At 60.6% G+C, this 393,941-nt stretch carries 359 protein-coding genes, 2 tRNA genes, 2 rRNA genes and 4 pseudogenes (2 of these 367 only partly in view); 179 read left to right on the forward strand and 188 right to left on the reverse strand.

Annotated elements, in window-relative coordinates:
* Nucleotides 1-56, reverse strand: partial view of a hypothetical protein gene (locus NE851_RS26955; protein WP_017965345.1) — the 5' end (the start) only. Its footprint begins 205 nt before the window's first position; the window shows 56 of its 261 coding nt (coding positions 1-56); its start codon is at nt 54-56; its stop codon lies beyond the left edge, outside the window.
* 177 nt (nt 57-233) lie between these two features.
* Here NE851_RS26955 and hemF point away from each other — a divergent pair, with 177 nt between their 5' ends.
* The 3 genes from hemF to NE851_RS26970 all read left to right on the forward strand — a co-directional run bounded on the left by hemF (nt 234) and on the right by NE851_RS26970 (nt 1,816).
* Nucleotides 234-1,145 (forward strand): oxygen-dependent coproporphyrinogen oxidase, encoded by a 912-nt coding sequence (hemF, locus tag NE851_RS26960; protein ID WP_254959037.1) that lies wholly within the window; start codon nt 234-236, stop codon nt 1,143-1,145.
* A gap of 103 nt (nt 1,146-1,248) precedes the next feature.
* Complete coding sequence (locus NE851_RS26965; RefSeq protein ID WP_028757011.1) at nt 1,249-1,518, forward strand: hypothetical protein; 270 nt, start codon at nt 1,249-1,251, stop codon at nt 1,516-1,518.
* Nucleotides 1,519-1,630: 112 nt separating this feature from the next.
* Nucleotides 1,631-1,816 carry a DUF1059 domain-containing protein gene (locus tag NE851_RS26970; protein ID WP_010029983.1) on the forward strand — a complete coding sequence of 62 codons (186 nt, stop codon included), beginning with the start codon at nt 1,631-1,633 and terminating at the stop codon, nt 1,814-1,816.
* A gap of 66 nt (nt 1,817-1,882) precedes the next feature.
* Here NE851_RS26970 and NE851_RS26975 read toward each other — a convergent pair whose 3' ends face one another.
* From NE851_RS26975 to NE851_RS26985, 3 genes are read right to left on the reverse strand one after another with little or no spacing between them, the layout of a single operon-like run.
* Nucleotides 1,883-3,136 carry a CCA tRNA nucleotidyltransferase gene (locus NE851_RS26975; protein ID WP_063474521.1) on the reverse strand — a complete coding sequence of 418 codons (1,254 nt, stop codon included), beginning with the start codon at nt 3,134-3,136 and terminating at the stop codon, nt 1,883-1,885.
* Complete coding sequence (locus NE851_RS26980; RefSeq protein ID WP_028757009.1) at nt 3,133-3,783, reverse strand: CoA pyrophosphatase; 651 nt, start codon at nt 3,781-3,783, stop codon at nt 3,133-3,135. Before NE851_RS26980 ends, NE851_RS26975 begins: the two co-directional genes overlap by 4 nt.
* A complete protein-coding gene (locus tag NE851_RS26985) occupies nt 3,780-4,403 on the reverse strand; it encodes a DUF1285 domain-containing protein (protein ID WP_028757008.1) in 624 nt (207 codons plus the stop codon). The genes NE851_RS26980 and NE851_RS26985 overlap by 4 nt, the downstream gene beginning before the upstream one ends.
* 158 nt (nt 4,404-4,561) lie before the next feature.
* On the opposite strand from NE851_RS26985, the gene NE851_RS26990 reads away from it, so the two are divergent.
* From NE851_RS26990 to NE851_RS27010, 5 genes are read left to right on the forward strand one after another with little or no spacing between them, the layout of a single operon-like run.
* Nucleotides 4,562-5,572, forward strand: a complete 1,011-nt coding sequence (locus NE851_RS26990; RefSeq protein WP_028757018.1) for an AAA family ATPase — start codon at nt 4,562-4,564, stop codon at nt 5,570-5,572.
* Between the two features lie 13 nt (nt 5,573-5,585).
* On the forward strand, nt 5,586-6,506 hold the full coding sequence (locus NE851_RS26995) for a DUF58 domain-containing protein (RefSeq protein ID WP_028757019.1): 921 nt from the start codon (nt 5,586-5,588) through the stop codon (nt 6,504-6,506).
* Nucleotides 6,503-9,316: a DUF4159 domain-containing protein gene (locus tag NE851_RS27000; protein WP_132572734.1), complete on the forward strand. Its 2,814-nt coding sequence runs from the start codon at nt 6,503-6,505 to the stop codon at nt 9,314-9,316. The genes NE851_RS26995 and NE851_RS27000 overlap by 4 nt, the downstream gene beginning before the upstream one ends.
* Before the next feature lies 1 nt (nt 9,317).
* Nucleotides 9,318-11,387 (forward strand): hypothetical protein, encoded by a 2,070-nt coding sequence (locus NE851_RS27005; protein WP_254959043.1) that lies wholly within the window; start codon nt 9,318-9,320, stop codon nt 11,385-11,387.
* Nucleotides 11,388-11,391: 4 nt separating this feature from the next.
* Nucleotides 11,392-11,808: a GNAT family N-acetyltransferase gene (locus NE851_RS27010; protein WP_029867935.1), complete on the forward strand. Its 417-nt coding sequence runs from the start codon at nt 11,392-11,394 to the stop codon at nt 11,806-11,808.
* Here the strand turns inward: NE851_RS27010 and NE851_RS27015 are convergent, their stop codons facing one another.
* Complete coding sequence (locus NE851_RS27015; RefSeq protein WP_080759849.1) at nt 11,809-12,372, reverse strand: GNAT family N-acetyltransferase; 564 nt, start codon at nt 12,370-12,372, stop codon at nt 11,809-11,811.
* A 194-nt stretch (nt 12,373-12,566) separates the two neighbouring features.
* On the opposite strand from NE851_RS27015, the gene NE851_RS27020 reads away from it, so the two are divergent.
* Nucleotides 12,567-13,553 carry a glutathione S-transferase family protein gene (locus tag NE851_RS27020; RefSeq protein WP_254959049.1) on the forward strand — a complete coding sequence of 329 codons (987 nt, stop codon included), beginning with the start codon at nt 12,567-12,569 and terminating at the stop codon, nt 13,551-13,553.
* A 6-nt stretch (nt 13,554-13,559) separates the two neighbouring features.
* On the opposite strand, the gene NE851_RS27025 is transcribed toward NE851_RS27020, so the two are convergent.
* Nucleotides 13,560-14,039 (reverse strand): NUDIX domain-containing protein, encoded by a 480-nt coding sequence (locus NE851_RS27025; protein WP_029867931.1) that lies wholly within the window; start codon nt 14,037-14,039, stop codon nt 13,560-13,562.
* 70 nt (nt 14,040-14,109) lie between these two features.
* On the opposite strand from NE851_RS27025, the gene NE851_RS27030 reads away from it, so the two are divergent.
* From NE851_RS27030 to NE851_RS27045, 4 genes are all read left to right on the forward strand, one after another.
* A complete protein-coding gene (locus NE851_RS27030) occupies nt 14,110-15,018 on the forward strand; it encodes a metallophosphoesterase family protein (protein ID WP_254962451.1) in 909 nt (302 codons plus the stop codon).
* 159 nt (nt 15,019-15,177) lie between these two features.
* On the forward strand, nt 15,178-15,738 hold the full coding sequence (locus tag NE851_RS27035; protein ID WP_254959052.1) for a tetratricopeptide repeat protein: 561 nt from the start codon (nt 15,178-15,180) through the stop codon (nt 15,736-15,738).
* 187 nt (nt 15,739-15,925) lie between these two features.
* Entirely contained in the window at nt 15,926-16,435 is a 510-nt protein-coding gene (locus tag NE851_RS27040; RefSeq protein ID WP_047611295.1) for an RNA polymerase sigma factor, read from the forward strand.
* Between the two features lie 2 nt (nt 16,436-16,437).
* Nucleotides 16,438-17,280, forward strand: coding sequence for an anti-sigma factor family protein (locus NE851_RS27045; protein ID WP_254959056.1), 843 nt, complete (start codon nt 16,438-16,440; stop codon nt 17,278-17,280).
* A gap of 97 nt (nt 17,281-17,377) precedes the next feature.
* Here NE851_RS27045 and NE851_RS27050 read toward each other — a convergent pair whose 3' ends face one another.
* The gene (locus NE851_RS27050; protein ID WP_254959058.1) at nt 17,378-18,406 is read right to left on the reverse strand and encodes a quinone oxidoreductase family protein; all 1,029 of its coding nucleotides are present in this window, start codon (nt 18,404-18,406) and stop codon (nt 17,378-17,380) included.
* A gap of 5 nt (nt 18,407-18,411) precedes the next feature.
* Here NE851_RS27050 and NE851_RS27055 point away from each other — a divergent pair.
* Nucleotides 18,412-18,898 (forward strand): annotated as a pseudogene (locus NE851_RS27055) (winged helix-turn-helix transcriptional regulator).
* 12 nt (nt 18,899-18,910) lie between these two features.
* Here NE851_RS27055 and leuA read toward each other — a convergent pair.
* From leuA to NE851_RS27075, 4 genes are all read right to left on the reverse strand, one after another.
* On the reverse strand, nt 18,911-20,644 hold the full coding sequence (gene leuA / locus NE851_RS27060) for a 2-isopropylmalate synthase (protein WP_029867923.1): 1,734 nt from the start codon (nt 20,642-20,644) through the stop codon (nt 18,911-18,913).
* Nucleotides 20,645-20,801: 157 nt separating this feature from the next.
* Nucleotides 20,802-20,927, reverse strand: coding sequence for a hypothetical protein (locus tag NE851_RS27065; protein WP_254959063.1), 126 nt, complete (start codon nt 20,925-20,927; stop codon nt 20,802-20,804).
* Between the two features lie 138 nt (nt 20,928-21,065).
* Nucleotides 21,066-22,256 (reverse strand): benzoate/H(+) symporter BenE family transporter, encoded by a 1,191-nt coding sequence (locus tag NE851_RS27070; RefSeq protein ID WP_254959065.1) that lies wholly within the window; start codon nt 22,254-22,256, stop codon nt 21,066-21,068.
* Between the two features lie 186 nt (nt 22,257-22,442).
* On the reverse strand, nt 22,443-23,027 hold the full coding sequence (locus tag NE851_RS27075; protein ID WP_029867921.1) for an ATP-dependent Clp protease proteolytic subunit: 585 nt from the start codon (nt 23,025-23,027) through the stop codon (nt 22,443-22,445).
* A 330-nt stretch (nt 23,028-23,357) separates the two neighbouring features.
* On the opposite strand from NE851_RS27075, the gene NE851_RS27080 reads away from it, so the two are divergent.
* Entirely contained in the window at nt 23,358-24,128 is a 771-nt protein-coding gene (locus NE851_RS27080) for a DUF2076 domain-containing protein (protein WP_254959068.1), read from the forward strand.
* Nucleotides 24,129-24,320: 192 nt separating this feature from the next.
* On the opposite strand, the gene queF is transcribed toward NE851_RS27080, so the two are convergent.
* The 7 genes from queF to NE851_RS27115 form a co-directional block, all read right to left on the reverse strand.
* Nucleotides 24,321-24,785, reverse strand: a complete 465-nt coding sequence (queF, locus tag NE851_RS27085; protein ID WP_254959070.1) for a preQ(1) synthase — start codon at nt 24,783-24,785, stop codon at nt 24,321-24,323.
* Nucleotides 24,785-25,699 (reverse strand): CDF family cation efflux transporter EmfA, encoded by a 915-nt coding sequence (gene emfA / locus NE851_RS27090; protein WP_047611305.1) that lies wholly within the window; start codon nt 25,697-25,699, stop codon nt 24,785-24,787. The genes queF and emfA overlap by 1 nt, the downstream gene beginning before the upstream one ends.
* A gap of 217 nt (nt 25,700-25,916) precedes the next feature.
* Nucleotides 25,917-26,588, reverse strand: coding sequence for a DUF2161 domain-containing phosphodiesterase (locus NE851_RS27095; RefSeq protein WP_047611309.1), 672 nt, complete (start codon nt 26,586-26,588; stop codon nt 25,917-25,919).
* A gap of 15 nt (nt 26,589-26,603) precedes the next feature.
* The gene (locus NE851_RS27100; RefSeq protein ID WP_047611312.1) at nt 26,604-26,843 is read right to left on the reverse strand and encodes a hypothetical protein; all 240 of its coding nucleotides are present in this window, start codon (nt 26,841-26,843) and stop codon (nt 26,604-26,606) included.
* A 131-nt stretch (nt 26,844-26,974) separates the two neighbouring features.
* Nucleotides 26,975-29,164: an anthranilate synthase gene (locus NE851_RS27105; RefSeq protein ID WP_063474512.1), complete on the reverse strand. Its 2,190-nt coding sequence runs from the start codon at nt 29,162-29,164 to the stop codon at nt 26,975-26,977.
* Nucleotides 29,165-29,428: 264 nt separating this feature from the next.
* Complete coding sequence (locus tag NE851_RS27110; protein WP_063474511.1) at nt 29,429-31,663, reverse strand: TonB-dependent hemoglobin/transferrin/lactoferrin family receptor; 2,235 nt, start codon at nt 31,661-31,663, stop codon at nt 29,429-29,431.
* Nucleotides 31,664-31,709: 46 nt separating this feature from the next.
* The gene (locus NE851_RS27115) at nt 31,710-31,892 is read right to left on the reverse strand and encodes a hypothetical protein (RefSeq protein WP_254959074.1); all 183 of its coding nucleotides are present in this window, start codon (nt 31,890-31,892) and stop codon (nt 31,710-31,712) included.
* A gap of 42 nt (nt 31,893-31,934) precedes the next feature.
* Here NE851_RS27115 and NE851_RS27120 point away from each other — a divergent pair, with 42 nt between their 5' ends.
* Nucleotides 31,935-32,882, forward strand: coding sequence for an extensin family protein (locus NE851_RS27120; RefSeq protein WP_047611315.1), 948 nt, complete (start codon nt 31,935-31,937; stop codon nt 32,880-32,882).
* Nucleotides 32,883-32,949: 67 nt separating this feature from the next.
* On the opposite strand, the gene NE851_RS27125 is transcribed toward NE851_RS27120, so the two are convergent.
* Nucleotides 32,950-34,629 carry a formate--tetrahydrofolate ligase gene (locus tag NE851_RS27125; RefSeq protein WP_029867912.1) on the reverse strand — a complete coding sequence of 560 codons (1,680 nt, stop codon included), beginning with the start codon at nt 34,627-34,629 and terminating at the stop codon, nt 32,950-32,952.
* A 157-nt stretch (nt 34,630-34,786) separates the two neighbouring features.
* Here NE851_RS27125 and NE851_RS27130 point away from each other — a divergent pair, with 157 nt between their 5' ends.
* Nucleotides 34,787-35,317, forward strand: coding sequence for a TIGR00645 family protein (locus NE851_RS27130; protein ID WP_080759844.1), 531 nt, complete (start codon nt 34,787-34,789; stop codon nt 35,315-35,317).
* A gap of 60 nt (nt 35,318-35,377) precedes the next feature.
* On the opposite strand, the gene NE851_RS27135 is transcribed toward NE851_RS27130, so the two are convergent.
* Entirely contained in the window at nt 35,378-37,027 is a 1,650-nt protein-coding gene (locus NE851_RS27135; protein ID WP_254959078.1) for a COG3904 family protein, read from the reverse strand.
* A 331-nt stretch (nt 37,028-37,358) separates the two neighbouring features.
* Here NE851_RS27135 and NE851_RS27140 point away from each other — a divergent pair, with 331 nt between their 5' ends.
* Both NE851_RS27140 and NE851_RS27145 read left to right on the forward strand, forming a co-directional pair.
* Nucleotides 37,359-38,084 carry a helix-turn-helix transcriptional regulator gene (locus NE851_RS27140; protein WP_029867909.1) on the forward strand — a complete coding sequence of 242 codons (726 nt, stop codon included), beginning with the start codon at nt 37,359-37,361 and terminating at the stop codon, nt 38,082-38,084.
* Between the two features lie 46 nt (nt 38,085-38,130).
* Nucleotides 38,131-38,592, forward strand: coding sequence for a PAS domain-containing protein (locus tag NE851_RS27145; protein ID WP_029867908.1), 462 nt, complete (start codon nt 38,131-38,133; stop codon nt 38,590-38,592).
* 47 nt (nt 38,593-38,639) lie between these two features.
* On the opposite strand, the gene NE851_RS27150 is transcribed toward NE851_RS27145, so the two are convergent.
* The 3 genes from NE851_RS27150 to NE851_RS27160 form a co-directional block, all read right to left on the reverse strand.
* Nucleotides 38,640-39,770, reverse strand: a complete 1,131-nt coding sequence (locus NE851_RS27150; RefSeq protein WP_047611318.1) for a DUF2333 family protein — start codon at nt 39,768-39,770, stop codon at nt 38,640-38,642.
* A 148-nt stretch (nt 39,771-39,918) separates the two neighbouring features.
* Nucleotides 39,919-40,992: a hypothetical protein gene (locus tag NE851_RS27155; protein WP_254959081.1), complete on the reverse strand. Its 1,074-nt coding sequence runs from the start codon at nt 40,990-40,992 to the stop codon at nt 39,919-39,921.
* 73 nt (nt 40,993-41,065) lie between these two features.
* The gene (locus NE851_RS27160; RefSeq protein WP_047611321.1) at nt 41,066-41,668 is read right to left on the reverse strand and encodes a thymidine kinase; all 603 of its coding nucleotides are present in this window, start codon (nt 41,666-41,668) and stop codon (nt 41,066-41,068) included.
* Nucleotides 41,669-41,905: 237 nt separating this feature from the next.
* Here NE851_RS27160 and NE851_RS27165 point away from each other — a divergent pair, with 237 nt between their 5' ends.
* From NE851_RS27165 to aptA, 6 genes are all read left to right on the forward strand, one after another.
* Nucleotides 41,906-42,862 (forward strand): choline ABC transporter substrate-binding protein, encoded by a 957-nt coding sequence (locus NE851_RS27165; RefSeq protein WP_029867903.1) that lies wholly within the window; start codon nt 41,906-41,908, stop codon nt 42,860-42,862.
* A 73-nt stretch (nt 42,863-42,935) separates the two neighbouring features.
* The gene (choW, locus tag NE851_RS27170) at nt 42,936-43,781 is read left to right on the forward strand and encodes a choline ABC transporter permease subunit (RefSeq protein WP_024319499.1); all 846 of its coding nucleotides are present in this window, start codon (nt 42,936-42,938) and stop codon (nt 43,779-43,781) included.
* On the forward strand, nt 43,778-44,830 hold the full coding sequence (gene choV / locus NE851_RS27175) for a choline ABC transporter ATP-binding protein (protein ID WP_029867902.1): 1,053 nt from the start codon (nt 43,778-43,780) through the stop codon (nt 44,828-44,830). The genes choW and choV overlap by 4 nt, the downstream gene beginning before the upstream one ends.
* A gap of 31 nt (nt 44,831-44,861) precedes the next feature.
* Nucleotides 44,862-45,611, forward strand: a complete 750-nt coding sequence (locus NE851_RS27180) for a HugZ family pyridoxamine 5'-phosphate oxidase (RefSeq protein ID WP_029867901.1) — start codon at nt 44,862-44,864, stop codon at nt 45,609-45,611.
* Between the two features lie 116 nt (nt 45,612-45,727).
* Entirely contained in the window at nt 45,728-46,045 is a 318-nt protein-coding gene (locus tag NE851_RS27185) for an ArsR/SmtB family transcription factor (protein ID WP_003561417.1), read from the forward strand.
* A 357-nt stretch (nt 46,046-46,402) separates the two neighbouring features.
* Nucleotides 46,403-47,728 (forward strand): omega-aminotransferase AptA, encoded by a 1,326-nt coding sequence (aptA, locus tag NE851_RS27190; protein ID WP_029867900.1) that lies wholly within the window; start codon nt 46,403-46,405, stop codon nt 47,726-47,728.
* 104 nt (nt 47,729-47,832) lie between these two features.
* Here the strand turns inward: aptA and NE851_RS27195 are convergent, their stop codons facing one another.
* Together NE851_RS27195 and NE851_RS27200 are read right to left on the reverse strand one after the other, a co-directional pair.
* Nucleotides 47,833-48,747: an HD-GYP domain-containing protein gene (locus NE851_RS27195; protein WP_047614315.1), complete on the reverse strand. Its 915-nt coding sequence runs from the start codon at nt 48,745-48,747 to the stop codon at nt 47,833-47,835.
* A 134-nt stretch (nt 48,748-48,881) separates the two neighbouring features.
* Nucleotides 48,882-49,118: a hypothetical protein gene (locus tag NE851_RS27200; protein WP_155295704.1), complete on the reverse strand. Its 237-nt coding sequence runs from the start codon at nt 49,116-49,118 to the stop codon at nt 48,882-48,884.
* Nucleotides 49,119-49,232: 114 nt separating this feature from the next.
* On the opposite strand from NE851_RS27200, the gene NE851_RS27205 reads away from it, so the two are divergent.
* Nucleotides 49,233-50,336, forward strand: coding sequence for a branched-chain amino acid ABC transporter substrate-binding protein (locus NE851_RS27205; protein WP_047611329.1), 1,104 nt, complete (start codon nt 49,233-49,235; stop codon nt 50,334-50,336).
* A gap of 119 nt (nt 50,337-50,455) precedes the next feature.
* Nucleotides 50,456-52,153, forward strand: a complete 1,698-nt coding sequence (ade, locus tag NE851_RS27210) for an adenine deaminase (RefSeq protein ID WP_047611330.1) — start codon at nt 50,456-50,458, stop codon at nt 52,151-52,153.
* Nucleotides 52,154-52,224: 71 nt separating this feature from the next.
* Here the strand turns inward: ade and bglA are convergent, their stop codons facing one another.
* Nucleotides 52,225-53,871, reverse strand: coding sequence for a beta-galactosidase BglA (bglA, locus tag NE851_RS27215; protein WP_254959125.1), 1,647 nt, complete (start codon nt 53,869-53,871; stop codon nt 52,225-52,227).
* 285 nt (nt 53,872-54,156) lie between these two features.
* Here bglA and NE851_RS27220 point away from each other — a divergent pair, with 285 nt between their 5' ends.
* The 7 genes from NE851_RS27220 (at nt 54,157) to NE851_RS27250 (ending at nt 61,208) form a co-directional block, all read left to right on the forward strand.
* Nucleotides 54,157-55,737: a peptide ABC transporter substrate-binding protein gene (locus NE851_RS27220; RefSeq protein ID WP_254959127.1), complete on the forward strand. Its 1,581-nt coding sequence runs from the start codon at nt 54,157-54,159 to the stop codon at nt 55,735-55,737.
* Nucleotides 55,738-55,785: 48 nt separating this feature from the next.
* Nucleotides 55,786-56,709, forward strand: a complete 924-nt coding sequence (locus NE851_RS27225) for an ABC transporter permease subunit (protein WP_132572773.1) — start codon at nt 55,786-55,788, stop codon at nt 56,707-56,709.
* A complete protein-coding gene (locus tag NE851_RS27230) occupies nt 56,706-57,623 on the forward strand; it encodes an ABC transporter permease (protein ID WP_047611337.1) in 918 nt (305 codons plus the stop codon). The genes NE851_RS27225 and NE851_RS27230 overlap by 4 nt, the downstream gene beginning before the upstream one ends.
* Entirely contained in the window at nt 57,624-58,616 is a 993-nt protein-coding gene (locus NE851_RS27235) for an ABC transporter ATP-binding protein (protein WP_047611339.1), read from the forward strand.
* Nucleotides 58,609-59,595: an ABC transporter ATP-binding protein gene (locus NE851_RS27240; protein WP_127430173.1), complete on the forward strand. Its 987-nt coding sequence runs from the start codon at nt 58,609-58,611 to the stop codon at nt 59,593-59,595. The genes NE851_RS27235 and NE851_RS27240 overlap by 8 nt, the downstream gene beginning before the upstream one ends.
* Nucleotides 59,596-59,761: 166 nt before the next feature.
* On the forward strand, nt 59,762-60,103 hold the full coding sequence (locus tag NE851_RS27245; protein ID WP_063474504.1) for a hypothetical protein: 342 nt from the start codon (nt 59,762-59,764) through the stop codon (nt 60,101-60,103).
* A 184-nt stretch (nt 60,104-60,287) separates the two neighbouring features.
* Entirely contained in the window at nt 60,288-61,208 is a 921-nt protein-coding gene (locus NE851_RS27250; protein ID WP_254959131.1) for a sugar kinase, read from the forward strand.
* A 153-nt stretch (nt 61,209-61,361) separates the two neighbouring features.
* Here NE851_RS27250 and gstI read toward each other — a convergent pair whose 3' ends face one another.
* Entirely contained in the window at nt 61,362-61,550 is a 189-nt protein-coding gene (gstI, locus tag NE851_RS27255) for a glutamine synthetase translation inhibitor GstI (protein WP_254959133.1), read from the reverse strand.
* Nucleotides 61,551-61,982: 432 nt separating this feature from the next.
* On the opposite strand from gstI, the gene NE851_RS27260 reads away from it, so the two are divergent.
* Complete coding sequence (locus NE851_RS27260; protein ID WP_047611346.1) at nt 61,983-63,023, forward strand: glutamine synthetase beta-grasp domain-containing protein; 1,041 nt, start codon at nt 61,983-61,985, stop codon at nt 63,021-63,023.
* A gap of 238 nt (nt 63,024-63,261) precedes the next feature.
* A complete protein-coding gene (locus NE851_RS27265; protein ID WP_168332776.1) occupies nt 63,262-64,443 on the forward strand; it encodes a glycosyltransferase family 4 protein in 1,182 nt (393 codons plus the stop codon).
* A gap of 5 nt (nt 64,444-64,448) precedes the next feature.
* On the opposite strand, the gene NE851_RS27270 is transcribed toward NE851_RS27265, so the two are convergent.
* Nucleotides 64,449-65,462: an alpha/beta hydrolase gene (locus NE851_RS27270; protein WP_254959134.1), complete on the reverse strand. Its 1,014-nt coding sequence runs from the start codon at nt 65,460-65,462 to the stop codon at nt 64,449-64,451.
* A gap of 160 nt (nt 65,463-65,622) precedes the next feature.
* Between NE851_RS27270 and NE851_RS27275 the strand changes: the two genes are divergently transcribed.
* Complete coding sequence (locus NE851_RS27275; protein ID WP_063474499.1) at nt 65,623-66,060, forward strand: MarR family winged helix-turn-helix transcriptional regulator; 438 nt, start codon at nt 65,623-65,625, stop codon at nt 66,058-66,060.
* A 292-nt stretch (nt 66,061-66,352) separates the two neighbouring features.
* On the opposite strand, the gene der is transcribed toward NE851_RS27275, so the two are convergent.
* The 3 genes from der to NE851_RS27290 all read right to left on the reverse strand — a co-directional run bounded on the left by der (nt 66,353) and on the right by NE851_RS27290 (nt 69,379).
* On the reverse strand, nt 66,353-67,768 hold the full coding sequence (gene der, locus NE851_RS27280; RefSeq protein ID WP_047611354.1) for a ribosome biogenesis GTPase Der: 1,416 nt from the start codon (nt 67,766-67,768) through the stop codon (nt 66,353-66,355).
* 16 nt (nt 67,769-67,784) lie between these two features.
* Nucleotides 67,785-68,468, reverse strand: coding sequence for a tetratricopeptide repeat protein (locus tag NE851_RS27285; protein ID WP_063474498.1), 684 nt, complete (start codon nt 68,466-68,468; stop codon nt 67,785-67,787).
* 326 nt (nt 68,469-68,794) lie between these two features.
* Nucleotides 68,795-69,379, reverse strand: a complete 585-nt coding sequence (locus tag NE851_RS27290) for an NnrU family protein (RefSeq protein WP_063474497.1) — start codon at nt 69,377-69,379, stop codon at nt 68,795-68,797.
* 392 nt (nt 69,380-69,771) lie between these two features.
* On the opposite strand from NE851_RS27290, the gene NE851_RS27295 reads away from it, so the two are divergent.
* Entirely contained in the window at nt 69,772-70,761 is a 990-nt protein-coding gene (locus NE851_RS27295) for a polysaccharide deacetylase family protein (protein ID WP_097542064.1), read from the forward strand.
* Between the two features lie 210 nt (nt 70,762-70,971).
* Here NE851_RS27295 and sbmA read toward each other — a convergent pair whose 3' ends face one another.
* Together sbmA and NE851_RS27305 are read right to left on the reverse strand one after the other, a co-directional pair.
* Nucleotides 70,972-72,237: a peptide antibiotic transporter SbmA gene (gene sbmA, locus NE851_RS27300; protein WP_063474495.1), complete on the reverse strand. Its 1,266-nt coding sequence runs from the start codon at nt 72,235-72,237 to the stop codon at nt 70,972-70,974.
* Nucleotides 72,238-72,363: 126 nt separating this feature from the next.
* Nucleotides 72,364-73,548 carry a YbfB/YjiJ family MFS transporter gene (locus NE851_RS27305; protein ID WP_174824438.1) on the reverse strand — a complete coding sequence of 395 codons (1,185 nt, stop codon included), beginning with the start codon at nt 73,546-73,548 and terminating at the stop codon, nt 72,364-72,366.
* Nucleotides 73,549-73,714: 166 nt separating this feature from the next.
* On the opposite strand from NE851_RS27305, the gene NE851_RS27310 reads away from it, so the two are divergent.
* Complete coding sequence (locus NE851_RS27310) at nt 73,715-74,290, forward strand: PadR family transcriptional regulator (protein WP_047611365.1); 576 nt, start codon at nt 73,715-73,717, stop codon at nt 74,288-74,290.
* Nucleotides 74,291-74,516: 226 nt separating this feature from the next.
* Here NE851_RS27310 and map read toward each other — a convergent pair whose 3' ends face one another.
* The 6 genes from map to glpK form a co-directional block, all read right to left on the reverse strand.
* Nucleotides 74,517-75,275 (reverse strand): type I methionyl aminopeptidase, encoded by a 759-nt coding sequence (map, locus tag NE851_RS27315; protein WP_047611367.1) that lies wholly within the window; start codon nt 75,273-75,275, stop codon nt 74,517-74,519.
* A gap of 39 nt (nt 75,276-75,314) precedes the next feature.
* The gene (locus NE851_RS27320; protein ID WP_063474692.1) at nt 75,315-76,376 is read right to left on the reverse strand and encodes an LLM class flavin-dependent oxidoreductase; all 1,062 of its coding nucleotides are present in this window, start codon (nt 76,374-76,376) and stop codon (nt 75,315-75,317) included.
* 250 nt (nt 76,377-76,626) lie between these two features.
* Nucleotides 76,627-77,094 carry an SRPBCC family protein gene (locus tag NE851_RS27325; RefSeq protein ID WP_063474494.1) on the reverse strand — a complete coding sequence of 156 codons (468 nt, stop codon included), beginning with the start codon at nt 77,092-77,094 and terminating at the stop codon, nt 76,627-76,629.
* 100 nt (nt 77,095-77,194) lie between these two features.
* Nucleotides 77,195-78,454: an RNA polymerase sigma factor gene (locus NE851_RS27330; RefSeq protein WP_047611372.1), complete on the reverse strand. Its 1,260-nt coding sequence runs from the start codon at nt 78,452-78,454 to the stop codon at nt 77,195-77,197.
* Nucleotides 78,451-78,825: a YciI family protein gene (locus tag NE851_RS27335; RefSeq protein ID WP_011653034.1), complete on the reverse strand. Its 375-nt coding sequence runs from the start codon at nt 78,823-78,825 to the stop codon at nt 78,451-78,453. The genes NE851_RS27330 and NE851_RS27335 overlap by 4 nt, the downstream gene beginning before the upstream one ends.
* A gap of 163 nt (nt 78,826-78,988) precedes the next feature.
* On the reverse strand, nt 78,989-80,482 hold the full coding sequence (gene glpK, locus NE851_RS27340; RefSeq protein WP_063474492.1) for a glycerol kinase GlpK: 1,494 nt from the start codon (nt 80,480-80,482) through the stop codon (nt 78,989-78,991).
* 158 nt (nt 80,483-80,640) lie between these two features.
* On the opposite strand from glpK, the gene NE851_RS27345 reads away from it, so the two are divergent.
* The 4 genes from NE851_RS27345 to xdhC all read left to right on the forward strand — a co-directional run bounded on the left by NE851_RS27345 (nt 80,641) and on the right by xdhC (nt 86,257).
* Nucleotides 80,641-81,417, forward strand: a complete 777-nt coding sequence (locus tag NE851_RS27345) for a 3-hydroxybutyrate dehydrogenase (RefSeq protein ID WP_132572794.1) — start codon at nt 80,641-80,643, stop codon at nt 81,415-81,417.
* A gap of 28 nt (nt 81,418-81,445) precedes the next feature.
* Nucleotides 81,446-82,912, forward strand: coding sequence for a xanthine dehydrogenase small subunit (gene xdhA, locus NE851_RS27350; protein ID WP_097542059.1), 1,467 nt, complete (start codon nt 81,446-81,448; stop codon nt 82,910-82,912).
* Between the two features lie 79 nt (nt 82,913-82,991).
* On the forward strand, nt 82,992-85,331 hold the full coding sequence (gene xdhB / locus NE851_RS27355) for a xanthine dehydrogenase molybdopterin binding subunit (RefSeq protein ID WP_132572797.1): 2,340 nt from the start codon (nt 82,992-82,994) through the stop codon (nt 85,329-85,331).
* 107 nt (nt 85,332-85,438) lie between these two features.
* Nucleotides 85,439-86,257 carry a xanthine dehydrogenase accessory protein XdhC gene (gene xdhC, locus NE851_RS27360; RefSeq protein WP_132572800.1) on the forward strand — a complete coding sequence of 273 codons (819 nt, stop codon included), beginning with the start codon at nt 85,439-85,441 and terminating at the stop codon, nt 86,255-86,257.
* Here the strand turns inward: xdhC and NE851_RS27365 are convergent.
* Nucleotides 86,230-86,421 (reverse strand): hypothetical protein, encoded by a 192-nt coding sequence (locus tag NE851_RS27365; protein WP_047611388.1) that lies wholly within the window; start codon nt 86,419-86,421, stop codon nt 86,230-86,232. The genes xdhC and NE851_RS27365 overlap by 28 nt on opposite strands.
* A gap of 101 nt (nt 86,422-86,522) precedes the next feature.
* On the opposite strand from NE851_RS27365, the gene NE851_RS27370 reads away from it, so the two are divergent.
* Nucleotides 86,523-87,419, forward strand: a complete 897-nt coding sequence (locus tag NE851_RS27370) for a LysR substrate-binding domain-containing protein (protein WP_254959153.1) — start codon at nt 86,523-86,525, stop codon at nt 87,417-87,419.
* Nucleotides 87,420-87,506: 87 nt separating this feature from the next.
* On the opposite strand, the gene NE851_RS27375 is transcribed toward NE851_RS27370, so the two are convergent.
* Complete coding sequence (locus NE851_RS27375; protein WP_018243137.1) at nt 87,507-87,839, reverse strand: hypothetical protein; 333 nt, start codon at nt 87,837-87,839, stop codon at nt 87,507-87,509.
* A 164-nt stretch (nt 87,840-88,003) separates the two neighbouring features.
* Nucleotides 88,004-88,690 (reverse strand): Type 1 glutamine amidotransferase-like domain-containing protein, encoded by a 687-nt coding sequence (locus tag NE851_RS27380; protein WP_063474486.1) that lies wholly within the window; start codon nt 88,688-88,690, stop codon nt 88,004-88,006.
* 115 nt (nt 88,691-88,805) lie between these two features.
* Between NE851_RS27380 and puuD the strand changes: the two genes are divergently transcribed.
* From puuD to NE851_RS27395, 3 genes are all read left to right on the forward strand, one after another.
* Nucleotides 88,806-90,044 (forward strand): urate hydroxylase PuuD, encoded by a 1,239-nt coding sequence (gene puuD / locus NE851_RS27385; RefSeq protein WP_063474485.1) that lies wholly within the window; start codon nt 88,806-88,808, stop codon nt 90,042-90,044.
* On the forward strand, nt 90,041-91,351 hold the full coding sequence (guaD, locus tag NE851_RS27390; RefSeq protein WP_132572803.1) for a guanine deaminase: 1,311 nt from the start codon (nt 90,041-90,043) through the stop codon (nt 91,349-91,351). Before puuD ends, guaD begins: the two co-directional genes overlap by 4 nt.
* Nucleotides 91,352-91,473: 122 nt before the next feature.
* Nucleotides 91,474-92,616 (forward strand): alpha-hydroxy acid oxidase, encoded by a 1,143-nt coding sequence (locus NE851_RS27395; RefSeq protein ID WP_047611796.1) that lies wholly within the window; start codon nt 91,474-91,476, stop codon nt 92,614-92,616.
* A gap of 221 nt (nt 92,617-92,837) precedes the next feature.
* Here NE851_RS27395 and NE851_RS27400 read toward each other — a convergent pair whose 3' ends face one another.
* The 3 genes from NE851_RS27400 to NE851_RS27410 are packed head-to-tail and all read right to left on the reverse strand — an operon-like array spanning nt 92,838 to nt 96,397.
* Complete coding sequence (locus NE851_RS27400; protein ID WP_047611399.1) at nt 92,838-93,278, reverse strand: hypothetical protein; 441 nt, start codon at nt 93,276-93,278, stop codon at nt 92,838-92,840.
* On the reverse strand, nt 93,275-94,603 hold the full coding sequence (locus NE851_RS27405) for a phosphatase PAP2/dual specificity phosphatase family protein (RefSeq protein WP_254959157.1): 1,329 nt from the start codon (nt 94,601-94,603) through the stop codon (nt 93,275-93,277). Before NE851_RS27405 ends, NE851_RS27400 begins: the two co-directional genes overlap by 4 nt.
* Before the next feature lie 9 nt (nt 94,604-94,612).
* On the reverse strand, nt 94,613-96,397 hold the full coding sequence (locus tag NE851_RS27410) for a bifunctional alpha/beta hydrolase/class I SAM-dependent methyltransferase (protein WP_254959159.1): 1,785 nt from the start codon (nt 96,395-96,397) through the stop codon (nt 94,613-94,615).
* Nucleotides 96,398-96,598: 201 nt separating this feature from the next.
* On the opposite strand from NE851_RS27410, the gene NE851_RS27415 reads away from it, so the two are divergent.
* The 4 genes from NE851_RS27415 (at nt 96,599) to NE851_RS27430 (ending at nt 100,840) form a co-directional block, all read left to right on the forward strand.
* A complete protein-coding gene (locus NE851_RS27415) occupies nt 96,599-97,210 on the forward strand; it encodes a CDP-alcohol phosphatidyltransferase family protein (RefSeq protein WP_254959161.1) in 612 nt (203 codons plus the stop codon).
* Nucleotides 97,211-97,305: 95 nt separating this feature from the next.
* A complete protein-coding gene (locus tag NE851_RS27420) occupies nt 97,306-98,445 on the forward strand; it encodes a PspA/IM30 family protein (protein ID WP_414814779.1) in 1,140 nt (379 codons plus the stop codon).
* A 5-nt stretch (nt 98,446-98,450) separates the two neighbouring features.
* Nucleotides 98,451-99,098 carry an OB-fold-containig protein gene (locus tag NE851_RS27425; RefSeq protein WP_028759150.1) on the forward strand — a complete coding sequence of 216 codons (648 nt, stop codon included), beginning with the start codon at nt 98,451-98,453 and terminating at the stop codon, nt 99,096-99,098.
* Nucleotides 99,095-100,840, forward strand: coding sequence for a flotillin family protein (locus NE851_RS27430; protein WP_254959164.1), 1,746 nt, complete (start codon nt 99,095-99,097; stop codon nt 100,838-100,840). Before NE851_RS27425 ends, NE851_RS27430 begins: the two co-directional genes overlap by 4 nt.
* A gap of 120 nt (nt 100,841-100,960) precedes the next feature.
* On the opposite strand, the gene NE851_RS27435 is transcribed toward NE851_RS27430, so the two are convergent.
* The 8 genes from NE851_RS27435 to NE851_RS27470 form a co-directional block, all read right to left on the reverse strand.
* Nucleotides 100,961-101,701, reverse strand: a complete 741-nt coding sequence (locus tag NE851_RS27435; protein ID WP_254959166.1) for a metallophosphoesterase family protein — start codon at nt 101,699-101,701, stop codon at nt 100,961-100,963.
* A 2-nt stretch (nt 101,702-101,703) separates the two neighbouring features.
* Complete coding sequence (gene uraH, locus NE851_RS27440) at nt 101,704-102,060, reverse strand: hydroxyisourate hydrolase (protein WP_028759000.1); 357 nt, start codon at nt 102,058-102,060, stop codon at nt 101,704-101,706.
* Nucleotides 102,057-102,557 (reverse strand): ureidoglycolate lyase, encoded by a 501-nt coding sequence (locus tag NE851_RS27445; RefSeq protein ID WP_438270077.1) that lies wholly within the window; start codon nt 102,555-102,557, stop codon nt 102,057-102,059. The genes uraH and NE851_RS27445 overlap by 4 nt, the downstream gene beginning before the upstream one ends.
* 4 nt (nt 102,558-102,561) lie before the next feature.
* Entirely contained in the window at nt 102,562-102,924 is a 363-nt protein-coding gene (locus tag NE851_RS27450; protein WP_047611413.1) for a HepT-like ribonuclease domain-containing protein, read from the reverse strand.
* On the reverse strand, nt 102,921-103,421 hold the full coding sequence (gene uraD, locus NE851_RS27455; protein WP_254959171.1) for a 2-oxo-4-hydroxy-4-carboxy-5-ureidoimidazoline decarboxylase: 501 nt from the start codon (nt 103,419-103,421) through the stop codon (nt 102,921-102,923). The genes NE851_RS27450 and uraD overlap by 4 nt, the downstream gene beginning before the upstream one ends.
* A complete protein-coding gene (gene puuE, locus NE851_RS27460; RefSeq protein ID WP_254959173.1) occupies nt 103,421-104,344 on the reverse strand; it encodes an allantoinase PuuE in 924 nt (307 codons plus the stop codon). The genes uraD and puuE overlap by 1 nt, the downstream gene beginning before the upstream one ends.
* Nucleotides 104,345-104,455: 111 nt before the next feature.
* Nucleotides 104,456-105,163 carry a DUF1045 domain-containing protein gene (locus NE851_RS27465; protein ID WP_254959175.1) on the reverse strand — a complete coding sequence of 236 codons (708 nt, stop codon included), beginning with the start codon at nt 105,161-105,163 and terminating at the stop codon, nt 104,456-104,458.
* Nucleotides 105,164-105,277: 114 nt separating this feature from the next.
* Nucleotides 105,278-106,456 carry an NAD(P)/FAD-dependent oxidoreductase gene (locus tag NE851_RS27470; protein ID WP_183904810.1) on the reverse strand — a complete coding sequence of 393 codons (1,179 nt, stop codon included), beginning with the start codon at nt 106,454-106,456 and terminating at the stop codon, nt 105,278-105,280.
* Between NE851_RS27470 and mnmC2 the strand changes: the two genes are divergently transcribed.
* Nucleotides 106,455-107,195: a tRNA (5-methylaminomethyl-2-thiouridine)(34)-methyltransferase MnmC2 gene (gene mnmC2 / locus NE851_RS27475; protein WP_063474471.1), complete on the forward strand. Its 741-nt coding sequence runs from the start codon at nt 106,455-106,457 to the stop codon at nt 107,193-107,195. The genes NE851_RS27470 and mnmC2 overlap by 2 nt on opposite strands.
* Here mnmC2 and NE851_RS27480 read toward each other — a convergent pair.
* Nucleotides 107,192-110,557: a response regulator gene (locus NE851_RS27480; protein ID WP_254959178.1), complete on the reverse strand. Its 3,366-nt coding sequence runs from the start codon at nt 110,555-110,557 to the stop codon at nt 107,192-107,194. The genes mnmC2 and NE851_RS27480 overlap by 4 nt on opposite strands.
* Before the next feature lie 295 nt (nt 110,558-110,852).
* On the opposite strand from NE851_RS27480, the gene NE851_RS27485 reads away from it, so the two are divergent.
* Nucleotides 110,853-111,161, forward strand: coding sequence for a hypothetical protein (locus NE851_RS27485; RefSeq protein ID WP_063474469.1), 309 nt, complete (start codon nt 110,853-110,855; stop codon nt 111,159-111,161).
* Between the two features lie 172 nt (nt 111,162-111,333).
* Here NE851_RS27485 and NE851_RS27490 read toward each other — a convergent pair whose 3' ends face one another.
* Nucleotides 111,334-112,719: an MFS transporter gene (locus NE851_RS27490; RefSeq protein ID WP_097542045.1), complete on the reverse strand. Its 1,386-nt coding sequence runs from the start codon at nt 112,717-112,719 to the stop codon at nt 111,334-111,336.
* 197 nt (nt 112,720-112,916) lie between these two features.
* Entirely contained in the window at nt 112,917-113,864 is a 948-nt protein-coding gene (locus NE851_RS27495; protein ID WP_254959183.1) for a dihydrodipicolinate synthase family protein, read from the reverse strand.
* Between the two features lie 160 nt (nt 113,865-114,024).
* Between NE851_RS27495 and NE851_RS27500 the strand changes: the two genes are divergently transcribed.
* The 3 genes from NE851_RS27500 to NE851_RS27510 all read left to right on the forward strand — a co-directional run bounded on the left by NE851_RS27500 (nt 114,025) and on the right by NE851_RS27510 (nt 118,235).
* Nucleotides 114,025-115,053, forward strand: coding sequence for a LacI family DNA-binding transcriptional regulator (locus tag NE851_RS27500; RefSeq protein ID WP_063474466.1), 1,029 nt, complete (start codon nt 114,025-114,027; stop codon nt 115,051-115,053).
* 140 nt (nt 115,054-115,193) lie between these two features.
* Nucleotides 115,194-116,309, forward strand: coding sequence for a DNA alkylation repair protein (locus NE851_RS27505; RefSeq protein ID WP_254959187.1), 1,116 nt, complete (start codon nt 115,194-115,196; stop codon nt 116,307-116,309).
* Between the two features lie 246 nt (nt 116,310-116,555).
* The gene (locus NE851_RS27510) at nt 116,556-118,235 is read left to right on the forward strand and encodes a DEAD/DEAH box helicase (RefSeq protein ID WP_254962452.1); all 1,680 of its coding nucleotides are present in this window, start codon (nt 116,556-116,558) and stop codon (nt 118,233-118,235) included.
* A gap of 160 nt (nt 118,236-118,395) precedes the next feature.
* Here the strand turns inward: NE851_RS27510 and NE851_RS27515 are convergent, their stop codons facing one another.
* Complete coding sequence (locus NE851_RS27515) at nt 118,396-119,298, reverse strand: DMT family transporter (protein WP_097542041.1); 903 nt, start codon at nt 119,296-119,298, stop codon at nt 118,396-118,398.
* Nucleotides 119,299-119,523: 225 nt separating this feature from the next.
* On the opposite strand from NE851_RS27515, the gene NE851_RS27520 reads away from it, so the two are divergent.
* The 4 genes from NE851_RS27520 to NE851_RS27535 are packed head-to-tail and all read left to right on the forward strand — an operon-like array spanning nt 119,524 to nt 122,848.
* On the forward strand, nt 119,524-119,679 hold the full coding sequence (locus NE851_RS27520) for a hypothetical protein (protein WP_254959192.1): 156 nt from the start codon (nt 119,524-119,526) through the stop codon (nt 119,677-119,679).
* Entirely contained in the window at nt 119,661-121,070 is a 1,410-nt protein-coding gene (locus tag NE851_RS27525; RefSeq protein WP_047611432.1) for a circularly permuted type 2 ATP-grasp protein, read from the forward strand. Before NE851_RS27520 ends, NE851_RS27525 begins: the two co-directional genes overlap by 19 nt.
* Nucleotides 121,070-122,011 carry an alpha-E domain-containing protein gene (locus NE851_RS27530; protein WP_047611433.1) on the forward strand — a complete coding sequence of 314 codons (942 nt, stop codon included), beginning with the start codon at nt 121,070-121,072 and terminating at the stop codon, nt 122,009-122,011. Before NE851_RS27525 ends, NE851_RS27530 begins: the two co-directional genes overlap by 1 nt.
* 12 nt (nt 122,012-122,023) lie before the next feature.
* The gene (locus NE851_RS27535) at nt 122,024-122,848 is read left to right on the forward strand and encodes a transglutaminase family protein (RefSeq protein ID WP_063474461.1); all 825 of its coding nucleotides are present in this window, start codon (nt 122,024-122,026) and stop codon (nt 122,846-122,848) included.
* 136 nt (nt 122,849-122,984) lie between these two features.
* Here NE851_RS27535 and araD read toward each other — a convergent pair whose 3' ends face one another.
* From araD to chvE, 6 genes are all read right to left on the reverse strand, one after another.
* Nucleotides 122,985-124,724, reverse strand: coding sequence for an L-arabinonate dehydratase (gene araD, locus NE851_RS27540; protein ID WP_047611438.1), 1,740 nt, complete (start codon nt 124,722-124,724; stop codon nt 122,985-122,987).
* A 61-nt stretch (nt 124,725-124,785) separates the two neighbouring features.
* The gene (locus NE851_RS27545; RefSeq protein WP_047614342.1) at nt 124,786-126,219 is read right to left on the reverse strand and encodes an aldehyde dehydrogenase family protein; all 1,434 of its coding nucleotides are present in this window, start codon (nt 126,217-126,219) and stop codon (nt 124,786-124,788) included.
* Between the two features lie 68 nt (nt 126,220-126,287).
* Nucleotides 126,288-127,283 carry an AraD1 family protein gene (gene araD1, locus NE851_RS27550; protein ID WP_047614344.1) on the reverse strand — a complete coding sequence of 332 codons (996 nt, stop codon included), beginning with the start codon at nt 127,281-127,283 and terminating at the stop codon, nt 126,288-126,290.
* A gap of 119 nt (nt 127,284-127,402) precedes the next feature.
* Nucleotides 127,403-128,614, reverse strand: coding sequence for a multiple monosaccharide ABC transporter permease (gene mmsB, locus NE851_RS27555; RefSeq protein ID WP_047614346.1), 1,212 nt, complete (start codon nt 128,612-128,614; stop codon nt 127,403-127,405).
* Nucleotides 128,611-130,149 (reverse strand): multiple monosaccharide ABC transporter ATP-binding protein, encoded by a 1,539-nt coding sequence (mmsA, locus tag NE851_RS27560; protein ID WP_047611458.1) that lies wholly within the window; start codon nt 130,147-130,149, stop codon nt 128,611-128,613. The genes mmsB and mmsA overlap by 4 nt, the downstream gene beginning before the upstream one ends.
* Before the next feature lie 96 nt (nt 130,150-130,245).
* Nucleotides 130,246-131,310, reverse strand: a complete 1,065-nt coding sequence (gene chvE, locus NE851_RS27565; protein WP_047611463.1) for a multiple monosaccharide ABC transporter substrate-binding protein — start codon at nt 131,308-131,310, stop codon at nt 130,246-130,248.
* Between the two features lie 271 nt (nt 131,311-131,581).
* On the opposite strand from chvE, the gene NE851_RS27570 reads away from it, so the two are divergent.
* On the forward strand, nt 131,582-132,586 hold the full coding sequence (locus NE851_RS27570) for a LysR family transcriptional regulator (RefSeq protein ID WP_047611800.1): 1,005 nt from the start codon (nt 131,582-131,584) through the stop codon (nt 132,584-132,586).
* 74 nt (nt 132,587-132,660) lie between these two features.
* Nucleotides 132,661-133,131: a hypothetical protein gene (locus tag NE851_RS27575; RefSeq protein WP_047611464.1), complete on the forward strand. Its 471-nt coding sequence runs from the start codon at nt 132,661-132,663 to the stop codon at nt 133,129-133,131.
* Here the strand turns inward: NE851_RS27575 and NE851_RS27580 are convergent, their stop codons facing one another.
* Entirely contained in the window at nt 133,132-133,413 is a 282-nt protein-coding gene (locus NE851_RS27580) for a hypothetical protein (protein WP_047611465.1), read from the reverse strand.
* Nucleotides 133,414-133,726: 313 nt separating this feature from the next.
* On the opposite strand from NE851_RS27580, the gene iolG reads away from it, so the two are divergent.
* On the forward strand, nt 133,727-134,719 hold the full coding sequence (gene iolG, locus NE851_RS27585) for an inositol 2-dehydrogenase (RefSeq protein ID WP_047614355.1): 993 nt from the start codon (nt 133,727-133,729) through the stop codon (nt 134,717-134,719).
* A gap of 129 nt (nt 134,720-134,848) precedes the next feature.
* Here iolG and NE851_RS27590 read toward each other — a convergent pair whose 3' ends face one another.
* The gene (locus NE851_RS27590) at nt 134,849-136,072 is read right to left on the reverse strand and encodes an ROK family transcriptional regulator (RefSeq protein WP_097542038.1); all 1,224 of its coding nucleotides are present in this window, start codon (nt 136,070-136,072) and stop codon (nt 134,849-134,851) included.
* Between the two features lie 229 nt (nt 136,073-136,301).
* Here NE851_RS27590 and xylF point away from each other — a divergent pair, with 229 nt between their 5' ends.
* From xylF to NE851_RS27610, 4 genes are all read left to right on the forward strand, one after another.
* Nucleotides 136,302-137,342: a D-xylose ABC transporter substrate-binding protein gene (xylF, locus tag NE851_RS27595; RefSeq protein ID WP_047614359.1), complete on the forward strand. Its 1,041-nt coding sequence runs from the start codon at nt 136,302-136,304 to the stop codon at nt 137,340-137,342.
* Between the two features lie 264 nt (nt 137,343-137,606).
* A complete protein-coding gene (locus NE851_RS27600) occupies nt 137,607-138,920 on the forward strand; it encodes a sugar ABC transporter permease (protein WP_254959213.1) in 1,314 nt (437 codons plus the stop codon).
* Between the two features lie 14 nt (nt 138,921-138,934).
* A complete protein-coding gene (locus NE851_RS27605) occupies nt 138,935-139,717 on the forward strand; it encodes an ATP-binding cassette domain-containing protein (protein WP_047611477.1) in 783 nt (260 codons plus the stop codon).
* Between the two features lie 207 nt (nt 139,718-139,924).
* Nucleotides 139,925-140,001, forward strand: a tRNA-Arg gene (locus NE851_RS27610).
* Nucleotides 140,002-140,815: 814 nt separating this feature from the next.
* Here the strand turns inward: NE851_RS27610 and NE851_RS27615 are convergent.
* From NE851_RS27615 to NE851_RS27640, 6 genes are all read right to left on the reverse strand, one after another.
* Nucleotides 140,816-141,772, reverse strand: coding sequence for a hypothetical protein (locus tag NE851_RS27615; RefSeq protein WP_254959215.1), 957 nt, complete (start codon nt 141,770-141,772; stop codon nt 140,816-140,818).
* Nucleotides 141,769-143,205, reverse strand: coding sequence for a tyrosinase family protein (locus NE851_RS27620; RefSeq protein WP_254959217.1), 1,437 nt, complete (start codon nt 143,203-143,205; stop codon nt 141,769-141,771). The genes NE851_RS27615 and NE851_RS27620 overlap by 4 nt, the downstream gene beginning before the upstream one ends.
* A 35-nt stretch (nt 143,206-143,240) precedes the next feature.
* Entirely contained in the window at nt 143,241-144,437 is a 1,197-nt protein-coding gene (locus NE851_RS27625) for a hypothetical protein (RefSeq protein ID WP_254959219.1), read from the reverse strand.
* 16 nt (nt 144,438-144,453) lie between these two features.
* A complete protein-coding gene (locus NE851_RS27630) occupies nt 144,454-144,870 on the reverse strand; it encodes a c-type cytochrome (protein ID WP_254959221.1) in 417 nt (138 codons plus the stop codon).
* A 350-nt stretch (nt 144,871-145,220) separates the two neighbouring features.
* Nucleotides 145,221-146,410, reverse strand: a protein-coding gene (locus tag NE851_RS27635; protein ID WP_254959223.1) for an IS3 family transposase whose coding sequence is annotated in 2 segments (ribosomal slippage) — nt 145,221-146,161 and nt 146,161-146,410 — 1,191 coding nt in all. Because the reading frame shifts where the segments join, the coding sequence is not laid out codon by codon here.
* A 226-nt stretch (nt 146,411-146,636) separates the two neighbouring features.
* On the reverse strand, nt 146,637-146,918 hold the full coding sequence (locus NE851_RS27640; RefSeq protein WP_254959226.1) for a hypothetical protein: 282 nt from the start codon (nt 146,916-146,918) through the stop codon (nt 146,637-146,639).
* A 77-nt stretch (nt 146,919-146,995) separates the two neighbouring features.
* Between NE851_RS27640 and NE851_RS27645 the strand changes: the two genes are divergently transcribed.
* The 4 genes and pseudogenes from NE851_RS27645 to NE851_RS27660 form a co-directional block, all read left to right on the forward strand.
* On the forward strand, nt 146,996-147,751 hold the full coding sequence (locus tag NE851_RS27645) for a hypothetical protein (protein WP_254959228.1): 756 nt from the start codon (nt 146,996-146,998) through the stop codon (nt 147,749-147,751).
* Nucleotides 147,752-148,031: 280 nt separating this feature from the next.
* Nucleotides 148,032-148,748, forward strand: a complete 717-nt coding sequence (locus tag NE851_RS27650; RefSeq protein ID WP_254959230.1) for a hypothetical protein — start codon at nt 148,032-148,034, stop codon at nt 148,746-148,748.
* Nucleotides 148,745-149,164 (forward strand): PIN-like domain-containing protein, encoded by a 420-nt coding sequence (locus NE851_RS27655; protein WP_254959232.1) that lies wholly within the window; start codon nt 148,745-148,747, stop codon nt 149,162-149,164. The genes NE851_RS27650 and NE851_RS27655 overlap by 4 nt, the downstream gene beginning before the upstream one ends.
* 110 nt (nt 149,165-149,274) lie before the next feature.
* Nucleotides 149,275-150,246 (forward strand): annotated as a pseudogene (locus tag NE851_RS27660) (leucine--tRNA ligase); the annotation flags it as partial.
* Between the two features lie 438 nt (nt 150,247-150,684).
* On the opposite strand, the pseudogene NE851_RS35465 reads toward NE851_RS27660, so the two are convergent.
* From NE851_RS35465 to NE851_RS27680, 3 genes and pseudogenes are all read right to left on the reverse strand, one after another.
* Nucleotides 150,685-150,798, reverse strand: a pseudogene (locus NE851_RS35465) (transposase domain-containing protein); the annotation flags it as partial.
* A 67-nt stretch (nt 150,799-150,865) separates the two neighbouring features.
* Nucleotides 150,866-151,315, reverse strand: a complete 450-nt coding sequence (locus NE851_RS27670) for a hypothetical protein (RefSeq protein WP_254962453.1) — start codon at nt 151,313-151,315, stop codon at nt 150,866-150,868.
* Nucleotides 151,316-152,190: 875 nt separating this feature from the next.
* Nucleotides 152,191-152,427 carry a hypothetical protein gene (locus tag NE851_RS27680; RefSeq protein ID WP_183903275.1) on the reverse strand — a complete coding sequence of 79 codons (237 nt, stop codon included), beginning with the start codon at nt 152,425-152,427 and terminating at the stop codon, nt 152,191-152,193.
* 209 nt (nt 152,428-152,636) lie between these two features.
* On the opposite strand from NE851_RS27680, the gene NE851_RS27685 reads away from it, so the two are divergent.
* Nucleotides 152,637-154,619, forward strand: a complete 1,983-nt coding sequence (locus NE851_RS27685; protein ID WP_254962454.1) for a bifunctional AfsR/SARP family transcriptional regulator/alpha/beta hydrolase — start codon at nt 152,637-152,639, stop codon at nt 154,617-154,619.
* A gap of 1,072 nt (nt 154,620-155,691) precedes the next feature.
* A complete protein-coding gene (locus NE851_RS27695; protein ID WP_047614374.1) occupies nt 155,692-156,018 on the forward strand; it encodes a hypothetical protein in 327 nt (108 codons plus the stop codon).
* Between the two features lie 74 nt (nt 156,019-156,092).
* Here NE851_RS27695 and NE851_RS27700 read toward each other — a convergent pair whose 3' ends face one another.
* Nucleotides 156,093-157,031, reverse strand: coding sequence for a sialate O-acetylesterase (locus NE851_RS27700; RefSeq protein WP_254962455.1), 939 nt, complete (start codon nt 157,029-157,031; stop codon nt 156,093-156,095).
* Nucleotides 157,032-157,444: 413 nt separating this feature from the next.
* On the opposite strand from NE851_RS27700, the gene NE851_RS27705 reads away from it, so the two are divergent.
* Nucleotides 157,445-158,821, forward strand: coding sequence for a peptidoglycan L,D-endopeptidase MepK (locus tag NE851_RS27705; RefSeq protein WP_254959238.1), 1,377 nt, complete (start codon nt 157,445-157,447; stop codon nt 158,819-158,821).
* Between the two features lie 147 nt (nt 158,822-158,968).
* Entirely contained in the window at nt 158,969-159,349 is a 381-nt protein-coding gene (locus NE851_RS27710) for a hypothetical protein (RefSeq protein WP_047614378.1), read from the forward strand.
* Nucleotides 159,350-159,426: 77 nt separating this feature from the next.
* Here the strand turns inward: NE851_RS27710 and NE851_RS27715 are convergent, their stop codons facing one another.
* On the reverse strand, nt 159,427-159,702 hold the full coding sequence (locus tag NE851_RS27715) for a DUF982 domain-containing protein (protein ID WP_047611492.1): 276 nt from the start codon (nt 159,700-159,702) through the stop codon (nt 159,427-159,429).
* A 244-nt stretch (nt 159,703-159,946) separates the two neighbouring features.
* On the opposite strand from NE851_RS27715, the gene NE851_RS27720 reads away from it, so the two are divergent.
* The 10 genes from NE851_RS27720 to NE851_RS27765 all read left to right on the forward strand — a co-directional run bounded on the left by NE851_RS27720 (nt 159,947) and on the right by NE851_RS27765 (nt 173,248).
* Entirely contained in the window at nt 159,947-160,219 is a 273-nt protein-coding gene (locus tag NE851_RS27720) for a BON domain-containing protein (protein WP_047611806.1), read from the forward strand.
* Between the two features lie 137 nt (nt 160,220-160,356).
* Nucleotides 160,357-160,752: a DUF1236 domain-containing protein gene (locus tag NE851_RS27725; RefSeq protein ID WP_168332805.1), complete on the forward strand. Its 396-nt coding sequence runs from the start codon at nt 160,357-160,359 to the stop codon at nt 160,750-160,752.
* 99 nt (nt 160,753-160,851) lie between these two features.
* Nucleotides 160,852-161,670, forward strand: a complete 819-nt coding sequence (locus tag NE851_RS27730; protein WP_254959243.1) for a DUF1236 domain-containing protein — start codon at nt 160,852-160,854, stop codon at nt 161,668-161,670.
* Nucleotides 161,671-162,614: 944 nt separating this feature from the next.
* On the forward strand, nt 162,615-163,571 hold the full coding sequence (locus NE851_RS27735) for an NAD-dependent epimerase/dehydratase family protein (RefSeq protein WP_168332807.1): 957 nt from the start codon (nt 162,615-162,617) through the stop codon (nt 163,569-163,571).
* 31 nt (nt 163,572-163,602) lie between these two features.
* A complete protein-coding gene (locus NE851_RS27740; RefSeq protein ID WP_254962457.1) occupies nt 163,603-164,823 on the forward strand; it encodes a glycosyltransferase family 2 protein in 1,221 nt (406 codons plus the stop codon).
* Nucleotides 164,817-167,819 (forward strand): trifunctional glycosyltransferase/class I SAM-dependent methyltransferase/polysaccharide deacetylase, encoded by a 3,003-nt coding sequence (locus NE851_RS27745; protein WP_254959247.1) that lies wholly within the window; start codon nt 164,817-164,819, stop codon nt 167,817-167,819. Before NE851_RS27740 ends, NE851_RS27745 begins: the two co-directional genes overlap by 7 nt.
* A 2-nt stretch (nt 167,820-167,821) precedes the next feature.
* Nucleotides 167,822-168,895, forward strand: a complete 1,074-nt coding sequence (locus NE851_RS27750) for a glycosyltransferase family 2 protein (RefSeq protein ID WP_097542365.1) — start codon at nt 167,822-167,824, stop codon at nt 168,893-168,895.
* Nucleotides 168,888-170,630: an ABC transporter ATP-binding protein gene (locus NE851_RS27755; RefSeq protein WP_097542027.1), complete on the forward strand. Its 1,743-nt coding sequence runs from the start codon at nt 168,888-168,890 to the stop codon at nt 170,628-170,630. Before NE851_RS27750 ends, NE851_RS27755 begins: the two co-directional genes overlap by 8 nt.
* The gene (locus NE851_RS27760; RefSeq protein ID WP_097542026.1) at nt 170,627-171,751 is read left to right on the forward strand and encodes a glycosyltransferase family 2 protein; all 1,125 of its coding nucleotides are present in this window, start codon (nt 170,627-170,629) and stop codon (nt 171,749-171,751) included. The genes NE851_RS27755 and NE851_RS27760 overlap by 4 nt, the downstream gene beginning before the upstream one ends.
* 1,290 nt (nt 171,752-173,041) lie before the next feature.
* Nucleotides 173,042-173,248, forward strand: coding sequence for a hypothetical protein (locus tag NE851_RS27765; RefSeq protein WP_028758125.1), 207 nt, complete (start codon nt 173,042-173,044; stop codon nt 173,246-173,248).
* Between the two features lie 407 nt (nt 173,249-173,655).
* Here NE851_RS27765 and NE851_RS27770 read toward each other — a convergent pair whose 3' ends face one another.
* From NE851_RS27770 to NE851_RS27800, 7 genes are all read right to left on the reverse strand, one after another.
* Nucleotides 173,656-173,904 (reverse strand): hypothetical protein, encoded by a 249-nt coding sequence (locus NE851_RS27770; RefSeq protein ID WP_028758126.1) that lies wholly within the window; start codon nt 173,902-173,904, stop codon nt 173,656-173,658.
* Nucleotides 173,905-174,006: 102 nt separating this feature from the next.
* Nucleotides 174,007-174,714 carry a TfuA-like protein gene (locus tag NE851_RS27775; RefSeq protein ID WP_097542025.1) on the reverse strand — a complete coding sequence of 236 codons (708 nt, stop codon included), beginning with the start codon at nt 174,712-174,714 and terminating at the stop codon, nt 174,007-174,009.
* Nucleotides 174,711-175,883, reverse strand: coding sequence for a YcaO-like family protein (locus NE851_RS27780; RefSeq protein WP_047611507.1), 1,173 nt, complete (start codon nt 175,881-175,883; stop codon nt 174,711-174,713). The genes NE851_RS27775 and NE851_RS27780 overlap by 4 nt, the downstream gene beginning before the upstream one ends.
* A 42-nt stretch (nt 175,884-175,925) precedes the next feature.
* Complete coding sequence (locus NE851_RS27785) at nt 175,926-176,138, reverse strand: hypothetical protein (RefSeq protein WP_028758129.1); 213 nt, start codon at nt 176,136-176,138, stop codon at nt 175,926-175,928.
* Between the two features lie 20 nt (nt 176,139-176,158).
* Entirely contained in the window at nt 176,159-178,003 is a 1,845-nt protein-coding gene (locus NE851_RS27790; protein ID WP_097542024.1) for a peptide antibiotic resistance protein, read from the reverse strand.
* A 9-nt stretch (nt 178,004-178,012) separates the two neighbouring features.
* Entirely contained in the window at nt 178,013-178,438 is a 426-nt protein-coding gene (locus tag NE851_RS27795) for a helix-turn-helix domain-containing protein (RefSeq protein WP_028758131.1), read from the reverse strand.
* A gap of 171 nt (nt 178,439-178,609) precedes the next feature.
* The gene (locus NE851_RS27800) at nt 178,610-179,302 is read right to left on the reverse strand and encodes a class I SAM-dependent methyltransferase (protein ID WP_245433173.1); all 693 of its coding nucleotides are present in this window, start codon (nt 179,300-179,302) and stop codon (nt 178,610-178,612) included.
* 514 nt (nt 179,303-179,816) lie between these two features.
* On the opposite strand from NE851_RS27800, the gene NE851_RS27805 reads away from it, so the two are divergent.
* Nucleotides 179,817-180,704 carry a DUF6030 family protein gene (locus NE851_RS27805; protein WP_097542023.1) on the forward strand — a complete coding sequence of 296 codons (888 nt, stop codon included), beginning with the start codon at nt 179,817-179,819 and terminating at the stop codon, nt 180,702-180,704.
* Between the two features lie 6 nt (nt 180,705-180,710).
* Here the strand turns inward: NE851_RS27805 and NE851_RS27810 are convergent, their stop codons facing one another.
* On the reverse strand, nt 180,711-181,085 hold the full coding sequence (locus NE851_RS27810) for a hypothetical protein (protein ID WP_244604782.1): 375 nt from the start codon (nt 181,083-181,085) through the stop codon (nt 180,711-180,713).
* A gap of 205 nt (nt 181,086-181,290) precedes the next feature.
* On the opposite strand from NE851_RS27810, the gene NE851_RS27815 reads away from it, so the two are divergent.
* The 13 genes from NE851_RS27815 (at nt 181,291) to NE851_RS27875 (ending at nt 192,557) form a co-directional block, all read left to right on the forward strand.
* Entirely contained in the window at nt 181,291-182,364 is a 1,074-nt protein-coding gene (locus NE851_RS27815) for an endo-1,4-beta-xylanase (RefSeq protein WP_047611512.1), read from the forward strand.
* A 31-nt stretch (nt 182,365-182,395) separates the two neighbouring features.
* Entirely contained in the window at nt 182,396-183,547 is a 1,152-nt protein-coding gene (locus tag NE851_RS27820; protein WP_028758135.1) for a glycosyltransferase, read from the forward strand.
* Entirely contained in the window at nt 183,547-184,053 is a 507-nt protein-coding gene (locus NE851_RS27825) for an acyltransferase (RefSeq protein ID WP_047611515.1), read from the forward strand. The genes NE851_RS27820 and NE851_RS27825 overlap by 1 nt, the downstream gene beginning before the upstream one ends.
* A complete protein-coding gene (gene pssM / locus NE851_RS27830; protein WP_254959256.1) occupies nt 184,050-184,952 on the forward strand; it encodes an exopolysaccharide glucosyl ketal-pyruvate-transferase in 903 nt (300 codons plus the stop codon). The genes NE851_RS27825 and pssM overlap by 4 nt, the downstream gene beginning before the upstream one ends.
* Nucleotides 184,953-185,099: 147 nt before the next feature.
* Nucleotides 185,100-186,602: a lipopolysaccharide biosynthesis protein gene (locus tag NE851_RS27835; protein ID WP_047611816.1), complete on the forward strand. Its 1,503-nt coding sequence runs from the start codon at nt 185,100-185,102 to the stop codon at nt 186,600-186,602.
* Nucleotides 186,603-186,632: 30 nt separating this feature from the next.
* Nucleotides 186,633-187,664 carry a polysaccharide pyruvyl transferase family protein gene (locus NE851_RS27840; RefSeq protein ID WP_047611520.1) on the forward strand — a complete coding sequence of 344 codons (1,032 nt, stop codon included), beginning with the start codon at nt 186,633-186,635 and terminating at the stop codon, nt 187,662-187,664.
* Nucleotides 187,665-187,676: 12 nt separating this feature from the next.
* Nucleotides 187,677-188,498 (forward strand): galactosyl transferase, encoded by an 822-nt coding sequence (locus NE851_RS27845; protein WP_028758140.1) that lies wholly within the window; start codon nt 187,677-187,679, stop codon nt 188,496-188,498.
* An 84-nt stretch (nt 188,499-188,582) separates the two neighbouring features.
* Entirely contained in the window at nt 188,583-189,527 is a 945-nt protein-coding gene (locus tag NE851_RS27850; protein WP_028758141.1) for a glycosyltransferase family 2 protein, read from the forward strand.
* A 24-nt stretch (nt 189,528-189,551) separates the two neighbouring features.
* Nucleotides 189,552-190,436: a glycosyltransferase family 2 protein gene (locus NE851_RS27855; RefSeq protein WP_028758142.1), complete on the forward strand. Its 885-nt coding sequence runs from the start codon at nt 189,552-189,554 to the stop codon at nt 190,434-190,436.
* The gene (locus NE851_RS27860) at nt 190,433-191,416 is read left to right on the forward strand and encodes a glycosyltransferase family 2 protein (RefSeq protein WP_254959259.1); all 984 of its coding nucleotides are present in this window, start codon (nt 190,433-190,435) and stop codon (nt 191,414-191,416) included. The genes NE851_RS27855 and NE851_RS27860 overlap by 4 nt, the downstream gene beginning before the upstream one ends.
* Nucleotides 191,403-191,612 carry a hypothetical protein gene (locus NE851_RS27865; protein WP_254959260.1) on the forward strand — a complete coding sequence of 70 codons (210 nt, stop codon included), beginning with the start codon at nt 191,403-191,405 and terminating at the stop codon, nt 191,610-191,612. The genes NE851_RS27860 and NE851_RS27865 overlap by 14 nt, the downstream gene beginning before the upstream one ends.
* Nucleotides 191,613-191,625: 13 nt before the next feature.
* Nucleotides 191,626-192,084 carry a glucuronosyltransferase gene (locus tag NE851_RS27870; RefSeq protein ID WP_025554622.1) on the forward strand — a complete coding sequence of 153 codons (459 nt, stop codon included), beginning with the start codon at nt 191,626-191,628 and terminating at the stop codon, nt 192,082-192,084.
* Nucleotides 192,081-192,557, forward strand: a complete 477-nt coding sequence (locus tag NE851_RS27875) for a glycosyltransferase (protein ID WP_025554624.1) — start codon at nt 192,081-192,083, stop codon at nt 192,555-192,557. Before NE851_RS27870 ends, NE851_RS27875 begins: the two co-directional genes overlap by 4 nt.
* Nucleotides 192,558-192,600: 43 nt before the next feature.
* On the opposite strand, the gene NE851_RS27880 is transcribed toward NE851_RS27875, so the two are convergent.
* The 4 genes from NE851_RS27880 to NE851_RS27895 form a co-directional block, all read right to left on the reverse strand.
* Nucleotides 192,601-193,296, reverse strand: a complete 696-nt coding sequence (locus NE851_RS27880; RefSeq protein ID WP_254959261.1) for an SGNH/GDSL hydrolase family protein — start codon at nt 193,294-193,296, stop codon at nt 192,601-192,603.
* 242 nt (nt 193,297-193,538) lie between these two features.
* Entirely contained in the window at nt 193,539-194,849 is a 1,311-nt protein-coding gene (locus NE851_RS27885) for an HlyD family type I secretion periplasmic adaptor subunit (protein WP_025554628.1), read from the reverse strand.
* A 15-nt stretch (nt 194,850-194,864) separates the two neighbouring features.
* The gene (locus NE851_RS27890; protein ID WP_025554630.1) at nt 194,865-196,631 is read right to left on the reverse strand and encodes a type I secretion system permease/ATPase; all 1,767 of its coding nucleotides are present in this window, start codon (nt 196,629-196,631) and stop codon (nt 194,865-194,867) included.
* A 492-nt stretch (nt 196,632-197,123) separates the two neighbouring features.
* On the reverse strand, nt 197,124-198,749 hold the full coding sequence (locus NE851_RS27895; RefSeq protein ID WP_063474429.1) for a right-handed parallel beta-helix repeat-containing protein: 1,626 nt from the start codon (nt 198,747-198,749) through the stop codon (nt 197,124-197,126).
* A gap of 682 nt (nt 198,750-199,431) precedes the next feature.
* Between NE851_RS27895 and rapA2 the strand changes: the two genes are divergently transcribed.
* Nucleotides 199,432-200,139, forward strand: a complete 708-nt coding sequence (gene rapA2, locus NE851_RS27900) for a calcium-binding lectin RapA2 (RefSeq protein WP_047611531.1) — start codon at nt 199,432-199,434, stop codon at nt 200,137-200,139.
* A gap of 119 nt (nt 200,140-200,258) precedes the next feature.
* On the opposite strand, the gene NE851_RS27905 is transcribed toward rapA2, so the two are convergent.
* The 5 genes from NE851_RS27905 to NE851_RS27925 all read right to left on the reverse strand — a co-directional run bounded on the left by NE851_RS27905 (nt 200,259) and on the right by NE851_RS27925 (nt 206,991).
* Nucleotides 200,259-200,963 (reverse strand): hypothetical protein, encoded by a 705-nt coding sequence (locus NE851_RS27905; RefSeq protein ID WP_132573158.1) that lies wholly within the window; start codon nt 200,961-200,963, stop codon nt 200,259-200,261.
* Nucleotides 200,963-203,239, reverse strand: coding sequence for a polysaccharide biosynthesis tyrosine autokinase (locus tag NE851_RS27910; protein WP_047614401.1), 2,277 nt, complete (start codon nt 203,237-203,239; stop codon nt 200,963-200,965). The genes NE851_RS27905 and NE851_RS27910 overlap by 1 nt, the downstream gene beginning before the upstream one ends.
* 51 nt (nt 203,240-203,290) lie before the next feature.
* The gene (locus NE851_RS27915) at nt 203,291-203,992 is read right to left on the reverse strand and encodes a hypothetical protein (protein ID WP_047614403.1); all 702 of its coding nucleotides are present in this window, start codon (nt 203,990-203,992) and stop codon (nt 203,291-203,293) included.
* A gap of 73 nt (nt 203,993-204,065) precedes the next feature.
* Nucleotides 204,066-205,277, reverse strand: a complete 1,212-nt coding sequence (locus NE851_RS27920) for an SLBB domain-containing protein (RefSeq protein WP_047614405.1) — start codon at nt 205,275-205,277, stop codon at nt 204,066-204,068.
* A 289-nt stretch (nt 205,278-205,566) separates the two neighbouring features.
* Nucleotides 205,567-206,991, reverse strand: a complete 1,425-nt coding sequence (locus tag NE851_RS27925; RefSeq protein WP_132573160.1) for an O-antigen ligase family protein — start codon at nt 206,989-206,991, stop codon at nt 205,567-205,569.
* 309 nt (nt 206,992-207,300) lie between these two features.
* Here NE851_RS27925 and NE851_RS27930 point away from each other — a divergent pair, with 309 nt between their 5' ends.
* Together NE851_RS27930 and NE851_RS27935 are read left to right on the forward strand one after the other, a co-directional pair.
* Nucleotides 207,301-207,900: a transglutaminase-like cysteine peptidase gene (locus NE851_RS27930; protein WP_132573162.1), complete on the forward strand. Its 600-nt coding sequence runs from the start codon at nt 207,301-207,303 to the stop codon at nt 207,898-207,900.
* A gap of 267 nt (nt 207,901-208,167) precedes the next feature.
* Nucleotides 208,168-209,496, forward strand: coding sequence for a UDP-glucose dehydrogenase family protein (locus tag NE851_RS27935; protein WP_132573164.1), 1,329 nt, complete (start codon nt 208,168-208,170; stop codon nt 209,494-209,496).
* Nucleotides 209,497-209,719: 223 nt separating this feature from the next.
* On the opposite strand, the gene NE851_RS27940 is transcribed toward NE851_RS27935, so the two are convergent.
* On the reverse strand, nt 209,720-210,511 hold the full coding sequence (locus NE851_RS27940; RefSeq protein WP_132573166.1) for a metallophosphoesterase: 792 nt from the start codon (nt 210,509-210,511) through the stop codon (nt 209,720-209,722).
* Nucleotides 210,512-211,124: 613 nt separating this feature from the next.
* Between NE851_RS27940 and NE851_RS27945 the strand changes: the two genes are divergently transcribed.
* The gene (locus NE851_RS27945) at nt 211,125-211,376 is read left to right on the forward strand and encodes a KTSC domain-containing protein (protein ID WP_029868399.1); all 252 of its coding nucleotides are present in this window, start codon (nt 211,125-211,127) and stop codon (nt 211,374-211,376) included.
* 209 nt (nt 211,377-211,585) lie between these two features.
* Here NE851_RS27945 and NE851_RS27950 read toward each other — a convergent pair whose 3' ends face one another.
* The 3 genes from NE851_RS27950 to ung all read right to left on the reverse strand — a co-directional run bounded on the left by NE851_RS27950 (nt 211,586) and on the right by ung (nt 213,972).
* On the reverse strand, nt 211,586-212,191 hold the full coding sequence (locus NE851_RS27950; protein ID WP_132573168.1) for an alpha/beta hydrolase: 606 nt from the start codon (nt 212,189-212,191) through the stop codon (nt 211,586-211,588).
* 11 nt (nt 212,192-212,202) lie between these two features.
* Nucleotides 212,203-213,135, reverse strand: coding sequence for a VOC family protein (locus tag NE851_RS27955; protein ID WP_132573170.1), 933 nt, complete (start codon nt 213,133-213,135; stop codon nt 212,203-212,205).
* 135 nt (nt 213,136-213,270) lie between these two features.
* Nucleotides 213,271-213,972, reverse strand: coding sequence for a uracil-DNA glycosylase (ung, locus tag NE851_RS27960; protein ID WP_047611549.1), 702 nt, complete (start codon nt 213,970-213,972; stop codon nt 213,271-213,273).
* 239 nt (nt 213,973-214,211) lie between these two features.
* Here ung and NE851_RS27965 point away from each other — a divergent pair, with 239 nt between their 5' ends.
* From NE851_RS27965 to NE851_RS27975, 3 genes are all read left to right on the forward strand, one after another.
* Entirely contained in the window at nt 214,212-215,636 is a 1,425-nt protein-coding gene (locus NE851_RS27965) for a phosphomannomutase (RefSeq protein WP_132573172.1), read from the forward strand.
* Between the two features lie 39 nt (nt 215,637-215,675).
* Complete coding sequence (locus tag NE851_RS27970) at nt 215,676-217,103, forward strand: mannose-1-phosphate guanylyltransferase/mannose-6-phosphate isomerase (RefSeq protein WP_047611554.1); 1,428 nt, start codon at nt 215,676-215,678, stop codon at nt 217,101-217,103.
* Nucleotides 217,104-217,219: 116 nt separating this feature from the next.
* Nucleotides 217,220-217,525 (forward strand): hypothetical protein, encoded by a 306-nt coding sequence (locus NE851_RS27975; protein ID WP_132573325.1) that lies wholly within the window; start codon nt 217,220-217,222, stop codon nt 217,523-217,525.
* Between the two features lie 56 nt (nt 217,526-217,581).
* On the opposite strand, the gene NE851_RS27980 is transcribed toward NE851_RS27975, so the two are convergent.
* Nucleotides 217,582-218,538 (reverse strand): endonuclease/exonuclease/phosphatase family protein, encoded by a 957-nt coding sequence (locus NE851_RS27980; protein ID WP_132573174.1) that lies wholly within the window; start codon nt 218,536-218,538, stop codon nt 217,582-217,584.
* A 283-nt stretch (nt 218,539-218,821) separates the two neighbouring features.
* On the opposite strand from NE851_RS27980, the gene NE851_RS27985 reads away from it, so the two are divergent.
* Entirely contained in the window at nt 218,822-219,838 is a 1,017-nt protein-coding gene (locus tag NE851_RS27985; protein WP_028758584.1) for an NAD-dependent epimerase/dehydratase family protein, read from the forward strand.
* Nucleotides 219,839-219,868: 30 nt separating this feature from the next.
* On the opposite strand, the gene NE851_RS27990 is transcribed toward NE851_RS27985, so the two are convergent.
* Together NE851_RS27990 and NE851_RS27995 are read right to left on the reverse strand one after the other, a co-directional pair.
* Nucleotides 219,869-220,183: a hypothetical protein gene (locus NE851_RS27990; protein WP_132573176.1), complete on the reverse strand. Its 315-nt coding sequence runs from the start codon at nt 220,181-220,183 to the stop codon at nt 219,869-219,871.
* A 248-nt stretch (nt 220,184-220,431) separates the two neighbouring features.
* Complete coding sequence (locus NE851_RS27995; protein WP_009988813.1) at nt 220,432-220,584, reverse strand: hypothetical protein; 153 nt, start codon at nt 220,582-220,584, stop codon at nt 220,432-220,434.
* A gap of 449 nt (nt 220,585-221,033) precedes the next feature.
* Between NE851_RS27995 and NE851_RS28000 the strand changes: the two genes are divergently transcribed.
* From NE851_RS28000 to NE851_RS28025, 6 genes are all read left to right on the forward strand, one after another.
* Complete coding sequence (locus NE851_RS28000) at nt 221,034-221,735, forward strand: CerR family C-terminal domain-containing protein (RefSeq protein WP_132573178.1); 702 nt, start codon at nt 221,034-221,036, stop codon at nt 221,733-221,735.
* Entirely contained in the window at nt 221,732-222,742 is a 1,011-nt protein-coding gene (gene hlyD / locus NE851_RS28005; RefSeq protein ID WP_028758587.1) for a secretion protein HlyD, read from the forward strand. Before NE851_RS28000 ends, hlyD begins: the two co-directional genes overlap by 4 nt.
* Nucleotides 222,739-224,496 carry an ATP-binding cassette domain-containing protein gene (locus NE851_RS28010; protein ID WP_132573180.1) on the forward strand — a complete coding sequence of 586 codons (1,758 nt, stop codon included), beginning with the start codon at nt 222,739-222,741 and terminating at the stop codon, nt 224,494-224,496. Before hlyD ends, NE851_RS28010 begins: the two co-directional genes overlap by 4 nt.
* On the forward strand, nt 224,493-225,620 hold the full coding sequence (locus NE851_RS28015; protein WP_047611563.1) for an ABC transporter permease: 1,128 nt from the start codon (nt 224,493-224,495) through the stop codon (nt 225,618-225,620). The genes NE851_RS28010 and NE851_RS28015 overlap by 4 nt, the downstream gene beginning before the upstream one ends.
* Before the next feature lies 1 nt (nt 225,621).
* A complete protein-coding gene (locus tag NE851_RS28020; RefSeq protein ID WP_184389030.1) occupies nt 225,622-226,734 on the forward strand; it encodes an ABC transporter permease in 1,113 nt (370 codons plus the stop codon).
* A gap of 129 nt (nt 226,735-226,863) precedes the next feature.
* Nucleotides 226,864-227,259, forward strand: coding sequence for a DUF1236 domain-containing protein (locus NE851_RS28025; protein ID WP_184389027.1), 396 nt, complete (start codon nt 226,864-226,866; stop codon nt 227,257-227,259).
* Here NE851_RS28025 and NE851_RS28030 read toward each other — a convergent pair whose 3' ends face one another.
* The 6 genes from NE851_RS28030 to NE851_RS28055 all read right to left on the reverse strand — a co-directional run bounded on the left by NE851_RS28030 (nt 227,260) and on the right by NE851_RS28055 (nt 232,163).
* Complete coding sequence (locus tag NE851_RS28030; RefSeq protein ID WP_028758592.1) at nt 227,260-227,472, reverse strand: hypothetical protein; 213 nt, start codon at nt 227,470-227,472, stop codon at nt 227,260-227,262. It abuts the gene before it with no gap.
* Nucleotides 227,473-227,570: 98 nt separating this feature from the next.
* Complete coding sequence (locus NE851_RS28035; RefSeq protein ID WP_184389026.1) at nt 227,571-229,106, reverse strand: winged helix-turn-helix domain-containing tetratricopeptide repeat protein; 1,536 nt, start codon at nt 229,104-229,106, stop codon at nt 227,571-227,573.
* A 103-nt stretch (nt 229,107-229,209) separates the two neighbouring features.
* The gene (locus NE851_RS28040; RefSeq protein ID WP_028758594.1) at nt 229,210-230,253 is read right to left on the reverse strand and encodes a Gfo/Idh/MocA family protein; all 1,044 of its coding nucleotides are present in this window, start codon (nt 230,251-230,253) and stop codon (nt 229,210-229,212) included.
* A gap of 9 nt (nt 230,254-230,262) precedes the next feature.
* Nucleotides 230,263-231,048, reverse strand: coding sequence for a ThuA domain-containing protein (locus NE851_RS28045; RefSeq protein WP_132573185.1), 786 nt, complete (start codon nt 231,046-231,048; stop codon nt 230,263-230,265).
* Nucleotides 231,049-231,240: 192 nt separating this feature from the next.
* Nucleotides 231,241-231,582, reverse strand: coding sequence for an SMR family transporter (locus NE851_RS28050; RefSeq protein WP_063474413.1), 342 nt, complete (start codon nt 231,580-231,582; stop codon nt 231,241-231,243).
* Nucleotides 231,583-231,599: 17 nt separating this feature from the next.
* Nucleotides 231,600-232,163, reverse strand: a complete 564-nt coding sequence (locus NE851_RS28055; protein ID WP_028758874.1) for a TetR/AcrR family transcriptional regulator — start codon at nt 232,161-232,163, stop codon at nt 231,600-231,602.
* A 166-nt stretch (nt 232,164-232,329) separates the two neighbouring features.
* Between NE851_RS28055 and NE851_RS28060 the strand changes: the two genes are divergently transcribed.
* Together NE851_RS28060 and NE851_RS28065 are read left to right on the forward strand one after the other, a co-directional pair.
* Nucleotides 232,330-232,743: a group II truncated hemoglobin gene (locus NE851_RS28060; protein ID WP_183903325.1), complete on the forward strand. Its 414-nt coding sequence runs from the start codon at nt 232,330-232,332 to the stop codon at nt 232,741-232,743.
* 9 nt (nt 232,744-232,752) lie between these two features.
* A complete protein-coding gene (locus NE851_RS28065; protein WP_254959292.1) occupies nt 232,753-233,124 on the forward strand; it encodes a DUF423 domain-containing protein in 372 nt (123 codons plus the stop codon).
* Nucleotides 233,125-233,261: 137 nt separating this feature from the next.
* Here NE851_RS28065 and hmuQ read toward each other — a convergent pair whose 3' ends face one another.
* From hmuQ to NE851_RS28090, 5 genes are all read right to left on the reverse strand, one after another.
* Nucleotides 233,262-233,576, reverse strand: coding sequence for a heme-degrading protein HmuQ (gene hmuQ, locus NE851_RS28070; protein ID WP_028758871.1), 315 nt, complete (start codon nt 233,574-233,576; stop codon nt 233,262-233,264).
* A gap of 9 nt (nt 233,577-233,585) precedes the next feature.
* Entirely contained in the window at nt 233,586-233,858 is a 273-nt protein-coding gene (locus NE851_RS28075) for a hypothetical protein (protein ID WP_028758870.1), read from the reverse strand.
* Nucleotides 233,855-234,262: a DUF2325 domain-containing protein gene (locus NE851_RS28080; RefSeq protein WP_028758869.1), complete on the reverse strand. Its 408-nt coding sequence runs from the start codon at nt 234,260-234,262 to the stop codon at nt 233,855-233,857. The genes NE851_RS28075 and NE851_RS28080 overlap by 4 nt, the downstream gene beginning before the upstream one ends.
* Nucleotides 234,263-234,370: 108 nt before the next feature.
* Nucleotides 234,371-235,708, reverse strand: coding sequence for a TonB C-terminal domain-containing protein (locus NE851_RS28085; protein WP_254959297.1), 1,338 nt, complete (start codon nt 235,706-235,708; stop codon nt 234,371-234,373).
* Nucleotides 235,709-235,864: 156 nt separating this feature from the next.
* Complete coding sequence (locus tag NE851_RS28090; protein WP_097545153.1) at nt 235,865-236,287, reverse strand: hypothetical protein; 423 nt, start codon at nt 236,285-236,287, stop codon at nt 235,865-235,867.
* Between the two features lie 156 nt (nt 236,288-236,443).
* Between NE851_RS28090 and hemP the strand changes: the two genes are divergently transcribed.
* The 7 genes from hemP (at nt 236,444) to NE851_RS28125 (ending at nt 241,459) form a co-directional block, all read left to right on the forward strand.
* Nucleotides 236,444-236,626: a hemin uptake protein HemP gene (gene hemP / locus NE851_RS28095; protein ID WP_028758866.1), complete on the forward strand. Its 183-nt coding sequence runs from the start codon at nt 236,444-236,446 to the stop codon at nt 236,624-236,626.
* A gap of 8 nt (nt 236,627-236,634) precedes the next feature.
* Nucleotides 236,635-237,684: a hemin-degrading factor gene (locus NE851_RS28100; RefSeq protein WP_047618744.1), complete on the forward strand. Its 1,050-nt coding sequence runs from the start codon at nt 236,635-236,637 to the stop codon at nt 237,682-237,684.
* A gap of 11 nt (nt 237,685-237,695) precedes the next feature.
* On the forward strand, nt 237,696-238,625 hold the full coding sequence (locus NE851_RS28105) for a heme/hemin ABC transporter substrate-binding protein (protein WP_183904763.1): 930 nt from the start codon (nt 237,696-237,698) through the stop codon (nt 238,623-238,625).
* Nucleotides 238,626-238,627: 2 nt separating this feature from the next.
* A complete protein-coding gene (locus NE851_RS28110; protein WP_254959304.1) occupies nt 238,628-239,737 on the forward strand; it encodes a FecCD family ABC transporter permease in 1,110 nt (369 codons plus the stop codon).
* 24 nt (nt 239,738-239,761) lie between these two features.
* Nucleotides 239,762-240,556: a heme ABC transporter ATP-binding protein gene (locus NE851_RS28115; protein WP_254962460.1), complete on the forward strand. Its 795-nt coding sequence runs from the start codon at nt 239,762-239,764 to the stop codon at nt 240,554-240,556.
* Nucleotides 240,557-240,703: 147 nt separating this feature from the next.
* Nucleotides 240,704-241,048, forward strand: coding sequence for a DUF883 family protein (locus NE851_RS28120; RefSeq protein WP_132573191.1), 345 nt, complete (start codon nt 240,704-240,706; stop codon nt 241,046-241,048).
* Nucleotides 241,049-241,057: 9 nt separating this feature from the next.
* Entirely contained in the window at nt 241,058-241,459 is a 402-nt protein-coding gene (locus NE851_RS28125) for a hypothetical protein (protein ID WP_254959307.1), read from the forward strand.
* 383 nt (nt 241,460-241,842) lie between these two features.
* Here the strand turns inward: NE851_RS28125 and NE851_RS28130 are convergent, their stop codons facing one another.
* On the reverse strand, nt 241,843-242,400 hold the full coding sequence (locus NE851_RS28130; RefSeq protein ID WP_003565924.1) for an RNA polymerase sigma factor: 558 nt from the start codon (nt 242,398-242,400) through the stop codon (nt 241,843-241,845).
* Between the two features lie 9 nt (nt 242,401-242,409).
* Nucleotides 242,410-242,616: a NepR family anti-sigma factor gene (locus NE851_RS28135; RefSeq protein ID WP_024319398.1), complete on the reverse strand. Its 207-nt coding sequence runs from the start codon at nt 242,614-242,616 to the stop codon at nt 242,410-242,412.
* Nucleotides 242,617-242,872: 256 nt separating this feature from the next.
* Here NE851_RS28135 and NE851_RS28140 point away from each other — a divergent pair, with 256 nt between their 5' ends.
* The 4 genes from NE851_RS28140 to preA all read left to right on the forward strand — a co-directional run bounded on the left by NE851_RS28140 (nt 242,873) and on the right by preA (nt 247,952).
* On the forward strand, nt 242,873-243,667 hold the full coding sequence (locus NE851_RS28140; RefSeq protein ID WP_254959310.1) for a response regulator: 795 nt from the start codon (nt 242,873-242,875) through the stop codon (nt 243,665-243,667).
* Nucleotides 243,668-243,857: 190 nt separating this feature from the next.
* Entirely contained in the window at nt 243,858-244,853 is a 996-nt protein-coding gene (locus NE851_RS28145) for a sensor histidine kinase (RefSeq protein ID WP_047618776.1), read from the forward strand.
* A 408-nt stretch (nt 244,854-245,261) separates the two neighbouring features.
* Nucleotides 245,262-246,623, forward strand: coding sequence for an NAD(P)-dependent oxidoreductase (locus NE851_RS28150; protein WP_254959311.1), 1,362 nt, complete (start codon nt 245,262-245,264; stop codon nt 246,621-246,623).
* Between the two features lie 15 nt (nt 246,624-246,638).
* Nucleotides 246,639-247,952, forward strand: coding sequence for an NAD-dependent dihydropyrimidine dehydrogenase subunit PreA (preA, locus tag NE851_RS28155; RefSeq protein ID WP_254959312.1), 1,314 nt, complete (start codon nt 246,639-246,641; stop codon nt 247,950-247,952).
* 63 nt (nt 247,953-248,015) lie between these two features.
* Here preA and ftrA read toward each other — a convergent pair whose 3' ends face one another.
* Nucleotides 248,016-249,017, reverse strand: coding sequence for a transcriptional regulator FtrA (gene ftrA, locus NE851_RS28160; protein ID WP_063474402.1), 1,002 nt, complete (start codon nt 249,015-249,017; stop codon nt 248,016-248,018).
* Nucleotides 249,018-249,088: 71 nt separating this feature from the next.
* Between ftrA and NE851_RS28165 the strand changes: the two genes are divergently transcribed.
* Nucleotides 249,089-249,499, forward strand: coding sequence for a rhodanese-like domain-containing protein (locus NE851_RS28165; protein WP_254959313.1), 411 nt, complete (start codon nt 249,089-249,091; stop codon nt 249,497-249,499).
* Between the two features lie 104 nt (nt 249,500-249,603).
* Here the strand turns inward: NE851_RS28165 and NE851_RS28170 are convergent, their stop codons facing one another.
* On the reverse strand, nt 249,604-250,626 hold the full coding sequence (locus NE851_RS28170) for a zinc-dependent alcohol dehydrogenase family protein (protein ID WP_254959314.1): 1,023 nt from the start codon (nt 250,624-250,626) through the stop codon (nt 249,604-249,606).
* Nucleotides 250,627-250,727: 101 nt separating this feature from the next.
* On the opposite strand from NE851_RS28170, the gene NE851_RS28175 reads away from it, so the two are divergent.
* The 3 genes from NE851_RS28175 to NE851_RS28185 all read left to right on the forward strand — a co-directional run bounded on the left by NE851_RS28175 (nt 250,728) and on the right by NE851_RS28185 (nt 254,916).
* Nucleotides 250,728-251,627 (forward strand): LysR family transcriptional regulator, encoded by a 900-nt coding sequence (locus NE851_RS28175; RefSeq protein WP_168333386.1) that lies wholly within the window; start codon nt 250,728-250,730, stop codon nt 251,625-251,627.
* A 158-nt stretch (nt 251,628-251,785) separates the two neighbouring features.
* Complete coding sequence (locus NE851_RS28180) at nt 251,786-252,352, forward strand: biliverdin-producing heme oxygenase (RefSeq protein WP_254959315.1); 567 nt, start codon at nt 251,786-251,788, stop codon at nt 252,350-252,352.
* Entirely contained in the window at nt 252,349-254,916 is a 2,568-nt protein-coding gene (locus NE851_RS28185) for an HWE histidine kinase domain-containing protein (protein WP_254959316.1), read from the forward strand. The genes NE851_RS28180 and NE851_RS28185 overlap by 4 nt, the downstream gene beginning before the upstream one ends.
* Nucleotides 254,917-254,919: 3 nt before the next feature.
* Here the strand turns inward: NE851_RS28185 and NE851_RS28190 are convergent, their stop codons facing one another.
* A complete protein-coding gene (locus NE851_RS28190; RefSeq protein WP_025570386.1) occupies nt 254,920-255,570 on the reverse strand; it encodes a TetR family transcriptional regulator C-terminal domain-containing protein in 651 nt (216 codons plus the stop codon).
* Nucleotides 255,571-255,871: 301 nt separating this feature from the next.
* Between NE851_RS28190 and NE851_RS28195 the strand changes: the two genes are divergently transcribed.
* The gene (locus NE851_RS28195) at nt 255,872-257,125 is read left to right on the forward strand and encodes a Zn-dependent hydrolase (RefSeq protein ID WP_254959318.1); all 1,254 of its coding nucleotides are present in this window, start codon (nt 255,872-255,874) and stop codon (nt 257,123-257,125) included.
* 52 nt (nt 257,126-257,177) lie between these two features.
* Nucleotides 257,178-258,632 carry a dihydropyrimidinase gene (gene hydA, locus NE851_RS28200; protein ID WP_183904758.1) on the forward strand — a complete coding sequence of 485 codons (1,455 nt, stop codon included), beginning with the start codon at nt 257,178-257,180 and terminating at the stop codon, nt 258,630-258,632.
* 58 nt (nt 258,633-258,690) lie between these two features.
* On the opposite strand, the gene NE851_RS28205 is transcribed toward hydA, so the two are convergent.
* Nucleotides 258,691-259,104: a cupin domain-containing protein gene (locus NE851_RS28205; RefSeq protein WP_025570392.1), complete on the reverse strand. Its 414-nt coding sequence runs from the start codon at nt 259,102-259,104 to the stop codon at nt 258,691-258,693.
* A 94-nt stretch (nt 259,105-259,198) separates the two neighbouring features.
* On the opposite strand from NE851_RS28205, the gene NE851_RS28210 reads away from it, so the two are divergent.
* The 6 genes from NE851_RS28210 to NE851_RS28235 all read left to right on the forward strand — a co-directional run bounded on the left by NE851_RS28210 (nt 259,199) and on the right by NE851_RS28235 (nt 268,054).
* Nucleotides 259,199-259,984, forward strand: a complete 786-nt coding sequence (locus NE851_RS28210; protein WP_063474392.1) for an ABC transporter ATP-binding protein — start codon at nt 259,199-259,201, stop codon at nt 259,982-259,984.
* Between the two features lie 57 nt (nt 259,985-260,041).
* Entirely contained in the window at nt 260,042-260,971 is a 930-nt protein-coding gene (locus tag NE851_RS28215) for an ABC transporter permease (RefSeq protein ID WP_025570395.1), read from the forward strand.
* Nucleotides 260,968-262,095 (forward strand): ABC transporter permease, encoded by a 1,128-nt coding sequence (locus NE851_RS28220; RefSeq protein WP_025570397.1) that lies wholly within the window; start codon nt 260,968-260,970, stop codon nt 262,093-262,095. The genes NE851_RS28215 and NE851_RS28220 overlap by 4 nt, the downstream gene beginning before the upstream one ends.
* Nucleotides 262,096-262,153: 58 nt before the next feature.
* A complete protein-coding gene (locus NE851_RS28225; RefSeq protein ID WP_047618698.1) occupies nt 262,154-263,125 on the forward strand; it encodes an ABC transporter substrate-binding protein in 972 nt (323 codons plus the stop codon).
* Nucleotides 263,126-263,524: 399 nt separating this feature from the next.
* Nucleotides 263,525-264,715 (forward strand): efflux RND transporter periplasmic adaptor subunit, encoded by a 1,191-nt coding sequence (locus tag NE851_RS28230; RefSeq protein ID WP_047618696.1) that lies wholly within the window; start codon nt 263,525-263,527, stop codon nt 264,713-264,715.
* 12 nt (nt 264,716-264,727) lie between these two features.
* The gene (locus NE851_RS28235) at nt 264,728-268,054 is read left to right on the forward strand and encodes an efflux RND transporter permease subunit (protein WP_047618693.1); all 3,327 of its coding nucleotides are present in this window, start codon (nt 264,728-264,730) and stop codon (nt 268,052-268,054) included.
* 82 nt (nt 268,055-268,136) lie between these two features.
* Here the strand turns inward: NE851_RS28235 and ureG are convergent, their stop codons facing one another.
* The 19 genes from ureG to NE851_RS28330 form a co-directional block, all read right to left on the reverse strand.
* Nucleotides 268,137-268,748, reverse strand: coding sequence for an urease accessory protein UreG (ureG, locus tag NE851_RS28240; protein WP_063474389.1), 612 nt, complete (start codon nt 268,746-268,748; stop codon nt 268,137-268,139).
* A 189-nt stretch (nt 268,749-268,937) separates the two neighbouring features.
* Nucleotides 268,938-269,609, reverse strand: coding sequence for an urease accessory protein UreF (locus tag NE851_RS28245; protein ID WP_254959327.1), 672 nt, complete (start codon nt 269,607-269,609; stop codon nt 268,938-268,940).
* A 6-nt stretch (nt 269,610-269,615) separates the two neighbouring features.
* A complete protein-coding gene (locus tag NE851_RS28250; RefSeq protein WP_254959329.1) occupies nt 269,616-270,182 on the reverse strand; it encodes an urease accessory protein UreE in 567 nt (188 codons plus the stop codon).
* Nucleotides 270,183-270,266: 84 nt separating this feature from the next.
* Nucleotides 270,267-271,130, reverse strand: a complete 864-nt coding sequence (locus NE851_RS28255; protein ID WP_254959331.1) for a GGDEF domain-containing protein — start codon at nt 271,128-271,130, stop codon at nt 270,267-270,269.
* 331 nt (nt 271,131-271,461) lie between these two features.
* A complete protein-coding gene (locus NE851_RS28260; RefSeq protein ID WP_254959333.1) occupies nt 271,462-272,130 on the reverse strand; it encodes a TIGR02117 family protein in 669 nt (222 codons plus the stop codon).
* 31 nt (nt 272,131-272,161) lie between these two features.
* Nucleotides 272,162-273,874, reverse strand: coding sequence for an urease subunit alpha (gene ureC / locus NE851_RS28265; RefSeq protein ID WP_047618681.1), 1,713 nt, complete (start codon nt 273,872-273,874; stop codon nt 272,162-272,164).
* A 3-nt stretch (nt 273,875-273,877) separates the two neighbouring features.
* A complete protein-coding gene (locus NE851_RS28270; protein WP_132573327.1) occupies nt 273,878-274,501 on the reverse strand; it encodes a Urease operon accessory protein in 624 nt (207 codons plus the stop codon).
* A gap of 16 nt (nt 274,502-274,517) precedes the next feature.
* On the reverse strand, nt 274,518-274,925 hold the full coding sequence (locus NE851_RS28275) for a lysozyme inhibitor LprI family protein (RefSeq protein ID WP_029868292.1): 408 nt from the start codon (nt 274,923-274,925) through the stop codon (nt 274,518-274,520).
* Nucleotides 274,926-274,947: 22 nt separating this feature from the next.
* Nucleotides 274,948-275,253: an urease subunit beta gene (locus NE851_RS28280; protein WP_025570364.1), complete on the reverse strand. Its 306-nt coding sequence runs from the start codon at nt 275,251-275,253 to the stop codon at nt 274,948-274,950.
* 10 nt (nt 275,254-275,263) lie between these two features.
* A complete protein-coding gene (locus NE851_RS28285) occupies nt 275,264-275,515 on the reverse strand; it encodes a DUF1272 domain-containing protein (protein ID WP_254959339.1) in 252 nt (83 codons plus the stop codon).
* A gap of 10 nt (nt 275,516-275,525) precedes the next feature.
* Nucleotides 275,526-275,828 carry an urease subunit gamma gene (locus NE851_RS28290; RefSeq protein ID WP_025570360.1) on the reverse strand — a complete coding sequence of 101 codons (303 nt, stop codon included), beginning with the start codon at nt 275,826-275,828 and terminating at the stop codon, nt 275,526-275,528.
* Between the two features lie 112 nt (nt 275,829-275,940).
* A complete protein-coding gene (locus NE851_RS28295; RefSeq protein ID WP_025570358.1) occupies nt 275,941-276,762 on the reverse strand; it encodes an urease accessory protein UreD in 822 nt (273 codons plus the stop codon).
* A 149-nt stretch (nt 276,763-276,911) separates the two neighbouring features.
* Entirely contained in the window at nt 276,912-277,607 is a 696-nt protein-coding gene (urtE, locus tag NE851_RS28300) for an urea ABC transporter ATP-binding subunit UrtE (protein WP_025570357.1), read from the reverse strand.
* Nucleotides 277,608-277,625: 18 nt separating this feature from the next.
* Nucleotides 277,626-278,144 carry a hypothetical protein gene (locus NE851_RS28305; protein ID WP_029868294.1) on the reverse strand — a complete coding sequence of 173 codons (519 nt, stop codon included), beginning with the start codon at nt 278,142-278,144 and terminating at the stop codon, nt 277,626-277,628.
* 76 nt (nt 278,145-278,220) lie between these two features.
* Nucleotides 278,221-278,976 (reverse strand): urea ABC transporter ATP-binding protein UrtD, encoded by a 756-nt coding sequence (gene urtD / locus NE851_RS28310; RefSeq protein WP_025570354.1) that lies wholly within the window; start codon nt 278,974-278,976, stop codon nt 278,221-278,223.
* 5 nt (nt 278,977-278,981) lie between these two features.
* Nucleotides 278,982-280,145 carry an urea ABC transporter permease subunit UrtC gene (gene urtC, locus NE851_RS28315; protein ID WP_025570352.1) on the reverse strand — a complete coding sequence of 388 codons (1,164 nt, stop codon included), beginning with the start codon at nt 280,143-280,145 and terminating at the stop codon, nt 278,982-278,984.
* A complete protein-coding gene (gene urtB, locus NE851_RS28320; RefSeq protein ID WP_047618677.1) occupies nt 280,142-281,761 on the reverse strand; it encodes an urea ABC transporter permease subunit UrtB in 1,620 nt (539 codons plus the stop codon). Before urtB ends, urtC begins: the two co-directional genes overlap by 4 nt.
* Nucleotides 281,762-281,960: 199 nt before the next feature.
* Nucleotides 281,961-283,253 carry an urea ABC transporter substrate-binding protein gene (gene urtA, locus NE851_RS28325; RefSeq protein ID WP_025570349.1) on the reverse strand — a complete coding sequence of 431 codons (1,293 nt, stop codon included), beginning with the start codon at nt 283,251-283,253 and terminating at the stop codon, nt 281,961-281,963.
* A 188-nt stretch (nt 283,254-283,441) separates the two neighbouring features.
* Nucleotides 283,442-285,346, reverse strand: a complete 1,905-nt coding sequence (locus tag NE851_RS28330) for an acid phosphatase (protein ID WP_254959349.1) — start codon at nt 285,344-285,346, stop codon at nt 283,442-283,444.
* 179 nt (nt 285,347-285,525) lie between these two features.
* On the opposite strand from NE851_RS28330, the gene NE851_RS28335 reads away from it, so the two are divergent.
* A complete protein-coding gene (locus NE851_RS28335; RefSeq protein ID WP_025570345.1) occupies nt 285,526-288,912 on the forward strand; it encodes a hybrid sensor histidine kinase/response regulator in 3,387 nt (1,128 codons plus the stop codon).
* Entirely contained in the window at nt 288,905-289,822 is a 918-nt protein-coding gene (locus tag NE851_RS28340; protein WP_025570343.1) for a response regulator transcription factor, read from the forward strand. The genes NE851_RS28335 and NE851_RS28340 overlap by 8 nt, the downstream gene beginning before the upstream one ends.
* A 287-nt stretch (nt 289,823-290,109) precedes the next feature.
* Here NE851_RS28340 and NE851_RS28345 read toward each other — a convergent pair whose 3' ends face one another.
* The 6 genes from NE851_RS28345 to NE851_RS28370 form a co-directional block, all read right to left on the reverse strand.
* Nucleotides 290,110-291,225: a branched-chain amino acid ABC transporter substrate-binding protein gene (locus tag NE851_RS28345; protein ID WP_025570341.1), complete on the reverse strand. Its 1,116-nt coding sequence runs from the start codon at nt 291,223-291,225 to the stop codon at nt 290,110-290,112.
* Nucleotides 291,226-291,345: 120 nt separating this feature from the next.
* A complete protein-coding gene (locus NE851_RS28350) occupies nt 291,346-291,699 on the reverse strand; it encodes a DUF6867 family protein (protein WP_025570339.1) in 354 nt (117 codons plus the stop codon).
* Between the two features lie 19 nt (nt 291,700-291,718).
* Nucleotides 291,719-292,462 (reverse strand): ABC transporter ATP-binding protein, encoded by a 744-nt coding sequence (locus tag NE851_RS28355; RefSeq protein ID WP_025554932.1) that lies wholly within the window; start codon nt 292,460-292,462, stop codon nt 291,719-291,721.
* Entirely contained in the window at nt 292,462-293,337 is an 876-nt protein-coding gene (locus NE851_RS28360; RefSeq protein ID WP_025554934.1) for an ABC transporter ATP-binding protein, read from the reverse strand. The genes NE851_RS28355 and NE851_RS28360 overlap by 1 nt, the downstream gene beginning before the upstream one ends.
* Entirely contained in the window at nt 293,337-294,728 is a 1,392-nt protein-coding gene (gene livM, locus NE851_RS28365) for a high-affinity branched-chain amino acid ABC transporter permease LivM (protein ID WP_025570336.1), read from the reverse strand. The genes NE851_RS28360 and livM overlap by 1 nt, the downstream gene beginning before the upstream one ends.
* A 4-nt stretch (nt 294,729-294,732) precedes the next feature.
* Nucleotides 294,733-295,635: a branched-chain amino acid ABC transporter permease gene (locus NE851_RS28370; RefSeq protein ID WP_025554735.1), complete on the reverse strand. Its 903-nt coding sequence runs from the start codon at nt 295,633-295,635 to the stop codon at nt 294,733-294,735.
* A 549-nt stretch (nt 295,636-296,184) separates the two neighbouring features.
* Here NE851_RS28370 and cysQ point away from each other — a divergent pair.
* From cysQ to sciP, 3 genes are all read left to right on the forward strand, one after another.
* Nucleotides 296,185-296,982 (forward strand): 3'(2'),5'-bisphosphate nucleotidase CysQ, encoded by a 798-nt coding sequence (gene cysQ, locus NE851_RS28375; RefSeq protein WP_025554733.1) that lies wholly within the window; start codon nt 296,185-296,187, stop codon nt 296,980-296,982.
* A 642-nt stretch (nt 296,983-297,624) separates the two neighbouring features.
* A complete protein-coding gene (locus NE851_RS28380) occupies nt 297,625-298,350 on the forward strand; it encodes a sugar transferase (protein WP_025554731.1) in 726 nt (241 codons plus the stop codon).
* A 1,210-nt stretch (nt 298,351-299,560) separates the two neighbouring features.
* Nucleotides 299,561-299,836: a CtrA inhibitor SciP gene (gene sciP / locus NE851_RS28385; RefSeq protein WP_007533628.1), complete on the forward strand. Its 276-nt coding sequence runs from the start codon at nt 299,561-299,563 to the stop codon at nt 299,834-299,836.
* A gap of 23 nt (nt 299,837-299,859) precedes the next feature.
* Here sciP and NE851_RS28390 read toward each other — a convergent pair whose 3' ends face one another.
* Nucleotides 299,860-300,405 carry a paraquat-inducible protein A gene (locus NE851_RS28390; protein WP_174824507.1) on the reverse strand — a complete coding sequence of 182 codons (546 nt, stop codon included), beginning with the start codon at nt 300,403-300,405 and terminating at the stop codon, nt 299,860-299,862.
* 55 nt (nt 300,406-300,460) lie between these two features.
* Between NE851_RS28390 and NE851_RS28395 the strand changes: the two genes are divergently transcribed.
* Nucleotides 300,461-300,739 carry a GNAT family N-acetyltransferase gene (locus NE851_RS28395; RefSeq protein WP_025602725.1) on the forward strand — a complete coding sequence of 93 codons (279 nt, stop codon included), beginning with the start codon at nt 300,461-300,463 and terminating at the stop codon, nt 300,737-300,739.
* Nucleotides 300,740-300,941: 202 nt separating this feature from the next.
* Here NE851_RS28395 and NE851_RS28400 read toward each other — a convergent pair whose 3' ends face one another.
* Nucleotides 300,942-301,292 (reverse strand): hypothetical protein, encoded by a 351-nt coding sequence (locus tag NE851_RS28400; protein WP_003542353.1) that lies wholly within the window; start codon nt 301,290-301,292, stop codon nt 300,942-300,944.
* Nucleotides 301,293-301,728: 436 nt separating this feature from the next.
* Between NE851_RS28400 and ctrA the strand changes: the two genes are divergently transcribed.
* A complete protein-coding gene (ctrA, locus tag NE851_RS28405) occupies nt 301,729-302,430 on the forward strand; it encodes a response regulator transcription factor CtrA (RefSeq protein WP_003542362.1) in 702 nt (233 codons plus the stop codon).
* A gap of 225 nt (nt 302,431-302,655) precedes the next feature.
* On the opposite strand, the gene NE851_RS28410 is transcribed toward ctrA, so the two are convergent.
* Nucleotides 302,656-303,018, reverse strand: coding sequence for a response regulator (locus tag NE851_RS28410; protein WP_010069020.1), 363 nt, complete (start codon nt 303,016-303,018; stop codon nt 302,656-302,658).
* Between the two features lie 121 nt (nt 303,019-303,139).
* Nucleotides 303,140-303,787 (reverse strand): histidine phosphotransferase ChpT, encoded by a 648-nt coding sequence (chpT, locus tag NE851_RS28415; protein WP_025554576.1) that lies wholly within the window; start codon nt 303,785-303,787, stop codon nt 303,140-303,142.
* 194 nt (nt 303,788-303,981) lie between these two features.
* Between chpT and NE851_RS28420 the strand changes: the two genes are divergently transcribed.
* Complete coding sequence (locus NE851_RS28420; RefSeq protein ID WP_025554577.1) at nt 303,982-304,569, forward strand: DUF1134 domain-containing protein; 588 nt, start codon at nt 303,982-303,984, stop codon at nt 304,567-304,569.
* A gap of 116 nt (nt 304,570-304,685) precedes the next feature.
* The gene (locus tag NE851_RS28425; RefSeq protein ID WP_025554579.1) at nt 304,686-305,852 is read left to right on the forward strand and encodes a coiled-coil domain-containing protein; all 1,167 of its coding nucleotides are present in this window, start codon (nt 304,686-304,688) and stop codon (nt 305,850-305,852) included.
* Between the two features lie 46 nt (nt 305,853-305,898).
* Here NE851_RS28425 and NE851_RS28430 read toward each other — a convergent pair whose 3' ends face one another.
* Both NE851_RS28430 and NE851_RS28435 read right to left on the reverse strand, forming a co-directional pair.
* Entirely contained in the window at nt 305,899-306,723 is an 825-nt protein-coding gene (locus NE851_RS28430) for a TrmH family RNA methyltransferase (RefSeq protein WP_025554580.1), read from the reverse strand.
* Between the two features lie 7 nt (nt 306,724-306,730).
* A complete protein-coding gene (locus NE851_RS28435) occupies nt 306,731-307,117 on the reverse strand; it encodes a hypothetical protein (RefSeq protein ID WP_025554582.1) in 387 nt (128 codons plus the stop codon).
* Nucleotides 307,118-307,160: 43 nt separating this feature from the next.
* On the opposite strand from NE851_RS28435, the gene NE851_RS28440 reads away from it, so the two are divergent.
* On the forward strand, nt 307,161-308,186 hold the full coding sequence (locus NE851_RS28440; RefSeq protein ID WP_025554583.1) for an RluA family pseudouridine synthase: 1,026 nt from the start codon (nt 307,161-307,163) through the stop codon (nt 308,184-308,186).
* Between the two features lie 178 nt (nt 308,187-308,364).
* Nucleotides 308,365-309,273: an RNA polymerase sigma factor RpoH gene (gene rpoH, locus NE851_RS28445; protein WP_018243318.1), complete on the forward strand. Its 909-nt coding sequence runs from the start codon at nt 308,365-308,367 to the stop codon at nt 309,271-309,273.
* 122 nt (nt 309,274-309,395) lie between these two features.
* Here rpoH and NE851_RS28450 read toward each other — a convergent pair whose 3' ends face one another.
* Together NE851_RS28450 and NE851_RS28455 are read right to left on the reverse strand one after the other, a co-directional pair.
* Nucleotides 309,396-311,891 carry a hypothetical protein gene (locus NE851_RS28450; protein ID WP_254959506.1) on the reverse strand — a complete coding sequence of 832 codons (2,496 nt, stop codon included), beginning with the start codon at nt 311,889-311,891 and terminating at the stop codon, nt 309,396-309,398.
* 60 nt (nt 311,892-311,951) lie between these two features.
* Nucleotides 311,952-313,250, reverse strand: coding sequence for an adenylosuccinate synthase (locus NE851_RS28455; protein ID WP_047618643.1), 1,299 nt, complete (start codon nt 313,248-313,250; stop codon nt 311,952-311,954).
* A gap of 191 nt (nt 313,251-313,441) precedes the next feature.
* On the opposite strand from NE851_RS28455, the gene NE851_RS28460 reads away from it, so the two are divergent.
* Nucleotides 313,442-314,359, forward strand: a complete 918-nt coding sequence (locus NE851_RS28460) for a DMT family transporter (RefSeq protein ID WP_063474385.1) — start codon at nt 313,442-313,444, stop codon at nt 314,357-314,359.
* Nucleotides 314,360-314,362: 3 nt separating this feature from the next.
* Here NE851_RS28460 and NE851_RS28465 read toward each other — a convergent pair whose 3' ends face one another.
* The 7 genes and pseudogenes from NE851_RS28465 to NE851_RS28495 all read right to left on the reverse strand — a co-directional run bounded on the left by NE851_RS28465 (nt 314,363) and on the right by NE851_RS28495 (nt 325,724).
* Complete coding sequence (locus NE851_RS28465) at nt 314,363-315,211, reverse strand: GNAT family N-acetyltransferase (protein WP_063474384.1); 849 nt, start codon at nt 315,209-315,211, stop codon at nt 314,363-314,365.
* A 344-nt stretch (nt 315,212-315,555) separates the two neighbouring features.
* Nucleotides 315,556-317,372: pseudogene (locus NE851_RS28470) on the reverse strand (putative bifunctional diguanylate cyclase/phosphodiesterase).
* Between the two features lie 130 nt (nt 317,373-317,502).
* Nucleotides 317,503-319,287 (reverse strand): IlvD/Edd family dehydratase, encoded by a 1,785-nt coding sequence (locus tag NE851_RS28475; RefSeq protein ID WP_047618635.1) that lies wholly within the window; start codon nt 319,285-319,287, stop codon nt 317,503-317,505.
* Nucleotides 319,284-320,195 carry an NAD(P)-dependent oxidoreductase gene (locus tag NE851_RS28480; protein WP_063474382.1) on the reverse strand — a complete coding sequence of 304 codons (912 nt, stop codon included), beginning with the start codon at nt 320,193-320,195 and terminating at the stop codon, nt 319,284-319,286. The genes NE851_RS28475 and NE851_RS28480 overlap by 4 nt, the downstream gene beginning before the upstream one ends.
* A 160-nt stretch (nt 320,196-320,355) precedes the next feature.
* Complete coding sequence (locus NE851_RS28485) at nt 320,356-323,556, reverse strand: efflux RND transporter permease subunit (RefSeq protein ID WP_063474381.1); 3,201 nt, start codon at nt 323,554-323,556, stop codon at nt 320,356-320,358.
* A gap of 118 nt (nt 323,557-323,674) precedes the next feature.
* Entirely contained in the window at nt 323,675-324,865 is a 1,191-nt protein-coding gene (locus NE851_RS28490) for an efflux RND transporter periplasmic adaptor subunit (protein WP_047618627.1), read from the reverse strand.
* A gap of 46 nt (nt 324,866-324,911) precedes the next feature.
* A complete protein-coding gene (locus NE851_RS28495; RefSeq protein WP_063474684.1) occupies nt 324,912-325,724 on the reverse strand; it encodes an alpha/beta hydrolase fold domain-containing protein in 813 nt (270 codons plus the stop codon).
* Between the two features lie 163 nt (nt 325,725-325,887).
* Here NE851_RS28495 and NE851_RS28500 point away from each other — a divergent pair, with 163 nt between their 5' ends.
* Nucleotides 325,888-326,799 carry a LysR family transcriptional regulator gene (locus NE851_RS28500; protein WP_047618625.1) on the forward strand — a complete coding sequence of 304 codons (912 nt, stop codon included), beginning with the start codon at nt 325,888-325,890 and terminating at the stop codon, nt 326,797-326,799.
* Nucleotides 326,800-327,054: 255 nt separating this feature from the next.
* On the opposite strand, the gene NE851_RS28505 is transcribed toward NE851_RS28500, so the two are convergent.
* A complete protein-coding gene (locus tag NE851_RS28505; protein WP_047618623.1) occupies nt 327,055-327,798 on the reverse strand; it encodes an SDR family oxidoreductase in 744 nt (247 codons plus the stop codon).
* 119 nt (nt 327,799-327,917) lie between these two features.
* On the opposite strand from NE851_RS28505, the gene NE851_RS28510 reads away from it, so the two are divergent.
* From NE851_RS28510 to NE851_RS28520, 3 genes are read left to right on the forward strand one after another with little or no spacing between them, the layout of a single operon-like run.
* The gene (locus NE851_RS28510; protein ID WP_047618621.1) at nt 327,918-328,826 is read left to right on the forward strand and encodes a LysR family transcriptional regulator; all 909 of its coding nucleotides are present in this window, start codon (nt 327,918-327,920) and stop codon (nt 328,824-328,826) included.
* Between the two features lie 39 nt (nt 328,827-328,865).
* Nucleotides 328,866-329,180 (forward strand): hypothetical protein, encoded by a 315-nt coding sequence (locus NE851_RS28515; protein WP_047618619.1) that lies wholly within the window; start codon nt 328,866-328,868, stop codon nt 329,178-329,180.
* Nucleotides 329,181-329,210: 30 nt separating this feature from the next.
* Complete coding sequence (locus NE851_RS28520) at nt 329,211-329,828, forward strand: DNA-3-methyladenine glycosylase (RefSeq protein WP_047618616.1); 618 nt, start codon at nt 329,211-329,213, stop codon at nt 329,826-329,828.
* On the opposite strand, the gene NE851_RS28525 is transcribed toward NE851_RS28520, so the two are convergent.
* From NE851_RS28525 to NE851_RS28535, 3 genes are read right to left on the reverse strand one after another with little or no spacing between them, the layout of a single operon-like run.
* Nucleotides 329,829-331,370 carry a DHA2 family efflux MFS transporter permease subunit gene (locus tag NE851_RS28525; RefSeq protein WP_047618614.1) on the reverse strand — a complete coding sequence of 514 codons (1,542 nt, stop codon included), beginning with the start codon at nt 331,368-331,370 and terminating at the stop codon, nt 329,829-329,831.
* Nucleotides 331,363-332,586 (reverse strand): HlyD family secretion protein, encoded by a 1,224-nt coding sequence (locus tag NE851_RS28530; RefSeq protein WP_127431352.1) that lies wholly within the window; start codon nt 332,584-332,586, stop codon nt 331,363-331,365. The genes NE851_RS28525 and NE851_RS28530 overlap by 8 nt, the downstream gene beginning before the upstream one ends.
* Nucleotides 332,579-333,043: a MarR family winged helix-turn-helix transcriptional regulator gene (locus tag NE851_RS28535; protein ID WP_127431351.1), complete on the reverse strand. Its 465-nt coding sequence runs from the start codon at nt 333,041-333,043 to the stop codon at nt 332,579-332,581. Before NE851_RS28535 ends, NE851_RS28530 begins: the two co-directional genes overlap by 8 nt.
* Nucleotides 333,044-333,290: 247 nt before the next feature.
* Here NE851_RS28535 and NE851_RS28540 point away from each other — a divergent pair, with 247 nt between their 5' ends.
* The 3 genes from NE851_RS28540 to NE851_RS28550 all read left to right on the forward strand — a co-directional run bounded on the left by NE851_RS28540 (nt 333,291) and on the right by NE851_RS28550 (nt 339,459).
* A complete protein-coding gene (locus NE851_RS28540) occupies nt 333,291-334,835 on the forward strand; it encodes a cation:proton antiporter (protein ID WP_097544920.1) in 1,545 nt (514 codons plus the stop codon).
* A 263-nt stretch (nt 334,836-335,098) separates the two neighbouring features.
* Nucleotides 335,099-336,274: an efflux RND transporter periplasmic adaptor subunit gene (locus tag NE851_RS28545; protein ID WP_048338375.1), complete on the forward strand. Its 1,176-nt coding sequence runs from the start codon at nt 335,099-335,101 to the stop codon at nt 336,272-336,274.
* Nucleotides 336,271-339,459, forward strand: a complete 3,189-nt coding sequence (locus NE851_RS28550; RefSeq protein WP_047618604.1) for an efflux RND transporter permease subunit — start codon at nt 336,271-336,273, stop codon at nt 339,457-339,459. Before NE851_RS28545 ends, NE851_RS28550 begins: the two co-directional genes overlap by 4 nt.
* Before the next feature lie 36 nt (nt 339,460-339,495).
* On the opposite strand, the gene NE851_RS28555 is transcribed toward NE851_RS28550, so the two are convergent.
* A complete protein-coding gene (locus tag NE851_RS28555; RefSeq protein ID WP_174824506.1) occupies nt 339,496-340,272 on the reverse strand; it encodes a metallophosphoesterase family protein in 777 nt (258 codons plus the stop codon).
* A 164-nt stretch (nt 340,273-340,436) separates the two neighbouring features.
* On the opposite strand from NE851_RS28555, the gene NE851_RS28560 reads away from it, so the two are divergent.
* Nucleotides 340,437-341,564 carry an acyl-CoA dehydrogenase gene (locus NE851_RS28560; RefSeq protein WP_047618600.1) on the forward strand — a complete coding sequence of 376 codons (1,128 nt, stop codon included), beginning with the start codon at nt 340,437-340,439 and terminating at the stop codon, nt 341,562-341,564.
* Here NE851_RS28560 and NE851_RS28565 read toward each other — a convergent pair whose 3' ends face one another.
* Together NE851_RS28565 and NE851_RS28570 are read right to left on the reverse strand one after the other, a co-directional pair.
* Nucleotides 341,565-342,029, reverse strand: a complete 465-nt coding sequence (locus NE851_RS28565; RefSeq protein WP_026188508.1) for an RrF2 family transcriptional regulator — start codon at nt 342,027-342,029, stop codon at nt 341,565-341,567.
* Nucleotides 342,030-342,203: 174 nt separating this feature from the next.
* Entirely contained in the window at nt 342,204-342,992 is a 789-nt protein-coding gene (locus NE851_RS28570; protein ID WP_047618598.1) for an SDR family NAD(P)-dependent oxidoreductase, read from the reverse strand.
* 142 nt (nt 342,993-343,134) lie between these two features.
* On the opposite strand from NE851_RS28570, the gene NE851_RS28575 reads away from it, so the two are divergent.
* Nucleotides 343,135-343,902 (forward strand): TIM barrel protein, encoded by a 768-nt coding sequence (locus NE851_RS28575; protein ID WP_132573246.1) that lies wholly within the window; start codon nt 343,135-343,137, stop codon nt 343,900-343,902.
* Here NE851_RS28575 and NE851_RS28580 read toward each other — a convergent pair.
* The gene (locus tag NE851_RS28580; protein WP_254959507.1) at nt 343,899-344,435 is read right to left on the reverse strand and encodes a carboxymuconolactone decarboxylase family protein; all 537 of its coding nucleotides are present in this window, start codon (nt 344,433-344,435) and stop codon (nt 343,899-343,901) included. The genes NE851_RS28575 and NE851_RS28580 overlap by 4 nt on opposite strands.
* A gap of 122 nt (nt 344,436-344,557) precedes the next feature.
* Here NE851_RS28580 and NE851_RS28585 point away from each other — a divergent pair, with 122 nt between their 5' ends.
* On the forward strand, nt 344,558-345,031 hold the full coding sequence (locus tag NE851_RS28585; RefSeq protein WP_063474372.1) for a cupin domain-containing protein: 474 nt from the start codon (nt 344,558-344,560) through the stop codon (nt 345,029-345,031).
* Between the two features lie 39 nt (nt 345,032-345,070).
* On the opposite strand, the gene NE851_RS28590 is transcribed toward NE851_RS28585, so the two are convergent.
* From NE851_RS28590 to NE851_RS28610, 5 genes are all read right to left on the reverse strand, one after another.
* Nucleotides 345,071-346,180: a sn-glycerol-3-phosphate import ATP-binding protein UgpC gene (locus tag NE851_RS28590; protein ID WP_063474371.1), complete on the reverse strand. Its 1,110-nt coding sequence runs from the start codon at nt 346,178-346,180 to the stop codon at nt 345,071-345,073.
* Nucleotides 346,181-346,192: 12 nt separating this feature from the next.
* Complete coding sequence (locus NE851_RS28595) at nt 346,193-347,107, reverse strand: ABC transporter permease subunit (RefSeq protein WP_025570018.1); 915 nt, start codon at nt 347,105-347,107, stop codon at nt 346,193-346,195.
* Between the two features lie 10 nt (nt 347,108-347,117).
* Nucleotides 347,118-348,002 carry a carbohydrate ABC transporter permease gene (locus NE851_RS28600; protein ID WP_017965892.1) on the reverse strand — a complete coding sequence of 295 codons (885 nt, stop codon included), beginning with the start codon at nt 348,000-348,002 and terminating at the stop codon, nt 347,118-347,120.
* Between the two features lie 211 nt (nt 348,003-348,213).
* Complete coding sequence (locus NE851_RS28605) at nt 348,214-349,569, reverse strand: extracellular solute-binding protein (RefSeq protein WP_025570020.1); 1,356 nt, start codon at nt 349,567-349,569, stop codon at nt 348,214-348,216.
* Between the two features lie 356 nt (nt 349,570-349,925).
* A complete protein-coding gene (locus NE851_RS28610; protein WP_063474370.1) occupies nt 349,926-351,137 on the reverse strand; it encodes an ROK family transcriptional regulator in 1,212 nt (403 codons plus the stop codon).
* A gap of 226 nt (nt 351,138-351,363) precedes the next feature.
* Here NE851_RS28610 and NE851_RS28615 point away from each other — a divergent pair, with 226 nt between their 5' ends.
* From NE851_RS28615 to NE851_RS28640, 6 genes are all read left to right on the forward strand, one after another.
* Nucleotides 351,364-352,602, forward strand: a complete 1,239-nt coding sequence (locus tag NE851_RS28615) for an extracellular solute-binding protein (RefSeq protein ID WP_127431347.1) — start codon at nt 351,364-351,366, stop codon at nt 352,600-352,602.
* 79 nt (nt 352,603-352,681) lie between these two features.
* Nucleotides 352,682-353,566, forward strand: a complete 885-nt coding sequence (locus NE851_RS28620) for a carbohydrate ABC transporter permease (RefSeq protein ID WP_127431346.1) — start codon at nt 352,682-352,684, stop codon at nt 353,564-353,566.
* Nucleotides 353,566-354,411: a carbohydrate ABC transporter permease gene (locus tag NE851_RS28625; RefSeq protein WP_025570024.1), complete on the forward strand. Its 846-nt coding sequence runs from the start codon at nt 353,566-353,568 to the stop codon at nt 354,409-354,411. The genes NE851_RS28620 and NE851_RS28625 overlap by 1 nt, the downstream gene beginning before the upstream one ends.
* Entirely contained in the window at nt 354,408-355,430 is a 1,023-nt protein-coding gene (locus tag NE851_RS28630; RefSeq protein WP_097544927.1) for an SIS domain-containing protein, read from the forward strand. Before NE851_RS28625 ends, NE851_RS28630 begins: the two co-directional genes overlap by 4 nt.
* Nucleotides 355,431-356,360 carry a PfkB family carbohydrate kinase gene (locus NE851_RS28635; RefSeq protein WP_097544928.1) on the forward strand — a complete coding sequence of 310 codons (930 nt, stop codon included), beginning with the start codon at nt 355,431-355,433 and terminating at the stop codon, nt 356,358-356,360.
* A complete protein-coding gene (locus tag NE851_RS28640; RefSeq protein WP_254959508.1) occupies nt 356,357-357,430 on the forward strand; it encodes an ABC transporter ATP-binding protein in 1,074 nt (357 codons plus the stop codon). The genes NE851_RS28635 and NE851_RS28640 overlap by 4 nt, the downstream gene beginning before the upstream one ends.
* Nucleotides 357,431-357,458: 28 nt before the next feature.
* Here NE851_RS28640 and NE851_RS28645 read toward each other — a convergent pair whose 3' ends face one another.
* The 5 genes from NE851_RS28645 to NE851_RS28665 form a co-directional block, all read right to left on the reverse strand.
* Nucleotides 357,459-358,286: a glycoside hydrolase family 16 protein gene (locus NE851_RS28645; protein WP_097544930.1), complete on the reverse strand. Its 828-nt coding sequence runs from the start codon at nt 358,284-358,286 to the stop codon at nt 357,459-357,461.
* 50 nt (nt 358,287-358,336) lie between these two features.
* A complete protein-coding gene (locus tag NE851_RS28650; protein WP_254959509.1) occupies nt 358,337-359,818 on the reverse strand; it encodes a lipopolysaccharide biosynthesis protein in 1,482 nt (493 codons plus the stop codon).
* 80 nt (nt 359,819-359,898) lie between these two features.
* On the reverse strand, nt 359,899-361,143 hold the full coding sequence (locus NE851_RS28655) for a glycosyltransferase family 4 protein (RefSeq protein ID WP_063474362.1): 1,245 nt from the start codon (nt 361,141-361,143) through the stop codon (nt 359,899-359,901).
* Nucleotides 361,140-362,489 (reverse strand): glycosyltransferase family 4 protein, encoded by a 1,350-nt coding sequence (locus NE851_RS28660; RefSeq protein ID WP_254959510.1) that lies wholly within the window; start codon nt 362,487-362,489, stop codon nt 361,140-361,142. The genes NE851_RS28655 and NE851_RS28660 overlap by 4 nt, the downstream gene beginning before the upstream one ends.
* Nucleotides 362,486-363,220, reverse strand: a complete 735-nt coding sequence (locus NE851_RS28665; protein ID WP_025570037.1) for a Crp/Fnr family transcriptional regulator — start codon at nt 363,218-363,220, stop codon at nt 362,486-362,488. Before NE851_RS28665 ends, NE851_RS28660 begins: the two co-directional genes overlap by 4 nt.
* 472 nt (nt 363,221-363,692) lie before the next feature.
* Here NE851_RS28665 and NE851_RS28670 point away from each other — a divergent pair, with 472 nt between their 5' ends.
* The 5 genes from NE851_RS28670 (at nt 363,693) to NE851_RS28690 (ending at nt 370,312) form a co-directional block, all read left to right on the forward strand.
* Nucleotides 363,693-364,397 carry a sugar transferase gene (locus NE851_RS28670; RefSeq protein ID WP_028756174.1) on the forward strand — a complete coding sequence of 235 codons (705 nt, stop codon included), beginning with the start codon at nt 363,693-363,695 and terminating at the stop codon, nt 364,395-364,397.
* Between the two features lie 139 nt (nt 364,398-364,536).
* Nucleotides 364,537-366,294, forward strand: a complete 1,758-nt coding sequence (locus NE851_RS28675; RefSeq protein WP_047618564.1) for a GumC family protein — start codon at nt 364,537-364,539, stop codon at nt 366,292-366,294.
* Complete coding sequence (locus NE851_RS28680) at nt 366,291-367,313, forward strand: glycosyltransferase family 2 protein (RefSeq protein WP_174824504.1); 1,023 nt, start codon at nt 366,291-366,293, stop codon at nt 367,311-367,313. The genes NE851_RS28675 and NE851_RS28680 overlap by 4 nt, the downstream gene beginning before the upstream one ends.
* A 6-nt stretch (nt 367,314-367,319) precedes the next feature.
* Complete coding sequence (locus tag NE851_RS28685; RefSeq protein ID WP_097595694.1) at nt 367,320-368,717, forward strand: polysaccharide biosynthesis/export family protein; 1,398 nt, start codon at nt 367,320-367,322, stop codon at nt 368,715-368,717.
* Nucleotides 368,718-368,842: 125 nt separating this feature from the next.
* On the forward strand, nt 368,843-370,312 hold the full coding sequence (locus NE851_RS28690; RefSeq protein WP_127431342.1) for a hypothetical protein: 1,470 nt from the start codon (nt 368,843-368,845) through the stop codon (nt 370,310-370,312).
* Between the two features lie 185 nt (nt 370,313-370,497).
* On the opposite strand, the gene NE851_RS28695 is transcribed toward NE851_RS28690, so the two are convergent.
* A complete protein-coding gene (locus tag NE851_RS28695; RefSeq protein ID WP_047618555.1) occupies nt 370,498-370,797 on the reverse strand; it encodes a hypothetical protein in 300 nt (99 codons plus the stop codon).
* Nucleotides 370,798-371,103: 306 nt separating this feature from the next.
* Here NE851_RS28695 and NE851_RS28700 point away from each other — a divergent pair, with 306 nt between their 5' ends.
* Both NE851_RS28700 and NE851_RS28705 read left to right on the forward strand, forming a co-directional pair.
* The gene (locus NE851_RS28700) at nt 371,104-372,018 is read left to right on the forward strand and encodes a glycosyltransferase family 8 protein (protein ID WP_097544937.1); all 915 of its coding nucleotides are present in this window, start codon (nt 371,104-371,106) and stop codon (nt 372,016-372,018) included.
* A 132-nt stretch (nt 372,019-372,150) separates the two neighbouring features.
* Nucleotides 372,151-373,173, forward strand: a complete 1,023-nt coding sequence (locus tag NE851_RS28705) for a glycosyltransferase family 2 protein (RefSeq protein WP_025570051.1) — start codon at nt 372,151-372,153, stop codon at nt 373,171-373,173.
* Nucleotides 373,174-373,458: 285 nt separating this feature from the next.
* Here the strand turns inward: NE851_RS28705 and NE851_RS28710 are convergent, their stop codons facing one another.
* Nucleotides 373,459-374,211, reverse strand: coding sequence for a Crp/Fnr family transcriptional regulator (locus NE851_RS28710; RefSeq protein WP_028756167.1), 753 nt, complete (start codon nt 374,209-374,211; stop codon nt 373,459-373,461).
* A 451-nt stretch (nt 374,212-374,662) separates the two neighbouring features.
* Between NE851_RS28710 and NE851_RS28715 the strand changes: the two genes are divergently transcribed.
* Complete coding sequence (locus NE851_RS28715; protein ID WP_028756341.1) at nt 374,663-375,319, forward strand: sugar transferase; 657 nt, start codon at nt 374,663-374,665, stop codon at nt 375,317-375,319.
* 71 nt (nt 375,320-375,390) lie between these two features.
* On the opposite strand, the gene NE851_RS28720 is transcribed toward NE851_RS28715, so the two are convergent.
* Together NE851_RS28720 and NE851_RS28725 are read right to left on the reverse strand one after the other, a co-directional pair.
* On the reverse strand, nt 375,391-375,693 hold the full coding sequence (locus NE851_RS28720; RefSeq protein ID WP_028756340.1) for a hypothetical protein: 303 nt from the start codon (nt 375,691-375,693) through the stop codon (nt 375,391-375,393).
* 564 nt (nt 375,694-376,257) lie between these two features.
* A complete protein-coding gene (locus NE851_RS28725; RefSeq protein WP_025570058.1) occupies nt 376,258-377,367 on the reverse strand; it encodes an acyltransferase family protein in 1,110 nt (369 codons plus the stop codon).
* A gap of 256 nt (nt 377,368-377,623) precedes the next feature.
* On the opposite strand from NE851_RS28725, the gene NE851_RS28730 reads away from it, so the two are divergent.
* From NE851_RS28730 to NE851_RS28740, 3 genes are all read left to right on the forward strand, one after another.
* Complete coding sequence (locus NE851_RS28730; RefSeq protein WP_127431341.1) at nt 377,624-379,942, forward strand: membrane-bound PQQ-dependent dehydrogenase, glucose/quinate/shikimate family; 2,319 nt, start codon at nt 377,624-377,626, stop codon at nt 379,940-379,942.
* 100 nt (nt 379,943-380,042) lie between these two features.
* Nucleotides 380,043-381,827, forward strand: coding sequence for an adenylate/guanylate cyclase domain-containing protein (locus tag NE851_RS28735; RefSeq protein ID WP_127431340.1), 1,785 nt, complete (start codon nt 380,043-380,045; stop codon nt 381,825-381,827).
* A gap of 166 nt (nt 381,828-381,993) precedes the next feature.
* Nucleotides 381,994-384,165 (forward strand): adenylate/guanylate cyclase domain-containing protein, encoded by a 2,172-nt coding sequence (locus tag NE851_RS28740; protein ID WP_047618548.1) that lies wholly within the window; start codon nt 381,994-381,996, stop codon nt 384,163-384,165.
* Between the two features lie 17 nt (nt 384,166-384,182).
* Here NE851_RS28740 and NE851_RS28745 read toward each other — a convergent pair whose 3' ends face one another.
* The 5 genes from NE851_RS28745 to NE851_RS28765 all read right to left on the reverse strand — a co-directional run bounded on the left by NE851_RS28745 (nt 384,183) and on the right by NE851_RS28765 (nt 388,421).
* Entirely contained in the window at nt 384,183-384,689 is a 507-nt protein-coding gene (locus NE851_RS28745; protein ID WP_088930330.1) for a YHS domain-containing (seleno)protein, read from the reverse strand.
* 13 nt (nt 384,690-384,702) lie between these two features.
* Nucleotides 384,703-385,296, reverse strand: a complete 594-nt coding sequence (locus NE851_RS28750; RefSeq protein WP_127431339.1) for an ankyrin repeat domain-containing protein — start codon at nt 385,294-385,296, stop codon at nt 384,703-384,705.
* Between the two features lie 133 nt (nt 385,297-385,429).
* Nucleotides 385,430-386,209 (reverse strand): FadR/GntR family transcriptional regulator, encoded by a 780-nt coding sequence (locus NE851_RS28755; RefSeq protein WP_025570473.1) that lies wholly within the window; start codon nt 386,207-386,209, stop codon nt 385,430-385,432.
* A gap of 196 nt (nt 386,210-386,405) precedes the next feature.
* Nucleotides 386,406-387,392, reverse strand: a complete 987-nt coding sequence (locus NE851_RS28760; RefSeq protein WP_063474355.1) for a substrate-binding domain-containing protein — start codon at nt 387,390-387,392, stop codon at nt 386,406-386,408.
* Nucleotides 387,393-387,440: 48 nt separating this feature from the next.
* Nucleotides 387,441-388,421, reverse strand: coding sequence for an NAD-dependent epimerase/dehydratase family protein (locus NE851_RS28765; protein WP_063474354.1), 981 nt, complete (start codon nt 388,419-388,421; stop codon nt 387,441-387,443).
* Between the two features lie 243 nt (nt 388,422-388,664).
* Between NE851_RS28765 and NE851_RS28770 the strand changes: the two genes are divergently transcribed.
* Both NE851_RS28770 and NE851_RS28775 read left to right on the forward strand, forming a co-directional pair.
* Nucleotides 388,665-389,405 carry an ATP-binding cassette domain-containing protein gene (locus NE851_RS28770; protein ID WP_025570478.1) on the forward strand — a complete coding sequence of 247 codons (741 nt, stop codon included), beginning with the start codon at nt 388,665-388,667 and terminating at the stop codon, nt 389,403-389,405.
* A gap of 40 nt (nt 389,406-389,445) precedes the next feature.
* Nucleotides 389,446-390,444, forward strand: a complete 999-nt coding sequence (locus tag NE851_RS28775; protein ID WP_127431338.1) for an ABC transporter permease — start codon at nt 389,446-389,448, stop codon at nt 390,442-390,444.
* A 187-nt stretch (nt 390,445-390,631) separates the two neighbouring features.
* Here NE851_RS28775 and NE851_RS28780 read toward each other — a convergent pair whose 3' ends face one another.
* From NE851_RS28780 to NE851_RS28795, 4 genes are all read right to left on the reverse strand, one after another.
* Nucleotides 390,632-391,654 carry a DUF808 domain-containing protein gene (locus NE851_RS28780; protein ID WP_127431337.1) on the reverse strand — a complete coding sequence of 341 codons (1,023 nt, stop codon included), beginning with the start codon at nt 391,652-391,654 and terminating at the stop codon, nt 390,632-390,634.
* A gap of 313 nt (nt 391,655-391,967) precedes the next feature.
* Nucleotides 391,968-392,044: transfer RNA gene (locus NE851_RS28785), tRNA-Met, on the reverse strand.
* A gap of 107 nt (nt 392,045-392,151) precedes the next feature.
* A 5S ribosomal RNA gene (rrf, locus tag NE851_RS28790) occupies nt 392,152-392,266 on the reverse strand.
* A 211-nt stretch (nt 392,267-392,477) separates the two neighbouring features.
* Nucleotides 392,478-393,941: ribosomal RNA gene (locus NE851_RS28795) — 23S ribosomal RNA — on the reverse strand (it continues 1,351 nt past the right edge of the window).

Genomic DNA, 393,941 nt, shown 5'->3' on the forward strand with positions numbered 1-393,941 from the left:
CTCGCTATCCTGCGCTTCAGCCCATCGAAGGATGGAGGTCCTGGAACTTTTTTCATCTAACCTACCTCTTGGGAAAAGGTAGTATCGAAATACTTGATTTGCGAGTCGAATCTTGGAAGCGCCCAGCCGTGCTTGGCCACGCTTGGCGAGATGCTGCGCCAACTGCTAATCATGGCGCGCAATCAAGAATGAGCGAGTCGCTTCCACAGCGGATGTGACCGCCGGAGGCGCAAATGGAAAGACCGGAACTGCCGATCGGCTTGCCTGACGATATCGAAGAGAAGAAGGCTGCCGCCCGCAATTGGTTCGAGGGATTGCGCGATACGATCTGCGCCTCCTTCGAAGCCATCGAAGACGAATTGGAAGGGCCGCTCTCCGACCAGGAACCCGGCCGCTTCGTCGCCAAGGACTGGTCACGCGAAAACGGCGCCGGCGGCGGTGGCCGGATGTCGATGATGGAAGGCCGCGTCTTCGAAAAGGTCGGCGTCCACACCTCCACCGTTCACGGCGAATTCTCCCCGGATTTCCGGACGCAGATACCAGGTGCCAAGGATGATCCGCGTTTCTGGGCCTCGGGCATCTCGCTGATCGCCCACCCCGTGAACCCCAACGTTCCCGCCGTGCATATGAACACCCGCATGGTGGTCACATCAAGCCGCTGGTTCGGCGGCGGCGCCGACCTGACGCCGGTGCTGTCGCGCCGCCGGACCCAGGAGGACGAGGACAGCCAGCTCTTCCACAAGGCGATGGAGATCGCCTGCCGCAATCACGCCGTCGCCGATTACGATGCCTACAAGGCCTGGTGCGACGAATATTTCTTCCTGAAGCACCGCAATGAGGCCCGCGGCATCGGCGGCATCTTCTACGACTGGCTGCATTCGAGCGAGGAAGCCGGCGGCTGGAACGCCGATTTCGCCTTCACGCGCGATGTCGGCCGGGCCTTCGCCATGGTCTATCCGAAGATCGTTCGCTCCAACTTCAACAAGTTGTGGACAGAGGCCGATCGCGACGAACAATTGATCTGCCGGGGCCGCTACGTCGAATTCAATCTGCTGTATGATCGCGGCACGATCTTCGGCTTGAAGACCGGCGGCAATGTGGAATCCATTCTCTCCTCGCTGCCCCCCGTCGTCCGTTGGCCGTGAGACTGTGATATCTCATCGATAAATTCGAGTTGATAGACCTTCACGAAAATTCAGCGCGTCCTAACTTTATATGTATGTGCGTAACAATCGGAGGAGGATTGTCATGACGATACAAAGTGGCTCGCCTACGTCCACGGATGTCCAGGAAACATCCCGCACGATCGACACATCCGAGTTTTTGACGCGCATCGCGGAGAAACTGCGGGCCAAGAGCGGCTCGGATTTGCCGCTGTCCTGCTTCATCGAGCAGGTCAAGCTGCAACTGGCCGGTGGGAAATCACCGGAACAGCTGCAGAACGAAGCCGCGGCCGCCAACAGCAACATGCCCGGCCAGCTTTCGGATACCTACAAAGCCTGGGCGATGCCCGACTGAAAGACCTTCTCCGGTCGTCATCTTATGCCGGCCGGAACCTTCTCCTCCTCCGCACATTCATCAATCGCGTGAAAGCGCGATGGCCGTTGCGTTTCAGACAGAGGAGAAAACCATGCGACTTTTCGAATGCGGCACGCTCGTTCCCGGCTGCGCTTGGCACACCCGGGCGGATAATGACGCAGAAGTGGTTCGCCGCGCCGTCGAGCACCTGAAGACGGCCCACGGCGAAACGACCATACGCGAAAACATGGTTGATAACATCAAGGCCCGCATCCGCGACGAAGCGACCGCCGCCTAATAGCTGGGCGAGTATCGATATCAACGACCAAAGTCGCCGCATCCGACGGATGCGACGCCGGATTGCCTATTGCACGCGTTCCTGCAGCCGGACGAGCAGTTCCGCCCGGTCGGAGGCGAAATTTTCCTCCACCCACTGGTTTTCCAGGCCGGCAAGCAATTCGCCGACGCGCGGGCCGGACGCCACTCCCGCCGAAATCACGTCGCCGCCGTTCAGCGGAAACTGCGGCTTCTTCCAATGCATTGCCTTGTCCAGCAGCTTGCTGAGCCGCGCCGACCGCGCCATTTCGTCGAAATCGCCTTCAGCCTTGCCGCGTGCCACCGCAAGCGCCAGCTTCAGCCGCGTCGTGATGCCGTCGGCGCCGTTGCGGTAAAGCAGCCTTTCGAAGGCGGCCGGCGACATCTCGTCATTGACGGGCGCTGCCATTGCCCAGGCCTTGAGAGTGGCCGCTTCCGCATTCGAGAGCTTGAGCCGGGCCGCAAGCGCCTCCACGCGCCCCGCGTCAGGCGGCACGATCGCCGCAAGGCGCAGCAACGGATCGGGCGTCCAGCCGAGCGCCTTTTCGGTGGTGATCAGCGATGGGATCGCATCGATGCCCCATCGTTCCGATTCCGGCAGGATTTCCGTCAACACGGCCACCTGCCGCATCCAGAGCAGCGCCCGGCCAGGATCGGCAGCACCGAGCAGCTTTCGCAATTCCGACCAGACGCGTTCTGCCGAAAGCATCTTCAGTTTTGAACGCGCTGCCGAACAGGCCTTCAGCCCCTCGGCGTCCGGCCGTCCTGACCCGTAATAGGCAAAGAAGCGGAAAAAACGCAGGATGCGCAGATGATCTTCGGCAATACGCCTTGCGGCATCGCCGATGAAGCGGATGTTGCGCGTCTTAATGTCGGCAAGTCCGCCGACGAGATCCACCACCTCGCCGTCGGCATCGGCGTAAAGCGCGTTGATCGTCAGATCCCGCCGTTCGGCATCTGCCTTCCAGTCGGTGCTGAAAGCAACCTTGGCATGGCGTCCGTCGGTCTCGATGTCGGTGCGAAGCGTCGTCACCTCGAAGGGTTTGCCGTCGATGACGAGCGTCACTGTGCCGTGCTGCAGGCCGGTTGGTACCGCCTTGATGCCCGCCGCCGCTGCCCGCTCGATCACCGCCTCCGGTCTGAGCGTCGTGGCGATGTCGACATCGCTGACCGGCAGGTCCATCAGGCTGTTGCGCACCGCGCCGCCGACCACCCGTCCTTCCCCGCTATCGGCGTTGAGAAGTGCGAAGATCCGGCCGAGTGCCGGGTCGCGGAACCATGCTTGGTCGGCAAGGCCGGTCATGCATAAAGCCTTTCGTAAAGCGTGCGGACGATGCCGGCGGTGATGCCCCAGATCATTCTGGTTTCATAGGGCACGCGGTAGAAATGTCGGTCGATCCCGTCGATGACACGCCTGTCGCGGGTGTGATTGGCAGGATCCATCAGGAAGGAAAGCGGCACCTCGAACACGTCGTCCACCTCGGTCGGGTTCAGCGTCAGCGCGAAGCCCGGCGTGACGACGCCGAGCACAGGCGTGATGCGGAAGCCCGTCGAGGCAAGATAATTCGGCAAGCGACCGACGGTTTCGACGAAGGAACCGGCCAGGCCGATCTCCTCTTCCGTCTCGCGGATCGCCGCCATTTCGGGCGAGACATCTGCAGGATCGATCGAACCGCCGGGAAAGGCGATCTGCCCGGAATGTTTGCGCAGCGTCGCCGTGCGCTTGGTGAAGATCACCTGCGCCTCCTCGCCGTCGTCGACGACGGGCACCAGCACGGCGGCGTCGCGCAGCTTGAAGGTTTCGACTTCGGCGACGATATCGGGGTTGAGGATATGGTCCCCGTGATCGCGCCAGGCATGATCGACCGGCCCGCCATTCTGGTTGAGCGCACGGCGACGGAATTCGGCTGCTGAGAACAGCGGATAACGTTGGGTAATTGCATCATTCATCGGGAAAGCGCATCCAGTTCGTCGGCCGGCATGACCGGGAAGACCTCGCCCGCGGAGCGGATCGCAAACATCGCGCGCCCTCCCACGTCGAAAGTCTCGCCGAGCGCGACCAGTTCATACATCACCGCACGCGACACCAGCGCCTCCAGCCGCCCGCGCACATGCAGATAGGGTTTCAGTTCGGCGTTGCCGTCCGCAATGGCAAAACGCAGCCGATGGTCTCCTCCCGCCTCCACGACATCGCCGACATTGGTACGGAAGGTCAGCACCTGCTGACCCTCTCGGTCCGTCACGCTCATCTCCACGGCGGTGAAAGGCGCGTCGACGACCCTTATCCCGACCTTTTCCACAGGAGTTACGAGATAGGTCTTCTTATCATCGTCCTTCCTCAAAACCGTCGAAAACAGCCGCACCAGCGCCGGCCGACCGATCGGCGTGCCCATGTAGAACCAGGTGCCGTCGGCCTTGATTTCCATGTCGATATCGCCGCAAAAAGGCGGATTCCACCGCTCGACCGGCGGTAAGCCGCGTTTTTCTCCGCCACTTTCGTCAGATGCACGCGAAATCAGTGCGGCAAGTCCCGCCGCATCCGCCTGTCCGCTGATTTCCTCGGCTGCCATTCTTCCGTCCCGGTTTGTCCTTAACGAAGTGAAGTCACGAGATAGTCATTCGCAACGAACTTGTCAGCCCGTCTCATCTCCATAACTCTATCGGGTATGAGGCACATGTATAAGTCCGCCGATTCGCTGCCGAATGATTTCAGCCGTTGGAGATGCCCGTGGGTATGATGAAGACCGAATCCAGCCTCGATGAAAAGGCGATCGTCGCCGCCGCCGAAAAGGCGCTCTCCGATATCGCCGCCATCCGCGCGGAAGTCTCGAAGGTGATCTTCGGTCAGGAAAGCGTCGTCGAAAACACCATCCTCGCCGTGCTCTCCGGTGGCCATGCCCTGCTTGTCGGCGTTCCCGGTCTTGCCAAAACCAGGCTGGTGACGACGCTCGGCGAGGTGCTCGGCCTTGCCGCCAACCGCATCCAGTTCACGCCGGACCTGATGCCCTCGGATATTCTCGGCTCCGAGGTGATGGACCAGGACGACAGTGGACGCCGCTCCTTCCGTTTCGTCAAGGGCCCGGTCTTCGCCCAGCTCCTGATGGCCGACGAGATCAACCGCGCCTCGCCACGTACCCAGTCGGCTCTTCTGCAATCCATGCAGGAATATCACATCACGATCGCCGGCCAGCGCTATGACCTGCCGGCGCCCTTCCATGTGCTCGCCACCCAGAACCCGCTCGAGCAGGAAGGCACCTATCCCCTGCCCGAAGCCCAGCTCGACCGCTTCCTGCTGCAGGTCGACGTCAACTATCCCGAACTCGCCGCCGAGCGCCAGATCCTGCTCGAAACGACGGGTTTGGGCGAAACCCGGCCGGAAGCCATCATCGATGCGCAGCGGCTGATCGAGATCCAGACCCTGGTGCGCCAGATGCCGGTGAGCGACACGGTCGTCGACGCCATCCTGGCGCTGGTGCGTTCGGCCCGTCCCGGACAGGGCAATGCCTCGACCGACAAGAACGTCGCCTGGGGTCCAGGCCCGCGCGCCGGCCAGGCAATGATGCTCTGCGCGCGTGCCCGCGCCCTTTACGAAGGCCGTCTCGCACCGTCTCTGGACGATATTTTCGCGCTCGCCGAACCCATTCTCCAGCACCGCATGGCGCTGACTTTCGCCGCCCGCGCCGAAGGCATGTCGGTGCGCGACGTCATCGCCGGACTGGTCAAGCAGGCAAAGGGATAAGGAAGCCGGACGCGTGGCATCTATCGGACAGATCGTCAATCCGACACCCGGCAGCGATGCCCTTTCCCGCGCCAGGCAGCGGGCCGCCCTGGTGCCGGACTGCCTGGTGGAAGCCAAGCGCATCGCCAACACGGTGATCGCCGGCTGGCATGGCCGCCGCAAGCGCGGCATCGGCGAGAATTTCTGGCAGTTCCGTCCCTATTCCGAGGGCGAGAGCCTGTCGCGCATCGACTGGCGCCGCTCCGCCCGCGACGACCACACCTATGTGCGCGAACGCGAATGGGAGGCGGCGCACACGATCTGGCTCTGGTGCGACATGTCGCCCTCGATGATGTACAAGTCGAGCTACGGCAATGTCTCCAAGGAAAGCCGCGCGCTGGTCATCATGCTGGCGCTTGCCGAAATCCTCGCCCGCTCCGGCGAGCGCATCGGCTGCCCCGGCATCATGGAACCCGCCTCCGCCCGCAACGCTGCCGAACGCCTCGCATCCGCGCTCATGCACACGCCGCTGACCGGCGGTCTGCCGGAAACGGCGATGATCCGCGGTTGGAGCGATCTCGTCCTCATCGGCGACTTCCTCGACGATGCGCCGGCAATCATGGAACGGCTCGGGCCGCTGGCCCGCCGCGGCCTGCGCGGCCACGTGGTCGAGATATCCGATCCCGCCGAAGAGATATTCCCCTATAGCGGCCGCACCGAATTCACCGATCCGGAGAGCGGCGCAAAGCTCGTTTCCGGCCGCGCCGAACACATTCGCGAGGCCTATCGCAACGCCTACCTCGCCCGCAGGGACAGCCTCGGCCAGTCGCTACGCCATCTCGGCTGGACCTTCGCAAGCCACCGCACCGATCATCTTGCTTCCGAGGCGCTGGTCGCGGTGCACATGTATCTGTCCGGCATGCCGGCCAAGGCGACGCATGGAGGGCAGCTATGAACGCCCTTCCCTTCGCTTTCGCCTATCCCGCCATTCTCGGCGCGCTCGTCGCCCTGCCCGTCATCTGGTGGCTGCTGCGGCTGACACCGCCACGCCCGAAGACCGAGGTCTTCCCGCCGCTGAAGATCCTCGCTTCCGTGCTGAAGCGCGAGGAGACGCCGGCACAGAGCCCGTGGTGGTTGACGCTGCTGCGCATGCTGCTCGCCGCCGCCATCATCCTTGCGATCGCCGATCCAGTTTTCAATCCGCGCACCAGTTCGCTCGCATCGGGCGGCCCGCTCGTCCTCTTCGTCGACAACAGCTGGGCGGCGGCACCCGACTGGGAGCGCCGCATCCAGACCGCCGACGCGTTGATAGACGACGCCGAATCCGCCGGCACGCCGGTGTCGATCACCTTTACCGCCGATCCGACCAACGACGCCGTGCCCGGCACCGCCGCGGCCGCCCGAGACAAGCTGCGCGCCGCCGAGCCGCGACCGCTGGTGCCAGACCGCGAACGCGCCTTCCAGGCACTGCGCGGCGCGCTGAACGGCATCAAGCCCGGCACCCTCGCCTTCCTGACCGATGGCGCCGCTGCCAAGGCCGACGACGCCACGGTGCGCAGACTCGCCGAACTCCAGCCCATCGATCTCCGCCTGATCGAGGGCGATGCCGCAAGGACGGTCGCGATCACCGCCGCCAACAATGCGGCTGATGCCATGACCGTCAAGGTCACGCGGCTCAACAGTTTGCAGGCCGCATCGGTGGCGCTGAACGCCGTCGATACCCAGGGCCGCTCGATTGCCAACGGCAGGGTAGATTTCCGTCCCGGCCAGAGCGTCGCGACGAGTTCGATCACCGCCCCCTTCGAGATGCGCAACGACTTCGCGCGCGTCAGCGTCGACAACGGCGCCACGGCTGGCGCCGTCCACCTTCTCGACGACGCATTCAAGCGCCGCCGCGTCGTCTTGCTGTCGGGTGAAGGAGGCGATGAGTTCCAACCGCTGCTCTCTCCGCTCTATTATATCCAACGGGCACTGCAGCCCTATGCTGATCTGATCCAGCCCGCCGATTCCGATCTTTCGGTCGCGATACCAAAACTTCTCGCCAGCAATCCCTCCATCATCATCATGGCCGATATCGGCCGGCTGCCTGAGGAAACCTACGAGCCTCTGACGCGGTGGATATCGAATGGCGGCATGCTGCTGCGTTTCGCCGGCCCGCGCATGGCGGCTGCCCCCGCCGACGATCCATTGATTCCCGTCATCCTGCGCCAGGGGGAACGGGCGCTTGGCGGCACATTGTCCTGGAGCGAGCCGCAGTCGCTTGCCGAATTTCCGAATTTTGGGCCTTTCGCCGGCATAGCTCGCCCCGCCGATGTCGTCGTCAAGCGGCAGGTGCTTGCCGAACCGACGCCCGATCTTGCCGAACGCACCTGGGCAAGCCTGGCTGACGGCACACCGCTGGTCACGATGAAACAGATCGCATCCGGCCAGATCGTCCTGTTTCATGTCACCGCCGAGGCCACCTGGTCCGATCTGCCGATCTCAGGTACCTTCGTCGACATGCTGCGTCACCTCCTGCAGATATCGCGATCGGGCGGCGTGACGTCGGAGGCGCGCGGCAATGCGCGTGTCTCCGAAACCCTGCCGCCATTCCGCATGCTCACGGCCAAGGGCACGCTCGTCTCCGAGACGGGCTCGGCGCGGCCGCTCATTCCGCAGGCCGGAGCCGAACCGACCGCGAATTTCGACAATCCGCCCGGGCTCTATGGCTCGGAGGATGGTTTCACCTCCCTGAACGTGCTGCCCGAGAACGCCGAACTGACGCCGCTCGACACAACCGGGACCAATGCCGTGCGCGAAGGCCTGATCGGCGGCGAAAGCTGGTCGGCAAAACCCGCACTCTTTTTCGCAGCCTTTCTGCTGCTCTTGGCCGACAGCCTGATCGTTCTCTTCATGAATGGCGCATTCTCACGATTGCGCCCGGCTGTCCGCACCGCAGCGATGGTCGCGGTCGCCGTCGGCGCCGGCTTCCTCGTGCAACCCGGCACGCTTCACGCCAACGATTCCCAACCCGGCGACGACCTCATCCTGCAGAGGCTCGATAACACCCACCTCGCCTATGTCGTTACTGGCGAACAGGAGGTGGACAATATTTCCGAGCGCGGTCTCGAGGGACTGACCCAGTTTCTGACTTTCCGCACGACGCTGGAGCCGGCGCCGCCGGTGGGCATCGATCTCACCAAAGACGAGCTGTCCTTCTATCCGATCATCTACTGGCCGGTTTCGGCAACGGCGCCGATGCCGTCATCGGCGGCGATCAGCCGTATCGACGCCTATATGCGCAATGGCGGCACCGTGCTTTTCGATACGCGCGACCAGATCAGCGCATTGGACAATGGCGGCAATGTCAGCGCCAACGGCGAGAGGCTACAGGCAATCCTCGCCAATCTCGACATTCCGCCGCTGGAGCCGGTGCCATCGGACCACGTGCTGACGAAATCCTTCTATCTCCTCTCGAGCTTTCCCGGCCGTTATACCGGCAGCCCCCTCTGGATCGAGGCGCGGCAGGGCGGCCAGGAGCCGAGCGAAAAATCGGCGGCGACGGCCGACGGCGTTTCGCCGATCCTGATCACCGGCAATGATTTTGCCGGCGCCTGGGCGATCGACGACAACGGCGTACCGATACTGCCGACCGTGCCGTCCGATGAAACGCAGCGCGAGTATGCCTACCGTTCCGGTGTCAACATCATGATGTACATGCTGACCGGCAACTACAAGACCGACCAGGTCCATGTTCCCGACCTTCTCGAACGGTTAGGACAATGAGATGACCTTCGATTTTTCGCCCTTCCTGCCCTGGTCGGTTCTGGCCGCACTGGCCGTCGTCAGCGCTGTTATCGCCGCCTTCGCGATCTGGCGCGGCATTCGCGGCGCCTGGATCAGAACGCTGTCGGCACTCGCCATGCTGACTGCGCTTGCCAATCCCGTGCTGCTGCAGGAGGACCGCGATCAGCTGTCGACGATCGTGCCTGTTCTCGTCGATCGCAGCCAGAGCCAGCAGACGCCCGATCGCGTCAAGATGACCGACGACGCGCTTGCGGCGCTGAAGGGACAGCTCGCTCGCTTCCCGCAGATAGAGCCGCGCTTCGTCGATGTCGAAGGCGACGTCAATTCCGACGTGCCGTCCACGCGCCTGTTCGACGCCCTGTCGGCCAATATCGCCGATGTTCCGCCCGCCCGCATCGGCGGCGCCATCATGCTGACCGACGGGGAGGTCCATGATGTTCCAGCCGCCAATCAGGCGCTCGGTTTCGACGCCCCGATCCATGGCCTGGTCACCGGCAAGGCCAACGAATTCGATCGCCGCATCGAAGTCATCAAGGGCCCGCGCTTCGGCATCGTCAACGAGGAGCAGCAGGTGATCCTGCGCGTCTTCGACGACGGCCCGAGCCCCGGCGGCACAGCCGATGTCACGGTGAAGCTGAACGGTGACGAGATCGCCACCCTGCAGGCGACCCCCGGGCAGGATACGCCCTTCTCCTTCAAGGTGCCGGGTGGCGGCAGCAACGTGCTCGAATTCTCGGTCGCAGCCCTTCCCGGCGAAGTCACCACCGCCAACAACCGCGCCGTCCACGTCATCGACGGCATCCGCCAGAATCTCCGCGTCCTGCTTGTCTCCGGCGAACCGCATGCCGGCGAGCGCGCCTGGCGCAACCTGCTGAAATCGGACGCGTCGGTCGATCTCGTCCACTTCACCATCCTGCGTCCGCCGGAAAAACAGGACGGCACGCCGATCAACGAGTTGTCGCTGATCGCCTTCCCGACGCGTGAGCTCTTCGTCGACAAGATCAAGGATTTCGACCTGATCATCTTCGACCGCTACCAGCACCGCGGCGTGCTGCCGCTGCTCTATTACGATTACATCGCGCAATATGTCGACAATGGCGGCGCGCTGCTGATCGCCGCCGGTCCCGAGCACGCCGGCCCCGATTCCATTGCACTGACGCCACTTTCCTCGGTCCTGCCGGCAACGCCCACCGGCCAGATGATCGAGAAGGCCTTCTATCCCCGCCTCTCCGAGGAAGGCCGCAAACATCCCGTCACGCGCGGCCTTGATGGTTCGGGCGAGGATCCGCCGCATTGGGGCCGCTGGTTCCGCAGCGTCGATGTCGACCGGCCGCAGGGCGAAACGATCATGCTCGGCGCCGACAACCATCCGCTGCTGGTGCTGAACCGCGCCGGCCAGGGCCGCGTCGCCATGCTGCTTTCCGATCAGGGCTGGCTCTGGGCGCGCGGCTTTGAAGGCGGCGGTCCGAACGTTTCGCTCTATCGCCGGATCGCCCATTGGCTGATGAAGGAGCCGGCGCTCGAGGAAGAAGCGCTGACGGCGCGCGCCTCCGGCCGGACCCTTGAAGTCACGCGCCAGACGATCGGCGACAATCCCGGCAACGCCACCGTGCGTTATCCCTCCGGCAAGACCGAAACCCTGCCGCTCACCCAGTCCGAACCGGGCCTCTACAAGGCCGAGAAGAGGATGGACGAGATCGGCCTTTTCGAAATCCGCAACGGCAAGCTATCGACGCTTGTTCATATCGGCGCCGTCGACGCACCGGAATTCAAGGCGATGATCTCGACGACCGATGTGCTGCAGCCGGTCGCCGACAGAAGCAAGGGTCTCGTCACCCGGGTCGCCAATGCGAATGGCGCGATCTCCGTCCCGCCGATCCTGCCGGTGCGCGGCCAGGTCCGCGTCGCCGACAATGATCGCATGATGATCCGCATGACCAGCGAGACGGTCTTGAAGGGCATCAACACGCTGCCGCTCTTTGCTGGGTTCGCCGGCGTCGGCATCCTGCTGATCGCCTTCGGCGCCATGTGGTGGCGCGAAGGACGGTAATCTCATGCCGGAATTCGAGCTGACCGCCTCACCCTCGCCGGAGGAACTCGCGGCGATCACCGATGCGCTCTCGGCCTTCAACACCGGCGATGTCGGCCCCTCGGATCGCCGGCCGCTCGCCGTCCTCATCCGCGATACCGACGGCAAGGTGACCGGCGGTCTTTCCGGCTTTACCGCCTGGGGCTGGCTCTTCACCCAGATGCTTTATATTCCCGACACGCTGCGCGGCACCGGTCTCGCCGGCGAGATCCTCGCAAAAGCGGAAGACGAGGCGAGAACCCGGGGATGCCGCGGCGCCTGGATCGACACTTTCAGCCCGCTGGCGCTGCGAGCCTATCTGCGTCAGGGTTATGAGGTTTTCGGGGAGCTTCAGGATTTCCCGGAAGGCCGCACGCGCAGCTTCCTCCGCAAAAACCTCTGATCATCCGTGCCAGGCGATGATGCCCTTCAGCCGTTCGTGCACGCCCTCGGCGATCGGAACGACGAGCACGCGGCCGGGATCGACGGGGCCCGGGAAGGACAGCGCGTTGTAGGCGACCTTCTCGAAGCCGAGCGGGCCGTAATAGGGCGGATCGCCGACGAGGATGACGGCTTCCGAGCCCTTGCGTCTAGCCGCCTCCACCGCGATCCGCACCAGCTCCCGGCCGATGCCCTGATTCTTATGGGAGGGGCGGACGGCGAGCGGGCCGAGCAGATGCCCCTTCACGGAGCCTGCCAGCACCGGCGTCATGCGCACGGAGGCGATCGTCTCACCGTCGTCGGCGCAGATGAAGGAGAGCGACAGATCGTGCGGCCCCTGCTCGCGGATGCGCGCGGCGGCACGCGTGAAACGGCCAGGACCGAAGGCTTCTTCGTTGATGTGTTCGATGGCGGCGTCGTGGGACGCGTCTTCGGTGAGGTAGACGAGATCGTGCTTGTACATGATGACAGAAACCGGATGGACAGATTGATGGGTCTCGAACACGCCTTGGGCGTTCGGGAACATCAGCGTCGTCGCGGGTTTCTGGAAATGAACATCAAGCATGGGTCCGAAAATCGTGAAAAGGCCGATAGCAGGAAAAATTTCCGTCGTCCAACGCAAAATGCACGACGTGACGCTCTGTTCAATCTTTGCCGCCTGTAAAGCCCTGCCATCTGCGATATCTTCCGTTCCAACACGCAATCAAAGGGATGAACACCATGGGAATGCTGGTGGATGGCGTCTGGCATGACGTCTGGTACGACACGAAGGAGAGCAAGGGCCATTTCAAGCGGCAGCCCTCGCAGTTTCGCAACTGGGTGACGTCGGACGGTGAAGCCGGCCCTTCCGGCGCCGGCGGCTTCAAGGCCGAGGCCGGGCGTTACCACCTCTATGTCTCGCTTGCCTGCCCCTGGGCGCATCGCACGCTGATCTTCCGCAAGCTGAAGAAGCTCGAAGGGCTGATCTCGGTCTCCGTCATCGATCCGCTGATGGCGGAGAATGGCTGGGAGTTCAAGGTCGGCGACGGCGCCACCGGCGACCAGCTCTTCGGTGCGTCCGCGCTCTGGCAGATCTATGTCAGAGCCGATCCGCACTATTCCGGCCGCGTCACCGTTCCCGTGCTCTGGGACAAGAAAACCGGCACGATCGTCAGCAACGAATCCGCCGAGATCATCCGGATGTTCAATAGCGCTTTCGACGGCTTGACCGGCTCGAAGGCCGATTTCTATCCCGAGGATATCCGTGCCGAAATCGATGCGCTTAATACTACCGTCTACGACACCGTCAACAACGGCGTCTACAAGGCGGGTTTTGCCACAACCCAGGCGGCCTATGAGGAAAACGTCGGCAAACTGTTCGAAACGCTCGACATGCTCGACGAACGCTTGGGCAAGGGCCGCTACCTCTTCGGCAACAGATTGACCGAGGCCGACTGGCGCCTGTTCACCACGCTGGTGCGCTTCGACCCCGTCTATGTCGGCCATTTCAAGTGCAACATCCGCCGCATCGCCGATTACCGCAACTTACCCGGTTATCTCAGGGACCTCTACCAGACGGCGGGCGTTGCCGAGACGGTGAACCTGCACCACATCAAGCAGCATTATTACCGCAGCCACAAGACGATCAATCCGACTGGCATCGTCCCTGTCGGTCCGGCGCTCGATCTCGACAGCCCGCATGGCCGCGCCAGGCTAAATGCCGCCTGATACTTCTTACCAGCGGTGATCGGGCTCCTGCTCGCCCCGAAGCTCGGCGAGGCGGCGATGCGTCGCCTCGGTCGTACCCTCGGGCAGGCTGTCGAGGAAAAAGAACCCGCTGTCGGAGATTTCCCAGTCCGGCGGACGGGGCGCCGTCTGCTCGACGGTCGCCCTGTAGAACACGACATGGTCGCGCCGGGTCGTCGTGGTATTGAAGTAGACCTGGACCAGTTCCGGCTTGCCGATGATCCTGAGGTTGCCCTCCTCGCGTAGCTCCTTGACCAGCGCTTCTTCTACCGTCTCGTTACGCTCCAGTCCGCCGCCCGGCATATGCCAGCCACCGATATAACTGTGACGCACGAGAAAAATCCGGCCGTCCGCATCGAAGCAGGCGGCCCTGACGCCCATCGTCATGCCGCGGGCGAAGGAGAAATAAACATGCAGCAGGCGCAAGGCCAGCCTGATATGAGGGGGGCGCTTCTCTTTATCCACCATGGTTCCGTTTCGGCTATTCATCGCGCCGGATGTGTTTGATTTGTCAATAAGCTGGTCTATGTCTCGTAGCATGTTCAAGCTCGCGCATATTTCCGACGTCCACCTCGGACCGCTGCCCCGCCTTTCCATTCAAGAGCTGTTTTCAAAACGCATAACCGGCTTTGTGAACTGGCATCGAAACCGACGCAAGCACCTTTTCGGCAGCACGTTGGATCTGCTGCTCGAGGATATCCGCGCCCGCCAGGCCGATCACCTGGCCGTCACCGGCGACCTCGTCAATCTGGCGAGCGGCATCGAGATCCGCGCCGCCGCCGCCTGGCTGCGCATGCTCGGCGATCCCGCCGACACCTCGGTCGTTCCCGGCAACCACGACGCCTATGTGCCCGGCGCCTATGAGAAGTCAATGCGCGCCTGGTACGATTATGTCCGCGGCGATCTCGCCCCGCCGCAATGGCAGGAGGATCGCCACGTCTTCCCCTATCTGCGCATCCGCGACAAAGTCGCGATCGTCGGTTGCTCGACGGCGGTCGCCACCCCTCCCTTTGCCGCTTCCGGCTTTTTCGGCGCGCGCCAGGCCCGCGACACCGTCAACATGTTGCGCGCGGCCGGCGAAGCCGGTCTCTTTCGCGTCGTCATGATCCACCATCCGCCGATCCGCGGCGCCACGGCCTTCTACAAACGGATGATCGGCATCCGCCGCTTCGCCGCCGTAATTTCGACGGGCGGCGCCGAACTCGTGCTGCACGGCCATACGCACCTGAACACGCTGCACTGGCTGCGCGGCCAAGTGCAGCCGGTGCCCGTCGTCGGCATCGCGTCGGCCTCGCAGGGACCCGGCAGCATCAAGCCGGCCGCCGCTTATAACCTCTTCTCCATCGAGGGCTCTCCAGGCGCCTGGGAACTCCGCGGCGAGCGTTTCAGCCTCAACAGGGCCGGCGACGCGGTGATACCGGAAAGCGCCGATATTTTCGCGCGTTAGCGCCAGTTCCGGACTCTTTTTGTGCAGCACTTGAATCGATCTGCGAAGAGATCAGGCCGTCGCCGCAACATTTGCCATGGAGGTTGCTTACCCTCTTGGTATTTTTAGTGGTAAGCGTACAATTCCAGCAACAGCATCGCCTGAGAACGGAGCCCGCCCATGATTTCTCCTTTCCGTCACCTGTCCAGATTTTCGCTCGCCGCCGGCTTTGCCTTCGGCATCGCCACGGCCGCTTTCGCGGTCGGCGACAGCAACGATGACACCAATCCGCCGCCGAAGACCCAGACGACCAAAACCTGCACCGGCGGCAAGGTCTGGGACAAGGCCAAGAAGGAATGCGTCAATCCGAAGAAGAGCAGCTTCAACGACGACGATCTCTATAAGTTCGCCCGGGAGTTTGCCTATGCCGGCCAGTATGACAACGCCATCACCGTGCTCAATCTCGCCCGCAATCAGAACGACCCGCGCATCCTGAACTATCTCGGCTACGCCAACCGCAAGGCCGGCCGCATGGAACTCGGCATGTCCTACTACCGCAAGGCGCTGCAGGCGGATGAGAATTACATCCTCGCCCGCTCCTACATGGGCATGGCGCTGGTCGAACAGGGAGACATTCAGGGCGCCCGCGTTCAGCTTGTCGAAATCCGTGATCGCGGCGGCGAAGGCACCTGGGCCTATCGCGCGCTGCTGCAAAGCTTGAACGGCTACAAGACATATTGACGCAAGCTTTGTGGGCCACAATACGAAAATCCCTTGGGAAAGAGGGATGAAAACGACCGGATGCTTGCGCAGTGCAGGAGACTTGTTTCATAAAGCACATGCATCGCCGGCGTCGATAAGGTCGGCTTCGCGCCCGAGGGCAATCCCTTCGTCCGCGAAACCATTGTGAATGCTTCTTGGATAGACAATGCGTCAACCCGCAACGACCATCGATCTCCGACGTGATCTCGTCGGCCTTCTGCCCCGCCTTCGCCGCTTCGCGATCACGCTCGCGGGTGAGGTTGCCGTGGCCGACGAACTCGTTCAGGCCGTCTGTCAGCGCGCCATCGCCAAGGGGCATCAATGGAGCGGCGAAGGCCGGCTGGAAAGCTGGATCTACATGCTTGCCCGCCAGCAATGGACTGACGACAGCCGCAAGCGCAAGCCGAAGGCTTCCGTCCGCGGCAACGTCACCGATCTTCGTGAGGCCGCACGCGAACGGGCGGCTGCCGTCGATCCCGACGCCATCCATCACATGATCGCCGATATGCCGGATGGCGTTTCCAGCATGTTCCTGCTTGTCGACGTCGAAGGCCACAGCTACCAGCAGGCGGCCGACATTATGGGCATCCCAGTGGCAAGCGTCGTTTCGCAGCTCGCCGCCGCAAGGCTGCACTTTGCCGAGCTTGCCGGCACCCACCCGATCCACAGGTACTGAATTTGCCCGATCTTAGGAAATTGCCGCTCGAAGTCCAGCTTACCGCCCTTCTCGACGGCGAAGTCTCGCCCGAACAAAGGCACGAACTGGAGCAGCGTCTGGCAAGCGACGAGAATGCGCGCCGGCTGCATGAGAAGCTGCGCCACGGTGCCGATTTCGGCCGCCGGCGCCTCGACGATATCCTGAAGGAGCCGGTGCCGCTCGCCCTCGTCCGCTCCATCAAGAGCACGCAGCCGCCGAAGACGCCGATCGCCCAGCGTGCCACGCGCCCGCAGGTGAAACTGGCGCCGAGCGGCCCGCAGGCGCTGGCCGCCGCTCTGATCCTCTTCGTCGTCGGTTGCGGCATCGGCTATTTCGTCGGCACCAGCCCGGATGCCGACGAAATCGCCACCACGACCGCCGCCACGGCGCCGGCCAATACCAGCGACTGGCTGGGCGATGTCACCGCCTATCAGCGCCTGCTGATCCGCCAGCCCCGTCATCTCGTCGAAGTACCCGCCTCGCAGGCCGAGGAAATCTCCAGTTGGCTGACGACCGCGATCGGCGTGCCCTTCCGCGTGCCCGATCTCGGCGCCGAAGGCTGGACCTTCCAAGGCGCGCGCGTCATTCTCGGCGACAGCCGCCCTGTCGGGCAGCTCGTCTATTCCAACACCGATGGCGACGTTATCTCCATCTGCTTCCGCAAGGACGCGCAGCCGCCGGAGACCGACGACTTCAAGGAAACGATCAAGGACGAGATCGGCCTCGTAACCTGGCATAATGCCGGCACCTCCTATGTGCTGGCCGGTCCCTCCGCCGAAGCAACGCTCGGCCAGCTCGCCATGGAGATCGCCACGGCGATCTAGCGCATCGCCCGAAAATCGGAATCGATTTTCGGAAAGCACGATGCGTCGGTTCAAACTGTTAGAGCGTCCTTTGTGCGTCCGAAAGGACGCACGGTGCTTAAGGGGCCAAGTTTTTTGGCATCGCGTCGGGCTCGCTTTCTTGGATTGACGGCGTCAACACCACTTTTCCGACCGCCCTCCGCTCCTCAATGACGCGATGCGCCTCCGCGGCTCGATGCAGTGGGAAGCGACCGCCTTCGACAACCGTCAGCGCGCCCGTCGCCGCAAGATCGAAGAGCGCGCCAAGATCCCTTGGCACAGCTTGGAGCGTCAGCAGCGGCAACAGCGAAAATCCCTTGATCGACTGGTTCTGATCAAGCATGCGCTCGATATCGGCGACCCCAAGCCCGAATCGTCCCATCGCCGCCGGCACCAACTCGCCGCAAGGCGCCAGCGCATCGAGCGTCGCCCTTGAAACCGCGCCGCCGACGGTTTCATAGATGATATCCGCGCCGAGCCCTCCGCTCAGCCCCTTGACCTCCTCCTGCCAGCGGGGCGCCGTATAGTCGACCACATGATCGGCGCCGAGAGACAGGGAAAGCGCCCGTTTCTCCTCGCTGCTCGCCGCCGCGATCACCATCTTTGCGCGGTCGCGTCTTGCAAGCTGCAGCAGCAGCGAGCCGACACCGCCGGCTGCCGCATTGACGAGGACGATTTTGCCATTGACGGGGCTGCGGCGCAGGAGATGCAGCGCCGTCAGTCCCTGCACCATCAGCGCCACAGCCATCGTGAAGGAGACAGCATCCGGCAGCGGCACCACCGCCCCAGCGTCGACCGCGACGAACTCGGCATAACCGCCCGAACCGCGGCCGATCGCAAAGAGAGGAACGGCAACCCGCGTGCCGATGAGCGAGCGATCGGCACCGGGCCCCGCCCGCTCGATGATACCCGCGACCTCGACACCGGGAAACATCGGCAGGTCGGGCGATACGGCATAGCGATCGGCCCGCATCAGTACCTCGAAGAAATTCACGCCGGCCGCATGAACGCGGATGAGAACCTCACCCGGCCCCGGCTCGGGAACCGGCAGTTCCACCACCTCGAGGACTTCGGGCGGACCGAAGCGCGTGAATTGTATCGCTTTCATAACAGATGAACCTCACGTCTGATTTGGCGTGGGGCAGGTTTAGCAATAGGATATCCTGTAAAAATACACACTCTTTCGTGCCATACCCACCAGGAGGTGACCATGGCTGAGCCGATGAAAAGACTCCCCGAGCTGCCGGTCGAGCGCGCGCTGAAAGTGATTTCAGGGCGCTGGAAGCCGGTCATCCTCTACTACGTCTTCTCCGGCCCGAAGCGTCTTTCGGAGCTAAAGCGCATGATGCCGGCCATTAGCCAGAAGGTGCTGATCCAGCAGCTGCGCGAAATGGAGGAACATGGGCTGGTTGCGCGCCGGATCTTTACCGAAATCCCCGCCCGCGTCGAATACAGCGCGACCGAACTCGGTCTCGGCCTCGAACCGGTGCTGCTGGCGCTCTGCCAATGGGGCCAGCGCCATGCCGAGGCGCGCAACGAAGCCGGCGATATCGCCGACTGCATCGTCAGGCCGCGCCGCACCGATACGATCGCGGCCTGAGTTCCTTTGAGATCAGGCCTTGCCGGCCTTCACCTCGAGCACACGGTTGGCGGCCGAGACGATCGCCTCCAGCGACGCCGCGACGATGTTGGTATTGATGCCGGCGCCGAAGAGCTTGCCGCCGGGATAGGAGGTCTCGACATAGGAGATCGCCGCCGCATTCGAGCCGTGCTGCAGCGAATGCTCGGAATAGTCCTCGACCGACATCTCGATGCCGAGATAATGCGACAGCGCGTTGATGAAGCCGTCGATCGGGCCGTTGCCGCGCCCTTCGATGCGCTTGATCTCGCCATTGTCGGTGATCTCGGCGGCCACGACCCGTTGGCCCTTGCGCTCAGTATCGGGATAGGTGTGGTGGTCGACGAATTTCAGGCGCGCGCTCGGCTGCGTCACGTAGCGCTCGATGAAACGATCGTGAATGCGCTTCGAAGGAAGCTCCTTGCCCTCTACGTCGGTAATGCGCTGAATGTCCTCGCGGAACTCGACCTGCAGGTTGCGCGGCAGGTTCAGCCCGTAATCCTGCTGCAGGATGTAGGCAATGCCGCCCTTGCCGGATTGCGAGTTGATGCGGATGATCGCCTCGTAGGAACGACCGACATCACGCGGATCGATCGGCAGATACGGGACCTCCCATACGGGATGGTTGGCGACCTGTGCTGCCTTCATGCCCTTGTTGATCGCATCCTGATGCGAGCCGGAGAAGGCGGTATAGACCAGTTCGCCGACATACGGATGGCGCTCGCCGATCGCCATCTGGTTCGAATATTCGAACACTTCCTTGATGCGCTCGATATTCGAGCAGTCGATCCCGGGATCGACGCCCTGGGTGAACATGTTCAGCGCCATCGTCACCATGTCGACATTGCCGGTGCGCTCGCCATTGCCGAACAGCGTGCCTTCGACACGGTCGGCGCCTGCCAGCAATGCCAGTTCGGCAGCGGCAATGCCCGTGCCGCGGTCGTTATGCGGATGCAGCGAAATGATCAGGTTCTCGCGATTGTCGAGATTGCGGCACATCCATTCGATCTGGTCGGCATAGACGTTCGGCGTCGCCATCTCGACGGTGGACGGCAGATTGATGATCAACTTGTTATCGGGCGTCGGTTTGACGACCTCGATGACGCCGTTGCAGATTTCCAGCGCCACCTCGAGTTCGGTGCCGGTGAAGCTCTCTGGCGAATATTCGAAACGGTAGCCGCCGCCGGCCTTGGTGGCCATATCGGTGATCATCTTGGCGGCATCGACGGCGATCTGCTTGATGCCCTGCACATCCTTGGCGAAGACGACGCGCCGCTGCAGCTCGCTGGTCGAGTTATAGAAATGCACGATCGGCCGGTTTGCGCCTTCCAGCGCTTCGAAGGTGCGGGTGATGAGTTCCGGGCGGCATTGCACCAGCACCTGCAGGGAGACGTCGGCGGGCACATTGCCCTCCTCCACGCACCAGCGGGCAAAATCGAAGTCGGTCTGCGAAGCCGAGGGGAAGCCGATCTCGACTTCCTTGAAACCCATATCGAGTAGCAGTTGGAACATGCGCGCCTTGCGGTCGTGGCCCATCGGATCGACCAGCGCCTGGTTGCCGTCGCGCAGGTCGACCGAGCACCAGACCGGCGCCTTGGTTATGGTCTTCGTCGGCCATGTGCGGTCGGGAATGTTTACCTGCGGATAGGCCCGGTATTTCACCGCGGCGTCAGGCATGCCTTTTGCGGGGGTGGTCTTGTTCTGGGAGGATTGCGTCTTCGCGTCCATCGTATCGTCTCCTCGTCCCGGCATTTGCCCCGCCTCTTAGCCGATCGTGTCGGGCTTGGCGATAAACAAATGCGGACCTTTGTCGGTCGTTAGGTCAATTTTGAAAGTGAGTCGCGAGGAGCGATGGCCGGGCGGGCTTTCGGCCGCCGGGCGCTCCTCAAAGGACCCGGCAACCGCGCGTAAGGCCGAGGAGAAGAAGCGAGGTCAGGGCGCGCGTATTGTCACGCAGGGCGATGCGGCCGCGTGCAATGCTGTTGGAAATCTTGGCGCCAGTGGTCTTCATGGCCGCGCTTATAACCTCGGGCAGTGGAACTGGCAAGCCCTTGCCCGGCTTTTGGTCGCCGCCCAGCGTTGACGCGGGCGCGCCTGCGGTCACGGAGATATTCCAAAGCGCCGTGATTCGGCATTTCCACGACCGTGACTAAGCCCGGTCTTTCCACATCTTCACCAGCCGCGACAGTGCGAGCATCAGCCCGCCTGCGATCAGGCCCCAGAAGGCGCCTGATATGCCGCCGAAGGAAACGCCGGAGGCGGTGACGAGGAAGGTGATCGCCGCCGCCTCGCGCGAATCCGGCGCCTGGAACGCCGACATTGCCGAGGACGAGAAGGCACCGACCAGGGCCAGCCCCGCCACCGCCTCGATCAGGATCGAAGGCGCGAGCGCGACGAAGGCCGTTACCGCGCCGGCGAGCAGCCCGAGGATGACATAACCGACGCCGGCGATCAGCGACGCCCAATAGCGCCGCTTCGGATCGGTATGGGCATCCTGCCCGGCACACATCGCCGCGGTGATTGCCGCCAGATTGACGGCGTGGCCACCGAAGGGCGCCGACAGCAGCGAGAAGAAGCCGGTGACGGCAAAGAGCGGACCGGGCTTGGGATCGTAGTGATTGACCTTCAGGACCGCGATACCCGGGATATTCTGTGAGGCCATGGTGACGATGAAAAGCGGCAGCGCGATCGAGACGAGGCCGGCAAGATTGAACACCGGCCGGACGATCTCCGCCGTCGGCACCAGCGATTGTTCCAGCGATCTGAGCGCACCCTCGGGGATATCGACGCCGAAGGCGAGCACCAGCGCGAAGGCTGCGAGTGCCGCCGGCACTGCCCAGAGCCGCTTGAAGGCGCCGACGACGATCCAGGCGACGACGATCGGCAGGCCAAACAGCGGATTGAAGCCGATTGCCTTCACCGGCGCGAAGCAGAGGCCGATCAGCACGCCGGCGAGCATCGCATTGGCGAGCGGCGCCGGAATGGCGGCCACCGCCCGGCCAAGCGGCTTGAAAAGCCCCGCGACGATGATCAATACAGCACAGATCAGGAACGCTCCGACCGCCGCATTGAAGCCGCCCTCGATCGCCCCGGTGCTTGCCAGCAGTGCGGCGCCCGGCGTCGACCAGGCAATGCTGATCGGCAATCGGGTCACGGCGCTCAGCACGATCGCGCAGATGCCCATGGAAATCGACAACGCCATCAAGCCCGAAGCCGCCTGAGCATCCGTGGCGCCGACCGCCTGCAGCCCGTGCAGCACGACGGCAAAGGAGCTGGCGGAACCGACGAAAGCGGTTAGCAGCCCCATGAACAGGGCCTGGACGGAAAAATCTTTGAGCATGGCGGACTCGTGGGCTGCAGGAGCGACGCATGGAGCATGATGGCTGCCGCAGGCGCAAGTCCGGAATCAGCGCTTTCCGTTCAACCCTTGCGGATAACCATCTTCATTCAAACCAGCCGAAGATAAAACGCCCTCGCCTGCGATCGGCAGGCAAGGGCGGCTTCTTGGCAGCTTGGCTGAGAAAGCTCAGATGTCGGACTGCGACGTCACAACCCGCGAAACGAGGCCATAGTCCTTCGCCTCTTCGGCCGAAAGCCAGTAGTCGCGATCCGTATCCTTGGCGATCTTGTCGAGCGGCTGGCCGGTGGCCGCCGCCATGATCCTGTTCAGGCGCTCGTTCATCTTGATGATCTCGCGCGCCTGGATCTCGATGTCGGATGCCATGCCGCGCGTGCCGCCGGAGGGCTGGTGCAGCAGGAAACGCGTGTTCGGCAGGCACAGGCGCCGCTCTTTCGGAACCGCGACATAGATCAGTGCGCCGGCCGAGGCGACCCAGCCCGTGCCGATCATCCAGACCTTCGGCTTGATGAACTTGATCATGTCATGGATGGAATCGCCGGATTCGACGTGGCCACCGGGCGAATTGACATAGATGCGGATGTCCTCGTCGCTGGCTGCGGCGAGCGCCACCAGCTGCGAGCAGACCTTCTGCGCCAATTCCTGATTGATCGGTCCGTAGATGAAGATCGAACGCGACTTGAAAAGATTCGCCTCCGTTTCCTTGCCGAGCGGCAGTTCCTTCGTCTTGTCGTCCTGGTCTTCGTCGTTCATTCGAACCTCTTGGAGATGAATTCGGGTTCCTCGCACATAGTGCGACTCAATGCCTAAAACAATGCGGGAAAAACACAAGGCACCGAAGCGATGCAGATATCCTTAAGAAGCCGCGCGCCGTTCTGCAAGCCTTACTGAATTGTAACGGTGAAAGGCTTTGAAAAGCCAAAATCGGTTCCTACCTCAGCCTCACGCGGCAAACGCCGCCAGCGCATAACCCCGAAATCGGAATCGATTGTCGGAAAGGATTATGCGCAGTTTTAAATTGATAGAGCGTCCTTAGCGCGTCCTATCGGACGCGCGGCGCTCTAGATCATTAGGAGACAGGACATGTCACCGGAAGAACGCCAACTGCTGACCGCCCTCTTCGACCGCGTGCGCACCGCCGCGGCCACACCGCGCGACCGCGAGGCTGAAGCGCTGATCGACCAGGCAACGCGCGAACAGCCATCGGCCACCTATTATCTGGCCCAGGCCGTCATCGTTCAGGAAAAGGGGTTGGAGGCGGCCGCCAATCATATCAAGGAACTCGAAGAGCATATCCGCCAGCTGGAAGCCGGCGCCAGTGAACACCACCAGGCCGAACAGGGCGGCGGCTTCCTGAGCTCGATCTTCGGCAATACGCAGACCCAGCAGCCCGCGCCTGTCCCCTCCAACCCCGGCCCATGGGGCCAGGCCTCCCGCGGTTATGACGAGCCCCGTGGCTACGACCGTGATGCCCGCCAGCCGCCGCAACAGCCGTCCGGCCCCTGGAGCCAGCAGGCCTATGCGCCATCGGCCGGCGGCAGCTTCCTGCGCGGCGCGCTCGGCACGGCAGCGGGCGTTGCCGGTGGCATGCTGCTTGCCAATTCGCTGAGCGGCATCTTCGGCAACCACATGTCCTCGCTCGGCTGGGGCTCGCCCTTCGGCGCCAACCCCTTCGGCAATGCCAGTGCGCCGACCGAAGAAACCGTCATCAACAATTATTACGGCAACGATGACACCCGCCAGGCCTCGGACAACGCAAGTGACGACAAGGACGCCGACGTGCAGCAGGCCGACTACGACGATAACGACGATTACAACGACGACTCGTCTGGAGATGACGTCACGGATGCTTGACGTTTAACGGCCAAGGCGCGAGCGGCGGTTGGTTTTACATTGCCGCACCGTTGCCCGGCCTTTCGCTTAGGTTCAGGGCGTTCGTCGCTGCAATCGATTGAGAGCAATTCCAGAAAAAGTGCCTCGCGGTTTTTCGTCCGGAATTGCGTTGAAGAAAAAACATCGATTGCTCGGGCTGCGCCCGACCGCTCCTCACCCACGCCCGCGATAGGTGGCAACACCCTGCTCCGGCAGCCACACGCCTTCCGGCGGCCTGCCCGTCTGCCAGAAGACGTCGATCGGAATGCCTCCGCGCGGATACCAATAGGCGCCTATCCTCAGCCACCGGGGATCGAGCAGCTCGAGGATGCGCTTGGCGATGTAGATCGAACAATCCTCGTGGAAAGCGCCGTGATTGCGGAAGGAATGCAGGAAGAGCTTCAGCGATTTCGATTCCACCAGCCATTCGCCCGGAATGTAGTCGATGACGATATGGGCGAAATCCGGCTGCCCGGTCATCGGGCAGAGCGAGGTGAATTCCGGCGCGGTGAAGCGGACAACGTAGTCGGTACCGGCATGGTTGGACGGCACTTTTTCAAGCACCGCCTCCTCCGGCGATTGCGGGGTTTCGGTTTGCTGACCCAGCATCGACAGGCTGGAAACATCGGTACTCGGCATCATGCCTCCTTGACGACTTTGACGCGGATGCCGTGAGCCTTTTCGCCCTCGGGCTCCACGTGAATTGCGATAGTGGCGCCCTCGTGCACTGCCCTGATGGCATCCTCAAGGCGATCGCATATATCATGCGCCTGTCGCACGGACATCCCGCCGGGCACCACCATGTGAAAATCGATGAAGGTGACGGTGCCCGCCCGCCTCGTCTTCAGGTCATGCACGCCGATGGAGCCCGCCGCATGGGTGGCGATCGCCTGCTTGATCGCCTCCTCTTCCTGTGGCTCGACCGCCTGGTCCATCAGCCCGCCGATCGATTGCGAGATCACCTTCCAGCCCTGATACAAGATGTTGACGGCAACGAGGATGGCAAGCACCGGGTCGAAGATCGCATAACCTGTCGCCAGCGCCAGCAGCAGGCCGACGAGCACGCCGATGGAGGTCACCACATCGGACATGATATGCTGACCGTCCGCCATCAGTGCCGCCGAGCGATGCCTGCGCCCAGTGCGGATCAGCAACCGCGCCCAGATCGCGTTGATGACGCCGGCCGCGAAATTGATCGCAAGGCCGAGGACGGGTGCATCCAGCATGCGCGGCTCGGCGAGATAACCGATCGCCTCGGTGACGATCAGCAGGGCAGCGACGACGATCAGCACGCCTTCGGTGACGGCAGACAGATATTCCGCCTTGTGATGGCCGAAGGGATGGTCGTGATCGGCAGGCTTCTGCGCATAGCGGATGACGAAGAAGGCGACGAAGGCGGCAACGACGTTGACCGAGGATTCGAGCCCGTCGGACAGCAGCGCCACCGATCCGGTCACCCACCAAGCCACCATCTTCAGGCCCATGACGCCGAGCGACAGCGGAATCCCCCACATCGCCAGCTTTCGAACCGTAAGATCGCCATTGTCACTCATATCGTTCCCCTGCGGTTGCGAATGAATTGCAGAATTCAAGCCGTTGAAACGCAAAACCGCCCACGCGAATGTCGCGCAGGCGGTTCAGTTAAGGGTGATATGGGCGATGACGGCGGATTTGTCAAAGGGGAATGACAAGTCGTTCACAGGCGTTGCCGTCTCCGGTCGGAAAGCGGCATACTGAGCGATCCCGCCGATGCTCCCTACAGCGCAGCTTTCAAGGTGGCGGGTCGGAAAATACAGGCTGCGGCCAGCGTAGAAGAGCGGCCTGCCCTGCAGGCGTCAGGGCATAAACGCCTTTTTCCATGCGCTCGAACCATCCGTAGACGTTGTCGCGCAGGATCGGGCCGGCCTTGGGCGTAAGCGCCTTCATATCCCGCGGCCGCGCCAATCCCCGCTCGAGTGCGGCGGCGCACAACAGCGCCTGCTGGCGATAGGCGGTCATGATCGGCGCCCGCGAGCCGCCGCCGACGGCCGGATCACCGCGGCGGCGCTGATGCTCCTTGACGAGGCGCGAGCGCCGCTTCGGATTGGTGCGCGGCATCGGCGAGACGGAGCTGACGATGACGCTGACCTCGCCGCCATCGGAAACGCCGAGCATGCCGATGCCGAGGCGCCGGCAGAGGTCGCGGTAGCGTCTGTCGGCCTCTCGCCCGCGCCCCTTGGCGGAAACGCGGGCCGCGATCCAGACCTCATCGCTCATCGCCGCCCGGTCGACCGCCTGCAGAAGCAGTTCGAGGTTGAAGGAGAGTTTGAGTTCGCAGACCACCACGACCGGCGGCTCGCCATCGCTCAACCCCACGAGATCGCATCCGCCGACCTCGCCCTTGACGACATAACCGGCCGCCTCCAGGAAAGCTTTAACCGGCAGGTAGAGTGATGTCTCCATGCTGAAAACCGCGCCTCAGGCGGCGTTGAGATCGGCAATCTCGCCATATCGCGCGAGCAACCGCGGCGACGACATGTCGCCGGTTTCTTCATCGACGATTACGGCATAGGCCGCCACGCCGACGAAACGCTGGGCCATCGCCGAAGCGATCTTTTCCGCGCTGACGGAGTTCGATGCCTGGCGCATTTCACCGGGCACGAGATTGCCGCGGTTCTTACGATAAGGGAGAATGATGAACTTTTCAGCATTGGCCACGGCGACGGGTTCCGATTGATCGTTCCTGAAATGTTCTGATTTGCTGGAAGAAGTCAACCGAACTCTGATGTGAACGCCGCTGACCCGCCTCTCCCCTCCCGCAAAGCAGGAAGGGAGAGGTGGAATTGCGCTCAGGCAGCTTTGGTCTTCACCTTGCGCGCCAGATGCGCCACCACATTCTCGATCATCCGCATGCCGGCATCGCCGCCGAGCGTCATGATCGATTCGGGGTGGAACTGCACCGCGGCGATCGGTTCCTTGGCGTGTTCGATGCCCATGATCGTACCGTCCTCGCTCTCCGCCGTGATGATGAATTCGCGCGGCAGCGTCGAGGGATCGGCGAAGATCGAGTGGTAGCGGCCGACGGTCACCTCTTTCGAAAGGCCAGAGAAAACGATGCCCGGCTCCAGCACGCGGATGCGCGAGGGCTTGCCGTGCATCGGCAACGCCAGATGGCGCAATTCCCCGCCATAGGCCTCGGCAAGCGCCTGCAGGCCGAGGCAGACGCCGAAGATCGGCAGATTGCGCGCCCGCGCCCTCTTGATCGTCGCTTTGCAGTCGAAATCCTTGGGGGTTCCGGGGCCAGGCGACAGCACGACGAGGTCCGGATTCAAACGGTCGAAGATTTCCTCCGGCACCGGCGTACGCACGGTCGAAACCGTCGCCCCCGTCTGGCGGAAATAATTGGCAAGCGTGTGAACGAAGCTGTCCTCGTGATCGACGAGCAGGATGTTGACGCCCTTGCCAACGCTTGCGACGTCGCGCTGGATCTTGCCGGAATTGCCGGTCTTGGCGTCTCTGATGGCGGAAAGCATGGCGGAGGCCTTCAGTTCGGTTTCTGCTTCTTCCTCATCGGGAATGGAATCGTTGAGCAGCGTCGCACCGGCGCGCACCTCGGCGATGCCGTCCTTGATGCGCACGGTGCGCAGCGTCAGGCCGGTGTTCATATCGCCGTTGAAGCCGACCATGCCGATCGCCCCGCCATACCAGGCCCGTGGGCTTTTTTCATGGCTCTCGATGAAGCGCATCGCCCAGAGCTTCGGGGCGCCGGTGACGGTGACGGCCCAGGCATGGCTGAGAAAACCGTCGAAGGCATCCATGTCGTCGCGCAGCCGTCCCTCGATATGGTCGACCGTGTGGATGAGGCGCGAATACATCTCGATCTGCCGGCGGCCGATCACCTTGACCGAGCCCGGTTCGCACACCCGGCTCTTGTCGTTACGGTCGACATCCGAGCACATGGTGAGTTCGGATTCGTCCTTCTTCGAATTCAAAAGCTTGAGGATCTGCTCGCTGTCGGCAATCGGATCGTCGCCGCGCTTGATGGTGCCCGAGATCGGGCAGGTCTCGATGCGGCGGCCGGAAACGCGCACGAACATTTCGGGCGAGGCGCCGACCAGATATTCCTGATGGCCGAGATTGATGAAGAAGGAATAGGGCGACGGATTGATCGCCTTCAGCCGCCTGGAAATATCGGAAGGCTTGCTGTCGCAGCGTTCCATGAACTTCTGCCCCGGCACGACTTCGAAGAGGTCGCCCTTGCGGAAACTTTCCTTCGCCTTGGTGACAAGATCGGCATATTCGCCCGGCCGGTGATCGCTCTTCGGCGGAATGGAATCCGTATGCTGGAAGGGGTCGGGCGCGATATCCTGGGCCTTGCCCTCGGTCGAAACGCCGCCTTTTTCGAAATCGTAACGGTCGATCCAGGCTTTGGCGGCATAATTGTCGACGACGAGGATCTCGTCCGGCAGGTAGAGCACCATGTCGCGCTGGTCGGCGGGCCGCGTCAGCTTCAGATCGATCGCGTCGAACTGGAAGGCGATGTCGTAGCCGAAGGCGCCGTAAAGCCCGAGGCTCGCATCCGCCTGCGAATAGAACAAATCGGTCACGGCGCGCAGCACGGTGAAGACCGTCGGCATCTTCGAGCGCTCTTCCTCGGTGAACACCCGGTCCGGTGTCTTGACGGTCAGGTCGAGGCGACGGGCAGAGGAAGCGCCGAGCACAAGGTCGGCCACCGTCTTCAGCCGCTCGGTTACGAAGCCGAGGATCACTTCGCCACGTTCGTTAAAGGCTTCGATCCAGACGTCGCGCCCGAAGGAGGAGATGCCGAGCGGCGGATCGACGACGGCAGTATCCCAACGCGTGTATCGGCCCGGATATTCGTAGTTCGACGAGAACACCGCACCGCGGCGCTCGTCGAGCTTGTCGACATAGGAAGAGACCGCATCGCCGTAGGGAATCGCCCGCCGCTGCCGCGTGACGGATATCCCGCCCTTGGTCTCGTAGATTTCCGCACCATCATCCCGCAGGATCGTTACCATTGTTCCACTCCGTTATCGGGGCCCGGACGACAGGCGGCCATAAAACAAAAAAGCCGCCTCGAAGTTTCGGGCGGCTCACTCGTCGTCTTTGGACACGATTAGTCGAGGCCGCCTTAGCGAACCCACCACCAAACAGCAATGTTCAAGGACTTGATCATGAAAAATTGTTAGCCTGAGATCAGCCATTGCGCAAGAGGCGATTGCGGGATCGAAAAAGGGCGGCCCGAAAGCCGCCCTCCCCCAGCCTAGAAAGCGCGATCGCGATCAGAAAGTCTTGGTGATCGACACCTTGAACGTACGGCCCGGCTCCGAATACCATTCTTGCGGCTGCGACGCAGTCACCGAGGTCAGGTTGACGTCGCGCACGGCGAGCGCGTTGTAGTGCTCCTGATCGAAGATGTTGTAGACACCCCCCTGGATACGCAGACCCTTCAACTGTTCCGGCGTCCACCATGCCGTCAGATCGACGACACCATAACCGGGCGCATCGAATGTGGTCGCAACATCGTCGTCAGGCATGGCTGCCGAGAGCGTCGAGGAAAGATCGAAACCGTAGTTGTCGTTGCTCCAACCGCCGCCGATGATCGCCTTGAAGGGAGCAACCGATCGCAAGTATTTGCCCGTATCCTCGTTGCGGCCATAGGCATAGGCAAGCGACGCATGCAGGTTGATGCCATTGTTGAATGTCTTGACGGCACTGGCTTCAATACCCGAAATTGTGGCCGCAGAAACGTTCGTGTAGTTGAACTCCGTAAAGCCGGTCGCGTCCCGGCTTGTCACCGTCTCGATAAAGTTCTGGTAGCGGGTGTGAAAAGCCGCAACCCGACCGGTAAAATCGCCCGTGTCGAAATTGGCGCCGATTTCGACGCCGCGGCCGATTTCCGGCTCCAGATCGGGATTGCCGAGCTGGGCGTAGCGGCCCGTCGGGTTATAGAAGCGGCTGTAGAGCTCGTCCACGGTGGGTGCGCGGAAGCCAACGGCCAGCTGTGCGTAAAGCTGCACGTCGGGCGTCAGGTCATATGTGGCAAGGATCTTCGGCGATAGGCCGGCTTCCGTCCGGTCGTTCAGGTCCCCGAAACGAGTAAGCCCGGTATTGCTTGCGAAACTTCCGCCGGTCGACGGATTGTAGTTGAACCAGTCGAAGCGGAAGCCGGGTGTCAACGCTAAGCCGGTATTGCCGATTTCGATCTTGTCTTCGAAGGTCAGCCCCAGGTTCTGGCTGTCGACATTGGGCACTTCCGCCTGGTTGTTCAGCGCCGGGCACGTTGTGGGCGTCGGGCAAAGTGCCCAGCTATACTGGCTCCAGCTGGAAATGCCGACGTCGAGGCCCACGCGAACGGAGTGGCTGAGACCGGAATATTCGAAATCCTTCGTCGCCGTGCCGCTGAAGCCCCAGGTTTCGTTTTCTATCTGGTTGTTACGGCCATAGGCCACATTGGCGGTCGTACGGCCCCGGCTGCCGGCTTCCTTCTTCAAATCCAGCCAATAAAGCGTTGCGCGCGCACTGCTGAAGAATGCGTCGGAAGACTGCGCCTCATAATCGTAATCGAGAGAAACGCGGTCGCGGTCGCGCAGTTCGCGGCCGTCATAATTGTCGATCCGGAAGTTGCGCGGCGTCGTGCCGCCCTGGAGCTCGCGCAGGTCGGTCTTGAGATCGCGGCGGAAGCGTTCGGCCGTCAGGCCGATGCGATGACCGCCTTCCAGCTCCTGTCGCAGCTTGAAGAGCAGGTTGTGCTGGTCGAAATCGGCGGGATCCGCCTCGGTGCGAGAGCGGCCATAGCTGTCGTTGTCGCCCATATTGTCGCGTTCATGGCCCTTGCGGTAGCCGCCCTGAAACAGGATCGACGTGTTGCCGATCTTCTTGGCAGCGGCGGCCGAGCTGGAAATGCTGCGATCCTCGCTGTCATATGTCGACTTGACGATCGCACCCCAATCCCGGCCTTCGGGAATGAGATCCTCCGGCTCGAGCGTATTGAGAACGATGGCGCCACCGAGCATGCCCGAGCCGCCCTTGCTCGAATCTGCGCCGCGCACGATATCGAGCGACGACAGCGAATCGAAATCGAAGGTATCGCCGCCGCCATTGGCGTTGGCCGGCGCGAAAGCACCCTGGCGCGAACTGTTCGAAATATACGGGATCGGAATGCCGTCAATGGTGGTCAGGATGCGAGCGCCGGAGAGGCCGCGCAGGTTGAAGCCCGCGTCGCCACGCGAGTAGTTCACACCTGCATCGACGCTGCGGCCAATATCGTCGAAATTGGTGACCTGCTTCTCTTCGAGCGTCTTGGCGGTGATCTCGGTCGCAAGCGGCGTGTCGGCGACGCTGCCCGGCGCCACGCGTTTGCCCTTGACGACGATCTTCTGCAGGACGGTGCTGTCTTCTGCGGTGGCTTGCGGCGTCGTTGCCGGAGCGCTTTGCGCGAAAGACTGCGAAACAGGAAAAACAACTGTGGCTGCCGTGCAGACCAACAAAACCGAACGCCAATGCCGGACGATCATAACCTACCCTCTAATGATGATTACCGGGCTGGCTGGTCGTGGCGCGTCAAACGCTCGAGGGGCTGGCTGGGCTTTTGCGGATGAAGGCGACGCAGAATTTCTGCCTTCTTTTTGCCGCATAAAAAACATGAGTTCTATTGTCAACATAATCCGGCGATTTATGTTGAATAATATTATCAAGTTTTAACGATCTTCCTAAACGTTGCGCATTTGCAACGAAAACCGCCATCGCGCATTATCCCTAACTATCGGCAGCAGGGAATCGGATGCGTTGAGAAAACTTTCGATACTGGCGATCCTGATCGCCGCTACCGCCTTTCTTGCCGGCGCCCGCTTGCCCCCACAAGGTCCACTGCCCCAACCTCGGCCCGATGCCGGCGAGACGAGCAGCCCCACCTCTGTCCCGCCTGCGGAGGCGGAACCGCCCGCGCCTGAAGAGGTGCCGGCCCCTCAGCCGAAACCTGATGTAAAGGCTCCGGAGGCACCGAGCCAGCCGTCGACGCCGGGGGCCGAACCGGCCCAGCCTGCGCCGGCCGAACCCATGCAAGGCCCGCCGCTGCCCCCGGGCAAGCTTGAAAGCCCGCAGACCCCGACTGAAGAAAACAAGCCGCCAGCCGAGCAGACGCTCGAAGAACAGCATCTGACGATCGAACCCGAAAGCGACACCGAGCACGCCGAATGCACGGCCGCACTCCGGGCTTTGGGCGTCGTCTTCAAGGAAACGCCGCGTATCGATGACGGCAACGGCTGCGGCATCGACAAACCGATCATCGTCTCCGAAGCCCTGCCCGGCATCAGCCTGAAGCCGGAAGCGACGCTCCGCTGCCCGGCAGCACTCGCCCTTGCCCGCTGGATGAAGGACAGCGTCATCCCGGCCGCCTCCGCCGCCTTGCCGGAGCAGGGCCGCATCACCACCGTCAACCAGGCAACGGCCTATATGTGCCGCCTGCGTAATGGCGCCGGAACAGGCAAGATCTCCGAACATGCCCGCGGCAACGCCATCGATATTGCGAGTTTCCATTTCGAAAAGGGCGAGGATGTCGCCGTCCGCTCCCGCCGCGAGGATCCGACGCTCACCGGCGCCTTCCAGCGCACCGTCAGCGCCGCCGGCTGCCTCTATTTCACCACCGTCCTCGACCCCGAAAGCGACGCGGCCCACGAGACGCATTTCCATCTCGACGTCATCGAGAGGAAGGGCGGCTATCGCTATTGCCACTAATCATTTCAACGAGTTGCGGTTCACGCTTGAATCAGGCCGTCGAACAGATGAGCAAGCGTTCTGAAGATCAGAACAAGCCCTCGATATAACCCTGATCGTTCAGGAAAATCCGCTCCGCCGACGGCGATTTCGGCAGGCCGGGCATCGTCATGATCTCGCCGGTGATGGCGACGACGAAGCCGGCGCCCGCCGAAAGCCGCACCTCCCGCACGGTGACGACATGGCCTTCCGGCGCGCCGCGTAGGTTCGGATCGGTGGAGAAGGAATATTGCGTCTTAGCCATGCAGATCGGCAGATTGCCGTAGCCCTGCTCCTCCCATGTCTGTAGCTGGTCGCGCACCGCCTTGTCGGCCGTCACCTCGCCGGCATGGTAGATCTTCGAGGCGACGATCTCGATCTTCTCGAACAGCGAAATGTCGTCGCCATAGAGCGGCTGGAATTTCGCTTGGCCGGATTCAGCCAGTTCCACCACCTTGTGCGCCAGTTCCTCGATGCCGGCCGAACCCAGCGCCCAGTGGCGGCAGAGGATCGCCTCGGCGCCGAGTCTTGAGACGAATTCCTTGACCGCGGCAATCTCGGCGTCGGTATCCGAGACGAAATGATTGATCGCCACGACGACGGGCACGCCGAACCGGCGCACATTGGCGACGTGCCGTCCAAGATTGGCGCAGCCCTTCTTCAACGCCGCCACGTCCTCGGTGCCGAGATTCTCCTTCTTCACCCCGCCATTCATCTTCAGCGCCCGGACGGTCGCGACGATGACCGCCGCATCCGGTTTCAGCCCGGCCTTGCGGCATTTGATGTCGAAGAATTTCTCCGCTCCGAGATCGGCCCCGAAGCCTGCTTCCGTCACCACATAGTCGCCGAGCTTCAGCGCCGTCTTCGTCGCCGTCACCGAATTGCAGCCATGGGCGATGTTGGCGAAGGGTCCGCCATGCACGAAGGCCGGATTGTTCTCCAGCGTCTGCACGAGGTTCGGCTGCATCGCATCCTTCAAGAGCACCGCCATGGCGCCGTCGGCTTTCAGGTCGCGCGCATGCACCGGCGTGCGGTCGAAGCGATAGCCGATGATGATGTCGCCGAGCCGCCGCTCCAGATCCTTGAGATCGGTGGCGAGGCAGAGGATCGCCATCACCTCGGAGGCGACGGTGATGTCGAACCCGCCCTGGCGCGGGAAACCGTTGGCGACACCGCCGAGCGAGGAGACCATGCTTCTGAGCGCCCGGTCGTTCATGTCCATGACCCGCCGCCAGGTGATGCGGCGAATGTCGATATTCTCTTCGTTGCCCCAGTAGATATGGTTGTCGATCATCGCCGCCAACAGATTGTGCGCCGAGGTGATCGCATGGAAATCGCCGGTGAAATGCAGGTTGATGTCTTCCATCGGCACGACCTGCGCATAACCGCCGCCGGCCGCCCCGCCCTTGACGCCGAAACAGGGGCCGAGAGAAGCCTCGCGGATGCAGATGATGGCTTTCTTGCCGATCCGGTTCAGCCCGTCGCCGAGCCCGACGGTGGTCGTCGTCTTGCCCTCGCCCGCCGGTGTCGGATTGATCGCAGTGACGAGGATCAGCCTGCCGTCCTTCTTGCCTGCCTGCGCCGCGATGAACTCAGCGCTGACCTTCGCCTTGTCGTGACCATAGGGAGCGAGTTGCTCAACCGGAATGCCGAGTTTCGCCCCGATCTCGAAGATCGGCTTCTTGGCAGCTGCGCGCGCGATTTCGATATCGGATTTGATGGCTGGCATGGATGTCCCCCGTCCGACCTCCGCGGACGCAGAGTCGTTGTTTTCCCCTTATCGAGATAGCGAAATATCGGCGAAGTGTGAATAGCGCCACGCCTTGCGGCAGCCACGCTGGGCGTTTATGTGGCGGTCAACGATTGCGGTTTCACAGGGTGAAAACATGAAGTCACTGGAACTCATCATTGAGCGCATCATCCTGTCGAGCCGCTGGCTCCTCGTCGCCTTCTATATCGGCCTGGTAGCGGCGCTCGCCGTCTATGCCGTTTCCTTCGCCTACAAGCTCCTGAAGATAGCCTCCGGCGTCTTCGAGCTCGACGAAGCGGAGATGATCCTTGCCATGCTCAGTCTGATCGACGCAGCCCTCGTCGCCAGCCTGATCGTCATGGTGATGATCTCGGGCTACGAGAATTTCGTCAGCCGCTTCGATGAGGCCAGTGAGGCTGACAACGAGGTTTCCTTCCTCGGCAAGCTCGATTCAGGCAGCCTGAAGATCAAGGTCGCCTCCTCGATCGTCGCCATTTCCTCCATCCATCTGCTGCAGGTCTTCCTTAATGCCGACAAATATGCCGACGGCAAGATCATGTGGCTGACCTTCATGCACCTCGCCTTCGTCGCCTCCGCCGTCATGCTCGGCTTCCTGGAGAAGCTGATGAGCGTGACGTCGAAAAATGATTTGAAGGACAAGGGGTAAAGGGACGACGAACTGATTGTCCCACGTCAGTGAGTGGGCACACCGGCGTTCTTTTCCGCATCAATTCGAGGCCGCAGCAACAGGAGCGATCTCTGCCTCAGCTTTTCTGGGGCATCGAAGACTTTCCTTGGCATCGGGTCCACATAGGCGATCACCGGGCTCATCACCGTAAGGGATGATACCGTTGACGATGCCAAGCTCGAGCGCCTGAGAACGAGGAATATTCTTTCGCTCAATCGAGGTCGCGAGCATCATCGTCTCGAAAGACTCGGCATTAACGCCCATCTCGTCGAAATAGGCGAAGAATTTCCTATCTTCAGCCGTCGTGGGTCTGACAAGGCCGATATCGGAATATCCGACAATCCGCGGCGTTCCGCTCATCAAGACGAGAGTACAGGTCGAAAGGCAGTATGCACCGCCGGCAGAGACCTCCCCCTCCGTCGGACCGCTTTTGGCCATGCTCGCCTTGCAACGCGGATCGAGCGTCGGGCAGTTCGGCAACCGCGTTCTGCCAATCGAGGTCTCCAGACCTGCCGCACGGATCACACGCCCCATCGCGAAAGCCGCATCCATGTCCCCGCCATTGGACTGAAGAACGAGCGGCAGCTTTCTTTCGCCGAGCGTCTTCAAGATTGCCGCCAGCCGAGCCGGGGTATCCGGCGTGATGTCTCCTTCCGCAGAAATCCACTGCGTGCACTCCTCCTGGCAATTGCCATGATACATCAGGAGAAAGTCCATCGGCAGGGTTGTCGGCTGTTTCTCGCTTGTGTCTGCAGTTGCGGGCGCCCCAGCCGCTTCGACCGCCGAATGGCCGTGGCAGGCGGCATCAGTGGCTGCACCCGCCACGCAGAGCGGCATGCCCGGCCACTCATTGTAAGCCAACATGTCGGTGTTCAGCCCCATGCGAAGTGCATCTGCTGGCGGTACGATAGTGATGCGATCAGGAGGGGTACTCATCATCAAACCGATCAGATCGGCACTGACGCCCATCTCCTTCAAATAGCCCGTCAGGGCAGCGGCCGCCTTCTTTCCAAGTTTAGTGGAACTACTCTGCCCCGCGGATTTGCGTCCAACCTCCTTGCGGGAAATTTCCGTCTTCTTGCCATTCACGATCTTGTATTCGATGCGATAGGAGACACGCTCTCTCTTGTAGACAGTCGTGATCTGATGGACACCGATGAAAGCCCATTGCGACGAGACGCGCGAGGTACCGCCGGCGAAAGCCAGAGGACATGCGGAAAAGCAGTATGCGCCATCCGAATAGGTGACGCCGACCGAGCTGCCATCCTTTTCGATAGCGGCGGCGCAGCGCGTATCGTCCGCTGGGCAATCCTTCAGTCGCGTGCCTCCTACGGCTGTTTCCAGACCGGCCTTGCGGATGATCCGGCCCATCGCATAGGCAGCATCGACCTCACCACCTTCCGACTGAAAGACCACCGGCAATTTCCGATCCCCGATTTTCTTCAGAATTTTTCGGAGCTGGCCGGGAGTATCGGTGGTTATGCGCCCCTCTGCCGATATCCATTCAGGACAGTCTTCCATGCAGAGGAGGCTTCGTACGATGATGAAACGCATTGGCGCCTGCCCCGCCTGCTTCTTCTTCTCGGCAGCCTGTGAGATCGCGGCACCGATCGGCAAGCTCAAAAAAAACAGGGCAAGTAATATAAGGAAAAACAGATGCTTGCTAAAAACAAAAATTGCAAAGCGCACGATTAAATCGCCTCAGTTATACATGAGAATACGATTAGCAATTGCACCGAACCGCAGCAAGCCAGATTTCGCTGGTGTTACCGCCCAACCTCTTTCCCGAAGTGATTCTCTTCCTGTCCGGCTGCCTGAGATCCATCGCTCTGCGGCCACGCGGGAGCCAAAGATACCGCAACGCTATTTTTGCAAGTCGAAACTCAACCAAGACGCGATCTACTGTGACTAATTTTTCACAATTTGAATGAATCGGCTTGCGCCAAGTCGGTTGGGACTAGCATCCCGCCGCCTTTCTGTGTTTGATAGCGGTAACATTGGGGCTGCCGGAGGCGTACAAATGTCTTACATGACTACCTCTGAAAGACAGTCATTGCTTTCGGCAGAGCTTGCGACTGCACGAACACGTGGCCTCTTTGCACAGGCGCTCGGCAGAATCTCCACAGCCTTCGGATTATCGCATGCGACGCTGATGCACGCCCCTTCTCCCGAAGACCTTCTTTTGAAACCGCTGCTGATCGAGAGTTCGCTTCCGGCCGCCTATGTCAGGGAGTTTGATCGCGCCCACATGATGCGCGGTTGTCCATTTGGCGTGCGGCTGAGAGAGTCCGCTGTGCCGCCGGTCTGGCACCTCAACGACACCGTCAATGGTCAGGCCTTTCCTGCCGAACTGCGTGCCCTGATGCTGCGCCATGCCATACCGGCAGGCGTCGCCATGCCGACCATCGCAGCCGATGGCCAACGGTTGGTCTTCTGGTTCTGCGGCGACCGCGCCGCACTCGGCCAGAGCGAGATCAATGAGTTGGCAATGATCATTCTGCATGCACTCGATGCATACAATGCAGTCAAACGCAACGAGGAATGCGCGCATAACGCGCTGTCGACTCGCGAACTAGAAGTTGTACGCTGGACTGCCCAAGGCAAAACCTCGATCGAAATCGGCCAGATCCTGGCGCTCTCGGACCATACGGTGAACGCCTATATGACGAACGCGATCAAAAAACTCGATTGCGTCAACCGCACCCAGTTGGTAGCTAAGGCAATTCGATTGAAGCTGATCAACTGAGGCATCAGAAGAGAGTCGGCACGTCGTCCCGTGATCTGGGGGAATCGTGTCTCTTCGTTTCGAACAGCCCGTCATTGACAAGACAGCGCAATCCCGCGCCCACATCGGCATCACCGATGCGGAAATTGTCCAGATGCTTGCTGCCTATCGCCTTTTCGGCTTCTGGCGCATCGACATCGAGACTGGACATTTCTTTGCAAGCGAGGATGTGCACACGATCTTCGATCTCCCCTACAGCGACGGCCCCGTCAATCTGACAGAGCTGATGTCGCGCATTCATGAGGAGGACCGCAGCCTCATCGCTCAAACCTTCGAAGAGGCGAGCCTTCACCGCGCCGGTTTCCATTTTGTCTATCGTGTCGACAACCGGCTTGGCGGCTACAAGGTGGTGCGCAGCGTCGGCCGCTTCCGTGACGATGAAAGTGGCAGCGGCATCGTCGGCATCACCTACGAATTCGTCGAGAAACTGCGTGTCGTCGGCTTCGAGGACAACACGGCGTCTCGCTGACTCGACAGCGATAACGCCTGATTAGCTTGTCTGTTGGACGCGCGGGATTAGCGGTCGAGCACCGAGCGGATTTCGACGAGGTTCGAGCGCACCCTCAGAATATAAAAGCCCATGGTGGCGAGATGGCTCGGCATGATCCAGCCATCCTCGCGCCCGTTCGAGATGATCGCCGGCTGGATGCGCAGCGCCGCCTGGAACTGTCGCATGGTCCCGCCCCAGATCGCTCCGAGATTGCGCTCCGACACAACTTGCGAGAAATCGGCCTGGGCAGCCGCCATGATCGCGTAATAGCCGTAGAGCTGGCCGTAGGCGAACCAGAACCGGTCGTCGGCGCGGGTATCGAACCAGCCGCGATTGTGGTTTTCCGAGCGCTCGGCAAGCATATCCGAGGTGCCGCCGAGATCGTTGGCGATGCGGTCGATGAACTGCACCAGATTGTCGGCACGGCCATCGAAAATGGCGTTACAGAGGGCGAGATCAGTGTTGAACTTGCGCAGGCTGCCGATCGCCGAGCGGTAATAGGAAGGCGTCGGCGTCTTCGGCCCGAAGGGATTGAACCCGAAATACCAGCTATATTCGTCGAACTGCAGATTGCCCCGCGCGCGCTGCAAGTCGTTGTTGATACCCGATGTGCCGCGCACGCGCCCGAGCGTGTCGACAAGCTCCACCGAGGTCCGCCGGACCGCCTGGTTGACGCCGCGCTGGAACGACGCCTTGTTGTCGAGGAAGGGCGTGTGATCCCAGTCGATGCCGAAGAAGCCCATCTTGTAGAGCAGCATGGAGGAAATCCATGCGTTCTGGTTGACATTGAAATCGGTCAGATCGGCCGCGACGTCGACGATCGCCGAGCGCTGGCAGGTCTTTGGCGCGGTCGCATCGGCTCCTTCAGCGACCGGCACGTCCTGCCCGGCGGCAACCTTGCGTTCGGAAAGCCGGTACTGGTCGACGAAGGCGGTGTTGAAATTCGTCCAGATCTGCGTCTGCCAGAAGAAATAGCCGTAAAGCACGACGAACAGCGCCACGAATGCGATGACCGGCAATCGGATCATCCAGCTCCGGCGCTGATACCAGCCATGCGCGGCAAGAAAAGGCCAGAAGGCCCAAGCGGCAAACAGGCGGGCCCAGCGGCCGATCGTCTGGCCGATCAGCCTGAAAAAACCGGCAATCCCGTCAAGCATCGTCGTCTCCTGTCAGGGCGAGGCGAACATCGGGACATTGCCGCCCCGCTGCTTCCACATATGCGCTCGATGGCCCGAGCACAACAACAGCCTCTCGATTTTTCGGATTGAAGTTATGGCGAAAAAGGGCGCGCAACGCGCCCGGCGATCAGGAACGCAGGAAAGGCAGGTTGAAACGGAAGGACCTGCGCGCCGTGTTGATCAGAGGTGCTCCCGATGTTGCCGGCGGCGGCTCGGCATAGGTCGGAAACCGCCTGGCGAATTCGAGATCGGCGCGGCTCTTTCGTCGCTCCAGATCCTGGGCGACCAGCATGCCCTTTTCGAACAGCCGGATCGGCGCGGCGATATCGGGAAAGAGTTCTGGCTTGATCCGCATCTTCATGCCCGGCCGGTCGGTATCGACCTGCGCCTGGTAGATGATCAGCCGCTCCTCGACATCGATCATCAGCTTGCGCAGCAGCACGTTGCAGGCGGCGATCCGGCCGTTCAGCGAATCGACAAAAGCCTGGAACAGGCCGATGAAGCGCTCGCGCCGCTGGCTATCGTCGCGCATCTCGTGCTCGCCGGCGGAAATCCGCTCGGCCTCCGCCTTCAACGCCCGCCGCTCCGCCTCCATCTGCTCCCAATGCGCCCTGTTGCCATAGACGCCGATACGGCCCTGCGTCGTCAGCGCCTTGGCATTGAGCTCCTTCATCTTGAGGCGGGCGATATCGATGGAAACGACCAGCCGGCGCCGCTGCTCGACAATGTCGACGAGGCTGAGTTCGGCTGCCTTGTGCCGTTCGGTGAGCAAGGCGCGCTGGCCGGCGATCAGCCTGGCGAGCGCGTCCGATTTCGCCAAAAGATCGAGCAGCCGTTCGATGACGGGCGCCTCACGTACACGTGAGGTATACATGCGCCACATCCGCTGGCGCGACAGCCAGCCGGCCATCTTCTCGCGCAGCGTCAGCCCCCGGAAGCTGTCGAGATCGGCCGAAACCTCGGCCGTCAGCCGGTCGAGGGCAAAGACCAGCTCGGCCAGTTGGGCGTCGAGCCCCGCAGCATCGGCGATATGGGCCTGGAAGCGGACATTCTGCTCGATGAAGATCTCGTCGGCCGACCGTGTTTCGTCAACGCTAAAGGCGCCGATCGCAGCCACGCAATAGGCTCCCTCCGCCGCAATGCTCTCGGCAAGTCTGCCTGCGACTTCGTACTGGCCGTCGAATGGCGGGGGTTTGCGCACCTGATCTCTCCAGGGAATCTCCTGCTCAAGCTAGTCGCTTGCGGCGCCAAAGAAAACAGGCAGCTTCGCGGCTTCAGACCGGCTCGGCGATCCAGGCACCGTTCATCGCGTCGTCCCAATGCCTGCGGCAGAGCGAGACATATTTCTCGTTTCCGCCGACATCGATCTGCGCGCCTTCGTGCAACACTTTTCCGTCTGCGTCGTGCCGCACCACCATCGTCGCCTTGCGCCCGCAATGGCAGATGGTGCGCACCTCGCGCATTTCGTCGGCGATCGCCAGCAGTTCCTGCGAGGCCGGAAACAGCTTGCCCTGGAAATCGGTTCTCAGCCCGTAGACCATGACGGGGATACCGAGCCTGTCGACGACCCTGGCAAGCTGCCAGACATGGACAGGCGTCATGAAATGCGCCTCGTCGACGAAGATGCAGGATATCGGCGCCCCTTCGCCGCTCAACGTCGCGACCAGCCGAAACAGATCCTCGTGCGGCTCGAAGGGAATGGCGCTCGCCTCCAAGCCGATCCGCGAACCGATCACGCCCCGGCCCGCGCGCTCGTCGAAAGCGGCGATCAACTGCACGGTGCGCATGCCGCGCTCCTGATAATTATAGGAGGCCTGCAGCAGCATCGTCGACTTGCCGGCATTCATCGTCGAGTAGTTGAAATAGAGTTTTGCCATCCGATTTCTCCTTAATCGGCTTATTGAAAGCTCGGAATGGCAAAGAAAAGCCCCGTGGCGGCGATAATCACAGGAATCCACGCTCAAAAACCGCCGAAAGCCCCGAAAACAGGGCGTCGCGAAAAAATCCGCCGACGTCGCAATCGCATGGGTCGATACGACGCAAACGCACTGAGGTCGCTTGTCAAACTCGGTTATTGATGGTTGGCTTGGGAACTTAAAGACTGGGAGTCTAAAATGAAAACAACAAGCACATTCAAACTCGTCACTGCAACTGCCGTCGCCGCCCTCTCCGTTGCGACCGCCGCCTTCGCCGCAGATCCAGACAGCTGCTCTACGGTGCATTTCTCGGATGTCGGCTGGACTGACATCACCGCCACCACCGCCACCGCATCCGTCATTCTGAAGAGCATCGGCTATCAGACCGATGTTAAGGTCCTTTCGGTGCCGGTCACCTACACCTCGCTGAAGAACAAGGACATCGACATCTTCCTCGGCAACTGGATGCCGACACAGGAAAAGGATGTCCGTCCCTACCTCGACGATAAGTCGGTCGAATCCTTCGGCCCCAACCTTGTCGGCGCCAAGTACACGCTCGCCACCAACGCCAAGGGCGCCGAGCTCGGCATCAAGGACTTCAAGGACATCGCCGCTCACAAGGACGATCTCGACGGCAAGATCTATGGCATCGAGCCTGGCAATGACGGCAACCGCCTCGTCATGGACATGATCGAGAAGAACACTTTTGACCTGAAGGATATGGAAGTCGTCGAATCCTCCGAGCAGGGCATGCTCGCTCAGGTCGCGCGTGCCGACAAATCCGGCAAGCCCGTTGTCTTCCTCGGCTGGGAGCCCCATCCGATGAACACCAACTTCAAGCTGACCTACCTCACCGGCGGTGACGATATCTTCGGTCCGGATTTCGGCGGCGCCAAGGTCTACACCAACGTGCGGGCCGGTTACCTCGACGAATGCCCGAATGTCGGCGCGATGCTGAAGAACCTGACGTTCTCCCTCGACATGGAGAACCACATCATGGGCAAGATCCTCAACGACGGCAAGGAGCCGGAGGCTGCGGCTTCCGAATGGCTGAAGGCGAACCCCTCGGCGATCGAACCCTGGCTTGCGGGCGTCAAAACCCGCGACGGCAAGGGCGACGCACTGGCGGCCGCCAAGACCGGCCTCGGTCTCTGATGACATGAACGGGGCGGCTCGCCGCCCCGTTTCATTTTTGTCCGATTGTTGTTTTTCTGGATAGGCGCGCCCCTTGAATTGGATCACCGAATTTAAGATTCCCGTTGGCCCCTGGGCCAAATCCTTCGTGGATTGGCTGACCTCGAACGGCGAATGGTTCTTCAACCAGATCGCCTTCCTGCTATCGAGCGCCATAGACGGCCTGCTCTTCGTGCTGCAGAAGCCTCATCCGCTGATCGTCATCGCTGCCATCACCGCCATCGCCTTCTGGCTGCGCCGGTCGATCGCGGTCGCCGTCTTCACCTGTCTCGGGCTGCTGCTCATCGTCAACCAGGACTATTGGAAAGAGACGACGGAGACGCTCGCCCTCGTGCTCGCCGCCACCTTCGTCTGTATGGTGATCGGCATTCCGCTCGGGATTGCCGCCGCCCGCCGCCCTTGGGTCTATGCCGCCATGCGCCCGGTGCTCGATCTCATGCAGACCATCCCGACATTCGTTTATCTGATCCCGGCGCTGATCCTGTTCGGCCTCGGCATGGTGCCCGGGCTGATCGCCACCGTCATCTTCGCAATCCCCGCACCGATCCGGCTGACGCGGCTCGGCATCATCTCGACGCCGCCTTCGCTCGTCGAAGCCGCCGTCGCTTTCGGCGCGACGCCGATACAGGTGCTACGCAAGATCGAGCTTCCGTTCGCCACGCCGCAGATCATGGCGGGCCTCACCCAGACCATCATGCTGTCGCTGTCGATGGTCGTTATCGCCGCCCTTGTCGGCGCTCCCGGGCTTGGCGTGCCGGTCGTCCGCGCGCTGAATACCGTCAATATCGCCAAGGGTTTCGAGGCGGGTTTCTGCATCGTCATCCTGGCGATCATTCTCGACCGGATGTTCCGCACGGCGGGTGAAGGAGGCGGCGCATGACCGCGGTAAGCTTTAACAATGTCAGCATCATCTTCGGCGACCGGCCGGAAACCGCGCTTGCCATGGTCGACCAGGGCAAAACGCGCGACGAAATCGGCGCCACGACCGGCCTGGTGCTAGGTGTCGCCAATGCCTCGCTGACGATCGAGGAGGGCGAGATCCTGGTGCTGATGGGCCTTTCCGGCTCCGGCAAATCGACGTTGCTGCGCGCCGTCAACGGGCTCGCGCCCGTGGTACGCGGCGATGTCGCAGTCTCGGCCGCCACCGGCTCCGTCAACCCCTACAAATGCAATGCCAAAGCCCTGCGCGACCTGCGCACCCACACCGTCTCCATGGTGTTCCAGCAGTTCGCCCTCCTGCCTTGGCGCACCGTCGCCGACAATGTCGGCTTCGGTCTCGAGCTCGCGGGCATGCCGGAGGCCGAACGCAAGGTCCGCGTCGGTGAGCAGCTCGAACTCGTGAACCTGACGAAATGGGCGGACCGCAAGGTCAACGAACTGTCAGGCGGCATGCAGCAGCGTGTCGGCCTTGCCCGCGCCTTTGCCACCGGCGCCCCGATCCTGCTGATGGACGAGCCCTTCTCGGCACTCGACCCATTGATCCGCACCCGCTTGCAGGACGAACTCCTGGAGTTCCAGCGGCGGCTGAAGAAGACCATCCTCTTCGTCAGCCATGATCTCGACGAGGCCTTCCGCATCGGCAACCGCATCGCCATCATGGAGGGCGGCCGCATCATCCAGTGCGGAACGCCGCATGACATCGTCAAGAACCCGGCCGACCAGTATGTCGCGGATTTCGTGCAGAACCTCAATCCGATCAATATGTTGACGGCGGCCGACGTGATGCAGCCCGGCCTCGGCCAGACTGCCGCCGGCATGAGCGTCAGCGCCACGGCCCGTGCCGCGACGCCACTCGTCGATGTCCTCGATGCCCTTGCCCGCCAGCCGGGCAGTATCGGCATCGTCGAGAACGGCGCGATCGTCGGCACCATCTCGGCCCAGGATATCGTCGCCGGCCTCACCCGCCATCGCCGCAAGCAGGACGCTTGATGTTTTCCGTCCGCTTTGCCACAAAGCGGATATGAAAGATCAGCCCTCGCCCTTACGCGAAACCGACGACGAGGCCCGCAAGCTCGCCCGCGTGCTTCTGCGCTCCGCGCGGCACGCGGCGATTGCCGTTCTCGACCCCGAGACCGGCTTTCCCTTCGCCAGCCGCGTGCTGGTCGCGATCGACATCGACGGCACGCCCGTCATCCTGGTTTCGAGGCTGTCGGCCCATACCAGGGCGCTCGGCAGCGACCCGCGCGCCTCGCTCCTGACCGGCGAGCCCGGCAGGGGCGATCCCCTCGCCCACGGGCGTCTGACGACCCAATGCCTGGCGGAAGCCGTCGAGCGCGGGCACCCGTTTTACGAACGTATCCGCACACGTTTTCTCGATCGCCACACCAAGGCGAAGCTTTATATCGACTTCCCTGATTTCCTCTTCTTCCGTCTCAAGCCGGAGCAGGCCAGCCTCAATGGCGGCTTCGGCCGCGCCTACCAGCTCGATGGCAACGATCTGATAATCCAGTCGGCCGCGAATGAGGAGATCGCCGCCGCAGCGACGGCAGCAGTGCGAGATTTAGTAGAACGTCACCCCGATGTGGCCGAAAGGCTCGCTGACCGCCTAAAGGCGCCGGAATCGGGTTCTTGGCGTATTTGTGGTATCGATTCCTCAGGTTTCGACATGATTTCCGGCGATTTTCTGCTGCGACACGAGTTCGAAACCCTCGCTGTGGATGCCGATCACATTTGTTCAAACATATCTAAAATAGCATACTCGATACCTTAAATTTAGGTATATACAATCTTCGACCCCAGTTGCTAGTTTTTGGCATCAGTCAAAATCTCGGCTGAGGGGCCAGTGCCAGCACGCATGATGTACGTTTCGCATTAGGAAGATAACATATGGAAACCTCTGATTTGGCCGATCACACGAACGTGGCGGCAGCTTTATTGTCGGCCATGGCCAACCCGAAGAGATTGCTGATCCTGTGCAGCCTCGTGAAGGGCGAAGTCGCCGTCGGTGTGCTGGCGACGCAGGTCGGCCTCAGCCAGTCGGCTCTCTCTCAGCACCTGTCGAAACTGCGCGCTCAAAAGCTGGTCAAGACCCGACGGGACGCACAAACCATCTACTATTCGAGCACCTCCGAGCCGGTCATGAAAATTCTGGCAACGCTCGAAGATATCTACCTCGTGCAAAACAGGAATAGATCCGCCGCTTGATGATAGCGCTGACATGAATGTCGGCCGATGCCCTGCCGCAAGGGGATGTTCCCGGAGGCGTGGCAGCGATATTTCAGCACCTGAACATTAATGGCACGACCGGCAAATTTGCGATTTGCCTGTCGTGCTTTTTTCTTGAAAGCCATATTCTTCCTGCTCCCCTCACCGGAAAGACTTGCAGCATGACCGCGCCGAGGCGCTCGCCCGTGATCGAGCGAAGCAGCTTGAGCCTGCCGTCAGGAGGGGCTCCGGGACTTTTCCCGTTGACGCCTTGGGAAGCCCTGATAATTTGACCGGGCAGTAAAAATATGGGCGAGAAGCCCCCGGGAAAGGGCCGTCAGCGGCCAGGAGAACAGCATGTCCAACCGCCTCAACGCACCGAACGATCTTCGCGCCTTCTGGATGCCGTTTACGGCAAACCGCCAGTTCAAGAAGGAGCCGCGTTTGTTCGTCGGCGCCAAGGACATGTATTATACGACCCATGACGGCCGTCAGGTGCTGGACGGCACGGCTGGCCTCTGGTGCGTCAATGCCGGCCACTGCCGCCCGAAGATCACCGAGGCGATCCGCGAGCAGGCCGGCGAACTCGATTACGCGCCGGCCTTCCAACTCGGCCACCCCAAGGCCTTCGAACTGGCAAACCGGCTGGTCGATATCGCCCCGGAAGGCCTGAACCACGTTCTCTACACCAATTCCGGTTCTGAATCCGTCGAGACGGCGCTCAAGGTGGCGCTCGCCTATCACCGGGTGAAGGGCAATGGTTCACGCTTCCGCCTGATCGGCCGCGAGCGCGGCTATCACGGCGTCAATTTCGGCGGCATCTCGGTCGGCGGCATCGTCACCAACCGCAAGATGTTCGGCACGCTTTTGACCGGCGTCGATCACATGCCGCACACCCACCAGCCCGGCAAGAACAGCTTCACCCGCGGCGAGCCCGAGCATGGCGGCGACATCGCCACCGAACTCGAGCGTATCGTCACTCTGCATGACGCCTCTACCGTCGCGGCCGTCATCGTCGAGCCGGTGGCCGGCTCCACCGGCGTCTTGATCCCGCCGAAGGGCTACCTGCAGAAGCTGCGCGAGATCTGCACCAAGCATGGCATCCTTCTGATCTTCGACGAGGTCATCACCGGCTTCGGACGCCTCGGCGCCCCCTTCGCCGCGCAATATTACGACGTCAAGCCTGACATGATCACCGCCGCCAAGGGGTTGACCAATGGCGTCATTCCGATGGGCGCCGTCTTCGTCACCTCCGAGATCCATGATGCCTTCATGAACGGCCCGGAGCACATGATCGAGTTCTTCCACGGCTATACCTATTCCGGCAACCCGATCGCGTCTGCCGCAGCACTCGCCACGCTCGACACCTACAAGGAAGAGGGTCTGCTGACACGCGCCGCCGAGCTCTCCGACTACTGGGCCGATGCTCTGCACTCGCTGAAGGACTGCCCCAATGTCATCGACATCCGCAACACCGGGCTGATCGGCGCGATCGAACTCGACCCGATCGCCGGCGAACCGACCAAGCGCGCCTTCACCGCTTTCCTGAAAGCCTATGAAAGCGGCCTGCTGATCCGCACCACCGGCGATATCATCGCGCTCTCTCCGCCACTGATCATCGAGAAGCAACACATCGACGAGCTCTTCGGCAAGCTGCGGACGATCCTGCAAAACAACATCTGAAAAAGCTCGCAAGCTTCCGGCAACAGCGCCTGCGTCGCGCGTCAGAAAAGAGGCGCGGCGCTGTAAGCCCGTGCAGGCCCTTTTGTTGCGAAGATGGATGGATTTCAGTTCACGGCGGCGACGGAAAGGCAGAGGGCGAATTTCTTCAGGAGCCGGCGATCAAAATGCCCTTCATTGCCAAGCATCCACTTCAATGCCTGGCTCGCGCTCCATGGCGCTCTGTACGGCCGCACGGAGGTGATGGCGTCATAGACGTCGCAAATCGCGGCAAGGCGCGAATGGAAGCTGACCTGCTCTTCGGAAAGCTTGCGGGGATAACCCTTGCCGTCGATACGCTCATGATGGTTGAGGCAGACGTCTAGAACGATCTCCGATATGCCTTCCTGGCGTGACAGGATTGCGTGTCCCTTTTCCGGATGATCGCGGATCATCTTGATCTCGTCCTCGTCCAAGGGACCTTCCTTGTTCAGTATCTCGAGCGGAATTTCGAGTTTACCGACATCGTGCAGCAATCCCGCCGTGCCGAGCGCCTGCACGGTAGCCTCGTCAAGCCCGAGATGACGGCTGAAAAGGATCATCAGCGCACTCACCGAAATGGAATGCAGGAATGTCGCTTCGTCCCTGGATTTCAGACGCGTAACGCTCAAAAAGACAGTGGGATTCTGATCTATCGACTTGGAGACCGAGGAAATCACCGGAGCCACCTGATCTATGCTGATCCCGTCGCCGTGCTGGAGTCGACCAAAAACACTTTCCAGCACCTGCACGGATTTCTGGATGGTCTCGCGTGCCGCCTTGGTATCGATCTCGATATTGCCGCCCGGCAGGCCATCAATGTCGAGGCCTCTGCTGGTGTTGATGATAACACCTGTCATGCCGCTCTTGCGAAGCTTCTGGGCATCGATTTCACGGCGCAGGAGAAATCTTCGTTTAGACAGAAGAGGATCCTGCCAGGCACCCTCGATCGCCTCTACAAACATTCCGGTGCGCACCTGTCTGGCTTCGACCCGCTTGAGCATCCAGCTCTCTATTCCTGAAAATATCTCTCTGTTTATTTCGACCGCTCTTTTGCATCGCAGCAATATATGCGCGCACAATGGTTCTACACTAACTGGTAGAATCAAGTGTTAATCTCAAAGCGGAATTCGAATAGTCAGACAGATAGAGAGCTTCCGCGAAATTCGGGAGGGTTCATCGGCGCGCCGCTGACACGGGGTACCGGCACCAAGAAAAAATGGAAAACGGCGCCGAGATCGATGATTTTTCGACGATTCGCGCCGAATCGGCTCGATTTTCGTTTCATTTTGTTATCATCTTGCGGAATCTCACCAAAATTCCTAGAAATCTTGGCGTTGCGCCCGTTCGAGCCAAACATGGCCGGAGGGCGCATTGATCGCGCCGATATCGATCGTCCTTGGCACGGCCTGAGGGTCGTTGAACGATCCGGAAAAACCGGCGCGGCACCTCATCGTGGGTCGAATGACCCCATCCAAGGAGACAGACAATGACCCTCAAGACATTGACGGCGACCCTCGTCGCGTCACTCGCCTTTGCGCCGCTCGCCCATGCCGATATCACCATCGGCCTGATCGCGCCGCTGACCGGCCCCGTCGCGGCCTATGGCGATCAGGTGAAGAACGGCGCTCAGACCGCCGTCGACGAGATCAACAAGAAGGGCGGGATTCTCGGCGAGAAGGTCGTCCTCGAACTGGCCGACGATGCCGGCGAACCGAAACAGGGCGTTTCCGCCGCCAACAAGGTCGTCGGCGACGGTATCCGTTTCGTTGTCGGCCCGGTGACCTCGGGCGTCGCCATCCCGGTTTCGGACGTGCTTGCTGAAAACGGCGTGCTGATGGTCACTCCGACTGCGACGGCCCCTGACCTGACCAAGCGCAGTCTCACCAACGTGCTGCGCACCTGCGGCCGCGACGACCAGCAGGCCGAAGTCGCCGCCCAATATGTGCTGAAGAATTTCAAGGACAAGCGCGTCGCCATCGTCAACGACAAGGGCGCCTACGGCAAGGGCCTTGCCGACGCCTTCAAGGCGACGCTGAACGCCGGCGGCATCACCGAAGTCGTCAATGACGCGATCACCCCAGGCGACAAGGATTTCAGCGCGCTCACCACCCGCATCAAGTCCGAGAAGGTCGACCTCGTCTATTTCGGCGGTTATCACCCGGAAGGCGGTCTGCTCGCCCGCCAACTGCATGACCTCGCCGCCAACGCGACGATCATCGGCGGCGACGGCCTCTCCAACACCGAATTCTGGGCAATCGGCACGGATGCCGCCGCCGGCACCATCTTCACCAATGCCTCGGACGCCACCAAGAACCCGGACTCCAAGGCCGCAGCCGAGGCGCTCGCCGCCAAGAACATCCCGGCCGAAGCCTTCACCCTGAACGCCTATGCCGCCGTCGAAGTGCTGAAGGCTGGCATCGAGAAGGCCGGCAGCGCCGAGGATGCGGAAGCCGTCGCGACCGCGCTGAAGGGCGGCCAGGAGATCCCGACCGCCATCGGCAAAATCACCTACGGCGAAACCGGCGACCTGACCTCGCAGAGTTTCTCGCTCTACAAATGGGAAGCCGGCAAGATCGTTGCTGCCGAATAAACCATCGCTGACCGTCGACGACCGGGCGCCCTTACGGCGCCCGGTTTCGTTTTGCGGCACTCGCTTGTGGCGGCAGATCGGTTATAAGTTTCGGAATCGGTTGCAATGTGAGCAATGCCATGACCACCAAGCTCGAACGTCTCATCGACCAGGGCGTCGGCCGCGTGCCGGCCGATATCGTGCTGAAGGGTGGCCGCTTCTTCGATCTCGTCACCGGCGAACTCGTCCTCTCCGACATTGCCATCGGCGCCGATCGCATCGTCGGCACCTCAGGCAATTATGATGGCGAGACCGAGGTCGATATTTCGGGCAGGATCGTCGTTCCCGGCTTCATCGACACGCATCTGCACATCGAATCCTCGCTGGTGACGCCGCATGAATTCGATCGCTGCGTCCTGCCCTATGGCGTCACCACCGCGATCTGCGATCCGCACGAGATCGCCAATGTGCTCGGAAGCGCCGGCATCGAATTCTTTCTCGAATCGGCGCTGGAGACGATCATGGACATCCGCGTCCAGCTCTCCTCTTGCGTTCCAGCGACCCATCTCGAAACCTCCGGCGCCGATCTGCCGATCGAGCGCCTCCTGCCCTACCGCCACCATCCGAAAGTCATCGGCCTTGCCGAATTCATGAATTTCCCCGGCGTGATCCACAAGGATCCTGTCTGCATGGCCAAGCTCGAGGCCTTCCAGGGCGGCCATATCGACGGTCACGCGCCGCTGCTGTCCGGCAACGACCTCAACGGTTACCTCTCGGCCGGCATCCGCACCGAGCACGAATGCACGACGGCCCGCGAAGCACTGGAAAAGATCCGCAAGGGCATGCATATCCTCGTGCGTGAAGGTTCGGTATCCAAGGATCTCGCCGCGCTGATACCCATTATCACCGAGCGGCTGTCGCCCTATCTGGCGCTCTGCACCGACGACCGCAATCCGCTCGATATCGCCGAACAGGGCCATCTCGATCACATGATCCGCACGGCGATCGCAAGCGGCGTCGAGCCCCTGGCGATCTACCGCGCCGCCTCGATCTCGGCGGCCCGCGCCTTCGGCCTCAGGGATCGCGGTCTGGTCGCGCCGGGCTGGCGCGCCGATCTTGTGGTTCTCGACAGCCTGGAAAATTGTCGCGCCGACATGGTCTTCTCCGCCGGCCGCCGGGTCACCGATGCACTCTTTTCCTCGCGCAAACCGGTTGCTCCGATCGGCCTCGACAGCGTCAAGGCCCGGCCCGTCAACGCCGCCCATTTCGGCGTGCCGGTCGCCGAGGGTGAAACGCCTGTCATCGGCGTCATGCCGGGCAAGATCATCACCGAACATCGCCGCTACCGCCTGCCGGTCAGCGGCAACGAGACGACGGTCGATCTTGCCAACGATATCATCAAGGTCGCCGTCATCGAGCGCCATGGCAAGAACGGCAACCATGCCAACGGCTTCGTCCAGGGCTTCGGCCTGAAGAAGGGCGCGATCGCCTCCACCGTCGGCCATGATAGCCACAACATCTGCGTCGTCGGCGTCAGCGAGGACGATATGGCGCGCGCGGCAAACCGTCTCGGCGAAATCAAGGGCGGCTTCGTCGTCGTCGAAGACGGCAAGGTCACCGGCGAAATCGCCCTGCCCATCGCCGGCCTGATGAGCCTTGAGCCCTATGAGACGGTCCGCGATACACTGCACCACCTGCGCAAAGCCGCCTTCGCGCTCGGCGCCACGCTCGAGGAACCCTTCCTCCAACTCGCCTTCCTGCCGCTGCCGGTCATTCCGCACTTGAAAATATCCGACCGCGGCATGGTTGATGTGGACAAGTTCGCACTGATCGGGTGATGCAATTCAAGGGCTGATTCCGCAGTGGGCGACCTTTGACTGTTGCCTTCATGGTTACGGCAGCAAGAACATCAAACCCGCGCGCAAAACCCGTCGAGCGCCGCAAGCTTCACCGATCCCACGCCAGCCACCGCCCCGAAGCCCGGCATCTCGAGCGGTTCCTCAAGCACTACGCCATCAGGCAGGTGGAATTCCGCCGGTTCGCGCGTCAGGTTGAAGACGAAGAGTAGTTTTTCTCCGTCCTTTTCGCGGGTGAAGGCGAGCAGATCCTGGTTGGTGCCGATGAAGGTCATATCGCCGTCGATCAGTGCCGGATGGCTCCTCCGGAAAGCAAGCGTCCTGCGGTAGTGATGCAGCACCGAGCCGTCGCTTGCCTCCTGCATATCCACCGAAAGTGCTGCCTGCTCGTAAGGCACCGGCAGCCAGCTCTTTTCCGCCGAGGTGAAGCCCGCATGCGCTTTGCCCGCCTCCCAGGGCATTGGCGTGCGGCATCCGTCGCGGCCCTTGAAGGCCGGCCAGAAGCGGATGCCATAGGGGTCACGCAGATCCTCGAAGGCGAGTTCGGCCTCCGGAAGCCCGAGTTCCTCGCCTTGATAGAGGCAGATCGAGCCGCGCAGCGCCGCAAGCACCGAGATCGCCAGCATGGCGATGACGGGCCGCTCTTCCTCCGTCCGCGCAAAGCGGCTGACATGGCGCATGACGTCGTGGTTGGAAAAAGCCCAGCAGACCCAGCCGTCGGTCACCGCTTTCTGAAAAGCCTCAACGCAGCCGCGAATATGCTCGGCAGTGAAATCCGGTCCGAGCAGATCGAATGTGTAGCACATGTGCAGCTTGTCGCCGCCGCTCGTATAGGCGCCAACCGTCTTCAGCGAACGCGCGCCGTCGCCGACTTCGCCGACGGTCGTGCGATCTTCGTATTGATCGAGCAGCGCCCGGAAGCGCTTGAGGAAATCGACATTTTCCGGTTGCGTCTTGTCGTAGAGATGGTTCTGCATGCCGTAGGGGTTGGTGTCGGGCGCATCGAGGCCTGCGTCGCCCTCGTCCGGCTCGTGCGGCGGATTGCTCCTGAGCTGCTTGTCGCAGAAATAATAGTTCACCGTGTCCAGCCGGAAGCCGTCGATGCCGCGGTCGAGCCAGAACCTCACTGTCTCCAGTACCGCATCCTGCACTGCCTTGCTGTGGAAGTTGAGGTCCGGCTGTGAGGTCAGGAAATTATGCTGGTAATATTGGCGGCGCACGCCATCCCATTCCCAGCCCGGTCCGCCGAAGATCGACAGCCAGTTGTTCGGCGCCGTACCGTCAGGCTTCGGATCGGCCCAGACATACCAGTCCGCTCTGGGATTTGTCCGGCTCGACCGGCTCTCAACGAACCAGGGATGCCGGTCTGATGTGTGCGAGATCACCTGGTCTATGACGACCTTGATGCCAAGCCTGTGCGCCTCGGCCATCATCTCGTCGAAATCGGCGAGCGTCCCAAAGATCGGATCGACATCGCAATAATCGGAAACGTCGTAGCCCATGTCGGCCATCGGCGACTTGAAGAAGGGCGAGAGCCAGATCGCATCGACGCCGAGGCTGGCAATATGCGGTAGCCGGCGGGTGATTCCCCTGAGATCGCCGAGCCCGTCGCTGTTGGTATCCTGAAACGATCGCGGATAGACCTGATAGATCACCGCGCCGCGCCACCAGTCCGCACTCCCGCCTGCCTGCAATGCCATCGGCTACATCTCCTGCCTCGTTTGCGCCCGCCACACTAAAGCGGAAGAAACAAAAGACAACCATGTGAAGCCGTTATGAAGGCGCTGCGAAGGCCGCGAGGCATCGTCGCGATCCGACAAGGGGGAGACGTATATAGGCTTGTCCACAACCCCTTTCCACCCTCCGGATTTGGGGTTGCAACGCAAAGCCTTTGCGATAATGTGCGCACTGACCTGCACGTAAGAGGTCAAACACCGGGAACAAATGTCTAATAAAGGCGCAAAGCCTAGAAAGGTGGACCCACCATGAACCAATTCACGAAAAAATTTCTCGCCTCTGCAATGCTTGGCACATTGCTGGCGTTTTCGGCGCATGCGGCCACGCTGAACATTCACAATGGTGGCGACCCGCAGTCGCTCGATCCGCAGAAACTGTCAGGCGACTGGGAGAACCGTATCGCCGGTGACATCTTCGAGGGCCTCGTCACCGAGGACGCCAAGGACAATCCGATCCCAGGCCAGGCCGAAAGCTGGACGATTTCGCCTGATGGCAAGGTCTACACCTTCAAGCTTCGCGACGGCATCAAGTGGTCCGATGGCCAGCCGGTAACGGCAGAAGACTTCGTCTTCGCCTTCCAGCGCCTCGTCGACCCGAAGAACGCCGCTGATTATGCCTATCTGCAATTCACCATCAAGAATGCCGAAAAGATCAACAAGGGCGAGATCACCGATCTCAACCAACTCGGCGTCAAGGCGATCGACGACAAGACGCTCGAAATCACGCTCGAAAATGCCACGCCCTATTTCCTCAATGCCCTGATGCACTACACCGCCTATCCGCTGCCGAAGCATGTCGTCGAGGCGAAGGGTCAGGATTGGGTCAAGATCGGCAACATCGTCACTAACGGCCCTTACAAGCCGGTCGAATGGGTTCCGGGCTCGCATGTCACGACGGTCAAGAACGACCAGTGGTACGACACCAAGGACCTGAAGATCGACGGCGCGAAGTTCTTCGTGCTCGAAGACCAGGAAGCCGCGCTGAAACGCTATCGCGCCGGCGAATTCGACATCCTCACCGACTTCCCGACCGACCAGTATGAATGGATGAAGAAGAACCTGCCCGGCCAGGCGCACGTCGCCCCCTTCTCCGGCCTCTACTATTACGTCGTCAACTCGCAGAAGCCGCCCTTCAGCGACAAGCGCGTCCGCCAGGCTCTCTCCATGGCGATCAACCGTGAAGTGATCGGCCCGCAGATCCTCGGCACCGGCGAATTGCCGGCCTATTCCTGGGTTCCGCCGGGCACAGCGAATTACGGCGAGCCGGCCTATGTCAGCTGGAAGGACCTGCCCTATAGCGAGAAGGTCGCCGAAGCCAAGAAGCTTCTGACCGAAGCCGGTTTCGGCCCGGACAGGCCGCTGCACGCCGTGCTCAGCTACAACACCAACGACAACCACAAGCGCATCGCCGTCGCCATTGCCTCCATGTGGAAGCCGCTCGGCGTCGATGTCGAGCTCGTCAATGCCGAAACCAAGGTGCATTACGACCAGATGCAGCGTGGCCAGGTGGAAATCGGCCGCGCCGGCTGGCTCGCCGACTATAACGACCCGGACAACTTCCTGAACCTCCTGGTGACAGGCGTACAGATGAACTATGGCCGCTGGTCCAATCCCGAATACGACAAGCTGATCAAGGAAGGCAACGCCGAGACGGACCTCACCAAGCGTGCGGCGATCTTCAAGAAGGCCGAACAACTGGCGCTGGATGAATCCGCCGCCCTGCCGATCTACTACTATGTCTCGAAGAACGTCGTTTCGCCGAAGATCGAAGGCTTCGTCGACAATATTCAGGACATCCACCGCACCCGCTGGCTGTCGATGAAAGAGTAAGGGAAAACCGTCCTTTCCGCGCATTGCGGAAAGGACCGGCCCACGATCATGATCAAATACGCCCTCCGTCGCCTGCTATCGACGATCCCCGTTCTGTGGATCGCCGTCACAGCCTGCTTTTTTGTTTTGCGCCTTGCCCCCGGCGGCCCTTTCGATGGCGAAAGGCCATTGCCGCCGGTGATCCTGAAGAACCTTGCGATCCACTACAATCTCGATAAGCCGCTCATCCAGCAGTACCTGATCTATGTCGGTGACCTGCTCCGGGGCGATCTCGGCCCCTCCTTCGCCAGCGAGGATTTCACCGTCGCCCAGCAGATCATGATCGGTCTGCCCTACACCTTCACCATCGGTACGGCTGCCTTCCTGATTGCCATCATTGTCGGCGTGGCCGTCGGCTGTCTTGGAGCTCTCTATCAGAACAAGGCACCGGATTATATTCTGGGCGCGCTCATTCTGGTGGGCGTCGTGCTGCCGAACTTCCTGATTGCGCCCATCCTGCAGCTCGTCTTCGGCATCCATCTCGCTTGGTTTCCGGTCGGCGGCTGGGGTGACGGCTCGATCAAATACCTCATCTTGCCGATCGTCGTTCTGGCGCTGCCGCATGCCGGCCGTATCTCGCGCATCACCCGCGGCTCGATGATCGAGGTGATGAATCAGAACTTCATTCGCACCGCCAAGGCCAAAGGCATCGGTCCCCGCCTGACAGTCATGCGCCATGCGCTGAAGCCCGCCATGATGCCTGTCGTCTCCTATCTGGGTCCAGCGGCAAGTTACCTTCTCACCGGCTCGCTGGTTGTCGAGAGCATCTTCGGATTGCCCGGCATCGGCCGCTATTTCGTCAACGCAGCGCTGAACCGTGACTACGGCATGGTTCTCGGCACGGTCATCTTCTACATGGTGCTGATCGTGTTCCTGAACCTTCTCGTCGATATCGCCTATGCGTGGCTCGATCCGAAAGTGAGAAACCGATGATCCTCAATCCCGCAAAACGCGAGTTGCTCGCCCAGGAACTGCTGGAGGCGGAGGGCCTTGCGCCCGAAAGCCGTTCGCTCACCAGGGATGCGTTACGCCGCCTCGGGCGCAACAAGGCAGCCGTCCTGTCGATTTTCGTCCTGGCGCTGCTGATCCTTGCGGCCTTCCTCGGCCCCTGGTTCATTCCCTTCAACTATGAGGATCCGGATTGGGCGGCCTTCCGCATACCGCCCTCGATCGAAACCGGCCACTATTTCGGTACCGACCCGAACGGCCGCGACCTTCTCGCCCGCGTCCTTTACGGCACCCGGGTCTCGCTTGCCGTGGCGCTGACGGCGACCGTCGTCTCCGTCTTCATCGGCGTGCTCTACGGCGCCGTATCGGGCTATATCGGCGGCAGGCTGGATGCGATCATGATGCGCTTCGTCGACATCATGTATGCGCTTCCCTATATCCTCTTCGTCATCCTGCTGATGGTGATCTTCGGCCGCAACGTCTATCTGCTCTTTGCGGCGATCGGCGCGCTGGAATGGCTGACCATGGCCCGCATCGTGCGCGGCCAGACGCTATCGATCAAGCATCGCGAATTCATCGAGGCGGCCCGCGCATCCGGGCAGCGGCCGTTCAAGATCATTATCAAGCACATCATCCCGAACCTCGTTGGCCCCGTGGTGATCTTCGCGGCGCTGACGGTGCCTGAAATCATCGCCACGGAAAGCTTCCTTTCCTATCTCGGCTTCGGCGTGCAGGAGCCGCTGACCTCGCTCGGTACGCTGATCGCCGAGGGGACCGATGCCATGGAAAGCATGCCCTGGCTGCTGGTCTTCCCGGCCAGCTTCCTTGTGGCCCTGCTGCTCAGCCTGCTCTTCATCGGCGACGGCCTGCGCGACGCGTTCGACCCGAAGGATCGTTAAATGACGGATACCCTCCTCGAACTCAAAGACTACTCGATCACCTTCAAAACACCCGATGGGGAGGTGAAGGCGGTCTCGAACATGAACCTGACGGTCAAACGCGGCGAGCGCATCGCCATCGTCGGCGAGTCCGGCTCCGGCAAGAGCCAGACCTTCCTCGGCATCATGGGCCTGCTTGCCAAGAACGGCAGAACGACGGGACAGGCGCTGCTCGAAGGCAAGGACGTGCTGGCGCTGAAACCGCGCGAACTCGACCAGATCCGCGGCAAGGACATGGCGATGGTCTTCCAGGACCCGATGACCGCCCTCAATCCATCGCTGAAGATCTCCCGGCAACTGACGGAGCAGCTCGAGGTTCACGGTGGGCTCACGGCGCGCGCCGCATCCGCCGCCGCACTCGACATGCTGAAACGCGTCGGCATTCCCGACCCGACGCGGCGCTTCCACCTCTATCCGCACGAGCTATCCGGCGGCATGCGCCAGCGCATCGTCATCGCCATGGCGCTGCTCACCCGGCCGAAACTTCTGATCGCCGACGAACCGACGACGGCGCTCGACGTCACCATCCAGGCGCAGATCCTCGATCTCTTCAACGACCTGACGGCGGAGATGAACACGGCGCTCGTCATGATCACCCACGATCTCGGCGTCGTCGCCGGCCTCGCCGACCGCGTCGCCGTCATGTATGCCGGCCGCATCGTCGAGGAGGCGCCGGTCGACGAGCTCTTCGACAACCCGGCCCATCCCTATACCGCAGCACTGCATGCCTCGATCCCGCGCCCTGACCAGGATGTCGACGACCTCGTCGTCATCCCGGGCCGCCCGCCGAACCTGCAGCACCTGCCGAAGGGCTGCAATTTCTCGCCGCGCTGCTCGCAGGTCCAGGACGATTGCATCGATCGCCCGCCGCCGCTCGAAACGCTGGCGCCGCACCATTGCGCCGCCTGTTACCACCCTTTCCCGCGTCGCGAGGAGCTGCTCAACCATGGCTGAACGATCGCTTCTGAGGGTCGAGAACCTGACGACCCAATTCGAGCTGCCGGCGAAAGGCCTCTTCAAGCCGCCGATCTTCCTGACCGCCGTCAACAATGTCAGCTTCGACCTCAGCGAAGGCCGCACGCTCGGCATCGTCGGCGAATCCGGCTGCGGCAAGTCCACGCTCGGTCGCTCCATCCTGCGGCTGCTGAAATCGCAGAAAGGTCGCATCCTCTGGCAGGGCCGGAACCTTCTCGACCTGTCGGACGAGGAAATGCGCGCCGCCCGCCGCGACATGCAGATCATCTTTCAGGATCCGATCGCCTCGCTCGACCCGCGCATGACGGTCGGAGACATCATCGCCGAGCCGCTCACCGTCTTCGAGCCGAAACTCTCCAAAACCGAGCGCACCGAGCGTGTCCGCGAGATCATGACCGCCGTCGGCCTGGTGCCGGAAATGATCAACCGCTATCCGCACGAATTCTCCGGCGGCCAGGCGCAACGCATCGGCATTGCCCGCGCGGTCGTCACCAAACCGAAACTCATCATCTGCGACGAGCCGGTTTCGGCCCTCGACGTCTCGATCCAGGGTCAGGTCATCACGCTTCTGCGCAAGCTGCGCAAGGAGTTCGGCCTGACGCTGATCTTCATCAGCCATGACCTTTCCGTCGTGCGCCTGATCTCCGACGATGTGCTGGTGCTCTATCTCGGCAGGGTTGTCGAAGCCGGCGACTGCGCCACCGTCTTTGACCATCCCGCCCATCCCTATACGCAGGCACTCTTCTCCGCCGCGCCGATCCCGGATCCGAAGCTCGCGCGCCTGCGCACCCGGATCCGGCTGCAGGGTGATCCACCTTCACCGCTCAACCCACCGAAAGGCTGCGTCTTCTCACCGCGCTGCTGGAAGGCGACCGACATCTGTCGCACCGAAATGCCGCCGACCGAGGAGGTCCGTCCCGGCCAGAAGGCCGCCTGTTATCATATGGACAGGCCATGAACGGAACGAGGGCCGCGTGAGAGCGGCCTTCGCCTTGGATGCCTGATGCGCCATCCATTGTCAGAACGAAGGGGACTATTTTTGGATCTAAAGTCCCCAATAAGAAAGATTTTATGAGCGCGTGCTATCCCATTTCGGCCTAATCGCAAGCCAGGGGAACGCTTACATGAAATCGAAAATATCAGCTTTGATCGCACTCGCCGCCACGATGATCGCCGCCTCCGCCGGTTCGTCGCATGCCGAAGATCTGAACTTCAAGCTCACCAACGGAACGAACTCCGTCCTGACGCGCTTCTACAGTTCGCCGACCGGCGTCGGCGAATGGGAAGAAGACGTCTTCGGCGACGACGTTCTCAATCCGGGCGAGAGCATCGATATCACCATCGCCGATGGCCGCACCGTCTGCAAATACGACATGCGCTTCGAATTCGAGGAAGGCTCAAACCTCGCAACCACAGAGGATACGCAGGATCTTTGCGCGATGGGCAGCTATACCATCCACGAATAGGCATCCTTCTGAAAGCCCGCCTTCGCCTCATCGGTGAACGCGGGCCTGATATCGGCGCTTGTCACTCCGCCCGGCTCCGCGTATCAGCGAATGAAGAGCAGCGGATAATCCGCCAATTCAAAGTGATAGAGCGTCCGTAGCGTGTCCTGTTGGATCTGCAGCGCTCTCATGCCGGGAGGACAAGGTGAGCAGACGGTTTCTATCGATCGGTGAATGCATGGTGGAGCTCTCGCAGGCAGGCGACGGCCTGCTGCGCAAAGGCTTCGCCGGCGATACCTTCAACACCGCCTGGTATGCCCGCGCCTGCCTTGCCGCCGATTGGTCGGTCGATTATTTCACCGCTCTCGGCGACGATGCCATGTCGGACGAGATGCTGGCCTTCATCGACAAATCAGGCATCGGCACGAGCCTGATCCGCCGCATCAGGGGCAGGACGCCCGGCCTCTATATGATCAACCTGAAAGACGGCGAACGCTCCTTCAGCTATTGGCGCGACAGCTCTGCCGCCCGCAGCCTGGCCGCCGACCCGGATCGTCTGCGCGAGGCGGTGGAAAGCGCTGCCGTTATCTATTTCTCGGGCATCACCCTTGCCATCCTGCCGCATGAGGATGCTGAGACGTTGCTCGCCGAGGTCCGCCGCGCCAAGGCCGCCGGCAAGCTCGTCGTGTTCGATCCGAACATCCGTCCCCGCCTCTGGTCGAGCTACGACGTCATGCATACGACGATCAGCGAGGGCGCCCGCTCCTCCGTGATCGTCATGCCGAGCTTCGACGACGAGGCCGCCCATTTCGGCGATGATTCCATCGAGGCAACGATCCATCGCTATCGCACGCTGGGCGCTGTCGATATCGTCGTCAAGAACGGCGCAGACGGAGTAAGGTTGAATTTTGCCGGCGAGGAGACCTTCGTTCCAGCCGAAAAGGTGAAGAAAGTGGTGGACACCACCAGCGCCGGCGACAGTTTCAATGGCGCCTTCCTTGCCCGCTACCTTGAGACCTCGGACGCACCGGCCGCCGCCCGCTTCGCCGCAAAGGTCGCAGCCCGCGTCGTCAGCGAACACGGCGCATTGGTCGCAAAGGAAAAGATTGGATTGGATCGCGGCTGAACCCGCGCTGACAACACCCTACGAACGCTCCCCCCGCCTTGTCGGCATCTCCTGCACCGCGCGCCCAAGGGAAGCACCGCTGCTTTAGATCCGCGCACGAGCCAAAAACTCCGCTTTACCGGGTCGGGTGCCAGGAAAATCAGGATTTCGAAATCAGGACTTCTTCGGCCGATCGGACTCGCGAACCGCCTCGTCATGATACCAGCAGCTGTCGAGCGCGTCGCAGACATCGGCCGCCTCACGCTCCATCAGCCGGGCGAGTTCGAACCGGTTGATGGCCCGCATCGGCTTGACGGGAAACTGGTAGATCGTTGCGGATTCACGATGGAAACCGGTGGGCATGAGATCGCCTCCATTCAGCACGGCGCATCAACATTCAGGACCATTACCATAGCACAATGCACATAGTTTATGCAACTTGCACAATATATATGCATTGTTGTAATTATAGCCGCTCAACATGCTGACCAGGCCGAAAGCTTCCGCCTATTTGTTCAACACTTCATCATTTCAGCCCTAACGCCTCAATTTTCATCTGGTTTCGAAGCGGAAAAGCCGCGTTCTGCTTGAAGATAGGGCCCTCGACCGTCAAATCGGGCTGTTTTTGGAAAAAGAAAAATGCGCGTCGACTGGCTGATTCGCGATTTTTCTTTGGCCCGGCAGCTGAACTGGCACGCTACATGCTTTAAAAGCGTCATCCCTGGCGGTCGGATGCGCTTGCGCGCCGAGATCGTCTCCGGATTTGCTCACCTTCGTAGCATTGAGAGAGTCACGATGACAAAATATAAGCTCGAGTATATTTGGCTCGATGGGTACACTCCGGTACCGAACCTGCGTGGCAAGACGCAGATCAAGGAATTCGACGCATTCCCGACGCTGGAACAGCTTCCGCTCTGGGGCTTTGACGGCTCCTCGACGCAGCAGGCTGAAGGCCGCAGCTCCGATTGCGTGCTGAAGCCGGTCGCCATCTATCCCGACCCGGCCCGCACCAACGGCGCTCTCGTCATGTGCGAAGTCATGATGCCGGATGGCGTCACGCCGCACGCATCGAATGCTCGCGCCACCATCCTCGACGACGAAGATGCCTGGTTCGGCTTCGAGCAGGAATATTTCTTCTACCAGAACGGCCGTCCGCTCGGCTTCCCCGAGCAGGGCTACCCGGCTCCGCAGGGTCCGTACTACACCGGCGTCGGCTATTCGAACGTCGGCGACGTTGCCCGCGAAATCGTCGAAGAACATCTCGACCTCTGCCTCGCTGCCGGCATCAATCACGAAGGCATCAATGCCGAAGTGGCCAAGGGCCAGTGGGAATTCCAGATTTTCGGCAAGGGCTCCAAGAAGGCCGCCGACCAGATCTGGATGGCACGCTACCTCTTGCAGCGCCTGACCGAAAAGTACGGCATCGACATCGAGTATCATTGCAAGCCGCTCGGTGACACCGACTGGAACGGCTCGGGCATGCATTGCAATTTCTCGACCAAGTACATGCGCGAAGTCGGCGGCAAGGCCTATTTCGAAGCGCTGATGGCGCAGTTCGAAAAGAACCTGATGGACCACATCAACGTCTACGGTCCTGACAACGACAAGCGCCTGACCGGCAAGCACGAAACGGCTCCGTGGAACAAGTTCTCCTACGGCGTTGCGGACCGTGGTGCTTCGATCCGCGTGCCGCACTCCTTCGTCAAGAACGACTACAAGGGCTATCTGGAAGATCGCCGCCCGAACTCGCAGGGCTGCCCCTACCAGATCGCTTCGCAGGTTCTGAAGACGATTTCGGAAGTTCCGACAGCAAGCTCGGCTTCCGCTGCCGCTTAACCTCCCAAACGGCGCCGGTCCACGACCGGCGCCGTCATCCTTTCCGTAAGAGAATTGCGATCGACCGCTGACATATTCGCGGGGATCGAGCCGCTAAGGCCCTCTAGATGCTGGCATGCGGCTGTAATATTTCCATCATGGTCATGCCTCAAAATAGAGAAGCGGGAATCGCCGTTCCGGAACCCCGCTTTGGGGTTGAGCGTTGCCAGATCACTGCAACGCAGATGGAAATCGTGACATGTTGCAACGTCCGGCAAACACTTATAGCGGCGAAAGCTGGGCCAGTGCCGCAGCCGCCGGTAATCTGCCGGAACGGCTGGTAATCGTCACCGACGCCTGGCATCCGCAGGTGAACGGCGTCGTGCGCTCGATCGAGAACACCAATCGCGAGCTGGCGAAGATGGGCGTCGAGGTTTCGATGGTGACGCCGGAGCGCTTCCACAGCATCCCCTGCCCGACCTATCCCGAGATCCGCCTGTCGATCGCCAATTACCGCCGCGTCGCCCGCGAGATCGAAAAGCACAATCCTTCCTACGTGCATATCGCCACCGAAGGCCCGCTGGGGCTCACTGCCCGGCGCTGGTGCCTGCGCAAGCGCATGCCCTTCTCGACAAGCTATCACACGCGTTTTCCGGAGTATGTTTCTGCCCGCTTGCCGATCCCGCAGAGCTGGCTCTATGCCTTCGTGCGCTGGTTCCACAATGGCGGTGCCGGTTGCATGGTGGCGACACCGAGCCTTGCCCGCGAGCTATCGGCGCGCGGCATCAAGAACCTGATGCCTTGGACCCGTGGCATCGACGCCTCGCAATTCCACCCCATGCCGCTTGAAGACGAGCCTTTCGGCCTCCCCCGTCCGATCTTCATGACGGTCGGTCGCGTCGCCTTGGAAAAGAACCTGCCGGCCTTTCTCGATCTCGACCTGCCCGGCTCGAAAGTCGTCGTCGGCGACGGCCCGGCGCGCGCCGAACTGGAGCAACGCTATCCCCAGGTACACTTCACCGGCGTGAAATTCGGTGAGGATCTGGCGAAAATCTATGCCCAGGCCGATGTCTTCGTCTTTCCCTCGCTCACCGACACCTTCGGCAATACTATCCTCGAGGCGCTGGCATCGGGCGTTCCGGTCGCAGCTTATCCGGTCACCGGCCCGCTCGACATCATCGGTGAGGACAGTGAAGTCGGGGCACTCGATGCCAACCTGCAGATCGCCTGCCTTGCCGCCCTCTCCGCCTCGCGGCAGAAGGCGCGTGAGCTCGCCATGCAATATTCCTGGGAAGCAGCGACCCTGCAGTTCATCAACAATATCCGCGCCGCCAACGGCATCATCACGCCGAAATGGAAGAAGGCCTGGCAATTTGCCAAATCGCTTCCAAGAAGCAGAAAGCCCGGCGAAACCGCCGGGCCTCTCTCCTCCGCAGACTGATTGGTTTACTTGTGAAGCGCGCTGCGAAGCGTGTCGTTGGCGACCGCAATCGCGCTGCGTGCGGCAGGCGTTTCGGCAATCGCGTTCAGCAGCACGAAGTCATGGATCGTGCCGTTATAGCGCATCGACGTGACCTTGACGCCAGCTTGGCTAAGCTTGCGAGCGTATGCCTCCCCCTCGTCGCGCAGCACGTCGTTTTCGTCAACGATGACGAGCGCCGGTGGCAGGCCGTTCAGCTGCTCCAGCGAGGCCTGCAGCGGTGAGGCCGTCGGCTGCTTGCGCTTGGCTTCATCAGGCAAATAGGCGTTCCAGAACCACTTCATCGCTTCCTTGGTCAGCCACGGGCCATCGGCGAACTGGTTGTAGGACCCGTTGTCGAAATTGGCGTCGGTGACTGGGTAGAACAGCACCTGCTGATCGATGGCAGGACCGCCGCGTTCCTTGGCAAGCAGTGTCACCACCGCCGCCATGTTGCCGCCGACGCTATCGCCGGCGACCGCGAGCCTGTTGGCGTCGACCTTGAACTCCTTGGCGTGTTCGGCGACATATTTGGTCGCAGCATAAGCCTGCTCGATGGCGACGGGATAGCGGGCTTCCGGCGAGCGTTCGTAATCGACGAAGACGACAGCGGCATCGGCGCCGTTGGCGATCTCGCGCACCAGCCGGTCATGCGTATCCGCATCGCCCAAAACCCACCCGCCGCCATGGAAATAGAGAATGACCGGCAGCGTGCCCTTGGCATGTTCCGGGCGGACGATGCGCAGCTTGATGCTGCCTGTCGGGCCTGCCTTGATGACCCTGTCCTCTTCCTGGGCAGCAAGCATCTTCACGTCGCCCTTCTGCGCCCCGGCCAGGACATTGCGGGCATCGGCCGGCGAGAGCGTGTAGATCGGTGCGCCACCGGCCAGCCCGTCGATGAATTTCTGCGTTGCCGGTTCCAGTGCCGGATCGGCAAGCGCGCCAGCGGCGGAAGCTGCGAGCAGTGCGACTGCGGAAACTGCGGTCTTGATGGTCGACATTGTCTTGTCCTCTCGGTTTCGATGTTCGTTGTGAACGCCGGATTTATATCGCGCACGATTATTTATCGGACAATTTAAATTTATGCATGGCTGCCATGCATAAAGATCGCTTCCGATTATTTATTGCACGATATAAATTTGTCAGTTCCGGAGACAAGCCATGCAGGATCAGCTGAAGCTCGACAATTTCATCTGCTTCGCCGTCTATACGGCAGGCCACGCACTGAACCGCGTCTACAAGCCGCTGCTCGATGCTCTGGGACTTACCTATCCGCAATATCTGGCGATGGTTTCTCTATGGGAGCAGGATGGCCAGACCGTCGGGGGCCTCGGCGAAAAGCTCTTCCTGGAATCGAGCACGCTGACCCCGCTGCTGAAACGCCTGGAAACCGCTGGTTATGTCAGACGCGAACGCAGCCGGGAGGACGAACGCGTCGTCGTCATCCGCTTGAGCGAAGAAGGCCTTCGCCTGAAGGAAAAGGCGATCGGCATTCCCGGCTGCATCGCCGCTGCCAGCGGCCGCGATGCCGTCGATCTCACTCGGCTGCAGAGCGAGATCGTGGCGCTGCGCGAGGCGTTGAATAGAAGCGTGGCTTAGCTGTTGAATAGCAGATGGCTATCACAGCGCTTATGATAGCCCCTTCTGCCCTGCCGGGCTCGGGGTCGAACCACGGGTCTGACCCGTCCTTCGGACCCCCTACAGGTTGGGAGATCGGCTGGGCGTGATGGCTTCCCCAAACAACTGGCCATCACATGAACCGCAAATTTAAGGCGAGGCATAGCTTCTTGCCGATCTCCCCTTGTGGGGGAGATGTCAGGCAGGCCAAGCGTGTGCCACACGGCACACGCCCTAACTTCACAAAACGCCGGCAATCATTGCAAGCCCAGCTCTACGTCCGCCTCTTCTTGCCTTCGAACGGATTGTCCGGCGAGCGGAAATGGATGCGGATCGGCACGCTCGGCATGTCGAAATCGGCGCGCAAGCCATTGATCAGGTAGCGCGTATAGGATTCCGGCAGCGCATCGGAGCGGGTGCAGGAGATCATGAAAGCCGGCGGGCGGGCTTTGACCTGCGTCATGTATTTCAGCTTGATCCGGCGGCCGGAAACGGCCGGTGGCGGATGTTGGATCTGCTGCGTCTCCAGCCAGCGATTGAGCCGCGCCGTCGAAATGCGTTTGTTCCAGACCCTGTCGGTATCGATGATCGACTGCATCAGCTTGTCGAGTCCCCAGCCGGTCTGGCCGGAGATCGGCACGGCGCGGATGCCGCGCGCCTGCGGCAGCAGCCGGTCGGTCTTTTCGCGCAGGTCGGCAAGCACCGCCTGCCGGTCTTCGATCATGTCCCACTTGTTGAAGGCGAGCACGGCCGCGCGACCCTCGCGCAGCACCAGGTCGACTATCTGCAGGTCCTGCTTCTCGAAGGGGATCGTCGCATCGAAGACGATGACGACGGTTTCGGCGAAGCGGATGGCGCGCAGCGCATCGGCGACCGAGAGCTTCTCCAGCTTCTCGATCACCCGCGCCTTGCGGCGCATGCCTGCGGTGTCGAACATCTTGATGGTGCGGCCACGCCAGTCCCATTCGACCGAGATGGAGTCGCGGGTGATGCCGGCCTCTGGCCCGGTCAAAAGCCTGTCCTCGCCGAGGAAACGGTTGATTAGCGTCGATTTGCCGGCGTTCGGCCGGCCGACGATCGCCACCCTGAGCGGCTTGGTGTCGTCATAGACGGGCTCTTCGTCCTCGTCCTCACCCGCAGTCTCGGAAATGTCGACGTCGGTGACGGCAACATCTTCCTTCGCATAGGCCCGGTCCTCGCCGATCGCCGCGACGATCGCGTCGCGCAGGTCGATCATGCCCTGTCCGTGTTCGGCCGAAATCGGCGTCGGTTCACCGAGGCCGAGTGTATAGGCGTCGTAAAAGCCGCTGTCGGATCCGCGCGCTTCGGATTTGTTGGCGACCAGCACCACCGGCTTGCCGCGCCGGCGCAGCATTTCCGCAAGGGCGGTGTCCACGGGCGTCAGCCCGCTTTTGGCGTCTACGACGAAAAGCGAAAGATCTGCCTCATCGATCGCCGCTTCTGTCTGCGCGCGCATCCGGCCCTGCAGGCTTTCCGCGTCGGCCTCTTCCAGACCGGCGGTATCGATGATCGTGAAGGTCAGGCCCATCAGCCGCGCATCGCCCGGCCGGCGGTCGCGGGTCACGCCCGGCGTGTCATCGACAAGCGCCAGCTTCTTCCCCACCAGTCGGTTGAAAAGCGTCGACTTGCCGACATTCGGACGACCGACGATGGCGACCGTGAAACTCATTCTTTTTCCTTAAAACTCAGCCCTGTGCGGCGGGCGCCTTGCCGGATGCGGTAATGAGATCAAGCATCATATGGGCGCGATTGGCAACATTGCGCGGGCTATCGGTATCATCGACGATCGACTGGAACCACTGGCGCGCCTGCGCCATGTTGCCGGCCTTATAGGATGCAAGGCCGAGCGCTTCGCGCGCCGAATGCCGGAAGGCGTTGCCCGGCACGGCCATTTCCTCGATCGCAGCCGAAACCTGCTCGTAGCTGCCATTTTCGATGAGCAGCCAGCCGGCGCGCATTCTGGCGGCATCGCGCACGGCGGCAGGAACACCATTGTCCTTGCCGATCTCGTTGAAGGCGGCGATCGCCGCGCTAGCGTCGCCCTTCTGCGCCTGGACCGTCGCGGCCCGCATGCGCGCCAGCACCGGATAGGCGCCGTGGCCTTCCTTCTCAAGCTTGTCGAGCGCGGCCAGCGCCTCGTCGTTCTTATTCTCGTCGGCAAGCTTCATCGCCGCCAGGAACTGGTCGCCGGTGCCGGAGGAGCGGTTGTTGTCCCAATATTCGTAGACGACCTTGCCGGCGGTGCCGACGACGATCAGGATGGCAACGGCAATGATATAGCGGCCGAACCGGCGCCAGACGCCCTTCATCTGGTCAGACCGCAATTCCTCATTGACTTCACGGATGAAGCTGTCGTCGTTGAATGCCATTCTCGTCTCCGGCCGCGGAAATACCCATACACATGCAAAACGCATATTGTCGGCCTTCTACTCCATTTTGCCGCTGTTGTAAGGGGGATGTGAAAGATTAGAGCAATTCCAGGAAAAGTGCGAAGCGGTTTCCCAGGCAAAGCGCGAAGCGCTTTTGCCGGGAATTGCCTAAAACAAAAAATTAGAGCGGTTCTGCGCTTCCATGAAAAGCTGAACCGCCCTATCCCTAACGCGTCCGACAGGACGCACTAAGGACGCTCTAACACTTTGAATCCGCGCATAATCCTTTCCGAAAATCGGAATCGATTTTTGGGGTTATGCGCCGGTCACATCACGAGCGGCGAGACCCCGATCAACCATTCGTGCAGCTTCCAGATGATCAACGCCCAGGCGACGACGCCGATGACGACGGCATAGAGGTCGTATTTGGCCGAGACGAAGGGCCGGACCACAATCTCGCCCGCCCGCTGCCGCCGTTTGAGCGAGATGCGCAGAATGACGCCCCAGGCGAGAAAGGCTGCAAACAGCAGCACCGAGGACGTCTCGCCATTGGCGAGCAGATGCGCCAGCGCCCAGATCTTCACCGACAGCACCATCGGATGTTTGGTCTTCGTCGCGATATGCCCCGCCGGCAGCAGCGAGGCGACGAGACAGATCAGTGCGATCAACATTAGCGTAATCGCGATATGCGCCGTCCAGACCGGCGGATTGTAAAGCATGCCGGTCACCGCGCGCGCCTGCCCGAAACCGTAGATCAACAGGATCAGCGTGGCCAGACTCGCGATCGAATAGGCCGCCCGCCAGCCCGTCTCGCCGAGGCTTGCGATCATCGAACGCCGGAAACCGGGGGCCACCACCCGCACCAGATGCACTCCGAGGAAAAGTATGATGCCGACGATAAGCAATGTCATTGCGAGTCCCTTCCGTGCCGTTTGTCATGGCTTAGAGCCTTTCCTGGTCAGATTGAAGCATTCTGTTGGCTCAAACGGAGTCGGATGGTCGACCGGCCGGCGCGCGTCGTAGCCCAGTTCTACGGCCAAGCCGGCCGGTCGATCAGCCGGCCCGTTTCAGCCAACCCGAAGGGCCGGGCATCTTTCCGCCAGGATCAAAGGCGATCGGCTCGGACGTACCGTGGGGTATGCCCTTCGCCAATCGCCTCTGCCCTGACGAAAACCTGCTCCGGCAGAATGCTTCAAGCTGACCAGGAAAGGCTCTAACGGCTGGCGTAAATAAATGCCAGCGAGACCGCAGCTTCGCCGCATTTCTGTTAGAGGGAAACCGCGAACAAATTGTCGCGGTGTCCATGTCCCGTTTTTTCCTCTCCGCCTGTCTGGCTGCCTCGTTCCTGCTCCCGGCAACCGCCGAGGCGGCCGACCGGCCGAAACAGCTCGTCATCATTTCCTTCGACGGCGCCCACGACAATGCGCTGTGGTTGAAGAGCCGCGAGATGGCCGCGAAGAACGGCGCCCACTTCACCTATTTCCTCTCCTGCACCTTCCTGATGAACGATGCGGCGAAGAAGGCCTATCAGGCGCCGCACCAGAAACGCGGAAAATCCAATGTCGGCTTCGCCCAGAGCGACGACGAGATCCGCGAACGCCTTGGCAATATCTGGCACGCCCATCTTGAAGGCCACGACATATCGAGCCATGCCTGCGGCCACTTCGACGGCCGCCAATGGAGCGAGGCCGACTGGTCGGCCGAATACGCGACCTTTCACGCGACGCTGAAGAATGCCTGGAAGAGCGTCGGCCTCGAGGAGCCGGCCGGCTGGCAGGATCTGGTCGACCACGGCATCAAGGGCTTTCGCGCCCCCTATCTCTCGGCGACAGCGGGCGCCGACATGACCGCCGCAGAAAAGAAGGCGGGTTTCAGCTATGATGCGAGCCTTGTCACCAAGGGCCCGGCCATGCCCGTCGAGGAAGACGACATCATCCGCTTCGGCCTGCCGCTGATCCCCGAAGGCCCGAATGAAAAGCCGATCATCGGCATGGACTACAATCTCTTCGTCCGCCATTCCAAGGGCGAGGAAGACACGGCCGATTCCGCTGAATTCGAGGCGCGCGCCTATGCCGCCTTCAGGGAGGCATTCGACAAGCAGTATGCCGGCGCCCGCATCCCGCTCCAGCTCGGCTTCCACTTCGTCGAAATGAACGGCGGCGCCTACTGGCGCGCCCTCGACCGCCTGGTCAGCGACGTCTGCCACCGGGCTGACGTCGCCTGCATCAGCTATTCGGAAGCGATCCCGATGATCGAGGCGCGCGGGAAGCTGGAGCGGGCGTCGGGTCTCTGACGGCGTGGCACCACATCAGGATTGATGGCACCATCGCCGAGACGGCGTATCATGCCGCCCCTCATCGCCCTACGGGGCATCTCTCCCCAAGGGGAGAAGGAGGAATCGAGACCCTGCGGCAAGTCTCTTCTCCCCAACGGAGGGAAGGTGCCGGCGGGCAGATGAAGAGCCCCACGCGCCGACATTTGGATCACGGACAAGTCCCGTCCATCAACCGTCAGCATGCACGACGCCCGCGTCACGCTCCAGGTAGCGCTGGTCGATATCCGGCAGCGGCTCGTCGTCGATTGCCGCTTCGAAGGCCTTGAGGCGCTTGTGGATGGAGAGCAGCTCGATGATCGTTGTCCAGGAGTTGACGAGATACTGGAACGAGTTGCTGACCTGTCCGAAGGCGGTCGAGATCTGCTGGAAGATCCCGTAGGTGATGGCGCCCGCCACGATCGTCGGCACCAGCATGAAGACCACGAAGAGCGCGTCGGCCTGGATATAGAAATAGCGGGCGACATTGAAATACATGTAATGAAAATACATCCGGTAATAGTTCCTACGAACGTTGCCGAAGAGCTCACTGACTGTCAGCGGCTGAGCCCGTTCCGCATGGTCCTCGCCATAGACCAGTTCCTTGCGATAGGCTGCTTCGACGCGCTGGTTGCGGAAGTTCAGGCCCGGCAGCTTGACACCGGCGACCGCCAGCAGAACCGTGCCGAACGCCGACCAGAAGAGCGCCAGCCAGAAGAGTGAATTCGCCACCGGGCCGACGAATGGCAGTTCCGTCACATAATGCGATAGCGCCAGAAGGATCGGCAGGAATACCACGAGCGTCATCACCGAGTTGATGAGGCTGATACCAAGACCTTCGAGCGTGCTCGAAAAGCGCATCGTGTCTTCCTGAACGCGCTGTGAGGCACCTTCGATGTGACGCAGCTTTTCCCACTTCGACATATAGAAATTGTTCATCGCCGTTCGCCAGCGGAAGATGTAGTGGCTGGTGAAGAAGTCGGTCATGATCGACACGAACATGCTGAGAAATGCGATCTGACAAAAGATCCACATCAGGCTGTAGAAATTGTCGACGGAAATGCCCGGCTGCTTCGACAATGCGTTCTGCAGAAGATCGCCGAACGGCCGGCGCCAGTTGTTGATCACCACGGTGATCTGAACGCCGAAATAGGTCACGAAGATGATCAGTGCCGAACCCCAGATCGACCACAGTTTCCAGGGGTGGCGCAGCGCCTTCAGATGCCATGCGCCGCAGAAGATCACTGCCGAAAGGAAGAAATAGCTGTAAAACCAGACGTTTTCTGGGAGCAGGAAAAACGAAAGGTCGATCGGCTGCTGTTCCTCGGCAACCGGTGCGAAGCCCAGCGATGCGCCGAGACCGGCAGCGAAGAGATACCAGCCGGCAATGGAAATCAGGGTCCAAACGACGAGTGAAGTAAAGAACGCCTTTGGCTGTGGAAAAAAGGAATGAAACACGGGAGGGCTTTGCTTTCCTGAACTGTGAGTCTCGGGAGTGTCGTGGAACACGGATTGTGCCGGAAACTAAGGCAGTTCCAAGGAAGCAGCAATGGGTTCGGCCCATTGTTACGGAGATGTAACCGGTTAAGCGATTTTCCTGATCACCGGCATGACAAGCGCTGCGCAGGCGACGAGCGCGATGGCGGCAATCACCGTCGGGACGGTGAAACTGCCGCTGCGCTCGGCAATCCAGCCGGCAACAACAGGCCCGACGATCTGGCCGACGCCGAAGGCGGCCGTCATCATCGCCAGGATCCGCCGCGGGCTCTGAGGCGAAAGCTTGCGGCCGATCTGCAGCCCGTAAGCCGTGATCGCCAGGAAGGTCGCCCCAAACAGCGCCCCGCCGATCAGCGGTGCGACGGCAGGCGGCAGCGCCACGGTCGCGGCCACGCCCGCGGCCTCGACCAGAAGGGCCGCGACATAGACGCCGCCAAGCCCCAGCGATCTGACCAGTGGCTTCCAGGCAAACAGCGCGACCGCCGCCGTCAGGCCGGCGATGAACCAGCAGAGGAATTCGACGAAGGGCCCGGTTGCAGAAAGGCGCGCGATGGTGACGAGGAAGGTCGCGGTGATGACGTAGCCGAAACCGAACAGGCCGTAGGAGAGCGTCAGCAGCACCATCGGCTGGTTCCAGACCAGCGCCGGTTCCCTGCCCGCCTGCGCCGATTGCGCCGGGGCCGCCGGCAGCAGCAGGAAAACGACGACGAGGCTTGCCGCGCAATAGAGCGCCCCGCCGATCCAGTCGGCCCGCCAGCCGCCCGACCCATCGTGAAAGCCGAGGCCGATCAGAAACACCATGACTGAGGACAGCGCGATACCCACTCCCGGCCCACCAAAATGCGCCGCCTGCACGTGGTCATTGCCGGCAGCAGCTCCGTGACTGAGCACGATCGACGAGGTGAAGACCAGCGCAAAAGCGCTGGCGAGGCCGGCCAGGAAGCGGATGACAGAGAAGATCGCGACGGAATCGGTGGCAGCCATGGCGGCAAGCAGGATCGCCGTTGCCAGCAGCGACAGCAGCGCAACCAGCCGCTCCCGACCCGCCGCCCAGCCATAGGCGGCAAGCACGGCGCCGACGAGATAACCGACGAAATTCGCCGACGCAATGAAGCCGGCATCCGCGGCCGAAAGCGGCACGCCGCTGATCATGCCCGGCAGAATGGGAGTATAGGAGAAGCGCCCGAAGCCCATGGCGGCCGCCATCGCAACGGCGCCGGCAGCGGCAGTGGAGACAAGGTTCGGCCGGGAGTGACGGGTGCGCTCGAGCATGCAGCGCTTATCGCGCCGCAACATCCGCACCACAATCAAGTAATTCTGATCGATCGATCAATTTCCCCGAACATCAAAAATTCTCGGCCGCACTTGAAAGCAGTTATCGTAAGATATATGTTTTACGACATAGCTAACGATACATCCAACGATGAAAGGAAGGGCAATGAGAGGTTTTAAAGGCGGCATGTTCGGCGGAGATTTCCGCATGGGCCGCAAATTCGCGGCGGGCGATCTGCAGCTCGTCATCCTGGCACTGCTCGCTGAGCAGCCGCGCCACGGCTACGAATTGATAAAGATATTGGAAGAACGTTCGGGCGGCTTCTATGTGCCGAGCCCAGGCGTCATCTATCCCGCACTCACCTATCTCGAGGAAACTGGCCTTGCCGAGGTGGAGGCTGAGGGCGCCAAGAAGCTCTACCGCATCACCGAGGCCGGCCGCAGCCGCGTCGAGGAAAACCGCGCCATGATCCTGCATACCTTCGCCAAGCTGGAACGCATCGGCGAGAAGATGGCCCATGTGAAGCGCGTCTTCGAAACCGATCGTCACGGCGCCGACGAGGGCGATGACGGCGATTTCATGCAGGATGGCGGCGATATTCGCGCCGCCCGCATGCTGCTGCGCTCAGCCCTGCGCATGCGCTATCCCTGGTCGAAACCCGAAGCCGCCCGCATCGCCGGCATATTGGAACGTGCCGCCACCGAAATTCTGCAGGGCGGCAGGCCGGAAACGCGGGGGTGAAGACGGGGTTGGCGCCGACGTGCGTCGGGTTCGAGGACGCCGCGCCCCCAAGAGAGCCTCTCATCCTGGTGCGCCCCGCAGGGGCCTCGAAGGGCGAGGCGGGTGTACTGACGCCGGATGAATGCAAGAAGCGACAAGCAAGTATGATCCTTCGAGGTTCCGCCCTACAGGCTGCGCACCTCAGCAACGGCAACCTACAAGGATGAGGAACGTTGGCGAGCTGCCCCTACCCCCGCGCATCCGGCAAGGTCAAAACCACCGGGCCGTTGCGAGTCGCCACCACCGTGTGCTCATATTGCACGGTCGGCGCCTTGGGATCGGCATAGAGTGTCCAGGCATCGTCGCCGCCCTCGGCCCATGTCGCGCCGAGCGAAAGGAACGGCTCGACGGTGAAGACGAGGCCTTCCGTCATCATCCGCTTTTCCGAAGGGTCCGGCCAGGTCGATAGCTCGGCCGGCTCCTCGTGCAGCGATCGCCCGACCCCGTGGCTCGCCAGATTGGCGACCAGCGTATAGCGGTTCTTCTGCGCAAAGGCGCCGACTGCGGTGCCGATCTTGGCCAGCGGTTCGCCCGATTTCACCTGGTTGAGCCCGACCCAAAGCGCCCGCTTGCCGTCGCGGCAAAGCCGTTCGATCTTCGGCTTGACCGGCGGCATCGCGAAGGAGGCGCCGGTATCGGCGAAGAAACCGTCCTTCTCCGCCGAAACGTCGATATTGATGAGATCGCCGGCGCGGATGACGCGCGGGCCGGGAATGCCGTGGGCGATTTCCTCATTGATGCTGATGCAGGTAGCACCCGGAAACTGGTAGCAGAACTCCGGCGCCGAGCGCGCACCTGAATCCTCGAGCACCTTGCGGCCGATCCCGTCGAGCTCCAGCGTCGTCATGCCGGGCTCCATCGCTGCCGCCATCACCTGGATGGCGTTGGCGCAGATGCGGCCGATCTCCTTGAGCTTTGTCAGTTCGTCGTCGTTTGCGATAACCATTCGTCTGTCCCGGCCGTGCGCAGGGCGGCCGCGGCCACCTCAAGCTGAGGCTTTCGCCCCTTCACCCTTTTCAGTCAATGCCTTTCTGACGATCGGCGCGACTTTCGTCCCGTACAGTTCAATACCACGCATGATCTGATCATGCGGCATCAGGCCGATCGCCATCTGCAGCAGGAAGCGGTCGTTCCTGAAAAGCGCGTGATGGGCGATGATCTTTTCGGCGACCGCCTCGGGATCGCCAACGAAGAGCGCGCCGTTCGGCCCGCGCGACATATCGAAATGCGCCCGGTTCGTCGGCCCCCAGCCGCGCTCGCGGCCGATGCGGTTCATCACTTCGGCCTGCGGCCCGTAAAACTGGTCGGCGGCGGCCTCCGTCGTATCGGCGATAAAGCCATGGACATTGATGCTGGTCTTCAGCTTCGCCTGGTCCTGCCCTGCCCGGCGCGCAGCCTCGCGGTAGAGATCGAAGAGCGGCGCGAAACGGCGTGGCTCACCACCGATGATCGCCAGCGCCACCGGCAGCCCGAGCGCCCCGGCGCGCGCCACCGACTGCGGCGTGCCGCCGACGGCGACCCAGAGCGGCAGCGGATCCTGCAGCGGCCTGGGATAAACGCCGCGCCCGTTGATCGGCGCGCGAAGCTCGCCCTTCCACTCCACAACCTCGCTATCGCGCAGCGCCAGCAGCAGATCGAGCTTCTCCTCGAAAAGCTGGTCGTAGTCTTCGAGATTATAGCCGAATAGCGGGAAGGACTCGATGAAGGAGCCACGCCCGGCCATGATCTCTGCCCGGCCGTTGGAGAGCAGGTCGAGCGTCGAAAACTGCTGGAAGACGCGAACCGGATCGTCGGAGGAGAGCACGGTGACCGCACTGGTCAGCCGGATGTTCTTGGTTTTGACCGCGGCCGCGGCCAATACGACAGCAGGAGCGGATGCCGCATAGTCCGGCCGATGATGCTCGCCGAGCCCAAAGACATCGAGCCCCACCTGGTCGGCGAGCTCGATTTCCTCGATCAGGTTCTTCAGCCGCTCCGCCCCTTCGACACCTCTGCTGCCGGCAGGGCTCGGATTGACGTCGGCAAATGTGTAAAGCCCCAGTTCCATCATCGGCATCCTATTGAATTCCCGGCTGAGATAAGGATGGCTGGGATGGAGCGCAAATACAAATTGTGGAACGGAATGTTCGAGAATTTCGATGGCGGCACGATGTGTTTGGTGATCAGGAAGAGCGATCGATTAATTCGAATCTGAATTCAACCACTTCGAAGCGTCGGCGGATTCATCTTTCGAACCGCCTTAGATCGTACTTGAAGCGGCTGGACGGCGCACCCTCGCCGCGCCGTCCAGCCGCCGCTCACATCTTCGCCAGCAGCTCCGCCAGCTGATCGGCAGCCTTGCCCCACCCTTCGTGGAAGCCCATCTTCTCATGCGCTTCCTTGTCCTCGGCGCGCCAGTGCAGCGCCTTGGCCGTATATCTGGTGCGACCGTTGCCCAGATCTTCGAGCAGGATGACACCTGTAAAGAAAGGTTTCTCGGATGGTACCCAGGCGCTGGTATAGGCATCTGTGAAGACGATCTTCTCATTCTCGATGATCTCGAGATAGACGCCGCGGTTCGGATACTGATTGCCCTCGGGATCATGCATGACGACGAGACTGGAACCGCCGGGGCGGACGTCGAGCGTTGCGTCCGCCACACCCCAGGGACGCGGCACGAACCACTGCTTCAGCAGATCGGGATTGGTCCATGCCTTGTAGATCTTCTCGCGTGGCGCGTCGAATTCGCGCACGAGGACGAGTTCATGTTGCGTGCTGGCGGTCATTGCGACATCTCTCCATTTGAATGAAACCTGTCTCCTGTCAGGTTGTTACAAGGACGTGTCGACGTTCGCCGTTCCGACAGCGCACCGGCCTTTTCGGATTTTATTTTGCGATCGGCTGCGTGGCCTCTTCCTGCATCTTGTCGATCTGCCTGCGGATATGGGCGGCCTCGGCGGCCGAGTGGGCCAGGGCAATGGCGCGGTCGAAGGCTTCGCGCGCCTGGCTGGTCAGGCCAAGCTGCTTCAGCAGCCCGCCCCGTAAGCCGTGGTAGTAAAAATAGCCGCCGAGTTTTTCGCCAAGCGGATCGATGAGATCGAGCGCATCCTGTGCACCTTGGAGCTTGGAGACGACGACGGCCCGGTTGAGCGTTATTACAGGCGACGGCTGAAGGCGCTCCAGCGCGCGGTAGAGCAGGTCGATCTCCACCCAGTCGGTATCCCCAGCGCGTTTTGCCCGGGAGTGAACGGCGGCGATGGCTGCCTGCAACTGATAGGGGCCAGGCCGACGATGGCGCAGCGCCTTGTCGAGCAGCGCTAAGGCCTCGTTGATGAAGGGCTGGTTCCAGAGCGACCGGTCCTGATCCTCGAGCAGCACGATCTCGTCCTCGGCGCTGAAGCGCGCCGGCCGGCGCGAGATCTGCAGGAGCATGAGCGCAAGCAGCCCCATCAACTCCGGTTCCGACGGGAAGATATGCAGCATCAACCGAGCCAGCCGGATCGCCTCGTCGCTGAAGGCAGCCGCCTCATGCCGGGGATCGGCCTGGCTGTAGCCCTCGTTGAAGATCAGATAGATCATCGTGCTGACGATCGAGAGCCGTTCGGCCCTTTCCTCAGGGCTCGGCGTTTCGAAAGGCACCCCTGCCTTGGCGACGCGCGCCTTGGCCCGGGTGATGCGCTGCTCCATGGCGCTTTCGGACACCAGGAAGGCACGCGCGATCTGCGGCACCGAAAGGCCGGAGACGATGCGCAGCGCCAGGGCGATCTGCTGGGTCGCCGGCAGGTCCGGGTGGCAGCAGATGAAGAGAAGCCGCAGAATATCGTCGCGATAATGGGAATCATCGAGCCGCTCGACAATATCGCTTTCGGCATCCTCGGTATCGGAGATGACGTCCTCATCCGGCAGAGCCTGGGTCTTCGCTCGTTTGCGCACAGCATCGATGCCGCTGTTTCGGCCGACGAAGATCAGCCAGGCTGTGGGGTCACGCGGCGGCCCTTTCTCCGGCCATGTCCGGATCGCCCTCAGGCACGCCTCCTGAAAAGCCTCTTCCGCGATATCGAGATTGCGGAAATAGCGCAGCAGCGCGCCGAGCGCCTTCGGGCGGGCCGATGCAAGCGCGAGGTCGATCCAGGCAATGTCTGTCATGATGAAGCATCTCCGGGCCTGAACACGTAGAAAGGCCGAATTTCGTAAGAGGTGGAACCTGGATTGACGGATGAAAGCTGCTTCGAGAAGGCGATCGCCTCGTCGAGCGTTTCGAAGTCGACCACATAGAAGCCGAGAAGCGCCTCCTTCGTTTCCGCAAAGGGCCCGTCGATGACCAAGGGTTCGTCCTTGCCCTTGCGCACGGTGGTCGCAGCGGTCGTCGGCATCAACCGGCCGACGGGGCCGAGTTTGCCGGATGCGGCAAGCGGCTCCTGCACGGCATAGAGTTTCTCCATGACGGCAGCTTCCTCCTCCTTGCTCCAGGCAAAGACGGTTTCCTCATGGGCGTAACAAAGGATTGCATAAAGCATCGCTCACTCCTCTTTCCGAATGACGAAGGAGTACCGCCTTGACCGACAGCGCGCATCAAAAAATTATGGGCGGAGATTCGTGATCTCCGGAGCACGGGCGGCGCCGTAGCTGAAGAATAGCGGTGCATCTCCTGGGACGAACGGAACTACATCCCGGCGCTGATCACCCCTCGCTCAAGGTCCGCTTGACCGCGTTCTTCCAGCCCTTGAGCTTTGCCGCCCGCAGCTTCTCATCCATATCGGGCTCGAACCGCCGATCCCGCTTCCACCTCGCCGAAAAACCGTCCTTGTCCGGCCACACCCCTGCCCGGCTGCCGGCGAGCCAGGCGGCCCCCAGCGCCGTCGTCTCGAGAATGACCGGGCGGTCGACCGGGGCATCGAGCAGGTCGGCAAGGCGCTGCATCGTCCAGGTTGAAGCGACCATGCCGCCGTCGACGCGCAGCACCGTGTCTTCTGTGCCGTTCTTCCAGTCCTTTTGCATGGCGTCGAGCAGGTCACGGGTCTGGTAGCAGACGGCTTCCAGTGCCGCCCGGGAGAGCTCCGCCGGACCGCTGTTGCGCGTCAGCCCGAAAATTGCACCCCGCGCCTTGGCATCCCAGTGCGGCGCGCCGAGGCCGGTGAAGGCGGGCACGAGATAGACTTCCTGTGTCGGGTCGGCCTTTTCGGCCAGCGCGTTGGTTTCGGCGGCGCTGTCGATGATGCCGAGCCCGTCCCGCAGCCATTGCACGGCGGCACCCGCGATAAAGATCGAACCCTCCAGCGCATAGGTCGTCTCGCCGTTCAGGCGATAGGCGATGGTGGTCAGCAGCCGGTTTCTGGAACGCACCATATCGGCGCCGGTGTTGAGCAGTGCGAAACAGCCGGTGCCGTAGGTCGATTTCATCATGCCCGGCGCAAAACACGCCTGGCCGATGGTCGCCGCCTGCTGGTCACCGGCAACACCGAGAATCGGGATCGCTGCACCGAAGATGTCGGGATTGACCGTGCCGAAATCGGCGGCGCAATCCTTGACCTCCGGCAGCATGGCGGCCGGCACCCTCAGAATGTCGAGCAGATCCTCGTCCCACGCATTTTCGGCAATATTGTACATCAGCGTGCGCGAGGCATTGGTGGCATCGGTGACGAAGCTCTTGCCACCCGTCAGCCGCCAGATCAGGAAAGTGTCGATCGTGCCGAAGCAGAGATCGCCCCTGGCGGCGCGTGCCCGCGCGCCCTTTACGTTAGCCAGCATCCAGGAAAGCTTCGTGCCGGAAAAATAGGGATCAAGGATCAGGCCGGTCTTCTTGGTGAACAGCCGCTCCAGATCCTGCCTTTTCAGATTGTCGCAATAGCTTGCCGTGCGCCGGTCCTGCCAGACGATGGCATTCTGGATCGGTCGCCCTGTTTCGCGCTCCCAGACGACGACGGTCTCGCGCTGGTTGGTGATGCCGAGTGCTGCGAGATCCTTGGCCTCGATCCCGGCGTCGCGCAACGCCATGTGGACGGTGGAGACGACCGAATCCCAGATTTCCTCGGGATCATGCTCGACCCAGCCGGAACGCGGATAGATCTGGGTGAATTCCTTCTGGCCCTTGCCGGCGATACGCATATCGCCGTCAAAGACGATCGCCCGCGTCGATGTCGTTCCCTGATCGATCGCCAGAACATATCCGCTCATGAAAACCCTCCCTCAACATGTCAATTGTCGAGGCAAATCAATAGGACACGGATGCGGGCGAGAAAAGCGAATAAAGCGGAATTGCCAGCCCGACGGCTTTGGGCATAACCTCGCAAATAACGCTGCAACGCAGCATCGCGATTTCAGGAGTGAAAAGCATGAGCAGAACAGTCGTCGTCACCGGCTCCACCAGCGGCATCGGCCTTGCGATCGCCACGGCCTTCGCCGAAATGGGCGACAACGTCGTCATCAACGGCTTCGGAAAGGTCGATGAAATCAAGGCGATCGTCGAGCGGCTTGAATCATTGTCCAAAGGCCGGGCGATCTATCATCCGGCCGACATGACGAAGCCCGCCGAGATCGCCGACCTGATCGAAACGGCTGACAAGACCTTCGACACCGTCGACGTCCTGGTCAACAATGCCGGCATCCAGCATGTCGAGAAGATCGAGGATTTCCCGATCGAAAAATGGGATCAGATCATCGCGATCAATCTGTCGAGCTCCTTTCATACCATGCGCGCCGCGATCCCGCTGATGAAGGCCAGGAAGTACGGCCGCATCATCAACATCGCCTCGGCCCACGGGCTCGTCGCCTCCCCCTTCAAATCCGCCTATGTCGCGGCAAAACATGGTATATTAGGCCTGACGAAGACGGCAGCACTTGAACTTGCCGAATTCGGCGTGACCGTAAACGCCATCTGCCCCGGCTATGTGCTGACACCGCTCGTCGAGAAGCAGATCCCGGATACCGCCAAAGCCCGCGGCATGACCGAGGAGCAGGTGAAGAGCGAAGTCATCCTCAAGGCGCAGCCGACGCGTGAATTCGTCAAGGCCGAGGAAATCGGTGCACTGTCGCTCTACCTCGCCAGCGACGCGGCCCGCCAGGTGACCGGAACGCATATCTCGATTGACGGTGGCTGGACGGCGGCTTAACCATTTGGAAAAAATAACCGGGAATATCATGAACGACAGCATCCGCTTCATCCTGAATGGCGAGGACATCACGCTCACCGATGTCAGGCCGACCGAGACGCTTCTCGATTTTCTGCGGTTGAAGCGACGGCTGACAGGCACCAAGGAAGGATGTGCGGAAGGCGATTGCGGCGCCTGCACCGTGCTCGTCGGGCGGCTTGCCGACGGTAAGCTCGCCTATGAATCCGTCAATGCCTGCATCCGTTTCATCGGTTCACTGCACGCAACCCATGTGGTGACGGTCGAGCATCTCGCCGGCAGGGACGGCGCGCTGCATCCGGTGCAACAGGCATTGGTCGATTGTCACGGCTCGCAATGCGGCTTCTGTACCCCGGGCTTCGTCATGTCGCTCTATGGCCTGTGGCTGACCAGGGAAAACCCCAGCCGCTACGAGATCGAAAAGGCGCTGCAAGGCAACCTCTGTCGTTGCACCGGCTATGAGCCGATCGTCAAGGCTGCCGAGCAGGTGAGCCTGATGCGGCCAAGCACCCTCTTCGATCCGCTGGAACGGACGCGATCCGAAATCGTCGCCCGGCTCTGGGCGATGCAGGCGAGCGGCACGATCCGGATTGCCAATGGCGACGACCGGCTGATCGTGCCGGCTTCGGTCCAGGCGCTCGCCGAAGTCCTCTCGCAGGAGCCTGATGCGATTATCGTCGCCGGCGCGACGGATGTCGGCCTCTGGGTGACGAAGCAGATGCGCAGGCTGAGCCCGGTGGTTTTCATCAGCCACCTCAGCGAATTGCAGTCGGTTGGGGAAGGCGAGGATGGCATCACCATCGGCGCCGGCGTCAGTTACACCAAGGCTTTCGAGGCGATCTCCAAGAAAATCCCCGCGCTCGGGCGGCTGATCGACCGCATCGGCGGCGAGCAGGTGCGCAATATGGGCACGATCGGCGGCAATATCGCAAACGGTTCGCCGATCGGCGATAGCCCACCGCCGCTGATCGCGCTCGGCGCGACGCTGACGCTGCGGTCCCTGCAAGGCCAGCGCAGAATGCCGCTCGAGGATTTCTTCATCGCCTATGGCAAGCAGGACCGGAAACCCGGCGAATTCGTCGAAAGCGTTTTTGTGCCCTATCCGGCAGCAACCAGCCGCTTTGCCGCCTACAAGATCACCAAGCGTCGCGACGAGGACATCACCGCCGTGCTCGGCGCCTTCCTGCTGACGCTCGACGATGCCGAGATGATCACCGATATCCGCATCGCCTACGGCGGCATGGCGGCAACGCCGAAACGCGCCCGCACGGTGGAGGCCGAACTGATCGGCAAACCATGGACGGAAGCGACGATCGAGGCGGCCCGTCCCGCCTTCGACGCCGATTACCAGCCGCTGACCGACTGGCGCGCCTCGGCGGAATACCGCCAGCTGACGGCAAAGAACCTGCTGACGCGGTTCTACCTCGAGACCGTCGGCGCGCCGGCGGAACTGCAGCGGTTCGAGGAGGTGGCGTGATGGAAAGATTGACCGTCGGCGCTGAGCCGCGAGCGCCCGGAGCATCGGCTGCGGGCAATCTCTCGACAGGGAGGCGCTAATGGACAAGTCCACCTTCGACGACCGCAAGGTTATCATATCAGGCCCGATGCACGGCGCGCTGCGGCATGATTCCGCGCATAAGCACGTCACCGGAACCGCCGATTATATCGACGACATTCCGGAACCCGCAGGCCTGCTGCACGGCGCCCTCGGCCTCTCCGACCGGGCGCATGCCGAAATCGTCGGCATCGACCTTTCCGCCGTCGCCGCCTATCCCGGCGTCGTATGGGTCTTCACCGGCAAGGACGTGCCCGGCGTCAACGACGTCAGCTCGAACGGCAGCCATGACGAGCCGCTGCTGGCCGAAACTTTAGTTCAGTTCCACGGCCAGCCGATCTTTGCCGTCATCGCCGAAACGCGCGACGCTGCCCGCCGCGCCGCGCGGCTGGCAAAGATCGACTATCGCGACCTGCAGCACTGGAGCGATATCGATGGTGCGCTCGCCAATGGCAGCCCGCTGGTCATCACCCCGATGACGCTCAGGCGCGGCGAGCCGGAAACGGAAATGACCAATGCCGCCATGCGTCTGAAAGGTCAGATGCGCATCGGCGGACAGGAGCATTTCTACCTCGAAGGCCATATCGCCGTAGCGATCCCCGGCGAGGACGACGAGGTCACCGTCTGGTCCTCGACGCAGCATCCGAGTGAAATCCAGCACATCGTCGGCCATGTGCTTGATGTCCCGTCCAACGCCGTGACCGTTAATGTGCGCCGCATGGGCGGCGGCTTCGGCGGCAAGGAGACGCAGGGCAATCAGTTCGCAGCACTCGCCGCCATCGCCGCCAAGAAGCTCGGCCGCGCGGTCAAGTTCCGCCCGGACCGCGACGAGGACATGAGCGCCACCGGCAAGCGCCACGATTTCCTCGTCGATTACGAACTCGGCTTCGACGCCGAAGGTCGCATCCACGCGGTCGACGCGACCTATGCGGCCCGCTGCGGCTTCTCCTCCGACCTCTCCGGACCGGTGACCGACCGCGCCCTCTTCCATGCTGATTCCAGCTACTTCTACCCCCATGTGCATCTGGTCTCGAAACCGCTGAAAACGCACACCGTTTCCAACACCGCCTTCCGCGGTTTCGGCGGGCCGCAGGGCATGCTCGGCGCCGAGCGCTTCATCGAGGAGATCGCCTATGCCCTCGGCAAGGATCCTCTCGACGTCCGCAAGCGGAATTTTTACGGCCAGCCGGGCTCCGGGCGCACGCTCACCCCTTACCATCAGGAGGTCGAGGACAATATCATCGCCCGCGTCGTCGAGGAGCTGGAAGAGACCGCCGGATACCAGGCGCGCCGCAACGCCATCATCGCATTCAACCGCGACAGCCGCTATATCAGAAAGGGTATCGCGCTGACGCCGGTCAAATTCGGCATCTCCTTCACCATGACCGCCTTCAACCAGGCCGGCGCCCTTGTCCACATCTATCAGGACGGCTCGATCCATCTGAATCATGGTGGCACCGAAATGGGCCAGGGCCTCTACACCAAGGTGGCGCAGGTACTGGCCGACAGCTTCCAGGTCGATATCGACAGGGTGAAGATCACCGCGACGACGACGGCCAAGGTGCCGAACACCTCGGCGACGGCGGCCTCCTCCGGCTCGGATTTGAACGGCATGGCAGCCTTCGACGCCGCCCGCCAGATCAAGGAACGGCTGGTGGCGTTTGCTGCCGAAAAATGGGATGTGGCGCCTTCCGACATCGTCTTCCTGCCGAACCGGGTGCGCGCCGGCGAGATCGAGATTCCCTTTCCCGATTTCATCAAGCAGGCCTATTTCGCCCGCGTCCAGCTTTCCGCCGCCGGCTTCTACAAGACGCCGAAGATCCACTGGGACCGCAAGGCCGGCCGCGGCACGCCCTTCTATTATTTCGCCTACGGCGCCTCCTGCACCGAGGTGTCGATCGACACGCTGACGGGCGAATATCTGATCGACCGTACCGACATCCTCCACGATGTCGGTCGCTCGCTGAATCCGGCGATCGATATGGGCCAGGTCGAAGGCGCCTTCGTGCAGGGCCTGGGCTGGCTGACGACGGAAGAACTCTGGTGGGACGACAAGGGCCGGCTGCGCACCCATGCCCCCTCGACCTACAAGATTCCGCTCGCCTCCGACCGTCCAAAGATCTTCAACGTGCGCCTCGCCGAATGGTCGGAGAACGCTGAGGCCACCATCGGTCGCTCCAAGGCGGTCGGCGAACCACCCTTCATGCTGGCGATCTCGGTGCTGGAGGCACTGTCGATGGCGGTGGCGAGTGTGGCCAACTACAAGGTCTGCCCGAGGCTGGATGCGCCGGCGACGCCCGAGCGGGTACTGATGGCAGTCCAGCGGATGAAGCAGGTGTAGGAGATGCGAATGCGTCCCGCTTGTTTATTGGCCTCGGCGGCTGATCGGGGCGGGCAGAGAGACTGGAACCGCCGTGAGACACCCACGAACCTACCGGTCATTCACCTATGACCGCCATCCGCCGCTTCCTCGCCGCCCACCCGGACAGCATCCTCATCGACATCACCGGCACACAAGGCTCGACCCCGCGTGAGGCCGGCGCTTTCATGCTGGTCTCGCAAACCGCCTTATGGGGCACGATCGGCGGCGGCCAGTTCGAGTTCATGGCGATCGGCAATGCGCGAGACATGCTGGCGGGAACCGGCGGGATGGCGGAGATGGATATCCCGCTCGGGCCCGACATCGGCCAGTGCTGCGGCGGGCGCACGCAATTGCGGTTTCGCCGGGTGACACAGGCGGTTGCCGAAGAAATCGAAGCCAGGCTTGCCGGCGAGACCGAGCGTCTGCCGGAGGTCTATCTCTTCGGCGCCGGTCATGTCGGCCGGGCGCTGGCCGCGGCCTTGGCGCCGTTGCCGCTGTCAATCACGGTCGTCGAAACTCGCCAGGAAGAAATCACCAGCCTGCCTCCCGAAACGAAGACGCGGCTCGTGCCGATGCCGGAAGCGCTGGTGAAGGATGTTGCGGCCGGCGGCGCGCTGGTCATCCTGACGCACGACCATGCGCTGGATTTCCTCATCGCCCGCGAGGCGCTGGAACGGACCGACCTCGCCTATATTGGCATGATCGGCTCGGCGACGAAGCGCGCCACGTTCGTAAGCTGGCTTTCCCGCGAGGGCGGCGGAGAACGTGGCTGGACAGAACGCCTGACGCTGCCGATCGGCGGCTCGGCGGTCAGGGACAAGCGCCCTGAGGTGATCGCCGCCATGACCGCCGCCGAAATCCTGACGGCGCTTGCGGTCTACCGCATGCGTTCGTCCTCGCAGTAGGGATCGCGCCCGTCGAGGAAACCGAGATCACGCTTGACGCGATCCGGCGCCGTGTCGAGATCGAGGCTGGGCATGCGCCAGATTCGCGCCAGCTGGCCGCCGATGCGCCGGAAAATTCCGATGGTCGGCTGCGGCGGGCTTTGTTCGATAGCATAGCAATCCATGACATCACCTCAATAGTTTGATGGTATGAGTTGCAGTTTGCAGCTAAAAATGCTGCAATTCCAATCGAACGACCGTCTGCATGCATCAAGAGAACTTATCCATGAAACTTTCCAAGCAATTTCCACTGAATGCGCTGCGCGTCTTCGAGACCGCTGCCCGGCTCGGAAGTTTCACCGAGGCAGGCGACGAACTCGGTATGACGCAGACGGCCGTTAGCTACCAGATCAAGCTGTTGGAGGAGAATGTCGGCGAGCCGCTCTTCCTGCGCCGTCCCCGCCAGATCGCGCTGACGGAGACCGGCGAGCGACTGGCGCCGAAGGTAACCGAAGCCTTTGCCATGCTGCACGACGCGATGGCGACGGCCCGCGACAGCGTCGAAGGCACGCTCGCCATCAGCTCGACCCATACCTTCGCCTCGAAATGGCTGGCGCCGCGCCTCGGCTCTTTCCACTTGAAGCATCCGGCGATCGCGGTGCGCTTTCAGGCAAGCTCTGACATCATCGATTTCACCCGCGAGCAGATCGATGTCGGCATCCGCTGGGGCGACGGCAACTGGCCGGGGCTGACACTGCACCGGCTGATGGGGCTGGAGTTCACGCCGATGCTGAGCCCGAAGCTGGCGGAAGCGGCCGGCGGCATCAAGGAGCCGCGCGATCTCCTGAAGCTCGATCTCTTCGACGCCGGCGATATCTGGTGGAAACAATGGTTCGAGGCAGCCGGCGTCACGGAGACGGATCTCGATCGGCGCCCGCGCAACCAGCTTGGCTCCCAGGCCGTGGAAGCCGATGCGGCCATCGCCGGCCATGGCGTCGCCATCCTCCATCCGGCCTTCTATGAGGCCGAGATCACGCTCGGCCGGCTCTACCAGCCCTTCGAACTGACCCGCAGCGACGGCAAGGCCTACTGGCTCGCCTACCCCGAAAACCGTCGCAACGTGCCGAAGATCAAGGCCTTCCGCAACTGGATCCTCGAGGAGATGAAGGCAGCCGGAAATTGATGCACGCCGCCTGAATTGTGCGGTGATTTTCTGACGACGCCATGCCGGACCCGGTTCGCGAGCCGGGTCCGGTGCTGTGGTCCGCCTTCAATATCCCATTTCCGGCGCATAAAAACAGCGCGGCGTATCCTCGTTCGGGAACAGACAGAGATGATAGTCGTTATCGCCGGATTGCATCGCCTTCGTCATCGGCAGCAGGAAGACATGAGCATGCGTGACCAACCGGTGGTCGCCAGGCATCAACGTCACACGATATCCGCCCGGCGTCACCGCCACGCTTTTCGAAGGGATCATCTGGCAATCGCCATTATGACTGTCGCCGTTGCAACAATAGGGGTCATAACTCCACCCCGAAGGTGCGTCGTGGGCCGTCGCCAACGACGCATACGCAATCATCACACACGTCAGAATGCTGCGCATGGGCATCTTCTCCGTCGATGAATGCGCCGCCGATGATCCAACGGTTCTTATTTTATTCCGGCGGCCTGCAAAAATAATTGTAATCGAGTCGTCGTAGTTCAAGGTCTGCTATTTTAGCAGGCACAGTATAAGTCAGGGATAATGCACAGTCTTCTCGGCAGCTTTTAGGCACGCGACAGCAGATCGGCGATACGACCGTGATCGGCGGCTTCGGCATAACCGTCGAAAATCATCAGCGGAGCGCCGAAGATCTCGACGAGCCCATTGCTGATGATGACTCCTTCACCATCCCGGCACGCAAGAATGGGGGTCGCCGTCGTCTCACTATAGCGCAGCAGCGCGGAGAAATAGCCGGGATCATCATCGAGATGCGGGAAGAATTCGAAGGGCAGCATATTGAGAGCCGCGCCATCCCGCACCGTATTGGGCGAACCGCCAGAAAAGAGGGCGTCGACAGCGATTGTCGGCGTCATCAAAATCGCCCCGGCGCTAGTTCCGATAAGAATTCCGTCATTCAGTGCCCATGCGCGCAACTTGTCCAGCATGCCGCTTTGGCGCAGCCTTCTCAGAAAATCGCCGGTATGGCCGCCGGAAAGATGAATGGCGTCACAGGAGAACAGCCGGCTGATCTCCTCATCGCCGGAGAGCGCATCGAGATCGACAAAGAGATCAAGCGAAAGCCCATACTTGGCGTAATATTGCCGTTTCTCATCAAAAAACGCGCGCTCCGGGTCTGGACCCGACGCGATATAGCCGATGCGGTTTCCGCGAGCGCGGACGAGTGCTGCAATCCTGCGGTCCATCGGCGCGTTTTCGGCGATGAGCTGATCGCTGTAGAGGGCGGTGATCATTCCCTTGCTCCTTTGGCGCGCCGGGTCGTCGCGCGTGTGCAGTCCTTCAATCTCCTCTTCCCTCCCCGCCAAAATTTCCGCAATGTCACGAGTCGGAGGAAGATAGGGGAACTCGATGTATGAATATGCCATAGCATGGGAATGGTTCGCCTTCGCGGCGCGCTGGTTTCATGTCATCACCGCGATCGCCTGGATCGGATCGTCCTTTTATTTCATCGCGCTCGATCTCGGACTGGTGAAACGCCCGCATCTGCCGCCCGGCGCTTATGGCGAGGAGTGGCAGGTCCATGGCGGCGGCTTCTACCATATCCAGAAATATCTGGTGGCGCCCGCTCAGATGCCCGAGCATCTGACCTGGTTCAAATATGAGAGCTATTTCACCTGGCTTTCCGGCTTCCTGATGCTGTGCATCGTCTATTACGGCGGCGCCGATCTCTTCCTGATCGACCGGCATGTGCTCGATATCAGTGCGCCCGTCGCGATCCTGATCTCGCTGGCGTCGCTGGCGCTCGGCTGGGTCGTCTACGATGTGCTTTGCAAATCCCCGCTTGGGCGGCACACCTGGGGTTTGATGGCGGTGCTCTATATCGTGCTCGTCTTCATGGCCTGGGGCTATACACAGCTTTTCACCGGCCGCGCCGCCTTCCTGCATCTCGGCGCCTTCACCGCGACGATCATGTCGGCCAACGTCTTCATGATCATCATCCCGAACCAGAAGATCGTCGTCGCCGATCTCATCGCCGGGCGCACGCCCGACCCCAAATACGGGCAGGTCGCCAAGCAGCGCTCGCTGCACAACAACTACCTGACGCTGCCCGTCATCTTCTTCATGCTGTCGAACCACTATCCGCTGGCCTTCGGCACGCAGTTCAACTGGGTGATCGCCGCCCTGGTCTTCCTGATGGGCGTCACCATCCGCCACTGGTTCAATACCACGCATGCCAGGAAAGGCCGGCCGACCTGGACCTGGATCGTCACCGTCATCCTCTTCATCCTGATCATGTGGCTTTCGACCGCGCCGAAGCTGCTGACCGGCGAAACGGATGCGGCAGCAGTCGCGCCCGCCTTCCAGCAATTCGCCGGCGACCCGCATTTTCCCGCCGTCAAGCAACTGGTGTCGACGCGCTGTTCCATGTGCCATGCCGCCGAGCCGGTTTATGAGGGCATCGTGCGACCGCCAAAGGGCGTAATCCTTGAAAACGACGCCGAAATCGCCGCCCATGCCCGTGAAATCTATATACAGGCCGGCCGCAGCCATGCCATGCCGCCCGGCAACATCACCGACATCACGCCGGACGAGCGCAAACTGCTCGTCGCCTGGTTCGAAAACGCAGTCGAAGGCAAGAAACAATGACGACGACACTCCTGCGCGGCCGCCTGCTGTCCTTCCATCGCGCGCCGCTGAGCCTGACCGACAGCCAAAGCTATCTCTATGAGGAAGATGGCGGCCTGCTGATTACGGACGGGCTGATCTCGGCAATCGGCCCCTATGCCGATGTCAAGGCAAAGGCAGCCGCTGATGTGGCCGAGATCGACCACCGCCCGCATCTGATCATGCCCGGCTTCATCGACATGCACCTGCATTTTCCGCAGATGCAGGTGATCGCCTCCTATGCCGCCAACCTGCTCGAATGGCTGAACACCTATACTTTTCCCGAGGAATGCCGCTTCGTCGAAAGCAGGCATGCTGAAAGGATCGCCACGCATTTCTACGACGAGCTGATCCGCCACGGCACGACGACGGCGGTTGCCTATTGCTCCGTGCACAAGACCTCGGCCGACGCCTTCTTCGCCGAGGCGATGAAGCGCAACATGCGCATGGTCGGCGGCAAGGTGATGATGGACCGCAATGCCCCGCAGGGTCTGCTCGACACGCCCGAAATGGGCTATGACGAAACCCGCCAGGTGATATCGAACTGGCACGGCAAGGGCCGCAATCACGTCGCCATCACCCCGCGCTTCGCCATCACCTCGACACCGGCGCAGATGGAAGCGACATCGGCCCTGGCCCGTGAATTTCCCGACCTGCACATCCAGACGCATCTTTCGGAAAACCACGACGAGATCAAATTCACCTGCGAGCTTTATCCCGAGGCGCTCGATTATACCGACATCTACGCCAGCTACGGCCTGCTCGGGGCGAAAAGCCTCTTTGGCCATGCCATCCACCTGTCCGAGCGCGAGGCCGATGCCATGAGCGAGGCGGGCGCCGTCGCCGTCCACTGCCCGACCTCGAACCTCTTCCTCGGCTCGGGCCTGTTTCCGCTGAAGGCGCTGGCGCGGCGCCAAAAGCCGGTCCGTATCGGCGTCGCCACCGATATCGGCGGCGGCTCCAGCTATTCGATGCTCAGGACGATGGACGAGGCCTATAAGATCCAGCAGTTGCTTGGCGAACGGCTGAACCCGCTGGAAAGCTATTACCTGATGACGCGCGGCAATGCCGAAGCGCTGTCGCTGACAGACCGAATCGGCACCATGGAACCTGGCACCGAAGCCGATCTCGTCGTGCTCGATGCGACGGCGACACCGGCCATGGCGCTGAAGATGGAAGTGGTGAAGACGCTGCCCGAGGAGCTATTCCTGCTGCAGACGATGGGCGACGACCGGGCGATTGCCGAGACCTATGTTGCAGGTGTGGCGCTGAAGGCGGGACTTCGATAACGCGCGCCGTTGCTCTCGAAATCGGTCCGTGAAAAGCTGCCTCACACGGCCAATTTCCCATAACACTGCCGCCAAATTCATGTTATGGCCGATGGCCGCATTCAGATGTGAAGGTTCAATTCATGGCCACCCCGCTCACCATCGCCGACCTGAAAAAACTCGCACAGCGCCGCGTGCCGAAGATGTTCTTCGACTATGCGGATTCGGGCGCCTGGACGGAATCGACCTACGCGGCGAATGAGAGCGATTTCAGTCAGATCAAGCTGCGTCAGCGGGTGATGGTCGACATGACCGACCGCACGCTGGCAACGACGATGGTTGGCCAGAAAGTGTCGATGCCGGTGGCTCTGGCGCCGACGGGCCTGACCGGCATGCAGCATGCCGACGGCGAGATGCTGGCGGCGCGCGCCGCCGAAGAATTCGGTGTTCCCTTCACGCTCTCGACGATGAGCATCTGCTCGATCGAGGATGTCGCTTCGGTGACGACCCGCCCCTTCTGGTTCCAGCTCTACGTGATGAGGGACAAGGATTTCGTCCTCAACCTCATCAACCGCGCCAAGGCGGCCAAATGCTCGGCGCTGGTGCTGACGGCCGATCTGCAGATCCTTGGCCAGCGCCACAAGGATCTGCGCAACGGCCTGTCGGCGCCGCCGAAATTCACGCCGAAGCATATCTGGCAGATGGCGACCCGGCCCTTCTGGTGCCTTGAGATGCTGCAGACCAAGCGCCGCACCTTCGGCAATATCGTCGGCCATGCGAAGAATGTTTCCGACCTCTCGTCCCTCTCCTCCTGGACGGCCGAACAGTTCGATCCGCGGCTGTCTTGGGCGGATGTCGCCTGGATCAAGGAACAATGGGGCGGACCGCTGATCATCAAGGGCATACTCGATCCGGAGGATGCGAAGGCAGCCGCCGATACCGGTGCCGATGCGATCGTCGTCTCCAATCATGGCGGTCGGCAGCTAGACGGCGCCTCCTCCTCGATCAGCATGCTGCCGAAGATCGTCGACGCCGTCGGCGACCGTATCGAGGTCCATCTCGACGGCGGCATCCGCTCTGGCCAGGACGTGCTGAAGGCCGTGGCGCTCGGCGCCAAAGGCACCTATATCGGCCGCCCCTTCCTCTACGGCCTCGGCGCCATGGGCAAGGAAGGCGTGTCGCTGGCGCTCGGCATCATCCGCAAGGAGATGGACATCACCATGGCGCTCTGCGGCAAGCGCGACATCAACGACGTGAATTCGTCGATCATCGACGGACGGCAGTGAAGCTGCTGGAGAAGCCAGCTGAGAGCGGTTCAACTTTTCATGGAAACGCAAAACCGCTCTAAGCTCTTGTTTTGACGCAATTCCGGACGGAATACCGCTTCGCACTTTTCCTGGAATTGCTCTAGAAGGGTCACGGATCCCGGAATCGCCGTCGCGATTGGCGCGGGCAAGACCTGCCGGACACGTGCCGGAGCGCTTGCATCAATCGCCTGCCGTCGTATTCAGCAGAGCGGCTGCCCATCGGTCGCATCGAGCACCAAGATCGCGAAAATCACGAGACAGATGGCGAGCGCAAAACGCTGCCGCCAGACGATGCGACGCGATCCGGCAATCCGCCTCTCGAGCCCAGACGGTGTCCCGTCAGGCTTGCGAAGCCGCATGCGGGACAACAGGTCGTCGACGGCAGCAAGACCGGCCGTCTCGGTCTCGTGGCTCGCCGCGAGGCGAAACAACAGCGCATCGAAGAGAAGATGGATCGCCAGCGCAAGAACAATCACGCAGAAAACCAGCATCAAGAGCCAGCCGAGCTGTGGAACGAAGCCTCGATATTCGGCAGTGATCGGGCCGACAATTAGTGGCAACAGTGCCGTCAGCCCGCAGAAGATCGAATTACGGCCGAGATTTCGCGCCGCCGCCGAGGCCGTGCTATTCCACTGCGTCATTGCACGCCCTCCGTCACGGCATGGATACTTTCCGCGGGCAGATGAACACGCCGCCCCGCCCGTTCGATCAGCCGCACTGCTTCGGCCGGATCTTCGCAACGTCGGCTGATGAGCAGCCAACGCACGATGACGCAAGCGCTCCGCTGGAAACCTAGCGCACAGCAGACGAGAACCGGTCCCTGCTCGCGCGCAGCCTCGACGAGGTTCGCCGCGGCGAGCGTCTGGATCTTGTCGAGGGCGGTAAGATCAAGGGTGGGAAAGCTGCACCAGCGCGCGCGTGTCGCGCCGGGGCGCTGAAGTTCGCCGTTAATGTCGATCACCGTGGCAAAACGGTCGGCCTCGTAGCGACGCGGAAAACGACCGAGATGGACGCCGTCGGCGATCGCCACCGACGCCGGCATTCCCCGGGTCCAGAGCCAAATATTGATGTGAGCGCCGAGCCGGTAGGGTGCTAGCAGCCAGCGGCTGGCAAGGGTGGCCCGGCCATCGACGCGTTTCTGGAATATCTGCGGGCCGGCGCCGAGATATCCGAGCGAGACGATCGCCAGCGCAACAGCCGGCCAGAGCAACAGCAGGGCCGCGGCCGATAGAGGCGTGCAGAGCGTTGCAAGGCCGAGAAATGCGATGGCGCCGCATAGATAATAGATGCCGAGGCGACGCGACTTCGGATCGCCGCTCATCGCAAAATTCGCGAGAGGCGAACCGGCATCGCGCGGAAAAAGCCAGGCGGCAAACAGGCCGAGCAGCATGCCGGTCGGTATGTCGATGACGTGATGCTGCCACGTGGTCAGCACGGAGGCACCAATCAGGAGGCACCAGAAGTGCCACCGAAGCCGTGCCTTGCGCGGCAGCCGGCCGCGCAGATGGTCCCAGATCACAACCAGGAGCGCGATATGCAGCGACGGCGCCTGGTTGAACGGCTTATCGAAGCCGCCGAGCACGGCGAACATGAAACCGGGCAGGCCGCTCGTTGCCGGCCGCACGAAGGTCGCTTCAAGCGGAAACGCGACAAAGCAGGCGACGGCTATTATCTGGATCGTTAGATAACGCCTCGCCAGCATATCCACACCGCGCGGCGTCGTGTTGATGAACAGGCAGAGTGCATAGAACAGATTGATCGACCAATATGGAATGATCGTCCATCCGAGGAACGGAATGGCGCTTTCCCATGCGAAGGCGACGTTCGGCACATGAGCGCGCTGCGACGCCAGCCAATTGGCGCCGCCATAGCTCAGATAGAAGAACGGTCCCAGGAAGGCGAGCCAGAGCGCCGCCCGCTTCTGGACCGGTGCTGCCCGGGAAAAAGGTGAACGTGCCTTCTCCACGCTTTGCCCTCAAACTCTTTCGGCCAGCGAGACAGTGAAAATGCCCCACTGGTCGATGCGCTGTTCGATCTTGCGAAAACCGGCTGCGGCGACCAGTTGGTCCATTTCCTCTTGCGTCCGCCGCCGCATCACCCACGCCTCGCCGCCGCGGTGGGAGGTCAGGGCGCGGGCAATCATCTCCAATTGTGGATGCCATGGCTGGTTGGTGTAGACTAGCAGACCACCGGGCCGCATCGCGCGGGCGATCCCGTTGAGGGAAGCGGCGATCATCGCATTGTCGGAAAACAGCTCGTAAAGGCCGGAGACGATCGCGAGATCCGGAGCCGGCGTGGTTGCAGCCAGCCCCTCGCCATCAAAGGCATCCTGCTGGCGGAAGTTGACGAAATCGCCCAGTCCACGTGCGGCAATGCTGTTGCGGCCGGCATCGACGTTAATGGGGGAATAGTCCTGCAGCCGCGCACTGTCGGGACGCACGGCAGCCGCCTCGATCGCATCAAGCACATAACGGCCGTGCCCGGCCGCTATGTCGAGCATATGGGTGCTGCGGCCGGCTGCTTTGAGGCGCTGCAGCGCGCGGTCGATCAGTTCCTGCAAGTGCAGCCTTCGCTGCCTGATACCGCGCCAGCCGATCGCCTCGAGGAACACCTTGTCGATCAAACGCCCGCCGGGACCGAGCCCGCGCGGCTTGTTCTCATAGACGTAGTCGAGCGTCGAGCCGGAATCAAAGCCGGTCTTGACCCCGGTCTTGATGCCCTCGGACACCAAGGCGCCGATCTTGATGTTGAGGCGGCTGAGCGCCCAGTAGATGCCACGTGGGGATGTGGCGTCCAGCGGGCTCGCAAGCCGGTCGGCCTCGTCCTTTGTATAGCCCTGGATATGGGCGTTGCGAAGGTCGGCAGGTGCCCGGGGCTCGGCAAAACGCGCATCTATAAAACGGCGGATCTCGGCGAGCGCAATCGCGCGGTCCTTTTCGCCAAGCGTATCATGGTAGAAGCCGGCAAGCACATGCCGTTCCTTGATCCGGCTGCCGAGGTTTTCGTAAAACCGGTGCTGCGGCGCGTGTCGCACCACCCAGTCGCTGCCGGAGATCAGCAGTTGGGTCGGGACGGTGATGGCGCGGGCGTCGCCGACGACGCGGGCTGCCGCCTCATAGAGCTGCACCAGGATGTTGGAGGCAATCGGCCTAGATATCAATGGGTCGGTTTCATAGGAGGCGATGCGCTCGGGATCATGCGTCAGGAACCTCGCCTTGACATAGGAATTGACGAAGAATGTACCTTTGAGCTTTTCCCAGAACGCGATGCCTTCTTTGGCAAAAGGCACGTAGAGCTTGACGCTGAAGGCCGGCGAGGCAAGCACGAGCGCACGGATCGGCGGCGCATAGTCGTGCACCCAGGTGCTGGCGAGGACCGCGCCGACACTCTGCGCAATGACGGCGATGTCTTCGACTGAAGTACCGCTTGTCTCGCTGACATGGCGGACGAAGCAATCGAGATCATGCGCCGAGGCAGCAAAGGATGGAGAATAGCCGCGCTCTCCCGGTGAACGCCCGTGGCCGCGTGCGTCCCAGGCGTAGAAGGAAAAATCATCGAGACCGAGCTCGGTGGCGAGATGAGCGACGCGGCCGCTATGCTCGTGGCCGCGATGGAGAAGAATGATCACGCCCTTCGGTGCAGCGCTCGTCGAAGGCCACGCCCGATAAAACAGCCGAGTGCCATCATGCGATGCGAATTCTGATTCATGCATTGGTCTGGCCGTCGAGGACGGTTGCCCACTATCGGCAGTTTGCAGCACGCTCTTCTCCAATTCTGATGGGTGGATAGGTTGCATCCATTGGCGAGCACAGTGATTTGCTTTCATTGCAAAAGTCTAGTTGCAAATGTAAGTCCTTTGCATGAACCGATATGAAGTGCGGCCTTCCTCACAGCTGCGACGATCTGCACTGCCCGAGCCGGCATAGACTGTTCAAATGCCACGAAATTCCACTGAGGTAGCATGTCTGTCTATCAATTGAAGTCCCGATTTCAGAACATTCTTCGCCCTCTGGTGCGCTCCCTCGCGTCGCGAGGCGTCACCGCCAATCAGGTGACTTCAGTTGCCGCCGCCGTCTCGGTTGCATTGGGCCTTTTTCTGAGCGTCGCTCCGCTTCCGCACTGGTTCCTGCTGGTGCCGGTATGGTTTCTCCTGCGCATGGGCCTCAACGCCATCGACGGCATGCTCGCGCGCGAACATGGGCAGAAGAGCATTTTAGGCGCCTATCTGAACGAGGTCGGTGATGTCGTGTCGGATGTCGCCCTGTATTTGCCGTTTGCGCTCATCGATCCGAACGGCTTGGTGCCGGCGTTATCAGTCATATTCCTCTCGGCGCTGACGGAATTTGCCGGCGTTCTGGGTCAAACGGTCGGGGCAAGCCGGCGTTACGACGGGCCGCTGGGCAAGAGCGACCGCGCGGTGCTTTTCGGCGCGCTCGGCATCTTTGTCGCGGTTGGCGGTACGTTTGCAGCATGGACTTCGTGGCTCTGGGCGGTTGTGGCTCTCCTTCTCATATGGACCATCATCAACCGTATCAGCGCCGGTATTCGCGAGGCGCATACCGCCGCCCGATAGGACGCTGCCTCTCCTTCTAACGCCATGTTAAGCTTAGGTTGTATTTTTAGCACAACCCCTTGAAAGCACCAAAGCGGTGCTTTATGTTTTATCCTATGGCGAACACAGGCAAGACACCGCACCTATCGCTGCTGCGTTACACGCTGGCGCCTGATGAACAGGCCCGGCAGGCGCTGGACGATACTCTTGCCGCCTATCGCAGGATGATCGACATCCTGAACGAACGCATCGACGACAGGGCGGGCGCCAATCTCGTCCTCCTGCATGAACTTGCCTATGAAACCGTCCGCGAGCAGACGGGGCTGCCGGCGCGGCTGGTGACACTCGGCCTTCGCGATTTCGCCGCCAATCGTGGCGCGAGTGCCGATCCCCCGTTTCTGCCGCTCGACGACAAGCTTTTCGCCATCAAAGGCCCCGCGGATCTGACGATCGCCACAGTGCACGGGCGCGTTGCCGTACCCTTCGATGTCGCGGGCTATTCCAGGGGATGGGAGAGTATTTTTCCGGCCTATCTTGTGGCCGGCCAGGATCGTTACGAGATTCACATCGGCGTCACGCCGAATTCCGCTCGGATGGAGGAAAACATGACGAATGAAGGCATTCTTTCCCGCATGGGCCGCCTGATCGCGGGCATCGCGAATGCGGCGGTCGACAAGGCGGAAGGCGTCAACAAGATCGCCGTCATCGAACAGGCGATCCGCGAGATCGATGCGGCAGCGGATGAGGCCCGCACCGATCTCGGCAAGGCGCGTGCCGAGGAATATCGCATCCAGAGCCGCAAGGACGAGATCGTCGGAGACATGAACGCGCTCGACGCGAAGATCCGCCTCGCCGTCTCTTCCGGGCGCGATGATCTGGCAAAGGCCGGCGTCGCCCGGCAGATCGATCTCGAATCCCAGATCGCGGCGCTCGACAAGGCGTTGGCCGATGCCAGGGAGCAGCTGGACGAGGGCCAGAAAGCCCTTCAGGCCGTGCTCGCCACGCGCCGCGAGGCGGACGCCCGCCTTGCCGATTTCAAGCGCAGCATCGCCAGGCATCCCGAAGACGCCGCAGCAGGTCACAGCCGGCCCGCGCCGGGCGCCGATGCTGCCCGGGCTGCGGCGGCGGTGTCGCGGCTGACCGGTGTTCCATCAGGCGAGCACGCCCATAGTTCGGAGCTGGACGAGCTCGACCGCTTGCACCGCGAACAGGCGATCGAAGCGCGCCTCGCACGCTTCAAGGCGGATAACCGGTAACGGCGATGGCACTTCTCTTCGCCCCCGAATGTGCCCCCTTCGCCATCGCCGCCGCGGTCCTCGCCGGCCTGACCGCGATCGAGATGCTCGCGACCGTCATGGGTTTTTCGATCATGGAATTTCTAGGAAAACCGGATTTCCATGGCCATGACGGGTTTGCGGGCTACCTGTCCTGGCTCAATCTCGGCGGTGTTCCCCTGCTCATCCTCATCATGCTGGCGCTCGGCTTCTTCGCCATGACGGGCTTTGCCATACAGGCCGTCGCCAATGCCTTCTGGGCACCGCTTCCCGCCACCGTCGCCGCTCTTCCCGCCATCTTGGTTGCCATCCCCATGGTCAGGGCGTCGAGCAGGACCGTGGCGCGGCTCGTGCCGCATGACGAGACCTATGCCGTCGATCTCGACGCGCTCATCGGCCGGACCGCCGAAGTATCGCTCGGCCCGCTCGATCAGGGGCTGCCAGGACGCGTCCGCGTCAAGGACCAGCATGGAAACTGGCACGTGCTGAGAGCCAAGGCCGCCAGAGATCAGGAGCCTCTGAAGGTCGGCACCGAGGTTCTCCTCGTCGACCGCACGGCAGATGTATTTATCGCCATTCCCGCACTGGCCGACCCGACCGATGCGGACAATCAATCTTTGAGGGACCAGCAATGATATACGACGTTATTCTGCCAGCCGGCATTGGGATTGTTCTGATCTTCGGCATCGGTTTTGTCCTCGCCTCTCTTTACACACGCTCCAGCCGCGATGAGGCCTATGTGCGCACCGGCCTCGGCGGCCAGAAGGTCGTGCTCGACGGCGGTTCGGTCGTCCTGCCGATCTTCCACTCGATCGCCAGGGTCAATTTGAAGACGCTGCGGCTCGAGGTTCGCCGCGGTGAAGGTGATGCGTTGATCACCAAGGACCGCATGCGCGTCGATATCGGCGCCGAGTTCTATGTGCGCGTAAAACCCGATGCCTCCTCGATTGCGCTTGCCGCCCAGACGCTCGGCAACCGGACCAATGATGCCGAGGCGCTTCGCATCCTGATCGAAGCGAAATTCGTCGACGGCCTTCGCTCGGTGGCCGCGACGATGAACCTCGACGCGCTGCAGGAACAGCGCATGGATTTCGTCAAGGCCGTGCAGGAAGCCGTCGGCGCCGATCTCCAGTCGAACGGCCTCGAGCTCGAATCCGTGTCGCTGACACGCCTTGACCAGACCGACATCAAGCATTTCAACGCCAACAACTTCTTCGATGCGCAAGGTCTCGCCGCATTGACCCGTATCACCGAGGGACGCAAGAAGGAGCGAAACGAGATCGTTCGCGATACCGAAGTCGCCATCGCCCAGAAGGATCTCGAGGCCCGCCAGCAATCGCTGACCATCGAGCGGACCAAACGGGAAGCCGAGCTCAGCCAGGAACGCGACATCGCCAACAAATCCGCGGCGACACGCGCCGAAACCGCGCAGCAGGAACAAGCCGCAAAACGCGCCGAGGAGGAAGCCCGCATCGCTTCCGAACAGGCGATCGCCGAACGCGAGGCGTCCGCCAAGCAGGCCCGCGAAAGCGCCAACATCGATTCGGCCCGTGCCGTCCAGCAGCGTGACACCGAAGCCAAGCGCGATCTGCAGATCGTGGCGCAGGAAAGCGCCATCGCCGTTGCCAACAAGAGCCGCGAAGAATCCGAAGCGAAGGCGGCTGCGGAAGCGGCTCGCGCGCTGGCGATAGCGGCAGAGGAAAAGGTCGGCACCGCCAAGGCGATCGAGATCGCCGAACGCGAAAGGCAGATTGCCGTGATCGACGCGCGCAAGAAGGCCGAGACGGAAGCAACCGCCGTCACCGTCGGCGCCGAGGCCGAAAAACAGGCGGCAAGCGACCAGGCCGAGGCCATCAAGACGCTCGCCACCGCCGAGGCGGATGCGGCGATCATCAAGGCCAAGGGTATTCTCGAAACCGGCAAGGCCGCCGCCGAGAGCGAGGCATTGCTCAACGACGCCCGCAATAAGTTGAGCGCTGCCATCATCGAGTTCGAGATCACCCGCGAGCGTATCCGCATCATTCCCGAAGCACTAGCCGAAGCGGTCAAGCCGATCGAGAAGATCTCCGATATCAGGATCTTCGATACCGGCGGCATGCTCGGTCGCGGAAACGGCGCGACCGGAGGAAACGGCATCGGCCTCGGCGAAGGACTGGCCGGCCAGCTCCTCTCCTATCAGGCCAACAAACCGATCCTCGACAAATTGTTGAAGGAGGCCGGCTTCGAGGGCGACGACGCCATCTCGTCCCTCCTTGGAAATCTCGATGGCGCAAAACCGGCAAGACCGGCAATACCTGCCGCAGCCCCGGTAAAGCCGGCAACACCGGCTGCAGCCCCGGCAAAGCCGATCGTCCCCCCGGCACCAAAGGAGAAATGATCGCCGCGCTGACGGGTCTGGACTAGATCAGGCCGGTTCGGCCTAAAATCTGAATCCTGTTCTAAATTAAATAGTTAGCGCACGATGCCGAAAGCCGTTCACACTTTTCGGCATCGTGCTCTATCTCACCCAACCCGCTGCCAGCGCGCCCGCCCAGTCGGCACGGCCCCTTTCGGCGGCCAATGCCGACATCGCCTTATGGTCATAGGCGACGGCTCGGAACTGCCATGTCCATCCGGCCGCCGTCTTTTCCAGAATGGCATAGCTGGCCAGCGGATGACCGGCCTCCACCTTGTGGTAATAGGGCAGTTCGTCGTCATAGGCCGGGCAGCCGACGCTGCCGGGATTGACGATGAGGCGGCCGTCGGAAAGCATGATAGCTCGGGGAATGTGACTGTGGCCGCAGAGGATCAGCGGCAGGTCGACGCCCTCCGCCAGCGCCTCGATCGCTTCGATCGGCTTCAGAAAGACGAAGCCCTCCGGGGAAACCGATTCCAGCCAGTAGAGATTGTCGTCCTTCGGCGTCGCATGGCAGAGATAGACCTCGCCGCGATAGACGGTATCGAACGGCAGGCTACGCACCCAATCGAGATGCGACGACGACAATAGCCGATAGGCGGCGGCATCCGAGGCATGCATGGAAGCCGTATCCTGTTCGATGAGGTAGCGGTCGTGATTGCCGCGAACCGAGGTCAGGCTAAGCGGCATCAGCAGGTCTGCCGTCTTGCCCGCCTCGAGCGGTCCGCTGAAGAAATCGCCGAGATTGACGATCTCATCGATGCCCTGCGCACGAATATCCGCAAGCACCGCCTCCAACGCCAGATGGTTGCCGTGGATATCCGCAATTGCCGCAAACCGCATTTTTAGCTGCCTCGATAGGTGGAATAGCCATAGGGCGAAATCAGCAGCGGCACATGGTAGTGCGCCGTGACATCGGCGATACCGAAGCGGATCGGCACGATGTCGAGGAAGGCAGGATGCGGCAGCGGCGTGCCGCTCGCCCTCAGATAGTCGCCAGCATGGAAGACCAGTTCATAAATGCCGGCCCGGAAGCCTTCGCCAACCAGGATGGGGCCACCGTCGACCCGGCCGTCGGCATTGGTCTCGACCGTCTTCAGATGTCTGCGGATCTCGCCGTCGAGCTGGAAAAGATCGATCCTCAGACCCTCGGCGGGCTTGCCCAGGGCGGTGTCGAGAACATGCGTGGTCAGTCCGGTCATAGGGCTGGCTCTTTGACGATGTAAGAGGTTTCGAAGAAGAATTCTTCCAGATTATTGCCCGGCCCATCGCGGTCGACAACCAGGAAATCTGAGGCTTGGCCGAGCACCATCAGCGGATGATGCCAGACGTTGCGGCGGTAGTTCACGCCCTGATCGCCACGCGCCAGAAACACCTGCGGCCTGCGCGGACGGCCGTTCTCGTCCTCGGAAACGATGACGAGAAAGGAACGGCCAGAGACCGGCGAGAAACTCTGGCTGCCGAATGGGTGCCGCTCCATCATGGTGATTTCATAGGGGAAGGCACGCGGCTGGCCACGAAAGAGGTTGATGATGACGCGTGCGCCTTCGCCCGTCGCTTCAGCGGCGGCCAGCGCGTGAAAACGCTCCGTCGTGCCGCCATTGATGAGCCGCATCGAGGCCGGATCGGCTTCGATCACCTCGCCGAAGGGTGCGAAGGCGGATTTGGTGAGCGGGCGGATCTCGAGAAATTCGGACATGGCTTCACTCGCCTTGGGCATGCCAGTAACGGACAGCGTCGATCGCGGAAAGAAGTTCCGGCAGCGTGCGATACGTCGCCTCCCAGATTTCGGAGGGATTGAGATCGAAGACGTCCTCGAGAATGCGATTGCCCGTGCCACAGATTTTCGTCCATGGCAGGTCGGGATGCTCGGTCGCAAATTCTGGATGTGTGACGAGCAGGCGGGACGCCGCAGCACCGATGGTGAAGTGGCAGAAGGCAACCGCCTTGAAGGTGAGCTTGTCCCCGGCGAACGCCGCCTCATCCATTCCGCCGACGAAAGACAGCGCTTCGGATGCTGCCTCATACATCTCGTTGAGATAATCGATAGCGCGCCGCTCTTTCATTCAGCCTCCGGCAGCATCGATGTCAGCCGTAGCAGCGCGATCCGCTCGACCTGCGCCGTCGCGGTCGCAAATTCCTCGTCCCGATCGTTGCCGATGCGAGTTTCGAAAGCCGACAGGATGTCGTCTTTGCCGAGCCCCTTGACGGCGATGATGAAGGGAAAGCCGAATTTTTCGACATAGGCCAAATTGAGTTCGGTGAAGCGGCCGTGTTCGGCCGGGCTCAGCCGGTCGAGACCGGCGCCGGCCTGCTCCTTCCGGCTGTCTTCGGTGAGTTCGCCTGCTATGGCGAGGCGCCCGGCAAGATCGGGATGAGCCAGCAGCACGCCGAGACGCTCCTCTCGGCTTGCCGCCCGGAAGACGGCCACAAGGGCCGCATGCACGCCTGATGCCGTCAGCGGCGCCGGCAGGTGGCCGGCGTCATAGGCGCGCTCGGCAATAGAAGGCGAATGTTCGAAGACGCCGCCGAAGCGGGAGACAAAATCCTCGCGCGACATCATCAGAGCGCATCCGGCTGATGATGCTTGTGCCAGTGCTCGGCGATCTCAATGCGGCGCGGAATCCAGACCTTCTCGTGCTTCAGCACATATTCGATGAACCGCTTCAGTGCCGCCGCCCGGCCCGGGCGCCCGACGAGACGGCAATGCAGGCCGACCGACATCATCTTCGGGCTGCCCGCCTTGCCTTCCTCATAAAGAGTATCGAAGGCATCCTTCAGATAGGTGAAGAACTGATCGCCGGCGTTGAAGCCCTGCGGCGTCGCAAACCGCATGTCGTTGGTTTCGAGCGTATAGGGGATGATCAAGAAGGGTTTCCCGTCGACGCCCTTCACCCAATAAGGCAGGTCGTCGGCATAGGAATCGGAGGAATAGAGAAAACCGCCCTCCTCCTGCACCAGCCGAAGCGTATTGTCGGAAGGCTTGCCCTGATACATGCCGTAAGGCCGCTCACCGGTGAGTTCGGTGTGCAGCCGCACGGCTTCGAGGATATGCTTGCGCTCCAGATCTTCAGGAAAATCCTTGTATTCCAGCCAGCGGTAGCCGTGGCTGGCAATTTCCCAACCGGCCTCCTTCATCGCGGCGACGGCCTCGGGGTTGCGGGCCATTGCCAGCGTCACGCCGTAGACGGTCGCCTGCACCTTGAGATCGGTGAACATCCGCCAAAGCCGCCAGAAGCCGGCACGCGAACCATACTCGTAGATCGATTCCATGTTGAGGTTGCGCTGCCCAGGCCAGGCGGCTGCGCCGACGATTTCCGACAGCAGGTTTTCGGAAGCCGGATCGCCGTCAAGGATCGAACTCTCGCCGCCCTCCTCGTAGTTGATGACGAACTGCACGGCGACGCGTGCCTCGTCCGGCCATTTCGGATCGGGCGTCAAACGCCCATAACCGACAAGATTGCGCGGATAGGTCTCGGATACCATCAAATCACCTTCTGAAAAGACGGGGAACGGTAGCATCCGCAGCCGGAATGTCGAGACGGAAACTGCGCAACGGGATTTTCCCATTACGGAACAAATCTTTAGCCTGGATATTCAGGCGATCTTGCGCGCGCTGACCTTGCCCATCGGATGCAGCGAATGAACGCGGAAAGGGCCGCCGGTGCCCTCCTCGATCATCAGCGCCACGTTGGAAACCGTGACCGGCTCGCATAACACAGGCTCGAAGATCGTCTGCAGCGCCGGCTCGATGCGCGGCATGTCGATCGCGTTGACAGGGCCTGTCACCGGCATATGAAAGCGGAACTCCTCCATCACGTAAGGGCTACCCCAGCGATGCAGATTGGCAAATTGCGTCGCCGACAGCCCGTCCGGATCGCTGCGTTCGATCTCGGCCTCGCTCAGCGGCGCGCGGAAACGATCGAATTCCTGCACGATCGCCGAGGCGAGATACTGGATCTGCTCGCAGGGAATACTCGGCAGCAGGCTGTAGAAATTGCCGAGCCGGGCGACTTCGATACGCGGAATCTGGAAGGGAACGAAGGTCCCGGAAAAACGCATCAGATCGCGCAAGAGTTGCGCTTCCGACATCTCGTAAGACAAGTGAAATGGCGTCTTCAAAACGCCGTGAAAACCATAGCGCCGCGGCACGGCGGTATGGAAGGCGATCTCGTGAATGCCGAGACCACGAACGGCCGGAGGCTCCACCATATCGCCCGAAAACACGTTGCGGCCAAGCCAACTGGCGGCCACGAGCGATAGAGGGTCGCTCGCCGGGGGCGTGAAGCAAATGGCATAGCGCATGCAATTTCCTCCATCAAGGAAGTGAGCGCCGCTGACTTCAGGCGCTGTCGATGCGCAAGCAGATAGGTGATTTGCATGACAGAATAACGAAACGCAGCGGCGCCTAATTCACGTTTAACGTGAAGCCGCCGCGATGTGGCTTGAAATTGCGAAGCTTTCCGGCAACAAAAATCCGCAATCTGTATCGCCTGCGATTGCTATCGCCGCCTCCGCCAGCCGGTGCGCTAGGCCGAAGCTGACCTTGAAGCCACCGGTCAGCGCGATCAGGCGTGGGTGATCGGGGTGGCGACCGATCATCGGATCCCGGTCGATCGCCTTCGGGCGAAGCCCTGCCCAGCGCTCGACGACCGGGGCGTCGCGAAGGCTTGGCACGATCACCCGCGCCGTCTCGATCAGCATGTCGAGCTGGGCGTCGGTCGACATGGGATCGTCAAAGCGGTTCTCACTGGTGCTGCCGATCGCCACGTGCCCGCCTTCATGTGCGACGACATAGAGCCCGTCGAGAAAGATCGTCGGCAGCGACGGGTCGATATCGGCTTTCAACAGAGCCGCCTGCCCTTTGACCGGCTGGCCGAGCGGCTGCTTCAGCCCGGGCGTCAGCTCCTGCAACAGCGGAAAGGACTGATAGCCGGCGGCAAGGATGCAGCGGCTGAAAGCCAAGCTTTCGCCGCCTATTTCGGCGGTGCCGCGATCGGGATCAAGGCCTGCAACCCTGGCATGTTCGATGATCCGCACGTGTTTTGCCCGCCGCAGGAAGGCGGTAAGCGCCGCGATCAGCAACCGCGGCGCAACGCGCGCGGCGAGCGTGTCGTGCACGAAGCCGCTCTTGCCGGCGGACGGCTCGATCCAGCCATCGACCGGCGGACTGTCGAGCACATGCCAGTGGAAGCGGCGCTCGCCCGCCCGCCAATGGCGCTCGGCGTCTTCGAAATGGCCGCACGCTATGCGGTTGAGATGCGGCTTCGGCAACGGGATCAGCCGCCCGGACCTGGTATAACCGGCGGAAAGCCCGGTCATTGCTTCGAGCGCTGCGATTTCGGCTTCGAGTAGGACCAGCGCATCGAACTGGAACTGCTTCTTTTCAGACCACCGATCCGGCATATGCGGCATCAGCGCGCCGAGCAGGCCGCCGCTTGCGCCTTCGCCCAATCTGCCGGCGTCAGCAATAAGGGTACGGATGCCCCGGCGCTCGGCGTGGACGGCCGCCCAGAGACCCATGATGCCGCCGCCGACGATCAGCAATTCCGAGGATGATTGACCTGAGACCTGCTGAGGATTATCGGCTTTTTCCATGACAGACGTGAACCCCGATCAGATTGGCGCAGGCGCGCCGCAGCCGCTCGAATGGCGCGACGGCGATATGCCCTATTCCACCGCCTTTGGCGATCATTTTTATTGCCAGACGGATGGCCGGCTGGAATGCGGCCACGTCTTCCTCGCCGGCAACGGCCTGCCTGAGCGCTGGAACGGGCGGCAGGAATTCATGATCGGCGAGCTCGGCTTCGGCACCGGCCTGAACTTCGCCGAGACCTGGCGGCAGTGGAAGCTCCACCGAGCCGGCGGCCAGCACCTGCATTTCATCTCCTTCGAGCTCCATCCGATGCGTGGCGAAGAGATCGGCCGGGCGCTGTCGCATTGGCCGGAGATCGATAGCGAGCGCGAGGCGCTGACGGCGGCCTGGCCGCAGACGCCTGCTGGAACCGTCTCGCTCGATCTCGATCCTCAGACGCGACTCAGCGTCGTCTGCGGCCGCGCGCTCGACGGTGTCGCCGCGGCAAAGCCCGGCTTCGACGCCTGGTATCTCGACGGCTTCGCCCCGTCACGCAACGGCGACATGTGGTCGGAGGAACTGATGCGGCTCGTCTGCGAGAAAAGTGCCGCCGGCGGCACGTTCGCCACCTATGCGGCGGCCGGCTTCGTGCGCCGCAACCTCATTGCCGCCGGTTTTGCCGTCGAGCGCCGCCAAGGCTTCGCCGGCAAGCGCGAAATGCTCTGCGGTATCAAGGCGTCCCCCGGTCAGCGCGCGGATTAATAGCTGCTGCGCTCCGGCTGCTGCTCGCTCGTTCCGAGCCATTGCCGGATTTTCTCTTCCAATAGTTCAGGGCTGATCGGCTTCGACATGTAATCGTCCATGCCGGCGTCGAGGCAAAGCTCGCGGTCGCTTTCGAGCGCATGGGCGGTGACCCCGATGATCGGCACGCGGTGCCCCTGGCCCTTTTCCCTTTCGCGGATCGTCTGGGTCGCCTGATGGCCGTTCATGACGGGCATGGAGACATCCATCATGATGATGCGCGGCGTATGCCGCTCCCAGGCAGCGACCGCCGCCTCACCATTCTCGACGACGAGGAAGGAAAGACCCGTTCCCTGCAGGATCTGCGTGAAGACGATCTGGTTGACCTCGTTGTCCTCGGCAACGAGCACGTCGACGAATTCGGCCGCCCGCTTCTGCGGCGCGGGTGCCGGCGGCTTTGCCGGTGCCGCCGCTTCCCTCTGCAGCCGGGCAATCTCGGCCTCGGAGGCCTGCTTGACGCGGCTGGCGCGCACCACTTCGACGACGGTGTTGCGCAGCACGTTGGCGCGCGCCGGCTTCATCAGATGCGCGTGGCCGTTGAGCGCCGCGAATTCCTTTTCCGTGCCGGAAATATCCATCGACGTCAGGAAGATGATCGGCAATTCGACAAAGCGGGGATCGGCGCGGAGCCGGCGCGCGACATCGGCCCCGTTCATATCGGGCATGTGATAGTCGAGCACCACGGCATCGACGGCAATGCCGAGATCGGCCGCCGCCTCGAGGATCGCAAGGCCGGTACCGCCGCCTTCGGCGGCCACGCCGTCGAAACCCCAGAGAGCAAGCTGCTCGGTCAGAATGCGCCGGTTCACGTCATTGTCGTCGACGACGAGGACGCGCGCGCCCTGCACGTTGATCGGCAACGGCTTCGGTTCGATGCGGGCGGCCGCCACCGCAAACGGCAGATTGACGGTGAAGACCGAGCCCTTGTTGCCTTCGCTTTCGACGTTGAGATACCCGCCGAAAAGGTCGACGAGCCCGGCAGTGATCGCAAGGCCGAGGCCCGTTCCCTCATGCCGGCGGGTCGAGGAGGCGTCCACCTGCGAAAACTTGTCGAAGATCGATTCGAGCTTCTCCGGCGGGATGCCGATACCGGTATCCTCGATGCGGATGCTCGCCATGATCTCGCCGCCGTCGGCGGCCTGAAAGCCGAGATCGACGAAGACGTGGCCACGCTCGGTGAACTTGACGGCGTTGCCAACGAGATTGGTGACGATCTGACGGAAACGCCCGGCATCGCCGATCACGGCGGCAGGCAGGTCGGGTGCGGCCCGCACCAGCAGCTCGATGTTCTTCTCGGCGGCATGCGAAGACAAGAGTGTCGCCACGTCCTCCACCGCTTCGGTAATATCGAAGGCGGCCTTGCGCAGTTTCATCTGTCCGGCATCGATCTTCGAGAAGTCGAGGATGTCATTGATAATCGTCAGCAGCGCATTGCCCGATTTGACGATGATGTCGACGAAAGTCTTCTGGCGCGTGTCGAGATTGGTCTTGGCAAGCAGCTCCGCCATGCCAAGAACGCCGTTCATCGGCGTGCGGATCTCGTGGCTCATATTGGCGAGGAATTCGGATTTGGCGCGGTCGGCGGCTTCGGCGCGCGACAGCAGCTGCCGCAGTTCCTCCTCACGGCTCTTCAGCTCGGTGACGTCGGTGAAGAGCGCCACCCAATGCTGCCCCTCGCTGACCGTCGCCTCCATGTTGACCCAGCGTTCCCCGGCGACATGGAAGACGGTGGAAATCGGCTGCCGCGCCGCAATATTGGCGCGCCAGCCCTGCAGGATCTCGGCCGCCGCATCATGGAAATCGCCGCGCACCGCGCAGAAATCGAAGAGCCCGAGCCAGCTCACGCCTGGCTCGATATAGGGGGCCGGAATGCGCAGGATCTCTGAAAGCGCTTCGTTGGATAGCTTGATGATGCCGTCCTGGACGATGGCGATCCCCTGCGACATGGCGCGCGTTGCATCGCGCATCATCTCGCCGACCTGCTCCAGCGCCGCACGCGCCTCGTGGATTTCCTTTTCCCGTTCGCGCACCGCCGAAATATCGGCATAAGAAAGCAGGATGCGGTCGTGGGAGAGGCGGCGGCTGTCGAAGATGACGGATTTGCTGCCCGCCCAGCCGAGTTCGATCGGCTCCGGCTCATCTGTCTCGAACAGGTGCTTGCGGAAGGCGTAGATTTCCTCCGGCGTCTGCGTGCCGTCGTAGCGACCGAGCTCGTAATTGCGGCGGATGACGTCGATGAAGTGGCGACCGTCGAAGCGATCGTCGAGCGGCAGATCCCAGATGCTGTAGAATTCGTCGTTGACGTAGAGAATCCGATGGTCGTTATCGAGGATCAGCACGCCGACCGGCAGCGAACGCAGGATGCTTTCGATATCCCGGTGCAGGATTTCTTCCTGCTTGCGCGACGCAATCAGCGCCTTTTCGCGTTCCTTGAGCGGCGAGATGTCGGAAAAAGAGCCGACGACATAAGTGCGGCCGTCCGCCGTCATGACGCGGTTGACGCGCGAGATGACGGGATAGACGTGGCCGCTCTTGCTCGGCATTTCGCTTTCGATCTCCACCGACGTGCCGTACTTCAACGCCAGCAGGTTTTCCTGATAGATCGCCTCGCCACCTTCCGGCCCGAACATTTCATATTCGGTCATTCCCAGTATCTGGGAGCGGTCGTGGCCGCTGAAGGTGTCGTAATATTTATTGGCATAGACCAGGCGGTGCCCGTCATCGCGCACGAAGACTGCAACCGGTAGGTCCTCCAGGACAGTGCGGAGAACGTCGAGTTCGTTGACGCTCTCGCCCCAGGCCGAATCTCCGGCGGCCGCAGGCTTGGCGCCATTACGGTAGGCGGCGTTGACGACCAGCGGGCGGCCGTCCCCGGCAAAGATGCCGATCGGATGATCAAGCTTTTCCAGCACCTCGCGCACGCGAGCGAAATCGGCGGCGACACCGCTATCGCCAACGGCGCGGCGCGGCGCCTCGCGCACTTCGAAAATGCCGAGCACATAGGCCCGCTCCGGCGACGGAGAGAAGCTTTCGATCTGAATGCGCTCATGGCCAAGGCCTGCCGCATCGAAACAGATGGCGCTTTCCTCGGTGCCGAACACCAGCGCGCGGCGTTCCCTGTCCTCGCGCTCCTCTTCCTCGGGACGGTCGAAGAGTTCGCGGCTGCGTCTGCCGATGAAATCGGAGATTTCGCGGCCCAGAAAACGGGCATAGGCCTCGTTGACGGCGATATAGCGCAGCTCGCTGTTCTTGACATAGGCCGGGGTATCCAGATCAGCGATCCGGCGGCAAGCCAACTCCAGAAGGTCCCCGGCTGATTTCAAAAATATAGCTCCAGCAATGAATGAAATATCGACTACAAAAACTATAACGCCAAGGCTTTTAACAAGGTTTTAACCATAAATTTCGATAGCGAAATTTTACGGGCCGGCTCGCCAATTTCCGGCTCGCCAAGTTGAAGACAACTCACCTTGACCGCCCAGACTTGAAAGCAGGGGATCCGCTGAAATCATGACAAAAATTTAATGCCGAAACCGCTTGCGCGGCCATTGCGGCGCCGTGATCCAGGCCGAGTCTCGACATGGCTTTATTGGAAGCCAGCCATGAAAGGAAAATAGCATGTCCGTTTTTCATAAGACCATGGCGACGGGCCTGATCGCGCTGACCTTTGCCGGCGCCTCGCTCGCCACCGCTACCACCGCCGATGCCCGTCCACGCGATGCCTTCTGGGGCGGCCTTGCCGCCGGCGTCGTCGGCGGCGCGCTGCTGTCCGAGGCCGCCCGTCCCGCCTACCCTGTCTATCCCGCCTATCCTGTTTATCGCCCCTATCCCGTCTATAGGACCTATTACCGGCCGTCCTATTGCCATCTCGAATGGCGGCATGATCGCTGGGGCGATCCCTACCGCGTCAAAGTCTGCCCGGAATAGAGAAGCCTCAATTCGGCGCCGCTTGACCTTCGCAGACGCCGGTCCATGACAGCGCCGCGCGGCTTTCAGACGTGCGGCGCTGTAACACTTTGAATTGCTGCAACGGCAATCAAATGAAACTGGCGGATTTTCATCCGCCAGATCAAAGCCAATCAGACCACATTTTGAACCGTTACGGAGAAAGCTCCTCCAGCACGCGATCCTTGGTTTCTATTGCAAACAGCATGGTGATGATTGCACCGACGATCAGAATGGCTGCGAAGCTCACGAAGACATACTGGATGCCCATGGAAGACATCACCGTGCCGACGAGGATCGGGCCGGTCGATGACCCCAAGCGAAGCCAGGCGCTACCGGTTCCTGTTCCCAGTGCCCTGAGGCGCGTCGGGTAGATCTCTGCCGAGTACAGGTACAAGGAAAATGTGACGGTCTGGACGATCGCATAAGCGAGACCGGCAAGAACCAAAACCTGGATGGGAGAGGTCGCGCCGAGCCATGCGAGGGCCAGCAGCGGCACGGGAGCGAGAAGCAGCGCACCCGTGTACCAACGCTTGCGCCCCACTTTATCGATGAGCAGCGCGCAGATGACAGCCGCGATCACGCCGCCGACTGACGTCAGGAAACCATAGAAGATGCTGGTTTGAAGCGGCAGGTTGAAGACCTGTCGATAAAGGGTCGGCAGCCAGGTGATCGTACCGTTGGCCACCGTATAGGCGGTAAACCACATTGCCCAGATGGAAAGCGTCCGCTTCAGGTAAACGCCCTGGAAGAGCTCGCGCCAGTCTGACGTGCGGCGGACCGGCGCTTGGATGAGCTTCGGTTCGGGCAGTTCCTTGCCGGCGGCACGAGCGCTTTCTTCCATGCGGGTGACGATAGCGTTTGCTTCGCCGTATCGGCCGTTGGCAGCCAGCCAACGCGGTGATTCCTTGAGGAACCAGCGCAGCGGAATCATCAGGATTGCGGGAACGAGGCCGACGACGAACATCGCCTTCCAACCGTAAACCGGTACCATGAAGTAGCCGATCAGCCCGGCGCCGACGAGGCCCAACAAGAACATGACCTCATAAAGGAGGAAGAACTTGCCGCGCCCCTTCGACCCGATCAACTCGTTGATATAGGCGCTGGCGACCGGGACCTCGCCGCCGGTGCCGATCCCCTGGACGAAACGGAAGGCCATCATCATGCCGGCCCCGGCAGCGAACAGGCATGCGACATCCATGCTGACGAAGAGCAGGATCGTGAAGAGAAGAACTTTCAGCCGGCCGACCTTCTCGGCAAGCCAGCCAAACAGGATCGCACCGATCAACTGTCCCAGATAGCCCATCGATAGGATCATGCCGGTCTGTGAGGGGCTCAGGCCCCACTCGCGGACGAGGACGGGCATGGCATAAGCGATAGCGATGACCGTGTAGCCGTCGAAGAACGTTGCGGCGCCGACGATATTGCGCGCCCAGAACACCTCGCGGGTGATGGGGAGGCGCTCCAGACGAGCGCTGATTTCGGCCTGAGGATCAGCGGCATTCGCCGTCTCAGCCGGTATAGGCTGCATGACATTCATTGGTTCCTCCTTCTCGCCCCGTGGCCTACCACTCTCCCGGCCAGGGGCGCTCCTGCTTGATGGTTGCTACTGCGCGTCAGTTTGTCCTGTCAGAGCAATGGCCTTCAAAGACGTTCAAACCTGCCTCGGCGGGTTTCCATGACTTCCTCCTCCCTTTGCAATGCGCCCCTGCGACCTGCGCAGGGGCGTCAAAGAGGTCACTCGGCAGCCAGCAGTTGGTCAACGCGACCAATACCGGCAGCGTCGAAGGCAGCAAAAATCTCCGATTCTGCCTTGTCGCCAAGGCTCTTCAGCGGCTCGCGGATCGTGGCGTGGTCCAGGATACCGCGGTGCACGAGGCCGAGTTTCAGGGCCACAGTGCCTTCCATATGAGAGCCGCGATGATAGACGGCACGCGTCACCGGAAGAAGGCGCTCGAAGATCTTGCGCGCTTCCGGATAGTCCTGCGCCTTGCCGGCTTTGATCAGGTCGATGAGCAACTCCGGCGCGATATTGCCATAGCCGACGAGCAGGCCATCGACATCGAACATGGTTGGCAGCAGCCATTCATCGTGGCAGCTCAGAACCTGCAGCTTTGGATTGGCTTTCTTCAGCTCTGGAATTTCGACATACCAGCGCTTCATATTGCGCACGCCGTTCTTGGTGGCGACGACGCCTTCCTGTGTGGCAATCGCAAGCTGTGTATCGAGATCGTAAGATGCCTTGGTGGCGTCGGGATATTGGAACAGGATGCACTGGAGGCCGGACTCCTGCCAGATTGCCTTGTAGCGATCCTGAGGCGCTCCCTTCTGAAAGCCGAAACGCAGCCAGCCGTGGTTGGGATAGACGAGTGCGCCGGTGGCACCCGCGGCTTTGCATTTCCTGGCCTCTTCAGCGGCGACCTTCGTGCCTTCACCGGTAATCCCGGCAATGATCGGAACGGCACCGTCGACTGCTTCAACATATGTGCGGATGAGAGCAAGGCGCTCCTCTTCCGTGAGGAAGGTGCCCTCGCCGGCATGGCCGAGGATGACGAGGCTTTTGACGCCTTCCATCGAGACCAGCCATTTGGCGAGCTTGGCGTTGGCTTTGTGATCAACTTCGCCGTCACGGGTGAAAGCGGTAACGGGGGCCGGGCTCAGCCCGCGCATATCCATCGGTTGCATATTGGTCTCCTCCTTCGTGCGATCGCGGTTCACTCGCGATCGCTATAGGATCGTTTACGGGAACGTTCCCACTATCGTTCTTGAATTTCCTGGAGTCAATATCTTTTTTGGTGCATGCTGAGAGCGGCGGCCCAATGCCGACTCGTATGGAAAAGGCTCAATGAATTCAAAAGCGGATGAAGTTCCGGGACAGACCCGCGTCACTATTCACGGCGTGGCTGCCGCAGCCGGCGTCTCCAAGTCTACCGTGTCCCGCATTCTGGACGAGAGGCTTCCGCGCTCCGACAGTGAGACCGCGCGGCGCGTGCGCAAGGTTGCCGAAGAGCTCGGATACGTTCGGGATGTTTCTGCAGCGAGCCTCAGGCGCGGCAACACGATGACGGTCGGGGTGATTGTACCCAGGCTGACGGATACGGTCATGGCCATGCTTTACGAAGCGCTGGCCAAGGCCTGCAGCCGTAGTGGCCGCTTCGCGATTGTCGCAACGACCGACGACAAGCCAAGAGCAGACCGGCTTGCGGCCGAGTCTCTATTGAAGCGGGGTGTCGATGGATTGATTCTTTCGACAGCGCGGGAAGACGATGACTTTCCGGACGAGCTGGCAAAACGCGGCATTCCCTATGTCCTGGCGCTCCGAACGGATGGCCACAGCCTCTCGTCAGTCGGCGATGACAGGCTCGGTGGCTACCTCGCGGCCCGCCATCTCCTCGATCTCGGCCACCGCAGAATTGGCGTCATTGCCGGTCCATCCTATGCCTCCAGTTCGCGGGGGCGCGTGGAGGGTTTCCGCCACGCCCTGGAAGAGGCTGGATTGAATGCAGATCCCTCATACATCATTCCCTCGACATTCGGCATCGAGTCCGGTGCGGTAGCCGTCGAGACACTGATGCATCTCAGTCCACGTCCAACCGCCGTTTTCGCCGTCAACGACAATACTGCCATCGGCGCTTTGTCGGGACTGACGAAACTTGGCCTTTCCGTGCCGCAGGACATCTCGATCGTAGGCTATAACGACATTCCGATTGTCAGCCACCTCCCCACACCGCTCACGACACTACGGGTGCCGTTCGAGCAAATTGCATCAAACGCCCTTGATCTTCTTGCAGGTGACAACAGTCCTGCCGAGGAGCGCATTCGGATCTCGGCCCCCACCCTCATTCCAAGGAAATCGACGGCACCGTTGCGTTGAAAGGTCGCGAAGTCGCGCGCTTCCGCTATCTGCACCCGATTGCTCGGGTGGATGCGATCACTCTATTCTCCAACAAAGGCCAGCTGTTTCGCAGACCAAGCCGCCCTCATGCGGCCGCCGCATAGAGGAAGGACCCCAGCATGCCGGAACCGCTCAAGAACCTGCTGCATGAAGCGCTGGTCGGCGATATGGCCGATCGTATTGGTGGCAACGCGTCGGCTTTCGACAGAGACCGTTTCGTGACGCTGGCGACCAATGGCCTCACGGCGCTGGAACTGATGGAGCGCTCGGCGCTGATCCGCGACGCGCTGTTTGCGACGCTTCCCGATGATTTCCGCGAGGCCGCAGCCATTCTGATGGCAAGCCTGCCCGCCACCGGCAGGCCGGGGCTCTCCGGCTGGATGCTGTTGCCGGTCAATCAGTTCATCGCTGCGCGCGGCCTTGATCATTTCGATCTCGGCCTCGACCTGCTGAAGGCGCTGACGCCGCATTTCACTGCCGAATTCGGCATCCGGCAATTCATCCACCGCGACCAGCAACGCGCACTCGCCATCATTTCCGGCTGGGTCGGCGATCCCGACCGGCATGTGCGCCGGCTGGCGAGCGAGGGAACGCGGCCACGTCTTCCTTGGGCCATGCGCCTGCCGCAGCTCGTAAAGGACCCGGCGCCGATCCTGCCCATTCTGACCGCGCTGATGGATGACCCGGAGGATTATGTGCGCCGTTCCGTCGCCAACAGCCTGAACGACGTCGCCAAGGATCACCCCGATATGGTCGCCGCCTTCATCGCCTGTCATATCGATGCCGCTTCGCCCGAACGCCGCTGGCTGCTGAAACACGCCTCGCGCACGCTTCTGAAGAAGGGCCACGCGCAGGCGCTCACCAATTTCGGCTTCGCCGCCACCGCTTCGCTCCAATGCGAATTACGGCTCGTCAACGGTGAGGTGATGTTCGGCGAAGGGTTGGATTTCGAAATCCGGTTGACGAATGCCGGCGAGGTCCCGCAATCGCTGATGATCGACTACGCCATCCACCATATGAAGGGCGACGGTTCGCTCTCGCCCAAGGTCTTCAAGTGCAGGACGATCACGCTCGCGCCCGGGCAAAGCCAGACGATTGAGCGCCGCCACGCCATGCGGCCAATCACGACGCGGCGCTATTATCCCGGCAAACACCGCATCGCCATCCTCGTCAACGGCGCGGAGACCGCATCGGAAAGCTTCGTCCTCGTTATGCCCTCAGCTGACCCAGGCTAAGGCTTTCTTGTGCACCGCACTTGACTTTCCACGCGAACTAGCCCAAATGCGGGTCAGCTTTCACCCTTCCGGCCGCCGCGTGAGCGTGCCCCTGCTAAAAAATACGGACGCAGGAAGAAGGGACAAAAGCGCATTTCGATAGAGCGCCGCACTCCCATGAGCGGCCAGAAGCGCTGGAAAGCTTTTTCCAACTCACAAGTTCCCACTTCACGCGGGGTTCTTGACGCCAGAATGAAACCGGATCGCATGGTGCGTTCCGGCAATAGTCGTTGTGGCGCCCCGAAAGGTTATGCCTTGACTAATTTTGAATCGCTTGGTGTCTCCAAGCCGATCGTCGCTACTTTGTTCCAGCTCGGCATCGAAACGCCGACACCCATCCAGGAACATGCCATTCCTCTCCTCCTCGAAGGCCGCGACCTGATCGGCCTCGCCCAGACCGGCACAGGCAAGACCGCCGCTTTCGGCCTGCCTCTCATCGAAAAGCTGCTCGCCGACGAACGGCGTCCCGACAACCGCACGACGCGGACGCTGATCCTGGCCCCGACCCGCGAACTGGTGAACCAGATCGCCGAGAGCCTGAAGAAGTTCATCCGCAAGTCGCCGCTGCGCATCAATGTCGTCGTCGGCGGCGTTTCGATCAACAAGCAGCAGCTTCAACTCGAAAAGGGCACCGATATCCTCGTTGCCACGCCTGGCCGCCTGCTCGACCTCGTCAATCGCCGCGCGATCACGCTGACCACGGTCCGCTATCTCGTGCTCGACGAAGCCGACCAGATGCTCGACCTCGGCTTCGTGCATGATCTGCGCAAGATCGCCAAGATGGTGCCCAAGAAGCGCCAGACCATGCTCTTCTCGGCCACCATGCCGAAGGCGATCGCCGATCTCGCCGGCGAATACCTCGTCGATCCCGTCAAGGTCGAAGTTACGCCTCCGGGCAAGGCTGCCGACAAGGTCGAACAATACGTCCATTTCGTCGGCGGCAAGAACGACAAGACGGAACTGCTCCGCAAGTCGCTGACTGAAAACCCGGATGGCCGCGCCATCGTCTTCCTGCGCACCAAGCACGGTGCGGAAAAGCTGATGAAGCATCTCGAGAACATCGGCTATTCCGTTGCCTCGATCCATGGCAACAAGAGCCAGGGTCAGCGCGAACGGGCGCTGAAGGCCTTCCGCGACGGCAGCATCAAGACGCTGATCGCCACCGACGTCGCCGCCCGCGGCATCGATATCCCGGCCGTCAGCCACGTCTACAACTACGATCTGCCTGAGGTGCCCGACGCCTATGTCCACCGCATCGGCCGCACGGCGCGCGCCGGCCGCGACGGCATCGCCATCGCCTTCTGCGCCCCTGACGAAGCCAAGCTGCTGCGTGACATCGAACGCCTGATGGGCATCGATATCACCGTCGCAAGCGGCGAACCTCCGGCCAACATGAACGCCACACCCCGTCGTGCCAACGGCAACGGCAACAACCGCAATCGCAATGGCGGCCAGGGTCGCGAAAGTAATGGTCGCGGCGAAGGCCGTGGCGACCAGAATCGCTCCGAGCATCGCGGCAACCGCCAGGAGCGCCGCCCGCGCCCCGAGCGCCCGACCAGCCGTAACGAGGATTTCCGCGGCCAGCGCCGCGGCGAAGTGACCCCGGATCTCGGTCCTGATAACGATCTGGTCGCAACCTCCGACTTCCGCCCCTCGGCAAAGCCGCAGCGTCCGGCGCATCACGGCGCCCACGCCAATGGCGAACCGAGCGGTCATCACCGCGGCAATAATCGCCATGCCCACGGCCGCCCGGCCCGCAAGCACGGCGAAGACCGCGGCCCGCAGCAGGCCCAGGGCGGCGAACCACGCCGCGACGGCAACGGCGGCAACCGCCGCGGTGGCTCAGGCTCCCGCAACGGCAGCGGCCAGCGCCGCGAACGCGCCTGATCGTTGAACGACTGAAAAGCGGAAAGGCCGGGGATATCTCCGGCCTTTTTGTTATCTCCGCATCATGCTTTCCGAGAATCGGAATCGATTTTCAGAAAGCATGATGCGAGGGTTGAAAGTGTTAGGGTGTCTTTTCTGCGTCCGAAAGAACGCACAGGCTCTATACCTCGACGGGCCTATGCTCGCTGACCGCCCGGCGGTTGGTGAGATAGACGCCTGTCACGACCACCACGGTGCCGACGATCAACGGCAGGGTCAGCGGTTCCCCGAAGGCGATGAAGGCCTCGAGCGCGACGGTCGGCGGCATCAGGTAGATCAGCGAGGCGGCGCGGGACACCTGGCCGCGACGGATCAGATGAAGCAGCAGTCCGACCCCGCCCATCGACAGGCCGAAAACCGACCAAATGAGCGCGCCATAGGCCTGCGCGGCGCCATCGAAATGCTGATGCTCGAAGATGAGCGAAAGCGGCAGGGTGAGGATCAGCGCGCCGATATATTGCAGGGTCGCGATCGTTCTGAGGTCACCGGATTGCAGATGTTTCTTCTGGTAGAGCGTGCCGTAGGTGACGGACGCCATGGCGACGAGGTTGATCGCCAGCGGCAGGGCGGCATGGGTGAGATCGGCGGTCGCCGGATCGAGCAGCTTCGGCGAAATCGCAATGGCAATGCCGATGAAGCCGAGAGCAAGGCCAAGTTTCTGTGCCTGCTGCAAGCGCTCGCCGATGAGGAAAGGAGCCGCCATCGCCGTCAACAGCGGCTGCAGTGCCGCGATGATGCCCGATATGCCGGCCGGCACCCCGTTGGCGATCGCCCACCAGAGACCGGCGAGATAGAAACCATGCAGGAAGAAACCGGAATAGATGGCGCGCAGCGCTGTCGCCCGGCTTTTGGGCCATCGCGCCCGCACCGCCAGGCAGAGCGCCAGAAACGCCGCCGCCGACAGCGCGTAACGTATCGAAAGAAAGGTGAAGGGCTCGGAATGCAGCGAGGCATATTTCGCCACCACCCAGCCCGTGGACCAGAGCAGGACGAAAACGGCGGGGGCAAGGCGATCGAGGGACATGGCGGCTCGCAATAAAAGCTTCCCTGTGCTGATAGCGGCACCCCGTAGCCGCAGTCAAAGGCGAAGCGTTGATGCTTATTTGAAATTTCGCTGATGCAAGGACCCGATGGCGGTTCTGCAGAGGTCGGCGAGCCTCGCGCGCATGGCCATATTCGATCGCCTTGGCCGAACGAAAAACGGTCATATGCTCAGATTTTACGCAGGCACCTTGGATGAATATCCGCCATGCCGCAGCGCATCACGTTAAATGCCCAGATTTTCACCCGTTTCCCGCAGCGCAAAATCTTTTCCCCGAACTGCGCATGGTTCTTGCATTGCCATTTGCGTTGTATTCAAATGAACAAAAAAGGGGAGCCGCGCTTTTGGCATTTGATGAAATGATTACCGGGGACGAAAGCCCTCGCCCGCCTTATGACAAATACTTCGAGTGGTACAACAGCCAAGACCGGGCGCATCTGATTGCCAAGTCCCGCGATGCGGAAAACATCTTCCGGAAGACCGGCATCACATTCGCGGTCTACGGCCATGCCGACAGTTCCGAAAAACTCATCCCCTTCGACATCATTCCCCGCATCATCTCCGCCCGCGAATGGCGCAAGCTCGCCCAGGGCATCGAGCAGCGGGTAATCGCACTCAACGCTTTTCTGGACGATATCTACCATAAGCAGGAGATCATCCGCGCCGGCCGCATCCCGCGCGAACTGATCGAGAACAACGTCACCTTCATCCCCGAGATGATCGGCTTCCGTCCGCCCGGCGGCGTCTACACCCATATCGTCGGCACCGACATCGTGCGCACCGGCGAGGACCAGTTCTACGTGCTTGAGGACAACGCCCGCACGCCCTCCGGTGTCAGCTACATGCTGGAAAACCGGGAAACCATGATGCAGATGTTCCCGGAACTGTTCCACAAGAACAAGGTGCAGCGTGTCGAGGATTATCCCTATCTCTTGCGCCAGAGCCTCGCCTCGCTTGCTCCTCCCGGCTGCACCGGCAAGCCGCGCGTCGCGGTGCTGACCCCCGGCATCTACAATTCGGCCTATTACGAGCATTCCTTCCTCGCCGACATGATGGGCGTCGAACTGGTCGAGGGCTCGGATCTGCGCGTCATCGACGGCAAGGTGAAGATGCGGACGACCCGCGGTTACGAGGCGATCGACGTGCTCTACCGCCGCGTCGACGACGACTTCCTCGATCCCCTGACCTTCCGGGCCGATTCCGCGCTCGGCATTCCCGGCATCATGGATGTCTACCGTTCCGGCAACATCACCATCGCCAATGCGCCGGGCACCGGCATTTGCGACGACAAGGCGATCTATTCCTATATGCCCGAGATCGTCGAATTCTATACTGGCCGCAAGGCCCTGCTCGAAAACGTGCCGACCTGGCGTTGTTCGGAAGCATCAAGCCTGAAATACGTGCTGGAACATCTGGAGGAGCTGGTCGTCAAGGAAGTGCACGGTTCCGGCGGCTACGGCATGCTTGTGGGACCGACGGCATCGAAGAAGGAACGCGCCGATTTCGCCGAGAAGCTGAAGGCCAAGCCGAACAATTACATCGCCCAGCCGACGCTGTCGCTCTCCACCGTGCCGATTCTCGTCAACAAGGGCATCGCGCCGCGCCATGTCGACCTTCGCCCCTATGTGCTTGTATCCGACAAGGTTCAGATCATTCCGGGCGGGCTCACCCGCGTGGCGCTGAAGCAAGGCTCGCTGGTGGTCAATTCCAGCCAGGGCGGCGGCACCAAAGACACCTGGGTATTGGAGGACTGATGCTCGGAAGAACCGCAAACGGCCTCTACTGGATGTTCCGTTACATCGAGCGTGCCGAAAATATCGCCCGCCTGATCGATGCCGGGTTGCGCATGTCGCTGACCCGCAGCAGCACAGGCGATGACAACTGGGATGGCGTGCTGCAAAGTGCCGGCGTGCGCGAGGCCTATGACGAGGGCCACACGAAGCTGACGAACGCCGACGCGATCGACTATCTCTTGCGTGATCGCGCCAATCCGTCGAGCGTCATGTCCTGCATCGAGTCCGGCAGAAACAATGCCCGCATGGTGCGCACGGCTCTGACGCGCGAGACCTGGGAAGCCACCAACGAATGCTGGATCGAGCTGAAGTCTCTGCTCGAAAAGCGCGTCAAGGCGGCCGACATGCCGGAGGTGATCGACGTCATCAAGCGCCGTGCCGGCCTCATCCGCGGCGCCTTCCACGGCTCGACACTGCGCAACGAACTCTATAATTTCGCCCGCATCGGCACCTTCATCGAGCGGGCCGACAATACCAGCCGCATCCTCGACGTGAAATATTACGTGCTGCTGCCCTCGGTCTCATCAGTCGGCTCCTCTCTCGACAATGTGCAGTGGGAATCGATCCTGCGCTCGGTCTCCGCACACCGGGCCTATAGCTGGGCCTATGACGGCGAATACCGGGCGATGAACATCGCCGACTTTCTGACGCTGAATGTGCAGATGCCGCGCTCGCTTGCCTATTGCTATGAGAAGATCGTCAGCAATCTCGGCTATCTCGCCACGGATTACGGGGAGCGGCTCGCCGCTCACGATACGGCGGACGCAATCCGCACCACACTGCAGACGAGAGCGATCCGGGATATCATGGATCAGGGCCTGCACGAATTCCTGGAGGATTTCGTTGCGCGCAACAACAAGCTCGGTGCGGAAATTTCCGACGGCTACCGGTTCTATGTATAAGCGGATCAGAACATGAGAATGAAGATCAGCCATCTCACCGAATACCGCTACGACGGACCGACGCAGTTCTCGCTGCAACGGCTGAGGTTGACGCCGCCGACGAGCCCCCATCAGAAAGTCCTCACCTGGGCGCTGAACGTCGAGGGTGCCGTACCCGAGGTCGAGTATGACGACCAGTACGGCAATCACGTCAATCTGGTCTCGCTGGAAGGCGAGCAGGACGTGACGCGCATTCTCGCCGAAGGCGAGGTCGAGACGGAGGACAACAACGGGGTCACCGGCCCGCATACCGGCTTCTGCCCGCTTTGGCTGTTTCTGCGCGACACGCCGCTGACCAAGGGCGGCAAGCTGGTCAAGGAACTGATCAAGGGTGTCGGAGGCGATAACGAGCTTGCCCGCATGCATGCGCTGATGGCGGCAATCCACGAGACGGTCGACTACAAGCCCGGCACCAGCAACACCGAGACGACGGCCGAACAGGCGCTGGAGAAGAAGAGCGGCGTCTGCCAGGACCACGCGCACATTTTCATTGCCGCCGCCCGCGCCCTGCAGGTGCCGGCGCGTTACATCTCGGGCTATCTTATGATGGAAGAGAAGGTCGAGCAGGCGGCGACCCATGCCTGGGCCGAGGCCCATATTCCCGGCCTCGGCTGGGTCGGCTTCGATCCCGCCAACGAGATCTGCCCGGATGCCCGGTACGTCAGGATCGCCTCCGGCCTCTGCTACCGCGACGCCGCGCCGATTTCAGGCATGCGCATCGGTACGCCGGGCGAAACGTTGTCGGTCACCGTGAAGGTAGAAGACGGCGGCCAGATGCAAAGTCAAAGCCAGAGCTGACTGGACACTCCCGAAATCCACCTTATTTCGGGAGGCGTCGCACGTCAAAATTGCCGCCATCTTCTCATTGAACAAGTGCAAAAAAGGCGGGGTGATGCCCCGCCTTTCATCGATTTCCAATCCTGGATCTACGCTGTCAGTGGCTGTCCTTACCGACAGCGTTTCCGCGACATCCCTTGAGGAAGTCGAGGTCCGCACCGGTATCGGCCCCCTCGACATGCTGCTGATGCAGGAAGGCATAGCCTGATTTGGGCAGATCGTGGTTCGGCTGCCATTCGGCGAGCCGCCGCGCCAGTTCTTCCTCGGAAATGTCGAGATGCAGGCGACGGTTCGGCACATCCAGCTCGATCATGTCGCCATTTTTCACGACCGCCAGCGGTCCGCCGACGGCTGCTTCCGGAGAGGTGTGCAGCACGACGGTGCCGTAAGCCGTTCCGGACATGCGCGCGTCGGAAATGCGCACCATGTCGAGGATGCCCTTCTTCAGCACCTTCGGCGGCAGCCCCATGTTGCCGACCTCGGCCATGCCGGGATAACCCTTCGGCCCGCAGTTCTTCATGACCATGATGCAAGTTTCGTCGATGTCGAGATTATCGTCGTTGATCTTGGCCTTGTAGTCGTCGATGTCCTCGAACACCACGGCCCTGCCCCGGTGCACCAGGAGATGCGGCGAGGCGGCCGAAGGCTTCAACACCGCGCCCTTCGGCGCGAGATTGCCGCGCAGCACGACAATGCCGCCCGAAGATGTCAGCGCCTTTTCAGCCGGCAGGATGACGTCCTCGTTCCAGTTGATGACCTCCTTGACCTCGTCCCAGACGGTTTCGCCGGAGACCGTCAGCGCATCCTTGTGCAGAAGACCTGCCTCGCCGAGGCGCTTCAGTACCACCGGCAGGCCGCCCGCATAGAAGAACTCTTCCATCAGGTATTTGCCCGACGGCATCAGGTTGACGATTGTGGGAACGTCGCGGCCGCAGCGGTCCCAGTCATCAAGCGAAAGATCGATGCCGACACGGCCGGCGATGGCGAGCAGGTGGATGACGGCATTGGTCGATCCGCCGATGGCCGCGTTGGTGCGGATGGCGTTCTCGAAAGCCTGCTTCGTCATGATGTCGGAGGGCTTCAGGTCGTCCTTGACCATCTGGACGATCCGCCGGCCGGTGAGCTGCGCCATGACCTTGCGGCGGGAATCAACGCCCGGGATCGCGGCATTACCTGACAGTGCCATGCCGAGCGCCTCGGCCATGGAAGCCATGGTGGACGCGGTGCCCATGGTGTTGCAGGTGCCCGACGAACGGCTCATCGAGGCTTCCGCCTCGAGGAATTCGGCCTGCGTCATCTCGCCGGCCTTCACCATTTCGGAAAACTTCCACAGATGCGTGCCCGAGCCGACGCGTTCGCCACGGAAATAGCCGTTCAGCATCGGTCCGCCGGTGACGACGATCGACGGCAGGTCGCAGGAAGCCGCTCCCATGAGAAGCGACGGCGTGGTCTTGTCGCAGCCGACCAGCAGCACGCAGCCGTCCATCGGCTGGCCGCGGATCGCCTCTTCCACCGCGAGCGCGGCAAGGTTGCGATACATCATCGCGGTCGGGCGGAAGGTGTTTTCCGACGCCGAGAATACCGGCACCTCAAGCGGGAAGCCGCCGGCCTCCCATACGCCCGCCTTCACCTTTTCGGCGAGCTCTCTGAGATGACCGTTGCACGGGGTCATATCCGACCAGGTGTTGAGGATGCCGATCACCGGCCGGCCATCGAACAGGTCGTGCGGATAACCCTGGTTCTTAAGCCAGCCGCGGTGATAAATCACATCGCGGCTCGTGCCGCCGTACCATTCCTGCGACCTCAGCTTGCGCGGCCATTCCGCTTTCTTCTTCATCGTCTCTATCCTTCAGGATGTCGCCGGACCGCCTCGTACGGTCCGGGACATCGCCTTTGTTTCAAGCCAGCGTGTAGGCGGTCTTGACGGTTGTGTAGAATTCGGCGGCGTATTTGCCCTGCTCGCGCGGGCCGTAGGACGAACCTTTGCGGCCGCCGAAGGGAACGTGGAAATCGACGCCTGCCGTCGGCAGGTTGACCATCACCATGCCGGCCTCGGAATTGCGCTTGAAGTGCGTCGCATGTTTCAGGCTGGTCGTGGCGATGCCGGCCGAAAGGCCGAATGGCGTGTCGTTGGCGATGGCGAGCGCCTCGTCGTAATCCTTCGCCCGGATCACCGAGACCACAGGTCCGAAGATCTCCTCGCGCGAAATCCGCATCTGGTTGGTCGCTTCGGTAAACAGCGTCGGCTGCAGGTAGAAGCCGGGCGTGTCGCGCGAGATGACCTCGCCGCCGAAGGCGAGTTTGGCGCCTTCCGACTTGCCGATCTCGATATAGTCGGTATCGGTCTTCAGCTGCCGCTCATCGACGACCGGGCCGATATGGGTGCCGGCCTTCAGCGCGTTGTCGACGACCAGCGTCTTCAGCTTGTCGGTGAGTGCTGCGACGAACTTGTCGTGGATGCCTTCGGTGACGATCAGGCGCGACGACGCCGTGCAGCGCTGGCCTGTGGAGAAGAAGCCGGAATTGGCGGCAGCCTCGACGGCGACGTTGAGGTCGGCATCGTCGAGCACGACCATCGGATTCTTGCCGCCCATTTCCAGCTGAAACTTGCGGTTATGCTCGATGGAGGCGGCGGCGACACGCCGGCCAGTGCCGGTGGAACCGGTGAAGGTGATGCCGTGAACGTCGGGGCTTTCGAGCATGGCCTGGCCGACGACCGAGCCCTTGCCCATGACGAGGTTCAGCACACCCTTCGGCAGGCCGGCGCGGTTGAGGATATCGACGATCGCCCAGGAACAGGCGGGCACCAGTTCGGCCGGCTTGAAGACGATGGTGTTGCCGTAGCAGAGCGCCGGCGCGATCTTCCAGGCGGGAATGGCGATCGGGAAATTCCACGGCGTGATGATGCCGATGACGCCAAGCGCCTCGCGGGTGATCTCGACGCCGATGTTCGGGCGAACCGAGGGGAGGACCTCGCCGGCCAGCCGCAGCGCTTCACCGGCGAAGAATTCAAAAATCTGCGAGGCGCGGATCACTTCCCCGGTGGCTTCCGGCAGCGTCTTGCCTTCCTCGCGGGCGAGCAGCGCGCCGAGCTCGTCCTTGCGCGCCATGATCTCGTCGCCGGTCTTCTTCAGGATGACGTGGCGTTCCCAGATGCCCGAGCGCGACCAGGCCGGGAAGGCGGCCTTGGCGGCGGCAATGGCGTTTCTCGTGTCATCAGCGCTGCCGTCGGCATAGAGGCCGACGACTTCGTTCGTATCCGACGGGTTGATGTTCTTCGTCGCGTTCGAGCCGACCCATTCGCCGGCGATCAGGTTTTGATAAATGGTCATGGGCTTAACAAGCCTCCTTTACCGTTTACGAGCATGATCCGGCCGCCGAATGCGGCCAGGTCTTGAATTCAGAGCTGCCGGACGGCGATCTCTTCCTCGGCGGCCACCTCGAGCGGATTGCGGAGCGGCAGGCCGAATTCGGCGACTTCGATCTCGAAGACGTCGCCCTCTTCGGTCTTGACGCCGTCGGCAAAGGAGAGGGTCGCCGTGCCGAACATATGGACATGAACATCGCCCGGCACACGGAAGAGGCCGTATTTGAAATGGTGATATTCGAGATTGGCGAAGGTGTGCGACATGTTCGCTTCACCGGAGAGGAACGGCTTTTCGAAGATCACCTTGTCGCCGCGCTTGATGCGCGAGGTGCCGCGAATATCGTCCGGTGCGGCGCCGATGCGGATTTCCGGACCATAGGCGGCCGGGCGCAGTTTGGAGTGGGCCAGATAGAGATAGTTGATCCGCTCGGTGACGTGGTCCGAAAACTCGTTCGACAGCGCAAAGCCGATGCGGAACGGCGAGCCGTCCTTGGCGATCACGTAAATGCCAGCCATTTCAGGCTCTTCGCCGCCGTCGAGCGCGAAGGACGGCGAGATCAGCGGGGCGCCGGGGGCTGCCGTGCCATAGCCGTTGCCCTTGTAGAACCATTCGGGCTGCACGCCCTTTTCGCCTGATTTCGGCTTGCCGTTCTCCAGCCCCATCTTGAACATCTTCATCGAGTCCGTCAGGGTTTCCTCGGCGGCTTCGGTGGTCTTCTTATGCATGGAATCGCGCGTTGCCGCCGATCCCAGATGCGTCAGGCCGGTGCCGGTCAGATGCAGGTGGGCGGCATCGGGATGGGTGATCGGCGGGAGGAAGCGGCCCTCCGCATAGGCCTTTTCAAGATCGACGGCATCGCCGTAGCCATGGGCCTCGATGACTGAGGCAAGCGACTTGCCGCCGTCTGCGGCTTCCATCGCCAGCGCATAGACGCTGCCGGCATTGTTGACCGACTTTGCAGCGCCGCCCGGCTCACGCACGGCGACGACGATCTCTCCGTTGGCACCTTTGATCTGGGAAATAAGCACGTCTTCGATCCTTCTCGTTTCGGCGAAGACAGGAAAAAGCTCCGCCTGTCCGGCTCCATCAGGAGCCGGAATCCATCATTCATATGACTGCGAATGCCTGGCTGGCGCTTCGGAAGCGGTCAGCCCTTGTTCTTATTATAGACGTCGAAGAACACGGCGGCGAGGAGCACGGCGCCCTTGACCATCTGCTGCGAGTCGGTGCCGAGACCGTGGATCGACATGCCGTTGTTCATGATGCCCATGATCAGCGCGCCGATGACAGCGCCGGTCACCTTGCCGACGCCGCCCTGGGCGGATGCGCCGCCGATGAAGCAGGCAGCGATGACGTCGAGTTCAAGACCGAAGCCGCCCTTGGCCGTCGCCGAGTTGAGACGCAGGGCAACGATCAGACCGGCCAGTCCGGCGAGCAGACCCATATTGGCAAAGGTCAGGAAGGTCAGCCGCTCGGTGTTGATACCGGAAAGCTTCGTCGCCTTCTCATTGCCGCCCATGGCGTAGATGCGGCGCCCGATCGTCGTGCGGCGGGTAATGAAGGCATAGGCAGCGACCAGGACCAGCATGACCATCAGCACGTTCGGGAAGCCGCGATAGATCGACAGCTGATAGCCGAGCGCCAGAATGGCGAGCGTGACGAGGGCGTTCTGGGCAAGGAAGAAGCCGAGCGGCTCGACGTCGTTGCCATGCTTCTCGTTCGACAGACGCTTGCGCCATGCCAGATAGAAGAGGGCGACGGCGCCGACGACGGTGAGGATGATCGAGGTCGAGTTGATGCCGCCCATATCGAAAGCGTTCGGCAGGAAGCCGATGCTGATCAGCTGGAAGGCCGGCGGGAAAGGACCGATGCTGGTGCCGGTCCCCGAAGCCGTCATCACGAACAGCGTCAGGCCGCGGAAGACCAGCATGCCGGCCAGCGTGACGATGAAGGACGGGATCTTGTGATAAGCGACGAAATAGCCCTGGATGCCGCCGACAAGCGCGCCCATGGCAAGACATACGATACCCGCCAGGACATAATTGGTGTGCCATTGCACCGTCATCACGCCGGCGATCGCGCCGATAAAGCCCACGACCGATCCGACCGAAAGATCGATATGGCCGGCGACGATGACCAGCAGCATGCCGAGCGCCATGATGACGATGAACGAGTTCTGCAGAATGATATTGGTCAGGTTGAGCGGCCTGAAGAGAACGCCACCGGTCGAGAACTGGAAGAACACCATGATCGCGATGAGCGCGATGAACATGCCATATTCGCGGATGTTGCCGCGAACATAGTCTCCGATGGAGACGACACGCCCCTGCTCAGCGATGGGTTGATTGATCGGTGTCATTGCTTCTTCTCCCCTGAGCGCATGATAGCGCGCATGATGGTTTCCTGGCTTGCTTCTCCCTTCGGCAGTTCAGCGACGATGCGTCCTTCGTTCATCACGTAGATGCGGTCACAAGTGCCAAGCAGTTCGGGCATTTCCGACGAGATCATCAGAACGCCCTTTCCATCGGCGGCAAGCTGGTTGATGATAGTATAGATTTCGTATTTTGCGCCAACATCGATGCCGCGCGTCGGCTCGTCGAGGATCAAAACATCGGGATTGGAGAACAGCCATTTCGACAGCACCACCTTTTGCTGGTTGCCGCCGGAAAGATTGACCGTCTCCTGGAAGATGCTGGAGGAGCGGATGCGCAGCTTCGAGCGATAGTCGGTCGCAACCCGCGATTCCTTGACGCTGTCGATGACGGACGCATTCGACACCGCCTTCAAATTGACGAGCGTCGTATTGTGCAGGATCGTGTCGTTGAGCACGAGGCCGAGTTGCTTGCGGTCTTCGGTAACGTAAGCGAGACCCGCGTCGATCGCCCTGCGCACGGTGCTGACATCGACCGGCTTGCCGTGCATCAGCGCCTCGCCCGAGATCTTGTGGCCATAGGCCTTGCCAAACAGGCTCATGGCGAATTCGGTGCGCCCTGCCCCCATCAGGCCGGCGATGCCGACGACCTCGCCCTTCCGGACGGTGATGTTGATATTGTGCAGAACCTGGCGGTCGCGGTGCTGCTGGTGATAGGCGTTCCAGTTCTTCACTTCGAGAATGGTTTCGCCGATCGGCACCGAACGCGGCGGATAGCGGTCTTCGAGATCGCGGCCGACCATGTTGCGGATGATGATGTCTTCGCTGATTTCGTCCGCGTGACAGTCGAGCGTCTTGACAGTCATGCCGTCGCGCAGGACGGTGATCTGGTCGGCGACCTTGCGGATCTCGTTCAGCTTATGGGAAATGATGATCGAGGTGATGCCCTGCTTGCGGAACTCCATCAGCAGGTTGAGCAGAGCGTCGGAATCGCTTTCGTTGAGCGAGGCCGTCGGCTCGTCGAGGATAAGCAGCTTCACGCTCTTCGACAGCGCCTTGGCGATCTCGACCAGCTGCTGCTTGCCGACGCCGATGTCGGTCACCAAAGTGTTCGGAGATTCCTGCAGGCCGACCTTCTTGAGCAGCTGCTTGGTACGGTTGAACGTCTCGTCCCAGCTGATGACGCCGCTCTTGGCATTCTCGTTGCCGAGGAAGATGTTTTCGCCGATCGACAGCAACGGCACGAGCGCCAGTTCCTGGTGGATGATGACGATGCCGATTTCTTCGGAGTCCCTCAGGGCCTTGAAGTTGCGCGTCTCGCCTTCATAGACGATGTCGCCGTCATAACTTCCGGTGGGATAGACGCCTGATAGCACTTTCATCAGGGTCGATTTGCCGGCCCCGTTTTCGCCCACCAATGCGTGGATCTCACCCTGGCGAACCTTGAGGTTCACGTTCTCCAGCGCCTTGACGCCCGGGAACGTCTTGGTGATGCTCCGCATCTCGAGGATGGTATTGTCCATAGTCAAAGTTCCAGCGCCCCCAGCCGTTAAATGGCCGGGTAATCATAAAATCGAAGGCCGGAACCCGCAAGCGCGGGCTCCGGCCTCCTGCTCAAGTTACTTCAGCTTGTCTTCGGTGTAGTAACCGCTGTCGACGAGGATCTGCTTGTAGTTGGTCTTGTCGACGGCAACCGGCTTCAGCAGATAGGACGGAACGACCTTGACGCCGTTATCGTAGGTCTTCGTGTCGTTGACTTCAGGCTCCTTGCCGGACATCACGGCATCGACCATGGCAACGGTGACCTTGGCGAGTTCGCGGGTGTCCTTGAAGATCGTCGAATGCTGTTCGCCAGCAATGATCGACTTGACCGACGGGATTTCAGCGTCCTGACCGGTGACGATCGGCAGCGGCTGGGCCGCAGTACCGTAACCAACGCCCTTCAGCGAGGAAATGATACCGATCGACAGACCGTCATAGGGAGACAGGACGGCATCGACCTTGGCATCGGTGTAGTTAGCCGAGAGCAGGTTGTCCATGCGGGCCTGGGCCGTTGCCGGATCCCAACGCAGCGTGCCGACCTTGTCCATGCCGGTCTGGCCGGACTTCACGACGAGCTTGCCGCTGTCGATGTAGGGCTGCAGGACGGACATTGCGCCATCATAGAAGAAGAAGGCGTTGTTATCGTCCGGCGAACCGCCGAAGAGTTCGATGTTGAACGGGCCCTTGCCATCCTTGAGGCCGAGGCCGTCAACGATGGAGCCAGCCTGCAGAACGCCGACCTGGAAGTTGTCGAACGTTGCGTAGTAGTCGACGTTGCCCGAATCGCGGATCAGACGGTCATAAGCGATGACCTTGATACCGGCGTCGTGTGCCTTCTGGAGAACGTCGGAAAGCGTCGTGCCGTCGATCGAAGCGATGACGAGGACCTTGACGCCCTTGGTCACCATGTTTTCGATCTGCGAAAGCTGGTTCGGAATATCGTCGTCGCCATACTGCAGGTCAGTGCCGTAACCGGCAGCCTGGAGCTGCTTGACGATGTTGTTGCCGTCGTCGATCCAGCGGGCCGAAGCCTTGGTCGGCATCGCGATACCGACAGTGCCCTTGTCCGCGGCGAGCGCCGGTGCAACGAACGAAGCGACGCCGAAGGCAGCCGCAGCCATCAATGAGATAATGGATTTCATTTCTCTCTCCCTTGTTAATAGAGCAGCGGACGAAAAATCGCCCGCCCCGAAACTGTGGCAGGTTCCGTATTGGATAGTTACTTCAGATGGTGAGAAACGAAGTAGGTCTCCTCCACGATCTCACACGTGTTGAGTGCCAACCAGCACACGGCGGCAAACTGGTATGGATTCCTATAACTGTCAAATAGAATAAGTGCTAACGTGCATAACAATTTTGGTATATCGTTAAAAAGTATTACTTTTGATGGAGCGCAGCGAGGAGGCTGCAACCATGACGATTGTTTCCGAGCCATTTTCGATGGACTACGTCGATATCCACAGTGATAATTTCGACGATGACAGCCTTCTACGTGCAGGACTTAAGCTGAATCACCTGCGGATGATCGTCGCAATCGAAGATAGTGGACAGATTTCCGCAGCTGCGGAAGTCCTGAACATCTCGCAGCCCGCCGCGTCGCGCATGTTGTCGGAAATGGAATCAATCACCAAGACATCGCTCTATGAGCGCGTGGCCCGCGGCGTGGTGCTGACAACCTTCGGCGCAGCGCTGGCGCGCAGGGCCCGGAAGATCCTTCTGGAGCTGCGCGAGGCGAGCCGCGAGATCGGCGAGTTGAAAAGCGGCAAGGGCGGCTCGGTCTTCATCGGTTCGGTGACGGCGCCGGCCATGAGCCTCGTCGTGCCGGCGATCAACAAGGTGCGCAAGGCCTATCCCGGCATCGAGATCAACATCCAGGTGGAGACGAGCAACGTGCTTGCCCGCGAGCTGCTCGCCGCCCGCCACGACTTCATCATCGGCCGCATCCCCGACGATCTCAACCCGCGCCTCTTCGAGGTGACGGAGATCGGCATCGAGCGGGCTTGCCTGATCGTGCGCGACCGCCACCCGCTGATGAAGCAGAAGGTGAGCAGCCTTTCCGACGTCCGGGATTATGACTGGGTGTTCCAGCCGCCGGGCACGCTGCTGCGCCGCACGATCGAGGACGTTTTCCTGTCGCGTGGCGTGGCGCTGCCTGAGAACATCGTCAACACCTCTTCGCTGCTGCTGACCTGCGCCATCATCTGCGAGACCGATGCGATTGCTCCGGTCGCCGTCGACGTCGCCCAGTTCCTGGCCAGCCAGAGCTCGAATGCCTCGGATGTGCGCATGCTGCCGATCGATTTCGACATCAACGTCAAGCCTTACAGCATGATCACGGCGAGGGAACGGGCGCTGCCGCCGAGCGCAAGGCTGCTCTACGACATCATCCTCGAGGAGAGCCGCAAGCAGGCCGGCTGACACGCCGGCTGACAAGCCCGCAAGCCCTGCGCCATCTTGCTCTCTTCTAATACCTGCTTCGAAAGGAAGGCGTGATGCTGTTCGGGCAGTCGGTATTTCAATCAGTCCTCGAGCGGCTGAAGGCGGAGGACGAGACGGCCGAAGGCGCCGATGCGCCGGACGCCCATCGCGTCTCCGGCCTCGGCACCGGGTTTGCCTTCGATGTCATGGAGGGCGTCTCGGCTGCCTCGCAGCGCGTCGGCCAGGCCTATTTCGATCATCTGGATCTCGATGCTAGCGCCGGGGTCGTGGAAAAGCCGGCGGCTGCGCCTCCAGCCGAGCCCGCCATGCCGGATCATCTCGCCCGCACGACACCGCACGAGGTTGCCGCCGAACTGGCAATCTCCGCCGCCGATACCCCGCTGACACTGCGCGAGAAGCGCCGCGCCTTCGCCCGGGCCAATCATCCCGATGGCGTCGCGCTGCCCTTCCGCGACAATGCGACGAAGCGGATGATGCTGGCCAACCTGCTGATCGACGAAGCACTGCGCCGAATCGGCCGCTGACTATTCCGCTGGCCCGTCCTTCGAAGGTTTTTCAGCGGTCGCCGCGGGTTCGTCCTCGTCCTCGGCGTCGGGCTGCACGGGCGGCTCGATGACAGGCGGCTGCGGATTGAAGGTCCAGAACAATATATAGAAGGAATAGGCGCCTGCCCCGCCCGCGAGCACGCCCCAGAACGGATCGCCGGTGACGAATTCGACCACGGCCCAGCCGAAGCAGACGGCAATAATGCCAACACGCACCCAAAGATGACGGTATGCCGGATGGTTCGGATCGATGATTTGCATTCCTGCCCCGCGGTCGCATATGTCGCACTGCCTTCGGCCCGTGCTGCGATTGTCTCTAGAACCTTTCCTGATCAGATTAAAGTATTCTCTTGGCTGAAAGGCCGGGCATCTCTACGCCAGGATCAGAGGCTATCGGCTTTACCCCGGGCAAAACCTGCACTCGCGGAAGACGTCAATCCGACCAGGAAGGCTCTGGTTCGAATCTTGCAAATGTGAAAGATCCGCGGGCTTGACGTGGTCCGCAGAAGATGGAATGAAAATTCCAGATTTTTGGCAATTCGGTTTATTTGTTCCGAATTCAAGGGAGGTTAGAATGACAGTGAGATTTGGTCTTCTCGGCGCCGGCCGCATCGGCAAGGTCCATGCAAAGGCCGTCAGCGGCGACGCCAATGCGACGCTCGTCGCGGTCGCCGACGCCTTTCCGCAGGCTGCCGAAGCGATCGCCTCCGCCTATGGCTGCGAAGTCCGCACCATCGAGGCGATCGAAGCCGCCAAGGATATCGACGCCGTCGTCATCTGCACGCCGACGGATACACATGCCGACCTGATCGAACGCTTCGCCCGCGCCGGCAAGGCGATCTTCTGCGAAAAGCCGATCGATCTCGACGTCGCCCGCGTCAAGGCCTGCATCAAGGTGGTGGAAGAGACCGGCGCCAAGCTGATGGTCGGTTTCAACCGCCGCTTCGACCCGCATTTCATGGCAGTGCGCAAGGTCATCGACGACGGCAAGATCGGCGATGTCGAGATGGTGACGATCACCTCGCGCGACCCCGGCGCCCCGCCGGTCGATTATATCAAGCGCTCCGGCGGCATCTTCCGCGACATGACGATCCATGATTTCGACATGGCCCGCTTCCTGCTCGGCGAAGAGCCGGTCTCGGTGCTGGCGACTGCCGCCGTACTCGTCGACAAGGCGATCGGCGAAGCCGGCGACTATGACAGCGTCTCGGTGATCCTGCAGACGAAATCGGGCAAGCAGGCGGTGATCTCCAACTCCCGCCGCGCCACCTACGGCTATGACCAGCGCATCGAAGTGCATGGCGCAAAGGGCATGGCTGCGGCCGAAAACCAGCGCCCTGTTTCGATCGAGGTGGCAAACGGCGACGGCTACACCCGCCCGCCACTGCATGATTTCTTCATGACCCGCTACACCGAAGCCTATGCCAACGAGATCGCAGCCTTCATCGCCGCGATCGAGAAGGGTTCGAAGATCTCGCCGTCTGGCGCCGATGGCCTCGCAGCGCTGGCGCTCGCCGATGCCGCGGTTCAGTCCGTCAAGGAAGGCAAGCTCATCAAGATCGGCTGACGGCCCTCTCCCGACCGGAAGCCATGCATGAGATGGCCGGGCATTTGCCCGGCCATTTCGCGTTTGGTGGCGTTTGACTCTATGTCGGAGAGAGGACACCTGCTCCCCATGCATTTCAGCAACGCGCCCTCATTCCGCGCTCTGTACGCCCGAGAGTACGATATCCTGATCGATCACCGATAGCGCCCGGTTCAGATGGCCTTCGAAGACGAGGATCTGTTCTTCGGGGACCACCCTGATTTCGGGCATGCCCTCCATGCGCACGACATGCGATTGCCCGAGGCCCTCTTCGATCCCCTGGCGCAGCAGGTCGTAATAACGTGTGCCCGGGCCAGTGATGGCGATCGGCATGCGCTCGGTCAGGCTCAGCATGCGCGACAGGCCGTTGCCGAGCGCCAGCCCTGCCTGACGGAAAGCGAAGGCGGAGATGCGGTGACCCTGGCGCGCCTTGGCGGCGATCTTGTCGAGTTCCGCAACCGGCACGAATTTGGCCGGGATGGTATCGAGCGGCACTTCGAAGGCGCTGCGCAGGATGGCGTAAAAACCGGCATAGGCCTCGATGCAGCCGCGTGTGCCGCAGCGGCAGAGGCCGCCATTGGCCATATGCAGCATGTGCCCGAAATTGGGGGCCGAGATCTCCTGGCCCGTCTGGTTGCCGCGCCTGACGATGCCGAGCCCGATGCTGTGGCCGAGCGAAAGGGCGGCGAGCGAGCGGAAATCGGCGCCCTTCATATTCTCCTCACGCGCGCCGAGCGCTGCGGCGACCAGCAGCGTCTCGTTGTCGAGGATCACCTTGGCCTGCCATTCCGGCCGGAGTGCCGATTCGAAATCGATCTGGTCGCTGCCGAAGATCGGTGACCACAGAAGAACCGGCTCGGTGGAGTTGACCAGCCCCTTGCTGCTGATCGAGATCAGCAGCACCTTTTCCTGCGTAATCTTCGAACGATCGAGAAGGCGCGAAAGCCCGGCGCGTACTGCTGCGACGAAGCGCACGGCACCCGCCGGATCGTGCGAACGCTCCTCGCTGAAGCGGTCGATCAGCTTGCCGGCATAATCCACAAGCGAATATTGCACCGCATCCGAGGAGATGATGACGACGATGAGATAGCCGCAATCGCGCCGCTGGCGCAAAAGCACGCGCGGCCGGCCACGCCCGCTTGCCGGCTGCTGCTCGGATTTCTCGATGATCTGGGCTTTTTCCAGGTCAGCGGTGATCGCCGAGATGGTGGCTGAGGAAAGCCCGGTGGAATCGGATATTTCGGTATGGGCGAGCGCGCCGTGGCGGCGCAGCACGGACAGCACGAGCACGCTGTTTCTCTGCCGGACCAGCTCCGTGCTCGACTTGGTCAGCATGAATGCCGCCCTCTCCTCCTGCTTGCTCTTCCCGTGGTTTCCACTGCATCTCCGGTCGCTGTTGCGCAAGCGAATTAAGCCGGTAGTGCAGTGTTGACAGTTGAAAAAATCTCTGACACTAAATTTCTCGACTGTCGAGAAAAAAATCCAAATCTTTCCCGACAGGCTTTTTCGCGGTGGCCGGAGGAAGCATGGGCTGGGCCGGCCGCAACTCACTCGGGAGGACATTATGAAGTCTATTTTCAAATTGATGGCCGGTGCTGCCATCCTCGTTTCCGTACATACCGCTGCCATGGCTGCCGATCTCGTCGTTGGTGTTTCCTGGTCGAATTTCCAGGAAGAGCGCTGGAAGACGGACGAAGCCGCCATCAAGAAGGCTCTCGAAGCCAAGGGCGCCAAGTATATTTCCGCTGACGCGCAGTCTTCTGCCGCAAAGCAGCTCACCGACGTCGAATCGCTGATTTCGCAGGGCGCCAACGCGCTGATCATCCTCGCTCAGGACTCCGACGCGATCGGCCCGGCCATCGAAAAGGCCGCTGCTGAAGGCATTCCGGTCGTCGGCTACGACCGCCTGATCGAAAACCCGGCTGCCTTCTACATCACCTTCGACAACAAGGAAGTCGGCCGCCTGCAGGCTGAAGGCGTCTTCAAGGCCAAGCCGGAAGGCAACTACGTCTTCATCAAGGGCTCGTCTTCCGACCCGAACGCCGACTTCCTGTTCTCGGGCCAACAGGAAGTGCTGAAGGCCGCGATCGATGCCGGCAAGATCAAGAATGTCGGCGAAGCCTATACCGATGGCTGGCTGCCGGAGAACGCCCAGCGCAACATGGAGCAGTTCCTGACCGCCAACAACAACAAGGTTGACGCCGTCGTCGCTTCAAACGACGGCACGGCCGGCGGCGCGATCGCAGCGCTCGACGCGCAGGGTCTTGCCGGCTCCGTTCCGGTTTCCGGCCAGGACGGTGACAAGGCGGCGCTGAACCGCATCGCTCTCGGCACGCAGACGGTTTCCGTCTGGAAGGACAGCCGCGAACTCGGCAAGCGCGCCGCAGAAATCGCTCTCGACCTCGCCGGCGGCAAGGACATGAGCAAGATCGACGGCGCCCAGGCTTTCAAGGGCGGCCCGAAGGGTGTTGAAATGCAGTCGGTCTTCCTGAAGCCGCTGGCGATCACCAAGGACAACCTGAACGTCGTCATCGACGCCGGCTGGATCTCCAAGGCGGAAGCCTGCCAGGGCGTCAAGGCCGACACCGTCGCTGCCTGCAAGTAAGCCGCGGCTGTAATTGAAATTGCCGGCGCCGCAGCGCAACATCGCTGCGGCGCCGGACGCGGATGAGAATTCCAACGACGAAGTTTTCTCCGCCTCGCCGCACCATCGCGGGTTTTCATTCCCTGCCGGAAGGGTGTCGCGACGCCACGCGACCGGTTTCCGCAAGCATCGCGATGGTTAGTTGAAGAACAGACGCATGACGCCGATGGCAGATTCGGGCACGCCGGCGCGTCCGTCCAAACACAGTGGGGGAACGGCAAACCCATGGCCGAAATGGTAAAATCCACAACATCAAGCGGGCCGCGAACGGCGGAAGCCAATCCGGTGACCCGCTTCTTCCGCGCGACCGAGATCGACACACGCCTGCTCGGCATGATCGGCGCGCTCATCATCATCTGGATCGGTTTCCACATCATCACCGGCGGCCTGTTCCTGACCCCGCGCAATCTCTGGAACCTCTCGGTTCAGACGACCGACATCGCCATCATGACGACGGGCATGGTGCTGATCATCGTCACACGCAACATCGACCTCTCGGTCGGTTCCGTGCTCGGCCTCTGCGGCATGATCATGGGTGTCACCCAGGCCAAGATCCTGCCGGAATATATCGGCTTCGACAGCCCCTTCACCTGGGCGATCACGCTGCTGATCGGCATTGCAGCCGGCTTCCTGATCGGCGCCTTCCAGGGCGTCATCATCGCCTTCCTCAACGTTCCCTCCTTCATCGTCACCCTCGGCGGCCTGCTCGTCTGGCGCGGCGCGACCTGGCTCGTCACCAGCGGCCAGACGGTTGCGCCGATGGACCAGACCTTCCGCATCATGGGCGGCGGCGCCGAAGGCTCGATCGGCGCCACCTGGAGCTGGGTCGTCGGTATCGGCGCCTGCCTCTTCGTCATCGCCAGCATCGTCGGCTCGCGCCGGCAGCGCCGTCGCTTCGGCTTTCCGCGCCGGCCGATGTGGGCTGAATATTTCCTCGCCATCCTGAGCTGCGTGCTCATCCTCGGCGCGGTCTCAATCGCCAACAGCTATTACTGGCCAATCAACATCGCCAAGAAATATGCCGAGACCAACAATATTCCCTGGCCCGAGACCGGCCTGGATATTCCATACGGCATCGCCGTGCCGGTGCTGATCGCCATCGTCGTCGGCATCATCATGACCTTCATCGCGACACGCCTTCGCTTCGGCCGCTATGTCTTCGCGATCGGCGGCAACCCCGAAGCGGCGGAACTCGCCGGCATCAAGACCCGCTGGGTCACCGTGAGGATCTTCGCGCTGATGGGCGTTCTGGCCGCTATCGCAGCGGCGATTTCCACCGCCCGCCTCAACGCCGCAACGAACTCGCAGGGCACGCTCGACGAGCTCTACACCATCGCCGCCGCCGTCATCGGCGGAACGTCGCTGGCAGGCGGCACCGGCACCATCGCCGGCGCCATGCTCGGCGCGCTCGTCATGCAGTCGCTGCAGTCGGGCATGGTGCTCGCGCATGTCGACACGCCACTGCAGAGCGTCGTCGTCGGCACCGTCCTTGTCGTGGCGGTCTGGCTCGACACCGTCTACCGCGCCCGTGCCAAGTGAGAGGAGCCCTGGATATGGCTGATCAACGCACTCCCCTCGTGGAACTGAAAAACATCTCGATCGCCTTCGGCGGCATTCACGCCGTGGACAATGCCTCGGTCGATCTCTACCCCGGCGAAGTGGTCGCCCTGCTCGGCCATAACGGCGCCGGCAAATCGACGCTCATCAAGATCCTCTCCGGCGCCTACAAGCGCGATGGCGGCGAGATCCTGATCAACGGCGAGCCGGCCGACATCCGCAATCCGCGCGATGCCAAGAAATACGGGATCGAGACGATCTACCAGACGCTCGCCGTCGCCGACAATGTCGACGCCGCCGCCAACCTCTATCTCGGCCGCGAGCTGAAGACCCGCTGGGGCACGCTCGACGACGTGGCGATGGAGGCCTCGGCCCGCGAGGTGATGGGGCGGCTCAACCCCAACTTCAAGCGCTTCAAGGAACCGGTGAAGGCGCTCTCGGGCGGCCAGCGGCAATCGGTGGCAATTGCGCGCGCCATCCTCTTCAACGCCCGCATCCTGATCATGGACGAGCCGACGGCGGCACTCGGGCCCCAGGAGACGGCGCAGGTCGGCGAGCTGATCAAGCAGCTGAAGAAGGAAGGCATCGGTATCTTCCTCATCAGCCACGACATCCACGACGTCTTCGACCTCGCTGACCGCGTCTCGGTGATGAAGAACGGCCAGGTGGTGGGCCACGCCCGCACCGAGGATGTGACCAAGGACGAGGTCCTCGGCATGATCATCCTCGGCAAGGTGCCGCCAAAGGCCATTCCCGGCCCCGGCGCCATGCAGATCTGACCGCCATAAGGCGACAGTCCACAACAATCACGCTCCGCCGCCCGCAAGGACGGCGGAGTTTTTTTATCTGGCGTTCCCCAGGCTGACGGATAAAAACACCCATCAAACTGCAAGCATCGGTATTTCCGAGAATTTCGCGATTGAAGCCAGCCGCAAGCTAGGCTAAGAACCACCCATCGGACAGGCGATTCAAACCGCCTTCGGCATGCACCCGTAGCTCAGCTGGATAGAGTGTTGGATTCCGATTCCAAAGGTCACAGGTTCGAATCCTGTCGGGTGCGCCACTCTTAAATTTTATGAAATAAAATTAATAAGTTAGTAAAAATTGATTGCACTGCCCTAGTTTACGCCAGAATACGCTGGTTTGCTACAAATGCCGCGATACCTCTGCGACTCTGGGTGCGATGACGTTTTGGGCGTCGGATCGGCGCTCGACTAGATGAAAACCTTCGCGCCGTTTTTCTGCAGTGGCAGGTCAAGTGACGGCAAGGCGTTGCCCAGCCATGCACGAATGTGTTTTAGCGCGACACCTACCCCAACGTTGACCGGTCGAATATGTCGTCACCTTGTTCAAATGCCGGATCCTTGAAGATCGAGGCGCGTGGACTGATACCGAGACAACGTCGCTCGGATACTTCAACACGAGATGACATGCCGCCGCTCGCCTTGCCCTGCCCTGTTTCGGCGCTGTTTTCGTAGTGAACAAGAAGTATGGTCTGCGGCTGACGCGAATGTGTTAGCGGTGACCTATCCAGGTGTTTCGGATTTTGCAGCAGCCTGCTGCAAAAATGGGGGCAAGGCGATGCGGGCGATTCGACAGACAAGGCACGAGCTTTGGCAAGTCTCAGCGCCAAGTCAACCCGCGCTTCCTAACGCGCCCGCAACCGACAGGGCAACGAGTTGCGCTATAGAGCGTGCGTCAAAGCCCTTTTCAATCGCTCTACACGGTGCTCAATGGTTCGATGAGAAAATCCGAGCTGCTGCCCGATCTCTTTTCCGGAATACCCCTCAACAGCAACTGAACAATCGCGCGATCAACGTCATCAATGTCAGGTCTTGATTGGACGCGGTCTTGTCGCTCCCGCAAACCGTTCCATTTCACCGCAGAATTTCAATTGAATTCTGGATTGTGTTCAACTGCTGCATGTTCACGCCAGGGTTAGCCTTTTTGTAATCGTCCAGAATGGTTTTATATTTTGAAACCTGTTCTGCGTTCACGGGATTAGTCGTATTCTCGATCGATCCTCTGATGATAGCGTCCACCACCTGTGTTGGCGTACCGTCGCGCATGATGACTTTATCCGAGTACGTCGTGAATTTCTCGTCCGTCCGAGCGAGGACCCTTGCCGCAGCGGCTTGTACCGCAGCAGGCTTGTTCGCGTCGAGAAAGAAGTCTTGGCGAATAGTAGCCTGATAATCAGGTAACGGACCGAGATAGGAAACCGCTTGCTCCTGCGCGGCCACGTTTTCACTGCTTAGGTACTTTTCCACATACGAGGCAGCGACGCCGGGATCTGCCAAGGTAAAGTAGCCAACCGCATCTGCATCGCTTATAACGCCCTCATCATTCTTCTTTTGGATTTCACTCAGCATACCACTGTCTCCGAGGCTGGCGCCGGTTTCAGCGGCAAAACTCCGAGCCGCCGCGGTGCCGCTCGCAACCACCTGCTTGAGAATATCCATAGTTGAAGTGAACTGCTCGTGCATCGCGTGGTCACCACCGGCAGAGTGGTTCATCATAACCACCGAGCCAATCAAAATTTTGGTTGCTTCCAACTGAAGGGGTTCAGATTCATCTAGCGCAACCGACTTTGCTGTAGGCAGGACGACGTAGGGAAAGCGCTGTTGTAGTTCAGCCAAGTGGGCAGCTCGGACTTCACCAGCTAGTTTTTTGTCTTGGATTTGGCCAACCAAGGCAGTTATCTCAGCCTTTTGTGCGTCATACTTGGGCTGCAATTCAGATGGCACATTTTCGAAACTGACCTGCTGAGCAAGCGAAGGAGAGGTCAACAGGGAAACTAGCCAGATAGCTGATAAGAGTTTCCTATTCATCATTGCACCTGTTCCAAAACCTCGGACGGCTTACCGCCCTGATAGGCCATGTCATCATAGCAGAACCCGAGTTCAGGCCCGCCGCGGACACCCATGTAGTCTATCATTTTGGCGGGAGTAGGGAAATCAATCCCTGACAATGGAAGACCGGGCGCTGCGGGAAAAGAGAAGCGATAGGGTAGCCAGTCATCATCCGGCACGCCGGGTGTTCCCCAATCCCCCTGTTTATGACCCCAAGGCCACATCTCGTCTTCAGCGAACAACCCCTCCTTCATTTTGTTCTGAACCGAACCAGGGTAGCGACCTTCCGGCGTGTATGACTTCTCACTCGCGCTGTCGAACCTGTCGCGAGCTTGTTGCCAGTGAGCCCAACCGCGGTCAACGTTGGCATGCAGTAAGAAAAATAATGGATCCTTTGGTGAGGCACCTCCCCCCAACCAGCCAAGGATGAAACCGTGAGCCGAATTATGATAGTTCATTTCGAACGTGTCCGTGGTTTCACGGAAAATATTTGGGCAGTTTGCACTTGTGCATGCAAGCGCCCCTAAGACCCCTGGATTCATTGGAGCCTGGACGCTTGCAGATTTTGCTCGTGTCAAAAGTTGGCCAGGTGGTGCTGACCAGCCCCTAATCGGGTTCGTTGAAGCAAGTTCGACCTCGTTTGTCCCCGGTACCTTCGCGCCAAGGAATTCAGCACTGAAAAGTTGAGGCGCAGGAGCGTCAAACTTCCAGTAGGGAAGCGCTACGGTCTGATCAATTGCCTGCAGTTCTCGCTCGAAGTTCAACAGAAACGCGCGATGCCATGGGAGGAAATTGCTGGGATTGGCTCCGAAACCAGAATGTATTCCTTTCGAGAAGGCATCTTCATGCGTGGTGTAGAAGTCTTCAAAACGTGTCGGCCGCGCCAACCCTGGCACCTTCTTCCATTGAGCGAGTACAGACAAAAAGTTGTTCCGCTCTTTCGGCGACAACTGCTCAGCATCCTTTCGGACTCGCACCATCGTCATCGTCTGACCAATCGCGGATCCGTCACCCAATTCCGCCCGAACGGCAATATCCTTCTCTCCGTCTGAGGCTTTGAGACCAAATAGATTGAATTCTACCCAGCTGCCATCACCTTTCAATACGATTGGCAGTTCCTTTTTCGGTGCAAAAGTTGAGGGAGTTACGGCAACGTCGCTCTCCATGAAGCCCACAACACCGGCGGAAGGACCGATCGCTCCGCTCCGCAGGGTTACAGGGACATCCATTGGCCCAGGCTGCGCCAGTTTCACTCTTGCAGCGACAGGCGACCAGCAAAGAAAGTCATCCTCACCTTGCGGGCTATCCCTTATTTCGATCAGGGCAATTGTCTGCGCCACAGTATTTTGAGGCAAACCGGTAAATGCCAAAAAACCTAAGAAAATCAATGCGAAAAACTTTTCTGGCTTTTGCATCGTGTCACTCACAGCTGAAGGGTTTCACCTACTGGTCAGTTTGGGGCATTAGACGGAACGAGCACCTCGAATGTCTCGTCGTCTGTATCGTTGCCCTGTTTCGGTTTGTACTTTTCGGCAACGGCCTTACCTGTGACCGGAGCTGCATTTGAAACGAATGAAAACGAATACGTGTTGCCCCAGCGCAAGGCGTTCGCGGCGTTGTTGTCGGTGAAAGTCTGAGTAGCCCAAACAAAGTCTTGCGCGTTCTGCGTTCCGGTCCATGGCGCCTTATCCCAAGGTTCGCCACGAGCGATGGCCGCCGAAAATGACGCGTCCCTCACATTAGTCGTACCTTCTACTTTGAATGATCGGAGCCCCCGATCGCTGTTCATGTTGTAAACGGCATAATCGTAGCGAAACCCACCCTCTTTAAGTGGTGTCGCCTTCGAAGCAGCTATCAGCGTAACAGGGGCGCCGCCCTCACTGCTCAATCGTTCGCTGAGTAAAGCACCCTGCCACGCTGCCAACGCTGGTTGACCTCGCATCTGCGGTCCGAGATATCTTGCGACGAATTGTGGGGAGCCATCGTGAGGAGCAAACTCCCGATAGGTCATATTATTTCGAGCGTTGCCAGCGGCCGCGTCATCGGCGGTAATGTACTGCGCTTCAAGGAAGTAGCGAGCACCAGGATCGGAAAGCGTAACCGCGTCCACCACCATGATTTTTTCATCATCGAGAATAGTCGGGCTTCCTGGCGAAGGGCTTGTTGCGTCGCTGCTGTCGAAAATACCGGTCGACGGGTTGATCCGACTACGCGGTCCCAGAAACTGAGGGTCAGAATTGAGATAGTCGCCGTAGAGATCAGAACATCCCGGTCCAAGAGCGTTACCAGCATCAGCAGGAACGCACGCGGGGACACCAGCCACGTCCGCGCAATCCTCTTGATTGGTGGCAAAGAACCCGTGCTTTACCCAAGTCGCGGCTAATTGCCGAAATTGCCCATCTTTTTCCTTGTACATATTGAGAGAAATCACTGGATGGTTCGCGTCTGGCAACGCCATCCAATTGAGGTCTTTATCTCCAGCGTTACAAGAATTTGTGCCTGCTGTGATTGCCAGTTCGCCAGTCGGCAACACAGCAAATTGCCGACCGCCGTCGATGAACCCTACGATCACGTCCGGTCCTGCAATGGCATCACCTCCAGTGCCAAGAACAAGCGCAGAAGCGCCGATTATCAATCCGTACCTCATGGTCCCCTCCTATGGATTACTGGCGAAGTAGGAATTCGATGATAAGTGCTCGGGTATCTGCCCTCGGTACCCGGATAGGCATTTTGTTGGTGATTGGTGCAGGCGCATGTTGACCAAGAAACAGCAGCGGTCTTTCAAGGAAAACATCCAAATTCGTACTGTCCCAAATAACGCCGTTCTGCCCTGCCTCGACGTAGGACTTTGACGAGGCGAACCCAGCAACAGTACCGGCGGTCCGACCAACGATTCCGTGCAGAGACGGACCAAATTTATGCGTGCCATCTTCAAGTGAATGGCAGGCGGAACAGTTGTTCAAAAAGGCAGTTTCGTCTGCGTCTTGGGCATGTAAATCCGACAGGGGCATAGACGTGGAAATGAAAAATGAGGCCACCGCGACGCGGACGAGCGCCCGTATGCTATTGGAGTTTTGCATGCCGACAAATCTCCTTTGCCGCCAACACTTATAGTTGCGCTACACAGAAGCGACACTCTACCATATAGCGAAACAAATGCAATTCATGACTGATTGATAATTTAGCATAAAACAGCCTTGCGTGGTGCACACCGCACTCAGGCGCCGAAAGTGAGGTTCGCTTACTCGCCGCATTTCTAACGCACATTTCTCGGTCAACACGCGCCTCACCCATCTTCTAGGCGAGACCTACCGCTCGAGCGAAGTTGCACTGAACGAACTGGTCGATAACGCCTGGGATGCGGACGCGACTAATGTCTGGACAACACTTCCTACGATGATCACGGGCGAAGTGACCTTGCCCCCAAGTTTTATCCAGTTTTGAGTTCGCTCCAGCGGTTTTGGATTGCTGTATTCGGGACGGTAGCGGCGGGTTGCGGTGCGGAGCCATTCCGGCTGCGCAGCACCGCATCACGTCGCGGATTGATGGTCTGAGCGAACTCGGCAGGTGTCAGCCAGCCGAGTCCAGAGTGTGGTCGATGATCGTTGTAATCGCTGCGCCAGTTTGAAAGCGCTGATCGAGCATGGGTCAGTGACGAGAAGAGAGTTTCATTCAGGAACTCATCTCGCAGCCGCCCATTGAAGCTCTCGATGAAGGCATTCTGAATCGGTTTGCCTGGTGCGATGTAGTGCCATTCCACTTTGGTCCGATCCGTCCATTGCAGGATCGCGTTGCTTGTGAACTCGCTGCCATTGTCGCAGACGATCATCTTCGGCTTGCCTCGCCCCTCGATGATCCGGTCCAGCTCACGGGCAACCCGCAGGCCGGAAAGGGACGTATCGGCGACGAGGCCCAGGCATTCCCTAGTGCAATCGTCGACGACCGTAAGCACCCGGAACCTGCGACCATCGGTGAGTTGGTCCGACACGAAGTCCAGTGACCAGCGATCATTGGCGGCAAGCGGGATCAGCATCGGTGCTCGTGTGCCTATCGCTCGTTTCCGACCGCCACGCTTTCGCACCGTCAGCTTCTCTTCCCGATAGAGCCGGAAGAGCCGCTTGTGGTTCACGAGGTGGCCTTCGCGTCTGAGCAGCACACGAAGGCGTCGACATCCAAAGCGGCGGCGTTCATGCGCCAGCGCCTTCATCCGCTCGCGAAGGTCATGGTCGTCGCTGCGCCTGGTTTTGTAACGGATCGTCATCCGGCATAAGCCGATGGCTTTACACGCCCGCCGTTCGCTCATCTGGTGGTGATCCATCAGATGAGCGACAGCTTTCCGCCTTGCTGCGGGCGTCACCACTTCTTTCCCAAAAGGTCTTTCAAAGCCGCATTGTCCAGCATCGCATCTGCCAGGAGCCGTTTCAGCTTCGTGTTCTCGTCTTCCAGCGTCTTCAGACGCTTGGCTTCGGATACGTCCATGCCGCCGAATTTGGCCTTCCATTTATAAATGCTGGCATCGCTGACGCCGTGCTTGCGGCAAAGCTCTGAGACCGGCGTGCCAGCCTCGTGCTCCTTCAGAATGCCGATGATCTGTTCGTCTGTGAAACGATTGCGCTTCATTCCCTGGTCCTCTCAATGGGCCAGAGCTTACTTCAAAATGGATTATTTCAACGGGGCAAGGTCAGCGCCGCAATGCCCCGCAAACACCGCCATCGCCCACGAAGCGCCAGAAAATGCTCGCCAGACAAATCCAAATCGGAGTGTGAGATATCAGGGCTAGCAGCGAATCTGAAGCGGTGAAGGTAGTAAACCATTGGGCACTGAGCTGGCTCACCCGTCGTATGCTTCAACGCGTATTGTCGTTCACCGTATCCTGCAAGCGTTTCAGAGTCGCATCATTGGGTATCGTTCCGCGCGTCGAGGTCGTTGGCGCTCGGTTTGGCGAGGTCCCCTGACTTTCGCATTTATAAGTTTCGTCAAAAAGCTTTTCCCCCGTATAACCTTTAGCCGTCATCTCAGCCGCGCAATCTCTTCGCTCGGGTACTTTCGGCTGCGCTGCCAATGGGGCTGCGAAAGTGCAGATTAAAACAAGACAGGCCGCATTAAGTACAAACGTCTGATATTTCACGCCACTCTCCACAAGCATGTTGACGTGTTAAAGTTTCTATTTACTATAATCCAAAGTTGTAAGAGGGGCAAACACAAATGAATTCGAAAGTGGTGGTGGCGTTATTTTGCGCGACCGCGACGGCTGTTTGTGGCTGCGCGGAACTACCGCATAAGCGGGGCGACAAAGAATTTCCGCGAGCCAAGGTCATGGCTCGAATAAAGTGCGAGTTGGCAGATGCCGTAACATCTGTTGCGGCGAAACAGGCCAGCTCAAACTACAAAAGCACAATGCTATATTTCAATATGCCAAAGTACGTGGCGACAATCGTCTTGCACGATCAGTCTGACGCGGCAGAGGCAGCGATCTTTGGCGGCAGCAGACAGTCCGCAAAAGACCCATATTACCGGAAATTCAACGGCGGTGCTTCTGACTTTCCCGGCCTTGGTTTCACAGGAAGCCAAGAGCAATACAACGAGGCGGCCCGAACGGTCTCCTTCAAAGATATTATTAGTGAGCCAGTTCAGGTCGATCAGACATATGGTTTGGTCAAGGGTGATCTTTACAAAGCCTGTCGCGCTTCTGGATATACCGCAAACTCACGCGAAGGCACAGTGGGCGTAGGGCAGCCATTGGGGATTGCGGAGAGACTTGGGCAAATCCTCGAAGACACAAAACTCGCGCCGTCTTACGTTCAATATCAGAAAATGCATTTTGAATTCACGGCTACGATAGGTGCAGGCGGCACTATTTCCTTTTCGCATGCGCTCAGGGAAGAGACCTTGGGCATTGGTGGCAACAACTCCTTCCATGAGGAAGTGGATATAGCTATCACCGAAAATGCGGGGGGCTAAAAGTAAAGAGTTTGAAGCGCTGACACCTTCGCCGCCGGCTACGACCTGCATTTCTATGCTGGCGTCGATATCGGTAGCGCCGGTGCCGAGCCCGTCGGGAAGATGCGGCAATCTGCTGACAGCGCGGAGATCATGTGAACGGCGACTTTGATGCAGCGTACGGGATGCCGGTCAGCGGTACGCGTGCTCGTTAGCAACTCGCGGCAACAACGAAACGTAACCCATACAACCAAACGCACGAACATCCCTCTTCTAAAGGCGTTGACAGAGAATCAACTGAATGGACTATAGCGCCATGGAAACAGAGAACTTGATCGGTGTCGGCCTTTACACCCCTGCGGAAGCTGGCAGGCTGCTGGGCATATCGCCCGGCAAGCTGTCGCGATGGCTGCGCGGCCACCGAATTGGAAATAAGTTCTATCCGCCTTTATGGACACCGGAAATCTCGCTCGGAGACGAGCGTATTTTCCTCGGTTTTCGCGATCTTATGGAGGCGCGCGTTGCTGACGCGTTCATCGCGGCTGGCGTGTCGGCAATTAAGGTACGTGCGGCGATCGACACAGCCAAAGAAGTGATCGAACAGGATCGGCCGCTATCGACAAACCGTTTTCGCACTGATGGTCGTGAAATCTTCCTTCACATCATCCAGAAGGACGAGGACGGCGAACAGCGTGAGCACCTACTGAACCTCTTTCGACGCCAGTTCGTATTCAATGGCATTCTTGATCCGATCCTGAAAACTGTCGATTTCGGCTCCGATGGAACCCCGCTTACCTGGTGGCCGGGCGGACGGCGGCTCAACGTCATCGTGGACCCGGCACGCTCATTCGGACAGCCGATCGACGCCGCCTCAAGTGTGCCAACCGCTGTGTTGGCAGCGGCTGCGGAGCAAGAGGGCAGTATTCGTGGTGCGGCGAAGGCATACGACGTCAGCGAGGCTTCTGTCCGGCACGCGGTGGAATTCGAAGCCATCATGGAGCAGCGGCTAGCGGCGTGAACGTCTTCTTCGACAACTGCACGTCTCCGATTCTTGCCAGCACCTTGCACGGGTTCATTCATCACGACGGCCATAACGCAGCTCACATTCGCGATCTATCTGGCCTCCCAAATGGCCGCCACTCGAAAGATGTGGAGTGGATTGATTTCTTGCGCCGTTCCAACGACGAATGGATTTTCATTTCAGGCGATGGCCGTGTCCTCAAGAACCCGGCGGAACGTGCGGCGTTAAGATCGGCTGGGCTGCATGGTTTCATATTGGCTCCTGCCTATCAGAAAACCCCAATGAACCACGTGGCCTCGACACTGATCTGGCGATGGCCTGAGATGTTGCAGATCACTCGTTTGCTTGCGGCGCCTTCAATGCACGAGGTGCCGATCAACAGAGGGACAAAAATGCGCGCTCTTCCAATGTAAGCGAAATCGCCATGTGATCTCTCTGTCCAAAAATTCCGAATTCGATCAAACAACACTGCCAGCACGATCGCTCCAACAGGTCCTTCGCCCGCGCGGCGGTAATGAGCGCGATAGAGAAGTCGCAAGCCCAGTCGAAAAGCGGAGTCTTCACCGGAGCCTATGCGATCAACCCGGCGAATGGCTCGCGGATTCCGGTGTGGGTCGCCGACTACGTACTGATGAACTACGGCACCGGAGCAATCATGGCCGTTCCCGCCCATGACGACCGCGACCGCAATTTCGCGCAGGAGTTCGGGCTGCCGATCGTCGAAGTCCTGTCGGCATCTGGCTTCCCCTCCGGCGATGTGCCGCCCGCTGCGTGGACTAGGGAAGGCTTGATGGTCAACTCCGGCTTCATGGATGGCATGGAGACGAAAACGGCGAGAACAGCAGCGATCTCATGGATGACCGAGCAGGGCGTCGGTGTGGAGCGCATCGAATACAAGCTGCGCGACTGGCTGTTCTCGCGGCAGAGATATTGGGGGGAACCCTTTCCTATCCTGTATGCCGCCGACGGCAGTATCGTGCCCCTGCCGGAGGACGCCCTGCCACTGCTGCCTCCCGAACTCAACGAGTATAGGCCAACGCCAGACGGGGAGCCGCCGCTGGCACGGGCGGGCGATTGGGTTCGGACGACGGATCCGAAGTCCGGCATGGACGCTCTGCGGGAAACCAACACGATGCCACAATGGGCGGGATCGTGCTGGTATTACCTGCGCTTTGCCGATCCTTGGAACGTGACTGCGCCGATCGATCCCGAGAAGGAGAAATACTGGCTGCCCGTCGATCTCTACGTGGGAGGAGCCGAGCATGCGGTGCTGCATCTGCTGTACGCGCGCTTCTGGCACAAAGTCCTGTTCGACATCGGCGTCGTGACGTCCAACGAGCCGTTCCGCAAGCTGTTTAACCAGGGAATGATCCTGGCCTTCAGCTACAAGGATGCGACTGGGAGGTACTATCGGCCCGAGGATGCGGCTGAGCGCGACGGCCGCTGGTATGTCGGAGAAATCGAGGTCGAGCGCCAGGTCGAGAAGATGTCGAAGTAGGCCCTGCGCAATCCTTCCTGCACCTGATTTTTTTGTAAGCACGTTGACCCTCGAAGCGTCCGCCACAACCCTGACGTAGAGGCACAATGCAACTCAATTGATGGTGTCACCCCGGCTGCTGACATCGACGAATTATTGCGAGTGAGTCGGACTTCGGTCCGATGGTAGACAGCAATCTCTCTGCTAATTTCCGTTCCGCTGAGACTGCAAAACTCAGCACGAAAAGGGTGTCTGCCCCTGATCCGGAGCACCCTTTTCAAACTCGTTTTCGGGAATCCCCCCCTTAACCCTCGGCACCGACGGTTCGCGGGCGGCCAACCTCCCGATTAATCATGGGCATAGGTACTCTGTCGGAGCATCCTGCGTGCGATGGTGTTGCCAGTTCCAACGCATCTTAAGCGGGCCGTCGTCAAAGTCGAAGTCTGTGATTTCCTTCCACGGCAATAGCTTATCTATGGCAGTGAGTGTGGCGGTGAGATAGGTCTGCGGATCGACGGCATTGAGTTTGCCGGTCTCGATGAGCGAAGCGATGGTCGCCAGTTCTCGTGCCTTGCCCTCGTCTTCAAATCGAACGTAGAACGGGTCGCGCGCGTGAACACCACGTCCTCGCTCAACATCAGTCCGGGTTTGGTATCGGCTTACCCTCGTAGCGCACGCGAAAATTCCTCCTGTGAAAATCCTGCTCGAAGCAGACGAAGACGAGTTCCAGGTCGTTGGCGCTGTCACGCTTCCCGAGGAGGCTGAGCGTAACAACGATAACGCCGCTGTATCCGCGCGTCAGGCGGAAAGCCGCGTTACGGATGTCAGTCCCTTCTGGATCCTTCCGGTCTTCGCGGCGCTCATAAATGACCCAGAAGCGGGCAGCATCCCAAGTCTGCCGCAGGATTTGGCTGACTTCTGCCTTGAACTCTTCGGCATGCATTGCCGGACCCCACGACAATGCCGTCTCGCCCGCATCGCTAACGACATTGAGATAACCGTCACATTGGTAAACGCCTGACAGTGATCGTTCGATCATCTCGAATGCGGTGTTTTCGCTGATTGTTGTTTTGAAGAGAATTGCCATGGAATCGATGCGCGCCACTGTCGATATGTCGATGAGAAGGCGAGACTACTGGGTGTCGCTTGGGCGAGCAACGGAGACGTGGTCATCACGGTAATCGTAGCGAACGGTTGAAACGCGACCTCGTTTTCTTCAGACCTCGCCAGAATGTGAACTATTCGTAACTTGAAACACAACAGGCAAAGCGCTTTATCCGAGCGATGACTCCAAAGCACTTCATCTCGGCAATGAGCATCGCAGCCTTGGCGGCGTGCTCTCATATCGAGCCGCTTGAGACTCCCCTCGCCCTGTCAGCAATCCAGCACCAGACGCCGTTGACCGATCAAGCGGTGATCGCAGATACAGTCGGTCGCGGTGCTGTCGGTGCAACTGCGCTTGCTTGGGCCAACCCATCGACGGGCAGCGCGGGCGTTATCGAACAGATCGATGCCAGTAACGATGGGCCGGACGGGTGTCGCGGTTTTGTAACCAGTCGGCAATCGCTCGACGGCTTGACGCGCTTCAACGGCGTAGCCTGTCCGTCTGGGGACAGTTGGAAACTGGGCGGGCAATAGGGTAGCGCTCGACGTCCGGTCTCGCGTCAACGGCATCTTCGCCGTGCTCTCTTCGGATAACGATTAATCGCAAGGACTCCATTCCCCTGAGAAACTACCAGCTGTGTGGAAGAAGAGGCGCTCGGACCACATGGGGTGCGAGTTTTGCGTTCAGCCCGATCTGGCATATCTATCGCTAGATGTGAGCTTTGCGGATGTTGACCATTCGGACGCAAACCGGAAGCGGCCGATATAGTAGGTGCGACACAGCCAGTCGAAATTGCCCCGCAAGCCGCGAGGCGCGCCCCCCGGTAACCACAACTAGAACCGGTTGCCAAAGCGGGCCTATTCGCGATCTGGAAAACGAAAACGGCGGGACGAGCCAAAACTTCTGATGCAGGCCTCCCGCTCGGCATCGGCAGCGCTCTTGCCGATATCGCGCAAGAGATGTTCGTTCAGCCGGTGCCAAGGAACGACCGGATTTATGGCGGCAACCCATAGATCGTGCAGTCGCGCGCGCCAACGGACCCGCCCCTCGACTGCCTCTAGCATGCCTTCTTCGCCTTTACGGATGAAGCTCATTGCACTACCCTCCAACTTCGACGTGCGGCGCCGTCCGCAACGATCCTCCATCCCCGTCAAAGGGATGTGTGGTCGGATGTGATGGATTCGTAAAAGCGATGGCTATGGCGGATTCGAGGAAGCGCCCTTTCCTCTCCCTGCTGGGTGGGTTCGACTGCGCGGGCCTTGCCGCGGGGTCGCCAGCATCTACGCGCAAGGCGCGTGCCTTGGTGGCCTATCTGGCGCTCCAGGCCGGACAGTCCCAATCGCGCGAAAACCTGGCCGCCTTGCTGTGGGGCGGGACGGGAGAAGAGCAGGCCCGCGCGAACTTGCGGCAAACCTTGTCCGTCCTGCGGCGAGCGCTGCGGGCGACCGGACGGGAATGGTTCCGGATCGAAGGCGACCGGGTGGCGCTCGATCTCGGCGACGCGGATCTCGACGTCAGGCGGTTTGAGGCCTTGGCTGCCGGCTCCGCGAGCGAGCACCTCGAACAGGCGATCGCTCTCTATACCGGGGAGCTCCTCGAAGGTTTCAACCTTGCGGAAGAGGCGTTCGAAGAGTGGCTTCGCACCGAAAGGGAACGGCTACGGATCACCGCCGTTGCCGCCCTGGAAAAGCTCATCACTTGCCACATCGGGGGGAATGAACCGGGCGCTTCCATCCCCGCCGCAACACGGCTGCTCACGCTGGAGCCGCTTCGGGAAGATGTGCACCGCACGCTGATGCGCGCCTATGCGGCGAAGGGACGTTTCAACCTCGCCCTCGCACAATACCAGAGTTGCGCCGATACGTTGCGCAAGCAGCTCGGCGTGCAGCCCGAGCCCGAAACCCGCGCGCTCTACCGAGACTTGCTATCGCGCCGCATGGCGGCAGCGGCCGGGCGACCACCAGAGGAAGGAGCGTCGTTCGAGGCCCGTCCTCAAACCCGCTACGTGAAATCGGACGGGGTCAACATCGCTTACCAGGTGACGGGCGACGGCCCCTTCGACGTCGTTTATGTGCAAGGCTGGGTTTCTAATCTCGACTACGCTTGGGACTCGCCGAGACTGTCAGGCGTTCTGCACCGTCTCGGTTCCTTCTGTCGCCTCATCCGCATCGACAAGCGCGGCACGGGCCTTTCGGATCGTGGCACCGGCTTTCCGACGCTCGAACAGCGCATGCAGGATGTTCGTGCCGTGCTGGATGCGGTCGGATCGCAAAAGACGGTCCTGTTCGGCAGCTCGGAAGGCGGCGTCATGTGCATGCTGTTCGCCGCAAGCTATCCCGAACGCACGGCTGCCCTCATACTACACGGAGCCTATGCGCGGGGTCTGTGGTCACCGGACTACCCCTGGGGGCGTACCCGAGAGGAGTTAGAAGAGGAACTGCTTGCCATCGAGCGGGAGTGGGGTCGCCCGTTGGACCTTAGACGGGCGGCCCCGAGCCTCACCGACAATATGGTAGAACGCGAATGGTTTGCGGGCTACCTGCGCAATTCGGCATCCCCCGCCGATGCGATCTCCCTGTGGCGCTGGAGCGTCGAGATAGACGCGTGCGATATCCTTCCAGCGATCCGAGTTCCAACCCTGATCACCCATCGAACCGGCGACCGCTGGGTCAAGCCCGAAGAAGGGCGCTATCTGGCAAGCCGCATTCCCGGCGCGATATATGTCGAGCTGCCCGGCGATGACCATATCATCTGGGGAGCCGACTCCGATCGGCTGATGGACCAAATCCAGCGGTTCCTAGTTTCCGCCCCGCTCGCCCCGACCGAGAGCGCCCTGCTGACGGTCTTGCACGTGGATGTTCAAGGCGCATTCTCCGGTCGGGCGAAAGATTGGCAGGACGATGCTATTCGACAGCTTCGCGCCGCCGACGGCGATGTGATCGACTTGCGGGAATCCGGACTTGTCGCCGCGTTCCGGCAGCCCAGCCAGGCGATCACTTGTGCATTCGATCTTCGCGGCCGCCTGCATCACTTCGGCCTGGATGTTCGCGCAGCCATTCACATCGGCGAATGCGAACGGCAAGGCGGCCTCTATGCGGGTCCGGTCCTGCGGCTTGCCGCAGGATTTGCCGACTGCGCGGGACCGGGCGATATTATCGCGTCCCGCACCGTGCGCGATCTCGTTATCGGTGCAAACCTCTCCTTTGATCTACGTGGACAGCTTGATCTGCCCGGAATCCCCGGGCCCTGGCCGTACTTCTCCATTGGGGCAGCGCCGAAGTCATAAATGTCGGCCGTCCCAGGCCAGCAATGCAATCACAGAACTACCTCTGGTCAGGGTGCACGGCGGCGGCAGAATCGTGAGCCTGGAACGAAAGCGATTTTCCTCACGAGCCTTCGGCCTTTCGAGTACACCGTCAACCCGTCAGGTTTGAGCTTCTTTCCTGGATGAAAACCACCTCGGATGACGCGCGAATTTTCGTTTTCGGAAATTATTTCCAGCTCGATGAATCACACTTGTGCCTAGGGCTCAGGTTTCAGAGAAAATCCGATGCCTCTATATGGCTGCGGGAAGCGACCTTTGGCTGAAAGACTGCTGGCCGAGCACGGCCTGAAGTCGACAAGAAGCTGCTAAAGGATGACTTCGCCAGGACGTGGAGCGCGAAGCGGCGGAACGAATGGTGCGACTGATTAAAAAAATCTGTCGGCGCGGAACAATTTGCTCCGTTGATCGTAATACCTTCGGGCCGTGCGGAGATTTGTTATACAACAGCCACACGACATTTAGCTGTTCGGCCCACCTCAACCTTAGCCCCGCTCAGAAGCGGGGTCCTTTTTTTGGCATTAGCAGGTCTCTTGACGTCGACAATACTATTACCGTGCAGAATTGCACCGGAACTGTTGTCATACAAAAGTGTTACTTGGCTCGGAGCGGATCGCGCAGAGGAGTCTCCTGTCTCCAGCAGCACACCCCTTGCAATCTTCGCGATCCGCCCTCTCCTGCCGGTTCGGAGCCATTAATTGGTCAGGAACCTTAAGGAACTTTTCGGGCTATCTACTGTTAGAGCACAAGGATCGCACAGGCGCCCCATAACTGGGGTTGTCCGCTTCCCTTCCTTCCTGTGCGGTCCGTCCTTTCCACAAATAGCCGCGTTTCGGCGGGGCTCCTTTTTGATCCTCGGCGAGCAATGCCGGCGCAACCCGTGCCAATATCCGCAAATTGCCGCCGAAACCGGCGTTAGCACAGTGTTAGCGCGAGCCACTTAATGTGGCTGCGACGTCATGGGACACCCGGTTGTCCGTTGAAAAACAGAACAAGCAGAACGAAGACAAGCCCTGCCGCGGCTTACGGAGATGACATGAAACTGGTTTTAGGCAGCGTGATATTGGCATCTGGCATACTGCTATCCAGTCTGTCGGGATTCGCTGCTTCCGGCGGATGGCATTCGGATGGGCAAGGTACGAGATACTGGCATGTCACTCCGCCGCCCGGGCAATGCAATATAAGCCAAGCGAAAAACCGGGCGATTCGGGCCGGTATCTATCGTAGCGAGATTATACAGCAGGATGAGAATATCATCGTGCTCAGAGGTCTGGATGAATCCGGCGACCGGCGAACGATCGGTTTCGGCAACATCAGGGGGTGCCCTGAGTTGGAGGGCCACGAGAATAGTCCAAACTTCTGAGGACATAGAGTTTGTTCAGCTTTCAGAGCCCGAAGCTGAAGCTCGCTAAGGCGCGAAAACCGGTTCTGGGAAGATTATCGCGAGGTTTCCAGTCGGCCATCGCCGCGCAGAAGGTTCAGCCAGGCCCGCGACAGTTTCTCCGCGCCTGTGCCCCCGATATGGCAATCGTCGTAGCGGTCTTCTCCATCGAGCAACGCATCGGAATTGACGCCCTCTCGGATACCGGGGCCGCTTCTTGATAGGGCCAGTTGCGCCCGTACTATCGCGTTGTCCGGAATATGCTCCTTGAAGCCGCCGTTGCTCGGTTCGAGGCATTTCGATGCGATCGAAATGTAAACCGGTGCTTCGACGCCGTGCTGACGCAATGTGTCAACCATCGACATGAAATGTTTCTGATAGGCCTCCGCAGTGGTGCCGATAACGAGGTCCGCCTCTCCTTGCATCCAGAGAACGCTCGTTATCCGATAACCGGAATCCTGAAGCTGTTTCATTGTATCGACCAGCACAGGATTGAGGTCACCGCCTTTCGCCCATCGTGCGACCTCAGATCCGGAATATGCAAGAGGTGCGAGGATGACGCTGTCATTTTGTCCCGATGTGATCAAATTGTTCCCAAGAAGCGTCCAATACTCTCCCTTGGTATCGGTCGATCCAAGAAGTGGCGACACGGCGATGAAGCACCGTTTGTCAAAGGCGTTTACAACGCGAGCGCCATAATTTGACCTGTACCGTTGTCCACTGTCGTTGGCCGCGTTCGATTGGCCAAGAATGAGTAAGACAGCAGTTCGGTCAGTTTGAGTCGGGCAGGTCACAAGCGTTTTGGATTCATCCCCGATGAGTCGTTCCTTGTCGTCGAACGTATAACGGCTTGGAGCAGTCGCCTTCTCTCCGCCAACCATTTTCCTCATCGCGGAAAGTTGTGGCCAAGGAAAGGTCTCATGTCTCGCGCTCATGCCGCCGAGAAAGTACATGGCGATCAAGGCGGTAAGGCCGACTGCCATTGTTTTGCGCATGCCGTTGCCTTCAAACATCATCCGATGACATGGAGCGTCGGACCGATCAAGGCTGCCAGCCATGAAGGTTCCTTTACACCAGCCACATCCGCTTGCTTCGGGCATGATCTTTAAAAGAGCGTTCGTCGCGAAGATCGAGCCCAATCGACGACTATTTCCGTAGAGTCGCCGAAACCTGCTCAAATATAGACCGGACCGGTGATTTCAATAATCCGGTTGGGTGAGAGATCGTGCCTGCTATGGAGAAAACTCCCGTTGCTCGTCCATAGAAAGGCGGATTGGGGCGGCGAGGACACCGTGGGAGCGGAGCACCGGTTACGCTTGTTAGCAATTTGTTGACCATAAGCTGGCTTTACTGAGCGTGATGGATGCGGAGGTTCCCGCACGTCGTCGAGTGTTTGGTGTAGGCGGGATTGTTCGTGTTGAAGTATCCAGTGCAAGGATTATCGGGCGCAGGCTTGGGCGGAATTGCCACGCTCCTGTCGCGTGCGCAGCGGTTGGTCGCGCAGACCATTCTGCCGGCTGTGTTTGCGCTGCCGGCATTTGTCGGCTCGGCATCCTTTGCCTCGGCGGAAGATCGGGCCCTGAAGCTGTTCTTTACCCATACCGGCGAGCGGGCCACGATCACCTATAAGCGCGACGGAAAGTTCGATCCGAAGGGGCTTGCCCAGATCAATCGGTTTCTGCGCGACTGGCGAAGGAACGAGCCGACCCGGATGGATCCGCGGCTGCTCGACCTGGTCTGGGAGGTGTATAAGCGCAGCGGCGGCAAGGACTATATCCATATCGTCTCCGCCTATCGTTCGCCCACCACCAACAACATGCTCCGCAACCGCTCGCGCAGCACGGGCGTCGCCAAGAAGAGCCAGCATATGCTGGGCAAGGCGATGGATTTCTACGTTCCCGGCGTGAAGCTTTCGACGCTGCGGGCGCTGGCCATGCAGATGCAGGGCGGCGGCGTCGGATATTATCCGACCTCGGGATCGCCCTTCGTGCATCTCGACGTCGGCAATGTCAGGGCCTGGCCCCGCATGTCCCGGCAGGAACTCGCCCGACTATTCCCGAACGGGCAGACGATGCATCTCCCGGCCGATGGCCGGCCGCTGCCGGGATACAATCAGGCGGTTGCGAACTACAGGAAGCGCGGCGGCCCCGCCGCGATCCAGATCGCCAGCACCGCTGGCGAAGACGAAGAGGTGGGCGCATCGACCAGACCGAGCGGCGACACTGGAGATAACAACCTCGTGACGGCGCTTCTGCCTACGCCCCGAAGCCGGGCATTGAACGCGCTGGCGCTGCAGACCGGCGCGGTCGAGCGGGATGACAAACGGTCCGCTCCAGAAGTTTCATCTTTGCCGATTCCGATACCGGCGATGCGGCCGGCCACCCCCGAACACGACGCCGATGTGGATGACAAACTGGAGACGGCATCGATCGGCCCAATTGAAGTGCTTCCGGACAGGCCGGCGCCTGCATTGCCGGGCTATGCGCGCTTCGAACCTCTCCGTGTTGCACACCAGGCCTCCAAGCAGGGCGCTGATATGATCGCCTCCCTGCCGATGACCGCTTCCTGGGAAGAAGCAAGTTTCTTTCAATCGACGTCCGAGGCGGCGCTGATGAAATGGGCGCTGCATTCTCCCGGCGAGGTGATGGAATTGAACGCGCCTCGCGTTTCCCCCCGCACGGTTCATCGTGAGGTCGATGCCGCGACCTCAGGTCAGGACATCACTCCGGTCGCCGCCACAGACCTGTTCGATGCCAGCCGCTTTGCGTCGCCCCCGGAGGGCTGACCGCAATCATCAAGGCTTGATGCGCTAGACGACGCCGATCACCGGCATAACGCCGCGCGCAATGTCAGCAACGAGCACAATTTTAAGTAAATATCTCAGCCGAAGTTAATCGCCCCAGGATAGAGATAGCGGATCATGGAGGATTTGATGATCGCTATCCGTTTTTGCGCCGCCGTTGCCGTCCTAACCCTCGCCGCATCCGGTGCGTTTGGTCAAACTGCTCTACCCCGAAATGGGATGATGCCCGAGGGCTATGTCTCCGTTCAGTCGAGTATTTCGCTGTCGCTACCTTTTGATCAGAGCGCTCCGCTGGACGAGCAGGTGCAAAAGGCCCAGAAGTCGCTCTACGACATTGCGTCGAGGAACTGTTCGGTTGTCGTGGAGACGATCGCGGAGGATTGCAAAATCACAGGAGTGACCAATAACGTCGATATGCAACGCGGCAATAATCGTGACGGTTTCCTCTCGGTTCGCGGTCAGATCAACATGGCGATCAAGCTCAAAGCTTCGATGCAGGGTTTGAAATAGCGGTCGCTATCGCCGGCTCAAGGTCGGGAATACAGATTCTCCATGCCGTCGGCATAAGAAAACTGCCTACAGAAATCTCAGTGAACGACCGCGATGACGCGAATTCCGGCTTCTTCCGCAGCGTGAATGAGTGCTGCGCGGGCTACCGTGGCCGGAATATTGCCCTGGATGGCATCCAGGCATGTTTTTATGGCTGCAATATATTCCTTGCCGTCGTCTGTCGGCCAGGCGGCAATAAGGGCGTCGGCGACCTCATGGAGAGATCGAACCAGCCTGGGCTTGCCGCCGATGACAAGCATCACAGGCGCGAAGTCTTCGCTCCTGCGCCAATCCACTATGCCGATCTTTTGCATGGATAACCGCCTTTTATCTAGCGCCGATCGGCACCTGATGCTTCACCAGGGAGGTTCTGACTGGAGTTCAGCTACAACGACCGAACCTCCCTGATGTCCTTTCAACAAGGATGAGGAGAATCTAGCCCAGAAGGCGCCCAGGGAAAGCCGGACCTAAGTCGGACTGGCGGCCTTAGGACCCGCTGCTCATATATTGGCTTGAGGCAACGTAAGGTCCGTGGAGGGGGCGGAACAGGAGGAGTATATGAAGTTCGGCCCCGAAAACCACAGCCATGAAGAGAGCTGTCCGCAAGGCCATAGTTCTGCATCGACCATCGCAACAATCGAAGCAGCTCTTTCCGCCGATCCGGATCTCGACAGCAGTTCCATAGAGATCAGGATGCTCGGCCCTGTCGTGCTGCTCGAAGGCTATATAACAAAACCTGAAGACCGGGAAAAAGCCACCTCGCTGGCAGCGATGATCGTCGGCCCGGCGAACGTCCAGGATCGGATGTTAAGCCGGTTCCCGACGCAGTGACGGGCACTGTCCGACCGGGCTAGAGGCTCTAGGACCATAGTCCGGGCCAGCCCGGGATGAAGTCCCGGCCCGGGAACACTTCCTCCATTTTCAGGTTTGCTCTCCAGCGGAACCAACCGCACGAAGGAGGAAAACGAATGAATATCAAAGCAGTAGGAATTGCCGCCAGCGTTCTGTTGGCATCGACATCTGCCTTTGCACAGTCATCGACAGTCACAGGCGCGGCGGGCGGTGCTGCAACGGGCGCGATTGTCGGCGGCCCGGTCGGTGCTGCCGTCGGCGGCATCGTCGGCGGCGTGGCAGGCAGCGTCATCGATCCGCCGCCGCAGAAGGTGGTGACCTATGTTCAGCAGGCTCCGGCTCCGGCCGAACGCATCGTCGTGAAGGAGAAGGTCGTCGTCGGGCAACCTCTGCCGGAGACCGTCGTGGTGACGCCAATTCGCGACGATCCGAAATATGCATACGCGATCGTCAACGATCAGCGTGTGATCGTCGAACCTTCCTCCCGGAAGGTCATCCAGGTCATCCAGTGACCGACGGGCGGCTGCGGCCGCCCCTTCCAACCAACAGGGCACGGATACGACGCATGAGAATGCGGGCGGCATGGCGTGCCCGAATCCTCGGAGTTGATTATGAAAAGCAACCATTTCACCATGATCCTGGCGGCGCTGTCACTTGGCGTATCACCACTTGCAACACTGCCGGCCACAGCCCAGCAGGACACCAAGAGCAGCGGCCAGACGCAATCCGGCTCTCAGACGGGCACGGACGCCGGTTCGCAACCCGGCGCCGGCAAGACGGGCACCGACTGCACCACCGACGCTTCGGGAGCCTGCCCGCAAGGCAAGGGCCAGTCGACGCAGCAGAAATCCAGCCAGGGTTCCGACATGCAGAAGAGCGCCGAGCAGCCTGCAAACGATAATGCAAAGAGCGGAAGTGCATCCGGCAAGGCTTCGACCGAAACCAAGTCCGGATCTCAAGACGCCAGCGGCAGTGGCACGACCGAACAGAAGCCAGCCGGCAAGTCCGGCACCACGGATGGCAGCGGCACCGCCACCTCGAAGAGCAGCACGCCAAATGCCGAGCCGGCGGAAGGCACGGACAGCGGCAGCGCCACCAAGAGCGGTGATGCGTCGAAGCAGCCGGCCGACCAGAACGCGACGACGACGAACAAGAGCACGTCCGAAACCAACGTCAACATCTCCGTCGAGCAGCAGACCGAAATTCGAACGGTGGTGAAAGAGGTGCATGTCGCGCCGGTGAAGGAAGTCGATTTCACCGTCTCCGTCGGAACGAAGATCCCGAAGAAGGTCCGGCTTGAACTGTTGCCGACGCGCATCGTGAAGATCGTTCCGCAATATGAAGGCTACCGCTTCTTCATCCTTGCGGACGGTCGGATCGTTATCGTCGAGCCCAATGCACTGACGATCGTCTACATCATCGGGGCCTAAACGAAGCAGACGCTGCCGGCGGCGTCTTTGCGCCGCCGGCACGGACATAGGGATGTTCCTTTCAGCCGATGCCGGAGGCCAGGCGCCATCACCGGCACCAGGCACCAGAAGCTTGTCATGAGCGGTGCAGGCAGGCGGTGATGCAACCATCGCCTTTAGCGCAAAACCGCTGCGCATCTTTGCACGACATGCTTTAGTATTTTTTAGAGACTCCTAAAAACCCATCTGACAGGCAGCGCTCATACATCGCCAAAAATCGAAAACGATTTTCGGGAACAATGAGGTTGATTCAATGCCTTAGCGCATTATCTCTGCGCCTGAAAAGACCCGCAGGTGTATAGATGAGGACCGTTTCCGCGCAGGGAAAACTCAGACCAAAGTCCCATCCACCCCCGGACTTCGTGCCCATACTAAACTTTCGATCACTGTAATAACAATAATATATTATCAAGTAACGAAGCGAGATGATGTGATAAACGGGTTCGGATTCATTGGATCGCATTTATATGACGAGTTCTACTTGGACGATGATACCCAGAAACCGGTTGTAGTTAACTATCTTTGCACCGGAGCTTTCGAAAACACAGCACACATCAGGGATGCCGCCGCGTTTCCACCGAGCCATATGCTTTTCGATGAGGCAACCTCGGCTCTCTCGATTCGGAACTCGTCGGAGAGGCTCTCGATGCCATGCCGATTCCTTCGATCGAACCGCAAATGGCGGCGGCCGTCTCATGGAACGGATCGTCGAGAGCGGGCAGGTCGTGAAGTATCCGGCTGCTCATTATCGAGCACGGCATTGGCAACAACACTTTAAAGTAGGTACTTCTAATAATTAACATTAATAAGCGAGTAATTCTTAGAACTCTCCTAAAGAATTGTCATGCATTACAGGTGATGCTAATAAACAACTACCTTAATTTCAAGTCACGAGGCACGAAGCAATGAAAAGCGTATTGATTTCTGGCGGGGCTGGCTTCATCGGATCCCACTTGTGTGATCGACTTTTGCTTAGAACGGATATCGAGAAGCTCGTCGTTGTCGACAACCTCTGGACCGGGCTTTTCGAAAATATCGCGCACATCCGGGATCCCCGTTTCCACTTCGTGAAATCCGACGTCGAGACGCTGCAGACCTCGGATAAATTCGACGAAATCTATCACCTTGCATCCCCCGCATCGCCCCCGTGGTACATGAAGGAGCCGAAGAGGACGATCTCCGCCAATCTTCTCGGGGCATTCCGGTTGCTCGACTTGCTGAAGAAGGGCGGACGTTTCGGTTTCACCTCTTCTTCCGAAGTCTATGGCGATCCTCTGGTGTCACCGCAGCCGGAATCCTATAAGGGTCAGGTCGACTGCACCGGTCCGCGCTCGTCCTATGACGAGAGCAAAAGGTGCACGGAGTCGCTGCTGTTCGAGATGCAGCGCACGCAGGGGCTCGATGTCAAAGTCGTCCGCCCCTTCAATATCTACGGTCCGCGGACACGCTTCGACGATGGCCGCGCGGTCTCCAACTTCATCACCCAGGCGCTTTCGGGCCGCCCGATTACCGTGTTCGGCGACGGCCTGCAGTCACGCAGCTGGGGTTATGTCGACGACATTGTCGACGGTTTCGCGCGCTATTTCTGGATCAATCAAACCGACTACAAGGGGCCTCTAAACGTCGGCAACGATCGCGAGATTTCGGTTCTGGAGGTCGCGCAATATGTCTCCAGACTCGTCGGCGGCGTGCCGATCGTCTTCGAGCCGTCACCGCCGCAGGACCCCACGAATAGACGGCCGGACTTGACCAACGCGCATTATGTCATGCCCGAGTGGTCGTGCAAAATCACCTACGAACAGGGCGTGGCGAAGACGCTCGATTGGTTCAGGAGCCAAATGAAGGCGCACGCGGCAGAATAAACCATGATGACTTTCGAGACTCGCGCCCCGGCTGCAGTTGGCGTATATTCACGGGGCGATTGAGAGAGTGACGATGAGAGAACCCATTCCGTCCGATCTGAAGGATATAAGTTTTCCCGTACCGATCGACTATCTTGATCTCGCCACCTCTCACCTCGATGCGGCTTCGCCCCTGGTCTCCGATGGGCTCGTGGTCTTTCTGTCGGATGGTCTTCCCGTTGGACAAGCCTATATCGAAAGGCCCGAGACGGCGGCGGCACTCGCCGAGCGTGTCGTGCGACCCGAGACGCTAGAGCATGCGCGTCACGTCGCGCAAATCCCTGTGCGCAACCGCGACGTCAGCATTCTGATCTGCACCAAGGACCGGCCGGAGGAACTGCGCCGGTGCCTGGCCTCGATCCCCGAACAGTCGCTTGAGCCCGTCGAGATCATCGTGGTCGACAATGCCTCAACAGGCGATGCGACGCGCCGCGTCGTGGAAGAAGCGGGCGCCACCTATGTCCGTGAAGACCGGGTCGGGTTGGATTATGCCCGCAATGCGGCGGTTCGGGCGGCGAGAACCGAATTCGTCGCCTTTACCGACGACGACGTCGTTCTCCACCAGCGATGGCTGGAGAACCTGATGAAGGCTTTCGATCTGCCTGAGATCGCCTGCGTGACGGGATTGGTCCTTCCCGGAGAACTGGCAACGCCGGCACAGTTCATCTTCGAAAAGCATTGGAGTTTCGGCCGAGGTTATCTCAGGCAGGATTTCAATCAGGATTTCTATACCAGGGACACGCGTTACGGCGCTCCGGTCTGGACGATCGGCGCCGGCGCAAGCCAGGCCTTCCGCCGCAAGGTCTTCGACGAGATCGGCCTGTTCGATGTCCGTCTCGACATGGGCGCGGCCGGCTGCTCGGGCGATTCCGAATACTGGAACCGGCTGCTCCATCACGGCCACGTCTGCCGCTACGAGCCGACGGCTGTGGCCTGGCACTTTCACCGCAAGGACATGAAAGGGCTGGCCAAGCAGATCCACCAATATATGAGCGGCCATGTCGCAGCTCTGCTGGTGCAGTATCAGAACACCGGACATAACGGCAATCTCAGGCGCATCCTCATCTCCTTTCCGAAATACTATGCCGGAAGGCTCCGCAAACGACTTCGCAAAGGCGCGACATCGAACGACTTCTTCCTGAAGCAGGAGATGCTCGGCAGCGTGAATGGCGCTTTCTATGTTTTGCGGCGATGGAAGATGCCTGCATGGTGAGCGCTGCGACGCCTGAGATCTCATTCCTCATTCCTGCCTATAATGCAGACGATACGCTTGCCGAATGTCTTGCCAGCCTGCAGCAACAGACGCGCTCGAACTGGCAGGCCGTCGTCGTCGATGACGGCTCAACCGACCGGACCCGGGAGGTTCTCGAGGCCATCGCAAGAAAAGACAGCCGCATTCTGCTCGCCCGCCAGCCGAATGCCGGTGCGGCCGCGGCGCGAAATCATGCCGCACGCCTGGCGGCGGCGCCCCTGCTCTGCATGCTGGATGCCGACGACTGGCTGGATCCGACCTTCATTGAAAGCATGCTGCCTGTGGCAGAGGATGCCTCCACGCCTGTTATCGCCTATTGCGCCTACCGCAGAGTCGCCCCGGACGGCCGGCTGCTGCAGGCGGAAGCAGCCCCCATCCTGGCGGGCGATGTCGCCAAGCGCGAGTTCTCCTCCTTCTGCGCGCTCGCCATCCATACGGTTGTCTTTCCCAAAAGCCTTTTCGAGCGGCTGGGAGGCATGGATGAGACCCTACAGACCGGCGAGGACTGGGATCTCTGGATGCGCATGGCCTTTGCGGGCGCAGAATTTCGTCGGCTCGACACGTGCCTGGCTTTCTATCGCATGAAGGCGGGCTCGCTGTCCGGCGATCCGGTCAAGATGGTGCGTGACGCCATTAGCGTGACGACGAAGGCGCAAGCGCTGCTGAGGCAACAGGGCTTGTCGGCCGAGAGGCCGGAGACAGGCTGGATCACGCCCGCCATCAGCCAGCTGCGCATGCTCGCCTGGGTCATCGCGGCCAAGCGCGACCCGAGCTTGGATGTAGCAGCCCTGACCGCACTGCTGCCCGATATGCCCGATGCGGCGGGCTACGAAAGCTTTTTTGCCGGCGTGATCCTGCACGGCTTGCGGACGGGATTGTTCACCAATGACACCGACGATCTCGTCGATGCGCTCGATCAATGGTTGCCGACTTTCCTTTTGCTCACCCAGCTGATCCAGCGTCATTCCTTCCCCGGCACCGGCCGCAAGATCATTGAGGCCGCCGCCTGGGAAATATCCGCCGCGGATCTCCTGCGATCCTTCACACTTTGCAATGTCCAGGTGGTCAGTGTCGAGCTAGGCGCGCTTTCCAGGCTCGCCAAGGCCGAGCAGGCCGATACGCTCATCATGCACGCTTTCTCAGGCGGGCAGCATGTCGGCACCTTTGTCGGGCCGCTCTGGGGCGATCTTTCGATCCGGGCGCAGATCCGGCTGATCATGCAGGAGATGCAGGCAGGCGAGCATCTCCAGACGCCGCCGACGCTTGCCTATATCAGTTCCTGGACGAGGGAAGCGCTGCGCGGATACCGAGCCTTCGGCGGGATCATCATCCGGCACGGCCGGCGGCGCGGCCGCCTGGAAAGACTGATGGTGGGCCTTGGGCGCAAGGCGCTTCTTGCCTCTGTGCCAAGCGACAGCGATGACAATGATGCGCGGCTCGCCGACAGCCTGCGGACCCTCCAGCGCGACCCGGAGCCACGCCCCCTAAACCCCTCCGGGCCGCGCCCAGAGGAAGAAAAGGCAGCTCCTGCCGTTCACTCGGAGGAGGAATACTGGGAGCATATCTTCGAACGACCGGATCCGTGGAACTACGTCTCGGTCTACGAGCAGGTGAAATATGCCCAGACGCTGAGCCTGATCCCGGAAGGGATCGAAAAGGCGCTGGAGCTCGCCTGCGCCGAGGGGATCTTCACCGAAAAGCTGGCGCAAAAGGTCGCCCGGCTGACGGCGACGGATATTTCCCAGCGAGCGATCGACAGGGCGGTGGAGCGGTGCCGCGACCATCGCAATATCGAGCTTCGCGTTCTCGATTTCGTCAGACAGGATCTTCCGCCCGAGCAAGATCTCATCGTCTGCTCCGAAGTGCTGTATTACATGAAGGATGAGGAGATGCTCGCGGCTGCCTGCCGGAAGATGGCGGCGGCGCTGAAGCCGAACGGCTACCTCATCACCGCCCATGCGCATATCCGCCGCGACGAGCCCACCCGGACGGGTTTCGACTGGGGCAATCCTTTCGGTGTCGGGACGATCCGGCAGGTTCTGGCCGCGCAACCTGGGCTGACCCTGGAAGAGACGATCGAGACCGAACTCTATGCCATCCACCGGTTCCGAAAAGGCCCGGTTGCCGACGCTCTCCTGCGCATCGAGGGGCATGGAATACCATTGGATGCGGATGTGGCAAAACACATCATCTGGGGGCCCGATGGCATCGACCGAGAGGCGGCATGGACGACGGAGGTCACGACCTCGGTTCCCGTCCTGATGTATCACCGGATCGCAAGGGATGGCCCCGCCGCACTCCGGCGCTTCCGCACCTCGCCGGAGATTTTCCGCAAACAGATGCAGTTCCTTCGGCGCCAGGGTTATTACACCGTGACGGCACAGACCCTGGCGGAGCTTTTGCGCAGCGGCAAGCCGATCCAGGGCCGGCCGGTCATGCTGACCTTCGACGACGCCTATTTGGATTTCCTGACGGAAGCCTTCCCGATCCTTGCCGAAAATGGTTTCAGCGCCGAGGTATTCGTCGTGACCGACAAAGTCGGCGGCCGGTCGGACTGGGACTCGGCCTATGGAGAGCCTGCACCGCTGATGGTGTGGTCGCAGATTCAGGAACTGCACCAAAAGGGCATCAGCTTCGGCTCCCATCTCGCATCCCACACACCGGCAAGTGCGCTGGACAACCAAGCTCTGCTCGGCGAAGCCGTGCTGTCGCGCAATGCGCTGCAGAGCCGGCTGGGCATCTCCGCGGCATCCATCGCGCTGCCCTATGGCGCGACGGACTTCCGGGCCCCGGGCATTCTGGCGATCGCCGGCTACAGGGTCGGCTTCACGACACGGCATGACAAGGCCGGCTTTTCCGACAATATCTTCGGTCTGCCGCGCCTCGAAGTGCGAGGCGATCATCCGCTCGAAGCCTTCCCTGAGCTTATGGGCCTGCCGGGAGCCTTTATCGGATGACAATATCAGGCGCAGCCGCCCCTCTCATCACCGTCGTCATACCGGCTTACAATGCCGAGAGGACGCTTGCCGAAACATTGCGAAGCGTCTCTGCCCAGTCCTATGACAAGCTCGAAATCCTGGTGGTCGACGACGGATCGCGGGATGGGACCTTCGAACTTGCGAGCGATTATGGCCTGAGCGACCGCCGTATCCGGGTTCTCCGCCAGAACAATGGCGGGGTTGCACGCGCGCGCAACCACGGCATAAGGGAGGCACGCGGCCCCTATATCGCTCCCGTCGATGCCGATGATGTGTGGCATCCCGAGAAGATCGAGCGCCAGCTTCAGGCGCTGAGGACATTGCCCGGCGGACACGGGGTCGTCTACAATTGGTATGCGGCGATCGACGAGAACGGCATTATTTTCGGCCATTCACGGCCGGTCCTGCATGAGGGGAATATCTTCGAGCCGCTGCTGCGGGAAAACTTCATCGGCAATGGCAGCACGCCCCTAATGCCGCGGGCGGAGATCCTTCGCTGCGGCGGCTATGACGCCGGCCTGCGCGACAATGGCGCCGAAGGCTGTGAGGATCTGAAGCTTTATCTGGCGCTCGCCGAGATCCTGCCCTTCGCCCTGGTTCCCGATTTCCTCACCGGCTATCGCTTCACCAGGGGCAACATGTCCAGCAACGCCTACCGGATGCTGAAGTCACATAGCCTGGTGATGGCCCCGATCATCGCGCGTTATCCGCAGCTTGCGCGGGATATCCGGGCAGCCCAATTCAACACAGCGCGCTGGTATTTCAACAAGGCCCTTCTCGGCGCCGATTATGCGCAAGTCGGCAAACTCACGCCGATGATGGCAAAAAAATACATCCCGCAGCTGATCCGCCATGGCATGCAGCAGGGCTGGCGCCAGACGAAACGCCAGGGCATCCGTATGGCAAGGCATGTCCTTGGAAAGCCCGCCCGGCCAACGAAACGCTTCGCCGCGGAGATTCCGCAAGCCGGAACGGCATTCAGCGATCGTTTCACGACCGTGCCCGCCGAGCAGGCGATCAGCCCGACCTCTTCACGGACGGTCGGCCATGAATAGGTTTCGAAAACCAGCTTCCGCTAAACCGACAGGCGCCTATCTGGTGGTCGCGGCAAGATTTCGCGAGCTTCGCCAACTCGTCCCCTCGCTGCGGCTCAAGATGACGGTGATGATCGTCCTGGGCATTCTCACGGGGTTCTCGGAAATGGTCGGGATCACCTTTCTGGTTAGCCTCGTCTTTCTTCTCGGGCAGGAAGGCCCGGTTGCCGGCAGCGCCGTCGCATGGCTTCCGGCGTTTTTCGGCGGCATCGACCTCAGTCTTTCCAAGCCTGTGCTCATCGGCATCCTGATCGGCTCGATCCTGTTCCGGATTCTTCTCGGATGCGCCAATTCGCTGATTGCAAGCGCCGTCAACCATCGGATCAGCGACCGCATGCGGGACCGCCTCTACGCCAAGGTCCTGACCATGCCCTTCCAGCGCTTTCAGGATTATGAGCGCAGCGACCTGATCAATGTCATCGCCACCGAATCCTACGCGGTGTCGTCGGCCCATGCCAGCCTCGTTCGACTGGGGGTCAATTTCGGCACGATCGTGATCTTCGGCGTCGGCATGCTGGTCATGGCCTGGCCGATTGCCTTGCTCGGGCTCGCCTTCGGCTTCATCCATAATTTCGCATTGGGGTTCTTCGCCGGCGCCTACCGCCGTCTCGGCACCTCCGCCCTGGCCGCGGTCGAAGCCTTGACGCAGCTGAGCTGGACAACGCTGCAGACGTTGAAGGCTGTCAAAAGCTTCGGCCTGGAGAAGCGCCACCAGCAGCTCTTCGAGACGCTTTCCAGGGAGGTCGGTCAGACCTGGCGCCGGTCGGACTGGATGGGAGCGACGACCTCGCTTCTGAGCGAAATCCTGACCTTCGGGGTCATCCTGACGATCATCCTGTCTTCGGAATTCCTGCCGGTCGATTTCAAGGCCGCACTCTCGGCCACCATCCTTCTCTACCGGCTTCAGCCGCATATCAAGGGCTTCGACTCGCAGATCCTCAGCCTTTACGAGATGGAAGCCTCGCTGCAGAACGTCCTGGCGCTGCTTGCCGAAAAGGATGACATCAAGCAAGGGGAGAAGGTCACCCGCCTGGCCGAGGCGATCGTCTTTCACAATGTCTCCTTCGCCTACGAGCGCTCGAACGCGCCAGCGGTTCACGATCTGAGCTTTGCGATCAGGGCAGGCGAGACGACGGCTCTGACCGGGCCAAGCGGCTCCGGCAAGACGACCATCCTCAACATGATCCTCGATCTCAACCGACCGACCCAAGGCGTGATCACGGTCGACGGCCGGGATCTGACAAGCATCGACCGCTCCAGCTGGCTGCAACTGCTCTCCGTGTCCGGCCAGGATGTCGAACTGATGGAGGGCACGGTCCTCGACAACATCCGGTTTCGTCGCGATATCCCGGACGAGGATATCCGCTGGGCCGCCGATGTGGCGTGCGCCACGGAGTTCATCGAAGATCTGCCCTATGGCTTCGATGAATGGCTGGGCGACGAGGCGATCCGGCTTTCGGGCGGACAGAGGCAGCGCATCGGCCTGGCGCGCGCGCTCGCCGGCCGGCCCCAGATCCTGCTTTTGGACGAAGCCACGAGCGCGCTCGACGAAGACACCGAGATGCGGGTATTTTCGGCGATGAGAGAAGACGCGGGCAGAACGCTGATCGTCGTCAGCCATCGGCCGGCTGTGGCCAGGCTGATGAAGAACCGGATCGATCTGCGTCCGCCCGCACTCACATCCAAGCTCGGGTGACGGTGATGGAGATGCCAACCACATCCAACATTCCAGTGGCGGTGATCGTTCCTGCCTATAACGCCAGCTCCTACCTTGCCGAGACGCTGCAGTCGGTCGTCGACCAGACCCACAAGACGCTGGAGATCGTCATCATCGACGACGGCTCGACGGACGATACCGCTTCCATCTGTCGCCGCTTCGCCGATGGAGATCCAAGGATCCGGATTCTGTCGACGGAAAACCACGGCGTCGCTGCCGCCCGCAACACCGGGATTCAGGCATCGAACTCCCCCTATATCGCTTTCCTCGATGCCGATGACATCTGGCATCCGACCTATATCGAAAGAATGCTTTCGGCGCTCCATCGCCTGCCGGACAGCTGGGGCGCGGTCTATTCTCTGCACCGCTTCATTGATCCTGAGGGATATTGCACGAAATCCGGCTCGTCGCTGAGCGCCCGGGACTCCATTCTCAGCCGTCATCTCGTATTCCGCTTCGTCGGCAATGGCAGCGGTTTCATGGTTCGCCGCGCCGTCATCGACAAGATCGGCGGCTACGATCCAAGTTACGCAAGACAGGGGATTGGAGGGTGCGAGGATTTCGATTTCGAACTTCGCACTGCCGAGCATTTCAAGATCGAGACGGTGCCGTTGGGGCTGGTGGGATATCGTGTTCACTCCGAAGCCATGTCTGCCGATAGATCGCGTATGGCGCGATCCCTTCTCGCTGTGAGCGAGCAGTGTATTGCCCGTAATCCGACACTTCCGGCCTTTGTCGTCAGCTGCGCCCGCGCATCGGCGCATCTTTATGCATTTTCAAAATTTGCCGCTTTGAAAGATTGGCCCAGCGCCGCTGCCTCGCTCAAACAGATTTATCATCATAGTCCACTGCTTGCTTCCGGCGTCATAGTCAAATTGATCCTGTCAAAAGCCAACAGGGCCGCACGCAGGGCCTTGTCCAAAGCCTGGCCGGCCAGGCAACCAAAGCAAAAGAATTTCGGGAAATTCGATGAGATAGACCCGCTTATCCCATTGGTCGGCGGTTGGTCGCGCTTTAGAACCAAGGCATTGCTCAGGCGCTTGTCGGAGATCGACCGGTCTGGCGAATGCTCGCCGGCGACCTCGCCGCAGGACGCCTGAGCCTGTCGGCTATTAGCTCTGGCGCCTTTGGCTCGGCGCCCATATCGCGCCAAGGATCGAGCATTGTCAAATGTCTAAAGCTTTGACAAATAACACCTCCATCTGCCTCTGAATATCTCGTCATTCCATATTCGAAAGCTCGATTTCAAAGCAGAATTACCGTCAGTAAAAAACAATTAATCTATAAAAATAACAATCATCCCAATAATGATCTGTGACAATATCAAATTTAACTGTCATCATAGCCGCGCACTGTGCAAACATTCCTACCAGAGGACCCGTCACCCACCCCGACGGGTCCTCAACTTTGCCTGATGGCAGGTTGCCGCAAATACGATCGCTGTAATGGCTGCATCAAAGCCGTGGATCGGAGTGGGGGGTGACGATATTGCCCCATTGAGATCGGCCCGACGCGAAACTCCCGCAGCGGCAAATGTCGAAGCGCCGGCTCTCCTTGGTCGATATTCTAACCGAGGCCTCAATCGATTTCAGGATATTTTCGGAGGCGAAACAGTCTTCATCAATCTGATGTCATCACCAGATAGAACTTTATAAGTATCGCAAAACTCATCAAGAATAATGCATCCTGAGACTATTGTAATAGAAGCCCTATATCTTTTTGCAATTGATACTTAAATACAACCATTATTTGAAATCCATAATTTTACCTTTTGATAAATTTGAATTTCTTTCGTAAATTGGCCATCTCAGTCTATTCGGTACATTTCATGTTCACCGATGTCGGCTTTAGCTTTACTTTGGAACCGGAAAATCTGCCGAAAGCGATGTCCGCTTCGAATTCTCAACATCTCCCACAACCTGCCGGTATTGCTGGTGAGGTTACGACAGCCGATGGTCCAAAATTCGGGGATGGCCGCGCCTCGGAAACTTGCCGATACAAAGCCATACGACCAAGCAAAAGGCAACATATTGATAAATATACATTTTTAATAGATTTCCGCGGGTTGAACCGACAAACCCGGCCAGCAACATTCGCTCTATCATTTCGAACGTCGGCATATGGGCTCGCCCTCGCCGCTTGAAATACCGACGCAAAATCCGCGACGTAGGAAGCATCGGCCGTCTTTGGCGAGTGTCCCGAAACGAAACAATAGATATGCCCGAGCGTAGTCAAAAACCCCTGTTTCAATACGCCGGATCCTCGACGACATGCTTAACCTGTGTCGAAATGGTCTCACCTCGGCAGCGAATTAACCGTTCATAAAGCATTTGCTTGCTCAACTTATAATTTGTGTCATGGTCACTGTAAGTAGTGAGGGAGCCGACCTGATGAGTGATATAGCATCGCAGATTCCGGAATTTGGTTACGATGAGCGCGTGATGATCTGCCGGAAGCAGATCGAGAAGGCGGTCTATCAGTTCATTGCAAATACCAAGGTCGACGGATGCGATCCGGCGGAAGTGGCAATGGCCATCGCAGACATTGCCGACGATTACATTTTGCTGCTGGCTCAGAAGCGCAATTTGACCCACTGAAAGCAGGGATCGGCCGGCAAGCGGCCGATGTCCAGAGCACAAGTGAAACCCGAAATCGCCGCCGCTTCCCTGCCGGGAGGCAACGTCAGCGAAAGCGCTTACCCCTCGCTTCGAAGCCATCCGTGAGATGGATATCGAACAGCTTCTAAACCAAGCGCCAGCGGCCGGAAACGAGCCGGCCTTCCCCAACCTAAAATCGACATTAAGCGCCGAACCATGGGCCCGTACCGGGCGTCGGCTTCAGCGCGTTGCCTCACGGCGGTTGAAACAAGCGGCTCCGTTCGATTGACGATTGCCCGGTTGCGCAAGCGCAAGAAATAACCCCGAAAATCGAAGCCGATTTTCGGGGTTATGCGCGGGTTTGAAGCGGTGGAGTTTCTTCAGCCCGTCCGATCGGACGCGCCGTACTAATGACTTCTCACACTCACTTGCGGAACCGGAGAACTCAATTCAGCCAGTTCCCTGGTCAAACCCTCCCCCACCTCCTGCTTGACGGCCTCGAGCGCCAGGTCGAGGCAATTCGTTGCGAATTGCAGTTTGACATCCTGAGCGACCTGTCGCGCATAGGCAATCATTCGCGCCAATGCGACAAGCTCCTCCAGACCGTCTTCCGCCCCTTGGTCTGCGTCTATCTTGACAACCGATGTCACGCCCATGCCCATTTCTCCAACGAATTGAAGGCATGATACGCGCGCAAACGTGATCGAGCCCGTGAAAAAAGCGTGACACAACCCCCGGTGACCATCGTCATCTTCGATTCACAATGCTGGGCGTGTCCGGAACGGGGTTTCGTGCAGTGTCCAGGGCAGATCGGCATTCGAACGACTGTCGCGCGCCTCCTGCACGGCTTTCAGCAATGCCAAGGCATCGATGCGCTTTTGATCGACGGCATTCGACAGAAGGGCCGCCAACAGTCGCGGACGATCCGGTTCGGTCAGCCCTGCGCATTGCTCGACGATCGCCCGCCATGTCCGTTTCTTGAAAAAGATCGCGCCTGCGGCATCGTCGAGCTCCCGGCGCAACCCGCTTGCCAGCAGTCCGCCATCCTCCATCGCATCGAGCGTTGCGCTGACATTGACGAGGGGCACCGTCAGCGCCTTGCTGCCAAGCGCGCTTGGCGCATGCGTAAGTGCGACGGCGGCATCGTCAACCAACCGGCCGCTGCGATAATCGTCGAAAATGCGACCGATCCCGACCATGCCGAACGAATGGCATTCGGCAGCCCGCAACGCGCCCATGCTTGCCGCCCCGAGAACCGCGACGCCCAGCGAAAGAGCATGGAGAATTTCCTTGTGCCAGACCGGCGCGGCATATTCGAAGCCGCCGTCGATCAGGCCGATGACATTGGCGCCCTGCTCCACCTGAGCCAGGACATCGCCTTGCGTGGCAGGCGGCATGACGCGGATCCCCTCGCCGGCCAGCGACGTCGCATCGGGAAGACTGGGGCCTGCGAAAATGATCTTCAAAAGCCTATCGCCCTGGCAAGCGCCCGCGTTCCAAACCGCCGGGCGCGCGCGCCCTCCGGATTTTCAAGTTCGGGGATGACAACCTTGACGACACTGAAGGGAAGCGCCTCCTCGCTGAGGCGCACGGCAATCACCGAAGCGATCTGCCTCTGTCGCAGCGCATCGAGCACGTGCTGCAGCAGCTGCGCCAGATCCCATTGCCGAGATCCGGCCTCCCCACCGCTGCCGATGGCGGCAACAGGCGGTGCGGCAACAGCATCGAAGGCCCGCCGCATCAGCGGCGGCAACGATCTTGAGAAAGTTGCAGGGGTAATATCGTCCCTGGCTCCGCTGATATAGGTCAGCCGGGACTGCACGGCCTCCGTCACCGCCCGAATGGCCGCGCGCACGGGAGACGGATGCGCACCGGCGCCGCCGGTGACCTCGACAAGGCGAATGTCCCTGTCGCCGCCAATATCCCGCGGGCCTAGCGTGGCTGTGAAACAGGGGATGCCGATATCGCTGGTGATATCGAAGAGCTTCAGTGCCAATCCCGATGCTTCGATCTTGTCGATCAGCCCGTCCAGGGCGCCATCCTCAAAGCCGCGGGGATCGACGCAGCCGGCATAACGATCCGCTTCCCCGCTCACCTGCCACAGCACATGGGCATCACGCTCGATGCGCTCCAGGACGCCGTGAAGGATCGCCTCCTCGATATTGTTTCCCGATGCCAGACCGTCCGAAGACATCCAGTATCGCGCGTCGCGTGTCCGGTCGAGCACCACCGCTTCAAAAGGGATATAAACCTCATCGCCGGTGAGGATATTAACGCCGGCAACCCATTCAGTCTCCTCGTCCGATCCGAGATCGGATTTATGAAGAGCGGTCAGGCAGTTCAGCGTTTCGGCCTTGTGCCCCATCGCCTGCAGACGGGAAGCAGTGCCGCGGACGAGATCGACGGAGGGTTCGCCCGCAACCGCCCGCTCGAGCGCTTCCATGACGGTGGATACTTTGGCGTCGAGATCGGTCAGGCCCTTTCCCTGGGCAATCACGATCGACCGCGAATTCGGGGCGTATGCGCACCAGACGGGGATTCCGGTGTCATCCAGCCCGGTATGTCGCGCGACCCTGGTAATGCCGAACCTGGCCAAAAGAGGTTCGACGCGGGAAAGAGTTTCCCGCGGCGACATGCTTCTATCGGAATATATCGACCGGTGCGTCAGAATGCCGGCTCAGCCGTCGACGTGACCGGAAAGGGCGACCTGCGCCGACGAAACGGCGACGCCGAGGTCGACGTTCTTTACGAATGTACCGCCGGCTTTGCGTAGGCCGTTTGCGGTTGCCAAATCCCCCGTCGGATTGAGAGGCTTGACCGTGCCCGCATCGAGGTCGGCGAGCCAGAGACCTGCTTCGCCGGGTATTCCAATAATGACTGCCTTTGCCATGTAATGCCCCTAAGTGATTGTTAAAAACCAGCCCTCAACAGGCCCTCCCGATAAAGCTCCTTTTGCCATTGCTCCTTGAAGGGAACGATGGCGAGCCACTTCTCGACGTCGAACACCGGGTTGATGCTCTCGGCGCGCTGCCGATGGAAGAGCGCCCGTTTTCGATCGCCGATCATTGCGCAACTGGCCGCAGCGATGCGATGGGCCGGCGCTTTGTCTTTCATCGCCTCGACATAGGCAATGGCCTCCTCGTACTGTTCCAGAAAGAAGCTCGCTCCCGCAGCACACCAGAGATAGGCATCAGGCGCGATCGGATTGAGCGAAATCGCTCTCTGGATCTTGGCGAGCGCATCGCCCGGACGGGATGCATGCACGAGCGTGTCGGCATGGCTGTAGATGACGTCGGCAAAATGCGGGCTGAGCTCCTCCGCCAGATGAAGTGCGGCGACGCTGGCATCGACATCGCCGAGATAGAGTTTGGTGACGCCAAGCTCGCGATGGCCCGCCGCCGATGCCGGATCCCGCTCGATCGCCCGAAGCGCATTCTGCTCTGCCAGATGCAGCAGCTCATTATTCCCCTGCGCCGTCACAAGCCATTCGCTGGTGAAGGTTCTCGCCAGCCCGGTAAACGATGGAGAGAAATCCGCCTTATGCGACAGCGACTGCTTGAAAGCCTTCCGTGCCCGGCGGATATGCGGCAATGTTAGCTTGCTCATCAGGCTCGAGCCGACGAGATAAGCGTGATAGGCCTCAGGGTTGGCTTCGAAGCGTAAGCGCTCTTCCTCCTTTTCAGCCAGTTCGCGGGCCACCGACAAGGTCAACTGCTGCGCGATCAGCCGTCTCTGCCGGGGCAGCGTATCAGGCGTCATCACAAAGCGATGGGCCCAGATGATCTCGTCCGTGGGGAAGTAAATCAGCTGCGCGAACAATCCTTCGTCGGAGAACCGCGTATCCAGGAGATAGGCGATCGAATGGCGGGCGACGACGGTCGCCTTCTCGGAATCCCGGCGGATTTGTCCGGCCGTATGCGGTGCAACGATGGAAATATTTCGAAGCGCGCAGAGTTCGATCGTGACGTCTTCGATCAGGGCGCTCGCAAGCGCCAGCCCGGCATCTGCGTGTTTCGAAGTCGGGGGAAGCAACACCAGCCGAGGCAGGATCAGCGGCAGCGATGCGCGTTCGATATCGGCAGAGGTCGCGCCACCGGTCTCAGCGCGCTTCACCTCCACCCTTGCAGGACCATTGCCGCTTGGCAATCTCTCGCCGAACGATGAACCGCCCGATAGCTGTTGCAGAAAGGCTCGGACCTGCTCGTCGTTCGGATCCCGTTCGAGGATCTGCAGAGCGGCGCTCGAAATGATGCGCGCAGCCCCCGACTTCTCTACATCAGGCAGCGCATCCAGCAATGCTTGCCGCAGTTGCAGCGCCTGAGCGTCCCGTTGCGCCCTCATCCAGGTATCTATTAGCTTTGTCGCTGGTTTGATATTTCCGATGAAGCCGCGCTGGGTCAGTTCGGCGATCGCATTCAGCCGCTCCAGCGGCGGACCGGCGGTGCGAAAGACATCCAGATCGCTGGAAACCGCCTGCGTGTTGAGGCGAACCGTGGTGGCGGTGAAATCGAAGGGTATTTCGGCCCGCCCGCCGTCCGTCTCGCGGATGCGGGAAATCAGTTTGCGCAGATTGAGCCGCGCCAGTTCGGCTTCGACATCGCTCCATAGAAACTGCGCCAATTCATACCGGCTGAGCTCATGGCTCGCACCCGCGTAGAGATGGGCCATCATCAACAGGCCCTTGATCGGATAGCGAACCGGTTCGCCATTCGCGTCGATCAACCGTAGATCGCCGAACGTCTGCAAATGAAGCAAGGTGCACCTTCAGCCGTTCACAACCGGATCCTGCAACTCACCGTCGATGTCAGTCAATCCCGCGACCGCCAGGCTTTTGGCCAATGCTACCAGCTTTTGCCGGATATTCGGGTCCTCGATGGCGATGAACGCCTTGTTGAGCGCCAGCCCCTCCTTCGAGGACAAAAACTTGTTCAACTCGCTCGTCTCGCCCTCGATCGGTCCAGCGCCGCCGTTCTCGAAGAAAAAGCCGACGGGCACGCGAAGAATCTCGGATATGCGCTGAAGACGGCTGGCGCCGATTCTATTCGTTCCCTTTTCGTATTTCTGGATCTGCTGGAAGGTAATGCCCAGAAGTTCGGCCAAACCGTGCTGGGTCATCCCGAGCGTCTTTCGCCGAACTCTCACGCGATTGCCAACATAGACGTCGATAGAATTCGGCGATTTAGCCTTCATGTGAATAAGTCTCCCGCTTTATCAGCACGCCAGCTGTATAATGGAGAGTTTAAGCAAGAATGCAACTAAAAGTAAATATTTCGTAAGGATTTTTTTCAGCATCACACACAGTAAAAAACAACCTGTGGATTATTACAGCGGGCGCCGCTTGGCGCGGATATGCGCTGCGCTCTATCGCCCATTTCGCGGGAACGAATGCTCTCTGGGAGATGCGCCACTGCGACGCCGCCGCCAAAGAGGTTTTTGAGCGACGGCGATCATCGACTTGGCGAAAACAGGAATCCTTCCGACATATTCAAAACGAATATTGTCGAAGCCGGCATCCAGCAGCAGCGTGCTCAATGTGCTTTTCGACCAGAACTTGATATGACCATGTTCCTTCAACGGCATGAAATGGTCGTCCATTTTCCCCAGCGCAGCCAGGGCAAGATTCTTCAGGTAACCATGATAGGGCGTCGACATGACTGCGATACCGCCCGGCTTCACGAGATCGTACACCGTCGAGATGAATGCCTTCGGATCGTAGACATGCTCCACCACCTCAAGGCTGATCAGGGCATTGAATGTGCCATATTCCCTGGAAAGGTCGTCATAGGCCGAGCCGACATTCAACGGCAGGTCGGGATAATTGACATTGGCCTTGGCGATGCCGTCGCTGGAAGGATCGACGCCGACGACATAATACCCATGTCGCGCAAGAGCCGCTGCTGCGCCGCCGGTGCCACATCCCAAATCAAAGACGTCGTTTTCTGCAGAACCTTCGAAATGGCTCTCGAGCACGTCGAGCACGGAAGGCAAGATGTAGGAATGCGCGGTTGTCGGCTTGGCGTGAATATAGGTGGTTGCATCTAGCTCGACGGACATGCCCCTCCCCCTCGGCGATTGCGCGGTAGACCCTATCCAGGAATACGTCGAAAATTTGATTAAACCTGACCAGCAACCGACAGACAATAATAATAGTCAAATTATAATCTAAAGTTTTATAATAAAAAACAAAACCTATACGCGATAAAGGAATTTACAACGCAGAATAGGCAAAAACAATTGTAAGTATTATTTACTTAAACTAGATTATACATAAATAAACGCCCAACATCCGAAATAACGCTAAAAATCCGTGGGGTTGCCAAGAAAACAAAACGATACAATCGCTTCGAGGTCATCCTGGTATCCATCCCTGCAATTGCAGGGCTGCATTGGAGATTGTCGCGTGTGACGGTGTTGAAGCGTCCCTGCCGAAATCTGCAGCCCTCCCCTGATGCCGGCCCTTAAAGTGCCCAATTGCCGACACGAAGCCAAAGATATTTAACGGATGAATGTATACTGCTTGATTTAGACAGCCGATCGAAACCCTTCTCGCGTGCCGGAGAAGACAAGCTTGCCCGATAATTCGTCGTCCGCATATGCGAAACAGCCGTTGGGGAAACCGCGGGTTCCCGTGGTCTTCTGGTTGCTGCTGACGATTTCCCTCTCGCTAATCATGGGAACGGTGCTTCTTTCCAACGACATGAAACACTTGAAGACGGTCGGCCATTATTTTGGCTACGATCTCTTTCCTCCTGAGGTTAGGCCTCCGCCCAAAGCCCTTCCCCGCCCGAAACCACCTGTCACCTTCACGCTTCCCGTGCATCTCATCGAACCACCGGCGGCGCAGACCGCGTCGACTTTTCTACGGACATGGCGGATATCCGGCGCCGCAATGTGCGCGGCGCTGCGCGATGCCGGTATAGAAACCAGCGATTGGGCGGCGGCGAGCTTCAACGCCGATACGTTCGAATGCTTTTTTGAGCACAGCGGCAAGCGACAGAAGGACCAGCTCCCGAACTCTATCTTTGTGATCGTTCGGGGTGACGCCGCTGGCACGATCAACAATATGCGCGTGAAAATCATCAATCCCGAGACGGATCAAAATGGCCAGCTCGACCCCGGCATTCTGCAAATCTTCCAAATCATGCTGCGGCAGCCACAATGGCTCGATTTTCACGAGACGCTCGACGCGATCAAGAATCTGAAGGACATCAAGGAAGACGGCTTCGGAGCGAGCATCAGCTTCACCCGCGAGGTGCTCAATCCCGGGAATTATAATTTTACACTGTCGTTGGATGCCACTTCAGGACCTCAGAAAAGAACGAGAAATTACTTTTCGAGCAAAATATGGCTTCCATCGCCAGACCCCGCAGCCGAGATCGGCAGCGAGCAACCGGAATCGGTCTCCACGCCACCCGATCCCGAGGCGCCGGCAGAGAGCCGTGAGCATCCGCATTAGCGCTGATCACGCCATGTAACTTGCATCGTCGTGATGTCTGGCCAGAAGCCTGTAAAGCTCTTTCAAACTGTCCGCACTCGGCCGTTCGGTGCTGTCCCCACCCGCCAGACGCCAGACACGCTCGACATTGAGATCCTGCGTGACTTGCGCAAGATCTTCGTTCAGCGAGCGGATGACGATCTCCGACCGACGCAGCCGCCACGACATTCTGACGAGCGCTGCAGAGAGGAGGAAAATGATGCCGATGACGCCGAGAGCAAGGGCTATGAACTGCCAGTCATCGAGAAGGGATAGAGCGTTTCGTGCAGTCGCCATAAAAAAAACGGCATTATGAAATGCCATAGGAAAACAGCTCATCAGATAGCTAAACCAATCTTCCATCACGAGCGACCCTCCGCAAAGATTCATATCTTGGAGCATCCTGAAAAGTCTATCAGATACTGACAATATCCCCTGCGGCGAAAGTATATTTGAGGTTGCATTACTCTACTCAATTGAACGCGAACCCCGCGATGGATCATTGCCGACGAGCCCGGCCCTTCAATTTCCACCGCGGACATGAAAAAAGCCAACAGTGAGAGATAGAATGAATAGAAGACGCTTCCTCGCCTCGGTTCCGCTCGCTCTGTTATATGCCAGGGCGGGCCACGCCTTTGCACAGGTGCCTCCGGCTGCAGGGCTACGCGCCCTTGCCGACAGGAAGTCGTTCCGATTCGGATCGGCAATCGATCTGCAAAACATCAACGATCCAATCGCTTCCGAGATCTACATCGACAACGTCAATTCAATAACGCCGCGAAACGAGCTGAAGTGGAATGCCACGGAAAAGAGACCCGGCGTTTTCAGCTTCGGCAGCGCCGACCGTATGGTTGCATTTGCACGCAAAAACAACATGAGGGTTTATGGACATACGCTGATCTGGTATCGCGTCCCGGAGTGGGTGTCTGATATCACGGATGCAAAGACCATTCAGGCGACCATGAACCGTCACATAAAACAGGTTGTCACTCGCTATAAGAACTCGATCGATGCTTGGGATGTGGTCAACGAGCCGTTGGAGTATGATGCACCGGACCTGCGGGATTGCGTTTTCCGACGCCTTCTTGGCGATGAATATATCCGCATGAGTTTCGACATGGCGCACCAGGCCAATCCCGACGCGACGCTGGTGCTCAACGAAACGCATCTGGAGAAAAAATCCGACGTGTTCGAACAGAAGCGCGCGCGGATCCTGAAAATCGTCGAGGATCTCGTCGCGAAGAAAACGCCGATCAATGCGGTCGGGCTGCAGGCGCATTTCCGCCCCGGCCTCGACCGGATCGATCCGGAGGGAATGGGGCGCTTCTGTGCGGCGCTGAAGGAGATGGGAATCGGCGTTTTCATTACCGAGCTCGATGCCTCCTGCCACTTCCTGAACCGCGACAAAGGCTTCACGCCGGCGTCCTACGCCGATATTTTCAGCGACGTGATCACCGTGGCGGCTGAGCATGGCGACTTGAAAGGCGTGACAGTATGGGGCATGTCGGAAAAATATGCCGATCGCGATGAGAAGGGGGCCGATCCCAATGCGGCTTGCACTAAGCGCGTTAATCTTTACGACGACAATAATGCGCCGAGAAGTGCGATTGATGGTATCCGGCGGGCAATAGAGGCAATGTGATGCGCAAGACAACGGAGACGCGAACAGATTCATGAAAAAGGCCGTTATTTATGTGGAAAAATTTTTGCCTGCCAGCCAGGCATTTGTTCTCAACCAGGCAGTAGCGTTTCGTTCTTTCGAAGCTGAAATTCTTGCCGGCTCGCGCATTTCTTCGGCCCATACAAAAAAATCCACTGTTCCGGTTCATGACATCCGTCGATCCCCCGTTGCGCGAGTCGGTGAACTGCTTCTGAAAATCCCGCAGATCGGCCTTCCCTTCCTCTTTCCTGCGATCGGCAAAGCCGATCTCGTTCACGCCCATTTCGGCAAGAACGGTTATGTCATCGGCCCCTTGGCGCGCGCCGCCGGCAAGCCGCTGGTCACGACGTTCCACGGCTTCGACGCCACCTATGGCGGCGATCCGAAAAAGCCGGGCGGCTTCAATCAGGTGCGCTTCTTCGCCAAAGGCCGAAGCGAGATGGCCGGCTGGAACAGCTGGAACATCGCCGTTTCCGATTTCATCCGCGACCGGCTGCTAGCGCTCGGCTTTCGCGCCGAGCGCGTCTATCGCCATCATATCGGCATCGACCTCGACCTCTTCAAAATGGAGCCTCGTCCGCGAAAAAAAGGGCTCGTGGTTTCCATTGCCCGTTTCGTCGACTACAAGGGCCATCGTTTCATGATCGATGCGCTTTCGCGCGTGGCTGCCGCCGGTACCCCGGTCGAATTCGTCATGGTCGGCCAGGGTCCGTTGAAGGAGGAAATCGAAGCACTGGCACGTCGTTCCTTGCCAAGCGTCACGATCCATGAAAATCTGTCGCAGACTGAGATAAGGGATCTGCTCGCCAGTGCGGAGCTTTATCTCCATGGAAGCGTGACCCTCGATAATGGTCACGCCGAAGCTTTCGGCCTCGCCAATCTCGAGGCGGAAGCCGTCGGGACTCCGGTCGTCGCATTTCGCTCGGGAGGCGTGGGCGAAGCGATCGAAGAGGGGAAAACTGGTTATCTCGTGGAGGAGCGGGATGTCGCGGGAATGGCGGAGGCGGTCGGAAGGCTGCTCAACGACCAGGCCTTGTGGACAGCCTTTAGCGCGCGGGCACCGCTTCTGGTGGCCGAGCGCTTCGACTTACGTCGTCAGACGGGGATGCTCGAGGACTATTACAGTTCCGTGCTAGACGAATTTGCCAGCCGGGGTCGGACTTGATGGTGCAGACAGGAAAAAAGCCGAAGTGGGGACTGAACGTATTTCGCCCGCTGCGGAACGGATTTGTGAAGGCCAAATGGCTCTATTATACGAAGTTCTGGGGAATGGACATCGATCCGACGGCCAGCTTTTCGTTGAGCGTGCGGTTCGACAAGACCAATCCGAAGGGATTGCATATCGGCGCGGAAACCTATGTCGCCTTTGAGGCGGCTATCCTGACCCACGATCTCACACGCGGGCTCTATCTTCACACGAGAATCGGCAAACGCTGCTTCATCGGCGCCCGCAGCATCATTCTGCCCGGCGTCGAGATCGGCGACGAATGCGTCATCGGCTCCGGCTCGGTGGTGACCAAGAGCGTTCCGCCGCGCTCGCTCGTGGCGGGCAACCCGGCAAAGATAATCCGCAGCGACATCAAGATCATTTCGCGTTACGGACGCATGGCCCGCGAAGACGACACGGTCTCGCAGATCGTGACGCACTTGCCGACTGGAGAAGCACGATGAAGATGTTTGCCTACCGGGGGAAACACGAGAATTTTGGCGACGAACTGAACCATTGGCTTTGGGAGCGTCTGCTGCCCGGCTTCTTCGACGAAGACGAAAGCCAGCTCTTTCTCGGCATCGGCTCGATCCTCTACGACAATTTCGATCCGAAGATGCAGAAGATCGTCTTCGGCTCAGGCTATGGCGGATATACCAACCCGCCGAAAGTCGACGGCAACTGGACGTTCTATTTCGTGCGCGGAAAGAAGACCGCGGAAATCCTCGGCATCGACCCAAGCTACGCGATCGGCGATTCGGGCATCCTCACGCGCAGCTGCTGGGATGCCAAAAGCATCGAGAAGCGTTATCCCGTCTCCTTCATGCCGCACTACGAAAGCGCCATGTACGGCAGCTGGGATAAAGTCTGCGATCTCGCCGGCATCCACTATATCGATCCCCGCTGGTCGGTGGAAAAGGTTCTAACCGAGATCAGCGCATCGCATAAGGTCGTCTCCGAGGCGATGCATGGCTGCATCATATCCGATGCGCTCCGCGTTCCCTGGCGGGCGATCCGGCCGATCGCACCCGGCAATCGCGCCAAATGGTATGATTGGGCGAGTGCGCTGGATCTGGAGATCGATTTCGATCCGATCGGCCCGTCGAACCTGGTTGAAGCCGGAGCGTCGCTGGTGCGGAAGAACACCTACCTGTTGAAAAACATCACGTTCCGCCACCGCCGCATCCGGCAACTGACCGGCAACTATGTCTTCGGCTCTACCGTCAAGACGCTGCAGCGGGTAGCCGAGAAGCAAGGACAGCTCAGCTCCGACAAGGCTATCGTAAGAGCGCACGAGAAAATGCTGGCCGAACTGGGCCGGCTGAAGCAAGATTTTTCCACGCAGACGGCAAGCGCCCTTTAATGTCGCAGACCCCGTGACGAGGCAACAAAGCATGATGCTTTCCAACTCCATCAACACCCTTTGCTCCTGCAAGAGGGAGACGCACTCGGAATGGGTGTGCAGCCCGCTTGGACGGTCGATGTTGTTGACCTCAGGAGCCGTTCGCCCATGAGCAGTGTTACCGACCGCCTGATTCAGGGCAGCATGTGGCTGAGTCTGTCCCGCGCCATCGTCAACGGACTTTCGGCACTCAGCACCTTTGTGCTCGCATGGTATCTCGTGCCGGCTGATTTTGGTCTCGTCGCCATTGCAACGACGATCCAGGTCATCTTGAGTTCGGTCACCGAACTCTCGCTCAATCAGGCGCTTATCCGCCACGAATCTCCAAGCGAAACGCATTTCAGCGCGGTGTGGACGTTGAGCGTGACGAGAAGCGCGGTATTGGCGCTGCTGTTTGCCGCCGCCTCCTATCCGATCGCCGAATTCTATAACGAGCCGCGGCTGACGAGCGTGATGCTTGCCTTGAGTTTCAGCCTGCTGCTCAGCGGGCTAGCCAATCCGCGCCGTGTCATGCTCCAGCGTGACCTGATCTTCTGGCAGGAATTCGTCCTCAACGTCTCGCAAAAGCTGGTCGGATTTGTCGTCACGGTGGGAATCGCGGCCATCTATCATAGCTATTGGGCGCTCGTTATCGGCACCCTCGCCTATCAAGTGACCAATATCATCGTTTCCTACACCGTCCTGCCGTTCTGGCCTCGCATCACCTTTCGTCATGCACGCGAATTGTTTTCGTTCTCGGTGTGGCTGACGGCCGGACAGATCGTCAACACGCTGAACTGGCGCATCGAATACCTGCTGATCGGCAAGATGCTGGGCGCCACACAGCTTGGCCATTATACGGTCGGCAACACCCTGTCGACGCTGCCGACGCGCGAAGCGACCGCACCGTTGAACCAGACTATTTATCCCGGCTTTTCGAAAGTCCGCAACGACCCGGTCCGGCTGATCGCGGCCTATCAGCGCGCCCAGGCGCTTTTGGCGGCGGTGGCGCTTCCAGCGGGAATCGGCATGGCCGTCGTGGCCGATCCAATGATGCGGCTTGCCCTGGGAGAGAAGTGGGTTCCCGCGATCTTCATCGTCCAGGCGCTCGCATCGGTCTTCGCCCTGCAGACCCTGGGTTCGCTCGTGCAGCCGCTGGGCATGGCAAAGGGCCATACCAAGATGCTGTTCATCCGCGACACGCAGATGCTGGTGGTTCGCGTTCCCATCATCATCGCTGGTCTCATGATGGCCGGGCTTCCTGGCGTCGTTTATGCGCGCGTGTTGACGGGCCTGATTTCCACCGTGGTCAACATGCTTCTCGTCAAGCGCTTGATCAACTTGCCATTCTTCCAACAGCTCGGCGCCAACTTCCGCGCGCTTGCCAGTGTTGCCTTGATGGCAGTCGGCGTCCTAGGATTGTCGCATTTCCTCAGCATGCCTACTGATAAGCTGGGCTTGACCCTTCATCTGGCCATTCTGCTCATCACCGGCGGCATCATCTATATCGGTTCCAGCTTTGTCCTTTGGCTCGCGATGAACAAGCCAAACGGGCCGGAAACCGAAGTTCAGCGTATCTTTGTCAAGTTCCTGTCAAAAGCCAAACGTATTGCCGTAGCCAAGTCGGCCTGAAGCTAAACGAACACAAACAAGAGAGGCAGAATGACCAGCCAATCCAGATCGGAGCTGATCGCAAAACTCAATGGCATGATCCATGATTGCCTGAAGGACTATGTCTCGCGCGACGAACCGCTTGCGATTCTCGATTTTCCCGACATCCGCAATTGCGGCGACTCGGCAATCTGGCTGGGTGAGATGGCCTATCTCAAGGATCGCTTCGGCAAGCGCCCGGACTATGTTTCCAGGCTGTACGACTTCTCCGCCGACGAACTGAAACGGCGGGTACCGACCGGCCCGATCTTCATTCACGGCGGCGGCAATTTCGGCGATATCTGGGTTGCCCACCAGGATTTTCGCGAAGCCATCATGGAGCGTTTTCCGGATCGGCAGATCATCCAGTTCCCGCAATCGATCCACTACAGCTCGCCTGAACGCATCGAGCAATCCAAACGGGCAATCGGGCGCCACAAGAATTTCGTGCTGCTTGTGCGCGACGAGGAATCGAAGGAGTTTTCCGAAAAACACTTCGACTGCGCCGTACGACTGTGCCCCGATATGGCTTTTGCCATCGGCCCGCTCCCGGAAAGGGCGACACAGATCCCCGTCCTCGCCATGTTGCGCGAGGATGCGGAACGGGTGGGCGGTACCGATCGCGAGATTCCTTCCGATATTCCTGTGGAAGACTGGATTACCGAGTCGAAACGGAAGGTCGATATCGCCAAGAGGTTGGGGGTAGCTTCGGCTTATCTCGCATTGAAGCCGAGCGAAGTTGCCTTGCGCAGGTTGGATGCTGCGGCACACAACCGCTTCGAGCGCGGCATCAGTCAGATTTCGCGCGCCCGCGCAATCGTGACCGATCGCCTGCACGTCCATATCTGCTCGCTGCTGCTCGGTCGCCCGCATGCCGTGCTTGATAACAGCTATGGAAAGATCCGCCGCTTCATGAATGCTTTCTCCGGCGGAACCGACCTTTCATATAAGGCAACCTCGCTCGAGGACGGAATCGAGTGGGCGCGTGGTCAGGCGTCCAAGGGGCGTGCCGATCAAAAAGAAGCTGTGAGCTTGCGGGCTTAAGGGGGTCATTCGATGCCACTTGTCACCTTCATTATCCCGGTCCGACATCAGGACAATGCCCGTGATTGGAGCAGGCTGAAGGCGAACCTCAGCCAGACCGTGACCTCCATTTCCAACCAGACCAATGGAGATTGGCGCGGAATCATCGTCGCAAACGAAGGGGCCGACTTGCCCGATTTGCCGGAGAAATTTTCCGCGGTGCGCGTCACCTTTCCGCCGAACGACCTGCATGAGCTCGGAAAGGGCAGCAAGGAAGACTTCCTTGATGCGTTCCGGGCAGACAAAGGCCGTCGCGTACTCAGTGGCATGTTGAACGCCACCGACAGTCGTTTCTTCATGATTGTCGATGACGATGACTTCGTCAGCTCCAGGATCGTTCAGCACGTATCCGATCATCGGGACGCCAACGGATGGACGATCGACCACGGTTACATCTGGGACGATGGCGGCAATTTCCTGTTTGGCCACGACGACTTCAGCCATCTCTGCGGTACCTCGTTGATCATTCGTGCCGATCTCTATGAACTGCCGGAACGCTTTGAGGATGCTTCGCTCGACTGGATCAAGTCGATGCTCGGCAGCCATGTCCGCATTGCGAACATCCTTGCCCAACGCGGAGCGCCGCTCACGAAGCTTCCCTTTCGTGGGGCGGTCTATCGGGTTGCCCATGGCGGATCGCATAGCCAGGCACCGAGCCTGCTACGACAGTATTTCCTGAACCGCGGCGTGCTGACCAAACCGCGGCGGTGGTTGCGCAATCTTCGTAAGCTGAGGGTACTCGGTGAAAGTCATAGGCGCGAGTTTTTCGGCAAGACGCGGTCAAACCCCGCGTAAGGAATCAGTCCCGTTCGAACATCGCACAGGCAGTCAAAATATGACGCTTTTCTCTTTCGACTTCACCAAGAGGGTTGGTAACTGATGTCGGATCTATTCGTCAGCGTGCTCTTTGCATCCTACAATGGCGCCAGCCGGCGGCTGCGCCACATGTTGGATTCCTTGGTGCGCCAGGAGCTTCCCCATGACCGATGGGAATTGATTGCTGTCGACAACAACAGCAATGACGGCACCTTTGATCTTTTGAAATCGTATAGCGAGACGCTTCCAATCACCATCCTGCAGCAGCGCAAGCCGGGGAAATCCGGCGCGCTGAATTTGGGTTTGGATCGGGTAAAGGGAGATCTCGTTGTCTTTACGGACGACGACATACGTGCCGAACCGAACTGGCTGAAAGCGATCGTTGATTGCGCCATCGCTCATCCGGCCTACGGCGTTTTCGGAGGCCGTATCGTCCCCGATTGGGAAAAAGAACCGAAGGGCCGCTTTATCGACTGGATTCCGATGGGATCCACCTTCGCGATCGTCGACGAAACGCAAAGCGGACCGTGTGATCCGACGAAAGTCTGGGGTCCGAACACGATCATTCGGCGGGATCTGCTTGGAACGAGCGTGCGCTACCGGGAAGATATCGGTCCTCTTCCCGGAAAGATGTTCGCCATGGGTGAAGATGCGGAGATCATCATTCGCCTGGCGGCAAATGGCGCCAAATCCTATCGATGCGCCGAAGCCGTGGTCCATCACTGGATTCCGGCATCAAGTGTCACCGAGGATTGGGTACAGAAACGGGGCGAACGGCTCGGCTACGGCATGCCGGCACTCTTCCCGGATGAGGTTCCCGAAGGGATGAGGCTAAGTGGCGTTCCGCTGCAAACCTGGGTCGAAAGCGCGCAATGGGCTTGTCGGGCAGCCACGCTTTATCTCCTGCCGCAATCGAAGAAGCGTTTCTGGGCCATCTGGAAATATTACTACATGCGTGGTTATCGCGCCGGAATTCGCAGATACGCGCCCCAGACGCTGGCGCGGTGATCGATTGGTCCAGGAGACGATAATTTGAAACTCTCGGTGCTGATCAACAATTTCAATTATGGGCAGTTTTTGCGCCCATGCATCGACAGCGTTCTGTCGCAGAGCTACCCTGATTTCGAAGTGGTGGTGGTCGACGACGGGTCGACGGACGATTCCCGCGAGATCCTTGCTTCCTACGGGAAACAGATCCGGACCGTATTGAAGGAAAACGGCGGCCAGGCCTCGAGCTTCAATGCAGGCTTCGCGGCGGCAAGCGGCGACATCATCTTTCTCCTCGATGCCGACGATGCGTTTTTGCCCGGCAAGCTCGCGCGGATCACCGAGATCTACGATCGCAACGAGATCGACTGGTGCTTCGACCGGGTGACGACCAATGAAGGCGACCAGCCTCCTGCGGAGCTGCAGGTGACGCTGTTCGATAAACGGGAAACGCTTGGCAAAGGTGGCTTCCCCTCTCTTCCCGTTCCGACATCGGGCTTGAGCTTCCGCCGCGACCTGCTGCGCCAGATCCTGCCGATGTCCGCGGCGGATGGCGTCGTGCTCAGCGACAACTATCTCAAATTCGCCGCTGCCTTTCTCGGCCGCGGCGCCATCGTCGAAACGCCTCTGACATTCCAGCGCATTCATGCGTCGAACCGCTACACGGGCACAAGCAGGGCAAAAACGCTACGCCCGCAGATCATGATCGCGACCGGGCTGGAACTGGCGCGTCGCTATGATGGGCTGCAGGCGCTCGGCAAGAGCCTGGTCGCCGGCGGCATTGCCGAAACGACTTCGCTGCTGAAGCTTCGCAGCGAAGCGCGCAACACGCTGGCCGGCGGTCCGTTCGGCGAGGATGCCGCAACCCAAGTGGCCTTGATGGCCGCGCGCAAGCGCTTGGGAAATATGCTGCGGAGAGGACGGTCATGAACCAGCAAGAAACCTTCCCGCATTCCTCCGTCGGCGCCGGTCAGGCAGGTGTTTCGCCGTTGAAGATCGCCGTCGGCGTGCTGACCTATCGGCGCCTGGACGGGATCGCCAAGCTGCTCGACGTGATGACGCGCCAGGTCAGGCATCCAGATCGTCCCTATCATCTCACCATGGTGATCGTCGACAATGATGCGACCGGCAGCGCAAAGGCGACAGTGGAGGGCTTTGGCCAGACAGGCGCCTATGACCTGATCTATGTCGTGGAACCGAACCAGGGCATACCCTTTGCGCGCAATCGCGCGCTGGATTCGGCGCCTCCCGGCACCGACCTCTTCTGCTTTCTCGATGATGACGAATGGCCGGTCGACGGCTGGCTGGACGCGATGCTGGAGACCCGGGAGAAAAACCGCGCAGATTGCGTCTACGGTCCCGTCCAACCGGTCTATCCCGAACACCCGCCGGAATATTTCATCAGGGCAAGGGTGTTCGAGCGCAAGAAGAACACCGACGGTCAACGCATTTCTTATGCGGCCTCGAACAACGTCATGTTCGACTATCCGCTGATCCGCTCATGGAACCTGCGTTTTGAAGAGAAGATGCGCTTTACCGGGGGCACGGACTACCTTTTCTTCAACCAGGCCATCCGCCGGGGCATGCAGGTTTTCTGGGCTGACAAGGCACTTGTCTACGACATCGTGCCTGCGAACCGGATGACCTGGAAATGGGTGTTGCAAAGACAATACCGGCTCGGCAATACCTTCGCAGTCAGCGAAGTCCTGCACGGCAACCTGAAGCGCCGGATCTACCGCGCGGCCTATGGCGCCACGAGAGTCGTGCTTGGGTTGGTCATGCTGCCGGCGATCCTGATTTCACCTTATTGGGGCATGCGTGCCCTCACCCATGTTCTGCGCGGCGCGGGCATGGTTAATGGGATTCTCGGACATGCATATCAGGAATATAGGCCCAATGCCGCTCACTGATATCGTTTGCGGGGCGCGCTCGGACGAGTTTGGCCGTTATTCTGTTTCAGACGAAAACATCATGCCTAATTGGCTGTTTATCAACTTCAAGGCTTCAACCGACCGGGCCAAAAATGGTACACTTCCGCTGAACGATCGTGACACCACCGCTGTTCGAACGGAATGGTTTTTCGCTTTTATCATCGGTCAAATATAGGAGATGCCTGTCTATGACTGAGAAAAAATTGAAGGTTCTCGCAGCCTCGTCAGGAGGTGGCCACTGGGAGCAGCTGATGGCGATGCGCAGCGCATTCGAGGGCTGCGATATCATCTTTGCAACGACCATCCCCGGGCTGCTTGCCAAATACGACATTCGTGACGGTCTGGTGCTTCCCGATTGCAGCCGCGACTCGATTCCCATGTCGATCCGGTGCTTTTTCAGCGCCTTCTCGATCGTCCTCCGGCACAGGCCAGACGTCGTCATCTCGACCGGCGCCGCGCCCGGACTTTTTTGCCTGCTAGCCGGCAAATTGACAGGCAAGCGAACGATCTGGATCGACAGCGTCGCCAATGTCGAGAAGCTTTCCCTATCGGGTAAATTGGCCGGCCATATTGCGACACTCTGGCTCACGCAATGGCAGCATCTTTCACGGCCGGATGGCCCCCACTACGCAGGAGCTGTGCTTTGATCCTTGTCACCGTCGGAACGCAGCTGCCATTCGATCGCCTCGTCAAGGCTGTCGACACCTTCGCAAAGGATTTGTCCAAACCGGTTCTGGCACAGATCGGCAGGGGCAGCTACACGCCACAGAACATGAAGTGGATCAAGAATATCGAGCCGCAGGACTTCGACAGAGTCTTTCGCGATGCAACCATCATCGTTTCTCATGCCGGGATCGGCACCGTTCTGACGGCCAAGCGTTTTGGGAAACCGATCATTCTCGTCCCCCGGAAAGCGGCTCTCGGCGAGCACCGAAACGATCACCAGCTTGCCACGGTGAGCCAGCTTGCGGGCCGGCCGGGAATCTACGTCGCGCATAGCGATGACGATCTCAGAAACTATCTCCTCGAAGACCTGGATAGTCCGTCTCACGAAGACCCCTCGGAAGCCGGTCGGGCTTCGCTGGTCAGCTACCTGAAAAACTATATCGCAACGGCCTGAACCCGGCTGCAGTCACCGACGGTGACGGGCAAGTGAGGAATTTTCATTCTCCGCAGTTGTTGCCAGCGATATATTTGACAAGTTCAGGCGCGATGATCCTGGACGCGATGTCGGGCAGAGGATGCGAGCCATCAGGAATCGCCGCGGCCAGGTCATCCGGCGCAAGACGCTGCCAGTTGGGCCGGTGGTCGACAAACTCCAGACCCCGTTTTTGCGCCTCCGCCTGATGAACCGAAATGTAACTATCCACAAAGGGGCGGATCAGCCCACGTAATCCTGAAAACGGATTCATCGCCATGACGATGATCCGAGCTTGCGGCAGGCGCTGCCGAAGCTGGTCGAGAATGTCGCCGATATTCTTTCGGCTTTGTGCGAGCGACACGAACCGCTGCAATGCCGCATCATTGGCATAAAACTCGATGAGGATGATATCCGGCTGCTCGGCAACGACGCGATCAACTTGGGTAAGAGCCCATAGTGATGTCTCGCCGCTCTTTGCAACGCTGTCGACCTTCACAGGCCGGTGCAGGCATGCTGCAAGCTCGGCCTCCAAGGCGGGCTGCCATCCCCCGCGGGCCGTCAAGGATGTTCCGAAAGCCACTATTTTCAACGGCGCAAGACCCTCGGCATAACTGTTCCTGGTGATTGAAAACATCCCGAGGCAAGCCAAAAGCAAAACCAGCCCAGAAGCCCGTCGTCTCCGAATTCGCACTGCTCGCCAAAGCCGCAAACCAATCATCAGGAGACCCTGCAGCTGGCTTGAGACAATTTCGTGAAATGGCCGCTCATGCCTGTTCGATCGTGGCAAAATAACCAAACCCAAGCCTCGAGCATGTTCCGCAGAACTGTGCAGCGGTTACGACAACGACATGCATTAACATAAAGCGCGTCGCGAATCTGAAAGATTCGCGACGCGCTTTAGCGGATGACAACGGCTACTTTGAAACGTTGGCGTTCTTGGCGATCCGATACGACCGCCAATCACTCCTCACGAAATACGTGCTGCATCTGATCGGTCAGCGGCTTCGTGAGATAGGAGATAACCGTCCTGTCGCCGATCTTGATAAAGACTTCAGCCGGCATGCCGGGATAGAGCTTTATTGACTTCAGCTTCGCGATGCTCGCAGCCTCCGGCTTGACGCGAAGAGGATAGTAGCTGATGCCGGTCCGTTCATCCTTGACGATATCAGGCGCAATGGAGGTGATCTCGCCACGCACATCGGGCGTCGTGCGCTGATCAAAGGCGCTGAATCGCACATCGACGAATTGGCCGACGTGAACCTGATCGATATCGCGAGTAGCGACTTTCGCCTCAACCGTAAGGTCGTCATTTTCAGGGACGACGAGCATCAGCGTCTGGCCCGGATCGATGACGCCATTGACCGTGTGGACCGAAAGTTCGTGAACCCGCCCGCTCAGCGGCGCGGTAATGTCGAGACGGCGGAGTTGGTCGACCGCGGCCCCACGGCGCTCTTCATTTTCGGCTATCTTCGCCTCGACGTCGGTCAGATCCTTTGCGATCTCCGAACGACGATCCTCGTCCAGCTGAATCGACTGACGATCGATCTCGATCGCCTTGCCTTCGGCTTCCGCCTTTGCGGCAATTTCCTGGCCACTATTGCCCTGGAGATCGGCGCGCGCGCGCTTGAGCTGATTCAAACGCTGAAGCGTTACGAGCCCCTTCTTGTAGAGAGTGTCGACTCCTTCGAGCTCCTCTTCGATCAAACCTAGGGAATCGTTGGTGGCATTGATCTGAACGACCAACCCTTTGACCTGCTCGGCCAGCTGATCCTTGCGCGACGCCAACTGGCTCTTCATTCCGATAAGCGCCGACCTGCGGCTGTCGAACAGTTTCCGCTCGCCATCGAGAAGATCCTGCGCGGCTGTGCCGGATGATGTGAGATCGCTGATGTTCTCCTGAACCTCGAACGAATCGGCACCGATCCGTTCCGCCTTCAGACGGGCGCGGCGCGCATAGAGCTGGGCGAGCGTGCTTTCGACGATCGAAAGGTTCGCTCTCGTCGACGTTCCATCGAGCCGTATCAGGACCTGCCCGGCCGACACGTGGTCATTTTCGGAGACCAGAAGTTCCGACACGATGCCGCCAGTCAGATGCTGGATTTTCTTGACATCGCCGTTGACGACAACCACGCCCTCGCCGATGACTGCGCTCGAAAGCTCTGTCGTCGCCGCCCAACCGCCAATGCCGCAAACGAGGGCTATCGACAATGCGCCGACAACCGCGACATGGCGATTAAGAGAACGCCTGGATTCACTGATAAGCTTAGTCACAATCTTCCCTCCGGCCTATTCGGCCGCATTCATGCCGTCGACGACGACTTTGAGCTGAGCCACGCGCTCGGCAATCGGCGTGCGCGCCGTTTCCGGTCGGCTAACCCGCGCCATAACTTCCTCTTTGGGACCGAATGCGATCATCCGGCCGTCCTGCATCATCAGCACGAAGTCGCACACCGCCAGAACGCCGGATCGATGCGCGATGACGACGACGATGCCGCCGCGTGCACGCACGCTCATGATCGCGGCACTCAGCGCCCGCTCGCCTTCCTCGTCGAGATTGGAGTTGGGTTCGTCGAGCACGACGAGGAATGGTTCACCGTAAAGGGCTCTTGCAAGTGCGATACGCTGCCTCTGGCCGGCGGAAAGCGCAGCACCGCCTTCGCCGATCTCGGTTTCATAACCGTTCGGCAGACGAAGAATGAGATCGTGAACACGCGCCGCCCGCGCCGCGGCTACCACCGCCTCAGGCGACATTTCCTTCGCAAAACGGCAGATATTCTGCGCGACGGTTCCTGAGAAAAGCTCCACGTCCTGTGGGAGATAACCGATATGCCGGCCAAGTGCGTCGCCATCCCATTGGTCGAGTGCTGCGCCATCGAGACGAATGGATCCTCTGACGGTCGGCCAAATCCCCATCATCGCCCGAGCCAGGGACGACTTGCCCGAGGCGCTGTAACCGATGATCCCAAGCGCGCTTCCTGCCCTCAGGCCGAAGCTGACATCGGAAATGACGAGGCGCTGGCCCGCCGGCGGCCCGCTTGCCACCCCCTCGACCGTGACCTGCTTGGTCGGAGCCGCAAGCGCAAGCGGAGTCGGAATCTCCGGAATTGTCTTCAACAGGTTCGACAGCCGCGCCCAACTCTGCTGGGCGGAAACGAAACCGCGCCAATTTCCGATCGCCGCTTCCACAGGCGCCAGAGCCCGAGACGTCAGGATCGAACCCGCAATGATAATGCCCGAGGACGCCTGCCCCTGGATGACCAGGATCGCGCCGGTCGCCAGCGTTCCCGATTGCAGGGCAATACGGAAAATCTTCGACAGCGTCGCATAGCCGTTGCCGACATCCGAAGCTTGCCGGGTGATGCTGCGATATTCCGCGTTTTTGCGATCCCAGATTTCACCCATGGTGCCGGCCATGCCCATGGCATGAATGACCTCCGAGTTACGGATCGAGCTCTGCGCAAAGGCATTGCGCATATTGGCGGCTTCGGATTGCTGTTTTGAGAGCGTGCGCGTTCCCTGGTTGGTCATGAACGTCAGGATGGCGAGAACCAGCGATCCGCCGATCGCGATATATCCGATCGCCGGATGGAACAGGAAACAGATCACAATATAGAACGGAAGCCAGGGCAGATCGAACATCGCCGTCGGGCCCATGCCGGACAGGAAGGTTCTGATCTGGTCAAAGTCGCGCAATGGCTGAAGCCCGTCCCCGCCGATTTTGACCTTCAACGGTGCCTTGATGAGCGCCCGGAACACACGTCCGTTGGTCATCTCGTCGAGCGCGCCGGCAACGCGCACCAACATCCTGCTGCGCAGGACTTCGAACGCCCCCTGAAAAGCGTAGAGAAAGAGCGCAAGTATTGCCAAAGCCGCCAGCGTCGGTATGCTTTTGCTGGGTATGACGCGGTCATATACCTCAAGCATAAAGAACGAACTTGTAAGATAAAGGATGTTGACAAGCGCGCTTGCTATACCAATGAAGACAAGCCCTCCCTTGCATTTCCGCAAGGCTTTGGACGGCTCGTTGACATCCGCTGCTGAACTCTGAAACACGAAATAATCCCTCTCTTACTGCATCGCACACAAGCAAATATGCGAGCGCGCACCGCAGCTACGGGTCCATCAAGCCCGATCAATCACACGACTGCCTTTGGATCCCGGCGTCGGCGCCGAACTCCGCTTGCAAGCCCATAGCTTATTGCATGAATCCAACCGAAAAGTGACCAAATATTCCAATTTATAGCGAGCGATTTCAGGGATTCTAGCCTAACGCTACGCTAAATACACCGGCCGAAGCAAGTGAAAATCGCAAACCGCCCAATAACGGCTCAGAAAGATGAACGTGTCGCGCGCATAGACCGGATGTTTACTAGGCTATTAACTATAAATTCGACCTATAGTTTATTCTTCTGATGAACGGCGGAAATCTTTTGTCATCGACTAGCTCCCCGGTCCCGACCCCCGACATCAATTCATGATCGGGCCTTCAAGCCGGGAACGGTCGGCCGGCCGAAGATGACCGACACTCTCTGGCATTGGCGGGACTCAGACCAGCAGGTGCGAAGCCTGGCTGCTATGGAACGCGTCCACATTGATGCCAACGCTCAACGAGTCCGTATCGATGTGCGACGCACCATCTGAAATCTTGTACTGGAAGGATTCGCTGACTTTTCCGCTAAGGCCGGCGAGTTTAGCGGCATCGACCGTATAGGTATAGTCGCCATCGCTGTCGACATGGATGACGCCGTATTTCCCGGTCAGCGTCAGGCCATGCTTGTCCACCGCGCTGTCACCGAAACGCCGCAGCAGCACGGTCCCGTTGACGGCACTGTCGTTCTCAAGGAGATTGCCGTGATAGGCGCTGCCGGTGTCGGCCGAGATCTTCAGGCTGTCATGGACCGCGACAATCTTCGGAACGACGGCCGCAGCCACCGTGGCGGTAGGCGTTTCGGTCGTAGCCGGCGGGGTGCTTGTCTGCGGCTGCGCCGGCGCTTCCACATGCTGCTCGACGACGGGCACTGCGGGCGTCTGCTCATTGTTCGATGACGTATCGCTGCTTGTGCTGCCAGCGGCGCTGTCGAGTTCGGCCTGCGCTTGTTCGAGCGTTTTGTTTTCGCCGATCGAGAACGTGTTCTGAGCAGCAATTGCTGCCGGCATCGTCAGCGTCGAGACCAAGCTGTCGATGATATTGTCATAGAAGGACCCTGATGCAGGCCTGTCAACCTTCAGCGCTGACGAAGACAGGTCGTCAAAGACATTGTCATGGATATCGATGTTCTCACGGATATAGCTGGGATTGCCAGCGGCGCTGACGAGGACGCCATACACGCCACCATGTACATAATTTCCGCTGATATCATAGTTCTTGGCGTCACCCTGATCGCCAAGGCCGATGCCGTAGGACCAGCTATAACCGCCGTATCCCGAGATATCATTGTCATGGATGGCGATGTTCGTGCCTGCCTGAGCACTCAACCCAAAGCCGCCTCCGACCAGCGTGTTGCCCTCGACCACGGCATTTACAGCCCGAACCAGCACAAGGACACCCTTGGCGCTGTTGGTCTCCGTCTGCTCCAGATGATTGTCCTTGACCAGGATATTGCTGCTGTTGTTGAGTTGGATGGCGTCTGCTGCTGCACCCTGGCTGTTGGTGACGGTATTGTTGATCAGGGTGACACCGTTGACCTTGTCCATCCAAATGCCATCGGCATGTACGCCGGTCAGGGTGCTGTTCTCAATCGTGATGTTTTGGCTGCTTTGGAAGCTGATCGAGCCGGGCTTTCCAGAAAGGCCCGTATTGGTCACCTCGACGTTGCGCACCGTCCAGTTCGACACATTCCCTGCATATATCGCATTGGCGCCGGTATCGGCGATCTTGATATTCTCGATGACGATATTCGAAGCCTTGGAACCGTGGATGCCATCATTGCTGCTGTGAATGACCGGCGCATCGCCGATACCGTAGCTGCCGATCGTGATCGGAGCGGTAATGCTGCCTGAATATTTCAGGTCGAACTGTTCATTGAATACGCTTCCGGCAGCAAGCAGCACGCTGTCGCCGGGGTTCAGCCTCAAGGATTCGACGGCAGATAACGTCGCAAAAGCTGAACTCTCGCTGGTTCCGCTATTGTGGTCGGACCCTGTTGCTGAATTCACGTAATAGACGGTCATGCTGCGATCTCCCAAAGGTATTGGAAAATCTTTTAATCGCGCATCTCTCTCTGCCTGCTAAAATGAAACACTAAAATGCGTGACATCTCGCAATAATTCTTACGCCTTCCACATAAACATCTTTATGTATTGAATATATCGCGTTGCAACAAAGGTGCACCGCACAATTGCGAGATCCGTTACCTCACACCTGTAGAGGATGTAAGTCTATCTTCCAGGTCACTCGGCAGAATTTCGATCAGCAAGAAACGTTACTTGGTAAACATATGTGACAAGGAAATGACATCAGTTACTTCGGCGGATCGAAAGCGCCAAGCTGAGGCTAGTCGAACAAGATCGAACCGCCACATCGATAATCCGAAGTGGTTATATCGAAATTTCATCTGCGCATCAGCCTGGATTCGTATTCTTATAAATTGCTTTTGAATAAAGATTCTTACACCCTGAAGAAATATGAATTCATGTCTACACATCGGCGTTTTCACTTATTATTAATGAAATAATAACCAGGCGTTTCATCGTCTTGTGCACATTGTACGTGTGTCATTATTACACGATACACCCGAAAATGTTCATCTCCTGTTAATTACGCCCTTGACTCTCTGTATTAAGATATCCTTAATCGAGCCGCTCGCTAAAGGTCAGAATTGACCAGTGAAGAACAATTCAAGGAGAGACATTAATGGCCATTCATGCAACCGATGATACTGCAACATTCTTGGAAACTGACGCCATCTCGGGGAATTTGCTTGCCAACGATACCTCCGACGGCAACCTGTTCCTTCGCTTCTTCGACCAGCAAAGCGTTGGCGCCAAGCAAGGCAACAGCCAGGTCACCGAAATCCAGGGCGACTACGGCACCTTCTTCGTCAAGCCGGACGGCAGCTACACCTATGTCCTGAGCGACGCTGCCAAGGTCAACTTCACCAATGGTGAACTGCTTCAGGAGAAGGTCTCCTACAAGATTTCCGACGGAGCAGGTCATACCGACGTCGGCCTGTTTACCCTGAATATTCAGGGCGTAACCCAGGTGAAGCCGATCGCCGTCGACGACCACTACAGCTTCAACGAAGGCAGCGCCATCGGCGGCAACGTTCTGGACAACGACATTGCCGGCGACAATGGTCATCTCTTTCTTCGCCAGTTTGCCGGCACGAACGTTAGCGGCAGCCCGAGCGCAACGACTGACGTCGCCGGCACCTATGGCACGTTCCATGTCAAGGCGGACGGCAGCTTCACTTATGATCTGGCTGCAGATATCGCCCCCGGCGATCACGTCACGGAAACCATCCAGTATTACAAGATCTCCGACGGCGAAGGCCACACCGATGTCGGCGTTCTGACGCTGAATATCACGGGCACGGATTTTGTTTCGGGCGTCAGCGTCTGATCGTCAATAAAGCAATCCAATGAGCAACGCCCCCCTAAGCGGCGGGCGTTGCTGCCCGTAAACACTTGGTCCAAAGCCGACGTGCATCTGGAACTGTTCTCGGAAAAACTGCCGGCGGATTACTTGCGGCAGCGTTGCCGAAATCGCGCTGTCGCTCCATTACCGACGGCTGCCCAGGTTCGATCGAAGACAGGGCGGAGTTGCGGGCTGATCTCTTTTATGGTGGCGTTGACCCGGCAACGATCGCCCCGTTTCAGCATCGTCATAAGATCGCTATCGAGGGCACTCTTTGCCGCCAAAAGCGTCGCATCGGTAAAATCGTTCCAGAAATAGAACCGGGTTAGAATCATCGACTCGTCGTGAGGCGCGAGAGCGACCGAACGCTTCATCATTCCCGCAAGCGAAAGCGGCTCTTCGGCGATGATCGACTGCACGGCCGCAAGACGAAGCCAAAAATTGCTGTTCGTCGGCATGCACGAAAGCGCATACCGCAGGTATCGGTCCGCACTCGACGCCGCAGCGGCCCAGGCGTCGTAGTTGACATTAACGTTCTGGCGGTCAAGTTGCGCCAGAACAAGGGTCACGCCAGCAGCCACAATGTCGGATCGGCAGTAATGCCCGTCAACCACCTCGGCACTGCGTGACGCATATCTGGTCACGACATCGTCACTTACGGTGTCGCCGTGCTCGATCCTTTCGGCGACGATCGAGATGCTGGCCGTTCTGATCGAAGCGTGCAGCTCCCGACCGGCCAGCATCACAAAGACGACGGTGACGATGATGAAAGCGATCCTGCTGACCGAAACGAACTGACTGCGGACCATCAGCTTTCGGTATAGTATCGCGAATAACGCTTATAATAATATTCGCTCGAACCGAATGTCCGGTAAAGTTTCATCTGCGACGGGTCGACCTTGGTCAATATGGTGCCGACGCACTTCGCGTAGAGTTCCGGCTCGGACAGCAGGGTCGACTGCACGACCTTGCGCGACGTCTTGCCCCACTCGATAACGAAAACCACCGCATCGAGCTTCGAATTGATTGCGCGCGCATCCACAACCGGCGCGAGGGGTGGAAGGTCAACGATAATATAGTCGAAGCTTTGACGCGCCGTTTCAAGAAGCTGATCCATGCCGCGTGACGCAAGCAGTTCCGACGAGTGCGGAACACGATACCGTGCCACCGTCGGCAAAAATGCAAGCTTAGTTTTCGGATCGAGAAGGATCAGATCCTTGAGCGGACGACCATCGACGATCGCCTCGAGCAAGCCGGCCTCGGCATGGCGGCCGATCGCCCGGGTGGCGCCGGGATTGCGCATGTCGCCATCGATAAGCAAGCAACGCGCACCCTGCATTGCCAGAAGCTTGGCAAAATTGATGGATGTCGTCGACTTACCCTCGCCGGGCAAGCTCGACACGACGCCGATGACCTTGCAGCGCTGATCGGCTGCACTGAGGTCGATGGCAATCTTGGCGCTTCGAAGCGTCTCGGCAAATGCCGAAAGCGGATGCTCCTCGACATAGGTCGTGGTCTTCCCGCCCCTGGCGATGCTGCGTGGATTGCTGGGATCAACGAGCGTCGGATCCTCGACGTTATTTTCAACCAGCGGCATGACGCCGAGAGACTCGACGTCGAGGACTTCGCGGACATCATCGCCGGTGCGGAAGAACCGATCCCGGAATTCGCGGAAAGCGCCTATGCCGCTTCCGACTGCACATCCCAGGAACATCGCAAAAGCGACGACCAGGGCGCGCTTCGGAGCACTCGGCTTCGTCGGGGTCTCCGCCGTCGTGATGATGCGTGCGGCGGTGATCGGGAAGCTCTGTTGCTGAATGGCTTCCTGGTAGCGCGTCAAGAAGCTCTGATAGAGATTCTTGTAGGTATCGCGCGTGCGCTCGAGCTCGCGAAGCTGCACCTGCGTTTCACCGGCAGACGCGGCAACGCCCGTCGCCTGTGTCACACTGTCGCGCAAGGAATTTTCGCGCGATTTCGCGACCTGCAGCTCGCTTTGGTAGCTCTCGGCGATGCGGTTCAACTCATCGAACATGAGCCTTTTATATTCTTCCATTTCCGCACGAAGCCGAACGGCCTGCACGTGATCGGGACCAAGCCGCGCCTCGATTTCGGTCTCGAGCTTGGAAGCCTCCAGGTATTTCTTGCGCAGGTCGTTCGAAATGGAGCTGTCGAGCACATCTGTGACGATCGCATCGGTCTGTTTGGCGTCGATGATCGACTTGACGCGCGCATATTTTGCCTCGGCCTTCGCCGTCTCGGCCTGTGCATTGATCAATTGGGTGTTGATCTCGGAGAGCTGCTGCTCGCTAAGCAGCGTACCGGAGCCGGCCTCGACAAGCCCATGCTCGCTGCGGAATTTCTGAACCGCAAGGTCGGTGTCCAGCGCCTGCTGGCGCAGCTCTTCGATACGCTCCTGCAGCCACTCGCCGGCCCGGCGTGTCGCCTCATATTTCGAATTGAGCTTGTCAACCAGATAGACGTCGGCGATGGCAGCCGCGATATCACGCGCCAGATCCGGCGACTGCGAGGTATAGCTGACATCGAGAACATAGGATTTGCCGACGCGTTCGACATCGATGTTGCCTGCGACAGTCTCCGCAGCACTTCGCCGCTTCGCTTCCGGATCGGGTGCGACGACTGCGTCATCGGCAAACCATGACCGGAAATTCACGAAAGATTTCAGCGTCGAGACGGAAAAAAGCGAGTTTTTCGGCGCCATGAACACCGGATTGTCGACGAGTTTGAGTTTGTCGACGACGGCATAGGCGATCGTGTCGGACTTCAACAGTTCGACCTGACTGAGCACAGTCCCTTCGTCATCGTCCATCTGGCCGAAAGCCGCCAGCTGGTTGATCACCTGACTGTCGCTGCGGTCGATCAGCACGCTTGTATCAGCGGTGTAGACCGGCACCGAAGTCAGGACATAGACAATGCCGAGAATGGCGAAGGCGAAAGCGCACGCCGCAACCATCCGCCACTGTCGGCGGGCAATTGCGATGAGCTTATCGAAATCGATGAAGTCAGCTTCGTTTCCCGTATCGCGGGAGGGGTCGATACGTGGCGTAAGTTTATCTGGCGATAGCAATTTCGATCTCCAACAAAGGCGTCAAGCGCTAAGATCTAAGGGCAATTCCAGCTATTGTATGACCGGCACACTTTGACTCGTCGACTCCGTCGTATCGGTAGACGACTGCCCTCCCGAGCCTGTGCTAACGATGACAGTCGTGGTCGTTGAATCCGAGTCGGCATTCGAAACCTTCAGCGTACCGGCAGTCGTCTCGGCGCCCTCGAAGGGCGTACCGTCGTCGGAACCCGGCCCCGTCTGACCAACCGAGCCGTCGTTGCCGATACCTGCTGCTGCAGAAGCACTTGCACCCGGGCCGAGTGCCGCGGTCCCGCCTTCGGCGAGAACCTTCGCAAAGGCTGCAAGCAGCGGCGCCAGATTGGGATCGGCCGTGGCAGCGTCGGCGACCGCCTTTTCGATTGCCAGCTTGAACTGCGGATCCGACACCAGGCAGCTGTTTGCAGCCCGGCCAAGACCGGAACCGATCGCCGCCATCTGTGCGGCATTGGCCTTTTTGGCCTGCTCGATGACCGGCGCAAGCGCGTCATTGCTGCTTCCGACCAGCGCACGGACACGCGATGACAAAACCAGCGGATCGGACATATCGAGCAGAACGGCCGGGTTAGCCGTAAATCCATTGACGTCGACCGGAGTCAGATTTGCCGGACCCAAACAAGCTGCTGCAAAAGCGCTTGAATTCATGCCGGCAACCATCGCGATGACAATTCCGCTATATGCAAGCTTACGATAAACACCTGACCTTGCCACAACCATAGCCCTTCATCAAATCCGCTATATAGGCCGCCGGCTTTGAACATTCGCGATCGATGCCGGCACCTATTTCAAATCAATTTCCAAGATCCTGTACCGCGTTGCGGGTATCATTCGCATCGTCGGCCACTCCGGAAACAGTGGACGATACCGAGTTTACGATGTCAAGGAACTTGACCAGTTCAACAGAGGCCGAATTGGAAATATAGATAATATCCTTGTCTTCCATCTTGAATTGCTGAGCAGCAAACAAGGTGGCCGGATCGCGAAGATTGGCACGGACGATCACCGGAACTGTTTCACCCGCAAATCTCGTCGTGTCCACATGCATCGCCTGAACCGTCTTCTTGGGGACGAGGCGATAAAGCATGACCTGGGCCGGATCCGCGCGGTCGTCACGCAGGCCACCCGCCTTGGCGATAGCCTCGCCGAGGGTCAGGTCGGATTCTTCGAAATCGAAGCGCCCGCTGGTGCCTGTGGCACCCAGGGCAAGGAATGTGCGACGCTCGTGATCGATCGAGATCGTATCATCCGGCGCAACATAGATATTCTCCGCCGGGTTCTTCAAGAGCGTATTGTAGGCGACGGTTGCCGTCTTGCCGCGGCGCTGCAGCGTCACATTCGTTTCGATATTGTTGGTGGTCAAACCGCCAGCGGCGGAAATGACGTCGAGAACACGCTCGCCGGCCGGGCTGATCTCGATACGCTGGGGATTATTGACATCACCGAGCACAGCCACCTGACTGGAGCGGCTCGTCGTTGTCGTAATAACCACCTGCGGCTCGATCGCGCGGCTCGCCAGGCGATCCTCGACATCCTGCTCCACGGTCTCTTTGAGGCGACCGGCAGCCGGAACCCTGCCCGCATAGGGAATTGTGATCGTTCCGTTTCTATCGATAGTCTGGCTCGGCAGAGAGATGTAGTTGCCGGGTCGACTGCCGGCATCGGACGGAATGAACAGACCGCCGGACTGAGCTTCGAAGATGGCGACCTCAACGACGTCACCGTACCCAAGCGGAATTTCGGGCGCCCCGCCTCGACCACCGCCAAAGCCCTTGAAGGAGGTTGGCTGGGGAGAAGTAAAATACGGGAGAACGTTCTTGCTGAGATCAATCAGGGCGTAGTCGATACCGACGCGACGCTCCTTCGTTGTCACTTTCACTGCCGCATCCCGATCAACATCTTTGTGATCAGGACCGGATCTTGGCAACGAGGTGCAGCTTGCCAATATAGTCGTTAGCGCTACAACAATGGCGACGCGTGTACTACCGATACGAGAACAACCCATAGAATAACCTGTGTTGACGCCCCTGAAGCTACTGCCCCGCAATCTGACAAAATACAAGACGATCCCCGATCAATAACACTGAAAGCCGATTAACATTCCCCTAACTGTGGCAGGCTGGCAACGCCGAGCCCCTTAGGAAGCGAAAAACGACTTCGGTCCGACTTTTCTGGCGTCGCAACAATCCGAAGGCTGCACCCGCTATAAAATTTCTTGGGTTTCAGAGTCAACCGTTCGCACCTGCACAATCGATCTTTTCCGAAAATCTTATTAAAATCCATCCATTTAAACTTTAAGTGGTTAACGGCCGCTCATATGCCATGTCCGCCTCTCCATTGTTGCGCCCGAGACTTATCGCGACAACCGCACTGAGAAAGGCCGAATAAAACACGGCGAAACCCGGTATCTGCAGTGAGAAATCGACCGCTGCATGAAGGGCGACCAAAATCGTCCCCGCCAGACCAAGAAGAACATAATGCCTGAGGCGCCGCCTTTGGGCGAACCCGCGCCAGAAAACTTTGGCAAGGACCGAGAAGGCAAGGATCGCCGCGATCGGGAACAATATTCCGAGGCCCAGAAACCCTTCCAGATAGAAATTGTGTGCGCGGTCGAAGATCCCGAAAATCCCGCAGGCCGGATCGCGGTAGGCGGAAAACACGGTCCGGAAGGTTCCAAGCCCCGTCCCCGTCAACCAATGGTCCGAAACGGCACGCAATATGCCCGGCAGGATGCAGAACCGATCATCATCCTCAAGCCGCCGCTCTTGCGCACGCAAAATCGCCTGGCCTGCAAACATCGCCAAGAGCACCACGACGAAACCAATCGCCGAAAGGAATTTCAGCATCGAACGCCATTTTGGCGCCTGTTTCAGATGACTCCTCGATCCGCGCCAATTGAGAACAAGCCATGGAAAATAGATGAGGGCGGCAACAAAGGTGGCAAATATCCCGGCGCGTGAGCGGCTTAGCATCAGCGCGGTGAAGCATGCGCATAAGAGCAGGATGTAGATCCACGATCTCAAGAGAAGCGCGTTTCGGCCCGGTTCGCCGGGCGGATAGTTCGAATAGGTACGGAAAATGTCCCGGACCAGGGTCAGCATGAGCAGCGTTCCAAGCCCGAGGAAGGTCGCAGCGGTATTGCGGTTGACGAAGACCGCGGTCAGGCTGTCGAGATAGGCGTGTTTCTCCACGACGATCAGGATGTTGGGAAACAGCGAAAACTGCAGCAGACCGAAAACAGCGATGATGCCTGCCGAAAGCCCGAGGCCGGCGAGCACTTTCCGCGCGCGCTGATCTGTATCGCATAACAGAAGCCCGGTCAGGAACGTGACAAAAGGCAGCGCGACCCAGAGGGTCGACGCGAGCGTATCGGCCGGTTCGACCGAGATCGCCGCATACTGGACATCTGCCAGGTCCCGGGCAGCATTCCAGGCAGGATTTGCCAGCCAATCGGAAGGCAGCTCGATGGTCTGGACGAAGGTCCACCCCGTCAGCACGACAAGCAAAAGCAAAGCGACACTGAAAACCCATCGGCTTTGTCGCGGCTCTCCGAACAGCAGTGCTGAAATGATGGCAAGCGCAAACATTGCGATCGCGGCGAAGGCGAAGGGAAAGGGCGTGACGCTGCCGAACGGAATGAGTGTCAGTATAACCAGGCTAATAAAGGCGGAGAGAAGAACCTCTCGCAAGACCGGCCTGTTGATCAGATTGGACAGCATCAGAGTTTATTTACCAAAGCAAACGCGATCAAAAGCCGTGAGGCAACCGCTGCGATCATTTATTCATGCTAATTTAAGTTGCAGATCAAGCGCTTGAATGTTAAGGTCTGACAGAAATCCATATCGTTTAAAATTGTCGCGAAAGGTTTAAACCAATCGAGACAAGCCCCGGCTATGCTCCTTCAAGCAGCAGGAACGGGACAGACGTTCTGCAGCCAATACTTGGCAGATCACTAAATCGCCATGCCATTGACTGAGACAAAAGGCAAGCCTGATCTCAATCGGTTGCCCGTAACGGGGATTTAAGAGATGAAGAAAACAGTCGTTACACTTCTGGCACTGGCCTTTGCAGCCGGCAATGCATGCTCGGCATTTGCCGCCGGTCCCGCAGGATTTGCCCGCGGTCTGACCGATAGTTCGTCGGTCAGCTATATCTCGGAAAAAGACAAGATCATTCCGCCTTTCGCCCAGGTGCTGTTCTGCGCCCAGAACCCGGCCGAATGCCGCGACAACAATGGCTTGGCAGTCATTGCGCTGACGGACAAGCAAATGCTGCAACTGAAGGATGTCAACACCGCCGTCAATCGTACGATGATCGGCCGGAACGACTCCCGCAGCGAACTGAATGGCGACGTCTGGAAAGTGAATGTGCGCAGCGGCGACTGCGAAGATTTCGCATTGACCAAACGCAGCCGCCTGATAGCGATGGGCTGGTCGTCGCGCGCGTTGCGGATCGCGACCGCATATACGCCCTCCGGTGAAGGACATGCGGTCCTCGTCGTCAGAACCGACAAGGGCGATCTCGTCCTCGACAACAGGAAAAGCACCATCAAGAACTGGCGCGAGACCGACCTGCGCTGGGACAAGATTCAATCGGGAACAGACCCCTACGTCTGGTACCGGCTGTAGCAGCCGAGCAACGACACAGACCGATTGATCCTGTTTCCGGATTGAAGTCGAGCCGCTCTGACGAGCGGCTCGACTTGTCATATCTTCCACATAAACCTATGTTTTGGCTGTCGACGGGGTAGCCGGCAGCAAGCTGCGATGCCCGGAGTTCGATGTCCGATGTGGGTACCAAGGCGATCTTCGGTATTGTCTTTTCGTCCAGATTAACTAAGACGAACTCATGCTGCGACGCAGCATGACGTTCTACTCTAATGATTTGAGGGAATTATGCGCATCACGATGATTGGATCAGGCTATGTCGGCCTCGTTTCAGGCGTTTGCTTTGCGGATTTCGGCCACGACGTCATCTGCGTCGACAAGGATCTGAGCAAGATCGAAGCCCTTCGCGAAGGGCGCATTCCGATCTACGAACCGGGTCTGGAGCAACTGGTCGCCGAAAATACCAGCACCGGCCGGCTGTCGTTTTCGACGGATGTCGGCGAAAGCGTCCGCAGCGCCGACGTCGTGTTCATCGCAGTCGGCACGCCGTCCCGGCGTGGCGATGGCCACGCGGATCTCTCCTATGTGTACGCCGCAGCGCGCGAGATTGCCACCTACGTGGAAGGCTTCACCGTTATCGTCACCAAGTCGACGGTTCCGGTCGGCACGGGAGACGAAGTCGAACGCATCATGCGCGAAACCAACCCTGCGGCGGATGTCGCCGTGGTTTCCAATCCCGAATTCCTGCGCGAAGGCGCGGCGATCGAAGATTTCAAGCGCCCTGACCGCATTGTCGTCGGGCTGAACGACGATCGGGCGCGTGAAACCATGACTGAGGTCTATCGTCCGCTTTATCTCAATCAGGCCCCCCTGGTCTTCACCACCCGCCGCACCTCGGAACTGATCAAATATGCAGCCAATGCATTTCTCGCGATGAAGATCACCTTCATCAACGAGATCGCCGATCTCTGCGAACGGGTCGACGCAAACGTCCAGGACGTCTCGCGCGGCATCGGTCTCGATGGCCGTATCGGCGCCAAGTTCCTGCATGCCGGCCCGGGTTACGGTGGCTCCTGCTTCCCCAAGGATACGCTTGCCCTTGCCAAGACGGCGCAGGATTACGACGCGCCGGTCCGGCTGATCGAGACGACAATCTCGATCAACGACAACCGCAAGCGCGCGATGGGACGCAAAGTCATCTCGGCCGTCGGCGGAGACATTCGCGGCAAGAAGGTCGCGATTCTCGGCCTGACCTTCAAGCCGAACACCGACGACATGCGCGACAGCCCGGCGATCGCCATCATCCAGACCCTGCAGGACGCCGGGGCCCAGGTGGTCGGCTACGATCCCGAGGGCATGGAGAATGCCCGCAAGGTGATCGAGAACATCGAATATGCAAGTGGCCCCTACGAAGCGGCGGCCGGCGCGGATGCGCTTGTCATCGTCACCGAATGGAACCAGTTCCGCGCGCTCGATTTCAATCGTCTGAAGCAGTCGATGCACGCTCCGATCCTGGTCGATCTGCGCAATATCTACCGCAGCGACGAGGTCCGCAAATACGGCTTCACCTATACCGGTATCGGCACCAATCTCTACCAGGACGTGACCCACTCCTGAAATAGATGAACATCTGATCGTCCTGACGCCGCGGAGCATAGCCCGCGGCGTTTGCTTTTAGAGCGTGATGTCGAAACAGTGTAAGCGGTTTTCGGCCGACACCGGGCTCGTCAATTTAGAGCGCCGTGCGTCCTTTTCGGACGCACAGAGGACGCTCTAACACGTTGAACCTGCGCATCATGCTTTCCGAAAATCGATTCCGATTTTCGGAAAGCATGATGCGCTAGAGGATCCCGACCCGCGTCCCTTTTATCGTCAGCACGGTCAGCCGGCCCGTCGCCGAAACCGCGGTGTCGATGCCGATACGTTGCGGACCGAATGTCGGGGTTCGCGCCGGGGTATGGCCGTGAATCACGAGGACGGGAAGCTGCGGCCCTTCCTCCAGGAAGGGCTGACGGATCCACATGAGGTCGCTGTCCTTTTGCTTCTTGAGGTCGATGCCCGGCTTGATGCCCGCATGGACAAAGAGGAGCCTTCCCATCCGCAGCATGATCGGCAGCGATTCCAGGAATTCGATATGCCGTTCGGGAATCATGTTCCGAATGACGCGGGCAATCGTTTCGCTTCCGGCCGCCGACTGCAGCAGATGCTCGATATCGATACCGTATGAGTGCAACGTCTCCGTTCCGGCAAAGCCGAGCCATTCGAGAATGCGCGCCGGTTTGCGATAGAGCTGCACCAGTTCCGAATCGTGATTGCCGCACAGGACGAACCGCTGAAATCCCGGCGGGGGGCTCTTGCTCAGGAACTCCAGCACAGCACTCGAATCAGGCCCGCGATCGACATAGTCGCCGAGCATGACGATGAGTTTCGGTCCCGGAATGCGGGCGGCGTCCGCCTCGATGCGGCGATGCGCCTCGACAAGCTCATTGTAACATCCGTGAACATCGCTCATCGCGTAGACCGCAGCGAATTCGCCTTCGGCAAACGTCAGCCGAGCGCGTCTTTTACGGTTGCCAGCCAGTATCGGTATCTGTTGTCGCCACGGCCCTAGATAGTTAAACATGTAACCCATTTATGAGACCCGACCGGATGACGGGCTGTCGGAAACAATCCATCTCTTGTCCATCGCCGCAACGGCATGAGGCTCAGTGAAGGATGATTGTCCATCCTTGTAGCTGCCGATTGAAAGCGCAAGGGAATCCTGCGTAGTCTTCGCCTGAGCGCGTAGCGCCTGACCGGTTTGCGTGTCGCGGTGAACGGACGACAATGCATTCTCGACCTCTTCGATGGCGCTTTCTCGAAATTTTGCAGGCAGATCGGTTGTCGGAGGCACGTGGCCACGCCCACTCAAGCAACTCGCCAGTGATAGTAACACTACCGTCGCGAGAAACAGCAATCTGTAATTGTTCATATCTGGGAGAGCGCTACGGTTAATATTCCGCTATATTTTAATATATGACGGTTAATCCGTCGTTAAGCGGAGCGCATATGGTGTTTCACGTCATCTTTGCGGTTAATATTTCCCGAGTGGAAGAATCGCGGCTGTCGGATTTCCACAGGAGAAACCTTCGAAAAAGCTGTATTAATCAACTATAACGAGAGCCTACACGAAAAAATGAACGTTAAAGAAGATCGCGCTTGACGCCCCCGCGGGGCAGCATAAAGATGGTGCGTTGCGAGCGTGAATGACATTCTTGATTGGGAATCTCAGATCCAAAATTGCGGGGTGCAAAGTGGAAACTGCGGTTGATTCGAAACTTATCGAGGCAATCACCTACGACGAAGACAGCCGGCATCTACGGGTCTATCTGACCAACGGTCAGAGACGAGAATATGAAGGCGTTCCCAAGGGTGTCGTCGTCGGGTTGACGATGGCGGAATCCCCGGGAAATTTTTACATGAAGGCAATCAGGGGCAAATATCCTCCTCGCCCCTGAAGTCTTATCGATAACGGACGATGGGATCATCGTGCCAGCAAAGATGCGGGACCGGCAATCGTCGGTCCCGCAAATCAGTCTCCCGCCAGCTAAAGCTTGTCGCCCAAAAGTGTGCAGCGGTTTTGCGACAATGACATGCGTAAAACCAAGGACCTAAAGCGCCAGAAGCGAATCTGTAAAGATTGCGACGCGCTTTAGCGGTGTACGTTTCAATAAGCGCCGAGAAAATCGCGGACCGCATTGATCTCAAGCGGCGCAATCTCGTGGCCACCGGGATGCCAGACCACCCTGACATCAGCCCCTCGGCTCTTAAGATGGTCGGACAGCGCCTCGGTCATGGGAACGGGAGCGATCGGATCTCGCTGCCCTGCCGTCACCAGCACCTTTTTTCCCGCAAGCGTCGACTGGGTTTCAGGTTGAAACGGAATGAGCGGGTGCATCAAAACCGCAGCATCGAAGATACCCTTCTCGATCAGCACGTTGGCAAGAATATTTGCGCCGTTTGAAAAACCCAGGCCGAGAATCTTGGAAGCCCGGTGCTCGTCGGCAAACGCCTTGACGTAGGCGGCCATCTTTTCCGTCGCTCGCAAAAGGTCGGGCATATCGTAGACCCCCTCCCCGGTGCGGCGAAAGAATCGCGCCGCGCCATGTTCGGAAACATCTCCGCGCGGCGAGAGAATCGTCGCCTCGGGCAGCAGGCGCCGGCCGAAGTCGAAGAACTGGTTTTCGTCACCGCCGGTGCCGTGCAGCACCAACAGGATGGGTTTATCCGGTGCACCGGCATACAGCCGGTGCACATATCCGGTTTCGGTCATATCGCCTCTCCTTACGCTTCGAGCGGCTGCAGATGCTGCTCGAGCAGCGCGCGAAGATGGGCGTGCTGCTGCGGCAGCTTCAGGGCTTCGCCGAGATGGGCCGTATCTTCGTCGCGATCGAAGCCGGGCTCATTGGTCGCGACCTCGAACAGCACACCGCCCGGCGTGCGGAAATAGATCGCCCAGAAATAATCGCGGTCGATCACTGGTGTGACCTGGTAGCCGGTGTCCATCAGTGCCTTGCGCACTTCGAGCTGCTTCTCGCGGTTTTCGACAGCGAAGGCGACATGGTGAACGGAGCCGGCGCCGGGAAGCGCGCGGGCAATGTTCGGCATGGTTTCGAGATCGATGAGATGCGCGCCATTGCCGGAGGGTTTGATCAGCCGCTTGACGCCATCCCTTTCCTCAGAGACCTCGTAGCCCATGAACTTCAGGAGTTCGGCCGTGGCGCCCTCGTCCCTCAGCCGCATGGCGACAGAGTGGAAGCCGCGAATGGCATGGTCCTCGCTGATGCCGCCCTGTGTCCAGGGCTGACGCGCATCATCCCTGACCTCGACGAGCGCGAAGCCGTCGCCATCGGGACCGGAGAAGTTCAGCCTCTTTTCGCCGAAACTTTCCTCCGCCTTCAGTCCGCCGAGACCAAGCGCGGCCAAGCGATCGCTCCAGAAGCCGAGCGAGCCTTGCGGAACGGAAAACACAGTCGTGCCGACCTCCCCGGTGCCGGCACGGCCCTGCGCCATCTTCGGGAACGGGAAATAGGTCATCACGCTGCCGGGCGTGCCGATCTCGTCACCGTAGTAAAGGTGATAAACGTCAGGCGCGTCGAAATTGACAGTCTTCTTGACCCGGCGCAGGCCGAGCGCATTGGTGAAAAACTGGTTGTTGGTGCGGGCGTCCTGCGCCATCGACGTGACGTGGTGCAGACCCTTGATCTGATCGAGCATGTGAGACCCCTTTCATGCCCGCCGTTGCGGGCTTTCAATGAGGCTAAGATGCGCGCTGCAGCTCCTGCGGAACAGACCCTTAGATCAAAACGCATTGTCTTCTTTTAGTGAACGAATGCTCGCTTACGTTCACATCTAGGCTTCATGGGGATTAGCCGGCAATTGCCAGTCGATCGGTTCTCGTCCGCGCGACTGCAGGAAGGCGTTCGCCTTCGAAAAATGCCCGCAGCCGAAAAAGCCGTTATGGGCCGAAAGCGGCGAGGGATGCGGCGCCCGGAGCACGAGATGCCGCGTCGTATCGACGAAGGCGGCCTTGCGCTGGGCATAGGAACCCCAGAGCATGAAGACGACGGATTCGCATTCATCATTGACCTTGCGGATGACGGCGTCGGTGAAGCGCTCCCATCCCTTGCCCTGATGAGCCGCCGCCTGTCCTTCCTCGACGGTCAGCACGCTGTTCAGCAGGAGCACGCCCTGTCTTGCCCAATGCTCGAGAAAACCGTGACGTGCCGGCGCTATGCCGAGATCCGTTTCCATCTCCTTGTAGATATTGACGAGGGAGGGCGGGATGCGCACACCCGGCCGGACACTGAAGCACAGCCCATGGGCTTGCCCGAGCCCGTGATAGGGGTCCTGGCCGAGGATGACGGCCTTGACGTTGGAGATCGGCGTCAGATCGAGGGCGCGGAAATATTCGCTGCCCTTGGGGAAAATCCGCTTTCCGACTTGCTTCTGCGCGACGAGGAAAGATTTGAGCTGTTGCATGTAGGGGCTTGAAAACTCCCCCTCCAGCGCAGCCTTCCAACTCTCCTCGAGACTGACGGATGTATCGCTCATCTAGGAAAATCCTTCGCATAGGACGAAACAACAGACACACGGTTCTAACAAAATCGACCTACGCTGCAATGCCTGCTGGATCAGCAATGGGTCTACGCCCTCAGAATTCAGCAAGAGAAGATTGCAAAAGCCTGCGTGAAACATCATCCTCCGTGTTTAACTATATGTGAGCTTTGGTGTTTACGCCGGCAGGCGGCCTGAGTAGAAACTTGATCGTGCAATCGGAGCCATGTCTTCCTATGAAATTCGGCACGAGCGGCCTTCGCGGACTTTCAGTCGATCTCAAGGGACGCGCCTCTGCTCTCTACGCCACCGCGTTCGGCAAATATCTGTTGCAGACCGGCAAGGCGCAGGCCGGCGACGTCATTCTGATCGGCCGTGATTTTCGCGATTCAAGCCCCGAAATTTCAGGAAATTGTGCAGGTGCGCTCGCCGCGCTCGGCTTCCGGATATTCGACTGCGGCAATGTCCCCACACCCGCTCTTGCTCTCTATGGCCTCGAGAGCAACGCCGCATGCCTGATGGTTACGGGCTCGCATATTCCGGCGGACCGCAATGGCATCAAGTTCTATCGTCCCGATGGCGAGATCGACAAATCGGACGAGACGGCAATTACCGCATCGGCGGCCGAGATCGAGCGAAGCGGTGAAGCGGTGACGCAGGCGCCGGCCGAGACGGAGGATCATGAAGCGATCTGCCGGCAGCTCTTTTTTGAACGCAATGCCGCCCTGCTTCCGCAAGGCGCGCTGTCCGGCCTGAAGATCGGCGTCTACCAGCACAGCACCGTCGCCCGCGATCTGCTGGTTGACGTTCTCGCTCATTACGGCGCTGAGATTACCGCTCTCGGACGTTCGGAGAGTTTCATCCCCGTCGATACCGAGGCTGTTTCCGACGAGACGATCACGCTGATGAAGCGCTGGGTGTCCGAGCACAAGTTCGATGCAATCGTCTCGACCGATGGCGACGGCGATCGTCCGCTGGTCGCTGACGAAACCGGCGCCCCCTTGCGCGGCGACCTTCTCGGCCTTGTGGCAGCCAATTTCTTGCGCGCCGGGACGGTGGTGACACCGGTTACGTCAAATTCCGGCATCGAGGCCGCAGGCTCTTTCGCCGTCAGGCGCACCCGCGTCGGCTCGCCCTTCGTCATATCCGGTATGGAAGAGGCCGTAGCCGCCGGCGAAGATCATGTCATGGGCTTTGAAGCCAATGGCGGGCTGCTGACAGCAACCCCTTTCGATATCAACGGCAGAGCCGTGCGCGCCTTGCCGACGCGTGATTGTTTTGTCCCGATGCTCGCAATCCTGTCGCTCGCCGCTATCCGCCGGCAGCCGCTCTCAGCCATTGCCGCCTCCTATCACCTGCCCTTTGCCGCAGCCGATCGGCTGGAGAATTTTCCGGTGGAGACGAGCGCGGCACTGATGGAGCATCTGCGCGCCTCGGAAGAAAATCTCCGGGCTTTCCTGCAGCCGATCGGCGAGGTGGCCGCGAAATCCGATATCGACGGACTTCGGGTGACGCTAGGAGATGGCGGGATCATTCACTTCCGCCCATCCGGCAATGCGCCTGAGATGCGCTGCTACGTGGAGGCCGGCAGCGAAGCTGCAGCCCTGGACTTGCTGAAGACAGGGCTCAATCGAATAAGAGACTGGGCAGGCGCCCGGTAACATGTGACGAACAAGCCGTTTATCTCAAGGAACCCGCCTATGACGCAGAAAATCGTTCCCGTGATCATGGCCGGCGGCAAAGGCACGCGGCTCTGGCCGCTTTCCCGTGCCACCGCACCGAAACAATTCATCCAGTTCGTCGGCGACAAGACGTTGTTTCAGGAAACTCTCGAACGCGTTTCCGATCCCGAACTCTATGAAGCCCCGATCGTCGTCACCAATGAAGAATTCCGCTTCCTGGTCGCCGAACAGGCTCGCGAGCGCGCCATCCCGCTCGCAGCGATCCTGCTCGAACCGGTCGCCCGCAACACAGCCGCAGCGGTGGCCGCGGCCGCAACGCTTGCAGCTGACCTCTTTGGCAAGCACACCATCATCCAGATGCTCGCCTCGGATCACGAGATCCTCGCCGACAAGAGCTATTTCGATTGCATCCGCATCGCCCGCGACGCCGCTGCCGACGGCAAGCTCGTAACCTTCGGCATCACGCCGACGGAGCCAGCGACGGGTTACGGCTATATCGAGATCGGCGATGCCCTCGAAAACGGTGCGCACAAGGTCGTCCGCTTCGTGGAGAAGCCGGCATTGGAAACGGCCGAACGGATGCTCGCCGACGGCGGCTTCTACTGGAATTCAGGCATCTTCATGTTCCCGGTGGCGGAGCTCATCGCCGAACTGCAGGAATATGCGCCCGATGTGCTGAAGGCGGCCAGCAAGGCCGTTTCGAAAGCAAGCCGCGACCTCGATTTCACCCGCCTCGACGCCGACCATTTCGCCAAGAGCCCCGATATCTCCATAGACTATGCGATCATGGAAAAAACGTCCAAGGCGGCTGTCGTCCCCTCACCGTTCAAATGGTCGGACATGGGTAGCTGGGATGCCGTCTGGAAATCAGGCGCACGCGACGACAACGGCAACGTCGCCGCCGCCAACACCACCGTCGTCAATACCCGCAACTCGCTCGTCATGACCCATGGCGTGCATCTTGCCGTCCAGGGCATGGATGATGTCGCCGTCATCGCCAGCGAAGACGCCGTCTATGTCGGGCCGCTCAAAGACAGCCAGAATGTCGGGCAATTGGTCAAGATGCTGGCCTCTAAGTCCGCCACGGCGAAATTCGCCGAAACCCATCCGACGTCCTACCGTCCCTGGGGCGGCTATACCTCCATCTTCAACGGCGATCGTTTCCAGGTGAAGCGCATCTTCGTCACGCCGGGCAAGAAGCTCTCGCTGCAAAAACACCACCATCGCTCCGAACACTGGGTCGTCGTCAAGGGAACGGCCGAGGTGACAGTCGGCGAGACCGTTCGGATGCTGCGCGAGAACGAGAGCGTCTATATTCCGCTCGGCGAAGTTCATCGTCTCGCCAATCCCGGCAAGATCGTCCTCGAACTCATCGAGGTGCAGACCGGCTCCTATCTCGGCGAAGACGACATCATCCGTATCGTCGATGAGTTCGGAAGAACGTAAAATCGCAGCCGCAGCCGCTGGTCGGCCTGCGGCGCGACCACCTTCGCTGTTGAATTCGCTCTCGGAGTTCTCGTAGAATGGGCGCACCGAAAGACATGACTGGAGATATCCCCCTGATGCGTATCATGACCGCCCTCGCCGGATTTCTTTCAGTCATGTTGCCGGGAATTGCGTTAGCCGAAACGGGAAAGATGCGAACCGCAAGCGAGGCTGAAATTCGCCAGCACCTGCCGGGCACGTCGGAGCTGAAAGAAAGCAGCAACGGTTACGAATATCGCAAGGGCAACGCCAATGGCTATAAGATCACCAACGGCCAGGTGTGTGTCCGGTTTCCCAACAAGTCGACCGACTGCGTCAGCGTGAAGACCGACGGCGAGAAATTTCAGATGATCGACAAAAAAGGCGGCAGAACGAGATTTTGACTTTGCCCCCGGCAAGCTCTCTTGCCCCGGGCAAGGTCATCTTGCCCCCGGCTAGCTCACTTTGCCGGTGAAGTTTCGCCACCCTTGTCGAGAACGAATTCGGCGATAAGGCCTGAATGGTTCGAGCCGAGATTGTCATCGAGACGTTTCAGTGATCGCAGATGAAGCGGCGCGCGGGCAAATATATGGTCGATGGCGATCCCGAGCGCGCCGGCGGCAACCGGCCATGTTGCCGGTTCCGGCACGATCGTTTTCAGCTTCTGTTCACGCAGAAAACCTTGGATGCTTGGAGCGATCACCGAGGAGTTGAAGTCGCCTGACAACACCAGCGGACCGTCGATCGAACCCAGCACTTTGCCGAGATCTTCCAATTCGGCCATCTGGAAATCGTCGAAATATGGTTTGGTCAGGTGCGCCGACACCAGATTGATGGTCTCGCCGCCGAAGTCGACGCTCGATATCACCAGCCTGTTTTTTCGGAGGCTGCCCATGCTTGCGACCTGCCGGCTGACGAACGGGCGCTTGGACAGCACCAGCGTATCGCACGTATCTTTCCCACTGTCGCAGCCGATATGATAGGGATAGGCCTTGAACAATTGCTGCAGATGGAATGTCAGCGGCTTGGCTTCGAGCAGATTGACGACATCGGCATTCGACGCAATCACCATATCGGTAATTTCGGTCGAGTTTTTCCAGTTATCGATCGCAATGTTGAACGACATCAGACGAAAAAGCGGCGGCGTGTCCGCTGCTCTGCCATCCTGCGAGAACTCGCGCAGCATGACGACGCCGTGTGCGATGAGAAGAAGCGAGACAAGCAGAAGGATAAAGCCGTAGATCTGCCTTTTGACGGCCAGAATGACGAGGCTGGCGGCAACGAAGACGACACCGAGGTGGAGTTGAAAGCTGTAGACGAAGGACAGCAGCCAGAAGTTCGTCACATAGCGCAGCGACACGATCGAGATGGCAACGGTCAGAAACGCGCAGAGAATCCAATAGATTATGTTTCTCATCGATCCTGACCTGCTTGCAGACGACCAGCCGGCCATAACATGCAAGCCTCAATGTTGCAATGCAGCATAATGCCCGGGAGGGACGGCTGGCCGGCACGGCAAAGATCGGCGGCCGGCCGTCATCCGGCAAGACAGCGGCGGGCGGGCCGACGGCAGCCGAGACGAAGCTCTTGCCGTCTCTTTCAAAGACCTATCGACTCGGCCTCTTTTTATCTTGTAAGTGGGGGCACTTTGATGCGGAATCGGCTCTTTGCCGTCGGCAGGGAGCCGAGAAAAGGTGGGAATGCGCTACTTCATTACCGGTACGGCCGGCTTTATCGGTTTTCATCTGGCCAGGCGCCTGCTGCAGGAAGGGCATGACGTCACCGGCTTCGATGGCCTCACTCCCTATTACAACATCAAGCTCAAGGAGATGCGCCATGCGGCACTCTCCCAGTTTCCGGCGTTCAAACCCGTCATATCAATGCTCGAGGACCGGCCGGCGCTGGAATCGGCTGTTCTGGCAGCCAAGCCCGACATCCTGATCCACCTCGCCGCGCAGGCCGGCGTGCGTTACAGCCTGGAAAATCCCGAGGCCTATCTCCGTTCGAACGTCGAAGGCTCGTGGAACATCATGGAAATCGCGCGGCGCGTCGACGTCCGTCACCTGATGCTGGCTTCCACGTCATCGATCTACGGCGCCAATGAGACCGTCCCCTTTCGCGAGACCGATCGGGCCGACGAGCCGCTGACCATCTATGCCGCGACGAAGAAATCGATGGAGTTGATGGCGCACAGCTATGCCCATCTTCACAAGATTCCGACCACGGCCTTTCGCTTCTTCACCGTTTATGGCCCATGGGGCCGGCCCGACATGGCGCTGTTCAAATTCGCCAAGAACATGCTGGAAGACCAGCCGATCGAGATCTACGGCGAAGGCAATATGAGCCGTGACTTCACCTATATCGACGATCTCATTGAAGCGATCGTCAGATTGTCGGCAATCACCCCGAGCGAAGAAAACCGCCTCGACGACGCGGGCATCGAAACGCTTTCGCGCCAGGCACCCTTTCGTGTCGTCAATATTGGCGGAGGCCAGCCGGTCAGCCTAATGAATTTTGTCGAAACGGTGGAAAAGGCGCTCGGCCGTCCCGCTATCCGCAAGATGCTGGCGATGCAGAAGGGTGATGTGCCGCGCACATTCGCCGCCCCCGATCTGCTCGTCGCGTTGACGGGATACAAGCCGGATACGACCCTGGATGTCGGCGTCAAGGCCTTCGTCGACTGGTATCTCGACGTACGCGGCGAACTTGGCGCCTAATTATTGCTGAACTGTTTCCAGTCGATCCCGTCAGCGGAGAAATGTCACCGCGCTCACGACATCGACCGCCTTCGAAAACATATAGTCGACGACAACGGTCAGGCTCCGCGAATAGGTCTTGAGCCGATAACCCTCACCCTCGACCGTCACGGGGCTGCGCAGGACGAGGGGAATGCCGGGGCGCACGAAACCGGCGCGTGTGGTCAAGGGAACCTCAGGCGAATGGCCGATGGCGGATGTGTACATCAGGTCGCGGGCAAGGCTGGCGGGGCCCATAGCGAAGGCCGGCCCGGCAGTGGCACTGATGGTCACGGTCAAGGCGATGGCGGTAAGAGTTCTGCGCATGTCGAGGTCCCCGTTTGCGGATCGGCGGGCTTTCAGCCCGGCTTCAAACGATCGATGCGTCTGTCCACGCTTCGGTCGCTTTCATGAGATCACTCTACACATCAGTATTTTCAGCGCTTTTAAGCGGATCGGTCAAATTTTAAGAAATTTGATTTTCTGTCCGGAAGGGCTCGATACGCAGAAAGAAACAGGGTCCCGGCCGCGGGCCGAGAACGCAATCGGCAAGGACCTGGGAGCTACATCGCAGTCTACAGAATGCGATCCAGCTTCTTGTTGATATGCAGGTTCGGCATCAATCCCGCGCTTTGCGCGGCATGATAGGATTCCCGGGCCGCATCGAATGAGATCGACCACATGATGGCGCTGAGCAGGAGCGCAATGATATAAATCTGAATACGCATCGAACCGGCGATACGGAAAGAGCAAGGCAGTTTTGTGTCAAAACATGGCCATAGGCTTCACGAAAAAGTGGCAGGCTTTTGGGTCGCAGCCGGCTGATACCAGACACATTAGTGTCGTGAAAATTAGCGATATTGCAGCACTACCCTGTTAGCAGCCGACCCCGAGGCTTGGTTCCTCTTCCCACTCCGAGAACCCTGAGAGGTCCGTTCCCCACGGGCCTCTTTGCTTTCTTTCGAATCGTTTTCCAGAACAGCCGATATCACCTGTTCCGATCGACGTTGAACCGCTGAACGGCACATTTCGATCCCAATCCGATCATGCAGCCGCCACGAGCGATGCCACGTTCCTGTCTTGCTACCTTTGCACCCAGTGAAGGCATAAACCGCCAATTCGGCCAAGAATATATCAATCGATTGACTTAATTACCTAACGGCGTTATAAATCTGTCATGACCCAAGAACATGACGCACAGCCACCGGCCTCCGCCCGCGCCGATATCGCGCGGCAGAAGATGCTCTCCGCCGCTCTCGACGTCTTCGGCCGGTACGGCTTCGACGGTGCTTCGACACGCCAGCTGACAGAGGCCGCCGGCGTGAACCTGCAGGCAATTCCCTATTATTTCGGCAGCAAGGAAGGTCTCTACATCGCCACCGCCGAGTATCTGATGGCCCGCATCGACACGCATGTCGGCGACATGAGGGCGCGCATCGGCACGCATCTGCTGGCGCTCGACGCCGCGGGCGAACGCCTCGCCGAAGCTCAGGCCCGCCTCTTCCTCACCGAAATTCTACAGACCATGGTGACGCTTTTCGTCGGCAAGGAATCCGAATCGTGGGCGCGCTTCCTGATCCGCGAGCAGATGGAGCCGACCGAGGCTTTTGCGAAGGTCTACCAAGGTATTATGCGGCCGATGATCGAGATGGGCCGGCGGCTGATCGGCGCGATCCTTCGCGAAGACCCCGCCTCGGAACATGTGCGCCTGCGCACCTTCAATCTTCTCGGCAGCATCCTGGTTTTTCGCGTCACCCACGCGGCAGTGCTTGCCCAGATGGAATGGGACACCATCGGCCCGGAACAGGTGGAAACCTTGCGGGGCCTCGCCGCCGAACTGGTTGATGTCCTCGGCTCGCCGAAGGGAGGCGCAGCATGAAACGCATCCTTCCTCTCGCCATCCTCCTCCTTGCGGCGAGTGCCGCCGCCTGGTGGTACGGCCTGCCCGAAAAGCTCGGCTGGCAAGCCGAGGCCCGCCGAGAATTCGTCCTTTACGGCAATGTCGATATCCGCCAGGTCTCGCTCGGCTTCCGCGTCAGCGGACGCCTCTCCGAACTGCGCGTGGACGAGGGCGATGTGGTCAAGAGCGGAACGGTTCTGGCGAAACTCGACGCCGCCCCCTATCAATTCGCTGTCCGCTCCGGAGAGGCCAATGCAGCAGCCCTTCGAGCGACGCTCGACAAGCTGAAGGCCGGCCCACGGCCGACCGAAATCGCCCAGGCGCGCGCCGCCTATGACGAAAGCCTCGCCGATCTCCAGAATGCCAACCTTGCCTATGACCGCGCCCGCCAGTTGCGCCCGCAGGGCACGATTTCCGAGGCGAGCCTCGACCAGGCGACCGCTGCACGGGCGATGGCCGCCGCCCGCTCCCAATCCGCCAACGAGGCGCTGAAACTGCTGCAGGAGGGGTCACGCGTCGAAGATATCGCCGCCGCCGACGCGCAGGTGAAGGCTGCCGAGGCAACCCTGGCCTCAGCCCGCACCTCGCTGGAAGATGCCGAACTGCGCGCCCCGAACGACGGCGTCATCCTTTCCCGCGTGCGGGAAAATGGCGCCATCGTCTCGCCGGCGGATACCGTTTTCGTGCTGTCCCTGACCGAGCCCGTCTGGGTGCGCACCTATGTTGCGGAGCCCGATCTCGGCCGCATCCACCCCGGCATGAAGGTTTCGGTCGCCTCCGATACGGCGCCCGACAAGCCCTACGAAGGCACGATCGGCTTCATCTCGCCGGTCGCCGAATTCACTCCGAAATCGGTGGAGACGCCGGAACTCCGCACCGACCTCGTTTATCGCCTGCGGATCGTCATCGACAAGCCCGGCCCGGATCTGCGCCAGGGCATGCCGGTCACCGTGCGCCTTCCCAGGCCGACGGCAGGCGGACAATGATTGCCGCCGAGACCGGCTCGCTAACAGGTTCGGACGACAAGCCGCTCGTCCGGATCGACGGCGTCACCAAGCGCTTCGGCGACGCACCCGCCGCCCTCGACACCGTCTCCGGCACGATCGGCGGCGGCGCGATCACCGGCCTCGTCGGCCCTGACGGCGCCGGCAAGACGACGCTGATCCGCCTGATGACCGGTCTGATGCTGCCCGACACGGGAACGATGGAGGTTCTCGGCTTCGACACCAGGAAGAATGCAGCCGGCATCCAGGCGGCGATCGGCTACATGCCGCAGCGCTTCGGCCTCTATGAGGATCTCTCGGTGCGGGAAAATCTCGATCTTTATGCCGATCTGCGTGGCTTGCCGAAGAGCGAACGCGCGAGCGCCTTCGACGAACTACTCACCTTCACCGATCTCAAGCGGTTCACCGGCCGGCTGGCCGGGAAACTCTCCGGCGGCATGAAGCAGAAGCTCGGCCTTGCCTGTGCGCTTCTGAAGAAGCCGCGCCTGCTGCTGCTCGACGAGCCGGGCGTCGGCGTCGATCCGATCTCGCGCCGCGACCTCTGGAAGATGGTCGAGAACCTGACGAAGGAAGGCATCGGCGTGCTCTGGTCGACCGCCTATCTGGACGAAGCGGAAGCCTGTGATCACGTGCTGCTTTTGAACCAGGGCAAGCTGCTCTTTTCGGGAAAACCGATGGAGATGACCGAGCGCGTCAAGGACCGGGTCTTCAGGGTATCCAATGTCACCGGCCGCCGCCGGCAGGTGCTCGCCGAACTCCTACAGGCCGATGGCGTCATCGACGGCGTGATCCAGGGCGAGGCGATCCGCCTGGTCGCGGCGAAGGACAAGAAGCCCGATATCAGCAAGGCCGGCGATGGCGCAACACTCGCCCCTGCACCGCCGCGCTTCGAGGATGCCTTCATCGATATGTTGGGCGGCGGTCCGGGTGGCCGCTCCAGGCTCGCAGAAGCTCAGCAGTCGCTGAAGGCTGAGAACGACCGGCCGGTAATCGAGGCCAAGGGCCTGACCAAGCGCTTCGGTGATTTCACCGCTGCCGACGATATCAGCTTCGATATCCGCCGCGGCGAGATCTTCGGCCTGCTCGGTCCGAACGGCGCCGGCAAGTCCACCACCTTCAAGATGCTCTGCGGCCTGCTGAAGCCGACCGGCGGCGAAGGCCGCGTTGCCGGTTTCGATCTTCGCCGTGATGCCGCCGAAGCCCGCAACCAGCTCGGCTACATGGCGCAGAAATTCTCGCTCTACGGCGATCTCACCGTCATGCAGAACCTCGAATTCTTCTCTGGCGTCTATGGCCTTCGCGGAAAACACCGGCGCGAGCGCATCGACCTGATGGCGGGCATTTTCGATTTCGGTCGCCATGCCGGCGAACCCGCCAAAGATCTGCCGCTCGGCCTGAAGCAGCGCCTGGCGCTTGCCTGCGCCGTTATGCACGAGCCGCGCGCCCTCTTCCTCGACGAACCGACCTCCGGCGTCGATCCGATCAACCGGCGTGAATTCTGGACGCATATCAATGCGCTGGTCGAGAAGGGCGTCACCGTGCTCGTCACCACCCATTTCATGGACGAGGCCGAATATTGCGACCGAATCTCACTGATCTATCGCGGCCGCTCGATTGCGCTCGGCTCGCCCGATGAATTGAAGGCGCGGGTCGCGACCAAGGAGCAGCCGGACCCGACGATGGAGGATGCCTTCATCGCCCTCGTACAGCAATCGGAAGTGGAGGATGCCGCATGAGTGTCTCCTCCGGTCGGCTTCGGCGTCTTTCAGCCCTGGTGCGCAAGGAAAGCTTGCAGGCGATCCGCGATCCGAGCAGCATCCTCATTGCCTTCGTGCTGCCGCTGATCCTGCTTTTTCTGTTCGGCTACGGCGTCTCGCTCGATACCACCCGCACCCGCATCGGCCTCGTGACCGAGGAGATGACGCCGCTGACGCAGGATCTGTCGGCCAGTTTCCAGGCCTCACGCTATTTCGATGTGGCGATGGGCCGTGACCGGCGTCTTTTCGAAGAAGACCTCGTGGTCGGCAAGGTGCGCGGCGTCGTCGTTATCCCCGCCGATTTCACCACCCGCTACACCGCCGGCAACCGTCCCGATATCCAGGTGATCGTTGATGGCTCCGATCCGAACACGGCGAACTTCGTCCAGAATTATGCCCAGGGCGCCGTCGCCAACTGGGAGCGGCAGAGACAGGCGGACGTCGCCTCGCATAGTCCCGCCATCGCGGTCGAGCAGCGCTTCTGGTTCAATCCTGAACTGACCAGCCGCAATTTCCTCGTGCCGGGCTCGATCGCCATCGTCATGACGCTGGTCGGCACGCTTCTGACCTCGCTCGTCGTCGCCCGCGAATGGGAGCGCGGCACCATGGAGGCGATGATGGCGACGCCGGTGACGGCGGTCGAACTGCTCGCCGGTAAGATCCTGCCCTATTTCCTGCTCGGCCTCACCTCGATGACGCTCTGCGTGCTGCTTGCGGTCTTCCTCTTCGGCGTGCCGTTCCGCGGTTCCGTCGCCGCCCTTTATACACTCTCGGCCGCCTTCCTGATCCCGGCGCTCGGCCAGGGCCTGTTGATCTCGACGGTAACGAAGAACCAGTTCCTCGCCTCGCAGTTGGCGCTGATTACAGCATTTCTGCCGGCCTTCCTGCTGTCGGGCTTCCTCTTCGAGATCAATTCCATGCCGACCGTGATCCAGTGGATCACCTTCATCGTGCCGGCGCGTTACCTGATCCCCAGCCTGCAGACGGTCTTCCTCGCCGGCGACATCTGGCCGATGTTCGTGAAGGCGATATCGGTCATGCTGACGATCGGCGCCATCATGTTCATGCTTGCCGCCCGCAGCACCAGAAAGAGGATCGGCTGAGATGGGATGGACAAGGCTTTACGCCCTCATCGTCAAGGAACTGCTGGCCGTGCTGCGCGATCCCAAGGGTCGCGCCATCCTGATCGGCCCGCCGATCGTCCAGCTTCTCGTCTTTTCCTACGCCGCAACTCTCGAAGTCCGTAATGTCGATATCATGATCCTCAACCGCGACAGTGGTCACTGGGGCCAGGAACTGATCGAGCGTATCGATGGCTCGCCGACCTTTCGCCGGATCGAGATGGCGGGAAGCCAGGCGGATATCCAGGTGGCGATCGATACCCAGACAGCCATTGCGGCGATAGAGATCGGCCCGGATTTTTCGCGCAATATCGAGGCGGGAGCGCCGGCCGACCTGCAGGTGGTGCTCGACGGCCGCCGCTCCAACGCCTCGCAGATCGTCGCCGGCTACCTCTCACAGATAGGCGCCGGCCTTGCTGCCGAGACGCCGGCCGGCAAACGGGCCGGCGCCGACATCGTCTCGACAGTGCCGCGCAACTGGTTCAATCCGAACCTCACCTACCAATGGTTCATGGTGCCGAACCTGATCGCCAGTATCGCGCTCCTGATCGGGCTTATCGTCACGGCGCTGTCGATTGCTCGCGAACGCGAGCTCGGCACCTTCGACCAGCTGATGGTCTCGCCGCTGCGCATGCACGAAATCCTGATCGGCAAGCTGATCCCGCCGATGATGATCGGCCTCTTCCACATCACCGTCTATATCCTGGCTGCCGCCTTCCTCTTTGAGGTGCCGCTGCGCGGCTCGCTCTTCCTGCTTTACGGCAGCGCGATCTTCTATCTCGGTTCGGTGGCCGGCCTCGGCCTGTTCATCTCGGCGCTGTCGATGACGCAGCAGCAGGCGATCCTCGGCGCCTTCCTGTTCATGGTTCCGGCCATGCTGCTCTCAGGCTTCGCCACGCCGATCGAGAACATGCCGAGCTGGCTGCAGCCGATAACCCTCATCAATCCGCTGCGCTATTTCCTGGTGATCGTCAAAGGCGTTTTCCTCAAGGATATCCCCTTGAGCGAGGTAGTGAACCAGACGATCCCGCTGGCGCTGATCGCCGCCGTCACACTCAGCGCCGCCGCCTGGCTCTTCCGCCGGCGGCTGGAATAAGGCATCCCGACCCATGCCTGGGCCACCTCACACAATGTGAATCAGCCTTCCAAAGCGTGACCCTCTCCTGCTGGAACCTCGAATTGGCGCGGTCGTTACCCAAACGCAACCCCAGTAAGGAGAAGCAAAATGTACAAGGTCCTACTTGTCTCCAGCGCTATTGCGCTGTCGTCTCTTGCAACCAATGCGCTCGCTGATGGCGCCGTGACCGGTGCAGCCGGTGGCGCCATCACCGGCGCGATCGTCGGCGGCCCCGTGGGTGCTGCCATTGGCGGCGTGGCCGGCGGTGTCGCCGGTGCCGTTGTCGACCCGCCGCCGCGCGAGGTCGTGACCTATGTCCAGCAGCAGCCGGCCCCGACTGTTTCCGTGGTCGTCCAGGAACCGATCGTCGTCGGCAAACCGCTTCCGGCAGACGTCGTCGTAACGCCGGTCCCTGACAACCCGAAATATGCTTATACGGTCATCAACAATCAACGCGTGATCGTCGAACCCCGCACCCACCGTGTGGTGCAGGTCATCGAATAATCAGGCAACCGAAGCCGCCTGCTGCGGCTCGGCAACTTCCGGCCCCGCTTCGGTGGGGCCTTTTTTCGTACGCTCGCGCCAGCTACCGATCAGCGAGAACAGAAGGATAAGGCGCTGTGGCAACTTGAACTCCTGCGGCAGCGTCTCTATCGGAATTCGCTCGCCATAAAGCTTGCCCTGTTTGAGCGACAGAATATGCATGCTGGAAAGCATCAGCCGACCCTCCATCCCGATTGATCGGATCAGCGTGGCTGACGCAACGGGGCTAGGTCCTTAAAGTCCGACTAAAAACTGCAAAAACTTGCAAAAGCCTATGGCCGCGGCCGCATCCCGGCGCGCGCCAGCCCTTCCAGAACCGGCGCAAAACGCTGGGGATTCTTGGCCGGCTGCCCCGCCAGAATGCCTTCCAGCGTCACATCAGGTGCCATTTTCTCGAGCGCGCGCAGGAACTGCCGCGCCTGCTCCATATTGCCGAGATGCGCGTGTGCGGCGATCAGCATCCAGTAAGTCGGATCGAAATGGGCGTTCAGCGCCAGCGAGCGTGACGCAAACGAAAGTGCTTCCTCGTAATTGCCGCGAAAGATTTCGGCCATGGCGATGCCCGTCAGAGAAAAACGCGCATCCGGATCGCGGGGTCCCAATTTCAGGGCGCGATGCAGGCGCTCGAGCGCATGCTCGATATCGCCGCAGTGCAAAGCCGCAATGCCGGAGCAAGCCGCGACCAGAAGATCGTTGGGATTGGCGGCAGCGGCCGCCTCCAGCACAGCCATGCCGCCTTCATAATCCTTGCCTGTCTGCAGCAACGCCATACCGCAATGGGCCATCACGCGGGGATCGCCGGCCGAATGCTGAAGCCCGCGCCGGGCAAGACTGACGCATTCCGCCTTGTCGTCCGTCCCGAGCCGCGGCCAGCCCATGGTAATGCGATGTTCGAGTACCCAGGCGGCATGCGAAAGCAGCATCGCATTTTCCGGCTCCATGGCGAGCGCCTCCTGCAGCAAGGCATAGGCGGCGGCATTGCTTTCGATCGACTCGTCGATGATCGCGGCAAGGGCGCGCAGATAGAGATCGTAAACTGCCGGACTGTTCGGCCGGTCACGTCGTGACCTCTGGATTTCGGCGATCTCGATCGCCGGCTCGACGATCGAGGCGACGCGTTCGGTGATATGGTCCTGGAAAGCGAAGACGTGGCTGATGCCGTCTTCAAAATGATCGGCCCAGAGATTGGTCGCGGTCACGCCGTCGACCAGTTGTACATTGATACGCACCTGCGCCCCTTCCCGCCGGATGCTGCCTTCGAGCACATAGCGCACGCCCAGTTCTCGAGCCACCTCTCGCACATCGACACTGCGTCCTTTGTAGACGAAGGCGGAATGACGCGAGACAACGGAAAAGGAGCGGAAGCGCGCAAGGGCGGTGATGATCTCCGCCACCACACCGTCGGCAAAATAATCCTGGTCGGCATCGCCGCCGAGATTGACGAAAGGAAGAACCGCGACGGAAGGCGGCTGCGACGCCACGGGCGCCATCCTGCCATCCTCCTGGCGCGGCAGGCGGTAGCCGACCCTGGGAACGGTGACGATCCACTCCGTGCCATCCGGCCGTGCGCCGAGAAGCTTCCTGAGCGCGGCAATCTGAACCGTAAGGTTGCCTTCCTCCACGGCAAGCCCCGTCCAGGCCCGGTCCATCAAATCCGCCTTGGTGACGACCCGGCCCTCAGCTTCCAGCAGCAAGCCGAGCAGCGCGACCGGTCGCGGTCCCGCCGCAACGGATTTCCCGTCCCGCCACAGGCTTCCTGTCACGGGATCGTAAAGGAACGGACCAAAGGAGAGCCTCGAGCTGCCCATGCAGAAGCATAGCGTCAAAACCTCGCAAACGAAAAGCCGATGACGCGCCGATGCGCTGCGTAAGCCGCCGTCGGATGAACGGCGGCTTATCCAGCGGACAGGATCAGACCTTCAGCTCGCGCCGTTCGCGCTCGGTCACCATGGCGAGGTCGAGCACCTTCTGCAGGTTGGCGGCGTGGCGGAAGTTCGGGTCCGGCTGGATGCCGCTTGCCACGGCCTCGGCAAAACGCTCATAGTTGGTCGCCACCGGTTCAACCTCGATCTTCGTCCAGGTGGCGGTTTCGACATCCTCGCCGAGGCAGCCATGCAGCTCGGAACCGTTGGGACGATGGATGACCTCGAGGCTGCCCCTCTCGCCATAAATGCGCAGCTTCAACTCGTTCAGATGCCCTGTCGCCCAGCGGCTGGCATGAATGACGCCGAGTGCGCCATTGGCGAAATCGACGGACATGGTGAAGCTGTCATTGGCGTCGAGCAGATATTCGCCGATCTGACCGCCCGGCGCCTTGTTGAAGGTCTTCAGCCGCGCAAAGACGTGGTCGATGTCGGTCGCCGCGCCATAGGCGGCGAAATCCAGAATATGGATTCCGACATCGCCGAGCACGCCATTCGAGCCGTGGCCGGTGGAAAGCCGCCACAACCAGGTGGACTCGGTGCGCCAGTCGCCCCAGGCGCGCGACACCAACCAGCTCTGGAGATAGGATGCTTCCACGTGTCTGATCGTGCCGAGCTCGCCGGCGAGCACCATCTCACGGGCGCGCTGCAGCGGCGCGACGTTGCGATAGGTAAGGTTCACCATGTTGATGACGCCGGCCTTTTCGGCCGCCTCCGTCATCTCCAGCGCCTTCGCATAATTCTCCGCCAGCGGCTTTTCGCAGAAGACGTGCTTGCCCGCAGCAATCAGCGCCATCGTCGTCGGGTGATGGATGCGGTCGGGCGTGACGTTCGTCGCCGCATCGAACTCACCCCAGGCGATCGCCTCCTCCAGGGAAAGAAACCGCTTTTCGATGTTGAATTTGTCGGCGAAGGCCGAAAGCCGATCGGGATCGGTGTCGACGGCGCCAACCACTGTCACGCCATCGATGAGGGGGAAGCGGGCGAGCTGGTTTTTCGCCATCACGCCCGTGCCAAGAACGAGTAATCGCATGGATGCTCCTCAGCGGTAACCGGCTTCGCCGGCTTGGTGTAGTTTCGGGCCGCGTTCGACGATCGGCTCCAGTGCTTTTTCTACCGGCACATTTGGAGCGTCGGTGATACCCGTCAACGAGCCCTCAGGGTTATAGGCCCACTTCACGCCGTTGATCAGCACCTTCTGGACATTGACGTCGTGATAGGTCGGATAGGTCTCGTGGCCGGGGCGGAAATAGAAGATGTTGCCGGCGCCACGGCGCCAGGTCAGGCCCGAGCGGAACACTTCGCCGCCCTGGAACCAGGAGATGAACACCGTTTCGAGCGGTTCCGGCACCGAAAACTGCTCGCCGTACATTTCTTCGTTCTCGAGTTCGAAATGTTCGCCGATGCCGGCGGCGATCGGATGGCGCTGATTGATCGTCCACAGACGCTCGCGCTCACCCGCCTCGCGCCATTTCAGCGCGCAGGGCGTGCCCATCAGCCGTTTGAAGATCTTGGAGAAATGGCCGGAATGCAGCACGAGTAGCCCCATGCCTTCCCAGACGCGCTTGGCGACACGCTCGACGACGACGTCGGAGACCGCGCCGTGATCCTTGTGGCCCCACCAGGTCAAGACATCGGTTTCGGCAAGGCGGGCTTCGCTGAGGCCGTGTTCCGGCTCCTGCAGCGTCGCCGTCGTCGCCGAGATGCTGGGGTCGGTATTCAGCGCGTTGGCGATCGTCGTGTGCATGCCTTCGGGATAGATGCCCCGGACGACGGCATTGGTATTCTCGTGGATATTCTCTCCCCAGACGACGGTGCGAATGGCCATGATGTGCTCCTGTAGAAACCTGGAAGTATCGATAGGCGGGAAGGCAGGATTCAAAGCGCTTTGGAAAACGGCGCTGACTGCGCCTCGTCTCCTCCACGTCCAAGGAACACATAGACCTTTGTCAGTATTTTGACAAAGGGGAAAATTTGCCGGACGAAAGCGGAAAACCCGCCTGGAAATACCACAGCAATATCAATGTGAAACGGATTTCGAGAAGAGATTGACGACCATAACGCCTGTTACGATCAGCCCGAGCCCGACGATGGCCGGCAGGTCGAGGCGCTGCTTGAAGAAGACCAGACCGACCGAGGAAATAAGCACGATTCCCAAAGCGCTCCAAATCGCATAGGCGATGCCGACCGGGATGCTCTTCAGCGTCAGCGACAGGCAATAGAAGGCGGCCGCATAACAGGCGACGACGAGTGCCGTCGGCCCGATGCGGGTGAACTGCTGCGACAGTTGCAGCGCGGTCGTGCCGATGACCTCGAGCACGATGGCTGCAAACAGCAGCCCGTAGACGGCAGCTTGGCTCATGGCGAATTCCTTTCGGACTACTTGCCGGTCAGTTCGACAAGGCGATCGATGAGATCCCGCCTCAGAACGCCGTTGATATCATGGCTTTCTAACGTATCTGCGAACCAAAGTCCGTCGGCGGCGAAACGCACGACCTGCGCATCGAGGGAGGAGTCGGTGCCGATATACTCCTCCGCCCGTGCCTGCACCCATTGGCGCCAGCGAAGACGCAGCCGGGGTTCGGCCAGAAGCGCGATCGTCACCTGCGTCCAACCCCTGGAATCGTCGGGACGATCCTTGAGACCGGCTACCGCCCTGAGATAGGCGCGGGTAAAGCGGCCCTGCGGCTGCGGATCGCCGCGCATCAGTTCCTCAATATCAGCGTCGAACTTTTCGAGCAGGCTCTCGAACAGGGCATCGAGCAGCGCATTCTTCGTCGGAAAATGATGCAGCAGCCCGCCCTTGCTGACGCTGGAGGCAGCCGACACCGCATCGAGCGTGACCGCGGCCATGCCTTCGCTGGCAGCAAGGCGGGCGGCGACCTCCAGCAATTGCTGGCGCACGAGAGCGGGCTGTTTCTTGCGATGATGAGCGTTCGACATGCAAATTAAAAGATACCGTCTGGACGGTTTTGTCAAGAGGAATCGATTGGAACCACTGCGATACCGGGATTATGCGCGAAATGCCGCGGCACCTTGATGACGGTTGCGATCGTTTTCCCAGAGGTGCATGTAGAGGCGGGGACAGATGGTATTCAGGGATGGTTTCGTGACGGAGAAAGTCACCACACTTTACGAGGCGATCGGCGGCGATCCCATCGTGCGGGCGCTGACGCACCGCTTCTACGAACTGATGGACAGGCTGCCGGAGGCGAGGAACGTGCGCGCCGTGCATCCGCCGAGCCTTCAGGGCAGCGAAGAGAAATTCTACGAATATATGACCGGATATCTCGGCGGTCCGCCGCTTTATACCGACAAGCGCGGCCATCCGCGCCTGCGCAGCCGCCATTTCGTCGCCGAGATCGGCCCTGTCGAGCGCGATGAGTGGCTGCTCTGCTTCCGCCGTGCCATGGATGAAACCATTGCCAGCCAGGCGCTGCGCGATCTCATCTGGGCGCCGGTCGAACGGCTCGCCTATCACATGCAGAACAAGGCCCCTGACGATAAGGCCATCTGGCGATAAGGATTGACCATGAGCTTGAACGCGCGTCTGGAGCCGGTGCTCTATCTCTTTGCCGGCCTGTTCGGCGTCGCCGGCGTGGGGCTCGCCGCCCTTGCCGCCCATGGCGGCGGCGAAGCCAATCTTGCGGCATCCGCATCAGCCATGTGCCTTGCCCACGCCCCGGCCCTGTTGGTATTGGCTCTCGGCAACGCCAGGCTCAGAACCGCCTGGCTGGCCGGTTTTCTGATGATTGTCGGAACGCTGCTTTTTGCCGGCGATCTCGTCACCTTGCGCTTTACCGGCTCCAGCCTCTTCCCCTATGCCGCGCCGACCGGCGGCTGGGCGATGATGCTTGGCTGGCTGGCCGTTGCCGCGGGCGCTGTCTTCCGGGTTAAGGCTTGAGAGAGTTTTTGCTGACTGCTCACGTCTTCTCCCCCTTCATTCCTGTGCCTGTCACAGGAATGAGGGTGTGCGTGGGGCCATGCTGAAGACAAAATCAAGATTTCGCTAAGAGCTAAATCACGCCGCACCAACTGCAATCAAACGCCATCAACCACATTGAAGCCTTCGAAAACCGGCGGCCCCTTGTAGATCGCCTTGTGATCGCCGGCATTGCGGTGCGCCGCGCGAAAACTTTCGGACTTCGTCCAGTTCTGAAAATCCGCTTCGCTTTTCCAGACCGTGTGCGAGGAATAGAGCGTATAGCCCTCCTCTTCGTTGACCTTGCCGCGCAGCAGCCGGAATTCGACGAAACCGGGCACCTCCGGCAGGCTGGAATCGCGGTTGCGCCAGACCGTCTCGAAATCACCTTCGCTTCCGGTTGCGACCTTGAAGCGGTTCATTGCGATATACATGGAATCTCCCTACGCCTGCCTCTTGCCCGCCCTTGCGGAACGCGAGGGAAAAGCAAGGATATTATTACCGTTTGCCGCCGCTTGGCCAAGCGGTCTTGTTGCGGCTTCTCCGGGCATACGCGCTTCCCAGGTCGGGAACAGCGTCACATTCTGGTGGATATTCTGGCGTTCGGCATGCTGCCGGAAAAGTGCGTAGAGCTCGGGCACGAGGCCCTCGCCGGTCTGCGCGGCGAGCTTGTGCAGGCCGATCATGGTGAAGCCGTCGGGGCGCTGGTCGTTCATCTTGCATTGTCTCGTTCGTTCATCGTCTGCAGCGCACGCTCCAGGCTGGATTTGCTGCCGTTGCGAAGCGGGATGAAGGCCTTGCCGAACTTCTTGCAGCCGGTCTTCACCCGCAGGCAGGCATCGTGGCTGATACAGTCGATCGGGCAGAACACGCAGTCGACCGAGGGAAGAACGGTATCGATGCGGGAAACCGCTTCGCGCAAGCCGCCGTCGTGATGAATGAGCTCGGCGCCGAAATTGCTGCAGATCTGTCGAAGATGCGCCACCTGGCAGTCGCGGCCGCCGACATAGAGGAAACTGCGGCCATCCAGTTTGGATCGCCCGGTGGATGCCTGAGCAGCGTCCTCACCCGCGCTGTCGCGGACCTCCCGGTTCGAACCTTTCTTGCCCTTGCGAGCCATATACCACCCGTTCACTCGTTGATCGTCACACGATTCCTGCGTGTGCGGGTGGACCTTATTAAACTTGATTTTTAGAGTAAAGTATAAAGTTGATTATTTTTATCATATTTATCGAGCCGTGACTTGAACCGGAAAGGTGTAGGTGCGCGAGGACCCGGCCCAGTCATCTGGCATCGCGGGAAGATTACAGGAAGAGATCCGGGACATAACGGCACCGTCCACCTCGCCCAAGCCCGAACCTCGGACAAGGCCAGATGCGGTGATACCGCCGCTACGGTTGATCGTGATGCGAACATTCAGGGACGCAGAATCGCGACGATAGCGCGATTCCAGCCGGTCAACACAACGGAACAGTCGCGAGACGAGCTTGCCTTTGTAATTGGCTTCAGATGCGCCACCCGCCCCACTCCGTCCACCCGACGTGCGTGAATTATTGTCAGAGTTGGCGTCAGCCTGCCCGTCAACGGCGCCCATGCGCGACTCCTGTTTGGCGTCCCCCTCTGAACCCTGCGCCTTCTTTGGAGGCCGTTTTCTTTCCACCAGCTTCTTTTCCGCGGGCTTTTCCAGCTTCGGTTTGGGCTGCGGGGTGACGATCTCCACCGGCGGTTCCGGCTCGGGAGAAATCGCGGCCGTCTCGACAGGCTTGATCTCTTCCGGCTCGGGTTGCAGCGCGGTTGCGACGGGTGGTTCGGCGGATGTTACCGGTATCTCCGGAGCCTGCTCCGGCACCACTGTCGACATTGGCTGCGCAACTGAAGTTTCAGCAGGGGTTTCCGACACGAGCACCTCTGGTTCCGCAGTCGTCACCGTCTCCGCTGACTGGCGCGTAACCTCCTGCGTGGGCTGCACGGCCTCAACCGGCGCCGCATCAGTCGGCTGAACAGTTTCCGGTTGGACAGCCTCTGGCTGTACCACTGCCGTGTCCACTGGCTGGACCGTCTCGGGCTCGACGGTTTCGGGAACAATTTCTTGCTGTATGGTCACTTCGGTCTCGCCGGCGGCACTCTGATCGGCGTCAGAGCTACCGAGCATGACGACGCTGATCGCTTCGCCTGCCTCCATCAGTGTCTCATCCGAAGGCTTGGGTATGACCAGAAACAGCGTGACGGCTAATGCAGCATGAAAGAAAAACGAACCAATACACGTCAGCGCCACCCGCCGCCGCACCGGCGTCTTCTCATCCTCCTGCTTTTCCACCGCCGCATCCATCGGCGGCGCTGGAACAGAGGCTATCGGCTCTGCTTCCGGATGGTCGGGAAAGGAGGGTATTTGCGCGAAACGCGCATAGTGGACCACCGCCTCGCCGGCCGGCTGCCGCTGCACATTGCGCAGGTCGGACAGCTCATGGCCGGGATGCACGCCGGGAGTATTGTCGTTCAAATTGCCGTCAGCGTCCGGCTCCCCGATGAGCACCTGTCTCGATCTGGTCTTCGCTGAAATTGCCATCTTATGCCTCGGACAGTCTGAACATGCCCGCCGGGATTCATCCCCGGCGTATTCTCAGAGCAATTCCAGGAAAAGTGTGAAGCGGTTTTCCGTCCGGAATTGCGTAAAAACAAAAAGCTAGAGCGGCTCTACGCTTCCCTCAAAAGCTGAAACGCTCTACCCCTCGAAGGGAACGGAAATCTGCGAACGGGTGACGAGACCCTTCATGCATTCGCCCGCCGCCGGACCGTCGCAGACCGGCGTGTCGTTGATGATGATGCGCGTGACCGTCTCGCACTTCACGTTCGGCATATCGAACTGGCGCACGCGCTTCTTGCCCTGCGGCAGATCGCGGAAGTCGAGCACGGTGATGCGGTCGACGGCATTCTTGTCATTGAAGAAGGCGAGCTCGAAGGAGATCTTGTTGATCGGCGCCTGAAGATTGTTCTCGGCGACGAAGGTCATCATGCAGCCCTTCTGCGATGGCGCCAGAGCGTTGAGTTCGATATCCAGCTTGGCGGTTGCCGCATCCTGCGCCTGGCATATGCTTGAAACCGCCATCACCATGCCAGCCGTAACAACCGCAAACCTAACCGCCATAATCTTCTCCGCCATTGTCCCGATATCAGCAATCTCAAAAACTTGACTACATTAGTCTCCTATTGCGTCTTTAAAAAACTATGAGTAAGAAAGTCAAGTTAATTGTCATCAAAACCGGCGATCCCGATCACCGGCTTCACGGAATTGCCAACCGAAATGATGGTTGAAAAGCCAGATAACTTTAAGCACGTGCCGCTGCAGAGCGAGCCTGCGGCGCAGCACCGGATCGTCGAAAGCCCGGATCTTTTCCGCGGCACGAACGAGATCATGATTCGACATGACGGCGTGGTCTACCGCCTGAAGATCACCCGTCAGGGCAAGCTCATTCTCAATAAGTAGGGTAGGACATGACCGAGCAGACAAGACCGGCGCCAGCCGAAATCCGTGCGTTTCGCGCTGAAAATCCGAAGATGCGCGAGCGCGATATCGCCGCCCAGCTGAAGATATCAGAGGCAGCCCTCGTCGCCGCCGAAACCGGCATCAGCGTCACCCGCATCGACGGCAGCGCACTGAAGCTTCTCGAACGCGTCGCCGGTCTCGGCGAAGTGATGGCGCTGTCGCGCAACGAAAGCGCCGTGCACGAGAAGATCGGCGTCTTCGAGAACATCAAGAGCGGCGCGCAGGCCGCCATCGTTCTCGGCGAGAATATCGACCTGCGCATCTTCCCGAGCCGCTGGGAGCATGGCTTCGCCGTCTCCAAGAAGGATGGCGACCAGGAACGCCTCAGCCTGCAATATTTCGACAAATCAGGCAACGCCGTGCACAAGGTGCATCTGCGCCCAAGCTCGAATGTCGAGGCCTATCACGCGATCGTCGCCGAGTTGAAGCTGGAAGACCAGTCGCAGGAATTTATCGAGGCCGAGACCTCGAATGCCGTCGATGAAACCGCCGACGTCAGCCGCGACGAGCTGCGCGACAACTGGAGCAAACTCACCGATACACACGAGTTCTTCGGCATGCTGAAGCGCCTGAAGATCGGCCGCCAGGCGGCCGTACGCAGCGTCGGCGACGACTATGCCTGGAAACTCGACAACACAGCGACGGCAGAGATGATGCATGCCTCGGTCAAATCAGGCCTGCCGATCATGTGCTTCGTCGCCAATAACGGCATCGTCCAGATCCATTCCGGCCCGATCTTCAACGTGCAGCCGATGGGTCCGTGGATCAATATCATGGACCCGACCTTCCATCTGCATCTGCGCCAGGATCACATCGCCGAGACCTGGGCCGTGCGCAAGCCGACCAAGGACGGGCACGTCACCTCGCTGGAGGCTTACGATGCCGACGGCGAAATGATCATCCAGTTCTTCGGCAAGCGGCAGGAAGGTTCCGACGAACGCGTCGAGTGGCGCGAGATCATGGAAAACCTGCCGCGGGCAGCAAGCGTGGCCGCATAAGGATCATAGCGATGACGATGCGTAACAATCTGCGCCGGATCCGTGCCTGGGAACTGGCCCTGACGGCAGCCGTCATGGCGCTGCCGTTGATCCCGACGGCGCGGCCGATCGAAGGCTTCGCCTTCGTGCGCGCCGCCCATGGCGAGGAAAAGAAGCTCGACACGTCACGCCTGGTTTCGGTCGGCGGCGACATCACCGAGATCGTCTATGCGCTCGGCGAGGAAAGCCGGCTGATCGCCCGCGACACGACGAGCATCTATCCGGAGGCGGCGTTGAAGCTGCCGAACGTAGGCTACATGCGTGCACTCTCGCCGGAAGGCATCCTCGCCATGAACCCGACGGCGATCATCGCCGTCGAAGGTTCAGGCCCGCAGGAGGCGCTGGCTGTGCTGAAGAATGCCAGCGTACCCTTCGAGACCGTGCCGAGCGCCTTTACCCGCGACGGCATCATCGCCAAGATCGACCGCGTCGGCACGCTGCTTGGCGTGCCGGACAAGGCGAAGGCACTTGAAGAAAAGGTCGCGGCCGATCTCGACGCGGCGATCGCCGATGCCGAAAAGCGCCCGGAGGCCGAACGCAAGCGCGTCCTCTTCATCCTCAGCGCCCAGAACGGCCGGATCATGGCATCGGGCACCGGCACCGCAGCCGACGGCATCGTCAAGCTCGCCGGCGCAGTCAACGCCGTCGGCGCATTCCCAGGCTACAAGCCGCTGACGGACGAGGCGATCATCGAAGCCAAGCCTGACTTCATCCTGATGATGAACCGCGGCGATGGCGCCGGCACCAAGAACGAGGACCTGCTGGCGCAGCCGGCGATCGCGCTGACGCCGGCAGGCGAGAAAAAAGCGATCATCCGGATGGACGGCGTCTACCTGCTCGGCTTCGGTCCGCGCACGGCAGCCGCGGCGCGGGATCTCAACACGGCGATCTACGGGGGCTGATCATGGCCCTGCCGCAAGCCATGGAACGAGGGCGACACGTCTCGATGGCAGACATGCGCGAAATCAAGCCGGCGGGCGACCGGACGCGGCTTGCCTTGCTGGCAATCGTTCTGCTTGCCGCCGACTCGGTCTTCTCGATGCTGTTTTCGGTGACGACAGGCGCTTCAGATGCCTCGATCCTCGACGTTATCAGCAACATGGCCGGCTCCGAGACGGCGCTCAGCATGCGTGACCGGATCATCATCTTCGATATCCGCCTGCCCAGGGCGATCCTCGGCTTCCTGATCGGCGCCTCGCTCGCGGTTTCCGGTGCGGTGATGCAGGGCCTGTTCCGCAATCCGCTGGCCGATCCAGGCCTCGTCGGCGTCTCCTCCGGCGCAAGCCTCGGCGCAGTCACCATCATCGTGCTCGGCGGCGGCATCGCAGCCCCGCTCTCAGCCCTTCTCGGCATCTACGCTCTGCCGGCGGCCGCCTTCGGCGGCGGTCTCGTCACGACGCTGCTGCTCTACAGGATCGCCACCCGTCACGGCCAGACCTCCGTGGCAACGATGCTGCTTGCCGGCATTGCACTCGGCGCGCTTGCCCTCGCCATGACAGGATTGCTGATCTACATGGCCAACGACCAGCAGCTGCGCGACCTGACCTTCTGGAGCATGGGCTCGCTTGCCGGCGCCACATGGACGAAGATCGCCGCGGCCGGCCCGATCATCCTGTTGTCCTTCACCGCCCTGCCCTTCATGGCGCGCGGCCTCAATGCCATCACGCTCGGCGAGGCGGCCGCCTTTCATATGGGCGTGCCGGTGCAACGGCTGAAAAATGTCGCGATCGTCGGGGTCGCCGCGGCGACCGGTGCGTCCGTCGCCGTCAGCGGCGGCATCGGTTTCGTCGGGATCGTCGTGCCGCATATCCTGCGCATGGCGATCGGCCCGGACCATCGTTTCCTGTTGCCGGCCGCAGCGCTTCTCGGCGGCTCGCTGCTGATCTTCGCGGATGTCCTGGCGCGCACCCTGGTTGCGCCGGCCGAACTGCCGATCGGCATCATCACCGCGGCGGTCGGCGGGCCGTTCTTCCTGTGGATCCTGCTGAGGCAGCGTTCGCGTCTTGCGCTGTGAGCGGATGTTGTGAGTGACGTTCAGATGATCGAAGTTTCCGGCGTCTCCGTGCGCCTTTCCGGCAAGGCCATCATCAGCGACGTTGCCTTCACCGCAAAGGCCGGCGAACTGACGGCGATTGCCGGACCGAACGGCTCCGGCAAGACGACGACGATGAAAGCCATCTCCGGCGAACTTGCCTATGGCGGCTCGGTGCGCATCGGCGGCGACGAGGTCAAGGGGTTGAAACCCTGGCAGCTTGCCGCCATCCGCGGCGTGCTGCCGCAGGCAAGCACCATCTCCTTTCCCTTCACCGTGCGCGAGATCGTCCGCATGGGCCTGACATCGGGTCTCAACCTGCATCCCGACAAGGCCGAGCAGACGGCGGCGGCCGCGCTCGCCTCCGTCGACCTGACCGGCTTCGAAGGCCGTTTCTATCAGGAACTCTCCGGCGGCGAGCAGCAGCGCGTGCAGCTTGCCCGCGTGCTCTGCCAGATCGCCGAGCCCGTCGTCGATGGCAAGCCCTGCTGGCTGCTGCTCGACGAGCCGGTCTCGAGCCTCGACATCAGCCACCAGCTGACCATCATGACGCTCGCCCGCAACTTCTGCCAACGCGGCGGCGGTGTCATCGCCGTCATGCACGATCTCAACCTGACGGCGCTCTTTGCCGACCGCATCGTGCTGATGAAATCCGGCCGCCTCGCCGCCGCCGGCAGCATCGGTGACGTGCTGAGCGACGAAACGATGCTGTCGGTGTTCGGCTGCGCGCTGCGGATCAATCAGGTGCCGGCCGACGGCACCCCCTTCGTACTCGCCCACAGCGCCGTTTCCCGCCCCTGAGCCTGCCGGCACGGAACTTTTGACCGTGCGATACGTTGTCGGCAGTGATCTGGGTCAATGCCGGGCGATTTGATTCATGCAACGGACGGTGGTGACCCACGTGCGAAACAGGCGGGCTTGCGCGCGCCCCAGCCAATGGAGACAGCCATGAGCTATTCTATCTTCCAGTCCGGCCGCAGCCGCCGCAACGGCACCTTCCACAATTTGGAATCCGGCATCGAGGAGCAGATCGAAGCGTTGCGCGACGAACTCGCGGAACTGACCCGCCTCGTTGGCAAGAGCTCACGCCACCAGGGCGACAAAATCCGCGGCCAGGCCAGCGCCGGCTACGAGGAACTGCTCGGCCGCAGCGAGGATCTGCTGCGCGAATTGCAGCACGGCTATGAGCGCGGCGCAACCGAAATGCGCGAGACCGTGCGCAAGCATCCATTGGCAACGATCGGCGCCGCAGCCGCTTTCGGCCTTGCCATCGCCTTCCTCGCCCGGCGCTGAGGAAGCGCGATGCTGTTGTCGATCCTCAGCCTGCTGACGGGCGCAAGCGTGCACCGCACCGTTGCGCGCGCCAAGCGCAATGGCATCTTCATTGCGCTTGCCGTGCTCTTCCTCCTCACCGCCTACGCGCTGGCCGTCGCTGCTGGCGCCATCTGGCTCGCCGGCATCTACGGCCCGGTCGGTGCGGCCCTCTTCCTGGCCGCCTGCGCGCTGCTGATCGCCATCATCGCGCTGGTGGTGATGGCGATCATCAACGCCCGGGAAGCGCGCCGCGCCCGTGAACGCCGCGCGGCACTGGAATCGCTGGCAACGGTCGGGCTCGGCCTCGTCCGCGCCCAGCCGCTCCTGACCGCCGGCGTCCTGGCGGCAATTGTCGCAGCCAATCTGGTGGGCTCGAAGCGCGAGGATTGATTGAGGTGGCAACCCACCTGCTCCTATCCCGCAACTGTCACGAGAATGGAGAGGGGAAAGTATTTCCTCTTCACATTACCAGCGGAAGATTAGGCATGACTCCCCACCTCGCTCTCCCTCATTCCTGTGCTTGTCACAGGAATCCAGCTGCGGCGCGTTCCGCGCGGTGAATGAACCGACACGGCGGGTGGGAAAAACCTTTCGCGCCCAAGGACTTGGGCGCACTGGATTCCTGTGACGAGCACAGGAATGAGGACGAACAGTAGTGCGCGTTAGACAACTATCCACCACTTTTGGATACACGCCCTTCTAACACTCCCACGAACGCAAAAAAGCCGGCGCCCCGAAAGGGCAGCCGGCCTTCCTCCCAAGTATAACTCTTGTCAGAACGCAAACGCCTTCGACGTCAACGGCGCAGAGGTGGCGTCGGGGCCGAAATCCGCCTCACCTGATATCTGCAGCAATTCCTGCAGTCGCTGGCGGGCCCGGTTGACGCGGCTCTTGATGGTGCCGACGGCGCAGCCGCAGATTTCGGCGGCCTCCTCATAGGAGAAACCCGAGGCGCCGACGAGGATGATCGCTTCGCGTTGGTCCGGCGGCAGCTGGTCGAGCGCCTTTTTGAAGTCCTGCAGATCGAGCGCGCCATATTGCGAGGGATGCATCGCCATCGATTCCGTGAACAGCCCGTCGCTGTCCTGTATCTCGCGGCCGCTCTTGCGCATCTGGCTGTAGAGTTCGTTGCGCAGGATCGTGAAGAGCCAGGCCTTCATATTGGTGCCCATCTCGAAATGATCCTGTTTGGCCCAGGCTTTCATGATGGTGTCCTGGACGAGATCGTCGGCACGGTCGTGCCGTCCGATGAGCGAGATCGCGAAGGCGCGAAGACTGGGGAGTGCCGCCAGCAGTTCCCGCTTGAAGCTGGGTTGCGCTTTATCTTCCATGCGGCGATCCTATTCGGCCATTTTGGCGGAAGCCATCATTTCAGCATGGTCGAGCTTTTCGAGAAGGTCGAGAAAACGATCGGGAATCGCTTCATCCTGTGCGGCCGCATAAAGCGACCGCAGCCTGACGCCGATCTGATTGTTCGGGTCCAGGATGTCGCTTGCCCGCAGCTCCAGCTTTCGCTGATCGGCTGCCTCTTTCTTGCGTGTAGTCATCAATTCGTCTTCTCGCCGGTTGTCTGTTAGAGGGGCGTGCAGGGGATCAATCATGATTTCAACCATCGACACCGAACGTTCCAGTGTCGATGTCGCCAGTATTTGCCGTTGCATGGGTCAAAACGCTACGCCCTTTCATTGTCGGCTGGAATAATGCGGCGCGACAAAAAAAGTTCCTCCCGTTCCGGAACTTTTTTAGCAAGGCGACGTTAACCGCTCATTGAAGCCAATGCCGGCCTGTATGCAGGAGCCATTAATGACACTTTCTACTCGAATTGCGCCGCACCTTCCTTATCTGCGCCGCTATTCCCGCGCCCTCACCGGCACCCAGACTTCGGGCGACGCCTATGTCGCCGCCGTCCTCGAAGCCATCATCGCCGATCTGTCGATTTTCCCGGATACGGCGAACGACCGGGTCGCACTCTACAAACTGTTTACGCAACTGTTTGGTTCCACCGCAGTCCAGATTCCAGAGCCGACTTCGCCCTATGCCTGGGAGCAACGCGCCACACTGAACCTTTCCAAGGTTTCGCCTCGTGCCCGTCAGGCCTTTTTGCTCGCCTCTGTGGAGAATTTTCGCGTCGCCGAAATCGCCGATATCCTGGAAACCGAGGAACAGGACGTCATGCGTCTGCTCGACGTGGCCTCGCAGGAAATTTCCCGTCAGGTCGCCACCGATATCATGATCATCGAGGACGAGCCGCTGATCGCCATGGATATTGAGCAGATGGTCGAAAGCCTCGGCCATCGCGTCACCGGCATCGCCCGCACGCATGCCGAAGCCGTCGCGCTCTACAATAAGACCAAGCCGAGCATGGTGCTGGCCGACATCCAGCTTGCCGACGGCAGTTCCGGTATCGACGCAGTCAACGACATCCTGAAGACGTCGAGCGTGCCGGTGATCTTCATCACCGCTTTCCCTGAACGGCTTCTGACCGGCGAGCGCCCTGAGCCGACTTTCCTTGTCACCAAGCCCTTCAATCCGGACATGGTCAAGGCACTGATCAGCCAAGCTCTTTTCTTCAACGAATCGACCAGAGTGGCCGCCTGAGACGCAATTTTCCGGACTTCGGAACCAAATCGCCAAAGCATACGTTCCGGTGCTACCGGGACTCCGGTGGCTTTAACGGTTTTTGCAGCGCTTTGTTCTAGAGTTGACAGGCGGTGTCTGGAAGGGCGCTCCCTTCAGCGACGTTCAAGATGTCACAAGGAAAGGCGGTCGAGTGAATACGACTGAACCATTGTCCGGCGTGCCTTTCACCTTCGAAGGCAAAGCCGCAATGATGGAACGCGCGCTCGGCAGCGCCGGGATTTCAATCCTCTGCCAAGACGCCCGGCTGTCGATCTTCTACGCCGAAAATCTGCCGCCGCATTTTGCAGCGCTCTTTATGCCCGGCAACAGCGACGCTGCCCTTTTCGGCGACGCCCATGGGCGATATCTGACAGCGCTGAAACACAAGGTGCTGGAAACCGGCATCCCCAACAATGCCGAGGTCGAGATCGACGTCGACGGCGAAAGGCGCACCTATGAACTGAAGATCCAGCGCACCGGTGAACGCGGCGCGCACGGACTTCTCTCCGTCATGGCCGAAGTGACCGAAAGCCGGCACCGCGAAAAAGTGCTGAAATCGCTGCTGCGCGAACTCTCACACCGCTCGAAGAACCTTCTCGCCATCATCCAGGGGATTGCCACGCAGACCGCGCGCAACACGCTGTCTCTCGACACCTTCCTCCTCAAATTCCGCGGACGGCTGCAATCGCTTTCCAACTCGCAGGATCTGATTACCGATTCGAGCTGGCGCGGCGCCTATCTCTTCGAACTCGCCGAAAAGCAGTTCGCCCCCTATTGGCCGGAAACATCAGGCTCCATGCCGATCTATGGCATCAATGCGCATCTGACGCCGAATGCCGCCGTGCATCTCGGGCTCGCCCTCCACGAACTCATCGTCAACTCCGCCTCCTACGGCGCGATATCAGGCGGCGCTGCCTCGATCACGCTGAATTGCCGCGAAGCCGCAATCGGCGATAGGAAGGCGATCGAAGTCGCTTGGGCGGAGGTGCTTCATGATCAGTCGGAAGTCCACGAATTCAGCGACAACAGCTTCGGCCGCACCGTGCTGGAACGGGTCGTGCCTTCGTCGGTCAATGGCAAGGCGGAGCTGAAACTCGTTCCCGGCCGCATCGAGTATCGCCTGACCATTCCGGAAACCGAATTCGAGATCTTCAAACGCGTGTGAAAGCCTGGAAATAGGCGCCAAACGGAAAAACAGCCGGTGCGAGGGCGGCGCACCGGCTGTCTTCACTCACCGGGAGGGGACCGTGAGTACGTCCGGATAGTGGGTTGGGGGCGCGCATGTTGGGTCGATGCGATCACCATCCGGATACCGCAATAACGGCGACATCAAACTTTGGTTCCCTCCGATCGGAAAAAAATTCGACTTTTTTGAATCTTTTTTCCGATGCCCTTGGCGCGGGGCGCGTCCAACCATTTCACGAATGCGGACCAGATAGATTCCGCCAATAAAAACAATGGATTGCCTGGCATCCAGCAAGAGAAAACCGTCAAAATTTTACCGTTTGATAAATTTTTAAACCTGAGTTACGCTTTCCCTCACAGGCCGTTTACCAATAATGAGGGAACTTCAATGGAACGACTGGAAACTGGGATTCATGCTGGCCGGCTTTCGCCCGCCGAGTATGAGGCTAATTTTTCCGATCTGCATCCGCGCCTCGACAATCACGAGGCGCTGGTCGCCGCCGACCGCTGTTACTTCTGTTATGACGCGCCGTGCATGACGGCCTGTCCCACCTCGATCGACATTCCCCTGTTCATCCGCCAGATTTCGACGGGCAATCCGATCGGCTCAGCAAAGACGATCTTCGATCAGAACATCCTTGGCGGCATGTGCGCCCGCGTCTGTCCCACCGAAGAACTCTGCGAACAGGCCTGCGTGCGCAACACGGCCGAAGAGCGGCCCGTCGAGATCGGCCGCCTGCAGCGTTATGCGACAGATGCCGCCATGCAGGCCGGCAAGCAGTTCTATGCCAGGGCCGAACCGACCGGAAAGACGATCGCCGTCGTCGGCGCAGGCCCAGCCGGCCTTGCCGCCGCCCATCGCCTGGCCGTGAAAGGCCATTCCGTCGTCATCTATGATGCCAGGGAAAAATCCGGCGGCCTCAACGAATATGGCATCGCCACCTATAAGACGGTCGACGATTTCGCCCAGAAGGAAGTCGACTACATCCTCTCGATCGGCGGCATCGAGGTCCGGCATGGGCAGCTTCTCGGCCGCGATTTCTCGCTTGCCGATCTGCAGGCCCAATATGACGCGGTCTTCCTCGGTATCGGCCTTGCCGGCGTCAACGCGCTGCGCATCGAGGGCGAGAACCTCGCAGGCGTCGACGACGCCGTCGATTTCATCGCGGCACTGCGTCAGGCCGAAAACAAGAGCGAAATCGCCGTCGGCCGCCGTGTCGTCGTCCTCGGCGGCGGCATGACCGCGATCGACGCTGCCGTGCAGGCGAAGCTGCTTGGCGCCGAGGAGGTGACGATCTGTTATCGCCGTGGCAAGGAACACATGAACGCTTCGGAGTTCGAGCAGGATCTGGCAAGTTCCAAGGGCGTCATCATCCGCCACTGGCTGGCGCCGAAATCGATCCTGTCGCAGGACGGCAAAGTCGCCGCCATCGAAGTGGAATATACCAAGCTTCTCGAAGGCCGCCTGGTCGGGACCGGCGAAACCGGCGTCATTGCCGCCGACCAGATCTTCAAGGCGATCGGCCAGACCTTTGACGCCTCCGGTCTCGGTTCGCTGCGCATGGAAAGCGGCCGCATCGCCGTCGATGGCGAAGGCCATACCTCGCTCGACGGCGTCTGGGCCGGTGGAGACTGCGTCTTCGGCGGCGACGACCTCACGGTTTCCGCCGTCGCCCACGGTCGCGACGCGGCTGAATCCATCCACCGCACCCTCACCGCAGCCGCCGCTCCGGCTGTCGCGGTTGCCTGAAGGGGAGAATGAACAATGGCTGATCTCCGCAATAATTTCGTCGGCATCAAGTCCCCGAACCCGTTCTGGCTGGCGTCGGCGCCGCCGACCGACAAGGCCTACAATGTCGAGCGTGCCTTCAAGGCCGGCTGGGGCGGCGTGGTCTGGAAGACGCTGGGCGAGGAAGGCCCGCCTGTCGTCAACGTCAACGGCCCGCGCTACGGCGCGATCTGGGGCGCCGACCGCCGCCTGCTGGGGCTGAACAATATCGAGCTCATCACCGACCGCGACCTCTATACCAACCTGCGGGAAATGAAGCAGGTGAAGATGAACTGGCCGGACCGGGCGCTGATCGCCTCGATCATGGTACCCTGCGAGGAGCAGGCCTGGAAGGCGATCCTGCCGCTGGTCGAAGAGACCGGCGCCGACGGCATCGAGCTCAATTTCGGCTGTCCGCACGGCATGTCCGAGCGCGGCATGGGTTCCGCGGTCGGCCAGGTGCCGGAATATATCGAAATGGTCGTGCGCTGGTGCAAGCAGTACACCCGGATGCCCGTCATCACCAAGCTGACGCCCAACATCACCGATGTCCGCCGCCCCGCCCGCGCCGCCAAGGCGGGCGGCACCGATGCCGTCTCGCTGATCAACACGATCAATTCGATCGTCTCCGTCGATCTCGACAACTTCGCCCCCAACCCGACGGTCGGCGGCAAGGGCAGCCACGGCGGTTATTGCGGCCCGGCGGTCAAGCCGATCGCGCTCAACATGGTGGCCGAGATCGCCCGTGATCCCGAAACCTACGGCCTGCCGATCTCGGGCATCGGCGGCATCACCACCTGGCGGGACGCGGCCGAATTCCTCGTTCTCGGCGCCGGCAACGTCCAGGTCTGCACGGCGGCGATGACCTACGGCTTCAAGATCGTCCAGGAGATGATCACAGGCCTGTCCGACTGGATGGACGAAAAGGGCCACCGCAACCTCGACGACATTACCGGCCGCGCCGTGCCCAACGTCACCGACTGGCAGTATCTGAACCTCAACTACATCGCCAAGGCCAAGATCGACCAGGACGCCTGCATCAAGTGCGGCCGCTGCTACATCGCCTGCGAGGATACCTCGCACCAGGCAATCACCAACCTCGTCAACGGCGCTCGTCATTTCGAGGTGATGGACGAGGAATGCGTCGGCTGCAATCTTTGCGTCAGCGTCTGCCCGGTCGAGAACTGCATCACCATGGAGCAGCTTCCCGCCGGCACCCTCGACAAGCGCACCGGCCGCGTCGTCGACCCGAACTATGCCAACTGGACGACGCACCCGAACAACCCGATGGCACGCCAGGCGGCGGAATAGGGATTTGCAACGCCGCGGAGAATATCGTTCCGCGGCGTTGCAGTCTTCTCGCCAACGGTCGATCTAACCGCCGAACGACTTCCGATAGGCATTCGGGCTCGTCCCGAGCCGCCTGCGGAAATGATGCCGCATCGTCGCCAGTGTTCCAAAGCCGCTGGCGACGGCGATATCGTCGAGCGAAACGGCGAGTTCCCTCTCCAGCAGATCACGGGCATGGCGCAGCCGCTCCGTCAACAGCCATTCGCCGACGCTGAGACCCGTCGTCGCTTCGAAGCGCCGCTGAAAGGTGCGCATGCTCATACCGGCTCTTTTGGCAAGCAGGCTGATCGGCTGGTCCTCGGAAAGGCTTTCGCGCATCCATTCGATCAGCGGACCCAAGCGGATGCCCTCGCGCTCCTCGGGAACCGGCGCGCGAATGAACTGCGCCTGTCCGCCTTCGCGATGCGGTGGCACGACCAGCCGGCGGGCGACGCTGTTTGCCGCCTCCGAACCGAAATCGCCGCGCACCACATGCAGGCAGAGATCGATGCCGGCAGCACTGCCTGCCGCCGTCAGCAGGCTGCCTTCGTCCATGTAGAGAACGTCGGCATCGAGCGTGATGTCGGGATAACGCGCGGCAATCGTGGCGACATAGCGCCAATGTGTCGTCGCCCTGCGGTTGGCAAGCAGTCCCGATCCGGCAAGAACTGCAACGCCCGAGCAGAGCGACATGATGCGCGCGCCGCGCTGATGCGCTGCCGTCAGTGCTCTCGCGAGGGGTGCCGGCACCGGCGCATCGATCGCCCGCCAGCCGGGCACGACGATCAGGTCCGCCTCATCGAGCACCTCCAGGCCCTTGTCGACGGCGACCGTCAGCCCTCCGGCGGCGCGAAGCGGCCCCGGTTCGATGCCGCAGACCGAGAAGCGATACCAATCCTCCCCCATCTCCGGGCGTGGCAGGCCGAAGACCTCATAGACGATGCCGAATTCGAAAGTGCAGAGCCCGTCATAGGCAAGCGCTGCGACCAGCGGTCCTTTCGTCTGCTGCGGCGAGGAGTTTGGCATGATCTTTACGCTGTCAGTCATGATGGCCAATTTCGCAAAGCTTTAGCATCGGCGATACCAGGCTGCAATTCGAACCAAAAAGGAAATCGCAAATGCCAAGCCCCGTCGCAGACATCCCCGCCGCCGCTGCTGATATCGCCGCTGCCCATTTTGCCGCCAAGCTTGCCTTCGAGACCGATTGCTCCGACGTCCACGCAGCCTTTGCGTCTGGCAAGGTCGATTTCGTTCTTCTCGACGTACGCTCGCCGACGCTCTTTGCACAGTCCCACATTCCCGGCGCCATCAACCTGCCGCATGGCAAGATGACGGCGCACCGCATGTCGGCCTGGCCTTCCGACACGCTCTTCGTCGTCTATTGCGCCGGCCCGCATTGCAACGGCGCTGATAAGGCCGCACTTCGCCTCTCCCGCCTCGGCCTGTCCGTGAAACTGATGATCGGCGGCATGACCGGCTGGGCCGATGAAGGCTTCACCTTCGAACAAGGCGTTCCAGCCGCGGCCTGAGCGGCCTTCCTTCTCCGCCGGCAGCGCCGCGCGTCTTTTCAGATGCCCGGCGCTGTCGCCCTTTGAATGGCCGCATAACTTAATCGAACGGAAGATCGCGACCGTCAGAACTTGACGACCACCTTGCCAAAGGGCCCGCGATAGAGATGATCGAGCGCCTGCGGGAATTCGTCGAAGGCATAGCGCTTGTCGATCACGGGCTTCAGCCCGGTCTGGTCGACTGCCCGCACCAGGTCTTCCAGCGCGCGGCGATGGCCGACGGAAATGCCCTGCACGACAGGCGCCTTGAGCAGCAGCGGAGCGGCCTGGCCGGAGACTTCGAAGCCTTCGAGCACGCCGATCACGGAAATGCGGCCATTGATCGCCACCGCTTTCAGTGCCAGGTCGAGATGCGGGCCGCCGACGATCTCAAGCACGTGGTCGGCGCCATAGCCGCCGGTCAGTTGGTAGAGTTGCTCGACCCAGTCGCCCTCGCGGCGGTTGATCGCGTGATCGGCGCCGAGAGCAACGGCGCGCTCGAGTTTCTCCGCGCTGCCTGAGGTGATGAAGACCTCGGCGCCGTGCGCCTTGGCAATCTGCAGGCCGAAAAGCGCCACGCCGCCGGTGCCTTGCACCAGCACCTTGTCACCGGCCTTCAGACCGCCGCGTTCGATCAAGGCGAACCAGGCAGTCAGCCCGGCGCAGGGCAAGGTGCTCGCCTGTGCTGCATCGAGCGTATCGGGTGCGCGCGAATACCATTCCTCCGACAGAACGGTGTATTGGGAAAGGACGCCGGGATAGACGCCGCCGCGTGTCTGGTAAGGCGGCGTGCGGGCATCGCCCAACCCGCGTCCGTCGATCCAGTCGGGCGAAAAGGTCGAAATGACCCGGTCGCCCGCTTTAAAACGGGTGACCTCAGGCCCGACCGCCTCCACGACCCCCGCCATATCGGAAGCCGGCACGAAGGGAAATTGCAGCGGCAATCCCATGCCGCTCTCCATCACCAACCGGTCGCGGAAATTGAGCGAGACGGCTTCCGTCCGGACCAGGATCCTGTTTCCCGAAACCGGTTCGAGCCTCCGCTCGCCGATCGTGAGATTGTGCTCCGGTCCAACCGCATCGATCTGCCATTGCCGTGTTGTCTGCATTGTCTTGCTCCTTGTCCATTGCAGGGAGCGAAAACATATCGTTGAATATTTTACGCCAGTTGCGATATTAATTCGCCAGAATGGTTCCAAAGAGGAAACAAATGGAACAACTGAAGGGGATCTCGATTTTTGTCGAAGCCGTCGAGGCAGGCGGCTTTTCGGCTGCCGCCGAGCGGCTCCACCTCACGCGCTCGGCCGTCGGCAAGACGATCGCACGTCTGGAACAGCGTCTCGGCGTTCGGCTTTTCAACCGCACGACGCGCATGCAGAGCCTGACCGAGGAAGGCCGTTTCTTCTACGAGCGCTGCCTGCGAGCGGTCGAGGAAATCCGCCTCGGGGAAGCCATGCTGGAATCCGGCCGGCGTGATGTGCGCGGCCGGTTGCGCATCTCCATGCCCGTGCTTTTCGGCCGCCATTGCATCGCGCCGATCCTCGCAAGCCTGCTCGATGAACATCCGGATCTCGAACTCGACCTATCCTTCAGCGACCGGATCGTCGACCTGCTCGAGGACGGCTTCGACCTTGCCATCCGCAACGGACCGCTGAAGGACAATCCGGATCTGATGGCCCGGGCGATCGCCCGCCAGCGCATGACCGTCTGCGCATCGCCCGCCTATCTGGAACGATATGGCGCGCCGCAGGCGATCTCCGATATTCCGCTGCATGAAGGCATCGTTTACAGGCGGGGCGATAACGACAAAGGGTGGATATTCCCCACTGCAGCCGATCCCGGACGGCGGATGCAGCCGAAGGCACGGCTGCGGCTCGACGACCTCGCGTCGATTTCCGATGCGGCCGTCGCCGGGCGCGGCCTGGCCTGGCTGCCTTGCTGGCTGGTACGCGAGCAGGTGCTGGCAGGCCGGCTCATTCAGGTGCTGAAACACGAACCGGCCAATGTCTTCGATGCCCATGCCATCTGGCTACGCTCCCCGGTCATGCTGCCCAAGGTGAGGCTCGCGATCGACACGCTCGCCGCCAGACTGCCCGCAATGATGGGCTGAACGTTGGGTGCTGATCGCCAATGGCGGATTGCAGCCACCAGCAGGCGAGAAACCTATGTTATTCCTAGCCGTTTCTCTGGAAATAACTCGATACCGCAGTATATCGCTAGTTCGTCGCCCCTCATAGCGCACGCCATATCACTCGGAACACGGTCAGCATGTCACTTCGCAGCGCCCTCCGCGCACAAACAGCAGATTGCCACGCCGCGGTCGACACTCTCTTCGGCAGTTTCAACCTCTCACGCCCCCAGGATTACAAGGCCTTCCTGCGCGCCCATGCCCAGGTCGTACCATCGGTCGAACATGCGCTTGAGCAAGCCGGAATCGCCCGCCTGCTCCCCGACTGGCCGGAAAGAAGGCGCGCGCACCTGCTCGCTGCCGACATAAGGGCGCTCGACGATCGATTGCCCCCGCTCCTTCCGCAACCGGCATTGCATTGCGACGCGGCGGTCTGGGGGGCTGCCTACGTCCTTGAAGGCTCCAAGCTCGGCGGCGCCCTGCTCACCAAGGCCATCCCTGATCACTTGCCCGGCAGCTACCTGAGCCCCCAAGGCCCGAAGGGCGCCATGCGGCTCTTCATGGATCGTCTTGACGGGAGCAACGTGGACGATCCCGCCGCTGCCATAACCGCTGCCCGCGATGTCTTCGACCTCTTCCTCAAAGCCGGGCAACTCACGCTGGAAGCGGCCCCGATGGAAGCGGTCCCCACGGAAGCTGTCCAATGAGCGGCACGCACGAACCCGTCGATCTCACCAATTGCGACCGTGAGCCGATACACCAGCTCGGCTCGGTTCAACCCTTCGGCTTTCTCTTGGCGGTATCCTCAGACTGGATTGTCACGCGCGCCTCTACAAATCTGGTGGAGTTCCTCGGTGTTGCGCAGACCGACGCGATCGGCCGTCCCATTGTCTCCCTGATCACCCCTGAAGCACTCCACACGGTCCGCAACAAGCTGACCACGTTGCGCAGCTCCGACGTCGTCGAGCGCATTTTCGGCATTGCTCTGACGCCCGATCAAAACAGGTTCGACGTTGCCGTGCATCTGAACGAAGGTCAGGTCATCATCGAAGGCGAGCGCTGCCAGGAAGATAGGCGCGACGCCGCTTCCCTCTCGATGCGCAGCATGATGTCCCGCCTCGATCACACGGAAACAATGGAGGCTTTTTTCCGCGAAGGAGCAAGACAGGCGCGCGCCCTCACCGGCTTCGATCGGGTCATGGTCTACCGTTTCGATGAAAGCGGTTCCGGCGAAGTCGTGGCGGAAGCCGCCCGGGCCGGGATCGGCTCGTTTCTCGGGCTGCACTACCCGGCTTCCGACATTCCGGTGCAGGCACGCGCGCTTTATCTGCGCAACCTGTTCCGCATCATTGCCGATGTCGACGCCGTCCCGGTCCCGATCCTTCCGCCGCTCGACGAACACGGCCAGCCGCTCGATCTTTCCATGTCGGTCTTGCGTTCGGTCTCGCCGATCCATATCGAATATTTGAAAAACATGGGCGTTGGCGCCTCGCTCTCCATATCGATCGTCGTCGACGGCAGGCTCTGGGGCCTGTTTGCCTGCCATCATTACGGCCCGCGTCTGCCTTCGGCCCAAAGCCGCTCTACTGCCGAACTCTTCGGCCAGATGTTTGCTTCGCGCCTTGAAAGCCGCGAACGGCGGCAGGCTCTCGAATACGAGACCAAGGCGCGCCGCATCGCCGACCGGCTCCTCACCTCCGTGGCGGACAATGCAAGCCTGCTCGACGATCCCGCCTGGCTGATCGAGGCGCTTGCCGACGCCATTCCTGCCGACGGCATCGGCGTCTGGATCAACGGCCGGCTGGCACTTGCCGGCATCGGGCCGGACGAGAGAGGCTTCACAGCCCTCGTCCGCCACCTCAACCGCAATGCCGCCGGCCGCATCTATGCCGTGGACAGGCTCGCAGAAGCCTATCCGGATCTTGAGGTCGACGACGCGGTGGCGGGCATGCTCGCCATCCCCATCTCGCGTTCGCCGCGCGATTATGTCGTGCTTTTCCGTCAGGAATTGGTGCGCACCGTCCGCTGGGGCGGCGACCCGTACAAGCCGGTGGAGTACGGCCCCAACGGCCCGCGGCTGACGCCGCGCAAGAGTTTCGAAGCCTGGTCTGAACTGGTGCGCGGCCGCTCGCTGCCCTTCACCGAAGCCGAGCACCGCGTCGCCGAAACCATCCGCGTTACATTGATCGAGGTGGTGCTGCGCCTGACCGACGAGGTCAGCATGGCGCGCCAGACGGCAAACGAGCGCCAGGAACTGCTGATCGCCGAACTGAACCACCGTGTCCGCAACATATTGAGCCTCATCACCGGTATCGTCCGGCAGTCGCAGGCAACCTCCGTCAGCCTTGGCGACTACATCCGCCAGCTCGAGGGCCGCATCCAGTCGCTCGCACGAGCCCATGACCAGATCACCCGCGACCACTGGGCGCCCGCTTCGCTCCGGCAATTGCTGCTGGCAGAAACAGCCGCCTATCTCGGGAAAAACGCACAACGCATCCGGATGAGCGGCGAGGACGTACTGCTGGAACCGCAGGCATTCTCCACCGCCGCCCTTGTTTTCCATGAGCTGATGACCAACAGCGCCAAATACGGCAGTCTTTCCGGCAACGGCAGCGGCACCGTCGAACTCGGCTGGCGGCGCGACGACGAAGGCAATCTGCACATTGACTGGCACGAAAAGGACGGCCCGCCCGTCATCGAACCCAAACGCCACGGCTTCGGTTCGACCATCATCCGCCGCTCGATTCCCTATGACCTCGGCGGCAAGGCGGAGGTCCGCTACGCCAAGGACGGGCTCGAGGCGGATTTCTGCATTCCCGCGCGACATGTCGTCGGCCCGACGAGCGAATCGTCAAAGCCGGCTCCGGTCGGAGCGGCCGATCGCAAGACGATTGCCGACGCTCAGCCACTCTCCGGCCTGAATGTTCTGCTGGTGGAAAACAACCTGATCATCGCCATGGATGGCGAGGACATCCTACGCCGGCTCGGCGCCGAGGTGGCAACTGCGCCAAGTGTCACCGAGGCGATGGAAATCCTGGCTGGCCGGTCCTTCGATCTGGCGCTTCTCGATGTCAATCTCGGCGATGAGACGAGTTTCGGGATCGCCGACCGGCTGGCAGCTGACGGCGTGCCCTTCATTTTTGCCACAGGTTATGGGGAAGGCATCGCCCAGGCGAACAGCCATTCGGACGCACCTGTGCTGCAGAAGCCCTATACGATGGAAGGCATGACGGACATACTGGGCCGCGTGCCGCTTCCTAAAAGGCAATAGACCTCAGGTCTCGGAACGATCCGGTCGCAGCCCGCCGATGAAGAGCTGCTCCAGAAACCGCGCCGCATCCTCGAAGCGGCCCTCACCGGAATGCTCCTGTCCGAGCACGGCCCGCACCTGGACGTCGAAATCTGCGTAATGCTGCGTCGTCGACCAGATGGAGAAGATCAGGTGGTAGGGGTCGCATTTGACGATCTTGCCGGCTTTCGCCCAGGCGCGGATGACCTCCGCCTTCTCGTCGACCAGTTCCTTCAGCGGCCCCTTCAGCTCGTCCTCGATATGCGGCGCGCCCTGCAGCACCTCATTGGCGAAGAGCCGGCTCTCGCGCGGAAAATCGCGGGCCATCTCCAGCTTGCGTCTGATGTAACTGCGGATTTCCTCCTCGGGATTGCCCTCGGCGTCGAAGGCCCGCAGCGGCTCCAGCCAGGTGTAGAGCACCCGGTCGATCAGCGCCCGGTGCATGGCTTCCTTGGTGCGGAAGTAATAGAGCAGATTGGGTTTCGACATGCCGGCCACTTCGGCGATCTGGTCGATGGTCGAGCCGCGGAAGCCGCTTGCCGAAAACACGTCGAGCGCCGCCTCCAGAATCTGCTCTTCCTTCTCCTCCTGGATTCGCGTCCGCCTCAGGGTTTTCGCTGCTCTCGGTATGGTCACAGGCTGTTATTTCCCCTTGAAATTCAACTTCTTCGCTCAAGTTTTGCCCGGAGACACCTCCTGCCGCTTTGTTGAGCAACTGCCCGTATTTTTATCGGCGATTTTCGTGATTTTCGTCTTGAGCCCGGCGGTGGAAGTTGTAATGTTTACCAATCGGTCAAATTATCCGCCAGATGAAAAACAAAGGCAACTGGCGATTTTCCGGCGCTCGACAAAACCAATAAGAAGCGCAGGAATAGACCACGGGAACAGGCAGGCATGCCCTTTGCATGACTGCCGCAAACAGGTGAGGGCATAGGAAATGGTGGCAGCACCAGGCGAGAACATGCGCGTCAATGGCGACCGTCTCTGGGACAGTCTCATGGACATGGCGAAGATCGGCCCCGGCATCGCTGGCGGTAACAATCGCCAGACGCTGACGGATGCCGATGCGCAAGGACGCGGCCTCTTCAAGACATGGTGCGACGAGGCCGGCCTGACCATGGGCGTCGACCGCATGGGCACGATGTTCGCCACCCGCCCCGGCACCGATCCCGATGCCCTGCCCGTCTATGTCGGTTCGCATCTCGACACCCAGCCGACCGGCGGCAAATATGACGGCGTGCTCGGCGTGCTCGCGGCCCTCGAAGTCGTACGCACCATGAACGATCTCGGCATCAAGACCAAACATCCTGTTGTCGTCACCAACTGGACGAACGAGGAAGGCGCCCGTTTCGCCCCCGCCATGCTGGCGTCGGGTGTCTTTGCCGGCGTGCACAGCCTGGATTTTGCCTATAATCGCAGGGACCCGGACGGCAATTTGTTCGGCGACGAGCTGAAGCGCATCGGCTGGGTCGGCGACGAAGAGGTCGGCGTCCGCAAGATGCATGCCTATTTCGAATATCACATCGAGCAGGGGCCGATCCTCGAGGCCGAGGAAAAGCAGATCGGCGTCGTCACCCATTGCCAGGGCCTGTGGTGGCTGGAATTCACGCTGACCGGCAAGGAAGCCCATACCGGTTCGACGCCGATGAACCTGCGCGTCAATGCCGGCCTCGCCATGGCCCGCATCCTGGAAATGGTCCAGGACGTGGCAATGGGCGAACAGCCGGGCGCCGTCGGCGGCGTCGGCCAGGTGTTCTTCTCGCCGAATTCCCGAAACGTGCTGCCGGGCAAGGTCGTCTTCACCGTCGACATCCGCTCGCCCGACAAGGAGAAGCTCGACCGGATGCGGGCCAAGATCGAGTCGAAGGCGCCCGAGATCACCGATGCGCTCGGCGTCGGCTGCTCGATCGAGGCGATCGGCCACTTCGAGCCGGTCACCTTCGATCCGAAACTGGTCACCTCGGTGCGCGATGCCGCCGAGAGGCTCGGCTACAGCCACATGAACATCATCTCCGGCGCCGGCCACGACGCCTGCTGGGCCGCCAAGGTCGCGCCTGCAACGATGGTCATGTGCCCCTGTGTCGCCGGCCTCTCGCACAACGAGGCGGAAGAGATCTCCAAGGAATGGGCGACGGCGGGCGCCGATGTGCTCTTCCACGCGGTGGTCGAGACGGCGGAGATTGTGGTGTGAGGTAATCGCCGCGAAGCTCGCCTTTCAAATCATTAAGGAATGGGGAACGATCATGACCACAGTCATCAAAAACGGCACCATCGTCACCGCCGACCTGACCTACAAGGCTGACGTGAAAATCGACGGCGGCAAGATCGTCGAGATCGGGCCGAACCTCTCGGGCGACGAGACGCTGGATGCCTCCGGCTGTTATGTCATGCCGGGCGGCATCGATCCGCATACCCATCTCGAAATGCCGTTCATGGGCACCTATTCCTCCGACGATTTCGAGAGCGGCACGCGCGCGGCCCTTTCCGGCGGCACGACGATGGTGGTCGATTTTGCGCTCCCCGCCCCCGGCCAGTCCCTGCTCGAAGCGCTGACCATGTGGGACAACAAATCGACCCGGGCCAATTGCGATTATTCCTTCCACATGGCGGTTACCTGGTGGAGCGAGCAGGTCTTCAAGGAGATGGAGACCATCGTCCGCGACAAGGGCATCAACACCTTCAAGCACTTCATGGCCTATAAGGGCGCGCTGATGGTGGACGACGACGAGATGTTCGCGTCTTTCCAGCGCTGCGCCGAACTCGGCGCCCTGCCGCTGGTGCATGCCGAAAACGGCGACGTCGTCGCCTCGATGTCGGCAAAGCTGCTGGCCGAAGGCAATAACGGCCCCGAGGCGCATGCCTATTCGCGGCCCGCAGAAGTCGAGGGCGAAGCCACCAACCGCGCCATTATGATCGCCGATATGGCCGGCTGCCCGGTCTATATCGTCCACACCTCCTGCGAACAGGCGCACGAGGCGATCCGCCGCGCCCGCGCCAAAGGCATGCGTGTCTATGGCGAACCGCTGATCCAGCACCTGACGCTCGACGAGAGCGAATATTCCAACCCCGACTGGGATCACGCCGCCCGCCGAGTGATGTCGCCGCCCTTCCGCAGCAAACAGCATCAGGACTCGCTTTGGGCGGGCCTTGCCTCCGGCTCGTTGCAGGTGGTCGCCACCGACCATTGCGCCTTCACCACGGCGCAGAAGCGCTTCGGCGTCGGCGATTTCACCAAGATCCCGAACGGCACCGGTGGCCTCGAAGACCGCATGCCGATGCTCTGGACGCATGGCGTCAACACAGGCCGGCTGACGATGAACGAATTCGTCGCCGTCACCTCGACCAACATCGCCAAGATCCTCAACATCTATCCGAAGAAGGGCGCGATCCTGGTCGGCGCCGATGCCGATATCGTCGTCTGGGATCCGAAACGTTCCAAGACCATCTCGTCCAAGGCCCAGCAGTCGGCGATCGACTACAACGTCTTCGAGGGCAAGGAAGTGACCGGCCTGCCGCGCTACACGCTGACGCGCGGCATCGTCGCGATCGAGGAAAGCACCGTCAAGACCCGCGAGGGCCACGGCGAATTCGTCCGGCGCGAGCCGGTGACGGCCGTCAGCAAGGCGCTGTCCACCTGGAAGGAGATCACCTCTCCGCGCAAGGTGGAGCGCAGCGGCATTCCGGCAACCGGCGTATGATGATGGTGCGTAACGATACGGCCATCAACCGGGGACCGACGCCTCCATGCCAATGACCTCACGCCGGCACCAAAGCGTCCAACTCCGGCAGCAGCACGACGCTCTCCTGCTCGTTCGGATCGGTGCGCGCGATGACCGCCGTGCACGGCGTGCTGCTGAGGTTTGCCGGCAGATGCGGCACGCCGGCCGGGATATAGAAAAGTTCGCCGGCATGGACGACGACGTGATGCTCCAGCCGGTCCCCGTACCAGGTATGCGCCTCGCCGGAGAGCATGTAGATCGCCGTCTCGTGCGCCTCATGCAGATGCGCCTTGGCGCGCACGCCGGGTGGGATCGTCAGGAGGTGCATGCAGATGCCCTTGGCGCCGACCGTCTCGGCCGCGACCCCTTCGAAATAGCTGAGACCCTGCTTGCCGTCATAGGCATGATTGGGGCGAACGATGTGGCAGGTGGGCTTTGATGTCACGTCCATCCTCATCCTCCATGGAATGTATCGTCGATAAAACCGGCGATAATGATAACACGCAAACCGCGTTCCCGCGGGGAAAACAAGACTGGTCGCATTGATGCAAGCACCCTCCGTCGTATCCGCCAAGGATCTCTGTCTCACCTACCAGGCGAATGACGGCCCGGTGCGTGCCCTGAGCAATGTCAATCTCGATGTTCGCAAGGGCGATTTCGTCTCTTTCATCGGCCCGTCGGGCTGCGGCAAGACGACCTTCCTGCGTGTCATCGCCGATCTGGAGAAGAGCACCTCGGGCGAGATCTCGATCAATGGCATGACGCCGGAAGAGGCGCGCAAGGCCCGTGCCTACGGCTATGTCTTCCAGGCGCCGGCGCTCTATCCCTGGCGCACCATCGAAAACAACATCGCCCTGCCGCTGGAAATCATGGGATATTCTGGCGCCGACCGGACGAGGCGCATCGCCGAAGCGCTCGATCTCGTCAGTCTTTCCGGCTTCGAGAAGAAATTCCCCTGGCAGCTTTCCGGCGGCATGCAGCAGCGCGCCTCGATCGCCCGCGCGCTCGCCTTCGACGCCGACCTGCTGCTGATGGACGAGCCCTTCGGCGCGCTGGACGAGATCGTCCGCGACCATCTGAACGAAGAGCTGCTGAAGCTCTGGACCCGCACCAACAAGACGATCTGCTTCGTCACCCATTCCATCCCCGAGGCGGTCTACCTCTCGACCAAGATCGTGGTGATGTCGCCGCGTCCGGGCCGCGTGACCGACGTGATCGACTCGACCCTGCCTGCCGAACGCCCGCTCGACATCCGCGACACCCCCGAATTCCTGGAAATCGCCCATCGCGTCCGCGAGGGGCTGAGAACGGGGCATAGCCATGAGGTTTAGCCGGTTGAGTTCGAGGGATGGTTGGGCGTCCGGGGCCAGCAAATGGGGGCAGTCGCTGTGAAACCCGACACCTTCAAAGACAAGATCGTCCCCGTCACCACCATTCTGTTGGCCCTCCTCGTCATCTGGTATGTCGCTGCGGTCCTGATGAACGCGCCGTTCCAGCGCGACATGGACGGCCGCGCCGGCGCCACCCCTACGACCATCGAATTCATCGGCAAGACGCTCGCCCAGCCGAAGCCGATCCTGCCGGCGCCGCATCAGGTGGCGCAGAACGTCTACGAGAACACCTTCCTGCGCAGCCTTTCGAGCAATCGCAGCCTCGTCTATCACAGCTGGGTGACGCTCTCCTCGACCCTGCTCGGCTTCGGTTTCGGCATGCTGCTCGGCATCCTTCTTGCCGTGCTGATCGTGCACAATCGCGCCATGGACCGCTCGCTGATGCCCTGGCTGGTGGCGAGCCAGACCATACCGATCCTTGCGATTGCACCGATGATCGTCATCATCTCCTACAATGTGCTGACCGGCGACAATGCAATTGCGCATCTGCTGAACCTCGATTCCGACGCTTCCCGCCTCGTTTCCAAGGCGCTGATCTCCACCTACCTCTCTTTCTTTCCGGTCGCCGTCGGCATGGTGAAGGGGCTGCGTTCGCCCGAAATCATGCATCTCGACCTGATGCGCACCTATTATGCCAGCCCGATGCAGACGTTCTGGAAGCTCCGCGTTCCCGCCTCGATCCCTTTCCTCTTCACCTCGATGAAGGTCGCGATCGCCGCCAGCCTGGTCGGCGCCATCGTCGGCGAGTTGCCGACGGGGGCTGTCGCCGGCATCGGCTCGAAGCTGCTCGCCGGCTCCTATTATAGCCAGACCATCGACATCTGGGCCGCCCTCGTCGCCGGATCGCTGCTGGCCGGTATCCTGGTCGCGATCGTCGGCCTTGCGGCGAAGATCGTCGACCGCACCATGGGCGGGAGGCCGGCATGAGACATCTGAGCTTTTCCTGGCAAGGCGTCGTTGCCCTCCTTCTCTGTCTCGCGGCGCTGACGGCCCTGCCGCTCCTGGCCGATGGCGCGCCGCGCCCCTTCACCGACGGCACGGCAAGCCTCACTTTCACCATCGTCATCGCGGCAGCCCTCCTGTCCTTCGCGCCGCAGCCGCCGGCCTATCGTGCCACCGTCTTGTTTATCGGCGCACATGGCGCCGCCTGGATGCTGCTTTCCGCTCTCTCCGGCAATGACGGCGCGGCCACACGGGCTTTCTTCCTGCTGCTCTTTGCCTGCTGGCTGCTTGCCTGGCGATGCGTCACCGAGCTGTCGAAATTGCAGCCCGTCACCACCTTCGGCAGATCGACACTCCAACTGCTGATCCCGGCGATCTTCGGCGCCTGGATACTCATCCTCTGGGAGGCGGTTACGCGCGGTGCCGGCGTCCCCTTCATCCTGCTGCCGCCGCCGAGCGCCATCGGCGCGCGCATCATGGCCTCGCTGCCGATCCTCGGCGACGATGTCAGGCAGACGATCTTCAAGGCGGTGCTGATCGGTTACATCGTCGGCTGCCTCAGCGGCTTCGCCGTCGCGGTGCTGGCCGATCGCATCGTCTTCCTGCGCCGCGGCCTGCTGCCGATCGGCAACATGGTGTCGGCTCTGCCGATCATTGGCGTTGCCCCCGTCATGGTCATGTGGTTCGGCTTCGACTGGCCGTCGAAGGCCGCCGTCGTCATCATCATGACCTTTTTCCCGATGCTGGTGAACACCGTCGCCGGCCTTGCCGCCTCCGGCAGCATGGAGCGCGACCTGATGCGCACCTATGCCTCGAGCGACTGGCAGACGCTGCTCAAGCTCAAGCTTCCGGCAGCAATGCCCTTTATTTTCAATGCACTGAAGATCAACTCGACGCTGGCGCTGATTGGTGCCATCGTTGCGGAATTCTTCGGAACGCCGATCGTCGGCATGGGCTTCCGCATCTCCACCGAGATCGGCCGCATGAATGTCGACATGGTCTGGGCGGAAATCGCCGTCGCGGCGCTGGCCGGCTCGATCTTCTATGGTGTCATCGCCCTGACCGAACGGGCGGTGACGTTCTGGCATCCGTCTATCCGTGGTGGCTAGACGCGCGCGGGCTTTGCAAACAGGTCCGGGCATAACTTCAGAGGGTAAGGATAAGAAAATGAGAAAGTTGATGGTTGCAATGATGGCAAGCGCGATGTCGCTTGCAGCAGCCCATGCGATGGCCGCCGACAAGGTGGTGCTGCAGTTGAAATGGGTCACGCAGAGCCAGTTCGGCGGTTATTACGTCGCCAAGGACAAGGGCTTTTACAAGGAAGAAGGCCTCGACGTCGACATCAAGCCGGGCGGCCCCGATATCGCCCCCGAGCAGGTGATCGCCGGCGGCGGCGCCGATGTCATCGTCGACTGGATGGGCGGCGCCCTGGTTGCCCGCGAAAAGGGCGTTCCGCTCGTCAACATCGCCCAGCCCTACCAGAAGTCCGGCCTGGAAATGGTCTGCCGCAAGGACGGCCCGGTCAAGACCGAAGCCGACTTCAAGGGCCACACGCTCGGCGTCTGGTTCTTCGGCAACGAATATCCCTTCTTTGCCTGGATGAACAAGCTCGGCCTGTCCACGGAAGGCGGCCCGAACGGCGTCACCGTGCTGAAGCAGAGCTTCGACGTACAGCCGCTCGTCCAGAAGCAGGCCGACTGCATTTCCGTCATGACCTATAACGAATACTGGCAGGCGATCGATGCCGGCTTCAAGCCGGAAGAACTGACGGTCTTCAACTATACCGAGATGGGCAACGACCTTCTCGAAGACGGCCTCTATGCGATGGAAGACAAGCTGAAGGACCCGGCCTTCAAGGAAAAGATGGTCAAGTTCGTCCGCGCTTCGTTGAAGGGCTGGAAATATGCGACCGAGAATCCCGATGAAGCCGCCGAGATCGTCATGGACAATGGCGGTCAGGACGAAAACCACCAGAAGCGCATGATGGGCGAAGTCGCCAAGCTGGTCGGCGACGGCTCCGGCAAGCTGGACGAAGCGCTCTATGCCCGCACGGCAAAGGCGTTGCTCGACCAGAAGATCATCAGCAAGGAGCCTGCGGGCGCCTGGACGCACGACATTACCGACGCCGCTGCCAAGTAGTTTCGGCAATATTGCGAAGCGAAACGCGCGGAAGATTTCCGCGCGTTTTGTTTTTTCGGCGCAAGACCGGAAAAAACACCTTGCAACTGTCGCATTTATCGGGCGTCAAACGTCATGGGGTAGAAGCGCGATCAATCTTCGTAATGTTGACATAACCTTGCGGTGATTGATTGACGTCGGAATGGTAATTATTATCGCCTCATGGGGAATTGTTTTCTGCCGGACTTGTAGATCGAGCAAATCGATACCACCTACAAGCCGAATTTGCCGGCGAGGGATGAAGACGGCAAAGGATCGGCGGATACCTCTGAGAATGCAGGAAGGGCAGTGGCCTGATCGCGCGCTGAGTGGCAGACGCGCGAGTTCGGCCAACCTTATCATAAGATTGGACGAAGACGCATGGCACGTAAGCCGATTGGAATTCTAGGCGCCTCCACCCTTTTCGCAGCAGCTCTGGCTGCATCAACCGCATTTTCGCAGGAAACGCCGGTCGCAAAACCGCAGCAGAACCTGCCGGCAATCGTCGTCACCAAGGCTGTCAATCGCACTCTCGTCGACCGTGTCATCGGCACGGGAACGATCAAGCCCGTCGAGGAAGTCTATATCCAGCCGCAGGTCGAAGGTCTGTCGATCCGCACGCTGAAAGCCGATGTCGGCGACAAGGTTCAGGCGGAAAGCACGCTGGCGACGCTCAATGACGACGCGCTGGTGCTGGAAAAGAGCCAGATGATGGCGACGAAAGCCAAGGGTCAGGCAAGTCTCGCCCAGCTGCGCGCCCAGCTCATCGAGGCACAGGCCAATGCCGAACAGGCAAGGCAGCAGCAGGCCCGCGCCCAGGAAATGGTCAAGAAGGGCACGGTTTCCACCGCCCAGGTCGAACAGGCCGATGCGACTGCCGCCGCCGCCAATGCCCGCGTTGTCTCCGCCGAACAGGCGATCGAGGTCGCCGAAGCCGATCTCAAGGTCTTCGACAGCCAGATCGCCGATGCCGATCTGAAGCTGGCACGCACCGACGTGAAGACGCCGGTCGCCGGCACGGTCTCGGCGAAAAACGCCAAGGTCGGTGCGATAGCTGCCGGCAACGGCGACCCATTGTTCACCATCATCCGCGACGGTGATGTCGAGCTTGTCGCCGAGGTCGCCGAAAGCGATATCGTCAGGGTCGTGGCCGGCCAGAAGGCGGCAATTTCGCTTTCCGGCAGCCGCGAGAAGCTTTCCGGCGCCGTCCGCCTGGTGTCGCCGACCGTCGATCCGGTCACCCGCCTCGGCCTCGTCCATATCTCCATCGACGATGACAGCAAGGCGCGTTCCGGCATGTATGGCAGCGCCGAGATCATCGTCCGCGAGACCGAGGGCGTATCGCTTCCCCTGACCGCCGTGCTGACCGGCAATGAAGGCTCCTCCGCCCGCAAGGTCGAGGATGGCGTGGTGAAATTCGCCAAGATCGAGACCGGCATCCAGGACGGTGCCTATGTCGAGATCGTCGATGGATTGAAGACCGGCGACGAGGTCGTGGCCAAGGCGGGCGCTTATGTCCGTGACGGCGACCACATCACTCCGGTGCGTGAACAGCCCCCGGCTTCCAACTAAAGAGACCATCCGATGAATTTTTCAGCCTGGTCCATTCGAAATCCCATCGCGCCGCTTCTGGCCTTCTGCCTGCTGGTGTTCATCGGCATGCAGTCCTTCAATTCGCTGCCGATCACGCGCTTCCCGAACATCGATGTGCCGCTCGTTTCGATCAGCGTGACCCAGAGCGGCGCCTCACCGGCTGAACTCGAAATGCAGGTGACGAAGGAGATCGAAGACGCGATCGCCTCGATCACCGGCATCGACGAAATCCAGTCGACGGTGACCGACGGCAGCTCGCAGACCAATGTGATGTTCCGGATGGAAGTGCCGACGGAACAGGCCGTACAGGACGTCAAGGACGCGATCGACCGAATCCGCAGCGACCTGCCGGCGACTGCCGAAGCGCCGATCGTCACCAAGGTCGATGTCGAGGGCCAGGCGATCCAGACCTTCGCCGTTTCCTCGCCCGATATGTCGCTGGAAGAACTCTCCTGGTTCGTCGACGATACCGTCAAGCGTGCGCTGCAGGGCCAGGCCGGTATCGGCCGCGTCGATCGCTATGGCGGCGCCGAGCGCGAAGTGCGCATTGAACTCACCCCCGGCAAGCTCGATGCCTATGGCATCACCGCTGCAAGCGTGAACCAGCAGCTGCGTGGCACCAACATCGACCTCGGCTCCGGCCGCGGCCAGGTGGCCGGCAGCGAACAGGCGATCCGTGTTCTGGGCGATGCCCGCAACGTCGCCGAACTCGCCGACACGACGATCGCACTGCCGAACGGCCGCTTCGTCAAACTGTCCGATCTCGGTGTCATCAAGGACACCTATGAAGAGCCGAAATCCTTCTCGCGCTTCAACGCCACGCCGGTTGTCACCTTCGGCGTCTTCCGCTCGAAGGGCGCCAGCGAAGTCAGCGTCGCCGAAACCGTAGCGCAAAGCCTCGACAAGGTGCGGACCGAAAACCCGAACGTGAAGATCGAACTGATCGACGATTCGGTGTATTTCACCTATGGCAATTACGAAGCCGCCATCCATACGCTGCTCGAAGGCGCGCTGCTCGCCGTCATCGTCGTCTTCCTGTTCCTCAGGAACTGGCGCGCGACGCTGATTTCGGCAATCGCCCTTCCGCTGTCTGCGATCCCGACCTTCTGGATCATGGACATGATGGGCTTCTCGCTGAACCTCGTCAGCTTCCTTGCTTTGACGCTCGCGACCGGTATTCTCGTCGACGATGCGATCGTCGAAATCGAAAACATCGCCCGCCACATCAAGATGGGCAAGACGCCCTATCGGGCGGCGATCGAGGCGGCTGATGAAATCGGCCTTGCCGTCATCGCCACCACCTTCACGATCATTGCCGTCTTCGTGCCGGTTTCCTTCATGCCGGGCATTCCGGGCCAGTACTTCATCCAGTTCGGCCTGACGGTCGCCTTCTCCGTCTTCTTCTCGCTGATGGTCGCGCGCCTCATCACCCCGATGATGGCTGCCTATCTCATGCGCGCCGAAGACGGCATGGAAGACCATCACGACAATGACGGCCTGCTGATGCGTGGATACACCCGTCTCATACGCGGCACGACCGGGCGCTGGTATACGCGTTACGCGACGCTGATTGTCGCCTTCGCTTTCCTGGTCGGCTCCGTTTTGCTGCTGATGCAGGTTCCCGGCAGCTTTTTGCCGCCGGAAGATGCCTCGCGCATCGTTCTCTCCGTCGAACTGCCGCCCAATGCACGGCTTGACGATACCGAGAAGACGACGGATGCGATCTACGATCGGGTCAAGGACATCAACGGCGTCGAAAGCGTCTTCGTCCTCGGCGGCGCATCGCCGAAGGGGGATCTCGAACTGCGCCGCGCCACCATCACGCTGGCGCTTCACAAGCTCGACCAATCGCTGATCAAGAAGATGGTCAATGACGGGCTCGGCCATATCCCGGTCATCGGGCCGATGCTGCCGAAGGTGGAAGTCCACGGCCGCGAACGTCCGCAATGGGATATCGAAAAGGAAGTCTTCGCCAAGTTGCGCGACATTCCCGACGTTCATATCCTCAAGCTCAACGACCGCGGCGAACGCGACCTCTCCTTCAACTTCCTCTCCAAGAACGAGAAGGACCTGAACGACGCCGTCGGCATTCTGGAATCCAAGCTTCGCGCTGATCCGCTGCTGGCCAATGTCAGCGCCGACGGCGCCCTGCCCCGCCCGGAACTGCAGGTTTACCCGCGCAAGGACGAGGCCGCCCGCCTCGGCATCACGCCGCAGCAGATCTCCGAGACCATCCGCGTCGCCACCATCGGCGATGTCGATGCGGCCCTTGCCAAGATCTCGCTCGACGATCGCCAGATCCCGATCCGTGTCCAGGCGGCACTCGACATGCGTCGCGACCTTGCGGCGCTGCGGGCACTGAAGATCCAGACCGCCAGCGGCGGCACCGTTCCGCTCGCGAGCGTCGCCAATATCGACTATTCGGAGGGCGTAAGCTCGATCAAGCGCAACAACCGTTACCGCGTCGTCTCGATCGGTTCCGACCTGCCGCAGGGCGTGGCGCTCGACACGGCTTCGGCCCGGTTCCGTGAAATCGTCAAGGAGGCCAATATTCCGGCCACGGTGCACCTTGCCGAAAGCGGCGACACCAAAGTCCAGTCCGAGATGCAGCAGAGCTTCGTCAACGCCATGTTGATGGGCCTCCTGCTGGTGCTGACGGTGCTGATCCTGCTCTTCAAGGACGTGATCCAGCCCTTCACCATCCTGTTCTCACTGCCGCTCGCCATTGGCGGCGTCGCAGCCGGCCTGATCCTCACCAGCAATCCGCTGTCCATGCCCGTCATGATCGGTATCCTGATGCTGATGGGTGTCGTCACCAAGAACGCCATCCTGCTCGTGGATTTCGCCATCGAGATGCGCCACCAGGGCATAGCCCGGGTCGAAGCCATGGTCGAAGCCGGCCGCAAGCGCGCCCGGCCGATCATCATGACCTCGATCGCCATGTCGGCAGGCATGCTGCCTTCCGCGCTCGGTGTCGGCGAAGGCGGCTCCTTCCGGGCGCCGATGGCGATCGCGGTGATCGGCGGCATCATCGTCTCGACGGTGCTCTCGCTCGTCGTCGTGCCCTCCTTCTTCCTGATCATGGACGATCTGTCCCGCCTGCTCGGCTGGGCTTTCGGCCGCCTGGTCGGCCGGAAGGACAATGAGGACCTGCCGCTGTCGCGCGAGGATCTCACCCGCGTCACCCGCGAGAACCGCAGCGAGATCGACTCGCTGGAGGAGCGCCTGACCGCGATCGAAAAGCCGGAAAGCAAGCGCAAGACCGCCAACAGCAACGACACCAACGTGCTCCGCCTGCCGCCCTTCGCGGCGGAATAGTCAAAAAACCCACAAAATGAACGGGCCGGGAGTCAACTCCCGGCCCGTTCATTTTGCCATTCCTTTTTCGCCGTTCTGACCGTCAGAGCCCGCCCTGCTCCCTGAGGAAGCTGACGATCGAGCTGATGCCGTCGCCGCGCTTCATGTCGGAGAAGACGAAGGGGCGGCTCGCACGCATCCGCGTCGCATCCCGGTCCATCACCTCGAGATCGGCGCCGACATAGGGCGCCAGGTCCTTCTTGTTGATGACAAGCAGGTCCGAGCGGGTGATGCCAGGCCCGCCCTTGCGCGGGATTTCCTCGCCCTGGCAGACGGAGATGACATAGATGGTGATATCGGCAAGATCGGGCGAAAAGGTCGCCGCCAGATTGTCGCCGCCGGATTCGATGAAGACGACGTCGAGATCGGGGATCCGCTGGTTGAGGCCGGCGATCGCCTGCAAATTAATCGTCGCATCCTCGCGAATAGCGGTATGTGGGCAGCCGCCGGTCTCGACGCCGACGATGCGGTCGGAAGGCAGTGCCTGCATGCGCACCAGCGCTTCGGCATCCTCGGTCGTATAGATGTCGTTGGTGACGACGGCGACGGAATAATCGTCGCGCATCGCTTTGCAGAGCTTTTCGGTCAGCGCCGTCTTGCCCGAACCGACCGGCCCGCCGATGCCGACACGCAAAGGTCCGTTTCTTGATTTCATGTGCCTTACTCCAATCCAAGCTGATGATAGCGAAGCCGCCCGCCCGCGCCACCGTCAAATGACTTAGAGCGCTTGTTTTTCTTCGAATCACGGAAGCGCTCTATCTCGTTGTTTTCACGCAATTCCGGGCGCAAAACCGCTGCGCACTTTTGCTGGAATTGCTCTAGCCACAGCGATAATTTCGCACCGTCACGAGCGGAACAGCCGCGTCGTCTGCATCTCGTGGCGCAGGCTGGCAATATCGGCCTGCACGGTCGCCGAGCCCAGATCGTCGAGCGTCGAGGCTGCCGCCCGTCGGGCGACCTCCGCGATACATTCTTCAAGACCGGCAAGGATGGCAACGCCATTCCTCTGTCCGGCAACGCCGAGACGGATGCCTGCCGATATCGCCTGCGATGCATAGGCATGCAGGAAGATGGCAAGCGCCTTCTCGGGCTTTATGTCGTGGGCGCCCGTCACCGCCCCGACCGCAATGGGATAAGCGACCTTGTCAGGCAATCGCTCGAACACCTCGTCCGGCCAGGCCCGCGCCGCCGCAAGAAAAGCCTCGCCGAGCAACATCGTTTCCTGATGGCGCTCGCGCGACCCGGCAAGCGCTTCGGCGAGTGCGGCAATCTCGGCAAGGCGCATGGGCTCTGCCTGGTACCTGTGACTTTCGGCCAGAAGCACGGCATCGTTCCAGACCGACCCATGGCCGATCAGCGTGCCGATCCAGGCCGCAAGCGAGCTCGAATCTGTAACCAGCCCGTCGGACACTGCCCGCTCCAGCCCTCCCGAATAGGCAAAGCTGCCGATCGGAAAGGCCGGCGAGAGCCATGCCGTCAGGCGCAGCAATGCCTGGAGCTCGCGATCACTCGTCATCAAGGCTCAGTCGTGCTTGTGGTCATGATCATGACCGCGATCGTGGCGGTGCTCATGCTCATGCTCGTAGCCATGTTCGTGATCATGGTCATGGCCGTGATTATGGGCAAGATCGTGATCATGCCCATGCGAATGCCCGCCGTGAGAATGGTAGGCGCCGCGCGCCGGCTGGAACGGCTCGTCGATTTCGAGAACGACGGCGCCGAGGCCCTGCAGCATGGTGCGGATGACATGATCGCGCAGGATGACGATGCGGTCTTCCTCGATCTGCGCAGCAAGATGCCGGTTGCCGAGATGCCAGGCGAGTTCCACCAGATGCGTGCGGTCGCGTCCGCGAACCTCGAAGAGCTTCTCGTCGGCAGCGAGGATCTCGATCAACTCGCCGTCGTCACGCACCAACAGATCGCCATTGGCGAAAAGCACCGAATCCTTGAGATCGAGCATGACCATCTCGCCATTTTCCAGATGCAGCAGCTTGCGGCGCAAATGGCGCAAGTCATGCGGCAGCTTGACCTGGGCGGTCGGATGGGAGGAAGGGGTTCCGGCAGGAAGATAGGAAGTAACGCGCTGCATGGTATGTCCGTTTTCTGAGAGGACGACCATGCAAAATAGCTCTTCCCGATGCAAGCACCAATGGTTTTTCACTCGGATCCATCTTTATATTCCGTAAGCCTGCATCACGTTGTCGCTCTCCAGCCCCCTGCCTTCGACATCGACGCCGTTCTCCGCAAGCCCGTGCCAGGCATGATGCAAACCCTCCCGCTCGTGCACGACGCGATTGCGCCCAAGCGCCTTGGCCAGATAGAGCGCCCGGTCGGCAGAAGCATAGACCTGCTGCTTGTTGCGCTCGGCGACGAGATCGGCCACACCGCCGGAAACGGTAATGCGGATATCGTGCCCGTCCGCCTTGATGGCGCCGCTTGCGATCCGGGCTCGGACACCTTCGATGCGCTCCATCCGTGCCTCCAGCGGCTCGCCGGAGACGATGACGCCGAACTCCTCCCCACCCAGCCGTGCGACAATGGAAATTTGATCGAAGGTAGATGTGAGCATGCCTGATACTGCGGTAATGACGGCATCGCCGCAAGCATGGCCGAAGCGATCGTTGATCGCCTTGAAGCGGTCGACATCGAAAATCACAAGCGAAGCGTTGCCCTCGGTTTTTTCCAGTGCCTCGGTAAAGGCGCGCCGGTTCAGCAGGCCGGAGAGCGTGTCCGTCCGGCTGAGCTTTTCGAACTCCGCCCGGGACAGCGTCAGCTCATGCAGGGCAAAACCGGCAGCCAGCGACAGCATGCCGGAAACCGTCCCGCCGACGAGCCAGGAAAAAATGGCGCCGAAGCTGATCGCATACGAGAGTGTCACCGGCAACAGGCCGAAAAAGCCAAGCGGCGGTATCGTCAGCACCATAATGACGCCGGAGAGAACAACGGCAAGAAAGCTCATCTTCAGCGCGAAGACATAGACGTTTCTGCGATGTTGAAAACTGCCAAAATCGGCCTGCAGCGACATCCAGTTTCTCATGAGAATCGACCTTCCTGCCCGGCGTTTCAAGGCATTGATAAGAGTCCAATTGCTGCGGGTGTCTTAATCGACTCGTTAAAATTCGAATGGTTTCAGACGATTCGGTGGACAGAATTTTTCTAGCAGGGGATGCAGCTTTCCAATCCCTGAATCGAACAGATCAGAGAGACACTTAACTAATTGATATAAAAGCGATTTTCTACGCTGATCAAGGCCGTTGTTTCAGAATGGTTTAGCTGGGGAAAACATCGGTTTTCCCCGCGATTTTTACAACCAAATGGAGAGTGCGGTTCACAATTCACTTTAGGAGTGGGCGGGCTCGGCGGTTGCTTCAATTGTAGACAGAAACAGATAATCGCAATGCTTGTGGAAGCGGGTTCCATAAGCCGGTTCGAAGCCCGGCCGAGCGCAGGGCAGCGGCAGTCCAGGTGTTGCAGCCGAAGAGGGCGTTGAAATATCCCTTGGCCTCGAAGAACCGGTCGATCTCGCCGTATCCTGCATCCGGGATCGGCACCACCGTGCCTGCGTCGCGGACGAAGCTCTCCGAAATAAAATCGCGCAGCCGCGCCAATTGATCGTCACTGACATCGAATGCCGTAACGGTGGGCTGCGGCTCGGTGATATGACCGGCAAGGTCCACATGCAGCGCCGAACGGTCGATCGTCAGCGCGCGCAGCACCGGCACCGGCTTCAGCTCCGCCCATGTCGGCGTTTCCAGATAGAAGGCACGGCCGCCCCAGCCGATAATGAGCCATTCGGCATTCGGATGGCTAAGCGGAAAACCGGTATCGCCGAGGAAGGAGAAAGCCGCCCGCGTTTCCGCGTCGAGCGGAATGGCAATATCGGTATGGATCGGACCCGACAGCAGGAGAATCCGATGCGTCATCGCCGCAGACGCCTTGGCCGGCGCAATCAGCGGCCTGGGAATGAAGGTTCCGCAGGCCGCCACAAGCACAAGCAGGAAGACGATCCGCAACAGCCAGCGGATGCCTGTTCTCATCAGGGCCGTCCGTCGCACATCGGACGTGGACCTAAAACAGGAAGTAGCGCTGCGCCATCGGCAGCACCGTCGCCGGCTCGCATGTCAGCAATTCGCCGTTCGCCCTCACTTCGTAGGTCTCCGGATCGACCTCGATCTCGGGTGTCAGGTCGTTGTGGATCATCGATGCCTTGGAGATGCCGCCGCGCGTATTCTTCACCGCAACCAGTTGCTTGGCGACGCCGAGCCGGCCCTTCAGGCCGGCGTCGAGCGAGGCCTGGCTGACGAAGGTGACGGAGGAATTGGTGAGGCTCCTGCCGTAGGAAGCAAACATCGGCCGGTAGTGGACCGGCTGCGGCGTCGGGATCGAGGCGTTCGGATCGCCCATCGGCGCGGCCGCGATCGAGCCGCCGAGAAGCACCATGTCGGGCTTCACCCCGAAAAAGGCCGGGTTCCACAGCACGAGGTCGGCGCGTTTGCCGATCTCGACCGAGCCGATCTCATGGCTGAGACCATGGGCGATCGCCGGATTGATCGTATATTTGGCGATATAACGGCGAACGCGGAAATTGTCGTTGTCACCCTTCTCTTCCTTCAGCCGGCCGCGCTGACGCTTCATCTTGTCGGCCGTCTGCCAGGTGCGGATCGCCACTTCGCCGACGCGGCCCATGGCCTGGCTGTCGGACGAGATGATCGAGAAGGCGCCGATATCATGCAGGATATCTTCCGCCGCGATCGTCTCCTTGCGGATCCGGCTTTCGGCAAAGGCGATATCCTCGGGGATCGACGGCGACAGGTGGTGGCAGACCATCAGCATGTCGAGATGCTCGGCGATGGTGTTGACCGTATAGGGCCGCGTCGGATTGGTGGACGAGGGAATGACGTTCGGCTGGCCGCAGATCTTGATAATGTCGGGCGCGTGCCCGCCGCCCGCCCCTTCCGTGTGGAAGGCATGGATGGTGCGGCCCTTGATCGCGCCGATCGTATCCTCGACGAAGCCGCTTTCGTTCAGCGTGTCGGTGTGGATCATCACCTGCACGTCATATTCGTCGGCAACCGACAGGCAGCAGTCGATGGCGCCTGGCGTCGTGCCCCAATCCTCGTGCAGCTTCAGCGAGGTGGCGCCGGCTAGCACCATTTCGGTGAGCGCCCCCGGCAGCGAGGCATTGCCCTTGCCGGCGAAAGCGAGGTTCATCGGGAAGGCGTCGGCCGCTTCGATCATCCGCGCCAGATGCCAGGGACCGGGCGTGCAGGTGGTGGCAAGCGTGCCATGCGCCGGCCCCGTGCCGCCGCCGAGCATGCAGGTCATGCCGCTCATCAGCGCTTCTTCGATCTGCTGCGGCGCGATGAAGTGGATATGGCTGTCCATGCCGCCGGCGGTGATAATCTTGCCTTCGGCGGCGATCGCCTCCGTGCCCGGGCCGACGATAATATTGACGCCAGGCTGCATGTCAGGATTGCCCGCCTTGCCGATCGCGACGATGCGCCCGTCCTTCAGCCCGATATCGGCCTTGTAGATGCCGGAATGATCAACGATCACCGCATTGGTGATGACCGTATCGACCGCGCCATCCGCCCGCGTCACCTGGCTCTGGCCCATGCCGTCACGGATCACCTTGCCGCCGCCGAACTTCACCTCCTCGCCATAGGTGGTGAAATCCTTCTCGATCTCGATGAAAAGCTCCGTATCGGCAAGGCGCACCTTGTCTCCGGTGGTCGGTCCGAACATGCCGGCATAGGCGGCGCGCGAGATCTTGTAGGGCATCCATCAGGCTCCGTGGGAAGAAGAGATAAGGTTTTTTCCGCCGAGCCGGGTGAGGCGGCCGGCGGCAATATAACTATCGACAAGCTGCCTTTCGGCCGCAAAAGGGTGCCATTCCCAGCCGGCATGGCCGAAGCCGGCGAGCGTCACCTCGGCATCGGCATATGTCTCCAGCACCTCGCCGATCACGATCATGCCGCTGCTCGGCACGACATATGACTGCGGATCAAAAGCCGAAAGCGACACGTCGACGGCCTCGTGGATCGACTTCCCGATGACGACGTGCCTCTTGCCGGCATCGGCACAGAAGGCACTGAACTCATCGGTATAGTCGTCGCAGAAATCGTCGAGTTCCGGATGCGAGACGGCAAGCGGCGCGCGCAGCGCGGCGAATTTTTCCGGATCGCGCACGCTCCAGATCTCGCGCGCCGAAACGACGCCGGGATGGGTGCGCCACTCACGCGAACCGAGCATCGCTTTCGCCGGCCGGCCGGTATTGCAGACCGCGACGGCATCGGTGCGGCTGCCGCCGTCGCCATAGGAGCGACATTCGTTGAAGCGGACGACGAAATCGGCGGCATCGATGATGCCTGCCATCCCTTCTCCGACCTCACCATTGCCGACGATCATGATCTTCCTGATCACCTCAGTTGCTCATCGTGTCTTCGAGCTCTTTCAGCTCTTTCGTGCGTTTGTCCGTGATGTTGGCGAGACATCCGGCGACCAGCATCGGCTCCATCGTGCCGCCGCGGGCCTGAAAGCCGAAGGCGTCACATTCGGCGTCGCGATAATCGATCCAGGCGCGCTGCGCTTTGACCAGCGCCTGCTCCGCGCCCTTCATGTCGCCATCCAGGTCCTTGTCGATCGCCGCCAGGGCGGCGCGGGTCTTCTTGTATTGCGCATTCAGAGCCTTGTCGGCAGCCTCATGGCGCGCCGCCTCGCAGGCCGTCATGTCCGATTGCGTCTTGGGACTGTTGCAATCGATCTCCTCGGCGGAGGCGCTACCAGCCATGAGCAGCATCGCCGCTCCGACCAGGCAGATATTCAAACGCATGCGTTCCTCCCGACCATCGCTCTTAGAGCTTGCCCATCACCAGCTGGCGGAAGCCGTAAACCTCGCGCTTGCCGGAAAGCGGGATCAGCGTCACCGAGCGCGTCTGCCCCGGCTCGAAGCGCACCGCCGTTCCCGCCGGGATATCGAGCCGCTTGCCATGTGCAACAGCGCGATCGAAGGAAAGCCCGGCATTGGTCTCGGCGAAATGATAGTGGCTGCCGACCTGCACTGGCCGGTCGCCCGTATTGGAAACCTCCAGCGTCACCGTCTGCGCGCCGGCATTCAGTTCGATGTCGCCGCTTGCGGCAATGATTTCACCTGGAATCATCTCGTCCTCCTTAAGCCGCCTTGGGCGCACAGGCCTCGGCCTTCAGCACGCGCTTCGTCGACGCCGGATTTTTGGCAAGCATATCAACCGGCCGAATAGGCCTCGCGACGAGATTGCCGCCGCAGTTCGGGCAGACACCTTTCAGCACACCCTCGACGCAATCGGCGCAGAAGGTGCATTCATAGGTGCAGATCCGTGCCTCGGTGCTGTCCGCCGGCAAATCCTTATCGCAGCATTCGCAATTGGGCCTGAGCTCCAGCATTCCTATCTCCTCACCGGATCGGCTCGTGCACGGTGACGAGCTTGGTTCCATCCGGGAACGTCGCCTCCACCTGCACGTCGTGGATCATCTCGGCAACGCCCTCCATCACCTGGCCGCGGCCGATCACATGGGCGCCGGCTTCCATCAGCTCGGCAACCGGGCGGCCGTCGCGGGCGCCTTCGACGACGAAATCGCTGATCAGCGCGATCGCTTCGGGATAGTTCAGCTTGACGCCGCGCTCCAGCCGCCGCCGCGCCACCATCGCCGCCATTGATATCAGCAGCTTGTCTTTTTCTCTCGGAGTGAGGTTCATTGCTTGCCCATCTGCTTCATACCTAGAACAGGATGATCCTGTTCTGCATTAAAGAGTTAGAGCCTGATGTCGTCCGAAAACCGCTCACACTTTTCGGCATCATGCTCCAGGTTCATAGATTCCAGACTTTCGGCACAGGCGCGCCATTGCGCAAGGCGGAAATGACCGGGATCAGGATTTTTCTGAGTGAGAATCCGTCGGCCGCCGCAAGGCGGACGACAAGCTTGCCATCCCAGGCGCTTGCACCGCCCATCGATCCTTCGACGAGCGGCCGGACCTTGGCGAGATAGGCTTCGGAAAGCGGTCCGGCATAAAGCAGCGTCGCAAAGGCCACCTGCCCGCCGAGCACGGCCTGCCGCGCGGCCAGCGCCGCCACGCCTTCGGAAAGCCTGAGTTCCTCGGCATGGATCAGTTGGCCCGAGCGGCGGATGCGCCAGCGGTCGCGGAACAGCCCGGTCTCCACCGCCTCCCCCATCGCCTTGCGGCCGAGCAGGACAGCTTCGACGGCCAGAAATTCGGCACTCTCGTCAAGATCGACATCCAGCCGGCGGAAAAGTGCGGCTCTATCGAAGAGGATCGTTTCCTGCGGCAGCCAGTCGACGCGAGCCTGGGCTCCAACCTTGATGCTGGTCGTCACCTCGGCGGTGCCGGCCGATGCCTTGTAAATCTTCTCGCAGGCCTGGGTGGTGACGTCGATGCGCGTACCGGCGCCGGCATCGACGCTCCAATCCATCCGGTCGCCGCCGGTGAGCCCGCCAGCGGTGTTGATGATGACGGCTTCCATGGAGGCATTGAAGGTATCAGGCAGGCGGATCTTCGCCGCTCCCTCCTGATAGAGCTCACGGATGCGCGTACGGCCATCGAACAGCTTTGCCGCCAGATGCCCGCGCCCCTCCGCTCTTTGCGGTCTCGTGCCTGCCGCCGCAATCGTCATATCGTCCCTTTCGGTCGCGCCTTTGATTTTCATTCAAGCGCGCAGATAGCAGAAAGCAAGCAATTCCCATGCCGTCCAGGATGCCCGCAGCAGATGCGGCAGATCTGCGAATTGCTGGGTCCCCTGCTGCAAAATGCGGCATCTGCCGGTCAGACGGTCAGATGACGGCGGGCCTCCGGCGTATCCAGCGTTTCGGCAAGCCCTTCATGCACGATCTCGCCGCGATCCATGATGTAGACGTAATCGGCGAGCTCCCGGCAGAAATCCAGATATTGTTCGACGAGCAGGATCGCCATGCCTGTGGAGTCACGCAAATAGCGGATCGCCCGGCCGATATCCTTGATGATCGAGGGCTGGATGCCTTCGGTCGGCTCGTCGAGCACGAGGATCTTCGGCCGCGTCACCATGGCGCGCCCGATCGCCAACTGCTGCTGCTGCCCGCCGGAAAGATCGCCGCCGCGACGCGACAACATCGACTTCAGCACCGGGAAGAGGCTGAAGATGTCGTCGGGGATGTTGCGGTCGCGGCGACCAAGCGGAGCGAAGCCGGTTTCGAGATTTTCCTTGACGGTAAGCAGCGGGAAGATTTCGCGGCCCTGCGGCACATAGCCGACGCCCTGCTTGGCGCGGGCAAAGGGCGGCAGACCGTTGAGTCTGGTGTCATTGAAGGTGATGGTACCCGCCGACAGCGGATGCTGGCCGGTAACAGCGCGCAGAAGAGAACTCTTCCCCACGCCGTTACGCCCCAGCACGCAGGTAATCTTTCCCATCTCCGCTTTGATCGAGATGCCGCGCAGCGCCTGTGCGGCGCCATAATGCAGATTTGCGTTTTCGACTGTCAGCATCCGTTCACCCATTCCCCATCAGTTCATTAGGCCACGCCTCAGCGTCTGCAGGGCGTGCTCCTGTTCCGTCGTTCTCTCGCCGCCGACCGCGGCCACGTCCTCGGCAATACCGATCAATTGCTGACGCTCTTGCATGTCGAGCGCCTCTATCCAGAGAGGCCGGAACCGGCGGATCGGATCTTCGGGACTGGTGACGTTCTTGGACGCCCACTCGCCGAAAACCAGCACCTCTTCCATGTCGCCCGGCCGGATGATGCCTTTCATGCGGTTGCGAACGACATCCTTCGCAGCGTCGACATAGATCGGCTTTTCCTTGGCAAGGCAGAAGAAAAAGGCCACCGCCGCAATCGCCGGATCGGCGATCGAGGCCAGCGGCGCGACTTCGGCCTGCTTGCGAAACTTTTTGCGCTTATAAGCGCCCCGCATCCGCTCGACCGAATCGATGATCTCGTTTCCCGCTTCACGCGCCATTTTCAAACGCCAATACCAGACGACCGCGCCGCTGAGCGCCACAACCAGAATACCGAGAAAAGCCATGATGAAACCCCACAGTAAAACCCGCCCGTTTTAGAGCGTCTTCTTTTGTCAGGTTCAAGTCTCCAAGTTGCACTGATCACCGCCCCAGATAGTTCTCGATCACCTTCGGATCGGAACTGACAAAATCGATCGACCCTTCCGCCAGCACCGAGCCTTCGGCAAGGCACGTCACCTTGACGCCGAGGTCGCGGATGAAGCCCATGTCGTGCTCGACGACGACGACCGAGCGGGTCCTAGCGATATCCTTGAGCAGGACCGCCGTTTCCGCCGTTTCCGCATCGGTCATGCCGGCCACCGGTTCGTCGACCAGCAGGAGTTTCGGCTCCTGCGCCAGCAGCATGCCGATCTCCAGCCACTGCTTCTGCCCATGCGAGAGGTTGGCGGCGAATTCGTCACGGCGGTGCGTCAGCCGCACCGTTTCCAGGATCTCCTCGATGCGCGCCTTGTCCTCGCCCGAAAGCCGGTAGAACAACGTCGGGAACACACCACGACGCCGGTTCAGCGCAAGCTCCAGATTGTCCCACACCGTATGGCTTTCGAAGACCGTCGGCTTCTGGAATTTCCGGCCGATGCCGAGCTGGGCGATATCGGCTTCATCCTTCTTGGTCAGGTCGATCGTGCCGTTGAAGAACACCTCGCCCTCATCGGGCCTGGTCTTGCCGGTGATGATATCCATCATCGTCGTCTTGCCGGCGCCGTTCGGGCCGATGATGGCGCGAAGCTCACCGGGCTCGATAACGATCGACAGCGAATTCAGCGCCTTGAAGCCGTCGAAGGAAACCGACACGCCGTTGAGATAAAGCACGCTGGTGGGTTTGACGTCGGGAATCACTGTGCTCACTCCGCTGCCTGGATTTTCGGCTCGATGTCGTCTTCTTCAGCCGCCGGCGGGGCAGCCTTGGAGACAAGCTTCTGCTTGCCGAGATATTGCGCAATCGTGCCGACGACGCCCTTCGGCAGGAACAGCGTCACGGCGACGAAAAGGCCGCCCAGCGCAAACAGCCAGATCTCCGGGAAGAGGCCGGTGAAGATCGTCTTGCCGCCGTTGACGAGGATCGCGCCGATGATGGGCCCGATCAGCGTCGCCCGCCCGCCGACCGCCGTCCAGATGACGACTTCGATCGAATTGGCAGGAGCGAATTCGCCCGGATTGATGATGCCGACCTGCGGCACGTAGAGCGCGCCGGCAATGCCTGCCATCATCGCCGAGACGACGAAGGTGAAGAGCTTGAAATGCTCGACGCGGTAGCCGAGGAAGCGCGTGCGGCTTTCGGCATCGCGCACGCCGACCAGCACCTTGCCGAATTTCGAGCGCACGATCGCCGAGGCGATCATCAGCGACAGGGCCAGGAAGATCGCGGTCGCCGCAAAGAGGCTCGCACGCGTGCCGTCCGCCTGGATGTTGAAGCCGAGGATGTCCTTGAAATCGGTCATGCCGTTGTTGCCGCCGAAGCCCATATCGTTGCGGAAGAAGGCCAGCAGCAGCGCATAAGTCATCGCCTGGGTGATGATCGAAAGATAGACGCCGTTGACGCGCGAGCGGAAGGCAAACCACCCGAAGACGAAGGCGAGCAGGCCGGGCACGGCGAGCACCATCAGCGCCGCAAACCAGAACTGGTCGAAACCGTACCAGAACCAGGGCAGCTCCTTCCAATTCAGGAACACCATGAAATCGGGCAGGACAGGATCGCCGTAGACGCCGCGCGAGCCGATCTGGCGCATCAGATACATGCCCATCGCATAACCGCCGAGCGCGAAGAAGGCGCCGTGGCCGAGCGAGAGGATGCCGCAGAAGCCCCAGACGAGATCGAGCGCCAGCGCCAGCAGCGCATAGGTCAGATATTTGCCGAACAGCGCCATGATATAGGTCGGGATGTGCAGCGGGTTGGTCGGGCCGGTCGCCAGATTGAGCACCGGTACGAGAATGGCGACCGCCAGCAACAGGGCGATGGCAATCGAGATCCTGCGATCGAGAGACCGGAGAAGGAAGGCCGTAATCACGCTTCCACCGCCCTTCCTTTGAGTGCGAAGAGCCCGCGCGGACGCTTCTGGATGAAGAGAATGATGAGGACGAGCACCAGGATCTTGCCGAGCACGGCGCCGGCGAAAGGCTCGAGGAACTTGTTGACGACGCCGAGCGAAAGCGCGCCGACCAGCGTGCCCCAGAGATTGCCGACACCGCCGAAGACGACGACCATGAAGCTGTCGATGATGTAGCTCTGGCCGAGGTTCGGCGAGACGTTATCGATCTGCGAGAGTGCGACACCCGCCATGCCGGCGATGCCGGAGCCGAGCGCGAAGGTGAAGGCGTCGACCCAGCCGGTCCGGATGCCCATTGAGGAGGCCATGCGCCGGTTCTGCGTCACCGCCCGCATCTGCAGGCCGAAGGCGGAACGCTTCAGCAGCATCAGCAGCGTCAGGAATACCACGACCGAAAAGACGATGATCCAGAGCCGGTTCCAAGTGATGGCAAGCCCGCCGAAATCGAAGGTGCCGGACATCCAGCTCGGATTGCGAACCTCGCGGTTGGTCGGGCCGAAATAGCTGCGCACCGCCTGCTGCAGGATCAGCGATACGCCCCAGGTGGCAAGCAAGGTTTCCAGCGGCCGGCCGTAGAGATAGCGGATGACGACACGCTCGATGATCAGGCCGACGAAGCCGGTGAAGATGAAGGCGGCCGGCACCGCAAAGGCCAGCGAATAATCGGCAAGCTCCGGAAAGGTCGAGGTGATGTATTCCTGCACGACATAAGTGGTGTAAGCGCCGATCATCACCATTTCGCCATGCGCCATGTTGATGACGCCCATGACCCCGAAAGTGATGGCAAGGCCGATTGCCGCTAGCAGCAGCACCGAGCCGAGCGACAGACCGTACCAGACGTTCTGGACGATATCCCAGAGCGCCAAGCTGCGGTTGATCGAGCTGATATGCGCCTGGATGACGGGCTTCAGATCTTCGGGCGCCGTTGTCAACGCCGTGGTCAGAATGGTCAGGGCGTCGCGACCGCCGCGGGCTGCGACCGTATCGATCGCCTCCTTCTTCTCGGCGGCGCTGACATCGCCCTTCAGCACCATCACGGCACGGGCCGCTTCCATGGTGCTCTTGATCTCGGCGTCCTTCTCATCCGCCAGCGCGGAATTAAGCAGATCGAGGTTGGCGGGATCGGCATCCTTCAGCAGGCCTTGAGCCGCAGCAAGGCGAGCGCCGCGATCGGGGCTCAGCAGCGTCAACTGGCTCATGATGGTGCCGATCAGGGTACGAACGGAATTGTTGATCCGGACTTTGGACATCATGTCGGGATCGAGATCGGCGACAGCCTCGCCGGTGATCGGATCGGAAAAGGTCGGCTCGTCTTCGGTGCCGCCTTGGACGAGAACTGGACCGCCCTCCTCGGAATTGACATAGAGCAGGCCGTCGCTCAACTGCTGCAATATCTGGCTGACATGCGCATCCTTCGAGGCGACGAGCGCCTTGATGGCGGCTTCGCGCTCCGGAAACCCGCCGGTGCCGAGCGCATCGACGAGGGCATGGATATCGTCCTGAGCCTTCAGGCCGGCCGTCAGCCCCGAGAGGGTCAGGCAAAGGGTCAAAAGAAAAATCTTGATGGCGCGATACATCGGCTTTCCCGCCTAACCAGAGCATAGTGTGAAATGCTCTATCTCAGTGTTCTCACGCAATTCCGGACACAGAACCGCTGTGCACCTTTGTTGGAATTGCTCCAGCGTTGCCTTCTCGGCAGCGACCGCCGGGGACGGAGCTTCCGCCCGGATTTGCAATCCGGACGGAAGTCTTCAGGCTCGTGTCAGGTCAGCTCGCTCAGGAGCCCTTGCCGCCGCACTTGCCGGTCGCGACATTGAAGTTGCCGCAGGACATAGGCTTGCGCCAATCGGAGATCAGGTCCTTGGAGTCGGGCAGGTAGTCCGACCATTCGTCGCCGACGACGGCAGGCGTCTGTTGGACGATTTCGAACTGGCCGTCGGCCTGGATTTCACCGATCAGCACCGGCTTGGTGATGTGGTGGTTCGGCATGACGGTGGCATAGCCGCCGGAGAGGTTCGGAACGGTGACGCCGATGATGTTGTCGAGAACGGCATCGGTATTGGTGGTGCCGGCAGCCTGGACAGCTTTGACCCAGGCGTTGAAGCCGATATAGGCGGCTTCCATCGGGTCATTCGTCACGCGCTTGTCGTTCTTGGTGAACGCATGCCATTCCTTGATGAACTTCTTGTTGGCCGGGCTTTCGACCGACTCGAAGTAGTTCCAGGCGGCGAGATGGCCAACGAGCGGCTTGGTGTCGAGACCGGCAAGCTCTTCTTCACCGACCGAGAAGGCGACGACGGGAATATCGGTTGCCTTGATGCCCTGGTTGCCGAGTTCCTTGTAGAAGGGAACGTTGGCGTCGCCGTTGATGGTGGAGACGACGGCAGTCTTCTTGCCGGCCGAGCCGAATTCCTTGATCTTGGCGACTTCAGTCTGCCAGTCGGAGAAACCGAACGGCGTGTAGTTGACGAGAATGTCTTCCTTCGGAATGCCCTTGGCTTCGAGATAGGCTTCGAGGATCTTGTTGGTCGTGCGGGGATAAACGTAGTCGGTGCCTTCGAGCACGAAGCGCTTCACGCCTTCGGTGTTCATCAGGTAGTCGACGGCCGGGATCGCCTGCTGGTTCGGAGCCGCACCGGTGTAGAAGATGTTGCGCGAGGATTCTTCGCCTTCATACTGCACCGGGTAGAAGAGCAGCGAGTTCAGCTCTTCGAAGACCGGCAGCACGGATTTGCGCGAAGACGAAGTCCAGCAACCGAAGACGGCAGCGACCTTGTCCTTTTCGATCAGTTCGCGTGCCTTTTCGGCAAACAGCGGCCAGTCGGAAGCCGGATCGACGACGACGGCCTCGAGCTTCTTGCCGAGAAGGCCGCCCTTCTTGTTCTGCTCGTCGATGAGCATCAGCATGGCATCTTTCAGCGTCGTTTCGGAAATCGCCATGGTGCCGGAGAGCGAATGCAATACGCCGACCTTGATCGTGTCGTCGGCGGCAATCGCCCCGCTGAAAGCGGCCGATGCCGCCATGACGGCGCCGAGCGCAGCACCGGTGATAGTGGTTTTGAGATTCATCAGGTTGAGCCCCTCTTCTTGTTCCGCAACAGGCCGGAAACGGAGATTAACTGTTGCTTAAGGGACTATCGGGTGCTGCAGCGCAAAAACACATACGCAAAATGACGTAGGTGCGGGGGTCAAACAGACAGGCCGGGGCAGGAAGGGCATCCCACAGCAGCGATGCCCTGTCCGCTCGATACCGGAAATTATCCGTCGATCGTCAAGGTAACCGTTGTCGGGCTGTAGGAGAGGCTCGCCTTGTGGCCGGAGACCGTGAGCTTGCCGAAGGTGCCGGTCACGGCATTCGCCTTCAAGATCTCGATCTTCGTTCCCGGCGTCGGGGCATAGCCATCGGCAAGCGTCACGTCGAGATCGCCGGCCAGCACCGCCTTGCCTGCGACGACCAGCGCGCCTGCGCCGTTAGCGCCGAGCGTCGGCTTCGCTGTCGCATTGGCGAGCTGCTGATAATCGCCGCTCACGGTCAACGGCTTATCGGCCGCCAGAACGAGCGAACCGCCATTGACCGTCAGCCCGCCGGTACCGAAGGCCGAGGATGAGCCGGCCACCAGCACGCCATCTTCCAGCACGGTGCCGCCGGCATAGCTGTTGGTGCCCGAAAGCCCGAGAATGCCGCTGCCGCGCTTCACCAGCTTGCCCTTGCCGCCGATACCGTTCCGCCAGGTATCGATCGCATTGAAACCGCCCTTTGCCGCGTCCATCGTCACGGTGACATCCTGCTCGAACGCGCCATAGCCATCGGCGGCGGCAAACAGGTTGAGACGGCCGTAGCCTTCCGCGTCGTCGATGAGCGGATAGCCGGATGCAATCGCCGTTGTGCCAAGCACGTCACGGCGTTGCGCGCCGTCCAGATAGGGCAGACGCGTTTCGAGAAGCGCTTCGGCGCCCTGCGGCACGCGAGCCGGCTGATCGGTCGCATGGATCGTCGGTAGGCCGTAGGTCAGGCGCTTCAGTACGTAAGCGCGGTTGGCGTCATGATCGGCGAAACGGTCTGCCGCGAGCGGCGCTGCATGCGCGGCGACTTCGAGCGCACCCGCATCCGCAACGCCTGATTTGGCGATGAGCCATGCCTGCGCTTGGGCATACGCATCGCTCTTCAGCGCTGAGTTGTCGGCCTTGTTCAGATTGTAGACGACCGTGGCGGTGCCGAGCATGCGGCCGCCCATCACGTCGAGAGGAGAATGCATGCCGGCAAGGATGCGGTCTTCACCCAGTTCGCTGGCGCGCGTGATCATTTCCTGAAAGCGCTGCGGCACGAGATAGGCCATGGCCAGTGCATCCCGCCAGGCTTCCGCCGTATGCCCGCTCGGGAAACCGCCGTCTTCGACCGGCTTGCCGCTTTTGGCGGGCTCCAGCGTCGGGACGACCGACACGTCCTGACTCCAGCGATACGGACGGCCATATTTGAAATAGCGCTTGGCAGGCTCCGTCGAACCGTCGCCGCTTGCGGCGTTGATGAAGTCGATCGCAAGGCCCATGTCCGGGTTGGCATCGGTCTTGTTTTCCGCGTCCGGCTTGCTGCCGGCGCCGCGATTGTTGCCCTTATCGTCGTATTTGACCGTCGTCGCATCAGCCGCCACCTCGGTGATCGTGGTGGTCTGCTTCGAGCCGGCCTTCCAGGCATCCGTCAGCGGACCGAGACCATCGACGATGCTGGCATTCTTGCCGCGCCGATCGTCGAGATAGGCGGCCAACGCCTGATCGGCCGTCCGCGCCCGCGTCGCATTGACGACATAGGCGATGTTGGCGTCATGGACGGCCTGGTTGACGATATGGCCGTCGGTCTTGCTGGCGGGAATACCGTCCCAATCCGTCTTGGCAACCGCCGGACAATTGTCCTTGGCCGGGGCTTCGACACCCGCATCGACGAAAGGCGTGCGCGGGGTCCAGATTTCGAGGAAGCCGGAGAGGAGGTGAACGGCGGCATTGGTGTCCGCCGTCGAGAAGCAGGCGTCACCACGTTTGTTGGTGTTTCCAGCCTCCGCATAAGGAACTTTCGCCGCCGTGGCCTGCTCGGCGCTGGCAAGCGATGGCACGATGGAAAGAAGGCAGACAAGGGCGGTGCTCAGGCGGCAAAGGCTTAAAACAGACATGGTGATACCCGAAATGGTTGAACGAACGCCGGGAGAGTTAGAGCGCTTATGTGACAGATCAATTGCAAAAATATTGCCATTCTGTGAACCAGCCGGCACCCGCCTCTTGCCTTTCCCGCCCATCCCGCCAAAACTGCCGGAGAGACGATGAGCCCCAACCGGAATGCCGAAAGGAAGACATGGCAGCGCGCCAACGCATCATTCCGGTAAGACGCGAATATAATCGCTGGGTCGCCAACCAGACGCTGGAAGATTACGCGCTGCGCTTCACCGCCAAAAGCGCCCGCCATTTCTCCTCGCAGCGCATCTCGCAGACGGCGATCGGCGCGATTTCCTTTCTGGCGCTTGAGGCGATCGGCGGTGCGATCACCCTCTCCTACGGCACCACCAACGCCTTTTATGCCATTATCGTCGCCAGCATCGCCATGTTGGCGATCGGCTTGCCGATCAGCCGCTACGCCATCCGCCACGGCGTCGACATCGATCTGCTGACGCGCGGCGCGGGCTTCGGCTATATCGGCTCGACCATCACCTCGCTGATCTATGCGAGCTTCACCTTCATGCTGTTTGCGATCGAGGCATCGATCATGTCCGGGGCGCTGGAGCTTACCCTCGGCATCCCGCTCTGGATCGGCTACATCATCAGCGCCGTCATGGTGATCCCGCTGGTGACGCACGGCGTGCGGCTGATCAGCAAGTTCCAGCTGATGACCCAGCCCTTCTGGATCGTGCTGAATATTCTGCCCTTCATCTTCATCGCCTTTTTGGACTGGGAAAAATTCGACCTCTGGCGCGCCTTCGCCGGCATTCGTCACGCCTCAGGCCCGCCGGGCACCATCGCCGAATTCGATCTGGTCGAGTTCGGCGCGGCCTCCGCCGTCATCCTGGCGCTGATGTCGCAGATCGGTGAACAGGCCGACTTCCTGCGCTTCCTGCCGCCGGACCCGCAGCGCAAGTGGCGCCATCGCCTGGCGGTCTTTCTGGCCGGCCCCGGCTGGGTCATCATCGGCGCGCCGAAGCTGCTTGCCGGCTCCTTCCTGGTCGTGCTGACCTTCACCTCGGGCGTCCCCCTCGACCGCGCCGCCGACCCGGCGCAAATGTATCTGACCGCCTTCGGCTACATGGTCCCCTGGCACAATGCGGCGCTGCTGTTGATGGCCGCCTTCGTCGTCGTCTCGCAGCTGAAGATCAACGTGATGAACGCCTATGCCGGCTCGCTCGCCTGGTCGAATTTCTTCTCGCGGCTGACCCACAGCCACCCCGGCCGTGTCATCTGGCTGGTCTTCAACGTCGCCATCGCCCTGCTTCTGATGGAACTCGGCATCTACCGGCTGCTGGAGGAGACGCTCGGCATCTTCTCGATCATCGCCATGGCCTGGCTGTGCACGATCTCCGCCGATCTGTTCATCAACAAGCCGCTGGGGCTGGCTCCCCCCGGCATCGAGTTCAAGCGCGCCCACCTCTACGACATCAATCCCGTCGGCCTCGGCGCCATGACGCTGTCGGCGACGGTATCGCTGATTGCCCATTTCGGCGCCTTCGGCGAGATCGCCGCCTCGCTCGCTCCCTATATCACCCTGGTCATCGCGCTGATCGCGTCGCCCGTCATCGCCTGGGCGACCAAAGGCAAATTCTATCTCGCCCGCAAGCCGCGCCAGAGCTGGAAGAACCTGACGAACATCACCTGCTCGGTCTGCGAACACCCGTTCGAGCCGGAGGACATGGCCTGGTGCCCGGCCTATGCCGCACCGATCTGCTCGCTCTGCTGCTCACTCGACAGCCGCTGCCACGACATGTGCAAGCCGGCCGCCCGTTTCAACGCGCAGGTCGGCACCGTCGCTAAGGCGCTGCTGCCGGATACCATTGTCGGAAAGCTGACGACGCGCCTCGGCCGTTACGGCATCGCCGTCGTGCTGGCATTGACCGCCATCGGCGCGATCCTGGCGATGATCGCCCATCAGGTCGCCGCCGCCTCACCCGAGACGGCCGAGGTCGTCAACCGGACGATCCTCATCGTCTTCTTCGTCTTCTCGGTGATCTCAGGCGTCGTCTGCTGGTTCTATGTGCTCGCCCATGACAGCCGCGTCGTCGCCGAGGAGGAATCCTCGCGCCAGAACACGCTGCTGCTCAAGGAAATCGCCGCCCACAAGAAGACCGACGCCGCCCTGCAGAATGCCAAGGAGACGGCCGAGGCCGCCAACCGCGCCAAGAGCCGCTATGTCGTCGGGCTCAGCCATGAATTGCGCACGCCGCTGAACGCCGTGCTCGGCTATGCCCAGATTCTCGAGCGCGACGAGACCATCCCGGCGCCGCGCCAATCCTCGATCAAGGTCATCCGCCGCAGCGCCGAACACCTTTCCGGGCTGATCGACGGCCTGCTCGATATCTCCAAGATCGAGGCCGGCCGCCTGCAGGTCTATTCCAACGAGATCAACATCCAGGATTTCCTCGACCAGATCGTCGATATGTTCCGCCCGCAAGCGCAGGCAAAAGGGCTCGCCTTCATCCACGATCGCTCAGCCGCTCTGCCGCAATTCGTCCGCACCGACGAAAAGCGCCTGCGCCAGATCCTCGTCAACCTGCTCTCCAATGCCATCAAATTCACCGACGAAGGCAGCGTCACCTTCGATGTCGGCTATCGCAGCCAGGTCGCGACCTTCACCGTCGCCGATACCGGCCGCGGCATTACCGAGAAAGACCTGCCCCGCATTTACGAACCCTTCCAGCGCGGCGAGGCCGAAAGCGTGCGGCCGATGCCGGGGCTCGGCCTGGGACTCACCATCACCCGGCTTCTGACCAACACGCTCGGCGGCGAGATTTCGGTTTCGAGCGTGAAGGACGAAGGCTCGACCTTCCGCGTGCGGCTGATGCTGTCTGCCGTCATGCGCGTTGCGGCCGCGGCACCGCAGGAAAAGCGGATCGCCGGCTACGACGGCCCGCGGCGCACGCTCGTCGTCGTCGACGACAACGAAGACCATCGCGAGATGATGCGCGAAATCCTGGCGCCTCTCGATTTCATCGTGCTGACGGCGGCAGGCGGCGGCGAATGCCTGACGCTGATCGAGGGCATCATACCGGATCTTTTCCTCGTCGACATCCTGATGCCCGGGATGAATGGCTGGCAGCTCGTCTCGCGTCTGCGCGAGGCCGGTCAGACGGCGCCAGTGCTGATGCTTTCGGCCAATATCGGCGACGCGGCCGCTCTGATCGACAGTGACGACAGCCACAACGACGCGATCGGCAAGCCGGTCGACATCCGCCAACTGCGCGACAAGCTCGCCCTGCATCTTGGGCTGAAATGGATCTATGCCGACGCCGCTCCTGCCATTCCTGTCAAGATCGAAGCGCCGATGCTGAGCCCAGGTGCCGCCCATGTGCAGGAATTGCTGCGGCTTGGCGAAATCGGCTATATCAGAGGCATCGAAGCCAAGCTTTCGGATCTTGCCAAGGTGGAGGCAAATCAGCCATTCACCGAGCAGCTTCGCGTCTATGTCGCCGCCTTCGATCTCGCCGGCTTCATGACCTTCCTGCACGACTTCGACGAAAAGGTGGAATCCATTGGCTGAGCCGGCCCTGCCCCGCGACATAGTTCTGCTCGTCGACGACTCAGCCGAAGCGCTCGGCTTCTTGACCGACGCGCTCGAACAATCCGGCTTCTCCGTGTTGATCGCCACATCTGGCGCGGCGGCGCTCGGTATCGTCGAGCGCATCACCCCCGATCTCATCCTGCTCGACGCGGTGATGCCCAGCATGGACGGCTTCGAGACCTGCCGCCGGCTGAAGGCGAATGCCGCGGTGGCGCAGGTGCCCGTCATCTTCATGACCGGCCTGACCGAAACCGAGCATGTCGTGCACGCGCTGGAATCCGGCGGCGTCGATTATCTCAGCAAGCCGATCAACATCGACGAGCTGCGCGCCCGCATCCGCGTGCATCTGCGCAACGCTCGCTCGGCCCAAAGCGCCCGCATCGCGCTGGATGCAGCCGGCCGCCATCTGCTGGCAGTCAAGGGCGACGGCGCCATCCACTGGTCGACGCCGCAAGCGACACGGCTGGTCAATGCCGCCATGGGCAGCGATGACGGCATGGACATCGTCGTCCGCCATATCGCCGGCTGGATGCGCGACCGCGTCGCCGCAGTGCGTGACGGCATCATCTCGATCGCCCATGCCGGCCAGGCGGCGCTCCAGCTCGCCTTCCTCGGCGCGATCGGTCCCGACGAATATCTCTTCCGCCTCACCGCCGCCAATCAGCGCAGCGACGACGAGGTGCTGCGCCAGCGCTTCTCGCTCACCCAGCGCGAATCCGAAGTGCTGCTCTGGATCGCCAAAGGCAAGGCCAACCGCGACATCGGCGAAATATTGGGACTGTCGGCGCGCACGGTCAACAAGCACCTCGAACAGATCTACGTGAAGCTCGGCGTCGAGAACCGGGCATCAGCCGCCGTAAAGGCAACGCATGTGCTGCACGAGATGTGAGGAAACATCAAAAGTCCCCCTCTGGCCTACCGGCCATCTCCCCACCTGTTGTACGGCCCTGATACATAGCTGACAGGTGTTCGCAGACATGCCTGACACCTGGCCGTCGCAGTCCGCGTCTCTTCCATGGCGATGCCCGGAGTTCTCCATCCGCCGTAACGCCTCCGGCATATCGGTTCGGCCTCGTGACGCCGAGCAAACCAGGAAAGAGAATGTAAACATTCAAAAAAAGAAGCCCGGTCGGAACCGGGCTTCGATAGTCATGTCCCATATTGGGGAAGCGAAGCTTACTGCGGGAAGTAGCTGTACTTGCCGTCCGGGCCCTTCTTCCACTCATACATGATGTAGCCGGGGATCTTCGGGTCGCCCTTTTCGTCGAACGAGATGTCGCCGAGAACGGTCGGGAACGGACCCTTTTCCTTCATGGCCGTTGCAACGGCTTCTGCGTCTGTCGAACCGGCAGCCTTGGCGGCACCGGCGATCGCCTGCATCGCAGCGTAGGAATAGAGCGTGTAGGCTTCCGGATTGAAACCGGCGGCCTTGAACTTTTCGACGAGTTCCTTGTTTGCCGGGTTCAGCGTCGGATCGGGACCGAAGGTGTTCAGCGTACCGGCGACTGCGTCGCCAGCGATCGAGGCCAGTTCGTTCGAAACGATACCGTCACCCGAAACCAGCGTCGCCTTCAGGCCCTGGTCGGCTGCCTGACGGATGATGAGACCGGCTTCCGTGTGCAGACCACCCCAATAGATGATCGAGACGCCGGCTTCCTTCATCTTGGCGATGAGGGCGGAGAAGTCCTTGTCACCGACATTGATGCCTTCATAGATGACTTCGGTGAGACCGGCGGCATTCATCGCCTTCTTGGTTTCATCGGCAAGGCCCTGACCATAGGGGGTCTTGTCGTGAACGACGGCGATCTTGGCGTCCTTGAAGTGGTCGGCAAGATACTTGCCGGCGATGGCGCCCTGCTGGTCGTCACGGCCGCAGGTGCGGAACGTGTTCCAGAGGCCCCGTTCGGTAAACTTCGGGTTCGTTGCGGCCGGGGTGATTTCGAGGATGCCGTTTTCGGCATAAACTTCCGAAGCCGGGATCGAAACGCCCGAGTTGAAGTGGCCGATGACGAACTTGACGCCGTCAGCAACGAACTTGTTGGCGACCGAAATGCCCTGCTTCGGGTCGGAGACGTCGTCGCCGAGCTCGAGCTTGATCTGCTCGCCGTTGATGCCGCCGGCGGCGTTGATATCGGCAGCCGCCTGCTCGGCACCCTTCTGAAGCTGAGCGCCGAATGCGGCGTTCGGACCAGTCAGCGGACCAGCGACAGCGATGAGGACGTCGGCCCAAGCGTTGCCGCTGAAGGCGACCATCGCCGTCAGAGCCACTGCCGACAGAAGAGACTTCTTCATATTGTTACTCCCAATTTTTGGGCGGGTTTCGGTCCAAGACCCGGCGCATTACCCACCATTGACTGCGCCAGGGAAGCTGTTCCACTCGGAAGGCAATTCATGCCTAGTTTCAACGGACTGTCAATGTTTGTCCTTCCACGAGAACGCGGAAGTTTTTTCGTACAGCCAGTAATAGTTGTTGACCATCTGATTGGTGCGGCGGTAGCGGAAGCCGGCCGTCGAGAAGACCAGCAGCGTCACGAAATCGATGATGTAGTAGAAAGCGTCGAGCATCGGCCCGTTGAACAGGGCGTGGTGCAGGAACTGCATCGCCCAGGCCAACAGGAAGGTGTAGACGACGGCCAGCGGATAGTTGTTCCAGCTCTCGGCGACCGCTTTGCCGGCACGCCAAGCCGTCCAGAAGCCCAAGAGCACGACGATGACGCGGATCGCCACAAGGGAGCCGGCATCGCCTTCGAAGAAAAGTCCCTGCATATCAAACTCTCCTTTCGACCTAGTGTCTTCCGCCTTCGAGATAGGCAGCGCGGACCTCGGGATTGGCGAGAAGCTCCTTGCCGGAGCCGCTCATCGTCACCTTGCCGTTCACCATCACGTAGGCGCGGTGCGACAGCCTGAGGGCGGCGAAGGCGTTCTGCTCGACGAGGAAAACGGTCAGCCCCTCCGCCTCGTTGAGCTTCTTGATCGCCTCGAAGATGCCTTTGACGATCAGCGGCGCAAGACCGAGCGAGGGTTCGTCGAGAAGAAGCAGCTTCGGACGCGCCATCAGCGCGCGGCCGATCGACAGCATCTGCTGCTCACCGCCCGAAAGTGTTCCACCGCGCTGGGCATGGCGTTCCTTGAGGCGCGGGAAGAGCGTGAAGATCTTCTCGACGTCCTCGGCGAAGTATTTGAGGTTGTCGAGGCCGGCGCCCATCTGGAGGTTTTCCAGAACCGTCATGCGCGGGAAGATACGGCGGCCTTCCGGTGACTGCGCGATGCGCAGGCGGGCGATTTCATGAGTTGGCATGCGAGTGATTTCGCGGCCCTCGAAGACGACCGAACCGGTGCGGGCCTGCGGGCTGCCGCAGATCGTCATCATCAGCGTCGATTTGCCGGCGCCATTGGCGCCGATCAGGCTGACGATCTCGCCTTTGTTGACGTGGACATCGATGCCGGCCAATGCACGGATATTGCCATAATAGGTTTCGACGCCATTCACCTGAAGGAGCGGTTGACCCGTCATTACTTCATCGCCCATCAGTTTGCGCCTCCTTCGAGCTGCTCGACGGTCGCGATCACCTCTTCCACTTCTTCATCCTCGACACCGAGATAGGCCGCGATGACCTTCGGATCGTGCTTCACGTGATCCGGCGTGCCATCGGAAATCTTCTGGCCGTATTCGAGAACGACGACGTGGTCGGAAATTTCCATGACCACCGACATGTCATGCTCGATCAGCAAGATCGACGTTCCGGTTTCAGCACGGATATTCTGCAGCAGCGCGTTGAGCGTTGCCGATTCCCGCGGGTTCAGGCCTGCAGCCGGTTCGTCCAGGCAAAGCAGCTCCGGGTCGGTGCACATGGCGCGAGCGATTTCCAGACGCCGCTGGGCGCCATAAGGCAGATCGCCGGCAGGGTCGTCAGCGCGGTCGATCAGGTCGGCCTTCTCGAGCCAGAAGCGGGCAAGCTCGATCGCTCCGGCCGCTTCCCGCTTATAGGGACCGACGCCGATAAGGCCGAGGATGGTATAACCCGATGCCTTCATCAGCTTGTTGTGCTGGGCAACGAGCAGGTTTTCTAAAACAGTCAGACCGGAGAACAACCGGATGTTCTGGAAAGTACGCGCCACCCTGGCTTCCTTGGTGATGCGAAAGTCCGGCAGACGCTCCAGCAGGTACTGCTTGCCGCTCTTCTGGTTGAGCGTGATCATGCCCATCGTCGGCTTGTAGAAGCCGGTGATGCAGTTGAAGACCGTGGTCTTGCCGGCACCGTTCGGCCCGATCAGCGCAGTAATATCGCCGCGCTTGGCTTCGAAGGAGAAGTCGTTGATGGCCATCAGGCCGCCGAACTTCATCGACAGGTGTTCAACTTTGAGAAGCGTATCGCTCGACATTGTATTGATAACGGGGCTCATCAACCGTGGCCCTCCTTGATGAAGCTTCCGGATATTGCCCTGCGCTCTTTGAGGAAGGCAGTCGGTTCACGTGAGCCGACGAAACCGCGCGGCTTGAACAGCATGACGACGACCATGGCGAGACCGAAGAGCAGCATGCGGTAAAGTTCCGGCGTGAAGTCGGGCCCGAAGACCGCTTTCAGGAAGTCCATTTCGCGCAGCGCCTCGGTGCCGCCGACCATGACGATCGCGGCGATCGCGATGCCGGTCAACGACCCCATGCCGCCAAGAACGACGATGGCGAGGATGACGGCCGATTCCAGAAAGACGAAGGATTCCGGCGAGACGAAGCCCTGGCGGGCTGCGAAGAACGAGCCGGCGAACCCGCCGAACATGGCGCCCGTCGCAAAGGCGGTGAGCTTGGTCGTCACCGTGTTGATGCCGAGCGAACGGCAGGCGATCTCGTCTTCGCGCAACGCTTCCCAGGCACGCCCGATTGGCATGCGGCGCAGCCGGATGGTGACGTAGGCCGTCAGCATGCAGAGCGCCAGGATAAGATAGAAGAGGAAGATCTTGTAATAGGCAGACGACATCGGCAGGTGGAAGAGCTTGGCAAAGCCGCCGGCCGTCGCATCGAAGGGAATACCAAAGAGTGTCGCCTTCGGAATGCTCGAGATACCGAAAGTGCCCTTGGTCACGTCAGTCCAGTTGATGAGCACGAGGCGGATGATTTCACCGAAGGCAAGCGTCACGATGGCGAGGTAGTCGCCGCGCAGGCGCAGCACCGGGAAGCCGAGGATGACGCCCCAGAGGGCTGCGAAGATGCCGGAAAGCGGCAGCAAGACCCAGAAGGAAAAGCCGAAATAGCTCGACAGCAATGCATAGGAATAGGCGCCAACCGCGTAGAAGGCGACATAACCGAGATCGAGCAGGCCGGCCAGGCCAACGACGATGTTGAGTCCCCAGGCAAGCATCACGTAGATCAGGATCTGGATACCGAAATTATCGACCCATTTCAGCGAGCCCTGAGCGCCGACCAACGCCACGATCACCACGGGATAGAGCAGCAGTGCTATCAGCGAGATCTTCAGGAAATGCCGACGGAAGAAGCCCTTCTCGGTCGAGATGTCGAGCTCGCCCTCGCGCGCCTTCGACAGCTTGCGACGGTCGATATTCGGTTTGATGAAAACGACCATGGCGAAGCGGCCGATCGCGGCAACGGCGACGAAGATTGCAAGCAATCCCCAGCGCTGGACGATGATCAGCTCGTTGTTGATATTCTGGTCGGTCTTGAGGCCGACATAGAGAACGAACATGCCGAACGACAGGACAGCGGCGAAAAGGGCTTCGGTAAGGCCTTTGCGGACAAGTCCGGCATCGGGCTTGCCTGCAGAATTCTCAATGTTTGCCATGACGTTATACCTTCTCGACTTCCGGTCGCCCCAGGATACCCGTCGGCTTGAAGATCAGTACGAAAGCAAGGATGGCGAAGGTCGCGACATCCTTGTACGCGATGGTGAAATAGGCCGACCACAGCGATTCGATGAGGCCGATCATCAGCCCGCCGAGAACGGCGCCCGGCAGCGACCCGATGCCGCCGAGAACGGCTGCGGTAAATGCCTTCACACCCGGCGTGAAGCCGTCGGCGAACGAAGCGACGCCATAATACATCAGATACATCGTGCCGGCGACAGCAGCCAGCGCCGCCCCCATCACAAAGGTGATCGAGATCGTCTGATCGACATTGACGCCGAGCAATGCGGCCATCTTGCGATCCTGTTCGGTGGCGCGCTGGGCACGGCCGAGTGAAGTATGATTGACGATATACCAGAAGATCGTCAGCAACACCGCCGTGATCGCGATGATGATGATCTGCTTCAGCGATATCGAGATGTTGCCGAACTGGTAGACCGAGCTCACCATCGGCGGGATCGGCTTGTTACGCGGACCCTGCGTCACCTGGATGAAGTTGGACAGCGTGATCGACATGCCGATTGCCGTGATCAGCGGCGCCAGGCGGAAAGACCCGCGCAAGGGACGGTATGCGACGCGCTCGATCGTCCAATTCCATAAACTCGTCATCAGCATCGCGACGACAAGCATCGCCAGCAGCAGAATTGCCACCGGGAGACCTGCGAAGATGGATGTGAGGACGAGAAAGACGATAAGAGCGGCGAAACCACCGAGCATGAAGATGTCGCCATGGGCGAAATTGATCATGCCGATAATGCCATAAACCATCGTATAGCCGATAGCCACAAGGCCATAGATGGATCCGAGCGTCAGCCCATTGAAGAGCTGCTGGACGAAATACTCCATATGTCGTTTTCCCCTGGATGCGAGCGGAAGACACTGCATCTCTTTTTGGTTCTTTGGTTCCCCGTTTCAGGGAACCTCATAGGCCGAATGCATACCGGTTTCGTTGGAAATGTGAAGACAAAAAGGATTTATTCCGACAGATTCTTGTCAGAACAGGGCTAAATGGTTCGTTTTGAACCAAAATCCACATAAAAACGGCATGGAGCGGCGGATTTTTAGCCAGAAATCGCCGCGCGGTTAAAAGTTCGGCAATGTTGCCACCGATTTCTTGCGCCGTCTGCTGTGCAAGCTATTCCACAAAATTGGAAGATGACGCAAATTCAGACCTCAGGCCGGGCGCTTTTCCGAATGCCATTTCATGAGCGACCGACCACCATCTCCTCTGACAGGACTGGGAACTTATGGTAGCATCACTGCCTTACGTGTAAGGGTGCGAAGCGCAACGGGAAACACCATATCAATCTTTGATAGGTATATGGTGTGACAGGGATGGTTTGCGGACGAGCGACAGTGGGGTGCTCGGCTCGCATGGCGAACGGCAAAAGGACAATGCTGAGGACATTTGAAAAGGCGGCGCTCGAAGCCGGCAGGGCCATCATGACGGTCCTGCGCGAAGGTTTCCCCGTCGCCATGAAGGCGGATGCAAGTCCGGTCACGGTCGCCGACGAGGAGGCCGAACGCATCATCCTTACTCATCTCGCCAGAGATTATCCCGAGATACCCGTGGTGGCGGAAGAATCGGTCGCTGCCGGCAAGGTGCCCGACATCAGCGGCCGAGGCTTCTTCCTGGTCGACCCTCTCGACGGCACGCGTGAATTCGTCGAAGGACGGCAGGAATTCACCGTCAACATCGCCTATATCGAGAACGGCGCCCCGGTGGCCGGCATCGTCTATGCGCCGGCGCTCGGGCTTGCCTTCTCCGGAGAGTGCGGCCACGCCGAGAGGCTCGTCGTCGCCGACGATTTCACCGTTAGCGCACGCAGTGCAATCACGGTGCGCGAACAGCCGGACGACAGGCTGGCGCTTGCAAGCCTTCGCCACAACAGCCCGGAGACCGGAAGCTTCCTCGCCGACCACGCGATCTTTAAATGTACCAATATCGGCTCCTCGCTGAAGTTCTGCCTGCTGGCCGAAGGGAAGGCCGACGTCTATCCGCGCTTCACCCGCACGATGGAGTGGGACACCGCGGCCGGCGATGCGGTGCTGCGTGCTGCCGGCGGCTCGACGGTGACACTGGACGGAACATTGCTGACCTACGGCAAGACGGGAAAGGCCGCCGATTTCGACTTCGCCAACCCGAACTTCATCTCCTGGGGCGGCAGGAAACGCGTCCTCGAACCGGCGTGACCATCCTTAGAAATCGCTGAATACCGGCAGGCGGCGCGATTCTTCTGCATCGTAACCATGAGTTCAGACCTGTCGCGACAATCCGCGGCCGGCCTCTGGCGCGCGCCAACTGAGCAAGCCGTCCCTCCTGGAAGCGTGGCCGCGATCCCGTTTCCAACCGTGAAGTGATTCGCGTTATCGGGCCTTATCAAGCGAGTCTGGGGACGAATTCGTTGCTTTGCATCGTTTCAAGACGCTGCCCGCCATCAATCCCGCCTTGATTTTGTCACATTTCGACACGGCTTCGGCAGTGATCGATATCCTCATCACAAAAATTTCGCCTCGTGTTCCGTTAACAAATACGCTTAAGAGACCTGGGTCACGTGTCGAAACGACGCGCCGCCGGCCCCCTGCGAACCCCTGCCAAGGGCCTAGAAACTTTGACAAAATTCCAATTATTAACGAAATATCATGAGCTTGCCTCAACTTAACGCAATTGCGAAAGATTTGCTGCGATGCGATATTTCTCTGGACACCATTACACAATTGTCGCATTTTTCCGTTTTAGTAGGGTTACCAAGACCTGAGTGCAGCCCTGGTGACAGGGTTAACCATTGATCGCCTATTGCCGCCGCGCCCCTCGAAGACAACAGAGTACGATCCTTGAGCATCACGGAACTAAACAACAGCATTTCGACAGAGTCCTTCCGGCCGAGCCGCCACCAGCAGCCGAGCCTGAAGATCCAGACCCCTGTTATCCATAGCGATGCGCCCCAAGCGCCGCTGGTGGATCTGGTCCTGAAGCGGGCGTTCGACATTGTTTCGTCGTTGAGCGCCCTCCTCGTCCTCGCGCCTTTCCTCCTGTTCGTCGCCCTGCTGATCAAGCTCGACAGCCCGGGGCCGGTGCTCTTCAAGCAGACCCGCTGGGGCAAGAACTGCAAGGCCATCAAGGTCTACAAGTTCCGCTCCATGCGCACCGATCTCTGCGATGTCTCCGGCATTGCCCAGACGGTGAAGAACGATCCACGCATCACCCGTATCGGCGCCATTCTGCGCCGCACGAATATCGATGAGTTGCCGCAGCTGCTGAACGTGCTGCTGGGCGATATGTCGGTCGTCGGTCCGCGTTGCCATGCAATCGGGATGCGCGCCGGCGGCATGCTCTACGAAGAGCTCGTACCGGAATACCATCAGCGCCACGCGATGCGTCCTGGGATGACCGGCCTTGCCCAGATGCGCGGCCTGCGCGGCCCGACCGACCGTCCGGCCAAAGCACGCGCCCGCATCGTCAGCGATCTCTATTACGTCGGAAATTTTTCGATCTGGATGGATATGCGCATCATTGCTGGAACCGTCGTGTCGGAGCTGACCGGCGGAAAGGGCTTCTAAGCTTCCCCGCTTTTAAGCTTTTCAGCCCAGACATCTGCTGCCTTACACAGATCGCCCAAAACTGCGTAGCGGTTTTGGGCGATCTGCATAGGACAAAGACCCAAAGCGCGGTGCAACGCGCTTTATGAGCACCCGGTACTGGAATGCCGTGGCAACCGCCTGTCTGCAGCTGACCGAATCGAGCTTGCGGATCGCGCTCTTCAGATAACCCCGCCACCGTATACGACGAGAGATCGAGAACGACCGCGATCTCGTCGTTGCTCGGGCGGCTGCGTATGACAGCGCCGCGAGCCTAGAAGCTCCATGCGCCCATACAGCAGCACCATCGCCCATTCCTGTGTGAGGAGTGGGACAGCCACCTGAAAAGGTGAAGATGTATCGTTTCAGGTCAATGACGGGTGGCGGAAAGGCGACGGTGTTCTTCACCTCAAGCATCGGAAAGAGCGTGTTGAGACGGCGGTTTTCCCGATTGGCGGCACTGCCCGCAAACGCCCCCTCCTCGCAGAAGATCGGCATTATCGTCGTTTCATCTCGTTCACCAGTTTGCTGCAATGGAAGAGATCGGCAACCCCGTAAAAACCGACAAGGCTTTGCGGCAAGGTGCTGATCAACCGGTTTCCGGTGAAGGCGGTAGGGTCTCTCCGCCGGAAAGCCGAGAACAGATGGAAGTCGAAGCCCGCAAGCTTCGCCACCCCGCCAAGCCGTTCCTTGCCGTCGCTCAGCGAAACCCGCCGCCATCGGCCTCAGAAGGCGAAAATGCCGCATCCACAGCGCAGTCGTCGGCTGCGCGCTCACGTCTTGTCATCTTCATATCCTCGTATGGCCGGCTTCGGATCGGCCCCGCTGCCCGGCAGCAGGAAGCTCACGCCTGAGGATCGGCAAAGACGGCTTCTGCCCCCGCATCCAAAGGATCGAAGTTCAAAAAGCACGAACAGGACCGATACAGCGGAAAGAAGGGAGACGAGGGGTCTCGCCCTCATTCCTATGTTGCCGCGCTGATAAGATCATCCAGGGAAATTGGGGTGATATTTATCCGGCATGCCTCCCATGCAGGCGCTGCAAATTGACGTAACGGCAGGCGGCCGCCGCCAATCACCGACCAGGGCGGGGCGTCTAAATTTGTTATCAAAGTCTTACGATGGGTTTAGGCAATTTTTAAATGTGGCAGGCTAGAGTGGGCTTCGTGGTCTTGCGTTGTGTAGAGAGTCCAATGACCGAAATGATACGTCCCCGAGTAAAATATGTCATCGGCCCCGATGGCAGCCCCCTGACGATCGCGGATCTCCCGCCGCCCAATACGCGGCGCTGGGTGATTCGCCGTAAGGCAGAGGTTGTCGCGGCTGTCCGCGGTGGCTTGTTGAGCTTGGAAGAGGCCTGCGAGCGTTACACGCTCACAGTCGAAGAATTCCTCTCCTGGCAATCGTCGATCAACAGTCACGGTCTCGCCGGCCTGCGCACCACGCGCATCCAGCAATATCGTCACTGATCAATCCCCAGCATCGACGACATTTATTTCGGGCCGGACGCATCTCCCATGAGGGAATGAAGAAGGCCCGAAATCATTGACGAGGCCGCGTAGCACCAGAGACCGGGCTGCGTGAAAGCATCCGCCAGCCCCGTCGTCTTCGCCGCCGCAATGACGATCGCAACCAGCAGCACGTCCATCATCGACCACTTGGACAGATGCGGTACGACTCGACGATAGAACAGACTGCCGGCCCCGCCGCCGGCGGCCGTTGCCTCTGCAGCGATCCCGATCATCTTCAGAAGCGGCAGCAGGATCGAAACCAGTGCGACGATCGCCGCCAGCAGCCCATCCCCGCCTTGCCACAACGACACGACGACTTCGATGAGCGACGGCGTCCTGTCGAAAAAATACAGCGTCTCGAAACGGACCAGCGGCAAAACCAGGCCGAGTGCCAGGAAGAACGGCGCCGCCACGAGAAGGACCGGACGGATCATCGAAAGTGCACTCATTGCCCTGAGCCTCGTATCGATCCGATATTTTGCATGAACACTCCGTCTCCTGTCCCTATTCCTTCCACGGCTTGGCACGACCGCGCCGCCGTGTCACGGTCCGCTACGACAATATTCGCTGCGAGGAAAGACAATGGACATTCGAAATGAGGAAGGCGCCTCCGGCGGCCGTTATGCGGCCGAGGTCGAAGGGCATGAGGCTGAGATGACCTATTCACGCACATCGCCGACGCTCGTCATCATCGATCACACCGCCGTTCCCGATGCGCTGCGCGGCAAGGGTGTCGGCCAGGCCTTGGCGCTCCATGCTGTGGAAGCAGCCCGTACCGGCGGCTGGAAGATCATTCCGCTTTGCCCCTTCTTCAAGGCGCAGGCGCAACGCCATCCGGAATGGAAGGATGTCGTGAATTGAAGCGTGCTCCCAAAACCGTGCAACGGTTTTGGGAGCACGACGTCCATAAGGCAAATCCTCGCCGTCGGTGACGAATCTCGTCGCCGGTGGGAGTGACACCGTCAGGCAAACACCAAAAGCCATGTATGACGGACAGCGTGCCCATCATACATGGCTTCTCAGTGGCGATCCCAGGGCGCCGAAGCCGGCGCCCGCCGTTTTCTTACGCCCTTGCGCGGGCGCCGCCGTCACGCTCTTCCAGCGCCGTCGCCCTTGCATATTCCGCCTGCATCTCCTCGAGCGCCATTTCCAGCGTCTCTTCCTGCATCTTCAGTTCCTTGATCGAAACCTGCAGGTTATCGGCCCGCTGACGCGCGGCCTTGGCGAAGGTCGGATAAGCAAAGTGATTCGGGTCGGAAATACCGGACTTCTTTTCCTCGACGACGATCTGGCTCTCCAGATCCTTCGTCATCCGTTCGAATTCGGACATCATCATCTGCAACTGCTGCAATTGACGTCGTTTTTCGTTCACCTGAAATTCCTTCAGGCGAACGAGACTCTCTCGCGACTTCATACGCATTACTCCCGTGATGCGAGACCCCGGCTCAACTTGAAACCGCCCTGCGCGCCGCTTTGACACGGTTTGCTAAAAAATTTCCTGCGATATTAACAAATACCTACCGCTGGTAACCTTTCGTTTACGGGCATCGTTAATGATAGGCCCGATGATTTAAGGGTCGGTAAATGCCGAGGCATGAAGTTCGAACCTTTTCATTGGCGAGTCGGATGAATCACTTAGCGCCTTTTCCTAATGTAAAAGTTGAGGAGAGCCTTTTTGAGATTCCTATTGGAAAACAGAGAAATGGAAAAATTATTTAATAAATTCGATACTCCTTGCCAGAGTGAATTAGAATTTGTTAACCATTTCGTGGCAGCTTCCAAATCACGTAGCGTGTTCGGTATCGTGTAGGGGGCCAGACCACCTTTCGGCGGCGGTAAAGGGGATAATTATGCGGGTACTTCTCATCGAGGATGACAGCGCTACGGCGCAGAGCATCGAGTTGATGCTGAAATCAGAAAGTTTTAATGTTTATACCACCGATCTCGGTGAAGAAGGCGTCGATCTGGGCAAGCTGTATGATTATGACATCATCCTTCTCGATCTGAACCTGCCCGACATGTCCGGATATGAAGTGCTCCGCACGCTCCGGCTGTCCAAGGTCAAGACACCGATCCTCATTCTGTCGGGCATGGCCGGCATCGAAGACAAGGTTCGCGGCCTCGGCTTCGGCGCCGACGACTACATGACTAAGCCGTTCCACAAGGACGAGCTCGTCGCCCGCATCCACGCTATCGTCCGCCGCTCCAAGGGTCACGCCCAGTCGGTCATCATGACCGGCGAGTTGATCGTCAACCTCGACGCCAAAACTGTCGAAGTCGGTGGCCAGCGCGTCCACCTGACCGGCAAGGAATACCAGATGCTGGAGCTGCTTTCGCTCCGCAAGGGCACCACCCTCACCAAGGAAATGTTCCTGAACCACCTTTACGGCGGCATGGACGAACCGGAACTGAAGATCATCGACGTCTTCATCTGCAAGCTGCGCAAGAAGCTCGCCAACGCTGCCGGCGGCGCCAACTACATCGAGACCGTCTGGGGCCGTGGTTACGTTCTTCGCGAGCCGGATGGGGCCGAATACGCCGAAACCGCCTGATTTTCCGATCCCCCTTATCGGATAAACGAAGATCCCGCCTTTCCGGCGGGATTTTTCGTTTCTGCCGGCAACAACAAGCCGCCGTGACGGAGAGGATTTCAGGCTGGATCGGCCTGAAATTCCCTGTCTTTCGGTCAAAAAAATAGAGCGTTGCGGCGGCCGAACGCGCTTGCACTTTCGGCATTATGCTCCAAGGTCGCCGATTGGGCGGGATGAGATCTGCCGTCAGGCGGCGATCGCGCGGTTTCCGAAGACGGCGGTCAGGATCTTGCGATCGAACGGCTTCAGCAGGAAGTCGGTGGCGCCAGCCCGTTTGCCAGCCATCAGCTTCTTCAGATCCGCCTCGACGACGCAGTAATAGATCTTGACCTCTTTGCCGCCGTCCATGGCGCGGATGGCGGCGATGAGGTCGAGAGCGCCTTCCATGCCGGAATCGACGATCAGATATTCCGGCAGCTCCGCCTGGCAGCGCTGCAGCGCCTCGCCGGCATTGGAGGCCTCGCTGACGAGAAAGTCGAGTTCGGAGAGAATGCGCTTGCCGACCTTGCGGACGATGTCCGAATTATCGGTGATCATGAATCTCTGCATGGCGACTCCTTTACCCCTGCATCTGTCCTTGCAAAGGCCTCTAAACAGCAGCCAAGCATAGGTCGATCAGGCTAAGGAATCGTTACCGCGCGAACACCGATACTCGTTTTACGCGCAAAAATCAGGCGGCCGCAGCCACCGCGGTGAACACCAGTTCTTCGGCGCTGGCGCTGTGATCGAGCATCATTCCGCACTCCTGCGCCAGAAGAACGGTATAATAGGGCTGGATCGAATGGGCGTCGATCGCCTCCTCGATCGTGCCGGTCGATATCTCGACGAATTTCGGCGGCAAGCGCATCAGCTTGCCTTTGGCCGTGAGCGTGAACCTGGCATCGAATTCGGGATTTTCGAGCGTTACCTCAAGCACGCCGCCGCGCGGAATGGCCGAATAGGCAACGAGGAAGAGGTTGAGCAGCAGCTTGACGCGATTCTTGGCGACGATGGCGCGCGGTCCGTTCCAGATCACCTCGGTCTTCTTCTCGGCGATGGCGAAATCCTTGGCGGCGCGCTCGGCCTCGCCAGTGTCGATCGAGGCGCCGACAGAGCCCGACGCGCCGAAGGCGAGGCGTGCGAATTTCAGGCGGACGGAAGCGTTGAGCGCACTGGTGCGGATCAGGTCCATCGCATCGGAATCGGCGCCACCCTCATCCAGGAGTTCCAGCCCGTTATTGATCGCGCCGACGGGCGAGATGACATCGTGGCAAACGCGGCTGCAGAGAAGCGCGGCCAGATCCGGGCCGGACAGGGTGAGATTGGGGTTCTTGGACATCATCGTCTCCTGAGGGGCGGCAATTTCATCGCGCCCGGAATATGCTTCATCAAAATTGCGCGAAGTTTGCGATCGTACTCGATGCCATAATGACACCATATTTGGTAAACCGATTGTTAAGATCATCGGCGCAAAATGCACCAATCGCCGCGAGCGGTTGCCCGCTCTCAGCCAAACGACGAACGGATGACACCATGCGCCCTCAAATTCCGCACCGATTCATCGGCTTCTGCAGGTTGCTTTCGGCCCTCGTCTTCTCCTCGCTGATGGTTGCCGGGCCGGCCGCCGCCCAGGACAACGGCCAGTACACGATGCAGGAAATCGTCGATGCCGGCCACTCCTTCTTCGGCTCCGCCAGCGGCGGGCTTGCCAAAGTGGTCGAGAGCGCCTTCCAGAAATACGGCCTGCCGAACGGCTATATCCTCGGACAGGAAGGCGGCGGCGCCTTCATCGCCGGTCTGACCTACGGCGAAGGCCAGCTGAATACCAAGAATGCCGGCGAACATAATCTCTACTGGCAAGGCCCCTCGCTCGGCCTCGATTACGGCGGCCAAGGCTCGCGGGTGATGATGCTGGTCTACGACCTGCCCTCCATCAACGGCATCTATGCCCGCTTCGGCGGCGTCAGCGGCTCGGCCTATGTGATCGCCGGCTTCGGCATGACGCTGCTCAAGAACAACGACGTGCTGGTCGTGCCGATCCGCACCGGTGTCGGCGCCCGCCTGGGTGTCAATGTCGGCTATCTCAAGATCACCCAGGCGCCAACCTGGAACCCCTTCTGAGGCCGCCAAGCCGCTGGAATCCGCGGCCGCCCGCACCGGCGGCCTTGCCATGCGCATCATGCGCGCTTAATCATCGCGGCTGACCCCGTATCAACCTTCTTACCGATGGCCGCGCCGTGATCGAATATGCTCTCTTGTTCGGATTGGGCTTCCTGACCGCGGCGTTCCTCGTCTTTCTGGTCTCGCCCGCCGTTCATCGCCGCATCGTCTGGTATACCGAGAACCGGCTGAAGGCGACCATGCCGCTGAGCCCGCAGGAAGTTCGCGCCCAGAAGGATATGGTCCGCGCGCTCTATGCCGCCGAGAACGCCCGCACCACCCAGGACCTTCTGCGTGAGCGCGAGAAATCCCTGTCGCTCCAGCTTCGCCATGATGCACTCGCCGTCGACGCCGGCAGGCTTGCCGCCGAGATCGGCGAATTGCAGGCCCAGATCGGCGAGATGCATGTCGAAGCGGCCGAGCAACGCTCGCATCTGCGCAAGGACGAGAACTATATCAGCCAGTTGAAGACCAATTTGCATATTGCCGAGCAGTCCGCTGCCAATAAGGAAAGCGAACTGGCGACGATGAGGACGCGACTGAGCAAGCTCGGTGAACAGGCCGATGGGCTGAGGATCGACCTGGCCGCGCGCGACACCGAGGCGGAGAGCCTGAAATTCCGCGCCAACGCGCTGCGTGACGAACGCGATACCTTACGCCAGGACGTGACTCTCTTGCAGAAGCGCGCCAGGGACGCCGAACAGAAACTGACGCAGCAGCAGCATATGGTGATCCGCCTGGAAGACAAGGCCGCGCGCGAGAGCGCTTCCGCCGCCGAAAAGGAAACCCTGGTCGCCCGCCGCTTGCAGGAGATTGCCAAGTTGAAGGAACAGTTGAAGGCCGCCAATGCCGAGATCCGCAAGGTCAACCGGGTGCTGCGCGACGCCGGCCTTGCCGGGATGGCCGCCGAGCTGCCGGCGGAAGTGACGGCCGAAGACACGACAGTATCCGCGCTCGACACCGCCGACGTCATCGCCGAGATCGGCGAGGATGTCCGCACACGCAGCGCCGCCCTTGCCGAGCGCCTGCAGAAGGCAAAGGCGGTATCCGGGCGCGATGGCGCGATCCGCGAGGAGATCGCCTCGATCGCCGCCAACATGGTGGCGCTGACCGCCCTCAACGAAGGTCCCTCCTCGCCGATCCGTACCTTGCTGGCGGATACCGCGGAAAAGAACCCAAACGATCGCATCAGCCTTGCCGACAGGGCGGCCGCAATCATCGCCGATCCCGAGCGCGTCCGATAGGACGCGCGGCGGCGCGCCATCATGCCGATCTGCCAGATAACCCCGGTTAGATCCGCGCCATCGCGGAAGCCATGGAAAACAGCGCGATCCCCGTCGCCGTCGCAGCGTTGAGGCTATCGAGGTCCTCCGACTGTGGAATGCGGGCGCTCTGGAAACGCGCAAGCAGCGCCTCGGGCAAGCCCTCCCCTTCCGTGCCGACGACCAGCGCCATGCGCGCTGAAGCCGGAATGGCGCGTATATCGGTCTTGCCGTGCGGCGAAAGCGTCCAGATGGCAAAGCCCCGTTCGGCAAGCGCCAGGAGCACATCCAGCGCCTTGCCGCCGCGCCGATGTGGAACGCTCAGCACCGAACCGACCGAAACACGCAACGCCTTGCGGTAAAGCGGATCACAGGAAGTTTCGTCGAGCAGCACCGCATCCGCCCGGAAGGCGGCCGCATTGCGGAACATCGAGCCGGCATTGTCGTGATTGGAAATGCCGCAGCCGACCAGCACCAGCGCCCGTTCCGGCAGCGCCGCGAGAAGGGCACCCTCTCCGCCATCCTCCCGCCGGCCGAGCGCGAGAACGCCGCGATGCAGATGGAAGCCAACGACGCCGTTAAGCACATCGGCCTCGGCGACATAGACTGGCACATCGGCCGGAAACCGCTCCAGGATGGGCAGCACGCCCTCGACGCGATTGCGCAGCAGCAGAATCTTTTCGGCGAAAAAGCCGCGGTCTCCCGCATGCGCCTCGGCAAGCATGCGCAGCACGACGGTGCCCTCGGCGATGAAGCGGTTCTCGCGACCCGTCAGGTCGCGCTCTCTTATGTCGCGGAATTCGGCGAGGCGCGGATCGTCGGCGCTGTCGATGGCGATCGGGACGGCGGCCATGCCGACCTCAATTGCCCGCGACGGTGACGTCGGCGACGGTACGGCCGGTCCTGAGGTCGAAGACCAGGGCCTTGTTCTTGCCCTCGACGGTTTCGCCGTAAAACAGGATCTGCCCGGCAGACAACGAGGTCGACTGCACCTTGAAGCCGAGCGGCAGAGAAACGGTCGCGGCAAGCGGCGCATCCGAGGGCACGCCGGAGGCGGCAACGGTTGCTGCCGTCTCCTTCGGATCGTCGCGCATCGTCTTGTAGACAACGGCACCGAAGACCGCCATAAGGCTCACGAACATGATGGCGCCGGAAACGATCTGCAGGCGGACCATCTTGCGCCGGACACTTTCCATCGCCGGATCAAGGGGCTTCTCTTCCTGGTCGTCTGGCTCGATTGCTGTCATCTGTGCGTCCCGTTCTAAAAAAATACGTCGGAGAAGAAGCGTCTTGAGCGACCCCTTTAAACAAGCAGCCGGCAATAGAAAAGTCCTGACTGCCGATGAAACCGCCGAAGGCCGGCTCGACGCCTGGCTGACGGCGCAGGTTGGCGAGGAATTTTCACGCAGCCGCATCAAGGCGCTGATCAAGGACGGCCAGGTTTTTCTGCGCGGAGAACCCGTCACCGACCCGCAGCGCAAGGTGCGCACCGGCGATAGTTTCGAGATCACGCTGCCCGAGCCGGAAGACCCGACGCCGCAGGGCGAGGACATCCCGCTCGTTATCCTCCATGAGGACGACGACGTCATCGTCATCTCCAAGCCTTCCGGTCTCGTCGTCCATCCCGGTCCCGGCAATTGGACAGGAACGCTGGTCAACGCACTGATCCACCATTGCGGCGATACGCTCTCCGGCATCGGCGGCGTGCGCCGCCCCGGCATCGTCCACCGTCTCGACAAGGACACGACAGGGGTCATGGTCGTCGCCAAGAACGACATCGCCCATCGCCACCTCTCGCTTCAATTTGCCGACCACGGCCGCACCATGCCGCTGGAGCGGGCCTACCAGGCAGTCGTCTGGGGCCGGCCGCGCTCGCTGACGGGCACCGTCGACGCGCCGCTCGGCCGCGCCACCGGCGATCGCACGCGCCGCGCCGTCAAGCGCCCCGACAGTCATGACGCCGACGAGGCGATCACGCACTACACGGTGGTCGAACGCTTCCACGAAAAGCCGGACGCCACCGCGTTCGCCTCGCTGGTCGAGTGCCACCTCGAAACCGGGCGCACCCACCAGATCCGTGTCCACATGGCCCATATCGGCCATCCGCTGCTCGGCGACACGGTTTACGGCGCCGGCTTCAAGACCAAGGTCAATCTTCTGCCCGAAGAGATCCGTAAGGTCGTCAACGGTTTCGACCGCCAGGCGCTGCATGCCTTCATGCTGCAGTTCGAGCATCCCCGCACCGGCGAAATCATGCATTTCGAAGTGCCGCTGCCGGATGATATGGTGGAATTGGTCGAGGCACTGCGGCGATAGAGACCCCTCTTCCAACTCACACCTGCGTGAGCGGCACCCTTGAACCGCCGTTTCGCCACACTTATCTGTATATGGATTTAGTGCGGGCTCACAGTAGAGCCGCACGTCCCGGTTTGCCTTTTTTAACGCGAGAACGCGTTTCCATCGGGAGCCGGAATTCACTTTAGGAGGGTGCACTATGGCCCGAAATACCTTGCCGTCCATTACCGCCGGCGAAGCCGGTCTCAATCGTTACCTCGACGAAATCCGCAAATTCCCGATGCTCGAGCCGCAGCAGGAATACATGCTCGCCAAGCGTTATGCCGAGCATGGCGATCGCGACGCCGCCCACAAGCTGGTCACCAGCCATCTTCGCCTCGTCGCGAAGATCGCGATGGGTTATCGCGGCTACGGCCTGCCGATCGGCGAAGTCGTCTCCGAGGGCAATGTCGGCCTGATGCAGGCCGTCAAGAAGTTCGATGCCGAGCGCGGCTTCCGCCTCGCCACCTACGCCATGTGGTGGATCAAGGCCTCGATCCAGGAATATATCCTGCGCTCGTGGTCGCTGGTAAAGATGGGCACGACCGCCAACCAGAAACGCCTGTTTTTCAACCTGCGTCGGCTGAAAGGCCGCATCCAGGCGATCGACGACGGCGACCTGAAGCCGGAGCACGTCTCGGAAATCGCCACCAAGCTGAACGTCTCGGAGGAGGAGGTCATTTCGATGAACCGCCGCCTTTCCGGCGACGCTTCGCTGAACGCGCCGATCAAGGCTGCCGAAGGTGATAGCGGCCAATGGCAGGATTGGCTGGTGGACGACCATGACAGCCAGGAAGACGTGCTGATCGAACAGGATGAGCTCGACACCCGGCGGCGCATGCTGGCAAAAGCGATGAGCGTGCTGAACGAGCGCGAACGCCGCATCTTCGAGGCTCGCCGCCTCGCCGAGGATCCGGTGACCCTGGAAGACCTTTCGACCGAATTCGACATCAGCCGCGAACGCGTCCGCCAGATCGAGGTCCGCGCCTTCGAAAAGGTGCAGGATGCGGTCCGCAAGGAAGCGCTGGAACGCGCCAAGGCCGTCCGCGTCGTCGAAGCCACGGCATAAACCTGCCGCGTGATAGAATTGAAGAAGGCGGGTCCTTGCGGCCCGCCTTTTCTGTTTCATTCGCTTTTCGCAGCCTCGTCAGCCGCCAAAGTCCGATAAAGTTGGCATTGCGGAAAAAACCATCACTGGCTCGTCGACACATCCCCGAGGGCGGTCCATTCCTTGATCGCGGTGTTGAAGGCGTTCGTTCCGGTGTCGCCCTTTTCCATCGTCAGCAGCGCGCGGCGGCCGTTGCGATAGGTGATCGGCATATCGATCCAACTACGGGTCGCCATCAGGTCGAGATTGGCCTTGCGCGCATCGGGATAGTCGTTGAGCGCGATCATGTGGAAATCGTCGGTGATTTTGGCCGGAACCGCAATCAGCGCGTCACCACGGTCCTGCTCCGTGCGCTTCATCGAGATGCGCTGGACGCTGTCGATGCTGCCGCCTTCGAAATTCGGCGGCACCGAGAAGACCACCTCGACGAGATGGCTTGCCGGCAGCGACGGATCGGAATTGCGCTTGAAGGTGATGAGAGCCGAGAGATTGCGCTCGGGCACGCTGACATTGCCCTGCACCGTCGCCTCCTGCCGTCCGCCCTGACCGGCCTCGTGCTGCACACTCCAGACGACCGATCCCTCGATTGCCGTCGGCGAGCTCTGGCCGATGCGCTCCTCATAGAGGAACATCTTTTGCGACGAACCAACGGGCGCGGTCTGCTGCGGCGATGCCGCCGGACCGTTCGGCGTCAGCGTTTCGGCGGGTGCCGCATCGCCCTGTGCGCTGGCAGCCGGCGTATCGGCTGCCGCGACGTTCTGCTCGGCGACCGATTTTCCTTCTGCCGTCGGCGTTCCCGGCACCGTGGCCGGTCCGCTGTCGACCTCTGTCCCATCGGTCAGCAGCCGCTGAGTGAATTTCGAATTGGCCGCGGCGCCGTCATTGTTCATTGACGCCACCTGCGGGTTCGGGTTCGGCTGCGGCGGTGCCACTGGCGTATTCTGCGCTCCTGGCGTGGTCGGCTGAGCAGGCGTCGCTGGCTCAGGCTGGGCAGGCGTCGCGGAGCCAGCCGGCGGTGTTGCCGCCTCGTTCCGGGTCGCCTGCGACGGTGCCGAACTGACAAGCCCGTCGACCATCGCCACCAGCGCCTCTCTGTTCATCCAGCCGGCATAGGCGCCGCCACCGATCAGGATGAGGGCGAAGAGGAGCGTGATCACGGTGCCGAGGCCGAAGCGACGGCGCTTCGGCTCCATCCGGAAATTCTTGCCCTGCAGCTTGGACGCAACAATCTGATCGATATCCATCGCCGGATTGGAGTCATCGTCGTCAGCGGCGACCGAACCGCGACGGTCGTAGCCGCGCAGCGCCTTCGCCTCGCGCCAGTCCTCGCTCGGCGCGGCGCTGGCAGGCGCCGGCTTGCCGTTGTGCACTTCTGCGAAGATATCGACATCGTCGAAATGCGAAGCGACCGGCGTCTTCTTATTGCTGCCGGCCTCGATCGGCGGCAGATCGTCGAAAGCGGCCGTCTCCCAGGAGAAACTTTCCTTGGCAGCCGGCATGACGGCGGCGGGGGCCGCATTTTCGAGGCTCGATATCACCTCCTCGAAGGCGCGCGCCGAAGCATCCGCGGTGATCGGCGCCGTCTGCGAATATTGCCTGAGTTCCTCTTCCGCCCATTCGGTCTCCGCATCTTTGGGCGCCGGAGCCGGCGTCTCGGCGGCGGGCTCGGCCCAGACGGGATCGAAATGCGCCACGGCGTCGGCCTGCAGCGGCTCCTCGCGGCTGTGCTCGACGAACTCCTGCGGGCGATCGAAATCGGCGACCGGCTCAACCAGCCGGTTCGACGCGTGATCTATGCCACGCGTGACCGGCTGAAGCGGCTCGGCGGGCTCGTAAGCCTCCTCGACTTCCGGCTCGTCAGCCTCCACCGCCACCGGTTCCGTCGCAACCTCTTCGGCTTCCGCAGGATGCTGCTCGTCCGCATGATAGTCGCCGGCCTGTTCGTCGTGATCCCCGACGGGCGGCTCCCAGCCGTCATGTTCGGCCGGCACATCCTCGGCAGCGACGTCGCGCGCCTCGCTGGCATGCCATTCCTCGGCCGGCGCTTCCTCCTCATGGGAGGGATGCCAGTATGTCTCGGCGGAAGCAGGAGCTTCCGCGGGAACAGGAGTTTCCGCGGGAACGGATGCTTCCGCGGAAAGGGGTTCCTCGGCAGCGACCTCTTCCTCAGCTTCCTCGGGCGAGGCAGCTTCCACGTGACCGGGCTCGTCGGCGGCCTCGGCCGCTTGCGGCTCGGCATAGGCTTCGTCAACCGGCTCCTCGACATCAGTCTCCGGCACAGGCGCCGGTTCGCTTTCGTCGTGAAGCGCTTGTTCTTCTGCGGAATCCAGCGCGGTGGCGGCGGCAACAGGCTCGTCGAGCGACAGCGCCTCGGAGTGTTCACCTTCCACTTCGCGGATGGCGGCCTCGAGCTTTTCGAGCTGGCGTTGCAGCATGGCTTCCGGCGGACGCGGCTTCATGTTCTCGAGCTGCCGCTGCACTGCGCCGCGGGCACGTTCGTAGACCTTCACCCGCATTTCGGGGGTATTTTCAGCCAAGCCGTCGACGGCCCGCCGAATAACTGCAATAAAATCCGCCATCAGTACTTTCTCAAGAAGTCCGGTACCCTACCGAACCATCCTCCACAGTGACCCGTGAGCTTAATCCTCAAACGGATCGGTCACAAGTATCGTGTCATCCCGCTCCGGGCTGGTGGAAAGGAGCGCGACAGGCGCCCCGATCAGCTCTTCGACCTGGCGAACATACTTGATCGCCTGTGCCGGCAGGTCCGCCCAACTGCGGGCGCCGACGGTCGATTCCTTCCACCCTTCCAGCGTGATGTAGATCGGTTCGACCCTAGCTTGCGCTCCCTGGCTTGCGGGAAGATGATCAATCTGTTCGCCGTCGAGCATATAGCCGACGCAGATCTTCAATTCCTCGAGGCCATCGAGCACGTCGAGCTTGGTGAGCGCGATGCCGGTGATGCCGTTGGTGGCGATCGATTGGCGCACCAGCGCGGCGTCGAACCAGCCACAGCGCCGCTTGCGTCCGGTCACCACGCCGAACTCATGACCTTTTTCGCCCAGGAACTCGCCGATCGCGTCCTTCAGCTCGGTCGGGAACGGGCCTTCGCCGACGCGTGTCGTATAGGCCTTGGTGATGCCGAGGATATAGCCGAGCGAGCCGGGACCCATGCCGGAACCGGCCGCGGCCTGACCGGCCACGGTGTTCGACGACGTCACGAAGGGATAGGTGCCGTGGTCGATATCGAGCAGGCTGCCCTGTGCACCTTCGAAGAGGATGCGGGAGCCCTTGCGGCGCTCCTTGTCGAGGAAGAGCCAGACGGTGTCACGGAACGGCAGCACCCGATCGGCGATCGAAGTCAGCTCTTCCATGATCGCTTCATGGCTGACTTCGGCGACGCCGAGGCCGCGGCGAAGCGCATTGTGGTGCGTCAGAATACGGTCGACCTTGCCGGAAAGGCTTTCGAGATCTGCAAGATCCATGACGCGGATGGCGCGGCGGCCGACCTTGTCTTCATAGGCCGGACCGATGCCGCGGCGTGTCGTGCCGATCTTGGTGCCGCTGTTCGACGCAGCATCCTCGCGCATCGCGTCGAGCTCGCGGTGCAGGGAAAGAATGAGTGTCGCATTGTCTGCGATGCGCAGGTTGTCAGGCGTAACCGTCACGCCCTGCGCCTCCAGCCGGCCGATCTCGGCGATCAGCGCATGCGGATCGACGACGACGCCGTTGCCGATTACCGCCATCTTGCCCGGGCGCACGACGCCGGACGGCAAGAGCGAAAGCTTATAGCTCGTGCCGTCGATGACGAGCGTATGGCCGGCATTGTGTCCGCCCTGATAGCGCACAACGATATCCGCACGCTCCGAAAGCCAGTCGACAATCTTGCCCTTGCCTTCGTCACCCCATTGCGAACCGACCACGACTACGTTCGTCATCCAACTCTTCCTGTTACCGGCGCTGAACCGCGCACCTGCTCAAACCCGCGCATCTATAAAGCTTTGTTTTTTGGAAAGCGACCCTGTTGTCACAGTAGATTGGGCTTTTTACGTGACAAATCAGCAGCCGGCAGGCTATTGCCCGTCACAAAACGCCGGACGACGACCGCAGAAAGACGGGAAGAACGCTCTTGCAAGCCACGGCCTATATCTGCCTCGTTATCGCCACCCTCTGCTGGGGCGGCAATTCCGTCGCCGGCAAACTCGCGCTCGGGCATGTCAGCCCGATGATGCTGACCTTCCTGCGCTGGTTCCTCGCCGTGGCGGTGATCGTCGCCATTTCGGTGCCGCAACTGCGCAAGGACTGGCCGGTGGTCAGGAAGAACCTACCGCTGCTGCTGTTCTACGGCGTCATCGGCTACACGCTTTTCAACGCGATGCTTTATTCGGCCGTGCAATATACGACGGCGATCAACGTCGCCATCGAGCAGGCCGGCATCCCGATGCTGATCTTCCTGCTGAATTTCATGTTCTTCCGCACCGGCATCTCGCTGGCGCAATGTCTCGGCTTCGGCATGACGCTGATCGGCGTTGCTCTGACCGCCGCCCATGGCGACCTCACAACGCTGCTGCAATTGAGCCTTAACCGCGGCGACGGACTGATGCTGATCGCCATTGCCGCCTATTCGGTCTACACGATCTTCCTGCGCTGGAAGCCGCCACTCGACTGGCGAACGCTGATGGCGGTCCCGGCGCTTGGCGCCATGCTGACCTCGCTGCCGCTGCTCATCTGGGAGGCCGAACGCGGCGCCGCACAGTGGCCGGACCAGGCCGGTTGGGTCATCACGCTCTATACGGCGATCTTCCCCTCGCTGGTGGCGCAGATCCTCTATATCAAGGGTGTCGTAGCCATCGGCGCCAACCGGGCCGGGCTGTTCATCAATCTCGTGCCGGTATTCGGGACGCTGCTCTCCGTAGCTCTGATCGGCGAGACGCTGCAGTCCTTCCATGTCATCGCGCTGGTACTGACTTTGGGCGGCATCGCAATCGCCGAAAAGGGCCGGCCGAAAGCCTCGGCTCCGACCGTAACCGCCTCACCTCTGGATTAGGCCCTAACCAAGCTCCAGCGTCGTCACACCGAAGACGTGTTTCAGCGGGATGGCCGGCGCCGGCCCGCGATACATGCGCGTCGTCTCGAACACCGGTTGAAGGCCGAGGCCTTCGGCAAGCGCGACCGCCTCGTGGTTCTCCGCCGGAATGTCGATGAAGATCGCAGCCCCCTTCGCCTCGGGGATCAATTCGGCAAGCAGCGCCGCGGCGCTGTCGGCATCGTTGGCAAAGAGCGGGCCGATCTTGTAGCCCTCGTAGCAGCGGCGGATCGTGCCGTAACCGCGGATCTTGCCGCTCTTACGCACCACCGCCGAGCGACGGCCCTTGCGGCCGGTGCACCAGGCGGCAAGAAAGGCATCGCGCGGCTGCGGAAAGATCGCCGAATCATACCGCTGCAGGCCTTCGAGACGCGAATCGAGCACCGGCTGCGCGACCAGCGTCGAAACCGGCAAGGAGGTGGCGACACCGCCGTAGCGAATGGTGGAAGAGGCAGGCTCGAAGCCCGCCTTGCGGTAATTGTCCTGTTGTGCGGCAACGCCGTCGAGACCGATCGTCCGGTCTCCCGCGCTGGCGATGCCGGCCTCCCAGATCGCCTTGCCGTAACCCTTGCCGCGGAAATCGGGATGGACGATGTAGAGGCCCAGGAAGGCAAAACTCTCGCCATACTTGACGACCGAGATCGATCCGACGGGGACTTCACCGATGGAGCCGACGAAAAATCCCGACGGATCGGCCTCGAGAAATGCAAGCGAATCATCGAGGCCCGGGTTCCAGCCCTCCTGACGCGCCCATTCGAGTACGAGTTCCAGTTCGCCGGGCCGCATCGAACGAACGGCAAATTCCGAATTCATGCGACCTTCCCAGATTGAATGTCCCGCAAGTCCATCCCAGCAACGGCAAAGCAATTGTCAGGCCCCAAGCGCCCCGATTGCATCTGTCAATGATGGAGAACCGCGCTCATGGTGTTGACGACGCGTATAATCATTTTTCGATGCAATGCAGAAAGCTTCGTTTCCGCCTTACCATGAAACAATGCGGTTGCAAGCTCAAGCAAATTACTTGTGTCCCATTTATCTTCCTGCCGCGGCAAATAAAGTGCCGCGCCGACAGGATATCGCCTGCCTGATCCGAAAGGCGAGGAGAGCATTCCGGCCGAAATCATTTTCGCCAGCCGGCAAAAAGGATCACCGGCCGTTCAACCGCCCGTCGCGGTCTTCTGCTTTTCGATGCCGCTCGCCGTCGATGCGAAAAGACGGTCGGTCTCTGCGGCCGGGGCGGGATAACCGAAGGCATAACCCTGCAGGCCGTCGCAGCCGAGCTGCGCCAGCACGACGGCATGCGCCTCGGTCTCGATGCCCTCGGCGATCACCTCGACATCGAGCGCCTTGGCGATTTCCACGATCGACCCCACCACCCGCCGCTGCTCGGCGGAGCTGACGACCTCGGTGACGAGCTGCCGGTCGATCTTCAGCCGCTTCGGCCGCAGCTTGACGAGACCGATGAGCGAGGCATGGCCCGATCCGAAATCATCGATCTCGATGTCGATGCCCATCTGTTTGATATCGCCGATATGCTCGAGCAGTTTTTCGTCGCTGTCGTCGAGAAAAATCGTTTCGACCAGTTCGAAAACGATCACACCGGGCGGGATGTCGAGTTTCCTCAGCTTGTTGAGCAATGCCGGATCGGCAAGGCGCGACGCCGAGATATTGACGGCGATGCGCGGAACCGCAAAGCCGCGCAACAGCCAGAACAGCCGGTCTTGGAGAACGTTTTTGAGGATCGCCGCGTCGATCTCCGCCGCAAGTCCGTGCTCATCGGCAATCTTCAGGAATATCCCCGGGGCGAGCACACCCTTTTCCGGATGTTTCCACCGCGCCAGCGCCTCGAAGCCGATGACCTCCCGTGTCCTAGCGTCGAGCTGCACCTGATAATAGGGAACGATCTCTCCGCGCTCCAGCCCGAGCTTCAGCTCTTCGGCTAGCCGGCGCTTGGCCCGCAGATCCTCCTGCAGTTGCCGCGTGAAGAATTCGACGCGATTGCGCCCGAGCTTCTTGGCCTGGTAGAGCGCCAGGTCGGATTCGGCCAGCAGGTTGCGCGCTCGCCGATCGCCGCTCCAGGATACGCCGATCGAGGCGCCGGATTGCAGCATCTCCTGACCGAAGCGGATCTTCTTGCGCAATCGGCGCTGGAGGTCCTCGGTGATCAGCTTCAGTTCCGTGAGATCGGTGAAATTCACCAGCACGATGACGAATTCATCGCCGCCGACGCGGGCGACCATGCCATTCGCGGGAATGGCAGCGGTAATGCGAAGAGCTGCCGCCCTGAGCACGGCGTCTCCGGCCGCATGACCGTGGCTGTCGTTGATCTGCTTGAATTGGTCGAGGTCGAGATGCAGGACCGCGAGCGTCGTGATGCTCTTGTCGGCCGGCAGCTCCGCGAGCCGCTTGTCGAGAAGGCGCCGGTTCGACAAGCCGGTGAGATAATCGTGATCGGCGACATGCTCGATGCGCGCATTGCTTTCCTCGAGCGCCAGCGCTCTCGCCTCGGCCACCAGCTTCTGCCGCGCCAGCTCCGCGTTGAGCTGTACGTCGGCAGTCACATCCCATTCGGCGCCGATGAAGGAAGGCGACCCCTCCGCATCCACGTAGAAATGCGCGCGCGAGCGCAGATGGCGGATTTCGCCGCTCGGCAGCACGATCCGGAATTGCGAATTATAGGCGCCCCGTGTCGCAATCGCGTGGTCGAAGTCGCGTTCGGCCTGCTCGCGATCGTCGGGATGGATGGCATTCGACCAGAGCCATGCCGGCACCTCCCGGAACGACTCGCCGGTCTCGTAGAGCCGGTGCATCTGCGCGTCCCATAAGATCCCGTTCTTCGCGATACTGTGCTCCCAGACACCGATCCGCGATGCATCGAGAGCGAGTTCGAGCCGGCGCAGAAGATCCTGAAACTCTTGTTCGGATCGTGTGGGTTTATTTTCTGGCAACGCGGTCTAGCCTTAGAAGCTTGCATAACTGCAATATGGTCTCAGGCCGGCATTAATGAAGCCTTGTCTTGATGATCGAACTCGTGACTAGGTGAACTGTTCGTTACGACTTTCCCCTTTTGGATCAAGGAACTTGCAGTCTACCGTATCTCGAGATCAATGGTTGTGCCGCGGCGGGTTTTTCGCGATCCGGCGGAATTCCGTCGCCCCCTCCAGCACCGCGCCGTCCGACAATTGCGTGACCGTTCGACGGTAGATCTGCTGCCACGGCGTCGCATCCGCCGGTACCGGCGGAATACCCTCACCCTTGCGCCGTTCGATCTCGGCGTCATCGACCAGCATGTCGCAGCGCCCCTCGTTGAAGTCGATGCGGATGATGTCGCCGCTACGAAGCCAGGCGAGGCCGCCGCCGGCCGCACTTTCCGGCGAGGCGTTGAGGATAGAGGGACTGTCCGCCGTGCCCGATTGGCGACCGTCGCCGATCGTCGGCAGGCTGCGGATACCACGCTTTAGGAGGTGATCCGGTGGCTGCATGTTGACGACCTCAGCCGAACCCGGCCAGCCGATCGGCCCGGCGCCGCGGATGACGAGGATGGTATTCTCGTCGATGCCGAGTTCGGGTTCATTGATGCGCTTGTGATAGTCCTCGGAACCGTCGAAGACCACCGCCCTGCCCTCAAAGACGCCTTCGTGCCCGGGTTCCTGAAGATAGCGCCGGCGGAAATCCTCTGAGACGACGCTCATCTTCATGATGGCGAAATCGAAGAGATTGCCCTTGAGAACGAGGAAGCCCGCCCGCTCCTTCAGCGGCTCGGCGAATGGCTTGATGACTTCGCGGTCGCGCGCTTGCCTGCCCTCCAGGTTCTCGGCCATCGTCCTGCCGGTCACCGTGCGACAGTTACCATCGAGTTTCCCCACTTGCAGCAGTTCCCACATGATCGCCGGCGTGCCGCCGGCGCGATGATAGCGCTCGCCAAGATAGACGCCGGCCGGCTGGACATTGGCCAGCAGCGGGATATCGAAGCCGTGCACCTGCCAGTCGTCCGGATGGAGTTCGACGCCGGCGTGCTTGGCCATCGCAGCCAGATGCGGCTGCGCGTTGGTCGAGCCGCCGATCGCCGAATTGGTGCGGATCGCATTGAGGAAAGCCTCGCGCGTCAGGATGTCCGACGGCTTCAGATCCTCGAACACGATCTCGACGGCGCGCCGCCCGGTGCGGTAGGCCATCTGGCCGCGCTCACGGTAGGCGGCCGGAATGGCGCCGCAGCCTGTCAGCGAAAGACCGAGCGCTTCGGCCAATGCATTCATCGTCGAAGCGGTGCCCATCGTATTGCAATGGCCGACGGAGGGAGCCGAATCGAGTGCGGCCTGCAGGAATTCTTCCCGGTCGATCTCACCTGCCGCATATTTTCGCCGCATCCGCCAGATCACCGTGCCGGAGCCGGCCAGTTCCCCTTCATGCCAGCCGTCGAGCATCGGGCCGCCGGAGAGCACGATCGCCGGAATATCGACCGTCGAAGCCGCCATGATCGCCGAAGGTGTGGTCTTGTCGCAGCCGGTGGTCAGCACAACGCCGTCGAGCGGATAGCCGTAGAGGATCTCGACGAGACCGAGATAGGCGAGGTTGCGGTCGAGTGCGGCCGTCGGGCGCTTGCAATTCTCGAAGATCGGATGCGTCGGAAACTCGATTGGAATGCCACCGGCGTCGCGGATGCCGTCGCGCACGCGTTTGGCAAGTTCGACATGCACCCTGTTGCAAGGCGTGAGATCGCTGCCGCTCTGGGCAATCCCGATGATCGGCTTGCCGGAGCGCAGCTCTTCCGGCGTGATGCCGTAATTCATGAAACGCTCGAGATAGAGCGCCGCCATGTCGATATGATCGGGATTGTCGAACCAATCTTGCGAGCGCAGGCGCCGCTGCGGCGAATGGCTGTCCGTCACTGCTTTCCTCCCGGCCGGCCGTTCTTCTCTTCGAGATGGAGAAGCAGGCCGCTGTGATCCTTTTCGCCATTGCCGTTGGCGACGAATTCGCTGAATTCGGCATGCACCGCCGCCGTCAGCGGCAGCGTCAGCGACAGGGTCTTGGCCGTCGCCATGGCGGCGTTCAGATCCTTCAGCTGGTTGCTGGACGAACCGCCTGGAGTAAACTGCCGCTCGACCATGCGCTTGCCGTGGAGTTCCAGGATGCGGCTCTCGGCAAAGCCGCCGCGAATGGCGTCTCGGAAGGCCGCCGGCGAGCCGCCGCCCGCCTCGATCAGCAACATCGCTTCGGCGACGGCGCCGATCGTCACGGCAACGATCTGCTGGTTGGCGAGCTTGGCGAGCTGGCCCGCCCCGCTCGGACCGACGCGGGTTACCCGCCCCATCGGCGCAAAGACATCCGCAAGTCCGTCGATCACGTCCTTGTCGCCGCCCGCCATGATCGCGAGCGTACCGGCTTCCGCCCCGACGACACCGCCGGATACCGGCGCATCGACATGCTGGATGCCGAGTTCGGCAAGCCTCGCCGAATGATCGCGGGCGAAATGCGGGGCAATCGAACTCATGTCGATGACGGCGGTGCCCGGCGCCATCGCATCGGCCGCGCCCCGGTCGAACAACACGTCCTCCACCGCCCCGGCATTGGTCAGCATGGTGATGACGACGTCGGCGCCGGAAACGGCATCCGCAGGTGTTTTCACGCAAACCGCGCCGTCTTCCGCAAGCGCCTCGGCCTTGCTGGAATCGCGATTCCAGACGATGACGGCAAAGCCTCCGGCAAGCAGCCGGCGAGCCATGGGCGCGCCCATCAGGCCGGTGCCGAGAAAGGCGATCCGCCTGCCGTCATGACCTTTTCTCGAACTCGTCATTCAGTCCTCCCAAACCGTTGTCCACCTTTGATAGTCCCCTCGTTCCGCGATGCAAACCGTTTTGACGGACGTAGCGCATTTTTATCGAACGCCCCAAACGATACGGGCGAGAACCGAAGTTCCCGCCCGATTTACTCGACAAAGGAAGGTTGAATTCCGTTTATTCCGCCGCGAGCCGGATAACCTCCGCCTCTTCTTCCTTGTGTTCGTCCGGCTTGTGCTGGACGAGCGGACGGTTGCCCGTCAGCCGCCGCAGCAGCACGTAGAAAACCGGCGTCATGAAGATGCCGAAGAAGGTCACGCCGATCATACCCGAGAAGACCGCGACCCCCATGGCGGCGCGCATTTCCGAGCCGGCGCCTGTGGAGACGACGAGCGGCACGACGCCCATGATGAAGGCGAGCGAGGTCATCAGGATCGGGCGAAGGCGAAGGCGGCTGGCCTCGATCGCGGCCTCCCGCGGTGTCCTTCCCTCGAACTCCAGTTCGCGGGCGAATTCCACGATGAGGATCGCGTTCTTCGCCGATAGGCCGACAAGGACGACAAGACCGATCTGAGTGAAGATGTTGTTGTCTCCACCCGTGAGCCAGACGCCCGTCAGTGCGGCCAGAACGCCCATCGGCACGATCATGATGATCGCAAGCGGCAGCGTCAGGCTTTCATACTGGGCGGCCAGCACGAGGAAAACGAGCAGCAGAGCCAGGGGGAAGACGACAATGCTCGAATTGCCGGCAAGGATCTGCTGATAGGTCAGATCCGTCCATTCGAAGTCGATGCCCGCCGGCAGGGTCTCGTGAAGGATCTTCTCGATTGCCGCCTGCGCCTGGCCGGACGAGAAGCCCGGTGCCGGACCGCCGTTGATATCGGCAGCGAGGAAGCCGTTGTAGCGGTTCGCACGCTCCGGACCAGTGCTTGGCTCCACCTTCAGCAGCGCCGAAAGCGGGATCATCTCGCCCGATGCCGAACGGACCTTCAACTGCCCGATGTCTTCCGGCTGGGCGCGGAATTTCGCATCGGCCTGCACACGGACGCTGTAAGTGCGGCCGAAGGCGTTGAAATCGTTCACATAAAGCGAACCGAGATAAATCTGCAGCGTCTGGAAGACGTCGGTGACGGAAACCCCGAGCTGCTCGGCCTTGGCGCGGTCGAGATCGGCATAGAGCTGCGGCACGTTGATCTGGAAGCTGGAGAACAGCCCCGCAAGCTCAGGCGTCTGGTAGGCCTTTGCAAGCACTGCCTTCGTGGCCTCGTCGAGCGCCTGGTTGCCGAGGCCGGCACGATCCTCGATCTGCAGCTTGAAGCCGCCTGTCGTGCCGAGACCATTGACCGGCGGCGGCGGGAACATGGCGATGAAGGCATCCTGGATGGCGCCGAATTTCTGGTTCAGCGCCATAGCGATTGCGCCGCCCGAGAGATCCGGCGTCTTGCGCTCTTCGAAGTCCTTCAGCGTCACGAAGACGATGCCGGCATTCGAGGAGTTGGTGAAGCCGTTGATCGACAGCCCCGGGAAGGCGATCGCATTGGCAACGCCCGGCTGCGCCAGCGCGATATCGGTCATGCGCTTGATGACGTCTTCCGTGCGGTCGAGGCTTGCAGCATCCGGCAACTGGGCGAAGCCGATCAGATACTGCTTGTCCTGAGACGGCACGAAGCCGCCGGGGACCGTGCTGAACATGCTGTAGGTCGCACCAACCAGCGCCAGATAGATCACCATGACGATGCTTTTGCGCGACAAGAGCCCACCCACGCCCTTGCCGTAGGCATTCGAACCCGCGCCGAAGACACGGTTGAAGCCGCGGAAGAACCAGCCGAAGATGGCGTCCATGAATCGCGTCAGCCAGTCCTTCGGCTGATCATGGCCCTTCAGGAGAAGAGCAGCCAGCGCCGGAGAGAGCGTCAGCGAGTTGAAGGCCGAGATGACGGTCGAGATTGCGATCGTCAGCGCGAACTGGCGATAGAACTGTCCCGACAGGCCGGAGATGAAGGCGAGCGGGACGAAGACGGCGACGAGGACCAGCGCGATCGCAACGATCGGACCGGAGACTTCCTTCATCGCCTTGTAGGTCGCAGCCCGTGGCGACAGGCCATGTTCGATATTGCGCTCGACGTTTTCCACCACCACGATCGCGTCGTCGACAACGATACCGATCGCAAGCACCAGCCCGAACAGACTGAGCGCGTTGATCGAGAAGCCGAAGACATACATGACCGCGAAGGTACCGATGATCGATACCGGAACCGCGATCAGCGGAATGATCGAGGCGCGCCACGTCTGCAGGAACAGGATGACGACGAGGACGACGAGCGCAATGGCTTCGAGCAGCGTGTCGATGACCTTCTCGATCGAGGCGCGTACGAACTTCGTCGTATCGTAGACGATCTCGTATTTGACGCCCTGGGGCATGGCGAGCTGCAGCTGGTCCATGGTGGCGCGCACATTGTCCGCGATCTCGATCGCGTTCGAACCAGGCGCCTGAAGGACGGCAACGGCAACGGCCGGCTTGCCGTCAAGCAGCGAACGCAACGTATAGTCCGCAGCACCGAGCTCGATGCGGGCGACATCGCGAAGGCGGGTGATCTCGCCATTGGCGCCCGTCTTGACGATGATGCTGCCGAACTCCTCGGGCGTGCGCAGACGGCCCTGGGCATTCACATTCAGCTGCAGGTCCACACCCGGCTGGCTCGGCGAAGCGCCGATGATGCCAGCGGCGGCCTGAACGTTCTGGGAGCTGATGGCGTTGCTGATGTCGCTGGCGGCGAGATCATGCTCGGCCGCCTTCTGCGGATCGATCCAGACCCGCATGGAATAGTCGCCGGCGCCGAAGACCTGCACCTGACCGACGCCTGCGATACGGGCGAGCCGATCCTTGATATTCAGCGTCGCGTAATTGCGAAGATAGGTAATGTCGTGATTGTCGCCGTCAGAGACGAGGTTGACGACCATGATGAAGTCGGGCGAGCTCTTGACCGTGGTGATACCGAGGGCCCGGACTTCCGACGGCAGCCGCGGTTCGGCTTGGCTGACGCGGTTCTGCACGAGCTGCTGCGCCTTGTCCGCGTCGGTGCCGAGCTTGAAGGTGACGGTCACGTTGAGCACACCGTCCGATGTCGCCTGGCTGGACATGTAGAGCATGCCCTCGACGCCGTTGATCTGCTCTTCGAGCGGCGTTGCCACCGTTTCCGCGATGACGGACGGATTGGCGCCGGGGTAGGTGGCGCGCACGACGATCGACGGCGGCACGACCTCCGGATATTCGGAAATCGGCAGCGCGCGCAGGCCGATCAAGCCGGCAACCAGGATGAGGACCGAAAGAACGCCGGCAAAGACCGGGCGGTCGACAAAGAATCTGGAGATGTTCATATCAAAGCCCTCTCCGGGGTGAACATGGATACAACGTCCCTCTCCGGCGGTTTGGGAGCCGCCGGCGGGTCATATCATTTCGGGTGTTGGCCTTCCCCCGGAGGGGAAGGCAAAGTCTTTACTGCGCGGTCGCGACCTTCTCTTCCATCTGAGGTGCGACGACGGCGCCTGGACGGATGCGCTGCAGACCGTTGACGACGATCTTTTCGCCGACGTTCAGGCCGCTTTCGACGACCCGCTGGCCGTCAGCCAGCGTGCCGAGCTGGACCTGCCGATAGGCGACCTTGTTCTCGCCATCGACGACGAAGACGAACTTCTTGTCCTGGTCCGTGCCGACGGCACGGTCGCTGATGACGATCTTGTTCTCGGCCTTCGGCTGGCCCATGCGCACCCGCACGAACTGGCCGGGGATGAGGCGTCCGCCCGGATTGTCGAAGACGGCCCGCACGCCGATCGTGCCGCTTGATGCATCCACCTCGTTGTCGATCAGCTGCAGCTTGCCCTTGATCGGGGTACCGCTGTCGGTCAGCGTGCCGACCTCGACCGGGATCTCTTCGACGGCAGGCAGGGCGCTGTCCGTCTGCGGAAGCTGGGCGAGCGCGCGCGTCACCATCTCTTCGCTGGCATTGAAGCTCGCATAGATCGGATCGACGGAAACGAGCGTCGTCAGCGCCGGCGAGGTCGAACCGGCCGCGACGAGGTTACCGGCGGTCACCTCGATCTTGCCGATGCGGCCGGAAACCGGAGCCCGCACCTCGGTGTAATCGAGATCGAGCTGGGCCGACTGCAGGGCGGCCTGCGCCGAACGCAGCCCCGCCTGAGCCTCGGCCAGTGAACTCTGGCGCTGATCGAGATCGCTCTGGGAGATGGTGCGATTGTCGGAAAGCCTGCGGCCGCGGTCGAGTTCGGTCTGAGCCAGACTGACCTTGGCTTCGGCCGAAGCGACCTGACCTTGCGCCTGCGCCACGCTCGCCTGGTAGGGGGCCGGGTCGATGGTGAAGAGCAGGTCGCCCTGCTTGACCAGCGCCCCTTCACGGAAAGCCACCGACAGGATGGCGCCGGCAACACGGGAACGCACCTGCACCCGGTCGACCGCTTCGAGACGGCCGGAGAAATTCTCCCAGGCCGTCACGTCGCGCGCCGCAACGACGGCAACCGTCACCGGCACAGCGGGAGCCTGCGCGGGGGCGGAAGCGGCCGTGGCGGTCGTGCTCATCGGCAGTTCGAAAAACAATGCGGCCCCGGAAACGGACGCAACAAGGCCTATGCCGGCGCCCAACAGGGCCCAGCGCTTACTTCTGGACGTCATGAGTACTCTCCTTGCGGCCCCAGGCCGCCGAAATATCAGGTCTTCTTCAATGCAATTGCGGTTGGACGCTTACGTCCCGAAGGAAGCTTCCGAAATGGCGGCTGACGTTTTCCTGCCAGTCGGGCGCTCCGTCGGATTTCCCACCATAAATCGAGGGCCAGCCCGTCCCGGCGGGAAGAACATGCTGGCGCACACCGACGCCGGCCTGTTTCAGGCGGGCACCGTAACCAATTGTTTCGTCGTGCAGAGGATCATCCTCCGCGGTGAATATCAGCGCCGGCGCGACGCCGGAAATACGCGAACAGAGGCACGGCGCCGCATAAGGATGGCAACCGCCGCCGCTCAGATAATGGCTCCAGCCTTCCGTCCAGCGCTGGCGCATGCCGATGGCCTCGGCCTTGCGGATCGACGACGTACCCATAAAGGGATCGAGCAGCGGCGAAATCAGCACCTGGCCGTCGAGCGCATCCGGCATCTGGTCGCGCGCCTTCAGCGCCACACCGGCAGCGACATTGCCGCCTGCCTCTTCGCCGGCAACGAAGAGCAGCGACTTGCGGTCGCCAAGACCGGCGCGTTTGTTGGCGAGATAAGTGAAAACCGAGAAAGAGACTTCCAGCGCCTGCGGAAACAGATTGCCGGACAGGCTGCTGTAGTCGGCGGCGACGACGATGGCGCCGGCCTTGGCCAGACTCATCGCCACCGGCCGGTCGACGTTCTTCTCGCTGTCGAGAAAGGCGCCGCCATGCAGGTAAAGCACGATCGGCGGCCCCTTGCCGTAATCGGCGCCCTGGTAGATGCGTGCGGAAACGGGGCCGATGGCCACCTTATCCAGCAACATATCTTTCCATTCCACCGTCATGCTTCCGGTCTCTTTGCGTCGGCCGCAGGCAGACAACAGCTGCCGCTTGCATTTTCCATAAAAAAGATATTGTTATTCCAACCAAGGAATAAGAAGCTATATCGCGATAACACTGTTCCAGATCTCGAACAATGGTGCAACGCAAACTGCGGATTTGAAACCGATGGATCAACTCTCGGCAATGCGCGTCTTCATTCGCGTCGTGGAGACGGGCAATTTCACCCGCGCCGCCGACATGCTCGCCATGCCCAAGGCAACAGTGACCAATCTCATCCAGGGCCTTGAGGCGCATCTGCGCACCAAGCTTTTGAATCGTACGACGCGCCGGGTCATGGTAACCACGGACGGCGCGCTTTATTACGAACGCGCCGCCCAGATTATTTCGGAGTTGGAAGAACTCGACGGCAGCCTCTCCAATTCACAAAGCCTGCCGAGCGGGCGGCTGCGCGTCGAGATGGCTGGTGCTTTCGCCGATTGGATCGTCGTTCCCGCACTCTGCGATTTTTATCAGCGTTATCCCGATATCCGCATCGACCTCGGTGTCGGCGACCGCACGGTCGACTATCTTGCGGAAAATGTCGACTGCGCGCTGCGCGCCGGCACGCCGGCCGACCAGTCATTGATTGCGCGACGCGTCTCCGAAGTCGAGATGATCACCTGTGCTTCGCCGAGCTATATCCAGAAATTCGGCATGCCCGAGCGGCCGGAGGATCTGGAGTCTGACCACTACTCCGTCAACTATTTCCGCGCCCAAAACAACCGAACGCTGCCCTTCGAATTTCGCCGGCGCGAGGAGGTGATCGAGACCAGTCCGCGTTACATCGCCTCGGTCAACGATAGCCGCACCTATCTGACAGCTGCATTGACGGGTCTCGGCATCGCGCAGGTGCCGATCTTCATGGCGCGCGAGCCGATTGCGAAGGGCGAGCTCGTGCGCGTGCTGCCGGATTGGCGCCGCGATGCGCTGCCGCTCTACGTCGTCTATCCCCCGAACCGCCATCTCAGTAACAAGGTGCGCGTCTTCGTCGACTGGCTGGTGAAGCTTCTGGGAGAGGCGAGACTGAACGACGTCTAAGCGCCAATACAAATACGGCCCGGAAGGCAGGGGAAAACCTTCGACGGGCCGCAATTTACAACTTTGAACATCAAGCCTGTCGCACCGCAGATGGGCGCGGCAGGCTCCGGAGGTTCGGAAGAGAGCGGCAGGGAATTCCACTCTCTCGCGATAAAACAGATATACGCACTCTCCGCAGGATTGTAAGGAAAAATTCCGCAATCACGTTCACATAATTGCGATGACGGCGGTCTGGAAGCCGCCGCCGGTCTGTCGTCAGATCATCCCGCCATTGGCGCGCAGCGTCTGGCCGTTGATCCAGCCGCCGTCCGGGCCGGCGAGAAAGGCAACCGCAGATGCAATGTCTTCGGGTGTGCCGAGACGTTCCAGCGGGTTCATCTTCGCCATGCGGGCGATGAGTTCGTCCGACTTGCCGCTGAGGAAAAGATCCGTGGCCACAGGGCCGGGCGCGATGGCGTTGACGGTGATGTTGCGGCCGCGCATCTCCTTGGCCATGATCGCCGTCAGTGTTTCGACGGCGGCCTTGGTGGCGGCGTAGACACCGTAGGTTTCGAGCTTCAGACCGACGACCGAGGTCGAGAAGTTGATGACCCGGCCGCCGTTGCGCAGGCGCTTGGCCGCTTCCCTGAGCGTATTGAAGGTACCCTTGAGATTGACGGCGATCTGGCGGTCGAAATTGGCATCGTCAGCCTCGGCAAGCGACGCGAGCATCATGATGCCGGCATTGTTGACGAGCACGTCGACCCCGCCGAAGGCGGTTTCCGCAGCATCGAACATGCGGCGGACGGCCTGCGCCTCGCTGACATCGGCTTTCGCCGTCAGCGCTTTGCCGCCGGCCTGCTCGATCTCCCGGGCCAGTTCCTCGGCCGGAGCCGCATTGCCGGAATAATTGATGACGACGGTGAAACCGTCCCTGGCGAGGCGTCGAGCGACTGCTGCGCCGATGCCGCGGGAAGCACCGGTGATGAGTGCAACCTTGCCGTTTTCGTTGGAAGCCATTGTCCTTCTCCTTCATCCTGCGCCGCAGCGCGTTTTCGATGAGGACAAGATGCGCCTTTCCCAAAAGCGGATAATCGTGCATTCTTCGCCATAACTATCCGGGAATAACGAACAAATAGATGGACAGATTCGATGCCATGCGCGTGTTTTGCCGTGTCGTGGAACGTCGCAGCTTCACGCTTGCCGCCGAAGACACCGGCCTGCCGCGCTCGACCGTTACCGATGCGGTAAAGCAGCTCGAAGCCCGCCTCGGCGTGCGCCTGCTCCAGCGCACGACACGTCATGTCAGTGCGACGCTCGATGGCGAAGCCTATTACCAGCGCTGCCTGTCGATTCTTGCCGATATCGAGGATGCCGAAGGCGCTTTTGCCGGCGCCAAACCGAAGGGCCTGCTGCGCGTCGATGTGCACGGCACGCTTGCCCGCCATTTCCTGCTGCCGAGCCTGCCGTCCTTTCTCGAGACTTATCCAGAGATCGAATTCTACATGAGCGAGGGCGACCGGCTGGTCGATCTGGTGCGCGAAGGCATCGATTGCGTGCTGCGCGTCGGCACGTTGGGCGATAGCGACATGGTCGCCCGGCGCGTCGCCATGCTGGATGAGATCACGCTCGCCTCTCCCCATTATATCGCCACCCATGGCCTGCCGCAGCACCCGGATCGGCTTGCCGGCCACCGCATGGTCGGCTTCCGGTCCAGCAGCACCGGCAGCCTGTTGCCGCTCGAATTCATCGTCGACGGCACGGTGCGTGAGATCACCATTCCCGCCACCGTCGCCGTCAACGCCGCTGAAAGCTATATTTCAGCGGCGAGGATGGGCCTCGGCATGATCCAGATCCCGCGCTATCACGCCGAAAAGGACCTTGCCGAGGGAGCGCTGATCCACGTGCTCAAGGATTTTCCACTGACCCCGACGCCGGTTTCCCTGCTCTACCCTCGCAACCGCCAGCTTTCACCGCGCGTGCGCGTCTTCATCGACTGGCTGGTGAAGGTCTTCGCTCGACAAAATTCCGAAAACGCGCTTCACTAAAATGCGCCCTGCTAATATGCGCGCCCTCGGAGAACGGCCATGGCACTCTACGATATCACCGTCTACCAGACGGAAGACGGTTTCGTCGTCGAATTCGGCGGCGAAGGCGAAGACAGCATTGCCGTGACGCTGCGGAGCACGCCTGAGCTGACCTCGGAAAACGCCGTCATGCGCGCCAAGACCCTGCTCGCAGCAGCCATCGAACCGGCCCATAGCGACGGCGCGCGCAGCAAGGATCCCGCCTTGCTCGAAGAAGAGCTGGAGGAGGGTCTGGAAGATTCCTTCCCGGCGAGTGACCCGGTCTCGGTCACATCGTCGTCGATCCCGATGCGCGATCCGAATGCCGGCCACTGATGCCTTTTGGGATGACGGCAGCCACACTGGATGTTATCTGCGTCTGATATGACCGATGGTGGAACGATATCAGGCGCGATCGGCGCCGGCACGCTCGCCGGCGAAAGCCTCAGGGCATTTTTCGAGCGCGATGCGATCGCCGTCTCCCGCGACCTGCTCGGCTGCCATCTGACCGTGAATGGCGTCGGCGGACGCATCACCGAGACCGAAGCCTATTTCCCCGATGACGAGGCCTCGCACAGCTTCCGCGGCCCGACCAAGCGCAACGGCGCCATGTACGGCAAGCCGGGCAATGTCTATATCTACCGCATCTACGGCATGTACTGGTGCCTGAACTTCGTCTGCCATCCGGGCTCGGCGGCCCTCATCCGCGCCCTGGAGCCGGAAACCGGAATCCCCGTGATGATGGAGCGACGCGGCACCGATGCGCTGACGTCGCTCTGCAGCGGCCCCGGCAAGCTCTGTCAGGCGCTCGGCATCGATATCGAGATCAATGACAGACTGCTCGACCGCCCGCCCTACACACTCACGCCCTCCGCGCCGGTGCCTATAGTTTCGGGAAAACGCATCGGCATTACGAAGAATGCCGAAGTTCCGTGGCGCTTCGGCATTCAGGGATCGCGTTATCTCAGCAAGCCGTTTCGCTGACTATTCCATGACTGCGCTGTGGTCGACGGCGGGCGCCGCCTTCGGCTTGCGTAGCAAGAGCACCAGCGGGATGACCGCAAGCGACATCAGCATCAGTAGCTTGAAATCGTCCATATAGGCGATGATCGTCGACTGCAGCGTGATGATCTCGTTGAGCGAAGCACGCCCCGCCGCCGTTACCGGGCTGAGGCCCTGCGCCGCCACAGCGTTGAAGGCATGGTTGAACGGCGTCACATAGGCCGCGATCGATTCATGGTTGCTCTGCGTGTTCTCGACGATCAGGGCCGAGACGATCGAGATGCCGACCGCCGAACCAATGTTGCGCGACAGATTGTAGAGGCCGGTGCCGTCGCCGCGCATATGGGCCGGCAGCGTCGCGAAAGCGATGGTCGTCAGCGGCACGAAGAGAAAGCCCAGGCCGGCGCCCTGGATGAAGCCGACCGAGACGATCGTCCATTGCGAAACATCGGGCGTCCAGCCGGTCATGTCGTACATCGCCCAGGCGGTTAGGCCGAGACCGAGCACCAGCAGCAAGCGCGTATCGACCTTGCCGATCAGCCGCCCGACAATGAACATGCACAGCATGGTGCCGAGCCCGCGCGGCCCCATGACGATGCCGGCGGTGATGACGGGATAACCCATCAGCGTCTGCAGATAGGGGGTCATCAGCGCCAGCGATGCGAGGTAGGTGACGCCAACCACGAAGATGAAGATCATGCTGACCGTGAAGTTCTGGTCGAGAAACAGCTTCGGATTGACGAAGGATTTTTCTGCGGTCAGCGTGTGCACCAGAAGCAGATAGAATGCGGCGGCGCAGACGATCGCTTCGAGCATGATCTCGCCCGAGGAGAACCAGTCGAGCTGCTCGCCGCGGTCGAGGAAGAGCTGCAGCGCGGCGATGAACAGGCTCATCATCCCGAAGCCGAACCAATCGAGTTTGGCGAGCGCATCCCTCTTCGTTTCCGAAACGAAGATGACGATACCGGCGAAAGCAAGCGCGCCGATCGGCACGTTGATGTAGAACACCCAGCGCCAGCTGATATTGTCGGTCAGCCAGCCGCCGATGACTGGGCCGAGGACCGGTCCGACCATGACCGAGACGCCGAAAAGCGCCATGGCCGAGCCGCGCTCCTCCACGGTATAGATATCGAGAAGGATGCCCTGGGAAAGCGGCACCAGCGATGCGCCGAACAGGCCCTGCAGCAGGCGGAAGGCAACGATCTGGTTCAGCGATTGCGCCAGGCCGCAGAGCACCGAAGCAACCACGAAGCCGGCGATGGCGACGAGCAGCACGCGCTTGCGGCCGAACTTGGCGGCGAGAAAGCCCGATGGCGGCGTCATGATCGCCGCCGCGACGATATAGGAGGTCAAGACCCAGTTGATCTGGTCGGCGGAGGCCGACACGCTGCCCTGGATATAGGGCAGCGCCACGTTGGCGATCGTCGTGTCCAGCGCCTGCATGATGACGGCGAGAATGACGCAGGCCGTGATCGCACCGCGATTGGCAACCGGCGTCGCCGCAGATGCAGAAGCGCTACTCATGATCCCCGCCCTGAGGCCGGCCCAGAAGCTTGTTGACGAAATCAGGCAGGCCGCGGACATGGCCGGTCTCGACATCGACCACCGTGCTCATGCCGACGCGGAGCGGCGGCTTGCCTTCGGTTTCCTGGATGCTGACGCGCATCGGAATGCGCTGCACGACCTTCACCCAGTTGCCCGTGGTATTCTGCGCCGGCAGCAGCGAAAAGCTGGAGCCGGAGGCCGGGCTGATGCTCTCGACCTTGCCCTTCCATCTCACGCCGGGATAGGTGTCGACATAGATCTCGGCCGTCTGGCCGGGCTTGACGTAAGTGAGCTCGGTTTCCTTCGGGCTGGCGGCGATCCAAAGGTGATCGGTGGCAACAAGCGAGAAGGCCTGCTGCGACGCCTGCAGATAGGAGCCGACCTGCAGCGCGTTGACATTGGTGACGATGCCGTCGAACGGCGCCTTGACGACGCTGTGGTCGAGTTCGCGCTGGGCGTTGTCGACATTCGACTTGGCTTGCAGGTAGAGCGGATTCTCCTCGATCGGCTGATCGGCGGAGCCGCCGAGCTGGGCGAGCGTCGTTGCGGCTTCCGCCTTGGCGACGGTAACCTTCTGCTCAGCGGCTTCCAGATTATGCTTGGCTTCGTCATAGGCCGACTGCGTCGCGCTGCCGTTGTTGACGAGGTTTTGCTGCCGATCGAACTGATCCCGATAATAGGGCAGATCGGCTTGCGCCTGCGTGATCTCGGCAAGCGACTGCTGATAGCTGGCCTTGAGATTCATGATCTGGTTGCGCTGCGCGCCGAGCTGCGCCTTGGCGCCATCGAGCGCAATCTTGAAGGAATCCGGCCGCAGGCTGAAGAGCACCTGCCCCGCCTTGACCGCCTCGTTCTCATGCACGTCGATCTGCTCGACGATACCCGAGACATCGGTGGTAAGCCCGACCATGTCGGCCTGAATATAGGCGTTGTCGGTCGACATCACCTGGCCGCCATTGACGTAATAGTAACCGCCGACGACGAGCGCCACCGGCAGCAGGGCGAACAGGATCGGCCGCGTGAGACTGCGCCGGCGGCGGACCTTGTTGCCGCCAGGCGCAGCCACGGCGGCAGCCGGCGCTGAATTGGATGAAGGCGCTTCGGCTACCGTTTCCTGCTGTTTCGCTTCCGTTTCTTCGACAGGAGTCTTGGCATTGGCGTCGGCAACGACGCGGAGGGGGAATTTATCAGCCATCGTTCGTCTCGTTCTCGTCAACCGGGTTCCGGCATGCCTGAACCAGGTTCGTCTTCATTACGGATAGGATGTGGAAAAGCTGCTCGCGCTGCTCGACGGAGACGCCGTCCAACGCTTCTGCGCGGGTGGTGTCGCCGAGCTCACGCATTTCGGCGAGCAGCGGGTGCGCCTCGTCGCGCATGTAGAGCAGCCAGATGCGACGGTCGGTCGGGTGCTGGCGGCGCTCGATCAGCCCGCGTTCGGCGAGCTTGTCGAGAATGCGCACCAGTGTGATCGGTTCGACTTCGAGGATTTCGGCAAGGCCGCCTTGATGAATGCCTTCATTGTTCGAGAGATAGGCAAGCGTCTGCCATTGCGACCGGGTCAGCCCGAGACACTTCGCGCGCTGCTCGAACCGCTTGCGCAGCAGCCGTGCGACGTCGTGGAGAAGGAAGCCAAGGGTCGGAGTGGCGCTCATGAAAACCTGCGATCATTATTTATAAGCATACTTATAATATCGGTAGATATATTGAGCATGTACGCCACACAAGAGCTGGGATGCCAGATTCGGAAGCAGCGGCGAAAATGCCGCAGGCCGGCTCAGGCTTGTCCTGCAGTTCTTCCTTTCGCCGGTTGCAGACGCCAGACGGTAGCCGCGGCCTAGCTCCGCCCTAATTCTGCCTGTAGTCGTCGCCTCCGCCGGAGGCGCCGCATTGGGGAGCTCGATGGCGTTCTTCGAAAGCATGCTGACGCTGCTGCTGGTGGCGATCGTCTTTCTGCAATTCTCCAGGAAGTTCCGGATCCCTTATCCGACAATGCTGGCGATCGCCGGCGTCATAGTCGCCACCGTGCCTTGGGCGCCTGAGGTCGCAATCGATCCCGAGCTTGCGCTGGCGCTGCTGATCGCGCCCGTGCTCTTCGACGCCGCCTATGATCTGCCGCCGAGGACGTTGAGGCACAACTGGCTGCCACTCCTCTCGCTCGCCGCCATCGCCGTGATATTGACGGCCGCCGCCGTCGCCACCGTCAGCGTGACGATCGCCGGCCTGCCGCTTGCCGCGGCCGTCGCACTCGGCGCCATCGTCGCGCCGCCGGATGCGGCGGCGGCGACCGCCATGCTCGACCGCTTCACCCTGCCGCGCCAGACCTATGTGATCCTGAAGGGCGAAAGCCTCCTGAACGACGCCGTCGCGCTCCTGATCTTCAGCGCCGCGGTGGCAGCCGCCGCGAGCCCCGCCTTCTTCGCCGGTGCCCTGGCGGAATTGGCGCTCGCCGTGCCGGGCGGCCTCATCCTCGGTTACCTCATGGGCCGTCTCTACATGGTCGTCGGCCTGAGGCTCGCCGGCACGCTCGGCGGCACCCTGCTTGAATTCGTCGCCACTTTCGGCACGTGGATCATCGCCGAGCGGCTACACTTTTCGGCAATACTGGCGATCGTCGTCTACGCGATGGTCATCGCCCGCTACATGCCCGAGCGGCAGACGGCCCGCCACCGCATCCATTCCTATTCGGTCTGGGAGGCCGCGGTCTTTCTGCTCAATGTGCTGGCCTTCCTGCTGATGGGCCTGCAGGCCCGTCAGATCGTCCTCGACCTCGATCCCGGCCGCCTGGATTTCGCAATCACCTTCGCCACCATGGTTTTCGTCACGGTCATTCTCGTCCGGCTGGCCTGGGTGCTGTTTTATAACCGCGTCATCAACTTTCTTGCCGCGCGCGGGCGCACGAAACAGGCCGTTCCCACCTTCGCGACGAGCCTGCTTGCCGGTTGGTGCGGCATGCGCGGCCTCGTCACGCTGGCCACCGCGCTCGCCCTGCCGATCGACTTCCCCGATCGCGACATCATCCTGCTCAGCGCGCTCGCCGTCGTTCTCGGCACGCTCATCGTCCAGGGCCTGACGCTCGGGCCGCTGATCCGTTTCCTGAAATTCGAACCGGACACCTCCGTGGACCGCGACCTCGCCAGAGCCCGTGTCACGTTGATCGATGCAGCACTTGCCGAACTCGCCGGCGGCGAAGACAAATCCACCCGCATCCTGCGCGACGTGTACACCTCCGAGCGCGAGATCGCCGTGGACGGGAAACATCCGCGCGAGGTCAGCCGGCTCGACAAGCAGCGCCGCAATGTCATCGTTGCGAAGCGCCGCAGACTGGCGGCAATGCGCCGCGCCGGCGAGATCGACGACGATGTCTTTCACATGCTGGAACAGGAACTCGACTGGGCCGAACTCGGCGCCCTGCCGCCGGGCAGAGACGAGATTGTGGAGAGCTGACGCGCTCTGTGAAGTTTTGATGGATTCGAAAATCGTAACCAATTGGCATTTGCAATTTTTCGCCGCTGCCGTTTATAGTCCAATTCCATAGGGTTACGATTTTTCTGATCGACATTGCCTGCCGGCCTTCCTTTCCAAGGGATCGGACGCCGGAGAAATCCCCGGGGGCAGAGGCCTTCGTTCAAAGCAGCAAGACCTGAACAGCATCACTTCATCTTGAGGTTGGCGGCTAGTTAATCGGCTGCCAAGATTGGAGGACTGGTATGACCTACGCGCTTCGACAGATGCTGGTGTTTGGCTCTATCGCCGCATTCATGCCTTTGGCCGCGCTGGCTCAGAGCGCCCCGCCGCCCCCGCCCGTCACCGTCGCCAAGCCTGTTGTGCGCGATGTCGTCGACAGCGACGAATTCATCGGCCGCTTCGAGCCGGTCGACGAAGTCTCCGTTCGCTCGCGCGTCGGTGGATACCTGCAGGAAATCCATTTCCAGGACGGAGCCTTGGTCAAGCAGGGCGACCTGCTCTTCGTCATCGACCAGAGGCCGTTCGTCACCGCGCTCAATCAGGCAAAGGCCGCACTCGAATCGGCGCAATCCGCCTTGGTCTTTGCCGATGCGCAATATAAGCGCACGCAATCGCTTGCTTCGAGCGGCAGCCAGTCGGCGCAGACGCTGGATGATCGCCGCCGCGAATTCGATTCGGCCGAGGCCAATGTCCGCGGCGCGCAGGCCGCAGCCGATCGCGCTTCTCTCGACATGGAATATACCGAGATCAAGGCGCCGCTCAGCGGCCGCATCGATCGCCGGCTGATTTCGGCCGGCAACCTCGTGCAGACCGACCAGACCGTGCTGACAACAATCGTTTCGCTCGATCCGATCGATTTCTATTTCGACGTCGACGAGCGCCGCCTGTTGAATTTCGCCGACACGGCGCGCAAGCTCGGCAAGGATCTCCAACAGGGCGGCGGCGGTCTGGATGTCTCCGTCACGATCTCGGATCCCAATGCAAAACCATTCAAGGGAAAGCTCGATTTCGCCGAAAACCGGGTCGACAACGAGAGTGGCACCATTCGTCTGCGGGCCCGCTTCCCCAACCCCGATCTCGTCCTTCAGCCCGGCCTCTTCGGCCGCATACAGGTCGAAGCCTCCAACACCTACCAGGCCATTCTCGTTCCCGACGAGGCAATCGGCTCCGACCAGAATGAGCGCGTCGTCTATGTCGTCGCCGAGGACGGCACGGTTTCGACCAAGCCGGTGAGACCCGGACCCCGGCTCTATGGCTACCGCGTCATACGCGAAGGCCTTGACGGGACCGAGACGATCATCGTCAACGGCCTGATCCGCGCCCGGCCGGGTACCAAGATCACGCCTCAGATGACCGAACTGCCCAAGGAGCGGCAGGACACTGCGCCCGAAACCGCCGGCGCGGAGAACGGACAATGAGATTTGCTCATTTTTTCGTGGACCGGCCGATCTTTGCGGCCGTCATCTCGATCGTTCTTCTGGTCGTCGGCGGCATTGCCTATACGCAATTGCCGGTATCCCAGTATCCGGAGATAGCGCCGCCGACCATCGTCGTGCGCACGTCATATCCGGGTGCCGATCCGCAGACGATCGCCGATACCGTGTCGACCCCGCTCGAACAGCAGATCAATGGCGTCGAAGACATGCTTTACATGTCCTCGTATTCCAGCGCCGACGGCGCCATGTCGCTGACGATCACCTTCAAGCTCGGCACCGATCTCGACAAGGTGCAGGTGCTCGTTCAGAACCGCGTTTCCATCGCCCTGCCCCGTCTTCCCGAGGAAGTCCAGCGGCTTGGGGTGACCACTGACAAAAGCTCGCCCGATCTGATGATGGTGGTGCATCTGCTGTCGCCGTCGCACCGCTATGACCAGCTTTATGTCTCGAACTACGCCCGCAACCGCATCCGTGACGTTCTCGTTCGCCTTGACGGCGTCGGCGACGTGCAGCTCTTCGGCGAACGCCAGTATTCGATGCGAATCTGGCTGGATCCGGAAAAGCTCTCCGCCTACGGGATGACATCCGATGACGTCGTCGCCGCGCTGAGAGACCAGAACGTCCAGGTGTCCGGAGGCAAGATCGGTGCCCCGCCGGTGACCGGCAAGAATGCGTTCGAATATACGGTGCGAACGGATGGACGCTTCTCCGATGTGCGCGAGTTCCGATATGTCATCGTGAAATCGACGACATCGGGCCGGCTCGTGCAGTTGCAGGATGTCGCCCGTATCGAACTCGGCGCGCAGGATTACGTCACCAACAGCTATCTCAACAATGACCCGGCCGTTGCTCTTGGCATCTTCGCCCGGCCGGGAACCAATGCCCTGGACACCGCCCATCAGGTCCAGTCGATCATGAAGGACCTCTCGCAGAATTTCCCGCAGGGCCTGGAATATCGCATCGTCTACGACACGACCGAATTCATCTCGGATTCGATCACCGAGGTCTATAGAACCATCGCCGAGGCGGCCATCCTGGTGGCGATTGTCGTTCTCGTCTTCCTGCAATCCTGGCGAACGGCGATCATTCCGATCATTGCCATCCCTGTATCGCTGATCGGCACCTTCGCCGTCCTGCTGGCCTTCGGCTTCTCGCTCAACATGCTCACCCTGTTCGGCCTCGTGCTGGCGATCGGGATCGTCGTCGACGACGCGATCGTGGTGGTGGAAAATGTCGAGCGCAATCTCGCCCGCGGCATGACGCCGAAACAGGCATCCCACGTCACGATGGACGAAGTCGGAACTGCCGTCGTCGCCATCTCGCTGGTGCTGATTGCCGTATTCGTGCCGACCGCCTTCATTCCCGGCATCTCAGGCCAGTTCTACCGGCAGTTCGCGGTGACGATCGCTGTCACCACGGCAATTTCCGCATTGAATTCGCTGACGCTGTCGCCCGCCCTTGCAGGCATATTGCTGAAAACCCATGACCACGAAACCAGGCGCACGAACGTCGCCACGCGCCTGGGAAGAGGACTTGCAAACGGCTTCAATCGTGGATTCGATCGGCTGAGCTCCGGCTATTCATGGACCGTTCGGCATCTGGTCAGCAGTTGGGTGGGATTGACAGCCGCGATGGCCGCCTTCGTCTGCCTGCTCGGGGCCACCTGGTACATGGGAACGAAAGTTCCCGCCGGCTTCATCCCGACCATGGACCAGGGTTACGCGATCATCGTCATCCAGCTTCCGGACGGCGCCTCGCTTGCGCGTACCGATGCCGTCGTCAGACAGGTGGGCGATATCGCCCGCACCGTGCCCGGCGTCGGCAACGCCGTGCAATTTGCCGGCTTCAGCGGGGCGACATTCACCAATGCTTCGAATGCCGGCGTCGTCTTCGTTCCGTTCAAATCCTTTGCCGAACGTGAAGAAGGCGGAGAGAACGCCAATAAGATCATCGGCGAGCTTTACGGCAAGCTGCAAAGCATCCAGGAAGCCTTCATCATTGCCATCCCGCCGCCATCCGTGCGTGGCGTCGGCAATTCCGGCGGCTTCAAGATGCAGATATCAGATCTCGAAAACGCCGACATGACGCGCGTGCTCGGCCTCGCCCGCCAGATGATGGGTGCGGCGGCGACGACCGAAGGGCTGACGGGCGTCTTTACGACATTCTCCGATGCAAGCCCGCAATACTTCCTGGCGCTCGACCGCGACAAGGCACGCTTCCTGAACGTGCCGATCCCGAATATCTTCAACGCGCTTTCCATCAATCTCGGCGTCGCCTACGTCAACGATTTCAATGCGTTCGGCCGCGTCTACCAGGTCCGCGCCCAGGCCGACCGGCAATATCGCATGGACAGGGAAGACATTCTCGCCCTGAAGGTTCGATCGGCGACCGGCGCGCTGGTTCCGCTTGGAACCCTGATGGACATTCAGGATGCCAGCGGCCCGGCGCTTGTCCAGCGCTACAACATGTACGTCTCGGTGCCGCTTCAGGGCAATCCGACGCCGGGCACGTCGACCGGCGATGCCATCGCCAAGATGGAAGCGCTGGCGGCGAAGATCCTGCCGCAGGGCACGACCTTCGAATGGACGGAACTCGCCTATCAGGAGACCCACACCGGCAACACGGCCATCTACATATTCGCCCTCTCCGTCGTCTTCGTCTTCCTGGCGCTGGCGGCCCAATATGAAAGCTGGGTTCTGCCGCTCGCGATCATTCTCATCGTCCCGCTTGCGGTGCTCGCGGCGCTGATCGGGGTCTCGCTGCGGGGCATGGACAACAATGTCCTGACGCAGATCGGCCTGATCGTCCTGATCGGTCTTGCGGCCAAAAACGCCATTCTGATCGTCGAGTTCGCCAGGCAGGCGGAAGAGGAAGGCAAGTCGCCGGTGGAAGCGGCCATCGAGGCCAGCCATCTTCGCCTGCGCCCGATCCTGATGACGGCATTCGCCTTCATCTTCGGTGTTCTGCCGCTTGCCATCGCCACCGGCCCTGGCGCCGAAATGCGCCAGTCGCTCGGCACCGCCGTCTTCTCGGGCATGCTCGGTGTGACGATCTTCGGTCTGTTCCTGACGCCGGTCTTCTACGTCGTGCTGCGCGGCTGGCGCCGCAACCGGCCGGCTACGGTAGAACCGGCAAAGACGGAACCGGTCGAGGAAGGGGTCGTCTGAGCGACCCACCCGGCTCTGAAGAAACACGCGCGCAAGTTAGGTCGAAAACAGATGCACCTGGCCCTGCCACAGGCGCGCGACGGTGAGTTTGCCGCTGCGATAAGCGCGCGTATCGATATTGAGCCGCCTCGGCCGTATATCGGGTTTGTCGTTCGGCGTATGGCCGTGAACGATGAGTTTCGGTAACGGCACCCGGCTTTCGAGAAATCGCTGGCGGATGAGGACCAGATCCTCGTCCGTCTGCCTGTCGAGCGGCAGTTTCGGATTGATGCCGGCATGCACGAAAATCACGCTTGGGGTTTCCAGCAGGACAGGCATCGCCCGCATGAAATCGATATGCGTACGCGGCAACGACTGGCGGATGAAGGCATCGAGTTTTGCGCCGGTGGGGAAGACCAGGGGCAGGTGGTCCGGATCGAGCCCATAGGATTTGAGCAGCTCCGCCGACCCCATCTGCATCCAATCGTCATAGGAGATCCAGCCGTCGATATAGTCGAGCATGGCGATTTCGTGATTGCCGGCAAGGCAGATGCGGTCGAATCCATCAGGTGGTGGCTCCATGAGATGGCCGATAACCTGTGCCGATTCCGGGCCTCGGTCGATATAGTCGCCGAGCGTGACGATCAGCTTGCGCCCGGGCAGCCGCGCGCCATCACGCAGGATCGCTTCCTCGGCTTTCACAAGCAGATCGTACCGGCCGTGAATGTCGCCGATCGCATAGGTTGGGATAGCGGCAATATCCAGCGTCAGACGCGGTCTCGGCTGGCGCGCCATTTTCGAAACCTCGCTGTTGCGAGCACGAGAGTCGCTCATCATGTTTCTCAATCAAGGAAGCCCCACTTCACCGTAAGTAGCGTGGAGAACAGGGCAATCAAGCTGGTAAGAAAATTCAAACCATTCGGGTTTTGTAGAAAAACCGGTCTTATCATTCGAGGGCTAATCCCTCACTCCTGTATCCGTCGAGGAAAGAGTGACCGATGGGAACGGTATCGCAGTTTCATGAGAGCTTGAGGCCTCCCGCGCATCGCATCGAAAGCGAAGAGGAGGCGATATCCGCCGCCCGCGACCTCGCTGCCGCATTCCGGCACCAGGCGAGCGAACGCGATATCAACCGCATCCTGCCCTTTGCCGAGCTCGATGCGCTGTCGGTATCGGGGCTGACGGCAATCGCCGTACCGCCTGACCATGAAGGACTCGACGTGTCGAACGCCCTGCTCGCCGAAATCGTTGCGATCATCGCCGAGGGCGACGCCTCGATCGGCGAGGCGTTGGAAAATCATTTTTGCGCACTGGAAACGCTCCGTACCCAGGCCGGCGAGGATTTGAAGGCATCGCTGTTTGCCCGTGTGCTGCTCGGCGACCGCTTCGCCGGCGCCGCCTTTACTGACGAGGCCGAGCTTACGGCCGAAGGCCCGGGCTATCGCCTCAGCGGGCGCACGCGCCAAGTGCCCGGTATTCTGTTCGCCGACTGGATCGCCGCAGCCGCCACCGCTCCGCCCAGCCGCCCGGTGACGCTCTACCTCGCACGCGATGACGAAGGCGTGCAGGTGGTCGACGATTGGGACGGCTTCGGCCAACGCACCAATGGATCGGCGACGGCGATCGTCGGCACGCTTCATGTCAATGCCGATGCGGTTGCGCCTGCCCCCTCGTCCGGACATTCGACCGGCATCTCGCTCGGCCTGCTGCTCAAGGCCGGCGTCGGCCTCGGCATCGCGCGAGCCGCATGGAGCGACCTGATGACCGCGATCGGCGATCGCAGCACGACGGTTCTTCCCCGGATCGGCGAACGCGCCATCCGCATGGAAGCGACAGCGGCGGCCTTGGAACGGGCTGGCCGCAAGCTCGACATCGCCCAGGTCAATCCTGTCGAGGCAGCGATGGCGGACGCGCATTTCTCCGCCTCGGCGGCCGCGGTCCTTGCCGGGGAAACGGCGCTCGACACCGCAAACGCGCTGTTCGAACTTGCAGGGGGAACATCAGCAGGCATCGGGCTCAATCTCGACCGCCATTGGCGGAATGCCCGCATTCACGCGCTTTCGCTGCCGCGGGATAGATTGGTGCATACCGCAGGCGAATACATGTCGAAGGTCGGTGGCGCCTAATCAGCTGGCGGCGGAGATCGGGAACTGTTCCTTAGCGCCTTCGATGCGGCCGCCGTCGGCGACGAATTGCTCGAGGGTCATATTGTCGAGAATGGCGGCGATCGCGTCCCGAACATCGGTCATCGAGCGCCGCACCTGACAGGTCTCAGGATCGGCGCAGTCGTCGCAGGCCTCGTACGCCGTCCGGCTGGCGCAGCGAATCGGTGCTAGGGGCCCGTCGAGCGTGCGGATGACATGGCCGATGCGGATTTCCGAGGCCGGCCGCGACAGCGAATAGCCGCCGCCCGGCCCCTTCTTCGAGCGCAGGATGCCGACATTGCGCAGTTCCAGCAGGATCGTATCGAGGAACTTCTTCGGGATATTGTTGCGGGCCGCGATATCGTTGATGAAGGCAGTCTCGCCCGGCGCCAGCCGCGCCAGATCGACCAGCGCCTTCAGCCCGTATTTTCCCTTTTTCGTCAGCATCGTCGTCGCCTTGTAGAATCGCAGTATTTATCCTGCCAATAGCAGGCAAATAGCGTCAAAAGCGTGAACATACAACAAAATAGCTATTATTTATAGCTTGTATCGGCAACGTCCACAGGCCGGCCCGGCAGTCTTGCGAAAGATCGACTTGCCGAGCCCTGCCGGCGGCCGCCGTCAAATCGTCTTCAGCATGCCGCCATCGACGAAATAGGTCGAGCCGATGCAATAGCTCGCGCGCTCCGAACTCAGGAAGACGAAGACATTCGCCAGTTCCTCCGGCGTGCCGAAGCGTTTGGAGGCGGCGTGTTCGTTGGCGACGCTCTGCAGGTAGCCTTCCCAGTTGCCGCCGGTTTCGGCCGTCAACTGCTTGGCGGTCTTGATCCAGTCGGGCGTCAGGATAAGGCCGGCATTGACGCAGTTGACACGGATATTGTCCTTGATGAGCTCGGTCGACAGTGTCTTCGAAAACATCATCAGCGCCGACTTGCTGACATTGTAGATCGGTTCGTACCACAGCGGCTGAACGGCACAGATCGAGGCGTTGTGCAGGATCACACCACCGCCGCGTTCCTTCATCTGCGGCGCGATGCCGCGCGCCAGCCGCACGGCGGCCATCACATGCAGGTCCCAATAGGCTTGCCACTTCTCGTCCGGCGCCTCCATCACCGTCTCATTCGATCCGGTGCCGGCATTGTTGATGAGGATATCGGCCCCGCCTTTTTCGGCCGCCGCCGCAATGATCGCCTCGGTTCCCCCAGCCGTCGCCACGTCGGCGGCAACAGCGATGGCGTCGACACCGTACTTCTCGGCGATACGGGCGGCTTCCGCCTTGAGCCGATCGCCGCCGCGGGCCGCCAGCACGAGATTGGCGCCCTCAGCCGCCAGCCCCTCGGCGATCGCCAGTCCGATACCGACCGACGCGCCTGTTATGACGGCAGTCTTTCCCTTCAATCCGAGATCCATGTCTTCCTCCGCAACGGCCGGAGATCCCGGCCTGATATGCTGAGTGTTCCGCCAATGAACCCGGGCGTCAAGCGCCCGAACGCCTCTTGCGAGAGGCTGCGATCTGTCGCATGCCTACACCAACAGGATGGGAGGAGTTTTCATGCGACGTTATTCAGCCTGCATAGAGTGGCTGTTTGCCGAAGAGGGCGACCGCTTTCCCGACCGCATCCGCCGCGCCCATGCTGCCGGCCTGACGGCAATCGAATTCTGGCGCTGGAGCGACAAGGATCTGGACGCGATCGAGGCGACACTGAAGGAAACCGGCCTTGCCGTCACCAGCCTCGTCGCCGAACCGATGATCGCGTTGACCGACGCCGCCAACCGGCAGGCTTGGCTGAAAGGCCTTGCCGAATCCGTCACTGTCGCCAGGCGTCTCGGCGCGCCGGTGCTGATTGCCCAGGCGGGCGACGATCTCCCGGCCCTCAGCCGGCAAGAACAGCGCCGGGCGCTGACTGAAACACTGAAGGCCGGCGCCGATATTCTTGCAGGCAGCGGTGTGCGCCTCGGCGTCGAGCCGCTCAACATCCGCATCGACCATGTCGGCTATTTCCTCGATTCGACCCTCGAAGGCGTCGACATCATCGATGACGTCGCCCGCCCGGAGATCGGCATCGTCTACGACATCTACCATTCCGCCGTGATGGACGAGCGCACCGAGGATGTGCTCGAGGGCCGCCTCGATCGCATCATCCACGTCCATGTCGCCGATCACCCCGGCCGCAACGAACCGGGCTCCGGCGAAATCGACCTTGCCCATCGCCTCGACTGGATCTTCGCCAATGGCTACGACGGCGCCGTCGGGCTGGAATACCGGCCGACCAGACCCGGCGCGGACGCCGTCAGGGGCGCGATCGCCGCACTCGGTTAGGCGGAATTGGCGCCTTCGGCGAAAGCTTCAAGCTCGGGGTCGAAATCGACGTCGACGACATTGTTGAAGACGGCGGTCGCCAGCATGATGCCGGCGAAGGCGATGAGATCGACAAGCACCTTGATCTCGTAGCGCTGTTTCAGCTTCGCCCAGAGTTCGGCGGGTACGGCGTTGGAATCGGCAACGATCGCCTTGCCGAAAGCGTCGAGCAGCGCTTCCTCCTCGGAAAGCTCAAGTGCGTCCGGATTGAAGCCATTGTTGATCAGCGCCTGGCGAAAGAAGGTGATGGCGATTTTCGATTGCGCCGCCTTCGAGATTGCATGCGAGAAGATCCAGATCGCCCGGTCGTTGACAGCAGGATCGAGTTCGGCCCGCAGCGTGAACCATTCGGCGTAGATGCGATGGGCGGCGGGCGAATGCAGCAGTGTCCGCTTCATATTGGTCATCCGTCCGCGCAGCCTGATTTCTTCGTCATGCGCCGCACGAATCTCTTCCGAAGCCGTGTCGTAGTCGATCTGCGGGAGGTGGCTCATCGGGTCCGTTCTTTCCTATGTGCACAGAAGCTATCGGGGCGCCAAGATATTGTGCGGGCAAATCCGCTTGGCTGCCGCCCGGCGCCGGCCTAGACTGACCAAATCGAAGCAGGAGGCAAGGCATGAGCGACGACCACGAGCACCATCATGTCGACTGGCGCGAACATGGCGTCAAGGTCATTCCCGGCAATTCGCTCGATCCGAATACCGCGCAGACGCCGGGCATGAACCGCGCGACTGCGATCAACAATGCGCGTGCCGGCGCCGAAAAGATCTGGGCCGGCACGGTAACGATCCATGCCAACGCCAAGACCGGCGCCCATCACCACGGCGATCTCGAAAGCATCATCTACGTGGTCAAGGGCAAGGCCCGCATGCGCTGGGGCGAACATCTGGAATATACCGCCGAGGCCGGCCCCGGCGATTTCATCTATGTTCCGCCCTATGTGCCGCACCAGGAGATCAACGCCAGCCGCGACGAGACGCTGGAATGCGTGCTCGTCCGCTCGGGCCAGGAACCGGTCGTCGTCAATCTCGACATCGAGCCGGTCGAAAAGCCGGAAGACGTCCCGTGGCTCGACCCGATCCATCGCTGATATCGGGCGCTCACACGAACGGAAACGCCTGCGGCGCGCTCAGGCGTGAACGACGCCGGCGCCGCTCATGGCAGTGTTCTCGATGATTCGGCCGGTATCGGCGGCATAGAGGTGGATCTGGTCGTAATCGATCGCGATGCCGATCGGATCTCCCGACTTCACCTTCACCGCCTCGGTCAGCGCCACGGCAAAGGGCAGCCCGTCGAAATCGGCGTGGACGACACGGCTTGCGCCAAGCTCTTCGATGAAATCGGCCGTTGCGGTGAGGGCACCCGGCGCATCCGGGGCCACCAGCCGGGCGGCTTCGGCGCGCATGCCGAGCACGACGCGTTTGCCTTTCAGCGGTGCGGCGCGCTCGCGCGGCAGCACGACCTTGCGGCTCTGGTCGTAGACGAAGACGCCCTCGTCATTGATCGTACCCTCGAGCAGGTTCATCGCCGGCGTTCCGACGAAACCGGCGACGAAGCGCGAGACCGGATGATGATAGACTTCTTCCGGCGTGCCGACCTGCTCCACCCTGCCGCCGTTCATCACCACCAGCCGGTCGGCCAGCGTCATCGCCTCCGTCTGGTCATGCGTGACGAAGATCGAGGTGGCCCCGAGGCGGCGGTGCAGGCGTCGGATTTCGGCGCGCATGGCGATGCGCAGCTTGGCGTCGAGGTTCGATAGCGGCTCGTCGAAGAGAAACACCTTCGGCTCGCGGATCATCGCGCGGCCCATGGCGACGCGCTGCCGCTGGCCGCCGGAAAGGGCGGCCGGCCGACGGTCGAGGAAGGGTTCGAGGCTGAGCGCCTTGGCGACTTCGCCGATGCGCCGCGTACGCTCCGCCGTCGAAACGCCGGCCACCTTCAAGGCATAGCCGATATTCTCGGCGACGCTCATATGCGGGTAAAGCGCGTAGTTCTGGAACACCATGGCGCAGCCGCGTTCGCGCGGCTCCATCTGGTTGACGACACGGCCATCGATGGCGATTTCGCCGCCGCTGATTTCCTCGAGGCCGGCGATCATACGCAGCAGCGTGGACTTGCCGCAGCCGGACGGGCCGAGGATGACGATGAACTCACCCGACTGGATGTCGAGATCGACGCCGTGGACGACGGGGGTCTTGCCGTAGTTCTTCTTCACGCCACGAATGGAGATCGGTGCCAAGGGAGTACTCCTTCACTTCTCGGTGGAGATAAGGCCGCGCACGAACCAGCGCTGCATCAGGATGACGAGCACCAGCGGCGGCGACATGATGATCAGGGTTCCAGCCATGGCGACGTTCCAGTCGGGCAGGCCGAATTCGGACGGGATCAGGGTCTTCAACTGCGTCACCGCAATGCCGAAATTCGGATCGGTGGTGATCAGCAACGGCCAGAGATACTGGTTCCAGGCCCAGACGAACATGATGGTGAACAGCGCGATCATATTCGGCCGCGAAAGCGGCAGCAGAATATCCCAGAAGAACCGGACCGGGCCCGAACCGTCCATCTTCGAGGCTTCGGCCAGCTCGTCCGGAACCGTCAGGTAGAACTGCCGGTAAAGGAAGGTGCCGGTCGCCGTGGCGACCAGCGGCAGAACGAGACCGGGATAGGAATTCAGCAGACCCCATTCGAGCTTGATCTGAATGCCGGTGATCTGCGAGACGAGCCAGCTTATCCCGGTGACGTCGAGGATCGTCTGGAAAGGCTGCAGCGCGTTGGCCGCAATCGAATAGGTCGGCACGATGCGGACTTCCAGCGGCAGCATCAGCGTGATGAAGATGATCCAGAAAATCACATAGCGGCCACGGAAGCGGAAATAGACGATCGAGAAAGCCGCCATGGAAGAAAGCATGACTTTGCCGGCACCGACCGTCGTGGCGAAGATGATGCTGTGGAACAGCTTGTTGCCGAGGTCGGCGCGAACCCAGGCGGCCTCGGCGTTTTCCCAGAAATGCGAGCCCGGCGTGAGCGGCAGCGGCACGCGATTGACCGTTTCCAGATCCAGCGTCGACGCGATGATGACGATGGCGAAAGGCAGGAGCGCGATCACCATGCCGAGCGCAAGAAGCGTATAGCAGATGAAGTTGAATATCGGCGTGCGTTCGATCATGTCCGCGACCTCACTTGTAGTGCACGCGCCGCTCGATGAAGCGGAACTGGAAGATGGTGAGAAGGACGACGAGCACCATCAGGATGATCGACTGCGCCGCAGCGCCGGAATAATCGAGACCTCTGAAGCCGTCGAAATAGATCTTGTAGACCATGAGTTCGGTGGCGCGCGCCGGCCCGCCTTGGGTCATGACGTCGACGATACCGAAGGAATCCTGGAAGCTCTCTGTGATGTTGATGACGAGCAGGAAAAACAGCGTCGGCGTCAGCAAGGGCAGCTGGATATCCCAGATCCGGCGCATCGGCCCCGAACCGTCCATGGCCGCCGCCTCGATCAGCGAGCGCGGAATGCCTTGCAGCGCCGAGAGGAAGAAGATGAAGTTGTAGCCGATATATTTCCAGGAGAAGGCGACGATGACGGCGATCATCGCATCCTTGCCGTCGAGCGCCGGGTTCCAGAGACCGGGCCAGACGTGATTGATGACCGACAGCAGGCCAGCCTCCGGCGCCAGGATGAAGCGGAAGGCGAGCCCGAGAGCGGGAGCGGCAATTGCGTAAGGCCAGATGAACACCGACCGGTAGACCTTGTGGCCGCGCAGTTCACGATCGGTCAAAAGCGCCAGGATGAGCGCCAGTCCCATGGCAATCGCCGTCGAGCTGAAGCCGAAGATCATGCTACGGGTGATCGAGTCCCAATAGATCGGATCGGTGAGCAACTGTTTGAAATTGTCGAAACCGACCCAGGCATTGCCGCCGCCCCATGGCTGCTCAAGCGTGAACGCCCAATAGAGCGCCTGCGCGCTTGGCCAATAGAAGAAGACGAAGATCAGCAGCAGCATCGGAAATGCGAAGAGCAGTCCGATCGTCGTCGAGGAGAAAGTGACGCGCTTTTCCATGAGTGGTCGTTTTCGTCCTGGTTTGGTTTAAAGCATGTCGCGCAAAAGTGTGCAGCGGTTTTGCGGTAACGACATGCATCGACATAAAGATCTAAAGCGCGAGCGGCGCGCTTTAGACGCGGGCGGCGAGTACGCATCCGCGGCCGATAAGGGAACTTACAAAGACGCACCCGGCGCGCGACGCGGGCCGGGTGCGGCATATATCGGGCGATCAGGGGAGCTGAACGTTCTTATAGGTCTGCTGGAAGCGGCGCAGGAGCGTATTGCCGCGTTCGGCAGCGCCGTCGAGCGAAGCCTGGACATCGGCATTGTTGACGAAGATGGCCTGCAGACCATTGGCGATTTCGGTGCGGACCTGCAGCAGGCCACCGAGGCGGATGCCGTGCGGAGCCGCGTCACCGGCAGGCGATGCGGTCAGGCTCTGAATGGCGAGTTCGCGGCCGGCGTAAGGCGCCTTGTCGTAGAAGCCCTGCTTCTTGAGATATTCGAAGCCGGAGTTACGAACCGGGATGTAGCCGGTAACGGTCGACCAGGTTAGAGCTTCTTCCGGCTTTGCGATGAAGTTGAAGAAGGCAGCGGCAGCCTTGTATTCAGCGTCCGAATGGCCCTTCAGAACCCAAAGCGAAGCGCCGCCGACGTAAGAGCTGTGACGGGTTGCGTCGCCGTAGGTCGGGAGCATGGAAACGCCCCAGTTCATGCCTTGCTTGGCGGTGCGGCCAACATTGCCATGGTCGCCGACCGAGGTCAGGATGACCTGGCAATCGCCGGCGGCAAAGGCTTCGACGAAGGTCTGGCCGACGGCCTTGTTTTTGATCACGGCAAGCTTGTTGTCATACCAGGACTTGAGGTCCTTGATATAGCTGACCAGAAGCGGGTTCTTGTTGAACACCAGCTCGGCGTCGAGACCTTCAAAGCCGTTCTTCTTCGTGGCGATGGCTTCGCCGTTGACGGCTTCGAACTGCTCGATGTACTGCCAGACTTCGTTGTTGGAGATGTCGAAGCCGAGCGGACAAGCATAGCCTGCATCCTTCAGAGCCTTGAGGTCTTCGCCTGCTTCCTTCCAGGTTGCCGGAGCATGATCCTTGCCGATCTTGGCGAAGGCGTCCTTGTTCCAGTAGAGCAGAGCGGTCGAGGAATTGAAGGGGAAGGAGTACATCTCACCCTTCGAGGTCGCGTAATAGCCCGATATACCTGAGAAATAATCGTTCCAGTCGACGGTATAACCCATGTCGGCCATCAGCTTGTTGGCCGGATAATAGGCGCCGGAGAGCATGATATCGAGCGTGCCGGCATCGGAGACCTGGGCGATGGTCGGCTGCTTGCCGGCGCGGAAGGCAGCGATGGTGTTCTGCAAGGACGCATCGTAGCTACCCTGGCTGGTGCAGACGACTTCGTAATCGGCCTGCGACTGGTTGAAGCGATCGCACTGTTCCTGGACACGCTTGGCAATGTCACCGGAGTTGCCGAACCAGAAGTCGATCTTGGTCTTATCGGCGGCGGCGGCGGGACCAGCAAGAAACGCTGTAGCGAGAAGGGCGCCAACGGCGCCGAGAAGCTTGGCTTGCATGAGAACCTCGAACGTAAAAGGGACGCGCACTTTCAGCGCACGCCCTATTAGCGGGTTCAAATTGCCGCGGCCAATGAATATTCCATGACATGAAATGATCGAAATCCAGTTGTCATAAAAAATTCACATAGTTGTTATTCGCCGATATCGGAGATATATTTGGAGAAATTTCGAGGAGTTCTTTAGCATATTGCGAGTAAATTTCTATTACATTCAAAACAATGGAATTTTAGGGGGAATGCAATATTTATTTATATTTCGACCGGACGGATTTATTCGCCCGAACCATCCTAACGAAACTTGCCAACAGCCCGCATTTTTTGCCGTTGCACTGGTGTGCAACACTGGTTTCAGCCTCAGGACTGACGGGAATCCTTCAGGATCGCGGCAAAACGTGGATCGAATGCACGACTGATCGGCCCGGCGGCGGCACCCAGCGCCACCGACCAGGGATCGGCTATGCCCGGCTGCAGGCGCGGCAGTGTCCGGCCGCGGCGCTCGGCGATCGACGGCAGCAGCGGGCCGATCGCCGCAAACAGCCTGCTTACCAGCGCTTCCGGCGCGCTGCCGCAGAGGATCACCGTCTGCGGATCGAACAGCGTCTCGAGGAGATGGATGCTCCAGCGCAGGTCCGCTGCGGCCGCCTCGACCCAGGCGCGGATGCCGTGATCGCCCCTTAAGGCAAGCTCGTTGATCCGCGCATAAAGGTCAGGATCGGCGGGATCGATCGACAGATGCTGGTAGAGCGAGGCGAGCGAGGCGCGATGTTCGAGCGGCGTCGATTTGCCGTCGGCAAACAGCAATGCCATGCCGATCTCGCCGGCATTGCCGTTGGCGCCGCGGTAAAGCTCGCCGTTCAGAATGAGGCCGGCACCGATGCCATAGCCGACGAAGAGGCAGACGGCATGGTCGAGGCCATGGGCGGCTCCCACCATACGCTCGGCGGTCGCCGCCGCGGCCGCATCGTTCTGCAGGCCGACATCGAGCCCGGTGCCGGCGGCCAGCGTTTCCAGCAATGGAAACTTCTGCCAAGCCTCCATCATCCACGGATCGTCGCCGCTGCCGGCGACCCCGAAGGGTCCGGGCATGGCGGCGCCGAGGCCGACCAGCCGCTTTTCCGATTGCTGGACGATCCCGGCGAGCTTCGACCGCACGCCGGCGACGAGATCAAGGATGACCTTCGTCCCGTTAAACGGACCGCCTGGCGGCAGGCCGGCCTCGTCACGCACGAGAACGCTGCCGACCAGATCGACGGCGACCGCCCGCGTCACATGCCGGTCGATCTGCAGACCGATCGCAAAGGCGCCCTCGGGCACCAGGCCGTAGGGCGTCGAGGGCTGGCCCCTGCCCTTCCGCACCGCCTCCTGCGAACTGACGAGACCGTCGCGTTCGAGTTCCTCGATGATATTGGACACCGTCTGTTTGGTCAGCCGCGTCGCCCGCGCCAGATCGGCGCGTGAAAGCGCACCGTTGATCCTTAGGGCATCGATCATCACGCGCCGGTTATGGGCGCTGGTGCCTTCGTGATTGGTGCCGCTCTTGGCCCGGATCGGTCGACTGTCATTCATCTGCAATTGCCTCTTGACTCCATTAGAATGTTGAAGAAGTATTAAGTCAATACATTTGACTTAATGAGGGACCGGAGAGTCCCAGGGAACGCAGGAAGCCCAGCGAGGCCTCCGACGACGCTCCGAGATGATGGACTGGCACGTTTTCAACACGCGCCTTCTCGAACGCCGAGGGCGGCGAAGTCCGCCCTCGGCAATGCGTAAATGTCAAAAACTGGAGGCTGCAATGCTGAAATCCCTTAACAAGACGCTTCTCGGTGCGGCCTTGATCGGCGCATCCTTTGCGCCGCACGCTTTCGCCGAAACGACGCTGAACGCGCTCTTCATGGCACAGGCCGCCTATAGCGAGGCCGATGTGCGCGCCATGACCGACGCCTTCGCCAAGGCGAACCCCGACATCAAGGTCAATCTCGAATTCGTTCCCTATGAAGGCCTGCACGACAAGACGGTGCTGGCGCAAGGGTCCGGCGGCGGTTACGACGTCGTCCTCTTCGACGTCATCTGGCCGGCCGAATACGCCACCAACAAGGTTCTGGTCGACGTCTCCTCTCGTGTCACCGACGAGATGAAGAAGGGCGTGCTGCCGGGCGCCTGGACCACCGTGCAGTACGACTACAAATATTACGGCATGCCGTGGATCCTCGACACCAAATACCTGTTCTACAACAAAGAAATCCTTGAAAAGGCCGGCATCAAGGCGCCGCCGAAAACCTGGGACGAGTTGACCGAGCAGGCAAAGACCATCAAGGACAAGGGCCTGCTCGCCACGCCGATCGCCTGGAGCTGGTCGCAGGCCGAGGCCGCGATCTGCGACTACACCACGCTCGTCAGCGCCTATGGCGGCGATTTCCTCAAGGACGGCAAGCCGGCCTTCCAGACCGGCGGCGGCCTCGATGCGTTGAAATACATGGTCTCCAGCTATTCCTCGGGCCTGACCAATCCGAACTCCAAGGAATTCCTGGAAGAGGACGTCCGCAAGGTCTTCGAAAACGGCGATGCCGCCTTCGCTTTGAACTGGACCTACATGTACAACATGGCCAACAATCCGAAGGACAGCAAGGTCGCGGGCAAGGTCGGCGTCGTGCCGGCGCCGGGTGTTGCCGGCAAGAGCGAGGCTTCGGCCGTCAACGGCTCGATGGGCCTCGGCATCACCTCGGCCAGCCAGCATCCTGATGAGGCCTGGAAGTACATCACCTTCATGACATCGCAGGCGACGCAGAATGCCTATGCCAAGCTCAGCCTGCCGATCTGGGCATCCTCCTATGAAGACCCTGCTGTCACCAAGGGCCAGGAGGAGCTGATCTCCGCCGCCAAGATCGGCCTTGCCGCCATGTATCCGCGTCCGACGACACCGAAATATCAGGAGCTTTCGACCGCGCTGCAGCAGGCGATCCAGGAATCGCTGCTCGGCCAGTCCTCGCCCGAAGACGCGCTGAAGTCGGCGGCCGACAATAGCGGCCTCTGAGCAAAGCATGAAACCCGGGTGGCGCCCGCCGTCGCCCGGTTCGCTTTCGATAACCTATGAATGAAGAAGGGTCGCCTCGATGTCGGGCACTTGGCTGACAACCCGCGCGTGGCTTTTGATGCTGCCGCTTCTCGTGGTGATGATATCAGTCATCGGCTGGCCTCTGATTGATACTATCGGTCTCTCCTTCACCGATGCCAAGCTCGTCGGCACACAAGGAAACTTCGTCGGCATCGACAATTATACCAAGATGATCTCCGGCTCGAATTTCCAGCGCACGCTGATCACCACCGCATGGTTCGCGATCATCTCGGTCGCCGCCGAAATGGTGATCGGCGTTCTGGCGGCGCTGTTGCTGAACCAGCAGTTTCGCGGCCGCACCGTGCTTCGCGCCCTGATGATCCTGCCCTGGGCACTGCCGACCGTCGTCAACGCCACGCTCTGGCGGCTGATCTACAATCCGGAATACGGCGCGCTGAATGCCGCACTGACCCAACTCGGTCTGCTGGAGGCCTACCGCTCCTGGCTCGGCGAGCCGGGCACGGCGCTGGCAGCCCTCATCGTCGCCGACTGCTGGAAGAATTTTCCGCTGGTGGCGCTGATCGCACTGGCCGCACTTCAGGCCGTGCCGCGCGACATCACCGCCGCCTCGCTGGTCGACGGCGCCGGTGCTTTCGCCCGCTTCCGCTTCGTCATCCTCCCCTATCTCGCCGGCCCGCTGATGGTCGCCTTGGTGCTGCGCACGATCGAAGCCTTCAAGGTCTTCGACATCATCTGGGTCATGACCCGCGGCGGCCCGGCCAACAGCACGCGTACACTGTCGATCCTCGTCTATCAGGAAGCCTTCTCCTTCCAGCGGGCAGGCTCCGGCGCCTCGCTGGCATTGATCGTCACGCTGCTGGTGACGCTGCTTGCCGCCGGCTACGCCGCCCTGGTGCGCAAGACCGCCGGGAGTGCCGCTTGATGGAACGCCAGAGCCCGCTCTTTTCCGCCTTCATCCATCTCTGCGCGCTGCTGCTCGCCGCCGTCATCCTGGCGCCGATCCTGTGGCTGTTCATCATGAGCATCTCGCCGGCCGCCGATCTTGCCGCAAAACCCCTGCGCTGGTGGCCGCAGACGGCGGATTTCTCGCGCTACGCCGTGCTGCTTTCGACGCTCGAAAACAGCGCCGGCGCCGCCTTCACCTCATCGCTGCGCAACAGCATCGAGGTGGCGGGCATGGCGACGATCGCCGCCATCGCGCTTGCGATTCCGGCCGGCTGGGCGGTGTCGCGCACGCCTTCCGTCGGCTGGTCGCTGTCGATGGTGATCGCCACCTACATGTTGCCGCCGGTGGCGCTCGCCGTGCCGCTCTATATGAGCCTCTCCCATCTCGGCATGCTGAACAACGTCTTCGGCCTCGCCCTCGTCTATCTGACAATTCTCGCGCCCTTCACCACCTGGCTGATGAAATCGGGCTTCGATTCCATCCCGCGTGAGATTGAATCCGCCGCGATGATCGACGGCGCCGGCCTGTTCCAGACATTGCGGATCATCACGCTGCCGCTCGCCGCCCCCGTGGTCGCGACGTCGAGCCTCTTTGCATTCCTGCTTGCCTGGGATGAATTCTTCTATGCGCTGCTCTTCACCTCGGACCAGCGCGCCAAGACGCTGACCGTCGCCATCGCCGATCTCGCCGGCGGCCGCGTTTCCGATTACGGACTGATCGCGACGGCAGGCGTGCTCGCCGCCCTGCCTCCCGTGCTGATCGGCCTCGTCATGCAACGCGCCCTGATTTCCGGGCTTACCAGCGGCGGCGTCAAGGGATGAACATGACAGAAGAAACAATCCGGCCGGCCGGACTTGCCGCGATCGATCGCGAAATGGCGCGCCAGCATGTCGATGCGATCGCCTCCTACGAAGCTGCCCGGCCGATGGCGGCCAGGGCCGCCGCCTCGCTGAAGAAAACCGGCCGGCTGCTGCTGATCGGCATGGGCGGCTCGCACGCCGTCAACCGTGCCGTCGAGCCGCTCTACCGCGCGCTCGGCATCGATGCCCTCGCCTTGCCGCTGTCCGAGCAGCTCGGCCAGCCGCTGCCGATCAGCGGCAGGACGATCTTCGTCACCTCGCAATCCGGCGAAAGTGCCGAGGTCGTGCGCTGGTTCGACGAGACCGGCGGCACGGCGGAGACCTTCGGCCTGACGCTCGAAGGCAGTTCCTTCCTTGCAAGAACGACCCCGTCGCTGGTGGGTAGCGGCGGCACCGAGCTTGCCTTCGCCGCCACCCGCAGCCTGACGGTAACCTTCGCCCTGCATCTGGCAATCCTTGCCGCCCTCGGAGAAGATCCGGGCGCCGCGCTTGCCGTCCTCAGGGCGCCTGAAGACCAGGACATCGCCGACGCCCTCGCCGCCCTCGAAAACGTCGCGACCGTCGTCACCTCAGGCCGGCGGCTGCAGGGTGTCGCCGAGGCGCTGGCGCTCGGATTGACGGAACTGTCGCGTCGTCCCTGCTTCTCGCTGGAGGGTGGCCAGTTGCGTCACGGACCAATGGAGATGCTGGGGCCGGAGATCGGCGTCGTGCTCTTCCGCGGCTCGGACGAGACGGCCGGCCTGGTCACCGCAATGGCGGCATCCGCCGTCGAGACCGGCGCCCCCGTCATCCTGTTCGACGCATCCGGGCAAGCGCCGGTCGCCGGCGCAGTGACGATCCGCTTTGCCCCTGCAACCGGCCTTGCCACGATCTTCGCCATGCTGCCGGTTGCCCAGCGGCTGATGATCGCCTTTGCCGATACTCGCGTGGAGAATGCCGGAACGCCTGTTCGATCCACCAAAATCACCCGGAGCGAATGAATGCGGCCACTTGCAGTCATCGGCAACGTCAATGTCGACCTGATTCTTGGACCGGCCGCCCCCTGGCCGAAGGCCGGGACGGAAATCATCGTCGACCATGACGAATTGCGGGTCGGCGGAGCAGCCGGCAACAGCGCGCTCGCCTGGCAAGCGCTTGGCGTCGAATTCGAGATCGCCGCCAACATCGGCAGTGACCAGTTCGGCCGCTGGCTGCGAGAAGCCTTCGGCCGCCGTTCAGAGAAATGGCCGGTGCGTCATGAGAAAACGACACTCTCCGTCGGCATCACCCATCCGGACGGCGAACGCACCTTCTTCACCACAAGGGGTCACCTGCCGCGCTTCAGCCTGGCAGATGTCTTCGCGGTCATCGAGGGCGAGAGGCTTCAGGGCGGTTATGCCCTTCTCTGCGGCTCGTTCCTGACCGACGATCTGACGAGAGAATATGACGCCTTGCTCGACTGGGCCGACAGTCACGGCATCACCATCGCCCTCGATACCGGCTGGCCGCTCGACGGCTGGACAGACGAGAATTGCGCGGCGACACGCGCCTGGCTCTCCCGCAGCGGCATCGCGCTGCTGAATGAGGTTGAATCGACGACGCTTGCCGGCATCGCCGATCCGATCGAGGCCGCCCGTCACATCAGGTCGCATATGCCGGAGGGTGCGATCGTCGTCGTCAAACGCGGGCCGGACGGCGCCATCGCGATCGGGCCGGACGGCCTCTTGGTTTCGGTGGCCGCACCCGTCGTTGAGGTCGTCGATACGATCGGCGCCGGCGATGTCTTCAACGCCGCTTTCCTCGCCGCGCTCGCAAGCGATGCGCCGCTGGTTTCCTGCCTCATGGCGGGAACCGAGGTTGCCTCGCGCGCCATTTCCACCCTTCCCCGCAACTATGGCGGCCCGATACACCTGCAGGAGCCAGTGCGATGAGCGCACTCGAAATTCAGAACATCCGCAAGACCTATGGCGACGTCGAGACGCTGAAAGGCATCGACATCTCGCTGGAAAGCGGCGAATTCCTGGTGCTGCTCGGTTCCTCCGGCTGCGGCAAATCCACCCTGCTGAACATCATTGCCGGCCTTGCCGAGGCGACGAGCGGCGATGTCAGGATTGGCGACCGCTCGGTGCTCGGCGTGCATCCCAAGGACCGCGATATCGCCATGGTCTTTCAATCCTACGCGCTCTATCCCAACCTGACGGTGCACCGGAACATCGGTTTCGGCCTGGAAATGCGCAAGGTGCCGGCGCCGGAACGCGACAAGGCCGTGCGTGATGCTGCAAAGCTGCTGCAGATCGAAAACCTGCTCGACCGCAAGCCGAGCCAGCTTTCCGGCGGCCAGCGCCAGCGCGTCGCGATCGGCCGCGCGCTGGTGCGCAAGCCTGAGGTATTCCTGTTCGACGAACCGCTCTCCAACCTCGACGCCAAGCTGCGCATGGAGATGCGCACCGAGATCAAGCGGCTGCATCAGATGCTGAAGACGACGGTCGTCTATGTCACCCATGACCAGATCGAGGCGATGACGCTGGCCAGCCGCATTGCCGTCATGCGCGACGGCCGCATCGAGCAGCTCGGCACACCGGAGGAGATCTACAACCATCCGGCAACACTCTATGTCGCCACCTTCGTCGGCGCGCCGCCGATGAACCTGCTGAAGGCAACAGTGCGTGACGATCGTCTGGCGCTTTCAGGCTCCGATGCCAGCCTGCCCCTGCCCGCCCGTTTCCGCGAGACGGCCGGCAATGGCCGCGACCTCATCCTCGGCATCCGTCCCGAGGCGCTTCGCACGGGCGGCACCGGCCCGTCGATCGAGGCAAACCTGGAGGTCGCAGAGCTGACCGGCCCGGAACTCGTCGTTACCGTCCTTGCCGGAAATCAGCGCCTGATGGCCTGCCTGCCGCCGCGCACGCCGATCCGCGACAACGAAAAGCTCACCCTCTTTTTCGACGAGGAGGCAATGCATCTCTTCGATCCGGAAACCGGCCTCAGCTGCGGCCGTTAGCGACGGAACGACTATCCCCGTCCCCTGCTCAATTCGCCGCGTCGGTGGGCTTCCGCTGGTAGACGTGGATATAGTCGACGAGCAGGATGGAAGGATTCGGCGTTTCATCGATCGGCCAACCTGAGCCGAGTGCCAGGTTCACCAGCGGATAGAACGGCATATGGAACTCCTTCGGCGTATCGAAGCTCCAGATGAGCTGGCGGTCGAGGTAGAAGCTCGTCTTGTCAGCTTGGATATCGACGCCGTAGGTGTGATATTCGCTGTTCAAAATTCCATCCTGGACGGTTTGCCAATGGCCACCGGTGGTGTTCTGGCCACCCTGGCTCTGACGCCAGATATGAAAGCCCATGCTGAATTCGTAGGGCGCGCGTCCATAATATTCCAGGACGTCGATCTCTGCGGTGTATTTCGACCGGTCGAGCCCGATGAGCCAGAAGGCCGGCCAGACGCCCTTGCCCGGCGGCAGCTTCATCCGTGCTTCGAAATAGCCGAACTGCTGCGAGAATCCTTGGCCTTTCGGGTTCACCGACGACAACAGGCCCGAACGCCAGGTTCCATCGGCCTCCTTGCGCGCTTCGATCTTCAGAATTCCCTGATCGGTGGTAAACGGAAAGCCGGGGGCCGGATCGGTGAAACGGGCGTCACCGAAATCGCCGTTCCAGGGCGTATGGGCGATCCAGCGAGAGCTTTTCTCTCCCCAGGCCGAAACGTCGAGGCTGTCGAAACTCTCCTCGAACGTCAGTTGGTAGGCATTGATATTGAGCGGCTCCTGGGCGACGCTCGGTTGGCCGGGTAACGCCCCCAGTCCGAGGATGATGAGCAAACCAAAAGCCTTAGAAGATACCTTGTAACGCATTCTGCTCCTCCGAAAACGCCAAACCAATCGTTGGACTGCACTTGTTTCGATCATGAAGTGAGAACCCCGCTTCGTCGCGGCATGAGCCTTTGGACGACGATGGTCTCGATGCCGTCGGGTCTACCGACAACCTGCCACACGAGCAGCGCGAAGGCCCAGAAGATCGCTACTGCCGCCCCGCCGCAAAGCGCCAGGCTGACGACAAGGTTGAGGCCGACAGGCATGGCGGAGAGCATCGGCGCGATCCACAGCAGGAAAGCGATCATCGGCAAGCTCGCGGCCAGAGGCCGTAAAAAGGCATACAACTGAGCGGCAAACGTCGCGCCGATCAGCCGCCGCGTGATGATGAGCGATGCGGCATAGGCGACAAGCACCGCCACGATCCGCGCACCCAATGCTCCTGCTACCTGAAAATAGACAACGCCCAGGATGGTGACCGGAACCCTGACGGCGAACTCGGCAAACATCCGGAGAGCGAGATAGCGGGTTTTGTTCAGGACCATAGCCAATGGCGGCATCATGTTCGTGGGAAGACCGAGCAGACTGACGATGCACAGCCATTGTAGAATCGGCGCCGCGGATGCCCATTTCTCGCCGACGATAATGCGTACGGACGGCTCGGCAAGAAAAGCGAGCGCGAGGAGGATGGGCGCGGCAACGAAGGTGATCGCGTTCGTCGCCTTCAGATAGGCCGCGATCAGATTGCGACTGTCATCGACGGTCGAGAATGCCGCCATCAGCGGACGCAGTAATGGCCCAACGAAGGTCTGGTATGGAATACCGGCGATGTTGTCGGCGACGCTGAAGGCGCCGAACGTCGACAAGCCGGTAAAGCGCGGCAAAAGCAGCCGGTCCAGTTGCCAGTTGATCGAACTCAGTACCTGCGAGACGGTGTTCCAGCTGATCATGTCCTGAAAGTGCTTCCACTCGGAAAGGCTGAACCTCGGCCGCATCGGCGCAAAGACATAGGAGGTGATCGCCGCGGCGGTCGGGCCTGCAACCGCGCCGATCGCCAGTCCCCAATAGCTGCCGGTCGCGACCGCCACCCCGACACCGAATAGCAGTGTCGACCCCTTGGTGATGAGATCGAGTGCGAACTCGCGTTTGAAATCGAACCGCTGCATGAACAACACCATGCGCGGGCTGATCACACTGCGCATGGCAGGCGCGATGGAGAGCACGGCGACAAGAGAGAAAATCCGGGAATCGTCATAGATCAGCGCCATCGGCCAGGAGATGATCATCATCAGCGTGCTGATGGCCACGCCTCGAAGCAGGCTGAGGGTAAGGGCCGTGGCAAACATATCGTCCGAAGGCGACGGCTGACGCATCAGCGCCTGCGTCAGCGGCAGGTCCAAAATTGTCTCGACGATGACCAGCACCGAGGTCGCGATGGCGACCAGGCCGAAATCCGCGGGGCTCAAAAGCCTTGCCAGGACAAGGAGGCTAACGAAATCGAGCATCCGCGCCAGGAATTTTCCGCTGATGGTCCAGATGCTCGCCGTCGCCGTCCTCTGAGATACGCTTGACATGGTCTGTTTATTTATTCCTCGTCGAGGGTTTGAGACGGTTTCGGTCGCGGCGGCAACGCAGGCGGCTCCGCTTCTTCCCGTCAGCCCGGCCGTCTTCTGAAGACGTCGGCGGGCCGGTCGCCATGGGTGGATAGTTGTTGCTCGATCAGGCCGGACAGACGGTCGCGGAACACGGCGGAAGAGAATTTCAGCGAGTGGGCGCGGATCGCATGCGGATCGATATCGTCCTCCACCTCTTCGAACGCCGCCATCGTTTCCAGCAGAGCTTCTGTGGTCTGCTCTGCGAAGCGAAAGCCGACCTGCGGCGAGGAAACGGTTTCCCTGGCGCCGCCGGCGTCGAACGCCAGGACCGGCCGCCCCGATGCCATGGCTTCCACCGGCAGGATGCCGAAATCTTCGGTACCCGGAAACAACAGGGCGCGGCATCGCGACAGGTGATCGCGCAGAACGTTGAAGGGCTGATGGCCGAGAAACTCGACGGTCGGTCCGGCAATCGACTTCAGATAAGCCAATTGTTCGCCCTCGCCGATCACCACCAGTTTTCGGCCGGCCTCAGTGCAGGCGCGAACGGCGATATCCGGCCGCTTGTAGGTGGTCAGCTGTCCCGCATAGAGATAGAACTCGCCTTTCCCCTTCCCCACCGCAAAATCATCGGTCGCAACGGGAGGATGGATGACGATGGATTCCCGGTCGTAGAAGCGGCGGATGCGGCTTGCGACATAATCGGAGTTGGCGACGAACAGATCGACACGCGAGGACGTCGTCACATCCCAGGCGCGCAGCATGGGCGCGGTGATCGACATCAACGCGCGGCCCACCCAGGGAAGGCCATGGCGATAGACATGGAACTGATCCCAGATATAGCGCATCGGCGAATGGCAGTAGCAGACATGGAGGGCGTCGGCGCGTGTGATGATGCCCTTGGCGGGTCCAGATTCGCTCGACAGCACGAGATCGTAATCCTGCAGGTCGAACTGCTCGAGCGCGAAGGGCATCAGCGGCAGCATCTTGGTATAATGACGCTGCGCGCCGGGGATCTTCTGCAGGAAGGACGTGCGGATGTTCCGCGTCTTCAGAAAATCGCTGATGCGATCCCGGTTGCAGACGAGGGTGAAGATGTCGGCCTGCGGAAACATGCGGCACAGTTCTTCGACGACCTTCTCGCCGCCGCGCATCGAAACGAGCCAGTAATGCACGATGGCAACCCGCAGCTGCTTGGTTTCGCTTGCGCTTCCGGCCTCCGCGACGCGTCTTTTCGCCATCACAGGCGCATCACCAAGAAATGCTCTCGCGTCAGGAAGAGAGGTTGTTGCTTTAAGGGTCAACTGAATACTCCTTGTATCGCCACACCGTCTGTCAGTTCGGGAACCACATTCGTTGAAATCAGGCTGTGATATTCGGCAAGAAGCGCGTCGCGCCATTCTTCGTGTGTCGAGGCGAGATCCGGCGACAGCCGGAAAGCCCGCTCGCTCATGGCGCGGACCTCATGCCTCGGCATCTGGCTAAATCGCGCCAAAGTCTCGGCAAAGGCGCTTTCGTCAGCCGTATCACAGGCAAGCGCCATGCCGGCTCTTTCCATTTCCTCGGCGAGAAAGGCGCTGCGCGACATGATGACCGGCAGACCGCTCCTGGCTGCTTCGATAGCGACGAGGCCGAACGGCTCGGGATAGCGCGAAGGCATCAACAGGGCACGCGCCTTGCGGATGGTCGGGCCAATCTCCGCATGCGACTGCCAGCCCAAGGCCCTGACGTGATTTCCTGACGCTGCGACCAACGGCATCAGCGGCCCGTCCCCGATCACGCAGAGCCTGACGCCGGCTCTGCGCGTGGCGGCCACAGCGTCTTCTATGCCCTTCTCCTCGTCCAGCCGCCCGATGAAGACGAACTCGTCGTTGGCCTCCGCCTCGATGCGTTTGATGGATAGGGGAGCGACGGGATTGCGGATCGTCGTCAGCCGCTCCGGCCGATAGCCGGCGCCGACGAGAAAGCTCGCCATCTTCTCGTGCAGCAGAATTATCCGGCCGAAATCGGCCTGATCCTTCAGGCGCCAGAGGATATTGGAGCCACGGGCGACCCGCCACAATTTATGCGAATAACTTCTCTTGTCGCAGGCCGTTGCGATGCAGCTTCCCCCGAGCGGACGTCGAAGGCAGATTTCCTGCGCCTGATAGTCGAAGAACGCGCCGTTGGGGCAGGCCGTGAAGAAATCGTGTGCGTGAACCACGCATCGCCTGGCGACCGGCATCAGCGCCCTGAAAATTGCCGGAGACAGGATCTGGTGCCAGCCATGCACATGATAGGCGGTGTTGGCGGTGTCCTGTGCGGCAATCCAGTTGGCGACCATACGGACGGCGGCGCCATTGTGAATGCCGGTCACGAAAGCCTTGGCACGTTCGGCGCTGAGCAGGTCGCGGCTGTTCAGCCCGACCATCGAGACCCCAAGTGCGGCAAGCTCCGCATTGGCGGCGTCATCCCCGCAAATATAGGTTACAGGGATGCTGAGCCCCCGAAAAAGCTTGGCAGACAACACCGCAAGCGCTGTTGCACCGCCTCTGGCCACCGAGTAGTCGTCGATGATGACGACGCGATCGATTTTTGTGGTGCCGGGGCGGGGAAAGCGGCCGAAGCTAGCAGCGGATCGAGGGGCCTCGGGGAGCGATGAGCCCATCACTTCACCGAAACCGCGTTGGCACAGGCCTCCAGCGCCTTGCGGTTGAGAATGCGGATCTTGCCCTGCCCGCCGTCGATGATCTTGCTTTCCCGCAGGCGCCTCAGGCATTGATTGACCTTCTCGCGGGACGCCGGCAGCGTCGCCGCCAGGTCATTTTGCGAGATGATCAGCTCGTCCCCGCTGTTTGCCGCATCTTTTCCATATACGGCGGAGAGCCGCAGCAGCGTACTGGCCAGCCTCGACTGCAGGCTCGACGCCGCATTTGCAATGATCCGGAGTTCAAGCTCTGAAATACGCGCCAGCGCCCTGGAGAAGACCTTTTCGCGAAAGCTGGGGTCGCTGGCGTACATGTCGCGCAGCAGCCGGCCTTCGAAGAAATGCAGTTCGCAGTTGGAACCGGCTCGGTATTCGAGGCTCAAGGCCTGCCTGCGCAGAACCTCGAGCTCGCCGATAAGGCCCGATTTCGGAATGATCTCGACGATGAATTCCCTGCCGTCGGGTAGCATCGTGCTTGCGCTGACCACCCCCGACTGTACGCGCGCAAACGTATCGACGAGAACGCCGGCCCCGGCGATGACCTCGCCGCGCCGGAAACGTCGGACGCTCGATCGGCAGGAAAGAAATTCGTCGTCAATGACGATGCGACTGTTGAGATGAATGCCGCCGTTAGCCGGTACCGCCGCCTTGCCGATGCCGGCTCTGCGATCTGATGCGTGTGTCAACCCGTCCATGCGCACAACTCCCAGTACTCGAATAACCATAGGCAATGCTGCACTGCATCATTTATATTGTCTTAATATGAGAGTCAAATAACATCGGCAAGAGATAACGCAAAGATAAAGTCTACATTTGGTTGAGAAGCAAAAGATACATTATCAATTGCAATCAAAATTTCGGCGAAACCACAAAACCATCGTTCAATCAATGACACATGCTTATTAAACAGTCTTGGTGAATTAAAAATCAGCAACGACCGAAATGATCATATCAAAACTGTAAATGAATCTGCGCCTATTAATCACCATGAAGTAGGTTAGATTGTCATTAGATATGAAAATAAGGCTATTGGGTGTAGTTGGAATTCACTAATGCCGGTTAGTAGCATAAAGAATTTGTTAAGGATTATGACCTTGGTAACAGACAACCAGGGTGCGGCGCAGCAAACTTTCAACGGTTCTTAATCGGAATGTTTGGAGACCACCGATGACATGGGAAGCACATAGTTTCGAGGCTTGGTCGCGTGTTGGGCGGCCGCCCGCGAAAGGCGGCGATCTCCATTCGTCCCGGCCCCGTGCAGCGGGCAGATCGTCGAAGCGCGCGATAGACCTTTTCATCGCCGTTATCGCCTTGATCCTGCTTTCCCCGCTTCTGTTGCTCGTCGCACTGATCGTGAAGATGAGCGACCGCGGCCCGGTCTTCTATTCCCATACGCGCATCGGGGTCGGCGGAGCGCCATTCGGATGCCTCAAATTTCGGACGATGAAGACCGACGCGAGTGCTCAGCTTGCCGAATTGCTGGAAAACAACCCGGCTGCGCGAAGCGAATGGGAAGCGACGCGCAAGCTGAAGGACGATCCGAGAATCACGGCCGTCGGCGAGATTCTGAGGCGGTCGAGCATCGACGAGCTTCCGCAACTGATCAATATCATGCGCGGCGAAATGAGCCTTGTCGGCCCCCGGCCGATCACCGCCGAGGAACTGCCGCGCTACGGCGAGCATATATGGGCCTACATGGCCGTCCGCCCGGGCCTGACCGGTCACTGGCAGACCAGCGGGCGCAATGATGTCAGCTACGAGTACCGGGTTTCCCTCGACGTCCAGTATCTCAACAACTGGTCGCTCGGCCGGGACTTCGTCATCATTGCCAAGACAATTCCCGCCCTGTTTTCGCAGCGTGGCTCGTACTGAGCCTTCAGGGGGAGGGCTGCCGATCATGCCTGAAATCGGAAGACACACTACTCCCCCCCCCCGTCCCCTCCAAGCTGCCAGCACCCGGTCACCCGGTGCCTGGTGACTCCGTGATATCGCCATTTTGGAATAGGACGACATGACCTCGAGCACGATCTTCAGCGGTGTTTCTCCGATATCTCTGCCTCCCGCAGCCACTGGCGGGAATTCGCCGCTGACCTTGCGGGATATGCTGTTCTTTCTCAGAATGCGCTGGCTGTGGATTGTGACGACGACGATCGCCTTCCTCGCAATCGCAGGGAGCTACCTGCTGACCGTCGAGCCGACTTTCGTTGCCAACACGCAGCTTGTGATCTTCCCCCAGGTGAGCGGCTCCGAAGCCCAGAGGGCTTTCGCGGAAGACGCATTCATAGAGGGTCAACTGGAGATTGCCAAATCCAGCGATGTCGTCAGCGGAACGGTAAGAGTCCTTGGTCTCGACACCGATCCTGACTTTGTCGATCAGACGCCTTCGCTGCAGGACAGGGCAAAGAACTGGTTGATGGGAATCTCTTCAGAACCGGACGCATCTCAGGAAACGGCAGACGCAGCCCCGAGTGAGAGACGACCGCAGACGGAAGAGGAGCGGACCCACGATCGGGCGATCGCCACTCTGCAGAGTATGATGGGAGTACGCCGGATCGGCAGTTCGACGATCATCGAGATATCGGCGGCAGCGTCCACCCCTCAGAAGGCAGTCGACATCGCCGACACGCTCGCCAGGCAGTATATCCAGAAGAATATCGCGATGAAGGCCAATGCTTCCCGGCAATATAGCGACTGGCTGGCAAAATTCGTAATCGAGCAGCAACGGGGACTGGCCGAAGCTGCCAGCGCCCTGGCCAGCTTCACCAGCAATCCGCGCGATCAATTCAAGCTTGCGGAACTGCAGAGCGCGACGGACGCTCGCCGCACCCTCTATGAAAATACCTTGAACCAGCTGACCGAAGCCAAGCAGCGCATCACCTACCCGGTGTCCGATGCGACGATCGTCTCACGAGCCACGCTGCCTCTTTCGAAGGAGAGACCACGCAGCACGCTCATCATCGCCTTTGCGGCGGCGGTTGGTCTTGGCGCCGGCCTGGCACTTGCCATGATCAGGCATGCCGGCGATCGCCGGATCGTCCGCCCCCATCAGATCGCGGAAGCCGGTGGGTTGCCCTTCGTCACTTTGCTGTCGACATCGAGGAAGAGCCGGAATGGAGACCCCGCGCGTTTCCTCGCCGCCGACACCGGCAGTAGCGACACAGCCGCCTATCCTGTTATTCCGGGCATGGCGGAATTGAGCGCGACGGTCGTCGGTCTTCGGCGCAAACGCCGGGTCGTCATCGGTATAGTCGCCGTCAATCCCGGCAGTGGCGCATCGACCATAGCATGCGAACTTGCGGTGCTGTCGTCGATATCAGGGGCGCACACGCTGCTGATCGATGCGGCCGCGCAGAAATCCTCGCTCAGCAAATCTATCGCGCCCGATAGTTCCACAGGCCTAGTCGATGTTCTCGACAATGGTGAGCTGATTCAGACGGCGGCATTGCCGCTCACCCCGACGCTGAAATTCCTTCCTCTCGGCAAGGTCGAAGCGGTGACGCCGGCCATTCGCCTGAGTTCCCGCCGCACGCAGTTGAGCTTTGCCGACCTGAAAAAGGAATTCGACGCCATATTCGTCGATATCTCCTCATTCTCCGCGTCGCCGGATGCCAATGCGATCGCGTCGGAGCTGGACGGTGTCCTCGTGGTGACCTCGCACGGGCACACTTCGATCGACGATACCATGCGCGTCATCGACACGCTGCGGAATGTCGGCGCGGAGATCCTCGGGGCGATCATCAACCATGCGCCGAAGAGAATGCAGTCATGACCTCCCCCTCGGCAGAAGCAACCAGGCAGGACGGGTCGATCGGGCCGGCGCCTGTCCCTTGCGGACCTGAAGCCATGGCGGAGCGCGCAAGCCATCCACTGCGAATGGCCGTGGGGATCGCCTCGGCGGGCCGCCCCTCGATACTGCGGGAGACGGTCGACTATCTGACCACCCTGCCGAACCAGGCGGAGCGGCTGATCGTCTGCGTGCCCGCGATCGACGATGCCGCCGGGCTCGCCGACCGCTGCGATGTGGAAGTCATCGTCGGCAGCCGCGGCCTGACCTCTCAGCGCAACCGGATCATCCAGGCTGCCGCTTTCGATATCGATGTTCTGATCTTCCTGGACGATGACTTCATTCCCGCCGCGACCTTCCTGCCCCGGATGGCGGCCGTCTTTGCGGCTAACCCCAACGTGGCGATCGCCACCGGCGAAGTCCTGGCCGACGGTGTCCTCGATGGTGGCCTCAGCATGTCAAAGGCCCTGCAGGTTCTTGATACTGCGGGCGAAGCAACCGAGCAGGTGACGGAGGTCTACAACGCCTACGGATGCAACATGGCAGTTCGCCTTTCACCCGTTCTCGAGCACGCGCTGGCCTTTGACGAACAGCTGCCGCTCTATGGCTGGCTCGAGGATGTCGATTTCAGCCGGTCCATCGCCCGCTATGGCAGGTCCGTGCATGTCGAAGGCGCCCGCGGGGTGCATCTCGGTGTCAGATCCGGGCGCCAGCCCGGGCGAAGGCTCGGCTATTCGCAGGTTGCCAATCCCGTCTATCTGATCCGGAAGGGCACGATGTCGAGGGGTCGTGCCGTCGTCCAGATCGGCCGCAACATCCTGGCGAATACGCGGGGCCTCTTGTTCAATGACCGCTTGATCGACCGCTGGGGACGTCTGAACGGAAATTTTCTGGCGCTGTCCGATCTTGTTGTCGGCCGTACCTCTCCGTCCCGCATTCTCGAGTTCGGCAATCCTTCGCCGCGCGAGATGCCGTCGCCATCGATCGCAACGAAACGGAGATAGCAGACAATGCAGCACACATCCTTGTCCGATCGCCTCGTCTCCGTCGCCCTTGCCTTGCTGGTATTCTCCTGCATGACCGGCTGGAGCGTCGCCCATGCGGAAAACTACACTCTTGTGCCGGAAGACCAGGTGAGACTGCGTGTCGTTGAATGGCGATCGTCGGATTCCCGATATGCCAGCTGGGAGGCGCTCGACGGGACCTATGCCGTCGACGATGCCGGCAATCTGTCGATCCCGATCGCCGGCCAGGTGCAGGCGATCGGGAAAACAACGCAGCAGGTCGCCGATGCGATCGCCGGCGCACTGTCCGAAAAGGCCGAACTGCCGGGAAAACCGTTCATCGCCCTGGAGATCGCCCAGCATGCGCCGATCTTCGTAACCGGAACCGTGCAGACCCCCGGGCGCTATGCTTTTGAGGCAGATATGACGGTCATGAAGGCCGTCAGCATTGCCGGCGGCTTCCTTCGGGATCGCGAGGAAAATACCGTCTTCGAGCGCGACCGGATCCAGGCTGCAGGCGCCTATCGAACGGCCATTCTCAACAGGCGCGATCTTCTGATGCGCCAGGCGCGGCTGCGTGCCGAAATTGCCGGCGAACAGAGTTTCGAGATCCCTGCCGAGCTCGTCGGAACGCCCGATGTGGACAAGCTGAAGGCGCAGGAATTGAACCTGATGCGGCTGCGCCGCGTCGATATCCAGAGCCAGATCGACGCGGCGAGCGACCTCGCGCGTCTCTACGGCCAGCAGGTCGAGTCGCTCGAAGCCAAGATCAATTCGCAGAAGCGGCAGATCGATCTTGCGCAGAAGGAACTGGATAATGTCAACAGTCTGGTGAGCAAGGGCCTGGTCAGCAATTCCCGTCAGGTCTCGGTCGACCGCTGGGCGGCGGATGCACAAGGTACGCTGATCGATCTCGAGGTCGCCCTGACCACGGCTCGCCAGGGGCTCAGCGAAGCCGATCGCTCGAAGATCAACATCGCCAACAGGCAGAACAGCGAAAACCAGGAACTGCTGAATCAGGTCAATCTCGCGATCGGCAGGGCGGCAATCGACATCCAGGTGGCCCAACTCCTCGGCGAACAGGCCGGATACAGCGCTCAACTCGCGCAGATGAACACCGACATGCCGGGTCTTGGCAGAGCACAGAAAAACTACCGGATCGTGCGTCGCAACGACGATGGGACTTATCGCAACATCGAGGCGGACGAGACGACCACCTTGCGGCCACATGATGTCGTCGAAATCGGCATCGACACCGACACCGACACCGACCTTCAGACGCCACCGCCTCCACTGCAACTGCAGTCCGCGCCGCAGCAGCAAAGCTCGGCAGTCCCGCTGTCTAATGTCGCCGGAGACAATCAGGCGGCTCCCGGCTGGATATCCCAGACGGGAGCGAATTAGGGGGCGGCTGTGATCATCGATGACAACAGGCGGCTTTCGCCTCAAGCATCGCGCCGAAAGCCGGATACCGGTTTTCGGCAAACCCGATGCCTTGGCCGTTCGTCCTCCGGATCGGGATCTGAAGCATGTCGATAGAACCGATCGGCTTCCTCATTCTGCTGCTTGGCCTGCTCACCATGGTCAACGGCGCGCGTTTTTCTATAGCGACCCTCTGCCTGTCGACGCTCTTGGGCGCCGCAGCGGCGCTCCAATTGCCGGCGCTCGGCAGCAGCAGCATCCAGCCGAGCCATCTTCTGGTGCTCTTTCTCGTTGCGGCCGCCCTGCTGCGCCCGGCTCAAACGCAGGCCATACTGACCAGCCTCGCCTATCCAGGCCCCGGCTTCTGGTTTGCCACCTACATCCTGTTTTCCGTGGCATCGTCTTTCTTCTTGCCCCGCATTTTTGCCGGCGCAACCCTCGTCTATTCCTCGGCACGAGACGCATCGGGCATGATGTCGACGGTAGCCGCGCCGCTGGCGCCGGGTTCGTCCAATCTCAGCCAGTCTGTCTATCTGCTCGGCGACCTCGCCTGCTTTGCCCTCGTTTCAGGGCTTGCAAGACTTGGATATGCCCGTTTCATCGCACAGCAGTTGATCGTGGCGTCAATCGTCTGTTTTGCCCTGGCGTTGATTGATATCGGAACCTTCCTGACCGGCCAGTCCTACCTGCTCGATGTCATCAGGAACGCAAATTATACGATGCATACGGCCGAGACGATCAGCGGCTTCAAGCGCATTGTCGGCCCCTTTCCCGAAGCAAGCATGTATGGCGCGGTCGCACTGGCCTATTTTTCCTTCACGCTCATGCTCTGGCTGGAGCGTGTTCAAAGCCGAATGGCGGGACTTGCAACGATCTTCATCGGCCCGACGATCGTCCTCTGCACGTCGACGACCGCCTATATCGCGGGCATCTTCGTCGTCTGCATGTTCGTGCTGTTCTGCCTGAAACGGCTGATCGGGGGGCCGGCTACGACGCCGCATGTCACACTCCTGGTGATCACGCTGTTCTTGATCCCCTGCGCCATCGTCGCACTCAGCCTTGTCCCCGACGCGTGGGATTCCATCGCCGGCCTTGTGAACACGACCTTATCGGACAAGCTCCAATCGCAATCCGGCGAAGAGCGGACCGCCTGGAATACGCTGGCATTGATCGCATTCGTCGACACCGCTACCTTCGGCGCCGGGCTCGGCACGGTTCGAGCTTCGAGTTTTATCGCAGCCCTGCTCTCTAATGTCGGTTTGACCGGCACTCTGCTCTTCGCCACCTTCCTGTACAGCCTTGTGAGGGCGTCCGGCCGCCACATATCAGGCGATCGGAAAACGCACGCGATCGGAAACGCCGCAATTATGGCATCGATAGCCCAGGTCGCCTCGGCATCGATATCAGGAAGCGGTACCGATCTCGGCTTGCTGTTCAGCACCACGGCGGGCCTGGCGGCCGGTTGCCTGGCGACAACCAATATCTCGCCACGACAGGCGACCCGATCGCTTGCCAACCGGACCCCACTGGAGACATCGACATCTCAGATGAGAGCGCCGATGTTTTCAACGCGATGACGCCCGCCTTGCAGTTTCGCCATGGCGCGAGATGGTCTCGTCGAGCCATCGGCATGCCCGCGCCGGTTCGGAATCGGCCGGCCGCGCCGCATCTTTCAAACATTGCCGGTAATAGCAATTCGTCGGCCGAACGCGATCGCGCAAAACCGTCCCCAGAAGGCTATTCTGCGGATTCTATGTCAAAATCAGCTCTGCTGGCGCTCTCTGGTGGCCGCGACGTTATCTGCGACGGAATTGTTTTGCCGCTGCCTGGCACTACGCCGCACAAACCCCGAAACGAACACGCCTGCCAAGTAGCCAACTTCCATGAGTGCGAGGATGGCAATGGCAGAGAGGATGGCCGCGATCATGGAGGAGCCGTCGCTGAAAACCACGCTGCCGAAGCCGATTGCCACGAGGAAGGCGAAAATTGCGAAAGCCCAGGCACGGATGGAAGCTCCGGCAGCTATCGATATCACCGCTGCCACGACTGCGGTGATCAGCATGACAATTCCCCTTCCCTCTGCTTTCCGACAAGGGTCCCGGTACCGACCGTCGTACCGCGAAACACGATGTCGAAACACAGCCTTTTTACAGGCAAGGCACTCTTCATGGCGAATATCTCAACAATGAAACACATAAAAACCGCCGGCGGCCAGACACCCGTTCAGCTCTGCGGCGCTGAGCACCGGCTATATATACCGAACAGGGCCTTCATATGACAGACCCGTCGGCTCAATTCTCAATCGTTCCCTCGACGGGCAAGTCAATGCCGATTCATTCGTATTGCGCACAATCGGAAGGGTGATGACATGAACAATCAGTGCGTCGTCTACGTCACGGATGTCGAGTATTCATTTCCGACCATTCTCTCCGCACTTCAGGCTCGCAAATTTGCAAGCCCCGCGACAGATGTCTGCGTCCTCATGTCGGAACATCTCGATAATTTCGAAGAGCTGAAAGCCCTGCTGGCAACGAGCCGGGTCGACTTGATCGATGCGACCGACGCGCTGCGGGATTCGCTCGGCAAGCTCGACAGTTCGCATTTCCAGGGACGCATCAGCGTCAGCACCATGGCCAAGCTGGTCCTTTGCGAGATCCTGCCTGCCAACTATACCCAGATCATCTATCTCGATGGAGATACCCAGATCGTCAGCGATCTCAGTCGGCTCGAAAATGCCACTGTGCCCGAGGGCAGGTTTTTCGCGGCGCGCGATTACACCGCGATCCATGACTTCCTCGACACTGGAAAGAGCAGCTACTATTTCAACGCAGGGGTGCTGAAATTCCACCGCAACGGTTGGATCGGGCAGGAGGCGCTTGAGCTTTTTGCTAAAAACCCCGAGGCCTGCGAGGGCAAACATGATCAAGGCGCATTGAATTATGTCTGCGGTTCATCGCTTATACTCGTATCGAACCGCTGGAACTTCCCCAAACAGTTCCTTCATCTGGTAAACATGTCCTCCCTGTCGATCGTCCATTACATGGCGCATCCGAAGCCGTGGCATGGCACCTTCTTTCCATGGACCGACAAGGAAAGCCAAGTCTACGTCGACCTGCGCAAAGCACATCCGATTTACAACGCGCTGTATCGCGGAATAAGCTTCGACCGTAAGATGCTGTATAAATACCGATCGATACGAGCGCGCATCGAACACGCAATCGAGAAAAACGGACCCCATCCGCGCGTCCAGAGCCTGCTGGTCGGCGGCGACTACGCCGTATGATGATGTGTTGTTGGTCAGACCTGAGGATTGTCCGCGTGACGGATGTCGGGATTGCCGGTCGAGCCGTGGATTGCAGGCGGATGCGCAAGTATTCATCCATTCACCCAGAATGGATAGTGTTCAGGACAGAATATGAGTTATAGGGCTTCCGCCGCCAGTATCTCGCATTACCTAAAAGCTCGCCTGCGCCGGACGCTCAAGGCTCGGCAGGTTCGCTACGACCTGCTGCGCGACGGGCTCAAGCAGGCGCGTCATGTCGTCATCTGCGTCATCCGCGACGAGGGACATCGGCTGGCATTCTTCCTGCAGTATTATCGCGATCTCGGCTTCGAGCACTTCATCTGCATCGACAACGGCTCGTCCGACGGTACGGCCGAGTTGCTGTCCAGCTTCGACGATGTGTCCCTTCTTTCGGCTCATGGCTCCTACAAGGCGGCGAGATTCGGAAACGACTGGATCAACGAAGTAATCAACCGCCACTGCCGGGAGAAATGGGTCCTCTATGTCGATGCGGACGAGTTTCTGGTCTATCCGCATTGCGACACACGACCGATCGATCAATTGACCACCTATATCGAATCCATGGGCGGCCACTCGCTCCGCTCGGTCATGATCGACATGTACAGCCCGCATCCCGTTCTCGAAAACATATGCGAACCCGGTCGCAACCCGCTCGAGGTCTGCAATCTCTTCGACCGATCCGGCTATGTCGCACATTTCGACAAACGCAACGGGACGATATGGATCAAGGGCGGCGTCCGCGGGCGCGTCTATTTCCACGACCGGCTCTGGGACGGCCCCGCGCTCAATAAGATACCACTCGTCTATATCAAGGGTGAACGTCTGTTTCTGAAATCATCGCACCAGGTCTGGCCGCTCTCCCTAAATCTGGGCGACATGCGCGGAGCGCTCGGCGTATCCGGCGCTCTTCTGCATTTCAAGTTCCTGTCGACCTTCGTGCACAAGGTTGCCGATGCGGCGCACCTGTCCCAACATACGGAAGAATATACCGTATACTCTTCGAGCAAGGACATGGATGACTTCGTCTGTGAGGATACGGGCACCTACAGAAGCTGGAAGGACCTGTCCGATCACGGGCTGATCCAGGGTGAAGGCTGGCAATACTGGAGACATGCTTGCGAGAGCGAAGTCTAGAGCAATTCCAGCAAAAGTGCGTAGCGGTTTTCCGTCCGGAATTGCGTGAAAACAAAGAGATAGAGCATTTCCATGATTCGGAGAAAAACGGAAATGCTCTAAAGCAGGCCACGCAAAATCCGCAGCGGTTTGCGATAATGTGCATGAAGGCAAACCGCCAGGCTGATCTTTCGGCCCTGCTTGCTCCGATTTATCAACGCCCACCGCATCAAACACAGAACCCGCCGGTGGCGGGTTCTGTCGAGGCTTTCTGCTGCTCCGTTTTTTGTTTATCGCGGCGGTGCCTCAAGCGAGAGACACTGCCCCCTCGGCATAAGCCTCAAGCGCCTTCCGATTGAGAATGCGGATTTTGCCCTGTGTCCCGTCAACCACCTTGCTCTCGCGCAAACGGCGCAGACATTGGTTGACCTTCTCACGCGACGCCGGCAGCGTCGCGGCCAGGTGGTGTTGGGAGATAATGAGCTCGTTGCCGCTATTCTGCGTATCGACGTTGTACAAGGCACAAAGACGCAGCAGCGTCCGGGCCAGCCTCTGCCTTAAACTCGACCCGGCGTTGGAAATAATCCGCAGTTCGAGTTCTGAAACACGCGCCAGTGCCTTCGACAGGATCTTCACCTGAAATTGCGGATCATTCGCACACCAGTCCCGCAGCAAACGGCCGTCGAAGTAATGCAGTTCGCAGTCCGCCGTGGCCCGATATTCCAGGCTGAGAGACTGTTTGCGCAACACCTCCAATTCGCCGATCAAGCCGCCTTTCGGAATGATTTCCACGATGAACTCGCGTCCATCGGCAAGCGGGGTGCTTGCACTCACCATTCCGCGCTGCACGCGGGCAAACATGTCGATGACGACACCGGCGCCGGCAATAACCTCACCGCGACGAAATTTTCGAACACTCGAGCGGCAAAACGGAAACTCGTGATCCAAATCCGGCCGGCCGCCGTAAACAATACCTACAGGACCGCAAGTAACCGTTTCGCTTATTCGCGCCGCGCCTCCTTCAATCCTGCTGTCTTTGATGCTAATCGCACCGTCCATACGCGCAACTCCAAGCAGACTAATTGATTTATTGTCGTCACCGACATTCGTAATGCGTTAAGTTAGAAAGTCAAATAATAATAATATAAAATTTACATTCTAAAACTATACATAATTCTGACGAATCCTCACATTTATATATCATAAAATCCATATTTAATTCTGTCAAAAGCACACTTTTGAAGCTGTTGGATAATTTTTATACAATTCGAAACAATTGTGCGCCGTTAGAATAGGCCAACAATATAATAATAATATTTTTACCTGGAATAAATATTTCCAACATCACAGATGTATATTTTTCTAAAAAAATACTTCTTCAACTATTCACAAGAAATTCTTCACATGATAAAGAATTTATCCACGGTTATGACTTCGGTCACAGACACCAAACTTGCACTCAAACAAGCTTTTGACTGTGATTTCTGGGATTCGCCTAACGGAGACGCGGATGGCGGGAAAAAATCATGGGCGCAACCCAACCGAACCTTGGCGGGATTTCGCCAGGGCGCGGCAGGAAAGGCGTCCATTCAATTCGTCACAATCCCATACGATCAGCAGACTTCTGAAACGCGCATTCGACATCATCATTGCGACAGGTCTCTTATTCCTTTTGTCACCGTTTCTTCTGTCCGTAGCAGCCATCATAACGCTAAGTGATTGGGGACCCATTTTCAATTCCCATCCGCGGATCGGTTATAAGGGAAAAGAGTTTGGCTGCCTCAAGTTTCGCACGACACGCGCCGACGCAACGGCCAAGGCACATGTCACTGTCGTCGGCGCTATCGTCAGACGATCGAGCCTCGACAAGCTCCCGCAATTGATCAACGTGTTGCTGGGTCAAATGAGCCTCGTCGGGCCCCACGCCATTACCAAGGAAGAGCTGCCGCGTTACGGCGAACATGCCTCTGCCTATATGGCCGTCCGTCCCGGCTTGATCGGCCACTGGCAGATCAACGGACGCAACGACGCCAGCCATCAGAACAGAGTTTCCCTCGACGTCGAGTATTTGTCCAAATGGACGCTCGCGCTGGATTTCGTGATCATCGCAAAAACACTCTCGGCCCTGCTTTCCCGGCACGCCTTACTGCCCAGGGTGGACTCCTAAGCAATTCCAGCAAAAGTGCTCAGCGGGTTTGCGTCCATAGCACAGCCGAGCTTCCTGCCGCATCGGTCATGTCACCATCCATGAGGACGCTTGCCGGTCGCATGGGAGCGGTCAGCGATGGAGGTCTTTTTCCGGCGCTTCTGAATATGCCCCCCCAACGAGAAAGCGAAGAGACCCGCCAGATAGCATATCTCCATCAATACAAGCACTTGGAGGCCGGAAGCGATTGCCTCCGTCAAGGAAGAACCTTTCAGCAGGATCACAACGCTCAAAGCCGCGACCAGCAGAAATGCAAAGAATGCGAAGGCCCAGGCGCGAATGGTCGCTCCGGCGGCGAAGGAGACGGCAATCACGATGAGCGTGCTCTTCAGCATTATTCTGCTCCTCTCTTCACCTTCTTCAAGCCACCGTCAGCCCCTCAATGACATGACAAAACCCAAAGTCGAAACGAAGTTCGATCAAAGTATTTTATCTATTGCCGTTAAAATATTGCTAATAGCCGCCCAACAGATCGATTGAACAACACTGGAGAATATTCAACTATTCATCCAGAAGGGCCGATCACTCCCCAAAAAACCAAGAAACCATCGGATACGACAGCTGGAAAAGTTGGGCATTTGGAGGATTAATACAGTCATAGATCTAGCCACGACGTTACCTTGTCCAACCGAAAAGATCAGTCTGAACATAGGCTTACGCATGAGCGGATATGCGCACCAAATCCGGGCCGCGCTTATCGGTGTAGGTACGTCGATATGGCAGTGATCGTGCAGCAAGCCTGCTGCAAACCAGGCCCTTGCAAACGGCCCGGATTTTCGTCTGTGGCGCTCAGCCAGCATCAAAGAAACAGGGCTCGCGGTGATGGCGAGCCCTATTGAGTTGTTTTCTGGATTGAGCCTGTTCCGGAATTGCCCGCCTCCAAGCCGGCATCCAGAACTCTATTTCGAGACCGCCCCGGCCAGTTGTCGTTTCGTGCCGCGCTGAAGCCTGAGATTTTCAAGCCAGGTTACTTGTTTCCTCAATTTCAACGCCGGCTTTTCGATGAATCTCCACGAGAAAGCGGCAAAGCAGGTGGCAATAATGCTGCAGACGATGCCGTTCAGCCACCAGTTATGCGCCCAAGGCCCGAGCGCGACGAAGGCCTGCTGGATCGGGTAGCCGTAGAGGAAGACGCCATAGGAATAGTCGGCCCCGCGCAGAACACCAAGCTTTCGGGGCGAGGTCAGACCGAGGAAAACCGTGACATATCCGATTGCCGGGATGGCAATGAAGTCTCCGAAAGAGGTGAACCAGTAGGCCCAGAGGATGACTGCCACTGAGGCGAGGAAAATCCGGATATCCCAGCGAACCCTGTCCTTGTAGAGATAGAAGGTCACCCCCACCAGAAATGCACAAATAAGCAGATTGCCCGATGCGGTCGTGGGCATGGTGGCCCAGTCGCTTTCATGCTTCCAATATCTTGCGATACCAAAGGCTATGATCAAGGCCGGCGTTGCGATCAGGGCGATCACGCGCCGCCTGACCACGCCGAGCAGAAACAGGGCGGCGATCGCAGCATAGCACTCAAGCTCGAAGGGCACCGTCCAGAGTTGCCCGTTCACCATCGCAGCATCAGGATTGTCCAGGAATACGCCGGGAAGATTGAAGTGAATGTGCCCGGTGACGTTCAGCAGATAAGTAAAGAACTGAGGATCGGTGAAATAGTCACGCAGGTCATACTCCGTATAGATCGCTCCGAGTATAAAGGCAGCCAGCAACACTTCTACCGCAAGAGCAGGGTAGATCCGGATAAACCGATTCCCGAGAAAGGAGATCAATGTCTTCGATCGTTCAAGACTGCCAGCCACCAGGAACCCGCTCAGGACAAAGAACATGGGCAGCACTGACTTGATGACAGGACGGAAGGGTGACTCCCAAAGAAAGAGGTCATCGCCGTACGTGACGCGGGCCGTATGTATCCAAAGCACTGAAAAGGCTAACAGTAATCGCATATAATCGAATCCTGTCGGTCGCCCGTTCGCTAGATCAAGCTTTTCGCCGAGAAACATCTGTGCCCCTTTCAGAAGTATTGACTCGATTTGGAATGGCAAGCCGTTGCCGCAGGAGCGGCGGCGGCATCATTGCCGGATCGGGGCGGCGTGTCAGTGACCACAGCTACATCAAGTAAAAATTGAACGAGAGAGCACCGCTCTCCCGAAGATACGTATCCGACCGCCAATCCAATGGCCCCGCGCTTCCCGGGGCGCCATGCGACGGTCGGAGTTGGGATCCAGGCGATCGGGCAGCAGATTGGATGAGGAGACTATGAAATTTCTAGCCACCCTGTTCTGTATTGTTCTCGCCCTGATCGGATTGGGGCTGATAGGAGGCGGCGCCTTGCTGCTCAGCCTCGGCGGCTCGCCCTATTATGCGATCGTCGGGCTTGCCTATCTGGTTGCCGCGTTTCTGCTCTGGCGCCGCAAGACCTCAGGCGGCCTCATCGTCCTGCTTGTCGCCATCTTCAGTTTTCCCTGGGCGCTATGGGAATCGGGTCTCAATTTTTGGGCACTTTTTGCGCGCTTGATGTCTCCGATCGCGCTGGCGGGTTTTGCGCTTCTCTTTGCGCCATCGCTCTCGCCGACCGCCAACCGGAAGCTCTACCATGGCGGCGCCCTGGTCACGGCGATCCTGTTCGTTGCCGGTTTTAGCCTTGCTTTCACGCCGCATGGCGTCATCCGCCCTTCCGCCGGCATCACCGCCTACAAGGCGACCAAGGGCGACAATTCTCCCTCCGATTGGACCTCCTATGGCCGCACCACGGCGGGAGATCGTTACTCGCCCTTCGATCAGATCAACCGCGGCAATGTCTCCAAACTCGATCTTGCCTGGACATACCGCACCGGAAAGAGCGATGGCGCCGATCAGAACACGCCTCTGCAGATCGGCGACACGGTCTACACCTGCACGCCGACGGATGTGATCGCAGCGCTCGATGCCGATACCGGCAAGCCGCGCTGGATCTTCGATCCCAAGGCGACGGCGCCTTACTGGCAGCGCTGCCGTGGTCTCGGTTACTATAAGATGCCGCAGGACGCGCAATCCGCCGACGGTCTTTGCAACGAGCGCCTGGTGCAGACAACGATTGATGCCCGTCTGCTGGAGATCGACAGCAAGACCGGCGCCCCCTGCAGGGGCTTCGGAGACAATGGCACCGTGCAGCTCTCCCAGGGCATGGGCGAAGTCAAGACAGGCTATTACTTCCAGACATCGGCGCCGCTGATTGCCCGCAATCTGATCGTCGTCGGGGGCTGGGTCACCGACAATCAGGAGGTCGGCGAACCCTCGGGCGTCATCCGCGCATTCAACGTGGTCACCGGCGAGCTCGAATGGGCATGGGATCTCGGCAATCCTGAGGTCACCAAACTCCCACCGGAGGGCCAGACCTATACGCGGGCCACACCCAATATGTGGACGACGGCCGCATTCGACGACAAGCTCGGTCTCATCTATGCGCCGCTCGGCAATACCACCCCGGATTATTACGGCGTCAATCGTCCGGCCTTCGCCGACCAATACAACGCGACATTGGTGGCGCTCGATGTGACGACCGGGCGGGAGAAATGGAAGTTTCAGACCGTGCATCACGACATCTGGGACTATGACCTGCCGGCTCAACCGGTCCTGATCGATCTGCCTGACGGCAATGGCGCCACCGTGCCCGCTCTCCTGCAGACCACCAAACGTGGGCAGCTTTTCCTGCTCAACCGTCAGACCGGCCTGCCCCTTGCCGAAGTCCAGGAGAAGCCGGTGCCGCAGCAAGGCGGCGCACCGGAAGAGAAACTGTCTCCGACGCAGCCCTATTCCGTCGGCATGCCGACCATTGGCGCGGAACGCGTGAGCGAGCAGACGGCTTGGGGCCTGACGATGTTCGATCAGCTGGCATGCCGCATCGCCTTCCGAAAGATGCGCTACGACGGCGATTTCACCCCGATCGGCACCCAATATGCGATCCAGCAGCCGGGAAATCTGGGTGGCCTTAATTGGGGAAGCGTATCGGTCGATCTGCCCAACAACCGAGTCTTCATGAACGATATCCGCGTACCGAGCCTCTTCGCGCTCATCCCGCGCGCGGAGTATGTCGATTTTGCCCTCACCACGACCGCGCACGGCCCCTCCGCCCCGCAGCGCGGTACGCCCTATGGCATGGCCACCGAAATGTGGACCTCGAGGCTCCGCGTTCCCTGCACGCAGCCGCCCTTCGGCACCGTCACGGCGGTGGATCTGAGTACCCGCAAGATCGCCTGGCAGGTTCCGGCGGGGACCGCCGAAGAACTCGGGCCGTTCAAGATCAAAACCCGTTTGCCTATGCCGATGGGCTTGCCGAGCTATGCCGGCACTTCAGTGACCGCCGGCGGTGTCGTTTTCTTCGCCGGCTTCCAGGACTACTATATCCGCGCCTATGATGCCGAGAACGGTACCGAGCTTTGGAAATATCCCCTGCCGGTCGGCTCGAGCGCGACGCCCATGACCTACGTCTCGCCGAAAACAGGCAAGCAATATGTCCTGATATCGGTCGGCGGCGCACCATATTCGAAGGACGCCGGCGACTACGTCTTTGCCTTTTCGCTGAAAAACGGAGATTAGCCTGGCCACCGGCCGCTTCTCAGCAAAGGCAAACGGGATTTGGCGACGCTACCGCTCACACTGTGTTATTTTGGTCCGACAAGGAACTGAGGCTACGAGCGTGACGCGAAAACTGGCGGCGATCCTGGTCGCGGATGTGGTCGGCTACAGCCGTCTCGCCGGTGCGGACGAGGATCGCATCCTGGCGCGGTTGAGAACTCTGCGCAGCGATCTGGTCGATCCGACCATCGCCGTGCACAATGGCCGTGTGGTCAAGCGTACCGGGGATGGAAGCCTCATCGAGTTTCGCAGCGTCGTGGACGCCGTGCGCTGCGCAATCGAAGTGCAGACTGCCATGGTCGAGCGCAATATCGGCGTGTCGCCCGAGCATCGCATCGAGTTCCGGGTCGGGATCCATCTGGGGGATGTGGTCGAGGAAAGCGATGGCGACTTGATGGGCGACGGCGTCAATATCGCCGCGCGGCTGGAGGGCATTGCCAAGCCCGGCGCCATCTGTCTTTCCGAGGATGCCTACCGCCAGGTGAAAGCGCGGCTTGATCTTGCCGTGACCGATCTCGGCCGGATCCAGCTGAAGAATATCGCTGAGCCGATGCAGGTCTATTCTCTCCAGGTCGGACCGCTGTCGAACACGGCACGACAAGTCCAGCCCGCAATGAAAATGCCTCCGGTTACGGCCGTTTCCGACAAGCCCTCCATCGCCGTATTGGCGTTCAACAACATGAGCGGCGACGCCGAGCAGGAATATTTCTCCGACGGCATCAGCGAGGACATCATTACCGACCTTTCGAAGCTCTCAGAATTGCACGTGATCGCCCGCAACTCATCCTTCGTCTACAAGAACGTCACAGCCTCCGTGCCTGAGATGGCCAAGGCGCTCGGCGTCCGCTATGTCCTGGAAGGCAGCGTGCGCAAGGCCGGCAACCGCGTGCGTGTCACTGCCCAATTGATCGACGCCAACAATGGCGGGCATATCTGGGCCAGCCGCTTCGATCGCGAACTCACGGATATTTTTGCGGTTCAGGATGAGCTCACCCAGGAGATCGTGGCGGCGCTGAAGCTGAATCTCACGCATGGCGACCAGGACCGGTTAGTCCAAGGGCGCGCAGTCGATATCGGCGCATACGAGCTCCTATTGCGCGGCCGCGAGCAGGCGTCAGCCCACACCCGAACCGGCAATCTAGCCGCCCGCAGCCTGGCGGCCGACGCCCTCGCTATCGATCCGGATTATGCGGCAGCCCAGGCCCTGATTTCCTTCACGCATGTGCTCGACTACATCAACGCGTGGAGCAACGATCCGGAGGCTTCGCTGCGGATCGGACTGGATCTCGCGCAGCAGGCAATGGAGATGGCCGAGGAACAGCCGAATGGCCACTTCGCGCTGGGCATGGCTTGCATGTGGAACCGGGAACTGGACCGGGCGCGCGCAGAAGTGTTGCAGGGCCTCACGCTTTCTCCCAACTCCGCCGACCTCCTGATGCTGATGGCCCATATCCAGATATTTTCCGGCGATCCCGCAGGCGCTCTCGAGACACTGAATGAATCGATGCGGCTCGACCCGCACCATCCGGAAGTTCTTTTCCAATTTCTCGCCGATGCGCACTTTTCTCTCGGCGAATATGAGCAGGCGATTGCCGCGATCGAGCAGCGGCTCCAGCAAAACGCCCAATCTGAAACGGCCTATGCCCTGCTCGCGTCATGTTACGGCCACCTCGGGCGGCCGGAAGAGAGCAGACAGGCCTGGGAAAAAGCGCTCCAGATCAATCCCAATTTCTCCGTCGAGCGCCGCCGCCGCGTCCTTCCATTCCGAAACCCCGAGGACTTTAGCCGCCGTGTTGAAGGCCTCCGCAAGGCGGGCCTGGTGGTCCCGGATACTCGCCAAAGCTGACAGGAACTGCGGCTCGGACCGACGTCCCGGCAACTCATTTCACGCAGTTGATTTCGCGAGGCATGTCGCCGGCGAGCGTGATGCCACTTTGGGCGACTGTCATGGCAACGGCTCGGCACCTGCTGTAAGATATCGGTCGGGGATCTGACACCCAGGAAGAGCTGGTATGGAGCGCCGTCTTGCAGCAGTCCTGATTGCAGATGTGGTCGGTTACAGCCGTCTGAGCGAAATCGACGAAGAGGGAACGCGTATCCGCTTCCACTCCGATCTCCACGAACTCTTCGAACCGAAGATCGCCACGCATCACGGCCGCCTGATCAAGACCATGGGCGACGGAATCCTGGTTGAGTTCCAAAGCGTGGTGGATGCCTTGCGCTGCGCCGTCAAGATCCAGCAACAAAAGGCAGAACGCAATGCAGCCCTGCGTCCCGAGCAGCGGATGCTTTTCCGCATCGGCGTCAATCTCGGCGATGTCATCGTCGAAGGAGAGGACATTCACGGAGACGGCGTCAACATAGCCGCACGGCTGGAGAGTCTTGCCCAGCCCGGCGGAATTTGCATATCCGGCACCGCATTCGATCACACGGTACACAAGGCTGATGTCGGCTTCTCCGCCCTCGGTGAGCAGCAACTGAAAAACATAGCCGATCCGGTTCGCGTCTATCGTGTCCTGTTAGATCCCGCTGAGGCAGGCAAGGTTGTCGCCTCCCCTCGGCCGCGCCGCCGTGCGATTATCCTGGCGACGCTAGCAGCGCTGCTGATCGCGACCGCTGCAATTGTCTTCGTATGGCAATGGCCGTTCGTGCCGCAACGTCCATCCGTCGCGGTGCTTCCTTTCGCGAATCTGAGCAAAGATCCCGGCCAGGATTATTTCACCGATGGCATGACCGACAGCCTGATTGCAGATCTGGCCATGCTTTCGGACCTTGACGTCATCGGTCATAATTCGGTGTTTGCCTACAAAGGCAAGCCCTTGGTCTTGGCCGACATCGAACGCGATCTCGGCGTGCGCTTTGTCGTCGAGGGCAGCGTGCAGCGGATAGGCGACCAAATCCGTGTCAATGCGCAACTGATCGATACCGCAAGCGGCGATCACCTGTGGGCCAACCGGTTTAACCGCGGCGCGGCGGATGTGATGGCTGTGCAAAACGAGCTCAGTCGGCAGATCGCCGGCGCGCTTGGCCTGAAGCTCACTCGATCCGAGGCGGAGCGGATTACCCGTCCGCCGACCGCCAATCTGGAAGCATACGACTACTACCTTCGTGCCGAGCAGGCGACGCGGACCGGCCGCCGTTCCCGGCTGCTGGAGGCACTGGCCCTCTTTGACAAAGCAGAAGCGCTCGACCCCGGTTTTGCAGAGGCCTTCGCGGCCGATGCGCGCGCGACAGCTTATGTCTGGCGAAGCGCCTACGACGATGTTCTCCAGAGCGCGCTGGCCCGAAAAAGGGTCTACGAGAAAGCAAGTCGCGCGCTGGCTCTCGACCCGGTTCTGTCATCGCCCTACGCCGTTCTTGCCGTCATGCAGGTCGTGGACCGCCGCTATGAGCAGGCTGTCACCTCGGCGCAGCAGGCAGTGTCGCTCGGGTCTACCGATGCCGAGGCGCATATGGCGTTGGCATATGTTCAATTGTTCTCCGGCAATCATGCCGAAGCCGGCGCGGCCGTCGAGACGGCGCTCAGGCACGATCCGAACCTCTCCGCCATCAACCGATACACGGCCGGCCTGGTCTTTTATTTGCAGCGCGACTACGCAAAGGCCATCGACAATTTCCAACGCGCGCGAGACGGTTCTCCGGGAAATGGCGATTTCGTTACCCCGCTCGCGATGGCCTATGCCCGTGCCGGTCGCCTCGATGACGCCCGTGCGACAGTCACCGAAGGACTTCGCTTTGTGGCAGGGCGCGATTCCCTGGCGGGCTGGCGTATCAGCAACGCCCACTTCCGCAACGAGCAGGATTTGGCCTTTATCCTCGATGCTCTGCGCGAGGCCGGTCTGCCGGAATGGCCGTTCGCTTTCAAGGGCGACGAGCAGGACCGGCTGCACGACGACGAAATCACAAGCGCCGTCATGGGCAAACTCCTGCGGGGCAAGACCGAGCCCTCAGGAAGCCCTGCACTCATGCAAATCGAACGCGATGGAAAGGCTGCATTCCGCTCGGCGACGCAGATGATCACCGAGACGGTTTTCGTCCAGGGCGACATGCTCTGCGAGCAGAGCGAAAATGCATTCGGACGAGCCGATTGCGGCCCGGTCTACAGATCTGCAAACTCGCCTGCTGAAACTAGCTATGCTTACGTGAACTCCACCAAGGTCTTCTATTTTTCGCCCGTCAAATAGCCGCACTCCACCCGCGGTCAGTGATACTGATCCCGTTCGAGATCGGCTGCGACCTTCGGCCAGTTGCTGTCGGCTTTCGGGACTGCTTCAGCCACATGCGCGGCAAACCCCTCCGCCGATCCCTTGTCGTAGATCAGGTAAAGCTTGCCGTCGATGATCTTGAACGCCTCTGGATCGACATTTACCGTGACCGACCCGAGAGCCACCTCGCCCGCGCAGTAACCGCCATACTGAGGCGCATATTTGATCGGCTCGCTGATGAACATTTCGCGGTGTTTGGCATTGGCGAAAAGCCAAGGCGTCCCCAGCCATTCGTGGGAGAATTCCTCGGAGCCTTTCACGGCTTTGCCTTCGGTGAAATAGGCGACAGGATCGTATCCCATGATTGCCACGCCGCCGAAGTACCCCGTATTGACCGAGTCGTCGGCAAAAGCCTGCGATCCACCGGCGGCTGCCAAAGCCAGAAGGAACACCGCCACAGAGCGACCAATTCCTCGCGCACCGCTTCTGGTCCCTGCACACATCTGCGCCTCCTATTCAATCGTGGATTTCAATGCACTTGGCGTAACCTTCTTCGCCGAGGCGGCTGGCCGGTGGGCACGACGCGCCGTGCCGTTTGAACAATCGCACGATGTCCATGTTGCCCTTCCAGACCGCACGCGTGATCGGCGTGTAGCCGTGAACCTCTGCATGACCGACGTCAGCCCCCTCAGCGAGAAGAAACGCGGCGAGAGCGACGTGGTTTTCCTCACCGGCGACCATCAGCGGCGTTACACCCGCTTTGTTGGCCGCATCGTCGAGCGTCGCCCCGTGGTGAAGCAGCAGCTTGCTGATCGGCAAGCTGCCGGAAAAGGCCGCGGCATGAAGCGGCGTAAAGCCGCCCGAATTCCGAGCCATGACGTCAGCACCTTTGCCGATGAGCAATTCGGCGATGGCGAGCTGGTCTCCGAGCGCGGCGTTGATGAGAGGCGTCGCCAGATCGCGTGCCCGGCTGTTGACATCCGTACCCGCAGCCAAAACCTGTTCGACGGCGGCGGTGTTTCCGGTTGCGACTGCATCGAACAAGGGGCTCCCCGCAGCGGCCATTGTCGCTGTGAAAATCAACCCCACCGATGCAAGCAACCCGCGCATGGTTCAGCCCCCGAAGGTAGCCTGAGAAAATAGCACAAGCCGCAGGTTTTGGGTAGGCACCAAGCACCGTAGGAGCTTGAACGGCTCTGCATCAGGTTGCCGGCAAGGCGTCAGCCGGGCAGGATGCACACCTCTATCGCGACCAACGTGCTATGATCTGGTCGGTATTTGCCAGCGCCTTGCGAACGGCGTTGCGCGCCATGTTCGGTCGCTGCAATCGGATGTTTTTTTCAATATTTTCATGAAGCTTCAGTGCATAGCGCAAATTGTCTTCCTCTCGCGTGACGTGGGCGAAGAGGTGGTTCAACGCCGATTCGATCAGTACGCCGAGCGGCACCAGCAGATCATTTCCGGAGGCGCGTAGGATCGCGATATGAAATCGCGCATCGGATTCCGTTCGCTGCTGAAGCGATGTCGCCTGATCCATGTCATGCAGGGCCTGACTGATCGCATTCATTTGCTCCTCGGTTCGCCGCTCCGCAGCCAGTGCCGTCGCTTCCGGCTCGATCATATGCCTGAGTTCCTGCACAGCCCTCAGAAAGGCTTCACGATCGGGAGACGCGGCATACCAGCCCAAGACATCTCGATCCAGTAGGTTCCAACGCTCCTTGGGTTCGACCCAGCTGCCGATTTTCGGGCGAGAAGAAAGCAGGCCCTTGGCCATCAACATCTTGATCGCTTCGCGCACCGCCGATCGGCTGACTTCAAAGACTTCAGACCATTTTGCCTCATTTGGCAGGATCGTGCCCGGCGGATAGTCGCCGCGTACGATTCGCAGCCCAATCTCTCCCGCCAAAGACACATGAACGCTCGCCCCCGTCATGCGGGGAGCATTTGGGCGCCTTGTGGCCGAACGGTCAACCGTCACCACTTCGACCGGAGCCGCCGGCTTTCCCGATTTCTTGTCAGGCATTTATTTCTACTGCCTCAGCATCTTTCGATTGTCTGCATGTACTCTCAAAACAATCGTAATAACGAGGAAGTCGCCTGCGATTGACGCCGCCAAAAAGCGCGGAATCCGGGGCGCGTCAAGCCCTGCGGGCCTTTCGATCCGTCTCTCGTGGGGCAGTCGGCGGCACCCTTGAACCGAGTGCCGCCAAACCGCGGACCTACTTTTGAATGCAGGTATCGACTGTATCCTTGGTGCACTCGTCGAGCCCGGTGAAGACCGGATCTTCGACCGGCTTGCCGGCAATCAGATCCATCATCACCGAAGGCGCCTTGTAGCCCATCTCGAACGGCCGCTGGCCGACGAGCGCCGTCACCAGGCCTTCCCTCGCAATGGCAACCTCGTCGCCGATCGTGTCAGCCGCACCAATGACGAAATCGTTGCTGGCGATCTTGTCGGCCATCGGTTTGAACAGGTCGCGATAGGGCTGCGGCGCGCCGAACAATGGCCAGCCACCCATAATGCCGAATGCGTCCAGGTCGGGATTGGCCGCGAGGATATCGGTCATTGCCTGAACACCCTGGGCACCATTGTCATTGGTGAACACCGGGCAGCCGGCGACCTCCGTCCACCCGCCCTCGCCCTTCAGCGCGGTCAAGCCCTTCTCGCCAGTGAGCGTGTCGCGCATACCTTGCGCCCGGCGTAGAATATTGTCTGCTCCCGGATTGCCTTCGATCGTGCAGATCTTGCCGCCCTTCGGCTTAGCCTTCTTGATGTACTCGCCGATGCGTGCGCCCATCAGATAGTTGTCCGTGCCGAGATAGGTCTTGCGCAACGCTGCATCCTCGGCGGCAAGATCGGCATCGAGCGTCATCACCGGAACCGTTGGATTGGCGGTTTTCAGGGTCTGGGCGATGAGCTTTGCATTGGACGGCGAAATTGCGATTGCAGCCGTGTCTGCCTTGCCCAACATATCCTGAACGATCTGCGCTTCGCCGGCCTCATCGGATGTCGATGCCGGACCGGTGTAGAAGCATTCGTATTCCGCAGTCGGGTTCTCCTTGTTCCATTTCTGGCAACCCTGGTTGATTGCTTCGAAGAACGGATTGTCGAGGCCCTTGACGACGATGACCAGTTGCTTCTTCGCCAGGGCCTGCCCGGCGGTCAGTGCTAGAACTGCGGCTGTCAGTAGTAATGCCTTCCTCATAGTTTCCTCCCTTGAAACAGACGGGCACGACATGCCCGCCATACGAAATCAACCCGGATACCAGACGATGCGAGGCTCCTCCTTCGAACGCTCGTATTGCCATGCCGAGTCGATAAGCATTTCGAGATCGTAGTCCGGCCGCCAGTCCAGCAGGTATTTCGCCTTGCTGTTGTCCATCCAATTGGAATGGAAGCGGCTTGGTATCTCGACAGAGCCAAGATTGCGCGTGCGCTGGAGGTAGGCGGCGACGTCCGCATAGTCGACAGGGCGATCCATGCAGATATTGAAGAGTTGCCGCTCCGCCCGCGGGTTGTCGATCGCTGCCAATATGGCCGATACGAGGTCATCGACATGCACGAAATTGCGTTTCAGCGGTCGTCCGTCAGCATCAAGGAGCAGTGGCACCGTCCCCAGAGCAGCGTAGCGCCGTGCCGCGTCTTCCGGAACCAGCGTCTTCCAGTCCGGGCCACCAAAGACATCGTCGCCAAAAGACAGCGAATATTTGAAATCGTCCTTTTCCATGATCCAGGGCGCCCGCAGACAACAGCCATTGAGGCCGTACTGAATGCCGAACTGCTCCAGCATCACCTCTTCCAGAACCTTGGAAAGCGCATAGCTTCCCGGATAAGCACGATGGGGAGTATTCTCGGTGATCGGGCCATTGTGGCGATAGTGGAAATGTCCCACGCCCGCGTCACCCCCGATCAGGATGAACTGGCGTGCAGTGACGCTCGTGCGGAACTCTTCGAGCAGCCAAAACAGACCTTTGACCGTGACATCCATGATGTCTTCAGGCGTTTCCTTGCAGGTGGCGAGATGCACGACATGGGTAACGTCGTCGAGCGCCGCTGCCACGATGTCGCGATCGGCGATCGAGCCGCGGATGACTTCGACACGGTCGGTCTCATCGCACAGCCGATTATGGCAAAGCGCGCGAATACGGGCCTTGGAAAATCTCGGATCGTCAAGCAGCCCAGCAATGAAGCGCCGCCCGACCTTGCCCGTCGCACCGGTCACAAGGATCAGCATGCTCTCTCTCCCACCGATAGCTAATATTCACGCGCCGCTCTCGTCAAACGATATTTGTCTGACAAAACAGATTTTTGCGATAATAAGGCCAATACACCGGACAATAGTTGACGCTGCGGCAAGGTTTTGCGTAAATGTTCCTGATCGCTTTTCTGGGAGGACATTGGAAAAGCGAAGTCGCTGGAGCCTCGCGCCGAAGACACGCGACGGATAGCCTGCAAGTCTTGGGAGGCCAGAAGGCTGGTGGCGGTTCTTGAGCTCACCAATATTTCCAAACATTTCGGCGCCATCCAGGCTGTCAACGATATTTCGTTTTCGCTTGAAGCGGGGCAGGTTGTCGGCCTGATGGGCGACAACGGCGCCGGCAAGTCGACATTGGTGAAGATGATCGCCGGCAACTTTCGCCCGAGCCACGGAACCATGCGCCTCGACGGCGCCGATCTGGTGCTTCATCGGCCGAAGGAAGCACGCCAGCATGGCATCGAGATCGTTCACCAGGATCTGGCGCTCTGCAACAATCTGACGGCGGCAGCAAACGTATTCCTCGGACGAGAATTGCGCCGCGGCGTGGGGCCTTTTCGCATCCTCGACTACAAGAGCATGTACAAACGCTCCGGCGAGATATTTCGCGAGCTCAAATCCGAGACGCGGGCGCGCGATCTCGTCAAACAAATGTCGGGTGGCCAGCGACAGGCGGTGGCGATCGCCCGAACGATGTTGTCGGAAGCGAAAATCGTGTTGATGGACGAGCCGACGGCAGCCATTTCCGTGCGCCAAGTGGCTGAGGTTTTGAACCTGATCCGCCAATTGCGTGACCGGGGCATAGTCGTTGTCCTGATCAGCCACCGCATGCCCGACGTCTTTTCGGTCGCCGACCGCGTGATCGTGATGCGGCGGGGCAGAAAAGTGGCCGACAAGCAGATTGCCGCAAGTTCGCCGGAGGAAGTGACGGGATTGATCACCGGCGCCATCGAACAGGTGTGATCGATGCTATCCGCTGCAATAGGAAAAAAGAAGGTCGACGATGGCGATTACACTTGACCAGACGATCGGACAGAAGCAACGGAGTTGGCTGGCATCGGTCTTCAGCGGCCAGACCTTCTGGGTGCTCATTGCAGTCATTCTCGCCTGCATTTTTCTGTCGATGGCGACGGACTCCTTTGCGACCGCGAAGAACATCTACAACATCACCCGCAACGTCACTTTCGTTGCAATTATCGCGCTTGGTATGACGCTGGTCATCATCACCGGCGGCATCGATTTGTCCGTCGGCTCCGTGCTTTGCCTGTGCAGCATGGTGCTGGCGGTCGTCATGCACGCGGGATACAGCATTGAAGTCGGCATCGCCGCCTCGATCGGTACTGCTCTTGTGGTCGGAGCTTTCAACGGCGTATTGATTGCCTATCTCGGCTTCCCACCTTTCGTCGTCACGCTCGGCATGTTGTCTATTGCACGCAGCCTTGCAATGGTCGCATCCAACAACACCGTCGTTTTCCAGTTCGGGCCTGATCACGACAAGCTGCTGGCGCTGGGTGGCGGCGCTTGGCTTTTCGGCATCGCCAATCCGGTGCTTTACATGGTCGTGCTGGCCCTCATCACCGGTTTCGTGCTGCGCTGGACCAAGTTCGGCCGCTATGTCTTTGCCATCGGCGGCAATGAGCACGCGGCGACACTGACGGGCGTTCCAGTGCCGAGGATCAAGATTATCGTCTATATGATTTCCGCCCTGTCGGCAGGCGTTGCCGGCATCATTCAAACCGGCTGGCTCGGCGCCGTCACCACAAACATCGGCGCCGGAATGGAACTTCAAGTCATCGCGGCCGCGGTTATCGGCGGCGCCAATCTCGCCGGCGGTGTCGGCACCGCCTTCGGAGCCTTGGTCGGCGCCGCCCTCATCGAGATCATCCGCAACAGTCTCGGCTTGCTCGGCATCAACGCCTTCTGGCAGGGAAGCTTCATCGGCGGAGCAATCGTGCTCGCCGTCCTTTTCGACCGACTTCGCAACTTACGACAGGGCGAGTAGGCAAATTCGGTCTCCGCCCCGCTGGATATGACGCCTTAGAGCGCTTCAGCTTTTCACGGAAACGCACAACCGCCCTAACTTTTTGTTTTTACACAATTCCCAGCAAAAGCGCCTCGCGCTTTGTCTGGAATTGCTCGAGTGATGCCGTGCATTGTCGATCATCGCTGCCTGTCGGTGGCCGCCGCGTTCATTTTTTCCCATCCGCCAGTGCCTCATTCCGCCGGCGGCGCGGCAGGAGCGATTTGAGGTACCGCCACAGTGGCGAGATAGCGTAGCCAGCGACGGGAATTGTGATCAAGCCCGCGACAATACCGACGATGCCAGCTCCTGTAGCCTCGACGACCCAGCGCAGCACCGACGCCAGAACGGGAATGGCATGCGCGGTCGCCTCCCCGGCATCATGGATGAGATGCGCGAGGCCGCCGACACCATAGGTTTCGAGGCCGTGAACGATGATGCCGCCGCCGACCCAGATCATGGCGGCCGTTCCGATAATGCCGAGCACTTTCAGAAAATAGGGCATGCCGGTGACAAGCCCTTTTCCGATCGCGCGCAAGAAGGAACCCATCGGAGACGGCGTCTGTACACGCGCCAGCATCAGCCCCAGATCATCGGCCTTCACGATCAACGCCACGCCACCATAGACCATGACCGTTATACCCAGTCCGACGACCGCAAGAATGAAGGCCTGCGTGACTATGCTGCCTGACGGCAACGCACCGAGCGTAATCGCCATGATTTCGGCCGACAGGATGAAATCCGTCTTGATCGCACCCGCAACCTTCTCGTCTTCGAGCGATTGTGCATCGAGGCTCGTCGCCTCGAGTGCCGATTCATGGGTGTGCGCTGCATGCGGTAGCACGAGTGCGTAAACCTTTTCCACGCCCTCATAGCAGAGAAAAAGCCCGCCGATCATGAGCAGCGGTGTGATCGCCTGCGGTGCGACAAGGCTCAGGATAAGCGCCGCGGGAAGCAGGATCAAAAGCTTGTTCTTCAGCGAGCCGAGGGCGATCTTGCCGATGATCGGCAATTCGCGTGCTGCGGAAAATCCGGTGACGTAACGGGGTGTCACAGCCGCATCATCGATGACGACACCTGCCGCTTTCGTGCCGGCCTTGGCTGCCTGGCCGGCAATATCGTCAAGCGAGGCCGCAGCCACCTTGGCCAGTGCAGCGATATCATCAAAAAGGGCAATCAGGCCGATACTCATTCGAGCCTCCGTTGAGAAGACAGACTTAACACAGCGAAAAATGGAAAACCCGTCATCCAACGACTCGAAGCGAGACGTGGCATCTTCCACGCTGGGAAGATGCCACGCACAAATCGTGACGGCAACGGCCGTTATTCGGCCCGCATCGGGCTCGGCCCACCCTGATCCCGCGGAGGACGTGCCTGCCGGTCCCGGTGTCTGTTCCGGCAGTTCGATGACGCACCGGTTCGACGAAGGAGGACTTGCAGATACGCCAAAAGCCCGCACGAGGCGGGCTTTTTGTATCAGTGTGTATGGCGGTCTATGTGGGATTTGGTTGCGGGGGCAGGATTTGAACCTGCGGCCTTCAGGTTATGAGCCTGACGAGCTACCGGGCTGCTCCACCCCGCGAGATATAATTTAACACAAAAGGCCGCTTTATGGGCGGCCCTTTTGTCTCGGCTATGGGCCGTTTGGCGTGATTGAGAAGATTGATTGATATAAGTTGCGCTTTGCAGACCTGGCAGCGACCTACTCTCCCGCGTCTTAAGACGAAGTACCATGGGCGCAGGGGCGTTTCACGGCCGTGTTCGGAATGGGAACGGGTGCAGCCACCCCGCCATAACCACCAGGTCGGCAAAGCGCAACTTATTGATTTGAGAAGCTGGTACACTGAGTGACTAGTTAGTGACTAGTCGGTCGTGGTTTGTTTTGAACACGTCTTTTGAGGCTTATGAGGGCAGCCGCGAGAGTTTTCACTGCTCACTACTGCCTATTCACTACTCACTTCATCGATCCGGACGAAGGCAAAGCCTTCGCCGGGGGATGAGCATAGTCAATGAGAACGATCAAGCCAATCGAGCTATTAGTACCGGTAAGCTTCATGCGTTGCCGCACTTCCACACCCGGCCTATCAACGTGGTCGTCTTCCACGGCTCTGATAGGGAATACTCGTTTTCAGGTGGGTTTCCCGCTTAGATGCCTTCAGCGGTTATCCCGTCCATATATAGCTACCCTGCTATGCCCTTGGCAGGACAACAGGTCCACCAGAGATATGTCCATCCCGGTCCTCTCGTACTAGGGACAGATCCTGTCAATATTCCTACACCCACGGCAGATAGGGACCGAACTGTCTCACGACGTTCTGAACCCAGCTCACGTACCGCTTTAATTGGCGAACAGCCAAACCCTTGGGACCTGCTCCAGCCCCAGGATGCGATGAGCCGACATCGAGGTGCCAAACAACCCCGTCGATATGGACTCTTGGGGGTCATCAGCCTGTTATCCCCGGCGTACCTTTTATCCGTTGAGCGATGGCCCTTCCACGCGGGACCACCGGATCACTATGACCGACTTTCGTCTCTGCTCGACTTGTCAGTCTCGCAGTCAGGCGGGCTTATGCCATTGCACTCGACGACCGATTTCCGACCGGTCTGAGCCCACCATCGCGCGCCTCCGTTACTCTTTCGGAGGCGACCGCCCCAGTCAAACTACCCACCATACACTGTCCCGGACCCGGATGACGGGCCGCGGTTAGACATCCATGACGATAAGGGTGGTATTTCAAGGATGGCTCCACGGAAACTGGCGTCCCCGCTTCAAAGCCTACCACCTATCCTACACATGCCGACACGAATGCCAGTGTAAAGCTATAGTAAAGGTGCACGGGGTCTTTCCGTCTGACCGCAGGAACCCCGCATCTTCACGGGGAATTCAATTTCACTGAGTCTATGTTGGAGACAGCGGGGAAGTCGTTACGCCATTCGTGCAGGTCGGAACTTACCCGACAAGGAATTTCGCTACCTTAGGACCGTTATAGTTACGGCCGCCGTTTACTGGGGCTTCGATTCAAAGCTTGCACCTCTCCTCTTAACCTTCCAGCACCGGGCAGGCGTCAGACCCTATACGTCGTCTTGCGACTTCGCAGAGCCCTGTGTTTTTGATAAACAGTCGCTACCCCCTGGTCTGTGCCACCCCATCATACTTGCGTAAAATGGGGTCACGCTTCTTCCGAAGTTACGCGTGCAATTTGCCGAGTTCCTTCAACATAGTTCTCTCAAGCGCCTTGGTATACTCTACCTGACCACCTGTGTCGGTTTCGGGTACGGTCTATACGGTGGAACTATTTCCTGGAACCGCTCCGCTGCCCTGATAATCCAATAAACCAGAACAACTTGTGCAATCCGTCACTACCACCAGGCCCACGAATATTAACGTGGTTCCCATCGACTACGCATTTCTGCCTCGCCTTAGGGGCCGGCTAACCCTGCTCAGATTAACTTTAAGCAGGAACCCTTGGTCTTTCGGC

The sequence above is a fragment of the Rhizobium anhuiense bv. trifolii genome (assembly GCF_024346605.1).
GTDB classification, from domain to species: Bacteria; Pseudomonadota; Alphaproteobacteria; order Rhizobiales; family Rhizobiaceae; genus Rhizobium; species Rhizobium anhuiense.

What these genes read in the sequence shown, in the direction of transcription:
- NE851_RS27205 (WP_047611329.1), top strand. Translation starts at nt 49,233, where the DNA reads ATGACCCTCAAGACATTGACGGCGACCCTCGTCGCGTCACTCGCCTTT.
- NE851_RS27270 (WP_254959134.1), bottom strand. Translation starts at nt 65,462, where the DNA reads ATGTCGACCATCAAGACCGCAGTTTCCGCAGTCGCACTGCTCGCAGCT.
- NE851_RS27995 (WP_009988813.1), bottom strand. Translation starts at nt 220,584, where the DNA reads ATGCGTATTCAGATTTATATCATTGCGCTCCTGCTCAGCGCCATCATG.
- NE851_RS27965 (WP_132573172.1), top strand. Translation starts at nt 214,212, where the DNA reads ATGAAATTCGGCACGAGCGGCCTTCGCGGACTTTCAGTCGATCTCAAG.
- hydA (WP_183904758.1), top strand. Translation starts at nt 257,178, where the DNA reads ATGACCACAGTCATCAAAAACGGCACCATCGTCACCGCCGACCTGACC.
- NE851_RS27070 (WP_254959065.1), bottom strand. Translation starts at nt 22,256, where the DNA reads ATGCTCAAAGATTTTTCCGTCCAGGCCCTGTTCATGGGGCTGCTAACC.
- NE851_RS27870 (WP_025554622.1), top strand. Translation starts at nt 191,626, where the DNA reads ATGACTGAGAAAAAATTGAAGGTTCTCGCAGCCTCGTCAGGAGGTGGC.
- NE851_RS28510 (WP_047618621.1), top strand. Translation starts at nt 327,918, where the DNA reads ATGGACAGATTCGATGCCATGCGCGTGTTTTGCCGTGTCGTGGAACGT.
- NE851_RS27975 (WP_132573325.1), top strand. Translation starts at nt 217,220, where the DNA reads ATGCGTATCATGACCGCCCTCGCCGGATTTCTTTCAGTCATGTTGCCG.
- NE851_RS28430 (WP_025554580.1), bottom strand. Translation starts at nt 306,723, where the DNA reads ATGGCCGCCGTCCCGATCGCCATCGACAGCGCCGACGATCCGCGCCTC.
- livM (WP_025570336.1), bottom strand. Translation starts at nt 294,728, where the DNA reads ATGGCAAACATTGAGAATTCTGCAGGCAAGCCCGATGCCGGACTTGTC.
- NE851_RS28640 (WP_254959508.1), top strand. Translation starts at nt 356,357, where the DNA reads ATGAGCGCACTCGAAATTCAGAACATCCGCAAGACCTATGGCGACGTC.
- NE851_RS27490 (WP_097542045.1), bottom strand. Translation starts at nt 112,719, where the DNA reads ATGAATGTCATGCAGCCTATACCGGCTGAGACGGCGAATGCCGCTGAT.
- NE851_RS26965 (WP_028757011.1), top strand. Translation starts at nt 1,249, where the DNA reads ATGACGATACAAAGTGGCTCGCCTACGTCCACGGATGTCCAGGAAACA.
- NE851_RS28565 (WP_026188508.1), bottom strand. Translation starts at nt 342,029, where the DNA reads ATGCTGACGAAAAAGGGAAAATACGGGCTGAAGGCGCTGGTCGATCTG.
- NE851_RS27380 (WP_063474486.1), bottom strand. Translation starts at nt 88,690, where the DNA reads ATGATCACCGCCCTCTACAGCGATCAGCTCATCGCCGAAAACGCGCCG.
- NE851_RS27445 (WP_438270077.1), bottom strand. Translation starts at nt 102,557, where the DNA reads ATGTCCGAATTTCTCGAGATCCGCCCGCTCACCAAATCCGCCTTCGCA.
- NE851_RS27130 (WP_080759844.1), top strand. Translation starts at nt 34,787, where the DNA reads ATGAAGTCACTGGAACTCATCATTGAGCGCATCATCCTGTCGAGCCGC.
- NE851_RS28780 (WP_127431337.1), bottom strand. Translation starts at nt 391,654, where the DNA reads ATGAGTATCGGCCTGATTGCCCTTTTTGATGATATCGCTGCACTGGCC.
- NE851_RS27935 (WP_132573164.1), top strand. Translation starts at nt 208,168, where the DNA reads ATGCGCATCACGATGATTGGATCAGGCTATGTCGGCCTCGTTTCAGGC.
- urtA (WP_025570349.1), bottom strand. Translation starts at nt 283,253, where the DNA reads ATGAATCTCAAAACCACTATCACCGGTGCTGCGCTCGGCGCCGTCATG.
- NE851_RS28635 (WP_097544928.1), top strand. Translation starts at nt 355,431, where the DNA reads ATGCGGCCACTTGCAGTCATCGGCAACGTCAATGTCGACCTGATTCTT.
- NE851_RS27710 (WP_047614378.1), top strand. Translation starts at nt 158,969, where the DNA reads ATGATCGCTATCCGTTTTTGCGCCGCCGTTGCCGTCCTAACCCTCGCC.
- NE851_RS28730 (WP_127431341.1), top strand. Translation starts at nt 377,624, where the DNA reads ATGAAATTTCTAGCCACCCTGTTCTGTATTGTTCTCGCCCTGATCGGA.
- NE851_RS28370 (WP_025554735.1), bottom strand. Translation starts at nt 295,635, where the DNA reads ATGGAGTATTTCGTCCAGCAGCTCTTCAATGGGCTGACGCTCGGATCC.
- NE851_RS27930 (WP_132573162.1), top strand. Translation starts at nt 207,301, where the DNA reads ATGAAGAAAACAGTCGTTACACTTCTGGCACTGGCCTTTGCAGCCGGC.
- NE851_RS27275 (WP_063474499.1), top strand. Translation starts at nt 65,623, where the DNA reads ATGCAGGATCAGCTGAAGCTCGACAATTTCATCTGCTTCGCCGTCTAT.
- NE851_RS26980 (WP_028757009.1), bottom strand. Translation starts at nt 3,783, where the DNA reads ATGAATGATGCAATTACCCAACGTTATCCGCTGTTCTCAGCAGCCGAA.
- NE851_RS27285 (WP_063474498.1), bottom strand. Translation starts at nt 68,468, where the DNA reads ATGGCATTCAACGACGACAGCTTCATCCGTGAAGTCAATGAGGAATTG.
- NE851_RS27530 (WP_047611433.1), top strand. Translation starts at nt 121,070, where the DNA reads ATGCTCGGAAGAACCGCAAACGGCCTCTACTGGATGTTCCGTTACATC.
- NE851_RS28555 (WP_174824506.1), bottom strand. Translation starts at nt 340,272, where the DNA reads ATGAGCGACTCTCGTGCTCGCAACAGCGAGGTTTCGAAAATGGCGCGC.
- NE851_RS27345 (WP_132572794.1), top strand. Translation starts at nt 80,641, where the DNA reads ATGAGCAGAACAGTCGTCGTCACCGGCTCCACCAGCGGCATCGGCCTT.
- NE851_RS27575 (WP_047611464.1), top strand. Translation starts at nt 132,661, where the DNA reads ATGCTGTTCGGGCAGTCGGTATTTCAATCAGTCCTCGAGCGGCTGAAG.
- map (WP_047611367.1), bottom strand. Translation starts at nt 75,275, where the DNA reads ATGGTTATCGCAAACGACGACGAACTGACAAAGCTCAAGGAGATCGGC.
- NE851_RS27165 (WP_029867903.1), top strand. Translation starts at nt 41,906, where the DNA reads ATGAAAACAACAAGCACATTCAAACTCGTCACTGCAACTGCCGTCGCC.
- xylF (WP_047614359.1), top strand. Translation starts at nt 136,302, where the DNA reads ATGAAGTCTATTTTCAAATTGATGGCCGGTGCTGCCATCCTCGTTTCC.
- NE851_RS28125 (WP_254959307.1), top strand. Translation starts at nt 241,058, where the DNA reads ATGCTGTTGTCGATCCTCAGCCTGCTGACGGGCGCAAGCGTGCACCGC.
- NE851_RS28230 (WP_047618696.1), top strand. Translation starts at nt 263,525, where the DNA reads ATGGCACGTAAGCCGATTGGAATTCTAGGCGCCTCCACCCTTTTCGCA.
- queF (WP_254959070.1), bottom strand. Translation starts at nt 24,785, where the DNA reads ATGCCGAGTACCGATGTTTCCAGCCTGTCGATGCTGGGTCAGCAAACC.
- NE851_RS27840 (WP_047611520.1), top strand. Translation starts at nt 186,633, where the DNA reads ATGACCAGCCAATCCAGATCGGAGCTGATCGCAAAACTCAATGGCATG.
- ade (WP_047611330.1), top strand. Translation starts at nt 50,456, where the DNA reads ATGACCACCAAGCTCGAACGTCTCATCGACCAGGGCGTCGGCCGCGTG.
- NE851_RS28505 (WP_047618623.1), bottom strand. Translation starts at nt 327,798, where the DNA reads ATGGCTTCCAACGAAAACGGCAAGGTTGCACTCATCACCGGTGCTTCC.
- NE851_RS27150 (WP_047611318.1), bottom strand. Translation starts at nt 39,770, where the DNA reads ATGCTTGACGGGATTGCCGGTTTTTTCAGGCTGATCGGCCAGACGATC.
- NE851_RS27220 (WP_254959127.1), top strand. Translation starts at nt 54,157, where the DNA reads ATGAACCAATTCACGAAAAAATTTCTCGCCTCTGCAATGCTTGGCACA.
- NE851_RS28600 (WP_017965892.1), bottom strand. Translation starts at nt 348,002, where the DNA reads ATGGAAAAGCGCGTCACTTTCTCCTCGACGACGATCGGACTGCTCTTC.
- NE851_RS28355 (WP_025554932.1), bottom strand. Translation starts at nt 292,462, where the DNA reads ATGGGCGATGAAGTAATGACGGGTCAACCGCTCCTTCAGGTGAATGGC.
- NE851_RS28420 (WP_025554577.1), top strand. Translation starts at nt 303,982, where the DNA reads ATGCGCCCTCAAATTCCGCACCGATTCATCGGCTTCTGCAGGTTGCTT.
- NE851_RS28750 (WP_127431339.1), bottom strand. Translation starts at nt 385,296, where the DNA reads ATGCGCGGGTTGCTTGCATCGGTGGGGTTGATTTTCACAGCGACAATG.
- NE851_RS28000 (WP_132573178.1), top strand. Translation starts at nt 221,034, where the DNA reads ATGACCCAAGAACATGACGCACAGCCACCGGCCTCCGCCCGCGCCGAT.
- leuA (WP_029867923.1), bottom strand. Translation starts at nt 20,644, where the DNA reads ATGGACGCGAAGACGCAATCCTCCCAGAACAAGACCACCCCCGCAAAA.
- NE851_RS28715 (WP_028756341.1), top strand. Translation starts at nt 374,663, where the DNA reads ATGGCGGGAAAAAATCATGGGCGCAACCCAACCGAACCTTGGCGGGAT.
- NE851_RS27845 (WP_028758140.1), top strand. Translation starts at nt 187,677, where the DNA reads ATGCCACTTGTCACCTTCATTATCCCGGTCCGACATCAGGACAATGCC.
- NE851_RS26970 (WP_010029983.1), top strand. Translation starts at nt 1,631, where the DNA reads ATGCGACTTTTCGAATGCGGCACGCTCGTTCCCGGCTGCGCTTGGCAC.
- NE851_RS28245 (WP_254959327.1), bottom strand. Translation starts at nt 269,609, where the DNA reads ATGACGAGTGATCGCGAGCTCCAGGCATTGCTGCGCCTGACGGCATGG.
- NE851_RS28535 (WP_127431351.1), bottom strand. Translation starts at nt 333,043, where the DNA reads ATGAGCGCCACTCCGACCCTTGGCTTCCTTCTCCACGACGTCGCACGG.
- NE851_RS28335 (WP_025570345.1), top strand. Translation starts at nt 285,526, where the DNA reads ATGGCAGCGCGCCAACGCATCATTCCGGTAAGACGCGAATATAATCGC.
- uraD (WP_254959171.1), bottom strand. Translation starts at nt 103,421, where the DNA reads ATGATGTCGCGCGAGGATTTTGTCTCCCGCTTCGGCGGCGTCTTCGAA.
- araD (WP_047611438.1), bottom strand. Translation starts at nt 124,724, where the DNA reads ATGAAGAAGAAAGCGGAATGGCCGCGCAAGCTGAGGTCGCAGGAATGG.
- xdhB (WP_132572797.1), top strand. Translation starts at nt 82,992, where the DNA reads ATGGACAAGTCCACCTTCGACGACCGCAAGGTTATCATATCAGGCCCG.
- NE851_RS27590 (WP_097542038.1), bottom strand. Translation starts at nt 136,072, where the DNA reads ATGCTGACCAAGTCGAGCACGGAGCTGGTCCGGCAGAGAAACAGCGTG.
- NE851_RS27945 (WP_029868399.1), top strand. Translation starts at nt 211,125, where the DNA reads ATGACATTCTTGATTGGGAATCTCAGATCCAAAATTGCGGGGTGCAAA.
- NE851_RS28580 (WP_254959507.1), bottom strand. Translation starts at nt 344,435, where the DNA reads ATGAGCCACCTCCCGCAGATCGACTACGACACGGCTTCGGAAGAGATT.
- NE851_RS27450 (WP_047611413.1), bottom strand. Translation starts at nt 102,924, where the DNA reads ATGAAAGAGCGGCGCGCTATCGATTATCTCAACGAGATGTATGAGGCA.
- NE851_RS27325 (WP_063474494.1), bottom strand. Translation starts at nt 77,094, where the DNA reads ATGACCGCCAGCACGCAACATGAACTCGTCCTCGTGCGCGAATTCGAC.
- NE851_RS28585 (WP_063474372.1), top strand. Translation starts at nt 344,558, where the DNA reads ATGAGCGACGACCACGAGCACCATCATGTCGACTGGCGCGAACATGGC.
- NE851_RS28170 (WP_254959314.1), bottom strand. Translation starts at nt 250,626, where the DNA reads ATGCAGACAACACGGCAATGGCAGATCGATGCGGTTGGACCGGAGCAC.
- NE851_RS28740 (WP_047618548.1), top strand. Translation starts at nt 381,994, where the DNA reads ATGGAGCGCCGTCTTGCAGCAGTCCTGATTGCAGATGTGGTCGGTTAC.
- emfA (WP_047611305.1), bottom strand. Translation starts at nt 25,699, where the DNA reads ATGAGTGACAATGGCGATCTTACGGTTCGAAAGCTGGCGATGTGGGGG.
- NE851_RS28255 (WP_254959331.1), bottom strand. Translation starts at nt 271,130, where the DNA reads ATGAGAAACTGGATGTCGCTGCAGGCCGATTTTGGCAGTTTTCAACAT.
- NE851_RS27505 (WP_254959187.1), top strand. Translation starts at nt 115,194, where the DNA reads ATGCCGGAACCGCTCAAGAACCTGCTGCATGAAGCGCTGGTCGGCGAT.
- NE851_RS27510 (WP_254962452.1), top strand. Translation starts at nt 116,556, where the DNA reads ATGGTGCGTTCCGGCAATAGTCGTTGTGGCGCCCCGAAAGGTTATGCC.
- NE851_RS28645 (WP_097544930.1), bottom strand. Translation starts at nt 358,286, where the DNA reads ATGCGTTACAAGGTATCTTCTAAGGCTTTTGGTTTGCTCATCATCCTC.
- xdhA (WP_097542059.1), top strand. Translation starts at nt 81,446, where the DNA reads ATGAACGACAGCATCCGCTTCATCCTGAATGGCGAGGACATCACGCTC.
- NE851_RS28575 (WP_132573246.1), top strand. Translation starts at nt 343,135, where the DNA reads ATGCGACGTTATTCAGCCTGCATAGAGTGGCTGTTTGCCGAAGAGGGC.
- NE851_RS28030 (WP_028758592.1), bottom strand. Translation starts at nt 227,472, where the DNA reads ATGCTTTCCAGCATGCATATTCTGTCGCTCAAACAGGGCAAGCTTTAT.
- NE851_RS28305 (WP_029868294.1), bottom strand. Translation starts at nt 278,144, where the DNA reads ATGGCTTTTCTCGGTATTCTGGTTGTGGCGCTCAGCGGCGCGGTCGTC.
- NE851_RS28560 (WP_047618600.1), top strand. Translation starts at nt 340,437, where the DNA reads ATGGGAACGGTATCGCAGTTTCATGAGAGCTTGAGGCCTCCCGCGCAT.
- NE851_RS28020 (WP_184389030.1), top strand. Translation starts at nt 225,622, where the DNA reads ATGGGATGGACAAGGCTTTACGCCCTCATCGTCAAGGAACTGCTGGCC.
- NE851_RS27010 (WP_029867935.1), top strand. Translation starts at nt 11,392, where the DNA reads ATGCCGGAATTCGAGCTGACCGCCTCACCCTCGCCGGAGGAACTCGCG.
- NE851_RS28100 (WP_047618744.1), top strand. Translation starts at nt 236,635, where the DNA reads ATGACCGAGCAGACAAGACCGGCGCCAGCCGAAATCCGTGCGTTTCGC.
- NE851_RS28775 (WP_127431338.1), top strand. Translation starts at nt 389,446, where the DNA reads ATGGCGATTACACTTGACCAGACGATCGGACAGAAGCAACGGAGTTGG.
- NE851_RS27895 (WP_063474429.1), bottom strand. Translation starts at nt 198,749, where the DNA reads ATGACCGTCTATTACGTGAATTCAGCAACAGGGTCCGACCACAATAGC.
- NE851_RS28185 (WP_254959316.1), top strand. Translation starts at nt 252,349, where the DNA reads ATGAGCGGCACGCACGAACCCGTCGATCTCACCAATTGCGACCGTGAG.
- puuE (WP_254959173.1), bottom strand. Translation starts at nt 104,344, where the DNA reads ATGGTATCCGAGACCTATCCGCGCAATCTTGTCGGTTATGGGCGTTTG.
- hemP (WP_028758866.1), top strand. Translation starts at nt 236,444, where the DNA reads ATGATGGTTGAAAAGCCAGATAACTTTAAGCACGTGCCGCTGCAGAGC.
- NE851_RS27765 (WP_028758125.1), top strand. Translation starts at nt 173,042, where the DNA reads ATGAGTGATATAGCATCGCAGATTCCGGAATTTGGTTACGATGAGCGC.
- NE851_RS27755 (WP_097542027.1), top strand. Translation starts at nt 168,888, where the DNA reads ATGAATAGGTTTCGAAAACCAGCTTCCGCTAAACCGACAGGCGCCTAT.
- NE851_RS28515 (WP_047618619.1), top strand. Translation starts at nt 328,866, where the DNA reads ATGGCACTCTACGATATCACCGTCTACCAGACGGAAGACGGTTTCGTC.
- NE851_RS28550 (WP_047618604.1), top strand. Translation starts at nt 336,271, where the DNA reads ATGAGATTTGCTCATTTTTTCGTGGACCGGCCGATCTTTGCGGCCGTC.
- NE851_RS27110 (WP_063474511.1), bottom strand. Translation starts at nt 31,663, where the DNA reads ATGATCGTCCGGCATTGGCGTTCGGTTTTGTTGGTCTGCACGGCAGCC.
- bglA (WP_254959125.1), bottom strand. Translation starts at nt 53,871, where the DNA reads ATGGCATTGCAGGCAGGCGGGAGTGCGGACTGGTGGCGCGGCGCGGTG.
- NE851_RS28665 (WP_025570037.1), bottom strand. Translation starts at nt 363,220, where the DNA reads ATGGACGGGTTGACACACGCATCAGATCGCAGAGCCGGCATCGGCAAG.
- NE851_RS27305 (WP_174824438.1), bottom strand. Translation starts at nt 73,548, where the DNA reads ATGCTCGAGCGCACCCGTCACTCCCGGCCGAACCTTGTCTCCACTGCC.
- NE851_RS28350 (WP_025570339.1), bottom strand. Translation starts at nt 291,699, where the DNA reads ATGCAGGGACTTTTCTTCGAAGGCGATGCCGGCTCCCTTGTGGCGATC.
- NE851_RS27695 (WP_047614374.1), top strand. Translation starts at nt 155,692, where the DNA reads ATGAAACTGGTTTTAGGCAGCGTGATATTGGCATCTGGCATACTGCTA.
- iolG (WP_047614355.1), top strand. Translation starts at nt 133,727, where the DNA reads ATGACAGTGAGATTTGGTCTTCTCGGCGCCGGCCGCATCGGCAAGGTC.
- NE851_RS27920 (WP_047614405.1), bottom strand. Translation starts at nt 205,277, where the DNA reads ATGGGTTGTTCTCGTATCGGTAGTACACGCGTCGCCATTGTTGTAGCG.
- NE851_RS27955 (WP_132573170.1), bottom strand. Translation starts at nt 213,135, where the DNA reads ATGCTCGATCAGATCAAGGGTCTGCACCACGTCACGTCGATGGCGCAG.
- NE851_RS27025 (WP_029867931.1), bottom strand. Translation starts at nt 14,039, where the DNA reads ATGGTGGATAAAGAGAAGCGCCCCCCTCATATCAGGCTGGCCTTGCGC.
- NE851_RS27850 (WP_028758141.1), top strand. Translation starts at nt 188,583, where the DNA reads ATGTCGGATCTATTCGTCAGCGTGCTCTTTGCATCCTACAATGGCGCC.
- NE851_RS27425 (WP_028759150.1), top strand. Translation starts at nt 98,451, where the DNA reads ATGGCACTTCTCTTCGCCCCCGAATGTGCCCCCTTCGCCATCGCCGCC.
- NE851_RS27615 (WP_254959215.1), bottom strand. Translation starts at nt 141,772, where the DNA reads ATGATGAATAGGAAACTCTTATCAGCTATCTGGCTAGTTTCCCTGTTG.
- rpoH (WP_018243318.1), top strand. Translation starts at nt 308,365, where the DNA reads ATGGCCCGAAATACCTTGCCGTCCATTACCGCCGGCGAAGCCGGTCTC.
- NE851_RS28330 (WP_254959349.1), bottom strand. Translation starts at nt 285,346, where the DNA reads ATGTCTGTTTTAAGCCTTTGCCGCCTGAGCACCGCCCTTGTCTGCCTT.
- NE851_RS28465 (WP_063474384.1), bottom strand. Translation starts at nt 315,211, where the DNA reads ATGAATTCGGAATTTGCCGTTCGTTCGATGCGGCCCGGCGAACTGGAA.
- gstI (WP_254959133.1), bottom strand. Translation starts at nt 61,550, where the DNA reads ATGCCCACCGGTTTCCATCGTGAATCCGCAACGATCTACCAGTTTCCC.
- NE851_RS28270 (WP_132573327.1), bottom strand. Translation starts at nt 274,501, where the DNA reads ATGATCGTCGGCAATGGTGAGGTCGGAGAAGGGATGGCAGGCATCATC.
- NE851_RS28360 (WP_025554934.1), bottom strand. Translation starts at nt 293,337, where the DNA reads ATGAGCCCCGTTATCAATACAATGTCGAGCGATACGCTTCTCAAAGTT.
- NE851_RS27035 (WP_254959052.1), top strand. Translation starts at nt 15,178, where the DNA reads ATGATTTCTCCTTTCCGTCACCTGTCCAGATTTTCGCTCGCCGCCGGC.
- NE851_RS27080 (WP_254959068.1), top strand. Translation starts at nt 23,358, where the DNA reads ATGTCACCGGAAGAACGCCAACTGCTGACCGCCCTCTTCGACCGCGTG.
- NE851_RS27715 (WP_047611492.1), bottom strand. Translation starts at nt 159,702, where the DNA reads ATGCAAAAGATCGGCATAGTGGATTGGCGCAGGAGCGAAGACTTCGCG.
- NE851_RS27605 (WP_047611477.1), top strand. Translation starts at nt 138,935, where the DNA reads ATGGCTGATCAACGCACTCCCCTCGTGGAACTGAAAAACATCTCGATC.
- ureG (WP_063474389.1), bottom strand. Translation starts at nt 268,748, where the DNA reads ATGAAATCAAGAAACGGACCTTTGCGTGTCGGCATCGGCGGGCCGGTC.
- NE851_RS28140 (WP_254959310.1), top strand. Translation starts at nt 242,873, where the DNA reads ATGACACTTTCTACTCGAATTGCGCCGCACCTTCCTTATCTGCGCCGC.
- NE851_RS27600 (WP_254959213.1), top strand. Translation starts at nt 137,607, where the DNA reads ATGGCCGAAATGGTAAAATCCACAACATCAAGCGGGCCGCGAACGGCG.
- NE851_RS28165 (WP_254959313.1), top strand. Translation starts at nt 249,089, where the DNA reads ATGCCAAGCCCCGTCGCAGACATCCCCGCCGCCGCTGCTGATATCGCC.
- NE851_RS27095 (WP_047611309.1), bottom strand. Translation starts at nt 26,588, where the DNA reads ATGGAGACATCACTCTACCTGCCGGTTAAAGCTTTCCTGGAGGCGGCC.
- NE851_RS28525 (WP_047618614.1), bottom strand. Translation starts at nt 331,370, where the DNA reads ATGAGTAGCGCTTCTGCATCTGCGGCGACGCCGGTTGCCAATCGCGGT.
- urtE (WP_025570357.1), bottom strand. Translation starts at nt 277,607, where the DNA reads ATGCTGACAGTCGAAAACGCAAATCTGCATTATGGCGCCGCACAGGCG.
- NE851_RS27520 (WP_254959192.1), top strand. Translation starts at nt 119,524, where the DNA reads ATGCCGCAGCGCATCACGTTAAATGCCCAGATTTTCACCCGTTTCCCG.
- NE851_RS27050 (WP_254959058.1), bottom strand. Translation starts at nt 18,406, where the DNA reads ATGAAAGCGATACAATTCACGCGCTTCGGTCCGCCCGAAGTCCTCGAG.
- ctrA (WP_003542362.1), top strand. Translation starts at nt 301,729, where the DNA reads ATGCGGGTACTTCTCATCGAGGATGACAGCGCTACGGCGCAGAGCATC.
- hlyD (WP_028758587.1), top strand. Translation starts at nt 221,732, where the DNA reads ATGAAACGCATCCTTCCTCTCGCCATCCTCCTCCTTGCGGCGAGTGCC.
- NE851_RS28175 (WP_168333386.1), top strand. Translation starts at nt 250,728, where the DNA reads ATGGAACAACTGAAGGGGATCTCGATTTTTGTCGAAGCCGTCGAGGCA.
- NE851_RS28705 (WP_025570051.1), top strand. Translation starts at nt 372,151, where the DNA reads ATGAGTTATAGGGCTTCCGCCGCCAGTATCTCGCATTACCTAAAAGCT.
- NE851_RS28625 (WP_025570024.1), top strand. Translation starts at nt 353,566, where the DNA reads ATGGAACGCCAGAGCCCGCTCTTTTCCGCCTTCATCCATCTCTGCGCG.
- NE851_RS27140 (WP_029867909.1), top strand. Translation starts at nt 37,359, where the DNA reads ATGTCTTACATGACTACCTCTGAAAGACAGTCATTGCTTTCGGCAGAG.
- NE851_RS27925 (WP_132573160.1), bottom strand. Translation starts at nt 206,991, where the DNA reads ATGCTGTCCAATCTGATCAACAGGCCGGTCTTGCGAGAGGTTCTTCTC.
- NE851_RS27185 (WP_003561417.1), top strand. Translation starts at nt 45,728, where the DNA reads ATGGAAACCTCTGATTTGGCCGATCACACGAACGTGGCGGCAGCTTTA.
- NE851_RS28260 (WP_254959333.1), bottom strand. Translation starts at nt 272,130, where the DNA reads ATGAGAACAGGCATCCGCTGGCTGTTGCGGATCGTCTTCCTGCTTGTG.
- NE851_RS28080 (WP_028758869.1), bottom strand. Translation starts at nt 234,262, where the DNA reads ATGGCTCGCAAGGGCAAGAAAGGTTCGAACCGGGAGGTCCGCGACAGC.
- NE851_RS27645 (WP_254959228.1), top strand. Translation starts at nt 146,996, where the DNA reads ATGAATTCGAAAGTGGTGGTGGCGTTATTTTGCGCGACCGCGACGGCT.
- hmuQ (WP_028758871.1), bottom strand. Translation starts at nt 233,576, where the DNA reads ATGTATATCGCAATGAACCGCTTCAAGGTCGCAACCGGAAGCGAAGGT.
- NE851_RS28720 (WP_028756340.1), bottom strand. Translation starts at nt 375,693, where the DNA reads ATGCTGAAGAGCACGCTCATCGTGATTGCCGTCTCCTTCGCCGCCGGA.
- NE851_RS27365 (WP_047611388.1), bottom strand. Translation starts at nt 86,421, where the DNA reads ATGGATTGCTATGCTATCGAACAAAGCCCGCCGCAGCCGACCATCGGA.
- rapA2 (WP_047611531.1), top strand. Translation starts at nt 199,432, where the DNA reads ATGGCCATTCATGCAACCGATGATACTGCAACATTCTTGGAAACTGAC.
- NE851_RS26985 (WP_028757008.1), bottom strand. Translation starts at nt 4,403, where the DNA reads ATGGCAGCCGAGGAAATCAGCGGACAGGCGGATGCGGCGGGACTTGCC.
- NE851_RS28620 (WP_127431346.1), top strand. Translation starts at nt 352,682, where the DNA reads ATGTCGGGCACTTGGCTGACAACCCGCGCGTGGCTTTTGATGCTGCCG.
- hemF (WP_254959037.1), top strand. Translation starts at nt 234, where the DNA reads ATGGAAAGACCGGAACTGCCGATCGGCTTGCCTGACGATATCGAAGAG.
- mmsB (WP_047614346.1), bottom strand. Translation starts at nt 128,614, where the DNA reads ATGACACCGATCAATCAACCCATCGCTGAGCAGGGGCGTGTCGTCTCC.
- NE851_RS28725 (WP_025570058.1), bottom strand. Translation starts at nt 377,367, where the DNA reads ATGTTTCTCGGCGAAAAGCTTGATCTAGCGAACGGGCGACCGACAGGA.
- NE851_RS28050 (WP_063474413.1), bottom strand. Translation starts at nt 231,582, where the DNA reads ATGAGCCAAGCTGCCGTCTACGGGCTGCTGTTTGCAGCCATCGTGCTC.
- chvE (WP_047611463.1), bottom strand. Translation starts at nt 131,310, where the DNA reads ATGAAATCCATTATCTCATTGATGGCTGCGGCTGCCTTCGGCGTCGCT.
- NE851_RS27860 (WP_254959259.1), top strand. Translation starts at nt 190,433, where the DNA reads ATGAACCAGCAAGAAACCTTCCCGCATTCCTCCGTCGGCGCCGGTCAG.
- NE851_RS27375 (WP_018243137.1), bottom strand. Translation starts at nt 87,839, where the DNA reads ATGCGCAGCATTCTGACGTGTGTGATGATTGCGTATGCGTCGTTGGCG.
- NE851_RS27990 (WP_132573176.1), bottom strand. Translation starts at nt 220,183, where the DNA reads ATGCGCAGAACTCTTACCGCCATCGCCTTGACCGTGACCATCAGTGCC.
- NE851_RS27820 (WP_028758135.1), top strand. Translation starts at nt 182,396, where the DNA reads ATGAAAAAGGCCGTTATTTATGTGGAAAAATTTTTGCCTGCCAGCCAG.
- NE851_RS27320 (WP_063474692.1), bottom strand. Translation starts at nt 76,376, where the DNA reads ATGGAACTGGGGCTTTACACATTTGCCGACGTCAATCCGAGCCCTGCC.
- NE851_RS28040 (WP_028758594.1), bottom strand. Translation starts at nt 230,253, where the DNA reads ATGCGATTACTCGTTCTTGGCACGGGCGTGATGGCGAAAAACCAGCTC.
- NE851_RS28150 (WP_254959311.1), top strand. Translation starts at nt 245,262, where the DNA reads ATGGAACGACTGGAAACTGGGATTCATGCTGGCCGGCTTTCGCCCGCC.
- NE851_RS27625 (WP_254959219.1), bottom strand. Translation starts at nt 144,437, where the DNA reads ATGAGGTACGGATTGATAATCGGCGCTTCTGCGCTTGTTCTTGGCACT.
- NE851_RS28180 (WP_254959315.1), top strand. Translation starts at nt 251,786, where the DNA reads ATGTCACTTCGCAGCGCCCTCCGCGCACAAACAGCAGATTGCCACGCC.
- NE851_RS28760 (WP_063474355.1), bottom strand. Translation starts at nt 387,392, where the DNA reads ATGAGGAAGGCATTACTACTGACAGCCGCAGTTCTAGCACTGACCGCC.
- NE851_RS27815 (WP_047611512.1), top strand. Translation starts at nt 181,291, where the DNA reads ATGAATAGAAGACGCTTCCTCGCCTCGGTTCCGCTCGCTCTGTTATAT.
- NE851_RS28695 (WP_047618555.1), bottom strand. Translation starts at nt 370,797, where the DNA reads ATGCTGATCACCGCAGTCGTGGCAGCGGTGATATCGATAGCTGCCGGA.
- aptA (WP_029867900.1), top strand. Translation starts at nt 46,403, where the DNA reads ATGTCCAACCGCCTCAACGCACCGAACGATCTTCGCGCCTTCTGGATG.
- NE851_RS28210 (WP_063474392.1), top strand. Translation starts at nt 259,199, where the DNA reads ATGCAAGCACCCTCCGTCGTATCCGCCAAGGATCTCTGTCTCACCTAC.
- NE851_RS27680 (WP_183903275.1), bottom strand. Translation starts at nt 152,427, where the DNA reads ATGAGCTTCATCCGTAAAGGCGAAGAAGGCATGCTAGAGGCAGTCGAG.
- NE851_RS28450 (WP_254959506.1), bottom strand. Translation starts at nt 311,891, where the DNA reads ATGGCGGATTTTATTGCAGTTATTCGGCGGGCCGTCGACGGCTTGGCT.
- NE851_RS28545 (WP_048338375.1), top strand. Translation starts at nt 335,099, where the DNA reads ATGACCTACGCGCTTCGACAGATGCTGGTGTTTGGCTCTATCGCCGCA.
- NE851_RS28205 (WP_025570392.1), bottom strand. Translation starts at nt 259,104, where the DNA reads ATGGACGTGACATCAAAGCCCACCTGCCACATCGTTCGCCCCAATCAT.
- NE851_RS27940 (WP_132573166.1), bottom strand. Translation starts at nt 210,511, where the DNA reads ATGGGTTACATGTTTAACTATCTAGGGCCGTGGCGACAACAGATACCG.
- NE851_RS27415 (WP_254959161.1), top strand. Translation starts at nt 96,599, where the DNA reads ATGTCTGTCTATCAATTGAAGTCCCGATTTCAGAACATTCTTCGCCCT.
- NE851_RS27735 (WP_168332807.1), top strand. Translation starts at nt 162,615, where the DNA reads ATGAAAAGCGTATTGATTTCTGGCGGGGCTGGCTTCATCGGATCCCAC.
- NE851_RS27370 (WP_254959153.1), top strand. Translation starts at nt 86,523, where the DNA reads ATGAAACTTTCCAAGCAATTTCCACTGAATGCGCTGCGCGTCTTCGAG.
- NE851_RS27810 (WP_244604782.1), bottom strand. Translation starts at nt 181,085, where the DNA reads ATGGAAGATTGGTTTAGCTATCTGATGAGCTGTTTTCCTATGGCATTT.
- NE851_RS28530 (WP_127431352.1), bottom strand. Translation starts at nt 332,586, where the DNA reads ATGGCTGATAAATTCCCCCTCCGCGTCGTTGCCGACGCCAATGCCAAG.
- NE851_RS27125 (WP_029867912.1), bottom strand. Translation starts at nt 34,629, where the DNA reads ATGCCAGCCATCAAATCCGATATCGAAATCGCGCGCGCAGCTGCCAAG.
- NE851_RS28250 (WP_254959329.1), bottom strand. Translation starts at nt 270,182, where the DNA reads ATGCAGCGCGTTACTTCCTATCTTCCTGCCGGAACCCCTTCCTCCCAT.
- NE851_RS28710 (WP_028756167.1), bottom strand. Translation starts at nt 374,211, where the DNA reads ATGGACGGTGCGATTAGCATCAAAGACAGCAGGATTGAAGGAGGCGCG.
- NE851_RS27235 (WP_047611339.1), top strand. Translation starts at nt 57,624, where the DNA reads ATGACGGATACCCTCCTCGAACTCAAAGACTACTCGATCACCTTCAAA.
- NE851_RS27245 (WP_063474504.1), top strand. Translation starts at nt 59,762, where the DNA reads ATGAAATCGAAAATATCAGCTTTGATCGCACTCGCCGCCACGATGATC.
- NE851_RS27030 (WP_254962451.1), top strand. Translation starts at nt 14,110, where the DNA reads ATGTTCAAGCTCGCGCATATTTCCGACGTCCACCTCGGACCGCTGCCC.
- NE851_RS28105 (WP_183904763.1), top strand. Translation starts at nt 237,696, where the DNA reads ATGACGATGCGTAACAATCTGCGCCGGATCCGTGCCTGGGAACTGGCC.
- urtB (WP_047618677.1), bottom strand. Translation starts at nt 281,761, where the DNA reads ATGTATCGCGCCATCAAGATTTTTCTTTTGACCCTTTGCCTGACCCTC.
- NE851_RS27195 (WP_047614315.1), bottom strand. Translation starts at nt 48,747, where the DNA reads ATGCTCAAGCGGGTCGAAGCCAGACAGGTGCGCACCGGAATGTTTGTA.
- NE851_RS28010 (WP_132573180.1), top strand. Translation starts at nt 222,739, where the DNA reads ATGATTGCCGCCGAGACCGGCTCGCTAACAGGTTCGGACGACAAGCCG.
- NE851_RS27290 (WP_063474497.1), bottom strand. Translation starts at nt 69,379, where the DNA reads ATGACATTGCTTATCGTCGGCATCATACTTTTCCTCGGAGTGCATCTG.
- NE851_RS27720 (WP_047611806.1), top strand. Translation starts at nt 159,947, where the DNA reads ATGAAGTTCGGCCCCGAAAACCACAGCCATGAAGAGAGCTGTCCGCAA.
- NE851_RS27650 (WP_254959230.1), top strand. Translation starts at nt 148,032, where the DNA reads ATGGACTATAGCGCCATGGAAACAGAGAACTTGATCGGTGTCGGCCTT.
- NE851_RS28295 (WP_025570358.1), bottom strand. Translation starts at nt 276,762, where the DNA reads ATGACGATTGCGGCGGCAGGCACGAGACCGCAAAGAGCGGAGGGGCGC.
- NE851_RS27915 (WP_047614403.1), bottom strand. Translation starts at nt 203,992, where the DNA reads ATGGTTGTGGCAAGGTCAGGTGTTTATCGTAAGCTTGCATATAGCGGA.
- NE851_RS28495 (WP_063474684.1), bottom strand. Translation starts at nt 325,724, where the DNA reads ATGACGGTGGAATGGAAAGATATGTTGCTGGATAAGGTGGCCATCGGC.
- der (WP_047611354.1), bottom strand. Translation starts at nt 67,768, where the DNA reads ATGAGTTTCACGGTCGCCATCGTCGGTCGTCCGAATGTCGGCAAGTCG.
- NE851_RS28090 (WP_097545153.1), bottom strand. Translation starts at nt 236,287, where the DNA reads ATGGCGGTTAGGTTTGCGGTTGTTACGGCTGGCATGGTGATGGCGGTT.
- NE851_RS27670 (WP_254962453.1), bottom strand. Translation starts at nt 151,315, where the DNA reads ATGGCAATTCTCTTCAAAACAACAATCAGCGAAAACACCGCATTCGAG.
- NE851_RS28485 (WP_063474381.1), bottom strand. Translation starts at nt 323,556, where the DNA reads ATGAACATCTCCAGATTCTTTGTCGACCGCCCGGTCTTTGCCGGCGTT.
- NE851_RS28120 (WP_132573191.1), top strand. Translation starts at nt 240,704, where the DNA reads ATGAGCTATTCTATCTTCCAGTCCGGCCGCAGCCGCCGCAACGGCACC.
- NE851_RS28290 (WP_025570360.1), bottom strand. Translation starts at nt 275,828, where the DNA reads ATGAACCTCACTCCGAGAGAAAAAGACAAGCTGCTGATATCAATGGCG.
- NE851_RS27980 (WP_132573174.1), bottom strand. Translation starts at nt 218,538, where the DNA reads ATGAGAAACATAATCTATTGGATTCTCTGCGCGTTTCTGACCGTTGCC.
- NE851_RS28745 (WP_088930330.1), bottom strand. Translation starts at nt 384,689, where the DNA reads ATGTGTGCAGGGACCAGAAGCGGTGCGCGAGGAATTGGTCGCTCTGTG.
- NE851_RS27040 (WP_047611295.1), top strand. Translation starts at nt 15,926, where the DNA reads ATGCGTCAACCCGCAACGACCATCGATCTCCGACGTGATCTCGTCGGC.
- preA (WP_254959312.1), top strand. Translation starts at nt 246,639, where the DNA reads ATGGCTGATCTCCGCAATAATTTCGTCGGCATCAAGTCCCCGAACCCG.
- NE851_RS27160 (WP_047611321.1), bottom strand. Translation starts at nt 41,668, where the DNA reads ATGGCAAAACTCTATTTCAACTACTCGACGATGAATGCCGGCAAGTCG.
- choV (WP_029867902.1), top strand. Translation starts at nt 43,778, where the DNA reads ATGACCGCGGTAAGCTTTAACAATGTCAGCATCATCTTCGGCGACCGG.
- NE851_RS27770 (WP_028758126.1), bottom strand. Translation starts at nt 173,904, where the DNA reads ATGGGCGTGACATCGGTTGTCAAGATAGACGCAGACCAAGGGGCGGAA.
- NE851_RS27465 (WP_254959175.1), bottom strand. Translation starts at nt 105,163, where the DNA reads ATGCGCTATGCCATTTGCTTCACGCCCCCGGCGAGCGACCCTCTATCG.
- NE851_RS27400 (WP_047611399.1), bottom strand. Translation starts at nt 93,278, where the DNA reads ATGACGCAGTGGAATAGCACGGCCTCGGCGGCGGCGCGAAATCTCGGC.
- NE851_RS28700 (WP_097544937.1), top strand. Translation starts at nt 371,104, where the DNA reads ATGAACAATCAGTGCGTCGTCTACGTCACGGATGTCGAGTATTCATTT.
- NE851_RS28085 (WP_254959297.1), bottom strand. Translation starts at nt 235,708, where the DNA reads ATGGCAATTTCAGCGAAGACCAGATCGAGACAGGTGCTCATCGGGGAG.
- NE851_RS27230 (WP_047611337.1), top strand. Translation starts at nt 56,706, where the DNA reads ATGATCCTCAATCCCGCAAAACGCGAGTTGCTCGCCCAGGAACTGCTG.
- NE851_RS28075 (WP_028758870.1), bottom strand. Translation starts at nt 233,858, where the DNA reads ATGAACGACCAGCGCCCCGACGGCTTCACCATGATCGGCCTGCACAAG.
- NE851_RS28685 (WP_097595694.1), top strand. Translation starts at nt 367,320, where the DNA reads ATGCAGCACACATCCTTGTCCGATCGCCTCGTCTCCGTCGCCCTTGCC.
- glpK (WP_063474492.1), bottom strand. Translation starts at nt 80,482, where the DNA reads ATGAGCGGATATGTTCTGGCGATCGATCAGGGAACGACATCGACGCGG.
- NE851_RS28015 (WP_047611563.1), top strand. Translation starts at nt 224,493, where the DNA reads ATGAGTGTCTCCTCCGGTCGGCTTCGGCGTCTTTCAGCCCTGGTGCGC.
- NE851_RS28570 (WP_047618598.1), bottom strand. Translation starts at nt 342,992, where the DNA reads ATGGATCTCGGATTGAAGGGAAAGACTGCCGTCATAACAGGCGCGTCG.
- NE851_RS27825 (WP_047611515.1), top strand. Translation starts at nt 183,547, where the DNA reads ATGGTGCAGACAGGAAAAAAGCCGAAGTGGGGACTGAACGTATTTCGC.
- NE851_RS27015 (WP_080759849.1), bottom strand. Translation starts at nt 12,372, where the DNA reads ATGTTCCCGAACGCCCAAGGCGTGTTCGAGACCCATCAATCTGTCCAT.
- NE851_RS28615 (WP_127431347.1), top strand. Translation starts at nt 351,364, where the DNA reads ATGCTGAAATCCCTTAACAAGACGCTTCTCGGTGCGGCCTTGATCGGC.
- NE851_RS27745 (WP_254959247.1), top strand. Translation starts at nt 164,817, where the DNA reads ATGGTGAGCGCTGCGACGCCTGAGATCTCATTCCTCATTCCTGCCTAT.
- NE851_RS27430 (WP_254959164.1), top strand. Translation starts at nt 99,095, where the DNA reads ATGATATACGACGTTATTCTGCCAGCCGGCATTGGGATTGTTCTGATC.
- NE851_RS27730 (WP_254959243.1), top strand. Translation starts at nt 160,852, where the DNA reads ATGAAAAGCAACCATTTCACCATGATCCTGGCGGCGCTGTCACTTGGC.
- NE851_RS28225 (WP_047618698.1), top strand. Translation starts at nt 262,154, where the DNA reads ATGAGAAAGTTGATGGTTGCAATGATGGCAAGCGCGATGTCGCTTGCA.
- NE851_RS28755 (WP_025570473.1), bottom strand. Translation starts at nt 386,209, where the DNA reads ATGCCTGACAAGAAATCGGGAAAGCCGGCGGCTCCGGTCGAAGTGGTG.
- NE851_RS28690 (WP_127431342.1), top strand. Translation starts at nt 368,843, where the DNA reads ATGTCGATAGAACCGATCGGCTTCCTCATTCTGCTGCTTGGCCTGCTC.
- NE851_RS28410 (WP_010069020.1), bottom strand. Translation starts at nt 303,018, where the DNA reads ATGCAGAGATTCATGATCACCGATAATTCGGACATCGTCCGCAAGGTC.
- NE851_RS28670 (WP_028756174.1), top strand. Translation starts at nt 363,693, where the DNA reads ATGACATGGGAAGCACATAGTTTCGAGGCTTGGTCGCGTGTTGGGCGG.
- NE851_RS27395 (WP_047611796.1), top strand. Translation starts at nt 91,474, where the DNA reads ATGGCCACCCCGCTCACCATCGCCGACCTGAAAAAACTCGCACAGCGC.
- NE851_RS26975 (WP_063474521.1), bottom strand. Translation starts at nt 3,136, where the DNA reads ATGACCGGCCTTGCCGACCAAGCATGGTTCCGCGACCCGGCACTCGGC.
- NE851_RS28540 (WP_097544920.1), top strand. Translation starts at nt 333,291, where the DNA reads ATGGCGTTCTTCGAAAGCATGCTGACGCTGCTGCTGGTGGCGATCGTC.
- NE851_RS27700 (WP_254962455.1), bottom strand. Translation starts at nt 157,031, where the DNA reads ATGCGCAAAACAATGGCAGTCGGCCTTACCGCCTTGATCGCCATGTAC.
- NE851_RS28675 (WP_047618564.1), top strand. Translation starts at nt 364,537, where the DNA reads ATGACCTCGAGCACGATCTTCAGCGGTGTTTCTCCGATATCTCTGCCT.
- guaD (WP_132572803.1), top strand. Translation starts at nt 90,041, where the DNA reads ATGACGACGACACTCCTGCGCGGCCGCCTGCTGTCCTTCCATCGCGCG.
- ftrA (WP_063474402.1), bottom strand. Translation starts at nt 249,017, where the DNA reads ATGACTGACAGCGTAAAGATCATGCCAAACTCCTCGCCGCAGCAGACG.
- NE851_RS27950 (WP_132573168.1), bottom strand. Translation starts at nt 212,191, where the DNA reads ATGACCGAAACCGGATATGTGCACCGGCTGTATGCCGGTGCACCGGAT.
- NE851_RS27485 (WP_063474469.1), top strand. Translation starts at nt 110,853, where the DNA reads ATGTCCGTTTTTCATAAGACCATGGCGACGGGCCTGATCGCGCTGACC.
- NE851_RS27470 (WP_183904810.1), bottom strand. Translation starts at nt 106,456, where the DNA reads ATGGAAAAAGCCGATAATCCTCAGCAGGTCTCAGGTCAATCATCCTCG.
- NE851_RS28595 (WP_025570018.1), bottom strand. Translation starts at nt 347,107, where the DNA reads ATGATCGAACGCACGCCGATATTCAACTTCATCTGCTATACGCTTCTT.
- NE851_RS28035 (WP_184389026.1), bottom strand. Translation starts at nt 229,106, where the DNA reads ATGGGCAGCTCGAGGCTCTCCTTTGGTCCGTTCCTTTACGATCCCGTG.
- NE851_RS28395 (WP_025602725.1), top strand. Translation starts at nt 300,461, where the DNA reads ATGGACATTCGAAATGAGGAAGGCGCCTCCGGCGGCCGTTATGCGGCC.
- NE851_RS27970 (WP_047611554.1), top strand. Translation starts at nt 215,676, where the DNA reads ATGACGCAGAAAATCGTTCCCGTGATCATGGCCGGCGGCAAAGGCACG.
- NE851_RS28110 (WP_254959304.1), top strand. Translation starts at nt 238,628, where the DNA reads ATGGCCCTGCCGCAAGCCATGGAACGAGGGCGACACGTCTCGATGGCA.
- NE851_RS27535 (WP_063474461.1), top strand. Translation starts at nt 122,024, where the DNA reads ATGAGAATGAAGATCAGCCATCTCACCGAATACCGCTACGACGGACCG.
- NE851_RS27570 (WP_047611800.1), top strand. Translation starts at nt 131,582, where the DNA reads ATGACGATTGTTTCCGAGCCATTTTCGATGGACTACGTCGATATCCAC.
- NE851_RS27065 (WP_254959063.1), bottom strand. Translation starts at nt 20,927, where the DNA reads ATGAAGACCACTGGCGCCAAGATTTCCAACAGCATTGCACGCGGCCGC.
- NE851_RS27985 (WP_028758584.1), top strand. Translation starts at nt 218,822, where the DNA reads ATGCGCTACTTCATTACCGGTACGGCCGGCTTTATCGGTTTTCATCTG.
- NE851_RS28045 (WP_132573185.1), bottom strand. Translation starts at nt 231,048, where the DNA reads ATGGCCATTCGCACCGTCGTCTGGGGAGAGAATATCCACGAGAATACC.
- pssM (WP_254959256.1), top strand. Translation starts at nt 184,050, where the DNA reads ATGAAGATGTTTGCCTACCGGGGGAAACACGAGAATTTTGGCGACGAA.
- NE851_RS27800 (WP_245433173.1), bottom strand. Translation starts at nt 179,302, where the DNA reads ATGTCCGTCGAGCTAGATGCAACCACCTATATTCACGCCAAGCCGACA.
- mnmC2 (WP_063474471.1), top strand. Translation starts at nt 106,455, where the DNA reads ATGACAGACGTGAACCCCGATCAGATTGGCGCAGGCGCGCCGCAGCCG.
- NE851_RS27545 (WP_047614342.1), bottom strand. Translation starts at nt 126,219, where the DNA reads ATGACCATTTATCAAAACCTGATCGCCGGCGAATGGGTCGGCTCGAAC.
- NE851_RS27835 (WP_047611816.1), top strand. Translation starts at nt 185,100, where the DNA reads ATGAGCAGTGTTACCGACCGCCTGATTCAGGGCAGCATGTGGCTGAGT.
- NE851_RS27200 (WP_155295704.1), bottom strand. Translation starts at nt 49,118, where the DNA reads ATGCGCCCTCCGGCCATGTTTGGCTCGAACGGGCGCAACGCCAAGATT.
- NE851_RS28490 (WP_047618627.1), bottom strand. Translation starts at nt 324,865, where the DNA reads ATGACGTCCAGAAGTAAGCGCTGGGCCCTGTTGGGCGCCGGCATAGGC.
- NE851_RS27435 (WP_254959166.1), bottom strand. Translation starts at nt 101,701, where the DNA reads ATGCGGTTTGCGGCAATTGCGGATATCCACGGCAACCATCTGGCGTTG.
- NE851_RS28520 (WP_047618616.1), top strand. Translation starts at nt 329,211, where the DNA reads ATGTTATCTGCGTCTGATATGACCGATGGTGGAACGATATCAGGCGCG.
- NE851_RS27725 (WP_168332805.1), top strand. Translation starts at nt 160,357, where the DNA reads ATGAATATCAAAGCAGTAGGAATTGCCGCCAGCGTTCTGTTGGCATCG.
- NE851_RS28065 (WP_254959292.1), top strand. Translation starts at nt 232,753, where the DNA reads ATGAGCTTGAACGCGCGTCTGGAGCCGGTGCTCTATCTCTTTGCCGGC.
- NE851_RS28480 (WP_063474382.1), bottom strand. Translation starts at nt 320,195, where the DNA reads ATGACGAGTTCGAGAAAAGGTCATGACGGCAGGCGGATCGCCTTTCTC.
- NE851_RS27240 (WP_127430173.1), top strand. Translation starts at nt 58,609, where the DNA reads ATGGCTGAACGATCGCTTCTGAGGGTCGAGAACCTGACGACCCAATTC.
- NE851_RS28195 (WP_254959318.1), top strand. Translation starts at nt 255,872, where the DNA reads ATGGTGGCAGCACCAGGCGAGAACATGCGCGTCAATGGCGACCGTCTC.
- ureC (WP_047618681.1), bottom strand. Translation starts at nt 273,874, where the DNA reads ATGCCCTACAAGATCTCGCGCGCCGCCTATGCCGGCATGTTCGGACCG.
- NE851_RS28610 (WP_063474370.1), bottom strand. Translation starts at nt 351,137, where the DNA reads ATGAATGACAGTCGACCGATCCGGGCCAAGAGCGGCACCAATCACGAA.
- NE851_RS27880 (WP_254959261.1), bottom strand. Translation starts at nt 193,296, where the DNA reads ATGATTGGTTTGCGGCTTTGGCGAGCAGTGCGAATTCGGAGACGACGG.
- NE851_RS27420 (WP_414814779.1), top strand. Translation starts at nt 97,306, where the DNA reads ATGGCGAACACAGGCAAGACACCGCACCTATCGCTGCTGCGTTACACG.
- NE851_RS28025 (WP_184389027.1), top strand. Translation starts at nt 226,864, where the DNA reads ATGTACAAGGTCCTACTTGTCTCCAGCGCTATTGCGCTGTCGTCTCTT.
- NE851_RS28345 (WP_025570341.1), bottom strand. Translation starts at nt 291,225, where the DNA reads ATGAAGAAGTCTCTTCTGTCGGCAGTGGCTCTGACGGCGATGGTCGCC.
- NE851_RS27865 (WP_254959260.1), top strand. Translation starts at nt 191,403, where the DNA reads ATGCCGCTCACTGATATCGTTTGCGGGGCGCGCTCGGACGAGTTTGGC.
- NE851_RS27075 (WP_029867921.1), bottom strand. Translation starts at nt 23,027, where the DNA reads ATGAACGACGAAGACCAGGACGACAAGACGAAGGAACTGCCGCTCGGC.
- NE851_RS27780 (WP_047611507.1), bottom strand. Translation starts at nt 175,883, where the DNA reads ATGTCGCCGCGGGAAACTCTTTCCCGCGTCGAACCTCTTTTGGCCAGG.
- NE851_RS28455 (WP_047618643.1), bottom strand. Translation starts at nt 313,250, where the DNA reads ATGACGAACGTAGTCGTGGTCGGTTCGCAATGGGGTGACGAAGGCAAG.
- NE851_RS28680 (WP_174824504.1), top strand. Translation starts at nt 366,291, where the DNA reads ATGACCTCCCCCTCGGCAGAAGCAACCAGGCAGGACGGGTCGATCGGG.
- NE851_RS27620 (WP_254959217.1), bottom strand. Translation starts at nt 143,205, where the DNA reads ATGCAAAAGCCAGAAAAGTTTTTCGCATTGATTTTCTTAGGTTTTTTG.
- NE851_RS27905 (WP_132573158.1), bottom strand. Translation starts at nt 200,963, where the DNA reads ATGGTCCGCAGTCAGTTCGTTTCGGTCAGCAGGATCGCTTTCATCATC.
- NE851_RS27105 (WP_063474512.1), bottom strand. Translation starts at nt 29,164, where the DNA reads ATGGTAACGATCCTGCGGGATGATGGTGCGGAAATCTACGAGACCAAG.
- NE851_RS28130 (WP_003565924.1), bottom strand. Translation starts at nt 242,400, where the DNA reads ATGGAAGATAAAGCGCAACCCAGCTTCAAGCGGGAACTGCTGGCGGCA.
- NE851_RS28280 (WP_025570364.1), bottom strand. Translation starts at nt 275,253, where the DNA reads ATGATTCCAGGTGAAATCATTGCCGCAAGCGGCGACATCGAACTGAAT.
- NE851_RS28235 (WP_047618693.1), top strand. Translation starts at nt 264,728, where the DNA reads ATGAATTTTTCAGCCTGGTCCATTCGAAATCCCATCGCGCCGCTTCTG.
- ung (WP_047611549.1), bottom strand. Translation starts at nt 213,972, where the DNA reads ATGAGCGATACATCCGTCAGTCTCGAGGAGAGTTGGAAGGCTGCGCTG.
- NE851_RS28115 (WP_254962460.1), top strand. Translation starts at nt 239,762, where the DNA reads ATGATCGAAGTTTCCGGCGTCTCCGTGCGCCTTTCCGGCAAGGCCATC.
- NE851_RS28285 (WP_254959339.1), bottom strand. Translation starts at nt 275,515, where the DNA reads ATGCTGGAGCTCAGGCCCAATTGCGAATGCTGCGATAAGGATTTGCCG.
- NE851_RS28275 (WP_029868292.1), bottom strand. Translation starts at nt 274,925, where the DNA reads ATGCGTTTGAATATCTGCCTGGTCGGAGCGGCGATGCTGCTCATGGCT.
- NE851_RS27260 (WP_047611346.1), top strand. Translation starts at nt 61,983, where the DNA reads ATGACAAAATATAAGCTCGAGTATATTTGGCTCGATGGGTACACTCCG.
- NE851_RS28650 (WP_254959509.1), bottom strand. Translation starts at nt 359,818, where the DNA reads ATGTCAAGCGTATCTCAGAGGACGGCGACGGCGAGCATCTGGACCATC.
- NE851_RS28605 (WP_025570020.1), bottom strand. Translation starts at nt 349,569, where the DNA reads ATGCAAGCCAAGCTTCTCGGCGCCGTTGGCGCCCTTCTCGCTACAGCG.
- sciP (WP_007533628.1), top strand. Translation starts at nt 299,561, where the DNA reads ATGACCGAAATGATACGTCCCCGAGTAAAATATGTCATCGGCCCCGAT.
- NE851_RS27795 (WP_028758131.1), bottom strand. Translation starts at nt 178,438, where the DNA reads ATGAAGGCTAAATCGCCGAATTCTATCGACGTCTATGTTGGCAATCGC.
- NE851_RS28400 (WP_003542353.1), bottom strand. Translation starts at nt 301,292, where the DNA reads ATGAAGTCGCGAGAGAGTCTCGTTCGCCTGAAGGAATTTCAGGTGAAC.
- NE851_RS28765 (WP_063474354.1), bottom strand. Translation starts at nt 388,421, where the DNA reads ATGCTGATCCTTGTGACCGGTGCGACGGGCAAGGTCGGGCGGCGCTTC.
- NE851_RS27295 (WP_097542064.1), top strand. Translation starts at nt 69,772, where the DNA reads ATGTCCCGTTTTTTCCTCTCCGCCTGTCTGGCTGCCTCGTTCCTGCTC.
- cysQ (WP_025554733.1), top strand. Translation starts at nt 296,185, where the DNA reads ATGCTGAGGACATTTGAAAAGGCGGCGCTCGAAGCCGGCAGGGCCATC.
- NE851_RS27000 (WP_132572734.1), top strand. Translation starts at nt 6,503, where the DNA reads ATGAACGCCCTTCCCTTCGCTTTCGCCTATCCCGCCATTCTCGGCGCG.
- mmsA (WP_047611458.1), bottom strand. Translation starts at nt 130,149, where the DNA reads ATGGACAATACCATCCTCGAGATGCGGAGCATCACCAAGACGTTCCCG.
- NE851_RS28220 (WP_025570397.1), top strand. Translation starts at nt 260,968, where the DNA reads ATGAGACATCTGAGCTTTTCCTGGCAAGGCGTCGTTGCCCTCCTTCTC.
- NE851_RS28630 (WP_097544927.1), top strand. Translation starts at nt 354,408, where the DNA reads ATGAACATGACAGAAGAAACAATCCGGCCGGCCGGACTTGCCGCGATC.
- NE851_RS28055 (WP_028758874.1), bottom strand. Translation starts at nt 232,163, where the DNA reads ATGTCGAACGCTCATCATCGCAAGAAACAGCCCGCTCTCGTGCGCCAG.
- NE851_RS27500 (WP_063474466.1), top strand. Translation starts at nt 114,025, where the DNA reads ATGAATTCAAAAGCGGATGAAGTTCCGGGACAGACCCGCGTCACTATT.
- puuD (WP_063474485.1), top strand. Translation starts at nt 88,806, where the DNA reads ATGTATGAATATGCCATAGCATGGGAATGGTTCGCCTTCGCGGCGCGC.
- NE851_RS27180 (WP_029867901.1), top strand. Translation starts at nt 44,862, where the DNA reads ATGAAAGATCAGCCCTCGCCCTTACGCGAAACCGACGACGAGGCCCGC.
- NE851_RS28500 (WP_047618625.1), top strand. Translation starts at nt 325,888, where the DNA reads ATGGATCAACTCTCGGCAATGCGCGTCTTCATTCGCGTCGTGGAGACG.
- uraH (WP_028759000.1), bottom strand. Translation starts at nt 102,060, where the DNA reads ATGACCGGACTGACCACGCATGTTCTCGACACCGCCCTGGGCAAGCCC.
- NE851_RS28135 (WP_024319398.1), bottom strand. Translation starts at nt 242,616, where the DNA reads ATGACTACACGCAAGAAAGAGGCAGCCGATCAGCGAAAGCTGGAGCTG.
- NE851_RS27265 (WP_168332776.1), top strand. Translation starts at nt 63,262, where the DNA reads ATGTTGCAACGTCCGGCAAACACTTATAGCGGCGAAAGCTGGGCCAGT.
- NE851_RS27005 (WP_254959043.1), top strand. Translation starts at nt 9,318, where the DNA reads ATGACCTTCGATTTTTCGCCCTTCCTGCCCTGGTCGGTTCTGGCCGCA.
- NE851_RS27020 (WP_254959049.1), top strand. Translation starts at nt 12,567, where the DNA reads ATGGGAATGCTGGTGGATGGCGTCTGGCATGACGTCTGGTACGACACG.
- NE851_RS27335 (WP_011653034.1), bottom strand. Translation starts at nt 78,825, where the DNA reads ATGCTTTATGCAATCCTTTGTTACGCCCATGAGGAAACCGTCTTTGCC.
- NE851_RS27225 (WP_132572773.1), top strand. Translation starts at nt 55,786, where the DNA reads ATGATCAAATACGCCCTCCGTCGCCTGCTATCGACGATCCCCGTTCTG.
- NE851_RS27115 (WP_254959074.1), bottom strand. Translation starts at nt 31,892, where the DNA reads ATGGCGGTTTTCGTTGCAAATGCGCAACGTTTAGGAAGATCGTTAAAA.
- xdhC (WP_132572800.1), top strand. Translation starts at nt 85,439, where the DNA reads ATGACCGCCATCCGCCGCTTCCTCGCCGCCCACCCGGACAGCATCCTC.
- NE851_RS28435 (WP_025554582.1), bottom strand. Translation starts at nt 307,117, where the DNA reads ATGACAGCAATCGAGCCAGACGACCAGGAAGAGAAGCCCCTTGATCCG.
- NE851_RS27310 (WP_047611365.1), top strand. Translation starts at nt 73,715, where the DNA reads ATGAGAGGTTTTAAAGGCGGCATGTTCGGCGGAGATTTCCGCATGGGC.
- NE851_RS27495 (WP_254959183.1), bottom strand. Translation starts at nt 113,864, where the DNA reads ATGCAACCGATGGATATGCGCGGGCTGAGCCCGGCCCCCGTTACCGCT.
- NE851_RS27330 (WP_047611372.1), bottom strand. Translation starts at nt 78,454, where the DNA reads ATGACAGACATTGCCTGGATCGACCTCGCGCTTGCATCGGCCCGCCCG.
- NE851_RS27630 (WP_254959221.1), bottom strand. Translation starts at nt 144,870, where the DNA reads ATGCAAAACTCCAATAGCATACGGGCGCTCGTCCGCGTCGCGGTGGCC.
- chpT (WP_025554576.1), bottom strand. Translation starts at nt 303,787, where the DNA reads ATGTCCAAGAACCCCAATCTCACCCTGTCCGGCCCGGATCTGGCCGCG.
- NE851_RS27515 (WP_097542041.1), bottom strand. Translation starts at nt 119,298, where the DNA reads ATGTCCCTCGATCGCCTTGCCCCCGCCGTTTTCGTCCTGCTCTGGTCC.
- NE851_RS27785 (WP_028758129.1), bottom strand. Translation starts at nt 176,138, where the DNA reads ATGGCAAAGGCAGTCATTATTGGAATACCCGGCGAAGCAGGTCTCTGG.
- NE851_RS27580 (WP_047611465.1), bottom strand. Translation starts at nt 133,413, where the DNA reads ATGCAAATCATCGATCCGAACCATCCGGCATACCGTCATCTTTGGGTG.